The sequence below is a fragment of the Streptomyces hundungensis genome, assembly GCF_003627815.1.
Lineage (GTDB): Bacteria > Actinomycetota > Actinomycetes > Streptomycetales > Streptomycetaceae > Streptomyces > Streptomyces hundungensis_A.
Genome location: NZ_CP032698.1, coordinates 7875620 through 8332048, shown reverse-complemented (window position 1 = coordinate 8332048; position 456429 = coordinate 7875620). Strand labels below are relative to the sequence as shown.

The following is a 456429-nucleotide window of genomic DNA, read 5'->3' as shown; positions in this document are numbered from 1 at the left end:
AGTACGGAGCCGGTGAACGCCGCCCAGGCTGCCCAGCCGATCAGAGTGAGGACGACGTTGCCGGACGTGCCGTTCGAGACAGGCCGGCTCTTCACCCTGTGGGTCGACCGCTACAGCCTTCTGTTGACTGAACTACGAGCAGAGACTCCGCACTTCAGGGGACGGATACGCGTTCCAGGGTCTGCATTTCCTGCTCATGATCGGAGATGAGGAAGAGCACCGAGACCTGGCTGCGCTGGTCGTTGCTGGCGACCGGAAACCGGTAGGAGCCGTATCGTCTGGTCGCCCCGAGCAGTGTCGGCAGGCGGCTGGCCGCGCTGAGTCGACACTGCGATCCCGGTCCGCGCTCGTCGATGGACACGGTCGCGCGGACAAGAACGCGGCAGCATCCACCGGGCCGTATGCGACGCTGAATGTGTCCAGCCAGTACGTCCAACCCCGGATCCCCGCCGCGCTGCTGAAGCGGTAGTTGAGCTGCCAGCGGACCCGGTGACCAGGACCGAGCCGGACGGCCGGGGGCCGTCGCTGCCGGGGTGGCAGCGCGAACAGGGGCTGCGCTCGCGGGAAGACCCTCAGTCGGCCATCGGCTTCACGAAGCTGGACATCGACCTTGCCCAGGTCTTCCCCGCTGTCATACGGCTCGAAGCCGTCGCGCTCGTGAGCGATCCTGCTGCGGTCGTTGGTCTCCTGCGCAGACTGGAGGCAGGGGTACACGGAGACACCAAACGGCAGGGCCGTATCCTGAGGCGGACGATGCAGGCAGTGCCGCCCGTCGCAGCAGGGCGCCGCCCGCTCGGGTACCAGGTACCTGGCAAACGATAGGGAGTTGACCGGTGATCAGTCTGGCCACGGCGGGGGCAGTGGCCCTGGTCGAATTCGGCATGGCTCTGACCCCGGGACCGAACATGGTCCATCTCGCTTCCCGGGCGATCACCCAAGGTCGCAGGGCGGGTTTGGTGAGTCTCAGCGGGACCGCCGTGGGCTTCGTGTGCTATCTGCTGGCTGCCGCCGCGGGTCTGTCCGCGTTGTTCGCCGCTGTGCCAGTGACGTACACGGTGGTCAAGCTTGCCGGGGCCGTCTACCTCGCATACCTCGCTTGGGGCATGCTCAAGCCCGGCGGCCGATCGCCCTTCACTCCGGCCGCGGACCTGCCTCCGGTCTCCGATGCCCGTCTGTTCTCCATGGGGCTGCTGACCAACCTGCTCAACCCCAAGATCGCTCTTCTGTACGGCGCCCTACTGCCCCAGTTCCTGGACCCGCACGCAGGGCCGGCCTGGGGGCAATTGCTCCAGCTCGGTGGAGTGCAGATCATCGTGGGTATGACCGTGAACGCTGTGATCATGCTGTGCGCGGCACGGATATCAGGGTTCCTGGCTGCCCGCCCCCGCGTGATGGCTGTTCAGCGGTTCGCGTCAGGCGGCTTGCTCGGCGTCTACGCGCTGCGCACCGCTCTGTCCCGCACGCCTGTCTCGGCCTGAGCCGTTGCCCCGCGCGCCTGTTTCCGCTCCCCGGACAGCTACGTGACCAGCAGTTACGGGAACAGCCTTCAGTTGGCCGTTCTGAGCATCACCGTTGGCCACGCCGTCTGACCTGCATGGCTATTTCGCTCCCTTCGCCCCTGTGGATCGAGCCATGTCCGACCGCCATGTCGGCGCGTCGCCAGACGGTCTGTGGGAGTGGGGGGCTCATCGGCCCCGTGCTCTTCAGTTGGTGCGGTCGGACCAGCCTGCGGGGAGGTTGCCGGGGGCGACGGAGATGACATTGTCGTCGTCAGCGCCGACGTGCTCGAAGAGCGTGATCTTCGCGAACTCGGGAACCTCGTAGATCGGGTAGGTGGGGCCCTGGTCGCGGTACGTGCGCATCTCGTCCAGGTGCTCGTTCTGGAACAGCACAGTGCGCTCGCCATGCTCACGGATCCAGGCCGGGAAGAAGATGACGCCGTGCAGGCGGCGCTTCCCGGGCAGCACGTTCACGGAGACGGAGGTGCCGGTGGGCTCGGTCCAGGACACCTTGTAGACGTCGTCGTCCAGCTGGACCAGGTCGACCTGCTGGCCCTTGACCCAGCGGCCGCCGACGTGACCGGAGTGGATCCGGTAGTCGATCGTGTGGTCGTTCTTCACATACATCTCGTACTGCCAGCCGTTGGCGTAGGTGTAGATGAAGCGGTGGCCGACGATGCCGGACAGGTCCTGCGGGGGGATGGGCTGCTCGACAGTGGTGGTGAATACTCCGTTGCTCGTCATGGGAACCTCCTGATTGGTGCGGTGCCGGCCCGAGTACCCGCCGACCATTCAATTTTGACACAAAACATTTTTGTCGCAAAACGAGTCTGCTGGCAGACTGGCCCCATGGACACCGCCTCCGAATTCGGCCGACTGATTGGCCCGCTCCGTCGGGCCGTGCTGCGCACCCGCCGCATGGAGGGCCTGCCCGATCTGCCCGAGGCTCAGATCGAGCTGCTGCGCACGCTCGCCGAGACGGACGGCGCGACCCCGCGCGAGGCGGCGGCCCGGCTGAGGATCGCGCCCTCCACAGTCAGTAATCTGGTCCGCGCGATGACCGCGGCCGGGCTGGTGGAGCGGACCCCGTCCACCACTGATCTGCGCACGGTCCGCCTCACAGCCTCCCCCAAGGCGCTGGACATGCTCGACCGCTACGACCGAACCAGTACCACCTCCCTGCGCCATGCACTGGACGGCCTCGCCCCGCAGAGCCGCGAGGCGCTGCGGCTGGCCATTCCGGCGCTCGCCGAACTGCTCACCGCGCTGGAAGCACAGGCGCCGGAGGAGCCGGGTCAGGTCAGGTGAACTTTCGGCTGTGGCTGAAAGTGGCATTAGGGCTGAGATGGAGATGGCGGAGACAGTTGAGCAGATTGAGGAGGCCGAACGGCAGGCGCCGTGCGCCCGTCTGGTAGAGCTCCGTCAGGCATTCCTCGCTCCGCGACGTTCGACAATGCCTCTGCTGTACAAGCCCACTGCGGCCGAAAACGCCCGCATGTTGCGCGTCCACCGCTTCGAGTTCAACTCCGCCGTCACCAAGGCCGCGCACTCCAGCTGAGATTGTCTGCGACAGGCCGGCCCCGACCGTGTCTACTACGGCTCGGGACGTATCACGTTGTGGCCCGGTGTGATGATGACAGTTTTCACGCCCAGGGATGAACGGCCCCGTCTGGCACGCAGATGCTTCAGTGCGCCGGCCTGCTGGTCCGCGAGGAGCTCGGCGATGTCGTCGAGCGGGAACCCCAACTCCCGGTAGAAGAGGATTTGTTGCAGCCGTGCCAGGTCGGCGTCGTCGTACCGTCGGTACCCGGCACCGCTGCGCTGTCGTGGGCGGAGGAGCCCCGCCGTGTCGTAGTGATGCAAAGTGCGTACAGTCACCCCGGCGAGCGCCGAGACCTGACCCACGGTGTACCCCATGAACCTGCCCTTCCGTTCGCCTCCAGCCTCAAGCCTGACGTAGCGGGAGGGTCAAGCCGGCCGCGCCGTCCTCATCGACGACGCCGCCGTAGAGGGTGTACTGCCGCCCCGGGCCGGTGGTCCTGGCAGCTTCATAATCGCGGGCGTGGTCCCATTCGGTGATGCGTATTGTCTGCTCACCGTCCTGCGTGTGGTGGACGTACGTCGCGAGCAGGCCGGGCAGAGGCATGCCGGCTGTCAGCACCGCAGTGTCGTTCCCTTCATGTGCCGCCGTGCTCACCACGAGCAGCCCTGCGGGCCGTGTCGCGTCGTGCACCAGACTGTCGGCGAGCCGAGTGCGGGTGAGTCCGGGCCGCTCGATGCCCGGTACCAGCGCGTCGACACGGCTGACGAGCTGTGGGCGATGCGTTCGCGCCCAACGCAGGTGGGCCTCGTCGCTGCTCCACTGTGCGTAGAAGAGAAGCCCGGAGCCGTCAGTGGCAAGGAAGATGTGCTGTGCCAGACGCCCTGGAGGTGCGGGGGCCGATGCCCACTCCCCCAGCATGGTGTCGGCGGCAGTGCGAGAACGCTCGGCGGTGCCAGTGAGCCACTGGCTCATCAGGGCCGTTCCGGCGGAGGGGTGGACGAGATCCGAGAAACGTGTCATGCCTGCGACCTTTGAGCATCAAGTGCACTTGAGGTCAAGGCGATCCGTCCGAAGCCGTCACAGGACGAGACGGACATCTCTCGCGTAGCCGCGATCGTGTCGTTGGTCCAAGGGTGGCCGTGCGACACGGCCACTGCACCGGTTCGCTCCAGCCAGGTGCGGAAGTCCATCGCGGCGGGGTGGATCCGCCGCGTAGCGGTCATGTCGGCGCGCTATCCGCGTTCGTTCAGCCACTCGTAGGCGAACGCGAACCGCTCGTTGACGGCGCGGACGGTTTCCATCGGGATCTGGACGTACGGAAGCGAACGTCCGATCGCCGCTCGTCACCTGGCTTCGCGCTGCCGGAACGCACGCCGTGACCAACAAGGGCCTGGGGGCCGCTCTGATGCCCGGTGCCGACGATCCGGAGCTCGGAAAAACCTGCCACACGACCGCGTGCCGCTGCTTGTAGTCGTCCTTGTCGAAGCGGGGCAGCCGGCCACCGACGCCGGCCACCGATGCCGCGTCGGCGCAGGTAGGAGCGGTTCGCGCGAGAGCCGTACGCCTTGTCCGCCCGGACCAAGTCCGGCTTCGCGCGCCGGAACAGGCACACCTTCCCAGCGCAGGTTGCTGCGCTGACCGCACGTCGCTCGCTTTGTGACCCGCAAGCCCCGCGAACTTCGGCAGATCGCGGGGCCAACGAGGGCAGGCGGCAGGCACCCCTCAGGCGGTGCCCAGCCGGGCCTTGTGGGCGCTGCGGGTATCGCGGAGATAGAGCAGGGCCACGCAGGCGATGATCCACGCGGCCAGCACGGCGAGGCCCGACCATAGGCCGTCGTCGCGGAAGTAGGACATCCCCTGGAGAGCGCGCACCCCCGCGCCGACGGGCAGTACGCCGGACAGCGGATGCAGCCAGTCGGGCAGGTAGAAGGGGGGCATGACGCCGCCGCTGGTGGCGTTGCCGAAGATCAGCAGGATCACCGAGGCGATGGCGGCGCCCGCGGATCCGGTCCATTTCACGATGGTCATGGTCGCGCCTCCCGCCGCCATGGCCATCAGAGCGGTGACCGCGGCCGTGCCGGCGAAGGAGCCGGGGAGGGCGCTGAAACCGGTGTCGCCGGCGAGGAGGGCGACGATGATGCCGCCGAGGGCGCCGAAGAGGGTCAGGCTGGCGATGCGCTGGCGAAAGCGCAGAGCGGGCGCGGCCTGGTAGGTCATCATGCCGAAGAGGTAGCCGGCCAGGACCAGGCCGAAGGCGGCGTAGAAGACCGACAGGCCGCGGGTGTCGCCGGCGGACGCCGCGAGGATGTCCTGGGCGACCGGGGGCGGGCTGTCCTGCGCTGCGGCCTGGGCGAAGGCGGCGGTGAGGGTGCCGGTCACAGAGGGGCCGTTGGCGCCGGCGTACAGCAGCTTTCCGCCCTGCTGGCCTCGGCTGGGGAGGTAGGCGGCGTAGACCTCGCGGTGCTCGACCGCCTGGCGGGCCGCCGCTTCGTCGCCGTAGGTCCGCACGTCGAATCCGCCGGATATGGCCCGCTCCAGGCCGGCTTCCACCCGGTGCGCATCGGCGGTGGTACCGACGACCGCGACGGGGAGATCGTTCGGGCGGGGAGCGTGGAAGGCGGCGAGGTAGACGCTCACGAAGATCGTCCCGATGGCGAGCACCACAGCGACGGGCAGCAGGACGCCCTTCAGGCCGGATCGGGGATGCGGTTCGGGGGCGGGGTCGGGTATGGCCTTGTGGGTGGCCGGCAGGGTGTCGGCGTGGTGGAGGGGGGTGGGGGGTGGCATGAGAAGAACCGTCCGCGAGTTGTAAGGTGCCTGATAACCGAAGTAGTAAAACATAAGTTGCCTTACAAGTGGGGTCCATGTGAGCGAACAGCCCGTCCACACCGGCTATCTGGCCTGGCACTTCGCCCAGGCCATGGGCAGCCGCCTGGAGAGAGAACTGCGCACTGTCGACCTGAACCTCGCGCAGTACAACGCCCTCCAGTGGGCCGAGCGTCAGCCCGGGATCTCCAGCGCCGACGCCGCCCGTCACGCCGGCATCACCGCCCAGTCCATGGGCACCGCCGTGGCCAGCCTCACCGACCGCGCACTGCTCATCCGCTCACCTCACCCCACCAACCGCCGCATCCTGTGCCTGCACAGCACTCCGGACGGCTCCCGCGTCCTGGAGCGGGCACGAGAGGTGGTCCGCCGGGTCAATGAAGAGGCGCTGTCGGTTCTGGAGCCCCAGGAGCGGGCCTCGGTGCACCACCTCCTCCACCGTCTGGTCACCCACCTCAATCCCGGCGCCCTGCCCCCTATCTCCGGCCCCACGGCGACGCCCGACCCGTGAAACCACCCGCCGTACCCACCGGCGGCAATTCGCCGGGGGGGGCGAAGGCCGCCCCGACGCACGCGCGGGGGCGGCCCGGTTCTCGTCATACTTCAGAGCTACGCAGCAGACCAGCACGACGCTGCCGCGTATGGCCAGGAGCCGGCCCGCATCAGCCGCCAGCCGCACAAGGCCACCGACGTGCGGTTCATGGTCTTCCGGGCCCTGGCCGCCGGCGGCATCGGGCACGAGCAGGCCGACGACATCGTGGCGAAGCCGGAGGCCGGGGCGGTGGCGGCGCCCACACCTGGATCTTTGAGAGCAGCCCCCCGCACGGGTCCCAGCCGCGGCTCGAGGACGGCTACTTCGCCGGCGCCCGCGACGTCGCCGACTACCTGCTGCGCATCGCCAACAAGCGCGCGGCCGGCGCCGGTACCAATCACCGCTGCGCCCGGAGACGGCGATCAGGGCCCGTCGAACCAGGCCCCGGTCGAGCGCCGCCACGAAGGCCGGGCCGCGCGCGGCGGCCGGGGTGTCGTCCCGCGGGTGGGGCAGCCCGGGGTGTGGGGGCCGCGGTGTCCTCGATCGCGGTCAGGCAGCGGGTGACCTCCAGGAGGCGGCAGGCCCCCGTCCCGCTGGTCCCGAACTCCAGCCCGGCCATACGTCTCCCAGCCCGGGGACCCCAGCACGGTCCAGACACGGGCGGCATGCGCGTCACATGGGGGCTTGGTGACTCTCCAGCTCCTACGGCCCACGCCGCCCGTTTCCCCTCTCTGGTGCCGGCCTCGCCGCCTTCACCGGCCACTGAACGCTCCGGCGGATATCGCACAGCGTGGTGCGATCTGTGCCGTGGGATGATCGTCCGGTGACTCGACGTGCAGACCTCGACCGTTCCCTGGAGGAGCTGGAACGCGACTGCTGGCCCGCCCCGCCGGCTGAGGCAACTCGCCTTGCTGCGACGGTGCACAAGCTGCGCCGTCGGCCGATCCGCGAGCTGACCGTCGAGGACCTGCGCCTGCTGATCAGACAGAATGTCGGACTCGCCCATCTGCTACCGCTCGCGCTGGAGGTGTTGCGAGACGATCCGATGGCCGCAGGCGACATGTTTGAAGGCGATCTGCTGTCCGCAGTACTCGCCATCAATCCGGCCGTCTGGGAACAGTTGCCCTCCCTCGGCCGGGAGCTGACCATGATCGTCTCTAAGTTGACCGACCTGCCGCCGTCCCTGATGCACGACACCGCAACGTTCCTGGCCCGGTAGACGCTTCGGCGCCGCTGGACAGGGTGACCCGCTGCCCACAAACGCGGCTGCAACAGGGAGCGGACGCGACAGCAGCAAGCAGTCCCGGAACACCGCGGCCACCGGGTCCGGCATCAGCAGTGCACAGGTCGTGATCCACGACGCGGTGAGCCACAGCACCAGCGTGTCTCGCACCCGAGGCACCCCGGACGTCGCGCGGACCTGGGCACCGTGCTCACGACGGCGCGGGCAAGGCGGCCGACCGGGTCGCCGACGGGGCCTCGACAGCTGGCCGTGAAATAGCCAGCGGAGCCAGGAGCGTGGCCCAACACCTCATCCCGTCAAACTCGTACTGGTTCTGACCTCACAGAGACACAGGCAGGTGGAGATGAGCGACGCCTTCACGTTTGAGCTGCACCACTACCGAATGAAGAAGCAGACGGGATTCGAGGGGATCATCGGGCCTTTCGGCAAAGTCGTCACGATCCGGCCCGGGAGCAGGATGCCGGGTCGAAAGAGTCTCCCGGCGGCTGAACTGTGCCTCCAGGGCGCACACATGCCGGAGGTCCGGTACCGCTCGGAGTCCTTCCATCCCCTCTCCCTGGAGAACAGTTCGCTGTTCATCGACGGAACCCGAGCGGCACTGGATTTCAACCGGCGGGCCTTCAGGAACAAGTCCCGGGCACTCACGGTCACTTTCAGGGAGCGGTCGTACACGTACACCGTGCTTCGTACCGGCCGCACCTTCGTCCTGGAACGGCCGGGGGTGAACGTCACGCTGGAACGCGCCGAGACGACGAACAGGAGGAGCGTGAAGTACGTGGGCGCCGCCTCCGATGGTGCGGACGCGGTGGACCTGGCGCTGGCCATCGTCCTCAAAGAGGTCGACACCTCGCCCCTCACCTCGATCGGCGCTGCCTCGGCAGCCGTGAACGCCGTCCTCAGCCCGCGCCGCCCCGAGGGGGGCGACTACTCCGACTACTGATCTTTTCGTAAGTTCAGTGGGCATAGTGGCGGTGTAGGTGGGACGCTGTCGGGATGGCTTATCAAGCTTCGCCTATGGCCGCCGGATCGCCACTTCCTCCTTTGTCGCGGCCGCAGTTGGCGGAAGCGCGTCGCGTTCGGGCGGTGGAGTTGTTCGAGGAGGATGTCTCGAATGCGGAGATCGCGCGGGCGGTAGGGGTATGTGCCGAGAGCGTGCGGCGATGGCGTCGGGTGTGGGAGAAGGACGGTGCTTCCGCGTTGCGGCGGCGGGCATCTACCGGGCGCCCGCCCAAACTGGACGACTCCCAGGTCGAGGCGGTTCGGACCGCGTTGGACCGCGGCGCCCAGGCTCATGGTTTCGAGGCCGACTTGTGGACTCTGGAACGTGTCGGAGAGATCGTTGCCCGGGTGACAGGGGTGGTGTTGTCCAGAGCGTCGGTGTGGCGGCTGCTGACGGGCCGACTGGGATGGAGTCTTCAGCGCCCTGAGCGGCGGGCGGTCGAGCGGGATGAGTCGGAGATCGCCCGCTGGGTCTCCCACGAGTGGCCGCGCATCAAAAAAGGGCGGTGAACACACGTGCCTGGATCGTGTTCCTCGACGAATCAGGCGTCTCACTCTTGCCGCAGGTCCGTCGCACCTACGCACCCCGAGGACGGACCCCGCTCCTTCGCCACCGCCTGAACTGGAAGCGGGCGTCGATGGCCGGCGCCCTGGGCTACCACTCCACCGACCCCGAACGCGGGGCACGACTGTGTTTCCATCTCAAGCCCGGCAGCTACGACACTCTCGGACTCATCGAAGTCCTGGAACAGATGAAGGTGTTCTACCGCGGCGAGAACGTGGTTCTGGTCTGGGACGGCCTGTCCGCTCACTGGAGCCGGGCCATGCGGGCATGGGTCGCCGAACAGGACTGGCTCACACTCGAGCGATTACCCGCCTACGCACCCGAGCTGAACCCGGTGGAACTGTTGTGGTCCTCGCTCAAGAAACGTGAACTCGCCAACCTCGCCGGCGACCACCTCGCAGACGTCGCCGACGCCACCGAACAAGGCATCCACCGCATCAACAACAATCCACAACTCCCCTGGTCATTCCTCACCCACACCGGACTCACCATCCACCCACCACACCCACCGAACTTACGAAAAGATCAGTACTGATCTTTTCGTAAGTTCAGTGGGCATAGTGGCGGTGTAGGTGGGACGCTGTCGGGATGGCTTATCAAGCTTCGCCTATGGCCGCCGGATCGCCACTTCCTCCTTTGTCGCGGCCGCAGTTGGCGGAAGCGCGTCGCGTTCGGGCGGTGGAGTTGTTCGAGGAGGATGTCTCGAATGCGGAGATCGCGCGGGCGGTAGGGGTATGTGCCGAGAGCGTGCGGCGATGGCGTCGGGTGTGGGAGAAGGACGGTGCTTCCGCGTTGCGGCGGCGGGCATCTACCGGGCGCCCGCCCAAACTGGACGACTCCCAGGTCGAGGCGGTTCGGACCGCGTTGGACCGCGGCGCCCAGGCTCATGGTTTCGAGGCCGACTTGTGGACTCTGGAACGTGTCGGAGAGATCGTTGCCCGGGTGACAGGGGTGGTGTTGTCCAGAGCGTCGGTGTGGCGGCTGCTGACGGGCCGACTGGGATGGAGTCTTCAGCGCCCTGAGCGGCGGGCGGTCGAGCGGGATGAGTCGGAGATCGCCCGCTGGGTCTCCCACGAGTGGCCGCGCATCAAAAAAGGGCGGTGAACACACGTGCCTGGATCGTGTTCCTCGACGAATCAGGCGTCTCACTCTTGCCGCAGGTCCGTCGCACCTACGCACCCCGAGGACGGACCCCGCTCCTTCGCCACCGCCTGAACTGGAAGCGGGCGTCGATGGCCGGCGCCCTGGGCTACCACTCCACCGACCCCGAACGCGGGGCACGACTGTGTTTCCATCTCAAGCCCGGCAGCTACGACACTCTCGGACTCATCGAAGTCCTGGAACAGATGAAGGTGTTCTACCGCGGCGAGAACGTGGTTCTGGTCTGGGACGGCCTGTCCGCTCACTGGAGCCGGGCCATGCGGGCATGGGTCGCCGAACAGGACTGGCTCACACTCGAGCGATTACCCGCCTACGCACCCGAGCTGAACCCGGTGGAACTGTTGTGGTCCTCGCTCAAGAAACGTGAACTCGCCAACCTCGCCGGCGACCACCTCGCAGACGTCGCCGACGCCACCGAACAAGGCATCCACCGCATCAACAACAATCCACAACTCCCCTGGTCATTCCTCACCCACACCGGACTCACCATCCACCCACCACACCCACCGAACTTACGAAAAGATCAGTAAGAGGTGCTTTCATTAGGCTGCTGCCGTGAGTTGAGCGGCGGCTTCTCACATGCCGCGGTCTGGGCCGTACCAAGGTTCCGGGCGTTCGCCAGCGGAAATTGGAAGGTGCCGCAACTTCACGGGCCCGGGGTAAAACGCTGCGCTATTGGGCCCGGTCATGTCTTCGCCGATGAGATAGCGGTAGAGCCATTCCGCGAAGCTAATGCGGTGCTCTGCCCAGGTTTCGTCGAAGCTCACCAAGAACCTCGGAGCGTCGGGGGTGGCAAGCAGGAAGATGATCTCTCCGCGGTCGGTGCTCGCGATCGGCCACAGCCCGTTGGGGGTGCCAAAGCTCAGCTCGTCGAGTCCGAAGAGCATGCGGGGGTCCTCGTCCGCGTCGAGATCGAGGTCGTCCCACGGCACCTCGGACCACGCCTTGATCGTGCTGCGGATGTATTCGCCCAGGTTCCACCACTCGGTCGCGGGGTGGGAGAGGTGCAGGTGCCCGTTGATCTCGATGGGGGCAAACGCGTCCACAAGAGCCCGGTAGTCGGGCGGAAGTTGTATGCCGAGTTCTGCGTGGAGACGGTCCCAGGCGGCCGGGTCCGCATGGCGGTTCTGGGCAGGGCCGAGCATCTCCATCACGGCAGCCAGGTAGTCAGTCATGAGTTCCTCGACGGTGCGCACGCGGCGTGGTCCACTGCGTTGGGCCGCGCTATCAGAAGCCGTACTTTACGGATCACGTCGAGTCGATGACCTTGGCAAGTCTGCGGTAGCAGATCAAAGCGGCGGCGATGCCGGCGAAGGCGAGGAAGTGTTCTGCCTTGCGTTCGTATCGACGGTGCAGGCGGCGGCATCCGGCAAGTAAGGCAACCGTCCGCCCCACAGTCCACCGATGCCGCCCAACCGCTAAGAGGACTCGACGCACTTGCGCGCGATGCGCGCGGTGATGTTCCGCGAGCGCAGCCATCGGTGCAGGGGATCGTAGTGGTACCCCTCGTCGCCATAGAGCTTGGCAGGCTTGGCCGCCGCGGTCCACGGCGGGAGCGGACGGGCCAGATACCGCGTACGAGAGGTTCGAGGCCCTGACTGTCATGAGTGTTCGCAGCGAAGATCCCGACCGAGAGGGGCAACCCGGATCGCTCAGTCATCAAGTGGATCTTTGATCCCTGCTTGCCGCGATCCACGGGATTCGGACCTGTCAGATCCCCCCCTTTTGCTGCCCTTATGTCCACCGAGTCGATCGCACACCGGGACCAGTCCAGTTCCCCGCGCGCCCAGTTCGTCCAGGAGGAGGCGGTGGAACTCGGCCCAGACCCGGGCCCGGCTCCACTCGGTGAATCGCCGGTGTGCGGTTGGCCCGGAGGGGCCGAAGACGGGCGGCAGTTGCCGCCAGGTACACCCTGTTATAGCCACGAACAGGATCGCCGCCAGTACCGCGCGATCACCGTAGCGGCGTCGGCCACCGCGCTGCGGACGCACGCTGCCACGCGTCTCGTTCGCTCGTGAGCCGCCCGCCCAACGGTCCTTAGAAGTCATCTCATTTGGCGAGTCGGCGGTAGCAGATGAGGGTGCAGGCGATGCTGGTGAAGGCGAGGAAGTGGTCGGCCTTGCGTTCGTAGCGGCGGTGGAGTCGTCGGCAGCCGGCGAGCCAGGCCATGGTGCGTTCCACGGTCCAGCGGTGGCGGCCCAGCCGTTGCGAGGACTCGACTCCCTTGCGGGCGATGCGGTGGGTGATGCCGCGTTCGCGTAACCATTGCCGCAGGTGGGCGTAGTCGTAGCCCTTGTCGGCGTGGAGTTTGCTGGGCTTGCGGCGGCGCGGGCCGCGGCGCGAGCGGATCGGCGGGATGCCCTTCACGAGCGGGATCAGGGCCTGACTGTCGTGCAGGTTGGCCCCGGAGATTCCGACGGATATGGGCAGACCGGACCGTTCGGTGATCAGGTGGATCTTCGAGCCGTACTTGCCCCGGTCGACAGGATTCGGACCCGTCAGGTCCCCCTTTTCAGGGCCCGCATGTTCACCGAGTCGATCGCGCACCTAGACCAGTCCAGTTCGCCGCGGGCGCCGAGTTCGTCGAGGACCAGGCGGTGGAGCTTGGCCCACACTCTGGCCTTCGACCACTCCGAGAACCGCCGGTGGGCGGTCGCTCCGGACGGCCCGAACGACGCCGAAGGCAGCTGCTGCCAGGTACAACCCGACGTGGCCACGAAGACAATCGCGGCCAGCACCTCCCGGTCCCCGTGCCGACGCCGACCACCGCCCTGCGGCCTCGACGGCGCCTCCGGCACCACCCGCTGGAACAACTCCCACAACTCGTCCGGCACCAGACGCTCAACGATCCCCACCATGACTCACAGAATACCGAGTCGCCCAAATGAGATGGCTTCTTAGATTTCGCGTGTCGGCATGACGGAGATCTGCGGGAGGTTGACGTGGCGGGGGCGGCTGACGGCGAAGGCGATCAGTTCGGCGATGTCGGCCCCACTGGGGATCTTCTCAATGGAGTCCATGGCTTCCTGGACGGCGGCGCTCATGGCGGGGTCGCCGATGTGGTCACGCAGCTCGGTATCGACGGCGCCCGGCTCAATGGTGGTCACCCGGATGTCGCTCGGCGCGAGCTGGACGCGCAGGTTGCGGGAGAGATGACTGAGGGCAGCCTTGCTCGCGGCGTAGCCGCCGAAACCCGGCAAGACGATCTGAGCGGCCACGGACGAGACGGTCACCAGGTCCGCGCAGCCCCGGTCGCCGGCCGCGGCGAGCAGATCCGGCACGAAGGCGTCCACAACAGCCCAAGCACCGGTGACATTCACCTCGATCATGCGTTGCCAGTTGGCACCGGAGGCCTCCTGGCCGAGGAGGTCGGGCAGGGCAAGGCCCGCGTTGTTGACGACGAGGTCAGCATGACCGAAGCGTTCCCGGACCCGGGTGGCGGCGTCCGCGAGCGAAGCGGGATCGGTCACGTCGGAGGGGACGGCGAGCGCGGTGCCGCCGGCCGCTTCGATGCGCGCCACGTGCTGGGCCAGACGTTCCCCGCGGCGGGCCAGCAGGGCGACGTGGGCTCCTTGCGCGGCCAGCAGAGTCGCGGTGGCCTCGCCGATGCCGCTGGAGGCTCCGGTCACGACCGCCACCCTGCCCGTGAGGGGCCGGGCGGACGCGACGCTCTGCGACACAGTCGTGGCGGCGGCAGTGGTGGTGGCGGTGGCGGTGGCGGCCATGGTGTTCTCCGGGTGCGCGTGTGCGGGTACATGGGTGTGTGGTGCCTGTGGGCGGTCTCGACTCTGCACGCAACGCGCACCCTTACCCAGGGCCCTGTCCGACCCTGGGTCTGCCAGAACCAGGCTCCGCCGATACTTGCGTCATGGACTTTCGCACCGAACTCGCCACATTCCTCCAGTCCCGGCGCTCCCGCCTGCGCCCGCAGGATGTCGGCGTACGTCCCTTCAGCGGACGACGGCGGGTGCCCGGCCTGCGCCGCGAAGAGCTGGCGCAGCTCGCGGGAGTCAGCGTCGACTACTACATACGGCTGGAACAGGGCCGGACGCAGAACGTCTCCGACCACGTCCTCGACGCGGTCGCGGGGGTGTTGCGGCTCGATGCCGCCGAGCGCGCACACCTGGGCCACCTCACCCGCGCCCTGCACACCTCGCCCGCACAAGCTCCCGCCCCGCAGCCGGTCAGCGCGGGCATCCAGATGCTGCTCGGCGCGCTCGGCGAGGTACCCGCCTACGTCCTCGGCCGGCGCCTGGACATCCTGGCCTCCAACCCCCCGGCCCGTGTCCTGTTCGGCGACTTCGACGCCCTGCCCGCCGAACGGCGCAACATGGCCTGGCTGCACTTCCTCGACCCCGGTGCTAGAGAGCGGTACCCCGACTGGGAACAGACAGCCCGCGACACGGTCGCCGCGCTGCGCATGGACCTCGGCCGCCACCCCTGCGACGACCGGCTGTGCCAGCTCCTGGGCGAACTCTCCGCCCGCAGCGATGACTTCAACCGCCTGTGGGCCGAACACCACGTACAGGACAACTCCCACAGCCTCCAGCGCATACACCACCCTGCGACCGGCGAACTCCCCCTACACCGCCAGACACTCCACCTACCCGACCAGCCAGACCAGACCCTCATCACCTACATCGCAGAGCCAGGAACCCGGGCCCACACAGCACTCACCACACTCGCCAGTCGCCGCCTGGCCGGCAACCGAACAAACGAGCCCGGACCACTGCCACAGACATGACCGTCTCGCACTCCCCATGGCCGCCGACACCCCCGTACGTGACCGACCCGGGCCCCCCATTGCCGCCGACGCCCCTGGACACGGACCGCCCACAGCAAGTGAACGCGCCACACCGAGCCGGAGGATGTCCCGCACCGGCCCCGTCGGACACCCCCAGGCGAAGACAAGCGCTGGCTCAACCACATGAGCGCCGGCCGTGACAACCGGGCCTTGGAACTTACCTCGCCTCGACTTCGTGCCCACCCGAACCGCCATCGCATGGCTCCGAACATCTGACTCAGTGCAACCGCTCCACAAGAAGCGGACCAGAGCCTTTGTTTTGGAGTCGGCTGAAGGCTTGCGGTGGGACGGCGAGGTGTGTTTCTCGCGCTGGGGTCTCTTGGGTGTCGCGCAGTCCAGGGTCGCGCTGTACGCGGCGATCCGTCACGGAGGAGACGTTGGGGCCCCAATATCCGTCGCTGTTGCCCATGAGGACACGGCCGGTGAGTGGGCCGGTCACCGCGAGAACGCATACATCGGTGCAGCCCATCTCGATGATGTGGAGGAAAAGGTCGCGCTCGTTTTCCGCAGGGCGAGCATTGCTGAAGCCTCGGGGCTTTCCTGGTTCTCCGCGCGGGTCCATGACCAGCAGAGAGCACCGCTTCAGGGGCATGATGCCGTAGAACGGGCCCGCGCCTGAGCCGCCGATGTGCGTGAGGAACTGTCCAAAGGCGTCGGGAAGGGTGATGCGGTGCTCGGCCTCAAACGCAGCGATGCCCGCTGCCCATAGTTTTGGGCCGAGTGAGAACTTGTGTTGTTCTTCCCCGAAGGAGTGGCTGCGCAACGGCTGGAAAGGGATCGCAGCCAGCCTGCGACGCAGGCGGGGTATGCGGGGATCCATGGCGCTCTTCTCTCGTCCCCGTCAGCCTATGGGCGACTGTGGTCAGCTGGCCAGAAGAACCCTCTTCCGCAGTAGGGCGAAGCCGGCGGGCCGAACATCTGGCGTTTGAGCATTTTGATCCGGTTGACATGTCCCTCCGCGGCACCGGAGTTCCAGGGAAATGGGAGGCCGGCAATGACAGCGTCGAGGTCAACGCCATGTCCTGCGCTCGGTCAGTCTGCTGGACGCCTTCGACGTCACGCTCGCCACCCGCGCCGCCGGCCTGACCCGCGAAGGACCGGAACTGCGCCTGGTCGAGCGCCCCTTCGTCCAGCAGGACCCGTTCGCCCTGTGGCCGTTCCAACTGCACGGTGTGGTCGGCTCCACCATCCGTACCGCCGACGATCCCACCGACCACCGCTGGAGCCCCACCGACTGGCAGCACACCGCCCAGCGCGCCCTGACCGCGCTGGGCGAACGATGGACCACCGCAGTCGGCCCTCAGTGTCGGCGTACACCCGAACCGGCCAGTGAGGTACAGCGCCGCGTCCCCCTCCTGAAGGTGACCCTGCGCATGCTGGGAGCCAGGGGCGCCCGACTTCTCAGACCCGCGGGGGTGCCAACCAGCGTTCGGCGCGGCCCTGGTTGTGGGAGTCTCCGGAGCGGTAGGCCTGTGCCAGCAGCCGGGCGCGGAGCGGTTCGGGCAGGCGGGCGATGTCCCGCTTCTGGCGCGGGCGGGTCTTGCAGCCCAGCAGATGGCGCACGGCCCCGGCGTCGTGCCGCTCCTCGGCCCGCGGGTCGGCCAGGGCGGCGAGCAGGTCGGCGATCGGCACCCTGCCGAGCAGCTCGCCGGGCACGCCCTCGTGGACGGGGTATCCGGAGCAGCGGCCGCTACCGGATCCGTACCAGTTGAGCAGGGCCAGCACTCGCTCTACCAGGTCGGGGAACATTAGGTGCAGTTGATCGGTGAGCTCCGCGAGCAATTCGGGTGAGGGATTGCCGCCGGTGCGGGAGAGGTCGAGGATCCGGTCGGCGAGCCCTTCCAGCCCGGCGGGCATCGCAGCCAGCCAGTTGCGCTCCTCTTCGGTCTCTTGCTGCGCCCGTAGCCGGTCGGCCTCGAACTGCTGCATGGGGCCGGGCATGCCGTGCCCGTTCAGCCAGGCCAGGAGCAAGCGGCCGTCGGCGAGGACGGCGTCGCTCTCCCACTGCCCCCACCGCAGTGTCGCCCCATGGTGCAGGACGACGACTGCGAGCCGCCCACCGGACCGGTCGAACACCTCGAAGCGGACGTCCCCGAGGCACATGCAGTGGAACCCGGGCAGCGACTCCACGGCCAGGGCCGTCCTTAGCCTGGCCGACTCCGCCGGATCGGAGAGGTCCACCCGGATCTCTCCGGATGCCCCGACCCCGTTCACCAAGCTGACCCGAACCACGTGTGCCTGCCGCAGCACGTTGTCCAGCGCTGTCGTCCCGTTCATGAACCGATCCCTCCCTGCCCGGGCCGCAGATGCACGGGCGACCCGATTCGACCGCGGCTCCCGTCCGTCTGGCAAGCCGGTTCCTTCGCGCCCGCGGTCCAGCGCGTGTGCCGACGGGCGGTCGTCGCAGCCCTATGGGGCTACGCCCCTTCCTGGACCGCCCTGTTCTGAGGCCGGCTGGCTATCGGCCGACCCCGGCCGTGTGGCGGCCAACAGCCGAGGACGTTCGCTCGTACCGGCCGAGGAGGCAAGTCCGTACGCCGACATCCAGTCCGCCAGGAACCTGCTGATGTTGTCTGCACCAGGGCCTGTGCCTGGCCCGCGAACACGACCCCAACGACCCACGCGACCTCTGGGTTGAACCACCCTCCCCGGCCACAAACCCGGCGCCGGAGCCAATAACCCCAAGGACGCGGTCGAATCGAAGCTGCACACCGCCATCTGCTTCGGCAAGACACAGTCGGCGGCGCAGAACGCGATCGCCACCGACTGGCCCAACGCGCTAGCCAAACTCGGCCTCAGCTAGGACTTGTCCGGGCGATCATGTGACTGCTTCGAATCCAGGCCGTGTTCTTGGGCGAGACTTTCCGGGCAGCTTTTGCCAGAGCCGCGGCGGCGTCCGGCCACCGTCACATCGCCATGCGATCACACGCTTGACCTCAATCACGCTTGAGGTGTGACGGTATTCCACATGACCGCGGAATCCACATCCCACGCGGCAGACATCGAAGCGACCAGCCAGCTCGTCGCCACCGTCAAGCACTCTCATCAGAACAAGGACCCCGAGGAGTTCCTCAGGGCCTTCCACCCGGACGCGATCTGGACAACGGCCCACGGCAAGGTCCTCATCGGCCTCGACGCGATCTCGGAGTTCGTGACCGTCTCTCCGGCTCCGCGCCCGGCAGTTTGTCGTGCAGGGTCCCGCTCCCGAGTGACAGGGCGTGTCTCGTTGGTGGCCGAGAACGAGTGGTGGCGCGTCTCACCGCGCTGCACTGGCTGCTACGGGGCGGTCGAGCTGATCGCCCCGGACAGCAAGTGACAGGCAGACGTGTCGAAACTGTATGAAGGCAAGCTGCGCGTTACGACGACAACGGAGACGAACTGCGCTCCATCTTCAGCGAGTTCGGCCCGTTGTGGACGTCGTCTTGATTATAGAACCGGAGACGGGCAGGCCCCCAGGGGGCGGTTACGTCACGATGGCCGACGACGCTGCCGCGACGGCGGCGGTCGAAGCCTTCAACGAGCGGAATTCGTTCACCGTCGCCAAGCCCGAGGCCCGCCCCTCCCGCTGAGGGATTAATTCCAGCCCCCGCGCAGGCGGCCCAGGCCGGGCGCGGCGCGGAGGCCTTCGCTAGATCTCAACGTCACTTCCTGTACCGCAACTACTCACACCCGGACTCCCCACTCGTCCAACGCCCCCGCGTAGTGGCACGCCCCCCTCCCTCAGCAGCAGCCACATATGACCGAGCGCCTCACTGGCGGATCTCGACAGATGGGACACTTTGGTCTGGTCTGAAAGGGCGCGCCGCCACCGGCTTCGCGGCTGTGATGGTGCGAGGCGCGATGGAAGGTGAGTAGGGATACATGGGTGAGGATCCGCTCATAGCTGCGGTCAGGAGCGGGGACGTCAAGGCGGTGAAGGCGTTGCTGGCGGCAGGTGCCGACCCCGACGCTGTCGACGAGCACGGCACTCCGGCGCTCTGTCTGGCCGTGGAGGCCTTCGATCTACCAGTGATCGAGGAGCTGAGGATGGCGGACCGACCGGTTCAGCTGAACTGCGTCGACGCCGATGGTCGTTCGCCTTTGCTGCGCGCGGTCGACTGTGGTGCCTGCGAGATCACGTCGGTGCTCGTCAGCGGTGGGGCGGACCTGCGGCACAGGGACGCAGAGGGGCGTACCGCCCTGGAGCTGGCACGGTACTGGCATCTTGCGGGTGCTGAAGCCGAGCTGCGCCGCAGGAGCGGCTCGTCGGAGCCGGTGGTGCGCAGGGCGACCATCGACGGATGGGGGAATGCCTGTGAGGAGCTGTCACTTGGTGGTCTGACGGTCCGCAACGGACACACCGCGATTCTCACCGAGCTGGAACCCGAGTACGGGATCACGCCACCCTTCGAGGAGTTGATGGGTCGCGCTCTGGCCGAGCCGGATGTTGGCCAGCCGGTGTGGGCGGCGACCACGATGGTGCTCCAAGGCCGCCCTGCTCCCGCCGTCTGGGCGCAGGCCGCCGCTCTCTGTGACCGTTCGGACCCGTTGGAGCGATATTGCGGTGCCGAGGCGCTCCGTCTCATCAACCTCTTCGACGACAGCGACGAGAGTCCCTTCGACAAGCCGCTCGTCGACCTCTTCCTCCCCTGGGCAGCACGCGAGGAAGACCCTCGAGTGATGCGGGCACTCGCCGCCGGCCTGGCCGAAGCCATGGACCCCCGAGCCGAGCAGCCACTGCCGACGCTCACCCGGCACCACGATCCGGAGGTCCGCCACTGGGCGCTCTCCGGCCTCCACTTCGCCGTCACGAAGGGCGACCCCAAGGCGCTGGCCACCGTCATGGCGTGCACTCAGGACGCAGATGTCCGGGTACGCGCAGCGGCGTGCCGGGTAATTGGCGCGGCCCCCAAGGGCCTGTCCGCTCCCTCGGACGCACTTGCCGCATGCCTGAACGACGAGGACGAGGGCGTACGGGTCGCGGCAGCCATCCCCCTGTTCGTGCGCGACGACCCCCGCGGCGACCAGGTACTACGCGACCTCGGCCGCGTTGAACACGGCTCGCCCTACTTCGCGGCCTTCCACGCCGTCTGGTATCACTCTCGGACGCTGAACCCCGCCCGCTGAACCGCTCATCCCCGCCAACCCCACCACTCACCCGCGAAGTGGACTGCTCAGCCACAGCAGCCACAAGACCGAACGTCCAGGGGAACGGCTGTCCGGGCTCTGTCCGTGAATCGCGGACTGAGGTCCCGGTCGGTTACGACGAGAGGTTGAGGTGCACGCGGCGGGCGGTCACCAGCGCCTGCCACTGCTCACGGACGCGGGCTTCGCCGTCGAGCCATCGGGTCGGAGAGCCAGGCTCAGGGAGCGGCAGATCACCCATGAAGTGGGCGATCTCGATGAAGAAGCCGAAGTTCCCGCTGGCGGTGAGTTCATGAAGACGGCCGACGGTTGCAGCCAGGTCCGCTGTCGCGCCTCGGACCGTGTGGTGCGGGACGAGGCCGAGCTCCAAGTACCGGTTCAGATAGGGCAGCCCGGCAGTGTTGGCCTCATGGCGGTGCTCCTCGGCAGAATCACGGGGCCTCGGATGGAAAACCCCTCTCACCTACGTAGAGGTGTCGAAACCTTCGCCGTGTGACACTGAGCGCCGAGGATCTTCGGCGGGCATATATCGGGACGGTCAACGCTGATTGTCCTCTGACAGGCGATCTTGAGAGATTGCCACCTGACCTTGACCGCCGGTCGAACGGGCCAGGCCGTGGTGCGCCATGATCGGCCCATGCCGATCCATCGTCTTTGTCTGCCGCGCGACGTGCTTCGACGCCGACGTCCGCGGAGCGAGCACGTCAGTCCTGTGACGTTTCCTTGCCTGCTCGTCGACGACGACGGCTGGGTGATGCCGTGCGCCGACGACGACGAACTCCAGGAACTGACCGAACCGGACTTCATCGACGACATCGTGGCCGCCTTCGACTCGTCGGCGCGCCCGCTGGAGCTTCACCTCGTCGGCGAGGGGCGGGTCATCACCCTGCGCCCGACGGGAAATTCCTGGCCCGACGAACTCACCAGGCACGTGCGCGCCTACTTCCGCCGCTGGACCGACCAGGAAGCCCCAGGCGCCGCGCAACCGGCGCTGGCCTATGTCGCGAAGATAGCCGCCGCCATCGACAGCACGCCCGTCCGCCCCCGCCGACGTTCCTAATGCGACCGCCCACCGCCTCCACTCGCCGGTCAAGATCACCTGCCAAAGGACACTTTCCGTCGCAGCGAAGGCTGAGCGTTGTCACCGAAGTCTGGTGGCCGCTGTTGTGTCACCGAAGGCTGAGTGATCGTTTAGGTGCGGCTGTCTGGGGAGACGGTGGCGGAATCGGTTCACGCGTACGGCGATCCCCTGCTCAGCGCCCCTGCCCTGGACTTCCTCGATGGTGGGCGACGTTGCCGTGTCGCATTGGGTGCCGGGTGGAAACGTTCGGTTCGAGACCGTCCCGCCTGTCCGCGGGTTCCGCTGGAACAAGGGCGATCGCAGCTTCCCCGGCTGGTCCTACGCAGTGACGACAGGATGTCCCGGTCGGTGCTGCCGCAGCGCCAGCTGCTGGACATCGACGAGCGCTTGGAGCACGCCGCCGCCCCGCCTTCGCCTTCGCCGACATGGTCCGCCACCAGCGCTGATACCCGCTGATGGAGTGCATCCGGCATGCAGAGTAGGACGCGCCGAAGCCCATGGGAGGCTTCGCCGGCTTCCTCCGCCAGGACGTCGACGCGGTGACCGCCGGCCTGACCTTGCCCCCGAGCTCCGGAGTCATCGAGGAGCGCGTGAACCGGGTGAAGACACTCAAGCGGGCTCTGTACGGCCGGGCCTCGTTCGAACTCCTCCGGACCCGCATCCCCACCCAGTCGTGACCTGCGTCAACCGCCCAATTACTGCCCTCACTGCCAGAGGTCGGCTCCGTCGTGCCCGCTGGGATCCATTGTCAGGAGGTGGGTGATCCACTGCATCCCAAGGCGGTGGCAGTCGCGGAGTCAGCCGCGAACCGTTGCCCCCCAAGTGACCGTCGAGTCCGGGGAATGGGAGCCGAACTGTGGTTGGCGTTGTGGTTAAGCTCCGCGCGTTCGCCCTTGCCCACGCTGGTGTGATCCTGCCGTGCATATCCGGGCCTGCCGAGCCGTTGACGTGGGCTGGTCCCGGGTTCACGTGGCCGTTGGATGATCCGCAACTCGCCGCCTACGTGGTGGAGTTGGGGCGCCGGACCTGGACGAGCGTCGGTCCGGACGGCCGGCTCGTGGGGCATGCGTCATAACTGGGCCCGGAGCAAGCAGAGTTGGGGGCATCGCCCACAACGGCAACGCGGTGCGGCTGGATGAAAGCCCCGGGTTTCGCGTGGACCAGGTGCTTCCCGACGTGGAACCAGGGGACGGGCAGTCCTGGTCCGCGCTGCAAATAAGCTCGGCGAAGTCAGGCTGGTCCGCAGAAGTCGCATAGAAGGGCTGGTTCCCGGGGTCCTGGTGCGCCGGTCGACGCGTTCAATCGGACGACGGCCTCGCCGGTAGCGGCCAGGTTCAGCCGCAGACTTGAGCCTGCAATGAGGACGAGTCCGCGTGCCGGAAAGCCTGCCAACCGCCACGAAGCAGACGATGTGTCCGCAGACCGCGTCACGGGCTGCGCTCCCCGTGCCGCCGGGTCCGTCAGTTCGCCTTCCGTCACCCTGTGCCCCATGGGACACTCCTGTCGTCGTGGGCCGTGCGATTCTCACAGGGGATCACCGGGGAACGGGTCGGCTGGGAGTGGGCCATGTTCTGGGCAACCACGAGCACCCCGGCACTCACCCCGGACAGGACAGGCGGACGACGATGACGATGACGGGCCCACACGACAGGCCCCCGGTGCCGGCCGGCACCGGCCCCACACCGCAGGACCGCCCGTTCCAGGTGGAGACCCACGGCCTCGACGTCATCAGCGAGAGCGAGCGCAAGGGCAGTCCGCGCACCCTGTTCTGGCCCTGGTTCGGGGCGAACGTCTCGGTGTTCGGGCTCAGTTATGGAGCCTTCGCCCTGGGCTTCGGCATCTCCTTCACGCAGGCCCTGATCGCCTCCGTGATCGGCATCGTCTTCTCCTTCCTGCTCTGCGGCTTCGTCGCGGTCGCCGGCAAGCGCGGCTCGGCGCCGACCATGGTCCTCAGCCGCGCCGCCTACGGCGTGCGCGGCAACCGGCTGCCCTCGGCGCTCTCCTGGATCCTCACCGTCGGCTGGGAGACCGTCCTCGTCGCGCTCGCCTCACTCGCCACGGCCACCGTGTTCGACCGGCTCGGCTGGGGCGGCGGCACCGGCACCAAGGTCGTCGCCCTGATCCTGGTCGGTGTGCTCACCGTCGTCGGCGGGGTGATGGGCTTCGACCTGATCATGCGCCTACAGACCCTCATCACCGTGGTCACCGGCGTGCTGACGCTCGTCTATGTCGCCCTCGTTGCCGGCCACGTCCACGCCGACGCCGTCACCGCGATCCCCGACGGATCCACCCAGGATTTCATCGGCGCGCTGGTCTTCATGATGACCGGCTTCGGCCTCGGCTGGGTCAACGCGGCTGCCGACTACTCCCGTTACCTGCCGCGCTCCTCCTCCGGGGCCGGCGTGATCGGCTGGACCACCTTCGGCGCCAGCGTCGCCCCCCTGCTGCTGACGGTCTTCGGCCTGCTGCTCGCCGGCTCCTCCAAACAACTCTCCGAGGCCGTCGCCGCCGATCCGATCGGCGCCCTCACGACGATCCTGCCGACCTGGTTCCTGGTGCCGTTCGCCGTGGTCGCCGTCCTCGGTCTGGTCGGCGGCGCGGTCCTCGACATCTACTCCTCGGGCCTCGCCCTGCTCTCCGCGGGGCTGCGCGTCCCGCGCCCGCTCGCCGCGCTCATCGACGGCGTGCTGATGATCGCCGGATCCGTGTACATCGTGTTCATCGCCGATGACTTCCTCGGCCCGTTCATGGGCTTCCTGACCACCCTCGGCGTGCCCGTCGCCGGCTGGTGCGGCATCGTCCTCGCCGATCTCCTCCTGCGCCGCCACGACTACGACGAAGCCGACCTCTACCGGCCCCGCGGCCGCTACGGCGACATCCCAGCCCTGCCCCTGCTGCTCACCCTGGCGGCCACCGCCCTCGGCTGGGGACTGGTCACCAACGCCTCCGCCGACTGGCTGACCTGGCAGGGCTATCTGCTCGGCCCCTTCGGCCTCGGCGGCAAGGACGGCTCCTGGGCCCACGCCAACCTCGGCATCCTCGCAGCTCTGGCCCTCGGCTTCCTCGGCACGCTCGTTTTGGGCCGGCATCGGGTGCGCGGACAGGAGACGTCTGACGCCTACGTTGAGGCGGGCTGACCCCCCGAACGTGGCGAACAGCCCTCCACAGCACAGCGCCGGGCGCCAGGTCCGGGGCTCTTGTCTTCGAGCGGGACCCGGACCACGTGGTTGTGAGTTCGGCGCCCAGCCCGGCGGCCCGGCCCATCGTGAGCGCGGTGACGGCTGCGCCGATGACAGTGCTGTCGACATGCCCACGCGGACTGACCAGGATGCGCCCGGCGTTGACGGCGCCGCAGAGCTTGACGGCAAGCACGTCGTCCATCGCGTACGACGGCGGCGGGCTCGGTGCCAACGGCGATCCGACAGAACACGCACATCTCGCCGATAGTCGGGGTACAACGCACAAGCCGGCAGGCGGAAGGCAGGCAAGCAGGCGATGTGACGGTGGACCACGGTGACGTCAGCGCCGCGGCCGCGCAGCGAGTTGGCGAGTTCCTCGGCCACGGCGACAGCTCGGTGGCTTTCGTACCAGCAATGCACATCGACGTGGACCGGCGCGCTGCGGTGTCCGGCCAGGGCGAACGCGTCCCGGCATATGTCGCCGATGAGTTGGTCGGCTCCGGGGGCGGCCAGCACGTGCGTGCGGACAGCCGGGTGAAGGCCGGTGTGCGGGACCCGTTCCTGGGTGATCATCTCGGCAGCGGGAGCTCCTCCCCCCAGGGAATCCGTCGCGCCGATGGACGATCTCCGCACCACGCCGCAAACCCCAGCCAGCGCAGACGGAAGTCGCGCTGGTGTGGAGGTGGCGGCCCTGGCCCGGCACACCGACCGAGCCGGCCCGCCCGGACCACCGCGGCACCTGGCCCTGCTGTGCGTCAGACCCGCTCCCCAGGGCCGGGCGACCGTGTTGATCGGCGGGCACAGCGTCCATCAGCGGCTGCTGGACTACCGGCCTGCGGCCTTTCCGGAGCCTTACCGGAACGTCCATTTCGGCACGGAACCCGCTCTTGCCCGCACCACCCCAGACTTCGCCTCGGTGACGAGCTGGTACAGGGCCGTCGAGCGCGCTTCCGCGAGCCGGATGCCGAGTTTGCGGAGCCCCTCGCCCGCGGGCTCAGGCACCGATCGGCCCGCCGCGCTCGCCTTTGGGGAAGGGTGCCAGGGTGACTCTGCCTATCGGCCCCGCACCCCGACCTACTCGAAGCGACCCTGACCTGCACCCGATAAGGGTCACCAAAAACCGTATCGGCCCGGGTCAGAGGCTGACGGCCGCGCGGACCTGATGGAGGTGGACGAGGATGTCGTAGGCCGGGGTCAGGGCGAGCGTGGGCAACGGGTCGTTCTTGTATGACGAGCCGGCCTCGTAGGTGGGGCGAGGGGTGTTCAGCCAGGTGCGGCCCGCGGCGGCCAGGGTACGGATATCGAGGTAGTAGTCCCGGTGGCACACCCGGTCGAGGGTGTACTCATGCATGTCCGGGGTGGCCGCGGGGACGGTGACCTTGTTCCAGGGGCTGCCGAGGGTGGTCGCGGTGAGGAACGAGCCGCGGCCGAAGGTGAACCCGATGGCGGCGTAGTCCCGGCCGAGGGCCTCCCGCAGGAAAGCGCCCTGAGTTGTCGGGTACATCACGGGGTCGGTGGACAGGTAGCCCACGTGGCCGTTGTGCGCTGAGAGCAGCATCTTGTCGCCGGTGCGGCGGTGCCACCAGGCGGTGTTGTCGGCCATGGCCCGGTCGCGGAGGTGCTCGGCGGCGGCCACCGACGCCGGGTCGGACAGGTCGAGTGAAGTGAAGGCGAAGGTCTGGGCTATGTTGCGGGCGTGCTGCTCAGCCCATTCGTAGGCGTCACCTCCGTCCCCCTTGTATGCGGTGACCAGGTCGAGCGCCTGCTGGGCGGCGGTGGCATCGAGCCGCCGTTGCGCGACGGGTTTACGCAGATGGGCGAAGACGTCGTCGAGGGGGCGCAGTCCCGCGTACAGCTCTTCAAGGCGCGCGACATCCCGGGGGTGGTTCGTCCGGGCGTATGGCAGAACCCGGTCGAAGATCGCGTCACCGAGCTTGGGTGCCCCGATGTCGTTGCCCATGATATGGACCTTTCGACCGGGGTGGCGGTCATTGTGGCGCCGCATCCAGGCGATGAGGCCGACGAACTCCTCGCGTTCCCAGGGTGATCCGGCCAACGTCTCCTTGGCGATCCGGCGGGCGTCACCGGGGCCGCCCTGCACGTACTCGTCGATCCGGAGGCCCGCGGACCAACTCATCTCCAGCGCGAAAGCGCGGAAGCCCTTCTCCTCGACGAGGCGGCTGAAGACGCGTTGCTTCATGGCGAAGAACTCATGCGAGCCGTGGGTGGCCTCGCCCAGCCCGACCACCTTGGCGTCGCCGATCATGGCGTCCAGCGCCCGCAGGTCGCTGGTGTCGCCGACGGGTTCCGTCGAACGCAGGGGCCGGGCGGCGCGCTCAAGCGCGCGGAACGCCTCGGCCTGCCGGCCCTTCGCTCTCGTTGGGCTGTGAGCGGCGGGCACGGCGGAGGCGGTGGGGGCCAGCAGGGCCGTGGCCGCGAGTCCGGCCGTCGCGGCGAGCAGGCTCCGACGGCCGATCGCCAGGTGATGCGCGGTCATGCTGAACTCCTCGGCTCGTTCTCGTTCCGTTGACTGTGGAACGATCATGGCCGGGAGCCGAGGCAAGCCGCGCTGGGGACTTCCTCCGGGTTCGAACGGGGGATATCCCCCCTCGCCGTCACCGAGGGCCCTTTCTGGTCCCGGCCACACTCCCCCATGCATATCGCGGAACATGCCTCTCAGAGCACGGACCCCCGGTCGTGTTCCCCCACCCCCGCCCGACGCTGCGTACGCCGCACCCATTCGCCACCAGCGAAGGCCACCGGCTGGTGAGTTGGCGGACGTCAGCCGCCGCCCCGCCCTTGGGCATCATGACGGAGCGGGCCCAATCGCGGCCCTGCGTCCTCACTCCCCCTGCCGCCGATGCCTGTCAGCAAGGTCGGTCCTATAGCCAGCGTTTGGCCGCTTCGAGGCTGTCGCCGCCGCTCGTGTTGAACGCGATCGCAGCCTTCGGTGCATGACGCCGGACCAGGTTGACAACCTGCTCAAAGAGCGGCAGAAGCGGTTCCGGCTTGCGGATCCCACCTCCGATGACGACGACGTCCCAGTCGTGCTCGGACAGTGCTGTGACGATCGCCGGCTCGGCCGACTCATCCAGCTCGATCAGCGTCATGGACGCGTTGATGGCGTGTTCGCCGAAGCGAGTCAGTTCCTGGTCGAGGGCCGCTCGAAGGGCGTCTCCGTCCATACCGGGCACTGCACGTGGGTCGATACCGAGAATGAGAACGCGAGTCATGCCCAGGAGGACGACCAGCCATCGATCCAGGTTCCCATGGCACACAGCGCGGGCGCGGTGTGGCACCCGGCCGAGGTGCAGACGCTGCCGTTTCCGGACCCGAGCTTCGACCTGGTAGCCGCCGGGTCCACAGTCGAAGAGGAACTGGGACTGACGCTTCGGGGCCGGGCCCGGCCGCGTCGACCGCCAACCTCGCCAACGGGTACTCACCGGACGCTGGTGCGCGCGGCCGTCGAGGAGCGTGGCGACGGACCAGCTGTCCCGACAACCGTCGTCGACGAGACGAGGGCCCGCCCGGGCCCGGGGCCGGTCACCGCCCCCATGACGGCGTACGTCTTCCGCGCCGCTACCTCAGTCCCGCCACACCCACCCGCTCCCAGGATGAGCGTGCGGGGCGTCGGCTGCGTACGCGTCAGGACAAGTACGCCCCCGAACACCCCGGTGCGCCGCGCGCGGACCGTAGTCGCCCGGGTATCGACGCCGCTACGGTCCCGACGACCGGGGGCAGTGTGCCCGGGCCACACACTTCACGAGGGGGGGCTCGTGTATTCACTCGTGTATTCAAGGGCGCGGCGAAGCAGAGCGATCACACGACGGTACACGTGTGCGCTGACCGTGGTCACGGGACTTGTCGCCGCGTTGCTCACCGGATTGGCGGGCAGCGCGTCGGCAGCTCCGATCGGTACGGTCGGCGACTCAGATTTCGAAGGACAGACCAGCCGCACCCTTTCCGCTCCATGGGCCGGCGAGGGGCCGGACTACAAGGGAATCGACATCGGTCTCGGCTATCAGAAGACGGGGCGGAACAACGCGTTCATCCGCACCTCCACGCGGAACTGGAATGCCGTCACCCAGAAGGTGCCGGTCAAGTCCCAGACGGTGTACCACCTCGACGGCTGGGTGCGGACCTCGGGCAACTTCACCACCGGGTACCTCGGAGCCCGCGGGACCAACGGCGCCACGATGGTGCAGAAGAACTACGGAAAGGTCGTCAGCAACGGGGCCTACCAGCTCCTGCATATGGCCTTCAACTCCGGCGCCAACACCTTCGTAACGCTCTACGCGGGCTATATCGCGCCGGGCATCGACTCCTGGGTCCAGATCGACGACATCACCCTGTCCGACACCCCGTACGCGAATTGGGCGGGGTACGAGGTGGTCAGCAGCCCGGTCAACGCCGCACCGCACGCGGTGACCGCCGTGTGGACCGAGCCCCTCTTCGGCTGTCGTGAGCGGCATCCCGACAACCAGCTCGGCATCTGGGTGGGTCTCGACGGGGTGGCCAACAGCGCCACGGAAAGTCTCGTCCAGATCGGTGTCGTGGCCAGCTGCCAAGGCCAGGTGGGCGACCTGTACCCGGAGTACCAGGCCTTCTGGGAGGTAATCAACGCAGGTGTCGACACCAACGCACAACCCGTCCCCATCGAGGCGCAGCCCGGCGATCGTATGTCGGCCTCGGTGGTCCGCAGCGCAGCCGACCCCGCCAACTTCACGCTCACGCTCGACAACCTGTCGCGGTCCGGACAGCATCAGAGCCTGTCCAAGAGGGTTCCCTCAGCACGGTCCGAGAGCGCCGAGGTCATCGTCGAGCGGGGTTACAGCTCGCCCTTCGACGTGACGTGGCCCGCTATTGTCAACGTCGCCTTCTCCTACGTCACCGTCGACGGTGCGCCGTTGTCGTCCTACGACGTGCTCCCAGCCCAGGCTCGCCAGGCCGACTTGGGCACGGTGTACGGTCCTACGCCTGCCACGACCGACAGCGGCGACTACAGCAACTTCTCCGTCACCTCGCGCCCGGGCTAGCACCCCTGCCCCGCCGAACGCGTGGCTGTCCGCCGCCCGCACGGTCAATGGCCCCCCGGGCAGGCCCGGGCGGGCGGCGGTCTCCAACGGCAGGGCGTGAACAAAAGCCTGGGCCAGGTTGCCGCGCCGCTGGTGCTGAGCGGCGCCGTACTCCTCGGCGAAATGAGCGAGCGTGCGCGGCGTTGTGGTCGCTGTTGGGCGGCCTCAAAGGCGGCGACCCGCTCATTGAAATCGAACCCGCCGTTGCCGGACTCGGCACGCAGGAACGTGTGCAGCGTGCCGACCGCGTCACCGGTCAGGGTCTGGAGGCGATCGGTGACGACGAGCCCCGGGCGCTACCAACAACCGGCTCCGTACCCCTAACGGCGGCGGCGCCTTCGCCCACATCGCCGACATCACGGCCTTCATCGCCGGGCTCTCCCGCCCACACGGCTCCGCCGACCGCCGGCCCGAAGAGGCCCTCGCCCATCACAGCGTCGGCCCGCTTCACCTTGCGCGTCTCTTCGGCATCGGCGAGAAGGCCGCCGTTCGCAGCGCGGTCTCGACACGCGCGCGTGCGTGGCCGAAGCTCCCGGGTCGGCACCGCGGTGGAACCCACTCGACCCCTGAACCTAGGGGCGGGATCATGGTCAGATGTCGTCGACCGAACCAGCAGCCCGCAAGCTTCAAGACCGTGCCGTTGCCTGGAGCATGGGCGAGAGCCGGGCATCCGACGTCGTCGCCGCTGCCTGCGATGCACTCGTTGCCGGCCTCGACAGTCCTGCCCTGCGCATCCTGGCCGCGTGCACACGCCGGGAAGCGGATTACGACGTCCCCGGCCTGCTTCCCCCAGCGCTCGACGAGCTGGGTCTCACCTTCTACCCAGCGGGCAGCGTGAGCGGAAAGGAAGCCGCCGCACGGGCACTTGCCGCACGGATGCTGGCCGGCGAGCTGACGCCCCGCGAGCTGGCCTTCCAGATCCACCAGCGCTTCGGGCACAAGCTGCCCCTGGCCGAGCGACTGGCCGCATTGGACGACGAGTACGACATCCTCGAATACGGCGACAGAACACCGGCACAGGTCGACGCCGATGTCAGAGCCGAAGCCCAGCAGCTCACACAGCAGCCTCGCGGTCCAGCCGAAGCCGCGGATGCCCAGGCCTGAAACAGACAGCGTGGAGAGCACCGCGCTCAAGCATCGTGGCGACTTCTCCGGGACGGTCGACAACCTGGCGCCTGGTCGCACGTCCTTGAGAGCGAGGGGAGTTCACCTCAGCCGCGACAGCATCAAGAGAGGCAACGATGCCGGCCATATTCCGCCCGCGCCCGCGCAAAACAGCCGCCACGGCAGCCCTTGTGCTCGCTACGACCACAGCGGCCCTGCTTCCGCAGCCCACTGCCTTCGCCGTGGCACCGGAGTCCATCACGACGCATTCCGGTGCCACCACGGATCAAGGGCGCCGCCAGGTCGACGCGTACTGGACCCCGGAGCGCATGAAGCTGGCAGGCGCCTTGGTCCCCGAGATCACCCCCGTGCCCGAGGACGACAACACGCCCGACGATCCTCATCCGCTGCCCGCCGGCACGCCTGACCCTGGGGCGACTTGGCGGCACGGGGGCGAGGTGGACAAGAGTGTCGGGCGGCTCTTCTTCACCTTCCCCGACGGCTACGACGGGAGTTGCACCGCAACAGTCGTCAACAGCGCGAACCGCAGCACTGTCATCACCGCAGCGCACTGTCTGAGGAGTGTCGGGGCCCCCGCCGACGACGGCACCTGGAACCACAACCTCTACTTCGTGCCTGGCTACCGCAACGGTACGAAACCTCTCGGCGGCTTCAGCATCAGGAGCATGGCCCACTTCCTCTCGATGGAACGCCGATCCGGGCAGGACGACGTCGGAGGACGTCGCCGTCGCCGGTTACGACACGGGAGTCCTTGTGGCCAATCCCGCAACCGCCGGACGACGGATCGCGGAGGTCATGGGAAGCCAGAAGATCGGATTCACCGAGCCCGTCAGGGACGAGTTCATCCACACCTTCGGGTACCCGAAAGGCCAACTCAACGACCCCAACGCCAAATACGCCGGGTCACGCCTGATCCACTGCGCCGGTCAGGCTCGGCCGGCCCCCAAGGCGCCGCTTCTGTGGGGTGAGCCCTGCGACATGACACATGGGGCAAGCGGCGGCCCCCACTTCGCACAGTTCGACACCCGGACCGGCACCGGCACCGTCGTCGGCATCACCACCACCAGCGCCGAACTCGCGGGCGGCGAGGCGCCCATGCTGTACGCCACGCGCTTGGGCGACAGCGCGCGCCGTCTCTACAACTGGGCGCAGACACGCTTGCTCTGACCGTACGTCCGGCCGTGTCCGGCCAGCAGCGCGTTCTGCCGGCCGGACACGGCCCTCTGGGGCCAGCCTCGGGCCCGTCCTCCGGGTCAGGTTGACGGCACCCGGCGACTCGGAACGTTGCCACCGCCGCGTGAGCGGGGTTGGGAGGATGGTGTCCGCCAAGGGAACAGGCGGGGGTGCCGGAGCACGGTCGTAGCGCCACGATCACCAGGCCGCGATCAATAGGGGTCAAGCGTGATCAGTTGACGGCACAGCCCTATTTGGGTAGGACAAGGTCGGCCATTTGTCCGAGACGGACCGGCCAGCTCACCAGGTCAACCAGACGGGGTGCCCACTCCCCCGGCGGGTTGCGGGTGGGTCAGGATGCCGATCGGCGATCCCGGCCCCGGCGAAACCAGGAGACATGGGGAAGATGGCCTCCAGCATGCTCGGGCGGAAGCCTGCACGGCATGTGCCGCGCCCCGGCCTCGGGTGAGATCGCGCTGCACGTCGCCTCGCACCTGCGCGCCAGGATGGGGCTCGACCGCCGGGAGTGCCTTGGGTTCGTGCGTGGCCCCGAGGAGCTAGATCGCGTGCCTGAGAAGTTCGGGTTCCATCGATGGCAAGGCAGCCACCAAGGGTTTGACGAGGTCAAGGGGCAAGCTGTGGTGGTTGAACGCCTCGCTGACGGCGTTCAGATCTGACAGCAGTGCCTTGACCTGGCTGCTCGCTGCCCGTCAGATGGCGGAGCCGGCGGCCCGCAGCTCCCGCACCAGAGCGCGCACGACGGCGGAGCCGGCGAGCTCCGGGGTGGTCACATAGCCGACACGGCGCGTCGGGCGCTCCGGACCGAGATCGGTGATCTCGATCGAGTCCGTTGCTCCGATCAGGGAGAGCGCGGGCATAATCGCCATTCCGTGCCCCCCGCTCACGAGCGAAAGCACTGCTCCGTCGTCCTCGGCCTCGATCGTGGCCCTCGGGATCCAGTCCTGCGCACCCCACCAGGCGCGGGTGTACGAGCCGCAGTTCTCGACCCAGTCGACCAGCGGCAGCGAGCGCGGAGCCGGGTGTCCGGCCGGGTGCACCAAGGAGTAGCTCTCTTCGAAGAGTTCGCTCGCCACCAGCCCCGCCGGCAGATGCGCTCCGTCCAAGGTGGCAATGGCGAGATCCGACCGCCCGTCGGCCACCTCTCCCGCCGTGCCGCGCCCGAGCTCGCGAACGATCCGCACCTGTGGCTCGATCCCGGGGCACCGCGCGCGCAGCCGCTCCAGGACGGGCGGCAGCAGGTGCAGCGCGGTGCTGCGGAAGGCCGCGATCCGCAGCGGTCCCTGCGGCCCCTGCGTCGCCTCGGACCGGGCGGCTCCCCGCGCCTCGGCGACGAGCACGTCCAGCAGCCGCAGGGTACGGCGCGCATGCGCCACAGCCTTCTCCCCCGCTGGAGTGGGTCTCGCGCCACTGCGGCCACGTTCGAACAGAACGGTACCGATCTTGCGCTCGCTGCCGCGCACCGAGTGGGAGACGGCGGACTGTGTTAGGCCGAGTGTCTCGGCCCCGGCCGAGAAGCCGCCGGCGTCCGCCACCGCTACTAGGATGCGCAGTTCGTGCGGAGCGAGATCGGTGTCGGTCGCGCGGGTCACAGGGCGCTCACCTCTAGGTATGAGAACTGCTCATGGAACGGGTCGTCACATGAGCCCAACCGCCTGCCCGAGGGCGCCATTCCCGTCCTACGGTCCCGTCATGACCGAGAACGCGATCACCGTCCAGCAGACCGCCCGCCCCCACGGTTTCCCCACCACCAAGGATTTCGCCTTCGTCGAGTCCGCCATTCCCGATCCTGCGGTCGGCAGCGCGCTCGTGGAGAACCTCTACTGGTCCGTCGACCCGTACCACCGCGAGATGATGGACGACGTGCCGGGCGGCTTCGCGCTCCACACACCGCTCGAGGGCCGGGCCCTCGGGCGCGTCGTCGCGTCGCGGACGCCGGAGCTGCCCGAGGGCGAGATCGTGTTCCACCGGCAGGGTTGGCGCACGCACTCCGTGGTCCGACCCGATGAGATCCGCAAAATCCCCCGCTTCGACGGGGTCCCCCTGACGGCGTACCTGAGCGTCCTCGGCGGCACCGGACTGACCGCCTACGTGGGCCTCACCCGGATCGCACGGCTCCGCGAGGGCGACGACCTCTTCGTCTCCGCCGCAGCCGGCGGCGTCGGAACGGCCACTGGCCGGTTCGCCCGGCTGCTGGGCGCCGGCCGACTCGTGGGCAGCGCGGGCTCGGCGGCCAAGGTCGACCACCTGACCCGGGAGGTGGGCTACGACACGGCGTTCGACTACCATGACGGCCCAGCCGCTGAACTGCTCGCCAAGGCTGCACCGGACGGCATCGACGTCTTCGTCGACAACGTCGGCGGCGAACAACTGGCCGCCGCAGTGGGCGCACTGCGCGAGTTCGGGCGCATCGTCCGGATCGGCACCATCAGCCGCTACAACACCCCGGACGCGCCCCCGCCGCACTTCAACTACTCGGACATCGTGGAGAAGAGCCTCCGCATGGAGGGCTTCCTGGTCAGCAACTACCGCGATCTACAGGACGAGCTGTACGAGTTCGCGGTCCCCCATCTGCAGAGCGGCCGACTGGCGCTGGATCAGACGGTGGTGGACGGGTTCGAGCACATCGTGGACGCATTCCTGGGCATGCTGCACGGCAAGAACACCGGAAAGATCATCGTGCGGGACCACCCGTAGGCCTGGTCCGGCCGTCGCTGCGCGTGCCGCGTCACTTCGGCGGCCGCGCACCGAAACCAGGCATGCCAGGTCAGATTCTGACCGCCGAACGGGCGGCCGCGGGGCGGCTGTTGCCAAGTCGTGACGCTGCGCGCCGGCTACCGCTCGCCCGCTGCCCGGCCGTTGTCTTCGTTGTCGGGCAGGGTGCCGGTTTCCCCGGTGCCCTGGCAATTGCTGCACTGGACGGTGGTCTGGTTGCCCTGGTCGTCGCGGATGGTGATGGCGCCGCCGGTGCGGTTGCCGCATCGGGGCACGCGTTCCTCCAGGAGCCGACGGGTGAGCTTGAGCAGACGGGCGTACCGGTGGTCTTGCTGGCGTATGGGGATGTACTCGGGGCCTACCCATCCCATGACGGCCCCTTTCGTCGGCTCCAGCGTCCCGCCGCTAGCTGCGGTGGTCAACGACCGTACCGGGTGGGCGGCGGACTGGACGCCCTCCCCGCTCAGGAACAACTGCCCGTTGTGCAGCGGGTGTTCGACGCCGCGCGGCTTGCCATCCGCAACAGCGGCTACCTGCTCTTCGTCGGCGACTGAGAACAGGGAGAGCACCGCGTAACCCCGCCCCCCGCCTGCCAGTTGACCGCGCATAGATGATCTCGCCGCCCCGGTGGCCGGTACGTACCAGGATGGTCCGCGCCTGCCCCTGGTCACGGTTGGACGAGGCACGGGAGTCGGACCGGCTGCTGATGCACTTCTCGGAAGCCGGCAACGGAGACTCGGAGGAAGAGTTCGACGCGTATGCACTGGCCGCGGACATCGCCGGTCGGCTGCCATATGAGTAGCCGCGACGGGAGTCAGGGCGTGTCGGGGGCGCAGTCGCTTCCGGTATGTTCCGCGATCCACGTGACGCGGTCGCCGAACGCCGCGAGGAGTCGAGGAAACACATCGGCTTCCTCACCTCGTAGGTGGTTGCCGACGTCGGCGGCGATTACTCTCCGTCCGGCATGGCGGCAGAGGGAGAAGCGGCGCGCGGCTTCAGGCCATAGGGGCCGCGCGCGTCCAGAGCCCAGATCGGCTGCTGGACGCACGGACCGGGACAAGTTCATCTCTGGGAAGCACAAGCCGAACGCCGTCAAGTCCATGGTCCTCACCGACGCGGCCGGCAAGTGCTGTTCGGCAGCCCGGCCGAGCCCGCGAGTTACGCAGACATCACCCACGCCCGCCAGTCAGAGGGCTGGTCAGACTCCTGGCAGACGCGCCAGCGCTGGAGATCCTCGCCGACGCCGGCTACCAGGTGCTCGGTGCCCAGCCGACGGGCGTGGTGACACCACCGCATCGCACGTTCAAGAAGAACGCCCCGGACCGCAGTTCACCTGCGGGCGTGCGGAGTCGATCGCCGTCACTCATGGCCGACGCTTCGGCCTCGACCGAATATCCCGAGCGGGATATCAGCCGTCAGCTCTTCCGTCCGGTCCGCGCCAACAGCTGACGGAAGTGCGCGCCGTGACGGTAAGGAGAGTGGCATCGCACGCCGAAGCCCCGCCGGACAGGAATCCAGCGGGGCCATTCGCCTCGGGCATTGGTTCGGCTGGCTTATGCCTGGCGGGCTGGGGCGAGCCGGGTCAGGCAGCCTCCCACGCTCCCTTTCGTGAGGCCCGGCGTAGCCCCCATGATCTTCTCAGCGATCGGCTCCTGGGCTATAACGACGTCGGGAAACCTCGGAACGTTTGCTCCGTCGTACAGCATGAGCGAGTCCCAGTCATCGGGGTCGGAGGTGCCGAGCCGGTCGATGACCACGGCATGGGTCGGCATGGGCAGTTGCGTCGTGGCGGCAATGACAGCCGCCTCCACGAGTTGCATCTCCTCCGTGTACAGACCGTCCAGCCAGAGCGTCTGGATCTCGCAGCCGAACGGTTGATACGTGTACTCGTCGATCACATTGGTGTCCGCGGTGAGCCACCACTCCATCGTGAGGGGCGCGATGCGCAGGCCCAGGAGGCGGCCGAGTTCCTCCTGCGGCATGAAGACCTGCTCTCCCTCGATGTCCAGGACCACAGCCTGCTTTCTGGCCGGGTGCGCCAGTGACATTCCGTGTGCCTCGAACAGAGAGACCTGTTCGGCGAAGACCGAGGTAGCGCCCGACTTTCGGTACCACCGGATGAAGCCGTCAGCCATGACTAGCAACTCGGCAGTGTGAAGATGTGTACATTTTCTTCTCCAAATACTTTCTTAGCCTGGTCAATAGCCGCCTGCGGCGTATTGTCAGCCAAGTAGTAGATGGCCTTCACGCCGGCTTGATCGGCCGCGTACTTGTTGATCTTCAGTGCCGTTCCGAACTTTGACGGCTTGTGGGCCTTGGCGCCGCCGCCGACGTAAACATATTCGCCATTAGGACCGATGACGTCGAGTCCGCTCGAGCCCACGTTGGGCATGACGATCTTGATGTCCTGCCCCTTCGCGTCCTGGGAGCCGTCGCCCTTTACCTTCTCCTTGGCGGCCTCTTGGCGCTCCTTGCGTTCCTGCTCGCGCTGGTACTCCTCGGCCTTCTGTGCCGCTTTGTCGGCCTCTTCGGTGTACGTGTTGGCGTTCTTGGAGGCCTCTTCCGCCGACTTGGTGTGCTTTTGGGCTGATTCAGCGAGTTTGCCCGCGGCGGTGGCGTCCTCTTCTGCCTGGGTTGCCGCGCTCTGGGCGACGGCGGCTTCCTTCTCGGCCAGGTTGGCGGCGCTGCTGGCGGCGGAGGCGTGCTGGTCGGCTTCGGCTGCGGCGCCACGGGCGCGGGCGGCTTCCGCCTCGGCCTGGTTGGCTGCCTGGCGTGCGGCTGCTGCGTCCGAGTAGGCCTGGTTGGCGCTCTGTCGGGCAACCTTGGCATCGGCCTGGGCCTGGGCGTCGGCCCTCGTTGGCCCGTGCCGCTGCCGCCCTGGCCTTGGCTCCGTCTTCCGCCGCCTGCCCACCCAGCCTCAGCCGCCTACTGGATGAGGTTCAGGCAGCGACGCCGAGTTCTCTGCGGGCCCGCTGGACGAACTCGCGGACGGCCGGCTCGCGCCGCCAGGGGGCGAGGGCCGCGTTGAACTCGCCCACGTAGTCCTTGGCCCGGCTGGACTGGACGCGGGCGAGGCGACCTGCCGGACGGACGCATTCTCCCGCAGCCGGTCGGCGATGTGGATGCGCCTCGCGCAGATACCGCGATGGCTCGGACGCCAAAGCTTCCACGGTAATGGGAGGCTTCGGCTTCCCCGTCGGCGGAGAGTGCCAGCCGTTCCGCCACCGCTTGCCGGTCCGCGAATGGATGCCGACGATCCGGCCGGCCTCTCGATTGCTGTAGCCCTGCTGCGTGAGCTGGAGATATACCTCCCGCTCACGCAGCAGACGGCCACCGCCCCGTGGTCCCCGGCTCACCGGGATCTTGAAGTCCATCGCACCCCTTGAGCTGGGGTGTTGCGACGACCACTAGCGCTCAAGCCGTGTCCGGTGGGGCTTCTGGTTGCCCATCAGTCCGGCAGCGGGGTCACGCAGTCTTCGCTGGCCAAGATAATCTGGATTCCTGGCAAGTCATTTTCCTCGCCGATCCCCATCGCTTCTGCGAACTCGGCCGAGAAGAAGGTGACGTAGCCGGTGTACATGTTGGCGTCCATCATGGTCGGCTCCACGGAAACACGAGCCAATAGTGACGGCTTCCAGGGTAGATCCGCAGCGGCGTGAAGAGCATCCCACGCAAAGGAGATGCCCCGTCGCATCAGGAGTTCGATGCTTTCAGGGCCCAGCTCCTCGAAATCCATATCGGGAATTCCTCGACCGTTTACCGCCGATTCGTAACTCCCCACATCAGCGAAGGCCGATCGCCTCCCGAAGTAGGACTCACGGAACGCTGCCAACAAGTTGGCACCGTCGTCGAGTACCCATCCTGCTGACAGCACTGGCTCCAGGTCGGCGTCCCGGTCCGACGCTCGCACACCAGCCACGAAGTGACGCCCGAGGCGACGTACCGCCGCACAACTGATTTTCATCACAGGACTCCTTCACTGCGAGACGGTGACTTCACAGACAACCCAGGGACCCAAGCTTCGCTCGTTCGAATACGTTAATTCCCTTGGCGAGGCCCTTCGTATAGTCTGGATAGTTCTTCTTGAGGTCCTTCAACAAGCTCTTTGGCATGTCATCAAACTCTCCCGTGGCAGAACTAAAATGATACTTGGGTGCATCGCTGGATTTCACACCCTTGATCCGCACCTGGAAGTGCATCTGCACGCCGCTCGGCGATCCCTCGATGTCGATCCTGTAAGGGCCGCTCCGCCATACAGTCGCGCTCTTGCCCTTCAAGTCGACGGGACCGTCGTCATTGTGGACCAGGACTGCCGCAGCGCCCGCCAGAACATAATACGTGTGGACGCCATCCACCGTAAGGTTGTAGACCTTGTGGCTCTCGGTCCACGCACGGGTGTTGACGACACTGCGGAGCTCACCGCTGGGTGTGCGGAGTCGGTCCCCCGTCTTCAGGTCCTTGGCGTCCACCCACCGGCGCTGGTTCTCCACCCAGAAGGGGTGGCCGTCGGTCGCGGTGAGCATTCCGACCGCATTGCTCGATGCCCCGCCCGTGTCCACGGTGATTTTTACGAGGTTCTTTCTTCCCTCGCCTTCAATCACTGGCGTGACCTCGCGAGGTCCCGTCTCCCCCGTCTCCGGCTGGGAGGCAATGACCTGCTGTCCCACCCGGATGTTCGCGATCGATTTCGAGGTGCCGTCTGCCATCAGGACCGGCGTTTCCGGTATGAAACTATTCGGCACCGGGCAGTTGGGGAGGTCGATCTTGCTCTTCTTGGCCTCCTCAATCACCTTTTCGGCTTCTTTGAGCGTCCGCTTGGCATCTGCCGACTCGTCAAGTAGCTTGCCTACGCCCGCAAGGCGCTTGATTGCCCTGGCAATCTCGGGGAGGTTTTTGACGACCCGGTCCGCTTTTGCCCAGGGGATGTTGTTGACGGCGGCCCAGACGCATGCCTCAATGTTCCCCTCCTTGTAGCCCTTCTCGATGTTGTCCCAGTCGACGAGTCCCTTGAGGACCTCGCCACCAATTTCGACAATGAAGTCAAGGAGGCTCTTGTTTGCGAGCTCTCGAAGCTTCTCGTATCCATCCGGGTCCAGCCCATTGTCTTCGAGAAGCTCCCTGTCCCGATCGGTCAACGCAGGCAGCGTTCCCTTCTCATGGGCCTTCTCGGCTGCCTCTTCCCGGGCCTTGCGCTCGCGTTCGATGTGTTCCTGTTCCGCCTTGCGCGCGACTTGGTCCGCCTCGTTGGCGAGCGCCAGCGCGTTGTCGGCCGATTCCTTTGCCGACTTGGCGTGGCTTTCTGCGGACTCGGCCAACTTGCCGGCGTCCTCGGCATCCTTGGCGGCCTGGGTCGCGGCACCTTGCGCGACGCCGGCTTCCTTCTCCGCCAGGCTGGCAGCCCCAGCGGCGGCCGCAGCATGGTTCTCCGCTTCAGCGGCGGCACCGCGTGCACGAGCTGCTTCCGCGTCGGCCGCATCGGCAGTCTTCCGCGCGGCGACGGCGTCGGCAAAAGCCTGTGCGGCCGCCGAGTTGGCGAGCCTGGCGTCCTCCTGCGCCTGGGCATCGGCCTGGCTGGCACGCGCTGCGGCAGCGCGGGCCTTGGCGCCGTCCGCGGCGGCCTCGGCAGCAGGCTGTCCTGCGGTACATGCAGGAGCGTGGTGGCGCGGCAGGGATGTGTGCGGACTGTGGTGAGGCTCCGCGGTTTTGGGGCGCGCGAAGCCGTGTTCGGCCAGGCCGCACCTGGCGGCGATAACGCAGTTGCCATGCTCGCGGGCGGGAACAAGCTTGCGGACGCGGCGGCCTTAAAGCCGGTGACGATGACCAGGTCCGGGATGCTTGAGCATGTCCACAGAGCGGGCGACGGCGAGGGCGTCGTGAGCTCGTCCGGACGCGAGACCCTCGGCCAGGACGAGGACACCTCGGATCCGCATTAGTCCAACGGGGTGGCGAAGACGGGCGATGACGACGCGTCCGATATGGAGAACTTCGACGCGGACGACATCTGCGGCGACGCCCTACAGTGCCAGGTTCTGTGGACTCGGGAGGTCGGCAGGCTCCTTCACCCGTCCTCCCTCTGTGACCGGGGCGTGGAGGTCGATCCCTGACGAGACCGGTGTCAGTCAGACCGCTATGTTGTCACGTTCGATGGCGGCGAGACGCTCCTTGAGCCGGTAGCTGGGGCCGTTGATGGAGACGATTTCGCAGTGGTGCAGGAGACGGTCGAGGATGGCGGTGACGAGGACTTCGTCGCCGAACACCTGCCCCCATTCACTGAAGGTCTTGTTCGAAGCCAGGATGATCGAGCCATTTTCATACCGCTTCGAGATCACCTGGGACACCAGGTTGGCCTCGGCTCGCTCCAGCCGCTGGTAGCCCGACCTCGTCAGTGTCGAGGACGCCCGGCCATAGGTAGGTCCGGAGCTTACTGTTGAGCCGGCCGGCAGCTTCAGCAACCTTCAGCTGGCGGACCATGTTGTCGAGGCTGGTGAACTAGACGGAGAATCCGGCTCGGAAGGCGGCGACCGAGAGGGTTGTGACAGCCCCCCACCCTCCTGGGGCCCGGCACTACGTCCCGGGGACCGCGACCTTCTCGTCCGCGGCCCGGACGGGGGCGGGCTTGCCGTCCTGAAGCTGCTGAAGGCGAACGTCGCGGAGAGCGCGGCTTGAGCCCCCGAGGGGTCGCCGCCTGTGCCACCCCTCCACCCGGACACGAACGTTGGCCTTGCCTGACCGGGCGAGCCCGTGAACGGTGTCGTCGCAGGCCCCCCGCGAGGCTCCGTAGGACGACGTCATGACTGGCCCCGCGCGGCAACCTTTCCCCTACCGGTGGCAACTGACGGGCGACCCCTCGGCGGCCGCATCCGCGCGTCGTCCGATCCCAACGCCCCCTGCCGCGATGCACCGCCAGGCCTGAACAGGCACGCCCGGCAGGACCGAAGCAAGGAGTACACCGATGAACGAGACGGACCCCACGGCCGGCGGCCGCGGTCGGCGCGCCCACGTGGCCGGTGGTGTGCGGCGCTCGCGCGGGCGCCACCGTCGGCGCTGGAGCACGCTGGTTCTGGCGGTCGGCGTGCCCGCCGTGGTCGGCCCCTATCTTCTGTTCGTACAGGCCGATTCGGACGCCGCGACGGTGGATTCCGACGTCTGGTACACGCTGGTGTCCGTCCGCAGCGACAAGGCGCTCGGCGTGCCCGGGGCGGACACCTCGGACGGCGTCCGCATACGCCAGGAGGGCCGCGCGGCCGGTGCCACGAGCCAGCAGTGGCGGCTGAGAGCAACGGCGGACGGCTACTACGAGTTGGAGAACCGAGGCACCCACAAGGTCGTCGGAGTGCGGGGGGCCTCTGTCCGGTCGGCCGCCGCCGTCGAGCAGCAGACCGACCGCGGTTCCGCCGCGCAGCAGTGGCGGCTGCGGGACGTGGGCGACGGAACGGTGGCGTTCGTCTCGCGCGGCAGTGGCATGGTGCTGGACGTGTGGGGTGGTGGGAGCGACGAGGGTGTACCTGTCATCCAGTACGCCGACCAGGGCAGCACCAACCAGCGCTGGAGGCTGGTGAAAGCGTCCGGCGGCAGCGGGTACACCTGGCGCAACGCCCAGATCGTCGGCGGCGGATTCGTCACCGGGCTGGTCTTCAACCCCGCCCGCAAGGATTTGTTGTACGCCCGTACCGACATCGGCGGCGCGTACTGCTGGGACGCGGCGTCCGGCCGGTGGACCTCGCTGACCGACTGGATCGGTGACGCCGATGTGAATCTGCTCGGAATCGAGAGCCTGGCGACCGACCCGGTCGATCCGAACCGGCTGTACCTCGCGAGCGGCACGTACACCAACGAGTGGGCGGGCAATGGAGCGATCCTTCGCTCCAGCGATCAGGGACGGACGTTCCAGCGCACAAGCCTGCCGTTCAAGCTGGGCGGCAACGAGGACGGACGGTCGATGGGCGAGCGGCTCGTGGTCGATCCGTCCGACCACCGCACGCTGTACCTCGGCACGCGCAAGAACGGTCTGTGGCGCAGTACCGACTACGGCGCCACGTGGAGTCAGGTCGGTGGCTTCCCGGTCAAGGACGGTGCGAGCAGTGGTGTCGGTCTGTCCTTCGTGACGTTCGGTCGGCCGGGCAGCAACACGATCTACGTAGGCGTGGCGGACAGGACCACCTCCCTGTACCGGTCCACCGACGGCGGCACCACCTGGCAAGCCGTACCCGGCCGACCGACCGGGCAGTTGCCGCAGCACGGTGTGGTGTCCGGCGACGGTTCGCTCTATGTGACGTACACCAACACGCCCGGCCCCAACGGTGTGACGGCCGGATCGGTGTGGAAGTACGTTCCGGCCACCGGGGCGTGGAAGAACATCTCGCCGTCCAGCGGCGGTTACGGCTTCGCGGGCCTCGCGGTCGACCCGCAGCACCCGGCCACGGTGATGGTCACCACCCTGGACCGCTGGTGGCCCTCCGACGAGCTCTACCGGTCGACCGATGCTGGCAGCACCTGGAAGTCGCTCGGCGCGACCTCGGTGCGCGACGACTCCGCCGCGCCTTATGTGGGAACCGGCATCGGCCACTGGATGGGCACGTTGGCCATCGACCCCTTCGACTCCGGGCATGTGCTGTACGGCACCGGATCGGGGATGTGGGGCAGTACCGACGTGACGGCCGCGGACCTCGGCCGGGCGACGCACTGGACCGTCCCGGCCAAGGGCCTGGAGGAGACAGTGGCGCTGGGACTGAGCAAGCCTCCCGGTCTGCCGCTGATCAGCGCGCTCGGTGATGTCGGCGGATTCCGGCACGACGACCTGACCAAGGTCCCCGCCAAGGCGTTCACCGGGCCGCGGTTCACCAACACCACGGGCATCGATTTCGCGCAGCGCGAGCCGCGGTTCATGGTGCGGGGGGGCCTCGGCGACGCGCAGCACGGCGCCTACTCGACCGACGGTGGGTCGAATTGGACGCCCTTCGCGACGGCGCCGGTGGGCGACGCGGGCGGCGGTTCCGCGTCGGTGTCGGCGGACGGCTCCACCGTGGTGTGGACCCCGACCGGCCATACGCCGTTCGTCTCGACGAACCGCGGCGCCTCCTGGACCGGCGTCCTCGGCCTGCCGAAGGACACCGCCGTCGTGGCCGACCGCTCCGCGGCGAACACCTTCTACGCCTTGAACGGCGGCGCCCTGTACGTCAGTACCGACGGCGGGAGGCACTTCACCGTCCATGCCACCGGACTGGGCGACGGGCAGCTCAGGGCCGTTCCGGGCATCGCCGGCGATCTGTGGATCGCGGGCGCCGGCAATGGACTCCGGCACTCCACCGACGCGGGGAGGAGCTTCACCAGCGTGAGTGGTGTCGAGCGGGCGACCGCCGTCGGATTCGGCAAGGCGGCTCCGGGCGCCGACCACCAAACCCTCTATGTGAGTGGCAGGGTGAAGGGCGTCGGCGGGCTGTTCCGTTCCACCGACGCAGGCGCGACCTGGGTCCGGATCAACGACGACCGGCATCAATTCGGAGGGAGCGCCATCAGCGTCGTCGAGGGCGACCCCGACGTGTACGGCCGGGTCTATGTCGGCGGCTACGGCCGTGGCGTGGTGTACGGCGACCTCTCCTGACCGATCGGCTCGTGGGCGGGTCGCGGCGCGTGCCGCGGCCCGCCCACGACTGTGGCCATGGTCACAACCGCAGGAGGGCCGGGGCGGCAACCTTTTCGCCGTCGGTGGCCACTGAGATGCGCAACGACGAGTCGGACTAGGGAACGGACAGGTATGAGGACGACGAACCACGGCGCTCCCCCTCAGCGGCGCGGAAGCGGGCCGACCGGTGACGTTCTCTCGGTGAGCGTGCCCTACCCACCGGCCGTCCCAACTCCCGTGCCCCGGGGGGCGATCATCGTTCGGGCGCGGTGAACCACATGGTTACGCTCGAGCCGGCTGTCAACGCGCACATCACAGGGAGAGGGCGACCGAGGGAGATGCTCCTCGATGACGCGTCCGCGGAGTTCCACGACTTCTTCGAACGCCACTACGCCGAACTGTCCCGTCTCGCCCATCTGCTGACCGGTGAGACGGACGCGGCCGACGATCTCGCCGCGGATGCCCTGGTCGCGCTGTGGCAGCGCTGGGACCGGTTCCGTACGGCCCACCATCCGCTCGCCTACGCCCGTGGAGTGGTGGCCAATCTGGCGCGGGAACGGATCCGCAGCGCGGTGCGTGAGCGACGCCGGGTCGCGCTGTTCTGGTCCCGTAGTCCCGTGGAGGTCGAGCCACCGGACGTGGCGGCCGTCCTTGACGTGCGTGCGGCGCTCGCCCGACTGCCGTTCCGCAAAAGGGCGTGCGTGGTGCTGCGGCACGCCTTCGACCTGTCGGAGAAGGACACCGCGATGGCACTGGGCATATCGGTGGGTACGGTGAAGAGCCAGACCTCGAAGGCGATGGCCGAGCTGGAACGGACGCTCGGTTTGCGCGCGGCCCGCGAGCTGGCACAAGGGAGGAGGGCTCGGTGAACGAGGAGATCAGTCGACGGCTGCGCGAGGCCGCCGAGTCCCACCAACCCGACCGCGCGAAGATGCTGGCGCGGGTGGAGCGCGGCGTGCTCGGCGCGCCCGTCCGGCACCGCACTCCGTCGATCGCGAGGTCGCGGCCCAAGGCCGCGCTCGCCGGTCTCGTGACGGCCGGCATCCTGGCGACCGGCGGGGTGGCCGTCGCCGGCATCGTCGGAGGCCCCTCGCCGTCGGACAGTGCTCCCGCGGCTCCGCCTTCGTCCGCCCCGTCCGCATCCCCCGCCCCGTCCGCCACCACGCGTCCGACGCCCTCGGCCTCGGCGCCGACTGCCGGTAAGACCGCAACGCCCACCACCGACCCGCCCCAGGGCGCCCCGGCCCCCCGCGCCAGTTCGCACCCGACTCCGCCGCCCGCCGGCCGGGCCCAGCAGGGACCGCTGTGGTCGCAGGGCTCGATGGGCTCGCACAACAACGTCTACTGGGCCGAGAGCGACCTCACCCTCAGGACGGCCCAGCCGCTCGACTCGCTCACGGTGGAAGTGCGCATCGCGCAGACGGGCGGCGTACGGAACACCGGCACCTGGCGGACCCTGCCGGGCGACGCCTTCACCGCCACCGTCGAGGAAGCCGGCGGCGCGCTGGTGTACCGCTGGGTACTCAAGCCGGGCCGCACCGTGCCGCCCGGACAGCACGAGTTCGCCGCCCAGTACAACCACGCCCCGGGCGCGCGCAGCACCACCGCCGACACCTACCACGTCGACGCGCACGCCCCGGGCGGCCCCCTCGCGGTCCAGGGAGGATTCCCCGCGGACACGACCGGGGGCGGCCCGCCTCCGACCCGGAGGTGAGGTGGGCCGCCCCCGGGCGCGGTCACCGAGGGGCGGCCAGGTCAGTGCTGGCGTTGCAGGGTCAGGACACCCGGGCGCCACGGCAGTTGGTCGTAGGGGCCGCTCGCGGTGGGTGACTTGCCCTGGTAAAGGAACTGTAGGTTGCAGGGGTCGATGGTCATGGTCTGATCGGGATTGGTGCGGATCAGATCGCCGTGGCTGATGTCATCGGTCCAGGTGGCGCCGCTGTTGGCCTTCCCCGCGAAGGGGTTGCTCTCGCTGCCGGCCTGGGGAGCCCACGACCCGCTCAGGCTGGAGGACGTGAACGAGCGGAAGTAGCGCTGCTCATTCGCCCCCCGCGCCTCGACGATCATCAGGTACTGGTTCTGGCCCTGCACCTTGTACACCTGCGGCGCCTCGAAGAGGTTCTTCGTCGAGTCGCTCAGGACCGTCGTGTACGACGAACCGAAGTTGCCCGGGAAGTTCCCGATCGGCATGCTCGCCCGGTAGATCTTGCCGTTGTCACCGGCGAAGAAGAGGTACATGTTCCGGTCATCGGCGATCAGAGTCTGGTCGATCGGGGCGGCGTTGGGGATGCCACCGGTGAACAGGGGCTGCGGCGAGGACCAGCCGTTGGGGTTCGTGGGGTCGCTCGAGGTGCGGTAGATGAAGGGCCACGCGCCCCACTGGTACGCCAGCACCCATGTCTTCTTGGGCGCGAAGTAGAAGAGGGTGGGGGCCACCGCGGGCTGGCTCATCCCGGTCTGGCGGGCCGAGGCCATGTCCGACCAGTTCGTGAACGGGCTGAACGCCATGGAGCCGTACGAGGATCCCGACACGTTCGACGCGTAGACGACGTGCTTGCCGTTGTAGGTCACGGCGGTGAAGTCCTTCACCGCGCCCCATCCGTTCGCCGGCTGCGCCAACGCACCCGTGGACGTCCATCGGTACGTCGATGGCAGAGCACACGTGGCGCCCGGCTGGGCGGTCGACCCGAAGTTCCAGTGCTGGTTGGCGCCTCCGTTGGAGTCCCCCATGCGGACCGGTGTGCCGTCGGCGGTCTGACCGCCGGGTGTCTCCAGCGCCCGGCCGCTTGCGACGTTGATCAGCGTGTAGGAGCCGTCGGTGTTCCGGCCGGCCCGCCAGTGCTGGTTGGGGCCGCCGTTGGAGTCCCAGACCTGCGCTCTCGTCCCGTTCCCCGTCCGGTCCCCCGGCTCGTCCAGTACTCGGCCGCTGGCCACGTTGGTCAGCGTGTAGGAGCCGTCGGTGTTCCGGCCCGCCCGCCACTGCTGGTTGGCGGCGCCGGCGGCGGTCCACACCTGGAGCGGGGTGCCGTTGCCGTTCTGTCCCGTGGGCTCGTCAAGAACGCGTCCGGCGGCGACATCGGAGAGCGTGTAGACGGTGCCGGAGCTGATGCCCCCGGCCGGGGTGCCGCCGCTGCCGCCGGAACCCAAGACGGTCATCACCGCATTGTAGGCAGGCTTCTTGTTGCCGTTGTTGTCGAACAGGAGGGGGCTCTCACCGCTGCGCCAGGAGTCCTTGTCACGAATGCCCCACACCGTGATCCCCGTGCAGCGAGCCACGTTCACGCACGACTGGGCGGCCTTGGCATACGCCGTCGGTGGCGCCTGGGCGATGTCGAGCTCGGTGACCTGGACGTCGACACCGAGGGCAGCGAAGTTGGCCAGCGTCGTCTGGTAGGTGGACGGCGGACCGCCCGCACCGAAGTGACTCTGGAAGCCGACGCAGTCGATGGGCACACCGCGGGACTTGAAGTCCTTGACCATGTTGTAGACGCCCTGTGTCTTGGCGTCGGTCCAGTTCTCGATGTTGTAGTCGTTGTAGCAGAGCTTGGCTGAGGGGTCCGCGCCCCGGGCGGTGCGGAAGGCCTGCTCGATGAAGCCGTTGCCGAGCACGTTCTGGAAGACGGAACCGCGGTGCTGCGATGAGCCGTCGGCGAAGGCCTCGTTCACCACGTCCCAGGCGTAGACCTTGCCCTTGAAGTGGTTCATCTCCGTGGTGATGTGGTTGTTCATCACCGTGCGCAAAGTGGTCGGGTCGGTGATGGAGCGGACCCAGTCGGGCAGTTGTGAGTGCCACACCAACGTGTGGCCGCGCATCCGCTGCCCGTGCGCGGCGGCGTGAGCCAGGATCCGGTCGGCCGGACCGAAGGTGAAGGTGGAACGCGACGGTTCGGTGGCGTCCCACTTCATCTCGTTTTCCGGGGTGATCATGTTGAATTCCCGGTCGAGGATGGTGGCGTACTGAGAGTCCCCGAGCCGTCCGGCAGCCACGGCCGTACCGAAGTAACGGCCGCTGCCGGCCGCCGCGTCGGCGGCCACGGTCAAGGAGCGGGCCTTCGACGTGTGTGCGGCCTGCGCGACCAACGGCACGGCGGCTCCCGCCGCTGCGAGGGCCACAGCGGCGGCGAGTATGCGGCGGGTTGCCGGGGGGCGGCGATGAGAATGCTTCTGTTGTGGCAACGGCTTGTCCTTCTGTCAGCGGGCCTCGGTGGGGGCCCCGTCACCCGCCAGTTGCCGCCGGCCGCGCGAAGGTTGCCGTGAGCGAGGGATGTCGAGGTCCCAACTCACCCGCCTCGCATCAGCAGTGCATCACACGGAGCGTCAACGCCCGTGCCCCGACGCATACTTGGCCATCCTGCGTGCCGCGCCCTTCAACCGTCCAGCGACGCGAGGAACGCGCCAAGGGCCTGCGCGACAGCTCCCGGCGTCTCCACCGGAAGCAGGTGGCCGGCCCCGGGGGCGGTGGCGAGGGGGAGTCACATCCAGACCCCGGCCCCCCAGTGTTCGGTGCTGCATTACCTACTCCTCAAGACACTCCAGTGCCGCCCCGCCGCCGTTCTCCTGTCACGCAGCGATTGGAGTGCGGGCCGTCCAAAGCCGGTGAGGCCGTCGTATCGGGTTCGACCATCGAAACGGGAGCACATGCCGGGCGGCGCGACGGGCGCGGGTTGGCGGGGCGGCACTGGAGCGCGATGGTTGGCGGACCGTTGTGTCAGTGCGCTATTGCAGTCAGTCCGGCGCGGTGGATGCGGGTGTGCTCGGCGACGCGGCGGCCGAGGTGGCGGGCGGTGTTCAGGTCCGCGTCGTGGACGTCGGGTGTGTCGTTGAAGCTCTGTGCGCCGGCGCCGAGGTAGAAGCCGAGGCGGTTGTCGTCCTGGGGGCTGGATGTGGTGGTGTTCCAGCCCGGCAGGAGGCCCAGGCTCACCCAGACCATGCCGTGCTGGGCCGCCAGGAGCGCCAGGTATTGCAGGGTGTGCAGCTTGTCGCCGCTCATGGAGCCGGAGTTGGTGAATCCCGCCGCGAGCTTGTCGCTCCAGGCTCGGGTCATCCACCGCTTGCTGGTGGCCTCGGCGAAGGCGTGGAACGCCCCAGAGGCGGTGCCCATGTAAGTGGGGGTACCGAAGATGATGGCGTCGGCGGCGTCCATCAGCTCCCAGTCGGCGTCACCGAGCACGGCGACGTCGACGCGGTGGACGACGGTCTCCGCGATGGAGCGCGCGCCGTCGGCGACGGCTGCGGCGATCTGCGCGGTGTGGCCGTAGCCGGAATGCGACGCGATGACGATCGAGACATCGGACATGGTGTTCCTCCCCGCCGCGGTGGCGGCGTGTTCGTGAGATATCGAGAGAAGCGGAACGCCCGCTGCGGCGGCTTGCCTTACTGCTCCACGCTCCGGGTACCGCAAGGCCCGGGCGGGCGGGCAGGTTGCGCGCCGGGTTCCGAGGAGCAGCGCCAGCCCTGGGCCTTGATCAGCGTTCCGGCTCAGACCGTATCACCGATAAGGCGCCGTTACGCAAGATGCGATATCGTCGATCCATGAGCGAGGAACGACGCGCCGCGCGGCGCCAGGTACTACAGGTGGCCGCAAAACTTCTGGAGGAGGGCGGCAGCGAAGCGGTCTCCACGCGCGCTGTCGCCGCAGCCGCGGGCATTACGGCCCCCGCGCTCTACCGGATGTTCGAGGACAAGGACGGCCTCCTGGGCGAGCTCGCCGCCTACGGCTTCGAGATGTACCTGGAGGAGAAGCGGGAGGCACTGGCCCAGACGCCCGACGACCCGGTCGCAGATCTCTACCTCGGCTGGGACCTGCACGTCGACTTCGGGCTGCGCCACCCCGCGTTCTACATGCTCATGTACGGCACCGTTCGGCCCGGGCGGCGCCCACCGGCAGCGGACGAGGCACACGCCCTGCTGGTGAGACTGCTGGGCCGGGCCGCGGAGGCCGGACACCTTCGCATTCCGGTGGCACAGGCCACCCGAGTCATCCACGCCGCGACAACGGGCGCCACACTGGCGCTGATCGGCGAAGAGCCCTCACAACAGGACCTGTCCACATCGGCGCGGCTGCGGGACACCATCATCGCCTCCGTCACCACTGACCCACCCGCCTCCTCAGGGTCCGACCTGGCCTCGCGCGCTCTCACCCTCGACGCCGCACTGGAAACCGCACTCACCTCCGGACACCCGGGCACGGGTACGGGGGTGCCTCTGCGAGCCACGGAGACCGCTCTGCTCCGCGAGTGGCTCCAGCAACTGGCAGGCTGAACCCGTCGCAGCGCTACAGGGGCGACGCAGTCAGTCACGCCATCAGCCACCGAACGGCACCGCTCCCCCTGCCATACCCGAAATGCCCGCTCGCCCGGCAAGCGACCGCCGTCGCAGCCGCCTGACAGGACTCCGTTCAGCCTCCCGATCGGGCCCGTCTGCGGCACGGCCGATATGCGGATACCTCTGAAGCGACTTGGTTGCGGGGCGAGTTGGCGCTCTACGCGGCTGGCCGCCTCGGTGCGCGGAAGGCCACGGCCACCCGCACGATCCCCGGAATACCGTGCTGTGCAAGGAGGTTCGAAGAGGGGCCCATGCAGAGCGGTGTTCCCCCGGGCGGCAGCATTCCGGGCGAGCGAAGGAGTGAGAGATGAAGTCCGTCATCCGGACGACCGCCGGCGGTCCCGAGGTGCTCCAGCTCGTCGAGCGCCCCGTGCCCAGGCCCGGTCCGGGCGAAGTACAGGTGCGTATGCACGTCTCGGGTGTCAACCCCACCGACTGGCGCAGCCGCAGACGCGCGCTGCCGCCGGGCATGACCGAGCAGGTGCCCCACCAGGACGGCGCCGGAGTGATCGAGGCTGTCGGACCGCGGGTTGACCCGGCACGGGTCGGAAAACGAGTGTGGATCTGGGAGGCCGCGTGGGAGCGGCCCTGGGGAACGGCACAGCAGTACACGCTCGTGCCCGACCGGCACGCCGTCGACCTGCCCGACCACGCCTCATTCGAACTCGGCGCCTCCCTGGGCATACCGGCCCTGACCGCCCACCGCACACTGACAGTTCACGACGGTGGACCAGGGCGTCTCGCGCCCGGCGCCCTGCGGGGCACGACCGTACTGGTGGCAGGCGGCGCAGGCGCGGTCGGCAACGCGGCCATCCAGCTTGCCCGTTGGGCCGGAGCGCGTGTGATCACCACGGTCAGCGGTCCCGCCAAAGGCGTTCTCGCGGCCGCGGCAGGCGCCCACCACGTGGTCAACTACCGCTCGCACGACGCGGCCGCGGAAATCCTGGCTTCCGCCCCCGGGGGCGTCGACATCATCGCGGAGGTGTCCCCCGGCGCCAACTCCGCTCTCGACATCGCGGTGGCCGCCCGGGGAGCTGTGGTGGCCTACTACGGGGGCGGCGAGGACGAGCGGCTCTCCATCCCGGTGCTCTCCTCGATGGCGGCGAACCTGCGCTGGCAGAGCGTCTACGTCTACACCGTGCCGCCTGCCGCGAAGCAGCAGGCGCTCACGGATGTCGCGGCAGCCGTGCACGAAGGCGCGCTGGGTGTGGGTGAGGAGGCCGGGATGCCCCTGCACCACTTCACGCTGGAGCACGCCGCCGCCGCGCATGCCGCGCTCGAACAGGGCGCGACCGGGAAGGTACTGCTCGACATCCCGTGACCTGGCGCTGCTGGCCAAGGGCGGGGACGGAGGCGGGACACGGGGTCAGCCCTCATGCTCGACAGAACTTCTCCTGGCGGGCGATGAAGGCCTTCAGTATGTGTGCTTCGGCGCGGGACATGAGGCTTTCGTAGTCCCTGGCCGTCATGCATCACGAGGATCGTGCCGCTGCCAGCCAGGAGCGCCTGGCTCCCCAAGTCGGCGACATCATCGTGCGCGAGGTCCGCTACGGCGGCATGTCCACCACCCACCTCGACCAACAGCTACGCGAGCGCGGCATCACCACTCTGATCGTCTCCGGCATCAGCACCATCGGCGCCGTCCTGTCCACCGTCATCGACGCCGCCGACCGCGACTACCAGCTCTAAATCCTGTCCGACGGCGTCGCCGACCCAGACACCGAAGTCCACAATTTCCTGCTTCACCGCGTCTTCCCCTCACGGGTCCACGTCATCGACACCACCGAGCCGCCCCCTCTTCCAGGCTGACTGACTCGAACCACGAGCCGATCCCACCCACGAAGAACATGCACGGGGATGTCGTGCCGTGGGCAGGGCTGCCGGAACGACGTCCGGGCGACCGCTGTCCGCGTCATGCTTCACGGCCCTCACCTGCCCGGCGAGCTCGGGCGCGGATCGCCGAACGCGCCCGGCATCTTGCTGGCCTCTCCCCTGGGCTCCTTCCCGAGTGACAGCTTTGCGTACCCGCTCTGTCCGGGCAGGGCCGGTGGGCTTTCGTGCGCCGAGCAGCGCTCAGTTGACCGCAGTGCCGAACCACTGGGGAAGCCGTTCGAGCAGATCCTGCTGATCGTCACCGACCCACGCCACGTGGCCGTCCGGCCGCAGCAGCACCGCGGGCGCGTCCAGTTCCTCGCTGATGTCGGCGACGTGGTCCACCCGATCTGCCCAGCCTGCCACCGAGAGACGGCCGGTCTGGTCGAGAAGCAGCCCGCGGCCGCCGTGCATCAGCTCGTAGAGGCGACCCCGCTTCAGCCCCACGTCCCGCAGCCGTCGGCCGAGCAGTTCATGCCCCTCGCCGAAGTCGTAGCGGACCCCGATCGCAGTGATCTTCTCCATCAGATACCGGTTCACCTCCTCGAAGTCCATCAGCTTCGACACCAGCCGGCGCACTGCTTGGGGACCGGGCTCGATGGACATCAACTCCATCTGCGCGCGGGTGTTGTCCAGCACATCGGCGGCCACCGGATGCCGTTCGTTGTGGTAGCTGTCCAGCAGCCCTTCCGGTGCCCAGCCGTTGACTTCGGCGGCCAGCTTCCAGCCGAGGTTGAACGCGTCCTGGATGCCGAGGTTGAGCCCCTGCCCGCCGGTCGGCGGGTGGATGTGCGCCGCGTCGCCGGCCAGCAGCACCCGGCCGGTCCGGTAGTGCTCGGCCAGCCGGGTGGCGTCGCCGAAGCGGGAGAGCCAGCGCGGTGAGTGCACGCCGAAGTCGGTGCCGGCGAGCTTCCGCACCTGCCGCTTCAGCTCATCCAGGGTCGGCGGGACCGTGCGGTCCTCGGCCACCCCTTCGGCGGGCGCGACGAGGCGGTACACCCCGTCCCCGAGGGGCATGGCGCCGAACCGCTTGTGGGTCTTGCGTACTTCGGCGATCACAGCGTTCAGCGTGTCCGGCGGCGCGGTCACCTCCACCTCGCCCAGCAGCGTCTCGGCCCTGGAGGGCTCGCCGGGGAAGCCGACACCGAGCAGTTTGCGCACCGTGCTGCGGCCGCCGTCACAACCGACGAGGTAGCGCGAGCGCAGCCGCGTGCCGTCGGCGAGTTCGGCGGTCACCCCGTGTTCGTCCTGGCTCAACCCGACGAGTTCGCAGCCGCGCCGGATCTCGACGCCGAGTTCGGTGGCGTGCTTGGCAAGCAGGCGATCGGTGATGGTCTGCGGAATACCGAGGGTGTACGGATGCGCGGTGTCCAGCTGGTTCGGCGCTGGCTTGTTCATGCCAGCGAAGAAACCACCGACCGGGTGTTGCTTGCCGAGCGCGAGGAACCGCTCCAGCAGACCGCGCTGGTCCATCACCTCGACGCTGCGCGCGTGCAAGCCGAGCGAGCGGACGATCCTGGTCGGCTCCGCCTCCTTCTCCAGCACGAGCACGCGCACGCCATGCAGCCGCAACTCGCCGGCCAGCATCAAGCCGGTCGGTCCGCCGCCGGCAACGATCACATCAATCATGAACCCCCCACTCAACAAGATTGCATTTCGGCCAGCTGCTCTGCGCGCAGTCCGGCGGCGCGCACACCCCGAACTCCGCGCCGCGTGCTCGCAACCACACTGCGAGTCCCACGGGCGGTTTCACGTCCCGCAGAACCCACAGTCGATAAAGACGCACGTACTTCGCGAATCCCTAATTACCTCAAGTGCTGGCCTCAGCCGACGATTCTGCGCCACGACCCGGGCCTTGCCGCAAGGCCCCCCGTGCGCTATAAGTTGAGAGTGGCAAGGAGTGGGTAACCTCCTTGCCTTTGCTTTTTGCCGTCCGCCGCGGATGGACAAGCCCCTCCCCCGTCGGCGCCCGCGACGCGCGGTCGGCAGCCGAAGTACGGTCGCCGAAGACAGCGGCCCTCACCCACACCCCGCCATGTATGAGGGTCGGGGGTTCCGGCTGACTGAGTGGATCAACGCCGGGCGTCGCCGGGCGCCAACAGCCTGGTGACTCCGACGATCGCTTCGGCCGAGGGCTTGAAGTAGCGGCGGAGGTTCTCCGGCTTATTGTGCCGGGACTTGGCCATGAGCATCAGCAGCGAAGTGCCCTGCCCGCGGGCCGGGCGGCAGCGTATCCAGGTGCCGCATCAGTACGCTGTATCGACGGAAACTTCCTGCAAGCGAGTCCGCACCCAGGGCAGCACTGACGCGATGAAGGGCCCAAACGGCGTCGCTCAGAAGGGCGTCCGAAACGATCAACGTCACGCCAGGAACCAGCAGGACAACCCAAGGGACCGTCTCCAACGTCGAACGGGTCTGCTGGATGGCGCGACGCGTATGTCGTGCGTCGACGTGCAACCCGAGCCGGTCAATGAGGCTGTCCAACGCGGCTGATCTAGCGGCGGCCTCCCGAGCATTTACCCGCCGTCGCCAGGCACGTCCGCGGATGCAGAAGGAAGCGACCCGAAGTCGAAGCGCCTGTCCCCACACCATCAGCTGCCCTCCCCTCTAGAGGCACGTTGAGTTCGCAGGATGGACGGAGGCCTTCCAGCGCTGTCCGCGAAACGGTCCCAACCACCCATCGGCGCACCGTCGTCAGCAACTCGGCTCAGTGGGCTCGGGCCAGGGATCGGCGCGGGTGGCCCCTACTGACTGGCTCCCTCGCTCCGTCGGAGATCGGGCAGACCACCTTCATGCACACGTGCCTTTCGCGGAGACAGTGCTCCGGCACGCGACGAAACCGGATGCCGAATACCTTTCGCACGTTAACGAGGGCTACTTACGCGACTGGTACCGACAGAAAGACCTGCTCCCCAACGGCCTGGAAACCGTCATCGACGGCCAACACCCTGGACAACACGGTCCAACAGGTCCCTTCTGACAGCGGCCTGCACGGCATTCTCCCGATCGACCGCTGACAACCCCACTTTGAACCTCGAATGCCATGGTCAGCCGCGCAGGGCAGTGCACCGAAGGGTGACTCTCGCTTGGACGAGATCGCCGGTGGGCGCATGTAGCCGGGTAGGGTTGCACCTTCATGACCTGGGGGTTTTCCATGCGTACGCCGACGATCGCCATGAGAGCTGTGCTCGCGTGTTCAGCGCTGGCGGCTGGGCTGAGCGGGTGCTCGGAGAGTTCTCCCGCACCCGCGGACCGCTCCGCCGGACAGCTGCTCGACGACGCCAATCGGACCATGAGCGCGCTCAGTTCGGTGACCATGGACACCACCGGCGCCTCCGTCGGAGGTTCGCACACCTCGCACATGACGACCGACCGCAAGAGCAAGTGCAAGAACAGGACCACCTGGGCCGACGGCGGCACCCTCGAACAGATCCGTATCGACGACACGGACTATGTCCGGCCGGACGCCGCCTATCTCAAGAAGGCGGGTCACGGCATGGCGGAGGCTCAGACCCGTTGGGCGAAGACACCGGCGAGCAGCGCGAAGCCAGGAGATGGACTCGCCTCGTGTCCCTACCCGTTCACGTCCTTCGGCGAGGCCATCAAGGGGAATCGGGTGGCCGTCAGCGGCCGGAAGGCCATCGAGGTGGTGGTGCACGACAGGGCAGACCGGGACGGCCAATACACCTTCACCGTCGCCGCCGAAGGCAAGCCCTACATTCTCAAGGTCCTCTACAAGAGCACCGACCGCGAGACCACCACCTCGTTCAGTGGCTTCGACGAACCCCTGGCCATCCGGCCCCCGGCCGCAGCCGATGTCGTGGACGGAGCCGTAACGCCGCAGTGAGCGGTGTCTTCGCCAACCTCAGGCGTCCTTCCCGTCCTAACTGATCGGTGAGTGACTGTGACGCCATTCAGCGGGCTCTGTTACAGATCCTGGGAGCGGTCGCGGAGAATTACCCCAGTGTTCGGCTGAGGGCCCGAACGATCAGCTTGCGTGGTCGCCTCGTAGCCTCCGTGTATGACTGGTGATCCGTTCGAGTGCCGCTGCGTTCTGTGCCATGACTACGGCGACCGCGGCGAAGCCGACCAGATGGACCTGACGATCAATTCGAACGTGCAGCAGCATGGCTGGCATGTGGTCATGGTCCCCGAGGACGGGGTCGGCCCGGGATTCGCGTACACCATCGGCCTCGCGCACACGCATGGCGGGCCTGAGCTCGCCATGTTCGGACTCGACATCCACGCCATGCACCGCATGTCAACATCCTCGGCGACAGGGCTGCCGCCGGCTGCGTCCTGGAGAACGGCCAAGAACATCACGACGTTGTGGACGGCTATCCAGTCGCTCTCAAGAGTGCGGACCAGCGTTGGTACCGAACCTTCTTCGGGCGGGCCATCAAGTTCTACCGGCAGCCCCCGCTGCCCGTCCTACAAGTTGCATGGCCCGATGCGAAAGGGTGTTTCCCTGGGGAAGAGCAGGCGGACAAGAAGCACCGCGAGTCCCAGCCACAACTATGGCTGCCGCCCGCTGACCACCCGGCCGGGGTCTGGACCGCAGAACTCTGCCCGGCGATCCGTTCACGTGCGCACCCTCCCGGGCAGCCACAGCCCGTTCGCCGCCCGGCCCCGTGAGCTCGCCGCAGCTCTGCTGCCGTGAGCGGCGAACGCCGTTCTCCACCCGCTGCGGCGCCGGCTTCTGCTGCATCTCCAGGGTGAAGCCGCCGCCCTGAATCATGAATCGGACCACCCGATGGAAGATGGTGCCGTCGTAGTGGAACGCTTCGGTCCCGGCCGACTGCGGCCTGCCTCCGCGACGTGACCCGGACGCCGGCGAGCACGCCGAAGACTGAACCGCCCCCGAGGGCCCGGCTGTTCGCTGTACCACCGCGCAGAACGGGTTGCGCCGCCCGCAGAGGGACGTGAAAGGTCGGCGAAGGAGCGGTTCAGGCGGGGCCGGGGGCGCTCTGGTGGGCGCTGAGCGCTTCGGCGGTGCTCGGGTAATGGGGCAGGAGGCTGTCCACACCCGTGAGGGTGAGCATGCGCATCAGCCGGTCGGGGATGGCGGCCAGGGTCAGGGAGCCGCCCGCTTCCTTGGCGCCGTGCCAGATGCCGATCAGTGCGCTGAGCCCGGCGGAGTCACAGAAGCCCACACCCGACAGGTCCAGGATCAAGTGGCGGTGGCCCTGGCCGATGAGCTCCAGCGCGCGGGTCCGCAAGCCGGGTGCGGTATGCAGGTCGATCTCGCCGGTGACGGTTGCGACCGCCGCGGGACCGGGGGTGGTGGTCAGGGCCAGCTCGATGTCGTCGGTCATGGCCGTCAGTGCTCCTCGCCGGCGGGCGCGGCGGTGGTGTGGGCGGTGGATCCGGCCCGCGTCGCGGCGGCGGTCTGGTCGGAAGTGGGAACCGACAGAGCCAGCAGGGCGACGTCGTCACTCGCGCCCCCGGCCAGGGCGTCCAGCAAACCGACGGTGTCCTGGACCAACTGCGCCGCCCCGCACGAGGCGGGACGAGCGGCGAGGAAGGCCGTCAGGCCCTCGTCACCGAGCATGGCGCCGGTGCTGGTGCGTGCCTCGGTCAGCCCGTCGGTGTAGAGGAGCAGGGCCTGGCCGGGGGCGAGGTGACGGGTGGTGGAGGCGAAGTGGGCGCCGGGGAAGGCCCCGATGAGCATGCCGCCCTTGGGGCGGACCGCTTCCACCCGCGTGCGCGTTGCGGGCCCGGCTTCGGGCGGGGCGGGACTGAGGTGGTAGGCCGGAGGGTGCCCACCTGCGGCCAGCTCCACGGTGAAGCCCCCGGCCGCAGCGGGGGTGAGGGTGGCGAAGAAAGCTGTGCAGAACCGGCTGCCCGCCCACACGTCGGCCAGCAGGGCGTTGTTCAGGGCCTCAAGTACCGCGACGGGGTCGTCCGTGTGCTGGGCGGAGGCCCGCAGGGTGTAGCGGGCCAGGGAGGTGATGGTGGCCGCCTCGGCGCCCTTGCCGCACACGTCCCCCAAGAACAATCCCCACTTCCCGGAGGGCAGGGGGAAGACGTCGTAGAAGTCGCCGCCCACATCGTGAACGGACGCGGTGTGGTAATGACAGGCCAACTCCAGGCCGGGCGCCGTCGGCAGCGCCGGCGGCAACAGGGTGCGCTGCAAGGTGGAGGCGAAGGAGGCGATCGCCGCCTTGTCCCTCTCCGCCTGCTCCCGGGCCGCCCGCTCAGCCTCGGCGGCCCGCTGCTCCTGGCGCACCGTGCGCAGCGCCGACAGACGCAGCTCCATCTCGTCCAACACGATCGCCGCCAGATCGGTCAGGGTCGCAGTCTGCTCGGAGGTGATGGAGCGGGGCTTGGTGTCCAGGACGTTGATGGTTCCCAGCTTGTGCCCGTCCGCAGTGGTGATCGGCGCGGCTGCGTAGAACCGAACCCCCAGCGGACCGGTGACCAGCGGGTTGCCGCAGGCGACGTCATCGAGCAGCGTGTCAGGGATCACCAGGGCATCGTCGCGCAGCACCGCCGAACCGCACAGGCCCGGGTCGCGGCCGATCTCACTGACCCCGTCCAGGCCGTGCGCGGCCTTGAACCAGATCCGGTCCTCGTCCACGATCGTCACCGTCGCCACGGGGACGTCGAACAGGCGGGCCGCTAGCGCAGCCACCCGGTCGAACGCCCCGTCGGGCGGGGTATCAAGGATGTCGTAGCGGCGCACCGCTTCCATCCGGTCGGCCTCAACGACCTCGTCGGGCACCAGATGCAGGCGCTTGCCAGGAACGCCGTCCTCGAATGCCGAAGCCTGCTCGGGCATCGGCCTTCCACCTTCCTTGACCTCCCGCAGCCGCCGGACGCGACGCGGGCCAGCGGAAAGCGTAAGCGCAACGAGTACGCGAAGACCATCCGGGTGGCACCTCGAAGGAACCCCAACGATGTCGACGCGCAGTGATGGATGGTGAAACCGGCGACGGCACGGGGTATAACTGCGCTCCCCTCATCGCCCCACCTGCGGGCACAGAAGGGCAAGCGGGGCTGAATCTGCCCTTTGTCCCTGAACGCGCAGGCGTTTGACGACAGCTCCCTGGCGGAAGACGAGCCATTCCGAATGATCAGTGGTCGTAAGTGATCAGCGATCGCGTGCTGGGCTGGCTGATCTTGTGGTTGCGCCAGCGCCGGCCTGTGGGTGGTAGAGCTCGTGAGCGCGGGCCAGGTCGACAGGCCTGTCTTGGGGCAGGTGCAGGAAGAAGTCCAGCTGCCACGCCTGCGCACTGCTGGCCTGGCGGTTGGTGGTGGTCACCCAGGGCGGGTAGACGCGGAAGGCTCGTTTCCCACCGGAACCGCTTGCTGATATGACGCCGTGTTGGCGGAGCTCGTCCATGGGAAGGACGAACTGGCCGAAGTGGTGATGGTCGCGGGTGCTGATGACAAAGAGGTCGACGGGGTCCGTTGCGTCGAAGGGCTGGATAGGCCCGGCCGGGGACCTCTTCCAGACGGTGACGAATTGGCCGACCTTGGAGGGGGTCGTCTTGGCTGCGCGGAAGCGGATGGAGAGGCCGTCAAGGGTGAACTCGTGGGCGGCGTAAGCGGCGCCCTCGGCTTCGGGCACTGGCTGCGAGCAGGCGAACCCGCAGGGGTCGTAGACGAGCGCCTTCGCCGCAATGAGATCTCCGTGGGCCTGGTCGGTGTTCAACCACGGTTTGGGGTGGAGGTCGGATGAGTACTCGGGGTTCGTCGTCATCCGTCCACCCTGTCACGGGTGCTTGGACGCAGTCGGCTTGACTTGGGGAACGTCGCTCTCGTCGGGGCAATCCCAATGCTGACGGTGTGTCCGGGAACGCAGACAGGGCGTCCAAGTCAGCAGGGCCGTCTAGGTTGTTCGTCACAGAACGATCTTGACGGAGGGTCGCCTGCTGATCGGCGGGCGGGACGCGCGACGCGGGACGCGCGAGACGAGCATGGCGGGGGTGGGTGGACCGCTGCACCCATGTCACCGCGCAGATGGCGGCCGAGCACCTCGCGGACGCCGCGGAGGCATGGCGAGCTGCGCCGGCCTGCCGTGCGGCGCGAGGGCAGGGTCTGCCGGCGAACCTGTCGTGCGGGTCGGCGCAGCGGGTCTTCAGGCCGGTGATCTCGGCGGGCTTGCCGCGCTGTGCGTGCTTGGTTCCGACGGCATCCAGGGCGGCGCCGACCGTCGCAGCGCGAGCAGCCCGCCGACGCCCGGAACGATGGCCAGGACCTTGGCGGCGACCGGGGCCTGCTTGAGGCGCCAGGTGGCGATCACGACGAACAGATAGGCGCAGCCATGGGTCGGGCCCATCAGGGAGGAAATGGCCTTGAGGTGGATGGTGAACACATTGGCCAGCAGCACGGTCAGGGAAATCAGCTCGGCGTGAGCCGCGATGTGCAGGTGGCGCGGAGAACGGATGTGCATGATCACGCCCCCGTGGTGGAGCCGGGACGGATGATCATCAGTACGGTGACGGTGGCCCAGAGCAGGTTGAAGATGCCGGTGATCATGGCGAGACGGCCCGGTGTCGAGGCAATCGGTGCTGGCGACGGCGAGGTGGCACTCGTTGTCTCGGCCAGTGCACGGTCCTGCGCGGGCAGGATCAGCAAGGTTAGGACGCCGGCCGCTGCCGCCGTCAGCAGGATCGAGGTGATCAGCCAGGTGTCGCCGAGGACGCCGAGGCTGCTGGCGGTGGCGAGGCCGAAGAGGGGGACTGCGATTCCGATTCCCGCGTAGACCCGGCAGATGCGTGCAGTGTCCGCAAGGTCGTGCGGGCATCGCCGTCGCCGGAGGCGCGGCGCAGCGTTGCGGGAAACATGCTCGCGGCGACGGTGACCGGTCCGACGGCGACGAGGGCGGCCAGGACGTGCAAGGACAGAAGGAGCTTGGTCACGCCTGGTGCTCCAAGACGGTCTGACGCGTGCCGGTGACCTTCGAAGAGGGGAGGCGTCCGGCCTTGGAGGTGCCCCGGAGGGTGTCCCCGTCGACCGCTACATCGAAAACCAGGTTCAGCCGCATGGGCTGGGTGACGGCCTGCTTCCAGGTGAGCCGGTCGCCGTCGAGGGTGATGTCGCCGAGTGGGACTTCCTCGCCGGCATTGCGGGCGACGCCGGTCAGGGTGCCGTCCTGCACGCGGAGTTCGACCACGGCCTTGATCTTGCCGATGGGGGTGGAGATGGACAGGTTCCAGGTGCCTTCGACAGACATGCTGATGTTCTTTCCTGACTGTGCTCGGAGGATGTTGGGCGACTGAATCGCGAAGGGCCCCATGCCTAGAAGGTGGTGGGTGTCGGGCCCTGCGGGCGCCAGACGGTGCCGCGCCGCTCGTGAGCGAAGAACTCTTCGACGGCGTGCGCGACGCGGGGGCCCACCTCACGCTCCAGGAGGTACAGGCCCAGGTCGAGCCCGGAGGTGACGCCGGCGCCGGTGATGAGGTCGCCGTCGTCCACGATGCGAGCGCGGACCGCGTGGGCGCCGGTGGCGTCGAGCATGTCCAGCCCCATGTGGTGAGTGGTGGCGTGCCGTCCCTCCAGCAGGCCGGCCATGGCCAGGACCAGCGAGCCACCGCAGACCGTGGCGACCGTGATGCCCGGGTCGTCCATGGCCAGCTTGAGGAGCGCGGGGAGCTCGGTGGCCAGTGTGCGGCCCAGCCGTACCGGAATGAACTCGTCCTGCTGCCACTCGCCGGCCCCCAACTCTTCCTCGGGAACCTCGCCCGGCTCGCCCACGCGACCGGAGGCGCCGGGAACCAGGACCAAGTCCGCACGCTTCAGGTCGAGGGCACCCACAGCGCACAGCGCCAGCCCCCCGGTGCCACTGATCACCTCCCGGGGGCCCTCCGCCGAGACCAACTCGACGGTCACCGCGCCGCCCGATGCCTGGCCCCCGGCGTACAGCACCTCGTAGGGGGCAACAACATCGAGCGGGTCGAAACCATCGAACAAGACAACCTGCACATGCATGAGCGTTCCTTCGGAATCGTGTTCCTTCAGGTCAGACACGTCGAAGTCAACCTCTTGCCGAGCCCAACGCCCAGTGGCATGAATGACATCTTTCAACGAGAAAATGCCACACGCTTCCAGGACCTCCGAAGTGCAGCGACACTGAGGACGTCCTGATTCGGACCAATTCCATCGAGCGGTGAGAAGGTACGTTCCGGCCATGCACACAGTCGCCGTTCTCGCCCTGGAGCAAGTGATCCCCTTCGACCTGTCCACCCCGATCGAAGTCTTCTCGCGGACCCGTCTGCCCGACGGGCGACCCGGCTACCAGGTCCGCGTGTGCGCCGAGCGCGAGGAGGTCGACGCCGGGGCCTTCGCCCTGCGTGCCCCCTGGAATCTGGAGGGCCTCCGAGACGCCGACACGATCATCGTGCCGGGCGTCAGCGACCCCACGGCCCCGCTCTCCCCGGCCGTGCGTGACGCGCTGCGATCGGCCGCCAACGACGGCACCCGAATCGCCTCCATCTGCACGGGCACTTTCCCCCTGGCCGCCACCGGGCTCCTCGACGGGTTGCGCGGCACGACCCACTGGAGCGTGGCCGGGCTCCTGGCAACCCTGTATCCAGACGTCGACGTCGACCCGGACGTCCTCTACGTCGACAACGGCCAGTTCCTCACCTCGGCCGGCGCGGCAGCGGGCATGGACCTTTGCCTGCACATGATCCGCCGTGACTACGGCTCGGCGGTCGCCGCCCATGCGGCCCGCCTCTCGGTGATGCCGCTCGAACGCGAGGGAGGTCAGGCGCAGTTCATCGTCCACGACCACACCCCCGCACCGCAGGGCTCCGAACTGGAGGCACTACTCACCTGGCTCAGGGGGAACTTGACCCGCGACCTCACTCTGTCCGACATCGCCGCGCAGTCCGGCACCAGCACCCGGACCCTGATCCGGCGCTTCCGCGATCAGACCGGCACCACCCCACTCCAGTGGCTTCACCGGGCCCGCATCCGTCAAGCACAGCACCTGCTGGAAACCACGGATCACTCCGTGGAACGCATCGGCGACCAGGTCGGATTCGGGTCGCCCACCACATTCCGCGACCGCTTCAAACGCACCACCGGCGTCAGCCCGCAAACCTACCGGCGCACCTTCAGCTGAAGCAGTGACTCGGAACGACCGTCGGTCCGATTGCACAGCGCCAATGCTGGCGCATCGCCCGCCAGGTCAGACCAACTGCCTCGCCCCGCGAGTACGACTCATCCCGGGAGACCGAACGGCCCACAGCGGCGTCGGATGGCTCCGCTGCCCGCTGCCCGGCTCTCGGCCCGACTGCCCCGCACGGTAGCGCTGGTACCACTCGGGCCAGTACTCCAGCTGTAGATCTTGATCACGACATTGGGAGTGCCTGACATTGGTAGAGGCTGCTCAGTGCACGGGCCTGGTGTCGTCGGCGCCAGCATGACCAATTGAGCCAGTGCGCCAGGCCGCGTGGTTGCGGTGCGGCGAAGGCGGTGAAGAGACGTTGCATCTCGCCGCAGGTCAGCAGGGCGAGCCCTGGCGGCGTGGTCGCGGTGGTCCGTTCGATGCGGCCGTGACCACGAGAAATGCGTGCGCGAGCATGGCCAGCGTGGTCCAGCGATGCCAGGAGGTCCAGCGGCGGACCTGGTGTTCGTCCAGGCCCGCCAGGCTCTTCGCGCACTGGAAGGTCTCCTCCACCGTCCAGCGGCGCCCGGCCACCCTGACCAGGGCACTCAAAGGAACGGGTCTAGCCGAGTAGCAACGGTAGAAGGCGAGTTGGTCGGTGCACCGGTTGCGTCGAATGAGCACCGACCGGTGACCCGTGCTGCTCGCCGGGCTGTCGATCTCTACTTGGGCCCAGTCGTAGAAGCGGTGGCCTTTGGCGCCGTCTCCGGCTGAGAGTCGCTGCCATGCAGTCTTCGGGAGGCAGTGGGCCACCATGGCGGCCGTGAAGACGCTCGCGCGGGGCGGGATCGGTCGCTTGCGTGAGACGGCGAGGACGTAGCCGACCTGACGGCGCTCCAGTTCGGCGCTCAGGTGGGGGTCGCCGCCATAGACCTCATCGCCGGTGACCCATGAGGCCGTGACGCCGGCGTCCAGGCCTGGGCGATCATCTCGGTGGCCAGGGCGGGCTTGGTGGCGAACCCCGTGTGGCCCGAGATGCCTGCGGCCCGGCACTGGTCGGGGTCCTGAGTCCAGGAGCGTGGGATGTAGAGGCGCCGGTCGATGGCAGCGTGCCCGACCGAGGTGGAGTAGACGAGGTAGACGGCGACCTGGGCGTTTTCCGATTCGCCCAGCGGTCTCGGTGTACTGGCGTTGCACCCCGACGCTCGCGGTGCCGTTCTTCAGGTCACCGGTCTCGTCCACCACCAGGACGACGTCCTGGTTGCCCAGGTGCTCGACCACGAAGTCCCGTATGTCGTAGCGGACCTTGTCGGCGTCCCAGGACGCGCGGCTGAGCAAATGCTGCATACCGGCCGGACTGCTGTCACCGGCATGCTCCGCGAACACGGCGATCTCGGGGTCGAAGACCTCGCCGTCTGCCGCCCGCTCGGCCACCCACAGCCGGCTGACTTCAGCGAGCCGGTGCTCGACGGCAGTGCACAGGGCATCGCGAAGGGTGCCGGACGACGGCGAGGACAAGCGGACCCTCGCCGTCCTCCCGGTCGACAACAGTCTTGGGAACATCGTCGTCCAGGACTTCCTCAAAGCTCCGACTGGTGAAGATGCCCTCCCCCTCGATCAGAGCCTCCTCGACAGCGAAGTTGCCGAAGGTCAGGGACTCGAAGACCCCGTCGGGACCACCCTCCGCGACAGCAGCGGCAGCTTCGGCGTCCGGTGCCACGAAGAACTTGATGACGATGCTCATCGGGGCAGAGTGCCTGTTCCACCGGGCCCGGTCCACCTGCCAGCGGCCAGCAGAAGCCGACCTACCGACCCGAGATGGTGTCCGCCCACAGGACAAGATCAAGATTCACACGTGGTACTAGGTTCACCATGAGATCGGGTACAGCTTTCATGGCACCGTCCTCCTGCGGGGCCCTAGCGTCGATCCCGTGAAACGCAATCGCCGTATCAGCGCCGTCGCGGCGCTGGCGCTCGCCGCCCTCGTCACCGGAACCGGCGCCGGGTCCGCCGCCACGACCACACCGTCGGCCACGCCGGCGGCCACGCACGCGTTACCCACCGCACCGGCCACAGCCACCGCGCCACCGCGGTCCCTCCAAGGCACGCTCCCTGCGCCGGCCGGCCCCTACGCCGCCGGCGAGGACGTCATCCACCTCACCGACGCGAGCCGTCCCGACCCGTGGGTGCCGTCATCCGGTCCCCGCCAACTGACCGTCACGATGGTCTACCCGGCCGTCCCCGGGACCGGGACGCCGGCCCCTTACATGACCCTCGCCGAGGCAGCCGGACACATCCAGCACGCGAAGATACCGGCGAGCTCCGGCGTCACCCCGCAGAACCTTTCCAGCGTCACCACTCACGCCTTCGGCGGCGCGCGGCCGCAACGCGGCAAGTATCCGCTGGTGGTCCTCTCACCCGGGTTCGGGGACCCGCGCATGGTGCTCACCTCGCTCGCGACCGACCTGGCCAGTCACTGCTACGTCGTCGCGCTCGTCGGCCACACCTACGAGGACAGCGGCGAGACGCTGGCGAACGGCCAGACGCCGCCGTGCGCGATCTGCGATGACCCGAATCTCGACACGGACACGGTCACCGCCAGCCGCGCGCTGGACGTGTCCTTCGTGATTGACCGGTTGACGCATGGCAATACCGCGTGGCGCCTGGCACACCTCATCGACAAGCACGAGATCGGCATGGCCGGACACTCCATCGGCGGAGCGGCCGCCGCCACCACGATGATCGCCGACCCGCGAGTACTGGCCGGGGTGAACATGGACGGCACCTTCAGCCCGGCCCCGATGCCCGGCCAGATCAACCGGCCGTTCCTCATGCTGGGTGCGGCCGCCTACCACTCGACCGGCGGTGGTGACAACTGGGGGCAAGCCTGGGCCGCCCTCGGCGGCTACAAGAAGTGGGTGGCGGTCACCGGCGCCACCCACCCCAGCTTCACCGACGTGGACCTGCTCGAGGAGGAGGCCGGGTTCCCGACGCCGCCGCTCGACCCCGAACGTGGAATCGTGATCACGCGTGGGTACGTGACGGCGTTCTTCGACCGGACGCTGAAGGGGATCCACAGTCCGCTGCTGGACGGCCCCTCGCCGAACAATCCGGAAGTACTCTTCCAGCTCGGGAGTTGAACCAATGACCGTACAGTCCCTCCTCCTGCGGTGTCCTAGCGTCGTGCCATGACGATTCCAGCTGGACTGAGACGCAAGGTCGTCCGGGCGTGGCGGGACACCGGCTTTCTTGCCGCTGGTGTGCTGCCGCACCTGGCGCTGGTGCCCGTGTCATCCTGGGCGGGGCTGACTATCGCCAGGACCGGGAATTGGCTCCTGACGGTTCCCATGTCGACCGCCCTGGTCCTGCTCTGCACCCTGGTGCTGACGGCCGTTCAGCGGGCTCGCTACCGGGTGTTCATCGGTGTGGACGTCCCCCGGCTCACCCCCACCGCGCCGGAGAAATGGACGTGGGCCTCGGCCGCCCAGTGGCTCGCGGCAACGCGGCCTTGGCGCAAGGTCGGCTACCACCTCCTGCTGGGCCCGCTGCTCGCGCTGCTGGAGCTGCTGGTGCTCGCGCTGGCGGCGGCGGGCCTGGCGGGCGTCACCGCCTACGCCTGGGCATGGATGCTGCCAACCGGAATGCGCCAGGACTGGTTCGGCAATCCGACCCAGCTGTCGGCTTGCACAGCGGCTGGACTCCTCCTCCTGTGCGCCCTGCCCTGGACCGCGGGGGCAGCAGCCCGGGCCGAGGCGCGGCTGGCGTTGGGCCTGCTCGGGCCCAGCCGGGCGCAGCGGCTCCAGGAGCGGGTCGATCAGTTGGCCGTGAGCCGGACCGACTTGATCGAGGCCGTCGACGCGGAGCGCCGCCGGATCGAGCGTGACCTGCACGACGGCACCCAGCAGCGGTTGGTGTCTCTCGCGGTCAACCTGGGTCTGGCCATTGCCACCCGCCCGGACCTGCCGAGTGATGCCCGCGAGGAGATCGCGAGAGCGCACCTGGAGGCGAAGGAGGCGATCGCCGAACTCAATGACCTGGTGCGGGGGCTGCACCCGGCCGTGCTCGAAGACCGAGGTCTGGACGCGGCGTTGTCCGGGCTGGCTGCCCGCACGCCCCTGCCGGTGCGGCTGCGGGTCGATCTGGAGGAGCGGGTGGCGCCCAACGTGGAGTCAGTCGCGTACTTCGTGATCTCTGAGGCGCTGACCAATGCGACGAAGCACGCCAACGCGACGCGTGCAGAGGTGATAGTCCGTCAGATCGGCGAGGTACTGCGAGTGCGCGTTACCGACGACGGGCTGGGCGGTGCCGATGTCACAGCCGGCACGGGGCTGACCGGGCTGGCCAAGCGGGTCGGCTCCCTCGACGGGGCCTTCCACGTCAGCAGCCCCGTTGGCGGGCCCACCACCATCACCGCGGAGCTGCCGTGCGCGCGGTGATCGCTGAGGATTCGGTGTCGTTGCGGGTCGGCCTGGTCAAGACGCTAGAGATGAGCGGGTGCCAGGTTGCCGCGGAAGCCGGCGACACGGAGGGGCTGTTGGCGGCAGTGGAGGAGCACCGGCCCCAACTCGCTTTCATCGACGTCCGGATGCCGCCCGGCTTCGCCGACGGGGGGTCCGGGCGGCAATGGAGATCCGTCGGCGCTGGCCGGGACGCCGGTGGTGCTGCTTTCGCAGTACGTGGAGGAGCGGTACGCAGCTGACCTGCTGTCTGCGAACACCCTGCCTGTGGTCGACGCGGACCACCGCCGCGTCCAGGCCGTGCTGCGGTTCCTCGGAGCGTCCCGGGCCTTACTTTCCCATTCGTGATCACGATCTACGGCTGGAGTACTAGACGCCTACGCCGACCAACTCGACCACCGCATCGAGGCGGGGCTGCCGCCGGAACAGATCCCGGTGACAGCAGGACCGCCCCGGTGACAACTATCGTGCTTCGGCTCAGTCGAATGAGCCGAAGCACGATAGTTGTCACCGGGGGCGCCTGCCGAACTGCGACGTCGTGTGGGTGAAGCACGATGGTTGTCACCAGTTCGGCGCGCTACCTGTCACCAGCAGCGCGCGAAGCAGTGCCGCTTCTTGCCACGAGCCGTGAGTTGGGGCCCGGTCATCGCGCGCACAGCCGGTCCAGGGACGCGCGGCTCTCCTCGTCCGCGGCGCGGTAGATGAGAAGGCGCAGTCCTGGGTCCTGGAGCGGTAGCAGGACTTCGAAGTCAACGGTGATCGCACCGGCGACCGGATGCCGCAGCAACTTCCGGCCGCGTCCGTTGACGCTGACCTCCCGCTCCGTCCACGAGCGGGCGAAGTCCTCGTCCTGGGTGACGAACTCGGCGATGAGGTCCGACAGTTCCCGGTCTTCCGGGTGCGCGGCCCATGCCGCGCGCAGGTGGGCGATCCCGTCCCGCAGCACCTGCTCCCGGTCGGCGTAGAAGTCGCGCATCGCCGGGTGCAGCAGGCACAGCCGCATCGCGTTGAGCCGTGACGGCGGTGCGGCCTCGAAACCCGGTAGCAGCCGGGCCATTTCGGGGTTCCAGGCGAGGATGTCGTACCGGTGGTCCAGCAGCATGGCCGGCAGCGGCGAGAGGTCACCGACCAGGCGGGCCAGCGACGGCGCCGCACTGGCGGCCGGCCCACCGGTGGTGCCGGGACGGCGGCGTTCGGCCAGGTCGAACAGGTAATCGCGTTCACTCGCATCCAGGCATAGGGCCCGGGCCAGCGCCCCCAGTACCTCCGCGGAGGGCCGCAGCCCGCGGCCCTGCTCCAACCGGACCACGTAGTCGGTGCTGACCCCGGCCAGTTCGGCGACTTCCTCTCGGCGCAGCCCCGGTGTCCGCCGGGCCCGCCGATGCGACGGCAGGCCCATCCGGCCGGGGTCGAGGCGCTCGCGCCTGCTGCGCAGGAACGCGGCCAACTCCTGAGCTGTGTCCATGGTCCGGGTCGTCATGACCGGTCCAACCGCCAAGGTGGGACCGCTCTTCCCAGGAAGACTCCTCCCTTATCCGGGGCCGGCCGCCGCCGCAGACTCGGTCCCGGAACGGAACACGAGCACACGCGAGCACAGGAGAACCTGATGGCACTGGCCCTGGACGACTACCGGCTGCTGGGCCGCTCGGGACTGCGGGTCTCACCGCTGGCCCTGGGCACCGCGACCTTCGGCACTGAATGGGGGTGGGGCGCTGAACGGGCCGAGGCCCGCCAGCTGTTCGACCGCTACGTCGGGCTCGGCGGCAACCTCCTCGACACCGCCGACACCTACACGGAGGGCAGCTCCGAGCGCCTGCTCGGCGAGTTCGTCCACGAGGAGCGCGAACGCCTGGTGCTGGCGACCAAGTACTCGACACTGCGCCGCCCCGGCGACCCGAACTCCGGGGGCGGGCACCGCAAGGCACTGTTCGGCTCGGTGGAGGGCAGCCTGCGGCGGTTGGGCACCGACTACCTCGACCTGCTGTACCTGCACGTCTGGGACTTCCGAACGCCGGTGGAGGAGGTGCTGCGCGGCCTGGACGACCTGGTCCGGCAGGGCAAGGTGCTGTACGTGGCGATCTCCAACACCCCGGCCTGGCAGGTGTCCCGGATGCAGGCGATCGCCGACCTGCGCGGCTGGTCGCCGCTGGTCGCGCTACAGGTCGAGTACAGCCTGATCGAGCGCACCGCGGAGCGCGACCTGATCCCGATGGCCCGGGAGCTGGGCCTGGGCGTGGTCCCGTACTCGCCGCTCGGCGGCGGGGTGCTCAGCGGCAAGTACGGCCGGGAGGACGTGGGTGCGACGGGCGCCGGCCCCGACGGAAGCACCCGCCGGAGCCACAACCTCGCCCTGGGCACCCTCACCGAACGCAGCCTCGGCGTGGCCGGGGTGGTCCGGGAGTTGGCCGGCGAGATGGGGCACACCCCGGCCCAGGTGGCGCTGGCCTGGACGCTGCGGAAGCCGGGCGTGACGAGCACGCTGCTCGGCGCCCGCACCCCCGCCCAGCTGGAGGACAACCTGGCTGCCCTGGCAGTCGAGCTGACGGACACCCAACTGGCCCGGCTCGACGCGGCGGGCGCGATCGCCCTCGGCCAGCCGCACGACCTCCTGGCGAGCGAGCCCATCCGCCAGGTGACCACGGGTGGCCTACGAATCGAAACCCGCCGCTGACGGTCGGCCGTCAGCGGCGAGAGCCGAAGTCTGGGACCGCGGTCGCTTCACCGTTCGGGCGGACCCGTTCGGATCGCTTCTGCCGTCGGACTCACCGTCCTCACGCCCTCAGAGCGGAGGTGAGCCTCGTCGGCGCCGACCGAACTGGTGCCAACTCTTGTGCCGGGTTCCCACGAGTGTCCTGTCGCAGTTCATCCGGCGGGTGGAGGGCTCCTCAGGGCACTGGAAGGAACGCAGCCGAGGGGCGAAGAGGTCTGCGGCATGACTGCTACTCGCCAAAGGCGGCGGCCCGTGCTTCTCAGCCACGCACGGGACCGCTGGGTGATGCTGGACGGGAATGATGATTCCCGACTCTGGAATCCCCGGACAGTTCCGCGTCCCCCCTCCCCCCCCGGCAACCAGCCCGGAGCCGAGCCTAAAAACCCCAAAGACTCCGTCGAGTCGAAGTTGCGCACCGCGATCTGCTCGGGCAAGACCCAGCTGGCGGCAGCACAGAACGTGATCACCACCGACTGGCCCAACGCACTCGCCAAACTCCACCTCAGCTAGCCAGGAGCTCCCGCCCGTCCTTGATGCTCATCCCGTACTTCTGGCGGACATAGGGTGAGAGGGCACTGCACGCGGCCGTCCCTGCCCATAGCCGCCTCCTCTTGCATTAGCCCGGGCCCTCGTCCCGGGAACGACCGAACAGGACGTTCATGGGCGCGGCGAACAGGGCGCCGCTGAGGGACAGCGCGGACCGGTCCACCTGCTCCAGCACGAGCGCGATCGCCAGGTCCGTGGTGTCCGCGTCGCCTTCGACCTTCACCCTGCGCGTTCCCGAGGTCATGGGGACGGGTCGGCCGCAGGTCGTCGCGATGGTGACGCCTTCGCGGCCGAGCCGGGCGTCCCCGGAGCCGCCGGCGACGTTGTAGGTGTAGCGGCGCTCGCGGACGGCCAGCTCCAGCCACCGGGAGCCCTTGCGGATCCCCTTGATCTTCAGCTCCAGGTCGACGATCGTGCCGTCCACCCGCAGCCAGCCCCCGTCCAAGGACGGCAGGACGCCCGCGCCCCCACCGAAGAGGGTCTCGGGGAACTCGGCTCCCTCCAGGGTGACTTGACGACTCGGGCCCTGCCCGAGCGCGCCGAGGGGCCTGGTGATGTCGACGCTGCCGAACGGCCCGGCCACGCCGCGATATCCCCGCAGCCGGTCCTCACGCACCGGTTCGAGTTCGAACTCGAAATCATCCACGCGGACGCCCTCCTCTCCTGTGTCCAAGTACTCAAGGGTCCCGCGGTCAGAACCAGTGCATGGGGTTGGCCTCCTTCTCCAGGTTCCTGGCCCCGCCAGCTAGACCACCCGCCTCCTAGCCGACGCCACCCGGGCCGCCACCCGGCACAAGAGCGATGACCAGCTGGAGGCGTACCGGCAACTCTCCTTGACGCTGGAGCTGACCGAGGCGGCCGCCATAAAGTGCGGTGACAGCGAACTCGCCGTCACCGCCGGCCAGCGCGCGGCCGCGGCCGCCGAACGCCCCGGGGACCCGGTCATCATGGCGAGCGCCGACCGCCACCTCGCGGACGCGATGACCGCCCACGGCGAGGCGGCGGCCGCCGTCGCGTTCGTCACCGCGGCCGCCAACCGGCTCCAGCGCGACCTCGTTCAGCGCGAGCCCGAAGGGCTGCCCGTGCTCGGGATGCTGTTCTTGAAGGCAGCGATGGCCCAGGCCGCGGCCGAGCCGACGACCACAGCCCGGACGCGCTCGCCCGCGCGGGGCCGGGCTTCCTCGATCAGGCCGGTGAGCACGCGGCACAGCTCGACGGTGACGCGAACGAGCTGTGGACGGCATTCGGGCCGACCGACCGCGCGCTCCACCGGGTCGCATCCCATGTTCAGTTGCGCTAGGGCACCGATACCGTGGCAGTTGCCGACGACATTCCGGCCGTCGCCTTCACAGGCCTCCCGCGCGAGCGGCGAGCACACCTGCTCACGGACCGCGCCTGGGTGAGAAGCAGGCCGTACAGCGTCAGGACGCAGTGGACACGCTCTCGTTGATCGGCCGGTCAACGCAGTGAGCGGATTGCCGGGCTCGTGGCCACCAGGGCCGCACATGCCAGGACGGCGCTGCCGCACAGCAGGAACAGCGGTGTCGTGCCGAAGGGGACCAGGACACCGGCTAGCAGGTAGGAGAAGGGATCGAAGGCCACCGTGGCCAAGACCACGAGGCTGAGCACACGGCCCAGCAATTGCCGCGGCACCCGCTCCTGCAAGGTGGCCACGACGACCACTCCGAGGAAGGCGGACCCGAGACCGATGAGCGAGACGACCGCCGTGGCGGCCACGACATGGGTAACGGCCGCGAGTCCGGCCATGCCCGCGCCGATCGTCGCGACCCCGCCGACCACGGTCCAGCCGCGCCGGGCGGGCGAACGCCACCCGGCCGTGAGCGCGCCGGCCAGTGAACCTGCACCGAAACCGGAAAGCACGATGCCCAAGGACCCGGCACCGCCGAGGCGTTGACCGGCGAGTACCGCCCCGCCCACGAGCACTGGACCCACGACCGTGATGTTGATCAGCGCGATGGCTGCCAGCATCCCCCGCACCACCGGCTCGCGCCACGCGTATCTCAAGCCCGCGCCCAGAGCGCGCGCGCTGCTGACCTGCTGACCGCCGACGGGGTCCGGCTCGGCGGCGCCCCCGGCGCGTTCGCCACCCCACACCGCCCGTCTGGGCAGGCTGAGAGCGACGGCTGCGAGTGCGGCCAGCGCCGCGATGCCCCACAGCGTCGCGTCGAAGCCCACGACAGCGACGACTCCGGCGGCCACTGCCGGGCCGACGAGATCACCGCCCGACTCGGCGCTCTGTACCAACGCGTTGACCCGGGCGAGCCTCTCGGTCGGTACGACCGCGGGCACCAGCGCGAGGGCTGCCGGGAAGTACGCGGCGTCGGCGCCACCGAGCACTCCGGCGAGGAGTGCGACCGTCACCACCGAGGGCGAGGTGAAGCTGACCAGGGCGCCGAAGGCGAGCAGGACCGCGACACGGAGCCAGGCCGCGCCGGTCGCGATACGCGCGGGACCGAGCCGGTCGACCAGCACACCCCCGGGCAGCAGAAGCACCGCTCGGGGCAGCGCCGCGGCCACCAGGACGAACCCCGTGGCCATCCCGGGCTCAGCCAGCTCCAACACGAAGAGCGTGAGCCAGATGAGGAACAGCGCATCGACCACGGCCGCCAAGCCCTGGCCCACGATCAGTCGGCGCAGGTGCGCCGCGCCGAGCGGTTCGCACGACAGGGATCGGGCGGTCGGCTCTGTCGTCATCGCCCTCGCCCTCGTCCCGCGGCGCCACCTGGATCGCCCCTGTGTGACGGGTCCCCAGCCAAGCACTCTGTCAATGTTCAACCCCCATGTGCAGCACGTCAGTTGGAACCTCGACTCGACAGCTGCGCCATCGCCGCCACCCGGGCCGCACCCGGCTGGACCCGGCCGGTGAGGACCCGGCCCCTCTCTCCGGTCGACAACGGGAACACATCCACTCGCTTCCGATGGGACGCGCTGCATGGGTGGACTCACCCTGCCCCTCACTAGGCGATGTGCGTACCTCCATCGACCGTCAGCGTGGTGCCGGTGATGTAGGACGAGGCGTCGGACACCAGGAAGACCAGGGCCGCGGCGAGTTCCTCCGGCTGTCCGACACGGCCCGAGAGCACTCTCGGCATCATCGCTTCGAGATAACCCTCGGCGTAGCCGTCCGTCATCTCGGAGGTGAAGAGACCTGGTGCCAGGGCGTTCACCCGGATGCCCTTGGTGGGAGTCCACTGCTGGGCGAGATCACGGGTGAGCCCGAGGAGTCCGGCTTTCGACGCCGAGTAGGCGGCTTGCGGCAGACCGCCGGTGACCAGCGCAAGGACGCTGGAAATGTTGACGATGGCGCTGCCTGGCCGCATCACCGCGCCCGCGGCCTGGGCCATCCAGTAGGAGCCGTTGAGGTTGGTGTCGACGACTTCGCGGAACTGTTCCGGCGTCTCCTCAGTCGCGGGTGTCTCCCTGCTGATCCCCGCGTTGTTGACGAGGACGTCCAGCCGCCCGAATGCCTGTACCGCCGCGTCGACCAGGGCGCGGCAGTCCTCCGGCCTGGCGATGTCGGTGGGCACGGCGATGGCCCGGCGGCCGAGTTTCTCGACGGCCGTGCGTACGGCCTCCAGCCTCTGGGTGCGCCGCGCCCCGAGTACGACATCGGCGCCGGCCTCGGCCACGGCGGTGGCGAAGGCGACACCAAGCCCGGAGGAGGCGCCGGTGACCACGGCGACGCGGCCATCCAGTCGGAAGCGTTCCAGGACACCCATGCTCAACTCCCCCTGGATACAGCAGTATTGGTCAGACCAGGCGAATGGCACGTCGGCGGATCCTGCCGACGGCGGTCATCGATGGTTGGCGATGTAGCTCACCGTGTCGCCGACGGTTTTCAGCTCTGCGCTCCGGTCGTCGGGAATCGTTACCGCGAAGCTGTCCTCCAGCGCCACGGTGATTTCCACCATCGACAGGGAGTCGATGTCGAGGTCTTCGATGAAGGACTTTCCCGCGGTCACCTGGGCGGGGTCGAGGCCGGTCACCTCTTCGACGATCTTGGCGAGGGCGTTGAGGATGTCGGTGTTGTTCACCACGGGGGCTTCTCCTTCTGGGGACGGGTTCGGCGTGGGTCTGTCATCCGAAGGTCAGAGCCCGAGGCGCCGTCGGTAGGTGAGGAGGGTGCGCAGGAATCCGTCCATCTGCTCCTCGGTGTGGCCCGCGTGCGGGAACAGGCGCAGGAGCGCCCGGTTGCGTGGGACGGCCGGGTAGGAGAAGACGGGTACGAGGTAGCCGTCCTCGACGAACCACTCCCGCATGTGCAGAGCGGCCGCGTCGTTCCCGATCGGCACGGAGAGCATGTACGAATCGGTCGGTGTGGTCGGTGTGTCGCTCTCGTGCATCTGGCGGCGGAAGCGGGCGGCGTGTGCCAGATAGTGGTCGACGATCGCCGGATCGTCGGCGAGGACATCGATCGTGCGCTTCGCGGTGTAGGCCGTGGGCGGCTGGATGGCGGCCGTGAACATCGAGGTGCCGGAGAGGAGTTCGAAGGCGTCGATGGCCGTCGCGGGTCCTGCGATCGCGCCGCCTTCCAGGCCGATGGCCTTCGAGAGCGACACCATGACGAAGTCGGCCCGGTCCCGGATCGCGGCTGCTTCCCTGGCGTACGGACGGTTCTCGGGCCCGTACACCATGAAGCCGTTCGCGTCGTCGATCATGCTGATGGCGCCGTACCGCTCGCACGCGTCGAGGATGTCGACGATCGGCCCCATGGTGCCGTCGGCCGAATAGATGCTCTCGGCTATCACCACGGTCTTGCGGGCCCGGACCCGCTCCAGGATGCGGGTCAGGTCGGAGACGTCGTTGTGCCGGAACGCGTGGACATTGCGGCCGTAGTCACGCCCCTCCAGCCCCTTCCAGATGCTCCAGTGGACATCACGGTCCACGACGAAGACGGTGTCGTGGTTGCGCACCTCGATGCCGGCATCGAAGTGAGCGGAACTGCTCATGGCGTGGACGAACCCGATATTGGCGAGCAGCCCGGTGGCGAAGCTGATGGCTCGCTCCTTGCCGGTGTGGCGGGCGATCGTGTCTTCGAGTACTTGGTGCGGACGGCAGATCCCCTGGGTCATCCTGGATCCACTGGTGCTCAGGCCGTGCGCGCGCGCCCCTTCGGCGAAATGGCGTTGTACGGGGAGGTGGCGATCCAGCTCGAGGAAGCTGATGCTGGCGAAGTTCACCAGTTCGCGGCCGTTGCGGACAACGGTCGGGCCGACGGGACCGTCCACCACGGGCGGGCGGTATGCCATGTCGTGCGTGTTCGCCTCGACGAAGGCGGCGAATTGCCACGGGGCCAGGCGGTCCACTGAGGGTGCGGCGATGCGGGAGACGGTCATGGTGAGGCTTCTCCTCCACGAGGGGCGCGGGGCGGCAGGGGCTCAAGGGCTGTGGCGAGGTGGCCGAGGGAGGCCGTTCCGGCCAGCTCGTCCGACGTGATCCCGGCGAAGCCGAACTGGTGCAGCAGCGCCAGCAGTTGGGGGATGGCGACCAGCGTCACGCCGTGATCGGCGAGGCAGCGGCTCATGTCCACGGTGTCCGGGCTGTCGGGGGTGCCGGCCGGCGGACCGCCGGGAGCGACGGCTGCCACGGCGGCTGCCAGCGCCCGTTCGGCGCGCGTCGCGGGCGGCCGCGACGGGATCGGCCGGAATCCCGTGTCGTCGGTACCCAGACGCAACTGGTCGCGTGGGCGGGGTGGTTGGTGGGTGATCTCGGTCAGTACGTAGCGGCCCGGTGCCATGAGGCCGGGCACTTCACCGAGGTGGTCCAGGACATGGTGATGCAGGTCGTCGGAGGTGACGCCGGGGTCGACGAGGACATGCGCCACGAGGCGCGGCTCCTCGCCCTGCTCCGCCGCCTCCCCGCTGGGGGCCGCCGTCACGTCGTGCACCCCCGGGTGGCCGCGCAGGACGTCCTCGACGTCGGACAGGCGCACCCACCCCTGCGGAGCCCGCCACCATCCGGGGGCGGCCGGTGTGGGTGGGCGTTGCGGTACCGGGCATTCGTCACCGTCGGCGAGCGTGCGCAGGAGACGGCACAGCCGGACGGGCAATGCCATGGCCTGCCCGGCGTCGAGTAGATGGTCCCCGACGGTGACGTCGAGCGTGACGACCCCCTCGTCACGCCCGAGGTCGACATAGAGGGTCTCGCAGGGGTCGTCCGGCGCGCTCGTGCTCCAGGTCGCGGAGCCGCCCGGCGGATCGTACTGCGCGGGGACCAGGTAGTCGCGCGGCCACGCGTAGCAGTTGTACTCGATGGTGGGTACGGTCACGACACCACGCCGACGGTCCATGCGCGCCTGGGCGGCGACCAGTTCGGCGGGGCGCCACTGGCCGTGTCGGTAGGCCGCGGCGGAGGCGGCGGCGACCGAGGCGACCACCTCGCCGAACGCCGCGCCCGGGCGGAGATCGATCTGCACCGGCACGGTCAGTGCCCGGACCCCGACACTGTTCCGCAGGTCGGCACGGGCCCGGTTCGAGACCACCACGGATGCCAGGAACCGGTGTTCGCCGGTGCGGGCGGCGATGTCATGGGCCAGCGCCGCGAGCAGGACGACCTCCGGACTGGCTCCATGGCGGTGGGCCAGGAGATCGAGGTCGGCGTACGCGTCCACCGAGCGGTGCTGGAGGCGGTGGCGCCCGGCGCCGTCGGGCGTCCCGCCGAACGGGGCCAACACGCCGGTCGGATTGCCCGCCAGACGCGTCAGCCACTCGCGTTCCGCCACGCGGGCGCGCTCCAAGGGTTGGGTGGCGGCCATGTCCAGCGGATGCGGGCATCCTTCCAACGGCGCATCGCCGCCGCGCAGTTGATGGTGCAGCTGGTTGATCAGTACCGCGAGGCCCCAGCCGTCGATCAGGACGTGGTGGGCGGCGATCAGGACCGCACGCGGCTTTCCACCCGCGAGCAGCACCCGGGCGAGCCAGGGCGGGTCTCGCTCGGCATCGATGGGGCGGGCGGCCAGCGCTGCCGTGGCGGTCTCCAGGGTCTCGGCATCGGCGTCGAGGACGTCCACGTAGTCGACCGGCAGCGGTGCCCAGTGCGCGGGGTGGACGTACTGCACGGGACGGAGCGGATCGACGGTGGTGCGCAAGGCCTCGTGCCGTGCGGTGAGGGAGGCGAGGGCCGCGAGCACGTCGGCGACGGTTGCCGAGGCGGGCACGTGGCAGTGGTCGGCGAGCGGCGTCGGGTTCACTCGCCGTGCCGCGGGGATGGTGTGCTCGAACCAGTGCCACTGCTGTATCCACGTCAGGGGCCCGCTGCGCGTGATGGCGGTCGGGCGGGGGGCCGGTTGGGGAAGGTGGTTCACGACCGGTTCCTTATACGGCTCGGACTATGAGAGCGGCGTTGTGGCCGCCGAAACCGAACGAGTTGCTGAGGGCGATCCGGACGCCCGCGTGGTGCTGCGCCTGGCGCGGCACGAAGTTGATGTCGGGGTCGATCGGTTCGTCGCAGTTGATGGTCGGCGGGACGTCACCGGTGCTCAGGACCTGGATGGAGGCCACGAGCTCGACCGCGCCGGCGGCACCGATCATGTGCCCGGTCATCGACTTGGTCGAGCTGACCGGGATTCGGTTGACGCGGTCACCCAGCACCTTGTGCAGGACCGCCGTCTCGGTGGCGTCGTTCAACTGGGTGCCGGTTCCATGGGCGTTGACATAGTCCACCTCCGATCCCGTTGTTCCCGCGTCCCGCAGCGCCGCCTCGACGGCGAGGCAGGCGCCACGGCCCTCCGGGTGCGGGGCGGTCCAGTGATGGGCGTCGGAACTCGCTCCGTACCCGATGAGTTCGGCCAGAGGCGTCGCTCCTCGCCGCTCGGCCACCTCGGCGGATTCGAGGACCAGCACGGCGGCTCCTTCACTCATGACGAATCCGTCGCGGTGCACATCGAAGGGCCGGCACGCCGCGGTCGGGTCGTCGTTGCGTCTGGACAGCGCGCGGGCGTTGCCGCTGCCCGCGAGATCGACAGTGGTGACACAGGCGTCGGCGCCGCCGACGAGCACGACGTCTGCCTCCCCGTGGCTGATCATGCGCATCCCCGCGCCCACCGCGTCCGCACCGCTGGCACACGCGGTGCTCTGGGCCCGGCTGGGGCCCTGGGTGCCAAGACGCATGCTGATCTCACCGGCCGCGCTGTCCATGGCGGTCGTGACCTGAGTGAAGGGGCTGATGGCCCGGGGTCCTTTGTCGCGCAGGATGTCGGCGGCGCGGTAGATCGAGCCCACGGGACCGTATCCGCTGCCGATGATCACGGCGACCCGCGGCGCCATCTCTTCGTCGATGACGAGTCCGGCGTGCTCGCAGGCCTCGAGCGCCGCGGCGAGGGCGTACTGGGCGTAGGGATCGGCCCGACGACTGACCCTGGGCGGCATGTAGCGACCGGGGGCGAACCCGCGGACCTGGCCACCGATGCGGACGCCGAGGTCAGTCACGTCGATCGTGTCCACGGTGTCGATGCCGCTGCGTCCGGCCAGCATCGCCGTCCACGTCTCGTCGACGCAGTGGCCCAGCGGTGTCACGGCCCCGTACCCGGTGACCATGACCCGGCGCCGGCCGTCCCCTCGCTCCCTTGTCCCGGTCACTGGGGAACCACCTCTGCGTCGCTGACGCACGGCGGGATGTCGTCGGGGGCGACCGGGACCATGAGCACGGCTGTGCCTCCCTGGGCGCAGAACCTGCGTGCGGTGGCAACGTCGTCGGTCAGCGCGGACTTGTCGCGCAGTACCCGGTGGAGGATGTCCGGCCCGTCCACCAGGGGTGGCGGCGCTCCCGGCCGGGCGAAGGGGTAGCGCTCCGCGTCGAGGCCGAGGCGGGCGCGCTGCGCGTCCAGCCAGCCGTAACCGCCGTTGCACAGCACCACGTACAGGACGCCGCCGTGGGTCGGTGCGGTGACGGCGATGTCCGCGCCGGCAGCGAGGAAGGCGCCGTCCCCGACGAACGCGGTGACCTCATGGCCCGGGGCGGCCAGCTTGACCCCGATGGCCGCGGCCGCGCCGAACCCCAACGGGGTCTGCTCGGAGGGCACGATGGACCCGCCCCCCACGCGGAACGGGAAGCAGTAGGACCACATGTCCTGGAGGCCGTTCTCCTGGACGAGGACGTGCGGCTCTCCCGCGGTGGCATCGAGCGCGGCAAGCAGTTCGGGGATGCGAATCCCCGGCAAGGCGGCCGCCCGGAGCAACTCGTCCTCCACATCGCGGGCCATGGCCTCGCGGACGGCCGCGACCCTGTTCGTCCATTCCTCGGCCGCGTCCGTGTGCTCGGCTTCGCGGTCCTCTTCCAGCGCCCGCGTCCAGCCCAGTACGGCGTGCCGGGCGTCGCCCAGCACGCGCGGGCCGGAGAACTCGGCCGAAAGCCCGCCGGGATCGATGTTGACCTGCACCACGGGGACCGGGGGCCAGGGCGTCCCGCCGTCGACGGCCGTCTCCTCCAACCGCCCGGCCAGCGACACCACCAGGTCACAGGACGACCACAGCGCACGTGCCGGGGCCGCCGCGTAGAGGCCTGCCGCCCCACAGAACAGCGGGTGGTGCTCGTCGACGGCCCCTCGGCCGGACGCGGTGGTGAAGAGGGCCGCGCCGAGGCGCTCGGCGAAGCGCTCGACCACGCCCCCGTCGTTGCGGTGCCGCATTCCCCCGCCCACCAGGACCACCGGGCGTCGGCTCACACGGAGCGCCGCCAACGCCCGCCCCGACACAACGGCGGTGGACTCGGCTTCCAGACATTCAGGCAGCGTCGGCGCCGGACCACTGACGACGACCTCAGCCGTGCGGACGTCGTCCGGTATCTCCAGGTACACCGGTCCGGACGGCGGCCCCATCGCTCGGGTCAGCGCCGTCACCGTGGCGGGGACGACACGGTCGGGGTGACCCACCCGGTGTGCCCAGCGCACCAGCGGCGCCGTCACGGCGACTTGGTCCAGTTCCTGGAACCCACCGCTCCCCCGGCGCCGTTCGGGCGCCCCGGCGCCGAGCACGAGGACCGGGGCGCCCGACTCCCGCGCTTCGAGCAGCCCCGTGGCGGAGTGCGTGACGGCCGGGCCCTTGCCCAGTACGCAGACGGCGATTCGGCCCGACTGCAACGCGTAGCCGGTCGCCATGTACATCGCGTTGCGCTGGTCCCGGCACGGTACGAGATCCAGGCCGGCGCTGTCGAAGGCGCGCAGCAACTCCAGGTCGTCGCCGGGCAGCCCGAAGCACATGTCCACTCCGTTCGCCGCCAGCAGGTCGACGATCGCGGACCAGGCGTCGCCGTACCGTTTGGGTGCGTGGGTCACTTCCCACCCACCGTGACAGCCGGAGCGACAGGGAGGTTCCGCGCCACTGCCTGCGACATGAGCAGCGGTTCGGCATGCCGCTCGCCGCCGTAGGAGATGTAGTTCGCCCTCATCCCGAATCCACCGAAGGGGCGGTTCCCGTCCTCGGCGTCGAGCAGCGTGTGGTTGACACAGGTGTGATGACTCCGGGCCAGGAGCTTCACGGTCTCCGGATCGGTTCCGTAGACCATCGCGCCCAGCGCGCGTTCGCTGAAGTAGGGGCTCGCCAACCGTTCGCGCAACACCCTGGCACCGGGGTAGGCCACGACGTTGAACACCGGGGCGAACATCTCGTCGAGGGGGATCTTGTCGTCGAAGCCCCACAGCAGCACGGTCGGGTCGATCCTGCGGGTCGGCAGGTCGATGCGCCCGCCGTGCCGGATGTGACGTGCGTGGCGCACCAGGTAGTCCGAGCAGGTCACGAGCGCCGAGTCGTAGCAGATCGGGCCGTAGTCGACGGCCGGGTCGTCGTTGCGCCCGAATCGCAGCGAGGCCAGTTCGGCGGAGAGCAGGCCGATGAACTCTTCGATGCGGCCCTTGGGCGCGAACACGACGTCGGGACCGAAGCAGTCCTGGCCCGAGTTGTAGAGCCGGATGGTCGTGACGTCTCGTGCGGCGTGTGCGAGGTCGGCGTCGGGTGCGATCACGAAGGGGTTGATGCCGTGCCCGAAGAAGAGGAAGAGCTGGTCCTCCGCCAGCCCTTCACGAATGATCTCGGCGTTGGCGTATTTTCCGGTGAAGACAATGAGGTCGGCCTCCCGTACCGGCCCGGTCACGAACTTGCGCTGGCTGAGCTCAAAAGGCTGGATGGGCAATCCGTGAACCGGCGCCAGCAGGGCGTGCAGGCGGAGCATCTGGCCATTCGTCTCGGACGACGGCCGAAAGACGATTCGTTCGCTGTAGAGGGAGGCGACGAGTAGGTACAGCGCGTAGGAATACAACGGGATGTTCGACGGCATGCAGACCGCTGCGAGCGGCACACTGCCGGGTTGGCTCCTACGGATCTCGTCCTCGGCGCCGTCAAGGGTGGCGAGAAATGAACGGAGCTCTGCTTCGGCGGTGTGGTGTGGTGATTTTTCGGTGAGGATGCCCAACATGGCTTCTTTGTTCTCGGCCACGTATCGGCGTACTGCGCGCAGTGCGCCGATACGATCGGAAAAGGGAATGCGGTATTCGTTCGCACCGTTCGGAGAATCGGTCGAAGATGAACCGGCGTCCGTTTCGGCCGAACCGGACGGGAATGCGCCGGTGGACACTTCGGGTGCTTCCGGTGCCCCCGGCCGGGATAAGTCGGTGGTCGTGTCGTACGACGTGGACAACGAGGTCATGGCGATCTTCTCCAGGACGGCCAGGTTGGGTTTACCCGAGTGGGTGAGAGGCAGCGCGGGGAGCACCACGATGTGGTCGGCCTGCTCGTAGCGGGCGAGCACGGTGCGCAGCACCCGCTTCCAGTGCGCGGGCTCATGACCGTCGGGGTCCGCGATCACGAACACCAGACGACAGCCGAGGCGAGCGTCGGGGACGGCGACGACCTGCGCCTGCACACCGGCCGACTCGGCCCGGGCGGCGAGGTGGTCGGGGTAGAGAGTGTGGCCGTCGCGGTGCACGGCGTGCTTCCGGCCGACCGGGAAGACCCGGCCGGCCTCGTCGATCAGCCCGATGTCGCCGGTGCGGTGAACGGGTCCCGACACCGGGATGAGTTCGCCGTCATCGCCCAGGTGACCGGTCATCAGGCCGTCGCCGCATACGACGAGCTCCCCGAGACGGCCAGGGGGAAGCCGCCTGCCGTCGTCGTCATGTACCTCGACGATCACGCCGGGCAGCGGCGTGCCGCAGCCCACCGGATCGGCGTGGGATGCCAGCGCGATGTTGCCCACCTCGGTCGCCCCGTAGCCGTCGAGCAGGCGCTCGCCCGTACGGGCATGAAACCGGGCCGCCAGACTGCGCCCCAGCGGGGCACCCCCCACGCACCAGGCCCGTACGCCCTTCAGGGCGGTGACGAGAGGAGGACGGCGGTCGAGCAGGTTGAGCAGGGTGTGATAGGTCGACGGGGCTCCATCGACGACGGAGAGGCCATGGTCCACGCCGACCTCAAGTGCACGGTCCAGTCGCATGGTTGGCCCGTAGACCACGAGCGAGCCCCCACCGAGCCACCAGCACAGGACCAGCGACAGGCCGTACTGGTGGGAGTACGGCAGGACGGGCAGGAAGACGTCATCGGGCCGGTAGCCCATCCGTTCCGCGCTCAGGGCCAGGTTGTCGAGGATCGAGCGCCCGGAACGGACGATGCCCTTCGGGCTGCCTGTCGTGCCCGACGACCACGAGATCGCGGCGTCCCGGCGGCATGCCCAGGCCGCCATATCGGGCACGGCCGCCGTGTTCCGAACGGACCGCGTCGAGGCGGGGCGCGTCAGGGCGGGCCGAGTCGAGGTGCCGTCGCCCGGACCGTCGCCGATTTCCAGCACCACGCGTGCCTGAGTGCGGATGTGCGAGCGCTGCGCCGGGGCGGCTCGATGATCGGCCAACACAACCGATGCGTCGAGATGAATGAGCGACAGTAGATTTATGACCCATTCCACAGAATTGGAGCCACTCATCATCACCCGCGAGCCGGGGACGATGCCGCGATACCGGAAAGCCTCGGCGACCTCTGCTATGCGGGACTCGATTTCCTCGGTCTCCCAGATGTGCCCCTCGGGCGAGATCAAGCGCCTGGAAATGAGCAACTCGCGCTCCTTGCCGCCAGGGATTGGCCAGGTCAACTACGCGGACATGCACACTCATCAAATCCGAACCACACAAGAACGAATTCTTCTCCCCAAGAATCGGATTGGATGAATCCGAAACGACTATCGCATACCCGCGGAACGGTGTCGAGCACGGCAAGTGCAACGCATGATACGGATGGGGCTCGCGAGTACGCAGTGGTGGAAGAGTGAGGACACATGGCCATTTCTTACCGGTTAATTCAAGGCACGATTCTTATTCGCGCGCAAAAGAGTGTCGACCCTGGTCGGACACCGGCCTCGCACCTCATCCAGTACAGATGCGAGTACTCGACCATTCATTTTCAGCCGTGCAGAGCACCCTGGCATCGGAAACGGGAAAACCGCAGCACCCGTCGACAGCCGGATTGGGTCCGGCATTCGCAAGAACCAGACGGCTCGCAGGGTTCCATCGCGCGGTAATGAGGGCCGGAGGCCAGGCAGCCGACGGCGGCCGGGCCGAGCAACAGCCGCGGCCGGGCGCGGTCCCAGCGGTATCCGAATGGAGCTGCCCGGTGCCAGGAGAGACCGGCGGCCGCTCGGCGCCCCGGACGGGGCGGGGGTCGGTGCCTCCCGTAGCCATCCCCGACCAGGGGTGCGCTCATCCTCCTGCCTGGCCGCAGCGGCGACTGTCCGCGCGGTGCCCGCCCGGATGGCGGAGGTGCGGGGTCGATCACCCAGTCGAGGAAGCCGACCCACTGCACCGTCAGACACCGCCGGGTCGTCCAAACGCGCCACGTCCTGGCTGCTCTTGGGATCCCGACGCCTTCACCCGCCGCTCTGTCGCACCACCTCGGGCGCGGCCCGGTTTATGTCGGTGCAGCAACGAATGCGCGCGACGGTGAGCCCGAGCACGGTGGAGACCGTTAGTCGCCGCGCAGGAACGCCATACAGGAGACGCCTTCGAGGAACCTGAAGGCTCTCGCCACAGGGCGGCCCCGCCTGCGGAGACCGCCCGTGGCCCTACGCCTGCGGACGAAGGGAAAACTCATCTCGCGCCCTGCCCTGACCTCGGCCGAGGGCGGGTGGCAGAGAGCGCGCTTCTAGTTGACCACGCGGTAGGCGCTGACCCACGCTCCGATGCTGTTGTAGCCGGAGCCGTCAATGATGATCGCGCCACCGGTGCAGTTGTAGTTGTCCCACAACTCGACCCTGCGGGTGGCAACTTCTGTGCGGGCGGATCGGATCCTGTCGTTCCAGTTGTCGCCGACGTACTTGCACTCCCCCGGGTTGCCGGAGAAATAGGTGTCCGGACCCGAAAAGCCCGTTGAGGCGAAAGCATGCCAACTGGCAGCCGCCGGAAGGGCGGAGCCACTGGACGGGCCGAGCGACGAGGACGGGGCCGATTGGGCGGATGACGGCTGGGCAAGGACAACCGTACTGGCCAGGGCCACAGCTGTGAGCAGCAGTTTGCGTGGGACGGACAAGGCGTCTCCTTAGATCAGTTGACGAGCGCGTCCACAGCGCGGCAGACGCCGCCGGCGACCGTTGCCGGGCAGAGGAGGCCATCCCCTGGGCAATCCAGAACCAAGCCCGTTTCCTGTTTCCTCTCGAACAGGAAACGGGAAACGGACTTCGGAAGACGCGTTTGCTGGCCGCGAGCACCCGGTCCCAACCTCAGCGCGCCCCCGCAGCTTCGGCAGCGGAGCGCTGATCGGGGCCCGGGGCGGCCGGTCTGGTGAGAGGCGCGCTGCTCAACGAGGCGTTCGGCGACGATGACCACGCCGGCAAGTGCCGAGGGCGAACGTGGAACGCCCCTGCCCCTCGCCTCGTCGCGGCGCGTCGGCGTGGGTGGCCGAGCGGGTCGGGGGGCGGTGTGTGAGCTTAGGGCTCATGTCGATCGTCGCAACCGTCGTGATCCTGCTCATCGCCGCGCTCCACGTCTACATTCTGGTCCTGGAGATGTTCTTGTGGACGGGACCGCGGGCCCGGGCGGCGTTCGGGACCAGCCCCGATTTCGCTTCCCAGACGAAGGCGCTCGCGGCCAATCAAGGCCTGTACAACGGCTTTCTCGCCGCCGGGCTGGTGTGGGGCGTGGTGGCATCCGACCCCGTGGGCTTCCAGGCCAAGGTGTTCTTCGTGGTGTGTGTGGCCGTGGCCGGTGTGTACGGCGCCGTCACCGCCAGCAGGAAGATCCTCTTCGTGCAGACCGTTCCGGCGCTGATCGGCCTGGCTCTGGTACTGGCCTCCCGTTGAGCACTGCGGGCAGGGACCGGTGAGGCGCCGGCGCACCGGCGCGCTCTCGGGCTGCAAGTGGAGAGCCTCGTCTAGGGACTTATCGCCGTTCAAGACGGTGTCCGGATTCTTCACCCGCTGGTCGGGCGGCCGGAGGCGTCAACCACATCCGTGACCAGCTGCGCCGCCGGGTCCGCCGGGCGATGGGTACCTCCCCGCACCCCATGGCGGTCGTGATCGCCTCGCAGCCGGTGAAGGTCGCCGCCTCGGTCCCTCGCTCCTCCTCCGGCTACGGCGCAGGCAATCCGACCGCCGTCTCGCGCGGAAAGTGTGACGCAGCCTCAACCCGCCCGGGCGGACCTCAGCGCAGCGAGCAGCGTGCGGGCGTCCCGGACCGTGGGGTGGCCGTCGCCGAGCCGCACGGCAGCCTCGTCCACTACGCGTTCGGCGTATGTCGTCCCGGCCGCTCCGTCGCGTAGCCGAGCATGGCGTCGGAGACCTTGAGACGCAGGGCGGGGGGTCCTCGCCCAGCCGGGAGCGTGCCTCCGCGGCGACGGCGCCGCATTCCCGGCGCCCCGGTTCGGTCGGTTTCGAGCCTCCTTCGCGTTCCCAGGCGAGGACTTGGGCTTCGATGTGCACGATGCCCTCGGCGTGGATGGCGCTGAGCGCGGAGGCGATGCCCGCACCGATGCCGCGGACGGTGGCGGTAATCCAGGGTGCCGCAGCGCTCGGCCATCTCCTGGAGCGAGGGCGCGGCCACGAACGGCACGGCCATCCAGAGGATCTCGCCGGTCGTGTCGGCGGCGATCACGGGCACGGAGAACCGAGAGCTGATCCGCCGGGCCGCCCGCACCTCGTGCGCGAACCCTTCCCGGATCGAGGAGTCGGCCGCGTACTCGGCGTGCAGGGTCTTCACCGCCACCATGACGCCGTCCGGATCCTGGCAGCGGTAGACCCGGCCGAACTCGCCCACGCCAACGCGCTCCAAGACCTCGTAGGAACCGAAGGCCGCCGGATCCTCCGCCGTGCGCGCGGTAGGGGCCCGCCCCATCGCCGCCACTCCTCCAGAGCCTCGGCCTCGGAATGGACGGCCGTGGCGCCGCCCGGGCCGCGCACCGGCGCGGGTTCCGGCGCCGGCTGCTCGTCGTCCACCACGACGATCGACACCACATGGGGTGTGTCACGAAGAGGCCGCCGGTCTCAAAGCAAAGAGGCGAAGGCTGCGCGCACCCAGGCCACCGGGACGCCAACGCAGCACGCAGGATCAACCTCGACCACCATCGGGGCGTGCACGCGAGAAGGGACGCGGAAGTTGCTCGCCGGCTGACAGCCTCCGAGAGGACAGCGACAGCAGACCAAGCCCATCAGGCGATTAAGTCGGTCGCATGTCCCTTCACGGTTACCGGCGTCGAGCAGGGTCACGCGGGGCCAGGTCGTGTGGCGCGTTCGGACGGCGGTGGCCTTGAACACGAGGGACGGTCCCGGGGGTTGTCGCGGACCGAACGGCCGCGGCACGTCAGGGCGCGGGGCCAGCGGAAATGCCGTGACGGTGAGTCCGTAAAGTGGCCACATGTCTGACGCCTCTCCCCTGATACAGAGTTTGCGCACGGCCGTCGAGGCGGCACCGGGTGACGTGCCTCTGCGACTGCACTTGGCGGGTTTGTTGTTGGATGCCGGGCAGCAGGACGACGCGGTCATGCAGGTGGCCGTCGCGTTGCAGCACGCGCCGGGTGACAGCCAGGCGAAAGCGTTGATGACACGCGCGATGGGTGCGCACTTGCCCCCGCACGCGCTGCCTTCTGAGCCTGTCCCGGTCCCGGCGCCTCCGCCCACGGAGCCCGCAACCGATCCCGCTTTCAACTGGGGCGCCGCCGCCGACCAGGTCAAGGACGTCCTTCCGCCGCGCTTCGTGGAACACCCCCTGGCCACCGACGGCAGCGGCGATCCCCAGGACGCATCCGCTTGGGAAGTCGACGCTCCGGGCGCCGTACGCCTCGCCGACGTCGGCGGCATGCAGGAGGTCAAGGACCGCCTGGAGGCCGCGTTCCTCGCGCCGCTGCGCAACCCGGAGTTGCGCAAGCTGTACGGCAAGAGCCTGCGCGGCGGCCTCCTCCTCTACGGCCCTCCCGGCTGCGGCAAGACCTTCGTGGCACGCGCCGTAGCGGGAGAGCTCGGTGCGAGCTTCCTGTCCGTATCCGTCAACGACGTGCTCGACAAGTGGGTCGGCAACTCCGAGCGCAACATGCACGAACTCTTCGAGACCGCCCGCCGCCAGGCCCCCTGCGTCATGTTCCTCGACGAGTTGGACGCGCTCGGCGGCAAGCGCAGCCGTACGCAGAGCGCAGGCATGCGCAACACCGTCAACCAGCTCCTGACCGAGCTCGACGGCATCAACGCCTCCGCCAACGAAGGCGTCTTCGTACTCGCCGCGACGAACGTCCCGTGGGACGTCGACATCGCGCTGCGCCGCCCCGGCCGCTTCGACCGCACGCTCCTCGTCCTGCCTCCCGACGCGCCGGCACGCGAGACGATCCTCCGCTACCACCTGCGTGAACGCCCCATCGAAAAGGTCGACTTGGGCAAGCTCGTCAAATTGACCGACGGCCTGTCCGGAGCCGACCTCGCCCACCTGTGTGAGTCCGCGGCGGAGACGGCGCTCCTCGATTCCGTGCGCACCGGTGTCATCCGCATGATCGGCATGAAGGATCTGCTCGACGCCGCGAAGCAGACGGTCCCCTCGACGGAGCCGTGGTTCGCTGCGGCACGCAACGTGGCGATGTACGCCAACGACGGCGGCATGTACGACGACCTGGTCGCTTATCTCAAGAAGAGGCGGAAGCTGTGACCACCCTGCACCCGATGGTCGAACAGGCCCAGGCCCTGATCGACTTCGAACGCTATGACCAGGCTCTGGAACTGCTGGGCCGCCACCTCGCGGAGGATCCCGGCGACATACGCGCCTGGGTCAAGATCGGCTACTGCCATCTCAATACCGAGGCGCCGCAGCTGGCGAGTGAAGCGGCCGACCAAGCTCTCAAGCTGGACCCCGAGGACTATGGCGCGCTGATGTTGCGCGCTCGCGCCATGGTGGACGACGGGGGTTGGCTGAAGGTCGAACCCGTACTGCGCCAGGCGATCCGCGTGGCTCCCGAGGAGTCATATCCCCGTGCCATGCTGGCGGACGCCGTGTGGCGGGCCTCGATCGTCGAACACGCCCGGGCCACGGGAGCGGGGACGATGAGTCATGCCGACATGGATCGCGTTTCCGGCGAGGCGGCCGACCTGGCCATGGAGGCATTGCGGCTGGGCCCCGAGGACCTTTACGCCCACGAAGTCGCGCACCGCATCGCCAGTGCGGCCGGCAACCGCACTGTCTCCGATCAACTCGACGAGGCCATTCTCCGCATCGATCCCCAACACGGCGAAGCCGTTGCCCGCCAGACGAAAAGGGCCGCCGAGGCCCCGGGGGTGAACGCCGCACAGGCCGCCGACCTATACGCGGGTGCCCTGGCCGGCCAGCCCGACTCCTCCTGGATGCAGCAACAACTCGACCGTGCCACCTACCGGTTGCTGCGGGGCACCAGATGGCTCGCGCTGCTCTGCCTGGTCACGCCGGCCGCCATGATCAACCTGTTCCCGTCCGACGACCACCCGGCCCCCGCACTGCCGCTGCCCATCGGCCAGCGCCTGTGGTCCATGGTGATCATGGCCGCGATCTGGGGCTTCGGGGCTTGGCGCCGCTACCGCAAGCTCCGCTCCGGGGTGCAGCTCAACGTCCGGTCCCTGATCCGCCGGGGCCGCTGGGCCCGCGTGGTCCTGGCGCAATCGGGCTGGGCCATGCTCTGCGCCTTGCTGATCGCGGGACCTGCCTGGGCCGACCTGGGCGAGCCACGCCTGCTTTTCTGGATGGGGCTCGTGCCCATCGCGGCCACCATCTGGTTCGACAAGAACAAGGCCCGGTAGCTCGTTCGGGGACGCAGTGGACCACGGTCTGGGCAGGTTCTCGGTGCGCCGCACCCTCTGCGGGCGAGCGCGTTTTTGAGCTGCTGGACGTCATGAGCGACGCGGGGGGGGCGGCGTGCGGGGCTGCCAAGGGCGTATGAGTGGAATTCTGCGTCTGCACCTCTCACCACCGATCGAGCCGATGCCGGCCCGCTCCGTGACGGCCTGCCACCGCCTGGGGCGCGTGGTCACCTTGAGCTGGCGGTTGCCGCTCGGGCGGCAACGAGGTCTTCCTCGCGTTCGGACAGTTCGGCGGCAGGTCAGCGCTGTGTTGTTCGAGATGGGTGATCCGCTCCTGGAGGACGTGGGTGTCGGTGGGGCTCCTGAGGGCTGTCCCGCTAGAAGCCTCCAGCCGGTGCATGTGACCCGCTGGGCCGCGGCCGTGCGCTCGCGTACAGCCTGACCTGGATGACGCTCGGGGCCGCCTGCGTGACCCCCCAACGCTGCCGCAATGGCCTGGGGTTTGCGTACTGCCACGTTTGCTGCGACCGGTACCGGACATCTATCCGGCCCCTGACAGCCCCTCATGAACCGAGAACGGCAGGGCTCTTTGACGCGTATTGAGAGTTCGCCCTCTTCCCCACGCGAGGTTGAACACGCACGCGGGCCAGATGCGCCACAGCATCCTGTGCGGTGTGTCAGACGAGTTCTGCCTTGCCGGCGGCAGCAAGCCGCCCGCGACTCCGGCCAATTGAGGATTTCGCGGGTAGGGGCGCGGTCGCGAGTGCTGCGATACCGCCGCCCGGTCCAGCAGAGCATGCCCCACGCCTCCGAGCTTGCGTTAGAGCGCACTCCAACTCCTAGTTTCGGCGCATGCGATACATCAAACTCGGAACGACCGGACTGGAAGTCTCCGCCATCACCCTCGGTTGCATGAGCTTCGGCGAGCCGGACCGGGGTGGCGAGCCCTGGTCGCTGGGGGCGGACGCCAGCCGGGACATCATCAAGCAGGCCCTTGAGGGCGGCGTCAACTTCCTCGACACGGCCAATGGGTACAGCGCCGGAAGCAGCGAGGAGATCGTCGGTCAGGCGGTCAAGGACTTCACCCGGCGTGAGGAGGTCGTTCTCTCTACCAAGGTCTGGATGCGGATGCGCCACGGCCCGAACGGGGCCGGGCTGTCCCGCAAGGCGATCTTCGCCGAGCTCGACGCCTCCCTGAAACGGCTGGGGACCGACTACATCGACCTGTACCAGATCCACCGCTGGGACTACGACACCCCGATCGAGGAAACCCTCGAGGCGCTGCACGACGCGGTCAAGTCCGGGAAGGTCCGCTACATCGGAGCGTCTTCCATGTATGCCTGGCAGTTCGCCAAGGCCCTGTACCTCGCCGATCTGAACAGCTGGACCCGGTTCGTGTCGATGCAGGACCACTACAACCTCATCCACCGGGAAGCGGAGCGGGAGATGCTCCCGCTCTGCGCCGACCAGGGCGTCGGCGTGATCCCGTGGAGCCCGCTGGCGCGGGGCAGGCTGACGCGGGTCCGGGACACCACCACGGCGCGTGCCGATACCGACGAGGGCGGCAAGATCCTCTACCGCGACGGGGACCAGGCTGTGGCCGAGCGCGTCCACGAGATCGCGGGCAAGCGGGGTCTGTCCCCGGCCCAGGTGGCCCTGGCCTGGGTCATGCGCAACCCGGCGGTGACCTCGCCCATCGTCGGGGTCACCAAGCCGGCCCAGCTGGCCGACGCACTGGCCGCGGTGGACGTCGCACTCGACGACGACGAGGCCGCCTACTTGGAAGAGCCCTACCAGCCACACGAAGTCGCCTACCTGGAGGAGTCCTTCTACAAGTCGCGCCCTGGGGCCCGCTCCCGGTAGTCCGGGCTACCGTCGGCCTTCGACAACCCCCGGCCCCGGCTCGGCCATTATGGGCCCGGCGTGCTTGCGGGCGGTCGCGCGCAACCGCACGATCTGCGCGCTGCCCGTCGGCGCGGTGAGCAGGATGCCCGCCACAGCGGCCGGCAGGAGGGCCACGCGCAGCGGAGCGTGCCCGTGGGATCTCGGCTGTGAGTGGCGGATTCAGCGCAAGGGCGCCGTGATCCCGATCAACCGCACCCGCCGCTGGGTCGTCGAGCGCACCAACTCCTGGTACGGCCGCGGCTTCAACTTCACCCTGATCGGGGCGGGATGACCCTCCTCTGGGTGTAGAGGCCCTTGTTCCGGCACGTGCTCGGCGGCACGCCCCGCTGGACGGCCGGATCGGCCATGGTCTGGGCGTACTTGAGGCGTCTGGCGCGGATCAGCTTCTTCGGTGGCTCCATCACGATGCGGGCGGGGCGCCGACAAGGCGCCCCAGGGGGTGAGCGTCAGGCATAGGGGCCCGGCAAGCAGTTCGACGAGCACGGCTCGCCGACTTCGGCCAGGCATCCCTGGCAGCTGCGCACGGCGGTGTCAATGAGCGAGAGCCAGTCCTCAGTGTCGCGGTGGCGGCCGAGGTCGACTGCGGAGAACTCGTCGACGTGAGTGCCCTTGACGGCGCCGAGTCGCCGCAGCGCCTGAGAGATCGGAGTGCCGGTCGTCGGCGACGGTTCGCCTTCGGCCAGGCGCAATGGGCCAAGGACTACCTCCCCTGCATCCCAGACCTGCGCGATCTGGGTGCCTGTCCCGCCGAAGTAGTCGGCCTCGACGAAGGCCACCGGCCCTGCCTCCGAGCATGCGGTCAGCAGACGCTCAAAACCCGCTGGCGCCTTCCAGAAACCGTCGAGTTCGGGTGCTCCGTCGACCGTGACCGCGTCGAACAAGGCGTCAGTCATCGGCAAGAGCCAGAGGTGTTGGCCGAGAGGAACGATGCACGCCTCCATGGCGGAGCCGGCCAACTTCAGGAGCGCGGATTCGGCGGCGATGACCGCCTGGAGGCAATACACCCCCTCATTCTTGCCTGCCGCCAATCGCAGCACGATGCCGGGTGGACCGAGGTCGACCGGCGCGACCCTGGCGAGTCGACTCGACGGGTCTGGTCCCGCTTCTGGCACAGGAACGACAGAGTGAGATCGGTTCCTTCGATCTCACCGCCACCCCGGACGGCCGAACCGCCGCACAGCCAAGAACGGGCGGCGCACACCTACGTACGGGGCACTGGCGGCGCAACCATCCGCACACCGCCCCGGATGATCCCCCGGCACCCACTCGCCGGGCCTGGCGCACCTCACCGGCGACGGCGGATTCGCCCCGCACGGCCTGTCCGGCGTCGTGACGGCGCTCCTGGGAGTGGTGTTCGCCTTCGGCGGGATGGAAGTCATCGGCATGGCGGCGGCCGAGTCGCACGACCCGGGCCGCAGCATCCGCAGCGCGGTCCGTACCGCGATCTGGCGGATCGCCCTGTTCTACCTCGGGTCGGTGCTCGTCCTCGTGCTGCTCCTGCCCTGGGGGCAGCGCGTCCGGACGAGAGCCCGTACGTCGCCGCGCTCATGCGCCTCGGCATCCCCCACGCGGACGTGGTCACCCAGGCGGTGATCCTCGTGGCCCTGCTCTCCGCCCTCAACGCCAACATGTACGGCACTTCGCGCATGTTGTACTCCCTTGCCGAACGCGGAGAGGCGCCCCGGACGCTGGCCCGCCGGACCCGGCGCCGAGTGCCGGCCCGCGCGGTCGCCGCCGCCTCGGCCGTCGGCTTCGCCACGGTCGTCCCGGAGGCCGTGTTCCCGGGCGCGGCGCTTCCGTTGCTGGCCAAGGCGATGGGCGCGACCATGCTGTTCATGTGGCTCGCGCTGGCCTGCTCCCACCTGGTGCTGCGCCGCTCCCTGGAACGCACCGGCCGTCTGGTGCTCCGTACCCGCGGCTTCCCGGCCACCACGCGGACGGTGATCGGCGCCATCGCCGCCCTGCTGGTGCTGATGGCCCTGTCTCCTGCCACCCGCCCCCAACTCCTCACCTCAGCGGCTCTGTCGGCGGCCCTGGCCCTGACCGGCGCCCACCGCGCCCGACGCCGCCACCCGCACCCCGCCAGACGAACCGCGCCTCCCCCGTCCTCCCCGTCAAGGGAGCCGGACCCGCCGGCACGTGCGTCATCCGCCCCGGCCACCGACTGACACACGAGAGCCCGAGACGTACGGCCGACTCCCGCCCCTGCCGGAAAGGGCCCGCTCGAGGAGCCCGTCGTGCCGCTGAAGCCGAAAGCAACCCGCCGACATGGGAGTCCAGCTGGGGCTTTCCTGGGAAAGCAAGCCAGGACCGCCCTCCGCGCACACCGAACTTCCAGGTTAACGAGGCCGTTCGGGACGTCGTTCGACCCGCCTGAAGGGCCTATGCGAAGTCGGTGTATGCGAGGGGGGCTGCGCAGACCTTGCACCGGAAGAGATACGCCGTCGCCTCTCCGTCCTTGTCCAACGAGCCGAGGAAGTACGCAACCTGGTCCGACGGCCAGCCCCAGCCGTTCGCTTCCCGCCGCAGCATCTCCAACGCCGCGGGATAAGCGGCGAGTTCGGCGGCTCCGACCCGGCCCAGGAACGCGGCGCCGTCGCCGCAGGGGAAGAACCACCGGGGCTGCGGCCACGCGACGAACCCCGGAGTGCGCCGGTCGACCGCCGCGAAGACCTCAAGGGGCACGTCGTCGCCCAGGCACGTTCCCGCCGTGAAATGGGCGTCGAACCGATCAGCGGCACTGCCGTCCGCGATGCACCACGGGCACAGCCGGCCCACGAGCTCCTCGGCAGCGTAGACCGGGCCCCGATAGACATACCCGCGTTCCCGCCCACAGCAGATGCACGCCGTGCCAGAAGACACGATCACGCCCGTGGCGACGGGGTCTGGGTGGTACGGGAACGTCTCCATGCGTAAGCGTGCGAGCTCTAACAGCTGACCTTGTCCTTTATGACCCACAGCCCGCGCCGTTGAGCATTCGAGCTGGGAAGGAGTGCCAGGTGACTGGGTTGGATCGGGATGTTCCTCAAATGGACACGTCGCGCTTCCTGCCTGCCGACGATGACGAGTTCGGCGTCGAACGGAGGTGTAACACTCCAGCCGACCCAGCCCTTGATTCGGGGGTAGTGCCGGAGGTACTGCCGGTGGACTAGGGCCTGTGTGATGTCGTGATCAACTGTTGGGTTCTGCCCCGTTAGCGGGGTGGAGTCCGGTAGGACTGTTGTTGTGACGCGTAGGCAACTCACCAATGTTCAGTGGAAGTTCATCGAGCCGTATCTGCCGATCGGTAGGTACGGGCCGTATCCGGAGCGGTTGCGGGAGCAGTTCGAGGGTGTGATCTGGCGGTTCCGTTCCAGTGGGCAGTGGCGGGAGATGCCTGCCGAGTTCGGACCCTGGGCGACCGTCTACGGCCGTTTCCGTGTGTGGCGGGATGCGGGTGTGTTCACCGCTCTGCTGGAAGGCCTGATCGCCGAGACGGCCGGCGCCGGCGGGACGGAGGGGCCTCCCCCTGAGTGGTGGACACGCTGATACTGGATCTGCTTGATCCGGAGGAAGCGAGAAGACCGCCGATGGCGCTGAAGGACTACTCGGACGAATTCAAGGCCGATGCCGTGGCCCTGTACGAGTCCACACCCGGGGCGACGTACAAGAGCATCGCCGCTGACCTGGGCATCAACCGGGCGACCCTGCGCGAGTGGGTGCTGCGGGACCGCGAACGCCGTGGCGTCACCGCCGCACCTGCGCGGCCTGCCTCTCCGCCGGCGGCGATCGCGTCCGCTGACCCGGACGAGCGGGTCCGCCGCCTGGAGGCGCGGGTGGCCGAGCTCGAGGCGAGTGAGCGCAAGCTCGCGACCGAGCGGGACATCCTGCGCAAGGCGGCCAAGTATTTCGCCGGAGAGACGAACTGGTGAGCCGCTTCCAGTTCGTCCACGACCACCGGAACACCTATGAGGTGAAGCGGCTCTGCCACGTCCTGGACGTCAGCCGGTCCAGCTACTACAAGTGGTGCGCCGGCGCCGAAGCCCGCGCCGCCCGGCAGCGCCAGGACGTGGCCCTGGTCAAGGAGATCCGCCGGGTTCACGGCGAGTCCGGCGGCGCCTACGGCTCCCCGCGGGTGACCGCCGAGCTCCGCGAGAACGGCCACCGAGTCAACGAGAAGCGGGTCGCCCGGGTCATGCGGGCGTTCTCGATCACCGGGATCCGCCTGCGCAGACGGGTCCGCACGACCGTCCCGGACCCGGCCGCGGGGACCGTCCCCGACCTGTTCGGCCGGGACTTCACCGCCACCGAGCCCGGGCGCAAGCTCATGGGCGACATCACCTATCTCCCGCTCCAGGGAGGGAAGTTCCTCTACCTCGCGACGGTGCTGGACTGCTTCAGCCGCAAAATTGTCGGCTGGTCCATCGCCGACCACATGCGCACGGACCTGGTCGCCGACGCGTTGCGGATGGCCGCCCGCACCCGCGGCTCACTGGAAGGCGCGGTCTTTCACTCCGATCACGGAGCCCAGTACGGATCCAGGGCCTACGCCGGCCTCTGCGACCAGCTCGGGGTGACCCGGTCGATGGGCGCGGTCGGCACCAGCGCCGACAACGCCGCCTGCGAGAGCTTCCACGCCTCCCTGAAACGCGAGACCCTCCAGGGCGACCACGACTACGGCGACGCCACCACCTGCCGCCGCACCGTCTTCGCCTGGCTGACCCGCTACAACACCCGCCGCCGGCACTCCACCAACGGCCACCTCAGCCCCGACGCCTACGAACGACGACACCACAAAGCTAAACTCACGCTCGCCGCGTGATCGATAACCGCGTGCCCACCTTCATGGGGGAAGGCCCGGACTTGTCGCTGGTCAGTGTGGACTCCACCACGGTTCGTGCTCACCACGATGCCGCGGGCATGCGGGTCAGCAAGCACCTCATGAAGACCTTGGAAGAAGCCGTGCGGGAAGAGGAGACAGCCCGCCAAAAGGGGGCGGCTCGGAGGAAGGAAAGGGACAGGACGATCGCCGGCGCGTCCGGCGCCGACGCAGGATCCGCCTGAAGCAAGCCCTGCTCGGCAGGTCCCGGGGCGGCCTCACCAGCAAGATTCACCTCGCCGCGGACCGCCAGTGCCGTCCGCTCGCGCTGGTCCTGACCGCCGGGCAGGCCGGGGACAGCCCGCAGTTCATCCCCGTGCTCAAGAAGGTTCGAGTTCGCCTGCCCGTCGGCCGCCCTCGCACAACGCCCGGCGCGGTCGCCGGGGACAAGGCCTACTCGTCCCGCGGCAACCGCGCCTACCTGCGCAAACGCGGAATCAAGGCCGTCATCCCAGAGAAGAGGGACCAGGCCGCCAACCGCAGGAAGAAGGGCGCACGAGGCGGTCGGCCCATCAGCCACGACCCCGGCCTCTACAAGGAACGGAACACCGTTGAGCGTCTGATCAACAAGCTGAAAGCCTGGCGAGGCATCGCCACCCGCTACGACAAAACCCCGGACAGCTACCTCGCCGGCCTCCACCTCCGCGCCGCCATGATCTGGATCGACGACCTCGTGAAAACCGCCGACTGATCACGACATCACACACGCCCTAGTACCGCAATCACAGTTATGGGGTGTGTCCGCGTTGTTTGTAGTGGCTGTCGCGGGCACGTGTCTGGCTGAGTCTTCGCCAGTGTGACCAGTGCAGATGGTGGTGGATGGTGAGGTGGGCGGGGTGGAGAAGGTGGCCGATGAGGCGGCGTATCTCCGCTACGGACAGCGGTATCAGGCCACCGCTGTTTCCCCTTTTGAGAGTTCGCAGGCGCGGACGGCGGTGAGGGCCGCGAGGGCGGCCATGGCCAGGGTGATGTGCCGGTACCAGGCGTGGTAGAGACGGACTTGGTAGTGGTCCAGGCCGCACTCGCCCTTCGCGGTCTGGAAGCATTCTTCGACTGCCCAGCGGGCGCCGGCCACCCTGACCAGGTCTTTCAGCCGGGTAGCGACGGGGCCGTAGCAGACGTAGTAGGCGAGGTCCGTGGGGTCTTTGAGGCTCCGGCGGGCCAGGACCCAGTGGCCGTGGCCGTTCTCCCACCAGATCCGGATCGGGATCCGCGCCCACTGGTACATGCGCTCGCCATGGGATCCCTTCCCGGCGGACAGGCGCTTCCACGCCTGCGGCGCGAGACCGGTGACGAGGTCGTCGACACGGCGTTCACCCATGCCGCGGGTGATGACGGTGTCGCTGGTCTTCACGCACATCACATGGCTGATGGCCCGCTGTTCCATCCAGCACCTGAGGGATTTCGACTGTCCGTAGGCCTCGTCCGCGGTGACCCACGCGAACGGGACGCCGGCCTCCACCGCACGAAGGAGCATGGCCTTGAAGTGCTCCGTCTTCGTCGCGAACAACACCTCGTCCGGAATCCCCGCGTCCCGGCACCGCTCACGGTCGTCCGTCCACGAGGCGGGCACATACAGCTCCCGGTCGATCAGAGCCCGGCCTTTCGGCGAGGCGTAGGCCAGAAAGGTGCCGACCTGGCAATTTTCCGTACGTCCAGCCGTTCCGGAATACTGCCGCTGGACGCCGGCCGAGCGCACACCCTTCTTCAGGAAGCCAGTGTCGTCCCCGATCAGGACGCCGTCCTTGTCACCGATCGTCTCCACAACGTAGTCCCGCACATCGTCACGGACTGCGTCCGCGTCCCAGTCCGCCTCGCCCAACAGCCGCTGCATCCCGATCGGCAGCCGGTCACCAGCCCGTTCCGCCAGAGTCCAGCCGTTCTTCCGCTCCAATGGAGCGATCAGGCCTCGCATATACGCAAGCGCCCGCGCACGAGGCTCCGACCTCACGAAACGCGACGCGAACCTGGCATGTAAACCCGCCAGCACCCCGTCCCACTGCCCAACCAACCCCACCCCGAGCTCAGCCATACACCAACTCAACCACACACAAGTGTGATTGCAGTACTAGGAGGACGGCGAGCTCGGAGTCGGGGCGGGCGCTCCACCCACAGAGCACGCAGGCTTCGAACGGCATCGGCGGGGGGTACTTCCCACACCGTGCGTAGGGACGCGGCCCGGAGAGGGCGGTACTGGTTGCAAGGACATCAGAGGCATCCGCCTTGGGGACTCCGGGAGCCCTCGCCACCCGAAGAGATCCACTCTAGTCACCACGGCAACCGGCACTCCTGGGCCACGTGTCCGCGGGGGGAGCTCTGCGGTCGCACCGACTTTCAGCCGTGGCTGAAGGTGACGTGGGGCTGAAATGGCGAAGACACTTGAGCAGACTGACGAGGCCGAACGGCAGGCGTCGTTCGTCCGTCTGGTGGAGCTCCGTCAGGCATTCCTCGCTCCGCCACGTTCGACAATGCCACTGCTGTACAAGCCTGCTGCGGCCGAAGACGCCCGCATGTTGCGCGTCCACCGCTTCGAGTTCAACGACGCCGTCACCAAGGCCGCGCACTCCAGCTGAGATCGTCTGCGACAGGCGGGCCCCGGCCGTGTCTACTACGGTTCGGGACGTATCACGTTGCGGCCCGGTGTGATGATGACAGTTTTCACGCCCAGGGATGAACGGCCCCTCCCCCGGCTCGACTTCGTCCCCGCGCGCTCGCTACGAAGGTCTCTCCGATTTCGTGATCTTTGGAGGGGTGCGGGTGCGCTCAGCTGCCAGACTGGCCGTGGGGACTGCTGCTGTGCTGGGTGTTCTCGGGGCACGACCGATGGCACCGCCGGCGGTGGCCTCGGGCGAGGAGCCGTGCCGGATCGACACGGACGCGGCGGTGATTCGCCAGGCCCCGTCGAAGACAGCGGCGAAGGCGGGGATCGGCTACCGCGATCAGAAGTGCCGCTTTCACGGCTACTCCCGTGATGTGGTCTGGGCGCACATCACGATGAAGGAATCGGGCGTGGACGGCTGGGTGGACCACCACTTGCTCTCCACAGCCAAGGAAGACCTCGCCCCCAGTAGTCCCTGATGCGCATCCCCCGCCTGCCGCTCGTGGTGCTGGCCCTGCTGGCCGGCACCGGCTGCGCCTACATCACTCCGGAATCCCAGGCACCCGCGCGGGAGTTGGCCCCCCACGGGGGCCGCATGGCCCCCGCGGCGCCCAGCCCGTTCTGGCCCGAGCCCGTCCAGGCGCCCGCCCGTGAAACCCTCGCGCCCGCCTTCGGTCCGGCGTCACCGACCACGCCCGCCGACACCACGGCGGCGAGGCCGCCGCGCCCCCTGCTCGGCCCGGGACGGGAACCGTCACAGCGCACGGACACGTCCGGGCATCGCGGACGCACGCCGCGTCTCACCCGACGCCCCTCCCCCGCACCCCGACCGCGTCCCCGTGCCCAGCCCAGTTATGACGCCAGGATCGTGTGCTCCTGGGCACAGAACACCGGCCTCGACCCATCCGTCGTACGCGCCTGCCGGCAACAGCTCGACCACTGACCCTTTCCAGGACCCTGTCCGTGACGGCATGCATGACCTTCGAGGGGGCCGCGAGGTTGGCAGGACGACACGTGTTCCGGCCCTGACGCCTCTCCCCCGGGTGCCATGGGCCCATATCCTGGTCATGGGATCAGCATGGCCCACCAGGATCAGAAGCGGGCTCAGGTGGCTTGCGCCCGCCTGCTCTTGCCACATCTGCCGGAAGTGGACATCGAGTCCATACAGCGGTGCGCGGACGGTGTTGCCCTGCGTACGCGTTCTCGACCCGCAGCAGGCACCTCACACATGCCGTTCCGCTGTGGCAGGTGGTGGGCGATCCGCTGCTCGTGCAGGCGAAGGCCGACCGGGTGTGGCCACGGCAGTCGTCGCGAAAGACCGCTGGGTGCCCTTCTTGGCGTCGTGCAGGGCCTTGAGTTCCTGCACGAGTAGGGCCCGCTTGCGGGCGGCCCGTACCTCCTTCGGGTAGAGCTCCCCGATCTCGGCCGTGGTCCTGCCCATGTGGCGCCAGTACGTTTCGCCGACCCGGGCGATCTCTCCGGACTCGCGCAGCAGGTGGGTGTAGAGGATGTCCTTGGCCATGTGCTTGCCCACCTCGATGCTGGTCAGGTCGAACACCACCAACTGGCCCGGGGCGCGGACCACGAGGTCGGGCTTGAGGCCGCCGATCAGCCGGACCTCGCCGGTCTTGGGGTTCTTGAACAGCGGGCGGAGTTCGCGTTCGTAGGCCATCAGGCCCGGGGTCTGCCGGACGTACTCCTCGATCGGCAGGTCGAGGACCTTGGCGGGCAGCCTGGCGAAGGCGCGGAGACTGGTTTCGCTGATGAGTTGCAGACCGCTGTGCGGGAACTGCTCCTGGACCAGGCGGCTGAAGATGGTGTGCAACTTGCTGCCGCGCGCGCTGTTCTCCAGGGTGGCGCTGCCGGGAACCTCGGCGAGCTCGGCGATGGTCGCACCGACGAGGTCCTCGAGCGCTTCCACGGTCAGCACGGCCTCGCCGGCCGCGGTCGCCCCGGTGGCGGCACCGGGCTTCACCGACGGCTCCTTCAGGAGTCTTTCGGCCTGCTTCAGCCAGGCGTCGACCTCGGCGTCGGAGAAGACGTGGGGGGCGGGGTCCTTGATGTCCTTGATCGCCTGGAGGACCTCGCCGTGCGAGATCGCCGCGGTGCCTTTCACCTTCGGGCCCGAGACGAGGATGTCGTCACCGCTGATGATCATGGAGATCCCGGTGTCGGTGACCCCGACGTGGTGCTCCGAGAGCAGGAAGCGGACCACGTCCGCAGCGCCGTCACCGAGTCGATCCGCTCGTACTCCAGCTCATGGGTGCGCTCGACGAGGAACCGGGCCCGGGGCTGGAGCAGCGCGCCGAGTAAGACCGGGTCGGCAAGCCGAGCCATGGCCCGGTCCTGGGTGACACCCATGCACGCGTCCTTTCGCGCCGCGGCGGACCGTGAAGCGAAAGCGCTGCTCCGGCGTGCGGCAGGACATATGGACCCACGTCAGCACACCACGCGACAAGGCCTTCTACTCCGTGCGGAGGAGAAGAGACACCGATCGAGCGATTGCGCTCCCATCGGTGTTTTCGCCGCCCTCCCCCGCCCCTTCGAGCGAGCGCGCGAGCCCCGGTGGACGTTGTGCGCCGGGGCGCGCTTACGGTCGGAGCCGTACCCACTCCCCAAATGCCGCAAGGCTTCTGACGCTCCCTCACATGGATTCGACACCGTCCCGCCGTCAACACGAGTCCCCCTCAGGAGCGGTCGGCGCAACCCACCAGCCCGCCGACCGGACGCCGATCATCGGGCCGCCGGTCGACAGGAAGGTGTTCGACGAAGTGCCCCCGGTTTGGACCCGATGGGGTGCCCGGCGGATCGCCTTCGAGATCGCGCACGGACCAGCCCCGCCGCAGCTCCGTCACGGGCAAAAGTGCATCGTGTTCTGGAACGCAATGGGCTCATCCGGCACCAGGAGCAGCGGCAGCATCGCCGCAAGTACCGGCGGTGGCAGCGAGAGACGCCCCTGCCTGTCCCGGGCGGACCTGAGCCATCCGGATCCGGGCCGGCCTGCTACGAGAGATCGCCCGGACCGTCTCCGCGCCTTCCTGGACGCTGCTGCCGTGCGTGACCGACCGCGCGGGAGGCGGCTGCGGATCCGGCGACCGGCGGTATGGGGTCGTTCTGCACGGCAGCCCTGAACGGCGAAGCCGACCCGTTCAGCGACAGCGCTGCCAGGCCGAGGCCGGCACTCCGCCGGACGAGCCGAGTACCTCTACGCCGCCCTCAGTGGCACGTCGATGCGAGCTACCCCCCGGCCCCGTAACCACACCAATGGCCTTCGCCCCACCCCGTCAACGACAGGGACAAGGGCGGCCGAAACGGTCCAGCCCGTCGTATCGCGGGCCCGGCCTTGACGCCGGCGCTGTGCCGCCCCGGGTTCGTGGCAGGTGGTGAGGGCGATGCCCACGATGGTCGGCAAGGTGACCCAGGAGCGCTACGACCAACTCGTGGCGGAGTCGACAAACCTGGTCGAGACCGAGCGGGACACCCCATTTCAAACCAGGGCGTGTATCGAGTCCTGATCAAACCGCCTACTTAACCCGCCGCCTGTGCGACTCACGTGAGAGCATCCGCCTATGGGCAGCGACCTGGAAGTGAGTGCTCTGGCAATCAACGTCACGATCCCGCCGGCGCTCCGCTGGACAGACACTCGACGTGGTGAAGAGTTCCAACTGACCACACTCAACATCCGGCTACTCCCGGACCGTCGTCTCGCCGCGAAAGCCTATGGCCGACCAGTCGGCGGTGGTCGGGGCGCATATGTCTCGTTCCCGGTCCCCGACGAACCAGAACTGGCGGCTCTGGTTGCCGACGCGGCCAGCCGCGCCGGGACGTTGTGGGCTGCCCATCGTGGTCTCGACTGAGCCTAGAGCTGTGGCGGGGGAGGTTCACCGAGTTGAGCGGTCAGGCCCAGATGGGTAGTGGTCGTCCGCCCCATCGGATGCCCTTCTCGCTGCAAATTCGGGCGCGTTCGCGTCGTTGTGGATGGTTCGAGTTGGCCAGGGTGAACTGCCGTAGTGGTCCAAAGTGGGCCTCAATGGGGTTGGCCGAGGACGCCTACGTCGACGGCCATCTGGTCGTGGCCGATGGAGTAGCAGCCGTGGAAGCAGGTGATGCCGTGGGTGCGCCGGTAGGCGGCCGGTAGACGGTCCGGCCTTCTCTTCTCGGCCCAGCAGGAGACGGCGGTCGGGCCGATTCCCAGGGGTCCGAACTCGTCGAACGCGAAGGTGCGGCCCGGCCGTTCGTTGATCGCGTACTCGATCCGGACCAGTTTGGCGTCGAAGTCGGGGGCCGGGGACTCCTTCCAGGTCTTCGTGCGTTGAAAGGAGATCCCGCGGCGGGCGAGCAAGCACCGTGGTGCCTGCCGGCCGATGAGGACGGGGCGGGCACGGTTGCGTCGCAGATGACCGGCGAGCTTGCGGATCGACCAGCGGGTGAAGGGCCGACTCGGCTTCAGCGATGAGGCCGCCGGCGCCCTCATCGGAGCAGCACCGGCACTCTGCCCGGAACACTCGGCGAAGATCGACGCGTGGATCTCAGGGCTCCACTGATGGCCATCAACCTGGGGCAAGGGACCACCATTTCGCCGCAGCTCGTGCCAACCCGGGCTGTGCGCGGACGGGTATCCGAGATCCAAGGTCCCCACCCGCAGTACGAACTCAAGCGCGAGTTCCTCGGCCGTGTCGCGCCCCATCATCCCGACCAGCTCCACAGCGATGGCAGGTCCCGCACCCGAGCCTGTACGAATACCGCGACCTCGGCGAAGGCGACGGCTATCGCACAGTCGGTGGTGACGGCACTAGACACCCACACAACGTGCTGCACGACGCATCGCGCGCCGTACGGGAGGTGGGCCAAGGCCCGGGCCCCCTGGCCCACCCCCCTCCCGCCGGGCGCGGGGCCGACGGCATGGCCGAGCGCCGATTGCTCCGGTACGACTGTGACGGCGAGTACCGAAAAAAGGGGGGCGGGGTTGGCGCGGATTTCGGGGCTGTGCCGACTCAGTTGCCGCTGAATACGATCAAGGACAGTGTCGCCCCGCCAATGGCAGTGGTGCACCTGTGCCGGTTGAAGGAGTACTGACGTCCCGCAGTGCCCACTGGCAAGAGTTCTCCATGCGCCCAGACCCGCAGGCCTCCCCCGCGGGCACAAGAAGTGGAGCTGCGCCCCGGGCCCCCTGGCCCGAGTGACGGCTCCTCTATTTGACGGGCAGAGCTTCCAGAAGGCGTACGACGCGCTGCCAGCCTCCGATCAGAATGGCTGTGACGGCGGCAGCTCCCGCCAGGAGCCACGGCCGGAGATCACTTGATACAGCCGAATCAGGTACCAGAGCGTTCACGGTGATCACGGCTGCCAGAGCTGCCGCGATCACCGCAGCGACATGGACGGACTCTCGGATCGCTGTGCTTGATCGAGATACGGGCACGACCCCGTTGAGAACTTCTTGCGGAAGGAGCTGGCTGACCCGTCCTGTGGCATGACGCTCGCTGATCTCCACGACCATAAGGGCGAGTTGCTCGATGCCGGCATCCGGCGTCATGTCCAGCCGTGCCAGCTGAGCCCGCAGGGCACCCGCAACAAGGTGTGCGTGCCGCAGAGCAGGCTTCTGCCGGGGTGACCGGCGCGATATGCCACCGACGCGGCGATGAGCCTTGAGTACCTGCCGCTCGAACGCTCGACATCTGCGGTCCAGCTCACGCAGGGCTCCCGCCCGATTAATGGGAGAGCGGGACTTTGCCTTGGCACAGCTACTCAGGACGGGGACGACCTGGAACGTCAGCGAACACCGGTGCAGGACCGTGCGGCGTTCCATAGGCACTATCGCTCCGACAAACAGCACCGCGGTCCACGTGATCGAGACTATGAGCATATGCGTGCGGTCGGGGCCGGGCGGCAGCGTATCCAGGTGCCGCATCAGTACGCTGTATCGACTGAAACTTCCTGCAAGCGAGTCCGCACCCAGGGCAGCAGTGACGCGGTGAAGGGCCCAAACGGCGTCGCTCAGAAGGGCGTCTGAAACGATCAACGTCACGCCAGGAACCAGCATGACAACCCAAGGGACCGTCTCCAACGTCGAACGGGTCTGCTGGATGGCGCGACGCGTATGTCGTGCGTCGACGTGCAACCCGAGCCGGTCAATGAGGCTGTCCAACGCGGTTGAAGTAGCGACGGCCTGCCGAGCATTTGCCCGCCGTCGCCAGGCACGTCCGCGGATGTAGAAAGAAGCGACCCGAAGTCGAAATGCCTATCCCCACACCATCAGCTGCCCACCCCTAGTACTGCAATCACACTTGTGTGTGGTTGAGTTGGTGTATGGCTGAGCTCGGGGTGGGGTTGGTTGGGCAGTGGGACGGGGTGCTGGCGGGTTTACATGCCAGGTTCGCGTCGCGTTTCGTGAGGTCGGAGCCTCGTGCGCGGGCGCTTGCGTATATGCGAGGCCTGATCGCTCCATTGGAGCGGAAGAACGGCTGGACTCTGGCGGAACGGGCTGGTGACCGGCTGCCGATCGGGATGCAGCGGCTGTTGGGCGAGGCGGACTGGGACGCGGACGCAGTCCGTGACGATGTGCGGGACTACGTTGTGGAGACGATCGGTGACAAGGACGGCGTCCTGATCGGGGACGACACTGGCTTCCTGAAGAAGGGTGTGCGCTCGGCCGGCGTCCAGCGGCAGTATTCCGGAACGGCTGGACGTACGGAAAATTGCCAGGTCGGCACCTTTCTGGCCTACGCCTCGCCGAAAGGCCGGGCTCTGATCGACCGGGAGCTGTATGTGCCCGCCTCGTGGACGGACGACCGTGAGCGGTGCCGGGACGCGGGGATTCCGGACGAGGTGTTGTTCGCGACGAAGACGGAGCACTTCAAGGCCATGCTCCTTCGTGCGGTGGAGGCCGGCGTCCCGTTCGCGTGGGTCACCGCGGACGAGGCCTACGGACAGTCGAAATCCCTCAGGTGCTGGATGGAACAGCGGGCCATCAGCCATGTGATGTGCGTGAAGACCAGCGACACCGTCATCACCCGCGGCATGGGTGAACGCCGTGTCGACGACCTCGTCACCGGTCTCGCGCCGCAGGCGTGGAAGCGCCTGTCCGCCGGGAAGGGATCCCATGGCGAGCGCATGTACCAGTGGGCGCGGATCCCGATCCGGATCTGGTGGGAGAACGGCCACGGCCACTGGGTCCTGGCCCGCCGGAGCCTCAAAGACCCCACGGACCTCGCCTACTACGTCTGCTACGGCCCCGTCGCTACCCGGCTGAAAGACCTGGTCAGGGTGGCCGGCGCCCGCTGGGCAGTCGAAGAATGCTTCCAGACCGCGAAGGGCGAGTGCGGCCTGGACCACTACCAAGTCCGTCTCTACCACGCCTGGTACCGGCACATCACCCTGGCCATGGCCGCCCTCGCGGCCCTCACCGCCGTCCGCGCCTGCGAACTCTCAAAAGGGGAAACAGCGGTGGCCTGATACCGCTGTCCGTAGCGGAGATACGCCGCCTCATCGGCCACCTTCTCCACCCCGCCCACCTCACCATCCACCACCATCTGCACTGGTCACACTGGCGAAGACTCAGCCAGACACGTGCCCGCGACAGCCACTACAAACAACGCGGACACACCCCATAACTGTGATTGCGGTACTAGAAGCACGTTGGGTTCACAGGATGGACGAAGGCCTTCACCACTGTCCGCGAAACGGTCCCAACCACCCATCGGCACATCGTCGTCAGCCGCAGTTACCGGCGGCGCGCAGCCGACGTCACCACAGGTCGGCTCAATGGGCTCGGGCCAGGGATCGGCTCGGGTGGCCCCTACTGACTGGCTCCCTCGCTCCGTCGGAAATCGGGCAGACCACCTCCATACACACGTGCCCTTCGCGGAGACAGTGCTCCGGCATGCGACGAAACCGGATGCCGAATACCTTTCGCACCTTAACGAGGGCCACTCACGCGACTGGTACCGACAGAAAGACCCGCTCCCCAACGGCCTGGAAACCGTCATCGACGGCCAACACCCTCGACAACACGGTCCAACAGGTCCCTTCTGACAGCGGCCTACACGGCATTCTCCCGATCGACCGCTGACAACCCCTCTTTAACCCTCGAATGCCATCACCGCGGCAGTGCCCACCGCGGCGGGTACGACCACCGCCGGTGTCGTCATGCGACGGTCACCCGACCGCGCAACCCACGCGTCCCAAGGCTTCACCAGAGCCGGCGTCATATACGCGGCCTCCTGCGACCCCTCCGACGGGATCAGCCACGTAGACCACGATCGACGTCCTCGCGTACATCGAACAAAGTCGGCCGACGAAGAAGAAGCCGACACCGACTCCGAACGTGAGCGAGACCCGCCACACGCACGACGGCACTATGCAGAGCACAGTCGCCCGAGCGGCGTGAACTGCCCACCGAGGGGCGGCAAATGGGGCATTGGGCGACGGGAGGGCCCCCCAGGACAGGCTCCGATGGGGCGGGGCGATGAAGCGACCCGCCAGCTATGTATCGGGCTTCCAGCCGCCGGCGCATCGTCCCAGGTGGCTTCGACCCAGGTGACCACCTGTCGAGAAGGGCCCCTTCGCGAGGGGACGCATCGCTCGCCTACAGGCAGACTCTTCGCCCGTCGCCGTCGACCGCCATGCACCTCATTCTCGAAGGAGTTCCGTCAAGCCCCTGGGCGAAGAGCATTCCGAGCCCAGCCAAGAGAACAACCACCCCCACCAGCACCACCAGCCGCTTCCGTAACCTGGGCTCACCATCTGCTGACATGCCTCCCCCAGCTGATCTCGGTCACCGACCCGGACCCCGGACCCTCCTGATCAAGGATCAGCTGCGGCCATTTCAGGCCACTAGTACAGCGCGGCCCGCAGCTCCGCCCTACTGGAGTGAAGCGCGCTCTGACGTGACCGTCCAGCGCTCAGAGGTGATCGGTCTCGGGCCGGGGTGTGCACTATGCAGGGAAGACGGTCGCTGCACCGGACGGACGCTGCGTCACCCCGGGCCGCCCGGACCGGTGGAACGAGCCCCCTCCCATGCCCCACACTGCAACCGCCGCTCACCTTCATCTCGCCTTCGACGCCCGGCACCCCAGCGCCGTCGCCGCCACCCTCACCGGCGGCACGCAAAGTCCTCACGCCGGCGGATCGGCGCTGAGCCACCCCGCGTCGTGGGCCCGAACGCCGGCCTGGAAGCGGGTGGTTGCGTCGAGCGTGGTCATCAGTTCCTGGATGCGCCGGATGACGGTCCGTTCGCTGATACCGAGAGCTCGGGCGACGGCTCGGTCTTTGAGCCCGGCAGCCATCAGGCGGAGGATTTCCCGGTCGCGCCTCTGCACATCGTCAGCGCGCCGGCCCGCGCTGGTCGCTTGTCCCATGGGGGTGGCTCTTCTCCAGAGCGATTCAAAGGCGATTTTGAGCGCGTCAAGGAGTGGGGAGGGGGAGATCAGGAGTCTGCTCGTGGCGTCCTGGCTGGTGAAGCTGAGCGGGATGAGGGCTTGTTGTCCGTCGACGAGGAGCATTTCAGCTGGGCTTGGGGGAGGCTGCGTGCCTGCTCTCCTGCGGCGATGTAGTGGTCCAGCAGGGCGGCATTGCCGGGCTCGGCGAGTGAGGGAGCGTGGTAGACGGCCCGGTAGGTGACACCGCGCGAGAGGGCTTTCAGCTCATGGGAGTTCGCTACGGGGCCCGTGAGGTAGGGCGGGCTGTCGATGACGCAGACCTCGTGGTGGGCGCCGAGCTCCAGCTCCGCAATCTTGGCCAGGACCGCCTCTTGTCCGCAGATGGTTTCGACGAGGTGACCGGACGGTGGGGTGGTCGCTCTCGTTCGCCGTGCGAGTTCCCTGCTGTGCGCGCGGAGTCCTGCCAGGGCCTCCTCGCGGCGTTGCAGGAGGGGTTCGAGTGCGCTGTGGGGTGGCAGGGCGAGGTATCGCTCCTGTGCTCCTGGTACGTGGGTGATCAGACCTGCGCCGGTGAGGCGTCGCATGCTCGTCCGCACCGCCGAAGCGGAAAGGGAGGTGGCACGGCTGATGTCGGCAGGATGGGTGTGGGGGTGGTCCAGCAGGTGTCGGTAGAGGACGCTGTCGTCGGCCGACAGCCCTATGGGGTCAAGGAGGTGCGTCATGGCGCGCGAGATTAGCGAGAGGCGAGCAGAACAACATGGGTACAACTACCCAACCATTGCTGGCTCTTGGCGGATCCATCTGGGTGTCCGGTCCGGTCCGGCACGGGCGGGAGGCGGCCCGTGCCGGACGACGTTGTCACAGGAGCTTGTACACGGTCCAGGTAAAGGTGGCCGTGCCAGTGGCACTGGCCGTGTCGGTGGCCTTGACCGTCACCGTATAGATGCCGGCCTGGGTGGGGGTGCCGGAGACGGTGCCGCTGGTGCTGATGGTGAGGCCGGCGGGGAGCCCGGTGGCGGTGTAGGTCAGCGGCAGGCCCTTACTGTCGGTCGCTCTGATCTGTAGTGCTGCGATCTGGAATCCGGTGAAGCCTGTCTGGGCGCCGGGATTGGTCACGGTGACCGTGCCGCCCTGTCCTGCGCTGCTGACCGTCCAGTTGAGCGAGGTGGCGCCGGTGGCGCCGGTCGTGTCCTTGGCGGTGAGTGTCGGCCTGTAGGTTCCGGCGGTGGTCGGGGTGCCGGAGACGGTGCCGGTGGCTGTGTCGATGGACAGTCCTGTCGGCAGGCCGGTGGCGGACCAGGTGTAGGGGGCGGTACCGCCCGCCGCGGTGTTCTTCAGGGACACGGGCGTGCCGACCGTGCTGTTCTGGTCACCTGGGTTGGCGACGGTGATGCCGGAAGGCGGCGTGGTGGTGCCGGGAGTGAACGCGCTGACTCCGTTGGGCGACCCCAGACCCGTGGGGCCGTCCCATCCCGTACGGGCGGTGCAGATCTGGGTGCCGCAGCTTCCGTTGCTGCCTGAGGTCACGTCGTTGAGGGCGCCGAGGTGTGCGTAGGGATAGGAGGCAGGGTTGTCCTGGGCTCCGGGCGTGCCGGCGAGCGCGTACATGGCGGCGATCAGCGGAGTGGCGAGGCTGGTGCCGCCGTACTTCAACCAGCCCGACTGTCCGTAAGTGTCGTAGATGGCCAGGCCGGTTTGGGGATCGGCAACGGCCGAGACGTCGGAGTTGGCCTTCTTCGGGCAGCCGGTTGCCGCGTTCTTCTGCCGGGTGGGCTGCGTCTCGTATGCGGAGCAGCCTGAGCCTGCTCCGCTCCAGGCGGATTCGCTCCAGCCCCGCGTGTTCGAGGTGCGGCTGAGGGAGGTGCCGCCGACCGCGAGGGTGTAGGAAGAAGAGGCGGGGTACTGGGTGCCGCCTGCGTAGCCGTTGTCTCCGGTGGCGAAGGCGAACAGGACACCGGGGACGTTTAAGTGCTGGTCGTCCGTCTTCTGGCCCGAACTTTCCGCGTCACTCCAGGAGTTGGAGATGAACTTGGGCCCCATGCGCACGGCGGTGTCGTCGGCTGCGTACAGGTTGGGGTCGTTGTTGTCGTCTGCTTCGACGAACAGGATGCGGCAGGCCGGGCAGGCTGCCGAGACGGCGTCCAGGTCGAGGGAGATTTCCGCGGCCCATCCGGTGTCGCCCTTGGGATAGGAGGCGCCGCCGCGCTGATCGGTTTTGCGGAAGCAGCCGTTGGCCGTGGTGCAGGCGGGCAGCCCGTAGTTGCTGCGGTAGGTCGCCAGGTCCTTCTCCGCGTTGGGGTCGTCGAACGCGTCGACGATCGCCACGGTCACGCCGGCGCCTCCGGCCGGCAGGTTGTAGGCCGACTGGATGTCCGCGGGCCCGTATCCCGAGGGCGCGGCGCTGAGGCCGTGCTGTTGGTCGGCCGCGGAATCGGCCTGTAGGGCCTGGCAGTTGGCGTGGTCGGGCCGTGTGTCGTTGCACGCGCGGTGCGGCTGCTGCGGGCTGCTCGGCGGTGTCGGGGCGGCCAGCGCCTGGCCGGAGGGAGACTGAGCCGTCCCCGCCGACTTCATGATCGGAGGCCAGCAGGTCCTGGTCCGCGACTCCACCGTCACCGGCGACCACATTCACGCCTGGACCACCGAGGCGTTCCCGCCGGCCCCAACGTCTTCACCCGGGGCACCGCGAGCTCCGTGTCGGGCAGTGGCCAAGTCGATGCGGGGCCGCACATGCGGTGGGGCTCGGGCACCCTCTACGACCAGCTGACCATCAACAGCACGGGCGGTGCGTTCATCGCCGCCAATGCCCTGGACGGGGGCACCGGACACGGCTGGCAAGGCGCCAACAACATGTTCTGGAACACCAAGGCCGCCACCTACACGATCCTCGCACCGCCCACCGCCAACAACTGGGCGTACGGCATCACCGGCAAGCAGGTCAAGGGCAAGCACGACGACGGGCTCCCCACCACGCCCGCACTCGCAACGATCGTCAGCCCCGGCAAGCCGGTCATCCCCGCCAGCCTCTACGAGCAGCAGACGGCAGAACGCAACTGACCCATAGGCGTACGGGCCCCGCGGGGGTGGGCCCGTACGGCTGCCGCGTTCCGCTCTCCACACCCACCCCGCTCATCCCAGGAGATCCAGCCTCCGTGCATGTACCTCCATCCGGCCCCTCCCCGCTGGTCGGACGCGCAGCCCAGCTCCAGGCCCTCGTTCAAGCGGCGGGCCGGCCACCGCGTGTCCTTGTGATCACCGGCGAAGCAGGCATCGGTAAAACCCGCATCGTCCGCGAGATGCTTCGATCGCCGGCCCTGCAAAGGCTGCCGCACTTGATCGGGAACTGCATCGAAACGATGGAAGCTCCTCCCCTGGCTCCGGTGATCGACGCCCTCAGTTGCCTTCCGGCACCGGCTCTGCTCCAGCCGGAGGATGTCGCAGGTGTGCTGGCCCCTGTGCTGCCCTCGCTCGCCCACCTCCTGGCCCCACCGCCTCCGCCTCTCCAGGACGCGCGGGCCGAACGCTACCGGCGGCTCCGCGCCGCCCGCGCCCTGCTCGCCGCCACCCGTCCCGCGGTCCTGGTACTGGAAGACGTGCACTGGGCCGACCCGAGCACCGGGGAGTTCCTCAGACTGCTGGTGACGAATCTTCCCGCGCACCTGTCGGTCATCCTCACGGGTCGCGATGACATGCCCCGCAGCGCCGGTCAGCCTCTCCCGGGCTCGTGGCTGTCCGGCACTCGTATCCACGAAATCCGTCTGGAAGCGCTCACCCCGCACGAGACAGGAATGCTGGCCGCCCAACTGATGGGTGCGAGCACGGTGCCCGAGCATGTCGCACAGCGACTGCACCGCCGAACCGCCGGCATCCCGTTCGCGATCGAGGAAGTCGTCAGGCTGGTCGTGGAGAACGACGCCGGCACTTCCGGCACCGGAGAGGTCATCGAAGGAGCCGGTCTGCCGGCCCCTGTACGGCGCGTCTTCCTGGAACGCCTGGCGGCGCTGTCAGAACCGGCCCGCGACATCGTCGCCGCGGCAGCGGTCGCCGGGCGGCCCGTCACCATCGATCTTCTCGCCGACATCACCGGCCTGAGCGAATCCGAGACCCGCCGAGCCGTCACCCTGGCCCTCGATCACGGCGCGCTGTACCCGGCGTCCGCAGGCACGCTCGACTTCCGCCACTCCCTTGCCCGCCAGGCAGCCTACGAAGCGATCTGTGAATTCGAGCGAAGCCCCCTGCACCTGCGCGCCGCGAAGGCCGCTCTCGCTCACATCTCCCCGCCACCGCTTGCCGAGATCGCCCACCACTACCAGCAGGCCGGGCACCCCAAGGAATACCTGCGCTACACCGAGGCCGCCGGCGACCGGGCGACCGCGCGCGGCGACACCAGCACCGCGAGCCGCCACTACCTCACCGCACTCGCCGACCACCCCTCCACCGGCGCCCGGCTCCGACTCGGCATCAAACTCGGCCAGTCAGCGCTCTCAGCGATGCCCGATCCGGCCACCATTCCCGCCTTGCGCCGCATCCTCACCGACGACGAGCCGCCGCAGGCAGCCGCGGGTGAACTACGCCTCTACCTGGGCACGCTGATGCGCAACCAGGCCGGCCTCGGACTCGCCGGCCTGGCCGAACTCGCCCGAGCCGCCGACGACCTCTGCGACACCGCGCCCGAACTCGCCGCCCGCGCGATGTCCGCCATCGCCATCCCCTCCCTCCAAGGATGGCCCCTCTCCGAGCACTTGGCCTGGCTCAAAAAAGCTGAAGCCCTCATCTCGCGCATCGCCGACCCCGTCCAGCGCACCGCCATCGCCGCCAACCGCGCCAGCGTCCTCATGTTCACCGGCGACCCACACGCATGGAACGCGGTAGCGGCCCTGCCCCACACCCCCTCCTCCGCCGCAGAGGAAGTGCAGCTCGCCCGCGCCCACGTCAACCTCGCCCACGCCACCACCGCCCTCGGATATCCCGCCACCGCCCGCAAGCACCTCGCGCAGGCCGACAGGACCCTCGGCCACAACGGCATCCCCTACCTCGAAGGACTCGCCGAAACCGCCCATCTGCTCCTCGCCTGGACCACCGGCCAGTGGGACGAACTCGCCCAGCGCGCAGAACGCGCCCTTCACCTCTACACCGACATCCGCGACCTCGCTGCCGAAACCCTCCTCGTCCGCGGCCTCGTCGCCCTGCACCAGATCGGCGACACCGCCGCCGCACGAAACCACTTGGCCAACGCCGCCTCCACTGCCCAGCTCGACACCGGAATCGTCCTGCCCGCCGCGGCCGCAGCTCTGGCACGCGTCCACCTCGCCGCAGACCGCCCCGACCACGCCCACACCGCCACCGCGCACACCCTCGATCACATACGCCGTACCGGCGGATGGATCTGGGCCACCGACCTCGCCCCCACTGCCGTCGAAGCCCTCGTCCGCACCGGCCGACAAGCACAAGCACACCAGCTCGTCGAAGACTTCACCCAAGGCATCGGAGGCCGCCGCGCCCCGGCCGCCGACGCCTCACTCCTCACTTGTCGCGCCCACCTCGCACCACCCGACCAAGACGCGGACTCCGTCGAGTCCCTCTTCACCCAAGCCGCGCTCGCCTGGGAAAAAGCCTCCCGGCCTCTGGAGACAGCACACGCCTTCCACAGTGCCGCCCGCCACCGACTGCCCCAGGACCCTCAGCACGGACAGAAACTCGGCGACCGGGCGCTGGAAATCTACTGGCATCTCGGCGCGCAGTGGGACAGCCGGCACTGCCACCGCTTGCTCCGCCGTCACGGCCTCACCCCCGACAACAAGCGCGGCCCCCTGGGCTACGGTGACGGACTCTCCCCCCCCGCGAACACCAAGTCGCCCGGCTCGCCGCGCAGGGCCACACCAACCGAGCCATCGCCGAAATGCTGCACGTCTCGCCACGCACAGCCGAACACCATGTCGCCAGCGTCCTGCGCAAACTCGGGGTAGACAGCAGAACCCAGATCGCCGCCGTACTAGACGAACAAACCCCCCGAACCTGAGTGCTCCTACTGGTTCAGCCCCAGGCGCTCCGCGACGACTCCCCACGATCTATGCCATAACCCGTAACTCACCAACGAAGCCACGTACTCCAGCGAGGCCGCGTCGGTCAGCTCGGCCATCGCACCGCCCTGCTTGCGGACCGGCATCGTCCCGGCCACACGTCGGCGTACCCGCTTGCGTGAGCGGCAGTCTGCGCCGCAGGTCGTTCGTCAGCGGTTGATTTCGAGGCTCGTCAGGACGAGCAGGGTGCACAGGCTTTAGGTGGTGTGGGCGGCGTCGAGCCCGCGCATCTCCCCGGAGTGGGATCGGTGCTGCCCTGTGGGACGTACACTCCCCCCATGGGTTGTACATGTGCGGTGAGGGAGTGCCTGAGAGGCGTCCCGCGCGCGCTGCGGCCCGCCGCGCCACGGATCCGCTGCCGTGCGCTGCACGGTTTCGGCTAGCCCGGATCAGCCGCTTCCTGGCGGTTCTGATTCCGGTCGTCCTTTGCCCGAAGGAACCTGACGCCCGCCGGCACCCTCTCTTCGTTCCGTTCTTCACCGGTTTCGTATTTCCTCCGGCTCGTGCACATCCCGCGGCCCGCCGCACGCCGCACCGCTGAGCCGGGTGTCCCCACCCCCCTGTCGCGCACACCGTGCATGCTCCCGCACCATTCCCGCGACTCCCTGACATGCCGCCGCCGTCGCCGTTCTCGGCGACGGCGGACGTCCCACGGGGCCGCACCCTCGAGAGGACCCCTGTGAAGTTGAGCGAGTTGCTGACCGGACATGACCACGAGGTACTTCTGGGCGATCCGCAGACACAGATCACCGCCGGAACGTGCTTCGACGCGCACCGCGTCTCCCCGGGCTCCCTGTTCATCGCGGTGCCCGGGCACCGCGAGGGCGGCCCCGAAGCCGTCGGCCCTGCCCTGGCCCGCGGCGCCGTAGCGGTACTGGTCGACGCCGCGACGCCCGATCTCCCGGCCTTCGTGCGGGCGGCGGAAGGCGGCGTGTGTGTCGTCCGGGTCCCCGACACCCGGTCGGCGGCCTCAGTCGTCTCCTCCCGCTATTACGGCCAGCCCGGCCGGGACATGGACATGGTGGCCGTCACCGGCACCAACGGGAAGACCTCGGTCTCGTACATGGTGGAGTCCGTGCTGCGGCTCGCCGAAGGCGCGCGGGTGGGAGTGATCGGGACGGCCGGCAACCGCATCGGCGACACACTGATCCCCATGCCGAGATCGGTGCTGACCACGCCGGAGTCGCCGGACTTCCAGTACCTGCTGGGACAGATGCGCGACCGCGAGGTGAGCACCGTGGTCCTGGAGGCCACATCGATGGGCCTGCTCAACCACCGGGTGGACCACGCTTTCATCGACGTCGGCATCTTCACCAACCTCACCCAGGACCACCTGGACGACCACGGGACCATGGAGAACTACCGGGACGCGAAACTGCGCCTGTTCCAGGGGTTGTGCCGGCGGGCGGTGGTCAACGCCGACGACCCGGTGGGAGCCGGAATCGGGGCCCTGATGCCCGGCGAGGTCACCACGTACGCCCTGGACGCCGAGGCGGACTACCGGGCGAGCGAGCTGAGTATGGACGCCTTCGGTACGCGCTTCACCCTCCACCACGACGGCCACAAGTACCCGGCGGCGATCCCCGTCCCCGGCCGGTTCTCGGTGGCCAATGCCCTCGCCACCGTGGCGGCCTGCCACGTGCTGGGCCACGACCTGGCGAAACTGGTCGCAGCCCTCGACCGGATGCCGCCGGTCCCGGGACGCTTCGAACGCTTCCAGACCCCGCGGGGCACATCCGTGATCGTGGACTACGCGCATTCGCCCGACTCGCTGGACAAAGTCCTCACCGCCATCCGGGAATTCGCCACCAACAAAGTCATCACGGTCTTCGGCTGCGGCGGCGACCGGGACACCACCAAACGCCCCCAGATGGGGCAGATCGCCGGCACCCACTCGGACCTGGTCGTCCTCACCTCCGACAACCCCCGCAACGAAGACCCCGAGACGATCCTCGACCAAATCACGCCGGGCCTGGTTGCGAGCGGCACACGCTTCGAGCGGTGCGCCGACCGCGGACAGGCCATCGCTTTCGCCCTGTCCACCGCCGGGCCGGACGACATCGTCCTGGTCGCGGGGAAGGGCAGTGAGCCCTACCAGATCGTCGGCGAACAACTACTGCCCTTCAGCGACATGGCGACGGTACGCGAACTCGCTTCCGCACAGCAGTAGTTGCACGCCACCGGGCCACGCAAGCGCATGTGCATGCGGATACGCATCCGCATACGCGAGGAAGACGCCTCAGGCCCAGGTCCAAGCCCCGGCCCACTACCCCCGCGCCCCAACCAGACGAAGGGCCCGCACCCGTCCCGCGGGGCGGCGCAGGGAAGCACTCCCCGCCGACTCCAGGACGGACACTGCCGGGCCGTACCGCCCCGCACCCCCGAGCGACAGACACCGGCGATCGTCGGCTGTGTTGCCCCCGCCCCCAGCGACCGAGCCCCTCACGTCGTGCACCACCTGCACCAAGCGGACGCACAGTCTCACCCGTGGTCTGTCGCTGGGGTGTGTCACAGCCGTCGCCCCTTTCGACACGGCGGGTGGGGCCCTCCGGGCTCCGGCCCCATGCGGAGGTCACGCCACTGCACCCCCGGTCCGCACACCGTGCAGGATGCCGTTGCTCCCTCGGCGGTGATCGCACCCCCTTCGGTGATGCGCCCGCCGACCACGACTCTCTGGTACTCGCTCACGCCGGCGTGTAGGCGCCGGCAGCGACCCCGAGTGCCGATCCGGCCAGGTCGTCGCCGATGCTCCAACACGGTTGTGTCCGTCAGCCCTTTCACCCGTTCGGGGCATCCAACCTCGCTGCGCCCACCGGTAGCTTTCACCTGGTTGTCTTCCGCCCGCATCGCCACTCTGACCGCACTGACACCGAGGAGTAACACATGGCGCGCATCCGGCACCTTCTCACCGCGTCCACGCTCGTGGCCGCTTCCCTGCTGACGTCCTTCCTGGCGACATCGCCGGCCGCAGCGCAAGGGAAGGCTTGGGGAAAGCTCTACGCCCGCAACGACTCCGGCAAGCTCGCCCGCGCCTATGGGGACTTCGCCAACAACGGCGGTGTGTACGCCACGGTGGGCGCCAACTGGGACGACCTGCGCCGCAGCGACCACAACCCTGTGTACGTGGAAGCGGAGTTCTTCTTCCTCAAGGGCGGCAAGTGGGAGAGCGCGGGGACGACCCAGACCGCGCGGACCGACACGTCCGACAGCGGCTCCATGTCCCGCAAGCTGCGCCACGACGCTCACGCCGCACGGGCCGTCATCAAGGTGTGCGTGGACCGGGCGCACTGGTCAGACGTCTGCTCGCCGTCGGCGGTCGTCTCGTTCAGCTACTGAGCAATCGGGGCGCTGCCGAACGGATCAATCGAAGGCCGCGGCTTTGACCGCCCCGAGCCTCGTATGCGGGGGCTGGGTTCTTGGTCCGGCGGCTCGCGGACCAACCGCCGGACTGCGCCTAGGCCAAGCGGGGAAGCCCTCTTTGGGAACTCGGCGACGAAGCATGGGAAACCCAACTCGCCGCCCCACGGTCGTTCCGGCGGGCCCCCGGCCACCTCGCGCCGCGTCAAGACGCGGTGCGGGGCCGAAGGCGAGAAGGACAGCGAGCAGCTGGCCATCGGACAACTGCTCGCCAACCTCCGCCGCAAAGGCGGCCACGCCTCGGCCGATGGCTCCAGCAACAGCTCAAGTCAAGCACCTGGGCGCAGCTGTCGACCGACCAGCAAGAACCACTGACCCGGAGCTCCTTTGGGCGGCCACCGCTGGCGGCGCGCAGGCCCTTGACGCGATGCACCACTGACCGCGCCACGGAAGTCCCGGTCGGGGGGAACTCCACTGCGTTCCGCACCACTTGAGGGACTCCTCCGAACGGGGAGCCGTGCGCGGCGTGCCCCTACCGCGTGCCCCACCGCGCCCAGCCGCGCGCCGCGTGAGGTCTGGCGGAAGTCAGGACAGGCGTTCCAGGAGGCCCACTGCGGCGCGCAGTTGGTCCTGTTCGGTGGGGGTGAGGCGGGATTCGATGGCGGTGGCGATCACCTGTTCGCGGCGGGCGCGCTGGTGGAGGAGGGCGGTGCGGCCGGTCTCGGTCGCGCCAACCAGGAGTTTGCGGCCGTCGGTGGGGTGGGGCTCCTGGACCACGAGCCCGGCCTGGGTCATCAGGGCGACGGTGCGAGCCATCGACTGATGGCGGACGCGCTGGAGTGCGGCAAGTTCGGCGATGGTGCAGGAGCGGTCGTCACGGATGAGCAGGCCGAGGACGGCGGCCTGGTTCTGGGGCAGTTCATCGCCGTGGCGCAGGGAGCGGACGAGGCTGCCGAGGGCGGCGCGCAGGTCGGCGGCGAGTTCCAGGGCGTCCGGGCGAGGGTCAGGACTGGGCATGGCAGAAGTGTATCCGAGATGTATACAGCTTAGCTGTACAGCAATGCTGTATGGTTCGTTTTATGCGCCTCACCAAGTTCGGACATGCCTGCGTACGCGTCGAGCACGACGGCACCACCGTCGTCATCGACCCCGGCGCCTTTACCGACCCCTCCGCCCTGGCCGGCGCCGACGCCGTCCTGATCACCCACGAACACATGGACCACTTCGAGGAACCCCGCCTGCGCGCCGCCCTCGAAGCCGACCCGGCACTGCGGGTATGGACGAACCGAGCCGTCGCCGCACAACTGGACGGCATGGCGCGGCGGGTCACCACGGTCGGCGAAGGCGACGCCTTCGCAATCGGCGGCCTCGACGTCACCGTGCACGGCGAATGGCACGCCGAGATCCACCCCGACATCCCGCGCGTCAGCAACATCGGCTTCCTCCTCGGCGGGCGACTTTTCCACCCCGGTGACGCCTTCACCCTGCCGCCTTACGCGGTGGACACCCTGCTGCTGCCCCTCGCGGCACCCTGGAGCAAGGCCTCCGAAGTCCTCGACTACACCCGGGCCGCCGGAGCCCGCCAGGCCATACCCGTCCACGAAGCCACACTCAGCCCGATCGGCCGCGCCGTCTACACCCGCCTCCTCGGACCCGAAGGACCGGGCACCGAAGCAGAACTCGTGGTGCTGGGCGATGGTGAGACCCACCACCTGAACTGACACTTCTACCCCCGGCCTTCGCGGGGCCACCCACGCCCCCAGACAGGGCCCGCAGCAAGGGGACCTCCAAGGGACCCCGGGGACATGGCCAATCGTTCCCGTTGGCGGACAGAGAGCGGGCACTCCCCGGGGCCACAGAGGGCGGGCCGGCGCACCGGACAGGTACAGCAGCTCAACTGCCTGCCGCGAGCGCTGACATCACCAATCTGCCTCTACGACACGGCAGTTGAGCACCAGAAAACCGCTACCGGTCGGTCTTGTCCGCCCTACACCCAACGGCTACCGCCAGCGGACTGACGGCGCTGAGCCGAACCGCTCGTCGAGCTCTGCCCGGGCTTCGACGTCCGCGAGCTGTGCAGGAGGTCCTGCGTTCCTACGCTGCCCTCACCGCGATCCCCCCAACGCGGCTCCCGTTCGATCAACAAGCTCCGTGATCGACACGACAACGGCCCCTTAAAGACCTACCGTTGCGCTGTACGCCTCGCTGGTGAACTGCCCGTTCCCACTGCTGTCGAAGTATCCGAGAATCGCGCCCGATTTCCACTGGCCAGCCTGATAGGGCGCCGTAACGGTCACATAGCACGATGTGCAGTTGTGTTTGGTGGCATTGTTCTGGCTGACGCTGGATCCGTAGAAATACAGGGCCGTCCCGAACGTCAGTGTGGCCGCATTGCTATTGCAGTAGGCCCAGACCGTGGATGTCACGCCCGCAGTGCCGTGGTACGGCTTGCCGGGGCTGACGGTGCAGGTCAGTACAGCCACGGAGGGCGCCGACCTGGTCACGGTCACGGTGCTTCCGCCCACCGTCATGGTCGCGCTGGTCTCGCCGGCCGGCACGACGATGGTGGCCGCGTGGGCGGAGTGGGAAGCTTCAGACGGAGCGGCCTGAGCGCCGGGGGCGCCGACGAGCGCGACAGCCGTCATCGAGGCCACGCCGAACAGGCGGCCCAATATTTTAGTGCGCATGCAACCTCAATCCGGAGAGGGGGAACTGAGCACCGTTGTCAACCGGCGCAGTGCAGCGCTTGATTAGCGTAGAGCGGCCGAGCGCGCCATGTGCCACTGAAGGCGCGCCGACCCCAGGGCAAGCGTCCTAAAAACCAGAAGTTCGCGATCTTCACGGGTCAACCACGAGCTAGATTCTGCGGCATGGAGTCAGAGGCGTCCATGCCGCGCTGCGATATTTTCAGGCCATTCCATTTCCGAAAATGCTCACGCCGGAGCCGCGGACGCCACCCACGGCAACGCGCAGCGAAGATCCCTCCGGGACTTCTCAGACCTCGCCCTGGCTACAATCCTTCGTCACTGGCACCACACCGCTCGCCGCTCACGAAGCCCCGACTCGCACCGGGCGGGCCGCATCGGTCAACTCCTCTTCTTGGCCACACTCGACGAAGCCGTGTGGCCACTTCCACGCCACGGCTACCCGCCGATGATCCATGGTGTGGTTCCTCTGCGGGAACTGTCCGAGCTGGGAACTTCCCCGCAGAAGAGCGAACGCAGCCGACAGCGCACCGGCCCGAGCATCAGGGCCGCAGCAGTCCGCCCACCCACCAGTCGTGCGGTTTGCCGTCGTTGGCGATGCTGCGATTGCGCAGCGTCCCTTCGACGGTGAAGCCGAGTCTCTCGGCGACGGCACGCGAGCCGGTGTTGCCGACCATGGCCCACCACTCGATCCGGTGCACATCGAGGGTGGCCCAGCCCCAGTCACACAGAGCCCGAGCAGCCTCCACGGAGTACCCGCGTCCGCGCTGTTCCCTGACCGCCCAGTAACCGAGCTCCCACACGCCGCGGCTGACGAGGGTCAGGCAGTACGTGCCGACAAGGGCGCCGGTGTCCTTGCGGAACGCACCGAGGGTGTAGTCCCTGTCGTCGGCCCACTGAGCGGGCAGCTTCTCACCGACGAGCTTCTCCGCGTCTGTGCGCCGGTACGGCACCGGCACCGGCGTATAGAACTGAATGGCCTCGTCCTGGCAGGCTTCGTACACCGCATCCACGTCGGCAGCTGCCAGGGCCCGCAGCACCAGACGACCGGTCTCAAGCGTCACTGGTTCCATCGCGGCAGTATGACCACCATCGACAAGCGGCAACCAGCGAATATCGTCCGGTTGGCAGAACTTCGCCAGCCTGCGCCAGATGCTCGCCCTCAACCCGGCCCGCCTGCACGTCGGCCACGGCGCCGCCGAACCCCTCACCACCCCCGCACCATCCTGCCTGAGTGACGCACCCCGCTAGTGCTCTGACCGGGAAGGTTCACCGGGTCGGTGGCCTGTTGGATAACGCTCGGCAACACGGTGGCGGTGATCCTCGCTATAGGATCTTGAGCCCACGACTGGATCTCGGAGGGCTGGGATGGAAGAGCCGCAGATGCGCCTCGGCACCGACGATGCGTGGCTGGACCTGACTCGGGCCGGTGGCGACACCTGGCGGCTCAGTGCCAACTGGTGCTCCTTGCTGACAGCCGACTTCACCGTGGACCTCAGCGATGCTGAGGTCGCGGACTTCGCGGGGCAGATGCTCTCCCGCCTGGGTGAGGCGTCAAACGCGGGATTCTCGGCCGTGGTGACCCCTGGCCGCAACAATCCCCTGGCATTGAAGGCCCAGCCCGTCGGGGAGGGTTTCGCCTTCTTCGTGCGCCTGACCCCCAACGGGGACGACACCGTGTGCCACCTTCAGATGGAGCTGAATCCGATCGCCACCCCGGACCTGCGCGAGGTGTTCGACGCGCTCCACGCGGCGCTGGCGACCTGACAGTTTGGAGCGCTGACTGGTCAGGCGGCTGTTTGGAGCGGACGCCCACCCCAGCGGAGGCCTTTCTCACTGCGGATGCGTGCTCGTTCGCGTCGTTGGTCTGCCAGAACATCGGGATGACGGGTGTTCTTGTTCCGCCAGCGCAGGTATGCGTGCAGGGCCCGAGTCTGGACGGTGTGGTTCGGATGGTTCGAGTTGGCCAGGTGAACTGCCTCAACGGTCCGAAGTGGGCCTCGATGGGATTGGCCCAGGACGCGTAGGTGGGCGTGAAGCAGAGCTCGACCTTGTTCTTCGCTGCCCACCTGCGGATCTTCCAGTTCAGGTGGGCGGAGAGGCTGCCGAGGATCACGTAGATCGGGGCGCCGTCCGGGCGGGCTGCGCGGAGCGATCGCAGGGCAGCCCAGGTGTGGTCGGTGCCCTTGCGGCACCGGTTGACGCCCCACAGCTTGTCGTCGTCGACGGAGTAGCAGCCGCGGAAGGAGGTGATGCCGTGGGCGCGGCGGTAGGTGGCCGGCAGCCGGTCGGGGCGGCTCTGTTCGGCCCAGCAGGGGCTGGCGGTGAGGCGGATGCCCAGCGGCCCGAACTCGTCGAAGGTGAATGTGCGGCCCGGACGCTCGTTGACCGCGTACTCGATCCGCTCGAGCTTGGCGTCGAATGCCGGGTCCAAGGATTCCTTCCACGTCTTCGTCCGCTGGAAGGTGATCCCGCGGCGGGCCAGTAAGCACCGCAGGGCCTCGCGGCCGATCCGGACGGGCCTGGCGATGTTCCCCCGCCTGCTGAGCAGTGACGAGGAGGACTTCGTCGTCCAGACGGCCACCACTCGCCCCACCGGACGGCCTCCCGCCCACTGAGGGTTGAGGCACGCGAGCCCGATCTCGTTGAAATGGTGGATCACGTCACGGACGGTGTCCTCGTCCGCCTGGACCAGACGAGCGATCACCGGAACCGTGCTGCCGCCAGCCGAAGCCAGCCGCATCATCGCCCGCCGAAACCGCACCGAACTCGTGCTGCCCCGTCGCACACTCCGCTGGAGCTTCTGCCCCTCCTGCTGCGTCAGCCTCCGGACCCTGACCGGTGGTGCCATCCCGCCCTCCCCTGCTGGTTGGAAGTCGCCACTTCCAACCAGCACAACGAGCAACCCGGTGAACCTATGCGGTCACAGCACTAGCCGGCCTCCCAGTGTCCAAAGACCAGACGGAGAGCGGTTGTTGAGCCGCATACCCGGGCCCTGTGCCGCGCTCCGCCACATGGCTTCCGCCCCTCGGACAAGCGGCACGCTGTCGACCGACGCCGCGAGCGGCAGTACGGCCCGGGGCCAGAGCTCGCGCCGTGGCGACGGCATGGCGGTCAAGAAGGTCAACTCGGTTGAGTGAGCGGCGTGCCGTTGAGGATCGCAGTGGCGAAGTGAGCAGCCAGCTTCTGCCAGTGCTGAGCGCCGCGGATCATGGTGTGTCCGCCATGTGGCATGGCCACCGTATGCACATCGGCGCCGTGGGCACGGGCCCGCTCGGCGAAGGCCCATGTCTGGTCGGCTCGCGTCACCCGGTCCTTCGGGTCGTGGAGCAGGGCGACGGTTCGGTCCCGCAGATGGGAGACGGGTTCGTTCGTGGGGCACCACGGAGCCAGGGCCACGACGCCCCGTACTGATGGATGCTCGGCGGCCCGCAGCGCTGCCCGGCCGCCCATGGAGTGGCCGATGAGGACGACTGGGAGGCCGGGGGCCAGGCGGCCGAGTTCGTTGAGGGCGTCGTGGGCGTCGTGGACGGGGTCGGCCTGTTGCCCGTTCCAGCCGCGGCGGCGATAGCGCACTGAGGCGAGCAGCAGCGTGTGCCGTGGTTGGGCGCGCAGGATCGCGGTGCCGAACCAACGCAGGCGTAGCGCGGGCAGATTGACCCACGGTGGTGGCGTGAGGCCGTCGGCGCGGCCACCGTGCAGCAGCATCACGGCCCCCTGAGGCCGCCGGGGTTTGGTGCGTACGCGCAACCGGGCCGAAGCGTGCGCGCCGGCTGTCGTGGCGTCTCCGTATGCGCGGGAGGCGGTCATGGTCGTGCCGCCGTCGAGGTGGGGCGCCGACGCGGTGGGAGGGGGAGGAAGCCGCTGGTGCGGGCCGCGTACGCGGTGTAGCCGGGGCGGTCCTTCATGTGTTGTTCCAGAAGATGCTTTCCGCTGCCGCGGGTGAGGAGGAACGACATGAGCAGAGGTGAGACGAGGCTGACCACGGCCGACTGCCAGGTGCCGCAGGCCAGGGCGAACAGGCCCCACCAGACGAGGAAGTCCCCGAAATAATTGGGGTGGCGGGTCCACGCCCACAGGCCTCGGTCCATGATCCGGCCGTGGTGTGCGGGGTCGGCCTTGAACCGGGCGAGTTGGAAGTCGCCCACCGACTCGAAGACCAGTCCCGCCGCCCACAGCACGCCTCCGATCACGTCGGCGACGCCGAGCGGGCCGGGGGTGAACTGGGCGGCTTGAACGGGCAGCGAGATCAGCCAGATCAGGCCGCCTTGGAGGAGGTAGACCATGCGCAGGGCGTACGCGTTCCGGCTGCCGGGCGCCTTGTTGAGCATGCGCTCGTAGCGCGGATCCTCGCCGTGTCCGCGCCCACGCCAAGCGATGTGTGCGGCCAGGCGCAGCCCCCAGATCGCCGTCACGAGGGTCACCAGGAGGCGTCGCGTTTCGTCGCCGTGGCCTGCCGGGACGGTGTACGCGACGACGGCGACGGCGGTGAATCCGATGCCCCACGCGATGTCCACCACGCGGTGCATGCCGACGGCCAGAGCGATGGCGAAGGTGACCAGGAGGACGGCGAGCACCGCGAGGGCCGTCAGGGGCAGGTTGGTGGCGAAGGTGTGCCAGGGGAAACCCGTCATGACATGCCTTCCTGTCGATACCGGTCGGCCGGGTCGGGCGCCATGGTGGCCGCGCCTTCCGTGCCCGGGCGTACGGATCGGTACCAGTCCGCCGGGCCAGGTGTCAGCGTGGCCGTCCCGTCCGTGCCGGGGCGTACGGCGAGGAGCTGGTCGACGCCCATGCGGCGTTCGGCGAACGCCAGGCCGCCGCCGGCCAGGTAGAGCCGCCAGACGCGGGCCGTCTCCTGCCCGGCCAGGGCGACGAACTCCGCCCAGCGTGCCTCCAAAGTGGCGTGCCAGGCGGCGATGGTGCGGACGTAGTGCTCGCGCAACGACTCCACGGCCCACACCTCCAGACCCGCGCCTTCGAGCAGGGTGATGGTCTCGCCCAGGGGCCGCATGTGCATGTCGGGGGCGATGTAGGACTCGATGAACGCGCCTCCGCCGGGGGCGTTCCCGGTGCGTGACATCTGCTGGATCAGGAGGCGTCCGGCGGGGCGCAGCAAGGTGTGCAGGCGACGGGCGAATCCGGGATAGTGGGCGTCGCCGACGTGTTCGCCCATCTCGATCGCGCAGATGGCGTCGTAGTCCGCGCCGGTGATGTGCCGGTAGTGCCGGAGGTGGACCTCGACGAGGTCGTCGAGGCCTTGTTCGTGAATGCGCGCGGCGACGAAGTCGTGCTGTTCCCGCGAGAGGGTGACCGCGGTGACGCGGGCCTTGTAGTGGCGTGCCGCGTACAGGGACAGGCTTCCCCAGCCGCAGCCCACGTCCAGCAGTCGCGCCCCGGGTGCCAAGGCCAGCTTGCGGCAGATCAGTTCGAGCTTGTCGCGCTGGGCCTCGGCCAGTCCGTAGTCGGGGTCGTCGGGGTGTGTCCAGTAGCCGCACGAGTAAGCCATGGACTCGTCCAGGAGCAGCGCGTACCAGTCGTTGGAGAGGTCGTAGTGGTGGCTGATCGCGGCGCGGTCCCGGTCGGTGCTGTGCGGTTGGCCCCGCAGGCGGGCCTGCGGCGCGTGGGGTGCGGGCGGGCGCGGGCCGACCGCGCCGCAGCGCAGTGCGGTGAGGGCGGCGGTCACGTGGCTGCGCAGGGGCGGGCGATGGGGCCGTGATGCGGGCCGTGCTCCGCGTGCCCGGACCGAACGCCACACCGTGCTCAGCGCCGCGCCCACGTCACCCTCCACGTCGAGGTCGCCCGCGATGTAGGCCTGGGCCAGGCCGAGTTCGCCCGGCTCCCACAGCAGGCGGCGCAGGGCGAGCGGTGACCGCAGTACGACGACCGGCGCGCCCTGGGGGCCGGCCTCGGTCCCGTCCCAGGCGCGCAGCCGTACCGGCAGCGCTCCGCCGGTGTAGGCCCGGACGGCCTCGGCGAGGCGAGGCGCGATGCCCGTCATCGTGCGCCTGCCTTGGCCATCACAAGGTGGTGCACATCGAGGTAGCGGGCTCTGAACCCGGCTTCGGAGTAGGCGAGATAGAACTCCCACATCCTGGTGAACGTGGCGTCGAAGCCGAGGAGTTGGACGTCCTCGTGCCGCTCGGCGAAGCGCTCGCGCCACAGCCGCAGGGTCTCGGCGTAGTGCGGGCCGAACGCCTCGTCGGACACCGTCCTCAGTCCGGCCGGCGCCGCGGCGTCCCCGAGGGCTTCGACGGACGGGATGATGCCTCCGGGAAAGATGTACTTGTGGATCCAGGTGTAGGTGCCGCGGGTGGCCAGCATGCGGTCGTGCGGCATCGTGATGGCCTGCAACGCGATCCGGCCGCCCGGGGTGAGCAGGCCCGACAGGGTGTCGAAGTAGACCGGCCAGTACTCCTCCCCCACCGCTTCGACCATCTCCACGCTGACGATCGCGTCGAACTCGCCCCGCACCTGGCGGTAGTCGCACAGCTCGACCGAGACCCGGCCCGCGTGCCCGGCTTCCGCGATGCGTGCGACGGCGTGGGCCCGCTGTTCACGGGAGAGGGTCACCGTCGTGACGTGCGCGCCGCGGGCGGCTGCGCGCAGCGCCAGTTCGCCCCAGCCGGTGCCGATCTCCAGGAGCCTGGTGCCCTCTCCGACACGGGCGGCGTCGAGCAGCCGGTCGATCTTCCGGCGCTGCGCCTCGGCCAGCGCGGACCAGGGGGCGGGGAAGCTGCGGAAGACTCCGGCGGAGTACGTCATGGTCTCGTCGAGGAACAGCGCGAACAACGCGTTGGACAGGTCGTAGTGGCGCTGGACGTTGGTCCGCGCGCCCTGCGGGCTGTTGCGTTCGGCGGCCGGCTGGCGGTGCGCCCACAGTCCGCGCAGTTGCTGCAAGGGGCGCGGTACGAGTGAGGAGACGTGCGAGGCCAGCACGGTGAGGACACCCACCAGGTCGTCGGTGTCCCACTCCCCCGCCATGTAGGACTCGCCGAAGCCGATCAGGCCGTCGACGCCGATGCGGCGGAAGAACGCCCGCGGGTCACGCACCCTGACCACGGGCCCCTGGTCTCCGGTGAGCGGTGCGCCGCCCAGCGCGACACGCAACGGCAGGCGCCCCAGCGCCCGGCGAACGACCCGTGAGGCCACTTCCGTACGGAGCAGTGAACTGTGCGGAACTGTGGCCACGCCCGGCCACCGGGAGGCGTCCACGCCCGGTGGCGTCGTGGCCGTCCTGCTCGGGCTGTCGGGGGATGAGACTGCGGCCTTCACTTCATGCCCTCCTGGAGGCAGTGGCTGGGTCGGGGACGGACGGGCAGGCGGCGCAGGAACAGCCACAGTCCGTGCCTGCGGATCCCCGCGCTGACGGCGGCGGTCGACCACGGGTGGCGCAGCGCAGCGGCCAGCACCCCACCGGTCGTGGCCGGCCTACGGGCGCCCCGCAGGGTGGCGGTGAACGGACGCTCGGCGCCCCTGCGCAACTGGACGCTCACGTCCAGTCGTTCGGACGGTTCGGGTACGCGCATCCGATACGTGCCGTCCACGGGAAAGAACGGCGAGACGTAGAACTCCTTGGGCACCACGGCCAGCCCCCGAGCATCGGGGCGCAGCAGATAGCAGTGGCGTTCGCCGTAGGTGTTGTGCACCTCGGCGACCACCGCGACCAGGTCCCCGTGCGGCCCGTGACACCAGTACAGGGTGAGTGGGTTGAACACATAGCCCAGGACGCGCGCGTGGGCGAGCATGAGGACCCGGCCGCCGTCCAGGCGCACTCCGCGTGCCGCGAGAAAGCCTTCGAGGCCGGCCCGCAGCGAGCGGTCCGCCCCGCCGAAGTGATCGCGGGCCTCGAAACGGGCCAGGGGCCGCAGCGCGCGCGGCAGGACGGGCACGTCGTCGATGTCGATCAGCCACATGTAGGTGCGGTGCTGGAAGGCGTGCCGCAGGGGAGCGGTCCGGGCGTGCGAAACGACGCATTCGTAGAGCGCCGGGACCTGCCGGGCGCGCACCGGAGCGGGGGTCGAGACGGTCGAGGCGGTCACCATGTCACCCCCAGGGCTGCGGCGGCCCGCACGCCCGACCGACAGCCGTCCTCGTGGAACCCCCAGCCGTGATAGGCGCCCGCGTACACCGTCGTGGAGGTGTCGAGTCCGGGCAGGCGCCGCTGCGCGGACACCGACTCCCTTGTGTAGACGGGGTGTTCATAGGTCATCCGGGCCAACACCCGTTCCGGGCGGACCCGTTCGGCGGCGTTGAGGGTGACGATGTACGGCTGGCGGGATTCAAGGCGTTGCAGCCGGCTCATGTCGTAGCTGACCCGCACCTTGTCCGCAGGGGACGAGCAGGACGGCATCAGGTAGTTCCAGGATGCCCTGGCCCCGCGGGCGCTGGGCAGCAGTGTGGCGTCGGTGTGCAGCACCGTGTCGTTGCGCGAGTACCGGAAGGCGCCCAGGACCCGCCGCTCCTCGGGGGTGGGGTCGGCGAGGAGACGCAGCGCCTGGTCGGGGTGGACGGCGATGACCACCGCGTCGTACGCGAACTCCCCGCCGTCCCCGGTGACGACCCGGGCGCGGCCCGGTTCGCGCCGCACCGCCCGCACCGGGGTGGCGGTGTGGACGGCGGTCAGCTGTTTGGCGACCCGATTGACGTATTCGACGGAGCCTCCGGTCACCGTCCTCCACTGCGGCGCCCCTCGGACCGACAGCATCCCGTGGTGGGCCAGGAAGCGGAACAGGTAGGTGGCGGGATAGCGCATGGCGATCTCCGGGGCGCACGACCACACCGCGGACACCAAGGGGGTGACGAAATGGTGCACGAAGTACGGGGTGAAGCCGCCGTCGGCCAGAAACTCCCCCAGCGACAGATCACCCTCGCGGTCCGAGACCAGAGCAGCGCGCGCGGCACGATGGAACGCGGGCACCTGGCCGAGCATCCGCAGATAGCGGCCCCGCACCAGGCTGCGCGGCTGAGCGAACAGCCCCGCGGGACCGCGGGCACCGGCGTACTGAAGCCCACAACCGTCGCACCGCACCGACATGCTCATCTCGGCGTCCTGGGTGGACACCCCGAGTTCGCGGAACAACCGCAGCAGCAGCGGATAGGTACGTTCGTTGTGCACGATGAAGCCACTGTCGACTCGCAGGGCCGCCCCGCCGTCGGCCACGTCGTGGGTGTGCGCGTGCCCGCCGAGACGGTCGTCCGCCTCGTACAACGTCACGTCGCAGGCCCGCTGCAACACATAGGCCGCGGTCAGCCCCGCCACCCCGCCGCCCACCACGGCTATCCTCCGCCGTTCCACCTTCGCCTCCTCCAAAGCCCTCGTACGGCACCGGCTCCTCAGTGGTTCGGTGCGGGGCGGGCTTTGGATTGGTCGGCGAAGGGGGCGAGAAAGTCAGGGTCTGCTTGGTACGGGTGGGTACCCCGTCGCGGCGAGGCCGCCGTTCCGGTCAGCCACTCAGGTGGCGGTTCAGGTCGCCCACGCGCGGAGCATGTCCTTCATCGAGTCCGTCAAGGCGATTTGCAGCAGGGGGCCGTAGGTGATCCGACCGACGCCGAGCCGATGGAAGCGTTCGAGATCGTGGTTGACGGGGTGAGCCGTGGAATTCACCGGAACCCTGACGGCGCCGATCACCGCCGCGAGCAGGTCGTCGTCGTCCTGAATGGCGACCGGGTAGACGCTGTCGGCGCCTGCCCGCTCCATGGCCTTCAGCCGCTCGATCGCCTCGTCCAGGACCGCGGAAGCGTCCTGGGCGTGGAGGAAGAGGTCGGTGCGCCCGTTGATCCAGATCGGTACGCCCGCGTCATCGGCAGCCGCGCGCAGCCCGGCGATGTAGCTCGCGTGCTCCTGCGTGGTGCGCACGCGCCCGCCCTCCGAGTGGACGGTGTCCTCGATGTTGAGCCCCGCGCCGCCGACGTCGATGAGACCGGCCACGAGATCCGCGGGCTTCTGTCCGTAGCCGGCCTCCAGGTCCACGGAGACGGGGATCTCGACGGCCGCGACGATCGGCCTGACGGCAGCGAGCACCTCCTCGAAGGTCTGTCCCTCGTGGTCGTCGGCGCCCCTGGAGTCGGCGAGCGGATGACTGCCGATCGTGAGCGCGGGGAACCCGGCTTCGGCGGCGGTCCGTGCGGACCAGGCGTCCCAGACGGTGGGCAGCACGAGCGGCTTGTGCTCGACGTGCAACTGGGCGAGGCGACGGGCACGTTCAACGGTGGTGGTTCGAGAGTCCATGTCCTGGACGCTACCCCCGATCAACCACGAATACGGCGCACATCCGGCTCCGTGCGCCCGAAGCGCCGCCGCCTTGGTCCAGATCGCAGACGAGGTCAGGTGCGGTCGCGCAAGGCATGCGAGAGCGCGCCCAAGCTGACGTCGACGACCGTACGGAGCTGCTCCCGGCTCTCGCCGATCCTGCTCAGCACGGCCAGCGACTGGTTCACGGCCGCGAGGTGGACGGCGAAGGAGTCCGCATCGCTCTCGGGCAGCCCTGCGGCGCTCAAGGCGCTCCGCAACCGCGCACGCTGGAGGCGCAGCGCTTCCTTCGCGCGGGCGGCGACGGCCGGGCTGAGCACCGGGGTCGTCATGGCCGTCTGGGCGATCAGACAGCCGTCCGGGACGTCCGGGTCGGCGATGCGTTCCAGGGTGACCGCGAAGAATGCCCGTACAGCGCCCAGCAAGTCCTCGGACGCGTCCGCGAGCGCCTGGTCGTACTTGGTTCCGTAGCGCTCGGCGTAGCGGTCCAGGCAGCGCAGGTAGAGCGCGTTCTTGTCGCCGAACGAGGAGTAGAGGGAACTGCGGTTCAGTCCGGTCGCCCTGGTGAGGTCGTCCAGAGACGTGTCGGCGTAACCGGCGCGCCAGAACTGGAGCATCGCCGCGTCCAGCGCGACGCCCACGTCGAACTGCTTCTTCCCGGCCATACCACCCGCACCTCGTTCCCCTGCCAAATTCCCTTACCAGTCGGCCAGTCCAGTCGTCCTGGCCTGGTTCAGATTATCTTGAACCGATCGGTACAAGATGCCATAGGGTTGCGGCATGACCGACGACGACGCCATGACCTTGAGCCGCTCCTGCGGCGAGAACCCGCTTCCCGAGTTGCCGCTGCACGAGCTTGCAGGATTCACTCACCGCTGGGTCGACGCGGGGGGAATTCGGCTGCACGCCGTCGAAGGGGGCCGGACGGACGGGCCCACCGTCGTCCTGCTCGCGGGGTTCCCGCAGACCTGGTGGGCCTGGCGGAAGGTGATGCCGGGTCTTGCCGAGCGATTCCACGTGATCGCGATCGACCTGCCGGGACAGGGCCACTCCGAGCGCCCAGGGGGCAGCTACGACACGCACACGGTCGCCTCCCACGTCGAGGCCGCCCTCACCGCGCTCGATGTGCCGAAGTACTGGCTCGTCGCCCACGACATCGGAGCCTGGGTCGCCTTCTCGCTGGCGCTGCGGTGTGAGGAGCGCCTGCATGGTGTCGCTCTGCTCGATGCCGGCATTCCGGGGGTCACCCTCCCGGACGCCGTCCCATTGGACCCCGCCCGGGCCTGGAAGACCTGGCACTTCGCCTTCCACCTCGTACCCGAGCTGCCGGAAGCCCTGCTCAGGGGGCGCGAGCGTGAATACGTCGGCTGGTTCCTGAAGGCCAAGGCACTCTCCCCGACCGCCTTCGACGACGCCGAGATCAACCACTACGCAGCCGCCATCGCGGCCGAGGGAGGCCTCTCGGCGTCACTGGCCTACTACCGCGACGCCGCGGAATCAGCACGCAAGAACCACGACGCCCTCACCCAAGGGCACCCGACCCTCCCCGTTCTCGGCATCTCCAGCTCCCACGGCTCCATCCCCGACATGGCCGCGTCCATCAGCCCGTGGGTGGAGAACGCCACTGGAGTCGTCATCCCGCACGCCGGACACTTCATTCCGGACGAGCAACCTGCCGCAATCGTGGATGTGTTGACCACATTCATCGTCTACGAGTCCGAGCCCATCGGGGCACGGCGCGACACCCAACCGTCCGCCACCAGCCAGACCGCGTAGGGCCAAGGCGCGAGGGGTGATAGGGCCGTCCGTACCCCCCGGGCGCGCATACACCGGTCAGCCGCACTTACCTCGCCTCGGCCGCAGCGCCCAGCTCATACTTACGTGTCGCTCAGCGGGCAAAGCCGTGGGGCCCTCAACTCCCCTGCCAGGGCGGCGAGTTGCGTTGCCTCGCACCCTGGCACTCCTTCCACCCGCGCAGCCCGTTGCGGCCGGGACCAGATCGCGCGCTGGAGGATCAGTGAGGCCGGTAACTCCGCCTCCTGTTCCTGCGGGTCGGTGTGGACCGTCGTGCCGAGCACCCGGCGTACCGGACTCGTCGACAGGGGCGGTGTGAGTTCCGTCGACAGGGTGCCGTCGTGTCCGCACAACAGATACCTTCGGCTCGCTGATTCACGGAGGCCCGCCTCCAGAGCCCTGTGGCCGCAGGAACTCGTTCGCCCCGAAGATCGCCGCCAGGTAACCTCGCCAAGGTTTTGCAAAAGCGAGCAAAGGTAAAAAGTGGTGGGGACTGCGAAAAAGTACGCCGTACCGTTTCTCGGCGCGGTACTCGCTGTGGGCCTGACGGCCTGCGGCGGCGGGGACGACAGCAAGAGCGCCGGCGGCCAGAAGGGCGCCGGGGGAACGGCGAGCAGCGCGCCCAAGAGCGCGGAACGCAGCGACGCAAAGAGCGTGATCGCGGCTGCGGCCAAGAAGACCGCCGGCGTGACGGCGTACAAGATTGACCAGACGACCAAGAACTCCGAGGGCGAGAAGCGTTCCGAGCAGGCCTGGCGCAAGAAGCCGGTGCCGCTCACGGTGGTCAAGTCCACCGAGAAGAAGCCGGGTGCCACGGACAGGGAGTCGTACTCCATCGTCACCGGCGGGGCCGTCTACACCAAGACCGACAAGGTGCCCACGACCGGCAAGAGCTGGTTCAAGATCGAGACCCAGGCGGGGAAGGACCCGAACCGGGTCGAGGGGCTCCTGCCCGGCCGACTCGGCGCGCTCGGTGCCACCAGCTCCACGAAGTGGGTCGGAAGCGAGCCTGTCGGCGGCCATCCTGCCGACCACTACAGCGCCACCGTCGTCCTGTCCGAACTCGCCACGTACGAGGGGCCGGCGATGAACCACGCCGACCGCGACGAGTACGTCCTGAGCGCCAAGGACGCCGGCGAAAGCCAGGTCGTCGTCGACGTATGGGTCGGCAAGGACGACCTCGTCCTGAAGTCCCAGGAACACGGCAAGGGCAAGCACGGCGACGAGGTCGTGACCGAGGAGTACTCCGACTACGGCATCGCCCCCAAGGAAGAGGCCCCGCCCGCTTCCGCCGTCCTCACCTGGGACGAGTACATGGCTGCCCTCACCAAGGGCTGACCCGATCACCGTCGTGTGTGCCCTGGCCGCCGACGCCGTCCTAGTTGAGGTGTGACTGGGGGCCAGGTAAAGCTCGGAAGCCGGGGGCGGCGCACCCACCGGGAGCTGGAGGCAGGGACCGGCCGAGGCGAGCGGCGGCAGCTGGCCCCACTCCGGCGGTGGGTGGCATGGCGGATGCGGCGGATTTTGTCCCCAGTACGACTGATCCGCCCATGTGGGTGAACCCGCCACAACACCCCCCGCCGGGGCCAGTGCCCGCACCTATAAAGGGGCCCGTCACATTGATCGACTGATGGGTCCTCACCATGCTCCAGACCGCTCTTCGTGTGCTCGCCGCCGTATCGCTCGCCTCCCTCGGCTCCGCCACCGCCGTCTCCCTCGCCACGGCCGCCGTCGCCACCACCGTCTCCCCCACCACCGCAGCGGTCGTCCACGACGACCCGCTCACCGCGCCCTGCGGGCCGACGGTCGAGTACCGCGCCTGGGACTGGTGGCGTACGACGACCAACCCCTCACTTGCCCGCCCCGTCAACGAAACCGCGACGGCCGAGCGGTGGCAGTGGCGCACGGACACCAACACCTTGTGGCGCGGCGACACCCGGGAGACCGTGGACGAGATCTTCGCGACCGGCTTCACGCCCAGGGGCGAGGAGGTCATCCCGCTCGCCGACTACATCGTCAAGGGCGGCGGCCAGAACAGCGCGCACCTCAGCACCAGTTGTGAGAAGTGGGTGGCCCAGAAGTTCGCGACGTACGGCAGCGCGAAGACCGGCTGGGTCTATGAGATCCACGCGCCCGGCGGCATCGACGTGAACGCCACCGCCCACCTGAACAACTACACCTCGCCCTACCTCTGGAACAAAGAAATCGACTTCCCCGGCGGAGTCAAGGGCCGCTACATCAAGGGGGCCTGCAAGTTCCGACTGACCTACACGGACCCGCAGACCAAGGTCAACGACTACGAAAACCTCGGCTGCAAGGAGAACGCCGACTTCGCACCCGACGCGGTGGACGCCGCCGCACTCGCCGCGGCTCACTGACGCGACTCGCCGGTCCGGCCCCTCGGGGCCGTCCGCCCGAACGCAGAGGCCCCGCCGACACCTGCCGACGAGGGCCTCACCAGTGCGGGGTGCGCGACATGGAACCGCCGCCGTGGAGCAGCACAATGCCGAGCACGGCTAGCGTCATGGCGTCCAGGGCTGTGTCGGCGTAGGTTCCGGCTGGAAGGGCGTTGCAGGCGAGCAGCCCGAACGCGCCGCTCCAGCAACCGCCGCAGCTCCTTGAACCAGAGCCTGGGCGTGAACCGCCCGTACCGCTCGCGGAGCGTCTCGCCGTCGGGCCCGCGCCGCGTGCCGAGCCGGACGGAAACGACGGTGCCCTGGAGGGTAGAGATGGCAGGGGTGGCAGGAATCGAACCTGCGGCATCCGGTTTTGGAGACCGGCGCTCTGGCCAACTGAGCTACACCCCTTCAACAAGGCCCACTCTGTCACGCACACCGCACCAACCTCCACCGCATTTCCCGCACAGCCCCGAGCACGCCCCGACCCTCGCTTTCGGCGCTGAGACCGTTCTGACGCCCACGTACGGTGCAAGTCAGGACAGTTGAGGAGCCAGTGACCGCTCCTGGACCGCTCGCAGCCAGAGTGGCCGGGGGGCTCGGCATGGCGGTCGCCGGGTTGACCGGGCGAACCGGACGTGCCCGCGGGCCCGGACGGCACCGGCGAGGGGCACCCGCCGGGCCAGGAAAGTCCGGGGGCACACTCTCGGCGTGGCCACCGCGCCCGCGGCGTGACAGGGCCGTGGCGCCCCGGGTGTGGCTCGCTGTCCCGTCGCACATGATCGGCTTCCAAAGCCGGGCTTTGACCTGCGGCGACCAGTCCAGTCAAGACATCGGGATGCCGGGAGCCTCGGGTGACGTGGGCCTGGGCGGGTGAATTACCGGGTGCTGTCTCAGCAAGCCTGGCAGGAACAGAACTGAGCAGGTGGGTTCCCCTGACCCTCAGCAAGGGGGAGACTCCAGCCATGGGGGGTACACCGTCTTCAGGGCACGAGGGTCCACTGGCAGAGTTCACCGCTCTGCGTCAGGAGATCGAGCGGCGCAGCACCGCGTCTCACGCTCTTCTGGGGCTACAGCTCACCACAGCGGCCGCCGTCTTCGGCTTTGCAGCGGCTGCCCCCAGCAGACTGGGGTTCTTGGTGATCATCCCCTTCAGTTCCTACCTGTTGGGCACTAGGTATGCCGCTCAACTGCACTAGTCCTTCCTTGCCGCGCAATACATCGCGACCGAACTCAGCCCGCGAGTCCCAGGGGGCTTGGGCTGGGAGCCATGGTTGGGTGACAGGGCAAGCCAGTACCGCGGTCATAAGGCCGTGCGGTTGACGGGCCTGTGGCTGGCCTTCCCCGCAGTCGCCGGCGCCGCCGTCATCTGGTCAGCCATGCACTTCTACGGCCATGGTCGCCTCGGGGGAGTTCAGCTCGCGGTAGTCACCATCCTGTGGCTCTTCGCCTTGGCCGCGGTTCCAGCGACCGGCTGGGTTCTCTGGCGGCTGGTGTATGTGATCTGCGGCCACCCCGCGAGCACGACATCGAATCCGCCGAACTGACCCAGCAGCCGCACGGACAGCTCACGGTGCGCGGGGCGCCGCTCGGCGAACCAGACCGCGTGAGAGGCAACTAGCGCATCACTCCAGAGGGAGCGCCTCCCCGAACGCCTCCGGTGGCCGCGGGCCCAGGATGCGACGGTCCTGCGCCCGGATGGGTACGTCGTTGATGCTTGCCTCTCGCCGCCGCATCAGGCCCTGTGCGTCGAACTGCCACAGTTCGTTGCCGTACGAGCGCCAGTGCCCGCCGACCGCGTCGCGCCACTCGTACTGGAAGCGGACAGCGATCCGGTCGTCCCCGTAGGACCAGAGCCCCTTGCGCAGTGCGTAATCGAGCTCTCGGCGCCACTTCCGGGCGAGGAAGGTGCGGATCTCCGCCCGCCCGGTCACGAAGGAGTCGCGGTTGCGCCACACCGAGTCCTCGGAGTAGGCGAGCGCGACCCGTTCGGGGTCACGGGTGTTCCACGCGTCCTCGGCCGCCTGCACTTTGGTGCGTGCGTCGGCTTCGGTGAACGGTGGTACGGGAGGGCGCACTTGGCGGCTCTGCCCCGTCGGAGTTTCCCGGAGAGAGCTCATTCGGACCACTCCGAGCCCTCGATGACAGACACGAAGTCGGTGCGCACGAAGCCCGGCGAGAAGCGGCTGAGTACGTCGGCCTTGACGTTGCCGAACGCGGTGTCGGGGCGGTGCGCGATGCCCTCGGTGAACGCCGCGAGTATCCGCCGCTTGAAGTCCGGCCGCGGATGGGCGGCGACGACCGCGTCCCGCTGCGCGTCGCCGACCTCGTCGAAACCGAGTCCGAGGACGTCGACTTCGACGCCCGCGGTGACCAGTGCGACCTCCGGCTCCATCCGGTACGGGATCTCCGGAGTGGTGTGGAGGGCGATCGCCCGCCAGGCGATATGTGTCTGCTCTGGCGCGAGGCCGTGCCGCAGCAGGAAGTCGCGGGCGGCGTCCGCGCCGTCGATCTCGAAGCGCTGCCGGGACGTGGCGTACTTCTCCGTCAGGCCCAGGTCGTGGAACAGCGCTGCCACGTAGAGGAGTTCGGGGCCGAAGGTCAGGCCGCGTCGACGGCCGCGCAGCGCTCCGAAGAGGAAGACGCGGCGCGAGTGGTCGTACAGCAGCTCGCCCGCGGTGTCGCGAATGAGCTCGGTCGCCTCCTTGGCGAGTGTGCTGTCGGGGATCTCGATATCGGCGATACGTGTGGTCACGATCGGCTCCTCGTCGGGTGCGGCGGTGCGGTCGGCGTCGCCGCCGTGTTGCCCTCAGCCTGCCGCCCACGCGTACGCGCGCGCCATGTCCTTCAGGACAGTAATCCCACACATATGGACATGCCACGGCGCTAACCTGGAGACATGAGTACGCGCGAAAGCCCCCTCCCTCGTGCCGTGGCCGTTCTCGCGTACGACGGTGTGCGTCTGCTCGACGTCACGGCTCCGCTGGAGGTATTCAGCACGGCGGCAACCCTCGGTGCCCGCTACGCGGTGACCCTGCTGTCCCCCGACGGAGGCCCGGTCACCACTTCGGCCGGGACCCGGCTGCTCACGGATCCAGTCGGCGAACAGGTGGAACGGGTCCACACCCTGATCGTCCCGGGATCCCCCGGACTCCCCAGGGAGGTGCCGGCCCTCCTCCTGGACGCCGTCCTGACCCTCCACTCCGCGTCCTGGCGGACCGCATCCGTCTGTACCGGCGCCTTCGCGCTCGCCGAAGCAGGACTGCTGCGCGGCCGACGCGGCACCACCCACTGGCGGCACGCCGCCACGCTTACGCGACGCCACCCCGACATCGAGGTGGACGACGACGCGATCTTCGTACGGGACGGGCGGATCTACACCTCGGCCGGAGTGAGCGCCGGGCTCGACCTCGCCCTGGCCCTCGTCGAAGCCGACGAGGGCCCCGACCTGGCCCGTGAAGTCGCCCGTGACCTCGTGGTCTTTCTCCAACGCCCCGGCGGACAGTCGCAGTTCTCCGTCGCCGCCCGCACCCCCGCGCCACGCCACAGCGCGCTCACCGCACTCCTGCGATCCATCGCCGCAGACCCCGCGGCGGACCACTCCCTGCCCGAACTCGCCCGCCGGGCAGGCCTCAGCGCCCGCCATCTGACCCGGCTCTTCAACGAGGAGGTCGGCGACACACCCGGCGCATACGTCGAGTCGATGCGCCTCGAAGCAGCCCAGACGCTCCTCGACGCGGGCGCGACGGTCACGAAGGCGGCCCACCTCAGCGGTCTGGGCAGCGACGAGACCCTGCGCCGGGTGTTCCTGCGTCACTTGGGGGTGACACCCTCGGCGTACCGTGCGCGATTCCGCACGACGGATCCGAGCGGCAGTGGGCGCGGATCTCCGACCGGGTCGCAGTGGTGACCGACGAATGGGCCGCCCCACCAAGGCCGAAAGGTCGAGCGGAGGGCAGTTCGGGCCGAGGCGACGTAGGTGGACGAGCGGGTGCCGTCGTCGAGCGCGTGGGACTCGCCCTTGAGGACCCTGGCGGGAACACGGGCACGGGCTCGGCCTGGGCCGGAACCGCCGCGAGCACCATCAGCGCGTCGGCCGGCAGGGACCGGGTCCGTTCCGTTGAACGAACGCGCTCGGCACGACTCGGTCCAGTCGGCGGGTGCAGGCTGGGCACGTACCGTGGAGTGGCCCCCCGCCTCCAGGCAATCGTCACTCCACCGGCGAGATGCGCACCAAAGCTGACGCCGCCAACAACGGGCGGAGCGACGGACGATAGGGTCACCGATCAGCAACACCCGCCGCCAGTACGGTCGTTCGGCGACCGGATGGTGCCCTTCCCGCTCAGGGGGACCCCGTGAACCACACCCGCACAGTCGTCCTCATCGTCGCGGGCCTGCTCCTCGCCGGATGCGGCAGCAGCCCGGAACCGGCGCCGGCCAAGACCGTCGGAGAGGCCAGCCCAGGAACGGCCTGCACCGGCAAGAAGTGGCCACAGTCCCTCCCGCCGGTCACGGGCACGCCACTAGCCGACGCCGTCGACGGTCCACTCCGCTGCTTCAACATCACGGCGGCAGTCGCGCCCGACGGCCACGATGCCCTCCAAGACCCCACGAGCGACACCGACTGGCTCGTCACAGGAACGAAACCCGCGGCCGGAACCAGCGTCACCGAAGATCAGCCGATCACGCTCCTGCTCAACAGCCCCGATCAATGACGGCGGCGACCATCGCAGGAGCGTTGCCAGGGCCCAGTCGACGATGATCAGGACATCGCCCGCCAGATGGGAGCAGGCGGTGGCCGGGGCATGTTCGGGGGCGGGGAGGTCGCGCCATAGCTGTGCTCCGGTGATGCCGAGTAGACGGTTCCGGGGCACTCGCGGGCTCTCACGTCTCGTCGGAGTGCGCGCCGGTCCCGGCGGGGGCCCGGCTGGTGTCCAGCCAGGAGCGGGCGGGCCCGGCGGGTGCCTCGGTGTTTACGGTGAGGTGCAGACGGGTGTCGCCGCCGACACCGGGATAGCTGCGTTGTTCCGTTCCGGCGAAGCAACCGCGCAGGGCCTCCGCGACCGCTCGGGCGGCCTCGGGCGTGTGGGCGATGATCCGTACCTCGGCGTGCCCGAGCGACGGCAGTGGTTGAGTCTCGATGTACTTCACGTGAGCGTGTCCCCCTTCGGGGTGGGCGAGAAGCCGACGGGCTGCCCCGTCCACCGCCCCTCGCCGGAGCGGAGTCTGTCTCACCGGCGGGCATCCGTAGGGGACGACCCGGCGCGTCCCCCATGTCGAGGCCTGCCCCGCGGAGACCGTTTCCTCACCACCTTGGCCCGCCGCCCACCTCGGTCAGCTCGGCCGCGACGGTTCTCCCCGGCAGGACGCCGGGGCGAACGGAAACCTCCCGCCCACTCTCGCGGCCTCCGCCCGCCCGGGCACCGCAGGGCCCAGGAGACCTGCTCGGTCTCCTCGCTGCGGCTTGCCCGGAGGGCGGCGCACCGTCCGTCTCATCACATCAGAGAGCTCGCCGCCCTACTGGCCCCGGCTCGGGCAGGAAGCCCGTCTCGTGGAAGTAGGTCAGGTAGCGGGCCAGGATTTCCTCGGTCAGCACGGGTCGGTGGACGCCCAGGTCGGCCAGGATCTTGTCCGTCCTGGTCGAGTCGAAGCTCGCGTGAGTAGTCGCCTCGCGCCGCGCCCCCGCCTCGTCGCCGAGGAACAGCTGCGCCGCGTTGTGCTCCTGGGCCGCGACGCGGGCCCGCCACTGTTCGACGGAGACCGGGCGCAGTTCGTGGCCCATGCCGGCGGCCGTTTCGAACACTCGGGCCAGGGTCGGGGCGTCCGGGTTGGTGAGGTGGTAGATGTCCGTCCCCGTCAGGCTGGTCGAGGAGAGGGCCACGATCGCTTTGCTGACGTGGTCCACCGGCACCCAGTCCGTGGAGCCGGACTCCAGGTCCGGCACCATTCCCGCCTGGAGACACCCCTTGATCAACTGCCACAACAGGTCCCGGTCCTGGCAGGCGCCGGTGGCGGTGTCGCCACTGATGCGGCCCGGCCGGTGGATGGTCACCGGCAGTCCGCGTTCGCGGGCCGCCTCGACGAGTCCTTCCGCGACCCACTTGCTCTGCGCGTATCCGTCGGGCAGCGCGTCGGGCGGTCCTGTCGGGGTCGATTCGGTTACGGGGGCGGGGCGGCCCACGGGGGCGTAGACGCCGGTGGTCGAGACGTAGTGCATCCCTGGCGAGGCGGAGTCGGCGAGCAGGCGCAGCAGTTCCTGGGTGCCGGCCACGTTGGGGGCGCGCAACTCGGCGTACCCGGCGGCGAAGTTGACCCGAGCCCCGTTGTGCACGATCGGCCCGAGGCGGCGGGCCAGCGCTGTGCGGTCCTCGGCCGCCAGGCCGAGGCCGGGGGTCGCGAGGTCGCCGGGGACGGGACGGATCAGGTCCGTGTATCGGGGGTCCCAGAGACGGTAGTGCTCCAGGTTGGCCCGCAGGCGCTCCGCCGCCCGCTGTTCGTTCTCGGCGCGCACCAGGCAGTCGACCGGGCCGTCGGTGAGTTCGATGAGGTCGCGCAGGAGGAAGGCCCCGAGGAACCCGGAGGCGCCGGTGAGCAGGGGCCGGGGCGAAGGACGTGAGGGGCGTCGGGAGGGGGCCGTATCCGGGTCCGCCCGCCGACGCCGGTGGCCGGTGATGTCCGCGGCCAGGCGGATGTCGGCGGTGAGGTCGGGTGCGTCCGTGCCGGCCCGACCGTCGTCTCCCGGCGCGAGGCCCAGGAGGCGGTCCACGCCCTCCACGGTGGGCGCGGCGAACAGGGCGCGCAGGGAGAGCCGGCGGCCGCATCGCTCGCCGATCCGCCGGGCCAGGCTCACGGCGAGCAGCGAGTGGCCGCCGAGAGCGAAGAAGTCGTCGGTGACGCCGACTTCGGGGAGGCCGAGCGTCTCCGCGAACACCTCGCACAGGACGCGTTCGCGGGCGGTGCGCGGTGCGCGGCCGCCGGCGGGCCCGACCCGGTCGGGTGCGGGCAGGGCACGCCGGTCGGTCTTGCCGTTGGGGGTGACGGGCAGGGCCTCGAGGCGTACGCAGGCGGCGGGGATCATATGGTCGGGGAGCGTGTCGGCCAGGTGCGCTCGTACTTCGGCCTGGTCCGGGCCCCGCGTGCCGTCCGCGGGCACGGTGTAGGCGACCAGGCGCCGGTCGCCCGGCCGGTCCTCGCGGACCACCGCGCAGGCCGCGGCGACGCCGGGCAGCGCGGTGAGCACGGCCTCGATCTCGCCGAGCTCGATGCGGAAACCGCGGAGCTTGACCTGGTCGTCGGCGCGGGAGACGTAGACGAGTTCTCCGTCGTTCGTCCAGCGCACCAGGTCGCCGGTGCGGTACATGCGGCCGCCTGCCCGGTCGAAGGGGTCGGCGACGAAGCGTGACGCGGTCAGGCCGGCCCGGCCGTGGTAGCCCCGGGCCACGCCCTCGCCCGAGACGTACAGTTCGCCGGTGACACCGGGCGGCACCGGGGCCAGCCGGTCGTCCAGGACGTGGACGCGGGTGCCGTTGACGGGGGTGCCGATGGGGACGGCGCGGTCCGGGGCGAGGGGGCCGTCCGCGTGCTGGAAGCCGCTCATGGTGGCGCAGACGGTGGTTTCCGTGGGTCCGTAGGCGTTGACGAGGAAGCGGTCCTTCGCCCAGGCCCGTACGAGGGTGGGAGAGCAGGCCTCGCCCGCGAGGACCACGGTCGTGCCCGCGGGCAGGGAGCCGGGCGCCATGACCGCGAGGGCGGCGGGCGGCAGGGTGAGGTGGGTGATTTCCCGTTGCTCGATCAGCGCGGCGAGGGCGGGGCCGGGCATCAGTGCGTCGCGTTCGTCGATCTCCAGGCAGGCCCCGGAGAGCAGTGCCATGCACAGCTCCCAGAACGCGGCGTCGAAGCTGACGGAGGCCATGTGCAGCACCCGGCGCGCGGGGGTCACCCGCAGCCGTTCGATCTGGGTCCTGGCCATGGCGCCGGCGCCGCGGTGGGTGACCACGACGCCCTTGGGACGGCCGGTGGAACCCGAGGTGTAGATGACGTACGCGGGGTGCTCCGGGCGCAGGTTCCCGGCGGTCCGGGAGGCAGGACCCCCGGTCGGCGGGGTGGTGTTCGGGAGGTCCGTGAGGTGCAGGTGCGGCACCGCCGACTCCGGGAGGCGCCGGTGGACTTCGGGGGTGGTCAACAGGAGGCGCGGCCGGGCGTCGTCGAGCATGTAGGTCAGGCGCTGGGCCGGGTAGTCCGGGTCCAGGGCTACGTAGGCGGCGCCGGCCTTGAGGACGCCGAGGAGCGCCACGACGAGCTCGCGGGTACGGGGCAGCGCGACGGCCACCCGGTCCTCGGGGCCGATGCCCAGCGCGGCGAGACGGCCGGCGAGGTCGGCGGCGCGGGCGTCGAGCTCGGCATAGGTGAGCGTGGTGTGGGCGTCGCGGACCGCGGGAGCGTCCGGCGTGTCCCGGACCCTCTGTTCGAACAGGGCCGGGACGGTGGCGGCGGGCAGGTCCTCGACGGGGCCGGTACCCCAGGCGGCGACGCGGGCTCGCTCGCCGGGCAGGAGGACGTCGTAGGTGTGCAGCGGGCGGTCGGGATCGGCGGTGACCGCCGTCAGGAGCAGGGTGAGCCGGTCGGCGAGGTCGCGGACCGTGGCGGCGTCGAAGAGTTCCGTGGCGTAGTCGACGGCCGCCCGCATTCCGCCGGTCGCTGCGGCGTCGGTCGCTCCGCCGTCGCCCGGTGTCTCGGTGAAGGTGAAGGAGAGGTCGAACTTGCTCACCGCGGGCCGCGCCGGCACGGCGCCCACCGTGAGGCCGGGCAGATCGAGGGGGGCGGCGTGGGTGTGGTTCTGGAGGACGAGCATGGTCTGGAAGAGCGGGTGGTGGTTCTGTGAGCGGGCGGGGTTGAGGAGTTCCACCAGTCGCTCGAAGGGGACGTCCTGGTGGGCGTGGGCGGAGAGGTTGACGTCCTTGACCCGGTCCAGGAGGTCTCGGAAGGTGGGATCGCCGCTGAGGTCGGTGCGCAGGACGAGGGTGTTGACGAAGAAGCCGACGAGTTCGGACGCCGCCTCGTCGGTGCGTCCGGCCACGGCCGTGCCCAGCGGGATGTCCTCGCCCGCGCCGTGCCGGGACAGGACCACCGCGAGGGCCGCCTGGAGCACCATGAAGACGCTGCATCCCCCGGCGCGGGCGAGGTCCCTGATCCCCTGGGCGGTGGCCCGATCGAGGCCGAAGTCATGGGTGGCACCGGTGTGGCTGGGCACCGCGGGACGAGGACGGTCCCACGGCAGGTCGACCATCTCCGGCAGATCCCTCAACGCCTTTTCCCAGTACGCGAGTTGACGGGACACGAGGCTCTCGGGGTCGTGCTCGTCCCCGAGCATGGCGCGCTGCCAGAGCGCGTAGTCGGCGTAGTCCACGGGGAGTTCGGACCAGGACGGGGCGGTTTGGGTCTCGACGCGGGCTCGGTAGGCGGTGGCGAGATCGCGGCTCAACGGTGCCAGTGACGTGCCGTCGGCGGCGATGTGATGGATCACCAGGACCAGGACGTGCGCGTCCTCGGCCAGGCGCAGCAGGGTCGCCCGGATCGGGAGGCAGTGCTCGATGTCGATGGGTCGGGTCGCGGCCGCGCCGATCCGGTCGGGGAGCTCTGCCGCGCCGATCGTTTCCACGGTGAACGGCAGGCGTGCCTCGCCCGGGGGCGTGATGTGCTGGTGTGGCCCGTTCTCGTCCTCGGGGAAGACCGTGCGCAGGGCCGCGTGCCGGTCGACGATGTCGTGCAGGGCCTGGCGTAGGGCTTGGGTGTCGAGCGGCCCGTCGAGGCGTACCGCGAAGGGGATGTTGTACGTGGCGGAGGGGCCTTCGAGCCGGTGCAGGAACCACAGGCGGTGCTGGGCGTAGGACAGCGGGAGCGGACCGGTGCGTGGCTGGGGTACGAGGGCGGGGCGGGCGCTGTGTTCCGCCCCTTCCAGGGCGCGGGCGAGGGTGGCGACGGTGGGGTTGTCGAAGAGGGTGCGGATCTCGGTCTCGGTGTCCAGGGCGCTGCGTAGCCGTCCGACGAGTCGGGTGGCGAGCAGCGAGTGCCCGCCGAGGGCGAAGAAGTCGTCGTCTACGCCGACGCCGGGCAGCCCGAGGACTTCCGCGAAGAGGCCGGCGAGGATCTCCTCGCGGGCGTTGCCCGGTGCCCGGCCCGGCGTACCGGCCGGGACGGCGGGCGCGGGCAGGGCCGCCCGGTCGATCTTGCCGTTGAGGGTCAGCGGAAACTCGTCGAGGGTGTGGAAGGCGGTCGGCACCATGTAGGCGGGAAGGTGGCGCCCGATGTGCGCGCGGAGCCGGTCGGGGTCCGGAAGGTGGCCTGGCACCGGAACGACGTAGGCGGTCAGGGTGCGGTCGCCGGGCAGGTCCTCGCGGACCAGGACGCAGGCGGACCGTACGGACGGGTCGGCGCAGAGCACCATCTCGATCTCGCCGGGTTCGATGCGGTGGCCGCGGAGTTTGATCTGCTGGTCGGCGCGGGCCACGTAGTGCAGGACGCCGTCGGCGTCCCGGCGCACGAGGTCGCCGGTGCGGTACATCCGCTCGCCGGTGGCCGCGAACGGGTCGGCGACGAACCGGGTGGCGGTGAGGTCCGGGCGTCCGAGGTAGCCGCGGGCGACGCCGGGGCCCGCGATGTACAGCTCGCCCTCGGCCCCGGTCGGGACGGGGCGCAGCGCGCGGTCCAGGACGTAGCCGCGCATGCCGTCGAGGGGGCGCCCGATGGCGGGAGCCTGTCCGGGGGCGTCGTCGGCGCGTACGTGGTGCAGGGTGGCGAAGGTGGTGGTCTCGGTGGGGCCGTAGGCGTTGAGGAAGACGGTGTCGGGGTGTGCGGCGGCAAGGCGTTGGTGGACGCCGGGTGCGGCGGCTTCCCCACCTGAGGCCACCAGGCGCAGCAGGCCCAGGGCGCCCGGGTCGGCCTCGGCGATCACGTCGAACAGGGCGGTCGTCAGGAACGCCGCGGTCACGCCGTGCCGGGCGACCAGGTCGCGCAGGACGGCGGGCTGGAGGGTGCCCTCGGGGGCCACCACGACGCGCCCGCCCGTCAGGAGCGGGACCCATAACTCGAAGGTGGAGGCGTCGAAGACGTACGCGGAGTGCAGCAGAACCGCCTCGGACGCTCCGTCCGCCCACGTCCGGTCGCGGGCGAGGGCCGTGATGTCGGCGTGGGTGACGCCGACGCCCTTGGGCAGGCCGGTGGAGCCGGAGGTGAACATCACGTACGCCAGCCGGTCGCCGCCGGGCACAGTGGGAAGGGGTCCGCGGGCGGCCGAGGAGCCCTGTTCGGCGCGGCCGTCGGCGTCGACGGTGAGTACGGCGACGTCGGGGCCGAGCGCGCGCACCCACGGGTGTGTACGGGTGGTGGCGTCGACCACCAGGGCGCGCAGGGAGGCCACCTCGGCGACGCGGCCGAGGCGTTCGGCGGGCCATCGAGGGTCGAGGGGCACATAGGCGCCTCCTGCGCGCAGGGCGGCCAGGGAGGCGGTGACCTGGGCCGTGGAGCGGCCGGTGAGGATGCCGACGCCGTCCTCCGCGCGGACGCCGAGCCCGGTGAGCGCGCGTGCCGTTTCGTCGCAGGCGTCGAGGAGTTGCCGGTAGGTGAGCTGTCCGTCGGCGCCGGACACCGCGACCGCGTGCGGGTGGCGGGCGGCATGCTGGGCGACGGCATCGGGGATGCTCACGGTGGTCGGGTCCTCGCGGAGCGGGGCGCCGCGGCCCTGACGCAGGAGTTCGTTCTCCTCGCCGTCCAGGAGGACCGGGACGGCGTCGGCGCGGCGCTCGAGTCCGGCCGCCATCGCCGTCAGGATGCGGCGCGTCCGGGCGACGATGCGGGCCACTTCATCGCGGTCCAGTACGGCCTCGCGGTAGCCGAAGGTGATGCGCAGGGCATCGCCGGGAGCGATGGTGAGGGTGAGGGGGTAGTGGGCCGCGTCGGTGCCGCTGAACCCGGTGACGGCGAGGTCGGGCAGTGCCTGCTGCGCGGTGCGCAGCGCCTCCGCGTCCATCGGGTAGTTCTCGAACACGGCGAGCGTGTCGAAGAGTTCGTCCAGGCCGGTGGTGCCGCGAATCTCGGTGAGGCCCAGGTGCTGGCTGCCGAGCAGCCGGCCCTGTTCCTCCTGGAGCCGGCTCAGCAGTGCGGCCAGGGTCTCACCGGGCTCGGGGCGCAGTCGGACGGGCACGGTGTTGATGAACAGGCCGACCATCGTCTCGATGCCGGGGATCTCCGGCGGGCGACCTGAGACGGTGGTGCCGAACAGCACGTCGGGGCGTCCGGTGAGGTGTCCGAGAAGCAGCCCCCAGGCGCCCTGGACCAGGGTGTTGAGGGTCAGCCGATGGGCACGGGCCGTCTCGCGCAGCCGGCTCGTGGTGGCCGGGTCCAGGTCGAGGACGAGGGTGCGCGGAAGGTCGCCGGAACGCGGCGCGTCCGTGACCGCGCGTCCGGCGAGCAGGGTGGGCGCCTCGATACCGGCCAGGGCGGCGCGCCAGGCGTCCAGGGCGGCCGTGCGGTCCTGCCCGGCCAGCCAGGCGAGATAGGTGCGGTAGGGGGCGACGCGCGGCAGGGCGCTGTCGTCGCCGTGGGCGGCGTACAGCTCGAACAGTTCACGGACGAGCAGGGGCATCGACCAGCCGTCGAGGAGGATGTGATGGCTCGTCATCACCAGCCGGGAGCGCCGCGGCGCGGTGCGCACCAGGGTGAACCTCAGCAACGGCGGGGTGGTGAGGTCGAAGCGGCGGGTCCGGTCGGCGGCGAGGAACGCGGCGAGACGTTCCTGCGCCGTGCCCGCGGCGTCCGCGCCGGTCAGGTCGAGCTCTTCCAGCGGCGTCGGCACCTCGGCGGCCACGGCCTGCACGGGTTGGTCCAGGTCCTCGTGGAGGAACCCGACCCGCAGATTGGCGTGGCGGCGCAGCAGGCCAGCGACGGCGGCCCGCAGCGCGGTGGGGCTGACGGGTCCTTCGAGGTCGAAGACGAACTGTGCGGTGTAGACGTCGACGGCGTCGGAGTCGTACAGCGCGTGGAAGAGCATGCCGGCCTGCAACGGCGTCAGCGGCAGTACGTCCTCCAGCTGGAACCCGGTCACTTGCGTCCACCCCACTTGTTCTGAAGTCGGTCGATCTGGGCCTGGTCGAGGGAGACCAGGGGAAGGTCGGACGGTGTGTAGCCGCCCGCGTCGGGCCGTCCGGCGTGTTCGGCGATCGCGTGCAGTGCGCGCGTGAAGGCCTCGGAGAGCGCTTCGACGTCCTCCTCCTTGAGGAGGTCGCCGGGCCAGGTCCAGCGGGTCACCAGGTGCGGTCCGTCCGCCCGGTCCTCGGTGTGCGCGTTGATGTCGATCACGTGGTGGACGGGCATGTCCGGGTCCTGGCTGCGCGGCCCTCCGCCGTCGAGCAGCACCTCCCAGTCGGCGCCGGCGCCTGTGCCGCCGTCCGCCGCCTCCCCCGGGGCGGTGTAGCGCCCGAGGTAGTTGAAGCCGATCTGGGGTTCGGGTGCGGCGGCCAGGCGGGAGCGGGTGGCGGGGTTGCAGTGGCGCAGCATGCCGAAGCCGACGCCGTGGTCGGGGACGCCCCGCAACTGTTCCTTGACGCGTTTGAGGGCGCGGTCGACCAGCGCCGCGTCGAAGCGGTCCGGGTTGCGGGCATCGAGGGCCCCGGGGTCGAGGAGGACCGGGTAGAGGCTGGTGAACCAGCCCACCGTGCGGGACAGGTCGATGTCGTCGCTGATCTGTTCGCGGCCGTGGCTCTCCAGGTGGAGAAGGACGCCGCTGGGGGCCCGCTCGGTGCCGTCGCCGGGGTCCTGTCCGGCGCGCCAGGACCGTACGGCGAGTGCGAGGCCCGTGAGCAGGACGTCGTCCACCCCCGCGTGGAAGGCGGCGGGCACCCTGGTGAGCAGGGATGTCGTGGCGGCGGTGGGCAGGTGGGTGACGAGGGTGCTGGTGCGGTCGGCGGTGTCGAGACCGGGATCGAGCGGCCGCCGTCCCAACGGCGGGTCAGGGGTGCTCGTCACCGTCTCCCACAGGGCGAGTTCCGCCTCCCGCGCGGGGCTGTGCGCCTGGGTGGCCAGGAGCCGTGCCCAGTGCCGGTAGGGGGTGGCGACGGCGGGCAGTGCCGCTGCCGTGAGCCCCTCACCGTCGGGCGCCGCTCCGGTGACCGCCTGCCAGGCAGTGGCCAGGTCCGCGGCGAGGATGCGCCAGGACACCGCGTCGATGGCGAGGTGGTGTACGACGAGGAGCAGCCGCCCGCGCGCGTGGGGCCCGGCGTCGGCCCAGACGGCTTCGAACACGTTCCCCTCCCCCGGCCGGAGCCGCTCGCGGGCCCCTTCGCCCGCTTCGGTGAGGGCGGCACGGACGGCGTCCGCGCCGAGGCCCGAGACGTCGATACGGGTGAGGCGACGTCGTGCCGTGACGGTGCCCGGCGGCAGGGCTTCGAGGACGACGTCGCCGTCGGGCGTGCGTCCGGTGCGCAGGCGGAGCATGTCGTGGTGGTCCAGGAGTCGTTGCAGGGCGGCGGCGAGGCTGTCCTCGTCCGCGCCGGCGGGGGTGCGAAGTACCCCGGACTGGTTGTAGCCGTCGGTGGCTCCGGTCCGCTCCAGGAACCAGGCGGCGATGGGGGTCGGCGGCATCGTGCCGACGCCGTCCTCGACGGGGCTCGCGGTTTGGCCGCCGAGCGCCTCGGCGACGGCGGCGATGGCCTCCGGTGTGCGGTGGACGAAGACGTCTCGCGGGGAGATGCCGAGGCCGGCCTCACGCACCCGGCTGACGAGCTGGATCGACAGGATGCTGTCGCCGCCGAGGGCGAAGAAGTCGTCGTCGGTGCGGACGGCGGGGGTGTGGAGCACGGAGGCGAACACCTCGCACAGGACGCGTTCTTGCGGGGTGCGGGGCTCCCCTCCCCGCCGGGCGGTGCGGGGTCGCTCGGGTGCGGGCAGCGCCCGCCGGTCGGCCTTGCCGTTGGGCAGCAGCGGCAGTGAGTCGAGGGCGACGAAGACGGCGGGGACCATGTGCGGCGGCAGGGACGAGCCGAGCCGGGCGCGCAGTTCGGCGTCGGAGGGGAGCGCGGCAGGACCGCCGTCGGCAACGGTGTAGGCGACCAGGCGGCGTTCAGCGGGCCGGTCCTCCCGCACGAGTACGCAGGCGGCGGCGATGCCGTCGAGGCCGGCCAGAGTGGCCTCGATCTCGCCCAGCTCGATACGGAAACCGTTCAGCTTGACCTGGTCGTCGGCCCGGGAGACGAAGGTGAGCAGGCCCTCGTTGTCCCGCCGTACGAGGTCGCCCGTGCGGTACATGCGGCTGCCGGGGGGACCGTAGGGATCGGCGACGAACCGGGCGGCGGTCAGTCCGGGGCGGCGCAGGTATCCGCGGGCCAGGCCGTCACCCGCGATGTACAGCTCGCCGGTGACGCCCGGCGGCACCGGCCGCAGAGCGGCGTCCAGGACATGGGCGCGTGTGTTGTCCACGGGCCGGCCCAGCGGCACGCTGCCCTCCCCCACCGACGCCGCGGTCTCCGCGGCGTTGTAATGGTGGGCGGTGGCGTCGATGGTCGTCTCGGTGGGGCCGTACAGGTTGTGGACCGCCACGTCCCAGGCGCTCCGCACACGTTGAGCCAGGGACGGGGGCAGGGGTTCGCCGCCGCACAGGACGGCCCGCAGGGCGACGGGGGCCGGGTCGCGGGCGGTCTCGGTGAGGATGAGCGAGAGGTGGGAGGGCACGAACTGCGCGATCGTCGCGCCCGTGGTGCGCAGGCGGTCCAGCAGCCCCGCGGGATCGTGGTTGAGGGCCGGCGGCACGGGGCAGGTCGATCCGCCGTGCAGAAGCGGCAGCCACGTCTCCCAGACCGAGGCGTCGAAGCTCGGCGAGGTGCGGGCGAGCACCCGGTCCGCGCCGGTCAGGCCGAGGTGGCCGGCCATCCACGCCATGTGGTTGACCAGCGAGGCGTGGGTGACGACGACGCCCTTGGGGCGACCGGTGGACCCCGAGGTGTAGATGACGTACGCCGCGTCGCCGGGGTGCGGTGCCGCCCAGGGCTCCGCGCGATGCGTGGACCAGGCGGTCCGGTCGTCGAGTGCCAGGCAGGGCACGGAAAGACCGTGCTTTTCGGGGCGGGCGCTGCTGTGTGTGAGGAGCAGGACCGGGCGGGCGTCGTCGAAGATGTACTTGACGCGCTCCTGGGGATAGTCCAGATCGACGGGCAGATACGCGGCACCGGCCTTGGTCACCGCCAGCGTCGCGACGACATGGTCGGCGGTGCCCTCCAGGGCGAGGGCCACCAGATCGCCACGCCTGACGCCCCGGTCACGCAGGTGGTGCGCCAAGCGGTCGGAGAGCGCGTCGAGTTCACCGAAGGTGAGGTCGCGTACGGCGTCGCGTACGGCGACCGCCCCGGGCGTCCGCTCGCACTGCGCACGGAACGCCTCGGGCGCCGTGCGCGAGGCGACGGTGGTGACCGGGCCGTGCGCGGCCCGGTCCAGACCGCGCAGCTCGGCCGGGTCCAGGACGTCGACGGTGTGGACGCGCACGGATGGATCGGCGGCGAGGGTGCCCAGCAGGCGGGTCAGCCGGGCGGCGAAGGTGTGCGCAGTGGTGTGGGCGAAGAGTTCGGTGGAGAACTCCAGGACGCCTTCCAAGCCGGCGGGTTGGCCCGCGCCGTCGCGCTTTTCGGAGAAGGTGAAGGTCAGGTCGAACTTGCTGATGCCGGTGTGGACGGGCTGTTCCGTCACCGCGAGGCCGGGCAGGTCCACCGTGGGGCTTGACTGGTTCTGTAGCACCAGCATGGTCTGGAACAGGGGGTGGCGGTTCTGGACCCGGTCCGGGCTGAGGGCGTCCACGAGCCGCTCGAACGGCACGTCCTGGTGGGCGTAGGCGGCCAGGTCGAACTCCCGCACCCGGTCGATGACTTCGCCGAAGGTCGGGTCGCCGCTCAGGTCGGTCCGCACCACGAGGGTGTTGACGAAGAAGCCCACCAGATCGTCCAGGGCCTCGTCGGTGCGCCCGGCCACCGCGGTGCCCAGGGGAATGTCCGCACCGGCGCCGTGCCGGGACAGGAGCACCGAGAGCGCGCCCTGGAGCACCATGAAGAGGCTGGCTCCGCGGGTCCGGGCGAGGTCGGCGAGGGCCCGGTGGGTGTCGGCGTCCACGTGGAAGGCGAAGGCGTCGCCGCGGTGTTCCGTGACCGCAGGGCGCGGCCGGTCGCAGGGCAGTTCGAGCAGGTCGGGCGCGCCGGCCAGCGCGGTGCGCCAGAAGTCGAGCTGCCGGGCGGCCGGGCTGGACGGGTCGTCCTCGTCGCCGAGCAGCGCGCGCTGCCACAGGGTGTAGTCGGCGTACTGGACGCCGAGTTCCGACCAGGCGGGTTCGATGCCCCCGGCGCGGGCCCGGTAGGCCTCGGCCAGGTCGCGGGCGAGAGGGGCCAGGGACCAGCCGTCGCCGGCGATGTGGTGGACGAGCAGGACCAGGACGTGGTCCCGGTCCCCCAGCCGCACCAGCCGGGCCCGTACGGGAAGCTCGGTGGCGATGTCGAAGGCGTGGGCCACCACGGCGGCCAGCACCTCGTCGAGCAGGGCCGGGTCGGTGTCGCGGGGCGTCAGGTCGAGGTCGGCGTCATGGGCGTCGCGGACCACCTGGCGCGGCACCCCGTCGGTGTCGGGGAAGACGGTGCGCAGGCTCTCGTGCCGTCCGACAACGTCTTCGAGGGCCTGCTCCAACGCCCCGCGGTCGAGCGGGCCGGCCAGGCGCAGCACGAGCGGCACGTTGTAGGTGGCGCTGGGTCCCTCGAAGCGGTTGAGGAACCACAGGCGCCGCTGAGCGAAGGACAACGGCAGCGGATCGGGCCGGTCAGGAACACGTACCAGTGGCGTCCTGGCCGTCTCGGCGTCGTCCAGCACGGCGGCGAGCGCGCCCGGGGTGGGGTGCTCGAAGAGGGCCTTGACCTGGAGCTCCACCCCGAGCACGGTCCGGATGCGTGCGGTCAGACGGGTGGCGAGCAGGGAGTGGCCGCCCAGGGCGAAGAAGTCGTCGTCGACGCCCGTCCCGGTGAGACCGAGGATGTCGGCGAAGAGTCCGCAGAGGATCTCCTCGCGGGCGGTGCGAGCGGCGCGCCCGCGGGCCGACACATGGTGCTCGGGCTCGGGCAGGGCGCGCCGGTCCACCTTGCCGTTGACGGTCAGCGGGAGCGCGTCGAGCAGGACGAACGCGGACGGCACCATGTAGGCGGGCAGGGACCGGGCGACCGCCTTCGCCAGCTCGCCGGCTTCGGGAAGGGCGCCGGCGGCCGGCACCACGTACGCGACGAGCCGCCGGTCGCCGGAGGGTTCTTCGCGGACGACGGCGAACGCGTCGGCCACGCCTTCCTGGCAGGCCAGCACGCCCTCGATCTCGCCGAGTTCGATGCGGTAGCCGCGCAGCTTCACCTGTCCGTCGGCGCGCGCGACGTACTCGATCCGCCCGTCGCGGGTCCACCGCACGAGATCTCCGGTGCGGTACATGCGCCCGCCGGCTCCTTCGAACGGGTCGGCCACGAAGCGCGTGGCGGTCATGGCCGGAAGCCCGGTGTAGCCGCGTGCCACGCCGCGCCCCGCGAGGTACAACTCGCCCACCACGCCCGGCGGGACCGGGCCGAGGGAGCTGTCGAGGACGTACAGGCGCATGCCGTCCAGCGGGCGCCCGATGGGCGGCGGTCCCGGCGGCAGATCCGCCTCCACATGGTGGCGGGTGGCGAAGGTGGTCGTCTCGGTGGGGCCGTACACGTGCAGGACGCGCGGACCGGGCGCGAGGCCCGCGACGCGCTGCATGGCGTCCGGGGAGGCCAGTTCTCCGCCGGCGCACACGAGCCGCAGGCCGGCGAAGGCACCCGGATCGGTCTCGGCGATCACGTTGAACAGGGCGGTGGTCAGGAAGACGGCGGTCACCCCGTGCGTGTGAACGGCGTCGTCGAGGACCCTGGCCTCCAGCACGCCGTCCGGTGCGACGACCACCCGGCCGCCGTTCAGCAGGGGCGCCCACATCTCGAAGGTGGAGGCGTCGAAGACGTAGGCCGAGTGCATCAGGACCGCGTCGGCGGCCCCGCCCTGCCAGGCGGAGTCGGCCGCGAGCGCGATCACGTCGGCGTGGGTGACGCCGACTCCCTTGGGCACGCCCGTCGAGCCGGAGGTGAACATCACGTAGGCGAGACTCCCCGGACGCGGCGCGGCTGCCGGGGCGCGGCCCGAGAGTTCGGGCTGCCCCCGCAGGATGCGGCCGGCCCGGTCGATGACGACGACGGGCAGGCGGCGGGCCGCCTCGGTCACCCACGGGGACGTGAGGGTGTCCTCGTCGACGACGAGGACCCGCACGGCCGCCAGTCCGGCGACCTGGTCGAGCCGTTCCCCGGGCCAGCGTGCGTCCAGCGGTACGTACGCGCCGGCGGCTCGGACCGTCCCGAGAGACGCCGCCACGACACCGGGTGACCGCGTGAGCAGTACGCCGACACCTGACTCGGGACCGACGCCGTGGCCCGCCAGTGCGCGGGCCAACTCGGCGGAGACCCGGTCGAGTTCGGCGTAGCTGAGGCCGGTGGTGCCGTCGGTGACGGCCACGGCGTCCGGTGTGCGGCGCGCCTGGGCCGCGAAGCGTGCGGGCAGGGTGTCGTCCGCGGTGTCCGCGGGCAGCGCGCGGCCGGCTCCCCAGTACGCGATACGGCCGTGCTCCTCCCGGGACATCAGGTCGTAGGCCGCCAGCGGCCGACCGGGGTCGGCGACGGCCTGCTCCAACAGGCGCACCAGACGGCCCGCGAAGGCCTCCGCGGTGGTCCGGTCGAACAGGGCGGTGGCGTACTCGATCCCGGCGGCCATGCCGCCCAGGTCCGGCTCCTCGGTGAACGCGAAGGTCAGGTCGAACTTGCTCAGGCCGTTGTGGACGAGCCGGTCCTCGACCGTGACGCCCGGGAGGTCGGGGCGGGCGGTCTCCTGGTTCTGTAGGACGATCATCGTCTGGAACAGCGGGTGGTGGTTGCGGGCCCGGACGGGGTTGACGCTCTCGACCAGTCGCTCGAACGGGACGTCCTGGTGAGCGTAGGCCGCCAGGTCGAACTCCCGGACGCGCTCGAGGAGTTGACGGAAGGTCGGCGTGCCGGAGAGGTCGGTGCGCAGCACGAGCGTGTTGACGAAGAACCCGACCATGTCCTCCAGGGCCTCGTCCGTGCGACCGGCGACGGGAGAGCCGAGCGGGATGTCGTCGCCCGCTCCGTGCCGGTGGAGCAGGGTGGCGACGGCCGCCTGGAGGACCATGAACAGGCTGCTGCCCGACTCCCTCGCCAGCCGCACGAGCCCGGCGTGCAGGGCGGGGGGCACCTCGAAGGTGTGAACGGCGCCCCGCGGGTCGGTGGTGACCGGGCGCGGCCGGTCCAGCGGCAGGTCGATCAGGCCGGGCAGCCCGGCCAGGGCGGCGCGCCAGTGGTCGAGCTGCTGCCGCAGGACGCCGTGCTCCTCGATGCCGTCCCCGAGGGCGGCGTGCTGCCACAGGGTGTAGTCGGCGTACTGGAGCGGGGCGCCGGCGTCCAGCTCGGGTGCGCGGCCCGCGAGCCGGGCCCGGTAGGCGTCACCGAGGTGACGGGCGAGCGGGGCCAGGGACCAGCCGTCGCCCGCGATGTGGTGCAGGACGAGAACCAGGACGTGGCGGTCGGGCGCGCTCCGCAGGAGCAGCGCGCGCAGCGGCAGGTCGGTGACGACGTCGAACGGTTGCTGTACGGCGGCCAGAACTTCGGCCTCCAGGTCCGTGGGCGCGATGCTCACCACGGGCAGGCCGGGAGCGGCCTCGCCGGTGGGAAGGACGTGCTGGCAGGGGACGCCGTCCCGTTCGGGGAAGACGGTGCGCAGCGTCTCGTGCCGCTCCACGACGTCACACAGGGCGGCGCGCAGGGCGTCGGTGTCCAGCGGTCCGGCGAGTTGGAGGACCAGCGGAATGTTGTAGGTGGAGCTGGGGCCTTCGAACCGGTTGAGGAACCACAGACGCTGTTGCGCGGGGGACAGCGGCATCGGGTCGGGCCGCTCCGCCGCGGGCACGACGGGCGGACGGGCCCGGCCCGGCGCGTCGAGGGCGCGGGCCAGGCCGGCCGCGGTCGGGTGCTCGAACAGGGTGCGCACCTGCATCTCGGCGCCCAGGACGGCGCGGACCCGGCTGACGACGCGCATGGCGAGGAGCGAGTGCCCGCCGAGGTCGAAGAAGTTGTCGTGCGGTCCGACCGCGGAGCGGCCCAGCACGTCGGCGAGGATGCCGGCCAGCAGGTCCTCCCGGAGGTCGCGCTGTGCGGGGCCGGTGGTGAGCTCGGCCTCCGGATCGGGTTGCGGCAGGGCGCGCCGGTCGACCTTCCCGTTGGGCAGGAGCGGCAGGTCGTCCAGGAGGACGACGGCGCCGGGCACCATGTAGTGCGGGAGCGTCCGGGAGAGGTCGTCGATCAGGACGGAGGGACGCAGGGCCGGGTCGCCGGTGACGGCATAGGCGACGAGACGGCGCTGCCCGGGTACGTCCTCGCGGATCACGGCGCGGGCGGCCGTGACACCGGGGCGCGCCAGGAGTGCGGCCTCGATCTCACCGAGCTCGATGCGGAACCCGCGCAGCTTGACCTGGTCGTCGCCGCGGGCCACGTAGTCGAGCAGACCCTGCCGGTTCCATCGCACGAGGTCACCCGTGCGGTACATGCGGGTTCCGGCGGGGCCGAAGGGGTCCGCGACGAAGCGGGCGGCGGTCAACCCCGGGCGGCGCAGATAGCCGCGGGCGAGGTTGGGACCGGACAGATAGAGCTCTCCGATGACGCCGGGCGGTACGGGTCGCAGGCTGTCGTCGAGGACGTAGGCGCGCATGGTGTCGACGGGGCGGCCGATCGGTACGGTGTCGGACGGGCCGGAGTCCCACGGACCGCCGACTCGGTGCGCCGTCGCGTCGATGGTCGCCTCTGTGGGGCCGTAGAGGTTGTGCACCTCGGTCCCCCACACGCCGGTGACGTGGTCGGCGAGCGCTCGGGGCAGGGGTTCTCCGCCGCACAGCACGGCGCGCAGCGCGGGCAGCGGCGCGGCGTGAGCCGCCTCGGCGAGGACGAGGGTCAGGTGCGAGGGCACGAACTGGGCGACGGTGACGTCGAATCGGCTCATCCAGGAGACGAGGGCCTCCGGATCCCGGTTGGCGTCGTGCGGCAGCACGCAGACCTCGGCGCCGTTGGTGAGCGGCAGCCACAGTTCCCACCCGGAGGCGTCGAAGCTGGTGGAGGTGCGGGCCAGGACACGGTCGTCCGGGGTGAGCGCCAGGTGCCGGGCCATCCATTCCATGTGGTTGGCCAGGGCTACGTGGGGCACGACCACGCCCTTGGGGCGGCCGGTGGACCCCGAGGTGTAGATGACGTACGCGGGGTCCGCCGGATGCGCGTCCGGCGTGAGCACGCCCGGGCTGACGGCACGGCTGCCGGGGGCATCGAGTGCGACCCACGGCCGGTCACCGGACGGCAGTGCTGCCTGAAGCTCCGTCGTGGTGAGGAGCAGGGCGGGCCGGGCGTCTTCCAGCATGTGCCGGATGCGGGCGGCGGGGTACTCCGGGTCGATCGGCAGATAGGCGGCGCCGGCCCGCAGAACGCCCAGCATGGCCACGACGCCGTCCACGGACGCCGGGATGGCGAGGGCCACCTGGTCCTCGCGGCCCGCACCCCGCTCGCGCACCAGATGGGCGACGGCATCGGCGCGGGCATCGAGTTCGGCGTACGTGAGGCTCGTGTCCGCGTCGCGCACCGCGACCGCGAGGGGCGTCCGCGCGGCCCACTCCCGGACCGCTTCGGGTACGGTCCGGGCCGGCACGGGGCGCTCCGTTCCGCGTCCCTGGGCAAGGAGGTGCTGTCGCTCGCCGGGCGCGAGCGGGTCGAGGTCGCCGACGGGACGGTCGGGGTCGGCCACGGCCTGGGTCAGGATGCGGGCGAAGCGCTCGCACAGGGCGCGGGCCGTGGCGGCGTCGAAGAGGTCGGTGGCGTACTCCAGATATCCACCGATGCCGCCCGGTGAGCCTGCCGACGCGCACTCGCCGGGTCCTGCGGTCTCGACGGACTCGACGAGCGAGAACGTCAGGTCGAACTTGCTGATGCCGGTGTGCCGCGACCGGTCTTGGACGCGTACGCCGGGCAGGTCGAGGGCCACCCGTTCCTGGTTCTGGAGGACCAGCATGGTCTGGAACAGCGGGTGGTGGTCACCGGACCGCTCGGGGTTGATCTCCTCCACGAGCCGTTCGAAGGGGATGCCACCGTGGCTGAAGGCGGCGATGTCGAACTGCTTCACCCGATCGAGCAGCGCGCGGAAGGTGGGGGCGCCGGACAGGTCGGTGCGCAGGACGACGGTGTTCACGAAGAATCCGACCAGGTCGTGGAGAGCCTCGTCGGTGCGCCCGGCCACCGCGGTGCCCAGGGGAATGTCCGTACCCGCGCCATGGGCGTGCAGCGTGACGGCAAGGGCCGCCTGGAGCACCATGAACGGGGTACAGCCGGTGGCACGAGCGAGCCGCACGAGGGCGCTGTGCGCGGCTGCGGGCAACTCGAAGGGGACGGCGTCGCCCCGATGGCTCGGCACAGCGGGCCGCGGCCGGTCGAGGGGGAGTTCGAGCAGGTTCGGGGTGCCGTGCAGTGCCTCCCGCCAGAAGGCGAGCTGCTTGCCGGCCAGACTTCCGGGATCGTCGATGTCGCCCAGCAGCGCGCGCTGCCATAACGCGTAGTCGGCGTACTGCACCGTCAGCGCGGGCCAGTCGGGCGTGCCCGTGCCCGCCCTCCTGGCCCGATAGGCGGCGCCTAGGTCGCGGCTGAGCGGAGCGAGGGACCAGCCGTCGGCGACGACGTGGTGCAGGACGAGGACCAGGATGTGCCGGCCGGGGGCCGGCCGAAGCAGGTGGGCGCGGACGGGAACATCGCCGTCGAGGTCGAAGGGCGCGGCGGTCAGGCGGCGCACCGTCTCCTCCACCCAGGCATCGGCGGACTGTCCGGCGGTCGGCGACTCGACGGTCAGCGACGCGAGCGATGCGGCGACGCTCGCGTCGAGGACCTCCTGGTGGGCGACGCCGTCCCGTTCGACGAAGACGGTCCGCAGGCTTTCGTGCCGGGCGATCACATCGGCCAGCGCGCCGCGCAGGGCGTCCGTGTCGAGCTGTCCGTCGAGTTCGAGGACGAGCGGGACGTTGTAGGTGTCGTTGGGCCCCTCGACACGGTTGAGGAACCACAGGCGCTGCTGCGCGAAGGACAGCGGAATCGCTTCGGGTCGCGGCTGCGGCACGAGGGCGGGTCGGGCGGCCGCGCCGGTGTCGAGGGCGACGGCCAACTGGGCGACCGTCGGGTGGTCGAAGAGTGTCCGCAGCTCGACCTCCGCGCCCAGAGCCGTGCGCACCCGGCCGGCGAGGCGGGCCGCGAGCAGCGAATGTCCGCCCAGCGAGAAGAAGTTGTCGTCCACACCGACGGCCGGGACGCCCAGGACGTCGGCGAACAGGCCGGCCAGCACCTCTTCCTGTGCCGTGCGCGGCGCACGGCCGGTTGCCGTCGTCACCTGGGGGACGGGCAGGGCGCGCCGGTCCACCTTTCCGTTGGCGTTCAGGGGCAGTGCGTCCAGGAGGACGAAGACGGAGGGCACCATGTAGGAGGGCAGCGCGCGTCCCACGCGGCGGGCCAGCGCGCTGTCGTCCGGGCGGCACCCGGGCGCCGGCACGACATAGGCGACGAGCCGCCGGTCGCCGGGCACGTCCTCACGGACCAGAACACAGGCCGCCCGCACCTCCGGGTCGGCGAGCAGCGTGTTCTCGATCTCGGCGGGCTCGATGCGGTACCCGCGCAACTTGACCTGCCCGTCGGCGCGCCCGACGTATTCGATGTCACCGTGCGCCGTCCAGCGCACGAGGTCGCCGGTGCGGTACATCCGGCGCCCGTGCGCGTCGTACGGGTCGGCGACGAACCGGGTGGCGGTCAGCGCGGCCCGGCCCTGGTAGCCGCGGGCGACGCCGGGGCCGCTCACGTACAACTCCCCCACGACACCCGGCGGAACCATCGCGAGCGTGTCGTCGAGCACGTACAGACGCATCCCGTCGAGAGCACGGCCGATGGGGGGCACACCCGTCGTGTCGGGAGTGACCGGGTGACGTGTGGCGAAGGTCGTGGTCTCGGTGGGGCCGTACACGTGCAGGACACGCGTGCCCGGCGCGGCGGCGGCCACCCGCTGCATCAGCTCGGCGGAGGCGGTCTCACCTCCCGCGGCGACCAGGCGCAATCCCGTGAACGCCGCCGGGCGCTCCTCGGCCACCACGTTGAACAGAGCCGTGGTCAGGAATGCCGCGGTCACGCCGTGCCGGGTCACCATGTCCTCGAGGCCGCTCGCTTCGAGGACGCCGCCGGGCGCCACGACGACCTTCCCGCCGTTCAGGAGGGGGACCCAGATCTCGAAGGTGGAGGCGTCGAAGACGTAGGCGGAGTGGAGCAGCACGGCGTCCGACACGCCGTCCGTCCAAGCGGCGTCGACAGCCAGTGCCAGGACGTCCGCGTGGGTGATGCCAACGCCCTTGGGCAGGCCGGTGGAGCCCGAGGTGAACATCACGTACGCGAGCTGGTCACCGCGGGTCGCCGAGGGCAGGGGGCCGTGTCTCACGGGGGCGCCGCGCACGACGACGCCGAGGTCGTCGACGACCACGACCGGCAGGGTGGCGGACTGCTCCCGCACCCAGGGGTGGTCGGCGCCGGCCTCGTCGACCACCAGGGCGCGCAGGCGGGCGACATGGGCGACGTCGCCGAGCCGTTCGGCCGGCCACGTGGCGTCCAGCGGCACGTATGCCGCGCCCGCACCTACCGCGCCGAGCGTCGCGGTGACCACCGCCGGCGTGCGGCCCACGAGGACTCCGACGGCGTCCTCGGCACCCACTCCCCAGCCGGCCAGGGCCCCGGCGAGGTCGTGCGCCGTGCGCGCCAGGTCCCGGTAGGTGAGGGTGACGGCGCCGTCCACGACGGCCGGGGCTTCGGGGGCCCGGCGAGCCTGGGCTTCGAACGCTTCCGTCAGGCTCCGTGCCACGACGTGCGCCGGCAAGTCGTCGCCGCGCCCCTGCGCGAGCAGCGTGGTCGCGGCGGTCTCGTCGAGGAGAGGCAGGTCGCGCAGCGGGGTGTCGGCGTCCGCCGCGGCGAGAGTCGACAGGTAGGAGACGACGGCGTGCTGGTGCAGCCGGACGTCTTGGGGGTGGTAGAGAGCGGGGTTGGTGTCGAACCCGATCAGCGGACCCGTGCCCTCGGACCGTTCGGAGACGAAGAGGGACACGTCGTCGACCGGGCCGATGGAGAGCAGGCGGGAGGAGGCGGGGCAGCCGCCGAAGTCGAGGTCGTAGGCGTAGCCCATGATGTTGACGACGACATCGGTGAGGCGGGCCGCGCTGTCGGTCATGTTCAGTTCTCGGGCGAGCTGTTCGCGAGAGAAGCGGCGGTGGCGCAGGGCGTCCCGCATCTCGGCGGCCACCGTGCGGACGAGGTCGCCGACGGTCAGGTCCGGGGTGACGGTCAGGCGCAGCGGGAGGATGTTGGCCGTCATGCCGATGATGTGGCGCAGTCCGCCGTGGCGGCCGTTGGAGGCGAGGCCGACGGTGACGTCCCGCGCCCCCGTGACCCGGCCGACGTAGGCGGCGACGGCGCTGACGAGTACGGCGGTCCAGCTGGTGCGGTGGCCCGCAGCGAGCCGGCGGAGGTCGTCCAGGACGGTGACGGGCAGGGTCTCGCCGCTGTGCAGCCGTACGTCAACCTCGGCCGGGGCGGGTAAGTCGGCGCGGCGGCGCATGAGCGTGCCGCCGCGCAGGGCCCCGCCGTCGGCCGTGCCCGATGTAGCGGACGGGCCGGTGGCCAAGTCCCCGAATTTGCCGGTCCAGTAGGCACGGTCGGTTTCGTACCGGTCGGAGTTCCGGTAGTCCGCCTCGTCCGCTACGAGCGTGTGCAAGGGTGCGGACGGCAGCTCGAGCTCGGCGAGGTTCTCACCGCGAACTGCACGTGAGTAGAGGTCGGCCACCGTACGGGCGAACTCCGCGCCGCCGAGACCGTCGACAGCGATGTGGTGGTAGCGGACGTACCAGTAGTGCCGCCGGGGGCCCAGGCGTAACAGCGCGAAGTGGTGGCGGGGGGCGTCGATGCGGTCCACCGTGACCATGTCGTCGGCCATGTACCGCTCGGCCTCGGCCAGGGGATCGGCGCTCTCGGACAGATCGACCACACGGAGCCGGCCCGCCTCCGCCACCGGCTCCCGGACGACGCGCTGGCGGACTTCCACGTCCTCTACGACGAACTCGACGTTGAGGCTGTCGCAGAGCGCTGCGGCGCGAGTTACGGCGGCGTCGAATAACTCCTCGTCGAGAGTGCCGTGGATGTCGAAGCACTCGCCGATGTTGTATTTGGGGCTGTCCGGGTCGACCAACTGACCGTACCAAACGCCTTGTTGAGCGGCGGTCAGTTCGAAGGACTCCTGCCGAACCGTGCGTGAGCGGTTTCCATGCATACCGGAGACACCTTTGGGGAGAATTTTGGGGACGGCAAAGAAAGCCCGGGTGATTTCGCTCCACAGCCGAGCCGACAGCGGAGACGGCGTCGGGCTGGAACCGGGACGGAACACCATCACACCCGGGCGTCAGCCAGGATCCGTACCGGTTGGGTGATCCGGCACGAGAGGGGTCCACCGCACACACCGCGGTTCCGAGCGGGGCGGTGCACCGGTGATCCGGGACAGGCCACGGTGAAGGGCGGACGAGCGGTCGCGCATGTCTTCATGACCAGCTCATGCGCACGCTCAAAACGATTTCGCTCAAGCGGAGGCGGAATCGGTACTCGGGAACGCCGGGGCGCCGTTCGGCTCGGGAAGCGTCGGGGCCCCGCAGCGCTACCCGGCGTCGGCCTCCATCGCCCGGACCAGACTGGCGGGCCTCATGTCACTCCAGGATCCCTCGATCGCGTCCAGACACTCCTGACGCGACCCCTCCGGGCCGTCGGCCCGCCACCCACCCGGTATGTCGAGGTGTGCCGGCCAGAGCGAGAACTGGCCCTCCTCGTTCACCAACGTCACGAACCGCCCCGACTCATCGTCGAAAGGATTAGTCATGACCTACTCCCCCACCTTTTCTCGACTACCTTCGGAAAGTGCATGCCGTTCTCGTCAACGCGGCTCGGCCCAGCGGCCCTACCACATCCCTCAGCCCCCTCGAGGCCCCCAACCCCAGACAGCCGCGAACTGACGGCACACCGTTTGCCGATCCACCAGTACCCCCCCTCGACGCGTTCACGCCAATCACCTTAGAGGAATTCGGCGAGCGGGAAGCGCTCAACGTCCAATTGCCCAGGGGCACTTGGGGCCGCGTCTCACATAGTGAGTGTGGAGAGCTTCTTGTAGCAGGTCAGAGCGGTGGCGAGGACAAGGAGGGCGGGGAAGGGGAGTCTCCCCCTCGGGCGGTGGACACGCTGATACCGGATCCGGCCCGTCTGCTGGTCCTGCCGTGGAGGTCCTGGTCGATGCCGGCGCCTGCCCGGCGAGGTCTCCTCCTCAAACCTCGCCCCGGATGCAAGGACACTCCCCCCGCTTGCCGATTCCAGCCAACGCGCTTACTCGTGCCCGGCCAGGCAGCGAACCCGCTGGTGGCGGACGAGGCACCGAACGACAACCGACAAGTTTCGGTCACACGTTCCCGTTGTGACACCTCACGGCCTGCCTGTGACAGACGATCTCTCTGTTTTCTACGGGGGTGAAGTGAGCCATGTTCAGATCCACACGTCGCGGGATCGTCTACGTCCTGACCACGGCACTGTTGACCACGGTGGGGGTCGCTGACGCCGCTTGGGCACGGTCGACGACCGGCCGGGGCGCGCCGGGCGCGGTTGTCTCGGCGCCGATCCGTACCGACAAGGACTTGCCCAAGCCGCCCAAGGCAATGACCTTGGCGCAGCGCAGGGCGCAGATGCAGGCCTCACAAGGCAGCGACTCGCCCATGCGCGAGTTCGTTCGTCCCAAGGCACCGAAGCTGCCCGCAGTACCGGCGCCCAAGCCGGACAAGCCGCTGAAGAACGGTCCCGCTGCGGCGCCCACTTCGGGTTCGGTGTCGCGTGCGGCGGCCGCGGTGCCCAACCCGGACTGGGTCTCCGCCTATGCGAGCGCCTATCCGGGAATGCTGTCGATCGGTGGACAGACGAAGTTCTCATCCGTCACCGCGTCGTCCGTTTCGGGCTTGTGGCTCTACGTCATGGACGAGCAGAAGAACCCGGTGCTCCAGCAGGAGATCAAGCGCGCGACCGATGACCCGTCGGGTAAGTACCTGGAGAACGGGGCTTGGTGCTACGGCTGGTGGGCGTCGAACGCGTACCCCGCTGACCAGTGCTTCTGGTGGAGTTCATCCCTGCTGGGCGGGCACCTTCAGGACGGCAAGAAGTACTACGCCTGGATCTTCCTGATGGGCGCGGACGGTTCGTCGAGCCCCGGTGGCACGACCTCGCCCCTCGTCGAGGCGTTCTACACGCCGGACATTCCTGGGACGCAGGCCGGGCTGTGCAGTTGCTATGGGCAGGCGTACCGCGCGGATCCGGTCAACACCGCCACCGGCATGTTCTACGACCGGAGCACGGACGCGTCTCTCGTCGGGGTCGGCACGCCCTTCTCCATGGACCGGGCCTACCGGTCGAACTCGGCCGACGCCGGGCTCCTGGGCCGGGGCTGGTCGACTCCATTCGACTCCAGGCTGACGATCGCCGCAGGCAGTACGGCAACACTGCGCGAGGCTGACGGCGCGCAGGTGGTGTTCAAAGAGCAGGCGGGCGGAACATACGCCGGCCCGGGCGGATCCTCGCTCCAGCTCACCAAGACGGGGACGACGTACACCGTCACGAGTCCCGACCGTACCCGGCGCACATACAGCACAGCGGGCCAGTTGACCTCCCTCACCGACGGGAGTGGACAGGGCCTTACGCTGGCCTACTCCTCCGGCCGTCTCGCCTCGGTGAAGGACGCCGCCGGACGCACCGTGCTGTTCACGCTCGACACGGCAGGCCTGTTGACGGAGGTCTCCCTGCCCGACGGGACGTCGGTCGGCTACGGATACACCGGCGGGCTGCTCACGTCCGTGACGGATCAGGCCGGCAAGGAAGCCACCTACACCTACGACGCGAACAAGAGGGTCGCCACCGCCACCGGGCGGGGTGGCGGCAAGGTCACGAACACCTATGACGCATCGGGCCGGGTCGCCTCCCAGACGGACGGTTCCGGCAAGGTGTCGACCTTCACCTGGGAGAATCAGCGGGAGTCCCACGCGACCGATCCGAACGGCGGCGTGTGGACCGACGTGTACTCAGGCAATGTCCTGCTGGAGAGCGTCAATCCGTACGGCAAGAAGGTCTCGTACAGCTACGACCGGAATCTGCACCCCGTCTCGATCACGGACGCGGCCGGCAACACCACCGAGATGACCTACGACGCCGCTGGTCGCATGACCACGCGGAAGTCCCCTTCCTCCGCCGCGCTGACGGAGAGCTGGACCTACGACACCGCGGGCAACATCGCCAGCCACACCGACAGCAGAGGCAAGACCTCGACGTACGTCTACGACACGGCGAACCGGGTCACCTCCAGCACTGACCCCGCCGGGGGCAAGGTCACCTACACCTATTCGCCCCTCGGCGCCCTGGCGAGCGTCACCACACCGCGGGGCAACACGACGAGCTACGCCTACGACGGCTCCGGCAACCGCACCTCGGTCACGACCCCCCTCGGCGAGAAGTCGACCTTCCGCTACGACAACGCCGGACGGGTCACCGCGATCACCGACCCCCGGGGCAACGTCGCGAACGCCGACCCGAACGCCTTCACCACGGCCTACAGCTATGACGAGCGCGGACTGCTCACCTCCGTGACGGACCCACTGGGACACACGACGGCCTACGGCTACGACCCCGCGGGGCGGCTCACCTCTGCGAAGGACCCGGCGAACCGCACCACCACGTACACGTACGACTCCTCCGGCCACCTCACCGGCATGACCGATCCGGCCGGTAAGGCCCAGACCCGCACCTACGACGCCAACGGCAACCTCGCCTCGGCCACGGACGCCCTGGGCAACAAGACCACCTACGCCTACGACAAGGCGAACCGGCTGATCAGTACGGTCTCGCCGCGGGGCAACGTGTCCGGAGCCAACGCGGCCGCCTTCACGGCGAGTTACGGCTACGACGCCAATGGCAACCGGACGACGGTGACGGATCCGTCAGGCGCCGTGACGACCACCGCGTACGACGCGCTGGGCCGGGCAATTTCGACCACCAATGCCCTGGGGCAGGTCAGGAGGACCTCGTACGACGGCAACGACAACGTCCTGACCTCCACAGACCCGCTCGGCAAGGTCACCCGCCACACCTACACGGACACCGGGCTGCTCGCATCCTCCACGGACCCGCTCGGCAAGGTCACCTCGTTCGGCTACGACGCGGACGGCAACCGCACCAGCCAGACAAGTCCGCTGAGCTTCAAGGGCACTTGGTCCTACGATGCCGACGGCCGCCTGGCCTCCGAGGTCGAACCCCGCGGCAACGCGACAGGGGCGGACCCGGCTCAATTCACCACCTCCTACACCTATGACCCCACGGGCAACCAGACCAAAGCAACCAACCCGCTGGGCAAGACCAGCAGTACCACGTACGACTCGGCGAACCGTGCGGCTTCCGCGACGGACGAGCTGGGGCGGACCACCAAGACCGACTACGACGAACTCGGACGGATCAGCAAGGTCACCGGTCCGGACGGCGCCGCGACCAACTACACCTACAACACGGCCGGCGACCTCACCACACGCACGGACCCCAACGGGCGCACCACCACCTACGGCTACGACGACGCGGGCCGTCAGACCTCCGTCACCGATCCACTCGGCCGCCAGAAGACCTTCGGCTACGACGCCGATGGCAACCGGAACCGGATCACCAACGCCCGCGGCGTGACCGCCACATCAACCATCGACGCGCGGGGGCTGCCCACCGCGGTCTCCTACGGCGACCCGACCCCCCAGGTATCGGCTACCTACGACGCCCTCGGCCGCCGCAAGACGGTCACCGACGCCACGGGCACCCGGACTCTGGCGTACGACGACGCCGGGCGCCTCACCAACGTGACCCCGAGCGCGGGCAAGGGCGCGTACAGCTACACCTACGACGACGCCGGACAGCTGACCTCCCGCGGCATCGACTACACCGCGCCCCAGCAACTCGACTGGAGCGGCGCCACCCGCACGACGTCCGGGGACCTCAACGGCGACGGATTCACGGACGTCATCCGCGCCGACGCCACCAACGGCATCCGCACGTTCCTCGGCCGCTCCGACGGCACCTTCGCGACGGGTGCCACTCTCGCGGGTTCGGGCAGTGGCTTCCAGCAGATGTTCACCGTGGAATACACCGGCGACGGCAAGCTCGACCTCCTCGCCATCGACAAGGTGACCGGCCATCTCCTGCGCTACGACGGCGACGGCAAGGGCGGCTTCGCCGCGCCGTACGACCTCGGTGCCGGCTGGGGACCGATGACTCTCGTCCAGGGTGACTTCAACAAGGACGGCAAGCAGGATTTCCTGGCCGTCAGCGCCACCGCCAACCACCTCTATTTCTATCCCGGGAGCGGTGGCGGAGGCTTCGGCTCACGCGTAGACCTCGGACAGGGCTGGGCCAACTACCGATTGATACCGATCGAGTTCAATGGCGACGGCAAACTCGACGTTCTGGCCATCGACCCCTCCGACGGCCACCTGTACCTGTACCCCGGCAACGGGTCGGGAGGCCTCGGCAGCCGTGCCGACCTCGGAGGCGGCTGGGGTGCGATGCAACTCGTACCCGGAGAATTCAACAACGACGGGAAGCCGGACTTCCTCGCCGTTGACACGGCCAACCACCGACTGCGTTTCTATCCGGGCAGCGGAACGGGCGGATTCGGCGCCTACGTCCTGCAACCGGACGACTGGACGTCCTACGGCACACCCAGCGTGGGCCGCTTCGGCTCCACCACCACGCAGGGCGTCGTCGCGCCGGACACCGGCAACCGCCTGCGCAAGTGGAACGGGGACGGCAAGGGCGTGCTGACGGGCGCCGCCGTCGCGACCGGCCCCTCCACCGGCACCAAGGTCACCTACGGATACGACGCGGACGGTCGGCGCACGAGCCAGTCGGGATCAGCCGGCACTCTCGCCTATGCCTACGACCCCGCGAACCACCTCACCAGCAGCACCCTTCCGGCTGCCAACGGCCACGTCGAGGACCGTGCCTATGACAACGCAGGCCGCCTGACCTCCGTCACCAACAGCAAGGCCGGCAGCGCCCTCGCGGGATGGCAGCTCACCCTCGACGACGCGGGTCGCACCACCAGGACCGCGGTCACCCGGGCAGGACAGGCCCCGAGCTACCAGTACTACACCTACGACAGCGCTGATCGGCTCCTCACGGATTGCGCGTCCACCGCGCAAGCTGCGTCCTGCCCCGACGTCGCGGATGCCACCACGTACACCTACGACTCCGTGGGCAACCGCAAGACCCAGGCCAAGGGCGGCACCACCACCACATACTCGTACGACGGTGCCGATCAGCTCACCGCGACGGCCGCCGGGTCGACCAACCGCACCTTCGCCTACGACGCGGACGGCAACCAGACCTCGGACGGGGTCAACACCTTCGGCTATGACGCCAAGAACCAGCTGACGTCGGTCACCGCCGGCGCCGACACCTTCACCTTCGCCTACGACGCGAACGGCTACCGGACCAAGGCGTCCAAGGGCACCACGGCGCTCCGCACCACCTCCTGGGACCCCAACGGCCCGCTCGCCACGATCGGCGCCGAGTACGACGCGAGCGGCGCGATGACCGCCGAGTACCAGTACAACCCCCTCGGACAGCCCCAGACCGAGACGGTGGGAGGCAGCGGCTACTACCTCCACCACGACCAGATCGGCTCCGTCACCGACGTGACGGACACCGCCGGCGCCCAACGCACCCGCTACACCTACTCCGCGTTCGGCGAGGCCACCAAGACAGACGTGGCCGCTAACCCGCCACCCAACCCCTTCACCTACACCGGCGCGTACACCGAGCCCACCACCAACAGCGCCGGCTACTACCTCCGCGCCCGCAACTACGACCCCAGCACCGGACGCCTCACAGCCGCCGATCCGGCGCCCCTCCCGGCCGGCACCCCCTACATCTCGGCGTACGCCTACGCCAACAACTCCCCGACCCAGTACACGGACCCCACCGGGCGGACCCCCGACGACCCCAATGACGACCACGTCGAGTCCTTCGGCGAGGGGCTCAAGGAGTTCGGCAAGGGCTTCGTCCAGGGTCTCAAGATGCCCTTCGAGTTCGTCGGCGACATCTACGACGCCTTCACCGGCAAGAACGGAGGTGCCGGCGGCTTCCTCGACAAGTACCTGCCCATCCGCCCTGCCTACCGGCTCTACCGGGCGGCGGAGATGTTCCGCGACCAGGGGTGCGAGGCGCTCTACGACGTCTACAGCAAGGTCGCGGCGGACCTGACCGGCCAGATCGCCGTTACGGGGCTCAGCGGACTCCGTGGCTGGCAGCGTGACGCCGTGCGGCCCCCAGTGCGCGGGCACGACACCCCCACGGTCGGCAAGGGAGTTGGCCCAGCAGGCAAGAGGATCCCCGGAGGACGGCCGGACGGGCAGGCGGTCATCGCCGGCCACGGCGTGTACGTGCGCGGCACAGGCGACACCACGATGCCGAGCGGGACATGGGGATACTTCTACGTCGAGGACGGAGTTCGGCTCCGCCAATCGGTCGGCCTGGCCATCGAGAAGGGCGAGAAGGTGAAGCCGACGGAGATCGTTGGGCCCGGGAAATCGCTGCCCAACTACACGGTGAAGCCCGGTGCCGACCTGGAGATGATGTCCGGCTCCATCACCGTGAGCAAGGACACCCTGCTCAGCGATGTCCTCAAGCCGAACATGGGCCCGGTCCACATCGCAATCTGCCGTGAACACTGTGACCCTAGGCGCTAGGAGGAACCATGACCTACTACCCGGACCTGTCGCCCTACGTCTACGAGCCATCCGACCGAGACATGGTCAATGTCGGTTGGCTCTCAGGTCAGCACGAGTACCCGAAGGGACTGGTGGCGGACGTCGTCGTGGCCGCACTGAAGATTCTCTGTGCTCACCCCGAGAATCAGATGCGTGGCTACCACCAATGCGAGTTCTGCCAGGCGCTCGCACCGTCTCTCCTTGGTGGAGAAGACGGCACTAAGGAGCTGTTTCTTGGTTCAGCCGAAGTGCACGTAGAAGGAGCGGAAGGGGTTGTGTATGCGGCGCCCACCCTGGTCCTGCACTACGTCCTGGAGCACGGCTACTGCCCCCCTGAGGAGTTTTGCGGGGCGGCGGTCCGCAAGGCCGGCCTTGGAACAGGTGATGAACTTACGGTGCTGGAATAGCAGGTGAGGCGCTAGCTCGGTGGCGAGCGAGCCGGGCCGCCCCGAGGGGCACGACGGTTTCACGGTCGGGCTTGGTCGACCGTGGTGTCGTTGAGCGCGGCCAGAACCTGCCGCCACACGGTCACTGCCCACTCCCGTCTCTGGGCGTGGGCAGTGCAGCCGCCGGCTCCTCCTGAGTTCCGCGGCAACTGGGGCCTTCGTTGGCGATGCTGCGGTCATGAGGTCGATCATCGCTTCACAGGGGCGGGCGACGACGCCGGTGGCGCATGAGCCAGCCGCTGCTGCGTTGGATGATCCGGCCTCCCGGGACGATCGCGAATCCCCCGGCACCCGGAGTGCGACGGACGGGGTGGACGTCGATGCCGATGCGGGCGCCGGGCTAGTTGGCAACGGTGCGGCACTCGACGTCGACCCATGCCTGATGACGTCTTGCGGCTGCTGCTGGGTGCGTGCTGGTTGCTCGCCCCCGGATCAGCACAGCTACCAACTCATAGCTGATCAAGGCTCTCTCATCCCCGGGAGCGAGCGCGCGCTCGAGTTACTTCCAGAGCTGGTAGTTGCCGTCGTTCTCCGTGTGGGTGTAGACGCCGCCGTCGCTGTTGCTGTCGAGGTACAACCCGGACATGCGGCTCTTGAGCTTCCACCCCCTGGAGGAGGACACCTCCCACCACCGCTGGTACCAGTTGGTCGCGTTGACGTCGGCGGAGCAGTCCTCCAGGTAGACAGCGGAGCCGTAGCTGGTCAGGCACCGGCCGTCCTCGGTACGCATGGCCCAAGTGCCGTCCGACGCCTGCTCTTCGAGCCAGCGATAGCTCGACACCGGGGTCCTGCTGCAAGGAGTGCTCGTCTCAACATCCCTGGTCGGCTGGTTGATACCAGCCCGGTACGTCAGGCACTTCCCCGTCGCGACGTTCTTCCAGTACGCCTGCTGGCCGCCCGCCGCCGAAGCGACTCCCGAGTTCGCTACGAACACGGCGGGCACGGCCGTAGCGACCATCGCGAGTTGAGCAAAGCGATGCTTGTTCATGCGGATGGGACTCCCCCGTGTGAGTGTTGCGTGAAACAGATGGAAGGAAGATATCGATCTTGAAATGTCCTTGACAGCTTCTTGTCAAGATCTGAGCTTCGGGGTCAATCCGGCGCCGCAGCCGTTCCTACTCGGCATCACTCGGAGCACCCCGCCCCCTGTTTGCGTCGACGCCCTGGACCCGAAGGAGTCACCTGGTCGGCCGGACAAGTCCTGGGGCGTGTTTCAGGTTCCTGTGTGGGGACTCGGCGGCACTCATATGGGTGAAGCGACGACTCTCTGGCGCTGCCGAGGACGGCCGGGAGCGATGCGCTGGCGACTATGGGCTGGGTACCGCCTCGGTGCCCCCGGCAGTTGGAGAGCATCGTGAATGATGACGTGGTCCACATCGTCCCTTGCGACGATCAGAGCGTGGAAGAGATCGCGGAGGTTCTGTCTCAGGCAGCGGCCGAGCAAGGTCTCGATGACGAGGTGGTGATCGACGGGGAGGAGGTGATCGCTCCGCGCTCCCTCATGACCGGATCGGCCCCTGTGGTGGGGGTCGGGTTCCCTCCGCCGCCGGCGGAGACGAGTCCGGACGGCTCTTCCCACGACGGCCAGTACTACCGGTTGCAGTCCCCGATCGCTCTGGGGCTGCCCCATCGCGGGCAGTGACGGGTCAGGCCGACAGCACCCCGGCCCCGGTCGTGGGCTGTCGGTCCGTCAGCTCCGGGCGGGAACACCTGGCGCTTGGCACCCGTCAGAGCTACTGCTGTACCGCCGCGACCTGACCGTCGCCTCGAACCGGCAGACCAGCTTCTCGAAGCGCGTGGCGACCGCCCGGTGCTGCTTCCGGCGGCCGATCCCGCACTCCACCGCGTGCCGGGCCCGGTAGTCCGCATGGTCGAAGACCGGCGGCCGACCACCCGAGCGGCCCTGCCGTCGTCGGTTACGGTTCTGGTCAGATGGCTCGGCGATCGTGCACCGGATCCCCCGCATGCGCAGATGGGCACGGTTGACCGCCCACGAATACGCCTTGTCCGCCCGCACCCGCACCGGAGTCCGCCGCGGCCTCCCGCGCACCCAGCCGCGGCACCCGGATCGCCTCCAGCACCGGCACGAACAGCGGACTGTCCCCCCGCTGACCCGCCGTCACCGACACGACAGCGGCTTCTGGCCCTGCTCACACGACAGGTGGATCTTCGTGCTGAACCCGCCCCTCGACCTACCCAGCCCGTGATCGGCCGGCTCGCCGACCACCCCGACCGGCGGCTCCTCCTGCCCGGCGCCGTCCCGCCGCGCACCGGCCGCGTGCTGATGAGCCCGGCACACCGTCGAGTCGACGCTGACCTCCCAGACGATCAGTCCCGCCGCATCCGCCCGCGCCTGCAACAGCGCCAACGCCCGCGCCCACACCCCCTCACGCTGCCACCTTGGGAGCAAGCCGTACACCGTCTGCCAAGGACCGTACTCGGGCGGAACGTCCCGCCATGGTGCACGTCCGCACCCGCCACCGAACCCCATCCACCAGCCTCCGCCGGTTCCCCGACCTACGGCTTACACCCGCCGCGGGCAAAACCGACTCCAATACCGACCACTGCTCATCCGAGAGATCCCCACGCCCCACACCGCGATCATCACCGCTCACCAGCCCCAGCAGACCCAGAACCCAAAACACGGCCTAGTCGGGCAGGACAGCTCCCTCGACGAAGTACTCCAGCCCCGGCTTGAACTCCAGCCGAGGGACGGCGGCCAGTACCTGAAGTTGCAGGTCAGGAGGCACCTCGTAGGCCGCGCAGGCAAGCCACTCGTCCTCTCCTGCCGCGGGCAGGCGGCGGTCGAAGAGGTCGCGGATGCGCAGGACCTCTTCCCTGCTGAGTTCGGTGACGTGAGCTGGGCGTTCTTCAACATCCCATCCGGTCACTTCCCACATGAGTCGATCGTCGGTCCTGTCATTCACACCGAAACGATAGACGCGGCAGATGACGGGCCGACCAGCTACCGCCCCAGACGGCCGCTGGTCTCGACCCGTCTCGGCGTTGAGAGCCCGCTCTCGCCAGGAGGCTTCGATCCGTTCGTGGGCCTCGTCGGATTCTTGGGTCGAGCCGGCTCTTGCTGGCGATGACGCCTTCTCAACCAGCCCGCGGGCGTCCTGGTTGTTGTAGAGGAACGTCGAGAACACGTCCGCCCGGACGGCGATCGCCCCAACGGCGAGACGGCCGCGTTCGCGTCGCAGCTGGGCCATGGGCTTCTGGACTCGGCCGAGCTTGACCCATGTCCGGCGGCGGACGGAAACAGTCGCCTCGGTCCGGCCGGGGCCCTGAGTCGTGGCAGGTCCTTGTGATCGCTGGAGGCTCCAGGTTCGGTGTGCCGGGCGAGTTCTTCGTCCCGGCCCGAAAGGGGCCGGCCTTTCGCAGCGACTTGAGCGTACGGCGCCTGTACTGCGAGAACTCGGCCTGTGGAAAGGTCACCTTCGCCGAGCAGAGCGAGGGCTGACGGTGCACTACCAGCGCCCGCACTCCACAACTCGGGTCAACCGCACGGCAATTGGAGCTCAACCAAGGCCAGCCACCGCCCTGAGACAGCCATGCGACGGAAGACGGCCGGCCGGTGGATGTGTCGGTCCGTCACCAACAGTGCCTGGCCCATCGATCACAGCCATACAGCGCTGAGCAGCCACCAACGGCGGTGCGGGAGGCCGCTGTCCGCGTGTCAGAACGCAGAAGTTGCCGCTGCGGATGACGCCTTATGCTTCGGGAAGATCATCTGCGCTTGCCATGCGCACTTCAGCGAAACCAGCGGGGACATGAAGAAGCACACACTGATCACCACAAGCCTCGTCCTGGCTCTCGGCCTTGTCACGGGCTGCTCTTCCGAGAGCGACGCCGACAAGGCAGGGCCCGGGAACGCGGCCCAGGGCGGCGGCAAGGGCGCCGCGCAGGCTCCCAAGGGGCCGGTCTACGCCGGCCCCACGCTGCCCGGCCTCGCCAAGCGGCAGGCGTGGAGCCTGCCGCCGGCCAGGGCCATCGACCTCGGTGACGTCCTGCTCTTCGTGAAAAGCGGTCAGGGTGAGTACGCCCGCGGGGGTTACGAGAACGCCCCCCTGGACGGCACGGTCGGCACGCTCTTTTCCGCCTACTCCTCGGACAAGCCGGAGCCGGTGACCCTGGAGTTCAGGGACGTGAGCACCGGAGCCGTACGCAAGTCCCTCGACGTGCAGGCCGGCACCGTCGCCGCCACGACCTGGCACAACGGTGTTCCGGCGGTGGCGGTCACCAAGACCCGCACCCAGGAGTCCGACGGGCTGAGCGCGGCGAAGAGCAGCATCGCGGTCACTGTCTACGGAGCCGACGGAGCACAGCTCGGCACGATTGAGCACGCGGGCGACGGCAAGGGCGTCTCGATCCACGAAGGCCACCTGATCGAGCAGGACGGCGATGCGACGCTGAGGCTCACGCCCATCGACGGCGGCGCGCCCCGCAAGGTCACCTGTACGGGCATGCTCGCGCACTGCTCCTTCGACCGACGTAACAACGAGATCGACGGTGCGCAGGCGCACGCGCCGCTGATCACCGGGACGTACGCCTTCCACGTGGAGAACGCGTCCACGTACGAGACCAATCCCGAACAGCTCGTCATGTCCGACCTGGCCACCGGGAAAAAGGTGTGGAGCACAGCGGACGTCGTCCCGCCTCAGGGAGTGGCACTGGACAAGGACCACAAGCGCACCAGTGGAGCCGTCCGTGTCCTCGGCGTACGTGACGGGCGGATCCTCACCGCGTGGGGAGCCGGTGCGATGTCGCCGGACACCTTCGTCACGGCGACGTACGACCTGGCGAGCGGCAAGCAGGTCGGCGGTTCGACCACGTACCGCTACGCCGACTTCCCGGGCGACACGATCAACACGAAGGGCTCTTCGGTTTTTTCTCCCGACCACAAGCTCGCAGCGGCGCACACCAAGGGCGGCACCGCCCTGTGGGACCTCGGGACCGGGAAGGAGCTGTGGAAGCAGGCGGAGGGCGAGACCCAGCTGACGCCTCGCCGCTTCTCCGCGAACGGCGTGTTGTACGGCGACACCGACAAGGCGGGCGGGTCCGGCACGAGCGCGCTCGCGGTGGACGCCCGCACGAAGAAGGTACTGGCCAAGGACCTGCCGAGCGACGGCATTCCCCTGTTCTCCCGGTCCACCGGCTATGGGTACCTCACCACGGACAACGGCTTCTTCGTCTTCCCGGCGGAACGCCAGGACGGCTGAGGACGCCAGCACGGCTGAGGACGGCAGGACACCCCCACAGACGTCGTTTGCATCGTTGAGACAGGACTGATCACGAGGCCGCCAAGACGTTGCCCGAACCGAAAACCTCAGTAGAGGTAGCGGTTCAGAACGTCCCGCAGCCTCTCGTCCTCGTCCCGCAGCAGTAGCGCACGAAGTTCGTCGGCGGGAACGCAGAGAACATCACAGTCCTCTGCGTCTCGCTCGCCGTCGTCCTCTTCCCCGTCCATCCCATCCGTACCGGAGAGGGACTCCGGCGCCATGACATAGGGCTCGTCGTACTCGTCGGGTGACTGCGCCGGGCGCGGGCGGCACTGCCATACGGTGCCGTAGTGGCGGACCTGGACCTCCCCCAGATACCAGGCCGCGACGCTGAGCAGCGGATCGTCCGCCGCCGCCGCCATCTCCTCCCAGCTCGAGAACAGCCCCCGTATCAGGTCTTCGAGCCGCGCGCGGTTGTCGGCAACCTGCGCGTCGCCGTCGGTAAGCACCCGGAGGCCCCGTTGCTCGCGGCGCTGATCGGCGAACTGGCGTTGAAGAGCCCGGAGTTCGCCGCCCTGTGGGCAGACCACCGCGTGACACCGTGCGACGCCGCGTCCCCAAGAACCGCCTCGCAAGTGCAGGCGGCGGGCTGGTGAGCGGTCGACCGGTGGCTCGGTCACCGTCTGGGGGGACTGGAGTCCTGCAAACCAACGCTCGCGCCACCACCAAAGCGGAGGGCCGCGAGGACAGTTGCAGCAACTCCCGGTTGGAGTTGGAGGCGAGGTGGCAGGATGACGCGGTGTCCGACTCCCTACATGAACTGTGGCTGCGCGGCATCGCCTTCAATCCGGCAGCGCCTTGCGACGTACTGATACGCCTGGTGGATCCGGCGGCCGGTGAAGCCGGCCTGTTGATTTGCGAAGGGCGTGACCTGCCCGACGCCGTCATCGACGCAGCCCTCCACCACCCGGCCAGAGGGGTCCGACGCGCGCTCGCGGGCAACCGGCACATCGACCCCGCACGACTCGCCCCGCTGGCAACAGACCCGTCAGGGATCGTCCGCGGACGGCTCGCCGGCGGCCCCCATCCCCGTCCCCGATGGGTCCGACCACTGCCGGGCGACATCCTCGTCACCCTGCTGACCGCCCGCGACGGCGGCGAGGACGGCATCCTCACCGAAAACGAGATCGCCCAGGAGCTCGACTTCTCCCGGCAGATCCCCTTGTCCTTCTACCGCTCCATGGCAGGGCACGACCATCCCAAGCTCCGTGAACGCGCCGCCTGGAGGTGGCAGTCGCTCACCGCTGCGCAGCGAAGGGCCCTGCTGCACGACCCCGACCCCGCGGTACAAAAGGCGGCTCAGAAGAGCAGCTGGGAGCTGGACCCGGAAGGGGTGGAGTCCGCGCTGCCCTCCATCGGTTCGCTCAGCAAGTCCCATGTGCTCGGCACGTGCGCCCTGTCCCCCGCGCTCGTCGAGCAGTGCTTCGCGGACGGCACCGTACATCCTCTGACCTGGAACCGGCACACTCCGGCCGACGCCATCGCCCGGCTCACCCGCCACCCCGAGGCGAAGGTCCGCGCGATGGTCGCCGCCCGGCCCGACCTGAGGGCGGACCAGGTGGCAGAGTTGCGGGAGGACCCGGACGAGGGGGTGCGGATACGCGCACGCCTCCACCCCTTCCCCCGTACCTGGGCCGAGTACTGGGCGATCCTCCGCGTCATCGGCCACGGTCCGGACTGCACCTGCCCGATCACCGAACTGGATACTGAGCCGTCGCCCGACTGGTTCGCAGCCTGCGCGGCGTCCGAGGAACGGGTGCTTCGCCGGGTCGCGGCGAGCTGGCCCGGCCTGCCCGCGGAAGTCGTCGAGACACTCGCCCAGGACGAGGACGAGGAGGTGCGGATCCGGCTGGCCTGCCACCACCCGCTGGCGCCACCACACCTCCTCCTGGACGTCTTCGTCACCCGCCCGGTCCACCGTCCGCACCTGCTGACCCTGCCCGCGTTGCCCCGTACCGGCCTGGCCCACCTCATCGGCCACCCGGACCCCGAGGTACGCGCCCTCGCGGCAGCCGACCCCGCCCTGACCGAGGCCCCGTTGGAAGACTCCGACGAATCGGTGTGCCGCGCCGCCGCCGCCAACCCGAGCCTGACGCCGGAAGCCCTGGAGGCCCTCCTCGCCAACTCCCGCACCGCAGAGGGCGCTGCGGCCAACCCGTCCCTCCCCGTCCCCCGCATGCACGCACTCCTCGACCACTGCCTGACCAACACCGCCACCCCACCGCCGGCCGAACACCGAAAGACGACACCCACGTAGCGATCACAGGTACGGCACCTCAGTAAGCCACCGGCTGACGCCGACACCACATGCCCGACAGACGCTGCCAAATCTCATCAACATTCCGGCCCTCAGTGACAAGCGGCTGCTCCTGCAACTCGGCGACCAACGCTCTCCGTTCTTGCCTACGCAGCCGCGGCGCTGCTGATGGAAGACCTTGACCGCTCTTGTGAACAGCTGCGGGTGCGTCGCCGAGGGCGCCGGGACCACAGCGTCTACCTCGTTGAGCTCACGACCGAGTTGGCAACGTCCTGCCTGCGAGAACGGCATGGGCGCTGACCACTCGCTACCAGCCCCCTATCTGCTGGTCAGCGGGGTTTCGGAATCGGTAAGGGAACCGCGATGCCGTACGTTCAGCGCCGCCCATCCCAGGTAAGCACCCTGCCCGCCCGCCTAGATGTCGCGTAAACCTGGCGGATGTCCACGAGTCATGACGCTGGGTAAGTTGTCTGGCCGGTTGGCTGAGGTTTGGCATGATCGCGCGGTGAGTAATGCGAAGGTGCTGGCCGCCGAGGCCGTTGAGTCACATGTCCGGGCGTTCTTCGAGGGACATTCCGTAGAGGTCGTTGTCCGCGACCTGGGGCCGGGCCGGCGCGATGCCGTGCCCGTCCTGCGGGTTCTCGTTGTGGGCCCCGGTCCGCGCAGCGACAGTTGGGCCTATGTGACCGCAGGCTGCTGGGCCGCGATGGAGAAGGACGGTCATGGGCTTGAGTTCGTCATGACCGCCCACGTCCGCGACCAGCGGTTCATCGACCTCATGGCCATGGTCGCCTACTACCACTGCGGAGGGCACCAGCTCGACCTTGAGCACAGCATGCCGATCGGTGAGCCATGGATGCCGGGCTCGGCCTGCGACCATCTGCTCATCAGCCTGCCGTACCTCCACGGGCCTGACCTTGAGCACTGTCCACTGCCTGGCGGGCATGCCCGCATCCTGTGGACCCTGCCGGTCACGGCCGCCGAAATCGAGTTCCGCAAGCACCAGGGGCATGAGGCATTGGAGCAACTCTTCGACGACGCGGAGATCAATCCCACTGATCCTTTCCGGGCATCGGTGGTATGAGGCCTTGGCCCAACCGTGTCCGGTGATCACCGCCGCTGACATGCAGGTACCTACCCCAAGTTCGCTGAAGCTCGCTTGTCCTCAACATGAACGACATGCAGTTCGGTGCCGTCGCGACGACGCTTCGATCGACCGAACAGCCCGACACCGATCTCCGACTGGTCCTGAGGCTCGTCAGGGCCGACATAGGTAAGGACGTCGTTGTGATGACCGGTGACGGTCCATCCTTCGACGTCCCTAAGGTTGATCACCCCAAAGTCCTCTGCCGAAGCTCCGGCATGCGCCGGGCATCGCGCGCAGGTGCTGGGCATCGGTCGCGCCGATCTCACACAGCAGCCGGTAGTGGTCCTCCACCCGGTGCCGCGCAACGTCGATCTCCAGGACCCCTAGCTGCGCCTCCAGCCGTCGCGGGCGGTCATCTCCCGCAGCCCTACGGTCCGGCGCCGTCGGGCGGGGTGTCTATCCGAAGCTGGCCGACTCCCTACCGACTGTGGGTCTGGCGGTGGGAGTTCGTTCGCGGCAGCAGGATGTCCCGCCGTGCCGCCTCCCCCTTGAGCGGGTCGAGGGCGCCGATGCGCATGAGCCACTGCGCGGTCGGCCCAGGCGAGATAGCCCCAGCCAGAAGTGGGGCCCGGCTCCGAAGGTGGGGTCGGAGTTTTCCAAGCGTGAATGTTTGCATCGGGCGCCCCGCTACGACGTCAGCAATAACGTCAAACGCCCCCAGACCCCTCAAGGTCATCGGCAAGCCCGAAGGGGCTTGGTAGATAACGAACAAGCTGAGCTTGTCTCTTTATCTACCGTCCGCGTCATGGGGCGGGGATGGTTGGTTCCAGACGGCATCTGACCGGCTGACAACCTTCCGCAGTTCGCGCGCACTTCGGGGTGATAGGGCCTGCAACACGGTGTCGAGGAGGGCTCGGGATTCGAGGGGGTTGCCGCAGCAGTACCAGTGCGCGTTGCCGAACTCGTCATCGTGCCAGAGATCCCGCTCGGGCTGGTGGACGTAGTTCTTCCACAGGCCCACGGCTGTGCTGACATCGCCTGGATGCAGATAGTTGCGGGTCTGCTCGAGGTGGCTGATCTCGGACAGTGCACGCGAAGACAGACCGTCGATGACCGGCTTTGCACCCGTTGCCAGGTGGCTGCCGGGGGCGTCGGCACGGATCTGTCCTGGCCGTTTACGCGGCATGGGCCTTTCGGTTCATCGTCATGCGGTACATGGTGCCATGGTCTCGAATGGTGTCTCAAACGGATTCGCTCGCATGGGGATTCGCCGGGCGTAGGCGGCCTTCGCCTGATCATGTGCTCCGACCAAGGTGCACATGATCACGACGAAGGCCGTGGGTGAGTCTGCTGCCTGATGTTGTGAAGGGAGGCGTTCGCTGAAGCATCAAGCCTCCGGGGCGAGTTCTACGAGGGGCTGACCGCCCGGCGTGACGAGTTGTTCGGACTCGTGGACGCGGTGCTGTGTGCAGACGGGGCGGTGAAGCCCCCGGTTGACCTGACGCTGCTGCCTGAGCGTCGTCGCGGGCACGGAGCGATGTACGGCGGCCTCAACCACGGCCGGATCGACGCGATCGGCTCCAGACGGTGGGGGCCTGGCTGCCGCTGCCGCGTTTCGAGGGCGGGCGATTGGTCCTGGCGGTCGACGTATCGCCGTGGCTTTGCCCGGACGCGCCATGCTCAGCGAAGCGGCTCTTTCGGTATGTCTATGGCCCCGCGAAAACAGCATCGCAGTTCATTCTGGGTCGGTTCTGCTCCTTCGTGGCCGTGCTGGAGCCGGGTGCTATCTCTTGGACCGCGGTCCTGGACACGGTTGGGCTCCGCCGGGACAAAACGCTCATTGCGCTTGTCGTTGATCGTCCGGCGTCGAATAATCCTCGAACTTGAGTCGTTTTCGCAGTTCAAGGGACGCGCGGGTGGCCTGCGCCCGCCTCATTTGAGGGCGAGCAGGGCCCGCATGGTCACCCCTGGGCCTGGTGGATCAGCGGGATCGACAGCAGGCAGCACAGCGCTGCGACCGTCAGTGCCAGGCTTGTGGTCTTCAGGAGCCCTCTGCGGTCCGCGCCGAGGAAGCCCCTGACGAGGCGGCCTTGCAGCGTGGTAAACCCCTTGATGACCCAGGGAGCGACGAGGAGAAAGCCCAGCCCGCCTGTGGCGTGCACTGCCCAGGCCCCGGCCATCGTCGGGCCGCCCCAGGAGTCGGAGGTGTCGTTGTCGGGCCGCAATGGATAGCCGAGGTTAATTGCCACGACGAACCAGAACAGGCCGGAGGAGATGGCCGCGACGAGGTTCAGTGGCGCGCTGATGACTGCGTGCACGAGCGTCAACGGGCCGTTGCGTTCCGGCGCTTCGACTTCAACGCCGAGCAAGCGTTGGGCCAGAGCACGCTGGATGTGGCCCGCTTGGCCGCCTAGCAGGGCAAGCGGGATACAGAGGATGCCGACGGGCAGTGCGAGCACGATGTAAGCGAACCGACGCCAGGTCAGGGCACGGAAGGGCGCACGGAGGATCGCGGCGATCCGGCCAGTGGGGCGGCCACTGCGGGCGAGAGGCGGCTGTGTGATGTCCATGCATTCAGGCTCGCGTCCGCGAGGCCCGGGGTCGATCGTGCCTGTACGAAGATGGGTGATTCGGTTTACCCCACCTCTAACGTGCCGGGCCGGTCGACTATCCCGTGGCTCGTCTAGCTCTGGTGCCTTTCTTGTGGTGTGTGAGCCGCTGATAGAGCTCGCCGGTGACGAGGAGTTGGCCACCCTCGTAGCGGTCAGCTCGGTGGTGGTTGGTGGAGCCGAGTGGCCGTCCGGGGCCCGATCTGGCGGGTTCTGGTGCAGCGTGCGCGTCGGCGGGCGTGCGTCATTGGTTGCCTCGAGAAGATCGGCACACATGGGAACAGCCAAGTCTGTGTGCGGACGCGATGTAGCCGAGCGCGTCGCGCCCCGCGCATCCGCAACAAGGGCCCGATATAGGCAGCAGTTCAAGAATGGGCTCTCAACTTGGCGCAGGCGGACCCCACTTGTGGGGCATGAACCGCATTCGGACTCGTAACCATCCAGGTCCGTCGGCATGGCATCCGGACCCGTGCTCAGCGAGCTCGGAGCCGGTTCAGAACGGTGCAGCCGTGCGCGTCTCCTGGCGACCTACCCGCCTAGCGGGATGAACGGCACACCTGCGTGGCGGGGCCAGTATCGGTAGGGCTCCCGGCGGATCATCGGAAGTCTTACGGCGTTGCGGGGCTGAGCTGGACAACGGCCTTGGAAGTCGTCGGATGGTCTCGATTGCCCTGCCCTTTACTTGTGGCTTATGTTCCTCGCCTTGGCTTGCTCCGCTCGGGACAAGTACACGCATCTGTCCCGTGGGGGGATCAACCGTGCACTACTACATTGACGCGCTTAGGAAGTACGCCACGTTCCGCGGGCGGGCCACGCGCGCCGAGTACTGGACGTTCTGGCTGATCGACACCGCCATCGTCATCGCGTTCATCGCAACGGAGCAGTTTCTGGGGCTCAGCTTGATCCCCGGTTACATCTACGTCATCGCCACGGTGCTCCCCACGTGGGCAGTGACGGTGCGCCGACTGCACGACACCGGCCGCTCAGGATGGGTGATCCTGGTCGGCCTGATCCCGGGTATCGGCGGCATCGCGCTCCTGCTTCTCTGCGCGTTGGAGAGCTCGACGGACGAGTCGTACGGTCCCTATCCAGGCACCACGCTCCCGCTGTCCGCGATCTGAATCGTGTTCGCCGCCGGCCTCGTTGACGTCGGCGCAGGCGAACGGCGGGGTCTGCGCCGCGTCATGTCGCGGAGGAGGACGAGCCGTCGAAGGCGGGCCGGGGGCCATCCGCACTCCAGGATTCGGTCCGGGTGTGACGGCCGTAGCCGGCCAGTGTCATAGCTACGCGCCTCGCATCCGCAAGCGGCTTTGTGCCGTGGGGCAGCCCTGCTCTTCTGAACAATGTGGAGCCCGGGTGAAGTTCAATTCGTGACGACCTGACCGAATTCGGGCCGGGTCTTACGTCCGAGGCAGGCCGCATCCGCCCCCCCTGGGGCTTCGATGCGCAGACCCTCCGCCCTATCTGTCATAGCCGTCATAGCCGTCATAGCCGTCATCCTGTGTGCTGCCTGCTCTCGCGTGAACGATTCGGATGCGTAGGACGCGGTGAAGAAGGCCGTCGACACGACCCGGCAGACGAGCGCGCACATCAGTACCACGCCGAATCTCACCGACGGCGCGGCACGAAGGCCCAGATCATGACGGACGGCAGTTCGGACATGGCCGCCGACCGCCGGCGCCTCGACATGCGGGTGGTGCCGAGCCAGAACCACGGCGACATGATCTTCGCCGCCGGCCAGGTCTATATGCGCAACGTCGAACTCACAGAGGTGGACCACACTTGCCTCTGGCCCAAGCGCGACACCGCCGAAGCCCGGCTCCACACCTCGTCCACGAAACAGTGTCTGGCGTTGCTGTGACGCGCAGTCAGGCACTAGTGTCGCTCAGGTGACTACCGGGTCGGCCATGAGCCATGCACGAGTTGGGCATCCGGCCTCGGCGTGAGCACGAGGCGGGCAAGAGCCCCGCCCTTCCTCCGCGTCTTCCCTCCTTGCGCCCCAACGCGCGGCGCTCCACAGCGGATCCAAGACTCGGAGACACACCCACACATGCCACGTGATCAGCACCGCCAGCATGAATCTGGATCGTCGGCCACCGTCCAGCTGAACCACACTGCCATTTACGCTACGGACCGTCAGCTGTCGGCCGAGTTCATCGCAGTGATCCTGGGGTTGAAGGTCGGCGCCCCCTTCGGGCCGTTCTTGCCCGTCGACCTGGGCAACGGCGTGACACTCGATTACTACGAGAAGCGCGACGAGCCGATCCAGTCGCAGCACTACGCGTTCCTCGTGCCCGATGACCAGTTCGACACCATGATCGCCCGCCTGGAAACGGTCGGCATCACGTACCACGCCGACCCCAGCCACACCGCGCCGGGCCAGATCAACCGCCTCTTCGGCGGTCGCGGTGCGTATTTCGACGACCCGGACGGCCACAACATGGAGATCATGACTCGCCCGTACATCCGGCGATAGCAGGCCGCCCTCGGGCCACCGGCGGCGATCCGGCCCGCCGCGTCCTATGTGCACATTGATCCGCCCACCTCATGTGGTTCCCCGACTCCCTCCCCCGAGCCGACGCCTCGGCCCACGAGGTAGCAGGGGCACCATTTCGACATCCCCATACAGGGAAGTTCCCGGGGCGGGCCCGACCGCAGGCGATCATTGAGCCGGGCGGTCAGAGACGTAATGCACCCTCAAGGGCGGGCCGGATCCCGGGACTTCGTGGGCCGCCAAGGGGCTAACTCCGGCGAGGTCCAGGCCCACCCTCGGGAAGGGGCGCGGACCACGGGTGGACGCGACGCTGAGCACCCGGGTGTCCCTCGTCGCCACCTCCGTCGGCCACGGCTTCTCGTCCTGGCTGTTCATCGCCCTGCTCGTCGACCGTGACGTCGCCGCCCTCTGCGTGACTGTTTACGTCCTCGTCCGCGGCACGGTCGGGCACCGCCGTTGACCCGCCGCGTACTCATCGGCCTCCGGGGCGGGCTAAGCGGTCGGAAGCCCGGACCGTCCCCGCCCGGCGGTGACACACTCAGCACCTTGTGGTCACCGCGTATCACGGAGGACATGGTGAGCCGGCAGGAGCAGCACTGGCAGCCAGGCCCGAGCGATCTGCCCTTCATTCCCCACGTCACCAACCCGCACGGCGACCGGCACCGCGGCTTCAACGATGCCGAGGGCTGCTTCTACCGACTGTGGCAGCACCGAAGCTGCCCTTCGCCCAAGCCGCGCGGGCCCCGTACAGCGCCAGGACGGCCCCCGGGCGCCGCACCCCACCGGCCGACGAGCTCATCCGGGGCGGGCGCTGTTGTTTCTCGCGGGCGAGCTGCCGGGCCAGGACCCCTCGGGGCGGCGCGTCGTAAGATGAAGGTAGTCTCAACTTCACTGTCCCCCACGTGCCCACAACATGATGGATTTCTCGATTCAGGGAGGGGCGAGCACCGTGCCCGAGGCACCCCAGCGGCCGCCGCTGCGCGCCGATGCCCGCCGCAACGTCGAGAAGCTGCGTCAGGCCGCGGCAGACGCTTTCTCCGAGCACGGGCTCGACACGCCGCTGGAGACGATCGCGAAACTGGCGGGGGTGAGCGTCGGCACGATCTACAACCGCTTCGGGAGCCGTGACGCGCTGCTGGACCAGGTCGTCAATGAACTCGCCGACCGGCATGTGCGCGCGGCGATGGCCATCGCGGACGGCGCGGCGGGCAGCGCTTGGGAGAAACTACAGACCTACGTCGAGGCCATCTGCCAGGCGCAGGCCGACGACCCGGCGTTCAACGACGCATTCTCCCGCCGCTACCCCAACGCCCCAGCTCTCAAGGCAGTCTGCGACCGGTCCCTGGCCTTCGCCACCGATCTGGCCGCCGGCGCCCGCGCCGAAGGGGTCTTGCGCGAGGACGCCCAGATGGACGACATCGCTCGCTTCTTCCAGGTCAACGGTGACCTCGTGCGCGCCGGGGACGACGCCGGCCGCCGCCGCGTCCTCGCCTTGCTCTTCGAGGGCCTGCGCGCCCGCACGGGAAGTCGCCCGCTACCCAGCTAGGCAGGGCCAGGAACGGCGACGGTGTCGAGCCCGCCGAGGCGGGGTCGACACCGTCGCCGCGCGCGACTACGCGGCGCGGGCCGCATTCGCCGCGGCCTCGAACGCGTCGGCCCGCGACTGCTCGCCGAGTGGGACCAGGTGCTCCAGAGCCGGGATGTGCGCGGCCAGCGTCAGGTCCGCGACGATGAAGGTCGCCTCCATCTCGAAGATCATCGACAGCACGGACTCAAGGTAGTTCAGCACGTGCTCGTGCGGCGCCCGGGGCGTACCGGGGGCGTAGGAGCCGCCGCGGCTGGTCACCACCGTCACCGGTGTGCCCTTCACCTTCGACTCCGGCGAGCCCGCGGTGCGGCCCATCAGGATCACCTGGTCCAGCCATGCCTTGAGGCTGGAGGGCACCGAGAAGTTGTACATCGGCGCGCCGATGACCACCGCGTCGGCCGCCTCCAACTCCGTAATCAGGGCCAGGCGCTCGGCGAACGCCCGAGCCTGCTCCTCGGTGTGCTCCGCCGGGTCGAGCAACCCGGCGGTGTGGGCGTCCGCGGTGATGTGCGGGACCGGCTGGGCGGCAAGGTCCCGGTAGATCACCTCGCCACCCGGGTGCTCCTCCAGCCACGTACGACGGAAGGCCTCGGTGACGGCCCGAGAGGTGGACGCCTGGCCCGCAAAAGCGGACGAGTCGATGTGCAGCAGTGTCGCCATGGTGCAACTCCGAAAGGGGAGAGGAGGGCGTGCGGACCCCCCCCACCGCAGGCGGCGGGAAGTTCGCAGCAGATAAATTGAAGCTACCATCAACTTAGTCTCAAGTTGAGAGTAGGTTCAAGTTCCGCCGATGCCGCCTGCGTCGGCCATACCTTCGTGTTGGCCGCGCGGAGTGGCATGCGCGGGAATTACGGAATGAACAGGCCATGGTCGAGGGGACGGCAAATGTCGGCGTGCGCGGTCACCAGGAGGTGGTGAGCTTCCTCGCCATCGAGATCCGTTTCCTGCGGTTCGGGCAGGTCGAGGCCTGTTGCGGTCGAGGAACTGACCATAGAATGCGAGGCCTCCCATGCCTGTAGGCCGAGTCAACACCGCCAAGCGCATGTCCCGCTAGGCCTCGCGCCAGGAGTGACGCCAGCGCACATCTAGGCACGTGTCCGTAGCTCTTCCCTGCCCGAGCGCCGGGGCACTGTAAGGCCCCTCCGCGCCTACCGGGACTGGTTCACCGCCGCTTGACCTCGCAGCCCGACAACTCCACGGTGGCCGGCCGTGACGTCATGGATGATGAGGCGATGTTCGTCCGCACAGAGAGCCTGCCGCAGGCCCCTCAGCAGCACATGACAGTTCGAGTGCACACTCCCATCGGGTCCGCAGTGGTGGTTTGGCGCGGTCATCCGGGAGAAGCCGATGGCCAGCACCTCATCGAATGGACCGTCGACGCGGACATCAACTGGGGCAGGAACAGCCGACCGGCCGCTGCCTCCGAGCCGGAGCTCCGACAGGAAGGCGACCAGGTGGTCATGTGCGGCCGCCTTCACCTGACCGCCGACGGAGCCTCCTATCTCCAGATGGGGCCTTGGTCCGTGCTGTTCGACCAGGCATCACCCATCCCCAGCAGCATGAGCGAATCCTGGGTGGAGATCAGCGTCGCAACGCAACGCGTCGCTCTTTACCCATGCCGCATCTGACCACCGCCAGATCCTCGGCTTTCTCGCCTGTCGGTAGGAGCATTGGTGAGAATCTGTGCAATCGGTTCTTACCGCAGTTTCGTCAGAGTCCAGGTCAGAAACCGCATGCAGGAACGTCCCCCTGCGGGCCATCCTTGACGGCACCGCCGAACCCGTCAGCGCCGACATCCCCAGCCCCCGGAAGATCACCGGCGCCCGTCTCCTGCTCCGCATCCACCAATCCGAAGGGGCCCCTTCGCCGCGGCCGTACCGCCGTCCAGCGGACGCGCGGCAAGCTCCGGCAACCGATCCGTTCACGGCGCGTCCGCGACCGTCTCAGCGTGCGCCGCCTGTTGCTCACGCACTTGCTTCAGCCGCACCGCAGCAGGTACTGGGGCACTCCCTCCCGGGCGACGGCGGCTGCCTTCACCGCAGTTGCGAGGGCGTCCGCAGCCTTCGGGTTGTGCGTGAACGAGTGACGGCTCTGTTCGGTCCCCTATGCCCGCCGGGCCTCGGCGTCGGCCTCCTCGCTCCGCCCAGCAACGTATGCGAGGACGGACGCAGGGCCCCTCCGGGTCGCCACCCTGATCGACCGGGTCGATGGCACGGAGGTAGTCCGCGCGGACGTCCTGCCGCCACACAACGTCCTCTCCCTCGATGGTCGCCTGCGCCCGCCGCCGCTCCTCGAGGACACCGGCCCGCACGGCGAGCGGGTCCCTGCGGCGGGCCCGGTGACAGGGCTGCTCCGACTTCATATCGGCTGCATTTGTGAAGCGGCCACGCCTCTCGCCGACACCGCGACCTGCGCCACTTCCCCTACTGAAGGGTACGGGGCAGGGCACCGCGCTGTCTGATCCCAATCACCGAACACCCTTGCAGAGCACGCCCGTTGACCCCTTATGATCATGACGCTCCGATCAAATCGAGCCAACCACAGGGGGAATCATGGACATCCGCAAGAAGGCAGCGACCACGGTCGGTGCGCTGGCATTGGCGTTCGCCGGCATCCTCGGCGCCGCCGGACAGTCCGCCGCTGCCAGCAACGGTCAGCAGATCGTCTTTGCTGACACGCGTGGCGACACGTACTCGGTCTACCTGGTCGGCACGAACCAGAACGGTGAGCACGCCACCATCTGCTTCAACACCCCGAACAGGAACACCTACGTCGGCGGCTGGTGGTGGAAGGGAGAGGTCAGTTACATCGGTTGGGCCGGTGCCAACTGCACCGGGGCGAGCCGCGGCTCCTACCGGGCGACCGTCCCGACCTACCAGACCGACACCGACTGGTACACCATCTCCAACTGATCAGTACCAGCCGAAAACACGCGGTAGCGGAAACCTGCCCCGCCCCGAGCAGGGGCAGGGGCAGGTTTCGGCGCATGCCCGCCCCGGGACTGTCTCCTGAAAGGGTACGGGCGCAATTCCTGCTGGTAGCCAGGGTGTTCGGCGTAGGAACAGCCCCCACACGCAGCCCGGTACCGTCAGCACGCAGCGGCTCCGGCACGTGCCGGCCGAGGAGGACGGCCAAGGGACGCGGTCGAAGGTGGAGCGGCGGCGACGCGTGGGCCGGCGGCCTTCGCCGGGCGGCGGCGCGGATCTTTCCAGGGCGGCCCCACGGGGTACACGACCGCGCCAGAGTGGGGCATGGAGTGACCGTTCGCGGTGATCGTCGTTCACGGGCATGTGAAGACGACCAAGATGATCCATGTGATCGCCGCAGTTTGCCTGACGGTAGCCGCTACGGCAGGCGCGGCTCCCTCCCACACCGGTTCCGCAGCACCTGCCGTTCGGCAGGCCGCCGACGAAACCTGCACTCCAGAGACGGACAGCTACAGTGCCGACCGATGGACCTCAGCGCGTTGGAAGTCCTGTCTCGGCACCTACGGCGGCCCCCACGGTTCCTTCCAGGCGAAGTGCTGGGGCGGGCAGACCATCGGCTGGAGCCAGAAGAACTGCCGCGTCTCTGGACGGTTCGAGATCCGGGACGGGCAGAAAAAGGTGGTGAAGAGCGGCAGTTTCGGTCTGTCCTACAACGGGCTGGTCGACGAGCCCACCGTCACCACCAGTGCGTTCCGCTTCAACTGTGACGGCAGGGCTCACGGTCGGTTCACCTTCAAGACCTCCGGCACCAAGGCAAAACTGAGCGGCAACTACAGCCACTACGAGGCCGCCAAAATCCCCGACGCCACCGTCAGCCACCCCATGTGCTGAATCAGCACACGAGCACGATGCGCGGGTCGGTGTCGGCGTGCACGTCCACGTGGCCCTGGCATGGTTTCCGTGACGCCGACCTGTGCCACCGGGTGCCGATGACGCCCCGTCACCGGTAGCGAAGGCGGAGGTGGGCCGGGAGGATCACACGGTGGCGGAGGTGTCGCCGGTGATTCGTCACCGCCCCCGCCGCGGATTCCCACCGGCCCCCGCTCCCCCTGTGACGCCCAGGTCACCGGTCGCGGCGGTGGACGCTGACGGCGTAGCCGCCGCCGTCGTACGGCGCCGCGTCCCACGTGGCGAAGCGGCCGGTCGGGGTGAGGCCGGCGGCGGCGCAATGGAGGTCGTACTGGGCCAGCGTCAGGGCCGGCGGCACGGGGAGGTGGGCGGCGTCCAGGCCGAAGCCCGCGACCAGCAGGCCGCCCGGGCGCAGGGCCGCCGCCAAGCGGGCCACCACCGTGGCCTCCGTGCCCGGCGCGACCAGCGGCAGGACGTTCCCCGCGGCGACGACGAGGTCGAAGTCCGCGGCCACACCGAGAGGGGTGGGATCGAATGCCGCCAAGTCGGCCTGAAACCAAGGTAGTTGGGGCGCCCGCTCCCGTGCCACGTCCAGCATCGAGGCGTCCAGGTCGACGCCCACGCAGTCGTACCCGAGCTCGGCAAGCCGGATCATCACCCGCCCGGTACCGCATCCGGCGTCGAGCACCCGGGCACCCGGAGCCACCAGCGCCGCGCAGAACGCCGCCTCGCCGTGCACGTCCTTCCCGCCACGGGCCAGCGCCTCGAAACGCGCGGCGTACTCGTCTCCGGATGTTCCACCGGTCAATTCCTGCCAACGACTCATGGGTCGAATGTAGTTCGTCGAAGCAGGTCGGCAGCGGTCCGGACCTGTGGGCGCGCTGAGCCGGTCCTATATCCTGACGCCGTGGCGGACAGAACCGGCGGAGAGCCGCAGATCGACGGACGCTCCACTCGGTGGGACGAGCACAAGGCCCGGCGTCAGGTCGACCTGGTGGACGCGGCTGTCGCGCTCATCGAGGAGGAGGGCACGCGCTTTCGCGTGCAGCGGCTGGCCGAGCGGGTGGGGCTGCCGCGCTCGGTGCTCTACCGCCACTTCAAGGACCGGGCCGCGCTGGACGAGTTGATTCGCCGGCGGGTGGTGGATTCGTTCATGCGGCGGATGGAGCCCACCCTCACCTTCGAGGGGACCGTCGAGGACGCCGTGCACCGGGTGGTGGGCGCGCACCTGGACTGGGTGGCCCAACACCCCCGCCTGTACGCCTACATGGGAGTCGCCGAGCACGCGATGGGTGACGGCTCGCTGGTGGCGGACACGAAGACGGCCATCGCCCTGATGCTGAGCGAACGGTTCGGGGAGGTTCTCAAGGCACTCGGGGTGCCGCAGGCGCCGATCCGTTCGGTCGCGGTCGGCATCGTGGGTTTCGTGGACACCGCGGTCAACCAGTGGGCGCACGACGAGCGACGTGAGCAGTCCGAGGAGGAGTTGCGCGCGATGCTGTGCCGCTCGGTCTGGGCGATCCTCGACGCGACGCTGCGGGACCTCGGCGTGGAAGTGTCGCCGCAGCAGCGCGTGTCGGATCTCGGGCCGCACTGACGCGCTCCCCCGCCACCGGTGAGCCCCGAGCGCCGGGTTCGTCAGCCGCGTACCGCCGGAACGGATCGCGCTGCCGCGCGGTACAGGGACTCGGTGTCGGTGAGTTTGACGCGGGGGCGGCCCTGGGCCTCGCCCGCCGCCCGCTCCACGCGGTCGATCGACCGCCAGTCCTCCAGGCCGAGGGCGTTCCCTGCCGCGGTCACGGTCGACAGGGGCCGAGCGAGGCGGCCCGCGGCGAAGTCGTCCAGGAGGGATGCGACCGTCTCCTGGGCGCAGGTCTTGTTGGTCCCGATGAAGCCGGTCGGCCCCCGTTTGACCCAGCCCGCGACGTAAACGCCGGGCTCGACGCGTCCTGCCACGTGCGGGATCGTCGCGGTTTCCGCGTCGAAGGGCAGGCCGGGGACGGGACGGGCCCGGTAGCCGACACAGCGCAGGACGAGGCCGGTCTCCAAGGTCCGGCGGTCGCCGGTGGGACGGGCGGTGACGGTGCCGTCGTCGTCGGTGTGCAGCGTGGTGGAGGTGACCTCAAGGGCGCGCACACGTCCGTCGCCGATGATCCGCACCGGGCTGGTGAGGAAGCGCAGCACGATACGGCGACGCCCCTGGACCGGCGTGCGGGCGGCCAGTTCCGACAGCAGCCGCGTCTTCTCGGTGGCGGCGGGCGACAGTCCCTCGGGCCAGCCCTCCACGCACACGTCCACGTCCTTGAGGGCGCCGAGCGCGAGGAGTTCGGGCACGGTGAACGCGGCTTGCGCGGGTCCGCGCCGGCCGAGGAGGACGACCTCGCGGATGGTGCTGGTGCGCAGCGCGGCGAGCGCGCGGTCCGAGATGTCGGTACGGGCCAGGGCGCCGGGGTCGGCCGTGAGGACGCGGGCGACGTCGAGGGCGACATTGCCGTTGCCGATGACGACCGCGCGGTCCACGCCGAGGTCGTGGTCGTCGTGTGCGCGGTCGGGGTGCCCGTTGTACCAGGCGACGAAGTCCGTCGCGCAGATGCTGCCGGGCAGGTCCTCGCCGTCGATGCCGAGCCGCTTGTCGGTGGCTGCACCGACCGCGTAGATCACCGCGTGGTGCTCGCGCATGAGGTCGGCGTGGGTGACGTCGGTGCCGACCTCGACGCCGAGGCGGTAGCCGAAGGCGGGCTGTGACTCGATGGCCCGGAAGAGTTCCGTGACACGTTTGGTGTCCTGATGGTCCGGCGCGACGCCTGCCCGCGCGAGGCCGTACGGAGTCGGCAGGCGGTCGTAGACGGTGACGCGCACGCCCGCGTGCCGCAGCAGTTCGTCGGCGGCGAAGAGTCCGGCCGGCCCGGCCCCCACGACCGCGACGGACAACTCGCCCTGCGGAAGGCGGCGTTGCCTGGGCACGACGTACATGGGGGCGCGGTCGGCGTGCGCGTTCTCCTTGTAGTACGAGGCGTTCAGCTCCAGGAACGGCAGTTCGGCCTCGTCGAGGGCCGTATGGGGTTTGAGCGCGTCGACCGGGCAGGCGGTGGTGCAGGCACCGCAGTCCACGCAGGTACGCGGATCGACGTACAGCATCTCCGTCGTCCCGAAGCCGGGCTCGCCCGGCGCGGGGTGGATGCAGTTGACCGGGCAGGCCAGCACGCAGGAGGCATCGGCGCAGCAGGATCGGGTGACGACGTACGGCACGGCGGGCTGGTCTCCGTTCGGGCGGTGGGGGGGAGGGCGGCGCGAGACCTTTGGACTTCAGTCGGTGAGCGGGGCCCGGCTGGACTTCGGTCAATGCCGGGGTCGGCTGGACCTCAGTAGGTGAGGGGGCCGGCCGGACTTCAGTCGGTGAGCGGGACCGGCTCGCCGCGGAAGCGCGCGGGGCGGCCGTCGATGCGCAGGGCCCTCCACAGCGGGCGGGACGCCTTGTTCATCAGGCCGATGTCCTCGGCGAGCATCCGCACGTCGGAGAAGAGCTCGTGGAGCAGTCTCCGGCCGGCCTCGGACTTCCAGAAGACGTCCTTGATCACCCAGGCAGGGATGCCGACCTGCGCGGCGGACTTCCGGTCGGGGATCATGATCACGTCGCACAGGCTGCGCATGATCAGCGGGAAGAGCACGGACAGGGCACCGCGGCGGACCTTGCCGAAGTACGGAACGCGCAGGCGCAGGAACTCGTGCGCGAAGGAGATGTGGCGGGCTTCCTCCGCTATGTGGATCTGCATGATCCGCTGCGGCAGGGGATGCACCGGCTCCCCGCTGCGCAGGGCCGCCTTCTGCACATGGTCGATCGGCTCCTCACCGGCCAGGATGCCGGTGAAGAACGCCTCGGGGTAGAGGGAGCCGAACAGGGGCAGGACGCGGCTGAGTTGACGGAACCAGCGCTTTCCGCCCGCGGTGTCCACGCCGGTGCGGTTGACCAGTTCCTGGAACATCTGGGTGTGGTGGGTCTCTTCGGTGACCTCGTGGGTGAGGTACCTGAACTCCTGGTCCTGGTTGCCCAGTTGATAGATGTAGTCCAGCGCTCCGCGCATGAGCAGGTTCTCGAACTGCATGCCCACCTTGGCGATCACCGCCCAGCGCCAGATCCCAATACGGATCTGCGTCTCGACCGGCTGCTCCCGGTACCAGGGGTGGGCGCCGAGGGCGTCCGCCGAGGTGAGGATCCAGCGCGGGTCGCTCGTGTCGATGGCGAACTCGGGGTCGTCCCACTTGATGTCGGTGAAGGCGTTGAAGTGGACGTTGACGGAACCCTCGGACAGGGTCCGCAGGCGCTCGTCGTAGGCCTTCCTGGTGGGATGCGCGGTCATCTTCGTCCTCGCTTGTCTGGTGGGCCGCCGGTCAAGCGGCGCGCGTCGGTTCCTGAACGCCGGCCGCGGTGTCCGCGCCGGAAGGGCCCGCCTTCGCGAAGCGCAGCGGAGCGTCCTCGATGGGGGCGCTCCGCAGCATGGCGCGGTCGCGGTAGTAGTTGTTCCACAGCCGCCACGGATCGCGGGTGCCCTGGCGCGGCATGGCCTTGTCGGCCCGCGCGATGTAACCGGAGGTCAGCGCCTCGCCCATGACGGAGAACTCCGAGCGGTCGGCGTCGGAGGCCACGGGGGTGGCGATGTCGTGGCCATGGCGCCGCATGTGGGCGAGGAGGCGGGCGGTGTAGTCGGCCGCCAGGTCCGCCTTCAGGGTCCAGGAGGCATTGGTGTAGCCGATGATGAGGGACATGTTGGGCACGCCTTCGAGCAGGACGGCCTTGTAGAGCACGCGGTTCGTGACGTCCACCGGGCTCCCGTCGACGGTGAGGGCCATGCCGCCCAGGAGGCGGACGCTCAGTCCGGTGGCGGTGACGACGATGTCGGCCTTCAGCTCCTGCCCCGACCTCAGCCGGATGCCGTCGGCGGTGAACGTGTCGATGTGGTCGGTGGCGATGGCCGCTTTACCGCTCTTGAGCACCTTGAACAGGTCGCCGCCGGGGACGACGCACAGCCGCTGGTCCCAGGGCTTGTAGCGCGGGCTGAAATGGCGCATGTCGACGTTCTTGCCCGCCCGGGCCCGAACGAGCCCGAGGAGGACCTTGCGGGCGAGCCGCGGGTACCTGCGGCAGAACGCGTAGCTCCCTCGTTGCAGCGCGATGTTGCGGGTGCGGGAGATCGGATGGGTCAGCCTGGCCGGAACGCGCAGCTTCTTCAGGACGGCGGTGAGCGGGTCGACCTCGGGCAGGGCGAGGATGTAGGTGGGCGAACGTTGCAGCATGGTGACGCTCGCCGCGGCGTCGGCCATCGCGGGGAGCAGAGTGATGGCGGTGGCGCCGGATCCGATGACGACGACGTGCTTGCCCGTGTGGTCGAGGTCCTCGGGCCAGTGCTGGGGGTGCACGAGGGTGCCCTGGTAGTCGGCCTCGCCGGGGAACTCGGGGCGGTAGGGCTCGTCGTAATCGTAGTAACCGGTCGCGCCGACGAGGTAGCCCGCGCTGTAGCACTCGCGCCCGCCAGTGGTCTCGTCCTCTACCTCGACCGTCCACCGGCCGTCGGCGTGCGAGAAGTCGGCGCTGATGGCGCGGCGGCCGAAGCGGATGCGGTCGAGGACCCCGCCGTCCGCCGCGGCGTCCTCGACGTACTGCCGGATGTCCTCGCCACCTGCGAGGATGCGGGCCGAACGCCAGGGGCGGAAGCCGAACCCGAAGGTCGACATGTCGGAGTCGGAGCGGATGCCGGGGTACCGGAACAGGTCCCAGGTGCCGCCGACCCGGGCGCGCCGCTCCAGCACCACGACCGAAGTGCCGGCATTGTCCCGCAGGACGTGGCACGCGGCGCTGATACCGGATATTCCGGCACCGATGACCAGGACATCGACGTGCTGCTGCTCCATCGCGGAGACCCTCGCTCTCGCTCGTGGGCGCCTGAGCGGTGCGGGGACGGAAAAACCGCTGCCACTCGGGCTACTGACACTCGCTCAGACCCGTGGTGACACCCCAAGGCCCCCAAGCGCCTCCTCGCAATTTACCTGCGACACGGCGTTTCAGATACCGCCGGTAACGTGATGTGGGTCACGGCCTTGAAGGGTTTCGATCCCCCCGAGAGGCGCGCCTCAACGGATCGAACTCCTTGGTGCCCAGGCGGCCTTGCACGCGGCGCGGCGCCGCCGTGTCGTGGATGCCGCCCCGCGTCCCGCGCCGCAGCCGGGAGATGACGATGCGGCGGCAATGGAGCCGAAACCGAGCACACTCGCCGGCGGTGGCGGAAGCCGTCGTGGGTCCCTGCCCGCGAACATCCGCGGGCCCCCGTGCGCGCCTCGCGACGGATTCCACCACCGTGGTGGGGGTCCACAGCCGTCAGCTGTAGATCCCCAGTTCATGGAGGGAGTAGCCCCAGGTCGTGCCGCGCGCTGTCAGTTGAAGGCGCACATAGCGTGCGGTGGCCGAGACGTCGACGGTGTCGACGTCGCCGTCCCCGGCGGTCGTGGAGTACACCGAGCGCCAGTTGTTGCCGTCGTCGGAGACCTGCACGTCGTAGGACTTGGCGTAGGCCGGGTCCCAGACGAGTTGGAGCTTGTGCAGGGCCTTGGAAGAACCGAGGTCGACCTGGAACCACTGCGGGTCGCTCCAGTCACTGGCCCAGCGAGTGCCGCTGTTGCCGTCAACGGCCATCTGCGGGGTGCAGGGGCAGTCGCCGTAGGACTGCTGAGAGGAGGATGCGGTCGCCGGCTGGTTCAGTGCCAGATTCGTGCCGCTCACCGGCGGGGCAACCACCTTCACGGACTTGGTCTCGATCCCGGCGTTGCCATGCCCGTCCTCGGCCTGGATGTAGACCTTCCACACGCCGAGCTTCTGCGGCGCGGTCACGGCGAAGTTGCCGTTGCCCGTCGAGCGCCACTTCGCCTCGACGAGGCCCTTGTCCCCGTTGGCGTAATTGCCGCTCAGGAAGACCTTGTAGGTGAGGGCGTCGCCCTGTGGGTCGCGCACGTCGGCGTGCACCGTGAACTCACCACCGGCCGGGGCGGACGACGCGGGGCTGACGGTCATGTTGCTGATGACGGGGGGCGTGTTGTCGCCGGACGTGGAGCCGGTGTAGGCCTGCTTCACCGCGTAGTACGACAGCCGCTTCAGACCATTTGGCACGAGGTTGAACCAGATGCCGCCGAAGTCGTGTTCGGTGCCGTAGTGGAAGAGGGTGGCGCCCAGAGCGACACCTTGGTGACCGGTGACGCAGTTCCAGGCCTTGGTGTATCCGTCGGCCTTCTGCACGTCGGTCGGCTCCTCGGGGATGCCGTTGACGTCGTTCGGGACCTCCCACTCCCCCGCCGGACCGGTCTCGGTGATGATGTACGGCTTGGTGTAGCCGCCGTCGATCCAGTCCTGGCGGACCTTGCACACGTTGCTGTACGAGTTCATCGCGTACAGGTCGAGATCGGGTGCGTTGCGCTTGTAGTAGGGCCACGCGCCGGTCCAGGCATCGGTGGAGGTCACCGGGTGGTCGGGGTCGATGGTGTGGATCTTCTTGGCGACGTCGTTGACGAAACTGGTGTAGGCGTTGCGTTCGGCCTCGAGCTGGGTGCCGCTGTAACAGTTCTGGAGCCCCAGGACCGACTCGTTGCCGACGTTCCACATCAGCGTCGCCGGGTGACTCTTGTACGTGTCCACCCACTTGGCGAACTCGGTGAGCGCGTTGGCCTTGTACGTGGTGTCCGTGACGTAGTCGACGCAGCCACCGGCACCCGGGCCGCCGCCCGGCTGGAGCCAGAAGCCGTTGATCACACGGATGCCGTTGGCTGCCGCGGAGTCCAGGAGTGGCTTGCTGGAGGCATCCGTGCCCCAAGTGCGGATGGTGTTGGCTCCCATGGCCCGCACGTCCGGCAGGTATTTCGGGCCGTCGGAGGCGGCCGGGCCCCAAGTGACTCCCTTGACGGTGTAGGGCTGTCCACCCACGGTCAGGCGCCAGTCACCCTGGCTGCCCTCGACCTTGACAGCGCCACCCGTACTCGGGGGCGGAGTGGTGCCGCCGCCGGGGGTGCCGTAGACCTGGAACTCCCAGAGCGAGTATCCGTAGCCGCTGGAGCGGGCCAGGCCCTGCATCCGTACGTAGCGGCCGGTCCCGGAGAGGGCGAGGTCGTCGGTGCCGCCGTCGCCGTCGGTCACCGTCTTCAGGGTGCGCCAGTCAGTGCCGTTGTCCGAGGTCTGTATCTCGTAGTTCTTGCCGTAGGCGCTCTCCCAGGTCAGAACGGCGTGGGTAAGGGTGGACTGCTGTCCGAGGTCGACCTGGAACCACTGCTGGTCGGTCCATTGGCTGGCCCACCGGGTCCCGGTCAGGTTGCCGTCCACGGCCAGGGCGGCGGCGTAGCCGTCCCCCTCCTGTGATGAGGCGGTGGCGGTCTTGCCCTGGGACAGGAGAGTGTCGGCCGCGTGAGCGCCCGGCGCGAACGCGACGGTGAGCGAGGACGCGAGCAGAGCGCCGAGAGCGAGGAGGGAGACGCCGGCTCTGCGTGGCGGGGAGATGGCGGTGGACGATGGTCTGGACACGAATGTGCTCCTGACGGATCGGTTCGCTGCGGAGGCCCCGCCGGGCCGGAGTGCGGGGCAGGCTCGGCCGGCCCGACGGGGAGTCGATGCGGGGCTGCGCCCGGGAGGGGCGCGGCCCGCGGGGCGAGATCAGGGATAGGAGACGACGGTCGAAGGGACCGTCGCGGTGCCCGAGGTCGCCTGACCGGTGTCGTTGATGACGTGCTCGTACTGGCCGTTGCCGCCGAGGGACACCACCAGGAGGTCGTGGAACTTCACTCCGGGCTTCACCGGCGCCTCGAACCCGTGGTCCTGGCGGATGGACGGGTCCGCGGTGTAGTTGCAGTAGCTGCCCATGCCCCAGGCCTCGTGGGTGGTGACCGAGTCGTCGACCTTGTACGCGGCGTACCCCTTGGTGGTGCCGTTCTGGATCGCAGCCTGGTTCGGGGCGTCGTACGCCTTTTCGTTCTGGAAGAAGATCGTCCGGCCACGCTCGCCGTGCCATTCGACGTCGTACTTGTTGAAGTGCTCGACGAACAAACCGGTGGCGAGGACGTCGTTGCCGTTGACGCGGACGCCGTAGTCGGCTCGGTTGGTGTCCCAGCCCACGCCGCCACCATGGTCCGCACGCCACACCCAGGTGTGGTCGATGATCGCGTTGTTGCTGTTCACGACCAGGCTGGTGGTGGCCTTGCCCGGCCCGGCCCCGCCGATGCGGAAGTACACGTCCTGCAAGGTGACCGGATCGGCGGAGTGGTCGGCGGTGGCGCCCGAGGGACCGATCTCCAGCAGGGTGGTGGAGTTGACCGGTCCGGCGTCGATGAGGAAGCCGGCCAGCCGGACCCCGTCGACGTCGGCGACCTTCATGGCGGTCACACCGTTGTCCGGCACGATCGTGGCCAGACCGAGTCCGAGCACGATGGTGTCCGGCCGGTTCACCTGGATGGGCTGGTCCACGTGATAGATGCCGGGGGTGAAGAGCAGGTTCAGTCCCTGGGCCAGGGCCGCGTTGATGGTCGCCGCGGTCGCTCCGGGCTTGACCACGTAGAACTTGCTCAGCGGGATCGAGTCGCCCGGTGTCGTCCCGTTCGCCCACGTGGTGCCGCGCGCGTTCGTGCGCTTGGCCGGGGCGAACACCTTCATCTCGCCGCCGTCCAGGTACAGGAACGGCTTCTCCCGGGAGACGGGGGTCGTGTCGAGCGTCGTGTAGCGGGGTTCGGGAAAGCTGTTCGCAGGGGCTCCCTCGACGCCGGAGAACGTCATGTTCCACACGCCGTTGGTCCAGCCGCCGATGCTGCTGTCGCGGGTGTACCACTGCTGTTGTGAGTACGGTCCGACGGTCCCGTCCACCTTGCTGTCGGCGGTGTAACCACCGCTGGCCCAACCGTAGCCCGCCGGCGCGAGGTTGAGGCCGCCCTTGACGTGCATCCGGCGGAACGAGGATGCCTGCGCCACCGCCCAACGGTCGGTGCCGCTGACCGGGTTGAGCGCCAGGTTCTCGGCAGCACGCCAGAAGTTCTGGGTGGCGTTGCCGCCCGCCCAGCCCGCATCGACGGTCACATCCCCGTTGAAGGTGGTGTCGTCGGGACGCAGCCCCAGACCGGCGATCTGCGTGTAGAAGCCGATCTGCGCGTTGATGGTGTTGTACGTGCCGGGCTTGAACAAGAAGGCGTGCCGGCCGCTGCCGAACTGAGCCGACTCCTGCTGCTTGAAGACCGCGTCCAACTTGCCCTGGATGTCAGGGGTGGAGGGGTCAATGATGTCCACGTTGGGGCCGAGGTCGCCGCCGCCCGGCAGCGTTGGACCGCCGTCACCGTCGCTGCCGTATACCTGGAACTCCCACAATGAGTAGCCGTACTGCGTCGCACGGCTCACGCCGTACATGCGGACATAGCGTGCGGTGCCAGAGACGTTGAGCGTCTCGGTGCCGCCTGCGCCGGTCGTCGTGGAGTAGGCGGTGCTCCAGTCGGTGCCGTTGGTCGACAGTTCGATGCGATAGGCCTTGGCGTAGGCGGCCTCCCAGCGCAGCACGACCTGACTGACGGCGGTCGGAGCGCCGAGGTCGATCCGGATCCACTGCGGGTCCGAGGCGGCGCTCGACCAGCGGGTGGTGAGGTTCCCGTCGACGGCATCGGACGCAGGCGTCCCGTAATGCTCCTGACTGGACGCCGTTACCGGCTTGCCCTGGGACAGGAGGACGGGAGCAGCCGAGGCGGTGGTAGCTGGCAACAGCACGAACAGGGCACTGACCAGCGCGCCCACCACAGCCCCGACAAGAGCACGGCGTGGACGGGCTGGTTGACGTCGGCGTGGTGAACTCACCGCGACCGTACCGTTTTCGGACACGAAGTCGTCTCCTTGAGAGGCTGGCAATGAAGGCTGGGAGAGCGCTCTCCCGCACGATGCCTGCCCCGCATGTCCCGGTCAATAAGGCGAACTTACTTTTCTTTCGCCTTGACTTAAGGCTTTAGTCGTCTTCAGTACTGGTCGCATAACAGCTGCCGAGGTCAGACGGTCCGTGGCGGAACAACGATCAACAGGCAGGCCTCCAGCACCTGAGCCGCCGACACTGACGCCGCGGGTCGGCTGGGAGCAGAGGCGACGTTGAAGGCGATCCGCTGCCGCCGGCGCAGGACTGCTCCGTTGCGGATGAGTTGACCGGTACGCCCTTCAGCTCAAGTCCAGTTGGCCGGTGGGAGAGCTGGCAGCGGCCTTTGGGTGAGCCGGTGGTGGCAGCGGCCGGTGGAGTGTTTCAGCGCAGCCGGCGGCCGCCTTCCGGCCCGTCGGTGACCCGGCGGTCAGCGAGCCCGACAACGACCGCCAGCGCGAGTGCGCCGGTGGTGACGGGCAGGAGCCCGTCAGTGCTCACCGCAGCGAGGAGTTCGGCTACGACGGCACCCAGCGAAGCGACCCCGATTTTGAGACCGGCGACGGTCACGAAACCCTGCGCCCGCGCGCCTTCTGGTGCGTACTGCGAGCGTGCGGTCAACGTAGCGGCGACGAAGGGTCCGTTGAACGAGCCTGTGCGAGTGTCAGCAATGCGGCCCAGTACACCGGGACCACCGAGGTCGCGGCCACTGCGAGGGCCGCCAGAGCGACACAGCGCAGCACCACGGTCTCCGGCTCGCCCCTGAGCGGGCGGACGCTGACAGCAAGTGAGCCGGCGAGGGTACTGCGACACCTGCGGGATCTTCGCCGGTGTCGATTTGCATCACCCCGTGGCTCGAATCCGTCGTGCTCAGGGGCGATGGGATGCCAGGCAGGACCCAGCGGCTCATTGCCGCTCGGCAGCGCATGTGTCAGACCGATCCTTTCGCCGACCCCCGTGCCTCAGGGTGACAGACGAGTCGGCCGTTTTAGAGACACCACTTCCCAGCGGGTGATGGAGACGATTCCGTCTCGTTACGGCCCGACCCGTGGTCGCGGAACGATCCGACAACATCGCAGATCAGTTCGGTAGGAGTTCCAACAGCGTGTAAGGCGCCCAGTCTGCACAGCGTTGGGTGCCTCATGCCTTCCGACATCGAACGGGCCACCGCAGCCGGAATCGTGGTACGTCCGCGCTGTCATTTGCCCGACCCCGTCCGTTGACGGTACGCATGGCGACCGGTCTTGCGGTGGCGGGGAATCGGGCCGAACAGCACCGCTCCAAATAGCCCAGCGCGAGCACCAAGCCGAGGAAACCGACAGGCAACAGCACAGCGATCACCGTCACCGCCGGGCCCACCGGGCCCACCGGGCCCACCGGGTCGACTTCAGATCGTTCCGCTATCAGCGCGCGTGCCGATCGCAGGCGGATCAGCGGCCTCCAGCACAGCCCGCAGCGGCAGACTCAAGACCTCGGCGAGTTCGGCAAGTTCTTGCCGGGTCGGCGGCACGGGCCCGTGCGTCCCGTCCTGGACGAAGACCCGGACCCGTGGAGTACGAATACCGGTCGCCTGAGCGAGACCGTCCACACTCATCCGGCGACGGCGCATGGACTGCCCTAGCAACTGCCCAAAGTCAGCCATACTCTTCTGCTGCCCCGCTCCTTTGCCTTCATACGGGTACTGCTCGCGCTCGTGCCTTAGCTGCCCTACCAAAAGCTGTGATCAAGTGCCTTCGGCTGTAGGCCCGTTGGGGTGCCGGGCCAGGCAGGTGTTGCGCGCGCTCCTGTTTGTGCTGCATACCGATATTCAGCGGGAGTACCTATCCCAGGAAGTGGGTTTCGGCTCCGGCATGATCTCCGAGCGGGGCTGGCCGCCTGGCACGAGGCTGGCGTGTGGGACTGGTTGCGCCTGTTGGAGCTGACGACGTTGCGGTCGGCGAGAAAGCTGGACTGGTCGAGGGCGGTGATCGATGTCTCCCACGTGCGGGCGGTCCGGCAGGGCCCTAAAGCCGGCCGAGCCCGGTCGTCGGGCAGCAAGCACCACGCCCTTGTCGACGGCCACGGCGTACGGCTCGCCGTGTCGCCGACCGGGTGGAAACCCTACGAAGTCACCCAACCCCCCTTGCTGGACAAGTTCCTGCCCGTGGCCCACGTTGTCGGGGGGCCACGCAGAAGGCCGGACATGTCCTCTCATTGAGAAACGCAGCAGGCTGGGCGACTCCGTGTGCCTGCGCTAATGTCGGCTCCCTGTGGGTAGACGTACGCGTATGGCCGACATTGTTGACGCAGATGAACTTCTAAGGCGCATCCGCGGGGCCCGTGACTGGACGAAGGAGCAAGAGAACCGTCTTTTCGCCGCCGACGCGGAACTTGCGCCAGGAGACACCTCATCGAACGCAGAGATGGCGAAGGTCTTCCACGCGGTTCGAGCGGTGCTGGACAGGATCATCGACCCGGGCCAGGATACCGGCGCCGATTAAGGTCGGGGCACGAATGGACAGTTCCTGAGGGGGGCACACGACCACCCCCGCCTGGTCTTGTCTATCGCTGGCGGAGTGCAATCCCCGCCCCCTGCCTGGGTGTGCGCCCGGTCCGTACGACTGTGTCAGTCGATTTCGACGTGGTAGATCGTGCAGTCGGGGAGGTCGCCACCGTCATCGGTACCGAACCGGTGGGACCCCGTGGCACCGTGGCATTCGTAGTCGAACAGGCCGGAATTGTGCCCGGACTGCCAGTGCACGACACCGTAAGCCTTGGCGTAGGACTCGCCCGCGTTCGCCCAGCAGGTCCACTGACCGCTGCCGTTCCGGGCCGCGAAGAACTGCGCGGGTCCCGAGCATGGCCAGGCGTCGGTCTGCGGAGACGCCTGGGCTGCGGGAGCTGTCGGTGCGAGCCCTCCCACCAGCAGCGTGACCGCACAGAGGAGTGGGGCGGCCACACGTCGACTCGCGGTGGATACCAGGGTCATGTTCGGGCTCCTTCTCTGAGGTCTGTGACAGCGGCCCCCTTCGTAAGCGCCACGGGTGTCGTCACAGAAGGGAGAGCGCCTGCGGTACGGGACACCGCCGGCTGCTGTCGCCGGACTGAGGACGTCATTTCCGCGACATGCCCTTGCGAAGCCTGTTTCCCTGTTTCCTCTTTCGCCCAGGAAACGGGAAACCGGCTCGAGGGCCAGCGAGCGGGTCGCTGCTGCGCGCGATCTGTCCGATGACCACGGGAGAGGGGAGCGATTCGTAGAGGACCAAATGGCATGCGACTGCGCCGGGGCTACGATTTGCGTGCTTCCGCACGGGGGTCTCCGACCGCTTAGGCAAGGGGAGCCAATGACGCAGGCACCGCTGCGGCCCTCCCGACCCGCGATGAGGGCGAGCCCGGTGTCCGGCAGACCTCGCTTGCGCCGTTGCGTGACGCGGACGACGGTCGCAACTGGCTGGCCAGGGGTATGGCGAGGCCATATACGGACGCTACGACAGTACGCACCCCTGCCAGCAGCGTGGCCAAACAACACCCTCGTGGGTGCACAGGCATCTCAGTAAAGTGGTCATGATCCGTACAGCGTTGATGGCGCATCAACACGGGGGAATGGTAGAGACAGTGAACGATTTTTACGCCCCTGCCTCCGGCATGGAGAAGCAACCGGGATGGTCATGGCTCGACGAGTACCTTTGGGTCTCGTGCGACATCATCTCCGACCTGGCCGAAGGTCGACTGGGGCAGCGTCCGCTGGTTACCACCGTCGCCCGGCTCGAGCCCGGAGAGCGCGCCCTCGCAGTCGGTCATGCAACGCGTTTGACCTGGCGGGCACTGGGCGACGGTAGCTATATGCACCGAAGCGTCGTTGCGTTCGGCAGTCCCACATTCGTACTTGGCAGCATGGCCGGCTCTGCCCTCGGCAACTCCGCCCGCCGCCGCGCTGCTGCGAACGACGCGCAACCGCGCTGGGTGGTGGACGGGTCCGGCGAAATCACCGTCACCGCGCGCAAGGTCTACTTCGGACACCCGCAGTGCCCACTCGACCTCGCCTGGAGCGGCCTGGACACGATCGACCTCGTCGCACCCGAGGTCTTCCAGACCAGCTTCCGCAACATCCGCAACGGACGGCAGACGACAGTCCAGCTCCACACCCCCTGGGCGTCCCTGCTGTTCATCCTTGCCGCTGTCGCAGCCTTCCCCGCCCATCCCCGGCTGCTGGGGAGCGGCTGGCTCCCGCCAGACTTCGAGAGGCGATGCACCGCCTTCGGCAGGCCATGCCGCCCGGCATCGCACCTCCTGCTGAACCGCGGCCAGTAGCAATCGCCGACCGCAGGCGCTGGAGAACGGGCTGGCCGAGGCCGAGGCAGTCAAGCGCCTGTCGTCGCTGACGGCTCGCAGCAGTTCGCCGGCAGCCCGTAGAGCGGAACCCACGACGCACGCTTCGAGCCAGCATGACCCACCACGCGCAGAAACCTGAGGCAACAGACGATTCGGCCGCAACTCTGCTGCGCATGGCCGGGCTGCACGGCCACAAGTAGCGCATCAACGCCATGCTCTGCGCCACCGCCCTCGTCCAAACCGGCCGGATTCCCCTTCCCCCTGCCGGCATCGAGGACATCACCGTACTCACACCAAGGCCCCCCGATCGTGGCCGAGAAGGTCTGACCCGCTGTCCCCAATCTTCTCGATGCGGCAGCGCCCCCCCTTCTTCGGGGCGGCTGACTGACTGGGCACGGGCGGCCCGGATGAGGCCGGGCCGCCGTGCCAGTGGCTCCGTCAGGCCGCGGCGCCCACCAAGGCGGGCCGCTCGGCGTCCCGCAGCCGCTCGATCAGTGCCGCGCGGGCCCGGTTCACCCGTGAACGGACCGTCCCCACTGGGCAGTTGCTCAGCTGCGCCACGTCGGCGTAAGGCAGTCCGAGCAGTTGGGTAAGGACGAAGGCTTCTCTGCGCTCGTCGGGCAATGCCGCCAGGAGATCGGCGAGGACGATGCCGTCGTCGAAGCCGGGCAGGCCCTGCGGCTGGACGCGTTCGACGGCCGACTGCCAGTCGTCGGTGTCGGAGAGCCGGGGCCGCGCCGCAGCGTACCGGAGGCTGTCGACCACCGTACGGCGGGCGATGGACAGCAGCCAGGTGCGGGCCGAGGAGCGGCCCTCGAAACGGTGCAGGCTGCCAAGCGCCCGCAGGAACGTGTCCTGCGTCAAGTCATCGGCGGCCTGTGGATCTGCGCCGAGATAGGTGACGTACCGGCGTACGTCACGCTGGAGCGCGCGAATGAAATGCTCTACGGCTTCGGGGTCGCCGCCACGGGCGGCGAGCGCCCAGGCCGTTATCGACTCGTCGCGCGAGCAAGGCAGGGCAGGAGTGGTCACCTGGTGTCCTTCTCGGGATTCCGGGATCCGGACCGGCCGTTGCGTCGGTGGGTCCGGTGAAGGGGTACGGCCGCGCGGAGAATTGCGCGGACGATGCCCGAGGGCGCGCCGGGAGGATTACCTGTCCGTCACGCAGGCCTCGGGAAACCGGCTGTCGTCAGACGACAGCGGTCCTCATGGGCGGTCCCCGGGAGGTGATGGCGCGGGCGAGCAGGAGCTGCCGCAGGACGTCCGCCGTACGGTGACGACAGGAGGGCGTGCGAGGCCGGTGGGGTGGCGCCGGAACGACGAGTACGAGTCGAAGCGGGGCGACGAACCAGCCGGCCAGGACCCGCAGGATGCGGAACGCCGCCCGCTCACCGTAGGCGAGCCACAGCCCGCTCAGCAGCGCGGCCAGCAGGTGGGCGGCCAGCATGCTGATCGACGACGTACCCGCCATGTCGTGGCCCATGGAGCCCGTTGACCCCATGTGGGCCGCGTGCGCCATGGGGTCCATGGAAGCCGTGTGGTTCATCGCTGCCATGTCGTGGGCCATCCAGCCCGCCGACATGTGCGCGGACGACATGGGCTGCATGGATGTCATGGATGACATCGACATGTGGTCCATGCCCGGCGGAGCGGAAGCAAGTCGGCTGCCGAGCCCGGCGTCGCTGACGATCCGCACCGCCTCGGCCTCGGACGGCAAATCGGCGCTCGACGAGCCGCAGAGCAGGTACTGCGCCCATTGCTGGGCGAAGGACGCCCCGCCCGGCAGCGCGGGCCGCACCACGGCCTGTGCCAGGGAGAACGAGGAGTGCAGGAGGACCTGCGCGGCCACCGTCGCGGACATGACCAGCGCGACCCCGCGCTCCCTGCCCGCCAGACACCACCCAGTGACTCCGGTGGCGACGGCTCCGGCAGCCAGGGCCCACCAGGGCACCGACGTACCCGACATGAGCACGTGCCCCACGGCCGCGAGCAGCACGCAGACGGCCGCGAACATCGCGGCCCGAATCGTGCGGCAGAACCCTCCGGCAGTCATGGCGGGCTCATCCTTGCACCCGCGCCTTGGGCTGCACCGTCGGGTACGCAAATTGGGCAACGCCCCCCGCCGATCCGCCCCCTGTGGTTCAGAGCACAGCAACGGGCCGGAACCCGCCGGGTGTTCGGGCCGACTTCTGAGGAAGGGAGCTTCGGCGACGGACGCAGTGGAGCGGGGACGGGCGAGGGGTCAGGGATGGCGGCTGATGGTGCGGGCCCGGGAGGGGACAAGAACGCTGTGGCGTGGAGGTGGCGACGGGCTCAATGACCCCGCTGCTCACGTCGGCCATGGCGTTCTCCATGCTCCAGCTGTTCCTGCTCGGCGCGCTCGGCCCCCGCCTCTCGGCCGAGTTGGGCGTCTCACCCACCGTGCTCGGCCTGACGACGACGGTCGGCTTCGGGACCCCCGCGGTCCTGTCCCCGCTCGGCGGACACATGGTGGGCCGCGCCCGCGCTGGACGCGCTCCTCCACCGGGTCACCGTTACCCGCACCCAAGTCGGCGACCGCTTCCCGCTCTTCGCCGACCCGGACAGCGCCGCGTGGACGACCACCGGGCGCGACTCGTGGACCGGCGGGTTCCGGGCCGCCTTCTGGAGCTGCACCCCGGCCTGCCCGACGGCATCGGCAAGGAGGCCGCGCTGCGGCTTCGACGGAGCCGTCGAGCAGGGCTCGGAACATCCCACGGGGGCCTGCAACCCGCCGTGGCGGCGGCCCGACACCGCGCGCCGTGCGAGGAGTCGGCCCCCTCAAGCACATTGGTTCCGGGCCGCCCGGGCGGGGAGGCACAGGAGAGCGGTGGTCCGCCCCGTCACCGTCACCGTTCCCGGGACGTGGCGGGACGGGGCGGGGCGGACCACCGTCGGGGGTCAGACCTCCGACGACCGGCGTCCGCGGCGGATCGCGACCACCGCGGCGGTCAGACCCAGCACCCCCACGACCAGCCCCGCGATGCCCAGGCCACGGGCCGCGCCGTCACTGGACGACGCGGTGGCGGCCTTGGGCGCGGCGGGCGAGACGCTCGGGGACGCCGAGGCTGCGCCGCCGTCACCGGCCGCCGACTTGGTGAGGCTCAGCACCGGCGCCGGGTTCGCCGGTTCGGGCTGGCCCTGCTTGGCCTCGTCGATCCAGCGGACCGTCTTGCCGTCGGAGTAGGTCTGCAAGGTCTTGAACGACAGTTGGTCGGTGTCGTCGGGCAGCTGGCCGAAGGCGACGTTGAAGTCCTGGTACTGGCCAGGATCGATCTTGCCGCCGGTCCAGGTGATCTCCGAGGCAGCCTCGGTGATGCTGCCGTCGTCGGTCTTGATCGGGGTCTTGAGCTTGGCGGTCGTCACCTGAGCGGTCCAGCCGGGCATCGGCGCGACCAGGACGCCGAGGACGGGGTGGTCGGTGGGCACGAAGACCTGGACCTTCGTGGTGCTCGCGTTGTCCTCCTCGTTGGGGACGCGGAAGGTCAGGACGCCGTCCGTGGCACCCTTCGCGTAACTGCCGGGGTGAACGGTCACGTGCGCGAAGGCCACGCCGGCGGCGGCCAGCACTCCAGCCGATGCCAGCGCGGCCGCGAGCGCGGTCCGCCGCAGGGCACGCCGGACGACGGTACGTATGTGGATCATGAGCGGTACTCCGAAGGAGAACGTCGGGTTGGGGTCAGCGCGGATAACCGACGCCGACGGCGGCCCCCGACGGGACACGGCGTACCGCAGGAGCACCTGCCTCAGCGCCCGCGGAGCCGCCCCCGAGCCTCGCACCGGTCCACAGCGTGCAGGGTCCGGAATCGTATCCGTACGGGCCCGCCACCAGGCCGCGAGGCCGGGCACGAACGCCACGGCTCTGCGCAGCAGGGACCAAAGGGCCGCTTCGCCCCGCCGCAACCACCAGGACACCACAAGCGTCGCCGCGGTATGGGCCGCGACGGCATGGGGCGTCATCGCGTGGGCGTGCGTCATCCGCATGCCGTGCATGGCGAGGGCGGTGCGGGGCCGGGCGGCCTCGTAGGTGAAGTGCAGGCCCGCTTGGCCGGCGAGGGTCGCACCCGCGATCCCCGCCAATGAACGCTCACGGCCGCCGAGCAGGAAGCCGAGGACGAAGATCCCGAGGAATCCGGCGCCGTCCGCCCACAACGGCGGCAACTCCCCCGACGCCAGGCGATGCCCCCCGACAGCAAGCAGCACGCACATCGCGGCGAACACCGTCGCGCGCACGCCGCGTACCGTCCTGGAGAGACCCATGGTGGCGGCATCCTCCCACGCGGCACCGCCAGCCGGGCTCATCAGGTGAGGTCCGCCCCCACAACGCCGTAACCCGCCTCCGCGATCGCGACACGCACCCCCGCGTCGTCGACATCGGCACCTTCCACGACGTCGACCACGACCGTCCGGGCCGCCAGGTCCACCGTGACCTCACGGACGCCCGCCACCGCGGAAACCGTGTCCAATACGCCTGCGGCACAGTGCCCACAGCTCATTCCCGTGACGGTGTAGCTCTTGCGACCCATCGAGTCAGCTCCTCGCGCAGGTGCGGCATCCGATCCGTTACGGCATGGAGTACGAAACGACAGGCTGCCCTGTTCATCACCACCCACACGCGGATCGGCGCCCCGTCTCGGTCCACCATTCACCGGTCGGCGGCCAACGGGTCGGCGGCATAGGTGAGACGGACCACGCCGTCGGCATCGCGTCGCGCCGACGCGGCCACACCGAAAACCTTCGCCAGTACCTCCGGCGTGAGGACATCGAGGACGGGACCGGCGGCCACGGCGGTCCCCTCGTCGAGCACGACCAGGTGATCACAGAAGCGGGCCGCGAGATCGAGGTCGTGCAGTACCGCGAGCGTCGTGGTGGCGGTGGACCGGACCAGGTGCAGCAGTTCGAACCGGGCGCGGATGTCGAGGTGGTTGGTCAGCTCGTCCAGTACGAGGAGATGTGGCTGCTGGGCCAAAGCCCGGGCCAGCAGCACCCGTTGACGCTCGCCGCCGGACAGCGAGCCGTAGTCGCGGTGTGCCAGGTGCCGTACGGCGCACAGGTCGATGGCCTCCTCCACCGCCTGCCGGTCGCGCGGCCCGTCACGCCCCAGAAGTCCGTGGTGCGGTGCCCGCCCGAGCGCGATGGTCTCGGTGACCGTGAGTCCTCCGGTACTGCCGGTCCCGTCCTGGAGGACCGCGGCGGTCCGCAGCGCGGCAGCCCGGGAGCCCAGCTCCCCGCCGACCCTGACCACCCCGTCGGCGGGCCTCAGCGAACGGTACACAGCACGCAGCAGAGTCGACTTGCCGCTGCCGTTCGGCCCGACCAGACCCACGAAGTCGCCAGGGCCGGCCTCGATGTCCACGCCGCCGAGGATCCGATGGCGGTCCAGCGTCACGTGGAGCTGATCAACGGAGAGTCTCATGGTGTTCAGTCCAGACCCTTGTTGCGGCGCAGCAACCACAAGAAGAAAGGAGCGCCCAGCAGGGCGGTGAGGATACCGAGCGGCAGCTCGTTGGGACGGTTGAGGGTGCGGGACAGCAGGTCGACCAGCACCAGATAGACCGCTCCGAGCAGCGCGGACAGCGGCAGCAGCCTGCGATGGTCGGCGCCGACGGTGAGTCGTACCAGGTGCGGGATCATGAGACCGACGAACCCGATGCTGCCCGCGACCGCGATCACCGCGCCGGTGAGCAGGGCACTGAGCAGGAGCAGAACCGTCCGCAGCCGGTTGACGTCGGTGCCCAGGGAGGTGGCGGTCTCGTCGCCGGCGAGCAGCACGTTCAGCCGGCGGCCGAACATGGCCAGCAGCACCGTGCAGCCGACTACGACCACCGTGACAGCGGGCAATTGGTGCCACTGTGCACCGGCCACGCTGCCGAGCATCCAGAACATCACCGTACGCAGTTCGGTGGGCGTGGCCTGCAACTGCACATAGCTGGTCGCCGACAGGAACACGTACCCGACCGCTACTCCCGCCAGGATGAGCCGCGTTGGCGCCATCCGGCCGCGCCGCCGCCCCAGCCAGAACACCAGCGCGCCCGCGAGGACCGAGCCCACGAAGGCCGCGGCCGAAACACCGAGGCCCAGCAGTGCCGTTCCGCCGCCCAGGGTGATGACGACGACGGCGCCGAGCGTGGCGCCGTAGGAGAAACCGAGCACGATGGGATCGGCCAGCGGGTTGGCGACCACGGTCTGTAGCACCGCGCCGGACAGGGCGAGCCCCGCCCCGACGAGCGCGGCGAGGACGACACGCGGGGTGCGGAACGTCCACACGATCTGGTCGACCGCGATGTCGTCGGGCACCCGCCCGATCCCGGTGACGTGGTGCAGGACGATGCGCCACACGACTCCCAACGGCACGTTCACCGCACCGATGCTGACGGCCACCAGCATGACGAAGACAAGGACGCAGGGCAGAACAGCGAGAGCGATGGCAGCGCGCCGGCGGCCCGGTGGGTTCAGAACGCGTCCGGGTGGAGCTTCTTCGCGATCCGCTCGACAGCCAGGTCGTTGTCGGGGCTCAGGTAGATCGAGTCGGACAGTGTCACGTACATGTGGTTCTTCGCGGCCGACCACTGGGGGAACTCCTTGAACAGTTTCTCGGCGTAGGCCGCGGGATTCGGATCGTTGTACGCGATGATGACGAGCGCGTCGACGACCGTGGCCGCCACCTTCTCCTTGCTCAGGTCGGCGAACGACGTCTTCGACGCCGAGGCGAAGGCATTGACGGCACCGGCCTTGCCGAGAATGTCGTTGTATATGCCGTTGGCCACCACGGAGCTGAAGTCGTTGCTACCCATCGACATGTTCGTGAACAGCATCGTGACTTGCGGCTTCTTCTTGCCGGACACCTTCGAGGAGACAGCTGCGATGTGCTTGCGCGACGCGGCAATGATTTTTTCCGCACGGTCGGACACCTGGAATATGCGACCCATGTCGCGCAGGAGGCCGTAGCTGTCCTCGATGGTGAGCTTCGAGTTCTCGTCGTGGCAGCCCTGCGGTGATATGTAGGTGCGCGCGCCGACGTTCTGCAACTCGTCGCGGGTGGCGAATCCGTTCTTGGCGTCGAAGCCGTACGACGTCGTCGACAGGACGAGGTCGGGGCGCAGCCCGATCATCGACTCCCGCGGAATGTCGAAGGCTTCGTTCTGCTTGATGCCGCCGGTCGGCAGCTTCTTGATGGCTTCGGCGCGGCCCGGGACTTCGGACGTGCCGTACGACTGCTGGTTCGCGACGATCCTGTCTCCGAGGCCCAGCGCGAGCAGGGTCGAGACTTCGGCGACGGATGCGCCGTTCATGACGACGACCCTTTTCGGCGCCTTCTCGAAGACCTGGCTCGTGCCGCAATTCTCGATCTTCACGGGATAGCCGGAGCGTGCGGCAGCAGCTTCCGCGCGGCCGTCGGCCCCGTCTTGATCCGTCGGCCCCCCGCACGCCGCGCCGCCGAGGCTCAGGGCGATGACGGCCGCAGCGGCGACTACTGGTCTTTTGACGGCCATACGTGGTGCTCCTCGGAGACGGACGGCAGGGGCCGTTCGAACGCCCCGGAGCAGTAGTCGGACAAAGTTGCCTACCGGTTCCCGGCACGTATGAGAATTGCTGTCGGCTGCTCCCGCACCGGGACGGGGGTAGGCAGTCACAGCAGTGGATAGGAGCGCGGAGCGCGCTCAGCAGCCTGTAATGCGGCGCCACGACCGCCCCGTCGACACTCACCTGCACGGCGGTGTGCACGGCGTCCTCGGCGGCCCGCAACACCTCGATGAGCGTTTCAAGAGGATCGGCGGCGGCGCGGCGGCGGACACCTCGACGAACCTCTCCCCCACCCAGCCGCGTACACCGAAGCCGGGAACAGCGGTTAACTCCCTTACAAAGAACAGCACTTCTTCAGCGAAGGCGCGCACGGCATGCACGGTGATCGCCCGACCCAGCGGATACTCGAAGCCGTCCTCGACCGCCGCAGCCAGCCGCAACACCTCAGTCTCCGGAAGATCTGGGCCTACCACGCCGAGAACACCCAGGCCGTCTTCCTCGGCAACCCCAGACTCTCCAAGCCTGAACGGGCCCGAGTCCAGGCCGCGTTCGACCGCGCCACCCGCGTCGTCGCCGAGATCGACGCCACCGGACACGCCGACGGGAGCCCGCTCACGACGCATGACCACGAGGTTGAGGCCAGGGTCCGGGCGGCGATGCGGCAACTCTCGCCGGACCCGTCCCCGACGGCCTGAAGGGCGACGTCAAGAGCTTGTGCACCCTGGCGGAGGTGCCGCGGGTGACGCTCTGCCGCAACTGCCCACATCTAAACGCCGAGTTCGACCGCCGGCGCTCCGCCGCCCGGGAGGCCGGGCAGCAACCCGCACCGCGGCTTGCCCAGATCGCTTGACCTTGCCGCTGGCGGCAGGGTTGCACGATGACCAGCATGAACAGCACCGCATCGCAGAGCAGCAGGGTCGTCGCCGTCACTGGAGCAGGCACCGGGATCGGCCGGGCCACCGCCCGCGTCTTCGCCGCCGAGGGCGCCCACGTGGTCGCGATCGGGCGGCGGCCCGAGCCGCTCAAGGAGACCGCTGCCGGGCACGACCGGATCATGCCGCTGGCCGCCGACATCACCGCCGAGGGAGAGTCCGATCGCATCATCCAGGCCGTGCTCAAGACACACGGCCGGCTGGACGTGCTGGTCAACAACGCCGGCATAGTGCGCAGCGGCGCCCTCGGCACGCTGACGCCAGAGATGATCACGGCTCAGCTCACCACCAACCTCGTCGCCCCCATACTGCTGGCCCAGGCCGCGCTGCCACCCCTGGAGACGGCAAGCGGAGTGATCGTCAATGTCAGTACGTCGGTGGGACAGCGGGCCTGGCCCGGCAACTCGGTCTACGCGGCGACCAAGACCGCCCTGGAGCTGCTGACCCGCAGCTGGGCGGTCGAGTTGGCACCCCGCGGGATCCGGGTGGTGGCGGTTGCCCCCGGCGCGATCGACACCCCCATCGGTGAGCACCAGGGCCTGACGCCGGAGCGGATGGCCGCAGTGCGGGAGTGGCAGCTGGCGCACACCCCGCTGGGCCGGATCGGCCGACCCGAGGAGGTGGCCTGGGCTATCAGCCGGCTCACCGCACCGGCCGCATCCTTCGTCACCGGAGTGGTACTACCCGTCGACGGCGGGGCAGTCGTGGCGTGATAGGAGTGGCCCGGGAGGTGGGATGGGTGCGGATCGGTGAACTGGCCAAGGCGACCGGGACGTCCGCCCGTGCGCTGCGGCACTACGAGCAGGCCGGGCTGATCTCCTCGGAACGGGCCCCCAATGGCTACCGCGTCTACAACGAGCGGGCCGTGGCGCGGGTTCGTAACATCCGCTACCTGCTGGCTGCGGGGCTCACCCTGGACGACGTGCGCGTGTTCCTGCCGTGCCTGGACGGCGATGTGGCCGCCGCACCGCCCTCGGACAAGGGCCTGCGGGTCGCGCTGGAACGCCTGGCGGTCCTCAACGAACGGATTGCCGCCCAGACCGAGGCCCGCGATCGGCTGGAAGGAGCACTCCGGGAGAAGACCGACGATCGAATCCGCTCCTGGTTGGCGCACACATGGCCGCTCTCGAAGCGCCCGGACAGTTCGGCGGCGGCGCCGGCCCACCGCGGAGAGAGAAAGACATCGGGCGACACACCGTCCCCGTAGCGCAGCGCCTCGGCCATGGCCCGGCCGATCTCGCCCACTCCGATGATGCCGATGCTCCGCACTGTGCCTTCCGCCATGAAATGTGGTGGGCATTACCCGTGTTGGTGCGGGCCAAAGAATCTGTCCGCACGCACGCAGAAGACCGGCGGCCCGGGCCAGCTGCGCCGCGCCGCTGACCTCGGACTGACAACGGGACTCGTGATCGATGCCCGGGTCGGCTGGCAGCCACCTCACCTCACACCGGCCACGTTCCCCCGAGGAAGCCGCCGCCCGCCATCGCGCCGCTCCATCCCGACGTGGCCGAACATCTGATGCGAGAGGCAACCTCTCGCCACCCGGACGTCCTGGACCGTGCCTGGCTCGTGGACGCCGACGACTCCGTGCACGAGGTGTATGCCGCCACTGATCGCGGAGCCGCCCCAACCACGCGCTCCTGATCTGCGTCGTCACCATCACCCACCGACATGACGCACCGTCAGAAAGGTCAGCATTGGGATTGCTGAACCCGCCCACACAAGTTCGCACTATCCGGTGCACACACCCTCGTCCTGGCGCCGCATGAGAGAGCTCCGGACTGAGGGGAGAGAACGCTTCCTACTTGGCCGCCCGCCTCAGTCAAGCGGGCATCCGTCCCAACATCCCCGCCGCTCAGCGCACACGACCCCGCGGTTTCAGCGCCACAGGCGGTAGTTCGGGGGCCGGGATCGGAGGCCCGTCTTAGCCCTTCACCTCACCGAAGCGATCACCGTTCATCCACTCCGAACGGGCTTGTGCGACATCCTCGTTAGAACCGCCGACGAAGTTCCAGAGCAATTTGGTTCGCCCCGTGAGCCAAGTCTGTACCTACTGCGCTTACCACCGCGCTCACCCTCTCGCCACCAGCGCGCAGTCCCCAACATCCGCTTGCTGTGTTGATCCCCACCGCCACGAATTCCCGGTCGGTCTGTTGCCGGTGAGCACGTGAGTGTCGTTCCGGGTCGCTAGGGTGCGGCGCGTGCAATCGCTGATCACCGCCATTTCCGAACACGCCGACGCTGCCAGCTACCTGGCCTGGCCGGGCGACTTCGACCTCGGCCGGGGAGACCATGGCGAGGCCGTCCACCTCGCGTCGGGCGCGGCTCTGGACGGTTTCGCGGGTGATGGAGCAGGAGGCACGTACTTCTTCTGTGGCGATGGCGCTGAGGAACGTCCGGTCCTGTACGCGGACTCCGAAGGTTGCGCGTCGCTGATCGCTATCGGCCTGCCGGAACTCCTGCGGCTCCTCCTGGTCGCGCCCTGGTGGCGCGACCGCCGAGCCTTTATTGCCGAGAAGAGGGGTGAGCTGGCCGCCCAGTACATGGAGGACATGCCCGACGTGGCTGTTCGCCGGGACCGAGCGGCCGCTGCTCTCGGCCTTGACCTTCCCACTGAGACCGACGTACTGGCCCGCTTGCGCGAGGTCGCGACCGAGGCAGGCAAGGACTTCATCCTGATCTTCACGCCGGAGGATGAGCCCTACGACCCGCTGATCAAGGGTTGAGCGGCGTGCCCGTCATCGACGAACTCGGCACTACTGAACTTGATCGGGGGGTGTCAGAACTGGCCCGCCCGACGAAATGAGTCGCCCGCCTCGGGGGCCTGCGGGTGCTGCCGGAGCAGTCCACCGGAAAAGGATCTTTCCGTGAGCCAGCCCCTGCCGCAGTTGCCGGAGCCGGAGCCGGAGCCGGAGTTCATCTTGGTCCGCAACGAGGCTCCGCCCGGGGTTCCCCCTCACTGCTGTCGACCTCGGTGAGACCGGCGTCCCGGGCGGGCCAGTGCACTCCCGCCCACTGTGATCAAGGCTCCGGTCACGCTCGCCAGGAGTCGCAGGTGGCTGGGATCGCCCTGCGACCAGCACTTACCCGTCTCACCTGGTGAGGCCGTGGTCGGCCGGGCAGAATCGGACGTATGGCAGCGAACCGGCGCCTCGAGCACACCCCTGACGGCCACTTCGTCGTCATCGACGGGCGCAAGTGGCGGGCGACCGACCCGGCACTCCCCGAAGACATTGCGTCCCGCCTTCGCAAGCACCTCATGGCAGCCCGGCGTGCAGTGCGCTCCGCGCTCACGAACGGCGACGAAGCGGCCGTGCGGAAAGCCCGAGAGCGTGTACAGCGTGCGAAGGTCGCTCTCGGAGAGCGCGGCACCCCTTGGTGGGAGCAGAGCGCCGATGAGCGGCGTCGTCGCTGGGAGGATGGCCTGTCCGCGCTCGACGAGGCCGAATCCGCCTGAGAACTCAACGCCCCGCTCAAAGGCTGAAAGGTCGGGACGCTGTCCGGCCCACCGGACTGGCCCAGACAGTCTGACCGGGGGGAACTCGCGCATGGCTGGGGACGTAGGCACCTCTACCGGGGCGAACTACTGGCCGCGAAGGCCCCGTTGAAGACCGCCTTCGCGAACCGCTCGCCGATACGCCGATGGGTCGCCGCATCCGGATGCAGCTGGTCGGGCAGCGGCAACTCCATGAAGTCCCGCTCGCCGTACAGCTCCTGACCGTCGAGGTAGTGCAGGTTGGGGTCGTCGGTCGCGCGCTGCGCCACGATCCGGGCGAGCTCCTCGCGGATCACCTTCAAGGTGAGCTTCCCCGCCGTCACTTCGGCCGGATCACCGGTGGCCTTGAAGCGCAGCCTCCCCGCAGCGAGGGCTTCGGGATCGAAAGCGGCGGGGCCGGGTGTGTCCTCGTGGATCGGGCAATGGATCGGCGAGATCACCAGCAGCGGCGCCGTCGTGTGGCCCTCGCGGATCGTGTCGAGGAAACCGTGCACGGCGGGGCCGAAGGCGCGCAGCCGCATCAGGTCCAGGTTGACGAGATTGAGGCCGATCTTGACGCTGATCAAATCTGCGGGGGTGTCCCGCATCGCCCGCGCGATGAACGGATCGAGCAGCGCGCTGCCGCCGAACCCCAGATTCACCAGCTCCACGTCGTTGAGCGCGGCGGCGAGCGCGGGCCACGTGGTGCTTGGGCTCGCCGCGTCGGATCCGTGGCTGACCGAACTGCCATGGTGCAGCCAGGTCTTGCGGCTCCGCTCGGGCAACGGCTCCACCGGTGCGCTGGTGCGCAGCGCGAGCAGCTCGGTGGTCTCGTTGTGCGGCAACCAGATCTCCACGACCTTGTCGCGCTCGGGCAGCCCGGCAAAACGCAGCGTGCCCACGGCACCCGGCGTGTGCTGAGCCGAGCCGTTCGTCATGTCGATGGTCAGCGTGTCACCGCCGCTCACACTTGCCTGGGCGGCCAGTTCACCGTCGATCCGGAGATCGTAGAGCCCGGCCGGACGCGGGGGGCCGCCGGCGTACACCCTCCTGGTGAGCAGGGTGTCCAGCTCCAACGCCGTGGCTCGGGTCCGTACCGCGATCCGTACGCCGGAGGGCTGAGACTCGGCCATGGCGAGCTGCCCGTCCGCGCACTGCGCCCGGGCGCGCGCGGGCAACCGGTGCGGCAGCAGGCCACGGGCAGTCTGCTCCAGTCCCAGTGCGCCGCGTACGAGGGCTGTGGTGAGCGGGGTGGTGATCCAGTCGGTGTCGGCGGAGCTGCGGAGGGGGTCGTCCATGGTTCATGGCCTCGCGGTGATTAGAAGTGGATTCGGCGGGCGGTCATCGGGGGGGCTCGGCGGGTAGTGATCGGGCGTGGCTCAGCGGCCCAGTTGCGCAGCAGCGCGTCCACCGCGTCTACGATCCGCGCCAAGCTCGCGGCGGAATCCGGAGCGCTGTGACGGAGGCCGTCACTGACTTCCAAGGCGACGTAACAAGCGAGCTCGCCCCTCTGCCTGCGTCAATCGCTGCGGTATTGCTCTGCCCGTGCCATCCGCCGGCCTCCTCGCCGGTGCCGCCGTACCCTTGCCTTCAAGTAGTATGCATTTACCTAAGCCTTTTAGGCAACCTTCATTCAAGGTTAGGCATCCACTCACTGACGCACAGTACGGTTGGGGGTGAGTCACCTAGGAGATGAAGGGGTGGCACTTGGCCGGCAGCTGGCTGGAGGGGCCACGAAGCGGCTGTTCCCAAGGTGCGCCGGTTGCGACGAGAGGCTGCCTCGCGCCGCAAGTTCCGCGAGCTCCTCTAGTAGCTCGGGACGAAGGCCACGGCCAGGCTTCGGCACCGCCGATCGCTGCGGTCCACGTACAGGATCTTGAGGCCACGAGTAGCCCGTGGCAGGCTCATGCCGCATGATCGACGATTTCGCGAAGGACACCCTGCACGGGAGACTGCGGCGGGACCGGCAGGCGCTGCTCTGGAAACTCGACGGCTTGTCCGAATACGACGTCCGCCGGCCTCTGACGGTGACCGGGACCAACCTCCTCGGCCTGGTGAAACACGTGGCCAGCGTCGAGGCCAGATACTTGGGCGAGGTCTTCGGCCGACCGTCCCCGGAGCCGCTGCCCCGGTGGCAGGACCACGACGGCAGCGATCTGTGGGCGGCTGAGGACGAGGCGCGCGATCAGATCATCGAGTCCTACCAGCACACGTGGGAACACTCGGACGCGACGATCGACGAGCTTGCCCTGGATGCCGCCGGCCAAGTGCCGTGGTGGCCGGAGCCTCATCGCAACACGAACCTGTTCGCCATCTTGGTCCACGTCCTCGGCGAGACCAACCGGCATGCCGGGCATGCCGACGTCCTGCGTGAAGGTGTCGACGGCCGCACCGGGATGCGTCCCGAGCACGAGATGCAGATCGATGAGGAAGCCCGCGCCGCCTACTGCGCGAAGATCGAGCAGGCCGCCAGATCGGCCGCCTCAGTCAAGGCATAGAGGGATGTTCCCCGTGACTTGCTGCTTGATGTTCGAGCGGCATGGACCGGCCGTGAGTGCTGATCTGCCGAAGCGTCCGGTCCCGATGAACTTCGGAGGCCGGTCGCTCCGTTACTGCCGTCGTTCGCGGCTTGATCAACGTGGCGGGGCCACTTCGCGCGACCAGCGGGCCGTGTTCACCGCCGAGGTGTACGTGCTGACCAGCGGCTGCGCCTAGCGCCCACTGCCGCCGACGTTCGGCACACCTCGCCACGCAAGAAGGGCAGCAAGCTGCACGCGCTGTCCGATGCCCAGGACATTCCGCTCGCGGCCGCGCCGTATCAGGTGCAAACATGCACGGCAGCCTCGCCCTCAAGCCACTCACTCTCGTCATCCCCGCCGTCCTGTCCGGCCGGCAACCACGGCGGCGGTCGCCCCCCAAACTCCGCGCGGACAAGGCGTACTTCTTCACCGTCGCCCGGGCAGGCCGCCGTTGGCGCTACTTCCTGCGTGATCACCCGCACTGGAACACGGTCTACGCCTACTTCGGGAAAGGGAAACACGATGGAATCTTCGGGCAGCTCAACGCGCTGCTGCGGCGCCGGGTCCGCGAGGATGCGGGCCGCAGCCCGGAGCCGACCGGCGTCGTGATCGACGCGCAGAGCGTGACGACCTCCACCAACGTCCCCGTCCGCGAGCAGAGCGCTGACGTGGGCGAAGGAATCATCGGCCGCAAGCGCAGCATCGTCGTCGGCACCGCCGTACTGATGCCCGCTGTTCTCGTCACCGCCGTCGGCATCCTTCCGCCTTCCGTCGCCCTGGGTACCGGACGGCTTGCAGCCCGGCTAACCGAAGTTGCCCCGAAAGCCAGTGGCGCCTTGGGTGCCGCAGTTGTTCCTGGGCATCGCCAGCGGGGGCTGTCCAGCGTTGCTGGTCAGGAAGCCAGGGCCATCCGCCGTCGCGCCGGCCGCACTGCTGGAGGAGTGATTGACACACACATTCCCGAACGTGGCGTTGCCCAGCCCACCAATGACGTCAGCGTGGACCGGCCCGGCGGAAGCGAGAGCGCCACCGAGCAAGACCGCTCCCATCACACCCGTGCGATGTGTCCAAGACGCCTGCATTACTGCTCCTCACCGATGGGACTACACGTCGTCGCACCAACGACCCAGGCCGCCGCCAAGGCACGGCAGTGGGCCGAGCCGCCGACCCCTCCGAGCTGTCGAGGGCAACGGCCCACACCGCCGGAGTCCGGGCCAATGCCGACGCAATCCGGCGCCCGGCCATAGGACGCGATTGGCCCGGGGGGCGTCACCGTCTGAGCAGGCCGCACGATTTGAGAGCGGTCGGCCGTCAAACTGCTGGCGTCGCGCGGGGCCGGTTCCTTGGCGCACCATTCCTTGGGACACGACCTTCGCCCTCATGGGCCAACGTCTGTGGCACCTGGCTCGAATTGGACTGAATCTCTCCTGCGGGCCCATCAGGCAGGGGAATACAGTCAACTCATGAGTATGAAGCCACGGTTGATCGTTCCGGACCCCGACACCGCCGCGACCTACTACCAGAAAACCATGGGCGCCGAGGAGGTCTTCCGAGCCCAGGATGACAACGGTCGCGTGATGGTCGTCGTCCTACAGGTCGACGGTTCCCCGTTCTCCCTGTCCCCGGCGGTGCCCGAGTGGGGCTGGCTCTCGCCGGACGACATCGGTGGCTCCCCGGTCCTCCTGGAGGCGGAGTTCGCCGACCAGGACGCCGTCGCGGAGCGGATGGTCGCCGGGGGAGGCACCGTGATCGTACCGGTGGAGAACCGGCCGTACGGCAAGCGGGAGGGACGCCTCCGCGACCCGTTCGGTCACCTGTGGATCGTCACTGGCGAGCTGCGCTGAAGCACGGGCAGTCGACGAAGAGCAATCAGGCCAACGGGCCCTAGCCCTTCCTGCGTTCGCCGCCGGGCCGCCGGCCCCGCGTCACCGATCCATTACGGCATGAAGATCGGCGAGGGCAAGCACCACACCTGAGCCCTGCTCTGCCGCGCCCGGGCACAGCCCGGCCAGGGGCCATCCACCAGCCACCAGCCACCAGCCACGACGAGAATCGGCCAACTGTGGCCGAAGTTTCGGACGCGTACACGTTGTCACAAGCGGGGCCACGAGGATCTACCGCGCGCGTGCAGATAGTGTGTTCGCGGGTTGAACGGATCTCCGCATGACCCGACTTGACCACCCTGATGGTAGGTCGCAACCCGAACCACCGTACCCGGCCTCCTGAAAGTGGCGTTGATGAACGTGTCGCCCGGCAGTAGACACCTGCGAAGCTGGGTCGCTCTGACAGCCCTTGTCGGCACCATCACCCTCATACCGGGCCCTAGTTACGCGGCTCCGAGCGACCCCAAACCGGCCGACGGCACGCCCCTGGACCAGATCCACAGCCAGCTTGACGGCCTCTACCGCGAGGCAGAGGTGGCAACCGAGGCGTACGACGGCGCCAACGAGAAGGCGACCGAGCAGTCCAAGCGGCTGACGTCCCTCCAGAGCGACCTCGCCCGCGCCAAGGGCCGGGCGGATGCCCTGCACGGTCTCGCGGGGGCGGCGGCCCGGGCGCAGTACCGCGGGGACTACTTCAGCTCCGCAGGGCTCCAGTTGCTCCTCAGCGACCATCCCGAAAACGCGCTCGCCGACGCCGCGCGCGCCGACCGCACCCGCGCCACGCTCCAGCTCATCTACGAGAACCAGAAGTCCGCCAGCACGGAGCTCGACCGGCAGACCGAGGCCGCTGCGAAGAACCTGAGTGACCTCAAGAAGAGCCTCGCGGACAAGGCCGGCGCCAAGGAAAAGATCCAGAACAAGATCGCCGACGCCGAGCGGATCGAGGCGGGCCTGAAGGCCGAACAGGTCAACGGGCTGGCCCAGTTGGAGAAGCAGAAGGCGGACGACGCCAAGTCCATGTGGTCCGGCTCCGGTTCGAACGGCGCCCCGGCCGACAAGGGCGGCACGGGCAACGGGCCTTCGGGCGGCGGGCCGGCCGTGAGCGGCAGTGCCGGGCAGGCCGTCTCCTTCGCCATGGCGCAGATCGGCAAACCGTACGGGTGGGGCGACACGGGTCCCTCGTCGTACGACTGCTCGGGACTCACCTCCGTGGCATGGGCCCACGCCGGACATCCCATACCGCGTACCTCACAGGCTCAGTGGCAGGGACTGCGCCGCGTCAGTCTCTCGTCCGCCCAACCCGGCGACTTGATCATCTACTTCAGCGATGCCACACATGTGGGCATGTACATCGGCGGCGGACAGATCGTCCACGCTCCTCGGCCCAGGCGTACGATCACGACCGCGCCGGCCGCCTCCATGCCGATCCTCGGCGTGGTCCGACCCGGAGGCTGAGCGGATATGTCCAACTTGCCCGTATCCCGTGACGACGGGAATCTGCCCGCGCTCAGCGCGCAGCCGCTGATCCGCCTGGACGCATACGTCGCCGAGGACGGATCGACCGTGGTCAACGGCCATCTGCTGACCATGGGCGGCACCCGGCCGCCCAATGAGGCGATCCTCGACGCCGTGGCGATGTTCGCCCGCACCCTGGGGGCACCGGTTGCGGCAACCGTCGTCGACCGCACCGCGCAGCAGGTGGCGCGGCTTCGGGTGCACCCGGACGGCTCCAGCTACACGATCGCCGATGATGAGGACCTGCCGCCCGGCCGCGAGCGAACCGAGGCGGAGGAGCAGGCGTTCCCTCCACTCGCCCGCGTCGAGCGGATCATTCAGCACGCGCAACGGGAGGAGCTGCACGCGGCGTTCGTCCTGGCCAGTGCTCTGCGTGAGCATCTGACGCTGCGGCGGGGCGTGGAAGACGATCTCTCACTCGAGGCGCGGGCGATCGAGGCCTACATGGCGTTCCTGCGCGGCGACTACGCGGTCTCCACCGTGCTCGCGCTCACTGTCGCGCGCATCCGGTGCCGCACCGACCTCAACCGGGCCGCGCCCGAGGTGGCCCGCGCCACCGCGGCTTGGCAGCGACTTGAGGACGCGAGCCAGATAGCGACCCGCGGAGAAGAACTGCTGTACATGTGGGAGCGGTTGTCCGCTGCGGGCCTGGTACAGCACCATACCCACCAGACCATGGCGCTGGCGGTCCGCACCCGGCTCGAACGGGGCAGGCAGTACGTGGAAGCCCCGGTGGAACGTCCGGCTCCGGCTCTCACCGCGGCCCAGGGCCCCGCCGCACCGGAGGACGCGCCGCTCGCGCGCAGCCGGAGGGGTCTGCGGCGCTTCACCAGATGGACGGGCCGGCAAACCGGCTGAGGCGGTGCACCTCACCGCCACCCTCGCAACGACTCCGCGTCGACCGCTAGCTCGAAGAGGCCCTGACCGACGGCGCCTACCCGCTCCACATGCCGTCAGGGCAGAGTCAGCAACCGGGGCCGATCGGTGGAGACGATGCCAGGGCGAGCGCGGCGATCCGCAGCTCGGCCGCCCACGTCTGCTGGTCAAGCCCCAACGTGTACTCGATGCAGCACCCGCAATCCGGGATCAGCGATACGAATGATCGTTCCTCAACGGTTTCGACCTTCGTCTCCCACCAGTCGTCCGTCGTCAGGTAGGCGGGAGTGATTTCCCCGTCAATCAGCCTCGCCGCCAGCCGACGCAGCGCATGGCGCCGTGCCAGGCCCGGATCAGGCAACTCGAGTCCGGCCTCGCAGAGTGCTTGCTCAAACGCGTCCCGGATATCTCGGGTGTCCGCGTTGCGGGGCAATCCGGCGAGCTCGCGCAACGTCGGGGTGTCCAGCCCGATCGCGAGCGCCTCGGCAGCAATCATCGGCAGGTCCTCCGGGCGCATCTCATCGGCCTGATAACGGCACGCCACCTCCCCCAGAGCCGTGAGGCCGCTCCGCGTTGAGGACTCCGGTTCCGGTCTCGTTCCTGCTGTTCTCATGACGCATACGATGCCAGCACCGCCCCAGGGAGGGTTGCCGAAGGGGCGGTCCGCTCGGTACTCACCGCGTGTTCGCCTCAACCCGAAGGCCCGACCACGAAAACTCGACAGCCTGTCCTCGGGTCCTCGGGTCCTCGTGTCCCGTGGCAAGACCTTCAACTTGCGTGCACCCACAGCCAACCGCGTCACGGCACCGGGTCCGGCCGTCGTAGGCCAGGGAAGGCGGCAGGGGTTGCCCAGCCGCGCAGTACGGCATCAATCGTGGAGCGGAACGCGGTCTCGGCTGCGGCGCCGTCGAGGCCGCCGGCCAGTTCGAGGGTCACGAGTCCGTGCAGGGCGACCCACAACGAGACGGCGATCAGCGTGGTGTCGCCCTCCAGGATCCGGTCCGCCACGGCACGGTCGATCGCCGTGACGAGAGGTCGCACCGGGTCTCGGTCGCCGACCCGGGTCGACGGTACGAAGGACTGCGCCCCACCGAACAACACCGCGTACAGGTGGCGGTGTTCGCGTCCCCACTGGCGATACGCCACGGCCAACGCGTACAGATCCTCCAGGGCGGCCTTCGAGCCGGGAACGGCCGTCAGGTCCTGGAACAGGCCGGCTACCGCCTGGTCGCGCACCTCCCGGATCAGTCCGTCCTTGCCCTGGAACAAGGTGTACACCGCCGCCGTCGAGGTTCCGGCGGCAGTGGCCAACGCGCGGACCGTGACCGACTCCTGAGGGTGGGTGGCGAACATCTCGGTCGCGCATGCGACGAGCCGTTCTCTGACGGCGGCGTCGTTCGTTCTCGGCCTTCCCATGGGAAGCAGTTTACCCATGCTGCTAACATCGTTTCAAAACAGCGTTCCAAAACCCTGGGGAGCTCATCATGCCACCGTCCGCCATACGTCCTTTACGCCTTGTCGGCCGCCTGCTGGCGGCCACCGCCGCAGTGGTGGGGCTAATCGCCTTCTTCCTGGCGCTGATCGTCGTCACGGACGGCGCGGGCTCGGGATTCGTCGCATGGTCCGCGACTGTTGGGATCGCGGTTGTCGCGGCGCTGTGGCGGGGCCGCCGCCGCTCCTGGCGAGGACGGCTGGTGCCCTTCCGGCCGGTGCTCGTCGCAGCGGCCCTGGCGCTGTCGGTGTGCGTCCCCACCGTCCCCACGACGCGCCACTACCCGGCCGCCCTGCCGTTCGTGACCGCCGAGCAGTGGCGCCTGTCCACCGGCAGCCGGGTCGCGGTCTACCACTATCCGCCCACCGGCAACAACCCCCGCCGGCCCGCCCCGCTCGTCTACCTCAACGGCGGCCCGGTGCGCGGCATCTCAGTGCTCGACCACCGCTTCCTGCAACGGCTCGCGGGACAGGGCTACGACGTGTACGCCTATGAGCAGGCCGGTGGCGGACGCAGCGATCTGCTGCCCATGGACCAGTACTCGATCACCCGGTCCGTCGATGACCTCGGCGCTTTCGTCAGCAAACTCGGCAAGGGCCGCGCCGACGTACTGGGATTCTCCTCAGGCGCGGTCGTGCTCACCCGCGCGCTGGCCGACCCCGCCATCGCCGACCACCTGCGCCGGGCGGTCATCGCCGAGCCAGGCCCGATGGACGGCCCCACCGCCCGCATGGCCGAGCAGAAGGGTCGGCCGTCGGCCCGCGACCTCGCGCCGGCCATGACCGGACCGCGCTCCACCCATGTCCCGCGGTACGCGGTCGCGTTCGGCCTCATGCGGCTCGGACTGATCAGCCCGGACAACGGGCTGGTAGGGCAGGCGGAGGGCGACAATGCCTTCACCGCTGCCGATCTGGGCAGCGACACCGGGTCCGCCTACTGCGCGCGGGACGCGCACCGCATCCCGGTCGAGGACACTGCGGAGAACTTCTCCTTCAGTGCCGCCGCCAGCCTCCGCGTCCAGCAAACAATCAAGGACTCCCCCTCCATCGCCCAGCAGCTCAGTCGCTCCCGGACACCCGCGATGCTGATGATCGCCGAGTGCTCCTCCCAGGTCCGGCAGTGGCAAACAACCATCCTCGCGGACAACCCTGCCATCGAGCGCACCCAGTACATGCCCGGAGTCGGTCACCACATGTGGAACGGCCTGGGCGACAACGACCAACGAGCAGCCGCCGCCATCACCGCGTTTCTCCAAGACAACCCCGCACCGCTGCCCGACTACCCGACCCGAGCCGACATCCCGGCCTTCCTCCGGGCCCACAAGTAAGCGAGCAGATCCATGGGATCGCGTCCAAGGTGCGTGGAGGAGCTGGCGGGTTCCGCGGCGACGTTGCGCGTCTCTCACAAGCGATCCGTTGCCCAGCCGCCCGGCAGGGCCGGACCGGTGCTGTACCACGAAGGGCGGTTGGGACGGTACGCACCGTACGGCGATCCCGACCAACGGCACCGGTACCGCGGTACCGCGCAGGCGAGACCCAGTCCTGGCCCGAGCCGACTCGGTATCGACCAGCTCACCCCGCATCGTCGAGCCACGCAGCCCGGACAGCCGATCCGCCCGCTTGATCTCGGACCTGTGCTCAGGAGCCGCAGAACTCTGCGTCCACGACCCGCTGTTCGTGGACGTTCCAGTCGCCGTTGAAGTTGAGCGACAGCACGTGCTTACCGTCGGCCGTGGCCATGGACTGCGAAATGGAGCCCTGGATACCGCCGTTGTGCCCCCATACCTCGGTGCCGCACGACAGCGTCATCTTCATCAGACCCAGGCCGTAGGAGAAGTTCGGCAGGTCCTTGACCGAGACGGTCGTCATCATCTCCTTCAGCTGAGGCGCCTTCAGGAGCCGGCCGGAGAACAGGGCCCGGTAGAACCGGTTGAGGTCATGGTTGTTGGAGATCATCTCTCCGGCGGCGCCCGCGAAGGAGGGGTTCAGTTCGGTGACGTCGTAGGTCGTGCTGTTCGGTGCTCCCGGTCCGGCGAGTTCCCCGGTCAGCTTGGAGTAGGCGCGTCCGCTGGGTCCGGCGACGCGGGCGCGGGTGCCCGGCACCGTGGTGGAGTCCAGGTGCAGGGGGCGCAGGATGCGCTGCTCGATCTCATGGGCGTACGAGTGTCCGGTGGCCTTCTGGATCACCATGGAGGCGATGACGTAATTGGTGTCGCTGTAGCTCCACTTGTCGACGTCGTCGGTCGGGGCGAAAACGGGCTCGTGCGTCATGGCCAGCTGGACGATCTGGCGAGGTGTCCAGGTGTCGTAGCGGTGCTCGAGGAAGTCGGTGCCGAACTCCTTGCGCTTGAAGTCCTTGTCGTCGGTGTAGCTGTATATCCCGCTGGTGTGATTGAGGAGCTGGCGTATGTTGATCTTCTTGCCGTCGTGCCCATTGCCCCGCACCAGGCCCGGCAGCCAGTGGTCCACCGTGTCGTCCAGGCTCAGCCTCCCCTCCTCCTCCAGCTGGAGCATCACCGTCGCCACGAACGTCTTGGTGATCGAGCCGATTCGGAAGCGGTCGTCGGCCCGCGGCTTGCGGCCGGACGTCAGGTCCGCGGTCCCCGCGCGTCCCGCCCAGGTGTCGTTCCCCAGCTCGGCGAGAACGTGCCCACCGGGCACCCCGTCGCGGACCACCGACTCCAGGGCCGCCCGGGTGGCCGCGTGCCCGTCCCGCCCCGCCGAGGCGTTCGCGGTACCGGCAGCCGAGGCCGGCGGGACGAGACCGGCACTCATCACCACCGTGGCGACCAACCCGACGGCAGCGGCCCGCAGTCTGCGCTCCCCTCGCGGGCGGCCGCTTCCCCTGGACGAACGTGAAGCGTTGGCGGCGTGCGGGAGCTCGTACACGAAATACTCCTGTCTCTGACGGGGAGGACCTGATGTGAGCCCAGTATTTCGATCAAGGTCCGAGCCCGGGATACCGCCAACCACCCGCTTGAAGGTGGGGCTAGCCCCCATGCGTACTTGCGCGAAGGGGTACGGGGACGTGGGCAGCAGTGTCGACCGGAGCGAACGCGACCCGCGTCATATGGATCCACCCCGATACCCGGCGGCGCTCGCCCGGGCCTCACCAAGGCCCAGGTCCCGGCCCCAGGTCCCAGGCCGTCCCGGCCGTCCCGGCCATCACGGCCATCACGGCCATCACGGGCCCCTGCCGCGTGCGCTACGCGATACCCGCGATGGTCGGCTCAGCCGCTATCGCAAACGCCACCCTTCCCAACCTGCCGCTCTGCCTCAGGCGTTCGGCGGAGTCGAGAGAGCAGTGACCTGCGCGGTCCAGGATTCGGGTTCCCTCAGCGGCTCCGGCTCCCAGGTCACGTCGACACGTAAGTTGTGGAAGTCGTAAGCCAGGGCCACCACCATCGCCGCCGCGGCGGCCCGCGCCTCTGCCGGGTCGGCGTTGAACGGAACGTTGGCGAGGCGCCCGCAGTGCATCCCGCCTTCCTCGGTGAGGAGAGTGTGGCGCCAGCCTTCCGGCGTCGCGAACAGGACGATGCCGCTCGGCACGCCGAAGGGCGACGGCGATCGCCTCTTATCGTCCCGCTTTCGTCTCACCATGAAGCCATCCAACCTCGGCCACGCGCCGAGGATTCAGGCAGCCCAGACTTCGAGCGCGGTGGCGGGCCTCGCTGCCGACTTCCTCGTGGAGGGGACTGCTGAACGCCCCGGCCCCGTGGCGAGGCCCCGACCGACGCTTCGATGGGGGCCGGTGGCCAACTCTTCGAGTCTGCTGCCAGAGCCGCCGCGCCCGCGTGCTGGCTCAATGTGGCAGGGGGTCTAGGCCCCCTCCGCGGGTGCGGGCAGGGCCCCGGTGGGGGCGGGGGTTTGTCGGATGTCCGCATGACGTGGCGGCGCCTTACGGTCAAGGAATGAAGACAGCGAGCGTTCGGATCGCAGTGGTAACCGCCTTGCTGGTCACGGGAGTTGGGAGTTTCACTCCCCTCGCGCAGGCCCGCCCCGCCTCCCAGCGGGGCGACCTCATCCAGGTCGAGGCCGTATCCACCCGCACCCCATCCCAGGTCTCCGACTTCCTCAAGTCGGCCGGCATCGACAACACCGAGGTTCGTTACGGCGTACGCGGTTACCGGATCACGTACCGTACCATCACCCCGCAAGGGACCCCCACCACCGCCACCGGCCTCCTCGTGTTGCCCGAGGACGGCCGCCACACCCGGCTCGATGTCGTCGCGGACACCCACGGCACCATGGTCGACCGCGACTACGCGCCCTCCGTCGGCGAGGACGACGGACGGCTCTCGCCGTATCTGCACGCCTCGGTCGGCCGGGCCGTCGCCGCACCCGACTATCTGGGGCTCGGCAAGGGGCCCGGCCGCCACCCGTACATGGACACCGCCTCCGCCGTGTCCGCATCGCTGGACATGCTGCGGGCCACCCGCACCGCCGCCCGTGAGCTGGGACGCCCGCTGACCGGGAACGTGTACGGGACCGGCTTCTCGCAGGGCGGCCAGGTCGCCATGGCGCTCGGCCGGGCACTGAGCCAGGGTGCCGACGCACACTTCCGGTTGAAGGCGCTCGCGCCGGTCTCGGGCCCGTACGACATCGTGGGACAGGAGATGCCCGCGCTCTTCGACGGGCGGGTGAACGACACCAGCGGCGTGCTGTACATGGCGTACTGGCTCACTGCGCAGAACCGGCTGCACCCCCTTTACGGCGACACGAGGAACGCCTTTCGCGAGCCGTACGCCCAGGTCGTCGAGGGGCTTTTCGACACCCACCACACCACGGAAGAGGTACTCGCAGCGCTGCCCAGCACCGTGAAGGAGATGCTCACGCCGGCCTTCTACGCGCGGCTCCAGCACCCCAGCGGCGCCCTGTTCGACGCAGCGCGGAACAACGACCACACCTGCGACTGGAAACCCGATGTGCCGGTCCGGCTCTACACCGCGAGCGGCGACACGGACGTACCGATCGGCAACACGCTGAGCTGCGCCCGACAGCTGGCCGCGCACGGGAAGAGAACCCCTGTGACCGACCAAGGAGAGGTCGACCACAACGGCGCCTTCAAGAAGTCGGTGCCACAGATCGTGCGGCTCTTCAACTCCCTTGCCGGTATTGCCGGTACGGCTTAGACCAGGTCACCGCATGGCGCGCTGACCACGGTCCTGGACATGGGAGCGGGCACCGGGGCGGAGCGTTCCGGGCGGCATGTGGCAGATGGGGAAGCGCCCCGGTTGCCATTGGCGCGGGTACGTCCCCCCGCGGGCCCATCACCACCAGTACGCCGGCCCGGACAAGCCGCACGCCCCACCGGCTAGCCGCGCACGATCGCCGGAAAGGTTGCCGCCGTGTCGACGTAGTACTTGCGGACCAGCGGGCCGAATCCGTCCTGCTGGTCGCCGAGGACCATGGCCTTGATGACCTGGGTGCATCGCGCGTCACTGAACGCCGACACCTTCGCCACGGTGCCGGCGCCCCCAAGGGCGAATGGGACCCACGCCTTCCGGGACTCCGCCGTGGCGCTGACGTCCGGGTCGAAACCCAGGACGAAGCGGCGTCCGTCCTGCTCCTGCCCGGTGGCCAGGAGCACGATCACATGGAAACCGGTGCCGTCCTTGTTCTTGAATTTGCTCATGGCTCCGCCCACGTGCCCTGTCGGGCCCTTGACGGTCACGGCGCGGCCGCTCTCCAAGATGTTGCCGATGGCCGTCCACTTGGCCGCGATGTCCGACGCCGCCGACAGATCCGCGGGGTCGTACCGTCCCCCCGTGTCGCGGCTCAGTCGGTCGCCCACATCCTTGGCGCGCTCCCCGCAGAGGCTGTCCAGCATTCCGGTGAAGAACGTGGAATCAGTCGGCATTTGCAACCAGCCGTTGAGACGCTCAAGAACGCTGGCCCCTCGTGTGTCGTCTATCGCCTGCGAGATCCGGTCCCGCAGTGTGGCGATCGTCGGGGTGGTCACGTCCCCTGCTTGTACATACGCCTGCTCGATCATGAAAACTCCCCCCGGTCAACTCCCCTATTTCCACTATGACGTACGAAACCCTCCATCGATGGCGTAACCAGGAAAAGGAACGACGCCACATGCCGTGTCCGCGCTCTCCGCGCGACGTGGCGGTCAACTCTGTACCTCCCAACGCAGATCCCCCACCTCCCAGCACCTCACCCACCCGGCACACCATGCCCGTTGCATACGTCACCTCGGAGCCCATCCCGGCACCCAGTACCGCACACGGCCCGAGGAGTATTCGAACCCATGGGCTACAGTGCGCCTTTGCCGGGACGGCTCCGGGAGGAGCCGGGGGAAGGGGCACAGTCAGTGGGAGAGCAGCAACTCACGCCTGCCGTGGGGCAGTCGACGGCGTGTCCGCAGTGCGGGGCGGAGGTCCCCGATGACAAGCGGTTCGCCAAGTGGTGCACCGCGTGTGACTGGAACGTCGACCCCGGCGACAAGGAACCGGTCCGCGGCCGTTTCGAAAAAGCGCAACGCCGCCTCGCCCACCGCTATGGAGAGCAACTGCATGCCCGACTGCTCGCCGGGGACACGGCGTCGGACTCCGCATCCCGCCAGCAGGACCGCTCCGGAATCCTCGCCCGTGCCGTCGCGCTGGCCGTACACACGGTCACGGTCGCCCTGGCCGTCGGCGGCGTTCTGCTCATCGTGCTCGGGCCGGGCATCCAGCCCTTCCTCGGGGGCATCCTGTTGGTGACCGCCGTCGTGCTGCGGCCACGGTTCGGCAAACTGCGCCCCGATGGACCGGTGCTGCACCGGGCGGACGCGCCGCGCCTGTACGCACTGGTCGACGAGGTCTCCTCGTCCGTGGGAACCCAAGGTGTCGATGTCGTGGTCGTCGACGCGCAGTACAACGCCTCTGTTGCCACCCACGGCCTCAAGGGCCGCCGCTCGCTGCACATCGGGCTCGCTCTGTGGGAGGTTCTGGACCCGCAGGAGCGTGTCGCTCTGCTCGGCCACGAACTCGGCCACTACGCCAACGGCGACGTGCGGCACGGCCGCCTCGTCGGCACGGCCCTGCACTCGCTCCACCACTGGCTGTACTTCCTCACCCCGGTACCCACCCTGTACCGCCGCCGGACCGTCCCCGAACTCGCCGCCGCCGCGCTCATCAGCGTGCCACGATCGGTCGTCCACGCGGTCGCGCTGCTCTTGGAAGGGCTGGCTCTGCGCGGCTCGCAGCGCTCCGAATACCTCGCGGACCGCGCCGCGGTACGCGTCGGCTCGGCTGCGGCGGCGACCCGCATGATGGACCGGTTGCTCATCGGCAACTCGATCACCACCGCTCTGCGCACGGAGTCGGTCCGCGCCCAGGCCAGGATCAGCGGAGCCGACCCGCAGGCCGCCGCCGACGGCCTGTGGGAGCGGATCGCGGAGCGCGCGGCCACCGTCTCCGAGCGCGAGTACGAGCGGCTGCGCCGCGTGAGCGTCCTGCGCGGCCACAGCGTCGACTCGACCCACCCGCCCACCCATCTGCGCCGTCACCTCATGGAGGTGGGTGAGCCGGCGGCGCCGACCGTCGTAGTGGACCCCGAAACGGCTGCCGCGATCGCCACCGAACTCGCGCCGGCCCGGGTTGCGCTGGCGCGCCAGGTCATCCGCGACCAGGCGGGTTGAGCGCACCGGGTCATCCGCGACCAGGCGGGCTGAGCGCGCCGGGTCATCCGCGACTGGCGACCCATGGCCACCGAAGCCGTACACCGGCCCGCAGCCCAGCCGGTCCTAACCGCCAGCGGGAACGGGACGGTTCGACGACCGTCTTGATCGTCCAATGGATGGATCCGTCCCGCGGCGGGGGCCGGACGCCGGGACGGGGCTGTCCGTCATCAACAGGTACCGCTGGCTGGACGCCTCGGCCGCCAGGGCGGGTGACCGGCTCCGCACCCCTCAGGGTGACCTGAGAGAGGTCGTCGGTACTTGCGCCTGGAGAAAACCGCAGCGTCTACAACCTCACCGTGCCGCGTTGCGCAATGGTGGAGTCGGCTGGTACGACGGTGAGCGCGGCGTCACCGTAATTCAGAGGAGCGAGTACTCCATGACGGCCTTCAAGAAAACCGTCGCAGACTTTGCCAAGAGGAAGAGTTAGGAACGTCGCATGCGTGCCAACGAACAAGACGGGAAAATTGTGATCACGGTCGACCGCGACGAAGTCTCGCGGATGACCGGAATCATGGCCGAATCCCTGAGCCTGCTCACGCGCTCCGAGTTCTACATCCGGACAGGGTGCTCCAAACCGAATGTAGAAGAGCTTGTCGAGCGGTTGCAGGGTGTTGCCGCGGGAACGACAGGGGCGTTCGAGCTAGATCTCTCGGTAGGAGTTGAAGCGGAGGAGAATCCGCGCCGTCCGAGGAACTAGAACTCCGGGCTGAGGGCTTGCCGGTGATCAACGCATGGTTTTGATCACCGGCGGCCCTCCAGGGAAAAAGTGCGCCGACAGCAGGCGGCCTCGGCGCTATGAGGCGGGGCGGCACGACGGCATTACGGTCGCAAGCCGACGGCCGATCGAGCACGCCGAGCAGCCCGAGCAGGCCGAGCAAGCCGCCGACGGTCGGCTCGGGTAGGGGGCCAAGCGCCTCGGCGTCCTTGGCCTCGGCGATCAACACCACCGGCCGGCCCGATCCCTCACGGGTGACGACCGTGCCGTCGGCCGGACATGCCGAGATCCAGGTGATCGCGCCAGCATGGACGCAATTTCGGTCGCGCCGATGAGTTTTGTGCGGACCCATGGTCGATACGGCTGGACACACTCAGAGCGGTGGGCCTGTGCTGGGGCCGTTCCAGCGCGGGAGGAAGCACATGGAGGCAGTGATGAGCGTCGACGACTCCGAGCAGCACACCATCCGGACTGGCGAGCAGGGGACCCGGGTGAGCGGTCCTAGGGTGTTGGTGGCGGGGGCGAGCATCGCGGGACCCGCGCTGGCCCACTGGCTGCGCCGGCGGGGGGCCGAGGTGACTGTGGTGGAGCGGGCCCCCAAGCTGCGTCCCGGCGGGCAGGCGGTGGACGCGCGCGGGGTCGCCAAGGAGGTCATCCGGCGTATGGGGCTCGACGCGGCGGTGCGCGCCGCGTGCACCGACACCGCCGGCGCACACACCGTGGACGCGGAGGGGAAGGTGTTGGAGACCTTCCGCGCGGACGACGACGGTGGTGACGGGTTCATCGCGGACATCGAGATCCTGCGCGGGGACCTGTCCCAGGTGCTCTACGACGACACCCGCGACGGGGTCGAGTACATCTTCGGTGACCGCATCGCCGATCTCGCCCAGGATGCGGACGGGGTCGAGGTGACCTTCGCGGGCGGCGCCCGGCGGCGCTTCGACCTGGTGATCGGGGCCGACGGCCTCCACTCGGAGCTGCGGGCGATGGTGTTCGGGCCGCATGAGCGGTTCCTGCGCCACCTCGGTCACGTGCTGGCCTTCTACAGCGTGCCCAACGAGTTCGGGTTGGACCGATGGCTCCTTGAGTACCAGGACCAGGAGTCCGGGCGCTCGGCCCTCCTGCGGCCCATCCAGGACGCCACCCGGGCGATGGCCATGTTCTACCTCCCGTCCGCCGACTTCGACGTCGACCACCGTGACGTCCCGGCCCAAAAGCGTCTGCTGCGCGAGCGGATGGCGGGCCTGGACTGGCTGGCCCCGGACATCCTCGCGCACCTGGACGACACCCCGGACTTCTACCTCGACCAGGTCGCCCAGGTGGTGATGGACCGCTGGTCGAGCGGACGGGTGGGACTGCTCGGGGACGCGGCGTTCAGTTCCTCACCGATGTCCGGGCAGGGCACCGGCCTTGCACTGGCCGGCGCCTACCTGCTGGCCGGAGAGCTGGCCGCCGCCGAGTGGGACCCCGGCACCGGATTCGCCCGCTACGAGGCGCGGATGCGCTCGTTCGTCGAGGCCAACCAGGAGATCGGCCGATTGAACGCCCGCAGCCGCGACGTCCCCGGGCCGGATGCCGAGCCGCGCCCCGATTTCGCCGGCGCATGGTTCACCGAGCTGGTCGGGCGCGCGATCAACGGCATCGAGCTGCCCGATTACGCGGGGGTGCCTGACTCCGCAGCCCCGTCCGGACCGCCGATCACCCCCTCGGCCAAGCCGTAGGCCCTGAACCCCCGCCACCCCGAGGTCCTGGCCGCCCAACAACGCGAACGAGCCCGCATCCGCAGCGAACGCGGACCACGCAACAGGAGAAGGCGCCAACCTGCCGGTCGCGGACCGGAATGAGCGTGCCGTCCACGATCCATGGACGTTCCGCGTCCGCGACAGCCGTGCCTCCCGCTCCAACTCCGCCAAGGACTGGCCGACTTCGCAGGCCCGTCACTTCCCGGCGGGCGCCGTCGGGGCGGTCAGCCAGTGCGCCGGGCTGACGCGGTGCAGATGGATGAGGACGTCATGGCTGTTCGCGAGCGCGATCTGCTTGTACGGTCCCGTCGGCCCCGGGTAGGCGCCGCCGATGCTCCAGGTGGCGCGGGGGGTGTTGAGCCAGTCGCGGGCCGCGTTCGGAGCGGTCCGCAGGTCCAGGACGTAGTCGCGCGGGCGCGCCTTGTCCAGGGTGTACTCGTTGCTGCCGGGCTTGGCGGGGCCGACGGTGTGGACCGCCATTCGTCCGTCGGCGTCGAGCGCGTTGAACGAGCCGCCGTCGAAGGTGGAGCCGATGCTCACGTAATGCTTGCCCAACTTGTCGCGCAGGAAGCTCCCCTGCACCTTGGGATAGTGCTGGGGGTCGTGGGACTGGAGGGCCACATGCCCGTTGTGGGCCGCGAGAAGCACCTTGCTTCCGGTGTGCCGCTGCCACCATTCCACGTTGTCCGCCATGATCTGGTCCCGGTAGCGCATGGCCCGCGCCGCCTCCCCAGGATCGTCGGGGTCGAAGGCGTATCCCTTGGCCGTCTGGTCGATGGCGGTGACGTTCCGTACCGCCCAGGCGTGCGCCTCGACGTCGCCTCCCTTGCCGGGCCCCGCCTGCTTGAGCAGGTCGAGTGCCCGCCCCGTGCGGCCGGCGATCTCCTGGAGTTCGGCAAGTGGACGGAGCGGATAGGTGTTCATGTGGGCTTCAGGGGTGGTCGTGGGCCGCAGGTCCCGGTACAGCTCGGTGAGGCGCGGCAGCAGCTCGGGGTGTGTCTTGGCCATATAGCCGGCCACCTTGTCGTAGAGCTCGGGGCCGGCGTACGCGAAGTCGTCACCCATGAACTGCACGGGATCGTGGGGGTGTTGCACGTTGTATCCGCGCATCCATCGCAGCAGATCCAGATACTCGGTGTTGTTCCAGAACACGTAGGTGCTCTGGAACTCGGTACGCATGATCTGTGCCGGGTCGCCCACCCCGTGCAGCACGTAGTCGTTGAGCCGCTGGCCGGTGCTCCAGCTCGCCTCGAGCGCGAAGACGCGGAAACCCTTGTTCTCCACGAGATAACGGAAGACCCGCTGCTTCATGGTGAAGAACTCGTGCGAGCTGTGGGTCGCCTCGCCCAGCCCCACCACCGTGGCGTCGTTCACCATCATGCCGATCGAGCGCAGGTCGTCCAGGTCACCCCGGGGGTCGGTGGTCCGCAGGGGGTGGGCTGCGCGGTCCAGGGCAGGCACGGGTGACCTCGCGGCCGAGGCGCCGGGCGCGGCCGGGGTGGCGGGCCCGGCCGGGGTGGCGGGCCCGGCCGGGGTGGCGGGCCCGGCCGGGGTGGCGGGCCCGGAAAAGCTGGAGGGTATGGAAGAGGTGGAGGGCCCGCTAGTGGATGGGGGCGCGGCGGCGATCAGCGCGCCGAGGGAGAGGACCAGTGCGGCCAGAGCCGGCCTGTGCGGTTTCATGATCCAAGACTCGCCGCCGCCCGGCCCGGGGACCATGGCGCCAACCCCCGTATGCGACGGCGGGGTTACCCCCTCCCCCACGCTGGGCGCGGGTACGGAGCCAGGCGCCAGGACCCCTAGGAGGAGCTCGCGGCGGTGCGGCCGGCTGCCCTCGGGGAGGGACGAGCGCCCGGCTGTTCATGAGCCGACACTCGGCCAGGCCGATGGTGCGGCTGCGCACCTGCCCGGTGGCGGCGCACTCCGCGCCCACGCGCGGAAAGTGCGTGCCGTTGTCATCGCCGACATCGCGGGCCTCGACCCATACGCGCTGCCCGTCGACGAGGTAGGGGAAGCGGCGCAGCTTGCGACGGTGGTGGGGCACGTGGGTCTCGGCGTGGTGGAGGAAGGAATTGCGGTTGTGGCCGACGCCGAGCAGCAGGATGTCGGCGTCCAGCTCGTGAAGGGCGTCGAAGGGTGACCCGGGTCCGAGTGCGTAGGCCAGGGGCTGTTGGTGGGTGATGCGGTGGGCCGAGGGACCGATGGCGGCGACAGAGGCCTGGGATGGCTGCCGCGGAGTCGGTCGGGGTGGGCGAGGACGGCCGCCGGCACGGCTCCCATGGAGGAGGGCAGCGCGTCATGGAAGAGCGGGACCTCGTCGCGGGCGGCCATCACCTTGTCAGTGGTGGGCCGCTCCACCTGGGGATAGGGGTCGCTGACCTCGGGGGTGAACGTGGGCACGGCCAGCGTGCCCGACGGAGTGAGGCAGTCGAGCAGCGCACCCACAACGGTGTCGGCCCCGCCCTCCACGGTCCCGAACGCGGACAGCGAGGCGTGGACGATGAGCACGGACCCCGCTCGCACCCCCAACTGGCGCAATTCTTCCTGCAATTGATGTCGATCAAGGGCTGCGGGCGAAGTCGACGGGGGCATGGTTCTCCTAGGTGATCGTCCTGGTCGGGCAGGATAACTGGACGGGCTGCCGGTACCGGATCCGGCCCGACATCGGTAGCCGCGTGCCGGCCCCGTCGCGTGGTCCCGAGCGAGTGCGCGACGTGTATGTGCGTGGGCCGCGGATGCGTGTGTGCGCGGCTCGCTGAGGGGTCAGACTCCTGAGGCCTGCGCCCGCCCGAATGGGGCCCTCATGTGCGGCAGCAGGTGACCGCCGTAAGTCCACTCTCCGGCAAGGTGGAGTGCACTCCTAGCCATCGACCTTCCCTCGCAGGCCGGGGAGAGTGATCAGCAGATCAGGTCAGTGATCGGGCGAAGTCGGCGCCCTGTTCCCGCGGTTCTGACCTCTCCTCATCCGACACCAACGCAAGGAAATCGTCCATGGCACGCATGTCCCGTACTACCGCTGACTCACTGCCCACACCAGTTGCCTTCCCACGGAGGACTTCAACCGTGCTTAAGCGTCATCTCGCCAAGATGGGTGTTGTCCTGGCCGTCCCGGCTCTCGTATTCGCGGCCACCGCCCCCGCCCATGCCTCGGGCAGCACTGTCACCTGGCGGAACAAGGCGACCGGCGGCTGCCTGACCTCCGCCCCCGGCGACATTGTCGGTACGGAGACTGGCATGCTGACCTGCTTCGACGGCGCGAACCGCTACGAGGTCGACTGGTACGACTCCCAGGACAACCTGGAGAACCCGAACGGTGCTTGGACGGAGCGCGTCGGCCGGAACGGCAAGTGCCTCACCAGCTACTCGCAGCCGGGCGACGATCCCAATACCCCGTCCCCGGTCTACCTCGAGACCTGCTCCAGCCCCGCCAATTACTACGAGCAGTGGTATGAGGAATGGGACGGATCCTCCTTCCACCTGCGTAATCGCCAGACCGGTCGCTACCTCGATACCAACAGCAACGGCGACGTTTACGCCCTGCCCGCCAACAACGGAAACTACCAGCGCTGGAATTGACGGAGCAGCACGATCCGTCCGGCCTTTTCGCCCTCCTGGACGCCTTCGGCACCGGCTGAAGCCACGGCTCCACCAGTAGGGCACCACCTCTGCCGGGCCCGTGGTCCGCGGACAACGGGCCCGGCCCTTTGTCCGCGGACAACGGCATTGTCCGCGCCCCACCTGGGAAGAGGCGCGCGCGAGTTGACGGTCAATCAGCGCCTCCGCACGGTGGAACGGCTCCCACGTCGTTCTGTCCAGCCCCATCGGAGGATCCATGTCCCGTCGTCCGACTCCCGCTTCCCCACCGAACCATGCCCGTACGGCCGCCGGATCGCTCAAGGGCCCGCTCAGGCGCAGGGCCCAGCGGTACCTGGTCGTGCTGGCGAGCATCGCCGCACTGGGTGTGGCCGCGCCGCAGGCCCGAAGCCGGTCCGCCCCTGCGTGGCGCCGACGTCACGGCCGGAGCCAACGCGGAAACCCGGGCGCTGGCCGCCACCCATGCCCAAGAGGTGCGCGCCGCGGCCGTCGTGTGCGGTGCGGGGTACGTACTCGACAACGCTCAGCGACTTCCCACCAACGAGCAGCGGCTGGCGACGTTGTTCACCTACCGCATACCGACGGACGGCGATCTGAACGACGAGCCGACCTGCGCCATTCTCGACAACAACACCGGTACGAGAATGTGGATGAAACTCAAGGTGTGCTCCAACTGGATTGCCGATGGATGTGCCGAGGGTTCGGGGTATTTCACGCAGTACGCGGGTCCGGTGTACCGGGCACGGGGAGGTTGCGGCAAGGTCTACGCCATCATGAAGAACTCTGCGAGTTCCACCGTGGCGATTGTCGATGCCATTCGCGCGTCGACGATCTGTGACTGAGGGCGAATACCGATCGCGCAAGACGCGCGGTACGTATCCGATCGGTCAGGTGAAATCCTGACGGGTTTCCCGGTGGTAGCGGCTCCCCTGCGACGGTGGCAGGGGAGCCGCGCGTATGCCGTCCGTCCCCTGCGCGCCCTGCCCTTGAATGAGTCACCCCGCCTCTCCCCTTTGTCCGACAATCGCTCGCAGACCGCGACGCCACCTGATCTGCTGAGGCATCGGTCTGATGGGAGCGCGCCGGGGAGAGTGCGAGCGCGCCCGTGGATGCGGAGGTGGTGCGACGATGGGCAGGGCGGGACGTCTGCAAGGGGATCCGAGAGGCGAGACGGCCGAGGCGAACGCACTGGCACTCTTCCTGCGTGAGCTCACGAAGGGGCGTACGGTCCGGGAACTGGCCCAGATGAAGAACATGCCACAGCCCCCAGAAACAGAGCCGGAGGCACAACGAGCAGGTTCTCCTGGCTGAGCTGAACCTCTGACAGGTACAGGTGATCTCGACCGGCCTCTTCGTGGCCCAAGTATCGCCTTCGATCCCGAAGTGGCGGTCAGTCACCGTGTCTTGACCGATGCTTGCTTTGCAACTCACCCCGGAATGTTGCGACTTGTGGCGGCTGCACGCACGACAGGTGTCGGTAGTGTTGGGCCGCCAGTCTTGGGGATAGAAGCCCCGGCAGCTGCAAGGCCCATGGCCCTCCTCGCTGTCGCAGTGACCGTCCAGGTGAACTGTCCAGAGATGGCGACACCGACACCGCAGCACACGGTCGTCACTCATATCTCTCCGTTGCTCATACGCACGGGCGCGTGCTGTCCGGTTACCAGAGTGCCACCAGAGAGGGCACGGCGGACAGGACTCCGTAGCAGCACTACTCGATCGCCGGCATCTGCGGCACGACCTGCCGCACGCCGTCCTGGACCTACGCGAGCCCTGATGTCGTCGGGCGCTACGAGGCCGGGTCCGCTGGTGGGTCAGCAGTTGGACCAGGTCACCAAAGCCACGCTGGGGGGACGGCAAACGCCAAACCAGCCGAGGCCCCAGCCACCGGGCACGGACGGCGGTGATCTACTCCCGCCTTGTCGCGCGTGCGTTCATCACCTTCATCACCACATGTTCTGCCTGTCGTCACCCCAGTCGCATCCCGCTGTTGTGACGTCCTGATCACTAAAGTTGCTGCGGGCTATGCACTGACCGGTCTCACGGTTCCTGAGGTGGAAGTAACCGTTGTTCCAGTCCTCATACCACTGCTCATACCAGTTGACCGGGTTCGCGCAGGGCTCGAGATAGACCTGACCCTGCCAATAAGCGGTCAGGCACTTACCGCCGTCGCCGATCGTCTTCATCGCCCAGGACTTGCCGTCAGATGCCTCTAGGTTGCTGTTGTCCTCATGCCACGTGACTTGCCAGCCTCCCTGCCCTGGTCGACTGAGTGCGTAGTCGTAGTGGCAGGGTGATCGCATGGTTAGCACTCGGTCGGTGACATCATGAGCGAGACATTCGTTGCCGCTCATCGCCCAGTAGACATCGTCGTCCTGCGCATAGGCGCTACCTGCTACACCTACCGACAGGCAGAGGGCCGCCGCAGCGGTCGTTATCGTACGTGCGAACTTCATTTCAGAACGCTCCATGAGTGATGGAAATTGCTCGACCCGAAGTCTCGACCCGAACTTTCAATGGCGCACACAGAAATATCCCCGGATCGAGGGCCTGTCCGACCACCAGGCATCGCGCGCGACCCGATCTGGGCGGTGCCCACGGGGCAGCAGATCGGCTGTCCCGCCAGTGACAAGCGACGCGGTCAGAGCGTGCCGTAGAGGTTGCACTGCGTCCAGTCCGAGGGCTGGGAAGGGGGAACGTCGCAGTAGCCCACGCGATATTCCTGGGTCTCCTGCTGGTAACCCTGGATCGTCAGCTCGCCCTGCCACCACCAACCAGGCAGCGAAGTCCAGGCGTTGGGGGTAGCGATCCAACCGGTGCAGGCCGCGTCGCCGACGTGGTTGCGACCGCAGATTCTTATCTGGTCGGACCATCGGGTGGACACGCTCACCTGCTGACCGCTGGTACCGGCGGTGGCCGTCCCGGCCCCGGCCAGCAGCCCGACAGCGGCCAGAGCCGCGCCCGCAGTGCTGAGAGTGATCTTCTGGAAACGAATCAAGGAAACTCCCCTGGTCAGCGACTCACGCCATAGCTGATGGTCGTGATGTCGTATGCCGATGCCGCCGGCCTCCCGGGCCGTCGCCATCGTTGCAAGCTCCGGCAAGTGGGGCGTTGGCCAGGAGTGCACAACTCCTTAACCGACAGTCGACAGCACGCCGTCTGCTCCCCCGGCCTGCGTCCAGTCCGGCGGGTATGGAGGGCAGCAATGATCCGCTGATCCGGGGTGGTTGGGACCGCGCCTGAAGACTCGCGCCAGCACCTGGGCACCTGGGGCACCCAGGGACGTGCTCGACGCCCACCGCGGGACGTCGAAGATGGTGGCTCGTTGCGAGAGCAACAGCGTTCCGGGGCTCACCTGTTGATGGAGAACCAAGGTGACGACGGAGGTAGCCACCTCACGACCAACCGTCCGACCTCTCACCCCACTTGAGGCCAGCCTGAACAGCGTCCACCATGTCGCTAAATCACCTTGCGTCGCCCACTGCCACCGATGTAGACCCGTGATCATGCTGCCTGAGACCATTTTCCGGAGTTCCGCACTCGAGCCCGCCGATCGCTTCGGAACGTGGCGGGACATCATGACTGAAACCCATGCGCCCATGGATTTGCGAAGCGAGCACGAAGCAGAATTCTGGGTCAATCAGCGAAACATCGCCCTTGGCGACGTGACAGTCTATCCGCTTGAATGCTTCCCTCTCACTTTCCGTCGCACTCCCAAGCTGATCAGCAAGTCCGACCCAGAGGCCTTTCACATCTCCCTCGTCAAGCGCGGTACGGGAATGCTCCGCTTGGGAAAGGAAACGTTGGTCCACGGCGCGTTCGACTACCACACCAGTGACACCTCGCGATCGTTCGAACTGAGCAGTGGCCCGGATCCGTTTGAGATCATCGGCGTTGAGATCCCCAAGGCTGCCCTCCCCATGCCCCCTCGCGCGGCAGCAAAGGTCATCGGCAGACGCATTTCAGCCCGAACCGGAATCGGATCCCTGCTGGCCACGTTCCTTACGCAGGTAACAGAAGAAAGCAGCACTTATCAAGAGGGCGACGGGGCACGGCTCAGTACGGTTCTGGCTGATCTTGTGGCGTCACTTTTCGCCGGCGTGCTCGACGCAGACCGGTCTTTGCCGCCCGAGACCCATCGCAGAACCTCGCTGCTCCGCATCAAGTCCTTCATCCACAACAACTCGGACAGTAGCGAACTGGACGTCGCAGCCATCGCGGCCGCGCATCACATATCCGTCAGCTACCTCCACCGACTGTTCCAGCAGGAAGGGAAGGGCATGACCGTTGCAGGCTTCCTACTTGAGCAGCGACTCACCCGAGCACGGCAGGACCTGTCCGACCCCCTGCGCCAGGACGTCCCCGTGCACGCCATTGCAGCACGTCGAGGCTTCAGCCATGCTGCGGCCTTCAGCCGCGCATTCAAGAACGCCTACGGCATACCTCCCACAGACTTCCGAAGACAGGTCATACCCCCGACCGGTACTCCATGCGCCCTCCCGCTCCATCCTTCAGCACCAGTTGCACCAACCGCCGCTTCTCGCCCTGCGATTCGAGAGGGATGACGTGGCGGACGGTACGGTCGCTGGGTGAAGTCGGAGCGGTTGAGCGAATGCCCGTTGCACGGGACCGGGGTGCGCCCTGATTACCTGGTGGGGCGGCGTCTTGAACGAGTGCTTGCGTCGTGGCACCGGTACGGTGCGGAGCCCCGGACCGACCCGTTGGACGTGTGGCTGATCGACAGCGAGGGGGCCACCACCCACGTGACGACGGGTTCGGACCGGTGCCTGATCGTAGAGACATCGGTCCCCCATGAGGGATACGACATGGCGGAGTGCGGACGCGTCGAGGTGACGCAGGTTCACAACAAGACCCCGTTCGCAGACCATCTCGGCAAGACGGTCCTGGCGGTACACGAAGAAGCGGACCCGTCCACCGGCCGCATCGCGCTTGAGCTCACCTTCGACTCCGGCCGTGTCCGGTGTGACAGCTGGTCCGGGGATCTGCGACTCTCCAGCAAGTGATCAGCGCGCCAGTACCGGCGGGAAGCGTGTGACGAAGTCGCCAACGAGACCCGGCGCGGACGACCGTCGAATCTGCCGCTGGAGGACCGGGTTCTGCTGGCGGCGACATACTGGCGCACGCACCGGCAACTGGCTCATCTATCAGGCGTCGGTGGTGGTTACGGCGTCCGGGAGCACCTCAGGCATCCTCTCCACCAGTACTACGACCGCGACCACCTCACCGGCTTCGTTGCGACCCACCCAGACGGGATAGGTGCCGTCCCCTGTCGTTGCGAAGGCCGCCAGCTCGCCCCCGGACGCCTTGTCCCGCGTACGCAGCAGGTACATGGAGTCGTTGATGTCCTCATAGACGTCCGGGTCGAGATCCGGATCTTCCTGGGTCATGACCTTCTCGAAAAGGGCAAGGAGCGGCTCCCATGCCCCGGCATCGGCGAAGCAACCGGTGGCGCCGTCGGTGATGAATCCGGAGATCTGGTTCTCGATGAACAGCCGAGGGTCGTCTTCGGGCCTGAGCGCCATCTCCCAGGACACCGCGGGCGCCTCGCTGACGAGGAGGCGGACGGCCATCGTGTCGGTGCGCGTGACCTCGCTCTGCTCCCGCGCGCAGTGGTAGGTGTGGCGGGCCCGCGCCTCGTCCAGCACGTACTCGCCAGGTGTGACGGGGACCGTGACGTGCGGTCCGTCTGCATGGTCGGTGTCAGGGCCGGAGACGGCCAGCAGTCCGCTGGGCACGCGCAGGGTACCGATGCGCCGCGGCTCCACCACGGTCATCTCAGGGTGGTACCCGTCGGTCACGCGCACCCCGGGCCGGAACAGCTCACTCATCGGTCCAGGCTGCGCGGGGCGGGGCGGACGCCAACAGGTGGCGGGAGCGGGAGAGTTGCCGCTGTCGTCGTCGGCGGCCGCGACCTCCTCGGCGCACTCGAAGGCCGTTGTCTCCGCTACGCCGTGGAACTGGGCCGAGAGAAGGGGCCACTCTCCGAAGGCGGGCCGCTCCATCCAGCGCCCGTCGTCGCGGACCTCGGGCACGGTGATGTGGGCGCCTCCGGGCCTGCCCTGGGGCTCCTGCGTGAGCCGGCCCCTCCCATCCGGGAAGAGCTCCACGGCGACACGCGGGCACGCCTGATCGAATTCCACCATGTCCGGGCGGGTGTATTTCCAGCAGACGGTGTACCGGTGCAGCAGGCGCATCTGGTTGTCCAGCAGCCGCATGTCCGCGCCGTACGTACGGCGGCCCTGCACGTCGTAGACCAACAGGCCGACATGGTGATCCCGCCAGGAGACGAGCCGAACCTCCAACGGCGCCTCCCGGCCCGCCGTCCGGTACACCACCACATACGGAAGCCCGGCACGATCCCGCTCACGGGCCTCCTCCACGGATATCGGCCTCCAGGGGACACGAGCCTCCAGGTCCCACGCCCGGGCGTACCCCACCTCAATCACCACTGCCGCTCCCCGATCTCCTCCGTACCGACGAGCTGCAACATAGCCGCCACCTGCGACAACGACCCTGCCGGGTCGGGCCGGTGTACGGCTGAGGTCCCGTACCGGGGTCCAGGGTCTCGTGGCTCGGCTGCTGAGCCCATGCAGCCAGCGCAGCAGACTCGGGGTGGTCCGCAGCAAGGGCTCGCGGGATAGCGGGGTGTCGGCGGCTACAACTCGAACTCGAGGTGCTCGATGTCGGTGAACCGGATCTCCTCCAGGCTGCCGGCGCGGCGGCCGCCGTCCTGGAAGTAGACCTCCTTGAGCGCCTCCGCGGCGATCTCCTGGAGGCGGGTGTCGCCGGCGCCCTGCTCCTGGGCGTCGAAGAGGCGGGCGGCGTAGACCGGGGGCAGGGCGACGGTCAGGTGCCGGATGCGGTCCTGGTCCGTCGAGCCGATCGGCGCGGTGTAGCCCATGCGGGCGCGGGCGTCGATGACGATGCCTCCGGTGGAAGCCGCGTTCGCCCTGGCCTTGGCCCGGATCTGGGGCTGCCAGCGCCTCTTCACCTCGCGCTCAAGGCGCCCGGCGAGGTCCGGGCGAGGCTTTTTGATCTGGTTCTTCACGTATCGCTCGACGGTGCGCTGGGAGATCCGCAGCATCTGGGCGACCGCTCTGGTGCTGCCCAACTGCTTTACCAAGTACCGCATTTGAGGGCCTGCGGTTTTGGGTGCCGGGCGGGTGAAGGTCTTCTGCACGGCGGCGTCCAGGCCGTCCCCGAACATGCTCATTGGCTGCCTGCTCCCCTATTCGCCGTTGTCGGTGTCGGTGACGGTGCCGTCCTTGATGTAGCGGGCGAGGTTGAGTTCGGGGGCGTTGAACCGCTCGCGGACTTCCTCGCCCCACAGGACGGACTGGGTGCCTTCGTGCTTGACCAGGCCGGGGTTGATGCCGAGCTTGAACCCGCCGGGCAGCGGCTTGCCTTCGCGGTAGGGCAGGAAGTCCAGCGGAGAGGGGCCGTTGGCGGCGTAGACGACGCAGTCGGACAGGACCGCGATGGGGTACTGCCCGGTGAACGCGGCGTGCTTCACCATCTTGCGGTGCAAGTTGGTGCGGGTACGGGAGATGACGGCGGCGCGGATGTCCGGCCGCCACGTGGGGCGGGACAGGGCGCGCCATGGCTCGCCGGGCCGCCAGCCCTCGCCGCGCGGGCGCTCGCGGAGCTTGCCCAGGCCGCCCTTCACCGTCGCCTTGACCGCGGAGACGACGATCGCCAATTTTGGGTCGCGGGCCTTGTAATTGTCCATGGCTGTGAGGAAGTCGGCCGGGGCGAGGTCGGCGCCGACGCCGAGGTCGGTCATGGTGGCGAGGTAGGCGTCGCGCAGCCGGTTGTACCAGCCGTCCAGGTAGCGGCCGTTCTCCCGCCGCACCCACGCCTCCAGCGGCTGCACCTCGTAGCCCAGCTCCACCGCGTACGCGACGGTCGGTGTCGCATACCAGGCCGGGCCTTCGGGGCGGTCGCCCTTCGGCGTGAACGGGCTCGGCAACAGACTGCCGTCCAGCTCCACCCACTCCTTGCCGACCTTCACACGCGACAGGTCCACGTGGGACAGGTCGACCAGCCACGAGCCGGGAAGCTTGGGATCGAAGCCCGGGTTCGTGACGTGCGTCGGGGCACCCAGCCCGACGGTCAGCCCGTTGGCGCCGGCCGCGAAGGCCATGTTGACGTCGATACCGACCAGGTGGCGCAAGGTGCACTCGGCGTCGGTCATCGGGCGCGCCCAGTCGTACGCCTCCTCGAACAGCTTCTCCGCCGGACCGCGCACATGGAAGCGCGGCAGGTGCTTGAGGACGGGGTGGCCGTCGGGGGCCTCACACGGCGCCGGGTCGACCGGGTCCACGCCCAGGGAACCGGGGTTGTGCTCGGAGTGCCGCTTACCGTCGGCGTCCGGGGCGGAGGCACGGGTCGCCGGGTGCAGCGCGGTCATCAGCTCCAGGCCCGTCACAGCCGTCGAGCCGCGCGGCGTCATCACGCGGGACGCGTACACGCCCAGGACGCGGGCGAGTTCGGCCGGCGGGAGCTGCCCGGCCTCACCCCAGTGCCGGGAATCCAGCGCACCCCACGACGGAACGCACAACTGCACACAGGCCCGCTCCGAACCAGTCGCCGGGCGGTAGATGCGCGCCCAAGGCCCGAACCCGCGCTTCGTCAGTTTCCACTGCGCACGCGCGAGCTGCTTGACGACCTTGTGCCCCTCCGGCAAGCGCCCCGCGAGCCGCTCCTGCTCCGTAAGGGCGGCCGGGAGTCCGTAACGCTCCAACGCGGCCTCGGTGAGCACGAGCAGGGGATCGGCGTCCTTGCCCGGACCGGACAACTTCGGCTGCCCCAGCCTCCCCTCGGCCAACACCCACTCCACCAGAGCCGGGAGGGACTTCGCAGGCACGTCCAGGACCAGGCCGCCGACGCAGTACGCCAGCACCTGTCCATCGGCGTCCCCGTCGATGACCGCCAGCGGACCGTTCGCAAACCGCGGGTCAGTCCCGTCCATCGAAGCTTTGGCCGGCGCTGTCTGCTTCGCGCCAGGATGGCGGGACGGCGACGGTCTGTTGGCGCTCGCCGGACGGGGCACGGCGGCCGAAGCCGCCGTAACGGAGGCGGGGGCAGCAGCGACGGGGGGCTGGGCGTTCTCGGTTGCCGCCACGACATCGGCCTCGGTGACCGGCTTTGGCGGCGGTGTCGGCGCTTCCACCCTTGGCTGCGGAGCGGGCGCTTCCACCAGTTGGATCGCCGCGACGGGCGTGGGCGCAACCGCAGCGACCGGGGCGGCCGGGGCCGGGTAGAGCTCAGCGAGTTTGTTCAGGAGCCGGGCGTACGCATCACGCTCCGGCGGGCGGGGTTCCGTCTTGCCGGCCTCCCAGCCAGACACCGTGGCCCGCCGCACCTTCAGCGCAGTGGCCACTTCGTCGATGGTCAGGCCGTGAGCGGCACGCAGGCGCTTGCGCTCCGCCGGCGGCGGCAGCGTGGCCCGGGATGCGAGCAGCGCGTCGACCGCTTCGAACAACTCAGACATGGAACACCTCCCGTCGGCACCTTACCCCGCCAAGCGTGCAAATCCCGTACGCGCGGCGTACGAAGAGCGCACTAGGCACGTTGCGCCGACAGCGCGTGAAGTCGATGTTCAGCTTCGGGCCCCGCTCCCCCGAAGGATCCGACCGGTCGCCGGCGAAGGACCCACGTCCTTCATCGAACGCCTCGCCGCCGCCAACCACATCAAAGCGCCGTATTTGCGCCGCTACCTAGTTGATCCGCCCTGGTCATGGAGCGGTTCACTCAGCTGGGAACGGCTGGCCGCGGTGGTCGACCGAGACCCCTCCTCCCTCAAGGAGATCCTTCTGGGCGGCCAGTGCATCGAATGCGGGACCGGCATGTCCAGCCCTACGGCGGCAGCCCCCGGCAGACCTGCTCTCAGGCATGCCGACAGGCGACATACAGAAAGCGGAACCCAAAACCGCCGAAGAAGAAGAGGTACGCGGCCTGCCAGGGCTGCGGCGAGCAGCTGCCCGTCGTCACTACGCGCCGCTGGTGCTCGGTCTCCTGCCGCCAAGACGCCCAGCGCCGGAGCCGACGCGACAAGGCTGAGGCCAACCGCTCCCCGAACCCACCGAACCTGGCCTGCGGCATCTGCAACGCTCCGCTCAAAGCCGGCAGACGACGATGGTGTTCCGATCGCTGCTGCCACACCGCCTACCTCCGCCGCCGAGCAGCCGGGTCCATTCCTCCCCGGCAACAGCCGACAACCTGCACTGAATGCTCCGGACCTCTGGAACCGGGACGCAACAAGCAGATACGCCTCACCTGCTCAGCCCTCTGCCACGGCAGGCGCTCCAGCCGGCTCAAGAAGGAACGCAGCAGCCAAGACTCGTCCCACTGAACTTCGGCCGATCCCAATGAGATCGTTCCATCCTGATTCCGCAGTACACAGGGCTGGTGTGGGCCGGTAGTTACGGGCTCGCACCGGTCAGGAGTGTGATCGTTGCGTGGAGATCATCGGTCACCTCTGGACTTCGGCGTTGGCGAGGACAAGGAGGGCTCGCAGGAGGATTTGAGTGCTTCCAGGAGCATGCGGCCTGGGAGCGGAGTCGGAGCTGGCGGTGGCGTGAGCGCTTTGCCTCCCCCCCTTGATCACACCGATGTGGCCAGGTGCATGATGTGCCTGGACATAGGGGGACGCATGAGGCAGACAACGCCGCCGCGATGGGGGCCGACACCGCCGGGGGCTCCTGGGAATTCGGGTGTGCCGCCGCAGGGGTTCATGCCCGTGCGGCCCCCGGACGGCGGGAACGGTGCGGTGTTCACCGTCGGGGCTGTGGCAATCGCGGTTGAGGCCGTGATCGCCGCGCTGGTCGCCGTCCTGATCCTCTTGCAGTCCGAGTCCCACGGAGGCGAAGGCGGCATCGGATGGCTGTTCGGCACCATATTCGCGCTCGTGCTGCTGGCAGTCGTGTCGGTGATCGCAGGGCTGGCCGGTTCGGCGATGGCGGTGCTTCCCCTCGTCCTCCTCGGGCGTGCGGCGGCCCGCCGTACGGGCCGGCGTGACAGCTGGCAGCTCACCCTGGCCACTATGGCGGTCGTTGCCGTCACCCTGGCGCTGCTCATCGGCTCCTGCACGCTCCTGGCCGGCTCCGGCGACCTGCTCGTTTATCCCGTCCTTGCCCTCGGCCTCATCGTCGGGCTGGCACCCGCGACCCTGTGCGCCCGGGCGGCGGGGAACCCCGGAAAACCCGGGGCCCGATGGCGGGTGCTCGGGGCGTGGCGCTGGGCGGTCTGGGGCTGCTCGCGGTGACGCTTGCGGTCGGGCTCGCGGCGTACAGCACGGGGATCCTCAAGATCTACGAACCGCCCCGGCTCCGTGAAGCCGACATGGTCGGCACCTGGACGGACGGCGGCGGCGGAAGCCTCCGCTTCGAGGCGAACGGCACGGTGACGGCAAAGGGCGTCAAGAAGTACGAGGCCACAGGCATGCAGTCCGGTGCGTACAACTGCACCGGAAAGTGGCAGCTGACCGAGAACGAGGGTGTCAGCCGACCGTACGAGCTCCGCATCGCGGACTGCGAGAACCTGTCCATCGGCTGGGACATCGGCGGTACGAAGGAACACCCGACGGTCTTCACCTGGATCGGCAAGCCGGATTCGGGTGAGCGGTACATCCTTACGCGGCAGCGATAAGCCAACCGGTGCTGAGGTCTCGGGCCTGGCCGGGTGTCGGTGTGCGGTCATGCCGCCCTCGATCCGTGGCCTCCACCGCCACATGGGTCCCAGCCGACTGCCCTACGGGATGACTGCCTTGATACGGCGTCTGCGCAGGTAGGCGCGGTTGCCGCGGGACGAGTAGGCCTTGTCCCCGGCGGCTGCGCCGGGCCGGGTGCGGGGACGGCCGACGGGCCCGCGGACCCGTATCTTTGTGAGCACGGGAATGAACTGCGGGCTGTCCGCGGCCTGCCGGGCGGTCAGGATCAGGGCCAGTGGTCGGCACAGGCGGTCGGCAGCGACGTGGATCTTGCTGGTCTGTCCGCCACGTGAGCGCCCGAGCAGGGCGGCTTTCAAGCGGAGCTTGCGCCGCCGCCGGACGCGCAGCCGTTCGGCCCGGCCTGGAGCGGCGACGTCGCCGTGTCCGTCTTGTTCCGCCGCGCCGCCCCCTTTTGCCGGGCTCCCTCCGCCTCGACGGCGGCCTTCTCCAGAGCATCCCAAACGGTCGCCTCCAGGCGCATTCCGGCCGCATCGTGATGGGCGCGGACCGTCGTGGAGTCCACGCTGACCAGTGACATATCTACCCCGCCCCGCCCGGCAGCCTCGGCTATCGCCCCTTCCAGCAGCGCCTCGAAGACTCCGGCGTCCCGCCACTGCCTGAACCGGTTGTGCACGGTGGACCAGGCGCCGAACCGGCCTGGCATCTCCCGCCACTGCGCTCCCGACCGGAACTTCCAGACCACACCCTCGAACTGCTGCCGCAGCCACTCGGGATACGGGCCCTACTCACCAACCGGCAGATACGGCTCGACGAACCCCCACGGCTTCATCACCGCCCACGCCCGATCGACCTCACCCACCGCCTGCAGCGCGCGCACGGCACCCTGCGCGCAGAACCAGTCGCCCCGCTCGGCTGCCGCCCGGGCCACCAGGTCCACGTGCCCGTGCTCCAGGAGAGAGTCCACCAACCGCGGAGGGACTCCTTCGATGCGGTCCGCCTGCCACTCAAGACCATCAATGTTCAACCGGGACAGAGTAGGAGCCACCACTGACAATGCGGCCCCCCTGTTTGTGCGGCATCCGCAGCTGATCGTTGAACCGGAGGGCAGCAGCTCGGGCCCCGGCCGAATGGAACGCCAGCATGCTCGCGACCTCAGCGATCAACCAGCCCCTCCTGGTCGGGGGGACGAGCCTTCTCGCCGCGCTGCCGTGTAGACCGGGTCAGATCACGGCAGGTCAGCAGTGCGTGCAGGTCATGACGTTCCCGTCAGTCAGCGCGACTCGGAGGATGTTCGGCATGGCCCCTCTTCAAGGACACCCACCCGACGCAATGGGCCTCACCAACTCCGCTTAGACCTAAAGGGGTCCCGCTCAATCTTCGATGAGAATCGCTCAACCTTCGCTGCGACAGGTCAGTACGACAACCATCGCGACCTGGGCCCGCGCCACCCGCCCCCGGCCAGCGCCGCGGCCCACCGTCAGCGGGCGTCCTGACCGTCGGCCACTCACCGCCGCACCCACGGAGTCACCTACTTCCGCAGCCGCTACGCATCGCACGGGGAGGCCACCCCAGTCGATGCCTGTGGTCACTCGCTCATTTCGCCAACCGGAAATGCACGATGGCGACGGTGTCGGTCGGCTCAATCTGGGGGTAGTGAAACCGCAGCCTGTCGTGAAGCTCGGCGAGATCACGGAAACCGTCTGCTCGGGCGTCCGACTCGCTGAGCTGGGCCAGCGTCTTCGCAGTGACCTGCGTGACGACACCCGGTAGCACCACCTCGTCATCCAACTCGAACACCAGGCTTACCGGGCCCGTCTCCACCGGGTCACGGAAACGTACCGTCGTCGTCTTCTGTTCTGCGCGTACTGCATCCAGATAGTCAGGATGGAAGTACAGGGTCTGAGTCACCGTTGAGGGCTGCCGTGAAGTGCTGTCGTCCATTCGGCGCACCCTAACGGAATGACCAAACCCTCCGTGTCACGCATCCGCTGGATGCCCCGGGCCGCCCTACGACCTGGTCGGTGTGGCTCTCGATCTCCTAGGACTTGTCCGGGCGGTCTTCGATGGCTCGTGCGATGAGGTCGTGGATCAAGAACTCCCCGGGGCTGCGGTTCTCTTTGAGGCGGGCGAGGTTGTCGGGGTTGAACCAGTCGTAGGCAGAGTGCTTGGACCATTCCAGAGTGGGGTGGTCCAAGTCGCCGTCGACCTCGACGAGATAGTCGGCCTCATGTCGGAGCCCAACGCCGTCGTCCCCCATCCAGGTTGTGGTGCCAAGGAACCGCCGCACATGGGTCAGGCGCCAGCCGGTCTCCTCCTCAACCTCGCGTGCGAGAGCCTCCAGAACCGTTTCCCCAGCCTCGACGTGGCCGCCCACGATGTCCCAGGTATCGGGAAACAAGCGACGGTCTGGGCTCCGCTTTTGGGCGAACGCCTGACCGTCACGGTTGAGGATGACGGCACCGACGGTCCAGACCTCGTCCGAGGCGGGATCGGGCACCTCTACGTCGTCGTTGACAGTGAACGACGGGTTGTGAGTGGGCATGACCGATAGCGTAAGACGGGCGTTTTCCCGGCATGCCGATTTCGTTGTGGTGGGCCTGGGGCGGGGAGATCTTAGTGACGCCGAGTGGGAGCGGCTACGGCTGTTCCCGTCGGTCAGCAACATGCGTTGTGGCAGGTGGAGGGACCACCGGCAGGTGATCGACCAGATTCTGCACCGGGTGCGGACCGGGGGGTGCCATGGCGTGACCTGCCCGAACGGTTCGGGCCGTGGAAGACGGTCTACGAACGGCACCGGCTGTGGTCGGCCGACGGGACGTGGGAGCGTCTGCTACAGCAGGTCCAGGCCACGGCAGACGCCGGGTTCTGACCCTTCGGCCCCCGTTGAGGCAGGCGCCGGCGGCGGGTGGGTGCGGGCACCCGTTGCATGCTGATGCGCCCGCACGCAGATCCGAGTCCCGAAATTGGGGCCCGGCAGGCCTCGCAAGAAGCCCGACAGCGTCGCGGCAGACAAGGCCCACAGCAACGGGCCCTGTCGTATGCCGGATGCCCCGGCGCCGCAGGTCACAGCCCTCACCATCTGGCTCCGAGCTTGATCGGCCGGACAAGTCCTGGCCGAGGGGGCGACATGCACGTCATGGCACGCCAGGACCCGGTACCGGGTCGCCCCGTCCATGGCCTCGCACGCATGGACAACTCGCGGGTATACGACGAATCCGCTCGGCACGAGCTCGCCGCCACGTGTCCTGGCTTCGCCCAAAAACGCCTAACGGGAAGACCGTTGGAGTCCGGTTAGGCGTCGATCTCCCAGTGGAGGGCGCCGGCTTGGGCGGGCGCCTCCAGCACCTCTAGGAGCGCCGATGCGTCAGTGCCGGGTGGCAGGTCTGCTGAAAGGTAGGTGCCTTGGAGCCACTCGTGCGGCAAAGCGGCTTCGACGAGTTTGCCGTGCAGGAGTTCGTGCAGTTGGTCCCGATCCTGGTGTTCCGCTACGAGGGCGACGCGCAAGGTCCGGTGGCCGGACTTCTGCACCACGGCAGTCACCAGGTGGTTGCTGTCGAGGGTCACCACGTCGAGGTAGCAGATTCCGTAGGTGAAGAAGGGCAAACACGTCACCTCAAACCTGTCCTCGGTGAGCCGGCGGGTCCACAGTTGCTCTCGCCAGCCGTCCTGCCGGTCCGAGAGGTCAGCATGGATCATGAAGTTGGCCGGGCCCCTGCCGATGGGGTCCTCGTGCGTGATGATGGCGATGGAGTGCCTCCAGGAACCGGATCGCGGCCTCAAGATCCTCTAACAATGCCCTCGGCTGGAACACGGCGGGTCACGTTCAGGCGCCGCCACACGTTCAACTCCTGGGCGCGTCAGCCCCGTACGGAGACGGGACAGAATGGGCTCCATGGAAGAGATCGACCCGTTGAAAAATCCCAATCGCAGCAATGACGACGAAGAGCTGTGCCGCGTGTGCGGCTACGCCGCAGGGCCGTTCTTCGAAGGAACTTGGCCGAGCTCCGCGATCTGTAGCTGCTGCGGTTGGGACCCGCAGACACAGCCAGCCGGACTCGATGCAACCCGTGAGCTCCGTGGGTACTGGATCGGACACGGCGCCCAGTGGCACTCCCCCAAGGAACAGCCTGGCAACTGGGATCTCTACGCACAGATCCAGGACATCCCCGAACTCTGGCGCTGACCACAGCCCGCCCCATCCATGACGGCCTTCAAAATATCTGCCGCGGACTTCGCCAAGCCAACGGGAAGATCGTGATAACGGGCGACCGGGAAGAACTCCCGCAGATGACCTGATTCATGGCCGAATCCATGAGCCTGCTCACGTGCTCCGAGTTTCATATCCGGACAGCTGCCCCGAACCGAATATGGAAGAACTCGTCAAGCGGTTGCAGGATGTTGCCGAGGGAGCGACAAGGGCGTTCGGTCTGGATGTCCCGGTAGGCGCCCTCGGCGCAGCGGCGGGCCACCAGTCGGACACTCTCCGCTCGGGGGCTTTCCGTCGGGCGCCCAGCCGGCCGGGACCGGATCGGTGTGAGGCAGTCACGCTAGTGGACGACCTCCTCGGCCACGCACCCGCTCAAGGGCCGCCAAGCGCAAGCCGTGCAGCGCTGGAGCCAGGCCCACGCGACCGTCACCAACTCCGAGCGACCCGCGCGCGGCCGAGGTCGGCGCCCGCGCGGGCCTGGTGGGGCCTGGGCGGCTAGCAGTGGCCCCAGGAGCCGTTGTTGAAGTAGGTGTGGAACAGGTTGTTGTCGTCCGTGTTCCCGCCGTAGACGTACCCGGAGTAGTAGGGCGCCCAGCCCCCGCCGTAGTACTCCCGGCTGACGCCGTACCAGACGTTGCCATTGCCCGCGTAGTCGCCGATGGTCCAGCAGTACGCGTAGACCCCGTCACCGTCTGCCTGGAAGAGGTCCGGGGCGCCCACCTTGGTGGACCACGTGTGGGGCTGGCTGTAGACGCCCACACCCTTGGACGTGCTCAGCCAGTCCCAGGTGGCCGCCGACGCGTTGCCGGTGGACATCCCCAGTGCCCCCGCGGCCACCGCCGCGAGTGCCGTGACCGAGGCGATCCGTCGTCCGAACTTGAGTCTCATGCCTGCCTCCTGACAGGGAGAAGAAACCAATGACCAGAACCTCTAGGGGGTGGACCTTTCATGCGTTCCCCGTGGGTCCACCCGGTGGGAGCGGGCGGTGATCGGTGCCGTGCTGCCCGTTCCCAAATCAAGGGAACGGGATGACGGGCTTGCCCTCCGAGTGATTCGATCAGGTTCGAACACTCATGACGCCGGCCGCTCGGGCGGCCGACACCTGAACCGGGGGGTGTCGTGTTCTACCTCGACATGGACCGCGCCGTACTCGCGAACACCCGGTTCGCGATCTCTCCGCTCAGTACCGTGGTCGGCGCGCTCCGCCTCATGCGTGACAACCAGCGTTCTGGGGGCGGGGGTTGGCAGGGCAGGCTCCAGGAGACTCTCCGGGACCGGAAGCTCAGCCTGCTGGGCTCGATGTTCGGCGGCTCGTGGGACTACGTACCGGACTTCCTGACGCCGCAGCCGCAGGCCCCGGAGACCGTATTGCAGGAGGAACTGCACGCGGTCGCCACTACGGGCTCCGCTCGTCTGCGCTGGGAGCTGAACATCATGGCTCAGGGGGTCAGCGCGGAGCGGTTGGCGGGCCGGACGGTTCCCGCCGTTCTGCGCGACGCGATGGAACGGGGCGAGCGGGACTTCGCCGAACGGGCGGCGGCGGAGCTACACCGGCTGTGGGATTCGGCCCTCGCCCCGCAATGGACGGCCTTACGCACCCGCATGGAGGAGGACATCGCCCACCGGGCGCAGACCATTGCCCGCCACGGCCTGTCCGGCATGTTGACCACCCTGCACCCCAGGATGGTCTGTAACGACGACCAACTGATGCTGGTCAGCCGTCTCCAAGGCCAGAGCGCCGGCAACACTGGTCTGGTCCTGACTCCCTCGGTGTTCACCACGGACCTACGCATGGTCATCGACTCGATACCGGGCCCCGCCGGCCGGCAGCCCATGTTCGCCTACCCCTGTCGGCCTGGGCCGGAGAACCGCCTGCGGCCGACCGTCCACGCCCTGCTCGGGGCAACCCGGGCACGCCTCCTGGCCGACCTGCACACCGCCCGCACCACCGCTGAGCTGAGCGAGCGGAACTTCCTCGCCACCAGCACGGTCTCCTACCACCTCGGCATCCTGCACCGCACCGGGCTGGTCACCCGCACCCGCAGCGGCCAACACGTCCGCTATCAGCAGACCCCCCGCGCCACCGATCTACTGGGCGGCGCCCCGCGCGCCCGCTGATGCCGAACTCGCCGCGTGACGCATCGATTTCGCGGTCGAACTTCCTTGAGAAGGATCGAACTTCGTCTGTGACCGGCGGCCCGACGTTGCACGGCCGCTCCGCTCCGCAATCGCTGCGACCGCCTGATCCCGATCCCGATCCTGATCAAGAGCAAATCAATGACTCGTTGCATCAACAGGTCTTGCGCGACGCCTTCGGCAAAGGGTGACGTGTTCTGTCAGTTTTGGCAGGAACGATGGACCGCATGACCAACGAGGACATCACCAACCAGAACACGCAGAAAACCACGCACGTCGGCAGCCCGACGCGTCCGCTCCTGGGGCGAATCGCGCTCGTGGCGGGTGCCACCCGCGGGGCAGGTCGGGCTCAGGCTGTGGAGCTGGGCCGGACCGGGGCGATCGTGTATGTCACCGGCCGTACCACCCGGCTCCGGACCAGCGAGGTCGGCCGGACCACCGAGACCATCGAGGAGACCGCCGAACTCGTCACCGCGGCGGGCGGCACCGGGATCGCGGTTCCCACCGACCATCTCGACGAAGCGCAGGTGCGCGCCCTGGTCGAGCGGATCGACCGGGAGTACGGGCGGCTCGACATCCTCGTCAACGACCTGTGGGGCGGCGAACACCTCGTGGCCGCCTCGGTGTTCGGGAAGAAGAGCTGGGAGACACCGCTCGCTGACGGGCTGCGCATCCTGGAGCTGGGCGTGCGTTCGCACGTGATCACGGCAGCGCTGCTGTTTCCGCTGCTGATCCGCTCCGACGCGCCGCTGCACGTGGAGGTCACCGACGGCACCGCGCACTCCAACCGCCGTTACCGGGAGAACATGTTCTACGACCTGGCGAAGAACGCCCCGATCCGCCTCGCGTTCGGGCTGGGTCAGGAGCTGGTCGAGTACCGGGGTGCGGCGGTCGCGGTGTCGCCGGGCTTCCTGCGGTCGGAGCAGATGCTCGCCCACTTCGGTGTGCGTGAGGAGAACTGGCGTGACGCGATCGCCCAGGAGCCGGCGTTCGCGATCGCGGAGTCCCCGAGCTACCTGGCCCGTACGGTCGCGGCGCTGGCCGCCGACCCGGACCGCGCGAAGCGGTGGAACGGTAAGTCCACCTCCAGCGGGGAACTCGCCCGGTTCTACGGGGTGACGGACGTGGACGGCAGCCGGCCGGACGCCTGGGCGTATTTCGAGGACGTTGCCCGCGGCAAGGAGGGCTCCCCCGAGGACTACCGTTGATCCTCGGTTTCCCTCGGGTCCGGCTCCTCGCGGTCGGCCTGATAGAGGGCGGCCAGAGCTGCTGCGCGCTCACGGAAGCGGGCGCGCAGGAAAGCCGGGGCCAGCACCTCGGCGTCCGCGCCCAGCCGGGCAAGCTGATCGAAGGCGACGTCCTCGGACTCCGCCGGCAGGTCAAGGGTGACCCGGCCGGCGGGGTCCGGGGCGCTCGCGGAGGCGAGCGCATCCGCGACGGCGGCCCCGTCCACGACGGCCGGGAGCCGCTGGAGCCCCCACCCGGTCAGCCGGACCGTGACGGTGGTGCGCAGCAGGGTGCGGGCGAACGCGGCCGCGCGGGCCTCCCAGTGCGCGGCCAGCTCGAAGGCCGGATCACGCACGAACGGCTCCTCCGCTCCGGCAGCGGGGCCGAGGGAAGTGATCCGGTCGACGCGGTACGTACGCCAGCCACCCTCGGGATCCTCCCGCTCACCGGGGACGCGGACCACGGCATACCAGGTGCCGGCCTTCAGTACGAGCCCGTACGGCTCCACCACTCGCGCCACGACGGAAGACGGTGCGCCGTCGCGGCCCGGCCGGGCGTACGACAGCTCGACGGCCCGGTCCGCCCACACCGCGCGGGCCAGATCCGGCAGCAGTTCCGGGGTGGTGGGTTCGCGGAACCAGGTCGGCGCGTCGAGGTGGAAGCGGCGGACCGAGGACTCGGCCGCTTGGCGTACCGACGGCAGCAAGGTCGCGGTCAGCTTCAGCCGGGCGGTTTGCGCCGCGTCCGACAGCCCCAGATCCTGCAACGCCGAGGGCAGACCGGACAGGAACAGCGTCTCGGCCTCGCTCGGGTGGAGCGTGGTGAGCCGGGTCCGGTATCCCGCAGCGAGGAAGTACCCGCCCACGCGGCCCCGCTCCGACCTGACGGGAACGCCTGCCTCCTGCAACGCCTGGGCGTCGCGGATCACGGTCCTCTCGGAGATCTCCAGCTCACGGGCGAGAGCGGCTGCGGTCAGACCGGGGTTCGACTGGATCAGGAGGGCCATACGGATCAGGCGGGCGGCACGCATCCTCCAAGGATCACCCACCGGACCAACGCCACAGGACCTCTTGCCCCCGCTTGCTCCGCGAGGAGAGGGACACTCATCGCTGGGGTGTCGGCCTGCCGGGGCGGCGCGGAAGGTGCGCGCCCCGGCAGGCCAACTGGGCCCAGCCAGACCGGACTTGAGGCCCGGAACGGTCGAACTTGGGGTCCGGAAAGGCTGGACTCGGCTACTTCTGCTTCGGCTGGACCAGGGTGCGTTCCGCGCCGAACTGTGCGCCGGTGTGGGCGTACATCGTCGTCTCGCCGTCGGACCAGCGGATGATGAGGTCGTCCGGCCAGCCGTTGGAGTCGTAACTGCCTGCCGTCATCACGACGTCATGAGTCCAGATGCTCTGGGGCGGAGCCATCTGGACCTCGTTGCCCAGACCTCCGGGACCGGTCTCCTGGAACTGGGAAACCCGCCCGTCCGACCACCGCACCAGCGTGTCCCAGTTGGCGCCGCCGGTGAAGTCGCCCGCCGTGACCAGAGTGGCCTGCTTCCAGGCGTCGTTGGGCTGTTGCAGCTGGTGCTCGGTGCCGAAGCCCTTGTCACCGACCGCGGTGTAGTTGGTAACCTCGCCGTCGCTCCAGCGGACCAGGAGGTCGCTCACGTTGTTCGCGGTGCCGAAGTTGCCGCCGGCGATCTGGTCCGCGTGGCTCCAGATCGACCCCGCGTCGGCCAGCTTGATGCCGCCGCCCAAACCGTTGGCACCGACGTCGGGGAGGATCCGTACCTCCCCGCTGTTCCACACCACCAGCAGGTCGGATCCGCTGCCGCCGGAGAAGTCGCCGCCGGTCAGGGACTTGACGTCCTTCCAGGACTCATTGGGCGCCGTCAACTGGCGCTCACCGGCGAACCCGCCCTGGCCGTCTCCGGTGTAGAGCGAGACCTCACCGTCGGTCCACACCACGATCAGGTCGCCCTTGCCGTCCCCGGTGTACTCTCCCGACGCCAACAGCCGCGCGTGCATCCAGGTGTCACCGCCCCCCAGGGAGAACGGGAGCGGGGGCTGCTGATAGGAGGCGTCGCGCTTGACGGGCCGATTATTCTTGGCGTCCTCGTAGAGTTGGAAGAACCAGTCGCCGTGCATCGGGCTGTATGTCACCCAGTCGACGTTGGCGTCGTTGCCGCCGCCGTTGTAGCCGCCCACGTTGCCGACGATCTCACCGGTCCCCGTAGCCCAGTCGATCTTCGAGAACCAGGGGCCGCCCGAGACACCGCTCCACATGCCTCGGCACAGGGCCTGAATCTGGTAGAAGCCCGGCAGCGCCTCGGTCCGGACCGGGCAGCGAACGGGATGGTCTTCGGGGTCGTTGCTGCCCCTGAACGGGTAGCCGACCATCGTCAGGTTGTTGTTGTAACCGGGCGTGCGCACAAGGGCGTTGGCGCCCACCACGTCCTGCACGTTCTTGCCGTTGGTGGGCTTCAGCGTGCCGAACGCGAAGTCCAGATCCGAGACGGCGCCCTTGGAGTTCCGGACGTAACGGGGGTCGCGGAACCAGTTCTCGACCCGGTAGATCCCGTACTGCTGGTTTCCGACCGAGTTCTCGGCGCGGTACCAGGGGACGAAGATCGCGTTGCTGCCGAAGGCGCAATGCCCCGCGGTCAGAATCAGGTTGTGGCCGCCGCTTTCGACGACGCTGGCCGAGCAGGAGTGCGCACGCATCTGCCCGGTCGTCGGTTCGCCTTCCGCGGAGAAGAGCATGCCGACGGATTTGACGCCCAGGATGTGCTCGGCGGTCGGCATCTCGGATGCCGCCATCAAGCCCTGGGGCAGTTTGGGCGCGCTCTTGGCGCCGCTGCGCCCGCTCACACTCGTCGATGCGGGGCGGCCCGCCGGGTCGGTGGCGGAGGCGACGCGTTCCGGAGTCCAGAACCGGACGGCGTCATCGACCGACCAGTCGCCGCGGCCACTGTCGGTCTTCTTCCCAGGGTCGGCCGTGGAAGGCGATTCACTCTTGGCGGCGGGAGGTGACGGCGCTGCTGGGTGTGTGCTCGGGGCCGCAGTTGGTGGAAGGGCCGTGTTGAAAGGTCTGGGTCCAGGGGACTCCACGGTTGAGGGGGCCGCGGTCGGCACGGTGGCCGAGGGCCGCGGCTTCGCGTCCTGCGCGTAGGCCAGCGGGCCACCGCCTGCCAGGAGCAGCGCGCTGCACACTGCTGAAACGGCAAGGTGGCGTATTCGTACGTGTGGTGTAGGCAAGGAATGCTCTCTGGTCGTCGAAATAGACATAGCCCCGCCCGGCATGGGTCAGGGACAGCAGGAAAAGAACGGGATGCGGCGGGCCGGGAAGGAGCGGGAGGACATGGGCGTGCCGGGATCGATCACCGCGCATGGAAGGAGCCGCCCGGCCCGCCCCGCTCCCCCGGGCAGAACCACGCGTCCGGCAACACGTCCGGTAAAGGCGGTTACGCTGCTGCGGCGGCCCTCCGCCTGCGGAGAAGCACCAGCCCGGCGACCGCCCCAAGGACCACCACGGCTGCTCCCCCGATGAGCCAGAGCCGATAGTGACGCACCGGATCGCCAGCCACCTTCAGCTGGGCGCTGCTGGTCTGTTGCCCGTGGTGGCTGACAACGGTGAGTGGGTAGGTGCCCGCAGGGATGTCGTCCCGCAGAGTGGTGTGTCCAGCGTAGACCGTGGTCCCGTCGTCACACTTGCAGCCGGGGGCGTCCGAGTTGCCCTTCTGGATGGTCAAAGGTCCTGTGAAAGCAGTGGACTTGACGGTGAGGGCGTCCTCGTTTCGGGCGGGGTGGTAGTCGGCCAGGAGGACGACGATGTCGCTGCCCGGGCGGACGACGACCTTCGGCGTGGAGTCGTCCACGCCGAGCCTTCCTCCCTTCGGGCCTGCCACGAACCGGGCGATCTCGGCAGCGGCCGGGGGGACGACCGTCAGACTCGCCGTCGCCACGGGGCGGCCGCCGCTGACGGCGGTCACCGCATACACCCCTGGCGCGATGTCGTCCCGGACAGCCTCTGCCTTGGCCTTGGGAAACCGGCTGGACTCGGGAGCACCCGGGCTCGCCGGTGTCAGTGCCACCGGCTTCTTCAGGGCGGGGGACGTGACGGTTACCTGGTCCCAGCCCGGGGGCATGCCCGTAACGCTCATCGCAACCCGCGCCCCTACCTCGACCTTGTCCCAGTCGAACTCCAGGCGCGGGCCGGCAGACGGACTTGCGGCGGCTGCGGCCGAGAGCGTGTGCTGCTCGTCTGCCACCGCCTGGTCCGGAACCCCCACCACGAGCACCGCAAGGCCGACCGCGGCCAAGGCACGCACTGCTCTGCCGAACACAGTTCCCCTCCCCCGATGGTTGCGCACCTGACAAGAGGGTGACGCGACAGCCCAGGTTGCGCCACGCGGTGATCTTTCTACAACTCCCTTTCTGCCGTGGGGCGGAGATGCCGCCAGTTCTACGAGCGGATCATGCCCGGCCGCGCGGGAGTATCCCTGCTCCACTACCGCGCGAGGTGCATGGAACGCCGTATGCGTCAGGTCAGCAACGCAGCGGCGTGACAACGTGCCTCATGCAACCAGGAGGCGCGGGTTTCGTCGGACGAGTCAGCGAGCGTTCGGAAGACGACCCGGTGAACATCGGCAATTCCCACGTAGGGCAGGACACATGACGCCCAGATGCTTTGCAGCGGGTCCCCGAACTCCGCCTCTTCGCGGTCGGCAGGGGTGTCAGAGGTGTTCAGGACAAGGGCCCGGCCGGCTCTCAGTAGCCCTTCGGGCTCGCCCTCCGCGGTTCCCAGTTTGTAGGCGACGCCGGGCGCGAGGACACGCTGCACCCAGCCGGTGAGGACAGCGGGTGGCATGCCCCACCAATTCGGGTGCACGAACACCATGGCGTCGAGCGTGGCCACCTCCGCCCGGTGGAGGGCCAGTTGCGCATCGTGCGTGTCCGTGGCAGATCGGACCGTCTCCGTCTCGTCGGCAGTCAGCCCAGGGGCGAACTCCTCGGCGCAGAGGTCATGCGCGAGAACCTCGCATCCGAGATGGCGCAGGTGCTGCACGACGGTGTGGAACACGGCGTGGTTGAAGCTGCCAGGCCGTGGATGCGCCAAGTAGACCCCTATACGCGGCATTCATCCCCCAAAGGACATCAGTGTCGTCGGCCGAGCGGGGCTTGCGGTCGACCTCACTCGGACTCGGCTGATCATCATGGCCGGTGAGGCGCGCTCAAGGAACCGGTTTACAGGACGCGGGTGAAGCCACCGGCCGCCCGTGATCCGCCGGTTCACCGTCTGCGGCAGAACAGCGGCCGAGCACCTGCGCACTTGCGGGTTCGTCGCGCGGGCGTCGCGAATCGCTGCGGCTCCTCATTCGGCCCGACGGCGCCGCGCGTACGCGATCGTGAGGGCGGCGACCAGCGGCCCCCAGGCCAGCAGCGGGGCATAGCAGAGATCCATGATCACGCCCGCTGAACCATGGGGGAAGTCCGGGTTGTCCAGCGGTCCGTTTGGCGCCAGGGTGATGGCCGCGCACAGCGCCATGACCGCGATGGCACCCATTGCTGCGGCGATGACGACCACCAGTGGTGGGATGCGGCGGCCACCCAGCCTTGGAACCCAGCGCGGGACCCGCTCACCCCAGGGTTTCACCAGGGCCAGCGTCAGGCATGCGGCCGCCTGCGAGGTCACCGACAGGAGCAGTACGTAGACCGTGATCGACGTTCCCTTGTACAGCGAGCCGAGCCGGCCAGTGAAGCCGACGTCGACCCCGCAGGCGAGCGAGAGCCGCCACACACATGACGGCACCGTGCACAACACGGTCGCCCAGGCCGCCCCAACTGCCCAGCGAGGGGCGGCGATTCGGGCGTTCGGCAACGGGAGGGTCATGACGAGCTCCGGTGGGTGAGGCGGTGGAACGACCCCTCGACGATGTCAGCGCCCAGCAACCGGCAGCATCCTTCCAACAGTCGAAGCACCTCCCCCACGCGGAGGAGACCGCGGGGCATCAGTTCACCCTCGGGCATGAACCGGCAACGGGTCGAGTCCATGCCTTCGCTGGAGTTCGTGGGCACGGCCCCAGAGCCATGAATGGGTGTGCGATTGTCCGACCCGCGTGATAGTCACTACCTTCACGAGGGAGAGACCATGGGCCTCCCCGTTTGCAGACAACAAGGGGTGGGGACATGGCGGTGCTCCGTGGATGGGGGCTCACGCTGGGGAGACGGGCCGGCCGGTTCGTACCGCGCGTGCAGAAGGACTCGGGGGATCCCGACGTCGCGCGGGTCCGCAAGGCCGCGGCGTCGGCGGACTGGGACACGCTGCGGGACGTACTCGAAGCGCGTTCCGAGAGCGAGGACCGGACGGAGCTGGTGCGGGCCGCCGGGGACACGGCGGGGGTGGAAAAGTGGATCGACCGGGTCGTCGACGCCGAACCCGAAGCGGCGCTGCCCCGGCTCGTGGCGGGGTTCCGCTACGTCAGCTGGGGCTGGGAGGCCCGGACGGGGGCGCGGGCCTCGCACGTCTCCCGTGACCAGTTCAAGGTGTTCCACACCCGGCTGCGCACGGCCGAGCAGCACCTGTACGAGGCCGCGGAGCGCGAGCCGTCGTGGACCTCGCCCTGGCTCGGACTTCAGATGACCGGCCGCGGGCTCCAGGTCGGGCAGGCCACCGCGCGGCGCCGGTTTGAGGCGGCCGTGCGGCGCGACCCGTTCCATCTGGGCGCCCACCAGCAGCAGTTGCAGCAGGTCTGCGACAAGTGGAGCGGATCTCACGGGGAGATGCACGCCTTCGCCCGCGAGTCCGCGTTCGGCGCGCCCGGAGGCACGTTGCTCGGCCAGCTCGTCGCGATGGCACACATCGAGCAGTGGCTCTCCCTCGACTCGGGACCGGACACCTCGTACATGCGGCAGCCCGCGGTGACGGCTTCCCTGCGGGAGGCGGCCGACCACTCCTTCCGACACCCGGACTTCGTCCGGTCCGGAGCGTGGCTCCAGGTTCTCAACACCTTCGCCATGGCCTTCGCGCTGGCCGGTGATCACGGCGGTGCGCGGGAGTGCTTCGACGCCACCGAGGGGCGGGTCACGGAGTCCCCGTGGCACTACCTCAACGGGTCCGATCCCGCGGCGGCCTACCGGGAGCTGCGGTCTGCGGCCAGACGCTGAGCCGGGCCGCCGGGCCGCCGGGCAGCCGATCGACCGACGCGGACCGGTCCGGGGCGTCTGCGGTACTTGCCGCGCCCGGCCTGAGTGTCCCTGTTGCGTCATCGGTTCAGGGCTCCGGGTGTGCACTCTTCCACTCAACACGCTTATTTTCGTGGGCAGTTGAGTGGCAGGGCGGCCGGGGTGCCATCCGTTCCATGCGAGATGCGTGGTCGATGGGCCCGGCTCGGGGTGGCTGCGCCGGTGAGGTCTTGCGGGGGTGCGATCCGGCCCCGGTGAGATTCGGCCGGGCTGAGACCCGGCCCGCTGAGATCCGGCCCGGCTCCGGTCCCTCCACGTTCACCGACCCCGTTCCGCTTGCGCCGCCCCCGGCCCGGTCCGCGCGCAACGCGCGGCCTCCCGTTCCTCCCCTTCTCCTTCCGTCCGCGTCCGCGTCCTCGTTCGCGCCCGCGCCGTCACACGGCACACGCGGGCACACTCACCGAAAGACTTCACCAGGTGCCTCACTCCGAGACCGCTCACACCTTCCAGGTCGACCTGCGCGGCCTGGTCGACCTGCTCTCCCACCACCTCTACTCCAGCCCCCGCGTCTATCTGCGCGAGTTGTTGCAGAACGCCGTCGACGCCATCACCGCCCGGCAGGCGATCGACCCGGGCGCGCCCGGCTCCATCACGGTGCGCACCGGCGACACCCTCACCGTCACGGACACCGGCATCGGGCTGACCGAGGCCGACGTCCACCGGTTCCTCGCGACCATCGGGCGCAGCTCCAAGCGGACCGGTGAAGGCGCCCTGGACGGCGCCGGACTCGACGCCGCCCGGGGCGAGTTCATCGGCCAGTTCGGCATCGGACTCCTCGCCTGCTTCGTGGTGGCGGACGAGATCACGGTGCTCAGCCGCACCGCCGCCGATCCGTCGGCGGCGGCCGTCGAATGGCGCGGCCACTCCGACGGCCGGTACACGATCCGTACGCTGCCCGCCTCCACGGTGCCGGAGCCGGGCACCACCGTCAGGCTCGTGCCGCGGGTCGACACCGCGGAGTGGACGAGCCCGGACCAGGTCGTCGCACTCGCCCGGCATTACGGCGGGCTGCTGCGGCACGAGGTCACCGTCGTCGGAGCGCGGGGCGAGTCTCACCAGGTCAACGAGACGCCGCCGTGGGAGCAGGCGCACCGTTCGCCGCTGGCCCGCCGCGAGGCGATGACCGCGCACTGCCGCACCCTGTTCGACTTCACCCCGCTCGACACCATCGAGCTGGACCTTCCGGCGGCCGGCCTGCGCGGCGTCGCGTACGTGCTGCCGACGGCCGTGAGCCCGGCGCAGCGTGCGGGGCACCGGGTGCACCTCAAGGGCATGCTGCTGACGGACCAGGCCCCCGAACTGCTCCCGGAATGGGCCTTCTTCGTACGCTGCGTGGTCGACACGACCAGTCTGCGGCCGACCGCGTCCCGGGAGGCGCTCTACGAGGACGGAACGCTCTCCGCCGTACGGGACGCGCTGGGTGAGCGGATCCGTGACTGGCTCACCGGGCTCGCCGCCAGCGACCCCTCGCTGCTGCACCGCTTCATCGACACCCACCACCTCGCGGTCAAGGCGCTCGCCCGCTACGACGACGAACTGCTGCGCATCGTGCTGCCGTGGCTGCCGTTCGAGACCACCGACGGCAACGTGACCCTGGAGGAGTTCGCGCGGACGCACCCGGCTCTGCTGGTGACCCGCAGCGTCGAGGAGTTCCGCCAGGTCGCCCCCATCGCGGCGGCCGCAGGCCTGGGCGTCGTGAACGGCGGCTACACCTACGACCGCGACCTCGTGCACCGGCTGCCCGAGATCCGCCCCGGCACGAGCGTCACCGACCTCGACCCCGCCACCGTCACCGCGCATCTCGACGCCGTGGACCCGGCCGCCGAACTGCGCGCCGCCTCCTTCCTCGCCGTTGCCCGGGACACGATCGGCGTCCACGACTGCGACGTCGTCCTGCGGGACTTCCAGCCCGTCACCGCTCCCGCCCTGCTGCTCGACAACCGGGAGGCGCGCCACGAGCGGACCCGGTCGAGTCTCGCCGCCGAGAGCGACGGGCTGTGGGCCGACATCCTCGGCTCGCTGCGCCAGGAGTCCCCGCGCGCCCAGCTCGTCCTGAACCATCTCAACCCGCTGGTCCGCCAAGCCCTCACGATCACCGAGCGCGGACTCGCCGTCACCGCCGCGGAAGCGCTCTACGGCCAGGCCCTGCTGCTCAGCCGGCGCCCCCTGCGGGCCAGTGAGAGCGCTCTGCTCAACCGGGCCTTCATCGGCCTGCTCACCCACGCCATGCACCAGCCCGGCACGGCGGCACCCGGCTCCGAGCCCAGGAAGGAACTGTAAATGCTGGACACCCCCGAGGCCGTGGTCGAGGCGCTGCGCGAGAACAACGAGCGTGCGCACGGTCGGCAGCGCACCATCACCGCCGAAGAGCTCGTCGAGGCGGCCGAGCCCTTCGAGGAGCCCGACGTCCTCGTCACGGCCCTCCTCGAGTTGATGTCGGCGTATGAGTTCACCGGCGAGCACCGCAAGGCGCCCGTCGTCTTCGCCCGGCTGCTCAAGCTGTGGGACACGACTCCGGCGTCGTTCAGCCAGTGGGAGGCCCACCAGGTCTTCTGGCGTTTCAAGTGGGTGACGACGTCCCTGCTCCAGGTGCCCGAGGTGCCGCTCGCCTCCGTCCACGGCTGGATCGACCAGATGCGCATCCGCTACGAAGGGGCCGACCACGGGCTTCAGCCGGTGGCCACGATGCGCTACCACGTCGCATCCCACACCGGTGCCGGCGTGGCCGACGCCTACGACCTGTGGGCCACCCGCCCCCGTACCGAGCTGAGCGACTGCGAAGCGTGCGAGACCCGGCACTTCGCCTGGCACCAGGTGCTGGCAGGCGACGACACCGGGGCGCTCGACACCTGGCGTCCGGTCCTCACCGAGGGCATGGGCTGCACCGAGGAACCCCAGATGAGCCAGGCGCGTGCCCTGCTGCCGCTGCTGCGGACGGGCCGTCTCGACGAGGCCCGCTCCCACCACCTCACCGGCTACCGGCGGGTCAGGGGCAACACGGGCATGCAGGACGAGGTCGGCCTGCACGTGGAGTTCTGCGCGCTCTCGCGCAACGAGGGCCGGGGCCTGGAGATCCTCGCCGAGAACCGCTCACTGTTCGAGGCGACCGGCGCTCCGCTGGCCCATCTGGACTTCCTCACCGGCACCGAGGTCCTGCTCGCCCGCCTCGCCGCGGACGGACATGACAGCACCGCCGTCGCCGGTCCTCCGGGAAAGAACTGGACGATCGGTGAACTCCTCACCCACATACGCTCCGAGGCATCCCGGCTCACCAGGGCGTTCGACGATCGCAACGGCACCGATGCCGTCTCGTGCCGCCGTCAACTGCGCCTGAATCAGGGCCCGTTGGTGGCGGAGCCGCTGCCGCTGGGGCTGCGGACCTCCCTGCCCCGCCAGACCTCGCCGACGGTCCTGGCGGCAACACCCGCGCCCGCCGAACCGGAGGCCCCCCAGGACTTCGTCGCCCTGGTGCGCGAGGCCCGGCGCATGGCAGCCGTGGGGCACCCCGGAGCCGAACGGCTGTGGGTCCGCATCGCCGCGCGCCTCGCCGACGGCACCGCCGCGCACGACGACCGGCTCGGCCCCAAGGACCTGCTCCATGCGGAACTCGCCGAGCAGCGGGCCTTCCTGCTCGCGCGCGAGGACCGCCACACGGAGAGCGTCGCCGAACTGAAGCAGGCCACCGTCCTCTTCGAAGGGCTCGGCATGCCCTGGCACGCGCTTTCCGCGCGCAGCCGCGTCCTGGCCTGGGCGGCCACCACCGTCAGCGACACGCAGGACGACGTCGCGGGCGAGGGCCAGGGAGCGGATCAGGCAACCGAGCGCCTGGATGCGGATGCCGTCCGAGCCGGTCTCGACGAAGTGCTGAGCGAGGCGGAACGCCTCAAGACCGCGGCCCCGCTCGGTGGGGGTGCCTTCGGCATCGGGGAGGCCGCGACCGAGGAGGACCCGGCCGCGGCGCGGGTGCTGGAATACCTGACGGTGTTGTTCTCCCGCATCTTCGCGGCCTACCAGGACGTTCTGCGCGGACTGCCGGAGCCCTCCGGCTCGGCCGTGGCCCGGTTCGAGGAGTCCGTCCGTACGCTGCACAGCGAAGCCGAGCGCCTGACGGTTCCTCACCAGACCTCCAACGCACGGCAGTTGACGGCCGACCTCGCCGGACGGCGCGGTGACGTCGAGCGCGCTGTGACCGAGCTGCGTGCGGCGCTGCAAGACGTTGAGGCGTCCGGTCGTCCCTGGCGCGGTTCACGGCCGCGGGCCCTGCTCGCCCAGTTCCTGCTGACCTCCAACCAGTGGGAGGAAGCAGCGGAGTTGCTGCACCAGGCGCTAGCCGACGCCGTCCGCTTCGACGACCGCGACTTCGCCATGGCTCCCACCCACGCGCTCCTCGGCCACGCCGCATCCCACCTCGGTGACACGAACCGTGCCGTACGCCATCTCTCGGAGGCCGCCGCCCGGTTCGACCAGAACGGGGACCACGACGAGGCCGCCAGCACCCGGCTCCAACTCGCCGACGTCCTGACGCGCGCCGGGCAGCAGGCCGATGCCGTCGCCGTACTGGAATCCGTCCTCTCCGACGAGACGGCTTCCACGCTCGACGAACGCCTGGTCGCCCAGACGCGGTTGACGCTGGCACGCGGGCTGCGCGAGCTGGAGGAGTTCCTGCCCGCGGCCGAGGAGTTCCTGCGGCTCGCGGACACCGTAGCCGCATGGGAGGACGAGCACGAGCTGCACACCATGACGGCGGCGGAGACGGCCGTCACGCTGGCGATGGCCGAGCGCTGGGACGCGGCGGGCAGCGCCTACGAACGCGCCGTCGCCGCGCACGCCAAGGGCCCGAGACCGTCCCAGATCACGCAGATGATGTGCGAGTTCGCGCGTCTGGTCATGCTGGCCCGCGGAGCCGACGCCGTGGATGTGGCCCTGGACCACCTGGCCCAGGCCGACGCGGTCCGGTCCGCCGTACCGGACGGCACCGAGGGTTTTGTCCCCTGGTACGAGGCGGGCGCCGTGCACTACCGCCGCGCCCGCGTCCTCGCGGACGCCGAAGCCTTCCCGAAGGCCCTGGCCGAGGCGGAGGCCGCCGTCGCCGCCTACGAGCAGGGCGGGGAGTACGGCGAAGCGCCGCGCGCGGAAGCCGTCCGGATCGCGGCCCTGGTCGAGGGCAACGGCCTCGGCCAGTTCAAGGAGGCCATCGCCCGCCTGGCGACGGCAGCACAGCGAGCCCGCAAGGCAGACCTCGCGGAGGCAGCCCAGATCCTGGACGCCCTGCGGCAGGACTACCAGAGGCGACAGCAGGGCTGAGCCCCCTCCCCGGGCCCGGCCCCAGTCACCTAGGGGGCCGGGCCCGTCGCCTCACGCCAAGGCTGCCCTTCACTGCCCGTCGCTGCACCGTCGGCCGGGGCGGGCGGCGGTGCTGGCATGCACGGCGGCCCAAGAGCAAGTAGCGGGCCGTTCAGACGAACGTGGATTCCTCACCCCGCACGCCCAGAGCTATGATCCACCCGTAAATTGAACGCATTCAAAACAAGGGGGAGCTCATGTCAGGGCAACGCATCAGGCAAGCCATCGCGCGTCAAAGTCTCCGGTCCGGCCCCAACTCCCGCGTCACAGAAGGGGCATGACGCCGTGGGTGCCGGCTTGGAGCTACTCCTCATTCCCCTCGCCCTCTACTTCGTGCTGGCACTGTCCCTCTGCCGCAAGCTGGCCGCGCGTACCACTCCGGCGCTCACGTGGATGTTCATCACGGCGCTGCTCGTCCTGCCGGGCGGGTTGATCGTCACTTGGTGGGTGACGGGGGTGCTCGCACAACCGGGTTCGTAGTCGGGCAACCGGGTTTGCGATGGGGCAACCGGGCTCGCAGTGGGGCGGAGTGCCTCCGCTGCGGAAAGCACCGGATCTGCACCGCCCACCACGGCCGCGTCAACCCAATCCCCCGGCGCCCGTCGACAGAGAACGGACGCTCCTGAGGCCTAGGAATACATGATCCGCCGGCCCCAAGCCCCGTCAATCGCCTGGTGACCACGAACGGCGGTCACCGCGGCACCGCCCCGCTCATCCCGCACCGCCGCGAACCCTTCCCGGGACAACGCTTAGGCTTCTCCAATGGATAGCGGTGACGTAGCGGGAAGGGATCTGACGGACCCTCAGTTCCCGCCTGTGCGGGCAGCCGGTCGGGGGCGTGGCTGGTACCGAGGCGACTGCCATGTGCATTCGGTGTGCTCTAACGGCGGGGAGCTGACGACGGCACAGCTTGCCGTCGGTGCTCGCGCGGCGGGGCTTGATTTCCTGGCGATCACCGAGCACAACACTGCCGAAACGCACGGCTCTTGGAGCCGGCACATCGGCGACGACCTAGTGGTGATCCTGGGCCAGGAGGTCGTCACTCGGACCGGACACTGGCTCGCGCTTGGGCTGCAACCAGGTCAGGTAGTCGACTGGCGCTACGGCGTGCGGGACGACGTGATCGATCGGCATCTGGCGGAGGTTCGCCGCGCCGGTGGGCTCTGCGTGGCGGCTCATCCGTACGCTCCCTACGCCTCGGGCACGCTCATGTACCCGTACCGGGGCTTCGACGTGGTTGAGGTGTGGAACGGGCAGTGGAGTTCGGATGTGTCATGGCAGGCGGATAATGAGGCGGCCTTGGCAGAGTGGGGACGCAGTCTGGCCGCAGAGATCCACCAAGGACGGTGGCGGCCTGCGGTAGGGAACAGCGACGCCCACCTGGAAGGCCAGATCGGCAGCCCACACACTGTCGTGCTGGCTGGCGAGCTGAGTACCGATGCGGTCCTCGCCGGTATCCGCGCCGGCCACAGCTGGATCGCCGCTTCGCATTCCATCGACCTGTCGTTCACGGTCTCCAACGGTCATCGCAGCGTCGCGATGGGTGAATGGTTGAAAACCGGCGATGAGCCAGCGGTGGTGCGTGTTGACGTACGGGGCGTGCCCGGCGGCGCTGTCAGCCTCCACACCGAGAGGGGAAAAGTGTTCGGTGAATCGTTGCCAGACACAGGATCGGGCACCGTGGAATGGCACATCACCGCCGAGGAATCGGCGTTCGTTCGCAGCGAGGTTCGCTACGTGAACGGGAACATGGCAGCACTCAGCAATCCGGTCATCTTGACCTGAACCGCGGGCGGTTGACCTTCGTTCAGCTCATGCCATCTACGCCCGTACCGTGGCGGGCCGCGCCACTGCGGAAAGCCCTCGTCGTTCACCGCCGTGACGGCGGTGAAGGCGCGGCTGTGGCTCGCCGAGGAGGGAGAACGGGCCCGCGAAGACTGACCCCGTACGGCTGCCCGGCCACCGCCGCACCCCCTCCCCCGGCAAAGGGGAACACTCGTCGGCCGTTTGCAATGATCAGCCCCCGCTGCTGCTTGGCGGACCAATTCGCTTGGCGGAGGGGGCACTTGGGTGGGTGCGGCCCCCTGGGCGTGGTTCGGGCAGCACGCTAGCCTGACAGGAATCCCGGGAGCGCGCTCATGGAGATTACGTGGCGTCGGATCGTCGCGCAGGACTTCCCTCTGCTAGGCATTTGGCTTCAGCAGCCCCACGTGAAGCGGTGGTGGAATCACGAGACCACAGCGGAAGCGGTGGCGCGCGACTTCGGTCCCGCTGCCCGAGGCGAGGAGCCGTCGGAGGACCTGCTTGCCTTCCTCGACGGTCGGCCGGTCGGTCTCGTACAGCGTTCGCGCCTGCACGACTACCCGGATTACCTGGCCGAGTTGGCAGCCATCATTCCGGTACCTGACGGCGCGATGACCATCGACTATCTGATCGGTGATCCCCTCCAGACCGGCCAGGGCGTCGGGACAGCGATGATCCAGTTCGCCATCGCACGAACCTGGGCCGATCACCCGGCCGCCCCCTGCGTTCTCGTCCCGGTGGCCGCAGCCAATCGTCCTTCATGGCGGGCACTGGAGCGGGCGGGGCTGCGCCGAGTCGGTGTCGGGGACCTGGAGCCGGACAACCCGGTCGACGACCGGACCCACTACCTCTACCGCGTCGACCGGCCGGGCGGCAGTGTCTGACGGGCTCGTCCCCAGCCTGTCCTGACATGCCGTCGCACACGGTCAACATGCAGGGCGCGGAGGCCTGTGTGCTCGGCGTGGCTGCCGTGGCCCCTCGGGCAGTGCGGCCTCAGGGGCGGGGTGAAGATCCGGGAGATCGAGCGCACGGTGACCTGGTGCCGGGGTGATCGTTCCCGTGGTGGGAGCAGCGGTGCCCGCTGCTTCTTCGGCTTCTCACAGGAATGAGGGTCCCGGTGGACACGATCACGGCTAAGCGGCACATCTTCTCGATGCTGGACGTCGACGGCGACGGGGTCATCTCTCGCCAGGAGTACCTTGCCCGGCCCGAACGCGCAGCGCAGGCACTGGGCCGGGACGGTGAAGACCCGCTCCTGTCGTTGGCGCGTACCGCACACGATCGGGTGTTCGCGTCGATGGACGCGGACCAGGACGGACGGGTGACCTTCGCGGAGTACGAGGCGTGGGCGGGCGAGGAGGCCTTCGACGAGGTCTGTAGGCCGGCTCTGGGATCGCTGTTCGACCTGGCCGACACCGACGGCGACGGACACCTCGACCGGACAGAGTTCACTCGGCTGCGCCACGCCCTGGGTAATCCCGCCGACAACGCCCGTGCGGCCTTCGACGCGCTGGACGAGGACGGCGACGGCCGGATCGACCGCGACGCCTACCTGGCGCAGATCCGTTCCTTCGTCACCGAGGGGGCCTCGCCCATGGCGCGCGCTCTCCACGCCCCGGCCCACAACTGACCGTGGGCGCCGCCCTGTTGACCCGACTCCCGGACTGCAAGTTGGTCTAGTCCCTGCCGCAGTTCGCTTCAACAGTTCGCCGCCGTCCGGGTAGCGAAACGCCCGTGTGCGCACGCCCATGTGCGCGCTCCCCAACGCGTTCCCTCGTGCGGAGCCCGTGCATCTCGCCAGGGCGGCAGGGCTGCACAGCGACGGCTGCGCAGCCCTGGCCAGTACTCTCTGAGGACCTGCGGCGCCACGAGAACACCTCGTGTTCCGTGGCGCCGGCGTGGTGAGGGGGTCAGGCCACGCTGATGTTCTCGGCCTGCGGGCCCTTCTGGCCCTGGGTGACGTCGAACGTCACCATCTGGCCCTCCTGGAGCTCACGGAAGCCCGAGGAATTGATCGCGGAGTAGTGGGCGAACACGTCCGGGCCGCCGCCGTCCTGAGCGATGAAGCCGAAGCCCTTCTCCGCGTTGAACCACTTCACAGTTCCCGTAGCCATAGCTGATGCCTTCCAGTCGAGTACGTCTCCCACACCATGCGGAAGACGGAGGTGATCGCCCTGGTTCCTGCGGCACAGCACAGCAAAGCGCCCACGCCTACGGCGTGGGCAAAGGGAAAATCCGAACCACGACAGCTGACACGAACGCTACCCGCCCGCACGCGCTGTCACCACAGGAAACGTGCGCATGTCTCGCTGAGGGCCGGATCCGGGTGGGTCGTGTCCGGGTGGGTCGGCCCGCCGGGAAGGAAGTGGGCGGGTCTCGGTTCACGCCACGGCGGACGGCCTCTCCGATCCGGCGGCGTCGCGGTATGCGGCGTTGATGCGCTGGGCTTCCTCGAGCTGGTCTTCGAGGATGATGATGCGGCAGGCGGCCTCGATCGGAGTGCCCTGGTCGACGAGTTCGCGGGCGCGGGCGGCGATGCGCAGCTGGTAGCGGGAGTAGCGGCGGTGTCCGCCGGCCGAGCGGAGCGGGGTGATCAGGCGGTGTTCACCAATCGCGCGGAGAAAGCTCTGGGTGGTGCCGAGCATGTCGGCGGCACGGCCCATGGTGTAGGCGGGGTAGTCGTCGTCATCGAGCCGGCCGAAGGAATCGTCTGCTGTCATTGCACCTCTCTGTGAAACGCGTTGAGGGGCCCGGGTGCCGTACTGCTGGCACCCGGGCCCCGAAGGAACTGCTACACCATCTGCCGGCCCTGGTACTGCGCCGGCCTTCTCTGTTCGCACCGCCACCGGGGGATGCGCGGCGTGTGCGGGGATCGCGGATGCGTGACCTCAGACCACCTCACTATCGATGTCCTGCGGTACCCGGACTCGCGTGACGTCCGGGCGATCCTGACGGTGCTGCGTTCCTCCGTTCTTTCCCTCTGGGTGAATCAACCCTCGAACTGCGTGTACTGCTGGTGTTGCGTGTTGCGTACTGCTGGTGGCCTCTCCTAGCGCCACCTTCGGCAGCCAGCCCCGTCGCCCGTCCTGCATCTGCTCTTGGCTTAGAACCCCACTGCCGAACCTCCCGGTGCGCGCGCCCGCAGCCGACGCCTTCACCGAGGTACCGCTCACTTCACTTCACTGCTGGGTACTGCGTACTGCATTTACTCGTACTGCCACTGCGGTACTGCTGGTGGCGGCCCCTGATCACTGCGGGCCGCCCGGTCCGGTCGTCAGTCCCGTCGCCGTCCTGCAACAAACCCTGGCTTCGAAACTCCACCACCGCACCGCCCTGCAACTGCACTTGCGGGTACTGCTGCCCGGCAGTTCGTGTCTGCCGGGCCCTGCTCGATCTCGACTACGAGAGAAACCATAACCACACCACCGCCCAATGTCTACTCCGGCCGGAACAGATTTTCCTGCGCCCGACCGAGAGGTAACCGTCCTCCAACAGAGACACGTGTGGGCGCCCGGGCGGCCCGGCGAAGTGCCGTCATAGGCGGCCCGCCGGAGTACCCACGGAGTACCCGCCAAGACCGCGGCACGCACAGATCACGAGCTGTCTGTCAGACCCCGGCGGAGGGCCGATGTGGCCTTCCGCATGTCACGTCGCTGTGATGTCTCAGCGTGAGGGGGAAGGAGAACGGTCCGGAACTTAGGGAGGTCGCTGTGGAGCGTGATCGGATCGGACTGGCCGAGGTTCTCGCAGCGGCGGAGGCCGCACCGCCCATGCGCTCGCTCGACGTGGTGGCGCACAATCTGCGGGAACGGTTCGACGCACGGTATGTGTCGTTCCTGTTTGTCGACGTCGTCGGCAGACGGCTGCTGCGTGTCAACGAAGAGGGGACGGCACCGCAGGAGCGCGGCGCTGACCAAATCCCATTGGACGGCAGCGTCTACAACGAGGTACTGCGCACCCAGAAGGTGGTCACGGTCGCGAACGGCTCCCGTGAGCAGCGTGTTTTCGCGCCGGTTTCCAACCGCGGTGACGCGATCGGGGTACTGGAAGTACGCCTCACCCATGCGACTCAGGATGTGCTGGAGCAGGTCGAGGAGGTCGCGCACGCGCTGGCGTACATCATCGTCACCGACCGCCGCTTCACCGATCTGTACCACTGGGGAAACCGGACCGCCTCAGTCACTCTGGCCGCGGAGATCCAGCGCCAGCTGCTGCCCTCGGCGCCCTCGTGCGAGTCCGCCGAATTCGCCCTCGCCGGCGCGCTGGTCCCCGCTTCCGACATCGCCGGAGACACCTACGACTACAGCCTCGACGAGAACACCCTGCACCTGTCCATCACCGATGCCATGGGGCACGACGTCGACGCCTCACTGATGGCGACCCTCTTGGTGAACGCCTCCCGCGGCGCCCGCCGCGCCGGAGCCGACCTCGCCGAACAGGCCCGCCAGACCCACCAGGCGCTCCTCCAACACGGCCGCCGCACCTTCGCCACCGGCCAGCTCCTGCGCATCGCCCTGGACGGAAGCAGCGCCCAGCTCGTCAACGCCGGCCACCTCTGGCCCCTACGGCTGCGCGACGGCACAGTCGAGGAGCTCAAGCTGCACGTCAACCTCCCCTTCGGCGTGCCCGTGCAGAGCGCCTACGAGGTGCAGGACCTCGACCTGCTTCCCGGCGACCGCCTGCTGCTCTTCACCGACGGGATGCAGGAACGCAAAGCGGCACGTGTCGACCTGCGCGGCCTCATGCGCGACACCGCCGTCGAGCACCCCCGCGAGGTCGTACGGACCATGGTCACCGCGGTCCGCGACGCCTGCGACGACTACGTTCAGGACGACGCCACCGTCCTGTGCCTCGACTGGCACGGCCCGCGCCCGCAAACCGGTGACGGCGGCGCCGGTATCTGACCCGCCGTTCGAGGAAACGAGCGAGGCGCGCGCAGGGCTCGGCGGGGTCCCTTCCCCCGCTCCCCGGGGCCCGCCGTCCTCGCTGTCGGCTTGCGAACGGTCGGCGGAGAGGCGGAGAGGGGTGGCCCCTTGTCGGCCGAGGCGCGGAGCCAGTCGGGCGAGCGTCGAGAGCCGGGGTTGCTGGCGGAGGCCGGCCGTTAATCGCCTGGGGGGCGGGCGGCTGGGATCTGAGCAGGCGGGCGGGCCCTACAGCCTCGTAATGGCCGAGCAGTCCGGCATTCGACCGGCGACGAGGGGTCCCCATCGCCCGGGTGCCGACCGGCATCCGACCGATGACGGCGCCCCCATCACCCGGGTGCCGCCCGCCGTCCGACCGGCGACGCGGGGGTCGCCTGCAACCGGCCCCGACGGCCCGACGGCCCGACGGCGAGTATCGCCAACGTCCGTCAGGCCTGCGCCTCAGCCGCCGCGATGATCCAGTTCCTGAACTCGACCGCGTAGTGGCGCCGATGGTGGTCCAGGACGTCCTGCGGGCAGGACGTCGGGAAGTACACCGTGAGGTGCGCGATGAACCCGTCAGCGGTGTCGCCGAACTGGATCAGCGCCCGCCCGACGGCCGTGCCGTCCTCCAGGAAGAGGTTCGAGGACACTCGGGGGCGATCTTCAGCCGCTGCATCCTGTCCCTGACCAGCCCTACTCGCGAACACCCTGTCGTTGTTCCCGGACACGTGCAACGAGGTACTCGGCCCAGCCGCGTCGGGCGTAGGCGACCCAGCGGCGTGGGGTGTGGCGGTGCATCCCCGTCACGTCGACGAGGATCGGGCTGGGGAGATCAGCAGCGAGGGGGCCAGCGCCGCGTTGCGCACGGCGCCACCTGTAATGAGTCGCGGCTGATCTTCGCCGCGTTACCCGGCGCGGCGCGTGATCAGGGCCTCCAGACCGTCGAGGATCCTCTCCAGGCCGAAGTCCAGCGCCTGATCCCGGCCGTCCTGTGAGGCAATGGCCGCGGCGAGCGCGGGGAAGCGGTCGGCGTGCTGGTGCACCAGGGGGCCGAGGACAGCCAGGAGGTCCGTCTCGGGCGAGCCGCCCGGACGGGTTGCGCGGCCCTGCTCGGCGATGCCCCGGACATGCCCGGCCAGCAGCACCGCGGCGTCCATCCGCTCAGGGCCGGTCAGCCCGTGGCCGTCCAGGGCCGCGAGCACCCGCTCCAGCCAGCCGAGTTCCTTGGGGCCCATCACCCGCGGGCCGACGGTGGCGTCGAGCAGCCACGGGTGCTCGGTGAACGACCTCGTCAACTCTTTTGCCCAGGCTGTTAGTTGCTCGCGCCAACCGAGCCCTTCCACGATTGACGGCGGTCCGCCGATCGTGGCCTCCACCATGAGCGCGACCAGCTCTGCCTTGCCGGGCACATAGCGGTAGAGCGACATCTTGGTGAAGTCGAGCAGCCCGGCCACCTTCTGCATCGAGACGGCGCCGAGACCCTCGGCGTCCGCGATCTCGACGCCCGCCGCAGCGATCCGCGCCAGGCTCAGCGCGGGCTTCGGCCCCCTGGACGGCTTGGCGGGCGGCCCCCAGAGCAACCGCACCGCCTCGTTCGTTTCCTCGCCCATTTCCCGCTCCGTCCCGCGTTTCCGCCTGTCCCTTGCGAGGCGACCTAACTGCGTCTACCGTACACAGAAATAAACCGTGTCCACCAGACGCAGTTATTCGACGGACTCATACGGAGTGGTTCACGTGAGCACGAAGGTCCTGATCTCGGGCGCGAGCATCGCCGGCCCCGCGCTGGCCTACTGGCTGGGGCGATACGGCTTCGAGACCACCGTTGTCGAGCTGGCCCCCGCCCTGCGCGGCGGCGGCCAGGCGGTCGACTTCCGCGGCCAGACCCATCTGACCGTGCTGGAGCGGATGGGCGTGCTCGACGAGCTGCGCGCGCTCGATACCGGCGGCAGCCCGATAACCTTCGTCGACCAGCGCGGCCGTCAGATCCTCCACCTGCCGGCCGACTTCGCGGGCGGGGACGTCGAGGTCCCGCGCGGGGAGCTCGCCCAGGTGCTGCACCAGCGCAGCCTCCCGCGCACCGAGTACCTATTCGGCGACTCGATCACCGCCCTGGAGGAGACGCGCACCGGTGTCCGGGTGACCTTCCAGCACGGCGCGCCACGCGAGTTCGACCTGGTGATCGGCGCCGACGGGCTGCACTCCCATGTCCGACGGCTCACCTTCGGCCCGGAGGAGCGCTACGTCCGCCACCTCGGCTACTACGCGGCCACCTGGCAGGTGCCCAACTACCTGGGTCTGCCGACCGGTTCAGTAGGCCTCAACGTCCCCGGCCGGCTTGCGGCCGTCGGCGCCGACCACCGCGACCCGACCAGGGCGGGTGCTTTCTTCGTCTTCGCCTCGCCCGAACTCCGTTACGACCGCCACGACGTGGCGCAGCAGAAGAAGCTGATCCAGGACGCCTTCGCAGGCCTCGGCTGGGAGGTGCCCAGGCTGCTGGAGAGCTTGCAGCAGGCCCCCGAGCTGTACTTCGACTCGATCAGTCGGGCCGACGTCCCCGCCTGGTCCTCCGGTCGGGTCGCCCTGCTCGGCGACGCCGCCTGCGGGGCCACCATCGGCGGCATGGGCACCGGCACCGCCGTGGTGGCGGCGTACGTCCTGGCCGGGGAGCTGGCCCGGGCCCGTGGCGACCACCACACCGCCTTCGCCCGCTACGAGCACACCTTGCGCGACTACGCCCAGGGCTGCCAGAAAGGCGGCGACCGCACCGGCCCGTTCCTGGCGCCCGGTACCGCGACCGGGCTGCGGGTGCGCAACGGGCTACTGAACCGGCGCTGGATCCTCGACAGGATGCTGAAGATGGGCAAGCAGGTCAGCAGCGTCGATCTGCCGGATTACGCCGCCGGGCCGTCCAACGCCGCTGCAATCAGTGCCGTGGGCGGACAGGTCAGCCCTCGGACAGCACGCCGCTAACGGGACCGACCACCCGGTCGCGGGGGGGCTGATCATGCCCCCCTCGCAACGCGGGGCCGTACTCGGCGCTCTGGCCTTTGCCTACCCCCTCGCCGGCATGCTGCCCCCATGGGCGACCGGCCGGATCGTGGCGCTCTGCCCCCGCCCGCGAGAGACGTCATCGGGTCTCGGGACGCCAGTCGCTGGCCAGGGCGGCGATGACGAACACGCTCAGCGCGATTCCGATCAGCGCCCACCACGGCTGGTAGGGGAGGTAAAGGAAGTGCGCCACCAGGCTGAGGCTCGCCAGCATCAGCGCCGGCACCCGCGCCCAGGGCCGGGGGCCGCTGAGCAGTCCCCAGCCGACCACCGCCAGCAGTACGCCGAGCACCAGGTGGATCCAGCCCCAGGCGGTCAGGTTGAACTTGTACACGTAGTCACCCACGCGTGCGTACACATCGTCCTTGGCCAGCGCCGCGATCCCCTCCAAGGCGCCGAGGATGCCCTCGACGAGCAGCATGACTCCGGCGAACAACGTGCCCCCGACGGCCCAGCCCCTGGGCTCCAACGGAGTGTGTGCGGAGGCGTCGGACGGTGTGGTTCTGGTCATCGGGAACTCTCTCCGTCAGGGATGCGGGACAGGTCGAGGAGGGCCGAGACGTGGACTCAGGCGGAGCGGGCCACCCGGCGCTCGACGCAGCCCACCTCCGAGTTGTCCGTTTTGCGCAAGATTATTTAGATACGAGACATGTCGCATCCCGGGACGCTCATCCTGCTCATGGCCATCGCCGTCCTCGCGCCCCTGCTCGCCTACGGAGTGCGGCGGTGGATCCCGGTCCCCCTGGTCATCTTCGAGATCGTGCTAGGCATCTTCGTCGGCCCCGACGTCCTCGACTGGGCGCATCACGACCAGGTGATCGACACCCTCTCGAACCTCGGCCTGACCATGCTCATCTTCCTCGCTGGCTACGAGATCGACTTCGCCGCCGTCCCTGGCGACACCCTGCGCCGCTCGGTCACCGCCTGGCTCATCTCCCTGGCCGCCGCACTCGGCATCGCCTTCGCCCTCACCGGCGCCCAGACCACCAAGAGCTTCGTCATCGGCACCGCCCTGACCAGCACCGCCCTCGGCACGGTCCTGCCGATCCTGCGCGACTCCGGCGATCTGCGCGGACGCTTCGGCACGGTGGTCCTCGCCTTCGGCGCGGTCGGCGAGTTCGGCCCCGTCATCGCCATGGCGCTCCTGCTCAGCGGCCGCGCCCCCGGCCGATCCACCGCCGTACTCCTGGCGTTCGCCGCCATCACCGCCGCCGCCGTGTGGTGGGCCCTGCGGCCCCGCCCCCGCCGGTTCTCCCACCTGATCAGGAAGACCCTGCACAGCGGCGGTCAGTTCGCCGTCCGGTACGTCATGCTCCTGCTGGCCGCCATGCTCGGCCTCTCACAAGTCCTGGGCATCGACACCCTCCTCGGAGCCTTCGCCGCCGGCGTGATCACCCCGGCTGATCCTGCACGGCGCCGCTCCGGACAGCAGCTCCGAAGTCCTCGGCCGCGTCGAGGCGATGGGCTTCGGCTTCCTCGTCCCGCTCTTCTACGTCGTCACCGGCATCGACTTCGACCTCGACGCCCTGCTCGCGGGCGGCCGGCCCCTCGCCCTCCCCCCGTGCTGCTGGCGCTGTTCCTCCTCGTCCGCGGTCTGCCCCAGTACGCCCTGGCACCACCCGACCTACCGCGCCACAACCGCCTCGCGCTTCTTCTCTACGGCTCGACGTGCCTGCCTCTCGTCGTCGCCATCACCACCATCTGCCTCGACGACAAGGCCATCACCAGCGGCGAAGCCGCGGCCCTGGTAGGCGCGGCCATGGTTTCGGTCCTCGCCTTCCCTCTCATCGCGCTGCGGATCAGGGCCCGCGGCGGCGAGCCGGCCACACGGCCGTCAGCCGCCAGCGAGAGCGCGGAGCCCTGGTGAGCCACGCCGTTGATCTCCCGATCTCCACCGGCTCAGGCATCCCGTGATCTCCACCGGCTCCGGCATCCCGTTCATCACCACCGGATCCGGCATCCCGTTCATCACCACCGGAAGGGGGTACTCCGCACCAGATGGAGCACCAATCCCCCGGAGGTCTCATGGCTGAGCAGACACAGCACAACGATGGCAACCGCTTCTGCAAGGCGTGCGGGACGCCCGCCGAGGACGGCAAACTGTGCAAGCACTGTGGCGCCGCGCTGGGCCTGCCCGCCGAGGGCGGGCTGGCCGACGACCAGGGCGCGGCGGCGCGGCGCACCGTCGAAGGGCTCGGTGACGGGCAGGCGCCCGGACAGCCGCGGCAGTAACGCGAAATCCGACATGCGGAATCCGAGATGCTGAACGGGGCCCCCGGGGGTAGACGGTTCGGCATGGCATCCAAGACCGAACTCGTCATGTCCCTGCGGGCCGTGCGGCAATTGCGCCAGGTCCGTGCCTTCTACGCCCTGGGCCTCGCCCTGTGGGCCGCATCAACCGCCTCGACCGCTTGGCAGTCACCGGGCAGCCGACAGATGTGGGCGTCGGTCCTGTTCCTGGCCATCTTCACCGGCCTTCTGGGCCTGTCATCCGTGTGGCTGCGCCGCCTCCAGGCCCGCAGTGCAACGCGCGTCGCCCACCACGCCGCTCCCCGCAGGACCACCGCACCGGGTCACGCGCACGCCTAAGCACCCTGAGTCGGGGCGAGGCCGCGTGTGACCAGCGGGGGTGTGGCAGCGCCGCCTCCGCTGCCCGATCGCAGGAACTCTGCGCTCCAGAGCCCGTAAGCAGGGAGGCGGATCTGCCACTGTCAAGGCTTAAGGCTCAAGGCCGAAGGCTCAAGACCCTGCCGGGAGGAAACGCGGCCGTGGCGGCATGATGGCAGAGTCGGCTGAGTCGGCTTCCGGTGAGGGCGGACCGGGGGGCGAAGTACGGTCCACCGTGCCCGGCCGGTCCCGCCCCGCGCAACAGAAGCCGGCCGGCCCACGAGGAGAGGATCTGCTGTGAACGAGGCAGGCCCCGTCATCGTCTTCGCCAACTTCCTGTCCGATCTCGCGGTCGATCTCGGCGAAGGCCACGTACTGGAGCAGTGGGCGCATCAGGCGCCTCGCAAGGCGTGGTTGTTGCGGCCGCAGGATGTTTTCGTGACCCCGGGCGCTTTGAGCAGGGAGTTCCTCACCTACGTGGCGGAGCACACGGGCGTAGCGGTCGGCCGGGCGACGGTCGTGGAAGTGCCGCCGGCCGGTGCGGTTGCCCTCGCGCAGGCGGTGCGTCAGGCGGGGCTCGTCGAACAGGTACGGGTCCTGGCCCGTGCGCTTGAGGGTGCGGCCCTGCTTCCCACGGCCTTGGACGCCTCCACTCTCGGCTTCGCCCGGGACCTGGCGGTCACCGTTCATCCGTACCCCACGATCGACGCCGCCGCGGGCGCCCTGAGCGCGGCCATGCTGCTCAACACGAAGGCCGGTTTCCGCGATGCGGCCGAGCAGGTGGACATGCGGTTGCCCGCGGGACGGGTCTGCCGCCGCCCCGAGGTGGAAACGGTCGTGCGCGAGATGCTCCAGCAGTACGAACGGGTGGTGGTGAAGCCCGACCGCTCCGCGGCAGGACACGGTCTGCGGTTCGTCGGACGCGACGACCTCGCGACCGCGGGCCTGGTACTGGACCCGGTCGGTGGGCCGCAGGGGGTGTGGGTGGTGGAGGAGTGCGTGGACGTGGCCGAGTCGGTGAGCATCCAGATGGAGAACAGCTCCTCGGGAACCCGCGCCTTGTTCAGCGGAGCCATGCGAACCGTGCGGGGCTCCTTCACGGGGTACGCCTCCCCCTTGCCCCCGTCCTGCGCGCACGTGGCCGGCGAACTGCGGGAGTGGGGGATGAAACTGGGCCGTCATCTCTCGGATCTGGGTTACCTCGGCCCGTTCGGACTGGACGCCCTGGTCGCCGCAGACGGCGTGCTGTACGCGAGCGAGAGCAACGTCCGCCGTACCGCCACCACCACGCCGCATGCCATGGTCACCCGGCTCACAGCGGGATCATCGAACGCCCAACCGGCATGGTCGGTCTCCAAAGGCCGAACACTCAGACCCTTGGGCTTCGAAGACGCTCTCCGCCGGCTGCGCCAACGCGAACTCGCCTTCGACCCGGCCCGTGGCGAGGGCGTCGTCCTCTACGCGGACGCACCCCCGGACGGCCATTCCTGGCGCTACGCCGTCATCGCTGCCCACGCCGACGGAGTGCGGGAGCGGGAGGAGGGAGTGGCCCAGGCACTGGTGCTCGAAGCGGGTGCCTGACGTGAACCCGGTGCCGGGCGGGAGGCGAGCCTCGACGTCCCTTCCACTCGCCGTTCGGAACGCCTAGGACTTGTCCGGCCGGTCATGTTCGGAGCCAGATGAAACCGGTCCCGCCCCGGGCACGGCCGGTAACGGCGACTTCAGCAGTTGGTCCGGCCTCAGTCTGGACCAGTCACCAGCACGACCGCGGGTCTTGTACATGCTGTGGCGAGTGCCGGTCCTCTCCCCTGCCCAGACCGGTCCGGACCAGGAAGCCGGGATCCGCGTCCCAGGGCGGGGCAGCGATGTGCACCCGCTGGGTGCCGGGGATGCCCACCTCGACGAGGACCCCGTCGCGGAACATCCACAGACCGAACAGGTCGTCGTCCTCATCGTGCAGCATGACTTGCACGCAGGCGGGCTCGTTCCACGGCAGGGACTCCAGGTCCTTGATCACGCCGCGGCGCCGGTTCCACCGCTCGAACTCGATGTGCCAGCCCCCTACGAACCAGGGGATCTGCACAAAGCAGCCGTTCCAGGTACGAGCCTCGTCCGGCCGGGTCAGCGGCTCCATCACCTCGTCCTCGTACCGTGCCAACACGATGACCTGCGCCATTCTGCTCATGCCCACATGTCACACCGTGCCGGGCACCGAGGGCAATGCAGTTTCGGATCCGGAGCCGTCGGGGCCTTCCGTACGCGGAGTCCGCCGCCCAGGACTTGTCCGGTCGGTCATGTTCGTCCTGGTGCTCTGGGACTTCGCCCCCCTTTCTGAGGCGGGCGCGGCCGGCGGGTCAGTGCGGGCGCCGATCGCTTGCTGATGCGCCGTCACGGCGGTGGAGTCGACCTAGATGTCCCAGTCAATGTCACCCGCCGCGTCGACCTCGGCCTGGACCTGCCCGCCCCTGCCACAACGCCTGTTGCTGACCGGAAGGAACGGCCGCAGCCGGCCTGAGCAGCACCGGACTTCGTACCCCTACCCTGAGCTGATGTACGAGACCGCAGCGGCTCTGGCGACCGCTCGCTGGCCGCAGACCGCATCCACGGAGACGCACTGGTTGCGGGAACTGACCGACGGCAACGGGCTCACCGGGTTCATGCCACCGGCGCTGCCCGACGCGGCCTGGGTGCTCCACTCCATGTACCAACACGAACTCGGGCCCTTCGACATGTCATACGTCGCGTACCGACGCGCCTTCCTCAACAGCAAGGGCAGCGGCTCCGACATCATCCCGGGCCTCGATCCCGCCGAAGTATTTGCTGATCCCTCGGACACCTTCGCGCCGCCCAAAGGCGAGCACCCTGGACCACGGTGGCGCCGCCTGCGCTGGTCAGAGCTGGCTCGGCGGACCGGCGAACCCGTGGCCGAGGAGGGCCGCCTGCCCAGCTACGCGTGCTTCCCTTCGCTCCGCGAGCGGGCCGGCTGGCCCGTAGGCATCACCGGTCCTTCCGAGGGCAGCCTGGACCGTGCCGATTGGAACCGGCTGGTCGAGATCCTCACCATGCACAACCCGCAGGGCGCGGAGACCCGGTGCCTCGCCTACTACACCCCACTGGGGCAAGGAGCCGAAGACTTCGACAATCTGCACGTCCGGTCCGGCCGGCTCGCGGACGCCAAGGCCTTGTACGACCACCCGGAAGAGGAGTGGACGACTCCGTCCAACTTCTGGGCGCAGGACCGCTCCTGGGTCCTGTGCACGGACTACGACCTGTGCGCCACAAAGCTCGCCGGGCCGGCCTCCCTCGTCGAAGCCCTCCTCAACGACTCGGAGTTGGAGGCCATTCGACTGCCCTGGGCCCACTGACTCGACCGCCCGACGCAGAAGGAACCGGGTTGTGGTTAATGGACGGATACGTGCCGGCGCCGGGGCCTGTGTCCGTCGAGGGAACGGACCAGTGGTGGTCCGGTGTCGACGGAACACTCGACGGCTCATGTGCCGGAGGCGCGAAAGGGCCGACCCGGTTCCCCATCATGACCAGCATGACGACGACAAGCGCGAGGCTGATGACGATGAGTGCGAGCCCCACGGGGTTGTGCGGGTTGTAGGCGTACCGGTTGGTCCCCCACTTGCTGCGCTTGAAGACGGGCTCGTAGTCGTTGTTCATGAATGCCCCCTCGACAAGGGCTGCTGAGCCCTGCGAACCACCGACTGCAATGCGCGGTGGCCTCGCGGAAAAAGGTACGACTTCCGAACTTGCCCATGCCAGAGGCCTGGCAGGCACGCACCGAACCCGGGCTCGACCGCATCCCCGCCCAGACCGGGAGGACAGCCCAGCGGGCAGCCCCCTCACACAGACCCCGCCAGCCCCTCTCATGAACCGGAACCCAACCATCAGGAGTACTGCGTTCCCGCGCCAGAACCGACCGGGCCGATTGCGCGGCAGACTGCTGGGTCACGGCGCCTCCGGGGTGCGAGGGCAGCGGCGGCGATCCGGTCTCGCCCTGGCCCGCCCCCCTACAACTCGACCACCCCCAGGCCCCATGCGCACGCTTCATGACGTACTGGGAGGGGGAGAGTTCACAGGGAGCCAGCACGTCAAGAAGATCAGGGGAATCAGGGCGCCATACGAACGGGGGGGTGCGTGTTCTTCAAGCGGTGGCGGACGGAGCGCAGGCTGCGGCAGCGCCTGGCGGAACTTGAGGCGAAGAGAACGACGTTGGAGGGATACCGAGAACAGAAGCGCTGCGACATGACGGAGCAGGACAAGGTCACCGACTACTGCTCTCGAGCAGAGCTAGGTGCGGCGATCGCCAAGGCTCACGCTCGCGGCATGTACCCCATGATGGGCCTGCCTGAGGTGCTGGTTGCCGTCACGGTCACACCGTTCGTCACAGCGGTAGCCAGCCAGCTGGGGACCGACTTGGGCGGGCGCATACGAGAGGCCTTGCCACCCCTCTTGAGCCGTATCCCCAGACCCGCGATCCTGCGCAGAGGAACCAGTCCCCGTAGCCCCTCTTCTCTCAGCGTCACGTCGGAAAATGGTTCCCGGATTGAGATAAGCGACTGGACACCGGTCGCGGCGTTGACCGCGCTGCCTCAGATCGACTTCTCGGGACTGGACGGGCTCGGAGACGTACCGGCAACCGTCCGCTGGATCTCTGATCGTTGGCACGCCGTCACCATCAAGGACGGGATGATTGTTGATGCTTCCTGGGACCCGAGGTCCCGTGAATGGAATACGCATCCCAGCTTTGGCCCGTGACGGACCAGGCAACAGCGTGTGTGACCGAGTGTGCAGGGAGCCCGGCCCCAGAACTACCGGGCATGGGCTAGGGAGTTGACCGATGGGTCACCGCGGTCCGGCTGCGTCGAGGGTGTCGCTCGTGGAAGGGCGATCAGAACCGGAGGTGCGGGAGGGTGAACTCAGGCAGGGCATAAGGGCCGGCCTGGGGTGCCGCCGGGTCGGCCGGCAAGTCGGCTCCGGGAATGTCGAGGGCGTGGGGTTCCGCGTTGTCGACGGGCGTGTAGTCGAGTACCGCTGGATCTGGAAGTTCCCCAGAAACGGCGTGTGTTGGCGGATACGGCGTACACGGTGGTGAAGCGTGTGGACGGCGGAGCGGTGAGCGCAGCTCGAATGTAGCCGATGGCGTCGCGCGGGCTGAGCCACGTCGCCAGATGCCGGGGCTCGGTCGGCTGGGGTTCGAAGCTGCCGATGCGCAGGCAGATGACGGACAGGCCGAACTTGTCGGCGTAGAGCTGCCCGAGAGCCTCGACGGCCGCCTTGCTCACCCCATACAGGCCGTCGGGCCGTAGGGGCTCCTGCGGCCTCGTGACGTGCCCGACGGGGTAGAAGCCGGTCACGCGGTTGCTGCTGGCCAGCACCACCCGCTCGATGCCCGTTCGCCGTGCCGCCTCCAGGACGTGGTGGGTGCCGAGCACATTGGCGTCGAGAAGATCCGCGAGAGGGGCTTCGTCTGGCACACCTCCCAGATGGAGTACCTGATCGGCACCTGCGAGTGCCGATTCCACGGCGGCCGCGTCGCGCAGATCGACGGTGTGCGCGTCCTCGTTGTCGGCCTCCGGCCGCAGCGGCACCCGGTCAAGAAGAATCACGCGCGTCGCTTCATCCCGAAGTGCCTCGCGTACGACGGACCCGATGTTCCCCGCCGCGCCCGTCACCGCCACCGTTCCCAGCCGCACTACGCCTCCCCAGCCGATCTCCTCTTCCGCATCCTCGACGTTGTACATCCACCGATCAAGCAAACGGCCCGCGCAATTCAGCCATCGCGGACGTCCAGGCTGAGCTCCTTCCTGTTCCTTGAGGTCGCCTTCGCGTGCGGCGGACGATTCAGAGACTTTCGCTGGCCGTGCGTCGGCGCACGTAGGTCATCAGTTTGTCCAGCAACTCCATGAGCGTGGTGCGTTCGTGCGGCGACACACCGCTGACGAGGGTGGCCTCGCGGCCGAGTACCGCGTCGACGGATCGTTCGATAAGGGCGTGGCCCTCGGCCGTGAGCTTCACCTGGACGGTTCTGCGACCGGTGGCCCCGGGCGCTCGCTGGACCAGGCCGTCGCGTTCGGCGCGGGTGAGGCGCTGGGAGATCGCCCCCGCGGTCACCAGCGTCCGCTCTGCGATCTCTCGGGTACTGAGGACGTAGGGCGGCCCGGAGCGGCGGAGGACGGACAGCAGGTCGAGGGTGGCGGCGTCGATGCCGGCCTCTCGTAGCACCCGGTTGCGGTCGTCGGCGAAGAGCTTGGCCAGTTGCCAGATGGGGGTCAACGCCGCCGGCGGCTTGTCCCAAGCAACCTCTGATGAAGGATCAGCCCTGGCCGCCCTGCTCGCCCAGTGGCACGCCAACCTGGCGCAGAACCTGCTCACCGCGGTGCTGACCACGGCCTCCGTACAGGACAAGCTCACGCGTGGCAGCTCCATCATCAGCATCGGCTCGATCGGCGCCGAGCGCCGAGGCGGATCCTACGGAGCGGCCAAAGCCGCTGTGGGTGCGTGGAACGCTTCGCTGTCGGCGGAGCTCGCCCCGAAGGACGTCACCTGCAACGTCATCTCCGCGGGCTACGTCGCCGACACCAACTTCTTCCACGGTCAGCTGAGCGACGAACGCCGTCGCGCGCTTGTGGAGGAGACGCACAACAAGCGACCGGGCACGGTTGACGACATCGCTCAGACGGCCTACTTCCTCGCCTCCCAAGGAGCCCGTCACATCACCGGCCAAACCATCCACGTGAACGGTGGTGCCTACACGACGCGGTAGTGCCAGTCGGCCCCTCCTCGAAACGACACTCCCCAACTCGGTTAGCCGGGACGGAAACTGGCGGTCAGTCAGGCGGTCTTCGTCCGACCGCGTGCTCCTACCACAGTCCTTGTGATCGGACGGAGGCCGTGAGGCGGATCCGCTACGTGGAACTTCGCCCGGCGAGGAGGCGACCGTGGACCGTGCCGTCCCTCGGTTACGTACCGAAGACTCCGGTCGGGTGGACCTGCCGACTTCGCGCGGTGTCCGCCCCGCACCCGGGAAGGGCAGTACAACCCAGTCGGCCCGCCCAGGGCCGACGCCTGAAGGAGCACCCCATGACTGCTGACACCCAGGGCCGCGTTCTCGACCTGGCCACCAGCCTGGCCGACTCGATCAGGTCCGCCGGCGCGGGCGCGCCCATCACCCAGGACATGGTGAACCAGCCCAACGCCATCGCCATCACCCAGAACTCGGCGTCGGTCTCCGACAACCCTGACAGGGCTGAAAGTGCTGCCAGGGGCGACAGCGGTGATAGCGGCGACAGCATCGGCAAGATCGGGATCTGACGCGCCCCAGTCCATCCCCAGCGGCCACCCGCCAACGATGGCCCCGGCCCGAGAACTCTGCGCCATCGGCTACGCGGACTCGCCGTCCGTCAGATAGCGCCTACTGAGACGGGTGAAGGCCGTAGGACGGGGGCGGTGCGGGAGGAACTCCTTGATCCGCAGGGCGCATTCGCGCGCGCTCAGCGTGCTGGTGTCGCACTCCAGATCGTAGTCACCATGGCTGTGCACCAGTTCGTACTGCTGCGCCGCGAGGCCCGGCGGCCGGTCGCCCCGGGCGAGTTCGCGGCGGGCCAGTTCGTCCGGAAGACAGTGGATTCCGACGAACAGCACGTCCTCGGGCCGCAGCACCGTCAAGCAGTCGAACAGCCGCCACGGCTCACTCAGCACATGATCGACGACGACATCTTTGCCCACCTCGGACATGGCGGCGATCGCACGGTGAAAACCCATCCGGGTACGCCTCAGCGCGGCGTCGAGCTCCGCGGCCCCGAGCTCCCGCTTGCTGCGCATCGCGTTGAAGGCGTCGACTGCCAGGTGGAAGAAGACGCCCTCGTCCAGGACGTCCAGAAGCTCCCGCGCGATGCTCGACTTTCCTGAGCTGGATGTGCCGTTGAGGAAGATGATCCGGCCAGGTGTCATCGCAGCATGGTGACACGGTGCTGCCGGGGCGGCGATGCCCGTGGAATGGACGGTCGGACGGTCTCGGTACGTGTTGTGGTTCTCCTGGGCTTGAGATGTGCTGGGGATGCTGGCCTAGGGCTGAGCGTGCTGGGGATGGCGACGCAAGGCTGAGCGTGCTGGGGACGTCGGCGCAAGGCTGGGCGACATCGCCGCCTCGCCCCGCCGTACAGCTGCGCGACAGCACCGCCCAGCCCTGGCGTATGGCTGCGCGACAGCACCGCCCAGCCCCGCCGTACGCCTGCGCGACAGCAGCGCCCAGCCCCCGTCGGCCGTACGGCGACAGCACCGTCCCGCCGCCACCCTGGCCGACCGCTCCGACCGCCCCCATCCGCCCCGATAACCGCCCGATACCGCCCGCACCACGAAAGCGGCCCTCGGTCGACTCTCGGCTAGGCTCAGCACTCTGTGCGTACTCCGCCGAGCGGTCGGGGGGCGGTTCGAAGGGAGTCGGGTGAGGGCGGCGCGGGCGTTGGCAACGCTGGACGAGGTCGAGCTCGGGGATCACGTCTGTTGGCGTATGGACCCTGACGCGGCGCTCCTGGGGGGAGCGCGCGGTTTCGTGGCCGACGGCGCCCTGTACGGAGACAAGATCGTCGTCATCGGTGGCGTCGGCGAGGCCCCCGACGCTCCCCGGCCCGCCATGCCGCCGACCTGGGTCGTCCTCGACTTCTCGCAGGCCGCGAACACCTCCGCGGTCCTGGCTGCGGTGCGCCGTGAAGCGCGTACCGCGGTACGCGAAGGGTTCCGTTCCGTACGGGTCCTCACCGAGCGAGCGCCCACGGTGGCCGCCGACAGGGTGGAAGACCTGCTGGAGCAGGAGCTCAAGCTCGACCAGTTCGCGTCCGAGAGCGGCGCGATCGTGGTCTGCGCCTACAGGCCGTCGCAGTGGAACGAGCCTACGCTGGAACATATGGCATGTGTGCACCCTCACGAAGTGGGCACACGCGCTGAGCGCCCGGCCTTCCGGATGTTCAGCACGGGCGCCGACAGATGGAGCGTGGACGGCGTGATCGACTCGGAAGGCGCGTCGGCATTCAACGCGGCGCTACGCGCGGCGATCGCGCAGGCCCCCACGATCACGCTGCGGTTCGACACCCTGGACATGATCGACGCCGCCGGGATGCACGCCCTCGTCGATGCGGCCCGAAGCATGCCGGCCCGCCGCATCCTCGTGGAGGGCGCCAACGAAACCGTGCGCCTGTGCTGGGAACTCGCCGGCTACGAAGCAGCCGACCGCTCGGTGGTGATGGGCGCATGAGCATCTCCGCGACGTCCAAGACGTCCACCGGTCAGGAATCCACCTTCCAGCACGCGCTGTACCCGTATCGAGGGGACGCACAGTTCCTGGCGGGCACCCTCGGCTTCATCCGCGAGGCGCTCACAGCGGGTGAGGCGATCATCATCGCCGTCCCTTCCGACAAGGCATCGCTCCTACGCGATGAACTCCCCGACGAACCGGCCGTCAGATTCGTCGAGACATCGACCGCCGGCGCCAATCCCGGGCGGCACATCGCGGCCTGGACGGCCTGGATGAGCCAACACGGCGAGGAGGGGCGACCGGTCCGCGGCATCGGCGAAACCGCTTGGCGCCAGGCGCGCAACGCGGCACACCTCTCCGAGCTGCGCTACAACGAATGGCTGCTCAATCGCGCCTTCGCCAGCAGCCCGGCATGGTCGATGCTGTGCCCCTACGACGCTGGCGACGAGGACCCGGCCGCGCTGCGGTCCGTTGCGCGTTGCCATCCGCTGATCCACCAGGACGGGCAGTCACTACCCAACGACGGATATCTCGGCGCCGACGACTACGCCTTCGACGCCCTGCCCGACGCGTGCGATCCGTACCAGGAACTGGTCTACACGAGCGGTGACCTGTCCGCGGTGCGGTCGAAGGTGTCCCAGTGTGCTTCCGACGCGGGTGTGCGCGAAGATCAGTTGCCCAAGCTGGCGGTGGCCGTCACGGAGATCGCCACGAACAGCATCCGGCACGGTGGAGGTCAGGGAACTTTGCGCACCTGGGCACAGGACGCGACGTTCCTGTGCGAGTTCCGGGACTCGGGATTCATCTCCGACACGATGGTCGGCCGCGTCCGCCCCGCCGCCGATCAGATCGGAGGCCGCGGCCTCTGGCTCGCCCACCAGCTGTGCGATCTCGTCGAGATCCGGTCCACGCCCGATCAGGGCACCACCGTGCGCCTCCATATGGACATCCCTCGATGAAAGGACGATCGAGGGGGGGACATCGCAAAGGGCCGATAGGGGCGCACGGTCGTCAGACCGGCTCGGATAGCCTGCGCGAATGAACAGGACCCAGCGAGCCGCTGGCGCGATCGTCGGATCGGCGGTGGGCGACGCACTTGGCGGCCCCTTCGAGTTCGGCCCCCAGGGCGCCTTCTCAGCGCGCTTCCCCGTGCCGGGTGCCGGGGGCGAGATGCGCGGAGGCGGGGGCTGGGAGCCCGGCGAGGCAACCGACGACACGCAGATGGCCGTCCTGGTCGCGGAGTCACTGCTGGAGCGGGGCGGACTGGACCTGCCGGATGTCTTCGCCCGTTTCCAGCGGTGGGCGACGTCCGAACCGAAGGACATCGGCCTCCAGACCGAAGACGTCCTGACCAACGGCATGCCCTGGGACCGCGCTGCCGCGGTCCACTTCCAGGGCAACCAACGAGCAGCGGGAAACGGATCGTTGATGCGGGCTTCGACCTCCGCGGTCCATTTCGCGGCCGCCGGACAGGAAGCCACCATGGAGGCGGCCCGCCGCATCGCGGCGCTCACCCATGGCGACCGGGCCGCCTGGGAAGGCACCGCGATCTTCCACGAACTCATCCGCGTCACGTTCGAGGACGCCGACCCCCTCGCCGCGCTCCCGGACATCCTGACGCTGGTCCACCCCGAGCACCGCGCCCGATACGCCACCGTCCTTGCCCCCGACTGGCACCCCGACCAAGCGACCGAGTTCAACGGTGCGGTCTGGCCCTGCCTGGGCTCGGCCGTCTGGGCCCTACGCACCACCACCGGTTACGAAGACGCGATACGCGCGGCGATCGACCTAGGCGGCGACACGGACACCGTCGCCGCGGTGACCGGTGGCCTCGCGGGGGCGTACTACGGGCTGGACGCGATCCCCGCCCACTGGACCCGGCCGCTCCACGTCCCCCTCCCCGGTTTCGACGGACGGGTCCTGCACCTGGCGGATCTGCTCGACCTTGCCCACCGTCTCGGAGCGGGCCGCTGACGGGACGGGTACCCAGGGCGGTCCCCGTCTGTGTCACCCGAAAAGCAGCCCCGGCTCACGCACTTCTCCCGGCAGCGGCGGCGAGTTGCCGGCCGTCGAATTGCGTGAAACGCTGGAAAAGCATCCGAATGCCCGGATCGGAGGTTTCCGATGCGTCTCGGACCCTTGAGTGGCTTCGTGGCCGTTGTTCTGATCGCCGTCGCATTCGGTGTGGGGGGAGATACGCCGGGTGTCGGTGATTCCGGACAGCAGATCAGAATGTTCTTCCACGAGCACGACACACAGCAGACGATTTCGCTCTACTTGCTGTTCGTGGCAGGTGTCTTTCTGATTTTCTTCGCCGGCACTCTGCGACATCACCTCGCTGAAGCCGACCGGCACGGCTGGCTGCCCCAAGTCGCCTTCGCCGGGGCCATATTGTCGACCGGGGGCTTCTGGATCGCGTCGGGCGTGACGCTCGCGCTGGTCGACGTGAGCGACAAACCGCAAGTCGCCGGTGCGGCCTTCCAGGCGATGAATGCCGTCGCCAATGACCTCTTCATCCCCTTCGTCGGCGGAATCGGCATCATGCTGCTCGCGGCGGGTCTGGACGCGGCGCGCACCGGAATTCCCTTGCCACGCTGGATGGGCTGGGCCGGAATCGTGCTCGGTGTCCTGATGTTCATTCCGTGGGTGAGTTTCTTTGCCTTCCTGGTGTCGGGGCTGTGGATCATCATCGCCAGCGTGCTGCTCGCCCGGCGGCCGAGTGCCCCTATTGCCCCTACCGTGCCGACCCCGAACGCCTCGGCACCCTGAGGCTTCCGCACGCCGCACACCTGGCCGGCTGAATGCCGACCCGGGACACCGATACCTCGCCCGGGTGGCCGCCAGCCGTTCCGCCCCGGGTCCCGACCCCCGTGCACGACTCTCGTCGGTGTCGGTGTCGGTATCGTGGGGCTCAACACGCGCCCGGACTATGGGACTTGACCGATCCCGCAGGACCCCGGCCGCTGAGCCGGATCGCGGAGGACGGCCCGGACACCACAGTGTCCCGTCACATGATGGCCCGTCACATTGTGACCCGGACGTCAGCGCGAACAAGCCAAGCCTCCTCGTTCGGGCGGCCTCGCACCCACCTGCCGGTTGTGGAGGGGGCGTCCCGCGCACGCCAGGCATCCGTCGACGGCGAAGCAGGCCGCCAGGACGTCCCCCGGGACGAACGGTTACAGTGCGCGCGACGTCAGTCAGCTTGTTAGAGAAGGGGAAGCGTGACCGCCACCAGCGAAGCCCGATCCGGGGACGGAGCGGCGCATGCGACCGGGCAGAACCTGGTGCGCCGCCTGATGCGCTACCTCCCCTTGGTCGCCCCCATCCTGCTCTGGACCGTGCCCTGTTGGGTGCTGCTGTACACCGGCCAGCGCTGGCCGCTTCCCGTGGCCCTGGGCGGCACCCTCCTGTTCGCGCTCGGTCTGATCACCATGCCGCTCGCGATGGCGCGCGGCCACGGCCCGCGGCGGCAGGACTGGGCGGCGATCGTCGGGGACACCCTCCTCGGGGCGAGTTGGGTGCTGTTCACCTGGTCCGTCCTGCTGGGTGTCCTGCTGCGCCTCGCCCTGACCGTGGCCGACGCCGGTGACGGTCGGAGCCGGGCCCGGATCGTGACTTGGGCGATCCTCGGCACAGCTGCGGTGCTGCTCGCCTGGGGGTACGCAGAGGCCCGCCGCATACCCCGAGTGCGCCGACTCGACGTACAACTCCCGCGCCTGGGAGCCGAGTTGGACGGCACGCGCGTCGTCCTCATCACTGACACCCACTACGGTCCGCTCGACCGCGCCCGCTGGTCCGCGCGGGTCTGCGAGACGGTCAACTCCCTGCGAGCCGACCTGGTCTGCCACACCGGCGACATCGCGGACGGTACGGCCGAACGCCGTCGCGCCCAGGCCGCCCCGCTCGGCACCATCGAGGCCACTGGGGCCCGGGTCTACGTCACCGGCAACCACGAGTACTACAGCGAGGCCCAAGGCTGGGTCGATCTGATGGGCGAGCTGGGCTGGGAGGCGCTGCGCAACCGTCACCTTCTGCTCGAACGCGGCGGTGACACTCTGGTGGTCGCCGGCGTGGACGACGTCACCGCCGAGGCGTCCGGTCTCGCCGGGCACCGCGCGCACCTGGCGGCGGCGCTGCAAGGCGCCGACTCCAGCCACCCCGTCCTGCTTCTGGCGCACCAGCCCAAGTTCGTCGACCGGGCGGCGGCCCGCGGCGTCGACCTCCAGCTCTCCGGACACACCCACGGCGGCCAGATCTGGCCCTTCCACCACCTGGTCCGCATCGACCAGCCCGCGCTCGCGGGCCTCAGCCGCCACGGCGACCGCACCCTGCTTTACACGAGCCGCGGCACCGGCTTCTGGGGCCCGCCGTTCCGCATCTTCGCCCCGAGCGAGATCACCCTGCTCGTGCTCCGCTCCCCGCAGCGGCAACCTGCGCCGTAACGCGGGGTCGGCCCAGCCATCGCGCACGCCCCGACTCGACCGGGTCCCCCCGTCAGGACACCGAACCGCTTCGTCGCCCGGCACTGCGGCGGACCGTCGTGACGACCCGCCCCAGCCAGCCCAGCACCAGGCCAAGACCGATGATCACCAGGCAGGCATGCGCCGCCATCCAGGACCCGGTGCTGACAGCGCGTGCAAAGGAGGCCACCCAAGGCCCCGCATCTCCGAGGTCCCACACGGGCCGCTGAGGGAAATCGGCACTGGCGATCTCATTCAGACACCAACTGGCCCCAGCAAGCAGCGCCAGGCAGCAGGCCGCGATCGCGAGCCTTCCCAGAACCGGACGTCGCTGCAAGATCTGTCCCATGCCACTCCCCCTTCGGCGGCGCCCACTATACGGATACGGGCCGCCGAGTCGGGGTCACCGCCGGTCCCGGTCCCGGTCCGGGCCCGGGTCGCGCAGAGGCGGGGACTCGACGGTGGAGACCACGCGGACGAGGGACGGCGCGGAAGGGGCCGAACCGAAGCCGAAACGCACGGGTGGGGAGACGGGGGCCAGCGGGCCGAGGTCGTTGCCGTCGAGCCGAGCTTGGGCAGTCACGATCGGCCGCAGGTCGACGGCCGCGTACCACTGACGACATCCCGGACGAGAACTCCCCCGCGTCCGGACCCCGGCCATCAGACGGGCGGGTACGTCCGCCATGGCCGCCCAGAGCGGCCTTCTGGCCAGCGGTCGCGGAACCGCCCGCAGGGCAAGACCCAGAGGGCCCCGGCGCCCGACGGCGAATCGCAACTCCAGGGGGCCCGCCGCGACGTCCCACACCCCGTCGCTCACGTCCACGCTCACCGCAACACACCGGACCTCATCGAAGTGGTAGACGGCGGAGACATATGCGGCCGTCTCGACGGTCGGGGCCAGGAGCACCCGCCAGCCGTCGGGCCGCTCCAGCATCACGTCGCTGAACGAGCCGAATGGGGAACGCGGCCAGTGGCCCACCACGACACGCGTGCCCGAACCCGTTCCCACAGCGGCGATCCAACCGTCAAAAGTCAGCCGTTCCATATCCACCCCGCCTGCATACCGCACACGCCTCCCTATCCCGCCTCCGGCACCCCGACCCGTTCGCGCCTCGCTGTTTCATCGCTATTTCAACGCCTGCCGCAACAGTGGGACGGACAAGAAGCCGAACGGCTCATCGTGCGCCTGCCACGTCCCTTGCACGTGTCTGCGGGCACGCGTCCCCAGCGAGCAGACGGGTGCGTCCGTGAATGATCTTTTGCACAAGCTGGTCTCCGCCGCCATCGCCGGCGCGCTGATCGCTCTGGTCGGGTACCTCAGCGCGAACGCGCGCAGGCGGAGGGCCGCCCGCGAGGAGGCCGCCGCGGCGGCGCGAACCGGGGGCCCGGCGCAGGAAGTACTGCGCCAGGCACGGGAGTTGGACCGCAGTCGCGACGAGCTGGCTGCGCAGGGCAGGGGGCCGGAGGCGCTCGCCCGCGCCGGTGAGGCCGCCGAGGCCTGGCGCGTCCTTGCCGAGACCTGGCCCGGACGGTTCCGCGCAGAACGCAGGGATGCTTTGCTGCGGCAGGGTGCACTCCTCGACGCGGCAGGACAGACGCACCAGGCGGCTCGGATCCGCCAGGACGCCGCCGGTCTCTCCTGACCGAAGTCCTAACCGGTCTCTCCTGACCGAACGCGGACACCAGCGCTGTCCACCACGAGCCGGTCCCGGCCTCGCCGGACCACTCCCCCAGCAGGGGCACAGGCCGGCACAAGCGACTCGCACCGGGACAGCCCCCTCGTGGACGAGCCACGCGCGCGGAGGCCGGCCGTGGCCGCCCCGGGACCGCACCCACCCTCGGCAGGTGACAAGCCGGCCTACCCATCTTCGGACACACGCACCTTCACCCAGGGGGATCTCCATGAGCCAGGACCAGGACGCCATCGCGCACATCCGTTCCGAACGGCCGACCGCGGACGCTGCCGCACTCGCCGCCCAGTGCGGCCTGGGCGACTGGGTCGACACCTTGGCCACGAATCAGGGCTGGAGATGGAGGAAGTCGCAGGACGCGAGGCTCTACTTCTTCACGGGCGGCTTGGTGGTGACGATGCCGGAGGGCTACCTGTCCGCGTACGACTGGGAAACCGTGCGCGTGCTGCAATACCGCCGCACCATCAACGGTGTCAACGCGGAGGCATGTTCCGTTCTGATCGATCCGGCGGGGAGCGCCCTGAACATAGGCTTCGGCAGAGCCCCCGTGTTCAAGGCCGACAAGACGGCTCTCGGTATCACCTCATGGGTGAACGGTCCCGGGTTCCTCTACCCCCACATGTGGGGCGACCACATTCAAACGTGCGTCACCCGTGCGCAGTTGGGCAAGACACTCGCGCGCATCCAGCGCGGTGAGCGGATCACTTTCGGCCCTTACACGGTCGATCAGCACGGCGTCTCGGACAAGAAGTACTCGGCCGCCTGGACGGAGATCATCGAGATCGGGTTCACTCTCGGCTCCTTCATGTTCAACGGCCGTCAGAGGAGGTCGACGGTCCCGGGCTCCGCGCATGCATACGTCATCCCCAATCTGGACCTTTTCGTGAAGCTGTGCCACCAGCTGAGCCCCAACGTGAAGGGCTGACGTCGCCGCCCGGCAACAGCCGCTGTTGCTGCACGACCTCGCGGAATCGTCCCCCGCCGACGATCACCGTGTGTTCGGATGTGACAGGCGAGACAGCAGCGGAGGGAGTACGTGATGGGTAGGGCTCTGATCATCTGCACGTCGGTTTCGCACGGGAACACGCGCAAGGTCGCCGAGGCGATGGGCGAGGTGTTGGAGGCGCCCGTCGTGGCACCGGAAGAGGTCGACGGCATGGAGGGCTATGGCCTCATCGGCTTCGGTTCGGGAATCTTCTTGCACAGGTTCCACCAGCAGCTTCGTGAGTTCGTCTCCGCACTCCCCCGGCAGCAGGGGCGTGCGTTCGTGTTCGCGACGAGCGGTCTGCCCGCGCCTCGTCTCGGCCCGATGGTGCGACTGTTGCAGGGCAAGGGCTTCGAGGTGACCGACACGTTCTCCTGCCGTGGTTTCGACACCTGGGCGCCGTTCAAGCCGGTGGGTGGAATCCGCAAGGGGCGCCCGGACGACAGTGATCTCGCGGCGGCCCGGTCGTTCGCGACGGGACTGAAGCGCACCGTCTGACGCCCCGCCCCGTCCCGTCCCGCCCCATCCGGGCCGGCCGGCCACCCGAGCGCCTAAACGCCTGGACACCTACACGCCTGGGACCGTGCCTCCAAAAATCAGGCGACCTCCAGGGGACCGCCTCCCGACGGAACGGGTAGGAGCGGCGTAACCACCCGCTACCGAGGGAGAAGCCCCGTGACCAGCGATGACCTGATGTCCCGGATCACCCGGCTCGAGGCGCAACTCGCACAACCCACACCGGCCCCCATGGGCGGACAGGTCAGCATTCCGCTCGACCCCATCCGCCACCACGTCTACACGGGCGACGGCGGCCCCTGCACCACCGAGCTCTTCGGCCAGCAGTGCGCCGAACCCGCCGATCGCCACGAACGCCCGCACCCCGCGTAGTCACGGGTGGGCCGGGCGTCCCGGTACCGGATTTCATCCTGGCCGACATCAGCTGCCAACACCCGTACGGCCAAAAGGAGTTACTGCCATCGGCAGCGAGGAGGCGGGGCGTCCAGGACCTGAGGGCCGCTGTGTCACGGCGTACCTGTAGCGACGCGTGAGGTAACAATGGGTCGGCAGGACTGGTCCCGCTCCGGCGGCGCCCGTCCGGCCGGTTCCAGTTGGAGCTCCCTCTTCGCACAGGAGAACATTTCGTGAACGCTCGGCCCTTGACCCTGATGGCAGTGCACGCCCACCCCGATGACGAGGCCACCAGCACGGGAGGAATTCTCGCCCGTTACGCGGCAGAAGGCATGCGTACGGTCCTGGTGACCTGTACCGACGGCGGGTGCGGAGACGGGCCCGGAGGAGCCAAACCGGGAGAGCCCGGGCATGATCCGGCTGCCATCGCGGCGATGCGGCGTGAGGAACTCGAGGCGAGCTGCGCCATCCTGAAGATCAGTCATCTGGAGATGCTGGACTACGCCGATTCCGGAATGATGGGCTGGCCCACCAATGACGCCCCCGGATCGTTCTGGCAGACACCGGTGGAGGAGGGCGCGGCCCGTCTCGCGGAGCTCATACGGCATTACGAACCGGATGTGGTCGTCACCTATGATGAGAACGGGTTCTATGGCCACCCGGACCACATCCAAGCCAACCGCATCACCATGGCGGCGCTCGCTCTGACCGCCCGGACGCCGAAGGTGTACTGGACGACGGCTCCCCGCGCGATGATGCAGCGGTTCGGCGAAGTCATGCGCGAGTTCGATCCGAGCGCTCCGGAGCCGGATCCCGCCGAGGCCGCCGCGATGGCGAAGATCGGGCTCCCGGACGAGGAGATCACCACATGGGTGGACATCTCGGCGTTCGGCGCCCAGAAATTCGACGCGCTGGCAGCGCACGCGAGTCAGGGGGAGAACATCTTCTTCCTGAGGATGGGCCAGGAAAGGTTCACGGAACTGATGGGCGTCGAGACCTTCGTACGCGTCCAGGACAGCACCGGAGCGGCCCTGCCCGAGAACGACCTGTTCGCCGGTCTGCGCTGACCCCCCGGCCCTTTTAGGCCTGGCAGCGTCGCGCGCGGCCCGCCGCCCGGCGGCCCGCATCCGAGCCGCCCGGCGGCGGGCCGCGCGCCGGTAAGGAGTCACCCGGGGCAGACATCTGCGGGCCGAGGGTGGGGCGCGGAGGCAAAGACGGAGGCAGAGGCGGAGGCGATCGGACAGGATGGATGCCATGAAGACCATCGCCTTCCCTCAGACCGAACTGCGGGCTTCCAACGTCGTCCTGGGACTGATGCGCATCGCCGAACTCGAAGACGAGGCCATCCGCACCCTGTACGGCAGCGCACGGGACGCCGGGATCAACGTTTTCGATCACGCCGACATCTACGGGCCGTCGCGCCACGCGTGTGAGGAGCGCTTCGGAGAGGCCGTCAAACTCTCCGCCGCAGACCGCGAGTCGATCGTCATCCAGAGCAAGGTCGGCATCCGGCCGGGCTTCTTCGACTTCTCCCGGGAGCACATCGTGCGTACCGTCGAGGAGTCCCTGGCGGCCCTGCGCACCGACTATCTCGACGTACTCCTGCTGCACCGTCCCGACACCCTCGTCGAACCCGCGGAGGTGGCGGCGGCCTTCGACGAGTTGCACGCGGCCGGGAAGGTGGTGAACTTCGGGGTCTCCAACCACACCCCCGGACAGATCAGCCTGCTCAAGACAGCGGTTCAGCAGCCGCTGGTGGCCAATCAGGTGCAACTGAGCATCACGCACTGCCCGTTGATCGCCTCGGGGATCGCGGCGAACATGGGCGGACTCGACCAGTCGCTCGACCGCGACAACGGGCTGCTCGACTACGCGCGGTTGCACGGCATCACGCTGCAAGCATGGTCACCGTTCCAGAAGGGATTCTTCGACGGGGTCTTCATCGGCGACACCGAGCACTACCCGGAGCTCAACTCGGCCCTGGACGAACTGGCGACGAAGTACGGGGTGACCCCGACGGGTATCGCCGTCGCATGGATCACCCGCCATCCGGCGAACATGCAGGTGGTACTCGGTACCACCAACCCGGGCCGGGTGGCCGAGTCCGCAGCCGGCTCAGAGATCCCGCTCACCCGCGAGGAGTGGTACCGCCTCTTCAGCGCGGCCGGCCACGTCATTCCCTGAGCGGATTGTCGGAAGCGGGGAACTCGGGCGCGTAACGGCTGCCCTCAGTTGCACACTCGGTTGGCCGCGAGACGGTGGAGCGATTGCCATTGACGGCTCCCCGGGCCTTCCCAGTGCCGCCCGAGCCTGAGGGCGCCGGGGCCGGGCGGGGCGGTCTGCCCGCCCGGTCCATGAGACCGGCCCGGCACCCGCCGAACCGGTCCGTACGGTCCGTACCCCCGCTGCTTCGTCCCCTCGCGGTAGTCAGCTTCCCGTGCTGTGCAGGTTCTCGCGGACCTTGGCGATGGCGAAGCCCCACCCCTGCTGGACGGTGGGCTTGGCGGGTACGGCGATTTCGTCGGGGTTGGTCAGCACGTCGAGGAGGACGGGTCCGGGCTCGGCGAAGGCGCGCTGGACCGCCTCGGCCAGGTCCTCGGCGCGCTCCACTCGGATGCCCTTGATGCCGAGTGCCTCGGCGACCGCGGCGAAGTCCGGGTTGTCCAGGACGGTGCCGAACTCAGGGAGCCCCGCCTGTTCCTGTTCGAGCTTCACCATGCCCAGGCGCTGGTTGTCGAAGACGACGAGCTTGATGGGCAGTCGTTCGGTGTGGATGGTCATGAGGTCGCCGAGCAGCATCGACAGGCCGCCGTCGCCGCAGAACGCGACAGTTTGCCGGTCGCGGTCGAGGAGCTGGGCGCCGATGGCCTGCGGCATCGCGTTGGCCATGGAACCGAGGTTGTAGGAGCCGATGAGTCGGCGGCTGCCGCGCATCTCGACGAAGCGGGAGAGCCAGACCGTGGCCATCCCGGTGTCGGAGGTGAAAATGGCGTTGTCGTCGGCCGCGGCGTCCACCGCGGCGGCGAGCGCCTCGGGGCGTACGAGATGGTCCCGGTTGTCGAAGGCCGAACGGACCTTGCCGATCAGGCCCTTGTCGTGGCCGGGGGCGGCGAGGCGACGCTGTCCGTCCTGCCAGTCGGCGAACTTCTCGCGCGCGGCGTCGAGGTGCTTCCGGTCCTCGCGGGCGGCGACGCGCTCCAGGAGCCCGCGCACGGTGGGGCCGACGTCGGCGGCGAGCGCCACGTCGACGGGTACGCGCCGTCCGATGTGTTCGGCGACGCGGTCGACCTGGACGACCTTCTTGCCCTCGGGATACCACTCGCGGTAGGGGAAGTCGGTGCCCAGCAGGACCAGGGTGTCGGCGTGGTCCATGGCGTGGGCGGCGGCCGGGTTGCCGATCAGGCCGGTCTGGCCGACCTGGAAGGGGTTGTCGTCCTCGAAGCCTTCCTTGGCTTTGAGGGTGACCACCATGGGCGCGGCGAGCCGGTCGGCGAGGGCGAGGACGTCGTCGCGGGAGGTGCGGGCCCCGCGGCCGACGAGCAGGGTGACGTTCCCGCCGTCGTCGATGAGGCGGGCGGCCTCGTCGAGGGCGGGGTCGTCGGGCCGGTTCTCGGAGCGGGCGACGGAGAGCCGCACCGGGCGGTCGGCCGGCAGTTTCTGGTCGCCGATGTCGCCGGGAACGGTGAGGACGGCGACGCCCCGGCGCCCGATGGCGGTGCGCACGGCGACCTCCAGGAGAGCCGGCAGCTGTTCGGGCGAGGTGACGGTGGCGCGGAAGACGGCGACGTCCTTGAAGAGCAGGTCGTTGTCGACTTCCTGGAAGTAGTCGGTGCCGACCTCGGAGAGGGGGACCTGCCCGGCGATGGCGAGCACGGGCGTGCCGCTCTTGGCCGCGTCGTACAGGCCGTTGAGCAGGTGCACGGCGCCGGGTCCCACGGTGCCCATGCACACGCCGAGCGTGTCGGTGAGCTGCGACTGTGCTCCGGCGGCGAACGCGGCTGCCTCTTCGTGGCGGCAGCCGACCCAGGTGAGGTTCTTGGAGGTCCGGATGGCGTCGGTGAACGGGTTGAGCGCATCACCGACGACACCGAAGACGTGCCGCACGCCGAGTTCCTCCAGCGCGTCGGTGAAGAGGCGGGCGACGGTACGAGACATGAGTGCGTGACCTTTCTGTGGGCCGCCGGCTTGCGGGATCCGGCCTGCGGCGTCTTTCGGGGATGCTGGTGTCGGGTTCACATGACCCGTGAGTCCGACGCGAACGCTCCACCGGACTGAGGGTGGGCAGGACGCCCGGGGTGTTCAGCCGGTGAAGCTGTCCGGGTCGGCTGCCTTCCAGTCGGCGGCCCACCCCGTGGGCGGGTCCACGATCAGCTCGCCGGGCTTCAGCCATTCGTAGAGCTCCGCGTACGAGCGGAAGTCGTCGGCGTCGGTGGCGCGGCGGCGCACCAGGTGCGGGCCGAGATCACCGGGGCCGGAGGCCCCCATCGCGGCCATGATCTGCAAGGCGCTGGAGACGGTCGCCTCCTGGTAGCGGCGGACCCGTTCGGACTTGTCGACGACGTCGAGGGCACGGGCCCGGCGCGGGTCCTGGGTGGTGACGCCGGTGGGGCAGCGGTTGGTGTGACAGCGCTGGGCCTGGATGCAGCCGACGGCGAACATCATGGCGCGGGCCGCGTTCGTCCAGTCGGCGCCCATGGCGAGGCGCTTGACGATGTCCGCGCCCGTGGCGACCTTGCCGCTGGCGCCGACCCGGATGCGGTCGCGCAGCCCGGCGCCGACCAGCGCGTTGTGGACGGTGATCAGCCCTTCGGTGAGCGGCATGCCCAGGTGGTCGGCGAACTCCAGCGGGGCGGCGCCGGTGCCGCCTTCGGCGCCGTCGACGATGATGAAGTCCGGGGTGATGTCCTCGGCGAGCATCGCCTTGCACACGGCGAGGAACTGCACGCGGGAGCCGGGACACAGCTTGAAGCCGACCGGTTTGCCGTCGGCGAGCTCCCGCATCCGGGCCAGGAACCGCACCAGCTCGCGTGGAGTGCCGAAGGCTCGATGGTACGGCGGCGAGATGACCGTCTCACCTTCCGGGACGCCACGGACCTGAGCGATCTCGCTGTTGACCTTGCTACCGGGCAGCACGCCGCCGATGCCGGGTTTGGCACCCTGGGAAAGCTTGAGGGATACGCACTTGACGGCCGGATGGGCCGCCTTCTCGCGGAACTTGTCCGGGTCGAAGTCGCCGTCCTTGGTGCGGCAGCCGAAGTATCCGGTGCCGATCTCCCAGATGATGTCGCCGCCGGGCTTCAGGTGGTACTCGGACAGACCGCCCTCGCCGGTGTCATGGGCGAAGCCTCCGCGTGCCGCCCCCGTGTTGAGGGCGAGGACCGCGTTGCCGGAGAGGGAGCCGAAGCTCATCGCGGAGACGTTGAGCAGCGCCATGTCGTACGGGCGGGTGCAGTCCGGACCGCCGACGCGCACGCGCGGCGGGTGCTTCGGCATGTCGACCGGATGCATCGACGGCACCAGGAACTCGTAGCCGCGGCTGTACATGTCGCGCTCGCTGCCGAAGGGCTCCTCCGCGTCCACGCCCTTGGCCCGCTCGTAGACGATGCTGCGGGTGTCGCGGTCGTAGGGGCGGCCGTCGTAATTGCGCTCCACGAAGTACTGCTGGAGTTCGGGGCGGATCGCCTCCAGGAGGAAACGGGCGTGCCCGAGCACCGGGTAGTTGCGCAACACCGAGTGGCGCCGTTGCAGCAGGTCGTAGCAGCCGACCAGCGCGAGGACACCTATGAGGAAGCCCGCGAACCACCACCAGGGCGAGACGACAACCGCCGAGACCATGGCCGCGGCGGCACACACAATGAGCAGGGCTACGGCCCCAAAACGCACCATGAGTGACCGCGTATCCGGGATCGGGCCATTCATGTACGCCCAACGGCTCCTGATGGACCACAGCCCAGGCCGGGCCACCGTCCTCGCAGGCGCGATCGCCTTCCCCGGCACCACCCGCCAAAGGTCCCTACAGGTGCCTTTGGGCGCACAGGATGTACGAGCTGTCCTTCGGCGTGAACTGCCGGTGGGACTCGTCACCCGGGTAGGTGCCGATCACGGACTTGGTGGGCCATCCGGGCACCGAGACCGGGGAACAGGTGGCGGCAGGGTCGTCGAAGCGCCTGAGGACCTGCCACAGCTCCGTCCCCGGGGCCTGCTTTTCGTCGCACTCGGCGGGAGACCAGTTCGAGTTCGAGCTGGTGAGCGCGAAGCACTGGCCCTGCTTGATGTTCTTCATCGTGTAGGGGGTGGTATCGAGGAGGTGGTCGTGGACGTAGTTCCAGATCGGTTGATGAAAGAACAGGGCAACCAGGACGACCAGCACCAAGAACCCGACGGCGCTGTCGCTGTTGCTCTTCGTGCTGCCGGCCCCGGGGGCCGCGGGTCCGGCCGCCTTCACGGCTTTGATGGGCCTGGGCGCGGGGACGCCTGCGGGTTTGGCGGGCCCGGGAGCGTCGGTTCCTGCGGCCTTGGCGGGCCCGCGAGCAGGGGCCCCTGCCGCCTTGACGGGTCCGCGAGCGGGGTCTTTTGCCGCCTTGGCGGCCATCAGCTCCTTGATCGTCGGCGCCGTCTTCTGCTTCGGCGCCGTCTTCTGTTTCGGCGCCCTCTTCTGTTTCGGCGCCGTGGTTTCCTCGCTCGCCCGCAGGACGTTCGCCGCCTGGTCGGCGGTCATGCGCTGCTCAGGGTCCTTGACCGTGAACCCCTTGATGACGCGGGCCAACCGTCTGCTCGCTCGCGCCGGTGCGGGGAGTTCGTCCAGCAGGACCGCCGAGAGGCTGGCCATTCCGGAGCCCCGGTCGAACGGGGAGACGCCCTCGGTCGCGTGGTAGAGCGTCACCCCGAGCGAGAAGAAGTCGGAGGCCGGGGTGGCCGGCTTACCGCGGGCCCGCTCGGGGGCTATGTACTCCAGGGAGCCGATGACGAGGTCCTGCCCGGTCATCGGGGACTGGCCGGCCTGCTTGGCGATGCCGAAGTCGGTGAGCATCACCGTGCCGTCCTCGGCGAGCATGATGTTGGCGGGCTTGACGTCCCGGTGCATGATGTCGGCCCGGTGGCAGGCAGCCAGAGCCGCCACCATCGCGAGCGCCACCCGCTCACCCAACTCCTCGTCAACGGGGCCGCTTTGGCGGATCTCCTCGGCCAGGGAACGCCCCGCGACGTACTGCATGACCGTCCACGGCACACCACGCTCGACAACCACGTCGTGCACGGCGACTACGTTGGGATGGTCTCGCAACTGGGCGGCGTGACGGGCCTCCCAGGCCGCGCGCTCCACGCGTTCGGCGGTCTCCTCGGAAGTGCTGCCCGGTGGGACGTACACCTCCTTGATGGCGACGTTGACGTTCAGCTGGTGATCGCGGGCGAGCCAGACCCGGCCGAATCCACCGGAGCCCAAGGGTGAGGTGAGCTGGTAGCGGCCGGCGGCCAGGACCAGGCCCGGGGTGGCCGCGGTGGGCGGAACGCCCCGGGGCGGCGGCAGTACGGACAACAGATCCCCCCGATCGCTGGTGTACGTACGGTGGCTGAGCACCGTCCAGCAGGCTACGTCGGGCACGGCGCGTACGAGGGTGGAATCGAGTCCTTGGCCTGCCCGCCTTCAGCGGGTTGTGCGGGCCCAAGTAGCGGTCAGGGGCCGCGTGCCGGCTGCCGGCGGCACCGGGCCAGATCGTCCGAGCCGAGCGGGTCGATCCCGGCCCGACCACCTCGGGCGCCCTGAAGGTGTTTGGTGGCCCACTCCCCTGACACCTCGGTATATCCGCGCCGCCCTCTCCCCTTTGCTTGTCGTATACCGACGGCAGATCACGCCGAACCCCTCAAGAAAAGTCGGCGAGAACGATGAGGGAATTTCCCTCGTCACCAGCCCTCCGCGAGCCTTCGGGAATCCTTCTCTGTCATCTTTGCGTGGCCGATAACTCACCCGGCGAGCTGATCCAATTGGCGCGTGCCGGGCACCTGCTGCCAGAGTGCGCGACAGATAGACATTCCCGCGAGTCCACGAGAGAGAAGGAGGAGGGTAAGCCATGAAGGCAGCCCGCCTACTGGCTTCCATCGGCATGGCCACCCTGCCCGTGGCCGGTCTCATCCCCGCCACCGCGGCCCCGGCCAACGCGACATCGCACGTGACCTGCCAGATCGGTAAGGGCGGCTCGTTCAGCACGGTCGGCATCCAGTGCAACCGCCAACTTCCCTCCGACAGGGCCACCACGGTCACCCTGCGAAATCAGGCCGACCACGAAACCTGGCACTGTCTGAACAATCCCCCGGTGTACTTCTTCGTCAACCCGGCCAGCACCCTTGCCCATCAACTCAAGGCGGAAGAGGGAAACACATACGTCGGAACACACTGCACACGACTGAGTTAGCCGCTCACGGGCGAAGAGTGGGCAATGTGGAAGCCGTTGTTACCGAAGGGGACGAGTGCGGAGGGGGCGCTCGTCCGGGTTGGTCGCGGCCATCAACGCGAGGCCGCGACCGCACCCCCGCACCGGTTTTCGTTAACCCTTTGCCGAGGGGCCGATGGGCCAGCTACGTTCTCCCAGCCGTCCGATATGGCTCGGGACCGGTGTTGTCGACGAGGAGGTGTGGAGCACATGCGCAGGAGTGCCCAGCAGTTGAGTCCGCGTACTGTCCTTGGCCACTTCCTCACGACGGAGACACCTTGTCGCCTCGCATCACCCCACTGACCGACCCCGCTCACGGCCCGAACAGCCGGCGTCTTGCATGGCTGGCGTCCGACGCCGATTCCATCCCCGTCGGAACCGCCTTTCTGCGCCTGTTCAACAGTCCCGGACAGGAGCACCTGGCCGAGCTGACCGTCGGTGTCCATCCCGCGGAACGCCGCAAGTGCGTCGGTTCCCAACTCGTCGACGCCGCCGTGGCCGCCGCCCGGGCGGATGCCCGACGCTGCGTCATCGCGCAGGCCGAGGCCGGATCGCCGGGTGATCACTTCCTGTCGGCCCGCGGTTTCAGGAAGGTCCTCACCCTGAGGTTCTCCCGCCTGCCGCTGGCCCAAGCGGACACCACCAGCCTCGCCCGTATCGTCGAGCGTCCGCATCCCGGATACCGGTTGCTGTCGTGGCACGGAACCGTGCCCGACGGCCTCGCCGAGACGTTCGCCGACTCGCGTCGCGCCATGGACGACATGCCCATGGACGACACGGACTACGGAACGGTGGCCTGGGACGTGGATCGCGTCCGGGCCGCGGCGAAGGCTGTCGAACAGCGCGGCGACCACCTGCACACCGTCGTTGCCGTCGACGTCTCCGACGACTCGATCGCCGGGTTCACCGAACTGGTCGTCCCCGGCGATGGCAGAGGCGATGGCCAGCACTACGGCACCGGCGTGTTGCCCGAGCACCGTGGACACGGCCTCGGCCGATGGATGAAGGCCGAGTCGATCCGAGACGCTCATGGGCGCTATCCCGACCTCGGCGGCCTCCTGACCGACATCGCCGAAAGCAACACGCCCATGAGGCAGATCAACGACAGCCTCGGCTACGTGCCGACGCACACGACACTCCAGTACCAACTCGACCTCTAGCGGCGGACGGACGGGCCGGACATCACATCGTCCGGCCCGCCCATGCTTCGGCCACACGGCCGTTCCCCCCGCCGATGCGACAGGCGTCAAGACGCGGGGGCGTCGGAAACGATGCGGCTACCCGGTGAACTTCCAGTCGACGTAGATGGCCCTCTCATCCTGGCTGGCGAAGTGCCTGAAGAGACCCGGCGACAAGTCGAGCCCCGCGTAGGAACAGGCGGGGCACTCATCCACGATGGTGGCGGTGGCCGACTTCCCCTTGTACGTGATCTTGATGTGCTTTCCGCACTGCGGGCCCGGGTAGCCGGCACCGAATTGAGCGGAGTTGAGGGCGACGACGAAGTCTTCGTCATTGCTGACCTTGCCGCAGGCGCCCAGCCCGGTGGAGTAGAAGGTCGCGCGGGCGTTGGTGAACCCCTTCTTCGGATCCCCGGTGGGGCAACCCATCGACTCGACGGCGTCGTCGACCGCCACGGTCGCCTCGGGCTCCGGAACGCCGGCCACCGTGGCCTGCGGCGCAACCACCACAGTGGCCTGCGGTTCCGGCGCGCCCGCAACCGTCGCCTGGGGCTCGACTGCCACGGTCGCCAGCGGCTCCGGCACACCGACCACGGTCGCCTGTGGCTGCGGCTCCTCCTCGGCACGGCCCGGCTTCGGCGGCTTGGTCGTGGGGTCCGGAGTGGGCTCCTTCGGCGGCTTCGTGGTGGGTGCGGGTGTCGGCTCCTTCGGAGCCTTCGTCGTCGGATTCGGAGTCGGCTTCTTCGAAGGTTTCAGCGTGGGCTTCGGTGAACACCCGGCCGGAGCGGCGAGGCCCGTGCTTTCCGATGCCGAGGCGGAAACGGTGATCACGGCGGCGGAGGCGGTCGCCAGTATGGAGGCAAAGGCGGCGGTCAGTATTCGTCGTTGTCTCATGGTTCGCTCGAGACTGCCCGGGCCCGCTAACGCCCGACTAATGCCCGGTTCCGTCCAGGAAGTGGATACCCCGCGTACTCCCCGAGCGAGCGGGCTCAATCCCATCAACTGGTCTGGACCTACCCGCGGACGATGTCCCAGACTGCCGTGATGGACGAGTCACGGCACGCCCCGAGCCTCGACATCCCGCTGCACCGTCTCGAAGTCCCCCTCCCCCACCTCCTCCCCTTCGCCATCGGCACCTTCGACACCATCGGGGCGCTCTCGCGGGCCAACTTCCCTCACCGTCACACCTTTTACGAGATCGTGTACGTCACCGGCGGCCACGGCGCCCACGTCCTCGACTCGATCCAACGTCCCCTGAATCCACCGCAGTTGTGCGTCATCGCGCCGGGCCAGATACACCATTGGGCGGACGCCGAGCAGCTCACGGGACACGTCGTGCTGTTCAATGAGGACTTCCTGCTCTCACGGCCCCAGGACGTGGCCGCACTCCGGTCCCTGTCCTCCGTGCCCGGCCACGCTCCAGGCGATCAGTCCCAGCCCATCGAAGCGCTCCTGGCCGACATGGCGGCGGAGCACCGGGACCTGCGGCCCGGCTACCGGAAGCTGCTCCGTGCGAGTCTGCACATCCTCATCGTGCGGGCGCTGCGCACCTGTTCGTCCGCCGAGGAGACGGCGACGCACAGCCGCGCCACCGAGGTGGCGGCAGACTTCGGCCGCCTCCTGCGGCTGCCCGGCGGCGTCTGCCGCTCGGTCGACTCGTACGCGCAGCAGCTCGGCATGTCCGCAGGCCATCTGAATGCCCTGGTGCGGCAGTCGACGGGCCTGACACCAGGCGGCCTGATCCGCCTACAGAGGACCCTTGAGGCAAAACGCCTGCTCCTGGCAACGCAATTGTCTGTCCGTCAGGTCGGCAGCGCGGTCGGATTCCGGGACCCCGCCTACTTCTGCCGGTTCTTCCGGCGGGAGACCGGTATGTCGCCCGGCGAGTTCCGCGCCGGTGCCGGAGGAAATCACCACGATCCCCGGATCGAGTCCATCGCGGCCGACCCGGACGGCTCATAGCTTGACTGCTGGCACCTCAGGCAGCCCCTCGCCGGTCACAGCACGGGCGGCCCGCCCTGCCGCGGCACAGCGAACCGAGCCCTTCGTCGAGCACACACGTCTCCACCGCCCTCCAGGAGGTCAGCGATGTCCGCTTCCGATGAGCCGACCGAAACACCATCCGCCGAAGACGCCAAGTCCCGCCACATCAGCCGCAAATCGGTGCTGCGCGCCGCGGCAGCCCTGGGCGCGACGCCCCTGCTCCTTCGTGGCGGCGTGGCCCTGGCCCGTGATCGCGGTACCTCGGCCGCGCCTCTGGAGACCACTCCGCAGTGTCACGACGGGGACGGGCCGACCGTCGAGCAGATCGAGGGCCCCTACTTCAAACCCAACTCGCCCCTGCGCAGCTCGCTGATCACCGCCAGCACGCCGGGCACGCGTCTCACGGTCAGCGGGTACGTCTTCAACCGAAGCTGCCGACCGATCTCCGGCGCGCTCCTCGACTTCTGGCAGGCCGACGACAACGGCGACTACGACAACACCGGTTACTCGTTCCGTGGCCACCAATTCAGTACCGGCCAGGGCGCGTTCAGCCTGATCACGATCGTGCCCGGGCTCTACCCGGGCCGCACGCGCCACATCCACGTCAAGCTGCAAGCCCCGGGCGGCCGAATCATCACCACCCAGCTGTACTTCCCGGGCGAGCCCCGCAACAGCACGGACACCATCTTCGACGCCCGCCTGCTCATGAACGTCCGCCAGGTCGGCCCGGCACGCGAGGCCACGTACGACTTCGTCCTGGACGCCCCCGCGGGCCCGACCACCCCGCCGACCACACCTCCCTCGGGCACGTGGGCTGCGGGAACGGCCTACCGCGCCGGCGACGTGGTGACCTACGCCGGTGTCTCCTACCGCTGCCTCCAGGCCCACACCGCCATCCCGGGGTGGGAGCCCCCGAACGTCCCCGCACTCTGGCAGCGCGCCTGACGCAGTCCGCGCCCCCCGCCCTTCGCTCGCACCACCCGCCCCCGTCCACCCCACAGCTCGACCAACCGCCTTTGGTGGCGCGTCAGTTGCCCTTCGCCGCCGACTCGTCGAAGAACCGGATGATCCGGGGCACGGCTTGGAGAACCGACCCGTTGTGGTCGTAGTCGCCGACGTCGGTCACTCGCGGAGCCGCGTCGTTCTGCCTCAACTGGGCGGCGCAGTACGCCGTGTGGCCGGGGTCGACGTCCTTGTCGCCCCGACCGTAGAAGATCTCCACCGGTACGTCGGGCCGCCAGTCACAGGTGTGGTCCATCGGGCGCAGCCTGTCCTTCAGGACACCGTCGGGCTTGCGGACCTTGTTCAGGAAATCCTCCTTGAACAGGACCTTGGAGGTCGTCGGGAGTACCTTCGTGATGTCCTTGGGGGTGTGATAGCCGTCGAAGAGACCCTCCACGTCGTCGGCGTAACCGGAAGCGAAGGCATCATTGGGCGAGGCGTACAGGCCGTACATCCTGTTCCAGGCGGTCACGAAGTAGGCGAGATAGAGGCCGGAGTTGTTGATCTCGTCGTTTGCTGCGGCGGCCTCGAAGACGGAGAGGTTGTAGGGGCCGCTGACCGGTGCGAGTGCTCCCAGCCGGAAGTAGCGGTCGGCGCCCTCCTGTTGTAGCGCCCGGCCCACCAGCATGGTCGCGGGGCCACCCTGCGAGAAGCCGCTGACGTCCACCTTCCGCTCCAGTTCCCGGCCGTTGCGGTGGGCCACGGCCCGCGCCGCCCGCAGGCCGTCCACCGAGGCCGCGACGGTGGCCGCGGGGTCGCCGTAGGGGTGGAAGCCTTCGCCCGAACCGAGGCCGACGTAGTCGGGTGCGGAGACCGCTCGCCCGGTCGACGCGAGCAGGAGGGCGACGAGCCGGTCGGTCGACTGCGGATTCTCCGAGGCGACGTCCTTGCGGTAGACGGTGGTGCCGTGCAGCCAGGAGACGGTGGACAGATGGCGCGCCCCGTTCTTGGGCAGCACGACGAGTTGGCTCGCCGTCGTGCGGGCGCCCCCGCTGTCCGTGGTGCGGTAGGTGACCCGATAGGCGGTTACGCCGTAGCGGACCTGGGACGAGTCGATCTTCCCCTGAAGCTGTCCCGCCACTTGCTCCGCTGTGAGGTCGACCGCTCGCTCGACGGAGACGACGGCCCCTCCTTGTAACTGCGCGCCGGAAGAGTCCGCGGTCGCCGAGACCGGTGCCATGAGGGCGGATACGGTGCCGAGGGCCGCCGCGCCGACCAGGATGCGTGCTTGTGTACGCCGTGAAGTCATGGCTGGATCATGCCTGCCGACCGCTGTGCCGGGACATGGAGCGGCCCCCCGGCTCCTCCAGGGGGCCAGCCCCCTCAGGGTCCCTAAGGGGTGTCGCATGTCCCGGCCCCACGGGACGGGCGCGGCCGGTGCCACCCCCGGCAGGTGGTGCACCACGGGGACGGCACACAACCGGCGGCCCGCCCCCGCCGGGCGTCACGCGGCCTGGAGGGCGCCCTCGTGGGAATGGTGCGCGGCGGTGTCGGTGAGTTGATGGCGGGCCACGGCGAGGGCGGCGCCGATGTCCCGGGTGCCGGTGGACACGCACAGGGTGTAGGCGAGGTCGTCGAGCCGCCGCTGCACCTCGGGGGTGCCGGCGTGTGCGACCTGCGGAACGCTCAGGGTCTCGTACTGCTCGATCAGGTTCTTCAGGACCGCGGGGTGGGCCATCAACATCCGTTTCGTCCCTTTTGTCATGGTGTGTAGGTTTCGTGTCCCGTCTGCCCCGAATCGTGGCCATCACACATGCCGAAGCGGGGGCGGCCAGGACCGGGGGGGCGACAGCCAATATCGGCGCGGCCAGTGGAGAGGACCTGGAGGGAAACCCGATGCCGGAATCGGTCCTGGCGCGCCGGACGCAGCCCCGCCCCCGGCACCGGCGATGCGCCCCGAAGCCCACCCCTGCGGCCTGGCTCCGCCCTCGCCCCCCGCCGAACAAATCCGTGCTCCCGTGCTCAGGCCGTCCGGGACAGTCGCCTCAGTACGTCCTGTGCCCGCTCCCCTTCGCGCACGCCGTCCACCACGGCCTGGTGATAGGCGCGGCTGTCCTCCTCGGAGTGGCAGGGCACGGGGCTGCCCACGAGGGCGTACCACTCGGAGGCGCCGGAGTACTGCACGGCGAGGTGTGCCTCGTGGTCCGACCAGGTGGTGTGGATGGTGAGGTCTCCCTGCATCTGGCCGAACTCCTCGGCCTGCACGACGCCCGGAAGTACATGGATGCCCACCGTGGTCCAAGATGCCCAGGCCATGTTCTTCCCTTGCTTCGCAGGAGTACCGGGCGACGCCTGGCCCGGTTCCCTCAAGTCTCACCCCTCACGGCCCACTGTTCACTTCGGGACACTCGCCACCGCCAACCGGAATGCCTCGGCTTCCGGACTCCCACGGTTGCGCTGCGCCGTCGGGGCGGGCGCGGTTCGGCTGCCGGGTCCGGCCGGGGGCTGTAGGGGTGCGTCCGGTTCACGCCGGAGCGGTCTCGATCCGCTGCCCTCGCGCGCGGCCGGTCCCGCCCAGCTTTCGCGACGGGCAGGGACGGGCAGGGACGGGCAGGGACGAGATCCCTGCATTCGGGGGAAGTTTTCGCGCAGCCTCCCGCGTTCCAGACGCCCAGGGTGTTCGGGCGACGGGGACGCGCTATGTCTGTCCGGTGAGCAAGATCCGGTCCCGTACCGCCGCCACGCTCGTGGTGTGCGCCGTTACCCTTTGCGGCCTTCCCGGCCCTGTCGCCGTAGCCCGCCCGTCCGCTCCCGTCCTCGACGCCGTCGTCACCGCCGTCCCGGCAGCGAAGCTGGGCCTCAGCTGGCATCCCGGCTGCCCGGTCCCGCCGTCCGGCCTGCGGCTCGTGCAGATGAATCACTGGGGCTTCGACGACCAGGTCCACCGTGGCGAACTCGTCGTGCGCGAGCGGGCGGTGGCCCCGCTGCTCGAGGTGTTCGGTCGGGCCCTGCAAGCGAAATTCCCCATTCGGCAGATGCGGGTGATGGCCGAATTCGACGGCGACGACGAGGCGGCGATGGCCGCCGACAACACCTCGGCCTTCAACTGCCGCGCGGTCACCGGCGATCCGTCCCATGTCTCGGAGCACTCGTACGGGGACGCGGTGGACATCAACACCCTGGAGAACCCGTACGTCGACGTGAACGAGGAGGTGTATCCGGAGGCAGGTGCGGCCTTCCTGGACCGGTCCCAGCAGGCGAAGGGCATGATCCACCCCGGGGACGTGATCACCCATGCGATGAGCGAGGCCGGCTGGCAATGGGGTGGCCGCTGGGACCCGCCGGACTACCAGCACTTCTCGGCCAACGGGCGCTCGGCGTGACCCCCTGAGCGGGCACATGCGACCTGGCGTGGGGGGCCTCGCATCGAAGGGCAACGCATCGCAGTGAAAGCAGCGCTTTACGCACGGTGCAACCGGCGACGGACGCCGACGGCGCTCAGGTCCCTCCGGGCAACGGTTGCTCCGGGCGCTTGCTGAAAGACGGGCCGGTACCAGGCGGGCCAAAGAGCTGGTGTGCAGGGCCGAGGGAACCAGGTAACGTCATTGTCGTATGTCCAGACGCCGATTTACGAGTGCGAGCGTGACGGGCTCCCGATGACGTCGCGAGACGCGCCCCCGCCCGTCCCCCACCCCTGAATCCGCAGATCACTTCACACCCTTACCGGAGCACCCATGACCGTGAGCAAGAACATCAACAACCCCGTGGGCATGGGTGGCGGCCAGCGCAAGCGGCTGTCCCGCGCCGAACGGCAGAACAACGGCCCGCACCGCAACCTCGACCGCCAGAGTGCCGCCGACCAGAAGGCCGAGCTGGTGCGCAAGATGCGGGAGAAGGCAGGCACCGCGGAGAACGACGCGCAGGCGAACGACGACGCCGCACAGAGCTGACGCCGCCGCCGCCCGCTCCCGCGCTTAAGCACTGGCTTACGGCCGCGCCGGCTGAACGGAACGCTGAGCGGAACGCTGGACGTCATGCGGGGAAGGTGAGCAAACGAAGCTCGGCGTCCAGCGTGCGGATCAGCTCACCGACTCGTCCGCCGCCGCTCGGCGCCTCAGGGAAGCGTTTGAGCACGTCAACGACGGTGGGTGTCGCACGCTGCACCATCTGCTCAAGCTGCCCGGCGCCCACACTCCGATCGTCACCGGCGACCAGTTCGGCTGCTCTGGCGGCGTAGGCGCCGGCGCCCAGAATGTGCTTGACCTGGGTGGCCTTGGCCAAGGGGTGCAGGTAGGCGGCGCCTGCCGCGGACATCGCTGCCCAGGCCGCCTCGCGCGCCGCAGCACTGTCCGCGCTCTTGGCCGCCTTCAGGGCAGCCGACGCGGTGTCGCGCAGAAGCTTTCCCCGTTCGCCGCCCCGGGCGAACTCCCACGCGGCACAAACAGCATCCCGCGGCCGCGAGTCCCCCGGCTGATCGGCCTCGAATGTCTCGAGCGCTGCCTCCGCACACGACGCCGCGAACTCGACGACCGCACGAAGGTCCTGCTTACTCAGAACGATCTCGCTCACTTCCGCTGTCACCGTCCCATCTTCCATGATGGGAACGGTAGTTGGGGCGGACGCAGAACCTTCGCGCGCTGGTGACCGCACAACGAGCGGAAACCGGCGAACGTTCGGGGGGCGTGCACTGGGCACCCCGCCTACCTAACAACCAGACACCCTGGGCCAGTTGATCGTCATCTCAGAGGTACACCCACGCTGTTCTGCCAGCGGTGAACACAGGCCCGACCGAACGCGACGATCATTACAGTCCAGTCGCATGACGACGGTTACCACGCGCACAGTCGAGTACCAGGCCGACGGTCTGACGATGATCGGGCACCTCGCCCTCCCGGCCGGTGTCGACCGTCGGCCCGCGGTGCTGCTCGGACCCGAGGGCATGGGGCTCAGCGACGTCGAGCGCCGCCGGGCCGACGCGCTCGCCGAGCTGGGATACGTAGCGCTGGCCTTCGACCTTCACGGCGGACGCTACTTGGGTGACCCCGAGGAGATGCTGGCCCGCTGCATGCCGCTGCTCGCCGACCCCGACCGGATGCGGGGCATCGGCCATGCGGCACTCGACGTGTTGCGCAGCGAACCGCGGACCGACCCCGACCGGATCGCCGCCGTCGGCTACGGAACCGGGGGCGCCATCGCGCTGGAACTCGGTCGCGACGGCGTCGACCTGCGCGCGATCGGGACGGTCAACGCGACCACCACGGGCCGACCGGGCGAGGCTGCGCGCATTCGCTGCCCGGTGTGGGCCGGGGTCGGGTCCGAAGACCCGATCATGGCGCCCGCGCAACGGGACACGTTCACCGCCGAGATGCAGGCCGCGGGTGTCGACTGGCGCCTCACGATCTATGGCGGCGCCTTGCACGCCTTCCACCACCCGCCGGTCGATCACCCCGCGGTCCCCGGCGTCGGCTACCACCCACGGCACGCGCAGCGAGCCTGGCGGGACGTCGTCGGCCTGCTCTCCGAATGCCTGCCAGTGCCCAACTGAGAGCGGGCCTCTGCTGTGCAGGGCGCCGGCTCACCATGCCCGTCCCGTGTCCCACGGAATCGGATAGGTCACGGTTCTCCGTGGCTCTTGGTCTCCTCCCCCGACCTTCCCCTGGACCTCCCCCTTCACCCTTGCCCCCGCCTCGTCCCAGGCGGGCCACTTGATGGGGTAGGCCGTCGAGTTCGGCTTGGCCCCGGGGCCGGTTCTGCCTTCGGACGCCGCACCCGCATCCGCATCCGAGTGCGTGCCGAACCCGACGATCAGCAGTACGGCCACGAACAACAGCAGACCACCTCCCGCAGTCCCTCCGAGATCCGGTAATCGGCGTACGTGCCCTCGAACCGCGGTGCCGTCCGCCTTCACGTACGGCCTCACCCATGTCGCCCTCACAGGCCTCTCCCCCTTTCACGACCGAAGCGCTTCACGCGCCGTCACCCACGACCATGACCCTCTGACCATGAAAGCAGACCCCACTGACACCCGGTCAGATGACGATCACGGGCGTTGATCCTTTTCGCCGCATACACCGATGCCCCCGACGCGGACTTGACGTCACGTCATCTCGAGACATCGCGTCCCGTGCCGACCTCGGCCTTTACCGAAGCCAGCGCCGAACCCGGACCCGGCCCCGGCCCCGGAAAGGCGAAGAAAGCCAAAGCCCCGAGGAGCGCCACACTTGACGCGATCATCAAGGTGCCCGGAAGGGACCAGGTCACGGCCGGTCCGGCGGCCGCCGCCCCCAGGGCGAATCCGGAAATCTTCAAGCTGGCACCCGTCGTGAAGATCTGGCCGCGCAGGTGTTCCGGGGACTCCCGATGGCGGATCGCGAACAGGGCTGCCAGTTGGGGCCCTTCACCGACCCCGGCCATGAGGGCGGCCACGATGAGCGCGACCGGTCGCCCCGACGCCGCCAAGGCCAGCGCGCCCGCCTGGACGAGAGCACTGGCCCAGATGATCGTGTCGGGGGTGACTGAGCGCGGGAACCGAGCCAGTACCGCACTGGCCGCGAGGGCGGCGACCGCGACGCAGGAGAGCAGCAACGTGCCACGGCCGGCTCCGCCCAGCACGCGCTCGCCCACGAGGGGCACGCTCGCCATCAACATGCCTTGAGCCACGCAGGAGTTGACCGAGATCAAGGTGGCTCGGGCCAAGGAAGACCTTGCGACGATGACCCGTATCCCGGCCCCTAGGTCGCTGGTCAACGAGGTGGGCCGGGGGCCAGGCGCCTCACTGGGGCGGCGGGGCAGCGTCCAGGCGGCGGGCAGGGCCAGCACGATGAGGATCGCGGAGGCCATCACCGACGCCGGTGCGCCCAGCATCTGGGCCACAGCGCCGGCCAGAGCAGGCCCGGCCAGGCTTGCCACGCTGAACGTCATCGCGTCGAGCACGTTCGCCCGGGCCAGGGAGCCGTCCGGGACCACGCGAGGGAGTTGGGCCGTCCAGCCACCCGACAGGGCCGGTCCCAACAGCCCTGTCAGTGCCGCGATCACGAGGGTGACCTCGAACGGTAACCGGCCAAGTCCCATGAGAATCACGGTCAATCCCACCCCGTACGTGACGATGGCCGCTGCCAACAGACGTCCCGGCCGCCTCGCTCTGTCGAGAAGCGTCCCGAGCACCGGTCCGCCGACCGCCGCGGAGATGGTGATGCTCGCGAGCAGGGACGAGGCCTCGATGGTCGACCCGGACAGAGCGAAGCCCGCCAGCATCAACGCCGGCCCTGACACCTCGTCCCCGGTACGAGCCGCCACTGCTCCCGCGAAATAGCTAGCGGTGGAGGTGGAGTAACGCGATTTCATCAGCAAGACGTTACGGAGGTAACTCAAACCTCAGCAAGATGCGTTACATTTCATCCGTGGCCTCCCCCAGCGACGACTGGTCGACCCGGCACTCCGTGCTCACCACAGCGCGGCGGACCGCTGCTCTGATCAACGCACTCATCGACGACCGGCCCGACCCGACCGAAGTCGCCGACGTGCTGCGCGCCTACGGGGAACCCGACCCCATCGACCTCGACCCGCGCGGCGTCGCCGGGATGCGTGAAGCCGCCACACTGCTCCGACAGGTCTTCGCCGCCGAGCACGCCGATGAGGCGGCAACCGTCCTCAACCGGCTCCTCCAGGAACACACGGGGCCGCTCCGCCTCAGCTCGCATCGCGGCAGCGCCCCGTGGCATCCCCACCTCGACCACGACGACGACGCGCCCTGGGACGAGTGGTTCCTCGCCTCGTCCTGCATGGCCCTGGCCGTACTCGTCTGGGACCGTCAACGGCCACCGGGCAGGATCTGCGCATCGTCCAGCTGCCAGAACGTCTTCATCGCCCAAGGCAGTGGCCCGGAACGTCGCTACTGCTCCCGCCGATGCGCGACACGCGAACGAGTCGCGGCACATCGACGCTCCCACGCCGCCGAGCAGTCAGGCGACATCGTGTAGGACAAACACCCAGGGGCCAAGGCGGCTTCATCCTCATCGGCGCCAACTCGCGTTCCACAGAACGGCGGTGGCTGGGAGAGGTGGGGGCTCCAGAGCCGTGACGGCCGCCGGAGGGGGCCCTGGGCAAGGCCCGGCGGACGGGAAGCCGTCCGCCGGGCCCGACCGTCAGGTGCGGTAGGCGAAGTACACCGCGTTGGGGTACGAGGCGATGAGGCTCGCCAGCGACTTCCGGTAGGTGTTGGTCGAGTGGTAGGTGAGGTACGGAGTTCCCGTGCTGCTCCGGTAGGTCACCATCATGGAGTGGTCCTTGGAGCCGTCCCGGTCGAAGTCCATCTGAAGGACGTCGCCGACGTCCATCTGGTAGACGTTGGCCAGGTTGGTCGCCCGCTGGTTGGAGAGCGTGAACCACGCGAAGTCGTTCACGCCGACCCAGGAGTTGGTCTGAAGGGCGCCGTCGTACCACCAGTTGCGGTAGTCGTCCGTCGAGCCGGGCACGTTCTTCCAGCCGCCGGCCTTGAGGGCCTGGCTGACGAAGTTGGTGCAGTCGCCGCCCGCGCCGTTGAACTGCCGGTAGGCCGGGTTGTACGACTTCCAGTACTTCTCGGCGTACGCGGCCATCGCGGCGTAGTCGTAACCCGTACCGGTCTTCGTCTTCGGATTCGCCGGAGCGGGGTACTTCGTGGACGCCGGGGTGCCGTCCGGGTAGGTCTGCCCGTCGTCCGTGACGACGGCGGTCTTGGCAACCGTCGGCTCGTTGACGGCGACCGGGCCGTTGTCCTGGGACTTGATCGACGTCAACTCCCAAGCGGATCCAGCGGTGTTGGTGAGCGCGAGCTCGTACCGCGTCCGGAAGCCGGTCGTGGCGGGCTCATCGCCACGGACCTTCTTGTACGTGAGCGTGGTGTCCTCGGTGACCTCCACGGTCGCCTGCTTGCCGGACACCGTGGCCTTGTTCACGGAGACGTGGGTGTCCGCGCCGGTGTAGCTCTCGCCGAGCGCGTTCAGCCGCGTCTTGCGCGACCGCAGCGACGCCAGTGCGGCGTCCTCTTCCCGCTTCAACTGCGCCGACATACGGGCCTTCGCACCGGTGGGCGCCGAGGTGTGGCGTCCGCCCCGGTCCTCGACCAGGGCCTGGCTGCGCTGCGAGAGAACGTCCCCGGCGATGCGGGCGAAGGTGCTGACGGTCGCGCCGTCCGCCGCGTGCGGCCGAGGCGCGGCGCTCGCGAACGAGGTCGGCAGGAACGCCGACGACAGGATCCCGGCCAAGGCGACGCCTAGGGCAGGTCGGAATGTCTTTGATATCACTATTTTCCCCTTGTCACCGGTCCACATGGACCAGGGGGATGGAATTTTGGCATAAGTCGCCGCGTCTTTGGACCCGTTCGGCGGCCGAAACCCGACCCCCGGTCTCACGGCGGGGATAAGAGCCGGAATCCGCGGCCGCGTGGTGTGTGCGTCCGCCGTGCTCGGGCAGGCGCATGGGGCACGACGACGGCGGCGGGACCAGACGGTCGCGTCACCGCCCGAACAGCAAGGAGGACGCATGACGAACGAGTACGACGGCGAGGTCATCGGGGTGGCTTCGAAGCAGGGCCGGCCCGATGGCGCCACGGGTCCCTTCGCGTTCGACCCCGCCGTGGTGGATCGTTACCGGGCCGGCGATGTGGTCGAGCACGGCAACGTCCGGTACCGCGTCGGCAGGACCCCGCCGTCCGGAACCCCGGGTACTGAAGCGGCCGTCGGCTACACGCCGACCGAAGTCGACATCTGACGGGACAGCGGGCGGAATCCTCACAGGTGCGGGGCTCGGCGGAGTACGCCGGGCCCCGCATCCGTACTGCCGATTTCTGCTGGTTCCGCGCTATTTGAGCAAAACGCGCAGACCGCTCCACACCTGGCTGCTGCCTCCACGACCACGGGGTGTGGTGCGAGAGGGGCGACCGGGGGGACTTGTGGTGCGACAGGCGTGCCAAATAAGTTCTATATTCATACCAACTATCCACACGCACGGCGGCTACGGCGACCATGGGGGACACGACTGCGATGGCTGACACCGACGACGCCTCCCGTGTCCCGGCGGAGTCCCGGGCCGTCCGCAAGGCGCGCAGGAAGGCGCAGAACCGCAAGAGGTTCGGAGTCGGCGCCGCCATCCTCACGCTGGGCGCGACCGCGGCCACCGCGTACGCCCTCACCGCGGGCAGCCCGTCCGACGCCGCCGAGCAGAGCAAGAAGTCCTCGGCCTCCCCCTCTTCCGGACCGGCCGGAAAGGCTGGCCCCGCCAAGGGCAAGGACGAGGCCTGGGACGGCAAGACCAAGGTGCTCGGAGACGGCTCCACCTCCTACACCGGCCCGCAGCCCGGCCAGCTCAAGCCGCAGCGGCTGAAGCCGGGCGAGAAGCCCCCGCAGTTCGTGGTCTTCTCCTGGGACGGCGCGCTGGAGGGCGACGACCACCTCTTCTCGCACTTCCGTCAGGTCGCCGAGGCCAACAAGGCGCACATGACGTTCTTCCTGACCGGCATCTACCTGCTGCCCGAAAGCAAGCGGATGCTGTACCGACCCCCGCAGCACAGCCAGGGATCGGCCGCCATCTCCTACCCCACCGTCGAGCACGTGAAGACCACCCTGGAGCAGCTGCGGGGCGCCTGGGCCGACGGCGACGAGATCGGCTCGCACTTCAACGGCCACTTCTGCGGCCCCAAGGGCGGCGGCGACTGGAGCCCCGCCGAGTGGAAGAGCGAGATAGACCAGGCGTACTCGTTCGTGAAGACGTGGAAGACCAACACGGGATTCACCGACGAGGCGCCCCTCCCCTTCGATCCCGACCGCGAGGTCGTCGGCGGCCGTGCCCCCTGCCTGGAAGGGCAGAAGAACCTCATCACCGCGATCAAGCCGTACGGCTGGCGCTACGACGCGAGTTCCTCCGGTGACTTCCAGCTGTGGCCGAACAAGCTCGACGGCATCTGGAACTTCCCCCTGCAACTCATGCCGTTGCAGGACAAAGAGGTGCAAGTCCTCTCCATGGACTTCAACTTCCTCTACAACCAGTCCGGCGAGAGCACCCAGGGCGACCCCTCGAAGTACGCGGCGTGGCTGGAGCAGACCCGGAAGTCGTATCTGAACGGCTTCAACCGCGTGTACAACGGCAGCCGGGCCCCGATGTACATCGGCAACCACTTCGAGGACTGGAACGGCGGCATCTACATGAAGGCCGTCGAAGACGTCATGAAGGACGTCTGCCCCCGCGAGGGCGTGCGCTGCGTGTCGTTCCGCGAACTGTCCGACTGGCTGGACGCCCAGGACCCGAAGGTGCTGGCCCAACTGCGCCTGCTCGATCCGGCCCAGGCACCGGACTGGAAGACGCTGGTCAAGTAGGCCTGACCGGGGTGCGGTTGCCCCGCCACGCCTACTTCACGGCCTTGATGTAGTCCGACCAGAGCCGCACCGCTCGTTCACTGCCAGGGGTGTTGCGTGCGTCGCCGCCGAGGCCCGTCAGGGGCAGCGGAACCAAATCGGTCAAGGACATCCGGTAGATGACCACTGCCGTCGATTCCTGCGCGGTGTTGGCCGCGAACCAGCCCGCCGTGTTCCCGGCGGTGGTACCGGTCTTGCCCCCCGTGCCGGGCTCCGCCGTGCGGGCGCTCTTCGCGGTCCCTTGCGTCACCGCGTCCCGCAGGGCGTCCGTCACCGCGCGCGCGGCCTTGGCCGACATCGCGCGGGTCGGTTCGGGCTTGTCGAGGGGCATCGCGGCGCCGTTGCGGGAGATGGCGCGCACGGAGTACGGCTCGGTGTGCATGCCTTGGGCGGCGAAGGTCTCGTAGGCGCCGGCCACGCGGATGGCGCTGGGCGTCGAGTTCTCGCCGAGGGCGAAGGCCGGGACGCGCGGGCCCAGGCTCGACGCGAGCAGCCCCGAGCGCTCGGCGAGCGCGTCGACCCGGTCGAGCCCGACGTCGAGGCCGAGTTGCAGCATCGGGGTGTTGACAGAGTTGGCGATGGCCTGGCGCAGGGTGACCTGCCCCCAGTTCCGGCCGCCGTCGTTGTGTCCCTTCGCCACCTTGCCGCCGCGGTCCCAGTACGGGCCCTCGGGCGTCTTCACCGTGACGTCGTCGTTGCCGTTGTACTTGGCGGACGGGCTGATCGGGGTGCGGGGCTTGTCGCGGGCGCGCACGATGCCGTCGTCGAGCGCGGTGGCGTACACGAACGGCGTGAAGACCGTCCCGACCGGAACGGTGGTCGCGTTCGACTCGTTGAAGCCCTGCTTCAGATAGTCGGGGCCGCCGTAGACGGCGAGCAGCCGGCCGTCGGGGGCGACGCTCGCCGCGCCGATCTTCGCGTGAGCGTCGGTGGCGGGCCGCCGGGTGGCGTCGAAGCCCTTCTGCGTCTTCTGCACGGCGGCGGTCAGAGCCGTCATGCGGGACTTGTCGAACGTCGTGTAGATCTGGTAGCCGCCCAGGTCGAAGTCGGCGTCCTTGATGTGGCCGGCCTTGATCGCGTACGCCTTGGCGAGTTCGACCAGGTAGCCCGACTGTCCCCTGGCGTCGCCGGTGACGGTCGGCGCCAACGGCTCGGGAAACTTGGTGTACTTCGCGCGTTCGGCACGGGTGAGGACGCCGGTGGAGACCATCCGGTCCAGGGTCCAGCCCCAGCGTTCCACCGCGCGGTCGTGGTTGTCCTTGCTGATGGCGGGGTCGAAGAGCGCGGCGCCCTTGAGGAGCGACGCCAGGAAGGCGCCCTCGCTCGGGTTGAGCTGCGAGACGTCCTTGCCGTAGTACGCCTGTGAGGCGCGCTGGATGCCGTACGTGCCGCGCCCGAACCAACTCGTGTTGAGGTAGTCCTGGAGTATCTGTTTCTTGCTGGTCTGCCGGTCGAGCTTCACGGCGAGCAGGATCTCGGTGAACTTCCGCGAGACCGTGCGGTCCTGGTTGAGGTACGCGTTCTTCACGTACTGCTGGGTGATGGTCGAACCGCCCTGGGACTCGCCGCCCGTGACCGCGGCCTTCAAGGCGCGCAGGATGCCATAGGGCGAGACCCCGGAGTCGCTGTAAAAGCTCGCGTTCTCGGCCGCGAGCACCGCGCCCTGCACCTGCGGGGGCACCTTCTCGAGCGGCATCTCCTGCCGGCTCACCCAGCCCGTCCGGGCCATCTTGGAGCCGTCGGCCCAGTAGTAGACATTGTCCTGCTGCGTCGCAAAAGTATTGAGATCGTCCGGTATGTCGGTGGTCGCGTACGCGTAACCGATCAAGCAGCACAGACCGAGGAACCCGGAGCCGACCAGCCCGAGCCACTGGCGCCAGGACGGGATCCAGCGCCGCCAGCCGGCGCGGCCGGGCCGGGGGTAGGCGGGCCGCAGACGCGGCGGCACGGTGCGCAGGAAGGCGACGAGCGGCGCGAGCGACCGCCACCACCCCGCCATCGCGGCACTCGGGCCACGCTTGACGGCCGCGCGCCGACGCCCACGAGCGACGTCGTGGCCGTCTTCCTCGCCGCCCTGCCGCCCCTGCCCAGCCCCACCGCGCCTGCTCACACCCAGTGTCCCCTCTACGGCATTTCCACCCACACCCTAGAACAGGAGTGCGCAGTGATCACCGAGAGGTGGCGGGTTGGTGCGGATTGTGGTGGTTGGGGGTGTATGGGCGCGAGTAGGCCGGCCCGGTCCTTCTCAGAAGCCTTCCCGGACACCTTCCCGGTGAGCTTCCCTGACGGCGGTTGTCTCAGGACGTCTCCTCAAGGGTGCAGCGCGGGATCGATCTCGACCAGGATTCCGCGCAGCTGCTCAGCCCCTCGGGCAAGTCGGTCGTCCGAGTCCTGCAAGATCTCCTCACACACGCGTATCGCGTGGTCCCTGTCGATGGAGAAGACGCCGAATACGTCGTTGACCGCGGTGTGGATCCAGTCGCTGTGGTTCGGGTCGGCGGCCGCCAGCGCGGACGCGACTATCGTCAGCCCGCTCCTGTCCTTTCGCCGAAGCAGGGACTCCGCGGTCACCCGGGTGACCGCGGGTGTCCTGCGGATCCAGCACGAGGTCGAGGAGCAGCCCGAAAGCCTCCGGCGCGTCCGCGAGGGCCGCCAGGGCGCTGCCGGCATCGGCCCGGTCTCGATAGTGGCGACTCCGCCCGAGCTCGCTCAGCGCCAGGACGGCGGCTTGCCTCAACCCTCTGTCCACCTGCATCGCCACCCCTTCGGCGTTTGGAGCAACGTAACACCGTGATGCCACAAGGGGGTTCATGGGTCAGCGCGAAGATCGGCCCTCGCAGAGTCCCGTTCGGACGGCCGCCATCATGTCGTCGTTCTGAGCCTGCGTGCCGCCCGGATAGAGGTTCACCATGGCCGTGGCCTGCCTTCCATCGACCGTGGCCGCGCCCACTGCCTGGTAGCCGGGGACGCCTCCGTCGTGACCCCAGGCGAGGCCGCCGCAGGGCAGGGGGTGGCTTTCCAGGCCGAGGCCGTACGCGCCGCCGTCCGGGCTGCCGGTCGGACGGGTCTTCATCATCTGCCGGAGCCCGGTGGGCGCGAGCAGCTTTCCGCGTACGAGTGCGTCAAGGAAGCGGTCCAGGTCGGCGCCGCTGGAGATCATGGAACCGCTGGCGCCCGTGATCGTGGGGTTCAACGCGGTGATGTCCTTGAGGGGCGCGTCCTTGCCCGGCCGGGCGTAGCCGCGCGGGTGCGGTCCCCGGATCGCCGTGTCGTCCCCGTGCGGGACGGACGTCTGACGCAGGCCGAGCGGTTCGATGATGCGTCGGCGGATCTCGTCGCCGTAGGTTCGGCCCGTCACTCGCTCGATGATCATGCCGGCGACCAGGTAGCCCGTATTGGAGTAGCTCCAGTCGGTGCCAGGCTCGAAGGCCCGGGGGTGTGCGAGCGCCAGCCTTACGAGGTGGCGCGCGTCGTAGTGCGCCCGGGGGTTGTTGAGGACGTCCTCCGGCTTGAGGTAGTCGAGGTAGTCGGGGAGGCCGCTGGTGTGCTGGAGGAGTTCGCGGACCGTGATCTCGCGTCCGTCGTTGCCGTGGCCACGGACGACACCGGGAAGGTAGCGCTCCACGTGCGCGTCCAGGGCCACTCGCCCCTCCCCCACCAGCTGGAGCATGACGGTGGCCACGAACGGCTTGGTCATACTGCCGATGCGGAACCGGCCGTCCCCGCGCATCGGCGCCTGATTTTGTACGTCCGCGACGCCACTGGTCAGAACCTCGCCACCGGACCGGTCCCGTAATGCGACGAGCGCGCCGGGGCCGCCGTCCTTGGTGGTCAACCGGTTGAGTACGTAACGGAGTTGGGGGTGGTCGGCGGGGGCGTGCGTGGCGGCGTGAGCAGGGGCTTGGGTGGTGTGCCCCACCGTGCTCGGGTCGTAGGAAGAGGCTTGGGCGTTCCGTGCGGCGTCCTGTGCGGCGGCGTTCTGGTGCGACGCCATGTCGCCGCCGGGCACGCAAGCCGTGCCGCCGACCGCCGCCACCAACGCCAACAAGCCGCCCAACGCGCTGTGGTTCCGAGTCATGTGTGCGTCCTCGCCGTGGGTGCCGTCGTGGTCCGGCGCACGCGTCGTACTCGGGTCGACTCGTCATCCTGGGTCGCCCCCATGCCGTCCGGGGCCGCGTGGCGTACTCGGGTCGAGGTGACATCCTGCGCCACCCCCATCGTGTCCGGGGCCCACGGGTCAGCGCGATGGGGCGAGCGCCAGGACCCGGGGTAGGGGCAACCCCCCACGCCTTGAGATGGCCGGCGTACCCCGACAAGACCCAACTCACTTGACCTCAAGTTGAATTGAGGTTCTACCGTCGATCTTGTTGCACCGGCCTCAAGCAACCACTCACAACCACGCACAACCACACGAGCCACACGCACAACACCGAGGAGCACACCATGGAGTACTCGCACAGCGACGCCGAGCTGATCAAGCAGCCCATCGGGTACTGGAGTTGGGCCGCCTACAAGGCCGTGGTCACCCGTACACGGGGGGCTCTCGACGAGATCGGCACCACCCAGCCGCAGTGGTGGGTTCTCGCCCAGGTTGCACGCGCCGAAACCGTCAAGACGCGCGACGAGGTGGCCCGGACCCTCCGGGGGTACCTCGACACGGGCCCCGAAGCCATGGAATCGGAGATTGACCGGACGATCACCGAGGGGTGGATCACCGAGGACGCCGAGGGGCGCCTGGGCATCACGGCGGAGGGCAGGGCGTTCTACACGAAGACCGCCGCGCTCCAGGACGAGTTGCAGGCCGAGCGGCACGCGGACATCTCCGACGCGGAGTACCTGACCACGCTCAAGGTGCTGCAACGGTTCATTCACAACACCGGCGGCGACGCTTGGCACCACTGACGTACGGCCGCCGAACGCCCCCCGCGCTCCTCAGCGGCCGCTCGCCCACCCCGCAACGAAGCCCGGGCAACCGCCGCCCGGGCTTCGTTCCGTCACCGCTCAACCCACCTGCGTCGGCGAGGAGATGACCGCACCCCGGTCGCGCGGGTCCGGCACCCGGTGGCGGAGGGGCGCGAACGCCAGGAGGTAGCACAGACCGCCGAGCGGCAAGAAGTTCAGGTTCGCCGCGATCGCGACCGTGCCCAGGACGAACAGGACGAGCGGGCGCACGGCACCGGAACCTCCGAGGGCGGCGAGCAGCGCGATCATTCCGAGGTACAGGAAGAGGGGAACGACGGTGTAGACGACCGGCAGGACGCCTGGGACGTCCTGCACCCGGGTGAAGAGTTCGCTCATCTCCGGCTTGTCGGCGGCCCGGAACCCCACGTAAAGGTCGATCAGCGCCTGGACCGCCGCCGCGCCCACACCCGCCAGGGCGACCGCCCACGCCACCCTCGCCACTCGCCGCCGGACGGCCCCGGCGGCAACGACCACCGTGCGGCGCAGACCGCCGCAGAGCACCCCGAAGAACAACACCCCGCCAAAGAAGGCGAGATGCCCGGTGATCCATGCCGCGCCGGGCTCCCTGGACCCCTCCACCAGAAGGCGGATCGATCCGTAGACGACAAGGAGGGCAGGGGCCGCGACGTAGGAGAGCCGGGTGAGTCGTACTGCTCGATCTGTCATGCCCCCACCTTGTCGCCCGGACCTGCCGCCCGCCATCGGTGATCACCCTGACAACACCCCTACGGAATGGCGGAGTTGAGGCTCTTGGCGCAACGCACGTCCACACCGGGCACCGCGTGAAACCGCCGCACGACCCCGGACAGAATCGACCTTGCGATGCACATACGACCGTACGTATTCTGCGTCCGTGCCCGGCACCGCTGGGTCCGCGTGCCGTGCCGCGAAAGGGATACCTCCATGTCGAATGCCAACCGCACCCCCGAAACGGCACCCGGCGCCCCGCCGGGGCCCACCGCCCAACAGGTCGGCGCCGCCCTAGGGGTGGCGGTGGTCGGAGCGGTGTTCTTCCACTCCTTCCGCACGGGCTCCGCCTCGGGTGACACGGCACGGGCGGCGGGTCACGCGTTCGCGCTGACGTCACTGACGGGCTTCGCCATCGCGGCACTCGCGGCCGTGCTGGTGTTCCTGCTGCCGAAGGTGGCGACGACCCGGGCCTGACGGCACGGTGGCTCGGGGGCCGGGGCGCCCAGGGCGGGTGGACTCACGCCCTCGTCTTCAGGAGGTCTTCCACGGTGCGGCGCACCTTGGTGACCGCACTCTCGTCCCCGAGCCGCAGCGCCGTATTGGCCGCGCAGAGCACGGAGTCGATCTGGAAGACCGCGAGATCGACGTCGAGTTCCGCGATCTCGCGTGCCGCGACGGCGTTCCGCAGTTCCATGGCGAGGGTGTCGAGCCACTCCCGCTGGTTGCCGAACAGCGCGTCGCGCACCGGTCCCGGCCTGCTGTCGAAGCGGGCCATGTTCGCCACGCGGAAGCAACCGCCTTCGAACAACGGCGTCGTGGCGTAGCCGAACCAGTGCTCGACGAGGGAGCGCAACCGCTCGACGCCCGGGGCGGCGTCCGTCGCGGGGTGGATCACGGCGTCGATGAACATGACGCGTGCGTAGTCGATCGTGGCGAGCTGGAGCGCTTCCTTCGACTTGAAGAGCGTCTGGATGCCGGCCTTGCTCATCCCCGTATCCGTGGCGAGGCGGCCGAAGCTCACATCGTCCAGCCCGTCGAGGGAAGCGATGTCGACGGCACGCCGCAGCACGGTGTCACGCGCCCGCGCCCCTTTGATCAGGCGCTTGTCGGTCAGCGGCACCGCGCCCGACCGACCGCCGGACATCGACTTCGACACCCCGGTATCCATACGGTCGATCGTACCCGGAGGGCTTGCGGGGCCGGTGTCGCGCTCCTGGCGACGCCTGCGTTCACGGCGTGCGGCGGGCCAGGACCGCGGCCAGTGCCCGGACCATCGCGGTCGCCATCACGGCCTGACCGGACGTCGTGAAATGGATGCCGTCCGCGCTCAGCAGGTTCTGCCGGGCGTTGACGGGGTGGTCCCACATGTCGACGACCACGGCGCCGTACGCGCGCGCGAGGCGGCGGGTGATGTCATTGAGGGTGACCACGCGCTCCGTCCAGTCCGGGAAGACCGGCACCACATAGGCGCGCCCCAAGGTGAACGTGGTGAGCTGGGCGCCGGTCGCCGCGGCCTGGTCGTACATCGCGCGCATGTCGCGCTCGATCTCGTCGAAGTCCGGCGAACGGCGCAGGAGGTCATTGGCGCCGCACGGCAGGTGCAGCAGATCCGGGACGAACTCCCTTACGCGGTCCATCTGTTGGCCGAGTGTGTCGCGCGTCGTGGCCCCGACCACGGCCGTGTTGAGGTAGCCCAGATCCGGCCTGACCTGCCGCAGGATGTCCCCCATCCGCTCGGACCAGCCGCCACTCCCATAGCCGGCGCTCCGGTCCCCCGTCCCCGCGGAGAGACTGTCGCCGATCACGGCGTAGCGCAGCCAAGGGGCGTCGAAGAGCATCCCTGCCGCTTCGACAGCGGCCAGGCAGAGCGGATCGGTCTCCTCGGTGAAGGTGCAGGCCCTCGAAGTCATACTCAAAGAATGCGGTCGACCGTATGTTGTGTCAACAGTGCGGTGCAACCGCGCGGCCAAGGGGGATCCGCCGGTACGGCGAGTCGCACAACCCCCTTGACTACACGTGGAGTTCAGTACTTGACCGCGGTGAGCTTCTCCGGGTTGCGCACGCAGTAGAGATGGGTCACCGCGCCGTCGCGGACCTCGATCGAGGTGAGCTGATCGAGTACGCCGTCGACGAGGACGGCGACGGAGTGCATTCCGTTGTACGTACCGAGCCGGATGTCGAGTTCGCCCATGCGGGCACCCTTCGCCAATAGGCCGAGGAGCAGCCTGGCCACCTTGTCGGGCCCGGTCACGGGACGCAGCGCCGTGCTCACCAGCCCACCACCGTCCCCGAGGAACACCACATCGGGGGCGAGCACATCCATGAGGCCCTGGACGTCGCCGGTGGCGGCCGCCAACAGGAGCCGCTCGGCAACCGGCCCTGCCTGGGCCGGAGTTGCCACCACCGCATGCCGTTTCGCTCGCACACTGGCGCGCGCTCGCTGGTTCAACTGGCGTACTGCCGCCTCGGACTTGCCCACCGCCGCGGCAATCTCCGGGTACTCGAAGGCGAACACCTCCCGCAACACGAACACCGCACGCTGGGTGGGGGTGAGGGCCTCCAACAACAACAGCATCGCGGTGGTGACGGCCTCCCCGGTGAGTACGTGGACGATGCCGTCGGGTGCTTCGCCCACGGCATCGGTCGCCAGCGGCTCGGGCAGCCACGGACCCACGTACTGCTCACGGCGCCGAGTGGCCGACCGCAGTACGCCGAGCGCCTGGCGGGTGACGATCTTCGCGAGATAGGCCCGCGCGTTCTCCACCGAGGTGTGACTCACCGACCGCCACCGCAGATAGCTGTCCTGGACCACGTCCTCCGCGTCGGCCACCGAGCCGAGGATCTCGTAGGCGATCGAGAACAGCAGGGCTCGATGTGCGGTGAACTCGCCCTCCGGGTCCGGCCGTTGGCTCACTTCGGCCCCGCCAGCCAGGCGTAGATCGCGGTGCGGGCACCGAACTTCGCGTAACGACAGATCCGTTCCTTGCCGACCGCCGCGGTGCGTCCCGCGAAGTAGAGCCGCCGCACGCTGTCGTTGCGGCGGCCGACCTGAAGCAGCCCGTCGCGCCGGCCCAGGCTCACTCCCTGTCCGGTGTACCCCATGGAGTACGGCTGCGGCTTCCGGCCTTCGATCATCCGCGCCAGGGTATCCGCCGCGTGTGCGCCTTGGGGCAGGGCCGTCGCGCAGGCTGGCCGTGCGCCGGGAACGGCCGCACAGTCACCGACGACGAAGATGCGCGGATCGCTCACGCTGCGCAGATACGCGTCCACGACGGCGCGCCCGTCGCCATCCACCTCCAGCCCACTGCGGGCGGCCAGGTCGGGGACGCCGGTGATGATCGCCCAGAGCGTGAGGTGGGACGTGACGTGCCGACCGGAGTCGAGGCGTACCGCGTCACCGCCCGCCTCGCCCGCGCCGGGGTCGACCCGCGTGACGGAGTCCTCCACGACCTCGACGTCCAGTCGCTGAAGGCCGGTGAGCACACGCCCGCGCGCCCCAGCCGAAAGGCTCTCGCCGATCGTCGGCGCCACGAGCCGCACCCGCAGATCGGGGCGGCCGTAGGCGACTTCGGCCGCCGTTTCGATGCCCGTCAGGCCGCCACCGATGACGGTGACCGTCCGACCGGCGGGCAGCGCGGCCAGTGCGACCCGGGCCCGTTCCGCGCCTTCCCAGGTCCCCACCGGGACGGTCCCGGCCAGTGGGGCGGCCGTGCTGCCCACCGCCAGGAACAGGTAGTCGTAGCCCAGACGCGACCCGTCGCCGAGCGCCACCTCCCCGTCGCTGATCTTGTCAACGGTGTCCAGCCGCGTTGCGACACCGTCGTGCAGCATCGACGCCAGCGGGGTCGCCGCGGCGCCGGTCCCGGCGATCTGCTCGTGCAACCGCACCCGCTCGACGAAGTCCGGACGGGGATTGACCACGGTGATCTCCGCCGCCTTCACTTTCTTGGCCAGACGATTCGCCGCGATCGTCCCCGCGTAGCCCGCGCCTACTACTACGACCTTCATGCGTGCCCCCTCTTCTTGGAATCAGCCGCCGGGATCAGCCGCCGGGATCAGCCGCTGGATCGGGGCTGCTGGATCGGCTGCTTGAACCACCTCAGACACGGGATGCGGCCCGACTCGCGTCTGTGACGGGCGGCGGGAGTGATGCGCGTCACGGTGTGTCCGCTGGAGGCCGAGGGGGTGGGCGTGGTCATCCCCGCGGTCGCGGCCGTCGCCGACGGTGGCGGGGCGGGGCGGGGTGGGCGAGGGCGGCGCAGGGCGTGGGCGGCTCTCAGCTCTTGACTGCCTCCGCGATGTGTTGGGCGGTCTGCTCGGGTGTGAGGTGCGTGGTGTCGACGACCTCGGCCTCCTGATGCAGCCATGTACGGGCCGCCTCGGCGTACGGCTCCACGTATTGGAGACGGAACGGGGAGTTGGGGCCCGTGACGGTGTCGCCCGCGATGCGGCGGAGAAGGGTCTCCTGGTCGGCGTGGAGGACGAAGTGCCGTACCGGAATGCCGTGTTGGGCCAGGCCCGTACTGATCTCGCGCCAGTACGGTTCGACCAGGACGGTCATGGGGATCACGAGGGTGCCGCCGGTGTAGTCCAGTACGTGACGCGCGGTCTCCACCACGAGGGGTCGCCACGGCGGCCAGTGCTGGAAGTTGTTCGTCCTGGGCAGCCCCGGGGTGATGTCCATGAGCGTCTCGCCGACCTTCTCGGCGTCGAACACCCGTGAATCCGGGAGGAGTTCCTGCACGAGCGTGCTGGTCGTCGTTTTGCCTGCACCGTGCGTGCCATTGAGCCATACGATCATGGGGCGCAACGCTAGCGCTTCGGCAAACCGACGGAATCGTCGGCGGCCACGACGATCCCGGTGAATCGCTGCTGGACACCGATCGGCCGGCCGAAGGCGGTCACCACCACATCGATGTCGCCTGACCAGCCCTCGTCCCGCCCGAGCCCAAACGCACCGACCCAGTCAACGGGTGGCCGAGCCTGCGGGGGCGGATACTGGGGGCGAGCGCCGTCGGTCTGTGTGTGCAATGGCGGCCGGCGAGTGCGATGAGTCATCCTCCGATATCTCAGAGCCACCTCCGGAGGCTCTCCATGAAGACATGGACCACCGCGACCGGAACGGGTGTTGCCGTCCTCCTCACGCTTGCGGGATGCGCCCAACCCACGGACGCGTCACCTGCCACGTCCTCGCACGCGATCGGACCGCAGACGGCCGGCGCCGGCACACCCCGCCCACCGGCGAAAACTCCCCCGACGCCGACAGAGCCGACGGGGCTGGCAGGACTGGCAGGACTGGCAGGACTGGCAGGGTTCAGGACGCAAGCCGCCCCCGCCATCGGAAGCACGGCACCGGCTCCCGCCACCGTCGTCGAGGACTTCTACGCAGCGATCAACGCCCGCGACTACCGGCGGGCCTGGGCCCTGGGAGGCGATCACCTCGGCCAGAGTTACGACTCCTTTACGGGCGGCTTCGCCGAAACCGCCTTCGACAGGGTGAGCATCGACGCGGTGAGCGGGAGCACGGTCAGCATCCGGCTCCACACGGTCAAGGCTGATGGAAGCACCGCCGACTACGCAGGTACGTACACGGTGAAGAACGGGACGATCACACACGGCTCGCTCCACCAGGTGGCCGCCGCCCCCGGCACCCGCCCTCCCGCGCCCGCCCCGCCCGCACTCAATCCTGCCGTGAGCCAGTCCACTGTTCGATCCACGATCTGTGTACGCGGCTGGGCGGCGAAGGCACGGCCACCGGTCGGCCGGACCGAGGAGATCAAGAAGCGGCAACTCGCGGCCTCCCTCGCGGCGGACAAGAACCCCGCCCACTACGAGGAGGACCACATCGTTCCCCTGGAGCTCGGTGGCGCCCCTCTGGACCCGGCCAATCTGCGCCCCGTACCGCTCGCTCAGGCCCACGCCGACGACCGGCTGGAGGACTCTCTCCACCGTGCCGTGTGCGCGAGCACCATGACACTGGCGGCGGCGCAGGCCCAGATCACACAGGCCAAATCAGGAGAGGGCACCCCCTAGCCGGTCCGGTTCCTCCCCTTCCTCCCCTCCCTGCCCCATCACCCCGTCTTCCACTGGTGGTCCCGCAGGAAGCGCACGTCGTACTGCTGGGGGACGGTGGCGAACTTCTCGGGAGCGGGGACGAACGCATCGCGCGGGAGACCGTGTTGGTCGGTGGGGGCGCCGAGGGTTTCGAAGAAGCGTTCAAAGGTGCCGCCCGGGCCCGCGGCTACGCCTACGACCTGGCTGTGGTGGCGCTCCATGCGGTAGGCGTGCGGGCAGTTCTTGGGGACGAAGCCGAAGTCGCCGGGGGTGAGGAGCTTTTCCTGCTGGTTGCCGTGGAGGTCCTCGACGAAGAGACGGACGGCGCCGGCGGTGACGTAGAAGACCTCATACGTGTCGGCGTGCACATGGGCCGGGATGAGGTTGCCCTTGGGGCCTTCGACGGTGAAGAAGTTGAAAGCGTTCTCGGTCTGCTCACCGCCCGCGTAGATGGTGATGAGGTCGCCGAACAGGTGGGCGCGGTCTCCGTCGCCCTTTTCGATGAAGTAGGGCGTGCCCGCCTCGGCGGGGATGTGTGAGGCCCGCCGGTGGGCGGTGGCGTACTCGATCGTCATGGTCGCTCCGATTCCGAACCTAGATTGTCAGGTAGCCTGACACGTAGGTTCGGTCGTAGGCAAGCCGCAGGCCCGCAGGCCTCGCACTGGGCCGCTCGGTGGCGGGCGGGCCGCAGTCCCGCAGGCCTACGCCGGGCCACTCGGTGATGAGCAAGCCGCGGGCCCGCAGGTCTTACGCTGGGCCGCTGGATCTCTTCGTCGTGAGGAACGCATGCACGTCACCGGCCGCAGCCTCCCCCAGCTGCTCACCGAGGCCCGCCGCTGGTTCGAGGAGGCTCTGCTGGCGAGCCTCGAAGAGGCCGAGGTCGCGCCCGTTTCGCCCACCCAGGTCCAGCTCTTCGCGGTGCTGGACCTGGAAGGCACCACGGTGTCGGAGCTGGCGAGGCGGACCGGCGTCACCCGGCAGACCGCACACCAGGCCGTGCACGGCCTGGTGGCCGCCGGGCTCCTGGAACAGACGCCCGACCCCGCCTCCGGACGGCAGCGGCTGATCCGACGCACCCCCCAGGGGGAGCGCGCCCACCGCCAGGCCGGCGTCGTTCTCGAGCGTTTGGAGGACGAACTCGCCGAACGCATCGGCCGACCCGCCGTCGACGCGTTGCGCACCGCCCTGGAGATGCCCTGGGGCGCGCCACCGGTGCTTCCATCGCCCCCCGGCGAAGGGCTGCCGCCGACGCGAACCCCGGGCTGAGCGCGGAGCTTTCGCGGACGAACTGGGACAGGAGTACGTCCCAGTGACCCGAACCGCCGGGGCGGCCGCGGGGCGGGGACACTCCCCCCGGCGGCCGCCCCGGCCCAGCCCTGCGACCGGCCCAGCCCTGCGACCCGCCCGGCCGGCGCCTATCGCATCGCGGCGTCGGCCAGCACCGCGTCAATCTCGCGCGTCATGGCCGGATCAAGCGACTCGCTGACGCCGAGGAGGAAGGCCGACTGCTCGGCGCCCTGCGCGACGATGGTCAGCCGTATCCGGCCCGCTCGCCCACCGTCGTCGCGCGCACTCAGCGACACGGTGTAGGCGGGGTGGCCGCTCACCGTGGTGCGCCGGGACTCCTCCACCGTCGACGTGCCGTCCGGGTAGAAGAACTCCGCGTTGGACCGCGCCGCCGTCTCCGTCCGTCGCCGCAGCGTGGACTCCTCGACCGCGCCGCCCCGCCCGGCGAGCACCGCGGCTCCCCCGTGGCCGTCGGGCCCCGACGTGGTGATCGACGACGTGAAGGCCTTGATCAAGTCCTTGCCGTCACTGCGCTTCCACCCCTGCGGTACGGCGTACGAGAGGCCGGCCGCGCTGTCCGTCACGCGAGGCCGCCCGGCGAGCGGGGAGTTGTCGTCGTCCCGGGTCAGCCACCAGATGGCCCCAGCGAGCAGAGCCACCAGCAAAACACCGACGGCACCCGCGATCCAGGCCCGTCGGGCGCGCCCTGGACCCGCCGGGAGCGGGGGCGTCGACGGCAGGGGCGGCGGGCAGACGGCGGATGGCGTTGTCATGACCCCAGCTTCCGTCGCCCGGCAAGGCCCGGACCTGGGCGCGCGTACTCAGTTCGGGGGTGCAGGTACTCATTCGTACTCAGGCCGTCCCGTTGAGGCGAGACTCGGCGGGCCTGGTCGTCGCGCGCGGCCCAGCCGAAGGCGGGGGCGGGAGTGGCTCAGCTTCTGTCGTCGGCGCGAGGGGGGGGCGGCCGAGCCGGAGGCCGTGAAACAGCGCCGGACAATGCACCCCCGGGCCTACCGGCGACCGGGTGGTCCGCCACCCGGGCTCGTCAACTGCCCTGCGGACAAGGCGCGTTGATCCTGCACCCGTCCGGTGCATTAGGGTGGGCGGATGACTACCGGGACGGCATCGCGCCACACACGGACGGTTGACCCGGTGCTCCGCTGAGCGCCGTTCGGGCCGTCGCGCGCCTGCTGTCGGACAGAGGATGCCGCGTTGGCGCGCGGGCTCCGCCTCCGTCGTGTTGATCACAGGCCCGACCCATCAACCACGACTGGAGAACTCATGCACACCGAGACGCTGCGCATTCCCACGGCGGACGGCCAGGCCGACGCCTTCGCCGCCCACCCCGACCACGCCGGGCCGCACCCGGGGGTGTTGATGTACCCGGACGGCTTCGGCATCCGGCCCGTCATACAGGCGCTGGCTCGCGAACTGGCCGGGCACGGCTACTACGTACTCGTTCCCCATGTCTTCTACCGGCACGGCCCGTCACCGGTGATCGACCTGCCCGAGTACATCGGCGAGGAGACCCGTCCGGCGGTCTTCGCCCAGCTGATGCCGCTGATCCAGGCGCATACCGCCGAGCGTGTCCTGCGCGACGCCGACGCCTACCTCGACTTCCTCACCGCCCGGCCCGAGGTCGGCGCCGGACCCGTCGCGGTGACCGGCTACTGCATCGGCGGTCTCCTGGCGCTGCGCACCGCCGCGGCCCACCCCGGCCGGGTGGCCGCCGTCGCCGGGTTCCACGGCCCCGTGGGCGCCGACCGGGAAGACCGGGACCGCCTCATCTCCAAGCTCAGCGCCCCGGTCCATCTCGGCCACGCCGCAAGCGACATGACGCCCGAAGCCCTGGACGAGCTCAACCGGGCCCTGGACGCCGCGGGTGTCGACCACACCTCCGAGATCTACCCCGGCACCACCCACGGCTTCACCATGTCCGACACCGACGCCTACGATCCCGCCGCGCTACGACTCCACTGGGACCGTCTGCTCCCCCTCCTCGACCGCACTCTGCACCGCAAGTAGGCCTACGGCCCGAAAGAGCGCGGGGCCGGCCGCCGACGGTCCGCTTCGGCGGCGGTCGGTTGGCCGACTGGCTGGTCCGCCGGCTGGCCGGGCGGCACCACGGCAAGGCAATTGGGCCGGGCCGTCATCCCGGCTCGGTGATCGTTCGGCGGACGGACTTCAGGGCCGGCGGCGCTGACCGGCGTAGAGGATGCTCGCGCCCGTGACGAGGAACAGGCCCGCGGAGATGGGCAGGCTCACCGTGCCGACACCGCGGTCGGCCGTCTCCTGCACCCACGGGTCGAGCAGACCGAGCGGGTCCTTGAAGACGGTCACGTGCTGGCCCTGCTCGAACTGGCCGTGGCAGTTCTGCCGTTCGCCGAGTTCGTACCGGGTCCCTGAGGTGTCGATGACCGTACAGACGTCGAGTTCGGTGCCCTTGCCGTTGACTTCCTGGCCGGTGTCGAGGACGACGGCGTCGGCCGGTGTGCCCAGTCTCTTGGCCCAGACCTCGTAGAGGGTGGGTCCCGCGAACAGCGGCAGGGCAAGCCCGGTGGCGCACGCCAGGGTGGCGACCCCGGCGCGGTGCCAGCTGCTCCCGACCACGATGGCGGTCGCCGCGACGACGATCAGCACCACGATGACTCCCACCCAGAGCCCGTACGGATACTGGGTCAGGAAGCCGGCGAGGGTGCCCACCACGGGTATGCCCACCGCCCATCCGAGCGTGGTGAGCGTGCGGCGGCGCCGTGCGATGTTGCTGCCGCCGGTGGGCTGGGGCTGATGCGTCGGGCTTGTTGCGGCGGTGTCGTTCATCGAACCCTGTTCGCGGTAGTGGTGGTCGGCCCTCGGTGAGGGAGGGAGCGGACGGCCGCCCGCCCCCGGTCGCCGTCGGATCGTAGACCACCGCTCCCGTGCCGCGACGCGGCGCCTGCCAGGGCGTACGGACCCTTCGGCGGCTCCCGCCGTTCCATTCCCGACGGCCCGATGGCATGATCACGACGTGACCAGCGAACCCACACACCCGAGCTCCCCCCGGTACGTCCTCTTCGATGTCGACGGGACACTGATCGACGCGGTCGCCAACCAGAGGCGCGTCTGGGAGAGGTGGGCCGCGGGGTACGGACTCGATGCCGACGCCGTCCATCAGGTGGCGCTGCGGACGCGGCCCATGGAGACGTTTTCGGTGGTGGCCCCCGATCGGGACCCGCACGAATGCCTGGCCGTGCTCCATGAGCTGGAGGACGAGGACGTCCGGTCGGGTGTGTACGCCGCCTTCGACGGCGCGTCGCAGTTGCTGGCCGGTCTGCCTCCGGGGCGCTGGGCGTTGGTGACCTCGAACTATGAGCACCGGGTACGCGGCAGGTTCGCACGGACCGGGCTGCCGGTTCCGGATGTGGTCGTGGATGCCGCGTCCGTCGACGAGGGCAAGCCGTCACCGCTTCCCTATTTGCTGGCCGCGGCGCGTCTGGGTGCCGAACCGAAGGACTGCCTCGTCATTGAGGACGCACCATCGGGGGTCGAGTCCGGTCTTCGGGCCGGCATGACGGTGTGGGGCGTCAACGCCCCGACCCCCGTCGAGGGTGTGCACCGGCACTTCGGGAGCCTGCGCGAGGCGGTCGCCGACATCCTGGCGTTCGCGGCGGAGCCGTGCCGGGCTTCCCAGGTCTGAGCGACCCGGGTCGGCGGACGCGCACTCCTGTCCGGCCGATCGGGTGCGACCTCGCCGGCCGTTCGCGGTCCGCCGCGCAGGCGCCTACGCGGAGGCGGCCCGCCGCGCGTACACCTCGATCTCGATTTTCATCCGGGGGTCGGCGAGGCCGCACATGAGCATCGTGGCCGCCGGCCTGACCTCACCGAAGCAGCGGCGCAGCACCGGCCAGCAGGGCTCGAAGTCCGCGCGGTCGGGCAGCAGATAGCGCACCCGTACCACGTCGGCGAAGGTGCACTCCGCTTCGGCCAGGGCGGCCCGGATGTTGCGCAGGCACTGCTCGGCCTGTTCCACCACATCGTCGGAGATGGTCATGGTGGTGTAGTCGAAGCCGGTCGTCCCGGACACATGAACCCAGTCGCCGTCGACCACGGCGCGGGCATAGCCGATCTGCTCCTCAAAGGTCGAGCCGCTGAGGATCGCACGTCGCTCTGTCATGCGCCGAACGCTAGGTGACCTGCGTGGATACGTCTAATACGTTCTGGAGCACGACCTGATATCTCTAGGCGTATGGAGCGACCCGAACTTCCCCTCGCCCAACTGCATGCGTTTGTCGTGCTGGCCGAGGAACTCCACTTCGGCCGCGCCGCCGCCCGACTCGGCACGGCGCAACCGCCGTTGAGCCAGCAGATCCGCCGCCTGGAGGACAAGGTGGGGCACGCTCTGTTCCGCCGCGAACCGAGCGGTGTCACCCTCACCCCGGTCGGTCGTGAACTGTTGCCCGCCGCGCTGCGGGCGCTGACCGGCCTCGCCGACGGCCTGGCCATGGCGCGGGCCGTCGGCGACGGCCAGGCGGGCCGGCTGCGCATCGGCTTCGCCGCCTCCCTCGCCCTGACCGTCCTGCCCGATCTGCTGCGCACCTTCCGGCAGCAGTTCCCCGGCGCGCGCCTGGACCTCCACGAGATGACCACCGCGCCCCAACTCGCGGCCCTGCGGGGCGAAACCATCGATGTCGGCCTCCTGCGTGAACCCCCCACCGAGGACCCGGAGATCAGCTTCAGGACCGTAGTGGACGAACCCTTCGTCGCCGTCCTGCCGGCGGCGCATCCGCTGGCGGCCCAACGGAGCGTAGAGTTGCCCCAGTTGTCGGACTCGCCCTTCGTGCTGATGCCCCGCGAAGTCGGCCCCGGGTTCTACGACCGGATCACCGGCTTGTGCACGGCGGCAGGTTTTACGCCTCTGATTGCCCAGTACGCGGTGGAGTGGCAGACGGTGTGTGCGCTCGTGGAAGCCGGACTGGGGGTTTCGGTGGCCCCGGCCGGCATCCGACGCATCCGGCTCCGAGGGGTCGCGTTCCGTCGGCTCGGTCCCGGTACTGCTCGCACGCGAGTCGCCGTCGCCTGGCGGACCCACCACGCCCACCCGTTGGTCGCGTCTGTCCTGTCGACCTTGGCCCAACAGCCCTCCGACAGGCGCTAGTTGTGCGTGAGCGTGGGGCCTGTCGCGGGCCGAAGCCGAACCAACCGGACGTCATGCTCCCCCGCCGGCGTCCAGCAATCCTCGGCCGCCTCCCGGGCCCTCAGCCGTCCTCGGATCCGGTCCCTGAAGCTACGAGCCCTTCCAGTACCGACTCGTGCGCGAGGCGGGGCAGCAGTAACTCCCAGAAGCGCGTCAGGGTCGTAGGGGACAGCCACCCCGGGTCCTGGCCGCCCAGCGCCTCGAAGCCGGCCAGCGTGGCGGACACCACCAGTGTCGCGTCGCGCGCCGACACCTTGGGCGCCAGCGCGCCCTCGCGGCCCGCCTGCGCGAAGCTCTCCTCCACCCAGTGATGCCAGCGTTCGTGCAGGTCCTCGCCCGAGTCCCTCGACGCGGGGTTGCTGCCCAGGCCGAATCCCGCCCGCAGCACCACGTCGCCCCGCAGCCCCTTGACCAGGGCGTGACTGGCGTCGATCAGTGTCTGTAGCGTGCTGTCGGCCGACCGCCGCTCGCTCGCGGTGATCCGTCCCAGCCGCTGCGCCGCGGCCTCGCGCACCGCACCGGCCAGCGCCGTCTTGCTGGCGAAGTGGAAGTGCAGCGCTCCGTTGCTCACCCCCGCCCGGGAACTGATCGTGGCGAGCGACGCGGTCTCGAAGCCGTCGCGGTCGAACTGTTCGGCGGCGGACTCGATCAACGCGTTGCGCGTACGTAACGCGCGCTCCTGTCGGGCCATGAGGCGCTCCATTGCTGCGGGGGTGCCGTCCGCAGGGAACGGCGGGCCGTTGTCCTGCTCGGGCACGGGCAGAACCCCCCACATGATGCCGCCGGTCGACCGCCTCATCACGACCCGGGGTGGGGTTCTGTCCGGGGCGGAGCCTCTGCCCCTCCACCCGGCGGCCTACGCATGCTCGGCGCCTCGATCCCCTCCGCGTCCGCCGGGTGCGGATCGTCTCCGAGGCCGTGCGGCTCCTGGAGCGTACGGTCGATCAGGCGCGGCAACGCAACATGGTCAGCGGCGGGTTGCCGTAGAAGTCGTCCCAGAACTCCCGGCCGTACTTCTCGATGCCTGCCGGTGAGATCTCCAGCGGCACCCACTCGATGCCGGTGAAGCCCGCGGCGGTCAGGGAGCTCTCCAGCGTTTCCCGGCTCGGCGGGATCGCGGTGAAGGAGACGGGGTGATCGCCGAGGAGCGCGGTGATCTTCGAGGGGATGCCGATGGGAGAGGTCTCACCGGTGGCCTCGCAGCGGAAGCCGTACTTGTCCAGCGGCGGCCCGTCGAACCGGTACGACGGGTTCATGGTGAACACGAAGAACTCGGCCCCTTCGGCGAGGTTCGCGCGCACGACGCGGCACAGCTTCTCCACGGTGGCGACGTCTTCGGCGTAGTTGAACAGCTGTACAGCCACGCCGACGTCGAACGTCCCCACCTGGCCCATGCCGACGACGTCGCCGACCGCGTAACGCACGCCCAGCGGAGTGACCTCTTCGAGCTTCTCGCCGACCGCGATCATCTCGCCGGAGACGTCGATACAGAACACGTCGGACGCGCCGCGCCGCTTCAACTCGCGGGCGTAGAACCCGGTTCCGCCCCCCAGGTCGATGACGGACTTGCCCGTGACGTCCCCAACCATCGCCAGGAATCCGGGTACTTCGCCGTACTGGATGAGGGGCAGGGTCTTGAAGCCCTCGAACGCCTCACCGATCTGGTCGTACTGCTGCCGCGCATCGGACATGGGATGCTCCCCCGTGGTGGTGCGAGTGTGGTGGATGCCGCCCCGGAGAAACACAACTGCCGCGGGGCGACGTTGTGTTCGGCAGTCTCTACGAGTCCGGGTCGCACCCCGTATTGGCGTAAGACACAAAGATCCGGCCGTCGGACCGGATTGCCGCACGAGGGAAGCGCCGGGCGACGAGCCGGACTGCGCGTCGGCCCCACGGGTCCGATCGGGGGTGGAGTGCTTTACCGGCGGTAGTGCCTTACAGGCGGTCCATCATCAGCATCTGCTCCTCCGTGTGGTGGTCGCCCGCGGCGGGTGGAAGGGCGTCCAGGCGGGCGAGTTGCCCGGGGTTCAGCCGGATCTCGGCGGCGGCCGTGTTCTCCTCGATGCGGGCGGCCCGTCGGCTGCCGGGAATCGGCACGATGTCGTCCCCCTGGGCGAGCAGCCAGGCCAGGGCCACCTGGGCCGGGGTGGCCGCGGCTTCGGTGGCGACGGCCTCGATCTCGTCGGCGATGCGCAGGTTCCTCGGCAGGTTCTCCGCGGTGAAGCGGGGGTTGTCCACCCGGAGGTCCCCAGCGTCGAAGTGCCCGGCCGAGCGGACGGTGCCGGTGAGGAAGCCGTGACCGAGCGGCGAGTACGCGACGAACCCGATGCCGAGTTCCCGAAGAACGGGCAGTACGGCCTCTTCCGGGTCGCGGGTCCACAGGGAGTACTCGGACTGGACTGCCGTGATCGGGTGGACGGCGTGTGCGCGGCGGATCGTGGCGGGGCCCGCTTCGGAGAGGCCCAGGTGACCGATCTTGCCCTCGGTGACGAGGTCGGCCAGGGCGCCCACGGTCTCCTCGATGGGGGTGCCGGGGTCGACGCGGTGCTGATAGCACAGGTCGATGTGGTCCACGCCGAGGCGGCGCAGCGAACCCTCCACGGCGGTGCGGACGTTCGCCGGGCTGCTGTCGAGGCATCCCGGCCCGCCGCCCGCGTGGGACACGAGTCCGAACTTCGTGGCGAGCACCACTTGGTGGCGACGGCCGCGGATCGCCCGGCCGACGAGCCGTTCGTTGGTGTAGGGCCCGTAGATCTCGGCGGTGTCGATGAACGTCACACCGAGGTCGAGGGCATGGTGCAGGGCGCGGACGGATGCGGCGTCGTCCGAGCCGGAACCCGTGTAGCCGAAGGACATGCCCATCGTCCCGAGACCGATCCGGGAGACTTCGAGCTCCCGCAGTTTCGTGTGCCGCGTCGGATGGGTGTGTTCCTTCGGACGCACATGGCTCATCGGACCGTCTCCTTCGGGGCGCGAGGGGTGTGGCGGGCGTAGGGGGCGTGAAGGGTGTGGGGCGCCGCCGGGCCCCGGCCCCGTCCGCTCCCGCGAGGTGGGGGGGGGAGGAGCGGAGGGGCGGTGGCCCGGCGGCGTGCAGGGGTGGTCGGTCCTCGGGGCGGACCCGCATCGGGTCTCGTGGGCCTCATGCCGGGCCCCCCGCATTGGGCCTCAAGGGCCTCGCATCGGGTGGGGTGCGAGGCCGACGCCGGTGTCAGACCTCGTACTCGACGCCGACGCCTCCGAAGTGGAGCCGGCCCTGGACGTAGACCTTGTCGCCCTGCTTGTCGTAGCCGGTGAGGAGGCCCGACTCCATCAGGCGCAGGACGATCTGGGTGCTCAACTCCTGTTTGCCGACGGCGCCGAGACGCTTGACGAGCGCCTTGTAGCCGAACTCTTCCTCGGCGAGGTCCTGGAAGATCTGCCGGGTCGCGTCGTCCATCGGGTACTGGGCCATGTCGAGCCCGTCCCCGTTGGCCAGGATTTCCCGCTGTTCCAGCCGGAGGCCGATCGGTTCCACGCGGTAGTGCGGCTTCAACACGGCCTTGCCGCCGGTCCATTGGAAGCGGCTGATGCTGTTCAGTCGCTTGGTGAGGTCGCTGATCCAGCGGATCCGGGCCGCGTTCAGCTCGGCCTCGCTGAAGTCGTCACTGAGTTCGGGGCGCTGGTGGCGGCCGATGGCGATCATCGTGGACGCCCGGTCCCGGAAGGACTCCACGGTGCCGCCGGAGTCCTTGGGACCGTTGCCCACCAGGCTCTCGAACCACTTCTTGCGGGTCAGTCGATCGTCGTCGGATTCGGTGATGCGGCGCTTGCGCCAGAACTCGGAGTCGGGCTCGGTGAAGGAGGCGAAGGTGTAGAAGGAGGCGAGGAACTGGTGGTATTGCTCATAGGCCTCGCGGTAGGTGCGGTTGTACCAGGCGTGCACCGCGTCCTTCTCGTCCCCGTGGTGCGTGATGCGGTCGATGGCCGCGGCGGCCGAGACGGCCGACTGCGAGGCCAGGTGCACGCCCTGCGAGAACAGCGGGTCGGTGAAGCAGGCCGCGTCGCCGCAGAGGAAGAAGCGATCGGCGGAGAACAGGGAGGTGTCGTAGGACCAGTCCTGCACGATGCGGACCTCGTCGGCCTGTTCCGCGTCCCCGAGGATGTCCATGGCTTTGGCGCACTTGGCGAGGGTTTCCGTGTAGAAGTCGTCGGCGCCCCGCTCGCGTACCTCGGCGGCCTTCGAGCGGTCGACGACCAGCCCGACGCTGTACAGGTCGTCCTTCACGGGGATCATCCAGACCCAGCCGTCCTCGAACGTGATCGAGTACGTGGTGCCCTTCAGGTCCCCCTGGAAGGGGTCCTCCATCCGGAAGTACGACCAGACGGCGAAGTTCCGGTAGAACTCGTCGTATTGGCGCAGGCCGAGCTTGCGGGCGAGGGGGCTTCCGGAGCCGGCCGCGTCGATGACGAAGTCGCTCTCGACGGTGACGCTCTCCCCTCCCTGACGTACCGTCAGGACCACCCGGTCCGGGTCGGACAGGTCCACATCGGTCACGGGGGTCTCCTCGTGGACGGCTATCCCGCGGCTTCGGGCCTCGTCGAGGAGGAGCTGGTCGAACTCGCCGCGTTTGACCTGGACCGCGTGGTCGAAGACCCAGGGCGCGACCTTGGGAGCCGCGAAGGAGAAGGTCCAGGGGGCCTGGTCCTGGCCCCAAAGGAACGTTGCCGACGGCTTCTTGACGTAGTTCTGCGCATCGATCTTCTCCTGGAGACCCAGGCGGTTGAGGATCGACATCGTGCCGGGCAGCAGGGACTCGCCGACGCGGTAGCGGGGAAAGGCGCTCCGCTCGTACACGGTGACGTCGTGGCCGAGCTTGTGCAGGGTGAGGCCCGCGACACTACCGGCCGGCCCTCCGCCGATGATCGCCACCTTCGATCGTGCCATCACATACTCCTTGGGACGGGGACGGACTGGGGGGACTCCGCGCCGGTGCGGCGGGGAGGACAGGGGGAACGGGGTGGGGCCGGACGGGGCCGGCGCACCCGGGCGGGCGGGAGAAGGGCCTTCACTTCTCGTCGGCACCCGGCCGGGACCGCAGCTTCTTCATGCGGTCCGACATCGCGATCGTGTCGACCAAGTTGATCTTCGAAGGCACCTTGAACGACTCGATCCGACCGGCGAGGAACTCCATCACGTGCTGTCGCAGGGCAGCGCGGGTGATCTCGCCCGTGGGTTTGATGTCCACGCACACGGACTGGCCGGTGATCGCGTTCGGCTTCCCGTAAACGACGCAGTCCTCGACGAGGGGGCTGCCCAGGAGAACCGATTCGAGTTCCAGGGGCAGGAGTTTCTCCCCGCCGACGTTGATGATCTCCTTGGCCCGGCCCTTGATCCGCAGGTAGCCGTCGGCGGCCTCCTCCACGAGGTCCCCGGTCCTGAACCAGCGGTCCTCGGTCAGCGAGTCGTCGTCGTAGTTCAGATAGCCGAGGAACTGGGTGCGGCTCCTGAGCTGGAGTTCGCCGTCGACGATGCGGTACTCGACGCCGGCGTCGGAGATCTTGAAGTAGGTGCTGCTCGACGATTGGCTCGTGGTGGTCGCGATACCGGTCTCGCTCGTGCCGAAGGTCTGGAGCAGCCGCACTCCGGGGAAGGTCCGGTGGACTCGTTGGAGCAGTTCCTCGGACATGGGCTCGGTGCCGTAGGTGATCAGGCGCAAGCTGCTGAGGTCGTACGTCCGGTGGTAGTCACCGACCATGATCAGGTTCAGGTAGGTCGGACTCGTGGGCAGGACGAGGATGCGGTGGCGTTCGATCAGCGCGCAGATCTCGTCCGGGGTGCGGTGCCGGGGAAGGACCGCCGTGCCTCCGACGAGCAGGGTGCTGAGCAGCGAGTTGATGCCGCCGATGTGGTCGAACATCAACACCATCAGGATGTTGAGGGCGTTCGGCCGGCGGCGCGGTCGTTTTTCGAGCTTCTCGCCGACCAGGACGTCGAGACTGTGCAGGATGACCTTCGGCGCGCCGGTGCTTCCGCTGCTGAGCAGGACCAGTCCTGCGGCGTCCGGGTCGCCGAGCCGACCGTGAACGGGCCGTTGCCCGTCGGGGGCGTCCGGGCCGGTCGGGTCGAGCGAACCGGCAGGGGCGGCCGTGTCCGCCGCGTCGAGGTCCTGGATCTCGATACCGTGCTCGGTCGTCCTGACCAGATGGCCCGGCCGACAGTGCTCGACCACCGTGTCGAGCGTCGTGTCGGTGAGGGTCACCACCGGCACGACGACGTTCCGGTCGAGGAAGAGCGCGAACAGGGTCGCCACCGAGTCCAGCGAGTAGTCGCCGTGGACCACCACTGCCTCGCGCGGCTTCACTCCGTGGAGCGCCAGTAGTTGTCTCGTGTCGCGGATCCGCTTCATCAGCTCCGCGTAGGTGACCGTGACCCCGCGGTCGAAAAGCGCCGTCCGCGTGCCGAAGTCCTCGAACCTTCGTACCAGTTCGTCGCGCATTCAGTGCACACCCCCAAGAAAGAGCGTTTCGCCTGTGATGAACTCCGATTGCCGACCGATCAGGAACTCCACCGGGCCGACGATGTCGTCCGTGGTGCACTGACGGGATATCGCCTGGCGTGCGATCAGGGTGTCGATCTTGGACCGAGGGACGCTTCTCGTCAGTACGGTATGGACGGGCGGAAGACCGATCCCATTCACCCTGATATCGAATGTGGACAACTCCTTGCTCATGACGCGGACGAGTTGTTCGACAGCGCTCTTGCTGGCCGAGTAGGCGAGCTGCCCTTCGATGGCCCAGGGCACCGCGACGGTGGAGACATTCAGGATCGCGGAGCTCTTTTCCGTCGACTTCCGCAGCAGTTTGACCGCTTCGCGGCAGCAGTTCAGAACGGCGAAGAAATTGATGTCGAATATCTTCCGCGACACCTCTTCGGGGGTCGTCATGAAGTGGTTCATCGACGAGGTCCCGGCATTGTTCACCAGTGCGTCGAGCTTTCCGTACTCCTGGCGGACGCTGCGGAACATCTTTTTGGTCTGACCGAGGTCCGCCAGGTCCACCTCGTGGTGGCGGTAGCGCGGGTGGTCGATGGTCGCGTGCCGTCTGCTGCACCCCACGACATCGTGCCCGGCCTCCAGGAAGTACTCCGCGAGGGCCTTGCCGATGCCGGTCCTGGTGCCTGTGATCATGAGGATCATGAGGGCGGTGGCCTGCGCTAACCGCGTACGCCGACGAGTTGGAGCTCTTCCTCGATGAAGCCGATCAGCCGGCGGACGCTGCTGAACGGGCTCACCCGGCGGGACACCGCCTTCTCGGACGTGAGCGAGACCTCGGCGCCGAACTCGTCCTCGATGTTCTCCTCGACCAGCGAGAGGAACGCCACCAGGTACATCGATTCGAAGACACCGGAATCACCGTAGAGACACAGGTCGAGCACATGGTCGGTCGGAATCTTCTCCTCACGCGTCAGATTGATTTCGTCGAGAGCCGCCACGACGACGTTCTGGATTCGCTCCGTCATTTTCAGATCTCCGTCCGGCACACACGACAGAACAGTGGACGTCGGCAGCCGAGTTGAGCTCCGGGCCGACATCTCGATTTTTATGTCATACGCTCCTGGCCCACACAAGGCTGTTCAGTCCGCGCGGATCGGAGGGGTGAATGAAACATCCGTGCCTCAGGGTGTTCAACTGTCCGGTCCCTTCAGTTGCACAGGGCGGTGTTCTGCACACCCTTGCGGGCGGCGATCAACAGTCACAGACTTCGAAAACGCCGGACCCGGAAAGGGCCGAGCCCGTTGGGGGAAGAAAAGGAAGGGGTGGGCCATGCGTGACCACACGGACGAGAAATCCGGTGCGGCCGGGCACGTCGAGTACGACGACGGACACGTCCGCATCGGTGGACTGCCGGCATTCGACCCGGCGGACCCCGCCGAGAACGCGGTCATCGACCGGCTCGTGGGTAACTGGCACCGGCGCGCGGCCGTGAAGCGCGAGGAACCGGACGTCTACGCCCTGTTCGACCCCGCCCGACCGGACTTCCGGGAGGACATGATCCCCTTCCGGGACCACCCGATCTGGGAGCGCCTCGGCGACGAAGCCCGCTCCCGCCTGCTCAGCTGGGGATGGGTGGCCTACAACCGGAACACGGTGCTGATCGAGCAGCGCATCGCCAACCCGGCCTTCGAGTTGGTCATCGCCGGCGCGTACCCGGGCCTCGGTGGGCAGCAGTTGGAGCTCGCCGTCGCCCAGGCCATGGTGGACGAGCAGTACCACACGCTCATGCACATCAACGGCAGCGCGGTGACACGTCGGATGCGCCGGAGCGACTTCTCCGACCGGGTGCTGCCGGACTCCCACATCACCGCCATCCACCAGGAGCATCTGGATCGGTGCGAGGAGCCGTGGCAGCGCAGCCTGGTCACGCTCGGCTTCGCCACGGTCGCCGAAATCTCGATCAACGCCTATCTCGGACTCCTCGCCGACGACGAACGGATCCAGGTGGTCAACTCCACCACGGTGAAGCTGCACAACCGGGACGAGTACTGCCACGCCTCGATCTCGGGCGAGATGATGAAGCAGGTGTACGAGGCGCTTCCGGCCGACCGGCGCCGCTTCCTTCTGGAAGAGGTCGTGGCGGGCCTGGAAGCCTTCGTCGCCCCGGACTTCGCGACATGGGAGGCGATCGTCGCCTTCGAGGGCGTCCCCGGCTGGGAGAAGGCCGCCGCCGAGGTGCGCGAGGCGCAGGGCGGTACCCATCTGGTACAGGACCACTCGGGGGTCCACGGCCTGCTGGCGGAGATGGACGTACTCGACCAGGTCGAGTTCGGCTGGGGCACGACGGTGACCCGATGACCGCCGGCACCCGCAGTAAGGCCGCCCGCCCCGGTCTGCGCCCTGCCGCGGTCGCCGTGCGCGACATCTACAGCTTCCTCGCCGACCTCGGTCTGGACTGCGACGTCAACCCGTGCACGGCCTTCGTCGGCACCGTCGAACCGGGGCGGATCGAGGACCCCGCCGCGTGGCGGGAGTTCGTCGGCCGACTCGGGCTGACCCGGGCGCTCGCGGATCTGGTCGACGTGGCGGAGCAGGACGTGGTCGTCACGCTCGCACCGCAGCCGGGACCGGTGGAGGACAGCCCCGACACCCTGGCCGACCTGGTCACCGCCTATCACAACGCCCACCCGCTGCGGCTCGACGAGGTGGTGCACCTGGCGTGCTGGCCGCTCGCGAACGGCGAGTGTGTCGTCTTCGTCAAGTTCAGTCATCTCGTCGTCGACCTGACCGACGTGGTGGATCTGCTCCGGCACATCCGCGCCCACCTGCGCGGCGAGGAAGCAGCGGGCCGCATCGGGGCGCGCTACCGCCACCACGAGCGGACCGTCGAGCGCTACGCGGCCCTGCCGGCCGCCGACCCGGCCGAGGTGACCCGCATGCTCGGCGAGCTGCCCACACCGGGCCGCAAGGGTGTCCCGACGATCTCGGCGTCGGAGCAGCAGTGGCTTCCGCTCCGCGAGGGAGTCACCTTCGACGAACTGCTCAGCGCGGTCACTGCCGCCCTGCTCCCCGCCCTCGACGGCGGACTGGTCCTCCAATACCCCTTCTCCCGCTGGGAGTTCGCGACCAGGGGCGGCTACTACGTCGAGATCAAACCGCTCGTCGTGCGGGCCGGGGGCGCCGCGCGGTACACCCCCGAGTACTTCGCCGAGACCCGGGAGGCCCAGGAGTCCCTCGGCCGATTCACGATGTCCGACCTCGACGCCTTCGCGCGGGCCTTCACACGTGGCCGCATGCCTCGCGTCGTGGTCTCCGACACCACCTTCATGCGCCCGGAACCGGACCTGTGGCGGTGGGTCCCGATACGCAGCGGGCGCGTCTTCGAGGACCTCAAATTCCTCGCCGACCGGTCCTGGCCGGGGCCGCCGTTGTTGCGGATGCAGTACAAGCGCGGCTTCCTCACCCCCGAGACCGCGGCCGACGTCCTCGACCGACTCAAGCAGCGAATTGGAGCAAGTGGTGGAACTCTCGGACCTGTTGACTGACCTCTTCGGCCGCCATCGCGAGCGGATCGCGCTGCGGACCACCGGGCGGAACTGGACGTACGAGGAACTCGACCGGATGACGAGCGCGCTCGCCCACCGGATCGACCGCGAGTGCCCCCCGGGCCGGCGCGTCCTCGTGGCCGGGGAGCACACGGCGGAAGCCGTCATCTGGACCCTGGCGGTGATGCGCAGCCACGCGGTGCACACCCCACTGAACCCCGGTCTGCCCGCCGACCGCTTCGAGGAGTTCGTCCGGGTCGCGGACGCGGCGCTCCTGGTCTGCTTCAGCCGCGAGGCGCTGGTGCGTGCCGAGAAGGCCGGCATTCGCGCCCTGCACGCCGGTGACGTGGGCTGGCCCGCCGGGCCGCCGCCCACCGACGGGGTGGACGGGCAGCAGACCCGCTCGCGTGTCGCGTACTCCATCTTCACCTCGGGCTCGACAGGCCGTCCCAAGCTCGTCGACGTCGGGCACGGCGGGTTGCTCAACCTGTGCCGCTCGCTGCGCCGGCTGCTCGACATCACGCCGCAGGACCAGGTCCTGCACTTCGCGTCGCTCTCGTTCGACGCCTCCATCAGCGAGATCCTCGCCACCCTGTACGCCGGGGCGAGCCTCGTCGTCCCGGTGTGGGACCAGCCTTCGTGGCTGGGGTCCGTCTCGCGGCACCTCGCCGCCCACGGCTGTGACCTGGCCATGCTGTCGCCGTCCGTCTACGCGCGGCTCGACGAGGCGGCCCGCCGCCGCATCCGGAAGGTGGAGTTCTGCGGGGAGGCGCTGGGCGAGGGCGAGTACCGCAAGGCGGCTCTGTACAGCCGGGTGTTCAACGCCTACGGCCCGACGGAAGCCACCGTCTGTTTCTCCCTCGCCGAGCTGACGGACTTCACCTCCACCATCGGCACGCCCATCGACGGCTTCCGGGCCGTCGTCCGCGACCCCGAAACCGGTGACCACGCCACGGCGGGCACCGGCGAACTCGTCATCGTGGGCGACGGCGTGGCACTGGGCTACGCCGGCGGCAGCGCGGCCGAGAACGCGGCGTTCACCACGGTCGACGGCTCTCCGGCGTACGCCACCGGTGATGTGGTGACCCTCTTCGAAGAGGGCCGGCTCACCTACGTCGGCCGGATCGACGAGCAGATCAAGCGCCTCGGGCACCGGGTGAACCTCGCTCACGTCGAGTCCACGCTCGCCCACCATCTGGGCCGCGACGTGGCGCTCGTGCGGCAGGACACCACGATCCTGCTGCTCACGGCCGCGGGCGGCGACGCCACGGAGGAGTCGCTGATGGCCACGATCAGGGACCTGGTGCCCGTCTGGGAGGTGCCCGACCGGGTCGTGCTGGTGGACGCGCTCCCGCTGACCTCCGGCGGGAAGGTGGACCGGGGCGCGCTGAGGGAACGGCTCGCACCGCTCGCCGACGGCGTACCGGCCGGGGACGCGGCCGAACTGCGGCGGGTGCTCGACGTGGTCACCGCCGTTCTGGGCCGGGAGATCGACCCCGATACGTCGATATTCGATGCGGGCGGCAGCTCCCTCGCCATGATTCAGATCCAGGTCAAGCTCTCCGAGACGTACGGCGAAGAGGCCGTCGAGGCCGCGTTCGCCGCGATGGACTACGACTTCGCCCCGGCCACCTTCCTGCGCCGGCTGCGTGGTGAGGCCTCCCCCTCGTCCGAGTCGGGCGTCGAGGCGCTGCTGCGCCGGGTGGAGGCCGAACGGGACGCCCTGCGCGGCGAGTTGCCGCTGCTGCGCCGTGACACCCGGCACGAGCCGCCGCCCTGGCCCGGCGAGGGCGACCGGACGGTGCTCCTCACCGGGGCGTCCGGCTTCATCGGAGGACACGTCCTGGACCGGCTGCTCGCCGCCGGTCGCCCCGTCCTCGTCGTCAGCACCGGCGATCCCGACCACGTCCTGTCCGCGCACCGCGCACGCTTCGGCCGGGAGGACGCCGACTACGCCCGGGTGCGGGCCACCTCCTACGAGAAACTGGACCGGTGGGTCGAGCGGCGACGAGGACCGGTCGTCGACGCCGTGGTGCACTGCGGCTACCAGGTCAACCATCTGCTGCCGCTCGACAGCCATCTCTCCGGCAGCGTACGCAACACGGCCCTGGTCGTCCGCGCGGCCGCGGCCCTCGGAGCCCGCTCCTTCGCCTTCCTCTCCGCGGCCTCGGTCGGAGCCGACTTCGTGCCTCTGACGGCGGGAGCCCTCAACGCCGTGGGCGACCCCTACTCGCGGTCGAAGCTGATCAGCGAGGAGTACGTCAACACCCTCGCCGTCGTGGGGTGCGCCGTCTCCCACTACCGCCCCGGTCTGGTCTACGGGCACCGGCCCGAGGATCACGACTACCTCCAGGACGACTGGTTCACGGGCTTGCTCGACACCGCGCGCCGGGTGGGCACGATGCCCCGACTCAGCGGCTATGTGCCGGTCTGCGACGTCGACACCTTGACCGAGACGCTGCTCGCGGGCCTCGGCGCCGGATCGGGCACCGGCGAGAGCGCGTCCGGGGCCGCCGGCTCCCGGTCCGAGGTGGTGGTCCACCGCACGTACGCCCTCGAGGAGTTGCTGCACCACACCGGCCTCACACCGTCGGACGTCCTGGCCCCCGCGGAGTGGTTCGAGCGCGTGCGGGGCGGCGACGAAGTGCCGGCGCCGCTCCTCGCGGCGATGCAGGCGGCGCTGAGTGGGCCGGGCTGGCCCACCGCCCACCGCGAAGTGGACCACGACATCCTCGGCCGTCTCCTCGGCGCGCCCCGCGACGCCCGAGCCGGGGACGGGACCGGTGCCGCGCCCCTAGCCGAGCCCCAGAACGGCGCCGCCCGCGCGTCGTCGCCGCGCTGACATGAACGGAGCCGTCGCCGACATGCGTTACTCGTTGCGTCAGGACATCGCGGTCGAGCCGGTCATCGCCGGCTGGTACGGCTGGTCGTACCTGCTGCCCCCGCAGACCCTCGCCCGCTTCGTCCGCAACCGGTTCACCTCCATCGTCGAGAGCTATCTCGCCGACCCGCAGATCCACGCGGCGGCCGTCCGCCGGCGCCGTATGCACGGCGGCCCCTGGATCCACGCCCACGAGCACCGCGAGGCCATCGAGACCTGGTACCGGGACACCGCTTCGCAACGGGCCCGACTGGACGAACTCTTCGAGGCCATAAGGGAGTTGGAGGAGGACATCCTGCCCCGCCACCGGGGCGAGTGCCTCGATTCCGTCTACCAGGAGCTCCCGCAGCCACTGGCGGGACGGGTGGAGGTGTTCTACGGCAGGGACAACCGCACGGCCGACTACCGCTTCATCGAACCGTTGATGTACGCGTCGGAGTACTACGACGAGTCGTGGCAGCAGGTGCGTCTGCGACCCGTGGTCGAGGACGCGCGCGAGTTCGCGCTCACCACTCCCATGCTGGAGTACCACCCGGAACACCTCTTGATCGACGTCCCCCTGAACTCCCCGCTGCTCGACACGGTCTTCCGGGGCGGCCTCACGGAGTCCGAACTCGACGGTCTGGCAGGCGCGTTGGGGCTTCGAGGTGAGCGAGCCGCCCGGTTCCTCACCTACTTCGAACCCACCCCGGTACCCGCGTCGCCACCGGCCGCTCCCCGGGCGGCGACGACGTCCTCGAATACGTCGGCCACGCCTGTGTGTTCGCCCGTTACCGCGGTACGACCTTCCTGGTGGACCCGGTCCTGAGCTACGGCGGCTACCCCGGCGGCGCGGAGAACCGGTTCACCTTCGCCGATCTTCCGGAGCGGATCGACCATCTGCTGATCACCCACAACCACCAGGACCACATGCTCTTCGAGACCCTGCTGAGGATCCGGCATCGGGTCGGCAGGGTCCTGGTTCCCAAGTCGACCAACGCCACCCTGGTGGACCCGGGGCTCGGCGGCATCCTGCGCCGGCTCGGCTTCACCGACGTCGTCGAGGTCGACGATCTGGAGACGCTGTCCTGCGGCTCCGCCGAAGTCGTCGCCCTGCCTTTCCTGGGGGAACACGGCGATCTGCGGATCCGCGCCAAGACGGGCTGGCTGCTCCGGTTCGGCGAGCGCTCCCTGCTGTTCGCCGCCGACTCCACGAACATCTCGCCGACGATGTACACGAAGGTGGCCGACCTGATCGGTCCGGTCGACACCGTGTTCATCGGCATGGAGAGCATCGGAGCCGCCGCGAGCTGGATCTACGGTCCGCTCTACGGCGAACCGCTGGACCGCAGGACCGACCAGAGCCGGCGCCTGAACGGTTCCAACTTTCCTCAGGCGAGGGACATCGTCGACGCCCTCGAACCATCGGCGGTGTACGTGTACGCGATGGGCCTCGAACCCTGGATGGGCGTCGTGATGGCCATCGACTACGACGAGAGCCACCCGGCGATCGTCGACAGCGACCTCCTGGTGCGGCACGTACGGGACAAGGGCGGGACCGCCGAGCGGCTGCACCTTCGACGCACCCTGCGCCTCTGAGGCTCGGACGGGGGCCCGCGACGCTCCGGCTCCAGGGCATGCCTGACCCTCAACTCCCTTTCTTCTGGAGGGTGTTCTCCACTCCCCCGTCACGCCTCACTCCTCCCTTACCCGGCCCGCTCCCTCGGCCCCGCGAAGTGCCGTCCCTTGCGCCCCTCGGCGAGCCCCTCGAGACAAGGTGCCCATCATGCGCACGCTCCTGATCGACAATTACGACTCGTTCACCTACAACCTGTTCCAGTACATAGGCGAGGCGACCGGCCGGCCCCCCGTCGTCGTGCCCAACGACGCCGACTGGTCGCGGCTGCCCGTCGAGGACTTCGACGCGATCGTCGTCTCACCGGGGCCCGGCAGCCCGGCCCGGGCACGGGATTTCGGGATCAGCCGCCAGGCGATCCTCGAGAGCGGGCTGCCCGTCCTCGGCGTCTGCCTCGGACACCAAGGGATCGCCCAGCTCTTCGGCGCGGCCGTCGGTCTCGCCCCGACGCCGATGCACGGCAGGGTCTGCGAGGTGCGCCACACCGGGGAGGACGTCTTCAGGGGTCTCCCCTCGCCGTTCACCGCCGTGCGCTACCACTCCCTCGCCGCCACCGACCTCCCCGACGAGCTGGAGCCTCTGGCGTGGAGCGGCGACGGTGTCGTCATGGGGCTGCGGCACCGCGAAAAACCGCTGTGGGGCGTCCAGTTCCATCCGGAGTCGATCGGCAGCGACTTCGGCCGCGAGATCATGGCCAATTTCCGCGACCTCGCCCTCGCCCACCACCGGGCGCGGCGTTGCGCGGCGGACTCCCCGTACGAGGTCCATGTGCGCCGTGTCGACGTGCTGCCGGACGCCGAGGAAGTACGCCGCACCTGCCTTCCCGGCGACGGTCCCACGTTCTGGCTGGACACCAGCGCCGTCCTGGAAGGGGCCTCGCGCTTCTCCTTCCTCGGCGACGCCCGCGGTCCGCTCGCCGAGTACGTCACCTATCGGGTCGACGACGGTGTGGTGCGCGTCCGCGGCTCCGACGGCAGGACGACGCGGACGACGCAGCCCTTCTTCACCTATCTGGAGGAGCAGCTCGAACGCCGACGCGTGCCCGCCGCCGCCGGGTTGCCCTTCGAGTTCAACCTCGGGTACGTCGGCTATCTCGGCTACGAGCTGAAGGCCGAGACAAGCGGCGAACCCGCGCACCGATCGCCCCACCCCGATGCCGCGTTCCTCTTCGCCGACCGTGTGATCGCACTCGACCACCAGGAGGGCTGCTGTTATCTGCTGGCGCTCGACCGGCTCGGTCGGGACGACGGGGCACGGTCCTGGCTGCGGGAGACGGCCGAGGTCCTCACCGGTCTGGCCGTCCGCACCCCGGCCGAGCCCACCCCCGCCATGGTCTTCGGCGCCCCCGAGGCGGCGGCGGGCTTCGGCCCCTGGGCCCGGACACGCCACGACAAGGACGCGTACCTCAAGCGCATCGACGAGTGCCTCAGGGAGATCCGCAACGGCGAATCGTACGAGATCTGCCTGACCAACATGGTCTCGGCGCCGACGGAGACGGCGGCCCTGCCGCTCTACTCCGCGCTGCGTGCGGTCAGCCCGGTCCCCTACGGCGCTCTGCTGGAGTTCCCGGAGCTGTCGGTGCTCAGCGCCTCGCCCGAGCGCTTCCTCACCATCGACGCGGCCGGCGGCGTCGAGTCCAAGCCCATCAAGGGAACCCGTCCCCGGGGCGGCACGGCCGAGGAGGACGAGCGGCTCCGCACGGACCTCGCCGGCCAGGAGAAGGACCGCGCCGAGAACTTGATGATCGTCGATCTGGTCCGCAACGACCTCAACAGCGTCTGCGCGATCGGCTCCGTCCATGTGCCCCGTCTCTTCGAGGTGGAGACCTACGCACCCGTGCATCAGCTGGTGTCGACGATCCGGGGGCGACTGCGACCGGGCACGAGCACCGCTGCCTGTGTACGTGCGGCTTTCCCCGGTGGGTCCATGACCGGTGCGCCGAAGAAGCGCACCATGGAGATCATCGACCGGCTGGAGGAAGGCGCTCGGGGTGTCTACTCCGGTGCGCTCGGCTGGTTCTCCCTGAGCGGCGCGGCCGACCTCAGCATCGTCATCCGCACCATCGTGCTGGCGGACGGGCAGGCGGAGTTCGGAGTGGGCGGGGCGATCGTGTCGCTCTCCGACCAGGAGGAGGAGTTCACCGAGACCCTGGTGAAGGCACGCGCCATGGTCGCCGCCCTCGACAGCACCACGGCCGTGGCGGGCGCCCGATGAGCGATTTCGCCCACAGCGTCGTCGTCGGCGGAGGCGGGGCGGTGGGCGGCATGTTCACGGACCTGCTGCGGGAAGCGGGCAGCCGCACGGTCGTCGTCGACGTCACGGTGCCCGCGAGGGAAGGGGGCTCCTGTCTGGTGGCCGATGTCACCGCTCCGGGGCCCGAATTGGCGGCCGCTCTCGGCCGCGCGGACCTCGTCCTGCTCGCCGTCCACGAGGCGGTGGCCCTCAGGGCCGTGGCCCCGGTGACCCGGCTCATGCGGCCGGGCGCGCTGCTCGCCGACACACTCTCCGTCCGGACGGGTATGGCCGCGGAAGTCGCTGCCCGGGCACCGGATGTCCAACACGTCGGCCTCAACCCGATGTTCGCGCCGTCCGCCGGTCTGGCCGGCCGCCCGGTGGCCGCGGTGGTCACCCGGGACGGGCCGGGCGTGGCCGCTCTGCTGCGCCTCGTCGAACGCGGCGGGGGTCGGCTGGTGCGGCTGTCGGCGCGGGAGCACGACAGGACGACCGCGGCCACCCAGGCCCTGACGCATGCCGTGGTCCTCTCCTTCGGGCTCGCCCTCACCCGGCTCGGCGTGGACATCCGCACCCTGACGGCGACGGCGCCGCCGCCCCACCAGGTCCTGCTCACCCTGTTGGCCCGCGTGCTCGGCGGGCGACCGGAGGTGTACGGAGAGATCCAGTGGTCCAACCCCGGGGCCGCGTCCGCCCGGCGGGCGCTGGCAGAGGCGTTGCGCTCCTTCGCCTCGCTCATCGGCGACGACCTCGACTCCGTCGACTCCCTCGACCTTCTCGGGGGCGCGGTCGGGGACCCGCGTGCGGCCGCGGGTCTGGACGGTGTATTCGAGGAGCTCCGCCGGTTCCTCGGGCCCGGACTCGCCGTACGGCAGGAAAGCTGCCACGAGCTGTTCCGCACCCTCCAACGCATCGACGACGAAGGCGAGACGGATCGATGAGCGACCAGGACGAGCTGCGGCGACTGCGCACGGAGCTCGACGAGCTCGACGCAGTGCTGCTGGACACGCTGCGCCGCCGCATCGACTGTGGCGTCCGCATCGCGCGGTACAAGTCCCGGCACGGCGTTCCCATGATGCAGCCCGGCCGGGTCCATCTGGTCAAGGAGCGGGCCGCCCGTTATGCGGCCGACCACGGCCTCGACGAGACGTTCCTGGTGAACCTGTACGACGCGGTCATCACGGAGATGTGCCGCGTCGAGGACCTGGTGATGGACCGGGAGAGCGTGATGTCCCGGGACCGGCGGTGAGCCCCGCCCCGCCGCACCGCCCCGTACGACACCCACTACAGCCCCGCGGCACCGTGCCGTGGAGAGCGAAGGAGGCCACGATGCACGCGACCACGACGCTGGCGTCCCTGACCGGGCGGACGGCGGCCCAACAGCCCTTCTGGCCGGACCCGGACGCCCTCGACGCGGTGGAACGGGAGCTGGCCGGGCTGCCCGCCCTCACCACGGAGAACGAGGTCGCCGATTTGATGGGCGGAATGGGTCTGGTGGCCCTCGGCTCGGCGCTGGTGATCCAGGGCGGCGACTGCGCCGAACGCTTCCACGAGGCCGTTCCGGAGCTGGTGCGGCAGAAGGTGGACAACCTTCAGAGCCTCGCCGCGCTCATGCGGGCCGGCAGCGGACTGCCCGCGGTGACCGTCGGCCGTATCGCCGGCCAGTACGCCAAGCCGCGCTCGTCGCCGTTCGAGACGGAGGACTCGGGCTCGCGTCGCCGGATGCCCAGTTACTGCGGCGACGCCGTGAACGAGCCGGAGTTCGAACCGCTGGCCAGGGCCCCCGAACCCCGTCGGCTCCTCACCGCCTATACGTGCTCGCGGCTCGTCCTCGACGAGATCCGGCGCTCCTGGGCGGGGCGTCCCGTCCTCGAACGGGTCTACACCTCCCACGAGTTGCTCCTGCTGCCCTATGAGCGGCCGCTGGCGAGAGACGGCGCTCTCGGTACGTACAGCGGCTCCGCCCACTTCGGGTGGATCGGGGAGCGCACCCGCCGTGAGGACGGTGCCCATGTCGCCCTCGCCCAGGCCGTACGCAATCCGATCGGCGTCAAGCTGGGCCCCTCGGCGTCGCCGCAGGAAGCGGTCGCCCTGAGCCTGGCGCTGAACCCGGAGGGCGTTCCGGGGCGGCTGACGTTCATCGTGCGCTTCGGCGCGAAGGAGGTGGACCGGCTGCTGCCGCCGGTCGTCCAGGCGGTCGCCCGCCACGGCGCGCCCGTCGTCTGGCTCTGCGACCCCATGCACGGCAACGGGCTGAAGGTGGCCGGCCACAAGACCCGGTTGATCGAGCCGATGCGTGCCGAGGTCGCCTCGTTCACGAGGGCGCTGCGCTCACACGGGCAGTGGCCGGCGGGTCTGCACCTGGAATTGACCCCGGACCCGGTCACCGAGTGTGTCTCGGAGCGTGAGGAGTCGCCGCGGTTCACCGACTACCGGTCGACGTGCGATCCGCGGCTGAACGCCGAGCAGTCGGTGGAGATGGTCTCCCATTTCCTGTCCCTGCTCTGAGGCCCGCCGCGTCCACCGCGCACGCGTCCCCGGTGGTCCGTCCCCGCGAGGAGGGCGGACCACCGAGGACGGGGTGCGGCGGTCAGGAGCGGGCCTCCACCGGGCGCCCGGCCGGACGGTCTTCCGTGGCGCCGGCGCCGCCCTTGCCGGTGACGCCGAGGGCGCGGGCCAGTCCCGCCACGATCAGTGCGGTGGCGACGAGTACGGCGCTCACCACCAGCGGCGAGCGGTAGCCGTGGCCGGCGCCCAGGGCGAGACCGCCCAGGGCGGGTCCGGCGGCGGCGCCGACGTTCATCGCCGCGGTGGCGAAGCCGCCGGCCAGCGTCGGGGCGTTCGAGGCCGTGTACAGGGCCTGCGCGATGAGCGTGGAGCCCACGGCGAAGGAGAGCACCCCCTGGACGAAGACGAGGATCAGCGCCACCACGGGGTTGCCGGCCGTGAGGGCGAAGACCAGCCACCCCGCGAGCAGCACGGCGCCGCCGAGCGCGAGCACTTGGCCGGGACGGCTGTCCGCCAGCCGACCGCCCACGTTGACCCCGACGAAGGACCCGATGCCGAACAGCGCCAAGGTGGCGGGTACCCAGCCGGAGCCCAGATTCGTCACGTTGGTGATGACGGGCGTGAGGTAGGTGAAGGAACAGAACGTCGCACCGTTGACCAGCGCTCCGAGTACGAGCGTGATGACCAGCCGGGGTGTGCGCAGCGCCCGCAGCTCGTGGCGGACGCTGGGGGCCGTGGGGTCGACGGGTGTCGCCGGCACGGACCGCAGTACCGCGACGACCGCGGGGGCGGAGATGACCGCCACGCCCCAGAAGGCCGAGCGCCAGCCCCACACCTCGCTCAGTACGGCGCCGAGGGGCACGCCCGCGATGCAGGCGAGGGTGACTCCGCTCAGCAGGATCGAGGTCGCCCGGCCCTTGGCCTGGGGTCCGGCCATGCTCGCCGCGGTCGCGAGGCCGACGGCGAGGAAGCCCGCGTTGGCCAGTGCGGCCACCACCCGGGTGACGAAGAGGACCTCGAAGCTGTGGGTGAGGGCGCCCACGACATGGGCGAGGAGGAAGGTGATGAGGAAGGCGAGCAGCGCCCGGCGGCGCGGCCACCGCAGGCTCAACATCGCGACCAGCGGTGCGCCGACGATCATGCCGACGGCGAAGGCGGAGGTGAGCGAGCCGACGGCGGGGAGGGACACGCCGAAGTCGGCGGCCATGTCCTCCACGAGCCCGGAGAGCATGAATTCCGACGTTCCCTGGGCGAATACGGCCAGCCCGAGAACGTAGATGGCGAATGGCATGAAGAAGCTCCAACTACATCGCAGAAAGGGGATACGCGACGCATGGGCACAAGGCCGTGCGTTCGCGTGGGAGCCGTCCCGGAGTGAACTCAGGACGTGATCCCGCGATGCGGTGGATCCGTGGCGGATTCGCGATGCACTGCTCGGCCGAAGGGCCCAAGTGAGCAGGTTTGTCAGGGAGTTACGCGATCAGCCACCGGATCACCGGTGGCTCGCTTCTCTCCGACTCAGGGCTCGACATGCCACGCAACATAGCAACGCCCGGATCGCCGTGTCCAACGCATTGCCCACCCAGGCGCTCCCGCGCCCTCCGCCGTCCCCGACCGGGCACGGCACCGCCACCGCGGGCCCACCCCGCTGGAGAAGGAGTGTTCATGACCACCCATCAAACGGCCATGGTCATGGTCGATCTGGCGTTGGTCCTCATGTGCGCGCAGGTGCTCGGGCGCCTGGCACGGTGGTGCGGCCAGCCGGCCGTCATCGGCGAGATCCTCGCGGGCATCCTGCTCGGTCCGACGCTGTTCCACGGGGCGCTCTCCGACGCGCTCTTCCCCTTCGCCGTCCGTCCGATGCTCAGCACGCTCGGCGACCTCGGCATCGCGCTGTTCATGTTTCTCGTCGGGCTCGAATTGGACCACCGGCTGCTGCGCGGGAACAGGCGTGCCGCGGTCGGGGTGTCCGTGGGATCGATCGTCTGCTCGTTCGGGCTCGGGTCGATACTGGCGCTGTGGCTCTGGAACGGCCACGCGGTCGGCAACCGGCTCGGCTTCGTGCTGTTCATCGGCGCGGCCATGTCCATCACGGCCTTCCCGGTGCTGGCCCGCATCCTCACCGACCGAGGCATCCAGCACACCAGGGTGGGTGCGCTGGCGATGGCGAGCGCGGCCGTCGGGGATGTCGTCGCCTGGTTGTTGCTCGCGGCCGTCCTGACCTTCACGGGGGGCCAGAGCTCCTGGCTGGTCCTGCTGGTCCTGCCGTACGCGGTGGTCATGTTCACGGTGGTGCGGCCGCTGCTCGGCAGGTTCCTGACCTCCCGGGAGCCGCGTGCCACGGGCGCGGACGAGCACGGACCGGGAAGCGGGCCGGGTGCCGGGCCGCTCGCTGTGCTGACGGCTTTGTTGCTGGTCTCGGGCGCGCTGAGCGAGCGGCTGGGCCTGCACTTCATCTTCGGCGCGTTCCTCGCGGGTGCGGTCGTGCCGCGCCACGGCACCCAGCGGCTCCGCGCGGCGGTGGCCGACCGGTTCGAGACGATCACGTGGATGCTGCTGCCGGCGTACTTCACGGTGGCCGGTCTGAAGGTGGACCTGAGCACCGTGGACGGGGACGGGCTCGGGGAGCTGGGCCTGATCCTCCTGGTGGCGATCGGCGGCAAGTTAGGCGGAGCCTACCTGGGGGCGCGGGCCGCGCGACAGCCCGGGCGGGGGGCGATGACGCTGGGCATCCTCATGAACACCCGCGGCCTCACCGAGCTGGTCATCCTGGGCGTGGGACTACAACTCCACCTGATCGACACGGACTTGTACTCCCTGATGGTGGTCATGGCCCTTGTCACCACCGCCCTGACCGCGCCGCTGTTGCGCTGGGCCTATCCGCGCCAGATGGTCGACGCGGATCTGCGGTCGCTGGCCGCGGAGTGGGAGGCGGCGGCCCTCGAATCCGGGCCGGCCCTGCCCGTGGGCGCTCAGCGCTCGGAGACACAGCGGTGAGGCCCACGCTCCTGACCGGTCTGGTTCCCCAAGCGGCCCTGACCGCCGAGGAGTTCGGCGATGTGCCGGACGCCTGGATCTTCCCGGAGGAAGCGGCGGTGCTGAGCGGGGCGGCGGAGCGCCGACGCCGGGAGTTCGCCACCGTACGGCACTGCGCGCGGCTCGCCCTGACGTCGCTCGGGCGCCCGGCCGGACCGATGGTCCCGGGGGAACGAGGGGCGCCCAACTGGCCGGAGGGGGTGGTGGGTTCGATGACTCATTGCGACGGTTACCGCGCCGCCGCCGTGTCCCGCAGGCTCGACGTCGCAGCCCTGGGTATCGACGCCGAGCCCCACGCACCGCTGCCGCCGGCCCTGCTGCGCCGGATCACCTCGCCGTCCGAGCGCGATCGGGTGACGGCGCTGCGGCGCGTTCGTCCCGCGCTCCACTGGGACCGGTTGCTCTTCAGCGCCAAGGAGTCCGTGTACAAGGCGTGGTTCCCGCTGACCGGGACCTGGCTGGACTTCCGAGAGGCGGAGCTGGCCTTCGACCCGTACCGGCAGTCCTTCCGCGCCCGTCTGCTGCGGACCGCGGAAGATGACGAGGGGCGGCCGCTCGACTCCCTTCACGGACGATGGCGGATCGACCGGGGGCTCGTCGTGACCGCCGTCGCCCGCGCGGGGACGGGCCCCGTCTGGAGGGAGCCCGCCGCCACCGCCACTCGCGGTCTGCGTCAACCAGTCAGGGAGTCCTCGACGCACCGCAACTCCTGAGCCATTCCCCTGAGGTCGTCGGCGCAGGCGGACAGGATGTCGGCGACCGCGCTCCGGCCGTGCAGGGGGATGGTGGGGGCCAGGCGCCGCCACTCCTCCGTGGTCCGCAACTGGGTGTGCAGCCGGTGCAGGACAAGCCGGCCGCTCTCGCTGAGCCGCAGCGAGGGATCCTTGCGGAGTCCGTCGAAGAGCGTGATGCGGCGAGCGAGATCGGGCGCGGTCACCCGGCCCGTGGTGTCCTCGTCCACGGTCGGTGACGGTACGGGAGCCACGGGGGTGGCGGGATCGTTCGCGCCCACGGAGCGGTCGGTACGGCGGCTCTCCGGTATCGCGGGCCGCCCCTGGGCCAGCCGGTGGCGCACGTCACGGGCGGTTCCCACGGAGATCCCCGCCTGCTTGGCGATCTCCCGCAACGAGGCTGACGGGTTCTGCCTGATCACTTCCGCGGCCACCCGGCGTCCCTCGGCGGTGGTCGCCGGACGGACCCGGCCGTCACGGCCGACCCGCGCGTCAGGCCTGGCGTCGGGGTCGGCGATCTCTTTGCGCAACGCGCCCACACCTGTCGCGTTCCAGCCGATCCTCTCGGCGATGCTGCGGTCGGACCACTGGGGGTGGGTGCGTAATATCCGCGACGCCGCCTCCTTTCGCTCCTCGCTGGAGAGCGGAAGGCCGTGCCGCGTATTGGACTCCACGGCGATCAGGAAGGCCGCGCGGTCGTCGCCCTCGAACCAGTGCGCCCCGATGGTGTGTTGGCCGCGCAGCTCCGCGGCCCTCACCCGGTGCATGCCATCAATGACCCGCAGGGTCGCCCGGTGCACCAGGATCGGCGGGAACTCGGCCTCGCTCTCCGCGAGTGCCCGTATGTGTGCCTGGTCTAGGGCGAAGCGTGGCGAGTCGGCCGGCAGCAGGGTGTGTATGTCGATGTCGAAAGTCGGTGCCTTACGTTCAGCGGATATCGCGGACATCAATGCCTCCAGAAATGCACGTCATCCATGACAGGAACGGTGGGACGGCACCGTCACCGCGGGCACGACTGAGAGGCGCGGACGCACGGCGGCGGCTCGGGGGGATCCACCGCGCCGGGACACGCGGGGATGAAGAGTGGGGGGTGGGGTTCTCAGGTGGGGGTGGGGGCGCCGGACCACGGGACTGGGCAGCGGCGAAGGGCCGGTGGGCGGCTCGCGGTACGGAGCGAGGGGGAGGGGGAAGGGCGGGGGGGAAGGGGCGAGCGAATGCGAGGGGTCAACTACCTTGGCGACGTGCGCCGTTGGCGTCGCAACCGGACGGTCCGACGAGGGTTGTCGTCATGATAGAGACGACCGGCGACCGGCGCCGCGCGTCGTCACCGAGGCGCCTCATGGGGACACCGGACTCTTCGACTCCCGGCCCTGAACCGGTTGACCCACCAATCCTGCGTGCCGTGGGGATGCACCATGAGATCGAGGTCCTTTCGAAGCGTGGGCGACGTCCGGCGAGCGCTGACCGTAACCGCAGATGACGCTAGGTCAGCGCATGTTCTGACGTCAACATGTCCGCTGGCGCGGACGGTCCTGTCCGCCGTCCCTCCTGCCCTCGGTCGCTCTTGTCCGCTCCGATGAACAGGGATACACATGGCCTATGTCTTCGGGAGCGTCTTCGGAAGGAAGGGAACGCATGGGTGGGGAGCCGCCGGAACGCAATGAGGTCCGTCCGTTGCTGCGGAAGTTCGATCAGCGGCTCACCGAACTGATCCACGCCTTCTACCCCAATGAACAGCAGCGCCCGGGATACGCCCGCCTCGCCCGTGAGATCAGTGCCGCGACCGGTGGCTCCATCTCGGGGACGTACCTGTGGGAACTGGCCTCGGGCAAGAAGCGCAACATCACACTGGAACAACTCGACGTCCTCGCCCAGTTCTTCGGGGTCCCGCCCGAGTACTTCCTCAACGAGGAGGTGTCCCAGCGGGTGAAGGCCCAGCTCGCCCTCGCCACCGCGCTGCGGGACACCAAGGTGCGCAGCCTGGCGATGCGGGCCTCGGGGCTGTCACCGGCCGCCCTCGACTCGCTGCTGACCATCGTCAACGAGACGAGGAAGGTGCAGAACCTCCCCGAGATCGGTCAGCAGGGATCGGGCACGGACGGCGACGCCGAGGAGGCGACGCGGCACGTGACGGGGAAGCCCCCGAACCCGGCGCCGGGGGGCGGTAGTTGATGCGGTCCGTGCCCCTGCAACGGCGCTGTCGAAGGCTCGCCGAACAGGTCCAGCTCCCCCAACCGTTCACCATCGCGAGCTTCCGCGAGCACGTCGCCGCGCAACGCGGCCGCCCGCTGTACCTCCATGCGTTACCCCTCGAGGTCGCGACGGACGGAGCCTGCGGCCTCTGGCTCGCGACGGACGTCGACGACCACATCTTCTACGAGCAGCACACCTCGGCGCTCCATCAGGAACACATCGTGCTGCACGAGTTCGGCCACATGCTCTGCGACCACCAGCCGGTGGCGGGAGAGAGGGACGAGGGGGATGCCCTGCGCGCGGTGTTACCCGATCTCGATCCCAGCGTGATCGGGCGTCTCCTCGGGCGCACCAACTACTCCACTCGGCAGGAGCGCGAGGCCGAACTGCTCGCGAGTCTTCTGCGCACCAAGGCCGACCTGCCACTACGACGGGAGCGGCACGACCCGCTCGCCAGGCTGAGTTCGGCCCTCGGCGTCGGGGACCCGGGGTGCTGACGTCACACCTGGCCGCCTTAGGCGTGTGGCTCACCTACCCGAGCTGTCTCTGTCTGTGTCTGGCCGTGCTCCTGCGTGCCGCGCCGTCCCTGCGGGCCACGGATCAGCGCGGGCTGTGGCTGGCCGTGACCACCGCGGGCGGTGCGATGGTGCTGGACCTTCCCGCCGTCACGGGGTTCGCCAGCGAACTGGCCGGCACCAGCCATGTGGTCGACCTGGTGAAGAACCTGACCGGAGTGGTCTCGGCGGGCGCGGTCCTGTTCTTCGTCTCCACCCCCATGGGAAGCCGTCGGCTCCAGGTCGGACTCTGCGGCGCGATCGGCACGACGCTGCTCGTCCTGACGGTCCTCGACCTCACCGCGCCGGCGCATGCCTCCCATTCGGCGATCGCGGCCGGGGGCCCTTCGCCGTCCTTCGCGTACTGGGTGATGCTCGCCTCCACCCATCTGGTGGCCGACTGCGTGTGTGTGGTCGTCTGCTGCTGGTTCGGGTTGCGCACGGATGTGCGCCCGCTCGCCGCCGCCCTGTGGCTGTTCGCCTCGGGCACCGCGTGCGCCGCGCTCTTCTGGCTGGGACGACTGCTGGGCCCGATGCTGGACGTTTCCTGGGCGGCGCCCTACTTCCCGCTCCTGATGAACCTGCACGCACTGCTACGCGCGACGGCCATCCTGGTGCCCGCCGCCGTCGCGCTCGCCGCCGGCCTGGCCGACGCCCGCACCGCCTGGCGGCTCTGGCCCCTGTGGCACGAACTCGTGGGCGCCGTCCCCCATGTCGTCCTGACCAGGCGCCGCACCCGTCTCCTCGAACTCCTCTGGCCGCCGATGCCGCGCCGACTGCTCGCCTATCGCAAGCTCATCGAGATCCGGGACGCCATGCTGGAACTCGACCACTACGTTCCGCCCGGGCTGGCCCCGCTCGCCCGTGACCACGTCGAACCGTTGGGCCTCGCCCCCGTCCAGGCCGAGGCGGCGGTCCTGGCGTGTGTGATGAAGGAGGCCCGCCGGGCGAAGCTGTCGGGTCACCCCCGGTGCGAGCTCCCCGCGGAGTCGTTCGGCCGGGAGGAGTCGCCGCAGCTCCTCCCCCACCAGGAGCAGGCGACGACCCTCACGGCCGAGAAGACCCACCTGATCGAACTGGCCCGCGCCTACGCCTCTCCGGCCGCCCGCTCGTTCGTCCCCCCTGTACGCACGCGCACACCCCAGCACTGGAACGGCTGAGGCGTGAACGTCGCGTGCGGGGTTCGCGGGCGGATCGGGGCGCCCTGTCGGTGGGTTACGACCGGCCGCCGAACTGCCAGCGGTGGACCTCGACGGTGGCGTACTGGTCGACGGTGAGGACCGCACGCGCCGAGTCCGCGTCGGGCGCCCGGACGAGTGCCGCCGTACCGAGCCACGCGGTGCCGTCGTCGGACAGGAGCGGACCGTAGGCGATCAACTCGCCGGTGTCTCGCGGCAGTTCGAGGTCGACGGCCTCCCCCGCACCGAGGCCGAGCACCAGAAATCTGGCGCCCTCCGTCCGGCCGCCGGGGAAGTCCCACATGGTGCGCCCGAGTATGTTGCGCCAGCGCCGCAGCAGGACGTCCTGGTAGACGCCCGCCTGGTAACCCGGCTCGTCGAAGACGAACGCGCGGGCCGCGGCGGCGTCGGGCAGGTCGATGATGTGCACGCTGCCGGTGGGCTCTTCGCCGTCGTCGGTCATCGTGGGACCGCGGGCGATGAGCTCCTTCCCGTACTGGTCCATGTAGGACCAGTGGTCGTGCAGCAGCTCGTCGCGCAGGGCGAGGGAGCCGGGCCGGTCTCGGTGGTAGCAGAAGAACTCCATGAGGGCAGACTCTCCCCGAAGCGAGCGGCCGCCTCAACCCGGTTTGCCGGTGGGGGGTTCTCGGCACGATGCGTACGGCTCGCGTGCGGCTGGACATCTCCCGGGGCGCAGGGCGCGGGTGACCGGTGGCGGCGGGTGCGGCGGTTATGTTCGGAAGCGACCGTCGAGACCGGCCCCACCCGAGGAGCGAGGCTCTGATGAACACCGAGGACACGCTGGCCGAGCTGCTGCGCGAGCACGGTCGGAGCTACGCCGAGGAAGCGGGCATCACCCTTCGCGACAAGCCGTCCCCGCTCTACCAGCTCCTGGTGCTGGCCGTGCTGTGCTCGACGCGGATCAAGGCGGACATCGCGACCGACGCCGCCCGCGAACTGTTCCGGTCGCGGCTGCGCACCCCTCGGGTCATGGCGGACACGGACTGGCAGACCATCGTGGACGCGCTGGGCCGAGCCCACTATCGCCGCTACGACGAGAGCACCGCCACGGCCCTGCTGGAAGGGGCCGAGGTAGTTCTGCGGCGCTGGGGCGGAGACCTGCGCCGACTGCGCGACGAGGCGAACGGCGACCCCGAGGCCGTACGCGAGCTGCTTCAGGAGGTACCGAGGATCGGCCCGGTCGGCGCGGGGATCTTCTGCCGCGAGGCGCAAGGCCTCTGGCCCGAACTCCGCCCGTTCTTCGACGACCGCGCGCGCGAGGCCGCCTCCTCGCTGGGACTTCCCCGCACCGACGAGGGCCTGGCCGGTCTCGTCGCTCCGGACGAGCTTCCCCGCCTGGCCTCGGCGCTGGTCCGCTCGGGCCTCCAGCACTGAGGCCCACGAACGGCCCGTGGAGCCGGGACCCACCATCGCCCCGTAAGGCCGGGCGCGACCGCCGCCCGGGACCACCGAAAAACCTGCGAGGCCGACAGGCCCACATGCTGCCAGGCCCACAGTCGGCAGCATGTGGGCCTGGCACATAGAGGCCGGCAGCATGTGGGCCTGGCACATAGAGGCCGGCAGGCCCGTCGGCCTCGCAGGTCGAAACCCGTAAGGCTCAGAGGCGGTCGTCGTCCTCGGGCCACGCGCTCTCGGCGTCGTCGATCAGGTGCACCGCCGCTTCCTCGGCGGACGCGGCACCTCCGTCAATGCCCATGTCCGAGCCCAGCATGTCCTTCTCGGCGTCCTCGTGGGCTCCTTCGTCGGGTGCGACGAGCCGCCCCGCGCGTTCGTCGCCGACCTCGGCGTCGGCCAGTTCCGCGTCCTCGTCGTCCAGGTCGAGCTGAGGCTCGGGGACTTCCTCCGCGAGCCGCTCGTCGAGGCTCTCACCGTCATGCTGTTCGCGCGCGGTGGTGCCGGTGTGGTTCACCGCGAGAGGGCGCTCGGGCGGGGACCAGCCCTCGTCATAGGGGTCGGCTCCCCGGTCGTTCAGCGTGTCTTCCGGGTCCAGGATTCCGGCGTCCTCCACGACCCCGTCTCCGCCTTCCGGCTGGTAGACGTCATCGGCCCGCTCGTCGTCGGCTGCCATCACACACGCTCCTGTTCGATCCGTAACGCTGCGTCGCCGCCCCGCCTTCACGGCACTGCGAGCGGTCGACCGGTCCCGTCTCCTGCACGGGCCCGCCCAGGACGCGTTTCCACCTTCATCCAGTTCACACCCGGCCAGGTGGACCCTCAACCCGGGTCACCGCCGACACGCCCGGTCGCCCGCGGCCCGGGCGACCGGAGCGGCTGCCGTGCCCTTGGAGGCAACCGGTTCCCGACTGCGGCGCCGGCAACCGCCCCGGCGCCTGACGCCTACCCCTATGTGCGGACATTGCACGTGTCGGCAGCGACGATTCCCGGACACGACTGTGGGGCCCCCGCCATACCGGCGGGGGCCCCACAGCGTTGCGGTTGCTGGTCTACCAGCGATACCAGCGGCCGCTACCGCCCTTGGGACGGGCCACGAATCCGATGACCCACAGCACCAGCACCACGAGCGCGACCCACCAGAGGATCTTGAGCGCGAAGCCGGCACCGAAGAGGATCAGTGCGAGAAGAAGAACGAGAAGCAGGGGAACCATGATTATCAACCTCCGGAGCTTCGAGTGCCCCGGAACGTTCGAGCCATGCAAGGTGACTTGATTTTTTGCTTATGTCGATGGGCGTACACCCCCGGCCGGCCCACCTATGGGCCGGTCGACCTGCGAGACATCGACAAGACCTGGGGCACCCGATGCAATCCAGCCAGCGCTCGCCCGGCCGCACTTGGAGACGTGGATCAAGGAGCACTAGGGTGTTTTGGTTGCCTCCAGCAACCACCTGTCCGGGCGGGACACCCGCACCGCATGACCGGCGTACCGCGCGCCAGAAGGAACGCACCATGGCCTCAGACACCCAGCCCTTCCGCACGTACGTCGAGGAGAGCCTCGACGCGTTGGCGGGGGACCCCGGGCGCGACGTCCTCCTCCATCGGGAACGGCGGGTCACCGCGGGCGAGTTCCGTGACCTCGTCCACCGGATGGCACGCGCACTGCTCGCCCGGGGCATCGTCCGCGGGCAGACCGTCACCCTGCTGTGCGGCAACCTGCCGGAGACCATCGCGGCACGCTATGCGGCCCATCTGATCGGCTGCCGGGTCAATCACCTCTACAACAAGCTTTCGGCCGATTCGCAGGCGGCCATCGTGCGCGATGTCGAGACCCGCGCGTTGATCGTCGACCCCCGCCACCTGGACCGGGCCGTCGACATCACGGAGCTGGTCCCCGGCCCGGACGTCCTGGTGCTCGGCCCGGCGAAGGTGGGCAGGGACCTCCTGGAGCTGGCGGCCGAGCAGTCCGCCGAACCGCTGACCGGCCTCGCGCGACCGGACGACGTGTGCACCATCCGGCACACAGGAGGCACCACCGGCCACCCCAAGGGCATCTGCACCACCTATGAACAGGTGCGGCCGGCTCGTGGGGCAACGGCGGGCCCCGGGGAAGAGCCGCCCCGGCTGCTGGTGTGCACCACCCTCGCGCACGCGGCCGGAATGTTCGCCGACGGTACGCTGCGCGGCGGCGGATGCGTGGTCCTGCTGGAGGAGTTCGAACCCGCCGCCGTACTGGCGGCCATCGAGCGTGAGCGCATCAGCCACCTCTTTCTGCTGCCGCCCCTGCTGTACCAGCTGATGGACCACCCCGACTCGGCCGTGCGAGACACCTCCACCCTGCGCAGCATCGTCTACGGAGGCTGCCAGTCCTCTCCCGCCCGCATCGCCGACGCCATCCGCCGCTTCGGCCCCGTACTGGTCCAGTTCTACGGCCAGAACGAGGCCGGCGGCATCAGCCTGCTCGGTCGCGAGGACCACGACCCGCTCCGTCCGGACCGGCTGCGCTCCGCCGGCAAGGTACTGCCCGGGGTGGAGGTCGCCATCCGGGACGAGAGGGGCCGTGACCTCCCGACAGGGGAGCACGGGGAGATCTGCGTGCGCTCCCCCAGCCTCATGAAGGAGTACTGGAAGCAGCCCGAACTGACCGCTCAGGTGCTGCGGAACGGGTGGTTGCACACCGGCGACATCGGATTCCTCGACGGCGAGGGCTACTTGACGGTCGTGGACCGCCTCAAGGACATGATCGTCGTGGTGGGTGGCCATGTGTACACCACCGAGTTGGAGGACCTCCTCAACTCGCACCCCCAGGTCCTCCAGAGCGCCGTCTTCGGAGTTCGTGACGCCGACCGCATGGAGCGGGTGCACGCCGCCGTGGTCCTCGCGCCCGGCAGCACACTCGAAGCGCGCGACTTGCGCGACCTGGTGCGCGAGGAACGCGGCGCCATGTACGAGCCGACCGTCATCACCCTCTGCGACGCGCTGCCGCTGACCGATGCCGGAAAGCCTGACAAGAAGCGGCTGCGGCAGCAGGCCGAGCGGCAGTTCAGCCCGGCCTGAGACCCGACGCCCGGAGCGGGCGGGATCCGAGGGTTCGGGCCCGTGGCCGCTGCTCGGCGTGGCCCGCGCCGAGCAGCGGCGGTGAACTGGCTTACATCGCAGGCCAGTTGATGCCGTCAGAGCTTTCCGGCGCCCGCCCCCGAGGTCACCGACGCGACGACGGACGAGGCCGGTTCGGCCGTGTAGGCGTAGGGCGGTGTGGTGAACGAGCCTGTTCGGGAGACTTCGAGGGTGGCGCCTCCGAGGTCGTTGCCCCGCAGGTTGGCGTAGCCGTCGATGCTGCTGTCGCGGCTGGTGGTCACGGCGACCTTCGTCGAGCGGAAGACGTTGTTCTCGACGAGCATCTGGGCGCCCATCCGGGAGTGCACGGCGGTGTCCGCGCCTTCTACGTAGTTGTCGTAGAAGTGTCCGGTGCCGAACCGGAGGCTGGGGATGCGCGAGTGGACGTTGCTGAAGTGGTTGTGGTGGTACGTCACATGCAGGTGCCCGGTGTCCTCGGAGGCGTTCTTGTCGCTGTGCCCTACGAGTGACCCCTTGTAGTGGTCCTTGAAGGTGTTCCAGGACACCGTCACGTAGTCCGAGCCGTGAGTGATGTCGACCAGTCCGTCGTAGTAGTCCTTGCCGTGGTCGAGGTCCGACGAGAACGTGTTGTGGTCGATCCACACCTTCGTCGAGGTCTGCACGGTGATGGCGTCCGCGGGTGCCACCGCCTTGCTGATGTTCAGATTGCGGATGACGACGTTGCTCGCGCCCTTCAGACGCAGGCCGCCGCCGGTGAACCCGGAGCCCGAACCGACGCCCAGGACCGTGGTGTTGGAGCCCACGTCGACCTGCCCGGCGAGCTGGATCAGGCCGCTGACCTTGACGACTTTGGCGCCGCCGCCGGTGACGGCGGTCTTGAACGCGGCGAGGGTGGAGACGGTGACCGGCGCGGCGTTTCCGCCACCGGTGGTGCCGGCGCCGAAGCCGACGGGCGCGGTTTCGGCGGCGCCCGCTGAGTGCGGAAGCGCGAGCGAGGCCGTGGCCGCTAGGACGGTGGCGGCGACGAGGAGGGCGCGGGGACGGTTGCGGGGGGTGTGCACGCGCATGACGACGGGTCCCTTCGGACGGGGATGTGGCCCAGCGGATCGGGCGCTGCGGAGTGAAGTCCGGCAGTTCAGTGTGGTGAACGACGTTCTGATACCTGATGTACTCAAGGCGCGGGCATGCGCCGCAACTGCCGGTACGTCAGCGCATGCCGCAGGGCGAGCAATCGGGGGTCACACTGGTGAATGGAACGTAGGGGGAAAGCGCTTTCTCGTCAACGGCTCCGACGGATCCGGTGCCAGAACGTCAGAACCGTTGACGGGCCCGCCGATCGCCTCTACTTTCATCGCGTCGTACCTGATGCGTCATATATGAGACGCGATACGCGAGAGTCGAGAGGTGCGCATGACCTCTGTGCCCACACCCATCCCCTCCCGGACCCAGTTCGTCCTCGAGGCCGTCAAGCACCGCATCCTCACGGGCCAGTTGGCGCCGGGACAGGCCCTGGTCGAGGTCGAACTCGCCGCGCAGTACGGGGTGTCCAAGACCCCCGTGCGCGAGGCCCTCAAGACGCTCGCGGGCACCGGGCTCGTCGTGATGAACCAGTACAAGGGCGTCACGGTACGCATGGTGGACGCGGACATGGCGCGCGAGGTGTACGACGTGCGCCTGCTCCTGGAGCCCGAGGCGCTGCGCCGCACCGTGCACAGCGGGGCGGCCCTGGACGCCGCGCGCGAGGCTCTGGAGCGCGCCGACTCCGCGACGGACACGGCCGAACGCTCCCTGGCCAACCGCGAGTTCCACCGCGCTCTGTACGTCCCGTGCGGCAATCCGCTGCTCGCGCGGATGCTGGACGAGGTGCGTGACCAGGCGGCTCTGGTGTCGGCGGTGGCCTGGGCGGCCGATCCCTCCTGGGAGCTCGAGGCCGGGGAGCACCGGGAGATCCTGCGGCGCGCGCTGGCCGGCGACGCGGACGGCGCTTCTCTGGCCCTGCACGCCCACATCGCCTCGTTCGTCGAGCGGGCCTTCCCCGCGCCGCGCCGGGAGGACATGCCGATATGACGCTGCCTCAGGAGGCGTTGCGCGCGGCCCTGTCGGATGTCGTGGCCATCCCCGTGACCCCGTTCGCCGAGGACGGCTCCGTCGATCAGGACACCCATCGGGCGCTGCTGCGCCGACTGCTCGACGGCGGGGTGCGTACGCTCACGCCGAACGGCAACACCGGCGAGTTCTACGCTCTGACGCCTCAAGAGCGGCGCCTGGTAACCGAGTTGACCCTGGCGGAGGTTGCCGGGCGGGCGGTGGTTCTGGTGGGCGTCGGGCACGACGTGCCGACCGCCATCGGCGCCGCCCGGCATGCCCGGGACGTGGGCGCCGCCATGGTGATGGTCCATCAGCCAGTGCACCCGTACGTCGCCGCGGGCGGCTGGGTCGACTACCACCGGGCCATCGCCGATGCGGTACCGGAGCTCGGGGTCGTCCCCTACATCCGTAACGCGGGCCTGGCGGGCAGGCACTTGGCGGCGCTCGGTGAGGCGTGCCCGAACGTGATCGGGGTGAAGTACGCGGTGCCGGACGCGGCGCACTTCGCCGCGTTCGCCCGGGACGCGGGCCTCGACCGTTTCGTCTGGGTGGCCGGTCTCGCCGAACCGTACGCGCCGTCCTACTTCTCCGCGGGCGCGACCGGGTTCACGTCCGGTCTGGTGAACGTCGCGCCCACGATGTCCCTCACCATGATCGAGGCGCTCCGGGCGGGTGACTATCCGGCGGCCATGCGGGTGTGGGAGCGGATCCGTCGCTTCGAGGAGCTGCGCGCCGTGGACTCCTCCGCCAACAACGTCACCGTGGTCAAGGAGGCTCTGGCCGTGCTCGGTCTGTGCCGGCGCGATGTCCGCTCCCCCAGCAGACTCCTGGAGGATCCCGAACGCGCCGAGGTCGCCACCATCGTCAAGGAGTGGGGCGCGGTCGCGGGGTGGGACGCATGAGCCGTTCGACGTCACGCACCCGGCCGCCCGAGGAGCTGCGCAGCCATCAGTGGTACGGCACCGACGGGCTGAGGTCGTTCAGCCACCGGGCCCGCACCCGGCAGCTCGGCTATCTGCCCGAGGAGCACCTCGGCAAGCCCGTCATCGCGATCCTCAACACGTGGTCCGACATCAACCCGTGCCATGTTCATCTGCGCGAGCGCGCCCAGGCCGTGAAGCGGGGAGTGTGGCAGGCGGGGGGATTCCCCCTCGAATTCCCGGTCTCCACCCTGTCGGAGACCTTCCAGAAGCCCACCCCGATGCTCTACCGGAACCTTCTCGCGATGGAGACCGAGGAGTTGCTGCGCTCCTATCCGGTGGACGGCGCCGTGCTGATGGGTGGCTGCGACAAGTCGACGCCGGCGCTGCTCATGGGGGCCATCTCCGTCGACCTTCCGGCCGTGTTCGTTCCCGCGGGGCCGATGCTGCCCGGCCATTGGCGCGGCGAGGTGCTCGGCTCGGGCACGGACATGTGGAAGTACTGGGACGACAAGCGGGCGGGTTTGATCGGCGACTGTGAGCTGGCCGGCCTGGAGAACGGTCTGGCCCGCTCCCCCGGCCACTGCATGACCATGGGCACGGCCTCCACGCTCACCGCCGCCGCGGAGGCGCTCGGGGTGACGGTTCCCGGCGCCTCCTCCATCCCCGCCGTCACGTCGGAGCACGACCGCATGGCTGCGGCCTCGGGCCTGCGGATCGTGGAACTGGTCCACCAGGACCTGACGTTGTCCAAGATCGTCACCTCCGACGCCTTCCAGGACGCGGTGACCACGGTCCTCGCGCTCGGCGGTTCCACCAATGCCGTGATCCATCTGATCGCGATGGCCCGGCGGGCGGGGGTGGAGCTCGGCCTCGACGACTTCGACCGTCTCGCGCGGTCCACTCCGGTGCTGGCGAACGTGCGGCCCGGCGGGGACACCTATCTGATGGAGGACTTCCACTTCGCGGGCGGGCTGCCGGGCCTGCTCTCCCGCATCCCCGATCTGCTCCATCTGGACCGGCCGACCGTCTCCCATGACACCCTGCGAGAGCAACTGGCCGCCGCCGAGGTCCACCACGACGACGTGATCCGGCCTCGCGACCGTCCGGTAGCGGCCGAGGGCGGGCTCGCGGTGCTGCGCGGCAACCTGTGTCCGGACGGCGCGGTCATCAAGCACATCGCCTGTGAGCCGCGCCTGCTCAAGCACACCGGTCCGGCGGTCGTCTTCGACGACTACCGGCAGCTCCAGCGCACCATCAACGACCCGTCGCTGGGCATCACCGCCGACAGCGTCCTGGTCCTGAGAGGGGCCGGGCCCAAGGGGGGTCCGGGTATGCCCGAGTACGGCATGCTGCCGATCCCCGACCATCTCCTCAAAGAGGGGGTGCGGGACATGGTGCGGATCTCCGACGCCCGGATGAGCGGCACTTCCTACGGGGCGTGCGTGCTGCACATCGCCCCCGAGTCCCATGTGGGCGGCCCGCTCGCCCTCGTCCACACCGGCGACCTCATCACCCTCGACGTGGAGGCGCGCAGCCTTCAACTGGAGTTACCTGATGGAGAGTTGGAGCGGCGAAGGGCTCAGTGGGCTCCGCCGCCCGCCCGGTTCGAGCGGGGATACGGAGCGCTGTACGCCGATCAGATCACCCAGGCCGACACCGGCTGCGACTTCGCCTTCCTCGCCCGCCCGGGCAGGGTGCCGGACCCCTACGCCGGCTGATCCACCCCCGCCCTTACCCCCCTTTTTGTTCGGCATGTCGAACAACGTGCGGCAACCGCTTGCTCGCGCCCTGGAGAACGGAGTCCCGACATGGCCCAAGCCGTCGCCGTGGCCAAACCGCCGCCGCACCGGCCCGGCAACCGTCGCCGCACGGGAGCCACCCCGCGGCGACTGCCCTATCTGCTCATCGCGCCGGCCGCGCTGCTCATGCTGGGCTTCATCGCGTATCCCGTCCTCAGCGTCTTTTACTACAGCCTCCAGCACTTCAACCCCGCCAAGCCGTGGCGCAACGGGTTCGCCGGCTTCGACAACTTCACCAAGGCGTTCACCGAGGACCCCGAGTTCTGGCACAGCCTGGTGTTCAGCCTCCAGTGGGTCGTCGTCCAGGTCGTGTCGCAGTTGCTCCTCGGCCTCGGGCTCGCGCTCATCGTGAACCAGACGTTCGTGGGCCGCGCGCTGTCCCGCGCGCTCGTCTTCTCACCGTGGGCGGTCTCGGGCGTCCTCACCTCCTCCATCTGGATGCTGATCTACAACTCCCAGACGGGCGTGAGTCGTTACCTCGCGGAAGCGGGGATCGGCACCTACGGGACGTCCTGGCTCTCCGACACCGCGAGCGTCTTCCCCGCCGTCGTCACCGCCGAACTCTGGCGCGGCGTCCCCTTCTTCGCGATCCTCATCCTCGCCGACCTCCAGTCCGTGCCGAAGGACCTGTACGAGGCGGCCGAGGTCGACGGCGCGGGACGGCTGCGGCAGTTCTTCCACATCACCCTGCCCCACCTGAAGGACGCCATCGTCCTGTCCACGCTGTTGCGGGCGGTGTGGGAGTTCAACAACGTGGACCTCCTGTACACGCTGACCGGTGGCGGGCCCGCGGGCGAGACCACCACGCTGCCGCTGCGCATCGCCTCCATCGCCGTGGACTCCCACGACTTCGGCTATGCCTCGGCACTCACCTCCATCGCCTTCGTGATCCTCCTGTTCTGCTCGATGGCCTATCTGCGGCTCAGCAAGTTCGGAGCGCAGGAGAAATGATCACTAAGGAAGCCGAGATGACGGCCGCCCCAACTCCCCTCGTCGATAGGCCCGTTGGCCGTAGGGTCGTCCGTCCGGACCGACGCCGCGCGTGGGACGAGGTGCCTCGGCCGCACATCTACCTCCCCCTGGGTCTGTACCTCCTGTTCACGCTCGTGCCCTTCTACTGGATGCTGCTCTTCGCGTTCCGGCCCACGGGTTCCTCCTCGCTGGTGCCCTGGCCGCTGACGCTGGAGCACTTCGACAAGGTGTGGAACGAGCGGAGCTTCGCGCTCTTCTTCAAGAACAGCCTGATCGTCGGAGCCCTGTCGATGCTCCTCACCACCGTCGTGGCGCTCGCCGGCGGTTACGCCCTGGCGCGCTTCGACTTCCGGATCAAGCGTGGCTTCCTGCTCGTGCTGCTGTGTTCGCAGTTCATCCCGGGCGCGCTGATGCTGGTTCCGCTGTTCCAGATCTTCGCCAACCTACGGATGATCAACTCGCTGGGCAGTGTGATCGTCGCCGAGGCCGTCTTCCAGCTCCCGCTCTCCATGATCCTGATCAGTGGGTTCATCAAGAACGTGCCGTACTCGTTGGAGGAAGCCGCCTGGGTGGACGGCTGCGGGCGCTTCCGGGCCTTCTGCGCGGTGGTCCTGCCCCTGCTGCGACCCGGCCTGATCGCCGTCGGGTCCTTCGCCTTCGTGCACAGCTGGAACCACTTCCTGTTCGCGCTCATGTTCCTGAGCGACCAGGGCAAGCAGACGATTCCCGTGGGCCTCGCCACCTTGATGGGCGCGGACAGCGTCGACCTCGGCGCGCTCGCCGCGGGTGGCGTCATCGCCGCCCTCCCGGTGGTTCTGGTCTTCGCCTTCATCCAGAGGTGGCTGGTCACCGGGTTCAGCGCCGGGGCGGTGAAGGGATGAGCCTCCACCGGGAGCCGGTCCCGCTGGTCCTCGCGGGGGCGCGCGGCCATGGGCGCAAACACCTGGACACCATCCGCCGGCTCGCCCTGAGCGGCCGGGTCCGGCTCGCCGGGATCTGTGAACTCACCCCGCTGTCCGGCGCCGAACTCGACGGTTTCGGTGCCCCCGAGCAGTCCACCGACCTCACGGCGCTGCTCCGTTCCACGGGCGCCCGGGTCGTGGTGATCAGCACGCCGATCCACACCCATACCGCGCTCGCACTGTCCGCCGCCGAGCACGGCGCGCACGTGCTCCTGGAGAAGCCGCCCGCCCCTTCGTACGCGGAGTTCCAGCGGCTGGCCGACGGGATCGAGGCGGCGGGCATCGCGGTTCAGGTCGGCTTCCAGTCGCTCGGTTCGCACGCGATCGACGCGATACGCGATCTGGTCGCGGACGGGGTGATCGGCGATGTGCTCGGCATCGGCGCGGCGGGTCCCTGGACGCGCGACGAGGCGTACTTCCGCCGGGCGCCCTGGGCCGGGCACCGCCGCCTGAACGGCGACGACGTCGTCGACGGCGTCCTGACGAACCCGCTGGCCCACGCCGTCGCCACCGCGCTCGCCCTCGACGGATCGACCGGCGCGGGGGACATCGAAGCGATCGAGACCGAGTTGTTCCGCGCCCATGACATCGAGGCCGACGACACCTCGTACGTGGCCATCACCACGACGGCGGGACGCCGGATCGGTGTGGCCGCCACCCTGTGCGCCGAGCACCCCGACGAGCCGTATGTGGTGGTGCACGGCAGCCGGGGCCGCGTCACCTTCTGGTACAAACAGGACCGCGTCCTGGTGCAGCGTTCGGGACACGGCCCCGAGGAGTCGTTCCACGGCCGCACCGATCTCCTCGTCAACCTCCTCGACCACCTGGAAGGCCGTGCCGCCCTCCTGGTTCCCCTGCGGGCGACGGCCGCCTTCATGAGGGTCGTCGAGGCGGTGCGCGACGCACCCGATCCGGCCCGCCTGCCCCCCAAGGCATGGATGCGGGTCACGGATGAGGAGGGGTCCGCGCGCCGCGTGGTGCACGGCATCGACGCTCTGGTGGCCGCCTGCGCCGACACGCTCGACGGTTTCGGCGCCCTGGGGGCACCGTGGGCCGGGGCCCCGAAGGAGGCGGACGCCTTATGAACTCCCGTACAGATCAAGGGGTTTCGGCCCTCACGCTGAGCTGTTCCGGTTGTCCGGTCGCGCGCTACATCAGCCATCCGCCGGCCGCGCCACGTCTGTCACCGCGCCCCTTCCTCCATCCGGTCACCACCCTCGCCGGCACGGTCGTCACCGCGCACCGGCCCGCCGACCACCCCCACCACACGGGGGTCTCGGTGGCCGTGGCGGACGTGGACGGGCACAACTTCTGGGGCGGCCGCACCTTCGTACGCGGCCAAGGCCCCACCGAGCTCGACAACCACGGCGCCCAGCAGCGGCAGTCCATCGAGCGGCGCGGCGCCGACGGGTTCGTCGAGGAGCTCGTGTGGCGGGCCGGCACCCATGAACTGTTACGGGAGCGCCGCACGGTCTCGGTCGCTCAACTCACCGGCGCAGCCTGGGCGTTGGACTTCGCGTTCCGTCTCACCAATCCCTCGCCGAGAACCGTCACCCTGGGCAGTCCGGCGACCAACGGCCGCCCGGGCGCCGCGTACGGCGGCTTCTTCTGGCGCGCCCCCAAGGAAGAGGACGCCCCCGAGGTGTTCACATCGGACGCCTTCGGAGAGCGCGCCGCGCACGGGTCACCCGCCGCCTGGCTCGCGCTCGCGGGCAGGAGATGGACCCTCGTCTTCGCGGGAGCCACCGACGAGACCCGGCGCGACCCGTGGTTCGTGCGCGCCACCGAATATCCCGGCGTCGGTTCGTCGCTCGCATCGACTCGCCGCCTCGCCATCGCGCCCGGGACGTCCGTCATGCGCCGAGTGGTCACGGTCGTCGCGGACGGGCGACTCGGTCCGGGTCCGGCGCGGGCGCTGGCCCTCCAGGCGGTGGCCGCATGAGCGCACATGCCGCGCCGGGCGCGCGATCCTCGGCGACGCGCACTCGGGGCTCGACCCGAGCGCCGCACCGGCAGTGCAATGGCGCCCACCCCTGCCCGGGCGTCGACGGCCGAGGCGGTCGATCCGCTCGGCGCTGTCCCCCACGGCTGGGCACCGCGGCCCCGTCAACTCACCTGACTCAGCAGCCGAGTTCGAAGAAAGAGAGCCGATCCATGAGGAGCAGCACGAGCCACGGCAGAGCCCTCGCGACGGCCGGCGCCGCGGCCCTCGCCGCCGTACTCGCCCTGACCGCCACCGCCTGCGGAGACGACGGCAGCGGCGCGGCGGGCGGTAAGGGCGACGAGGGCAGCGGCAAGGGCGAGATCGTCTTCTGGGACAACAACACGGCGGTCCGCCGTGACGTGTGGATGGAGATCATCAAGGACTTCGAGAAGAAGTACCCGGACATCAAGGTCAAGTACGTCGGCATTCCGGCCGCGTCCGTCCAGTCCAAGTACGACACCGCCATCCAGGGCGGAGGGCTGCCCGATGTGGGCGGGGTCACCGGGTCCATGCTGGCGGGGATCGTGAGCCAGAACGCGCTGGAACCGGTGGGTGACCGGGTCGCCCTGAGCGCGGCTCTCAACGGAAAGCTCAACACGGGCATGGTCGAGTCGGTCAAGGTGGCGGGCGGCCGGGACGACCTCTACACCGTGCCGACGTCGGCGAGCAACGGCGTCCTCTACTACCGCACGGACCTGTTCCGCGAGGCGGGGCTCCAGGCCCCCACCACCTGGACGAAGTTCTATGAGGCCGCGGCCAAGCTCACCGACGGCGCGAAGAACCAGTTCGGCTACACCATCCGGGGCGGAGCCGGGTCCATCGCCCAGGCTCTGGACGCGATGTACGGCCAGAGCGGCATCACGTCGTTCTGGGACCGGTCCCGGACGAAGACGACGGTCAACGACCCGAGCAACGTACGGGCGTTGGAGAAGTACGCCGGCCTGTACAGGAAGGCCACTCCGTCGGCCGATGTGAACAACGACTTCACCAAGATGGTCGCCCAGTGGGACAGCGGCCGGATCGGCATGATGGATCACAACCTGGGCTCCTACAAGGACCATGTGAAGGCGCTCGGCACCGACAAGTTCCGTGGTCTGCCCAACCCGACGACGGACAGCGGCACCCGGGTGCAGGTGTCCAACCCCGTCGACGGGCTGGGGCTGTTCAGGTCGAGCGGCAACAAGAAGGCCGCCTGGACGTTCATCGAGTTCGCGGCGTCGCACGAGGCGAACAGCAAGTGGAACGAGTCGGCGGGCGCCATCCCCGCCAACACCGATGCCGCGAAGGACCCGTGGATCCAGAAGGCGGAGCCGACGCGGCTGGCCGCCGAGGCCCTCAACAGCGGCAGCACCAAGATCGTGCAGCTTCCGTACTACCTGCCGGACTGGAACACCATCTCCAAGACCGCCAACGAACCGGCGTTCCAGAAGGTCCTGCTCGGCAAGGTCTCCGCGAAGGACTTCCTGGACTCCCTGGCCGACCAGCTCGACACGGCGCAGGCCGAGTGGACGAAGCGCAACCAGTGACGGCGCCCGGACCCGCCCCCACGCCGTCGTTCCGGCGTCCTGCATCAGCCGGCCCGCACCACCCGGGCCCGTATCCCTTCGACGAGGAGAACCCCATGACGCACCCGTACAAGAGTCAGGTCCACCGGACGGCGGCGGTCGCCGCATGTGCCGCGCTGCTGCTCACGCTGACGTCCGCCGTGGGCTCCGCGCAGGCACAGGGCCGTGACACGGGACGCGAGACGCTTCCCGTGGGGGACGGCTGGGGTTCGGCGGGCGCCGGCACCACCGGCGGCGCGCGCGCCGACGCGGCCCATGTCTTCACCGTCACCACCTGGGACGAGTTCCGGGCCGCCCTGAAGAAGGGCGGCGACGCACCGAAGATCATCAAGGTGAGCGGCACCCTGAACCCCGCGGCCGCCGGCTGTGCCGCCTTCGCCGCGCCGGGCTACGACTTCGCCCGGTACCTCGCCGCCTACGACCCGGCGGTGTGGGGCCACGACCGGCCCGTCAGCGGAGCGCAGGAAGACTTGCGCGCCGCGTCGGGCGCACGCCAGAAGCCGGCGATCGAGGCGAACGTGCCCTCCAACACCACCATCGTCGGCGTCGGGGCGAACGCGGGCATCGTCGGCGGCAGCCTCCAGATCAAGGGAGTCGACAACGTCATCGTCCGCAATCTGACCCTGGAGAGCCCCCTGGACTGCTTCCCGCAGTGGGACCCCACCGACGACAACAAGACGGGCGCGTGGAACTCCGAGTACGACAGCGCCGTCGTGTACGGCTCCACACATGTGTGGGTGGACCATGACACCTTCACCGACGGCGCCCATCCGGACAGCACCCTGCCCTCCTATTTCGGCAAGATCTACGAGCGGCACGACGGCGAGCTGGACATCGTCAAGGGCGCCGACCGGGTCACGGTGTCGTGGAACGCGTTCAAGGAGCACGACAAGACGTTGATGATCGGCAACAGCGACGGCGCCGCCGCCAGCGACGCGGGCAGGCTGAAGGTCACCCTGCACCACAACGTCTTCGCGGGCATCGTCGAGCGCGCACCGCGCGTACGGTTCGGCCAGGTGGACGCGTACAACAACCTGTACACGGTGACCGGGAGCCAGAAGTACCAGTACGCCTTCGGCATCGGCTACCAGTCCCAACTCGTCGCGGAAAAGAACGCGTTGACGCTGCCCCAGGGGGTGTCCCCGGCGAGCGTCCTCAAGAAGTGGAGTGACGCGCCGCTCACCGCCAAGGGCAACTACGTCAACGGCCGGCCGGTCGACCTCATCGCCGTGCACAACGCGGAACTCCCCGGCGAGGCGCTCCGTTCCGGGGCCGGCTGGACGCCCACGCTGCGCACCGCGGTGGACGACCCGCGCTCGGTGCCGGGCGTCGTGGGCAAGGGGGCGGGGGCGGGGAAGGTCGGCTGAGCCCCGCCTCACAGGGGAAGGCCCCGGTCCGTCCGCGCGGGGCGGGCCGGACGGACCGGGGCACGGAGCCGCCGCTCTCCCGCTATTCGAGCAGCTCCGCGTAGGCGCCCATGGCCATCGCGATGTCGGCCTGGGCCCAGAACCGGTGGTAGGTGAAGACGGGGGCGGCGCCGCCCGCGAGGTAGGCCTCGATCTTCGGCCAGGCCGGATCGTTCTTGTAGAAGGAGCGCAGCGAGGAGAAGGTGGAGGCCGAGTCGATGGTGTCGCCGTCCGGCATGGTGCCGGTCCAGCCGCTCGGTACGTACACCGGGTCGGCGAACCGCTTGTAGTCGGTACGGGTTTCGGGGACCGCGATGCCCAGGGCGTCCTGGTCGTGGTTCCACATGCCGTCGATCAGCGCCTTGGCCGTCGTCTTCGCCGCCGTGTTGCCGGACTTGGCGCCGTAGTAGGTGAGGGTCTTGGCGAAGGCGGCGGCGACTCCCACGTCGTCGGTGTAGTCGGCGACGGTGACGTGCAGGCCCGCGTTGGCACCCGGGGAGGCCGGGTTCCAGGTCTCGGGCTTGCCGGACCACTGGAGGGTGGCGGGGATGCGGTAGGTGCCGTCGGGGTTCACCGTCGTCTTGGACAGTGCCCAGGTGACCCACTTGTCGAGGACGGTCTTGGCGGCGGTGTCTCCCGTCTGCTGGTAGTACTCGGCGACCCGCTCCATCGACCAGGCCTGGAAGCCGAACCACTGATTGGAGGGCGGGTCGTGGTAGACGGGCGCCTCGTCGTAGTACATGCCGTAGAAGGTGGGTGTGCCGGCCGGAGGGGCCGCGTATCTGCCCTGCCAGCTGTTGGTGGCGCCGCCCGCGATGGCGCCCTCGTCGGACTGGAGCCAGCGGTAGAACTCCAGCTGCCGCTTGAGGCTGGTGCCCCAATCGGCCGCCCCCGTGGCCGACTTGGGCTTGAGGTCGGCGTTCGAGCTCAGCGCCCACGCGGCCAGCGGGTTCTGGTAGCCGCCGTGCACATGGCTGGAGCCGATGCGCCAGGACCAGCCCGCCGAGGTGTCGGTGGCGCCGCCCCAGGCGTAGTACCAGGAGAGCAGATAGCTGGAGCTGTTCTTGCCGCTGCCGGCGGGGCAGGCGGTCGGCCCGACGCAGTTGCCCTGCTGCTTGAAGTACTTGTCGTACATGGCGTAGCGCAGATAGTCGCCCATCTTGGCCGCCTTGGCGACGGTCGCGCCCACCGAGGCGCCCTTGCCCTGCTGCTTGGCCCACACATCCGCCCAGTAGGCGGCCTGCACGGCGCGTGCGTCGGCGTCGGGTGCGTCGGTGTACTTCCACTGTCTGCTGTACGAGGAATCCTTGGTGAACAGGTCCAAGTACCCGTTCTTTCCACCGTACTTGAAGATGTCACAGGTGGGTTGGGGCACGGTTTCCCAGACGGACTCCTGGGGGCCGCGCTGGAAGGTGTTGATGTAGGACGGCCCCGCGGCGCCGGGTCCGGACTCGCAGGCGCCGGGCGCGTTGCCATAGCCGTAGACGTTGTCCACGTCCTCCAGCCAGTGCATGCCGTAGATGTCGTCGGTGCCGTACGCGCTCTTCAGCTCGCCCGCGATGGGGTCGTTCCCGACCGGGACCGACGGGTCGAGCTGCGCCGGGTACTGCGAGGGGAGGTCACCCTCAGGGGCGTAGGTGGCCGGCTTGGAGGGGTTGTAGAAGGAGGTGGTGGGCTGGTCCGCGTGGGTGGGGATCATGTACTTCTCCATGATGTCCCAGGCCCCGTTGAACTTGGACCAGTCCCCGCTCACCTTGCCGTACATGGCCTGGAGCCAGATCAGATAGCTGTAGGCCTCCGATGTCGTCTCGTGCCCCTGGTCGGGCGCCTCCACGATCAGCGTCTCCACCGAGTGGTACGGGATGCCCTTGGGCGAGAAGTAGCCGTTCGCCGGGTCGGTGATCTTCCCGTACAGGGTGAGGAAGCGTGCGTCGTACGTCTTGGCGGCGGCCAGCTCGGTGGCGGTGACCTCGGCCTTGGTGTGGCCGGGGGCCGTGGCCGCGAACACGGCCGCGCCGGTGCCGGTGGCGTCGGCGGTGACCGTCGCTTTTTGCGCGGTGTTCCAGTTCGACGGGGTGAAGGTCAGGCTCGCTCCGGAGGTCAGGGTGAGCCCGGTGTTGCCCGAGGCGCGGGCCGTGGTCACCGTCACGTTGGTGGCCGGCTGGGTGGACAGCTTGACGTCGAAGGTCGCCGATTTGCCTTGCTGGACGGCGAGTTGGGAGGGCGAGGCCACCACCGCGGGTCCGCTGGTGACGTGGATGCCGACGGGCGCGGACTCGGCCGAGGCGCCCAGGCTGTCGTACGCCTTGGCATACACCGAGTAGTCCCCCGCCGCCAGCCCGGTGGCGGAGAAGGCGTAGGGCGCGGTGGTGTCCGTGCCGAGCAGGGTGGTGTCGCTGTAGAACTCGACCTTGGCGATGGACGCGCCGTCGGCGGCAGCCGCCGTCGCGGCCAGCGGCACCGGGTCGCCCGCCGTGTAGGTGGCGCCCGGCGCCGGGCTGGTCAGCACGGTGACCGGCGGCTGGTGGGCGCCGGTGCAGGGGGTGCCGTTGACGGCGAAGGAGGTCGGGGCCGTGTTGGTGCCGCTGTAGGTGAACTGGGCGCCGGTGGTGACGGCGGCGCCCGCGGCGATGGTCTTGTTCCAGTCGGCGGCCTTGACCGTGACCGTCTTCGCGGTCTGGGCCCAGGTGCCGCTCCAGCCGCTGCTCAGCTGCTGGTTGCCGGCGTAGGCGTACGTCAGCGTCCAACCGTCGATGGCGGCGGAGCCACGGTTGGTGAGGGTGAGGGCGGCGGTGAAGCCGGAGCCCCAGTCGTTGGTTTGGTAGTCGACGCCGCACTGCACGGAGGCCGCGTGAGCGGCGGGGACGGCCTCGACCACGCTCGCCGCCAGGGGCAGCGAGAGCGCGGTGGCGTACATGAGGAGCCGGCGGCGAAAGCCGCGCCGGGGTCTGGTGCGCGAAGGCATGTGGGGGTCACTCCAAGCGGCTCGGCGACGGGGGAGGCGGTGCTGTGCGCAAGCTTTGAACCAGTGGGAGCGCTCCCAAGGTGCTGGAGGCGCGGGGAGCTGTCAAGGGTGACTCCGCGATTGGCGCGACGAATTCTCTCGATTGAAGACTTCGACAACTCCCCTGGCACACACGGGAGTTGGGCGCTAACCTCCGAACCAACCAGTGGGAGCGGTTCCATTCAGTCGGCGTGCGTCCAGCACGCCCGAGCTGCAAGGAGTCGCTCATGCGACACCCCCCGCGCCTTGTTCTGCTGTTCGGCGGTCTGCTCCTGGCCGTCGGTCTCCTGTCGCCTTCGCCCCGCGCGGCGGCCGCGGCCGCCCCGGCCTGCACGGTGGAGTACTCCGTGACGGGCCAGTGGGACTCCGGGTTCCAGGGCAGTGTCAAAGTCACCAACAACGCGGCCGCGCTGAGTGGTTGGCGACTCGGCTTCGACTTCCCGGCCGGGCAGAGACTCACCCAGGGCTGGGGCGCCCAGTGGTCCCAGACCTCCGGTGCGTCGGTCAGCGCCGCCAACGAGAGCTGGAACGGGACGCTCGCCACCGGCGCCGGTGTCACGCTCGGCTTCCTCGCCTCCTGGTCGGGCGCCAACCCGGCACCCACGTCCTTCACGCTCAACGGCGTTGCGTGCAACGGCGGTTCGGGACCGTCCCAGCCGCCGGGCTCCGGCGCCGCGCCCGCACTCAAGGTGTCCGGCAACCAGCTGGTCGACGCGTCGGGGGCGACCCGGCGGCTGCTCGGCGTGAACCGCTCGGGTGGCGAGTTCCTGTGTGTCCAGGGCTACGGCATCTTCGACGGCCCGGTCGACGACGCCGCCATCAAGGCGATCGCCGACTGGGGTGCCAACACGGTGCGCATCCCGCTCAACGAGGAGTGCTGGCTGGGCCTGGACAACGTCAAGTCCCCGTACGGCGGGGCCGATTACATTGCCGCCGTGCAGGGTCTGGTGCGGCGCGTCGAGGCGCACGGCATGACCCCCCTCGTCGAACTGCACTGGAGCCACGGCGTGTACACGGGGAACTCCTCGGCCTGCCCGGACGTCCACGCCACCTGCCAGAAGCCGATGCCGGACGCCCAGTACGCGCCGGCCTTCTGGTCCGGTGTCGCCGGCACCTTCAAGAGCGACCCCGCCGTGGTCTTCGACCTGTTCAACGAGCCCTATCCGGACCGCGCGACCTCGGACACGGCCGCGGCCTGGCGCTGCTGGCGCGACGGCGGCGCCTGCCCCGGCATCGGGTACGAGGTGGCGGGCATGCAGGACCTGCTGGACGCGGTGCGTGGCACGGGCGCCACCAATCCGGTGCTGGCGGGCGGCCTCGCGTACGCCAACGACCTGAGCCAGTGGCTGACCTACCAGCCGCACGATCCGACGGGGAACCTGGGCGCGGCCTGGCACGGATACAACTTCAACTCCTGTGCGGTGGAGTCCTGTTGGAGCTCGACCCTCGCGCCCGTCCTGGCCCGGGTGCCGCTGGTGGCGGGCGAGATCGGCGAGAACGACTGCGGCCACTCCTACATCGACCGCGCCATGGCCTGGCTGGACGCGCGGGGCGCCTCCTATCTGGGCTGGACCTGGAACACCTGGGACTGTTCGGCGGGCCCGGCCCTGATCACCTCCTACGACGGCACCGCGACCCCGTACGGCGCCGGCCTGCGCGACCATCTGCGCGCCCTGACCTCCTCCTGAAACCCCCTGTTCCACCAGCGTTCGATCCCCCGAGAGGACATCGCATGAGCCGCACGACACCCGCGTCATCCCGACGCACCGCTCTGCTCTCCGCCTGCACGGTCCTGGTCGCCGCCGCCGGTATGGCCGCGGTCCTGCCGACCGGAGCGCAGGCCGCGAGCCTCGGCTGTAGCGTCAACTACCAGACCAACGACTGGGGTTCGGGCTTCACCGCCACGGTCACGGTCAGCAACGCCGGCACGTCGGCGATCGATGGCTGGGCACTGACCTACGACTACTCCGGCAACCAGCAGCTCTCCAGCGGCTGGAACGGCGCCTGGTCGCAGTCGGGCAGGACCGTGACGGTCAAGAACCTCGACTGGAACAGGACGATCGCGCCCGGCGGCTCGGTCTCCCCCGGTGGTCAGTTCACCTACAGCGGCACCAACACGGCCCCGACCGCCTTCGCCGTCAACGGCACGGCCTGCACCGGCCCGGGCGCCCCCTCCCCCACCGGCTCGCCCAGCCCTTCGCCGACGACGACCCCACCGCCCAGCGGCGGCAAGGCGGACAACCCGTTCGCGGGCGCCAAGCTGTACGTCAACCCTGAGTGGAAAGCGAAGGCCGCGGCCGAGCCGGGCGGCAGCGCCGTCGCCAACACCTCGACCTCCGTCTGGCTCGACCGGATCGCCGCCATCAACGGCGTGGACGGCGGCATGGGCGTACGCGCCCACCTCGACGAGGCGCTGCGGCAGGCGGGCGGCCAGCCACTGGCCATCAACTTCGTCATCTACGACCTGCCGGGCCGCGACTGCTCCGCGCTGGCCTCCAACGGAGAGCTGGGGCCGACCGAACTCGACCGGTACAAGAGCCAGTTCATCGATCCCATAGCCACGATCTTCGCCGACCCCAAGTACGCCTCGCTGCGCATCACCACGGTCGTGGAGATCGACTCGCTGCCCAACCTGGTGACCAACTCCGGTGGCCGCCCCACCGCCACCCCGGCCTGCGACACCATGAAGGCCAACGGCAACTATGTGAACGGCGTCGGATACGCGCTGTCGAAGTTCGGGCCGATCTCCAACGTCTACAACTACATCGACGTCGGCCACCACGGCTGGCTCGGCTGGGACGACAACTTCGGCGCGACGGCCGATCTGCTCGCCCAGGCCGCGCAGGCGTCCGGTTCGAAGCTGGAGTACGTCACCGGCTTCATCAGCAACACCGCCAACTACGGGGCACTGAAGGAGCCTTACTACTCGATCGACGATTCCGTGAACGGCACGTCGGTGCGCCAGTCGAAGTGGGTGGACTGGAACCGGTACGTCGACGAGCTGTCGTACGCGCAGGCGTTCCGCTCGCGGCTGGTGACGGCCGGGTTCAGTCCCGGCATCGGCATGGTGATCGACACCTCCCGCAACGGCTGGGGCGGCGCCGCACGCCCGAGCGGGCCCGCCGCGAAGACGAGCGTGGACGCCTATGTCAACGGCAGCCGCACCGACCGCCGCATCCACCTGGGCAACTGGTGCAACCAGGCCGGGGCGGGGCTGGGTGAACGGCCGAAGGCGGCGCCCGAGCCGGGCATCGACGCGTACCTGTGGGTGAAGCCTCCGGGCGAGTCCGACGGAGCCAGTTCGGCGATCCCGAACAACGAGGGCAAGGGGTTCGACCGAATGTGTGACCCCACGTACACCGGCAACGTCCGCAACGGCAACAGCATGTCGGGCGCCCTGGGCAACGCTCCGCTGGCGGGCCACTGGTTCTCGGCCCAGTTCCAGGAGCTTCTCAAGAACGCCGACCCGGCACTCTGAGATTCGGCGCGGCGGCCCACGGCCCTGTACGGCGTGAGCCGCCGCGCCCGCGGTTCCGGGACCCGATCGGCGCACCGGGTCCACCGCGCCGCGTACCGCCGGACGGGTTACCGGCGCCCCACAACAAAGATCCGCCCGGTGCGCCGAGGCACCGGGCGGATCGTCGCTCGCGAGGCGTGGTGTGTCAGGCCTTCTTGGCGTCCTGGAGCATGTCCGGCACGAAGTCCGTGTCGCGGGTGGGCGCCGGGTACCTCAGGTGGGCGAGGCGCGCCTGCTCCTGCCGCATGTGCATGAACGACTCCAGGATGTACCCGACGAGCAGCACCAGCACCGCGATGATCATGATCGCGGCGGCCAGCACGGCGGTGGGAAGCCGCGGCACCGTCCCGGTCCGGATGAACTCGCTGATCAGCGGCACGCCCAGGGCGAGGGAGACGAGCGTGAGGAGGCCGGCGACGACGGAGTGGAACAGCGAGGGGCGCTGGCGGCGGGCGAGGCCCAGGATGAGCTTCAGGATGCGCCAGCCGTCGCGGTAGGTGCGCAGCTTGCTGACACTGCCGGCCGGGCGGTCCTTGAAGTCGACCTCCATCTCGGCGGTGGGCAGCCGCAGGCTGAGGGCGTGCACCGTCATCTCGGTCTCGGTCTCGAACTCGTGCGACAGCGCGGGGAAGGACTTGATGTAGCGGCGCGAGAAGACGCGGTAGCCGCTGAGCATGTCGCTGACGTCGTTGCCGAACAGCGAGCGCACGGTGCCGGTGAGCATCTTGTTCCCGACGGCGTGGCCGGCCCGGTAAGCGGTGTCGACTATCTCCCGTCGAGCGCCGACCACCTGGTCGTACGGGCCCTCGAAAAGCAGTTCGACCATCTCGCGGGCGCGCGACGCGTCGTAGGTGTCGTCGCCGTCGATGATGAGGAGGGCGTCGGCCTCGATGTCGGCGAAGGCGCGGCGGATGACGTTGCCCTTGCCCTTGCGGGGCTCATGCCGGACGACAGCGCCTGCCTTCAGGGCCTCGGCCACCGTGTTGTCCGTGGACGCGTTGTCGTACACATAGATGACAGCCTCGGGGAGGGACGCGCGCAGGTCGTGAACGACCTTGCCGATGGCCGCCTCTTCGTTGTAGCAGGGAACGACACACGCAATCGCCGGATTCATCGGGGGCCCTCGCTAAGGTACTGAAACTGACATGGTTCTTACTCCTGGGTGTCCGGATCCTATCTCTATTTGTTCACATGCCCTCCATGCCCTTACGTTTCAGCCATGCTGCAATCGACGGCCTGGGGCCGACGCGTGCCCGTCTGGGTACGCAAGATCTGGCGGGAGGTCGCGGCCTTCGGCATCGTCGGCGCTCTCGCGTTCGTGGTGGAGACCGCGAGCTTCAACCTCCTGATCTTCGGTTCCTCCGCCACGGGAGGCGGGCCCTTGGGCGGCGCGCCCGTGCTGGCCTCCGTCGTGGCCACGCTGCTCGCGATGGCCGTCAGCTGGTTCGGCAACCGCTACTGGACCTATCGGGACCGGCGCGGCGGCGCCCAGCGCGGTGAACTCATCTGGTTCCTCGCCATCAACCTGGCGGGCATGGCGGTCACCGCCGTCCCCATCTTCGTCTCCCACCAACTGCTCGGCCTCGGCTCGCCGTTGAGTGACAACGTGGCCCGCCTCGTCGGCTGGGCGGCGGCGACCCTGCTGCGCTTCGTCGCCTACCGCAACCTCGTCTTCAGTCATCCCGGAAAGGACTCCGCACAAGTGCCCGGAACCGTCGATCGGTGGACCACTACACTGCGCGGCGCCTGGCGGCGCGGCGAGCTCTGGCCGTGGTGCCTGGCCGCGATCGCGACGGTCTGTGCCCTCGCGGTGAACACCGCCTTCCACCCCGGGTACCTGAGCGCGGACAGCGTCGACCAGCTGATGCAGGCGCTCGGCGACCGGCCGGTGACCGACTGGCATCCGCCGGTGATGGCCCTGCTGTGGCGGATCCTCATCGACAGCACCGGCGCCATCTCGGCCATGGCGGCCCTCCAGACCGCCGTCCTGTGGGCGACGTTGTGGGTGCTGGCCCGGCTGCTGTGGAAGAAGACCGGCAGCCGTGCGCTGTCCCTCGCCACGCTCGCCGTGGGCCTCGCCCCGCACATCCTGACCTTCACCGGGGTGGTGTGGAAGGACGTACACATGGCGTACGCCCTGCTCGCCGTCCTCGCCGTGGCGCTCACCGCACGGGAGCTGCCCGCCGGCCGGACCAAGACCCGCTGGGCGCTGCTCGTGCTCGGCGTGCTGTTCCTCGCCTACGCCGTCCTGGTGCGCAAGAACGGCTTCCCGGCCGTTATCCCCGTCTTCGTGCTGCTCGTCATGGCCGTGTGGCCGTCCCCGGGCCGGCGCCGCTGGCTGGCCGCCACCGGCGTGCTGCTCGCCGTCACCGCCGTCGGCAGCGTCGGCGTGTCGGCGGCCACCAGCCCGGTCGCCACCCGCCAGTACGCACAGATCCCGCTGGACGACCTCACCCACGTCCTGACCCCGAGCCAGGTGCGCGCGGCCGCCGAGAAGGCCGGTGCGAGCGCGGACTTCCGCAACCGCCTGGTCACCACCACCATGGAGTGTCAGCGTCGGCACATCCCGGCCGACGTCTACTTCAACTGCTACCCGAGGGACCCGTCGCAGGGCCCCACGGAGCTGGGCCGCAACGCCGACGTCCTGGTCACCATGTGGACCAACGAGATGCCCAAGCACTGGAAGGGCTACGCCGCCTACCGGGGCCAGGTGTTCGCCAAGCTCCTCTTCCAGGGCAACCTGGCCTTCTACGACGGCTCCGTGACCAAGATCGCCCCGCTCAAGGACGCGCCGGTCAGCGAGCCGCTCAAGTACACCCTCCAGAGCTATGTGACCGGCTTCACCCGCGACCTGCCGATGCTCTTCCAGGGCTGGTTCTGGCTGGCCGTCTCCCTGGTGCTCGTGCTGCGCCGCCGCTGGATCGGCCCGTACTCGCGCGAGCTGCGCCTGCTGGGAGCCAGCTCCCTGCTGTACATCCTCGCGTACGTTCCCACGGCGCCCCAGTCCAACTTCCGTTACGTGTACTGGCCGGCGCTGTCCGGGACCATCGCGGTGGTGCTCATCGCGGCGGGCTATGTGGCACGCCGTCGTGCGGCGGCCGCGGTCGCCGCACACGAGACGGACGCCCGTCCCCCGGTCTCACCGGTGGTGGCGCCGTCCCCCGACACCTCGGCGACGGACCCGCACGAGAACGTCACCGCCGCACGGTGACGCGCAGGCCCGGCCCCCTGAATCCACAGAAAGAAATCCGCACCGCCATGTCAGACACCCCCCGGCCCCGCACGGTCACCAAGGCCGTGATCCCCGCGGCCGGACTCGGAACCCGGTTCCTGCCCGCGACCAAGGCCACGCCCAAGGAAATGCTGCCGGTGGTGGACAAGCCGGCCATCCAGTACGTCGTCGAGGAGGCCCGCGCGGCCAACCTCTCCGACGTCCTGATGATCACCGGCCGCAACAAGCGTGCCCTGGAAGACCACTTCGACCGCAACTACGAGCTCGAAGAGGCGCTCATCCGCAAGGGCGACGACTCCCGTCTCGCCCGGGTCCGGGAGTCCAGCGAACTCGCCACCCTGCACTACGTCCGCCAGGGCGACCCCAAGGGGCTCGGCCACGCGGTGCTCTGCGCCGAGCCGCACGTCGGCGACCAGCCGTTCGCCGTGCTGCTCGGTGACGACCTCATCGACCCGCGCGATCCGCTGCTGTCCCGCATGATCGAGGTCCAGGAGCGTTTCGGCGGCAGCGTCGTCGCGCTCATGGAGGTCGACGCCGCGCAGATCCACCTCTACGGCTGCGCCGCCGTCCAGGCCACCGCCGATGAGGACATCGTCCGCGTCACGGATCTCGTCGAGAAGCCCGACCAGGGAGAGGCCCCCTCCACGTACGCGATCATCGGTCGGTATGTGCTGGATCCCGCCATTTTCGACGTTCTCAGAAAGACCCCTCCGGGCCGCGGCGGCGAAATCCAACTCACCGACGCCCTGCGGGAGATGGCGGCCCGGGTGAACGACGGCGGCCCCGTCCACGGTGTCGTCTTCGACGGCCGCCGCTACGACACGGGCGACCGCGGCGACTACCTGCGTGCCATCGTCAGGCTCGCCTGCGAACGCGAGGACCTGGGGCCGGACTTCCGTGACTGGCTGCGCGACTTCACGGCGAACGAGCTCGCGGAGACGCCGGCGCCGGAAGGCGACTGAACAAGGCGCCCACGAGCGGCCCCGCTCCAGCCTCACGTCCCACCCTGATATGAGCGGCCTCGCTCCCGCTTCACGTCACACCCTGATACGAAGAGGGCAGGCCCGGACGCGGAGTGGCTCTGACCCCATCAACGCCCTGTCCCCACGCGCCACTTGGCCGCGTGGGGACAGGGCGCGGGCATGAGGGGGGCACGGCGTGTGGGCTCGCGCGGCCCAGCCCCGTGGGTCGCCCGCCGCATCAGCCCTTGGCGCTGCGGCGCAACTTGTGGGTGACCGCCCGCTGGGAGAGCGGACCGAGGCCTTCCAAAGCCTGGGCCAGGACGGCGAGTTGTTCCAGCGCGTCCAAGGCGCGGTCGGCGCCCTCGGCATCGACGCCCTCGTAGAGCTCGATGCCGACGAAGGAAGCGGCCGCCGCGCGGGCAAGACCTGCGGGGTCGACGAAGGCGGCCACGGGGGTCGCGGTGAGCAGCCGGGTCAGGACGGTCTCCAGCTCCTCGATCCACAGCGCGAGCCCGGCAGCGGTAGCCCGCGCGAGAGCCGGCGCGGTCTGGCCGGCGGCGAGCAACTGCCCCAGGACCGCCACCTGTCCGGCGGCACGCTCCTCGGCGTGCATCGCACGGGCGAAGGCGAGGAGTTCCGTGAGCGACTCCATCGCGGCGAGCCGGTCGCGGTAGCGGCAGACACGCTGCTCGGCGCCGTGCGCACAGGCCGCGGCGAGGAGCTCGTCGACGGAACCGAAATGGTAGAAGATCAGCGCCTGGTTGACTCCGGCGGTGGTCGCGATGGAGCGGGCCGACGTCTTGGCGATGCCCTGCTCGACCACGGTCCGCAGAGCGCCTTCGAGGAGTTTGAGCCGGGTGGCGCCGCCGGACGCGCCAGGCTTACCGGACGTACCGGCCGCGTCGGGCACCTCGGGCACCTCGGGTACCCCGGGCACCCCGGGCGCGCTCACGCGCGGGCCTCTTCGCGCAGGGGCAGCAGGTCGGCGCGGGGCCCTTGGGTGCTCACATCGACGTATTCGGCGGTGAACGAGCCCTCGTAGCCGAAGAGGAAGCCGAAGTGCCGGTTGGTCACCGTCACGCGGATCCGGAAGCGTCCGCTCTCCTCGTCGAACGACTCCCGCACTTCGGCTTCGCCTCCGATCAGGGACGGTACGCGAACGTCGACGGGCCCCTCGCGGAAGCGGTGCTCGCCGGAACGGATGAGGAGCGAGCCGTCGGGTTCGGCCCTCAAGTAGAGGTCGCTGGCGAGGTGTTGATGGGTGCCGAGATAGTCGAGCACGCAGTCGCGCTCAGCGCTGAGGACCATGGTGGCGTCGAAACGGTGGGGCCGGTCGGGCAGGTGGAAGGTCCGGACGAAGGTGACCGTCTCCCTCCCGAAGGAGTCCACGTACGGAAAGTTCTCGATGACGAAGGGGACGTCACGGCCTTCGCGCGGGACGAGGATGTTGCGCGTCCCGCCCAGCCGGAGGAACGGCTTGACGAACCGCGCCCCGTGGCTGATCCGGGCCATCGTCCCGCGCCCCACACAGGCTTCGCCACTATCGAGCCCGACGGAGAAGCGTCGACGGATCTCGGGGTGCAGCCGGCCGAAGTCGGCGCCCATGTGCTGCTGAAATATCGAGGTCACGCGGGCTCCAGAGTGGTGAGCAGACGGGGGTCACGTGTGCGCCCCGGCGGTGTACGCAGGCAGCGGCGTGCGGCGGGGGTGCCGGGCAGCGGGGGAAGCAGGACCGCGAGGACGGCTGCGAGCGGCCCGAGGACGAGGGGGACGACGGGGGACGCCAGCAGAACGGCAAGCACCAGCGCGAGGCGCAGGCCGCATTCCCCGAGGGCGTGGGCGAGTGCGGCGCGCGGACGAGTCCCGCGTTCGCACCACAGCCGCAGCCGGTCGAAGGACCAGGCGGTGGCCCATCCCATGAGCGGCCGGAAGACCAGCCGGTCGAGCAAGGCCCCCCAACTCCCCCAGCGCGGACGGTAGTCGTAGCCGGTGAGGAAGCGGATCCCGTCGGGCCCGGGAATGTAACGCCAGTAGCCGCTTCCTTCGCGGAGCAGCGACAGCGGATGCGCGGAGGCGAACCGCAGGGCCGACACGCGTGTACCGTCCGGCCGCTGCCGCTCCCCCGCGCTGACTCCTGTGCCGGCGACCCACAGGAAGGGCAGCAGCCGGGTCGCATAGCGAAAGCGCTGCGGAGCCCCTTCGGCGCGGGGCAGATAGGAGATGGAGGTGAACCGCAGATCCCAGGACTGATGCTGGGCAGGGTCCTGGGTCCGCTCCCAGAGCACGTCCAAGTCGACGTCGATCAGGGCCTCCACATACAGCCCGCCCATGCGTTCGTCCCCCCGGCCTGCCCTTTGAGCGTTCGCTCAAGTGGAAGGTAGCCGAGTTTGAGCGCTTGCTCAAGGGGGCCCCAACTAGCAACCAAGCAGCGCGGGCCGCGTCCCGCGTCGGTTCAGTCGGCGACGGCTTCGATGAGCCAGTACGGTGCGGCCTCGCGCAAGGGGGTGGCTGAGGTGAGGGACAGGCCCGCCCTGTGGCACACCTCCTCGAAGTCACCGCGTGTGCGTTCCCTGCCGCCCACGTTCACCAGCATGTTGAGGTCGCTCAGCCACGTGACGCCGTCGGCGCCCGGGGCTTCCGGGTCGGGGTCGACGGCCTCGGGAAGTACGGGCTCCACTATCAGGACGCGTCCTCCCGGCGGCAGGACCGCGCGGCAGTTGCCCAGGATCGTCACCACCTGGGCGTCGCTCCAGTCATGCAGGACGCTCTTGATGAGGTAGAGGTCCGAGCCTTTCGGGACGGAGTGGAAGAAGTCCCCGGCGATCGGCGTGCAGCGGCCCGTGAGCCCGTGGCGCCGCAACGTCTGCGGTGTCTGCGCCAGGCCCTCCGCCGTGTCGTGGACGACCCCCGTGAGCGCCGGATGCGCGTCGAGGACGGCGGCCAGCAGGGTCCCGTCTCCACCACCGACGTCGGTGACGGAGGTGAAGCGGGCGAAGTCGAAGGCGTACGGAAGTGTGGCGGCGACCACCGAAGTGGCTTGGCTCATCGCGGTGTTGAACGCCTGCGACAGCCCGGGGTGCCGGGAGAGATGGCTGAAGAAGTCCGAGCCGAAGACCTCGTCGAACGCGACGTCGCCCGTCCGGACGCTGATGTCCAGATGTTCCCAGGCACGCGTGGCGACGGGGTCGGTGAACACCCGCACGAAGGTCGCCAGGGAGTCGGGGCGGGCAGAGTCGAGGAACCTGCCCGCCTGCGTCACCGAGAAGGAACCCGGGGCGTGTTCCTTCAGCACGCCGAGGCCGGCGAGGGCTCGCAACAGGCGGGCCATGGGCTGTGGTTGGGCTCCCGCCTCGGCCGCGACGTCGTCGGCCCGGCGCGGGGTGTCGCCGATCAGCTCGACCACCTTCAGCCGCACCGCCGCGCGCAGCGTCTGCGCGGCCATGCTCCCGAAGGCCGTCCGGATGATCAGGCTCCGGGCGTCCATGTCGGTTGAGCGGACATCTGTAGAGGTCACGGTTGTCTCTTCTCTCTGGTGTCTGGTTGGTCAGAAGCCTCCGCCCTCGCGGCGCGGCCCCGCCGCGAGGGTCCTCGGCGTGCAGCCGGCGAAGGCCAGTACATCGCGATGGAGGTGGGCCTGATCGACGTATCCGCATGTCAGAGCCACATCGATGGCGTTCTCGCCGGCCCGTAGGGCGCGGGCCGCGTGGTCGAAGCGGACCAGCATGGCCGCGCGCTTGGGGGTGAGTCCGATCTGGGCGCTGAACCTGGACCACAACTGCTTGCGGCTCCAGCCACACGACTCCGCCAATTCAGCCACCCGTACCTGGCCCCGGCGGGCCACGATGTGGTCCCAGACCGCTGCCACCTCGAACGTCATCGCCGGCGCCCGCGCGGCCCGCCGCAAGAGGAACTCGTCCACCAGGGCGAGCCGTTCCTGCCACGTCGCGCCCTCGGCCAACTGCTCGCGCAGGCGCCGTTCTTGACGGCCCCACACATCTTCCAGGCTGATCACGGGCCGCGTGAGGTCACTCGGGGCCACGCCGAGCAGTGCGTAGGCGGCCGGGGGTGACAAGCGCATCTCGATGCATTCGACGCGCTCACCCCGCACCCGTGCGGGGCCGGGCGCCAGGGTGGCGGCGAAGCTGGTCAGGGGCTGCGCCCCGCGCTCGTCCTCGACCGTGAACGGGGTGTCCCCGAGCCCGATGACGACGACCACGGAAGGCTGCGCGAACACCCGCTTGTCCAGGCCGACGGCGATCCGGTCGCGGAATCCCGCCATCCGGACGCCGCCGAGCGTTGTCCCGCCCAGGGGGTGGGCCACCTCCCAGCCGTCCTCGGCGTCGTGGTCCGCGGGGTCCTGCTCCATCTCGTGGCTGCGCATGCCTCTACAGTCCTCGACTTCGGCGGCCCTGTCTTGGATGAAAGTTCCGTGAGGCGGAGGGGACGGATCGCCGGGTCGCCGGGCCGCCGGGCCGCGCAACTCGCTTGGCGCGTAACAGAGTTGCTCGGCGCGCCCGGTCGTGGGTATGGCCCCTTCGGCCCGGGAGGGTGTATGTCCGGTTAGTCCGTAGAGGGGTTGCAACCCACGTGTGTCCCGGATGTATTGTCCCTTCGCTGGTGCCACAGCGGGGTGGCACCCATCCCCAGGGGGGCCGATGCCGCAGGACTGGGCGGGTGAGTCCGAGCGCGACCGGTCGGTGCAGAGTTACACCGAGTCGTTGCTGCTGCCCGGAACGGGCGGCGTGGCCGGCGAGCAGTTGCCCGTCACCTTGCTGCTCGGCCCGCGCGGGAGCGGCAAGACGACCCTGCTGCGGGCGATCGGGCAGTGGGCCGCGGCCGGTGCGGTGGCCCGGCTCGACCTCGCGGAGCTGGCCCGGCACGACCAGGGTCCGGTGGATGTGCTCAAGGCCGTGGCGTACGACCTCGAACCGCGCAAGAAGCACGTGCCGCACATCTCCCTGCCCGCCTTCCGTCTGATGTGCGCGGCGCTCGCGCTCGAACTCGACTGCCAGGACCGGGCGGTGGCGCGCCGTCAGCTGAGTCAGGCGCTCGCCGGGCCGCCCTCCCACTGGCTGCCGCACGTCGTGCAGGTCGGGCAGACCGCGGGGACGCTGGCGGGGTTGCCGTCGCCGTTCATGGAGGTCTTCAGGGTCCTGCCGACCATCGAACGGGTCCTGCGCCACGGTCAGGTGCTGCGCCGTCTGTCCAGGATCCGGCGGGCCTCGGCGGTCACCTCGGCCCTGGACATCCTGGTCGAGCTCAATCTCGCGTACCACTCCGCCTCCGCCGAGGACCGGGCCGTGACCGAACGGATCGTGTGCGGGGTCTTCCTCCAGGAACTGCGGCGCTGTTACGTCCGGAAGGACTGGGCGGTCCGCTGTCTGGTCCTTTTGGACAACGCCGACAACCAGCTCGGCGGCGAGGTACTGCGCCTCCTGGTCCAGGAGCGCCGCGGCTCCGACCGTGACCCGCTGGTGGTCCTCGCCATGGCGGGCAGCTATCCGCGGGCGCTCCAGGACGTCGACTTCGGATGGCAGTACGCCGCCGACGGCTACCCGGGGGCGTGGGGCGCCGGCACCGCCTTCGATCCGCAGGAGGTGACGGCGGGGCTGCGGGTGGGACGGCTGCGCGACCTGACGCGCAATGAGGTGGACCAGCAGGCCAAGGAAGTCTTCCAGTCGACGGCCGCGCCCCCGCCCCGCGGCAACGCCGGGGCGCGCTGGCTGGGTTGGGCGGTGTACGAGATCACGCGGGGGCAGCCCGCGGCGACCGCCCGTGTCCTCGGTGCGCTGCACGGCTTCGAGCCCTCGGCGCCCTGGGAGGAGCGGCTGCGCCGGGGACTGAAACCCTCGGCGGAACTGGTCCACGGCCTGCGGGAGCGGCTGCTGCCCATCGACCCGCCCCAAGGGCTGCGTCCGGCGCTTGCCCGGGCCGCGGCCGCGCCGGACCTGGCGCAGGCCGTGGTCGCCCACTGGTTGCAGGCCGAGGCCGAGGCTGCGGCCCATCTGGGCCAGGAATTCCGGGCGTTCGCCAGGGACCGGCTGCGCACGATGCACATCGACACCGGCGATCCGCTCGCCGACGGCCCCCCGGGCACCCCGCACCCGTTCTTGCGCCGCCTGCTGTTGAGCGCCCTGGAGGATCCGGCCGCGCTGCACGCCGGGTTGCGCGCGGAGGCCGAGGCCAGGGGGGAGCCGGGGTTGGCCGCCTATCATGCGCTGGCCTGCGGTGATCTCGCGGCGGCCGCGGCCCATCTGGACGCGATCTTCGAGCAGGACACCCCTGAGCAGTGGTGTGCCGCGCTGTGCAGGTTGCGCCGCGCACCGCTGCCGGCCGCACTCAGCGGTCCGGGCAGTGAGCCCTGGGAGCAGTACGAGGCTCTCGTGCGGCATCTGCGGGAGGACACCGTGCCGCGGCTGCGCACCATCACCCGTCTCCTCGCGGCGAGTTGGATAGCGCCGGAACCGGCCGACGACCCCGCCACGGACCGGGTCGGGGACCCCTACCGGGACCCGCTGGGCGATCCGTACGCCTCGCTCTTCGGGGAGGTCTACGCGCGGTACCACACCCTCGCCGCCGCGCACACCGAGCGCGTGGCCTGGGCGAACGTGCTCCAGGACAAGGCTCAGCAGTACAAGGAGGAGCCCTGGTGATGAGCCGTACGACGATCGATCTTCCCCGGCCTCCGAGCCACAAGGTCCTGTGGTCGGCGCTGGGCGCGGTGTGCGTGGTACTGATCGCCGTCGTCCTCTTCAAGGCCTTCGAGCCGGACACCGACTGCGCGCCGGGCGTCGTCAAACGGGCCGGCGGCGAGTGTGTCGGGGTGAGCGACGGCTCGTTCGCCTTTCCCGCGCTGGGCGACATCAGCGGCCGGATACGGGACGAGAACCGCAAGGTCGAGAAGTCCGGCGAGAAGTCCGTGACCATCGCCTACCTGGAGTCGATGTCCGGCGGTACCGAGGACCGGGGCCCCGAAGGCACCCGGCTCGCGGTGACGGGCGCCCACATAGCCCAGCAGGAGATCAACAACGAGCGCGGCACCCTGCCGAGGGTGCGGCTGCTCCTGGCCAACACCGGCCGCGACGACGCGTACGCCGATGACGTGGTCGAGCAACTTTTGAAGATGAAGGACGAGCAGCGTCTCGTCGCGGTCGCCGGGATAGGGCAGAGCAACGCCCGCACGCTGGCCGCGGTCGACAAACTACGGACGGCCGGGGTGCCGATCGTGGGGGCGACGGTGGCCGGGGACGAGATGAGGTCCAAGGCACCCGGCTTCTTCCGGGTGTCCTTTCCCGCCGATGCGCAGGCCGCCGCGGCGGCCCGCTACTTCAAGGAGCAGCAGGACAAGCACCCCGGATACCGGCTCCAGGTCATCAAGGACAACAAGGCGGGGGACATCTACAACGCCTCCCTGTACAGCGGGTTCATGGCGGCCGCCCAGCGGGTCGGGCTCAAGGTCGAGACGGTGGTCCCGTTCACCTCCGGGGCGGCGCCGGGCGGCGGCAACGCGCTACGGGTGGTCGCGGAGAAGATCTGCGTCACCGGGGCCACCCCGGACGGCGTCTATTTCGCGGCGCGGGGGCGGGAATTGCGCAGCTTCATCGAAGCGGCGGGCGAGAACCGGCGCAGTTGTCCCGTACGTGTGCTGTCCGGGTCCAGCGCGGTCGGCCTGTACTTCGACACCAGCCGCGCGTCCGGGACGGCCGAGCTGGCGGAGCTTGGGCGGCGCTGGAACGCCAGCGGCCTCAAGGCGTACTACACCGCGTACGCCCACCCCGATGCCTCCGCGCAGATGTACGGCGGCCAGGAGCGGGGCCCGTTCCCCGACTTCCAGCGCCGCTTCCTCGACCTGCGGAGCGGGAGCGCGGGGGCACTCAACAACGGGCAGGCCATGGTGGGCCACGACGCGGTCTACACGATCGGCATAGCCGCCCGCCGCGCGATGGACACCTACGGCCCGGACAAGATCACTCCCAGCACGGTCCTCGACCTGCTCGGCCAGACCAACGGCACCTACAAGGTGCGTGGTGTCAGCGGTGAGATCGCCTTCGCGCCGGACACCGGCGAGCCGTCCGACCGGTCGATGGCCCTGGTCGAGCTGGGTCCGCCCACGACGCGCGGCGACGAGGGCAACCAGTACCGGTTCGTCGGCACCCTCGAACCGTGAAACGTTCCGCCGCTATGAGTCGGTCCCGCGCTCGGCTCGGGGCTCCTTGCGCCACAGCCAGCGAGGCCGACGTTCCGCCTTCTCGGGCCGGACGGCGAAAGCCGTGGTGGGGATCCCCCGCGCCGCCACCCGTGCCAGAAGGTTCGCCTGCTGTTCCCCGGTGACGGCGACCCACAAGGAGGTCCCCGTGTCACTGGCGCTGAAGATCTGCCGGCGACCGCGCCACCCCTCGGTGTGGATCGTGGTAGGGCGCCAAGGCCAGGAGAATCTCGAACTCCGCGTCATCGTGGACGTCGATGTCGATGCCCATCCCGGGATCGCCCTTGGCCGAACGTCCGCTGCGGATCAACGCATTGCGCCCCATGGCCAGCGCCTGCTCATAGAAGGGCACCACCTCTTGGGGCCACGCGTCATCGCTGTAGGCGTCGATGTGGGCCGTCTCGACGCCGGGCCGCACCACACGAAGCGCCTCGCGGTGCGCCCACGCGAGCTCGGCCGGTGGTAGCGCGCCCACGAGGAACAAGGCGCGATCCGGGCGCTCGTCTTGGCTCATCACCCGGCACAGCCTCTCATGGTGACGAAGCGGCTCATGGCGACGGGAGGCAGCTCATGGTGGCGAGGCGGTCTCGGCCGTCGGTCAGGCCGACCGGTGGCCGGCCGTGTCGCCGCCTTGTTCATCGGCCAGAGCGATGGCCGTCTTGACGCGCTTGCCGACGGGCTCGCGGTGCACTTCGAAACTGCGGCAGACCGCCATGACGATTTCCAGGCCGTGCTGGCCCACCCTGCTGGGGTCCGGCGCCAGGACCACCGGCAGCGTCGTGCTGCTGTCCCACACCGTCACCTCCACCGCTCCGTCGTTGACCTCCAGGGTCAGCAAACAGGGTCCCGGAGCGTACTTACGGGCGTTGGTCACCAGCTCGCTCACCACCAGCTGGACCGTGCCCATGGCTTGTTTCCAGACCGGCACCCCGTGCACGGCCTGCAACGACGTGAGGAAGTCCCGTGCCATGCCCCGGGCAGCAGCGATGTCCTCGCTCCCCTCGAGCACAGCGGAAACCGACATCGTGCGGTCCGCGTGTGGTCGCTGATCCACGTCCTGCCCAGCCAGATTCATTCAGTCCGCCTCACTGCCGAAGCGCCACCATTAACGTTGCGCGCATACCCCGAAAACATGCGCACATTCCCCCGGGTCGACGACATGAACGGTGGCTCAAGGCGCCGGGCGCACACGGGGGCGGGCCCACAGTTTGCCAGAACGTGTTCGACCGCCCTACCGGTGGGCCCCCACTCTGTGACCAGCGGGTTCCGGCCTCCGCGCGTGGGAGCCCCGCGCGGATGTACGGCCGGGGGCGGGCGCCGACCCGGCCTTGGCCCCTGCACCTGTCCCTGTTCCCGCCCCGTCCCGGAGAGCTCTCCGTGTGTGAAATGCGCTGAGAGGGAAGGGGTGCATGGTGCGGGAGTTCACTCATCCTCTGTTTGATTTCGCGCGCCGCCGCCGTGAGCCGGCGGTGGTGCAGACCCTGCGTTCCACCGCGGCCGCGGTCATCTCGTATGTGGTGGCTCTGCGTCTGAGCAGCGAGCCCGCGCCGCTGACCGCGCCACTGACCGCCCTTCTCGTCGTGCAGGTCACCCTCTACACCACGCTCGTCACCGCCGTGCGCAGGGTGAACTCCGTCGTCGTGGGTGTGCTGCTCGCCGTCGGGTTCAGCTCCCTGGTGGGTCTGACCTGGTGGAGCCTGGGGTTGATCATCCTGGCGGCGCTCGTGGTCGGTCGCTTCGTCAAGGTCGGCGAGTTCGTGCCCGAGGTGGCGATCAGCGCGATGCTCGTCCTGGGGGTGACCCGGGTGTCGGCGACCGCCTGGGACCGGGTGCTTGAGACGCTGATCGGCGCCGGGGTCGGCATGCTGTTCAACGTGCTGCTCGCTCCTCCGGTCTGGGTGGAGTCCGCCGGCGGGGCCATCGAGGAGCTCGCCGCCCGGATGCGGCGGCTGCTGCTCGACCTGGGGGCCGAGGTCGGCGGCCATACCCCGGTCGCCCAGGCGGCGGCCCGACTGCACGAGGCGCGGCGGCTCGATCACGACATCGTCCAGGTGGATGTGTCCCTGCGGCAGGCCGAGGACAGTCTTCGGCTCAATCCGCGCGTCAAGGAGGGGCTGCTGTCGCGGGTGGTGCTGCGTACCGGGCTCGACACCCTGGAGATCTCGGCGGTGGTGTTGCGCGTGGTCTGCCGGTCGCTGACCGACCTCGCGAAGGAACGTACGGAGGAGACGCTTTTCGAGCCGGAGGTCGGCCTCGCCCTGCGGGATGTCTTCGAACACCTCGCCCGGGCCGTCGAGAGCTTCGCCGTACTGATCACCACGCAGGTCAGCACCAACGCGGAGAAGGCGGAGGAGCGCCTGGCGACCGAGTTGACGGCGGGCCGGGCCAGCCGGGACCGGGTCGCCGATCTGCTGCTCGCGCAAGTGCAGCGACACCCTCGGCAGTGGCAGTTGCACGGGGCGCTGCTCGCCGAGGTCGACCGGATCCTCAACGAGCTGGACGTGGAGAAGCGCTCCCAGCGCCTGGTGGAGGAGCTCGACCAGCAGTCCCGCAAGCAGCGTCGGCGCTTTGGTGATCTGCGCCGGATGCGAAGCCGTGCGCGGCAGGTCCTGCGGCTGCCGGAACCCGACGACCGGTGACGGTCAGGCGACGCCTCCGTTGGCGTACAGGACTTGGCCGTTGACCCAGCGGCCGCCCGGGCCGGCCAGGAAGGCGACGGCGCTCGCGATGTCGTCGGGCGTGCCGAGCCGTTCCGTCGGGGACGCGGCCGCGATCCGGTCGACCAATTCGGGGCTCTTGCCGTCCAGGAAGAGCGGGGTCGCGGTCGGCCCGGGCGCCACGGCGTTGACGGTCACGTCCCGGCCGCGCAGTTCTCGGGCCAGGATCAGGGTCATCGCCTCGACCGCGCCCTTGGTCGCCGCGTAAGCCGCGTACGTCGGCTGCTGGAGCCGGGTGACGGAGGTGGAGAAATTGACCAGCGCACCGCCGGGGCGCAGTCTCCGAGCCGCGAGCTGGGAGACGACGAACGTGCCGCGCACGTTGACCCGGTGCATGCGGTCGAAGGCGTCCAGCTCCATTTCGGCCAGGGGTGCCAGGAGCATGATCCCGGCGGTGTTCACCACCACGTCGATGCCGCCGAAGCGCTCCTCAGTGGTGTCGAAGAGGGCCGTCATCGCGGTCTCGTCCGCCACGTCACCGGAGACGGAGATGGCTGTGCCGCCCGCTTCCTGGATCGAGGCGACCACCTTTTCGGCGCGCTCGGCACTGCCGGAGTAGTGCACGGCCACGGCCATGCCGTCGGCGGCCAGTGCTCGTGCGACCGCACTGCCGATCCCGCCCGAACCGCCGGTCACGATCGCCACACGTGCTGCGGACTCTTCGTTGGTGGTGCTCATGGGAAACTCCCTCACTATCTTTGTGGACAATGAGTACACTAACAGCATGTGGACCAGCAGTCCATATAAATATGGCCTCGTGGTCCATATAGTTGAGTGGGAAGCTGCGGCGACTGGTGCACAAGAGCGCCGTCCGAGCCGAGCCCGACCGGCCGTGCCCGATGAGAAGACGAGGGGAAGACGCGTGGAGCGATCAGACGCCGGCGAGGGAGCCGGCCTGCTCAAGCCGGGGCGCGGACGCCGACGGGCGGAGGACGTCCGCAACGCGACGCTGACCACGGCCGCCGAACTGTTGCTCGCCGAGGGGGTGCAAGGCCTGACCTTCTCCAAGGTCGCCGCACGCGCCGGGGTCAGCAAGATGACCCTCTACAAGTGGTGGCCCTCCCCCGGTGCCCTGGCCTTCGACGCCTATTACGACACCTTCAAGGACACCCTCGCCTTTCCCGACACGGGTGACATCCGGCGCGACCTGACGACGCAACTGCACAGCTTCGTCGAGCTCCTGAACCGCAATGGCTCCGTCATCGCCGGGATCATCGGAGCCGCGCAAGGCGACTCCGACCTGGCCGAAGCGCTCTCGACGCACTACGTCACGCAGCGCCGCCGCCTCGCCGTCGAACGTCTCACGCGTGCGCGGGAAGCCGGGCAGATCCGCGAAGGCGTCGACCTGGAGACGATAGTCGACCAGCTCTGGGGCGCCGCCTACCACCGGCTGCTGATGCCCGCGCAACCGCTGACCACGGACTTCACCGATCAGCTGATCGCCAACCTCTTCCAGGGCCTCGCCCCGGACTCTCCGCACCCGGCGACGTAGCGGACGCATCCCTACGGCAGGGGTGCCCGGAACCGCGGATCGGCGGGCAGGCCGGAGGAGCAGGGACAAGACGGGTTGCCTTCCCCGTGGGGCGGCTGTCTCGGCAGGACTTCAGCGAGGTTCTGCCGCCCGGCGCAGCGCCGCGACGAGCTCGCGATTGCTCACGCCCTTGAGGACGTACTCGACGACGCCCGCTTTCATCATCTGCTCGATTGACCCCTTGTCGTCGTACGCGGAGAACGCCACGACGCGGCTGGCCGGGGAGCATGCAGCGATGTCGCCGGCGACGCGGTGGCCGCCGCCGGGGAAGCGCACGTCCAGGACCACCAGGTCCGGTTGGTGACGGCGTACCAGACGCAGCGCCTGCTCGGCGTCGCGGGCGGTGCCCACCACTTCCAGATCGGGCTGGGCCCGCACGACCTCGCCCAGAGTTTCCAGGACCAGCGCGTTGTCGTCACACAGCAGCACGGTGAGCGGGGGGCACGGGGAGCCGCCCGGCGTATCGGGCTTCACGACGCCTCGTCCGCCGGTGCCGGGCCCGGGTTGGGCACCCAGAACTCGACGGTGGTTCCCGTGCCGGGGCGCGAGTACATGGACCACCAGCCTCCGGCCGTCTCGGCCCGCTCCCGCATTTCGATGACCCCGAAATGTTCGCGCGAGCCGTCCTGGGACATCGGCGCCCCTGTTCCATCGTCCACCACGCGGGTCACGATGCCCCCGTCGACGGACCGGACCTGGATGTCGACCTGGCTCGCGCGGGCGTGCTTGTGCACGTTCAGGAGTGCTTCCTGGACGATGCGGAAAATGGTGATGGCGGTCTCGGGAGAGGGTTCACGCTCCAGTTCGTGGTCGAACGAGTAGGTCATCCCCCACGCGGCGCCCACGACGTCGTCCAGATGGCTGGAGAGCCCGTCGACCAGGCCGTGCCTGTCGATCCCGGGCGGATGGAGCCGGAACGTCAGACTGCGCAGCCGGCCGATCGCTTCGCGCACCGAGGTGTCGAGCCGGCGCAGCTCCGCGGAGTAGGTCTCCGGCACCCGCTCGGCGAGCAGTTCCAGCCGCATTCCGACGGCGACCATCGCCTGGATGGAGTCGTCGTGGACGTCCCACGCGATGCGGCGGCGCTCCGTCTCCTGCGCCTGGACCAGGTGGTCGAACAGCCGCCGCCGCTCGCTGAGGGCGTGCTGGGCGGCCCGTCGTTCGGACATGTCGCGGGTGACCTTGCCGAAGCCCTGGAGTACGCCCTTCTCGTCCCACAGGGCGGTGATGACCACGTTGGCCCAGAACCGGGAGCCGTCCTTGCGGACGCGCCACCCTTCGTCCTCCAGCCGACCGTCGGCCACGGCGGTCTCCAACTCCCATTGGGGCTTGCCCGACGCCTGGTCCTCGGGCGGGTAGAAGACCGAGAAGTGCTGGCCGAGGATGTCCGAGGCGCTGTAGCCCTTGATCCGTTCCGCTCCGGCGTTCCAGCTGATGATGTATCCGTGCGGGTCGAGCATGAAGATGCCGTAGTCCAGCACTCCCTGAACGAGCAGGGTGAAGGCCGTCTCCGACAGAGGGACCGTCTCTTTCCGCGCCCACTTCTGTTGCCGTGCTTCACGCGTCATTTGAGGATGCCTTCACGCCGTGCGATCGCCACGGCCTCCAGTTGGGAACGCGCACCCAGCTTTTCGAGCACGCGCTGGACGTGGTTGCGCCCCGTGTTGAGAGCGACCCCCAACTGCTCGCTGATCTCCGCGGTGGTCCGGCCTTCGCCCAGCAGGTGCAGGACTTCGCGCTCGCGCGGGGTCAGGTTCTCGCCGAGTCCCGGCACCCTGCCCGTCAGCCGTCCCAGTACATCGCCCAGCAGTTCCTGGCTGAAGACCGTTTCGCCTGCCGCCACCCGGCGTACGGCGTCCTCCAGCTCGCTCAGTCCGCGGTCCTTCAGGATCAGGCCCGCTCCGCCCGTCTGCGCGACGCGCACGGCCACCGAACCGCTGCCCTCGCCCGCCAGGACCAGGACGCGGGCGTCCGGCAGCAGTGCCAGGAGATCGGCGATGGCGGCGACGCCGTCACCGTCCGGCAGGCGCCGGTCCATGAGGACGACGTCGGGCGTGCAGCGCTGGGCGTCCGCCAGCGCCGAGGCCACCGACGCCGCGCGGCCCACGATCTGCAAATCGGGCGAGCGTTCAAGGGCGAGGCATATCGCCTCGGCCACCATGTCGTGATCCTCGACCAGGAGGATCCGGACCGGTCGACGGGACGGGGAGGGGGCAGGCATCGGCGCATCCTTGCTGGTGGCGGACGGCACGATCATGTCAGAAGGTCCCTGGCCGCGTCGGCAGCGCGGCCTCCGTCTCGGCAGCGCGGTGGCTCGCGACCCCTGCCGAAGCCCAGCGGGCCCGACCCAGGTCCGTCTCCGCGGCCTTCGGGGTGAAGAGGTCCTCGGCTCCGATCAGGGACAGCAACCGCCGCAACTGCGAGCCGATGCCTTCCACTACGAGGTCCACGCCTTCCCCGAGGATGGTCAGCCGCGCCGTGAGCAGGGATCCCAGGCCGGCACAGTCGCAGAACGAGATGTCGGTGAGGTCGAAGCAGAGGGTCGTGGGCCGCTCGGCCAGACAGTCCGCGACGGCGTTGTGGACCATGGGGGCGGTGTCGAGGTCCAGTTCACCGCTGAGCGTCACTCGGGCGACGCCCGCGTGAACCACGGCATGCGACGTGAACGGGTAAACGGTCACAGCGTCCCTCACCTCCCGGTGCTCCCTTGCGGCGCGGACCTGCGCAGCGCGGTCTGTTGAACGGTCCCGCGGACGGGCCGCCGGCTGCCGCACCATTACTGCATAGCGCGAGCGCACCAGAGCGGGTCTAGTGAATCTGCACTAGACGGGGAAGTCAACACGCGCTGGAGGCGGGGGCGGCGCGGAGCAGCGCGATCGAACGAGGGGACGTGTCCACCGTCTCCCCCGCTTCTCTCCAACCTCCTTCGTCGCACCGTGAGTTGAGGTCGCTCCGTGCCTGGCCAGCCGGGTCGGGCCGCGACCTTGGTCACAGGGCGTCGGCCCGGCGAGGCGGGGAGGGCGCCTCTGGAGGGACAGCGCCGGGGTCCGGCGCCGCGCTCCCGTTCGGGGGGTGACGGGGATCTCCCGGACGGGGGACGAGAACGCATGTCGCGGGCGGGAGGTCACACGCTCGGGATCGCCCTCGCGTCCCAGTCGATGTGGTGATCGAACTGCCAGGCCATCCTCTCCGGGTTGATCAGCTTCATGGCCGCGGGCATGGCCAGGTCGCGCAGGACGCGGCCGACCGGGCCCGCGGTCTTGTTGCTGTTGGTGCGGGCACCGAGTTTGATGATGCGTTCGACGCGCGGCCGGCGCCGATGCTCGTACGTCGCGAAGGCCTGGCCGTAGGGCAGGTCCCGCAGACAGCGCGCGAGCTCGACGGCGCTTTCGACGGCGAGGGAGGCGCCCTGGCCGGAACTGGACGAAGCGGCGTGGGCGGCGTCGCCGATCAGGGTCATCCGGCCCCGGGTCCAGGTCGGGACTCTGGGCATGTTCTCCATCGGGCCGGTGATGAGGAGCTCGTCGAGGTCGGTCCGGCCGATCAGTTCCCGGGCCGGCGTGCGGTCGTCGGCGAAGGCGGCGAGCAGGGTGCGCATCCACTCCTTGGCCCCGATCGCCTGGGCTTCGGCGACCGTCATCGGGGCGCCGCGGGGCAGGTTGACGAACCAGACCGCTGAGGAATCCTCGAAGATCTGGTAGCCGAAGAAGGCACGCTTGCCGAAGCACATGTACATGACCCCCTCGGTGGAGGCCATTCCCGACTGGTACGTCCGCCCTCCGAAGCAGACCAGACCCGCGTAGTTCGGCGCGGGCGCGGCCGGGTCGATCAGGGAGCGGGTGGTGGAGCGGATGCCGTCGGCGCCGATGACGATGTCGGCGCTCGCCCGCGTACCGTCCGCGAAGTGCGCGGTGATGCCGGAGCCGCTGTCCGTCGTGCCGGCCAGCCGTTTGCCGTGGTGCACGGGGACGGCTCTGCGTGCCGCCTCGTCATGGAGCGCGCGGTAGAGATCGGCGCGCCAGACGAACTGCTGGGCCGGGAGGCGGCTGGGCGGAGCGAAACGGGCGAGGTCTTTGCCTGTCCAGCTCCGTAGCCCCATGGCGGTGACCGGTGTGCCGATGGCGCGGACGAGGTGGCCGGCGCCGATCGCGTCGAGGGCGTCCTGGCCGTTGGGGGCGATGGTCATGCCGCCGCCGACCCCGTCGGCGGTGGAGTCGTACGCCTCGTAAACGGCGGCTTCGATGCCCGCCCGGCGCAGGGCCATCGCGGCGACCGGGCCCGCGATCCCGCCACCGACGACGAGCGCGGTGCGGGCTTTGCCGGTGCGGGTCATGACTGGTACGTCCCGGCGGGGTCGGCGACCGTCGGCACGCCGCCGGCCTTGTGGGCGCGGCGCACGTCCTGGACGTACGCACGGGAGAACATCGCGGTCAGGAGGGCGATGCCACCCCGGTGGACGCGTATCTCGCCGTTGGTCACGGACCCGGTCAGGCGGACACGGCGGGTGGGCGCCGCGTCCGGGGCGGGCGTCGTGGTCCACGCGTCCTTGATCCTGCCGCGGGCGGTCCACTCCAGGTTCCAGTGGTCGATGGCGGCGCCGTCGTCTACGAGCAGCTTCACCATGGCCCGGTCCAGGTCGAGGTGGATGTCGATGTCGTCGGGGAGGTCGGGGGAACGGAGGTCGAGGACGGCGGCGCCGCGGCGGGCCTTGACCTCGAAGTGCCCGGCCTCCGTCCAGTTGCCCAGGTGCTTGACCAGGCCGTGGTCGGAGTGGATGCGCTCGGTGAGGGACATCGCGGTGATTCCTTTCGGGGGGGGTGGGGTGGGTTGTGCCGATGCAGCAATAGTTGCATTGCAACTAGTCTCGCGTCAACTAGTCGTCCTGCGGCTAAAGTGATGCCCATGACGACCTCGGCTCCTCGCAGCTCCCCGCTCGCCCTCACCGTCCTGGCGTTGCTGCACTACAAGCCGCTGCATCCGTACGGCATTCAGCGGCTGGTCAAGGAGTGGGGCAAGGAACAGGTCGTCAACGTCAAACAGCGCGCGAGCCTGTACCGCACGATCGAGCGGCTCAATGGCGACGGGTTGATCGCGGTCCGTGAGACGGGACGCGATCAGCAGTACCCCGAGCGGACCGTCTACGAGGTGACCGCCGCGGGGCGCGAGACGGCCAGGGCGTGGCTGGAGGAGATGCTCGCCGCGCCCAAGCAGGAGTTCCCCGAGTTCCCGGCCGCCCTCTCCAATCTCCTGCTCCTCATGCCCGAGGACATCGCGGACGTACTGAAGCGGCGGGCCGACGCCTTGGCGAAGAAGCTCGACGGTCTTGAGGCGGCCATGGCCTCGGAGGAGAAGCAGGGGCTGCCGCGCGTCACCCGTCTGGAGACCGAATACCTGCGGGCCGTCACGGCGGCGGAGCTTGAGTGGGTGCGCGGCGTCGTCGAGGACCTGCGAACGGGCAGGCTCGCGTGGTCGAAGGAGCAGCTGGACGCCTTCGCGGCGGAGCCGACGCGACAGTGAGGCGGCCCGGGGGGCGTCGCAGCGGAGCCGACGGAAAAGCCGGGTGGCCCCGGGGGCCTCGCGACAGCCGGCCGGCCCGGGGAGGCGCCACGGCGGAGCCGACGGAAGAGTCGGGTGGCCTCCGGGGGCTTCGCGGCGGAGCCCACGCGACAGTGAGGCGGCCCCGGGGTGTCGCAGCGGCAGCCGACGGATAAGCCGGGCGGCCTTCGGGGGCACCGGAACAGTCGGGTCGCCCCGGGGGACTCGCAACAGTCGCGCGGCCCCCGAAGGCGGGCGGCACCTCCCGCCGCGTCGCGTTCCGGCGGCAGGCGCCGCCTTTCTCAGCGGGCCGAGGCGGGCCGCTCGTGCGGCGGGGGCTCGGGGAGCGAGAACAGCCGTCCGTAACCCGTGATGTCGTCGGTGGACGTGCCGGCCGCACGCAGCATCGCCCACAGCAGGACCTGATTGGGCGTCAACACCGGTCGCCCCAGGCGTAGTTCGAGGCGCTCGATCACCCCGACCGCACGGAGGCCGTTGCCGCCCAGCACCACGGCGTCGGCGTCGTCCGGCACATGTGTGCTCACCCACTCGTACAGCTCGGCGGGCTGGACGAGGGTCTGCCCGCTTGGCAGCGCACAGGGAGCCGAGAAGGGAACCTCGAAGCCCGCGTCCTGGTAGTAGCGCCGGCCCAGCGCGTTCAATTCCGCGTCGAACCACGGCGGATCGATCAGCGCCGGCCGCGTGGCCCCGACCGCGTGGAGCGCCTCCACCGTCGCGGCGCAGGTGGCGACCACAGGAATGCCTCCGGCCCGGGTGCGCAGACGCTCCAGCATCGCCTCCTCGGCCGCGGCGCCGATCACATAAGCCGAGCTGGTGAAGGCGAAGCCCATCGCATTCAGCGGCGCGGCGGCGAGTCGCTCGGCGGCCTCGTCCACGTACGGCGGCTCGGCGAACGCCCGCACCGGCGCCAGCGGAATCGTCTCGTCCATCCCGCCGCCCGACCGCATCGCCCCGAACGGCACCCGGGCCGCGTGCAGGCCGACGTCGGCGGGGGCCATCGCGCGGAGCTCGGACTCCGGCCCCACGTCCGCGTGCGGGGTGAGCACCCCGAGTCTGACCCGTACGTCCCAGCCGTCGTTCCGCCACATGTCCGCACACTCCCTCGCGGGCCGCCCAGGGGTGGGCGCCCACGCCATGATGTGAGCCTGAGGGTGTGCGACCACGGAGTGACACGCGAGCCGACCAGGTGGGGCTACACGTGCCACTGCCGTTTTTCCTATGGCCCCCACACATAGGGGCGTTGTACCGGAGTGCGATGGAGAAGACCCCGAACCCGCCCTCGCCGCATCGGATCTGCACGTGGTGATGTGCTGTGCGCTGTGCACGGTTACCTGTACGCGATGCTGAGCTGCGCTGTTGATGGGGAATCGAACCCCCGCGTTGCTCTCCACGCACCAGGAGGGGGCCGGAAACCGCCGGCCCTCGGTGTGTGCACGCCTCCGAAGCAGCTACCTGCTCCCCATCGCCCCCGCCCGCTGGACCACTCAGTCCAGCAGGTCGGCCTCCCAGTTCGTGCGTTGGATCCGCACGTCGACCTCGCGGATCTCGCGGGCGAGCACGTCCGCCTGAGCGCGCAGTTCCGCCACCGGCAGCGCGGCGAGCATCATCAGCTCCGACCGGAGCTGTCGGCCGTATCCCCGCTCTCCCGTGCCCGCTGCCGCGTCCGCCGCCGCGGTGACCACGGCGTGCCGCAACCGCAGCACGTCCCGGCGTGCGAGGGCGTCGGTGAGCGTGCCGTCCGGGCCCACCCTCACGGTGGCGTTGGTCCGGTTGATCCGCCGGATCAACGTTTCCAGCGCGTCCAGCACCTCACCGGCCTCGGCCAGCAGTCGCGCCGCGTCTTCGGCGGGTGTCTCCCCCTCCTGGTGGCGCGCGCTGCTGACGACGCGCGCTCGCAACTGCTCCACACGGCGCGTCGCCTCCGCACGTTCCGCCAGTGCCTCGGCAAGCTTCATTTTCTCCACCTCCCCCTCTTCGAGTCGCGCAAGTATAGGAATGCGCACCGGCTCAGCCGCATCTGAATTATTGCCGCGGTGCGCTTGTCGGTGGTGGGTGGGAAGTACCGGCCGAAGCGCCCCGAAGTCCGGTCATGGGTGGGCGGCTTCGGTCGTGGGATTGGTCAATTCCAGTGGTTTGTGGTCCCCGAGGGAGATCTGGGGTGGGCCGGACGTCAGGGGTACGAGGGCGCCTTTCGCGTCCGCCTCTAGCAAACGGAGATCCACTCTCATGACGCGGTTCTTGGACTGGCTCGGAGCTGTGACGGCCGCTGTCAGCGCGGTGCACGCGCTGGTCGTTCTGTTACACGCGTGCTGGGACGGGCGACGGGCCCGGGCCGGGACAGCACCGGTTGCCCCGCTCGCACCGGCCGCACGCTGCGGTTGCCCGCCCGCGGTGGCGATAGTCCACGTCGAGGCCGCCCCCGACCGGACCGTCGCCGTCATGGTCCGTGTCGCGCCGACCACGGGCGGCGCGCGGCCATGGGTGGAAGAGCGCAGTCCGTGGTAGGCGGTGAGGCGCGTGAGTCGGCGGCGGAGCCGGGGTCGGGATCGGATCTGGGGCGCCAACTCCTGGATCTGTACGACCAGTTCATGGACCGGGAGCCCCCGATGCTACGGAAGCTGTCCAATCGGCAGCTTTCGCTTGAGGCCTGCCGGGACTGTGTCGACGAGGCGTTCATGCGGGTTCTGAGCAAGGCCGCGCTGGGCGACCTCGACGAGGGGGTGAAACTGGCGGCCTATGTGCGCAGGACCGCGCGGAACCTGGCGCTGGACAACCTCCGGGCGGACCGCCGCCTCGACCTGATGAACGGCGCGGACCTGGAAGCCTCGCTGTCCGTGCTGCCGGAGACGGCGACGGAGGTGGACGTCCTCAACGACCTGGTGATTCCGGCGATCGAGGCGATGCCGGTGAGCGAACGCCGGCACGTGGCCCACCTCCAGAGCCAGGGGCTCACCGACATGGAGATCGCGGCCGCGCTGGGCGTCGGAGCCGCCCGCGTGCACCGGGAGCGGTACAACGCGGTCCTCGATCTGCGCAGGGCGCTGGCCGAGTTCATCCGGCACAGACATCAGAAGAAACCCCACTTGAGGAAGGAGAGGTGACGGATGTGAGCCGCTTCAACGAGGACAACAGCGGCCGCCCGGCTCCGCAGGATCATGCGCGTCTGCTCGCACTCATGGGCCGGCCGGCCGGCACGCCGGACCACTGGGACCGGCCCGACGGTGACTTCGGCCCGCTCTCCCACACCTACCGGCTCGACCCCGACGCCCGGGCGCAGGCCAACTCCCTGTTCCGGCTCGGGTCCAAGGCCCTGGCCCGCGACGAGCTGAGCACGGCCACGGACTGGCTCGGCCAGGCGGCGTCCGCCGGGCACCCCGGCGCGCTGTTCCGACTGGCCGTGGCCGCGCTGCGGGCCGGTGAGGACTGGGAGCAGGAAGCCACCTTCCTCATCGCCGAGGCCGCCCGGCACGGTCACGGGGACGCCCGCCGACTGCTCGCCGGCACGGCCCGCCGCCCACCCGACGCCGGGCCCGTACTGGTCGAGGATCCGCGGTTCTTCGACGAGGTCCGCGAGCGCCTCGGCGTTCCCGAGGAAGCCCTGCTGCCGCCCGCCGGTGTCCCGGCCCGCCCGTGCGACTCCGTAACGGAAACCCCGGAAGGCCGCCCGCACCTCGTCCTCATCCCTGCTCCCCTGCTGCCCGACGGCAACGGACCGTATCTGCCGCTCTCCGCCGGGCCGGAGGCCGCGGTGGCCCGGCCTCATCTGGCGTCGCTCCCCGGCGGGCGGCACCCGGGGATCGTCCAGCCGCTGCCGGGGTTCACACCCGACATCGTCGCGGCGGCCGCCGAGGCGGGTGCCGCGGCCGAACCGGGCGGCGAGGAACCCTGCTGGTCGGCCAACGCCCTGCGGCCGGCGATCCTCAACGACATCGCCCGCAATCAGCCCGTTCCGGCGGCCTCCTCCCCCAGGACCCAGGCCGCCCAACGCGCCCGGGACCTCCTTCAGCACATCTGCGCCGCCGAGGGCGTCACCACGCGCACCCTGGCCCGGCGCGGGCGCATGTCCCTGGCCGCCACCGCCTGGCTGCTGCACTGGCTGCGCGAGCAACACCTGGTCGAGACGGTCGCCGGGGTGCACTTCGCCGGACCCGTCATGAAGATGGCCACCCGGTCCGACCGGCACGGTGTGCTGCTTGAACAGACGCTGGCCGGGCTACGGGACCGGATCGGCGCCGCCGTCTACCTCAGCACCTACGCCGACGGTGACGTCCAGGTCCTCAAATCCGCGCACAGCCCGGCAGCGCCGGCCGTCGAGGAATGGGTGGCCTTCCGCGACACCGCCCACGCCAGCGCCGTCGGCAAGAGCCTGCTCGCCCAGCTCGACTTCACCTCCTGCATGGACCACCTCGCCCGCTACCCCTCGATCCAGCTCACCGAGCGCACCATCACCGACCCCCGTGCCCTCCTGGACTCCCTCGATGGACACGGCCCCTATGCGGCCCAGTTCGACCTCCTGGAGTACTCCTACCGCGAGGTCTGTGTCGCGTACTCCCTGGGCCTGCCCGGCCGGGCCTCCTGTGTCGCCCTCTCCCTGCCGGTCCGGCAGTATCCGCGTCTGCTCGACGCCGCCCGCGAGTTGAGCGAACGCACCACCGGCCTCCTCCTCGCCCACCTCCTCACCGACGACACCCCCGCTCCACACCACAACTCCCGTACGGAGCAAGCCAGTTGGGGACCGTCCGACCAGGCGGCACGCGCACTCCCGTGACCTGCCAGGTGCGCAGGAGCGGGGGAAGACCGCCGAAGTCCGCCGTCCGAAGGGGAGCGGCGGACTCGACGGCGAACGGACCGCGCGCCTCACTCGGCGGCGGCGATCCAGCTCTCCAACTGCTCGACGGTCGTGGCGGGATCGGCGACCAGTACGGCGAGGCGGTCGTCGGTGGAGTTGAGCGTGGACAGGGCGGGGCAGCGGTGGCAGGCGTCCACGCCCGTCTGGTTCCACCACTTGCAGTGCGGACGGAGGTGGCACCGCGGCACCGCGCCGGTGTCGCGCGACGACGGCAGGGTCTGGATGCGCTGGATCAGACCGCAGTCGTCGCCCACCCGGTTGGCGCAGGCGGAGGTGCAGTGCGAGGCGAACCGGAGGATCCGGTGGGGCGCGATGCCTTCGGGGATGCTCGACAGCACGTCCGCGGCGGGCACCGGCTCGTCCACGTAGACGACCTGGCCGTTGTCTCCCGATCTGACGCCCAGGACGACGGATTCCGGGCGGTGGGCGTCTCCGCTCGGGCACCAGGTGACGCGGTCTTCGGCATGACGGTCCACGGTGCTCCTCCGCGGCGTCAGGAGGACGCGGTGTCGGCGCCGTCGGGTGTGCTCAGGACGAGTCCGAGGATGGGCCCGCCGGTGGTTCCGAGCTGCTGCTCGGCGACGACTGCCTTCTGGATGTGCGCGGAAAGGGTCTGGGCGTCGGTTCTCTCCGCCGCGTCGGCCACGCCGCCCGCGGCGGCGAGGAGCCCACTGAGGAGCGCGGCCGTGGCGGCCGCTGCCCGGAGGTTGGGGTTCATGCTGTCCTTCCTTGACACTGACGTCTCGACTGACAAGGGCGACCGTATGCATCAACTCCCTTACGCGGAAGACGATTTGGTGCGTACTTATTTTCATCGAAGCACGGATGAAAGATTCGCATGGAGCGTATGGCCGTCGCCCGACACGACACCGGGCCCGGGCCCACCCGTCAGGGGGTGCTCGCCCGCTGAGCGGGGCGCGGCGCGAGCACCGCGGAGACCACGTCCCGCGACGAGGCCATGACGTCGGCCAGGAAGCGGCGGCGACCGACGCCGAGTCGGCGCAGTGCCGGGCCGTGGTCGACGGCCACGGTCGCGGACACCGCGAGCAGGAGCAGTCGCCACAGAGCCATGGTCGGGCCACGCATCAGGCGCGGCAGTTCGGCCACCGAGGCGTGCAGTCGCTCGCAGTGGAACGGGACGTGCCGCTCCTCGTCGGCCAGGATCCGCGCCGCAACATCGGTGGTGAGCGGGTCGTCGGTGCCGTCGCGCAGGGCGCGGTAGTAGCGCAGTGCCACCACCTCGGCGATCATGAGTACGAGCAGTTCCGTGCGCAGACCCATCAGACGCCTCAGCCGTACGAAGACCGTGTCGCTCCAGTGTCCGGCGAGCTTGGGCACTCCCCCGGCGGCCAACAGCCGGGCCAGCAGCCGGGCGTGGTTCTGTTCCTCGGCGATGAAGAGCCGGACCGCGTCCGCGTAGTCCGGGTCGCCGGCCTGGTCGGCCTTGCGGGAGAGGTTGGCGCCGTCGCCGTCCTCGCCGACCTGGAAGCGCTGGATGCCGGCCCATACGCTCGGATGCAGCGTCGCACCCAGCGCCCACTCCGGGTCGCCTTCGGCGTTCCTGCGTTCGCGCTCGTCCTCGAACCGCCGCGTCCACTTGGCGAATTCACCCGTACTCATCCGGCCTCCCCTGGCCTGAGCACAACGGCTGTGCCCAGGAGAGGGGGAGACGACTGCGGCGGCCAAATCGTTCCCCAGGCCGGCCGGCCCCCGCATCGCCGCAACGTCGGGTGATCGCGGCGAGCCGGTCGCCGACGCGCGCCGCACGTCTCAAGTGCGCAGATACGAAGCCCCGTTGAGGTCGAGGACCGTCCCCGAGGCCCATTCGGCGGCCGGGGAGGCCAGCCACAGCACGGCTGCCGCGATCTCGTCGGCCGACGCCACGCGCCCGAACGGACTCTGGGCCCGGATCGCCTCGCCCTCCGCCCCGCTCAGCCGGTGCGCGACCCGCTCCGTCTCGAAGAACCCGGGGGCGACGGAAGCCACGCCGATTCCGTACGGGGCCAGGTGCACGGCGAGGGACTGGCCCAGCGCGTGCACCGCCGCCTTGGTCGCCCCGTACGCCGGGTGGTCGGGTTCGCCCCGGAAGGCGCCGCGCGACCCGACGTTGACGATCCGGCCCCCGCCGCCCTGCTCAATCATCCGGCGAGCCGCGAGGTGACTGAGGTTGGCCGTCGCGAGGAGGTTGACGGACACATGGCTCTGCCAGGCCCCCGCCCAGTCCTCGTACGAGGTGGTGGCGAGTGGGTGGGGAAGGTTGACGGCGGCGTTGTTGACGAGGACGTCGAGCCCGCCGATCCCTTCGGCCGCGGCGTCCGCGACGGCCCGTGCGCCCGCCGGGGTGGACAGGTCGCCTCCGGCGAGCACATGCCCCGAACCGGAAAGGGAGGCGAGGGTTTCCTCGGCCTCCTCGCGGCGGGAGCCGAAGTGCACGGCCACCCGGTCGCCGTTGGCGGCGAAGGCCTGGGCGAGCGCACGGCCCAGTCCGCGCGAGGCGCCGCTGACGAGGACACGTCGACCGGTGGACGGAAAGGCGCGGGCGGGAGCGGAAGGGGTCGACTCGGTGGAGGAGGACGGCGTTCGAGAGGAGGACGGCATTGGAGAAGTCATGTGGATCATGATGCCCTCGCCTCCCGACACCCGGTTCGGTGCTCCCCCCTTGCCGTCGGCCGCACCTCGGAGTGGGGCCGCGTCAGCCGGACCCGATCGCCTCCGTCGTGGCAGGCGTGGGTGGTTGGAAGCAGGCGGTGACGTTTTTCCCGCGCGGGCAGGGATAGGCGTGCCATTCGTCGGAGAGGGCGTCGATGAGCATCAGGCCACGTCCGCCGAGCGCGCCGTCGTCCGGGTCGCGCTGTTCGGGGAGTCGGGGTGAGGAGTCGTGCACCGTGACATGCAGGCACTCCTCGTCCCAGGTGAGGATCAGCTGTGCCGCGCTGCGTGCGTGCACATGGGCGTTGGTGACCAGCTCGGACACCGTCAGCAACACGTCATCCATGACCTCGGGGGTCTGCTGGGCCCATGCGAGCGTCGTCAGATGCTCACGCGTCCAGTCCCTTGCCTCTTTCACGCCGCTGTTCAGCGGCAGGGAGCGTGCCCATCCCACGGCTTTCAGCGATGAGTCCTTCGCCACCGGTCACTCCTTACGTCGTGTGCGTCGTGCGCCTTACCTCGGCCGGGTCTTTGACCGTCTACCCCGAAACGCGGCTCGAACGGCGCCGTGGACGACTCCGCCCCGCCAGGCGCGGGGGCCCGACACGGGGCCGAAAGGAAGGCGGGAGTCGCGGGGCCCTTCTCGGCCGGAGCGGTGGAGTCAGCCGTTGAGCGTGGTCATGAGCTCGGGGGCGTAGCGGTCGCCGACGGCGACGCCCTGCGGGGCGACGGCTTCGATGGCCGCGAGCTCCTCGGCGGTGATGTCGATGTCCGTGGCGGCGAGGTTCTCCTCCAGGTAGCGGCGGCGCTTGGTGCCGGGAATGGGGACGGCGCCCTGGCGCATGACCCATGCGAGGGCGAGCTGGGAGGCGGTGACGCCCTTGGCGGCCGCGAGCCGGCCGACCTCGCGGACGACGTCGAGGTTGCGCTCGAAGTTCGCGCCCTGGAAGCGCGGGTCGGTGCGCCGGAAGTCGTCCGGGGCGAAGTCCTCCGGGCTGGTGATGGCTCCGGAGAGGAAGCCCCGGCCCAGCGGAGCGTAGGCGACGAGGCCGATGCCCAGCTCGTCCAAGGTGTCGGCGACACCGTCGGCCTCGATGCTCCGCTCGAAGAGCGAGTACTCCGTCTGGACGGCCGAGAGGGCGTGGACCGCGTGGGCGCGGCGGATGGTGGCGGGCGCCACCTCGCTCAGCCCGAGGGCGCCGACCTTGCCTTCGGCGACGAGCTCGCCCATGGCTCCGACCGTCTCCTCGATGGGCACCTGCGGGTCGACGCGGTGCAGGTAGTAGAGGTCGACGTGGTCCGTGCGCAGGTGACGCAGCGAGCGCTCCAGGGAGTGGCGGATGTACTCCGGCCGGCCGTTGTGGCCGCGTGGCTCGCCGTCGTCGGTGATCTCGATGCCGGTCTTGGTGGCGAGGACGACCCGGTCCCGGCGGCCGACCAGCGCTTTTCCGAGGAGCTGCTCGTTGCGGAAGGGGCCGTAACTCTCCGCCGTGTCCAGCAGGGTCACGCCCAACTCAAGGGCGCGGTCCAGCGTGGCGAGGGACTCGGCTTCGTCGGTGGCTCCGTAGAAGGCGCTCATGCCCATGCATCCCAGGCCCTGGCTGCTGACGGTGAGGCCCTGGGTGCCCAGTGCGCGGTACTTCATGGTGTTCTCCTGTGCGGATCGATGGGGAACCATCTGGGGTAACTAACTGGTTAGTGCCACCATGCATACCCTCGTGGCCGGATGTCAATAACTGGTTAGTTACCTGTACGGTGTGCCCATGGCAGGAGACTCGAACGCAACCAGGACCCGACTGCTCGGCGCCGCCTTCGGCGAGTTCGCCGAGCACGGCCTGGCCGGTGCCCGCGTGGATCGCATCGCGGCCGCGGCCGGCGCCAACAAGCGGCTGATCTATGTGTACTTCGGCAACAAGGAGCAGCTCTTCGACCGCGTGATCGAGCACTGTGTGGCCGAGGGAACCGAGGCGGTGCCCTTCGACGTCGACGACCTGCCGCAGTACGCCGGCGCGCTGTTCGACCATCTCGTGGCCCGCCCCGACCTGGTACGAGTGCTCACCTGGAAGCAGCTGGAGCGGCCGGGAGAGGTCCACCCGGACACGGCCGCCTCTTGGCAGGGCAAGGTGGAAGCCCTGTCGGCGGCGCAGCGGCACGGGCACGTCGACCCCGCGCTGGCCCCCGCCGACATCCTGAATCTGACGCTCGCCCTGGCCCAGGCCTGGTTCACGGCCGCCGGCAACATGGCACACCTGTCGCCGGTACCCGCCGCCGCCCCTTCGGAGAGCAGGTCCCGGCAGCGGGCCGCGGTCGTCGAGACCGTCCGCCGGATGACGACACCGCAGGACCGGTAGACATCCTGGCGCGGGAATCGGGCGGGGCGCAGGCCCGGCCGCGGGCCCGCGCCCATGCGGACCGAGGCCCGGTTCAGCCCGGGAGCGAGGCGTCCTGCCGTACGCACTCGATGAGGTAGTCACCGCTCTCGGGGTCGATGACCACGCCGTGCGCTTCGCTGTGGAAGCCGGGGAAGGCGCGGTCGAAGGCCTCCAGAGCGCCGAGGTAGCGCAGCACCGGTCCGTCGGAGGCGCCGAGTGCTTCTCCGGGCATCAGCACGGGGATTCCGGGCGGAGTGACGGTGACCATGGCAGCCGCCACCCGTCCCGCGGCCTCGCTGAGCGGGAGGCGTTCGGTTCCGCCGCGGATGAGCTGCTGGTAGCAGTGGCGGGGTGCGACGACGGGTTCGGGCAGGTCCTGGAAGGCGGAGTCGAGGGCGTCGATGAGGTCGGCGCGGGTGAGGTGTTCGTGCATGTCCTGGCAGAGGGCGCGCAGGGTGGTGCCGGCATAGCGCTTGGGGTGGAGCTCGGTGAGCTGCGGCAGCACCTGGTGCAGCGGGGTCTCGGCGTCGTGGAGTGCCTTGAAGTCCATCAGGGCGTCCATCAAGGTGCCCCACTTCCCCTTGGTGATGCCCATGGAGAAGAGGATGAGCGTGGTGTAGGTGTCGGTCTTCTCGACCACGATGCCCCGCTCGGCGAGGTAGGCGGTGAGGACGCGGGCGGGGATGCCCCACGGTTCGCTCTCTCCCGCGGCCGTGACACCGGGGCAGGTCAGCGTCACCTTGATCGGGTCGAGCATGCACTGGCCCCGGCTCAGGCCCGCGAAGCCGTGCCAGTCGGCCTCCGGGTCGAGCTCCCAGCACGCCGGTTCGGTGGCCAGCAGGTCGGGGGCCGCGTCGGCGAACGGTACGCGGGAGGCGGTGGCGGGGTCCGCGATGTGCTCGGGCTGCCAGACGCCGAAGAACCACGGGGGACGGTCCCCCGCTGCCGCGATGCGGCGCCCGGTGCGGACGACGGTCTGCCGGAACCGGATGGCTTCGGTGACGGCCTCGTTGATCAGCCACTCCCCCTGCGGGCCGTCCATCATCGCCGCCGCCACGTCCAGCGAGGCGATGGCGGGGTACAGCGGCGAGGTGGTGCCGTGCATCATGAACGCCTCGTTGAACCGGTCGTGTTCGACGGGCGCGCGGGGCGAGGACTTCACGTGCACCATGGCGGACTGCGACAGGGCGGCGAGCAGTTTGTGGGTGGACTGGGTGGAGAAGACCGTGGGCCGCTCCGCCTCGGGGAAGGTGTCCGCGTCCACGGCCATGCCGTAGCGCCCCGCATAGAGCGGGTGGAACCGCGCGTAGGCGAACCACGCCTCGTCGAAGTGGAGATGGGGCGTGCTGGGCGCGAGGGCTCGCGCGGTCTGCACGGTGTCGTAACACAGGCCGTCGTACGTGGAGTTGGTGATCACCGCGTACTGCGCCTGCGGGGAGGTCGCTCCCGGGGTCAGGGGGTGGGCGGCGATCCTGTTCGCCACCGCGCCGGGGGCGGTTTCACGGGCGGGCAGCGGGCCCGCGAGGCCGTAACCGTTGCGGGTGGGGACCAGGTAGACCGGTCGGGCGCCGGAGATCACGAGGCCGTGCAGTACTGATTTGTGGCAGTTGCGGTCCACGAGGGCGATCTCGTCCGTGGTGACGCAGTAGTGGCCGACCATGCGGTCCGCGGTCGAGTCGCCGTGCAGGACGAAGTAGGTGCGGTCGGCTCCGAAGATGCGGGCCGCGTTGGCTTCGGCGTCGCCGATGGGGCCGTTGTGCTCGAAGAGGGAGCCCAGCTCGCCCACCGAGATGGACAGGTCGGAGCGGAAGAGGCGCTCCCCGTAGTAGTCGAAGAACGCCCGGCCCACCGGGGACTTCAAGAACGCGACCCCGCCCGAGTGCGCGGGGGTGTGCCAGGAGTATTCGTGGGCGTCGTCGAAGCGCCGCAGGGCTTTGAAGAACGGCGGCAGAAGGGCGTCGCCATAGGTGCGGGCCGCACGGGCGACGCGGCCCGCGATGAACGAGGGGGTGTCCTCCAGCGGCCAGACGTAGCCGACGGCGGTCTCGGCCACCCACAGGGGCAGCCGGTCCACGCCGTGGTCAGAGTCCTCGGTCATCACGACGAAGACCGGAAGGTCCTTGAAGCGGCGGGAGATCTGCCGCAGCACCGCCGCGCCGCCCGGCTCCGTATCGCCGCCGCCGTCGCCCTTGTGGTCGCCGTCTGCGAAGGGGCGCCCCGACCCGTGCGGCAGCTCCCACGCCACCATGGCCGCGCTCAGCCCGGCTTCGGTGCGCAGTGCCGCACAGGCGGCCTCTGCCGTCCTCGCCCAGCGCACCTCCAGGCCCAGCTCCTCCAACCCCTTGCCGATACGCGCCAGTTGCTCGGCCCCGACTCCCCCACCCAGAGGGTCCTCGCGCAGGGCGAGCAGAACACTGCCGTTCGCCATGACCACCATCTCCATCGCTCGCTTTGAAACACCGTCCGGCAGCAAGCATCGTGAAGAAGCGGGAGCGAAAGGTGACAGGAGGCGTAAACCACCCGCATGGGTACAGAGAGGTGGCGCCAGTGGTCCGCGGCCACCGGGCGGAAGGACGGTCGCAGTCGCGCCGCCGGGAGCGGAAAAGCACTGTCCCCGACCGCACTTGACCTGCGAACATCGGCGGATGCTGACTCTCGCCGACGACCTCGGCCATCTTTCCTGCACCGTCGCCGGCGACGGCACGCCCGTGGTGCTCCTGCACGCCGGTGTGGCCGACCACCGTATGTGGGACGCGGTCGCGCCCGCGCTCGCGGAACGGCACACGGTCATCCGCTACGACCTGCGCGGCTTCGGCGAATCCGCACCGCCGTCCGGTCCGTTCAGCGAGACCGGGGATCTGCGCCGGCTGCTGGACCATCTCGGCCATGACCGCGTGCAGCTCATCGGCGCGTCCTGGGGTGGCCGCGTGGCCGTCGACTTCACGCTCACCCATCCGGACCGCGTACGGTCCCTGACGCTGCTGGCCCCGCCGTGGCCGGGGTACGACTGGTCCGCCGAAATGATCGCCTACGACGAGGCCGAGACCGCGGCTTTGTCGGCGGGTGACCTGGACACCGCGGTCCGCGTCAACCTGGACATGTGGCTGCGCGGTCCAAACCGCGACTGGGACGACGTCGATCCCGAGCCGGTGGAGCGGCTCCGGGGCGCGGTCAGGACGTCCCTGGTGAACCAGGACGCGCTCGCGCGACACTCCCAGGGCGGCTCGGACGGCGACATCGCCACCATCGGCGTTCCCACCCTGGTGGGGTTCGGTCGCCTCGATGTCGCCGACTTCCAGGACATCGCCCGCAAGTACGCCGCCGCGATACCCGGCGCCACCCTGGTCGAGTTCCCGGCCGCTGCCCATCTCATCGCCGTGGACGCCCCCACGGAACTCCTCGCGGCGCTCCGTACCTTTCTGGTGAAGTGACGTACGGACGCGCGGAGTTGGGGCGGTCAACGCACTGGGGAAGCCCCCGGAGTTCGGGGACCTCGCCCTGCGCTACTCAGGCCCCGCTCAGGGGTGTCTGGAGTTCCGTCACCCAGTCGTCGCGGTTCTGCGGGCACTCCAGGTTGACCTCGCGCGGATAACCGGTCGGCACATGGCCGTTGGCGTCGATCCAGCGGGCCAGGGCCTGGGCCGCGGGCAACACCGTGTCCATGGAGCCCCGGTGCACGATGGTCGCCGCCCGCTCCAGGGACGGCAGGTCGAGGACGCGTACGGGGTCGTCCCGTAGGGGAGCCGAGACCTGGACCGCGGCGTGGACGATGATCCTGCCCGCGCCCTCCGGATCGTCCTCGTAGTAGGCGATCCCGGGGCCCGTGGGTGTGATGCCCGCGGTGTTCAGACGTCGGGAAAGCTCCTCGTAGAGCGGTCCGATGACCGGGCTGATGTCCTCGGGCTCGTAACTCGCGGCGGTCGCGGTCAGTTCCGCCACCCGGACGGTGGGGACGTTCTTGATGACGACGTCGTTCTCGGGCATGCGCCCCTCGCTCTCGATCGCTCGGAGCCTCGCCTCGACCTGGACCAGCCGTGCGCCCGCGGCAGCCACCGCGGTCTCCAGTTCGGCCCGTCGCAGCCGCATCATGCCGCGCAGTTCCTCGGCGCTGACCTTCTCGTCGACGATGTCGCGGACCTGGTGGAGGGTGAACCCCAGGTCCTTGAGGGCGATGATCCGGTTGAGGCGGGCGAGCTGGGCGGCGCTGTAGTAGCGATAGCCGCTGGCAGGGTCGACATGGGCCGGGCGCAGCACTCCCGTCGCGTCGTAATGACGCAACATCCGGACCGAGACGCGGCCGTGCCGGGCGAAGTCTCCAATGGTGAACATGATGTCTCCGAGTTGACCGCCTGACACGGTGTGAGGGTCAAGAAGGTACTCGTCCCCCGAGTCACCGCCGGGACTCGGGGGAACGAAGGAGAGACGACCCTCGGCCCGTTCACCTCATTCCCGCGCCACCACCCGCAGCGTCTTGACCGACGGGTCGGCCGCGTCGGGAATCAGGACGCCGTGTTCGACGCCGCTGCGCAGATAGTCGAGGACCGCTTCGGTGATGACCTCGCCGGGGGCGATCGCGGGTACGCCGGGCGGGTAGGGGCTGATCGTCTCCGCGGAGATGCGGCCGGCGGCGCGCTCGGCGGGCACGTGCTCCACGGGGGCGAAGAACGCCTCGCGCGGCACCATCGCCTGTTCCAGTTCCAGGTCCGAGGGGGCGGGCCGGTGGACCGGGCTCTGCTTCTCCAGGGAGTCGGCGTTGTCGACCAGCGCGCGCAGGGCGTCCAGCAGGATCTTCTCGGTCTCGTCGTCGTCGGCGTGGGTGATGGAGGCGCTGATGCGGCAGCTGTCGGAGCCTCCGACGTCCACATGGCGGTGTTCGCGCAGCCACTCCGCCGCCTGCATGCCGGTGATGCCGAGTTCGCGTACGTCGATGACGAGCTTGAGCGGATCGTAGGAGGCGGCGAAGCCTTCCTCGACCACCTCGCGGCCCATGGGCCGCAGGCCAGGCAGGTCGTCCAGGGTCGACCGGATGCGCAGTGCGCGGTGGAGTGCGCCCTCCAGGAGCTCGTGGCCGTGTTCCACCATCTGGCGGCGCCAGCCGTCGAGCGTCGCGTACACCAGGGTGGAGGCGCTGGTCGTGCCGAGCAGGTCCTCCCGCTGCTTGAGCACCTCGGGCGACACCCGGTCGTACTGGAGGTGGAAGACCGAACTCTGCTCGATCGCACCGCCCATCTTGTGCACGCTGGTGACCACCAGGTCCGCCTCGGCGTCCATGCCCCAGGGCGGCAGCGCGGAGTGGAAGGGAAGGTGGGCGCCCCACGCCTCGTCCACGATCAGGGGGACGTCGAACTCGTGGCACACCCGGGCCACGCCGGCCACGTCCGCGCAGGTGCCCCACTCGGTGGGCGTGATCAGCAACATGCCCTTGGCGTCCGGGTGTTCCTCGAGGCGGCGGCGTACGTCGTCGGGCTCCGGGGGGTGTGCCAGATGACGCTCGGCGTCGAACTTGGGGTGCACCCAGATCGGTCGCACACCGTTGACGACGACGGCCGCGATGACGGACTTGTGCGCGTTGCGCGACAGCAGCAGCTTCTCACCGGGCCCGGCCACGGAGAGCATGGCGGTCTTCACCGACAGGGAACTGCCGCAGGTGGAGAAGAACGCCTGCTCGGCCCCCACCGCGTCGGCCATCAACTCCTGCGCCTGGCTGAGCACGCCCTGGGACTGCCGGCGGTCGTCGAGACCGTTGAGGGCGAGGACGTCCGAACGGAACACGTCGAGCCCGACGATGTCGGCCACCCGGGGGTCCACGCCTCGGCCCTGCTTGTGCCCCGGTGGGCCGTACGCCACGTCTCCGCGGCGCCGGAACTCCTGGAGCGCCTCCAGTACTGGCACCCGCGAGTGATCCATTCGTACCTCCCAGCACGGTTGCGGCCCGGACGGCGGCTCTGCCGTCATGGTCGTCGTGTTGCACGGGTGCCGCAATCGAAACCGTCAGGTGTCGTGGTACCGGGAGAGTGGCACCCGAAGGTGGACACGTGCGGCGGGTCGTCGCACGCCGGATGCCGAGGAGGCAGAGTGACCCGCACTTTCGAGGACGATGTGCATGCCGAGCTCCGTGCGGCGGTGGCGGCGCGCGCGGACGCGTTGTGGCAGGTGGCGGTGGGGCTGCACGGCGACCCCGAGTACGCCTTCGCCGAGCACCGGGCCGCCGCCCGGCTTTCGGGCGAACTGGAGAAGGCCGGTTTCGTGGTGGAGCGCGGCGTGGCCGACCTTCCCACCGCCTTCACCGCCCGCTCCGGGCGCGGCCGCCCCGCCGTGGCGCTGCCGCTGGAGTACGACGCGCTGCCCGGCCTCGGCCACGCCTGCGGGCACAACCTCATCGCGGCCGCGGGCCTGGGCGCGGCTCTCGCGCTGCGCGCGGTGCTGGACGAGTCGGCCGGAGGCGTGCTGGCCGTCGGCACCCCCGCCGAGGAGGGCGGCGGGGGAAGGTCCTGGAGGCGGAGGCGGGCGTGTTCGACGACGTCGACGCGGCGCTGATGTTCCACCCCGGGGTGTACAGCTGGACGCGGGCGCCGCTGACCGCCCAGGTGCAGTACCGCGTGGCCTTCCACGGGCGGGCCGCGCACCCGACCGGTGATCCGACGGAGGGCATCGACGCGCTGGCGGCCCTGATCGAGTTGTTCAACGTGCTCAGCGCGCTCGGCCGGCGGCTGCCGGAGGCCTCCCACATCCAGGGCATCATCACCGAGGGCGGCACCGCCACCAACATCGTGCCGGAGTACGCGCAGGGACTCTTCGGCCTGCGCGCCGCCACGACCTCGGCCCTGGACGACCTGGTCGGGCAGGTGCGGGCCGCGGCGGACGGCGTCGCCCTCGCCACCGGCACCAAGGCGGAGGTGGAGCGGGCCACCTTGCGTTATGACCACTTCCGCGACAGCACGGCGCTGTCCGAGCGCTTCGCCGAGCACCTGTCCCGGGAGGGGATCGAGCTGACGCGGCCCACGCCGGGCGTCTATCTGGGCTCCTCCGACATCGGCAATGTCAGCACGCGCGTGCCCGCCATCCACCCCTTCGTCGCGATCATGGACGACGGTTCCGACCACACCCCGGAGTTCGCCTCGGCGGCCGCCTCGCCGCGTGCCCGTGCCGTGGTGGTCGCGGCGGCCGGAGCGCTGGCGTGCACGGCCGCCGACGTCCTGCTCAACGCCGACCTGCGTGACGAGGCGTGGGCACACCATCGTGCGGCGGCCTACTGACCCGGGGGCCTAAGCATCCGCGCTGTTCGCCTCGTTCGGGCCCTGCCCGGCGATCGTCGAGAGATCGGCGAGCAGGCGGATGGTGTCCGCGGTGACGGCGGCCAGCGCGTCCTGGGAGGCGTCGCCGCGCTCACGGAACAGCGAGGTCAGTTCGTCCTGGGCGGCGTACGCCCGGCGCAGCGCCTCGTGACGCTCGCGGCTTCGCCGACGCGCCTCGTCCGTGTCGTCGTCGGCGGGATCGGAGCCGTCCAGCGGGTCGTCCAGGCCGCACAAGTCCCCGGCGGCGCCCAGGAGTTCGGCCAGGATGCGCGGCGCGGGGCCCGGCAGGACGGTCCGGTCCCGGCCGGCCTCCGCCAACGTGCGGGTGATCGCTTCGGCGTGGTGGGTGATCCGGTCCCAGGTGAAGTCCCAGTCGGCCGCCGGGGGCAGCGGAGCCGAACGGCGCAGCCGGTGGCCCGGGTTGAAGCGGTAGCTCTCCTGCGACCAACGGCGGGCCGTGCGCAGGTCGGTGACCCGGTCGGTGAGCCGCCGCGCCCGGTCGTGCCAGGCCTGCGCGTCGTCACGGGAGTACGCGCCGTCGCCGAGCCCGTCGGCGACGGCGTGCAGCAGCGCGGCGCTCTCCTGGGGCAGCCGTCCGCGCAGATGGCGCACGCTGCGCGAGTGCACCGGGGGCAGCACCAGGGCGTTGACCGCGATCCCGATGACCGCACCGAGCAGCGTCTCCAGGAACCGGTGGATGATGTCGAACCCTGAGTACGTGCCGTAGACCAGCACGAACAGGGCGGCGGTCGGCGCGTTGAGACCCTGGGTGCCGAAGCGGGCGTACGAGCCGAAGAGCATCGTCGCCGGGAGCGCGATGGCCATGGCCAGCATGGTGTCTCCGGTCAGCACGCCGGCGCCCGCCGCGAGCAGGGTGCCCATGACCACGACCACGAACTGCTGAAGGGCGGATTTGAGCGACCGGTAGACCGTGCTCTGCACGAGGAATATCGCCGTCCAGGGCGCCAGCATCGCCATCGGCGCCTTCCACCACCAGCCCGCCAGCGCCCAGGCGATCAGCGCCGCGGCGGCGGCCTTCAGCGCTTGGACCGCGGTGTCCCGCTCAGGTCCGGGGCTGCTCAGCGCACGCCGCGCCGATCGCGCCACGGCCGCGCACTCCCAGGTCGCCCACTGCCCCCACTGCCGAGAGGCCTGGCCCAGATTCTTCAATGTCCCATCCCGTGGTCGCACCCTTTGCTCACGCGGCCCGCATGCGGGCAGGGCTTTGCCCGCCGCCCTGCCCGCCTTCCACCCCACTGCCGCCCTACGAGGGGGGCCTAGGGCAGCGGTGAGCCGCCGGTCGCGTTCATCACCTCGGCGGTGATGAAGCTCGCGTGCTCACAGGCGAGGAAGACATAGGCCGGTGCCATCTCGGCGGGTTGCGCCGGGCGCCCCAGCGGGGCCTGCTTGCCGAACTCGGCGGTGTCCGGCAGCGTCGCGGGAATGAGCGGGGTCCACACCGGCCCGGGCGCCACGGCGTTCACCCGGATCCCGCGTTCGGACAGCATCTGTGCGAGCCCCTTGGTGAAGGTGACGATGGCGCCCTTGGTCATGGCGTAGTCGAGCAGATGGGGGCTGGGCTGGTAGGCCTGGACGGAGGTGGTGTTGATGACGGAGCCGCCCGCAGGGATGTGGGGCACGGCCATCTTGGTCAGCCAGAACATGCCGTACAGATTGGTGTGCAGCACCCGGTCGAACTGCTCGGTGGTGATGGCCTCGATGCCGTCGGGCTGGGACATCTGGTAGGCCGCGTTGTTCACCAGCACGTCGATGCGCCCGAACTCGGCGACCGCCCGGTCGATGAGGTCCCGGCACTGCCGCTCCTCGCGGATGTCGCAGGACACCGCGATGGCACGGCGTCCCGCCTCCTCCACCAGACGCACGGTCTCGCGGGCGTCCTCTTCCTCCTCCGGCAGGTGGGTGAAGAGGACGTCGGCGCCCTCCCGCGCGTAGGCGAGGGCGACGGCCCGCCCGATGCCGGAGTCGCCGCCCGTCAGCACGGTCTTGCGGTCGGTGAGCAGACCGCTGCCCCGGTAGCTCTGCTCACCGTGGTCCGGCGGGGGATCCATCGGCCCGGTCCAGCCGGGGTGCGGCTGGTCCTGCTGGGGCAGATCGGGCCGGGGGTGCTTGTCGGTGGGGTCCTGTCGACGGGTCGGGTCGGTCATGGGTCGCGCCTTTCCGGAGGGCATGGGAACGATCGGGTGGCGTCGTCGGCCCGGGCGTGGGTGGGTGTGCCCGGCGCACAGTTGGATCAGCCTTCGGCAGACCTCGACGGCGCTCGGACGCGCCCGGTGAGCCGCTGTTCGCTCAGCTCCCCGGGGCCTTCGTGCCAGTGGGTGGTGACACGTCCCAGGTACCCCGATGAGCCCACGTATGCGCCCTGCGGCGGGCGAACGGGACCGCCCCTCGGTCCTGGTGCGCGGCTAGCGACGGTCGTCGTGGTCGTCGGGTCCGGGGGACGACGGAGGGGTGTCCCAGGAGTCGGCCCCCGGCTGGGGCGCCGAGGGGGGCGGGGGCTTGCGGGCGGCTCGGCGGCGCCCGGTCCAGAACATCGCCAGGAGCCCGGCGACCACCACCAGTCCCACGATGACCAGGAGCAGGGCCGTGGCGGGCCCCGCGGCGACGACCTGCGAAGTGGGGTGAGCGATCACCATGGGCTCGAACTCCTCTGGATGGCTGACGGGACCGGGTGAGCCCCGCCCGGCAGGTACCGGATGACATAGCTCTGCTACCCGAATATCCCCAGACATCTCGGACGCCTGCTCCAAAGGGACGATCCCGGTCTCCCCCTGCGCACGGCCCGCGCTCCGGGGGGTGGGGCCCTCTTCTTCGAGCCGGGCACCAAGTCCGCTCTGTACAACGGGAGTTACCTGCCGCTCGACGGGCTGCCCGTGTCGATGGCGTACAACTCGACGCTGCACATCACCTTCGACGTCCACGGTGAGGTCTGCTGATTCGACTCTTCACCCTCGGCTTCGGCGTACTCTGCGCGGGGGTCGGCGCGACTGTCCTTCCAGTACGTCCATCGCGGGGCGTGACGGCGGGCCCCCGGTCCGTCCCGGGCGCTTCGCACTTGGCCGAACCCCGGATGCCACCCGTCACGGCATCGCACAAGCTGTCAGCGACGAGGCGGCATTCGCCGCCGCCGTCGAACGGCACGGAAGCGCGGTCTTGAGCACGGCACACGGCCGGCGTCTTCCGTCGCCCGACCCAGGAGCGATCATGAGTGTGGGAGACGAATACCGCAGCCGCGCACGGGAGTTGGAGTCCCGGGCACGGGAGTGGAAAGAGGCGGCCGAGCGGGCCACCGACCCGGAACAGCGCAAGCGCCTGACGGACAAGGCGCGCCGCGCCCACGAGCAGAGCGAGCAGGCGGGACGCATGCCCGGCCAGGGTCTGGACCCGGTGTAGCCGCCCCTCCCGCTGCCGGTGGACCGGGCTCCGCGATCACCGCCCGCCGGGCGCGGACCCGCGCCGGCGCCGGACCCGCGCCGGGAAGCGGCCGCCCGCGCCGGGCCCCGCCCGGACGAGGCCCGCCCGGTCCTGCCGTATGACTCCGCGCTGTCGGGGCACACGTCAGTACCGAGCTGGGCACCGGTATGGATCGGAGACTGCGCATGCGCACCGTCGGAGTTGAAGAAGAGCTGCTCATGGTGAGCGCGCGGACCGGTGAGGTTCTGGCGCTCTCCCCGGTCGTCACCTCACCGGCGGCCTCCCCCAAGGGCGGCGAGGCCGAGGAGCACGAGTTCGAGACGGAGCTCCAGAAGGAACAGGTGGAGTTCGCCACCAGCCCTCTGACGGCGATGAGCGACATCGAGGAAGAGATCATCGCGCGGCGCCGGGAAGCGGCCGCCCGCGCCGAGAAGGCGGGGGCCACCGTCGCCGCCCTGGCCACCTCGCCCGTGCCGGTGCAGCCCTCGCTTGAGCTCGGGGAGCGCCACGTCTGGATGGCGAAGAACTTCGGGCTCACCGCCCGCGAGCAGCTCACCTGCGGCTGCCATGTGCACGTGGCCGTCGACTCCGACGAGGAGGGCGTGGCCGTACTCGACCGGATCCGGCCCTGGCTGTCGGTGCTGACCGCGATCAGCGGGAACTCGCCCTTCTGGCAGGGTGAGGACAGCGGCTACAGCAGCTACCGCAGCCGGGTCTGGAACCGCTGGCCCTCCGCGGGGCCGACCGAGATCTTCGGCTCCGCCGACCGCTACCACCGGCACGTCGAGTCGATGCTCGCCACCGGTGCCCTGCGGGACGACGGAATGATCTACTTCGACGCGCGGCTGTCCGCCCGCTACCCGACGGTGGAGGTCCGCGTCGCCGACGTGTGTCTCCAGCCGAGCACCACCGTGCTGATCGCCACGCTCGTCCGCGCTCTGGTGGAGACCGCCGCCGCGGACTGGCGGGCCGGCCGGCCGCCGGCCCCGGTCAGCGCGGGCCTGCTACGGCTTGCGTCCTGGCGGGCCGCCCGTTCGGGTCTTGGCGACTCCCTCGTCGACCCGCTCACGATGCGGGACAAGCCCGCGTCGGCGGTCGTCGCGTCCCTCCTGTCCCACGTCGAGGACGCGCTGACCGCGAGCGGCGACCTGGAACGCGCTCGACGCACCCTGTCGCGACTGACCGAACAGGGCACCGGCGCGGACCGTCAGCGGGAGATCCACCGCCAGCACCGCAGCTTCGAGGCGGTGGTACGGGAGTGCGCCCGGATCACGGCGCTCGCCGACTAGCGGCAGGCGGTCCTTTCGCGCTTCCGTCCCGGCGGGCGCGCACACATCGCGGCGCGAACTGCCGACCCGGCGGGCGCCCCCACCTCGTGGTGTGGGGCGCCCGCCCTACTTCCGATCTCCTCAACTCGCCCTGTTCTGCGGGCCATTCACGGCGTGAAGAGAACCTTGACCGCGCCGTCGCGCTTCTTCTGGAACATCTCGTACGCGTCGGGCGCCTGCTCCAGCGTCAGGCGGTGCGTGGCGAAGTCGTCGACGCCCAGGGGGTCTTGGTCGGTGAGGAGGGGGAGGATGTCGTCGACCCAGCGTCGGACGTTGGCCTGGCCCATGCGCAGGTTCAGCTGCTTGTCGAACATGGTGAGCAGCGGCAGCGGGTCGGCCGCGCCGCCGTAGACGCCGGAGACGGAGATCGTCCCTCCCCTGCGGACGAGGTCGATCGCCGTGTAGAGCGCGGAGAGGCGGTCGATTCCGGCGCGCTTCATCATGGCCGAGGCGAGCGCGTCGGGCAGCAGGGACGTCATGCCCTGGGCCGCGGCCGCGACCCGGCTGCCGTGTGCCTCCATGCCGACCGCGTCGATGACGGCGTCGGGCCCGCGGCCCCCGGTGAGGTCGCGTACGGCGTCGGTGAGGTTGTCGCCGCATTCCTGGAGGTCGAGGGTGTGGATGCCGCGTCGGCGGGCCCGTTCCAGGCGCTCCGGTACGAGGTCGATGCCGATGACGGTTCCGGCGCCGCGGTGGGCGGCGATGCGGGCGCTCATGTCGCCGATGGGTCCCAGGCCCAGAACGGCGACGCTGCCGCCGGGCGGGATGGCGGCGTACTCGACCGCCTGCCAGGCCGTGGGCAGCACGTCGGAGAGATAGACGAAGCGGTCGTCCGACGGCCCCTGCGGCACCTGGATGGGCAGCGTGTTCCCGAACGGGACCCGCAGGTACTGGGCCTGCCCGCCGGGCACCTGTCCGTAGAGCTTGGTGTAGCCGAACAGCGAGGCGCCGGTGCCGTGTTCGCGTACCTGGGTGGTCTCGCACTGCGACTGGAGGCCCTGGTCGCACATGAAGCAGGTGCCGCACGAGACGTTGAAGGGGATCACCACGCGGTCTCCGGGCTTCAGGGAGGTGACGTCCGGGCCCACCTCCTGGACGATGCCCATGGGCTCGTGCCCGAGGATGTCCCCCGGGTCGAGGAAGGGACCGAGCACCTCGTAGAGGTGCAGGTCCGACCCGCACAGTCCGGTCGTGGTCACCTGGACGATGACGTCGTCCGCGTCCTGGATGGTGGGGTCGGGCACGGTGTCCACGCGTACGTCGCGCTTGCCGTGCCAGGTGAGTGCCCTCATCGCGTCTCCTTGTGGGTGTGCCGGCTCGAACAGCTGGTGGTGTCCGCTTCTGCCCTACGGTGGGCGCGTGCCCTAGGCGGGGGCGGCGAACCGGTCCGGCGCGGGGATTCGCGGGCGGGACCGTGGCCCGGGCTCACCGTTTGCGCCAGGTGTCGGCGGCGGGGTCGTGCACGGCCAGCCCCAGCGCCTCGAAGGCGCGGAGCCATCCGAGCATGGGCCATGTCCCCCAACGCCGTTTGTAGAGCGCCCCGTTGCGCAGGATGTCGTCGAGGTGCTGGACGGGTGGATCGTGGGTCGGATGGTGCTGGTGGTACGCGGGTGCGCCGCCCACCCACCACAGGTCCACTCCCTGCCGGGCCGCCGTGGCGGAGAAGTCGGTGTCCTCACCGCCGTAACCGGCGTACGACTCGCAGAACCCTCCGACGCGGCTCCAGGTGGCGGCGGTGAGGGCGAAGGACAGCGACCAGAAGAGGCGGGGGTCTCCCCCGCGCCGGAGCTCTCCGTCGGCGGGGGCGGGCCGCGCCGGATGGGGCGGGGCCAGGTCGGCGAGGGCGTCGAGGCCATAGCCCCCGGGTGGCGCGGGTGGCAGGTAGGCGACCGTTCCGCACAGCAGCGCGCCGTCCTCGGCGACCTGGGCGTAGCGGTCCAGGAGGGTGGGGCCCGGCACACAGTCCACGTCGAGGAAGACCAGCAGGTCCGCGCCGCCTTCGAGGGCCCGAGCCGCCCCCGCGTTACGGGCGGCGGCCAGCGGCAGGCCGCCCTCGGCCAGCGGCAGGTCGAGCACGCATGGTGGGGGCCTTCGGCCGGCGGTGAGCGGGCCGATGTCCGGATCGTCCATGGCGACGATCACATACTGGTCGGGGGTGCGCGCGCCCCGGGAGAGTCCGTCCTGCTGGAGCAGCAGATGACGGTGCCGGCCGGCGGCGATCGTGATCACCGCGGTGCGCATGCGGGCTGCCTCGGGGCGCGGTTGGCCAGGTCGGTGAGCAGGCGGCCCGCGCGCTCGGCGCCGTCGCCGGGAGACCACTGGGCCCAGCGCTCCGGCCGGGCGGCGGCTTCCGCGAGCAGGGCGGGCCACTCCCGCGCGCCGGGCCAGGTGTCCCGTACGGTGGCCAGGCCCCCCGCCCTCAACGCCCTTGCCGTGGCGTGCTGTTCACCGTGCGGACGGTCCTGCGGGATGACGACGGCGGGGACCCGCGCCGCGGCGCATTCCGCGATGGCGTTCTGCCCGGCGTGGGTGACGACCACACTGGCGCGGCACAACAGTGGCCAGGGGTCCTCGACCCAGGGGGCGCCGGGTCCACCGAGGAGGGTCCAGGACCAGTCGGGGGTGGCCAGGGCCGCCTCCCTCAGGTGCGCGGGGGTGACGTCGGCGCCGCCCGCACCGAGCAGCACCACGACTTCGCCGCGGCTGGCTGCCCTGTGGCCGTCGACCGTGGGGCGCGGTCGGCCGTCGTAGCGCGAAATGCTCCCGGTGTGCACGGTCTTGGCGTGCCAGTGCGGGGGCCAGCCCGGTTCGGGCAGGGTGCCGGGCCAGGGCGCGAGCAGCGCGTCCGCGAGGTCGTAGCCGAGGCGGTGCGCCTTGTCCCGGCGGTCGCCGCGCATGGCCGCGACGACGACCGGGATCCCCATGAGCCGCGCCATGGTGGCGGCCTCCACCGATACGTCGCTGACGAACAGCGCGGGGTTCTCCCTTCTGATCCACTCCGCGATGATCCCCATCCGTTCGCGATGACCGCGGTGGTGCACGGGAACCCAGTGCAGCCGGCCTCGGGCGGTGTGGTCGACGGGAGCGGCCGCGGTGTCCGGCGGCAGACAGACCCAGGGGCCCCGCCAGCTGTCGGGCCGCGGCAGCGAGGACAGCACGGTCACCGGGCCCGCGACATGGGCCGCGATGCACTGCGCCCGGTGGAGATGGCCCCGGCCCTGATGGTGGACGTAGTAGCCGATCACCTCGTCACCCGCTCGTACAAGGTGGTGTAGGCGTCGGCGGTGTGCTGGAGCGAGCAGAACAGTTCCGCCCTGCGCCGGGCGGCCCGGCGGTCCAGGCGCATGGCCCGAGGGATGAGTTCGGCGAGGGCGGCCACGTCTCCCGGCGGTGCGAGCAGCCCGCACTCCGGTGTCAGGATCTCCGCCAGCGCGCCGCGGTCGAACCCGCAGACGGGTGTGCCGCAGGCCAGCGCCTCGGCGACCACCAGGCCGTACGGTTCGTCCCAGCTCGGCGTCACCAGAGCGGCGGCCGCCGTGCCGAGCAGCTCGGCGAGCTCCTTGCGGTCGAGGTGGCCGACGTACTGGACGCCGTCTTCGAGCAGCGGGACGACCTCTTCCTCGAAGTAGCGCTCGTCGGAGACGGGTCCCGCGAGCTTCAGGGATACGCCTGCCGCGCGGGCCGCCCGAATGGCCAGATGGGGGCCCTTCTCCGGCACCATGCGGCCCGACCACACCAGATCGGGGCCGCCCGGGCCCGGCGTCCAGAAGTCCGTGTCGATGCCGTTGCGCACCACCAGCGCCTCGGGCACCATCGGCCGCCAGGCCGAGGCGGTGAACTGGCTGACCGCGGTGAACAGGACGGGGCAGGCGTCATGGCTCTGGATGGCGGACTCGAGCCACGGGGTGGGCGGCGTGTGGAGGGTGGTGATCACCGGAACGCGCAGGGCGGACGCCATCGCCACGGGCAGATAGTGCAGGCTGTTGTTGTGCACCACGTCGAAGCGGTGCTCGCCGTCGCGTGCCAGGTCCAGCATCAGACCCAGATAGGCGTGGTGTTCCTCCATCCATGTGGTGCTGGGCATGCTGGCGTCCGAACGGGCCGCCGAGCTCAACACCACGCGGCGCACGGGCAGTTCGCGTGCTTCGAGTGCGGGGTCGGAGCCGGGTGCGGCGAAGAGTTCCACCTCGTGTCCGCGCCCGGTCAGGGCATGGGCCAGCCCCCAGGTGTGGGCTTCGAGCCCGCCGGCGAACGGCTCGTTGATCGGATGTCGCGCGGACGCGATCAGAGCCACCCGCAACGCGTTCATCGCAGCAGACGGGTGTAGAGGGCGCGGTGCGCGGCCGCGAGGTCGGCGCGCTCCCGGGCCCGGTGGTGTTCGGTGGCCCGGGGCGCCGGCCTCTCCTCGTACGCCCGCAGCACGGCCTTGCGCAGGGACTCCTCGTCGAGGCCACCCTCCTGGGTGTGCCCGTAGGTCAGACAGGGCCGCTGCTGGGCGTAGAACCCGCAGTCCGGGGCCGCGACGGCGGTGCCCAGATCGTGGCACGCCTCCAGCCATCCCGAGTGCGTACCGAAGAGATAGGGCAGCACGGACAGGTCGAGCGACGCCAGGTAGTCCCACAGCTGCTCGTCGTCGAAGTAGTCGTGGATGGTCAGCGTCAGTCGGCCCTGGTGCGCCAACTTCCGTAGTTCACCGAGCAGTTGGGGGTTGTAGGCGGAGGCGGCCGGATCGGCGACCTCGCGGTGGATGTTCACCTGGAGCTCCGCGTCCGCGAGCTCGGCCATCGTGTCGGCGAGTACGCGCACGACGGGCAGCACGGCCATGTTCGGCCGCAGGCTCTTGGCGTGCACTCCGACCCGGAACTGGTCGTGGGCGGGCCGGGGACCGGCCACCAGGGGCAGCTCCACCACATGGGGGTGCGGTAGGACGTCGGCCTTACGGTTCCAGCGGCGGTCGATGACCTCGGCGGCGCCGGGGGTGAGCGTGATGAGCTGGTCGGCGGCGGGGATCACCACGTTCAACGCGGCGTCGTGGGTGGCGGGGTCGAGCTGATGCGGGTTGCGCAGGTCGTGCACCGTGTACACCAGCGGCTTGCCGTGCCGTCGAAGGGTGTCCACGAGAGCGGTCAATTGGTCCGGACTCTGGGCGTCGAACCCGAAGTGCAGATGGAAGACGTCGAAGTCCTTGTGGTGGGCGCTCACCCAGTCGGGGTCGAGCATGACGGGCGGCCACCAGCGCTGCGAGGTGCTGGGAGCGCCGTTGGGCCGGGGGTCCGTAAGACGTCTGACGCCGTCGGCTTCCGGCGCGGAACAGTGGCGCACATACACATGGCCGGCCGGCACGGACGCGACCCGGATGTCCACGGCGGGACGAACGGACGGGGGTTGTTCGGCCACGGTGAAACTCCTCCGGTGCGGGACGGACGGCGTCCTGTTCGCCTCCTCCCAGTGTGTTGAGGGTCGTGGGGTCCCGCACATGGAAGGCGGGGCATGTGGCCGCGCACCCTGTGCGGGGTGGGTGTCGGGCGCCCGCCAGTCGGGTGAGGACGCGTGCGGGCACAGAGCTGTGGCCCACCGTCGGCGGCGAACGACACACCGCCCGACGCCTCCCGACACCTTCAGCGGCGGGCGCGGGATGCGAGCCCACCCGAGGGCGCGCACCATGGGCCTGAGTGTCGAGTGGGCCGTACGTGTCGACGCGGACGCGTTTGGCGCCCCACGGCTGGGGCACCCGGCCCCACCACCCGTACGAGCACGGTGAAGGAACCGGTGCGGACCACGAGAGCGGGACCGCTCCACCCCGACGGAGCAGCGGTGACTCACGAGCGCCGGGTCACCCCTTACCGGCGCCCGCCCCCACCGCTCGACCCCGGCCCATGTACGGGCCCCACATGCGCGGCACGCGCCGCGTCGGCAAGGAGGACTTCTCTCATGGCCATCCGCCATCAACTCATCCAGCGCTCCCCGGCCGATGTGTGGGCGGTGCTCTCCGATCCCGAGCGCTACGGGGACTGGGTGGTGGGGCCGGACAAGTCCGTGCCCATCGACCGGTCATGGCCCGAGACCGGCTCGCGGCTGCGTTTCACCCTGCGTGCGGGACCGTGGTCGGGCGACGGCACGACGACCGTCCGCCACAGCGAGCCGTGCAGAGAGCTGGAGCTGGAGGCGGCCTTCAAGGCGCTCGGCAGCGCGCGGATCTTCCTCCAGCTCAGGCCCTGGGGAGACGGCACTCTGGTCATCTGCGACGAACACCCCCTGCGCGGCCTGGGCGGCACCCTGCACAATCCCGTCAGCGAGGTGCTGCTCCAACTCCGCCACCGGGGCATGCTGGCGCGCCTGGCCAAGGTCGTCGAGGGCGAGCGCGCCGGCGCCGACGCCGGGGCCCGCCATGCCTGATGCGGTGGTGATCGGCGCCGGCCCCAACGGCCTGGTGGCCGCGAACGTTCTGGCGGACGCCGGGTGGAGCGTGGAGGTCCTGGAGACGCAGGACGAACCCGGCGGCGCGGTCCGCAGCGACCGTGGAGTCCACCCCGACTACGTCTCCGACCTCTTCAGCGCCTTCTATCCCCTGGCGGCCGCCTCCCCCGTCCTGACCCGCCTCGACCTCGCGGCCGAAGGCCTGCGGTGGAGCCACGCCCCGCGGGTCCTGGCCCATCCGCTGAGCGACGGCCGGTGTGCGGTGCTGGAACGCCAAGTGCGGGAGACGGCAGCCGGGTTGAAGGGGTTCGGGCCGCACGACGGCGAGGCCTGGCAGGCCATGTACGACATGTGGTGCCGAGTGGGCCCGGACATGGTGCGAGCCCTGTTCACCCCCTTCCCGCCGGTTCGTTCCGGGCTCCGACTGGCGGCGAAGCTCCGGGCACCCGGCGGCCTCCGGCTGGCCCGGAACCTGTTGATGCCCGTGCGGCGCCTGGGCGAAGAGGAGTTCACCGGGGAAGGGGGCCGGCTCCTGCTGGCCGGCTGCGCCCTGCACGCCGATCTGGCGCCCGAGTCCGCGGTCAGCGGGGGGTTCGGCTGGCTGATGGCGATGCTCGGGCAGAGCCACGGCTTCCCTGTTCCGGTGGGTGGCGCGCAAGCCCTGACCGCCGCGCTCGTCGGCCGCCTGGAGAAGCGCGGGGGCGCCGTGCGCTGCGGGGAGCGCGTCGCGTCCGTGGTCGTACGCGGCGGCACGGCGGCCGGGGTGGTGACGGCCGGCGGGGAGACGATCGGGGCGCGCAGAGCCGTGCTCGCCGATGTCTCGGCGCCGGCCCTGTACCGGGACCTGGTGGGCGAGGAGCACCTTCCGTCGCGTCTGGTGCGCGACTTGGAGCGCTTCCAGTGGGACTTCGCGACGTTCAAGGTCGACTGGGCGCTGTCGGGGCCGGTGCCGTGGCAGGCGCCCGGGGCGGCCGGCTCGGGAACGGTCCACATCGCCGACGGCGTGGACGGTCTGTCCCGGTTCGCCGCCGAGATCGCGCGGGGGCAGGTTCCCGCCGACCCGTTCGTCCTGCTCGGCCAGATGACCACCGCGGACCCCAGCCGCTCGCCCGCCGGTACGGAATCGGCGTGGGCGTACACGCACGTGCCGCAGGAGATCACCTCCGACGCGGGCCCGGACGGCATCACGGGCCGGTGGGACGCCCGGGATCAGGAGGCCATGGCCGACCGCGTCGAAGCACAGGTGGAACGGTACGCGCCGGGGTTCCGCGCGCTGATCCGCGCCCGACGCATCCTGGCCCCCACGACCCTCCAGGCCATGAACGAGAACCTGCACCTGGGCGCCATCAACAACGGCACCACCGCCCTGCACCAACAGGCGATCTTCCGTCCGGTGCCCGGAACCGGCCGGCCCGAGACGCCGATCAAGGGGCTGTACCTCGCCTCCGCGGCCGCGCATCCCGGCGGCGGCGTCCATGGCGCTCCGGGCGCGAACGCCGCCCGCGCGGCCCTGCGCCCCCATGGGCTCCACACGCTTCTCCACCGCGCGCAGCGGGTCTGATGCGGCGAACCGGGGACGTAACCCCGTGGTCTATATGGCGGTTCGGGCCGTCGACGGGCGCCATGAACGGCCTTGCCCTGGTATGAGTAGTCCGTTGGGGCGGATGCCGACCTTGAAATACGACAGAACCGGACATCCTGTGGACGATTACCATTCCCGCGACCAGTGGCCGAACATTGCCGCACTCGTAGAAGCGATGGAGGGCGGGCCGGACCCGGCCGCGGTCGAACTGCTCGAACGGTTCGCCCGTGACGCCGACCGTGCCTCCGTGTTCGCCCTCAGGGACGCGCTCCTGGCTCGGGAGCGCCGAGAAATGGGGCAACACCCGTAAGGCGACCGGGAGGCCGCCACTCCCCCGCGGCGGCCGGACCTCTCAAGGGGCCGGCCGCTTCAGGGCCGACGGGCGCGCCCCTCAGGGGGCCGGCCGCTTCAGGGGCGGCGGGCGCGCACCGGGGGCCTTCGGCCCTACGCCCGATACGGGCCGCGCCCGCCCACCCGACCACGCTCTCCTGTCGGCCGCGACCGCTGCGCCTACTGCTTCTTCTTCGCTCGGCCCGTCGTACGACCGTCCCGCGTGCGGGGTCGGCCCTCGATGTCGGCCCGGGCCTCTTTCACCTTGCCCTTGGCCCGGTCGGCCTCGGCTTCGGCCCGTCTCGCGCCGCTGTCCGCATCCGCGCCCGAGGCGTCCTTCGTCTCACCCTCGGCCCGGTTCCTCTTGCCCTGGTGGCCCATCACACCTCCTCAAGCGGTGGCCGCCCGGGTCAGTCGCTCGACAGTGCCTCAAGGAGGTCGCCGACCTTGATGTCCGGCAGTGCGCGGGCCACATCCGCCTGCGCCACGATGCCGACGAGCTGGTGACCGTCGATGACGGGCAGCCGGCGGACCTTGTGCGTGGCCATCGTGCGCAGGATCTCCTCGGCGTCGTCGTCGGCGCCGATCGTCACCGCCTCGCCCTGGGCCAGCTCGCCGGCCTGCGTCTTCGCCGGGTCCTTGCCCTTGGCCAGCACCTTGACCACGATGTCGCGGTCGGTCAGCATGCCTTTCAGCCGCTCGTCGATGCCACAGATCGGCAGCGCGCCCACGTCCAGCTCGGCCAGTTTGCGGGCCGCGTCCAGGACGCTGTCCCGCTCGCCGATGCACTCCGCTCCGCTGGTCATGATCTCTCGCGCAGTCGTCACAGCGAGCTCCTTCCTCCTGAGGTCACCCTCCCGACCCGGCCACCCTCGGCGGGCGGCCCCGTGGACCGCCCACGGTCGGCGCGTTCACACGCGCTCGGGCCGCCCGGGTGAAGAAGGCGGTCGAGGTCCTGCGTGCGCGGGTCTCGCTGACATCTCAATCCGCGCACCGGTCCCCGGCAAGCCCGGCTGGGCCAGTCGGCCGCAGCCCGGGCGAGCGCGTGCCTCGGCGGCGCACGAAAGCCCCGTTCGTCGACATGCGGGTCCGCCGCGTCGGCCCCAGGATGGGGCCCACCCGATCCACCCACAGGAGGTTGCCGTGCTGGAACGCAAGCGGCGCAAGGACAGCATCGAGATCACGTTCGTGCTGCCTGTCGACACCCCGCCCGGGCCGGTCAGCGTCGTCGGTGACTTCAACGAGTGGCGCCCCGGAACCCATGAACTCCAGGCCCGCAAGGACGGCACGCGTGCGGTCACCGTGGCGCTGCCCGGCGAGAGCTCGCACGCCTTTCGCTATCTGGCGGCCGGCGACTACTGGTTCGACGAGGAGAGCGCCGACAGCCACGACGGCGCCAACAGCCGTCTCCACACCTGACACCCACCGCTTCCCTTCAGGCACGGTGCTCGCCGCTCTGTCCGTACCGGACGCGTACCGGACGCGTGGCTCAGAAGTCGTCGTGCGGCGGGGCGGCGAGACGTACGGCGCTCTCCAGCATGAGGGCGTGGACGAAGGCCTGCGGCAGATTGCCCCGCAGCTGGCGCTGGCTGATGTCGTACTCTTCGGCGAACAGGCCCGGCGGGCCGCACGCGGAGCGGTTGCGTTCGAACCAGCGCAGGGCCTCGTTCTGGTTGCCCTGCTGGTGTTCGGCCAGCGCCATCACGTAACCGCAGAACAGGAAGGCCCCTTCGGCCTCCTCCAGGGGCCGCTGGTCGTGGCGGAAGCGGTAGGCGTAGTGGTCGCGGGTGAGTTCCTCGGTGTAGGCGCGCAGGGTGCTGGTGGTGCGCGGGTCCTCGGCCGACAGCGCGCCGCGCAGGGGAGGCAGCAGGAGCGCGGCGTCCAGGGACGGGTCGCTGGTCGACCGTTGCCAACGGCCCGATGGATGAAGGCCGTTGGCCGTCGTGTCGGCGAGGATCACATCGGCGAGGGAGGCCCAGGCGGCCGCCCGCCGCGCGGACGGCGCCTCCTTGGCGACGGCCCGGAGCCCCGCGACACAGATCAGCCGGCTGTGGGTCCAGCGCTGGGCTTCGAGTTCCCAGATGCCCGCGTCGGCGTCGCCCCGGCGCCGGGCGATGGCGTCGGCCGCGATGTCGACTGCCCGCCAGCCGTCGCTGTCCAGCCGGCCGTGCCGGTGAGCGGCGGCGAACAAGAGCAACGCCTCGCCGAAGGCGTCGAGCTGGAACTGGCGGTTGACCCGGTTTCCGACCTGGCTGCCCCCGCCGGGATAGCCGGGCAGCGCCAGTTCGCGCGGGCCCGGCACGGGCCCCCCGGTGACCGTGTACGCGGGCGCCATCGTGGCGCCGTCCTCGTGGAGGCGGGCCGAGATGAACCGTACGGCGTCGTCGAGCAGGGGGTGCCCGCCCGCCGCGGCCGCCGCCTGGCCGGCGTAGCACTGGTCGCGGATCCAGACGTAGCGGTAGTCGTAGTTGCGTCCGGCCTCGGCCCGTTCGGGGAGGCTGGTGGTGGCGGCCGCGACCATGCCGCCCGAGGCGCTGGTGAGGCCGCGCAGCACGGTGTAGGCGTGGCGGGCGTCCTCGGGGGCCAACGCCTGGTCGAGGGCGGGGACTTCGCGGGCCCAGGCGGCTTTCGTGGCGCGCCACGAGCGGCCGGCGTCGGGCGCGTCGGGCAGTGCGTGCTCCGAGATCTCCAGTACGAGATCGCGATGTTCGCCCGGTGCGAGGCTCAGCTCGGCCGTAAGCCCGCCGCGGTGGCCGTACCGGGTGGAGCGCGCCTCGGGTACACCGCACCAGCGCCAGCGAAGATGTCCGGTGCGGGCGCTCCACGTGCCGTCCTCGTCGCGGTGGGGCAGCCGGGACCGGTCGGCGCCGAAGCCCGCCGCGGGTGCCAGGTCCACGGTGAGCCGGGCCTCCCCGTCGACGGCGTGCAGGCGGCGCAGCAGCACGGCGCGATGCGGGTCGGCCGGTAGGGCGAGGGCTTCGTGGCACTCCACGACGCCGTTCTCGGTGATCCAGCGGCTCCGCCAGATGAGGGTGCCGTTCTCGTAGTAGCCGCCCCACACATACCGCCCGTGCGGGGTGAGCGCGTAGTGGCCGGGCCCTCCGATGAGGGTGCTGAAGACGGCGTCGGAGTCCCATCGGGGCAGGCACATCCAGGCGATGTCGCCGTGCGGCCCGATGAGCGCGCCTCGCTCGCCGTCGGCGATCAGCGCGTACTCGCGCAGCGTCTGCGGAGGCGGGTCGGCTGCGAAGCGCGACGGCGGGGAGGTACGGCTCACCATGGTTCCTTGCGGTCAGGTCAGGCCAGGTCACGTCAGGTCCGTGGGGGCGAGGCACCGTCGGCGTGCGGCGTGCTTCGCGGGCGGCCCGGCGCTACAGGCTGGTCAGTGTCTGCGGGGAGAGGACCTTGATCAGGGAGTTGCTCCAGCGCAGCTGGCGCAGCGTCTGGGGATGGCAGGAGGAGGCGAGTTCGAGCAGTTCGCCGTCCTTACCGGCCTGCGCGGCCTGGGCGAGCATCTCCCAGTACAGGGAGTTCCGGGTGGCATTCAAATGCAGCTCGCACAGGTCGCGCAGCAGAAGCAGGCCCGGCTCCTTCACCTCCGGCGCTCCCGTCCGTCCCGGTGTCATGAGGAGTCCGGCCGAGGACGGATCAGGGGGGCCGTCGAGGTCGAGGCCGCGGGTCTTGGCGGCTTCCGACAGCAGCCGTACGTGCTCGTGCGACCAGGCGGCGAGATCGGTGGCCACGTGATGGACCTCGTGCTCGGCGCGATGGCGTTCGGCGACGGCCGTGAGGTGTCCGGCCAGGTGGTGCTCGCCGTGGTGGACGGCCCGCAGGACGAGTTCGATCCCGTTCACTGGGCGCTTCCTTCGCTGTCGTTCTCCTCGGCCACGGCCGCCTGGGAGGCGTACGCGGCGCGTCCGCCCGCCGTCGCGGGGGCGCTGTCCGGATCCGTGGGGGCCGACGCGGCGGTGGTGGGGGCGGGGGCGCTCGTGCCGTCGCCGCGTTCGACCAGGCGCAGCGCGGCCGCGGCCGTCTTGAACAGGGGCTGTTTGGAGACGGGGTCCCAGTCCGTGATCGTCGTCTCGTTGGCGGCGCGTCCGGGCGTGCCGGCGGCGGGCCGCGAACCTGCCGGGGTGTCCCAGTAGCCGTAGTGGAACGGCACGAACAGCAGGCCGGGCCGGATGTCGGTGACCCGCAGGCGCGCCCGGAGTGCGCCGCGCGGGGTGGTGACCTCCATCAGATCGCCTTCGTGGCAGCCGAGCGCCTGGGCGTCCCGGGCCGATGCTTCCACCCACACGTCCGGGGCCGCGGCGTTCAACTGCGGAGCGCGCCCCGTCTTGGTGCGGGTGTGGAAGTGGTAGAGGGTGCGGCCGGTCGTCAGGTGGAAGGGGTGGCTCTCGTCCGGCTCCTCATGGGGCGGCAGATATTCGGCGGCCTTGAGGACGGCCTTGCCGTGAGGGTTGAGGGAGCGGTACTCGACCACGCTGACCGGGGCGCCGGTCACGAGGTCCTTGCCGTACGCCTCACACGTGTCGGGGTCGGCCCAGGTGATGCCGTCGGTGTACAGGCGCTCCGTTCCCCGAGGCGCCTGTGCGGTGCAGGGCCACTGGATTCCGCTGCCGCCGCGCAGCAGGGCGTAGGACAGGCCGGTGTAGTCGCAGGGACGTCCGGCGCTGCATTTCTTCCACGCCTCGAAGGCCGTCTCCGCGTCGTGCCAGTGCAGCAGGGGCCCGCCGTCCTTGTCGCGGAAGTCCATGCGGGTGGCGTAGTCGAGGAAGATGTCGAGGTCGGGCCGGGCCCGGCCGGGCGGTTCCACGGCTTTGTCGCACAGGTGCACCGTGCGGTCGGCGTTGGTGAAGGTGCCGGTCTTCTCGCCCCAGGTCGCCGCCGGCAGCACGACGTCGGCGAGTTGTGCGGTCTCGGTGAGGAACAGGTCCTGGACCACCGTGAACAGCCCGTCCTGGGACAGGACGGAGCGGATGCGGGACAACTCGGGCAGGGACACGGCGGGATTGGTGCCGCTGATCCACAGCATGCCGATCGAGCCCTGCTCGGCGTAGCGGAACATCTGCATGGCGTGCGTGGGCGGCCCGTAGTGCGGGATCGTCGTAGGCTCGACGTTCCACACCCGGGCCAGGTCGGCCACGTGGTCGTCGTTCTCCCAGTTCCGAAACCCGGGGAGGTCCCCGTTGGCCCCGCACTCGCGGGTGTTCTGGGCGGAGGGCTGGCCGTTCATCTGCAACACCCCGGCGCCCGGCTTGCCGAGCATGCCGCGGATCAGATGCAGGTTGTTGATCTGCACGGCGGCGGCGGTGGCCTGGTGGGACTGGTAGACGCCTTGCAGCACGGTCGACAGCAGCCGGTCGGCGCCTCCCAGGATCTCGGCCGCCTCGCAGACGCGTGCGGCCGGGACGTCGCAGATGTCCTGGGCCCAGGACGGCGTGCACGGCTCCACCATCTTCGTCAGCTCGTCGAAACCGACCGTGTGCTTCTCGATGTAGGCGTGGTCGACGCGGCCGAGCCGGATGATCTCGCGCAGCAGCGCGTTGAGCAGTGCCACATTGGTGCCGCCGCGGGGAGCCAGATGGACGGTGGCACGGCGGGCCGCCGGGGTGGGCCGCGGATCGACGCAGACCAGGCGGGGCGGGTCGGTTCCGTCGAGCCGGTCGAGGACGCGCATCCACTGCACCGGCTGCGTCTCGGCCATGTTGTGGCCGAACATCGCGAGGACGTCGGTGTGGTCGAGGTCGTCGTAGCTGCCGGGCTGGCCGTCGCTGCCGAACGACTCCTTGAGTGCCTCGGCCGCGGTGGAGGTGCACATGCGGGTGTTGCCGTCGAGGTGTGGGGTGCCGATGCCGGCCCGGGCGAGCACGGCCAGGCTGTAGTACTCCTCCAGGAAGAGCTGCCCCGAGGTGTAGAACCCGATCGACCCGGCTCCGCGTTGGTCGAGCAGCGCCCGCGAGCGCGTCACGATCAGGTCCATGGCGGTGTCCCAGTCGCATGCGACCAGGCGGCCCTCCCGGCGGACCAGCGGGGTGACGAGTCGGGCGACGCGTTGGCCTGCCAGCCGAACAGGTCCTTGGGTCCCAGCCGGCCCCGGTTGACCCGGTCCGAGGTGCGGCCCCGCACGCCGACCATGTGACCGTCCTTGACCGCGATGTCCATGGCGTCACCGTCGGAGTGCAGGATGGAGGCGGCCTGTACCCATCGCTGCACATCCTCCGGCCGCACCCCGTCCGCCAGATGGGTGTCGACGCGTACCGGCCAGGTCCCGTGCCGACCGTAGGCGGTGCGGCTGCCCCATGGCTGTGCGATGCGATCCACCGAAGCGTCCATGTCTACCTCCCTCTGCCCCGGGCACCGGCGCGCCGATCCGTCATCGGTACCCGACGCCGTCGCCTCGTAACGGCACGGCGGCTCCGCCGACGCCGACGGGGTGCGGACGGTTTCGCGGGTTGTGCCGCGTCAACTCGGCAGGCAGGGGCGAACCCCGAGGGGCGGCCACGTCGGGGGGTGCCTCTATGTCCTTCGTCAAGCCTGAGCTGGTCATGCGACGGCTGCTTCAGGGACGCGTGGTTCGTAGAAGGTGCCGTCGCGGAGCATGGCGAACAGGACGCTGATGCGGTGGCGGGCGAGGCGGAGCAGGGCCTGGGTGTGGGTCTTTCCCCGGGCCCGGCATTTGTCGTAGTAGGTGCGGGAGGCGGGATCGTGCAGGGCTGCGAACGCGGACAGGAACATTGCGCGTTTGAGCTGCCGGTTTCCGCCTCGTGGTGCGTGTTCGCCGTGGATCGAGGTCCCCGAGGACTTCGTTGTCGGGGCGAGGCCGGCGTAGGAGGCCAGGTGGGCGGCGGTGGGGAAGCTGGTGCCGTCGCCGACGGTGACCAGCAGAACTGCGGCGGTCCTGACCGCGACCCCTGGCATCGAGGTCAGGACCTTGGAAAGAGGGTGGTCCTCCAGCAGGGCTTTGATCTGGGCTTCCAGGGCCCGGCGTTGTTCGTGGACCGCCGCGAGCGATCGGGCCAGGGAGGGCACGACCGTGTCGAGGGTGCCGGTGCCGGGAACGACCACGGTCTGTTCGTCCAGGGCGTCGAAGACGTCGTCGACCAGCCGGGTAGCCATGCGCGGGGCCTTGGGCCGGATGAGTTCGACGAGTCTGCGGCGGCCGGCTTTCCGCAGGGCGGCCGGGGAGCCGTAGCGTTCCAGCAGCCAGGTGACGGCGGGGTGGTCCAGGCGGGGGCCGAGGACGCGTTCCAGCGAGGGGTGGAACTGGGTGAGCAGGCCGCGTATCCGGTTGGAGGTGCGGGTTGCCTCGGCGGCGAGGTCCTGGTCGAAGCCGGTCAGGACGGTGAGTTCGGCGGTGATCTCGTCGGTCAGCTCCAGAGAGCGCAGCGTGTGCGGCATGGTGCGGGCGGCGTCCGCGATCACCGCGGCGTCCTTCGCGTCGGTCTTGGCCTCGCCCGGGTAGAGGTCGGCGATGCGGCGCATCGCGAGTCCGGGCAGGTAGGCGACCTTGCAGCCCGCGTCCCGGGCCACGGTCAGCGGGAGGGCTCCGATGGAGGCGGGCTGGTCCACGATCACCAGGACGGTGCCGAACTTCGCGGTCAGCTTGTCGAAGACGGCCCGCAGTTTCGGCTCGCTGTTGGGCATCGGCTTGTCGAAGACCTTCTTCCCGGCCGGGGTGAGCCCATGGCCGTGATGAGCGGTCTTGCCGACGTCCAGGCCGAGGAACACGCCTACGTCTTCGGTGTCGAACATCGTGCCCTTCCAGCAGAGTTGAACGTGCCGGCCTTGGCAGTGGTGTCGTACGCGCGCATCCACGTTATGCAGACCTGCCGCCCGCGAGCTGTCCGGCATTGCGCCGGACCGGGTGGTGGCCGGACCTCTCATCAGCGTCTCCGACGGCACCTCCCGGGCCCGGTGACACCACCCCCCAGGTCATCCGTTCGACAGGGGGCAACAGTCATGCCGGGCCCGGAGGCCAGCGGCCCTCTTGCAGGACCGCGAAGAAGATAACGGGGCTGCCACGTCGGGGTCGGGCGGCCGCGCAGTCGGCGTAGTCCAGGCATCGGGCCGGGGTTCGGGGGGTAGTCGCCGGACATGAAGCCACTCGCTGTCCCCGGCCCGTCGTACTGGATGCAGACGGTCGAGTTCCCCTCGTTCGGCCCTCTGGACGCCGCCGCCGAGGTGGACGCGGCGGTCATCGGCGGTGGCATCGCCGGGCTGAGCACGGCCTGGGAACTCACCCGCGCGGGCCTGAGCGTCATCGTCCTCGAGGCCGACCGGCTGGCGGGGGGCGTGACGGGCCACACCACGGGCAAGGTCACGGCGCTGCACACCGCCGTGTACGACACGTTGCGGGACAAGCACGGCGAGGAGGCGGCCCGTCTGTACGCGAGCTCGCAGAGCGCCGCGCTCCGCCACGTCGTCGAGGTGGCCGACGAACTCGGCGTCGACTGCTCGCTCGAACGCCGCCCCGCCCTGACCTACTGCGAGCAGCCCGACGGCGTCGAGGCCCTTCGCGCCGAGGCCGAGGCGGCCCGCGCGGCGGGGCTCGACGCCTCGTTCGTCACCGAGACCGATCTGCCGTATCCGGTGGCCGGCGCCGTCAGGGTCGAGAACCAGGCGCAGTTCCACCCCTTGGCCTACCTGCGCGGCATCGTCGACGACCTCGTCGCCCAGGGCGCCCGGATCTACGAGCACACCCGCGTCACCGGGGTGGACGGGGGTGATCCGTGCCGGGTCACCACGGCGTCCGGGATCACCGTCCGCGCCCGTCATGTGGTGGTGGCCACCCACCATCCGCTCTTCGACCACGCCGTCCTGTCGACCCGCCTCACCCAGCACCGCGACCTGGTGATCGCCGGTCCGCTGCCCGCCGGCCAGGACATCGGCGGCATGTACATCACCGAGGAAGGGGGCAAGCGGTCCCTGCGCACCACGCCCCTCCCTGACGGACAGCGGCTTCTGGTCCTCACCGGTGAGGCCTTCGCCCCGGGCACCGGCGAGGACACGGCGGCGGGCTACGGCCGGTTGCACGCGTGGGCCGAGGAGCGCTTCCCCGGGTTCACCCTCAACCACCGCTGGGCGGCGCAGGACAACAGCTCCACGGACACCCTCCCCCTGATCGGCGGCCTGCCCACGGCGGGGGACAACGTGTACGTCGCCACGGGCTTCGCGGGCTGGGGCCTGACCGGTGGCGTACTGGCCGGACAGCTCATCGCCTCCCTGGTGACGGGCGGCCAGGAGCCGTGGGCCGAGCTCTACGACCCGCGCCGGGTCGGTGCCGCCGTGCGCTCGGCCACCGATTTCCTCAAGGCCCAGATGGACGCGGGCAAGCACTTCGTCAAGGACCGCCTGGACACCTTGGGCGAGGGCACCAACGGCCCGGTCGCCAAGCTGGAGCGGGGCGAGGGCACTGTGGTCCGTGCGGCGGGAAAGCCCTGCGCCGTGCACCGCGACGACCGGGGTGAACTGCACGCCGTGTCCGCCGTCTGCACCCATCTGGGCTGTCTCGTCGCCTTCAACAACGCGGAACGGACGTGGGAGTGCCCATGCCACGGCTCCCGCTTCGGCGTCGACGGCGAAGTCCTCCAGGGCCCGGCGCTGGAACCGCTCGAACCGCGCGACCCCGCGGACCTCTGACCCTGGCTGGCGGACCTCTGACCCTGGCGGCCCCTTAAATCGAGGGTGCTCACTTGGGGGCGCATCGTCGTCGCTCAACAGCCCCCGCTCCCCCAGAACCTACGGGTGTTCCGGCCGCATGCTGTCGTGCTGGGCCAGCAGGGACAGCAGGTCCGAGACGGTGGACTGCTGGTCGGCCGGGTGGCGCAACGACCTGTCGGGCGCGACCCGGTAGATGTTGGAGCGGCCCTCGCGGGTGTGGGTGAGGTACCCGTCCCGCTCCAGGTCGGAAATGATGTTCTGCACCGATCTCTCGGTCAACCGGCAGTGCGCCGCGATGTCGCGTATGCGCACGGTGTGGTCCTCGGCGATCGTGGCGAGGACACGGGCGTGGTTGGTCAGGAAGGTCCATCCGGTATGCGCTTCTGGTACTCCACCCATCCGCCCAGCATAGGAGATCGGATTCACGCATCCAAAAGGACGAAATAGATTTCCGGTATCTCTTGACGGGCGAGGGTACGAAAGGGCAAATTTGGAGGGACCTAGTCGGGTGGAGTCCTCATGGGGAGCCTGCCGTGAAAGATCCAGAGCTGTCCCCCCAGGCCACGGACCCCCTCGCGGGCCCGTCGGTCGACCCGCCGGTGCGCGTCTTCGATGGACCCGATGCCGTGCGTGTCTTCGGAGACCTCGACATCGACAGCGCCCAGCCCCTCTACAGCGCCCTGCGCGAGGCGCTCGACCGGTCGGCCGACGGACTCCTCCTCGACCTGCGCGGCGTCGACTTCTGCGACTGTTCCGGGCTCGGCGCGCTGCTGCGCATCCGCCACCGTGCCCTGGCGCAGGGCAAGTTCATCCGCGTCCGGGGCGCACGCCCGCAGGTGGACAGACTGCTCACCGCGACACACACCTGGCCGCTGTTCTCCGCCGCCGGCCACACCCATCGGCGCCCCGGCCACCGGCCCTTGCCGGACCTGAGGCGTTCGGCGTGAACGAGCAGAGCCCCGCTGAGGACAACGAGGCCCTCCACCGCGAAGTGGAGCAACTGCGCCGGGCCATGAAGACCCGTCCGGCCATCGACCTGGCCCGTGGCGCGCTGATGGCGTCGTTCAAGCTCAGCCCCCAGGACGCCTGGACCGTGCTGGTCACCGTGTCCCAGCACACCAACTGCAAGCTGCACCAGGTCGCCGAGGACGTTCTCGATTCCATCAACGGCGATCCCCTGCCCCAGACCCTTCAGCGGCACCTCGCCGCGGCCCTCGCTCCGTTCCGCGCCAAGCCCCCCACTCCGTCGGACAGAACAGACCTGCCGACCGTGGTGCCGGGCCCCCGCCCGGACGCGGCACACCCCGTGGCGCAGCCTCTCGACCCCTGCCCCTGACGTCCTCGTACCCGCCCGTGGTCATGCGGAGGTGGTGGGCGCCCCACACGTTCGCGGCCATCCGGGGGGTACGTGACAGGTTCGCCGTACTTGGGGGTACACGCTCCCCG

The 456429-nt window shown here is 69.4% G+C and carries 391 protein-coding genes, 1 tRNA gene and 30 pseudogenes (1 of these 422 running past the window's edge); 208 read left to right on the top strand and 214 right to left on the bottom strand.

What is annotated here, in order from left to right; translation table 11 throughout:
- The 3 genes and pseudogenes from DWB77_RS38190 to DWB77_RS37160 all read right to left on the bottom strand — a co-directional run.
- A protein-coding gene (locus tag DWB77_RS38190; protein ID WP_162952727.1) for a hypothetical protein crosses the window boundary here: on the bottom strand, positions 1–95 show its 5' portion. Its footprint begins 58 nt before the window's first position; the window shows 95 of its 153 coding nt (coding positions 1–95); its start codon is at positions 93–95; its stop codon lies off the left edge, out of view.
- 59 nt (positions 96–154) lie between these two features.
- A complete protein-coding gene (locus DWB77_RS38520; RefSeq protein WP_216826938.1) occupies positions 155–361 on the bottom strand; it encodes a hypothetical protein in 207 nt (68 codons plus the stop codon).
- Positions 338–714, bottom strand: a pseudogene (locus DWB77_RS37160) (hypothetical protein); the annotation flags it as partial. The pseudogene DWB77_RS37160 and the gene DWB77_RS38520, both read right to left, overlap by 24 nt.
- Positions 715–833: 119 nt before the next feature.
- Between DWB77_RS37160 and DWB77_RS37155 the strand changes: the two are divergent.
- Entirely contained in the window at positions 834–1478 is a 645-nt protein-coding gene (locus DWB77_RS37155) for a LysE family translocator (RefSeq protein ID WP_120727128.1), read from the top strand.
- 225 nt (positions 1479–1703) lie between these two features.
- Here DWB77_RS37155 and DWB77_RS37150 read toward each other — a convergent pair whose 3' ends face one another.
- Complete coding sequence (locus tag DWB77_RS37150) at positions 1704–2243, bottom strand: phenolic acid decarboxylase (protein ID WP_120727125.1); 540 nt, start codon at positions 2241–2243, stop codon at positions 1704–1706.
- A 105-nt stretch (positions 2244–2348) separates the two neighbouring features.
- On the opposite strand from DWB77_RS37150, the gene DWB77_RS37145 reads away from it, so the two are divergent.
- Complete coding sequence (locus tag DWB77_RS37145; protein WP_120727123.1) at positions 2349–2807, top strand: MarR family winged helix-turn-helix transcriptional regulator; 459 nt, start codon at positions 2349–2351, stop codon at positions 2805–2807.
- Positions 2808–3164: 357 nt separating this feature from the next.
- On the opposite strand, the pseudogene DWB77_RS37135 reads toward DWB77_RS37145, so the two are convergent.
- The 3 genes and pseudogenes from DWB77_RS37135 to DWB77_RS37125 all read right to left on the bottom strand — a co-directional run.
- Positions 3165–3416 (bottom strand): annotated as a pseudogene (locus DWB77_RS37135) (MerR family transcriptional regulator); the annotation flags it as partial.
- 28 nt (positions 3417–3444) lie between these two features.
- Entirely contained in the window at positions 3445–4062 is a 618-nt protein-coding gene (locus tag DWB77_RS37130) for a hypothetical protein (protein WP_120727118.1), read from the bottom strand.
- 702 nt (positions 4063–4764) lie between these two features.
- Entirely contained in the window at positions 4765–5829 is a 1065-nt protein-coding gene (locus DWB77_RS37125; protein ID WP_246033786.1) for an ABC-2 transporter permease, read from the bottom strand.
- A 79-nt stretch (positions 5830–5908) separates the two neighbouring features.
- Here DWB77_RS37125 and DWB77_RS37120 point away from each other — a divergent pair, with 79 nt between their 5' ends.
- The 7 genes from DWB77_RS37120 to DWB77_RS37090 all read left to right on the top strand — a co-directional run bounded on the left by DWB77_RS37120 (position 5909) and on the right by DWB77_RS37090 (position 10898).
- Positions 5909–6379, top strand: a complete 471-nt coding sequence (locus tag DWB77_RS37120; protein WP_120727116.1) for a MarR family winged helix-turn-helix transcriptional regulator — start codon at positions 5909–5911, stop codon at positions 6377–6379.
- An 844-nt stretch (positions 6380–7223) separates the two neighbouring features.
- Positions 7224–7619 carry a contact-dependent growth inhibition system immunity protein gene (locus DWB77_RS37115; RefSeq protein ID WP_120727114.1) on the top strand — a complete coding sequence of 132 codons (396 nt, stop codon included), beginning with the start codon at positions 7224–7226 and terminating at the stop codon, positions 7617–7619.
- 367 nt (positions 7620–7986) lie between these two features.
- Positions 7987–8583, top strand: a complete 597-nt coding sequence (locus tag DWB77_RS37110; protein WP_120719574.1) for a hypothetical protein — start codon at positions 7987–7989, stop codon at positions 8581–8583.
- A gap of 53 nt (positions 8584–8636) precedes the next feature.
- Positions 8637–9152, top strand: a complete 516-nt coding sequence (locus DWB77_RS37105) for a winged helix-turn-helix domain-containing protein (protein WP_120719576.1) — start codon at positions 8637–8639, stop codon at positions 9150–9152.
- Positions 9149–9742: a transposase gene (locus tag DWB77_RS37100; RefSeq protein ID WP_120727111.1), complete on the top strand. Its 594-nt coding sequence runs from the start codon at positions 9149–9151 to the stop codon at positions 9740–9742. Before DWB77_RS37105 ends, DWB77_RS37100 begins: the two co-directional genes overlap by 4 nt.
- Before the next feature lie 53 nt (positions 9743–9795).
- Positions 9796–10311, top strand: a complete 516-nt coding sequence (locus tag DWB77_RS37095) for a winged helix-turn-helix domain-containing protein (RefSeq protein ID WP_120719576.1) — start codon at positions 9796–9798, stop codon at positions 10309–10311.
- On the top strand, positions 10308–10898 hold the full coding sequence (locus DWB77_RS37090) for a transposase (RefSeq protein WP_120719575.1): 591 nt from the start codon (positions 10308–10310) through the stop codon (positions 10896–10898). Before DWB77_RS37095 ends, DWB77_RS37090 begins: the two co-directional genes overlap by 4 nt.
- Before the next feature lie 45 nt (positions 10899–10943).
- Here the strand turns inward: DWB77_RS37090 and DWB77_RS37085 are convergent, their stop codons facing one another.
- The 4 genes and pseudogenes from DWB77_RS37085 to DWB77_RS37070 form a co-directional block, all read right to left on the bottom strand.
- Positions 10944–11564, bottom strand: coding sequence for an SMI1/KNR4 family protein (locus DWB77_RS37085; protein ID WP_246033785.1), 621 nt, complete (start codon positions 11562–11564; stop codon positions 10944–10946).
- A gap of 52 nt (positions 11565–11616) precedes the next feature.
- Positions 11617–12416: pseudogene (locus DWB77_RS37080) on the bottom strand (IS5 family transposase).
- Between the two features lies 1 nt (position 12417).
- Positions 12418–13226, bottom strand: a protein-coding gene (locus DWB77_RS37075; protein WP_246033784.1) for an IS5 family transposase whose coding sequence is annotated in 2 segments (ribosomal slippage) — positions 12418–12878 and positions 12878–13226 — 810 coding nt in all. Because the reading frame shifts where the segments join, the coding sequence is not laid out codon by codon here.
- 39 nt (positions 13227–13265) lie between these two features.
- On the bottom strand, positions 13266–14093 hold the full coding sequence (locus tag DWB77_RS37070; RefSeq protein ID WP_120727108.1) for an SDR family oxidoreductase: 828 nt from the start codon (positions 14091–14093) through the stop codon (positions 13266–13268).
- Positions 14094–14236: 143 nt separating this feature from the next.
- Here DWB77_RS37070 and DWB77_RS37065 point away from each other — a divergent pair, with 143 nt between their 5' ends.
- Complete coding sequence (locus DWB77_RS37065; RefSeq protein WP_120727106.1) at positions 14237–15112, top strand: helix-turn-helix transcriptional regulator; 876 nt, start codon at positions 14237–14239, stop codon at positions 15110–15112.
- Positions 15113–15277: 165 nt separating this feature from the next.
- Positions 15278–15388 (top strand): annotated as a pseudogene (locus DWB77_RS39170) (SMI1/KNR4 family protein); the annotation flags it as partial.
- 1 nt (position 15389) lies between these two features.
- On the opposite strand, the gene DWB77_RS37055 reads toward DWB77_RS39170, so the two are convergent.
- The gene (locus tag DWB77_RS37055) at positions 15390–15992 is read right to left on the bottom strand and encodes an SMI1/KNR4 family protein (protein WP_246033783.1); all 603 of its coding nucleotides are present in this window, start codon (positions 15990–15992) and stop codon (positions 15390–15392) included.
- A 581-nt stretch (positions 15993–16573) separates the two neighbouring features.
- The gene (locus DWB77_RS37045) at positions 16574–17449 is read right to left on the bottom strand and encodes a hypothetical protein (RefSeq protein WP_120727103.1); all 876 of its coding nucleotides are present in this window, start codon (positions 17447–17449) and stop codon (positions 16574–16576) included.
- A 329-nt stretch (positions 17450–17778) separates the two neighbouring features.
- On the opposite strand from DWB77_RS37045, the pseudogene DWB77_RS39165 reads away from it, so the two are divergent.
- The 4 genes and pseudogenes from DWB77_RS39165 to DWB77_RS37025 all read left to right on the top strand — a co-directional run.
- Positions 17779–17975: pseudogene (locus DWB77_RS39165) on the top strand (hypothetical protein); the annotation flags it as partial.
- Positions 17976–18140: 165 nt separating this feature from the next.
- On the top strand, positions 18141–18488 hold the full coding sequence (locus tag DWB77_RS37035) for an SgcJ/EcaC family oxidoreductase (RefSeq protein WP_120728666.1): 348 nt from the start codon (positions 18141–18143) through the stop codon (positions 18486–18488).
- Positions 18489–18510: 22 nt separating this feature from the next.
- Positions 18511–18741 (top strand): hypothetical protein, encoded by a 231-nt coding sequence (locus DWB77_RS39380; RefSeq protein ID WP_120727101.1) that lies wholly within the window; start codon positions 18511–18513, stop codon positions 18739–18741.
- Positions 18742–19033: 292 nt separating this feature from the next.
- On the top strand, positions 19034–20278 hold the full coding sequence (locus DWB77_RS37025; RefSeq protein WP_120727098.1) for a HEAT repeat domain-containing protein: 1245 nt from the start codon (positions 19034–19036) through the stop codon (positions 20276–20278).
- A gap of 133 nt (positions 20279–20411) precedes the next feature.
- On the opposite strand, the gene DWB77_RS37020 is transcribed toward DWB77_RS37025, so the two are convergent.
- The gene (locus DWB77_RS37020) at positions 20412–20759 is read right to left on the bottom strand and encodes a hypothetical protein (RefSeq protein WP_162952726.1); all 348 of its coding nucleotides are present in this window, start codon (positions 20757–20759) and stop codon (positions 20412–20414) included.
- A 249-nt stretch (positions 20760–21008) separates the two neighbouring features.
- Here DWB77_RS37020 and DWB77_RS37015 point away from each other — a divergent pair, with 249 nt between their 5' ends.
- From DWB77_RS37015 to DWB77_RS36995, 3 genes and pseudogenes are all read left to right on the top strand, one after another.
- Complete coding sequence (locus DWB77_RS37015; protein WP_120727095.1) at positions 21009–21356, top strand: hypothetical protein; 348 nt, start codon at positions 21009–21011, stop codon at positions 21354–21356.
- Positions 21357–21883: 527 nt separating this feature from the next.
- Positions 21884–22054 (top strand): annotated as a pseudogene (locus DWB77_RS37005) (ISL3 family transposase); the annotation flags it as partial.
- 954 nt (positions 22055–23008) lie between these two features.
- Positions 23009–24514: a purine-cytosine permease family protein gene (locus tag DWB77_RS36995; RefSeq protein ID WP_120728664.1), complete on the top strand. Its 1506-nt coding sequence runs from the start codon at positions 23009–23011 to the stop codon at positions 24512–24514.
- Positions 24515–24883: 369 nt separating this feature from the next.
- Here the strand turns inward: DWB77_RS36995 and DWB77_RS39705 are convergent.
- From DWB77_RS39705 to DWB77_RS36980, 3 genes and pseudogenes are all read right to left on the bottom strand, one after another.
- Positions 24884–25129 (bottom strand): annotated as a pseudogene (locus DWB77_RS39705) (RapZ C-terminal domain-containing protein); the annotation flags it as partial.
- 562 nt (positions 25130–25691) lie between these two features.
- Positions 25692–27053 carry an erythromycin esterase family protein gene (locus DWB77_RS36985; RefSeq protein ID WP_120727088.1) on the bottom strand — a complete coding sequence of 454 codons (1362 nt, stop codon included), beginning with the start codon at positions 27051–27053 and terminating at the stop codon, positions 25692–25694.
- 385 nt (positions 27054–27438) lie between these two features.
- Positions 27439–27789 carry a hypothetical protein gene (locus DWB77_RS36980; protein ID WP_120727086.1) on the bottom strand — a complete coding sequence of 117 codons (351 nt, stop codon included), beginning with the start codon at positions 27787–27789 and terminating at the stop codon, positions 27439–27441.
- Between the two features lie 615 nt (positions 27790–28404).
- Here DWB77_RS36980 and DWB77_RS36975 point away from each other — a divergent pair.
- The 4 genes from DWB77_RS36975 (at position 28405) to DWB77_RS36955 (ending at position 32606) form a co-directional block, all read left to right on the top strand.
- The gene (locus DWB77_RS36975; RefSeq protein WP_162952725.1) at positions 28405–29592 is read left to right on the top strand and encodes a G1 family glutamic endopeptidase; all 1188 of its coding nucleotides are present in this window, start codon (positions 28405–28407) and stop codon (positions 29590–29592) included.
- 633 nt (positions 29593–30225) lie between these two features.
- On the top strand, positions 30226–30735 hold the full coding sequence (locus tag DWB77_RS36965; protein WP_162952724.1) for a hypothetical protein: 510 nt from the start codon (positions 30226–30228) through the stop codon (positions 30733–30735).
- A 774-nt stretch (positions 30736–31509) separates the two neighbouring features.
- Complete coding sequence (locus DWB77_RS39155) at positions 31510–31923, top strand: hypothetical protein (RefSeq protein ID WP_246033782.1); 414 nt, start codon at positions 31510–31512, stop codon at positions 31921–31923.
- Positions 31924–32372: 449 nt separating this feature from the next.
- Entirely contained in the window at positions 32373–32606 is a 234-nt protein-coding gene (locus DWB77_RS36955; RefSeq protein ID WP_120727079.1) for a hypothetical protein, read from the top strand.
- A 33-nt stretch (positions 32607–32639) separates the two neighbouring features.
- Here the strand turns inward: DWB77_RS36955 and DWB77_RS36950 are convergent, their stop codons facing one another.
- Positions 32640–33539 (bottom strand): LysR family transcriptional regulator, encoded by a 900-nt coding sequence (locus tag DWB77_RS36950; RefSeq protein WP_120727077.1) that lies wholly within the window; start codon positions 33537–33539, stop codon positions 32640–32642.
- Between the two features lie 100 nt (positions 33540–33639).
- Here DWB77_RS36950 and DWB77_RS36945 point away from each other — a divergent pair, with 100 nt between their 5' ends.
- Entirely contained in the window at positions 33640–34644 is a 1005-nt protein-coding gene (locus DWB77_RS36945) for an NADP-dependent oxidoreductase (protein ID WP_120727075.1), read from the top strand.
- A gap of 137 nt (positions 34645–34781) precedes the next feature.
- Here DWB77_RS36945 and DWB77_RS36940 read toward each other — a convergent pair whose 3' ends face one another.
- Positions 34782–35033 (bottom strand): hypothetical protein, encoded by a 252-nt coding sequence (locus DWB77_RS36940; protein WP_120727073.1) that lies wholly within the window; start codon positions 35031–35033, stop codon positions 34782–34784.
- A gap of 239 nt (positions 35034–35272) precedes the next feature.
- Here DWB77_RS36940 and DWB77_RS38185 point away from each other — a divergent pair, with 239 nt between their 5' ends.
- Entirely contained in the window at positions 35273–35464 is a 192-nt protein-coding gene (locus DWB77_RS38185) for a hypothetical protein (RefSeq protein WP_162952723.1), read from the top strand.
- Between the two features lie 751 nt (positions 35465–36215).
- Here the strand turns inward: DWB77_RS38185 and DWB77_RS36930 are convergent.
- From DWB77_RS36930 to DWB77_RS36910, 5 genes are all read right to left on the bottom strand, one after another.
- The gene (locus DWB77_RS36930) at positions 36216–36797 is read right to left on the bottom strand and encodes a hypothetical protein (protein ID WP_120727071.1); all 582 of its coding nucleotides are present in this window, start codon (positions 36795–36797) and stop codon (positions 36216–36218) included.
- 2 nt (positions 36798–36799) lie between these two features.
- A complete protein-coding gene (locus tag DWB77_RS36925; RefSeq protein WP_216826894.1) occupies positions 36800–37573 on the bottom strand; it encodes a hypothetical protein in 774 nt (257 codons plus the stop codon).
- Between the two features lie 28 nt (positions 37574–37601).
- Positions 37602–38036, bottom strand: a complete 435-nt coding sequence (locus DWB77_RS39150; RefSeq protein ID WP_120727069.1) for a helix-turn-helix domain-containing protein — start codon at positions 38034–38036, stop codon at positions 37602–37604.
- 74 nt (positions 38037–38110) lie between these two features.
- Positions 38111–38626 (bottom strand): hypothetical protein, encoded by a 516-nt coding sequence (locus DWB77_RS38175; protein ID WP_162952722.1) that lies wholly within the window; start codon positions 38624–38626, stop codon positions 38111–38113.
- 31 nt (positions 38627–38657) lie between these two features.
- Positions 38658–39977, bottom strand: a complete 1320-nt coding sequence (locus DWB77_RS36910) for a polymorphic toxin-type HINT domain-containing protein (RefSeq protein ID WP_162952721.1) — start codon at positions 39975–39977, stop codon at positions 38658–38660.
- On the opposite strand from DWB77_RS36910, the gene DWB77_RS36905 reads away from it, so the two are divergent.
- The gene (locus DWB77_RS36905; RefSeq protein ID WP_162952720.1) at positions 39954–40595 is read left to right on the top strand and encodes a hypothetical protein; all 642 of its coding nucleotides are present in this window, start codon (positions 39954–39956) and stop codon (positions 40593–40595) included. The genes DWB77_RS36910 and DWB77_RS36905 overlap by 24 nt on opposite strands.
- Before the next feature lie 186 nt (positions 40596–40781).
- Here DWB77_RS36905 and DWB77_RS36900 read toward each other — a convergent pair.
- A pseudogene (locus DWB77_RS36900) lies at positions 40782–41190 on the bottom strand (ATP-binding protein); the annotation flags it as partial.
- Positions 41191–41614: 424 nt separating this feature from the next.
- Between DWB77_RS36900 and DWB77_RS36890 the strand changes: the two are divergent.
- From DWB77_RS36890 to DWB77_RS36880, 3 genes are all read left to right on the top strand, one after another.
- A complete protein-coding gene (locus tag DWB77_RS36890; protein WP_120727059.1) occupies positions 41615–44263 on the top strand; it encodes an RICIN domain-containing protein in 2649 nt (882 codons plus the stop codon).
- A 359-nt stretch (positions 44264–44622) separates the two neighbouring features.
- The gene (locus DWB77_RS36885) at positions 44623–45153 is read left to right on the top strand and encodes a SigE family RNA polymerase sigma factor (protein ID WP_120727057.1); all 531 of its coding nucleotides are present in this window, start codon (positions 44623–44625) and stop codon (positions 45151–45153) included.
- Positions 45150–45998 carry a hypothetical protein gene (locus DWB77_RS36880; protein WP_120727056.1) on the top strand — a complete coding sequence of 283 codons (849 nt, stop codon included), beginning with the start codon at positions 45150–45152 and terminating at the stop codon, positions 45996–45998. Before DWB77_RS36885 ends, DWB77_RS36880 begins: the two co-directional genes overlap by 4 nt.
- 41 nt (positions 45999–46039) lie before the next feature.
- Here DWB77_RS36880 and DWB77_RS36875 read toward each other — a convergent pair whose 3' ends face one another.
- Positions 46040–48397, bottom strand: coding sequence for a non-reducing end alpha-L-arabinofuranosidase family hydrolase (locus DWB77_RS36875; RefSeq protein ID WP_246033781.1), 2358 nt, complete (start codon positions 48395–48397; stop codon positions 46040–46042).
- Between the two features lie 595 nt (positions 48398–48992).
- Positions 48993–49580 (bottom strand): flavodoxin family protein, encoded by a 588-nt coding sequence (locus tag DWB77_RS36865; protein ID WP_120727054.1) that lies wholly within the window; start codon positions 49578–49580, stop codon positions 48993–48995.
- 236 nt (positions 49581–49816) lie between these two features.
- Here DWB77_RS36865 and DWB77_RS36860 point away from each other — a divergent pair, with 236 nt between their 5' ends.
- The 3 genes from DWB77_RS36860 to DWB77_RS39145 all read left to right on the top strand — a co-directional run bounded on the left by DWB77_RS36860 (position 49817) and on the right by DWB77_RS39145 (position 52297).
- A complete protein-coding gene (locus tag DWB77_RS36860; protein ID WP_120727052.1) occupies positions 49817–50545 on the top strand; it encodes a TetR/AcrR family transcriptional regulator in 729 nt (242 codons plus the stop codon).
- Between the two features lie 370 nt (positions 50546–50915).
- Positions 50916–51929, top strand: a complete 1014-nt coding sequence (locus DWB77_RS36855) for an NADPH:quinone reductase (RefSeq protein ID WP_120727051.1) — start codon at positions 50916–50918, stop codon at positions 51927–51929.
- 146 nt (positions 51930–52075) lie between these two features.
- Positions 52076–52297 (top strand): cysteine hydrolase family protein, encoded by a 222-nt coding sequence (locus DWB77_RS39145; protein WP_246033780.1) that lies wholly within the window; start codon positions 52076–52078, stop codon positions 52295–52297.
- A 384-nt stretch (positions 52298–52681) separates the two neighbouring features.
- Here the strand turns inward: DWB77_RS39145 and rox are convergent, their stop codons facing one another.
- Together rox and DWB77_RS39140 are read right to left on the bottom strand one after the other, a co-directional pair.
- On the bottom strand, positions 52682–54109 hold the full coding sequence (gene rox, locus DWB77_RS36845; RefSeq protein WP_120727049.1) for a rifampin monooxygenase: 1428 nt from the start codon (positions 54107–54109) through the stop codon (positions 52682–52684).
- A gap of 443 nt (positions 54110–54552) precedes the next feature.
- A pseudogene (locus DWB77_RS39140) lies at positions 54553–54690 on the bottom strand (site-specific integrase); the annotation flags it as partial.
- A 1082-nt stretch (positions 54691–55772) separates the two neighbouring features.
- On the opposite strand from DWB77_RS39140, the gene DWB77_RS36830 reads away from it, so the two are divergent.
- Positions 55773–56327 (top strand): hypothetical protein, encoded by a 555-nt coding sequence (locus DWB77_RS36830; RefSeq protein ID WP_246033779.1) that lies wholly within the window; start codon positions 55773–55775, stop codon positions 56325–56327.
- 174 nt (positions 56328–56501) lie between these two features.
- Positions 56502–57140 carry a DUF4262 domain-containing protein gene (locus DWB77_RS39700; RefSeq protein WP_428985179.1) on the top strand — a complete coding sequence of 213 codons (639 nt, stop codon included), beginning with the start codon at positions 56502–56504 and terminating at the stop codon, positions 57138–57140.
- Between the two features lie 45 nt (positions 57141–57185).
- Here the strand turns inward: DWB77_RS39700 and DWB77_RS39490 are convergent.
- The 8 genes and pseudogenes from DWB77_RS39490 to DWB77_RS36785 all read right to left on the bottom strand — a co-directional run.
- Positions 57186–57368, bottom strand: a pseudogene (locus tag DWB77_RS39490) (peptidylprolyl isomerase); the annotation flags it as partial.
- 58 nt (positions 57369–57426) lie between these two features.
- A complete protein-coding gene (locus DWB77_RS36815) occupies positions 57427–57795 on the bottom strand; it encodes an STAS domain-containing protein (protein ID WP_120727047.1) in 369 nt (122 codons plus the stop codon).
- Positions 57796–57800: 5 nt separating this feature from the next.
- A complete protein-coding gene (locus tag DWB77_RS36810) occupies positions 57801–59261 on the bottom strand; it encodes a PP2C family protein-serine/threonine phosphatase (RefSeq protein WP_246033778.1) in 1461 nt (486 codons plus the stop codon).
- Positions 59262–59573: 312 nt separating this feature from the next.
- Positions 59574–60185: a MepB family protein gene (locus tag DWB77_RS36805; RefSeq protein ID WP_120727046.1), complete on the bottom strand. Its 612-nt coding sequence runs from the start codon at positions 60183–60185 to the stop codon at positions 59574–59576.
- 378 nt (positions 60186–60563) lie between these two features.
- A complete protein-coding gene (locus tag DWB77_RS36800) occupies positions 60564–60878 on the bottom strand; it encodes a DUF3817 domain-containing protein (protein ID WP_120728655.1) in 315 nt (104 codons plus the stop codon).
- 2 nt (positions 60879–60880) lie between these two features.
- Positions 60881–61347 (bottom strand): annotated as a pseudogene (locus DWB77_RS36795) (DUF2269 family protein).
- On the bottom strand, positions 61344–61661 hold the full coding sequence (locus tag DWB77_RS36790; protein WP_120727044.1) for a hypothetical protein: 318 nt from the start codon (positions 61659–61661) through the stop codon (positions 61344–61346). The pseudogene DWB77_RS36795 and the gene DWB77_RS36790 overlap by 4 nt, the downstream one beginning before the upstream one ends.
- A gap of 65 nt (positions 61662–61726) precedes the next feature.
- A complete protein-coding gene (locus DWB77_RS36785; RefSeq protein WP_120727042.1) occupies positions 61727–62416 on the bottom strand; it encodes a DJ-1/PfpI family protein in 690 nt (229 codons plus the stop codon).
- Positions 62417–62615: 199 nt separating this feature from the next.
- On the opposite strand from DWB77_RS36785, the gene DWB77_RS36780 reads away from it, so the two are divergent.
- Positions 62616–63554, top strand: coding sequence for a GlxA family transcriptional regulator (locus tag DWB77_RS36780; RefSeq protein WP_120727040.1), 939 nt, complete (start codon positions 62616–62618; stop codon positions 63552–63554).
- 381 nt (positions 63555–63935) lie between these two features.
- Here the strand turns inward: DWB77_RS36780 and DWB77_RS36775 are convergent, their stop codons facing one another.
- Positions 63936–65057 carry an IS701 family transposase gene (locus DWB77_RS36775; protein ID WP_162952719.1) on the bottom strand — a complete coding sequence of 374 codons (1122 nt, stop codon included), beginning with the start codon at positions 65055–65057 and terminating at the stop codon, positions 63936–63938.
- Positions 64990–65283 carry a hypothetical protein gene (locus tag DWB77_RS38170; protein WP_162952718.1) on the bottom strand — a complete coding sequence of 98 codons (294 nt, stop codon included), beginning with the start codon at positions 65281–65283 and terminating at the stop codon, positions 64990–64992. The genes DWB77_RS36775 and DWB77_RS38170 overlap by 68 nt, the downstream gene beginning before the upstream one ends.
- A gap of 187 nt (positions 65284–65470) precedes the next feature.
- Here DWB77_RS38170 and DWB77_RS36770 point away from each other — a divergent pair, with 187 nt between their 5' ends.
- The 3 genes and pseudogenes from DWB77_RS36770 to DWB77_RS36760 all read left to right on the top strand — a co-directional run.
- A complete protein-coding gene (locus DWB77_RS36770; RefSeq protein WP_246033777.1) occupies positions 65471–66679 on the top strand; it encodes an alpha/beta hydrolase family protein in 1209 nt (402 codons plus the stop codon).
- Between the two features lie 48 nt (positions 66680–66727).
- Complete coding sequence (locus DWB77_RS36765) at positions 66728–67975, top strand: sensor histidine kinase (protein WP_120727036.1); 1248 nt, start codon at positions 66728–66730, stop codon at positions 67973–67975.
- Positions 67963–68323: pseudogene (locus tag DWB77_RS36760) on the top strand (response regulator); the annotation flags it as partial. The gene DWB77_RS36765 and the pseudogene DWB77_RS36760, both read left to right, overlap by 13 nt.
- Positions 68324–68639: 316 nt before the next feature.
- Here the strand turns inward: DWB77_RS36760 and DWB77_RS36755 are convergent.
- On the bottom strand, positions 68640–69461 hold the full coding sequence (locus tag DWB77_RS36755) for a helix-turn-helix domain-containing protein (protein ID WP_246033776.1): 822 nt from the start codon (positions 69459–69461) through the stop codon (positions 68640–68642).
- A 141-nt stretch (positions 69462–69602) separates the two neighbouring features.
- Between DWB77_RS36755 and DWB77_RS36750 the strand changes: the two genes are divergently transcribed.
- On the top strand, positions 69603–70667 hold the full coding sequence (locus DWB77_RS36750; protein WP_120727032.1) for an aldo/keto reductase: 1065 nt from the start codon (positions 69603–69605) through the stop codon (positions 70665–70667).
- Positions 70668–71322: 655 nt separating this feature from the next.
- Here the strand turns inward: DWB77_RS36750 and DWB77_RS36740 are convergent.
- Entirely contained in the window at positions 71323–71898 is a 576-nt protein-coding gene (locus DWB77_RS36740; RefSeq protein WP_120727028.1) for a hypothetical protein, read from the bottom strand.
- Between the two features lie 187 nt (positions 71899–72085).
- Between DWB77_RS36740 and DWB77_RS36735 the strand changes: the two genes are divergently transcribed.
- Positions 72086–72655, top strand: coding sequence for a hypothetical protein (locus DWB77_RS36735; RefSeq protein WP_216826893.1), 570 nt, complete (start codon positions 72086–72088; stop codon positions 72653–72655).
- Positions 72656–72710: 55 nt separating this feature from the next.
- Here the strand turns inward: DWB77_RS36735 and DWB77_RS36730 are convergent, their stop codons facing one another.
- The 9 genes from DWB77_RS36730 to DWB77_RS36690 form a co-directional block, all read right to left on the bottom strand.
- Complete coding sequence (locus tag DWB77_RS36730; protein WP_120727027.1) at positions 72711–73967, bottom strand: MFS transporter; 1257 nt, start codon at positions 73965–73967, stop codon at positions 72711–72713.
- A gap of 263 nt (positions 73968–74230) precedes the next feature.
- Positions 74231–74992, bottom strand: a complete 762-nt coding sequence (locus tag DWB77_RS36725; protein WP_120727025.1) for an SDR family NAD(P)-dependent oxidoreductase — start codon at positions 74990–74992, stop codon at positions 74231–74233.
- Positions 74993–75067: 75 nt separating this feature from the next.
- On the bottom strand, positions 75068–75310 hold the full coding sequence (locus tag DWB77_RS36720) for an acyl carrier protein (protein WP_120727023.1): 243 nt from the start codon (positions 75308–75310) through the stop codon (positions 75068–75070).
- Between the two features lie 51 nt (positions 75311–75361).
- Positions 75362–76609, bottom strand: coding sequence for an aminotransferase class I/II-fold pyridoxal phosphate-dependent enzyme (locus DWB77_RS36715; protein WP_120727021.1), 1248 nt, complete (start codon positions 76607–76609; stop codon positions 75362–75364).
- Complete coding sequence (locus tag DWB77_RS36710; protein WP_120727019.1) at positions 76606–78576, bottom strand: condensation domain-containing protein; 1971 nt, start codon at positions 78574–78576, stop codon at positions 76606–76608. The genes DWB77_RS36715 and DWB77_RS36710 overlap by 4 nt, the downstream gene beginning before the upstream one ends.
- A 10-nt stretch (positions 78577–78586) precedes the next feature.
- Positions 78587–79849 carry a beta-ketoacyl-ACP synthase II gene (fabF, locus tag DWB77_RS36705; protein ID WP_246033775.1) on the bottom strand — a complete coding sequence of 421 codons (1263 nt, stop codon included), beginning with the start codon at positions 79847–79849 and terminating at the stop codon, positions 78587–78589.
- Entirely contained in the window at positions 79846–81543 is a 1698-nt protein-coding gene (locus DWB77_RS36700; RefSeq protein ID WP_120727015.1) for a thiamine pyrophosphate-binding protein, read from the bottom strand. Before DWB77_RS36700 ends, fabF begins: the two co-directional genes overlap by 4 nt.
- Positions 81540–84308 (bottom strand): aldehyde dehydrogenase family protein, encoded by a 2769-nt coding sequence (locus DWB77_RS36695; protein WP_120727013.1) that lies wholly within the window; start codon positions 84306–84308, stop codon positions 81540–81542. Before DWB77_RS36695 ends, DWB77_RS36700 begins: the two co-directional genes overlap by 4 nt.
- Before the next feature lie 1082 nt (positions 84309–85390).
- The gene (locus tag DWB77_RS36690; RefSeq protein WP_120727011.1) at positions 85391–85774 is read right to left on the bottom strand and encodes a peptidase inhibitor family I36 protein; all 384 of its coding nucleotides are present in this window, start codon (positions 85772–85774) and stop codon (positions 85391–85393) included.
- A gap of 406 nt (positions 85775–86180) precedes the next feature.
- On the opposite strand from DWB77_RS36690, the gene DWB77_RS36685 reads away from it, so the two are divergent.
- The 7 genes from DWB77_RS36685 to DWB77_RS38155 all read left to right on the top strand — a co-directional run bounded on the left by DWB77_RS36685 (position 86181) and on the right by DWB77_RS38155 (position 92661).
- A complete protein-coding gene (locus DWB77_RS36685) occupies positions 86181–86543 on the top strand; it encodes a DUF1304 domain-containing protein (RefSeq protein WP_120727009.1) in 363 nt (120 codons plus the stop codon).
- Between the two features lie 182 nt (positions 86544–86725).
- On the top strand, positions 86726–87001 hold the full coding sequence (locus DWB77_RS38165; protein ID WP_162952717.1) for a hypothetical protein: 276 nt from the start codon (positions 86726–86728) through the stop codon (positions 86999–87001).
- A 237-nt stretch (positions 87002–87238) separates the two neighbouring features.
- Complete coding sequence (locus DWB77_RS38160) at positions 87239–87475, top strand: hypothetical protein (RefSeq protein ID WP_162952716.1); 237 nt, start codon at positions 87239–87241, stop codon at positions 87473–87475.
- A gap of 617 nt (positions 87476–88092) precedes the next feature.
- Positions 88093–89367 (top strand): ATP-binding protein, encoded by a 1275-nt coding sequence (locus DWB77_RS36675; protein WP_120727005.1) that lies wholly within the window; start codon positions 88093–88095, stop codon positions 89365–89367.
- Positions 89364–90485 carry a tetratricopeptide repeat protein gene (locus DWB77_RS36670; RefSeq protein ID WP_342778026.1) on the top strand — a complete coding sequence of 374 codons (1122 nt, stop codon included), beginning with the start codon at positions 89364–89366 and terminating at the stop codon, positions 90483–90485. Before DWB77_RS36675 ends, DWB77_RS36670 begins: the two co-directional genes overlap by 4 nt.
- A gap of 852 nt (positions 90486–91337) precedes the next feature.
- A complete protein-coding gene (locus tag DWB77_RS36665; RefSeq protein ID WP_120727001.1) occupies positions 91338–92348 on the top strand; it encodes an aldo/keto reductase in 1011 nt (336 codons plus the stop codon).
- Between the two features lie 64 nt (positions 92349–92412).
- Entirely contained in the window at positions 92413–92661 is a 249-nt protein-coding gene (locus tag DWB77_RS38155; protein ID WP_216826892.1) for a hypothetical protein, read from the top strand.
- 175 nt (positions 92662–92836) lie between these two features.
- Here DWB77_RS38155 and DWB77_RS36660 read toward each other — a convergent pair whose 3' ends face one another.
- Positions 92837–93418, bottom strand: a complete 582-nt coding sequence (locus DWB77_RS36660) for a hypothetical protein (protein WP_216826891.1) — start codon at positions 93416–93418, stop codon at positions 92837–92839.
- 247 nt (positions 93419–93665) lie between these two features.
- On the opposite strand from DWB77_RS36660, the pseudogene DWB77_RS36655 reads away from it, so the two are divergent.
- Positions 93666–94558: pseudogene (locus DWB77_RS36655) on the top strand (amino acid permease).
- A 214-nt stretch (positions 94559–94772) separates the two neighbouring features.
- Here DWB77_RS36655 and DWB77_RS36650 read toward each other — a convergent pair.
- Positions 94773–95300, bottom strand: a complete 528-nt coding sequence (locus DWB77_RS36650) for a CbrC family protein (protein ID WP_120726997.1) — start codon at positions 95298–95300, stop codon at positions 94773–94775.
- A gap of 315 nt (positions 95301–95615) precedes the next feature.
- On the opposite strand from DWB77_RS36650, the pseudogene DWB77_RS36645 reads away from it, so the two are divergent.
- From DWB77_RS36645 to DWB77_RS36635, 3 genes and pseudogenes are all read left to right on the top strand, one after another.
- Positions 95616–95888, top strand: a pseudogene (locus DWB77_RS36645) (transposase); the annotation flags it as partial.
- A gap of 71 nt (positions 95889–95959) precedes the next feature.
- Positions 95960–97191 (top strand): IS3 family transposase gene (locus DWB77_RS36640; protein ID WP_120719390.1). Its coding sequence is split into 2 segments (ribosomal slippage): positions 95960–96287 and positions 96287–97191, totalling 1233 coding nucleotides; the frame shifts between segments, so codons are not numbered across the junction.
- A 38-nt stretch (positions 97192–97229) separates the two neighbouring features.
- Positions 97230–97939: pseudogene (locus tag DWB77_RS36635) on the top strand (IS5 family transposase); the annotation flags it as partial.
- A 195-nt stretch (positions 97940–98134) separates the two neighbouring features.
- Here DWB77_RS36635 and DWB77_RS36630 read toward each other — a convergent pair.
- Positions 98135–99280 carry an IS701 family transposase gene (locus tag DWB77_RS36630; RefSeq protein ID WP_120719399.1) on the bottom strand — a complete coding sequence of 382 codons (1146 nt, stop codon included), beginning with the start codon at positions 99278–99280 and terminating at the stop codon, positions 98135–98137.
- 334 nt (positions 99281–99614) lie between these two features.
- On the opposite strand from DWB77_RS36630, the gene DWB77_RS36625 reads away from it, so the two are divergent.
- The 3 genes from DWB77_RS36625 (at position 99615) to DWB77_RS36615 (ending at position 100790) form a co-directional block, all read left to right on the top strand.
- Positions 99615–99821, top strand: a complete 207-nt coding sequence (locus DWB77_RS36625) for a hypothetical protein (protein WP_120726995.1) — start codon at positions 99615–99617, stop codon at positions 99819–99821.
- A gap of 250 nt (positions 99822–100071) precedes the next feature.
- A complete protein-coding gene (locus DWB77_RS36620) occupies positions 100072–100326 on the top strand; it encodes a hypothetical protein (protein ID WP_120726993.1) in 255 nt (84 codons plus the stop codon).
- Positions 100326–100790 carry a hypothetical protein gene (locus tag DWB77_RS36615; RefSeq protein ID WP_120726991.1) on the top strand — a complete coding sequence of 155 codons (465 nt, stop codon included), beginning with the start codon at positions 100326–100328 and terminating at the stop codon, positions 100788–100790. The genes DWB77_RS36620 and DWB77_RS36615 overlap by 1 nt, the downstream gene beginning before the upstream one ends.
- Before the next feature lie 279 nt (positions 100791–101069).
- Here the strand turns inward: DWB77_RS36615 and DWB77_RS36610 are convergent, their stop codons facing one another.
- Both DWB77_RS36610 and DWB77_RS38150 read right to left on the bottom strand, forming a co-directional pair.
- Complete coding sequence (locus DWB77_RS36610) at positions 101070–102062, bottom strand: hypothetical protein (RefSeq protein WP_120726989.1); 993 nt, start codon at positions 102060–102062, stop codon at positions 101070–101072.
- Positions 102002–102208, bottom strand: coding sequence for a hypothetical protein (locus DWB77_RS38150; RefSeq protein ID WP_162952714.1), 207 nt, complete (start codon positions 102206–102208; stop codon positions 102002–102004). Before DWB77_RS38150 ends, DWB77_RS36610 begins: the two co-directional genes overlap by 61 nt.
- A gap of 1031 nt (positions 102209–103239) precedes the next feature.
- On the opposite strand from DWB77_RS38150, the gene DWB77_RS39375 reads away from it, so the two are divergent.
- Both DWB77_RS39375 and DWB77_RS36605 read left to right on the top strand, forming a co-directional pair.
- Positions 103240–103362, top strand: a complete 123-nt coding sequence (locus tag DWB77_RS39375) for a hypothetical protein (protein WP_281280074.1) — start codon at positions 103240–103242, stop codon at positions 103360–103362.
- 54 nt (positions 103363–103416) lie between these two features.
- Complete coding sequence (locus DWB77_RS36605; protein ID WP_120726987.1) at positions 103417–103704, top strand: hypothetical protein; 288 nt, start codon at positions 103417–103419, stop codon at positions 103702–103704.
- A 40-nt stretch (positions 103705–103744) separates the two neighbouring features.
- Here the strand turns inward: DWB77_RS36605 and DWB77_RS36600 are convergent.
- A pseudogene (locus tag DWB77_RS36600) lies at positions 103745–104285 on the bottom strand (IS630 family transposase); the annotation flags it as partial.
- A gap of 753 nt (positions 104286–105038) precedes the next feature.
- Positions 105039–105992, bottom strand: coding sequence for a hypothetical protein (locus tag DWB77_RS38145; protein ID WP_162952713.1), 954 nt, complete (start codon positions 105990–105992; stop codon positions 105039–105041).
- A gap of 161 nt (positions 105993–106153) precedes the next feature.
- Between DWB77_RS38145 and DWB77_RS36590 the strand changes: the two genes are divergently transcribed.
- Positions 106154–107299 (top strand): IS701 family transposase, encoded by a 1146-nt coding sequence (locus DWB77_RS36590; RefSeq protein WP_120719399.1) that lies wholly within the window; start codon positions 106154–106156, stop codon positions 107297–107299.
- A gap of 1661 nt (positions 107300–108960) precedes the next feature.
- Here the strand turns inward: DWB77_RS36590 and DWB77_RS38140 are convergent.
- The 3 genes from DWB77_RS38140 to DWB77_RS36570 form a co-directional block, all read right to left on the bottom strand.
- Positions 108961–109203, bottom strand: a complete 243-nt coding sequence (locus tag DWB77_RS38140; protein WP_162952712.1) for a response regulator transcription factor — start codon at positions 109201–109203, stop codon at positions 108961–108963.
- Positions 109204–109271: 68 nt separating this feature from the next.
- Positions 109272–109946 carry a TrmB family transcriptional regulator gene (locus DWB77_RS36575; protein WP_120726981.1) on the bottom strand — a complete coding sequence of 225 codons (675 nt, stop codon included), beginning with the start codon at positions 109944–109946 and terminating at the stop codon, positions 109272–109274.
- A gap of 136 nt (positions 109947–110082) precedes the next feature.
- Positions 110083–111795: a putative Ig domain-containing protein gene (locus DWB77_RS36570; RefSeq protein WP_174248670.1), complete on the bottom strand. Its 1713-nt coding sequence runs from the start codon at positions 111793–111795 to the stop codon at positions 110083–110085.
- A gap of 156 nt (positions 111796–111951) precedes the next feature.
- Between DWB77_RS36570 and DWB77_RS38135 the strand changes: the two genes are divergently transcribed.
- From DWB77_RS38135 to DWB77_RS36550, 5 genes and pseudogenes are all read left to right on the top strand, one after another.
- Positions 111952–112278, top strand: a complete 327-nt coding sequence (locus DWB77_RS38135) for a hypothetical protein (RefSeq protein WP_162952711.1) — start codon at positions 111952–111954, stop codon at positions 112276–112278.
- Between the two features lie 26 nt (positions 112279–112304).
- Positions 112305–112895: pseudogene (locus DWB77_RS39695) on the top strand (AAA family ATPase); the annotation flags it as partial.
- A 2210-nt stretch (positions 112896–115105) separates the two neighbouring features.
- Positions 115106–115240: pseudogene (locus tag DWB77_RS39690) on the top strand (LuxR C-terminal-related transcriptional regulator); the annotation flags it as partial.
- 740 nt (positions 115241–115980) lie between these two features.
- Entirely contained in the window at positions 115981–117471 is a 1491-nt protein-coding gene (locus tag DWB77_RS36555) for a UDP-N-acetylmuramoyl-L-alanyl-D-glutamate--2,6-diaminopimelate ligase (RefSeq protein ID WP_120726974.1), read from the top strand.
- A gap of 713 nt (positions 117472–118184) precedes the next feature.
- Entirely contained in the window at positions 118185–118637 is a 453-nt protein-coding gene (locus tag DWB77_RS36550; RefSeq protein ID WP_120726972.1) for a hypothetical protein, read from the top strand.
- A 606-nt stretch (positions 118638–119243) separates the two neighbouring features.
- Here the strand turns inward: DWB77_RS36550 and DWB77_RS36545 are convergent.
- Complete coding sequence (locus tag DWB77_RS36545; protein ID WP_120726970.1) at positions 119244–119675, bottom strand: MarR family winged helix-turn-helix transcriptional regulator; 432 nt, start codon at positions 119673–119675, stop codon at positions 119244–119246.
- A gap of 62 nt (positions 119676–119737) precedes the next feature.
- On the opposite strand from DWB77_RS36545, the gene DWB77_RS36540 reads away from it, so the two are divergent.
- The gene (locus DWB77_RS36540) at positions 119738–120379 is read left to right on the top strand and encodes an MBL fold metallo-hydrolase (RefSeq protein ID WP_120726968.1); all 642 of its coding nucleotides are present in this window, start codon (positions 119738–119740) and stop codon (positions 120377–120379) included.
- A 453-nt stretch (positions 120380–120832) separates the two neighbouring features.
- On the opposite strand, the gene DWB77_RS36535 is transcribed toward DWB77_RS36540, so the two are convergent.
- Both DWB77_RS36535 and DWB77_RS36530 read right to left on the bottom strand, forming a co-directional pair.
- Complete coding sequence (locus DWB77_RS36535) at positions 120833–121345, bottom strand: hypothetical protein (protein ID WP_120726966.1); 513 nt, start codon at positions 121343–121345, stop codon at positions 120833–120835.
- A gap of 560 nt (positions 121346–121905) precedes the next feature.
- Positions 121906–122436: a GNAT family N-acetyltransferase gene (locus DWB77_RS36530; protein ID WP_120726964.1), complete on the bottom strand. Its 531-nt coding sequence runs from the start codon at positions 122434–122436 to the stop codon at positions 121906–121908.
- A gap of 295 nt (positions 122437–122731) precedes the next feature.
- Between DWB77_RS36530 and DWB77_RS36525 the strand changes: the two genes are divergently transcribed.
- Positions 122732–123130: a hypothetical protein gene (locus DWB77_RS36525; RefSeq protein ID WP_162952709.1), complete on the top strand. Its 399-nt coding sequence runs from the start codon at positions 122732–122734 to the stop codon at positions 123128–123130.
- Between the two features lie 20 nt (positions 123131–123150).
- Here DWB77_RS36525 and DWB77_RS36520 read toward each other — a convergent pair.
- A pseudogene (locus DWB77_RS36520) lies at positions 123151–124214 on the bottom strand (IS630 family transposase).
- A gap of 163 nt (positions 124215–124377) precedes the next feature.
- Between DWB77_RS36520 and DWB77_RS39365 the strand changes: the two are divergent.
- Entirely contained in the window at positions 124378–124503 is a 126-nt protein-coding gene (locus DWB77_RS39365) for a hypothetical protein (protein WP_281280073.1), read from the top strand.
- On the opposite strand, the gene DWB77_RS36515 is transcribed toward DWB77_RS39365, so the two are convergent.
- From DWB77_RS36515 to DWB77_RS36480, 8 genes are all read right to left on the bottom strand, one after another.
- Positions 124487–125071 (bottom strand): alpha/beta hydrolase, encoded by a 585-nt coding sequence (locus tag DWB77_RS36515; protein ID WP_246033773.1) that lies wholly within the window; start codon positions 125069–125071, stop codon positions 124487–124489. The two genes, DWB77_RS39365 and DWB77_RS36515, sit on opposite strands and share 17 nt — an antisense overlap.
- A gap of 98 nt (positions 125072–125169) precedes the next feature.
- Positions 125170–125997, bottom strand: a complete 828-nt coding sequence (locus DWB77_RS36510) for a DUF1295 domain-containing protein (protein WP_120726958.1) — start codon at positions 125995–125997, stop codon at positions 125170–125172.
- Positions 125994–127364: an SAM-dependent methyltransferase gene (locus DWB77_RS36505; protein ID WP_120726956.1), complete on the bottom strand. Its 1371-nt coding sequence runs from the start codon at positions 127362–127364 to the stop codon at positions 125994–125996. Before DWB77_RS36505 ends, DWB77_RS36510 begins: the two co-directional genes overlap by 4 nt.
- The gene (locus DWB77_RS36500) at positions 127361–128638 is read right to left on the bottom strand and encodes a class I SAM-dependent methyltransferase (RefSeq protein ID WP_428985178.1); all 1278 of its coding nucleotides are present in this window, start codon (positions 128636–128638) and stop codon (positions 127361–127363) included. The genes DWB77_RS36505 and DWB77_RS36500 overlap by 4 nt, the downstream gene beginning before the upstream one ends.
- Positions 128635–129408, bottom strand: coding sequence for a DUF1365 domain-containing protein (locus DWB77_RS36495; RefSeq protein WP_120728649.1), 774 nt, complete (start codon positions 129406–129408; stop codon positions 128635–128637). The genes DWB77_RS36500 and DWB77_RS36495 overlap by 4 nt, the downstream gene beginning before the upstream one ends.
- Positions 129402–130661 (bottom strand): NAD(P)/FAD-dependent oxidoreductase, encoded by a 1260-nt coding sequence (locus DWB77_RS36490; protein WP_246033772.1) that lies wholly within the window; start codon positions 130659–130661, stop codon positions 129402–129404. The genes DWB77_RS36495 and DWB77_RS36490 overlap by 7 nt, the downstream gene beginning before the upstream one ends.
- A gap of 168 nt (positions 130662–130829) precedes the next feature.
- Complete coding sequence (locus DWB77_RS36485) at positions 130830–131594, bottom strand: isocitrate lyase/PEP mutase family protein (RefSeq protein WP_120726954.1); 765 nt, start codon at positions 131592–131594, stop codon at positions 130830–130832.
- A 95-nt stretch (positions 131595–131689) separates the two neighbouring features.
- Positions 131690–132280 carry a TetR/AcrR family transcriptional regulator gene (locus tag DWB77_RS36480; protein WP_120726952.1) on the bottom strand — a complete coding sequence of 197 codons (591 nt, stop codon included), beginning with the start codon at positions 132278–132280 and terminating at the stop codon, positions 131690–131692.
- A 115-nt stretch (positions 132281–132395) separates the two neighbouring features.
- Between DWB77_RS36480 and DWB77_RS36475 the strand changes: the two genes are divergently transcribed.
- The 3 genes from DWB77_RS36475 (at position 132396) to DWB77_RS36455 (ending at position 135787) form a co-directional block, all read left to right on the top strand.
- Positions 132396–133391: an alpha/beta fold hydrolase gene (locus tag DWB77_RS36475; RefSeq protein ID WP_120726950.1), complete on the top strand. Its 996-nt coding sequence runs from the start codon at positions 132396–132398 to the stop codon at positions 133389–133391.
- Between the two features lie 504 nt (positions 133392–133895).
- Entirely contained in the window at positions 133896–134747 is an 852-nt protein-coding gene (locus tag DWB77_RS36465; RefSeq protein WP_120726948.1) for a hypothetical protein, read from the top strand.
- Between the two features lie 305 nt (positions 134748–135052).
- Positions 135053–135787 (top strand): scabin-related ADP-ribosyltransferase, encoded by a 735-nt coding sequence (locus DWB77_RS36455; protein WP_216826890.1) that lies wholly within the window; start codon positions 135053–135055, stop codon positions 135785–135787.
- 352 nt (positions 135788–136139) lie between these two features.
- Here the strand turns inward: DWB77_RS36455 and DWB77_RS36445 are convergent.
- A tRNA-Trp gene (locus DWB77_RS36445) sits at positions 136140–136216 on the bottom strand.
- 863 nt (positions 136217–137079) lie between these two features.
- On the opposite strand from DWB77_RS36445, the gene DWB77_RS36435 reads away from it, so the two are divergent.
- On the top strand, positions 137080–137352 hold the full coding sequence (locus DWB77_RS36435) for a hypothetical protein (RefSeq protein WP_120726942.1): 273 nt from the start codon (positions 137080–137082) through the stop codon (positions 137350–137352).
- A 78-nt stretch (positions 137353–137430) separates the two neighbouring features.
- On the opposite strand, the gene DWB77_RS36430 is transcribed toward DWB77_RS36435, so the two are convergent.
- Positions 137431–137925: a nuclear transport factor 2 family protein gene (locus DWB77_RS36430; RefSeq protein WP_120726940.1), complete on the bottom strand. Its 495-nt coding sequence runs from the start codon at positions 137923–137925 to the stop codon at positions 137431–137433.
- Positions 137922–138560 carry an HD domain-containing protein gene (locus DWB77_RS36425; protein WP_120726938.1) on the bottom strand — a complete coding sequence of 213 codons (639 nt, stop codon included), beginning with the start codon at positions 138558–138560 and terminating at the stop codon, positions 137922–137924. The genes DWB77_RS36430 and DWB77_RS36425 overlap by 4 nt, the downstream gene beginning before the upstream one ends.
- 144 nt (positions 138561–138704) lie before the next feature.
- Between DWB77_RS36425 and DWB77_RS36420 the strand changes: the two genes are divergently transcribed.
- Together DWB77_RS36420 and DWB77_RS36410 are read left to right on the top strand one after the other, a co-directional pair.
- The gene (locus tag DWB77_RS36420) at positions 138705–139715 is read left to right on the top strand and encodes a GlxA family transcriptional regulator (RefSeq protein ID WP_120726936.1); all 1011 of its coding nucleotides are present in this window, start codon (positions 138705–138707) and stop codon (positions 139713–139715) included.
- A 445-nt stretch (positions 139716–140160) separates the two neighbouring features.
- On the top strand, positions 140161–140520 hold the full coding sequence (locus tag DWB77_RS36410) for a hypothetical protein (protein WP_120726934.1): 360 nt from the start codon (positions 140161–140163) through the stop codon (positions 140518–140520).
- A gap of 169 nt (positions 140521–140689) precedes the next feature.
- Here the strand turns inward: DWB77_RS36410 and DWB77_RS36405 are convergent, their stop codons facing one another.
- From DWB77_RS36405 to DWB77_RS36390, 4 genes are all read right to left on the bottom strand, one after another.
- Positions 140690–140956, bottom strand: a complete 267-nt coding sequence (locus DWB77_RS36405) for a hypothetical protein (protein WP_174248669.1) — start codon at positions 140954–140956, stop codon at positions 140690–140692.
- A gap of 349 nt (positions 140957–141305) precedes the next feature.
- Entirely contained in the window at positions 141306–148904 is a 7599-nt protein-coding gene (locus tag DWB77_RS36400) for a non-ribosomal peptide synthetase (protein WP_120726932.1), read from the bottom strand.
- The gene (locus DWB77_RS36395) at positions 148901–163309 is read right to left on the bottom strand and encodes a non-ribosomal peptide synthetase (RefSeq protein WP_120726930.1); all 14409 of its coding nucleotides are present in this window, start codon (positions 163307–163309) and stop codon (positions 148901–148903) included. The genes DWB77_RS36400 and DWB77_RS36395 overlap by 4 nt, the downstream gene beginning before the upstream one ends.
- A 378-nt stretch (positions 163310–163687) precedes the next feature.
- A complete protein-coding gene (locus DWB77_RS36390) occupies positions 163688–163906 on the bottom strand; it encodes an MbtH family protein (protein WP_120726928.1) in 219 nt (72 codons plus the stop codon).
- 649 nt (positions 163907–164555) lie between these two features.
- Here DWB77_RS36390 and DWB77_RS36385 point away from each other — a divergent pair.
- Positions 164556–170834: an FG-GAP-like repeat-containing protein gene (locus tag DWB77_RS36385; RefSeq protein ID WP_120726927.1), complete on the top strand. Its 6279-nt coding sequence runs from the start codon at positions 164556–164558 to the stop codon at positions 170832–170834.
- An 8-nt stretch (positions 170835–170842) separates the two neighbouring features.
- On the top strand, positions 170843–171262 hold the full coding sequence (locus tag DWB77_RS36380; protein WP_120726926.1) for a hypothetical protein: 420 nt from the start codon (positions 170843–170845) through the stop codon (positions 171260–171262).
- A 538-nt stretch (positions 171263–171800) separates the two neighbouring features.
- Here the strand turns inward: DWB77_RS36380 and DWB77_RS36375 are convergent.
- Positions 171801–172289: an RICIN domain-containing protein gene (locus DWB77_RS36375; protein WP_162952708.1), complete on the bottom strand. Its 489-nt coding sequence runs from the start codon at positions 172287–172289 to the stop codon at positions 171801–171803.
- A 366-nt stretch (positions 172290–172655) separates the two neighbouring features.
- Here DWB77_RS36375 and DWB77_RS36370 point away from each other — a divergent pair, with 366 nt between their 5' ends.
- Entirely contained in the window at positions 172656–172943 is a 288-nt protein-coding gene (locus DWB77_RS36370) for a hypothetical protein (protein ID WP_162952707.1), read from the top strand.
- A gap of 48 nt (positions 172944–172991) precedes the next feature.
- Here the strand turns inward: DWB77_RS36370 and DWB77_RS39685 are convergent.
- Both DWB77_RS39685 and DWB77_RS36360 read right to left on the bottom strand, forming a co-directional pair.
- A pseudogene (locus DWB77_RS39685) lies at positions 172992–173895 on the bottom strand (IS5 family transposase).
- Between the two features lie 54 nt (positions 173896–173949).
- The gene (locus tag DWB77_RS36360) at positions 173950–174513 is read right to left on the bottom strand and encodes a hypothetical protein (protein ID WP_120726920.1); all 564 of its coding nucleotides are present in this window, start codon (positions 174511–174513) and stop codon (positions 173950–173952) included.
- A gap of 561 nt (positions 174514–175074) precedes the next feature.
- Here DWB77_RS36360 and DWB77_RS36355 point away from each other — a divergent pair.
- Positions 175075–176523: a hypothetical protein gene (locus DWB77_RS36355; RefSeq protein WP_162952706.1), complete on the top strand. Its 1449-nt coding sequence runs from the start codon at positions 175075–175077 to the stop codon at positions 176521–176523.
- 107 nt (positions 176524–176630) lie between these two features.
- Here the strand turns inward: DWB77_RS36355 and DWB77_RS38125 are convergent, their stop codons facing one another.
- Positions 176631–176804, bottom strand: coding sequence for a hypothetical protein (locus tag DWB77_RS38125; protein ID WP_162952705.1), 174 nt, complete (start codon positions 176802–176804; stop codon positions 176631–176633).
- Positions 176805–176873: 69 nt separating this feature from the next.
- Between DWB77_RS38125 and DWB77_RS39680 the strand changes: the two genes are divergently transcribed.
- The 3 genes from DWB77_RS39680 (at position 176874) to DWB77_RS36335 (ending at position 179924) form a co-directional block, all read left to right on the top strand.
- Entirely contained in the window at positions 176874–177179 is a 306-nt protein-coding gene (locus DWB77_RS39680; RefSeq protein ID WP_428985177.1) for a hypothetical protein, read from the top strand.
- Positions 177180–177322: 143 nt separating this feature from the next.
- Entirely contained in the window at positions 177323–178840 is a 1518-nt protein-coding gene (locus DWB77_RS36340; protein WP_120726915.1) for a hypothetical protein, read from the top strand.
- Positions 178841–179291: 451 nt separating this feature from the next.
- Positions 179292–179924: a suppressor of fused domain protein gene (locus tag DWB77_RS36335; RefSeq protein ID WP_246033771.1), complete on the top strand. Its 633-nt coding sequence runs from the start codon at positions 179292–179294 to the stop codon at positions 179922–179924.
- A 790-nt stretch (positions 179925–180714) separates the two neighbouring features.
- Here the strand turns inward: DWB77_RS36335 and DWB77_RS36325 are convergent.
- Positions 180715–181113, bottom strand: a complete 399-nt coding sequence (locus DWB77_RS36325; RefSeq protein WP_246033770.1) for a hypothetical protein — start codon at positions 181111–181113, stop codon at positions 180715–180717.
- A 231-nt stretch (positions 181114–181344) separates the two neighbouring features.
- Here DWB77_RS36325 and DWB77_RS39360 point away from each other — a divergent pair.
- Positions 181345–181748: pseudogene (locus tag DWB77_RS39360) on the top strand (transposase); the annotation flags it as partial.
- A 140-nt stretch (positions 181749–181888) separates the two neighbouring features.
- Here the strand turns inward: DWB77_RS39360 and DWB77_RS36315 are convergent.
- A complete protein-coding gene (locus tag DWB77_RS36315; RefSeq protein WP_120726913.1) occupies positions 181889–182497 on the bottom strand; it encodes a sensor domain-containing protein in 609 nt (202 codons plus the stop codon).
- A gap of 797 nt (positions 182498–183294) precedes the next feature.
- Here DWB77_RS36315 and DWB77_RS36310 point away from each other — a divergent pair.
- From DWB77_RS36310 to DWB77_RS36290, 5 genes are all read left to right on the top strand, one after another.
- A complete protein-coding gene (locus DWB77_RS36310) occupies positions 183295–183657 on the top strand; it encodes a DUF805 domain-containing protein (RefSeq protein ID WP_246033769.1) in 363 nt (120 codons plus the stop codon).
- 518 nt (positions 183658–184175) lie between these two features.
- Positions 184176–184397, top strand: coding sequence for a hypothetical protein (locus DWB77_RS36300; protein ID WP_120726910.1), 222 nt, complete (start codon positions 184176–184178; stop codon positions 184395–184397).
- A gap of 189 nt (positions 184398–184586) precedes the next feature.
- On the top strand, positions 184587–185012 hold the full coding sequence (locus tag DWB77_RS36295) for a VOC family protein (protein WP_120726909.1): 426 nt from the start codon (positions 184587–184589) through the stop codon (positions 185010–185012).
- Positions 185013–185328: 316 nt separating this feature from the next.
- On the top strand, positions 185329–185490 hold the full coding sequence (locus DWB77_RS38120) for a hypothetical protein (protein WP_162952704.1): 162 nt from the start codon (positions 185329–185331) through the stop codon (positions 185488–185490).
- A gap of 489 nt (positions 185491–185979) precedes the next feature.
- Positions 185980–186576: a TetR/AcrR family transcriptional regulator gene (locus DWB77_RS36290; protein ID WP_162952703.1), complete on the top strand. Its 597-nt coding sequence runs from the start codon at positions 185980–185982 to the stop codon at positions 186574–186576.
- A 66-nt stretch (positions 186577–186642) separates the two neighbouring features.
- On the opposite strand, the gene DWB77_RS36285 is transcribed toward DWB77_RS36290, so the two are convergent.
- Complete coding sequence (locus DWB77_RS36285) at positions 186643–187278, bottom strand: FMN-dependent NADH-azoreductase (RefSeq protein WP_120726907.1); 636 nt, start codon at positions 187276–187278, stop codon at positions 186643–186645.
- A gap of 512 nt (positions 187279–187790) precedes the next feature.
- Here DWB77_RS36285 and DWB77_RS36280 point away from each other — a divergent pair.
- The 3 genes from DWB77_RS36280 (at position 187791) to DWB77_RS36270 (ending at position 190436) form a co-directional block, all read left to right on the top strand.
- Positions 187791–188246, top strand: coding sequence for a hypothetical protein (locus DWB77_RS36280; protein WP_246033768.1), 456 nt, complete (start codon positions 187791–187793; stop codon positions 188244–188246).
- Positions 188247–189170: 924 nt separating this feature from the next.
- Positions 189171–189530, top strand: a complete 360-nt coding sequence (locus DWB77_RS36275; protein ID WP_120726905.1) for a hypothetical protein — start codon at positions 189171–189173, stop codon at positions 189528–189530.
- A gap of 357 nt (positions 189531–189887) precedes the next feature.
- Positions 189888–190436 carry a hypothetical protein gene (locus DWB77_RS36270; RefSeq protein WP_120726903.1) on the top strand — a complete coding sequence of 183 codons (549 nt, stop codon included), beginning with the start codon at positions 189888–189890 and terminating at the stop codon, positions 190434–190436.
- Between the two features lie 232 nt (positions 190437–190668).
- On the opposite strand, the gene DWB77_RS36265 is transcribed toward DWB77_RS36270, so the two are convergent.
- Positions 190669–191280, bottom strand: a complete 612-nt coding sequence (locus tag DWB77_RS36265) for a class I SAM-dependent methyltransferase (protein WP_120726901.1) — start codon at positions 191278–191280, stop codon at positions 190669–190671.
- Positions 191281–191361: 81 nt separating this feature from the next.
- On the opposite strand from DWB77_RS36265, the gene DWB77_RS36260 reads away from it, so the two are divergent.
- Positions 191362–192051: a TetR/AcrR family transcriptional regulator gene (locus tag DWB77_RS36260; protein WP_120726899.1), complete on the top strand. Its 690-nt coding sequence runs from the start codon at positions 191362–191364 to the stop codon at positions 192049–192051.
- Positions 192052–192092: 41 nt separating this feature from the next.
- Here DWB77_RS36260 and DWB77_RS36255 read toward each other — a convergent pair whose 3' ends face one another.
- The 6 genes from DWB77_RS36255 to DWB77_RS36230 all read right to left on the bottom strand — a co-directional run bounded on the left by DWB77_RS36255 (position 192093) and on the right by DWB77_RS36230 (position 201976).
- Complete coding sequence (locus tag DWB77_RS36255) at positions 192093–193703, bottom strand: FAD-dependent oxidoreductase (RefSeq protein WP_120726897.1); 1611 nt, start codon at positions 193701–193703, stop codon at positions 192093–192095.
- Between the two features lie 140 nt (positions 193704–193843).
- Positions 193844–194812: an AurF N-oxygenase family protein gene (locus DWB77_RS36250; RefSeq protein ID WP_120726895.1), complete on the bottom strand. Its 969-nt coding sequence runs from the start codon at positions 194810–194812 to the stop codon at positions 193844–193846.
- A 31-nt stretch (positions 194813–194843) separates the two neighbouring features.
- On the bottom strand, positions 194844–196361 hold the full coding sequence (locus DWB77_RS36245; RefSeq protein WP_120726893.1) for a flavin-containing monooxygenase: 1518 nt from the start codon (positions 196359–196361) through the stop codon (positions 194844–194846).
- Between the two features lie 463 nt (positions 196362–196824).
- Positions 196825–199008, bottom strand: coding sequence for a discoidin domain-containing protein (locus DWB77_RS36240; protein WP_120726891.1), 2184 nt, complete (start codon positions 199006–199008; stop codon positions 196825–196827).
- Between the two features lie 129 nt (positions 199009–199137).
- Entirely contained in the window at positions 199138–201333 is a 2196-nt protein-coding gene (locus DWB77_RS36235; RefSeq protein ID WP_428985176.1) for a discoidin domain-containing protein, read from the bottom strand.
- Between the two features lie 406 nt (positions 201334–201739).
- Complete coding sequence (locus DWB77_RS36230; protein ID WP_162952702.1) at positions 201740–201976, bottom strand: DUF1345 domain-containing protein; 237 nt, start codon at positions 201974–201976, stop codon at positions 201740–201742.
- Between the two features lie 1646 nt (positions 201977–203622).
- On the opposite strand from DWB77_RS36230, the gene DWB77_RS36215 reads away from it, so the two are divergent.
- Positions 203623–203835, top strand: a complete 213-nt coding sequence (locus tag DWB77_RS36215) for a hypothetical protein (protein ID WP_120726883.1) — start codon at positions 203623–203625, stop codon at positions 203833–203835.
- 125 nt (positions 203836–203960) lie between these two features.
- On the opposite strand, the gene DWB77_RS36210 is transcribed toward DWB77_RS36215, so the two are convergent.
- Positions 203961–204323: a hypothetical protein gene (locus tag DWB77_RS36210; protein ID WP_120726880.1), complete on the bottom strand. Its 363-nt coding sequence runs from the start codon at positions 204321–204323 to the stop codon at positions 203961–203963.
- Between the two features lie 575 nt (positions 204324–204898).
- Between DWB77_RS36210 and DWB77_RS39095 the strand changes: the two genes are divergently transcribed.
- On the top strand, positions 204899–205645 hold the full coding sequence (locus DWB77_RS39095) for a hypothetical protein (protein WP_246033767.1): 747 nt from the start codon (positions 204899–204901) through the stop codon (positions 205643–205645).
- 459 nt (positions 205646–206104) lie between these two features.
- Here the strand turns inward: DWB77_RS39095 and DWB77_RS36200 are convergent, their stop codons facing one another.
- The 7 genes from DWB77_RS36200 to DWB77_RS36155 all read right to left on the bottom strand — a co-directional run bounded on the left by DWB77_RS36200 (position 206105) and on the right by DWB77_RS36155 (position 213177).
- Positions 206105–206698: a sigma-70 family RNA polymerase sigma factor gene (locus tag DWB77_RS36200; protein WP_162952701.1), complete on the bottom strand. Its 594-nt coding sequence runs from the start codon at positions 206696–206698 to the stop codon at positions 206105–206107.
- A 157-nt stretch (positions 206699–206855) separates the two neighbouring features.
- Entirely contained in the window at positions 206856–207719 is an 864-nt protein-coding gene (locus tag DWB77_RS36195) for a hypothetical protein (protein WP_120726876.1), read from the bottom strand.
- 866 nt (positions 207720–208585) lie between these two features.
- Positions 208586–209329 carry a YcnI family protein gene (locus DWB77_RS36180; RefSeq protein ID WP_120728635.1) on the bottom strand — a complete coding sequence of 248 codons (744 nt, stop codon included), beginning with the start codon at positions 209327–209329 and terminating at the stop codon, positions 208586–208588.
- Between the two features lie 656 nt (positions 209330–209985).
- On the bottom strand, positions 209986–210210 hold the full coding sequence (locus tag DWB77_RS36170; RefSeq protein ID WP_120726872.1) for a heavy-metal-associated domain-containing protein: 225 nt from the start codon (positions 210208–210210) through the stop codon (positions 209986–209988).
- 119 nt (positions 210211–210329) lie between these two features.
- Positions 210330–211100, bottom strand: coding sequence for an ABC transporter ATP-binding protein (locus DWB77_RS36165; protein WP_120726870.1), 771 nt, complete (start codon positions 211098–211100; stop codon positions 210330–210332).
- A gap of 5 nt (positions 211101–211105) precedes the next feature.
- Positions 211106–212071, bottom strand: coding sequence for a FecCD family ABC transporter permease (locus DWB77_RS36160; protein ID WP_120726868.1), 966 nt, complete (start codon positions 212069–212071; stop codon positions 211106–211108).
- 65 nt (positions 212072–212136) lie between these two features.
- Positions 212137–213177, bottom strand: coding sequence for an ABC transporter substrate-binding protein (locus DWB77_RS36155; RefSeq protein WP_120726866.1), 1041 nt, complete (start codon positions 213175–213177; stop codon positions 212137–212139).
- 405 nt (positions 213178–213582) lie between these two features.
- Between DWB77_RS36155 and DWB77_RS38115 the strand changes: the two genes are divergently transcribed.
- The 3 genes and pseudogenes from DWB77_RS38115 to DWB77_RS36145 form a co-directional block, all read left to right on the top strand.
- Positions 213583–213903 carry an amidohydrolase gene (locus DWB77_RS38115; RefSeq protein ID WP_162952288.1) on the top strand — a complete coding sequence of 107 codons (321 nt, stop codon included), beginning with the start codon at positions 213583–213585 and terminating at the stop codon, positions 213901–213903.
- Between the two features lie 182 nt (positions 213904–214085).
- The gene (locus tag DWB77_RS36150; protein ID WP_120726864.1) at positions 214086–214853 is read left to right on the top strand and encodes an SDR family NAD(P)-dependent oxidoreductase; all 768 of its coding nucleotides are present in this window, start codon (positions 214086–214088) and stop codon (positions 214851–214853) included.
- 26 nt (positions 214854–214879) lie between these two features.
- A pseudogene (locus DWB77_RS36145) lies at positions 214880–215239 on the top strand (MerR family transcriptional regulator); the annotation flags it as partial.
- 756 nt (positions 215240–215995) lie between these two features.
- On the opposite strand, the pseudogene DWB77_RS39085 reads toward DWB77_RS36145, so the two are convergent.
- Positions 215996–216124: pseudogene (locus tag DWB77_RS39085) on the bottom strand (pirin family protein); the annotation flags it as partial.
- Positions 216125–216341: 217 nt separating this feature from the next.
- On the opposite strand from DWB77_RS39085, the gene DWB77_RS36135 reads away from it, so the two are divergent.
- Both DWB77_RS36135 and DWB77_RS36130 read left to right on the top strand, forming a co-directional pair.
- A complete protein-coding gene (locus DWB77_RS36135; protein WP_120728633.1) occupies positions 216342–216866 on the top strand; it encodes a hypothetical protein in 525 nt (174 codons plus the stop codon).
- 407 nt (positions 216867–217273) lie between these two features.
- Positions 217274–217597, top strand: coding sequence for a hypothetical protein (locus DWB77_RS36130; RefSeq protein ID WP_120726862.1), 324 nt, complete (start codon positions 217274–217276; stop codon positions 217595–217597).
- Positions 217598–217710: 113 nt separating this feature from the next.
- Here the strand turns inward: DWB77_RS36130 and DWB77_RS36125 are convergent, their stop codons facing one another.
- Positions 217711–218913 carry an SGNH/GDSL hydrolase family protein gene (locus DWB77_RS36125; RefSeq protein WP_120726860.1) on the bottom strand — a complete coding sequence of 401 codons (1203 nt, stop codon included), beginning with the start codon at positions 218911–218913 and terminating at the stop codon, positions 217711–217713.
- A 615-nt stretch (positions 218914–219528) separates the two neighbouring features.
- On the opposite strand from DWB77_RS36125, the gene DWB77_RS36115 reads away from it, so the two are divergent.
- The 5 genes from DWB77_RS36115 to DWB77_RS36100 all read left to right on the top strand — a co-directional run bounded on the left by DWB77_RS36115 (position 219529) and on the right by DWB77_RS36100 (position 224390).
- The gene (locus DWB77_RS36115; RefSeq protein ID WP_120726858.1) at positions 219529–220113 is read left to right on the top strand and encodes a DinB family protein; all 585 of its coding nucleotides are present in this window, start codon (positions 219529–219531) and stop codon (positions 220111–220113) included.
- A 332-nt stretch (positions 220114–220445) separates the two neighbouring features.
- A complete protein-coding gene (locus DWB77_RS36110) occupies positions 220446–221381 on the top strand; it encodes a transposase (protein WP_120726856.1) in 936 nt (311 codons plus the stop codon).
- A gap of 216 nt (positions 221382–221597) precedes the next feature.
- Entirely contained in the window at positions 221598–221978 is a 381-nt protein-coding gene (locus DWB77_RS36105; RefSeq protein ID WP_120726855.1) for a VOC family protein, read from the top strand.
- Positions 221979–222371: 393 nt separating this feature from the next.
- Positions 222372–223472 (top strand): C40 family peptidase, encoded by a 1101-nt coding sequence (locus DWB77_RS38110; RefSeq protein ID WP_162952700.1) that lies wholly within the window; start codon positions 222372–222374, stop codon positions 223470–223472.
- A gap of 15 nt (positions 223473–223487) precedes the next feature.
- Positions 223488–224390, top strand: coding sequence for a hypothetical protein (locus DWB77_RS36100; RefSeq protein ID WP_246033766.1), 903 nt, complete (start codon positions 223488–223490; stop codon positions 224388–224390).
- Positions 224391–224496: 106 nt separating this feature from the next.
- On the opposite strand, the gene DWB77_RS36095 is transcribed toward DWB77_RS36100, so the two are convergent.
- Entirely contained in the window at positions 224497–224904 is a 408-nt protein-coding gene (locus DWB77_RS36095; RefSeq protein WP_162952287.1) for a hypothetical protein, read from the bottom strand.
- A gap of 302 nt (positions 224905–225206) precedes the next feature.
- Positions 225207–225824, bottom strand: a complete 618-nt coding sequence (locus DWB77_RS36090; RefSeq protein WP_120726852.1) for a TetR/AcrR family transcriptional regulator — start codon at positions 225822–225824, stop codon at positions 225207–225209.
- 68 nt (positions 225825–225892) lie between these two features.
- Here DWB77_RS36090 and DWB77_RS36085 point away from each other — a divergent pair, with 68 nt between their 5' ends.
- Positions 225893–227227, top strand: a complete 1335-nt coding sequence (locus tag DWB77_RS36085) for an alpha/beta fold hydrolase (protein ID WP_120726850.1) — start codon at positions 225893–225895, stop codon at positions 227225–227227.
- Between the two features lie 310 nt (positions 227228–227537).
- Here the strand turns inward: DWB77_RS36085 and DWB77_RS36080 are convergent, their stop codons facing one another.
- Together DWB77_RS36080 and DWB77_RS36075 are read right to left on the bottom strand one after the other, a co-directional pair.
- Positions 227538–228674, bottom strand: coding sequence for a serine hydrolase domain-containing protein (locus DWB77_RS36080; RefSeq protein WP_120728631.1), 1137 nt, complete (start codon positions 228672–228674; stop codon positions 227538–227540).
- 501 nt (positions 228675–229175) lie between these two features.
- On the bottom strand, positions 229176–229499 hold the full coding sequence (locus DWB77_RS36075; RefSeq protein WP_162952698.1) for a hypothetical protein: 324 nt from the start codon (positions 229497–229499) through the stop codon (positions 229176–229178).
- Between the two features lie 311 nt (positions 229500–229810).
- On the opposite strand from DWB77_RS36075, the gene DWB77_RS36070 reads away from it, so the two are divergent.
- Positions 229811–231031 (top strand): alpha/beta hydrolase, encoded by a 1221-nt coding sequence (locus DWB77_RS36070; RefSeq protein WP_120726846.1) that lies wholly within the window; start codon positions 229811–229813, stop codon positions 231029–231031.
- Positions 231032–231213: 182 nt separating this feature from the next.
- Here the strand turns inward: DWB77_RS36070 and DWB77_RS36065 are convergent, their stop codons facing one another.
- Complete coding sequence (locus DWB77_RS36065) at positions 231214–231894, bottom strand: hypothetical protein (protein WP_162952697.1); 681 nt, start codon at positions 231892–231894, stop codon at positions 231214–231216.
- Positions 231895–232218: 324 nt separating this feature from the next.
- Here DWB77_RS36065 and DWB77_RS36060 point away from each other — a divergent pair, with 324 nt between their 5' ends.
- From DWB77_RS36060 to DWB77_RS36050, 3 genes are all read left to right on the top strand, one after another.
- On the top strand, positions 232219–233529 hold the full coding sequence (locus tag DWB77_RS36060) for a M48 family metalloprotease (RefSeq protein ID WP_246033765.1): 1311 nt from the start codon (positions 232219–232221) through the stop codon (positions 233527–233529).
- 478 nt (positions 233530–234007) lie between these two features.
- Entirely contained in the window at positions 234008–234268 is a 261-nt protein-coding gene (locus tag DWB77_RS36055) for a hypothetical protein (RefSeq protein ID WP_120726840.1), read from the top strand.
- A 452-nt stretch (positions 234269–234720) separates the two neighbouring features.
- Positions 234721–236007, top strand: coding sequence for an FAD-dependent monooxygenase (locus tag DWB77_RS36050; protein WP_246033764.1), 1287 nt, complete (start codon positions 234721–234723; stop codon positions 236005–236007).
- A 216-nt stretch (positions 236008–236223) separates the two neighbouring features.
- Here DWB77_RS36050 and DWB77_RS36040 read toward each other — a convergent pair whose 3' ends face one another.
- Positions 236224–237708, bottom strand: a complete 1485-nt coding sequence (locus DWB77_RS36040) for an erythromycin esterase family protein (RefSeq protein WP_120726838.1) — start codon at positions 237706–237708, stop codon at positions 236224–236226.
- Positions 237629–238617, bottom strand: a pseudogene (locus DWB77_RS36035) (aminoglycoside N(3)-acetyltransferase). Before DWB77_RS36035 ends, DWB77_RS36040 begins: the two are co-directional and overlap by 80 nt.
- A 471-nt stretch (positions 238618–239088) precedes the next feature.
- On the opposite strand from DWB77_RS36035, the gene DWB77_RS36030 reads away from it, so the two are divergent.
- Both DWB77_RS36030 and DWB77_RS36025 read left to right on the top strand, forming a co-directional pair.
- Positions 239089–239601 carry an RICIN domain-containing protein gene (locus DWB77_RS36030; RefSeq protein WP_162952696.1) on the top strand — a complete coding sequence of 171 codons (513 nt, stop codon included), beginning with the start codon at positions 239089–239091 and terminating at the stop codon, positions 239599–239601.
- Between the two features lie 383 nt (positions 239602–239984).
- Positions 239985–240461, top strand: a complete 477-nt coding sequence (locus DWB77_RS36025; protein WP_120726834.1) for a hypothetical protein — start codon at positions 239985–239987, stop codon at positions 240459–240461.
- Between the two features lie 1101 nt (positions 240462–241562).
- Here the strand turns inward: DWB77_RS36025 and DWB77_RS38105 are convergent.
- Together DWB77_RS38105 and DWB77_RS36015 are read right to left on the bottom strand one after the other, a co-directional pair.
- A complete protein-coding gene (locus tag DWB77_RS38105; RefSeq protein ID WP_162952695.1) occupies positions 241563–242072 on the bottom strand; it encodes a hypothetical protein in 510 nt (169 codons plus the stop codon).
- Positions 242073–242257: 185 nt separating this feature from the next.
- On the bottom strand, positions 242258–242701 hold the full coding sequence (locus tag DWB77_RS36015) for a hypothetical protein (protein ID WP_162952694.1): 444 nt from the start codon (positions 242699–242701) through the stop codon (positions 242258–242260).
- A gap of 421 nt (positions 242702–243122) precedes the next feature.
- Here DWB77_RS36015 and DWB77_RS36010 point away from each other — a divergent pair, with 421 nt between their 5' ends.
- From DWB77_RS36010 to DWB77_RS36000, 3 genes and pseudogenes are all read left to right on the top strand, one after another.
- Entirely contained in the window at positions 243123–244181 is a 1059-nt protein-coding gene (locus tag DWB77_RS36010; RefSeq protein WP_120728627.1) for an AraC family transcriptional regulator, read from the top strand.
- 156 nt (positions 244182–244337) lie between these two features.
- On the top strand, positions 244338–244640 hold the full coding sequence (locus DWB77_RS36005; protein ID WP_246033763.1) for a hypothetical protein: 303 nt from the start codon (positions 244338–244340) through the stop codon (positions 244638–244640).
- A gap of 51 nt (positions 244641–244691) precedes the next feature.
- Positions 244692–244790 (top strand): annotated as a pseudogene (locus tag DWB77_RS36000) (IS5/IS1182 family transposase); the annotation flags it as partial.
- Here the strand turns inward: DWB77_RS36000 and DWB77_RS35995 are convergent.
- From DWB77_RS35995 to tap, 3 genes are all read right to left on the bottom strand, one after another.
- The gene (locus DWB77_RS35995) at positions 244782–246086 is read right to left on the bottom strand and encodes a DUF4241 domain-containing protein (protein WP_120726826.1); all 1305 of its coding nucleotides are present in this window, start codon (positions 246084–246086) and stop codon (positions 244782–244784) included. The pseudogene DWB77_RS36000 and the gene DWB77_RS35995 sit on opposite strands and share 9 nt — an antisense overlap.
- Before the next feature lie 206 nt (positions 246087–246292).
- Positions 246293–246850 (bottom strand): telomere-protecting terminal protein Tpg, encoded by a 558-nt coding sequence (gene tpg / locus DWB77_RS35990; protein WP_120726824.1) that lies wholly within the window; start codon positions 246848–246850, stop codon positions 246293–246295.
- A gap of 15 nt (positions 246851–246865) precedes the next feature.
- Positions 246866–249130: a telomere-associated protein Tap gene (gene tap, locus DWB77_RS35985; protein WP_120726822.1), complete on the bottom strand. Its 2265-nt coding sequence runs from the start codon at positions 249128–249130 to the stop codon at positions 246866–246868.
- A gap of 1296 nt (positions 249131–250426) precedes the next feature.
- Here tap and DWB77_RS35975 point away from each other — a divergent pair.
- Together DWB77_RS35975 and DWB77_RS35970 are read left to right on the top strand one after the other, a co-directional pair.
- Positions 250427–250903 (top strand): hypothetical protein, encoded by a 477-nt coding sequence (locus DWB77_RS35975; RefSeq protein ID WP_162952693.1) that lies wholly within the window; start codon positions 250427–250429, stop codon positions 250901–250903.
- Positions 250870–251286: a hypothetical protein gene (locus DWB77_RS35970; protein WP_120726816.1), complete on the top strand. Its 417-nt coding sequence runs from the start codon at positions 250870–250872 to the stop codon at positions 251284–251286. Before DWB77_RS35975 ends, DWB77_RS35970 begins: the two co-directional genes overlap by 34 nt.
- Before the next feature lie 105 nt (positions 251287–251391).
- Here the strand turns inward: DWB77_RS35970 and DWB77_RS35965 are convergent.
- From DWB77_RS35965 to DWB77_RS35950, 3 genes and pseudogenes are all read right to left on the bottom strand, one after another.
- Positions 251392–252137 (bottom strand): annotated as a pseudogene (locus tag DWB77_RS35965) (transposase); the annotation flags it as partial.
- A gap of 764 nt (positions 252138–252901) precedes the next feature.
- Positions 252902–253249: an ASCH domain-containing protein gene (locus DWB77_RS35955; protein ID WP_120726812.1), complete on the bottom strand. Its 348-nt coding sequence runs from the start codon at positions 253247–253249 to the stop codon at positions 252902–252904.
- Positions 253250–253346: 97 nt separating this feature from the next.
- A complete protein-coding gene (locus DWB77_RS35950; protein WP_120726811.1) occupies positions 253347–253850 on the bottom strand; it encodes an NUDIX hydrolase in 504 nt (167 codons plus the stop codon).
- Positions 253851–253905: 55 nt separating this feature from the next.
- Between DWB77_RS35950 and DWB77_RS35945 the strand changes: the two are divergent.
- A pseudogene (locus DWB77_RS35945) lies at positions 253906–254168 on the top strand (transposase); the annotation flags it as partial.
- Between the two features lie 431 nt (positions 254169–254599).
- Here DWB77_RS35945 and DWB77_RS35940 read toward each other — a convergent pair.
- Entirely contained in the window at positions 254600–255004 is a 405-nt protein-coding gene (locus DWB77_RS35940; RefSeq protein WP_120726809.1) for a DUF4265 domain-containing protein, read from the bottom strand.
- A gap of 196 nt (positions 255005–255200) precedes the next feature.
- Between DWB77_RS35940 and DWB77_RS38100 the strand changes: the two genes are divergently transcribed.
- The gene (locus tag DWB77_RS38100; protein ID WP_162952692.1) at positions 255201–255491 is read left to right on the top strand and encodes a hypothetical protein; all 291 of its coding nucleotides are present in this window, start codon (positions 255201–255203) and stop codon (positions 255489–255491) included.
- A 519-nt stretch (positions 255492–256010) separates the two neighbouring features.
- Here the strand turns inward: DWB77_RS38100 and DWB77_RS35935 are convergent.
- Positions 256011–256403: a hypothetical protein gene (locus DWB77_RS35935; protein ID WP_120726807.1), complete on the bottom strand. Its 393-nt coding sequence runs from the start codon at positions 256401–256403 to the stop codon at positions 256011–256013.
- Positions 256404–256634: 231 nt separating this feature from the next.
- Between DWB77_RS35935 and DWB77_RS35930 the strand changes: the two genes are divergently transcribed.
- Together DWB77_RS35930 and DWB77_RS35925 are read left to right on the top strand one after the other, a co-directional pair.
- Positions 256635–257633 (top strand): ArsR/SmtB family transcription factor, encoded by a 999-nt coding sequence (locus tag DWB77_RS35930; protein ID WP_120726805.1) that lies wholly within the window; start codon positions 256635–256637, stop codon positions 257631–257633.
- Positions 257634–257878: 245 nt separating this feature from the next.
- Positions 257879–258859 carry an SDR family oxidoreductase gene (locus tag DWB77_RS35925; RefSeq protein WP_120728625.1) on the top strand — a complete coding sequence of 327 codons (981 nt, stop codon included), beginning with the start codon at positions 257879–257881 and terminating at the stop codon, positions 258857–258859.
- Here DWB77_RS35925 and DWB77_RS35920 read toward each other — a convergent pair.
- From DWB77_RS35920 to DWB77_RS35900, 5 genes are all read right to left on the bottom strand, one after another.
- Complete coding sequence (locus DWB77_RS35920; RefSeq protein ID WP_120726802.1) at positions 258850–259908, bottom strand: helix-turn-helix transcriptional regulator; 1059 nt, start codon at positions 259906–259908, stop codon at positions 258850–258852. The genes DWB77_RS35925 and DWB77_RS35920 overlap by 10 nt on opposite strands.
- Before the next feature lie 202 nt (positions 259909–260110).
- A complete protein-coding gene (locus DWB77_RS35915; RefSeq protein WP_246033762.1) occupies positions 260111–261685 on the bottom strand; it encodes a trypsin-like serine peptidase in 1575 nt (524 codons plus the stop codon).
- A 644-nt stretch (positions 261686–262329) separates the two neighbouring features.
- Positions 262330–263211, bottom strand: coding sequence for a hypothetical protein (locus tag DWB77_RS35910; RefSeq protein WP_162952691.1), 882 nt, complete (start codon positions 263209–263211; stop codon positions 262330–262332).
- A gap of 197 nt (positions 263212–263408) precedes the next feature.
- A complete protein-coding gene (locus tag DWB77_RS35905; RefSeq protein WP_120726798.1) occupies positions 263409–264005 on the bottom strand; it encodes an NAD(P)H-dependent oxidoreductase in 597 nt (198 codons plus the stop codon).
- 234 nt (positions 264006–264239) lie between these two features.
- Entirely contained in the window at positions 264240–264758 is a 519-nt protein-coding gene (locus DWB77_RS35900; protein ID WP_120726797.1) for a hypothetical protein, read from the bottom strand.
- Between the two features lie 296 nt (positions 264759–265054).
- On the opposite strand from DWB77_RS35900, the gene DWB77_RS35895 reads away from it, so the two are divergent.
- From DWB77_RS35895 to DWB77_RS35865, 7 genes are all read left to right on the top strand, one after another.
- Positions 265055–266032 carry a hypothetical protein gene (locus DWB77_RS35895; RefSeq protein ID WP_246033760.1) on the top strand — a complete coding sequence of 326 codons (978 nt, stop codon included), beginning with the start codon at positions 265055–265057 and terminating at the stop codon, positions 266030–266032.
- 495 nt (positions 266033–266527) lie between these two features.
- Entirely contained in the window at positions 266528–268390 is a 1863-nt protein-coding gene (locus DWB77_RS35890) for an HSP90 family protein (protein WP_120726796.1), read from the top strand.
- On the top strand, positions 268391–271414 hold the full coding sequence (locus tag DWB77_RS35885) for a tetratricopeptide repeat protein (protein WP_120726795.1): 3024 nt from the start codon (positions 268391–268393) through the stop codon (positions 271412–271414).
- 336 nt (positions 271415–271750) lie between these two features.
- A complete protein-coding gene (locus DWB77_RS35880; protein ID WP_162952690.1) occupies positions 271751–271933 on the top strand; it encodes a hypothetical protein in 183 nt (60 codons plus the stop codon).
- Positions 271934–272215: 282 nt separating this feature from the next.
- Positions 272216–273238, top strand: coding sequence for a CehA/McbA family metallohydrolase (locus DWB77_RS35875; RefSeq protein ID WP_120726791.1), 1023 nt, complete (start codon positions 272216–272218; stop codon positions 273236–273238).
- A 353-nt stretch (positions 273239–273591) separates the two neighbouring features.
- Positions 273592–274140 carry a GNAT family N-acetyltransferase gene (locus tag DWB77_RS35870; protein ID WP_120726789.1) on the top strand — a complete coding sequence of 183 codons (549 nt, stop codon included), beginning with the start codon at positions 273592–273594 and terminating at the stop codon, positions 274138–274140.
- 233 nt (positions 274141–274373) lie between these two features.
- Positions 274374–274886 (top strand): EF-hand domain-containing protein, encoded by a 513-nt coding sequence (locus DWB77_RS35865; protein ID WP_120726787.1) that lies wholly within the window; start codon positions 274374–274376, stop codon positions 274884–274886.
- 280 nt (positions 274887–275166) lie between these two features.
- On the opposite strand, the gene DWB77_RS35860 is transcribed toward DWB77_RS35865, so the two are convergent.
- Positions 275167–275370 carry a cold-shock protein gene (locus DWB77_RS35860; protein WP_120726785.1) on the bottom strand — a complete coding sequence of 68 codons (204 nt, stop codon included), beginning with the start codon at positions 275368–275370 and terminating at the stop codon, positions 275167–275169.
- Positions 275371–275637: 267 nt separating this feature from the next.
- Positions 275638–275976, bottom strand: coding sequence for a MerR family transcriptional regulator (locus DWB77_RS35855; protein WP_120726783.1), 339 nt, complete (start codon positions 275974–275976; stop codon positions 275638–275640).
- Positions 275977–276966: 990 nt separating this feature from the next.
- On the opposite strand from DWB77_RS35855, the gene DWB77_RS35850 reads away from it, so the two are divergent.
- Complete coding sequence (locus DWB77_RS35850) at positions 276967–278160, top strand: PP2C family protein-serine/threonine phosphatase (protein ID WP_120726781.1); 1194 nt, start codon at positions 276967–276969, stop codon at positions 278158–278160.
- 446 nt (positions 278161–278606) lie between these two features.
- On the opposite strand, the gene DWB77_RS35845 is transcribed toward DWB77_RS35850, so the two are convergent.
- The gene (locus tag DWB77_RS35845; protein ID WP_246033758.1) at positions 278607–278810 is read right to left on the bottom strand and encodes a hypothetical protein; all 204 of its coding nucleotides are present in this window, start codon (positions 278808–278810) and stop codon (positions 278607–278609) included.
- A 255-nt stretch (positions 278811–279065) separates the two neighbouring features.
- Positions 279066–279770, bottom strand: a complete 705-nt coding sequence (locus DWB77_RS35840; RefSeq protein WP_120726779.1) for a TetR/AcrR family transcriptional regulator — start codon at positions 279768–279770, stop codon at positions 279066–279068.
- A gap of 124 nt (positions 279771–279894) precedes the next feature.
- On the opposite strand from DWB77_RS35840, the gene DWB77_RS35835 reads away from it, so the two are divergent.
- A complete protein-coding gene (locus DWB77_RS35835; protein WP_120726777.1) occupies positions 279895–281130 on the top strand; it encodes an FAD-dependent monooxygenase in 1236 nt (411 codons plus the stop codon).
- A gap of 157 nt (positions 281131–281287) precedes the next feature.
- On the opposite strand, the gene DWB77_RS35830 is transcribed toward DWB77_RS35835, so the two are convergent.
- Positions 281288–281719, bottom strand: coding sequence for a DUF7144 family membrane protein (locus DWB77_RS35830; protein WP_120726775.1), 432 nt, complete (start codon positions 281717–281719; stop codon positions 281288–281290).
- 138 nt (positions 281720–281857) lie between these two features.
- On the opposite strand from DWB77_RS35830, the pseudogene DWB77_RS35825 reads away from it, so the two are divergent.
- The 4 genes and pseudogenes from DWB77_RS35825 to DWB77_RS35810 all read left to right on the top strand — a co-directional run bounded on the left by DWB77_RS35825 (position 281858) and on the right by DWB77_RS35810 (position 285396).
- Positions 281858–283075: pseudogene (locus DWB77_RS35825) on the top strand (cation:proton antiporter).
- Between the two features lie 158 nt (positions 283076–283233).
- Positions 283234–283440 carry a hypothetical protein gene (locus tag DWB77_RS35820; RefSeq protein WP_120726773.1) on the top strand — a complete coding sequence of 69 codons (207 nt, stop codon included), beginning with the start codon at positions 283234–283236 and terminating at the stop codon, positions 283438–283440.
- Between the two features lie 63 nt (positions 283441–283503).
- Positions 283504–283797 carry a hypothetical protein gene (locus DWB77_RS35815; RefSeq protein ID WP_120728619.1) on the top strand — a complete coding sequence of 98 codons (294 nt, stop codon included), beginning with the start codon at positions 283504–283506 and terminating at the stop codon, positions 283795–283797.
- A 315-nt stretch (positions 283798–284112) separates the two neighbouring features.
- Positions 284113–285396: a peptide ligase PGM1-related protein gene (locus DWB77_RS35810; protein WP_120726771.1), complete on the top strand. Its 1284-nt coding sequence runs from the start codon at positions 284113–284115 to the stop codon at positions 285394–285396.
- Between the two features lie 172 nt (positions 285397–285568).
- Here the strand turns inward: DWB77_RS35810 and DWB77_RS35805 are convergent, their stop codons facing one another.
- Entirely contained in the window at positions 285569–286000 is a 432-nt protein-coding gene (locus DWB77_RS35805; protein ID WP_246033757.1) for a hypothetical protein, read from the bottom strand.
- A 364-nt stretch (positions 286001–286364) separates the two neighbouring features.
- Between DWB77_RS35805 and DWB77_RS35800 the strand changes: the two genes are divergently transcribed.
- Positions 286365–287180 (top strand): hypothetical protein, encoded by an 816-nt coding sequence (locus DWB77_RS35800; RefSeq protein WP_120726767.1) that lies wholly within the window; start codon positions 286365–286367, stop codon positions 287178–287180.
- 778 nt (positions 287181–287958) lie between these two features.
- Positions 287959–288579, top strand: coding sequence for a hypothetical protein (locus DWB77_RS35790; RefSeq protein WP_120726763.1), 621 nt, complete (start codon positions 287959–287961; stop codon positions 288577–288579).
- Positions 288580–288740: 161 nt separating this feature from the next.
- Here the strand turns inward: DWB77_RS35790 and DWB77_RS35785 are convergent, their stop codons facing one another.
- On the bottom strand, positions 288741–289565 hold the full coding sequence (locus tag DWB77_RS35785) for an NAD-dependent epimerase/dehydratase family protein (RefSeq protein ID WP_246033756.1): 825 nt from the start codon (positions 289563–289565) through the stop codon (positions 288741–288743).
- 100 nt (positions 289566–289665) lie between these two features.
- Positions 289666–290196, bottom strand: a complete 531-nt coding sequence (locus tag DWB77_RS35780; RefSeq protein WP_428985175.1) for a MarR family winged helix-turn-helix transcriptional regulator — start codon at positions 290194–290196, stop codon at positions 289666–289668.
- Between DWB77_RS35780 and DWB77_RS35775 the strand changes: the two genes are divergently transcribed.
- Together DWB77_RS35775 and DWB77_RS35770 are read left to right on the top strand one after the other, a co-directional pair.
- Entirely contained in the window at positions 290087–290587 is a 501-nt protein-coding gene (locus DWB77_RS35775) for an SDR family NAD(P)-dependent oxidoreductase (RefSeq protein WP_246033755.1), read from the top strand. The genes DWB77_RS35780 and DWB77_RS35775 overlap by 110 nt on opposite strands.
- Before the next feature lie 317 nt (positions 290588–290904).
- The gene (locus tag DWB77_RS35770; protein ID WP_120726757.1) at positions 290905–291135 is read left to right on the top strand and encodes a hypothetical protein; all 231 of its coding nucleotides are present in this window, start codon (positions 290905–290907) and stop codon (positions 291133–291135) included.
- Between the two features lie 69 nt (positions 291136–291204).
- Here the strand turns inward: DWB77_RS35770 and DWB77_RS35765 are convergent, their stop codons facing one another.
- On the bottom strand, positions 291205–291774 hold the full coding sequence (locus tag DWB77_RS35765; RefSeq protein ID WP_120726755.1) for a chloramphenicol phosphotransferase CPT family protein: 570 nt from the start codon (positions 291772–291774) through the stop codon (positions 291205–291207).
- A 493-nt stretch (positions 291775–292267) separates the two neighbouring features.
- On the opposite strand from DWB77_RS35765, the gene DWB77_RS35760 reads away from it, so the two are divergent.
- The 5 genes from DWB77_RS35760 to DWB77_RS35740 all read left to right on the top strand — a co-directional run bounded on the left by DWB77_RS35760 (position 292268) and on the right by DWB77_RS35740 (position 297516).
- Positions 292268–293074 (top strand): MEDS domain-containing protein, encoded by an 807-nt coding sequence (locus DWB77_RS35760; RefSeq protein ID WP_120726753.1) that lies wholly within the window; start codon positions 292268–292270, stop codon positions 293072–293074.
- Positions 293071–294033: a sensor histidine kinase gene (locus DWB77_RS35755; RefSeq protein ID WP_120726750.1), complete on the top strand. Its 963-nt coding sequence runs from the start codon at positions 293071–293073 to the stop codon at positions 294031–294033. Before DWB77_RS35760 ends, DWB77_RS35755 begins: the two co-directional genes overlap by 4 nt.
- Positions 294034–294112: 79 nt before the next feature.
- A complete protein-coding gene (locus tag DWB77_RS35750) occupies positions 294113–295048 on the top strand; it encodes an ADP-ribosylglycohydrolase family protein (protein WP_120726749.1) in 936 nt (311 codons plus the stop codon).
- Between the two features lie 177 nt (positions 295049–295225).
- On the top strand, positions 295226–295843 hold the full coding sequence (locus DWB77_RS35745) for a hypothetical protein (protein WP_162952688.1): 618 nt from the start codon (positions 295226–295228) through the stop codon (positions 295841–295843).
- A gap of 452 nt (positions 295844–296295) precedes the next feature.
- The gene (locus DWB77_RS35740) at positions 296296–297516 is read left to right on the top strand and encodes a metallophosphoesterase (RefSeq protein ID WP_120726745.1); all 1221 of its coding nucleotides are present in this window, start codon (positions 296296–296298) and stop codon (positions 297514–297516) included.
- Positions 297517–297568: 52 nt separating this feature from the next.
- Here DWB77_RS35740 and DWB77_RS38095 read toward each other — a convergent pair whose 3' ends face one another.
- Together DWB77_RS38095 and DWB77_RS35735 are read right to left on the bottom strand one after the other, a co-directional pair.
- Positions 297569–297883, bottom strand: a complete 315-nt coding sequence (locus DWB77_RS38095) for a hypothetical protein (protein ID WP_162952687.1) — start codon at positions 297881–297883, stop codon at positions 297569–297571.
- A gap of 54 nt (positions 297884–297937) precedes the next feature.
- Positions 297938–298585: a hypothetical protein gene (locus DWB77_RS35735; protein WP_120726743.1), complete on the bottom strand. Its 648-nt coding sequence runs from the start codon at positions 298583–298585 to the stop codon at positions 297938–297940.
- Positions 298586–298781: 196 nt separating this feature from the next.
- Here DWB77_RS35735 and DWB77_RS35730 point away from each other — a divergent pair, with 196 nt between their 5' ends.
- The 6 genes from DWB77_RS35730 (at position 298782) to DWB77_RS35705 (ending at position 303303) form a co-directional block, all read left to right on the top strand.
- On the top strand, positions 298782–299177 hold the full coding sequence (locus DWB77_RS35730; RefSeq protein ID WP_120726741.1) for a hypothetical protein: 396 nt from the start codon (positions 298782–298784) through the stop codon (positions 299175–299177).
- 259 nt (positions 299178–299436) lie between these two features.
- On the top strand, positions 299437–300150 hold the full coding sequence (locus DWB77_RS35725) for a hypothetical protein (protein WP_120726739.1): 714 nt from the start codon (positions 299437–299439) through the stop codon (positions 300148–300150).
- A gap of 114 nt (positions 300151–300264) precedes the next feature.
- Positions 300265–300708 carry a flavodoxin family protein gene (locus tag DWB77_RS35720; protein WP_120726737.1) on the top strand — a complete coding sequence of 148 codons (444 nt, stop codon included), beginning with the start codon at positions 300265–300267 and terminating at the stop codon, positions 300706–300708.
- 177 nt (positions 300709–300885) lie between these two features.
- On the top strand, positions 300886–301098 hold the full coding sequence (locus tag DWB77_RS35715) for a hypothetical protein (protein WP_120726735.1): 213 nt from the start codon (positions 300886–300888) through the stop codon (positions 301096–301098).
- Between the two features lie 254 nt (positions 301099–301352).
- On the top strand, positions 301353–302186 hold the full coding sequence (locus DWB77_RS35710; RefSeq protein WP_120726733.1) for a PIG-L family deacetylase: 834 nt from the start codon (positions 301353–301355) through the stop codon (positions 302184–302186).
- Between the two features lie 187 nt (positions 302187–302373).
- Positions 302374–303303 (top strand): aldo/keto reductase, encoded by a 930-nt coding sequence (locus DWB77_RS35705; protein WP_120726731.1) that lies wholly within the window; start codon positions 302374–302376, stop codon positions 303301–303303.
- 243 nt (positions 303304–303546) lie between these two features.
- Here the strand turns inward: DWB77_RS35705 and DWB77_RS35700 are convergent, their stop codons facing one another.
- From DWB77_RS35700 to DWB77_RS35690, 3 genes are all read right to left on the bottom strand, one after another.
- The gene (locus DWB77_RS35700) at positions 303547–305274 is read right to left on the bottom strand and encodes a thiamine pyrophosphate-dependent enzyme (RefSeq protein WP_120726729.1); all 1728 of its coding nucleotides are present in this window, start codon (positions 305272–305274) and stop codon (positions 303547–303549) included.
- Positions 305275–305418: 144 nt separating this feature from the next.
- Positions 305419–307005 carry an FMN-binding glutamate synthase family protein gene (locus tag DWB77_RS35695; protein ID WP_120726727.1) on the bottom strand — a complete coding sequence of 529 codons (1587 nt, stop codon included), beginning with the start codon at positions 307003–307005 and terminating at the stop codon, positions 305419–305421.
- Between the two features lie 127 nt (positions 307006–307132).
- Entirely contained in the window at positions 307133–308719 is a 1587-nt protein-coding gene (locus DWB77_RS35690) for a serine/threonine-protein kinase (protein ID WP_120726725.1), read from the bottom strand.
- A gap of 466 nt (positions 308720–309185) precedes the next feature.
- Here DWB77_RS35690 and DWB77_RS35685 point away from each other — a divergent pair, with 466 nt between their 5' ends.
- Together DWB77_RS35685 and DWB77_RS35680 are read left to right on the top strand one after the other, a co-directional pair.
- Complete coding sequence (locus DWB77_RS35685) at positions 309186–309527, top strand: hypothetical protein (RefSeq protein WP_120726723.1); 342 nt, start codon at positions 309186–309188, stop codon at positions 309525–309527.
- 296 nt (positions 309528–309823) lie between these two features.
- Complete coding sequence (locus tag DWB77_RS35680) at positions 309824–310705, top strand: GNAT family N-acetyltransferase (protein ID WP_120726721.1); 882 nt, start codon at positions 309824–309826, stop codon at positions 310703–310705.
- A 117-nt stretch (positions 310706–310822) separates the two neighbouring features.
- On the opposite strand, the gene DWB77_RS38090 is transcribed toward DWB77_RS35680, so the two are convergent.
- Positions 310823–311617 (bottom strand): RlpA-like double-psi beta-barrel domain-containing protein, encoded by a 795-nt coding sequence (locus DWB77_RS38090; RefSeq protein ID WP_162952686.1) that lies wholly within the window; start codon positions 311615–311617, stop codon positions 310823–310825.
- 132 nt (positions 311618–311749) lie between these two features.
- Here DWB77_RS38090 and DWB77_RS35670 point away from each other — a divergent pair, with 132 nt between their 5' ends.
- Both DWB77_RS35670 and DWB77_RS35665 read left to right on the top strand, forming a co-directional pair.
- Positions 311750–312685, top strand: a complete 936-nt coding sequence (locus DWB77_RS35670) for a helix-turn-helix domain-containing protein (RefSeq protein WP_120726717.1) — start codon at positions 311750–311752, stop codon at positions 312683–312685.
- A gap of 126 nt (positions 312686–312811) precedes the next feature.
- Positions 312812–313651 (top strand): carbohydrate-binding protein, encoded by an 840-nt coding sequence (locus tag DWB77_RS35665; RefSeq protein ID WP_120726715.1) that lies wholly within the window; start codon positions 312812–312814, stop codon positions 313649–313651.
- Between the two features lie 82 nt (positions 313652–313733).
- Here DWB77_RS35665 and DWB77_RS35660 read toward each other — a convergent pair whose 3' ends face one another.
- From DWB77_RS35660 to DWB77_RS35650, 3 genes are all read right to left on the bottom strand, one after another.
- The gene (locus DWB77_RS35660) at positions 313734–314957 is read right to left on the bottom strand and encodes a lipase family protein (protein ID WP_120726713.1); all 1224 of its coding nucleotides are present in this window, start codon (positions 314955–314957) and stop codon (positions 313734–313736) included.
- A 195-nt stretch (positions 314958–315152) separates the two neighbouring features.
- Entirely contained in the window at positions 315153–315392 is a 240-nt protein-coding gene (locus DWB77_RS35655; RefSeq protein WP_120726711.1) for a DUF5133 domain-containing protein, read from the bottom strand.
- A gap of 278 nt (positions 315393–315670) precedes the next feature.
- Entirely contained in the window at positions 315671–315964 is a 294-nt protein-coding gene (locus DWB77_RS35650) for a hypothetical protein (RefSeq protein WP_120726709.1), read from the bottom strand.
- Between the two features lie 395 nt (positions 315965–316359).
- On the opposite strand from DWB77_RS35650, the gene DWB77_RS35645 reads away from it, so the two are divergent.
- Together DWB77_RS35645 and DWB77_RS35640 are read left to right on the top strand one after the other, a co-directional pair.
- Complete coding sequence (locus DWB77_RS35645; protein ID WP_246033754.1) at positions 316360–317031, top strand: M15 family metallopeptidase; 672 nt, start codon at positions 316360–316362, stop codon at positions 317029–317031.
- Between the two features lie 351 nt (positions 317032–317382).
- Positions 317383–317598, top strand: a complete 216-nt coding sequence (locus DWB77_RS35640; protein WP_120726705.1) for a DUF6243 family protein — start codon at positions 317383–317385, stop codon at positions 317596–317598.
- An 82-nt stretch (positions 317599–317680) separates the two neighbouring features.
- On the opposite strand, the gene DWB77_RS35635 is transcribed toward DWB77_RS35640, so the two are convergent.
- The gene (locus tag DWB77_RS35635; RefSeq protein WP_120726703.1) at positions 317681–318244 is read right to left on the bottom strand and encodes a putative immunity protein; all 564 of its coding nucleotides are present in this window, start codon (positions 318242–318244) and stop codon (positions 317681–317683) included.
- A gap of 223 nt (positions 318245–318467) precedes the next feature.
- Here DWB77_RS35635 and DWB77_RS35630 point away from each other — a divergent pair, with 223 nt between their 5' ends.
- Positions 318468–319193 carry a dienelactone hydrolase family protein gene (locus tag DWB77_RS35630; RefSeq protein WP_120726701.1) on the top strand — a complete coding sequence of 242 codons (726 nt, stop codon included), beginning with the start codon at positions 318468–318470 and terminating at the stop codon, positions 319191–319193.
- 557 nt (positions 319194–319750) lie between these two features.
- Here DWB77_RS35630 and DWB77_RS35620 read toward each other — a convergent pair.
- Positions 319751–320992: an MFS transporter gene (locus DWB77_RS35620; protein WP_120728617.1), complete on the bottom strand. Its 1242-nt coding sequence runs from the start codon at positions 320990–320992 to the stop codon at positions 319751–319753.
- A gap of 38 nt (positions 320993–321030) precedes the next feature.
- On the opposite strand from DWB77_RS35620, the gene DWB77_RS35615 reads away from it, so the two are divergent.
- Positions 321031–321627 carry a CGNR zinc finger domain-containing protein gene (locus tag DWB77_RS35615; RefSeq protein ID WP_120726699.1) on the top strand — a complete coding sequence of 199 codons (597 nt, stop codon included), beginning with the start codon at positions 321031–321033 and terminating at the stop codon, positions 321625–321627.
- Positions 321628–321792: 165 nt separating this feature from the next.
- Here the strand turns inward: DWB77_RS35615 and DWB77_RS35610 are convergent, their stop codons facing one another.
- Entirely contained in the window at positions 321793–322884 is a 1092-nt protein-coding gene (locus tag DWB77_RS35610) for an amidase domain-containing protein (RefSeq protein WP_428985206.1), read from the bottom strand.
- Positions 322885–323170: 286 nt separating this feature from the next.
- Between DWB77_RS35610 and DWB77_RS35605 the strand changes: the two genes are divergently transcribed.
- Positions 323171–323398, top strand: a complete 228-nt coding sequence (locus DWB77_RS35605; RefSeq protein WP_120726695.1) for a hypothetical protein — start codon at positions 323171–323173, stop codon at positions 323396–323398.
- A gap of 272 nt (positions 323399–323670) precedes the next feature.
- Complete coding sequence (locus DWB77_RS35600) at positions 323671–324999, top strand: hypothetical protein (protein ID WP_246033752.1); 1329 nt, start codon at positions 323671–323673, stop codon at positions 324997–324999.
- Between the two features lie 31 nt (positions 325000–325030).
- Here the strand turns inward: DWB77_RS35600 and DWB77_RS35595 are convergent, their stop codons facing one another.
- The 3 genes from DWB77_RS35595 to DWB77_RS35585 all read right to left on the bottom strand — a co-directional run bounded on the left by DWB77_RS35595 (position 325031) and on the right by DWB77_RS35585 (position 329116).
- Positions 325031–327037 (bottom strand): transglycosylase domain-containing protein, encoded by a 2007-nt coding sequence (locus DWB77_RS35595; RefSeq protein ID WP_120726693.1) that lies wholly within the window; start codon positions 327035–327037, stop codon positions 325031–325033.
- A gap of 311 nt (positions 327038–327348) precedes the next feature.
- Complete coding sequence (locus DWB77_RS35590) at positions 327349–327708, bottom strand: hypothetical protein (RefSeq protein ID WP_216826889.1); 360 nt, start codon at positions 327706–327708, stop codon at positions 327349–327351.
- 145 nt (positions 327709–327853) lie between these two features.
- Positions 327854–329116 (bottom strand): serine hydrolase domain-containing protein, encoded by a 1263-nt coding sequence (locus DWB77_RS35585; RefSeq protein WP_246033751.1) that lies wholly within the window; start codon positions 329114–329116, stop codon positions 327854–327856.
- A 365-nt stretch (positions 329117–329481) separates the two neighbouring features.
- Here DWB77_RS35585 and DWB77_RS35580 point away from each other — a divergent pair, with 365 nt between their 5' ends.
- The gene (locus DWB77_RS35580) at positions 329482–329940 is read left to right on the top strand and encodes a MarR family winged helix-turn-helix transcriptional regulator (protein WP_120726691.1); all 459 of its coding nucleotides are present in this window, start codon (positions 329482–329484) and stop codon (positions 329938–329940) included.
- A gap of 99 nt (positions 329941–330039) precedes the next feature.
- Here the strand turns inward: DWB77_RS35580 and DWB77_RS35575 are convergent, their stop codons facing one another.
- Entirely contained in the window at positions 330040–330666 is a 627-nt protein-coding gene (locus tag DWB77_RS35575; RefSeq protein ID WP_162952685.1) for a hypothetical protein, read from the bottom strand.
- Positions 330667–330903: 237 nt separating this feature from the next.
- Here DWB77_RS35575 and DWB77_RS35570 point away from each other — a divergent pair, with 237 nt between their 5' ends.
- The gene (locus tag DWB77_RS35570; RefSeq protein WP_216826888.1) at positions 330904–331164 is read left to right on the top strand and encodes a hypothetical protein; all 261 of its coding nucleotides are present in this window, start codon (positions 330904–330906) and stop codon (positions 331162–331164) included.
- 43 nt (positions 331165–331207) lie between these two features.
- Here the strand turns inward: DWB77_RS35570 and DWB77_RS35565 are convergent, their stop codons facing one another.
- The 5 genes from DWB77_RS35565 to DWB77_RS35545 form a co-directional block, all read right to left on the bottom strand.
- Positions 331208–331858 (bottom strand): TetR/AcrR family transcriptional regulator, encoded by a 651-nt coding sequence (locus DWB77_RS35565; protein WP_120726687.1) that lies wholly within the window; start codon positions 331856–331858, stop codon positions 331208–331210.
- Positions 331859–331919: 61 nt separating this feature from the next.
- On the bottom strand, positions 331920–332600 hold the full coding sequence (locus tag DWB77_RS35560; protein WP_120726685.1) for an SGNH/GDSL hydrolase family protein: 681 nt from the start codon (positions 332598–332600) through the stop codon (positions 331920–331922).
- Positions 332601–332713: 113 nt separating this feature from the next.
- The gene (locus tag DWB77_RS35555) at positions 332714–333604 is read right to left on the bottom strand and encodes an RNA polymerase sigma-70 factor (protein ID WP_120726683.1); all 891 of its coding nucleotides are present in this window, start codon (positions 333602–333604) and stop codon (positions 332714–332716) included.
- Entirely contained in the window at positions 333601–334698 is a 1098-nt protein-coding gene (locus DWB77_RS35550; protein ID WP_120726681.1) for an NAD(P)/FAD-dependent oxidoreductase, read from the bottom strand. Before DWB77_RS35550 ends, DWB77_RS35555 begins: the two co-directional genes overlap by 4 nt.
- A gap of 268 nt (positions 334699–334966) precedes the next feature.
- The gene (locus tag DWB77_RS35545) at positions 334967–335491 is read right to left on the bottom strand and encodes an AAA family ATPase (RefSeq protein WP_120726679.1); all 525 of its coding nucleotides are present in this window, start codon (positions 335489–335491) and stop codon (positions 334967–334969) included.
- Between the two features lie 293 nt (positions 335492–335784).
- Here DWB77_RS35545 and DWB77_RS35540 point away from each other — a divergent pair, with 293 nt between their 5' ends.
- Positions 335785–336723, top strand: coding sequence for a hypothetical protein (locus DWB77_RS35540; RefSeq protein WP_120726677.1), 939 nt, complete (start codon positions 335785–335787; stop codon positions 336721–336723).
- Between the two features lie 38 nt (positions 336724–336761).
- On the opposite strand, the gene DWB77_RS35535 is transcribed toward DWB77_RS35540, so the two are convergent.
- Positions 336762–337319 carry a quercetin 2,3-dioxygenase gene (locus DWB77_RS35535; RefSeq protein ID WP_120726675.1) on the bottom strand — a complete coding sequence of 186 codons (558 nt, stop codon included), beginning with the start codon at positions 337317–337319 and terminating at the stop codon, positions 336762–336764.
- A 211-nt stretch (positions 337320–337530) separates the two neighbouring features.
- Here DWB77_RS35535 and DWB77_RS35530 point away from each other — a divergent pair, with 211 nt between their 5' ends.
- On the top strand, positions 337531–338010 hold the full coding sequence (locus DWB77_RS35530) for a MarR family winged helix-turn-helix transcriptional regulator (RefSeq protein ID WP_120726673.1): 480 nt from the start codon (positions 337531–337533) through the stop codon (positions 338008–338010).
- A 149-nt stretch (positions 338011–338159) separates the two neighbouring features.
- On the opposite strand, the gene DWB77_RS35525 is transcribed toward DWB77_RS35530, so the two are convergent.
- On the bottom strand, positions 338160–338804 hold the full coding sequence (locus tag DWB77_RS35525) for a hypothetical protein (protein ID WP_162952684.1): 645 nt from the start codon (positions 338802–338804) through the stop codon (positions 338160–338162).
- A gap of 508 nt (positions 338805–339312) precedes the next feature.
- On the opposite strand from DWB77_RS35525, the gene DWB77_RS35520 reads away from it, so the two are divergent.
- On the top strand, positions 339313–340056 hold the full coding sequence (locus DWB77_RS35520) for a dienelactone hydrolase family protein (RefSeq protein WP_120726670.1): 744 nt from the start codon (positions 339313–339315) through the stop codon (positions 340054–340056).
- A 159-nt stretch (positions 340057–340215) separates the two neighbouring features.
- Here the strand turns inward: DWB77_RS35520 and DWB77_RS35515 are convergent, their stop codons facing one another.
- On the bottom strand, positions 340216–340851 hold the full coding sequence (locus DWB77_RS35515; RefSeq protein ID WP_120726668.1) for a hypothetical protein: 636 nt from the start codon (positions 340849–340851) through the stop codon (positions 340216–340218).
- A 187-nt stretch (positions 340852–341038) separates the two neighbouring features.
- Here DWB77_RS35515 and DWB77_RS35510 point away from each other — a divergent pair, with 187 nt between their 5' ends.
- Positions 341039–341707 (top strand): HAD family hydrolase, encoded by a 669-nt coding sequence (locus tag DWB77_RS35510; protein ID WP_120726666.1) that lies wholly within the window; start codon positions 341039–341041, stop codon positions 341705–341707.
- 84 nt (positions 341708–341791) lie between these two features.
- On the opposite strand, the gene DWB77_RS35505 is transcribed toward DWB77_RS35510, so the two are convergent.
- Positions 341792–342184 (bottom strand): RidA family protein, encoded by a 393-nt coding sequence (locus tag DWB77_RS35505; protein ID WP_120726664.1) that lies wholly within the window; start codon positions 342182–342184, stop codon positions 341792–341794.
- A gap of 72 nt (positions 342185–342256) precedes the next feature.
- Between DWB77_RS35505 and DWB77_RS35500 the strand changes: the two genes are divergently transcribed.
- Positions 342257–343165: a LysR family transcriptional regulator gene (locus DWB77_RS35500; RefSeq protein WP_120726662.1), complete on the top strand. Its 909-nt coding sequence runs from the start codon at positions 342257–342259 to the stop codon at positions 343163–343165.
- A 100-nt stretch (positions 343166–343265) separates the two neighbouring features.
- On the opposite strand, the gene DWB77_RS35495 is transcribed toward DWB77_RS35500, so the two are convergent.
- From DWB77_RS35495 to DWB77_RS35465, 7 genes are all read right to left on the bottom strand, one after another.
- Positions 343266–343895 (bottom strand): ScbR family autoregulator-binding transcription factor, encoded by a 630-nt coding sequence (locus DWB77_RS35495; RefSeq protein ID WP_162952683.1) that lies wholly within the window; start codon positions 343893–343895, stop codon positions 343266–343268.
- A 253-nt stretch (positions 343896–344148) separates the two neighbouring features.
- Positions 344149–344895: a class I SAM-dependent methyltransferase gene (locus tag DWB77_RS35490; protein ID WP_120726658.1), complete on the bottom strand. Its 747-nt coding sequence runs from the start codon at positions 344893–344895 to the stop codon at positions 344149–344151.
- 244 nt (positions 344896–345139) lie between these two features.
- Positions 345140–346156, bottom strand: a complete 1017-nt coding sequence (locus DWB77_RS35485) for an aldo/keto reductase (protein ID WP_120726656.1) — start codon at positions 346154–346156, stop codon at positions 345140–345142.
- Positions 346157–346412: 256 nt separating this feature from the next.
- Positions 346413–348128: a chloramphenicol-biosynthetic FADH2-dependent halogenase CmlS gene (gene cmlS / locus DWB77_RS35480; RefSeq protein ID WP_120726654.1), complete on the bottom strand. Its 1716-nt coding sequence runs from the start codon at positions 348126–348128 to the stop codon at positions 346413–346415.
- Positions 348129–348249: 121 nt separating this feature from the next.
- Positions 348250–349680 carry an ANL family adenylate-forming protein gene (locus DWB77_RS35475; protein WP_120726652.1) on the bottom strand — a complete coding sequence of 477 codons (1431 nt, stop codon included), beginning with the start codon at positions 349678–349680 and terminating at the stop codon, positions 348250–348252.
- Positions 349681–350370: an SDR family NAD(P)-dependent oxidoreductase gene (locus tag DWB77_RS35470; RefSeq protein ID WP_246033750.1), complete on the bottom strand. Its 690-nt coding sequence runs from the start codon at positions 350368–350370 to the stop codon at positions 349681–349683.
- A gap of 26 nt (positions 350371–350396) precedes the next feature.
- Complete coding sequence (locus DWB77_RS35465) at positions 350397–350702, bottom strand: hypothetical protein (protein ID WP_120726648.1); 306 nt, start codon at positions 350700–350702, stop codon at positions 350397–350399.
- A 304-nt stretch (positions 350703–351006) separates the two neighbouring features.
- Here DWB77_RS35465 and DWB77_RS35460 point away from each other — a divergent pair, with 304 nt between their 5' ends.
- From DWB77_RS35460 to DWB77_RS35425, 9 genes are all read left to right on the top strand, one after another.
- Positions 351007–352035 (top strand): AurF N-oxygenase family protein, encoded by a 1029-nt coding sequence (locus tag DWB77_RS35460; RefSeq protein ID WP_120726646.1) that lies wholly within the window; start codon positions 351007–351009, stop codon positions 352033–352035.
- Positions 352032–353222 carry a hypothetical protein gene (locus DWB77_RS35455; protein ID WP_120726644.1) on the top strand — a complete coding sequence of 397 codons (1191 nt, stop codon included), beginning with the start codon at positions 352032–352034 and terminating at the stop codon, positions 353220–353222. The genes DWB77_RS35460 and DWB77_RS35455 overlap by 4 nt, the downstream gene beginning before the upstream one ends.
- On the top strand, positions 353197–356064 hold the full coding sequence (locus DWB77_RS35450; RefSeq protein WP_246033749.1) for an AMP-binding protein: 2868 nt from the start codon (positions 353197–353199) through the stop codon (positions 356062–356064). Before DWB77_RS35455 ends, DWB77_RS35450 begins: the two co-directional genes overlap by 26 nt.
- A 22-nt stretch (positions 356065–356086) precedes the next feature.
- Positions 356087–356911: a hypothetical protein gene (locus DWB77_RS39080; RefSeq protein ID WP_246033748.1), complete on the top strand. Its 825-nt coding sequence runs from the start codon at positions 356087–356089 to the stop codon at positions 356909–356911.
- Positions 356896–357681: an MBL fold metallo-hydrolase gene (locus tag DWB77_RS39075; RefSeq protein WP_246033747.1), complete on the top strand. Its 786-nt coding sequence runs from the start codon at positions 356896–356898 to the stop codon at positions 357679–357681. Before DWB77_RS39080 ends, DWB77_RS39075 begins: the two co-directional genes overlap by 16 nt.
- 187 nt (positions 357682–357868) lie before the next feature.
- Positions 357869–359932 carry an aminodeoxychorismate synthase component I gene (pabB, locus tag DWB77_RS35440; RefSeq protein WP_120726641.1) on the top strand — a complete coding sequence of 688 codons (2064 nt, stop codon included), beginning with the start codon at positions 357869–357871 and terminating at the stop codon, positions 359930–359932.
- A complete protein-coding gene (locus DWB77_RS35435) occupies positions 359929–360891 on the top strand; it encodes a prephenate dehydrogenase dimerization domain-containing protein (RefSeq protein WP_120726639.1) in 963 nt (320 codons plus the stop codon). The genes pabB and DWB77_RS35435 overlap by 4 nt, the downstream gene beginning before the upstream one ends.
- On the top strand, positions 360888–361199 hold the full coding sequence (gene cmlD / locus DWB77_RS35430; protein ID WP_120726637.1) for a 4-amino-4-deoxychorismate mutase CmlD: 312 nt from the start codon (positions 360888–360890) through the stop codon (positions 361197–361199). Before DWB77_RS35435 ends, cmlD begins: the two co-directional genes overlap by 4 nt.
- Before the next feature lie 80 nt (positions 361200–361279).
- Entirely contained in the window at positions 361280–362458 is a 1179-nt protein-coding gene (locus tag DWB77_RS35425; protein WP_120726635.1) for a 3-deoxy-7-phosphoheptulonate synthase, read from the top strand.
- An 82-nt stretch (positions 362459–362540) separates the two neighbouring features.
- Here DWB77_RS35425 and DWB77_RS35420 read toward each other — a convergent pair whose 3' ends face one another.
- On the bottom strand, positions 362541–363749 hold the full coding sequence (locus tag DWB77_RS35420; RefSeq protein WP_120726633.1) for a Cmx/CmrA family chloramphenicol efflux MFS transporter: 1209 nt from the start codon (positions 363747–363749) through the stop codon (positions 362541–362543).
- A gap of 374 nt (positions 363750–364123) precedes the next feature.
- On the opposite strand from DWB77_RS35420, the gene DWB77_RS35415 reads away from it, so the two are divergent.
- Positions 364124–365455 (top strand): cation:proton antiporter, encoded by a 1332-nt coding sequence (locus DWB77_RS35415; RefSeq protein ID WP_120726631.1) that lies wholly within the window; start codon positions 364124–364126, stop codon positions 365453–365455.
- Positions 365452–366207: a 4'-phosphopantetheinyl transferase family protein gene (locus DWB77_RS35410; RefSeq protein WP_120726629.1), complete on the top strand. Its 756-nt coding sequence runs from the start codon at positions 365452–365454 to the stop codon at positions 366205–366207. The genes DWB77_RS35415 and DWB77_RS35410 overlap by 4 nt, the downstream gene beginning before the upstream one ends.
- On the opposite strand, the gene DWB77_RS35405 is transcribed toward DWB77_RS35410, so the two are convergent.
- On the bottom strand, positions 366168–367172 hold the full coding sequence (locus DWB77_RS35405) for a ParB/RepB/Spo0J family partition protein (RefSeq protein WP_120726627.1): 1005 nt from the start codon (positions 367170–367172) through the stop codon (positions 366168–366170). The genes DWB77_RS35410 and DWB77_RS35405 overlap by 40 nt on opposite strands.
- 688 nt (positions 367173–367860) lie before the next feature.
- Here DWB77_RS35405 and DWB77_RS35400 point away from each other — a divergent pair.
- The 3 genes from DWB77_RS35400 to DWB77_RS35390 are packed head-to-tail and all read left to right on the top strand — an operon-like array spanning position 367861 to position 370132.
- A complete protein-coding gene (locus DWB77_RS35400; RefSeq protein WP_246033746.1) occupies positions 367861–368397 on the top strand; it encodes a hypothetical protein in 537 nt (178 codons plus the stop codon).
- Positions 368397–368915: a hypothetical protein gene (locus DWB77_RS35395; protein WP_246033745.1), complete on the top strand. Its 519-nt coding sequence runs from the start codon at positions 368397–368399 to the stop codon at positions 368913–368915. Before DWB77_RS35400 ends, DWB77_RS35395 begins: the two co-directional genes overlap by 1 nt.
- Complete coding sequence (locus tag DWB77_RS35390; RefSeq protein ID WP_120726623.1) at positions 368909–370132, top strand: MAB_1171c family putative transporter; 1224 nt, start codon at positions 368909–368911, stop codon at positions 370130–370132. Before DWB77_RS35395 ends, DWB77_RS35390 begins: the two co-directional genes overlap by 7 nt.
- A gap of 55 nt (positions 370133–370187) precedes the next feature.
- Here the strand turns inward: DWB77_RS35390 and DWB77_RS35385 are convergent, their stop codons facing one another.
- Positions 370188–370736 carry a YciI family protein gene (locus DWB77_RS35385; RefSeq protein WP_120726621.1) on the bottom strand — a complete coding sequence of 183 codons (549 nt, stop codon included), beginning with the start codon at positions 370734–370736 and terminating at the stop codon, positions 370188–370190.
- 197 nt (positions 370737–370933) lie between these two features.
- Between DWB77_RS35385 and DWB77_RS35380 the strand changes: the two genes are divergently transcribed.
- A complete protein-coding gene (locus DWB77_RS35380) occupies positions 370934–371545 on the top strand; it encodes an endonuclease (protein ID WP_120726619.1) in 612 nt (203 codons plus the stop codon).
- A 223-nt stretch (positions 371546–371768) separates the two neighbouring features.
- Here DWB77_RS35380 and DWB77_RS35375 read toward each other — a convergent pair whose 3' ends face one another.
- Positions 371769–372239, bottom strand: a complete 471-nt coding sequence (locus DWB77_RS35375; RefSeq protein WP_120726618.1) for a DUF5709 domain-containing protein — start codon at positions 372237–372239, stop codon at positions 371769–371771.
- Positions 372240–372615: 376 nt separating this feature from the next.
- Entirely contained in the window at positions 372616–372777 is a 162-nt protein-coding gene (locus tag DWB77_RS35370; protein ID WP_120726616.1) for a hydrophobic protein, read from the bottom strand.
- Positions 372778–373076: 299 nt separating this feature from the next.
- Here DWB77_RS35370 and DWB77_RS35365 point away from each other — a divergent pair, with 299 nt between their 5' ends.
- Positions 373077–374621, top strand: a complete 1545-nt coding sequence (locus DWB77_RS35365) for an AMP-binding protein (RefSeq protein WP_120726614.1) — start codon at positions 373077–373079, stop codon at positions 374619–374621.
- 116 nt (positions 374622–374737) lie between these two features.
- On the opposite strand, the gene DWB77_RS35360 is transcribed toward DWB77_RS35365, so the two are convergent.
- Positions 374738–375709: a pectate lyase family protein gene (locus DWB77_RS35360; RefSeq protein WP_120726612.1), complete on the bottom strand. Its 972-nt coding sequence runs from the start codon at positions 375707–375709 to the stop codon at positions 374738–374740.
- 343 nt (positions 375710–376052) lie between these two features.
- Here DWB77_RS35360 and DWB77_RS35355 point away from each other — a divergent pair, with 343 nt between their 5' ends.
- From DWB77_RS35355 to DWB77_RS35315, 9 genes are all read left to right on the top strand, one after another.
- The gene (locus DWB77_RS35355; RefSeq protein ID WP_120726610.1) at positions 376053–376709 is read left to right on the top strand and encodes a GntR family transcriptional regulator; all 657 of its coding nucleotides are present in this window, start codon (positions 376053–376055) and stop codon (positions 376707–376709) included.
- Positions 376706–377632, top strand: coding sequence for a dihydrodipicolinate synthase family protein (locus tag DWB77_RS35350; RefSeq protein WP_120726608.1), 927 nt, complete (start codon positions 376706–376708; stop codon positions 377630–377632). The genes DWB77_RS35355 and DWB77_RS35350 overlap by 4 nt, the downstream gene beginning before the upstream one ends.
- On the top strand, positions 377629–379371 hold the full coding sequence (araD, locus tag DWB77_RS35345) for an L-arabinonate dehydratase (protein ID WP_120726606.1): 1743 nt from the start codon (positions 377629–377631) through the stop codon (positions 379369–379371). The genes DWB77_RS35350 and araD overlap by 4 nt, the downstream gene beginning before the upstream one ends.
- A gap of 90 nt (positions 379372–379461) precedes the next feature.
- Entirely contained in the window at positions 379462–380403 is a 942-nt protein-coding gene (locus DWB77_RS35340; RefSeq protein WP_120726605.1) for a carbohydrate ABC transporter permease, read from the top strand.
- Positions 380400–381305, top strand: a complete 906-nt coding sequence (locus tag DWB77_RS35335; RefSeq protein ID WP_120726603.1) for a carbohydrate ABC transporter permease — start codon at positions 380400–380402, stop codon at positions 381303–381305. Before DWB77_RS35340 ends, DWB77_RS35335 begins: the two co-directional genes overlap by 4 nt.
- Positions 381302–382471, top strand: coding sequence for a Gfo/Idh/MocA family protein (locus DWB77_RS35330; protein ID WP_120726602.1), 1170 nt, complete (start codon positions 381302–381304; stop codon positions 382469–382471). Before DWB77_RS35335 ends, DWB77_RS35330 begins: the two co-directional genes overlap by 4 nt.
- Entirely contained in the window at positions 382468–383328 is an 861-nt protein-coding gene (locus DWB77_RS35325) for a PmoA family protein (protein WP_120726601.1), read from the top strand. Before DWB77_RS35330 ends, DWB77_RS35325 begins: the two co-directional genes overlap by 4 nt.
- A gap of 212 nt (positions 383329–383540) precedes the next feature.
- Positions 383541–384896, top strand: a complete 1356-nt coding sequence (locus tag DWB77_RS35320) for an ABC transporter substrate-binding protein (protein ID WP_120726599.1) — start codon at positions 383541–383543, stop codon at positions 384894–384896.
- 95 nt (positions 384897–384991) lie between these two features.
- Positions 384992–386302, top strand: coding sequence for a pectate lyase family protein (locus DWB77_RS35315; protein ID WP_120726597.1), 1311 nt, complete (start codon positions 384992–384994; stop codon positions 386300–386302).
- Positions 386303–386384: 82 nt separating this feature from the next.
- On the opposite strand, the gene DWB77_RS35310 is transcribed toward DWB77_RS35315, so the two are convergent.
- A complete protein-coding gene (locus tag DWB77_RS35310) occupies positions 386385–389306 on the bottom strand; it encodes a glycoside hydrolase family 48 protein (RefSeq protein WP_174248668.1) in 2922 nt (973 codons plus the stop codon).
- A gap of 266 nt (positions 389307–389572) precedes the next feature.
- On the opposite strand from DWB77_RS35310, the gene DWB77_RS35305 reads away from it, so the two are divergent.
- Together DWB77_RS35305 and DWB77_RS35300 are read left to right on the top strand one after the other, a co-directional pair.
- Positions 389573–391033: a cellulose binding domain-containing protein gene (locus DWB77_RS35305; protein ID WP_120726593.1), complete on the top strand. Its 1461-nt coding sequence runs from the start codon at positions 389573–389575 to the stop codon at positions 391031–391033.
- A gap of 44 nt (positions 391034–391077) precedes the next feature.
- Positions 391078–392823, top strand: a complete 1746-nt coding sequence (locus DWB77_RS35300) for a glycoside hydrolase family 6 protein (RefSeq protein WP_120726591.1) — start codon at positions 391078–391080, stop codon at positions 392821–392823.
- A gap of 184 nt (positions 392824–393007) precedes the next feature.
- Here the strand turns inward: DWB77_RS35300 and DWB77_RS35295 are convergent, their stop codons facing one another.
- Entirely contained in the window at positions 393008–393976 is a 969-nt protein-coding gene (locus DWB77_RS35295; RefSeq protein ID WP_120726589.1) for a glycosyltransferase family 2 protein, read from the bottom strand.
- A 105-nt stretch (positions 393977–394081) separates the two neighbouring features.
- On the opposite strand from DWB77_RS35295, the gene DWB77_RS39070 reads away from it, so the two are divergent.
- The gene (locus tag DWB77_RS39070; protein WP_120726587.1) at positions 394082–396073 is read left to right on the top strand and encodes a GtrA family protein; all 1992 of its coding nucleotides are present in this window, start codon (positions 394082–394084) and stop codon (positions 396071–396073) included.
- A 47-nt stretch (positions 396074–396120) separates the two neighbouring features.
- Positions 396121–397056 carry a UTP--glucose-1-phosphate uridylyltransferase GalU gene (galU, locus tag DWB77_RS35285; protein WP_120726585.1) on the top strand — a complete coding sequence of 312 codons (936 nt, stop codon included), beginning with the start codon at positions 396121–396123 and terminating at the stop codon, positions 397054–397056.
- 238 nt (positions 397057–397294) lie between these two features.
- Here the strand turns inward: galU and DWB77_RS35280 are convergent, their stop codons facing one another.
- The 5 genes from DWB77_RS35280 to DWB77_RS35260 all read right to left on the bottom strand — a co-directional run bounded on the left by DWB77_RS35280 (position 397295) and on the right by DWB77_RS35260 (position 401437).
- Positions 397295–397966 carry a TetR/AcrR family transcriptional regulator gene (locus DWB77_RS35280; RefSeq protein ID WP_120728611.1) on the bottom strand — a complete coding sequence of 224 codons (672 nt, stop codon included), beginning with the start codon at positions 397964–397966 and terminating at the stop codon, positions 397295–397297.
- 38 nt (positions 397967–398004) lie between these two features.
- On the bottom strand, positions 398005–398685 hold the full coding sequence (locus DWB77_RS35275) for a DUF4166 domain-containing protein (RefSeq protein WP_120726583.1): 681 nt from the start codon (positions 398683–398685) through the stop codon (positions 398005–398007).
- Complete coding sequence (locus tag DWB77_RS35270) at positions 398682–399386, bottom strand: hypothetical protein (RefSeq protein ID WP_120726581.1); 705 nt, start codon at positions 399384–399386, stop codon at positions 398682–398684. The genes DWB77_RS35275 and DWB77_RS35270 overlap by 4 nt, the downstream gene beginning before the upstream one ends.
- A gap of 122 nt (positions 399387–399508) precedes the next feature.
- Entirely contained in the window at positions 399509–400540 is a 1032-nt protein-coding gene (locus DWB77_RS35265; protein ID WP_120726579.1) for a methyltransferase, read from the bottom strand.
- Between the two features lie 60 nt (positions 400541–400600).
- Complete coding sequence (locus tag DWB77_RS35260; protein ID WP_120726577.1) at positions 400601–401437, bottom strand: helix-turn-helix domain-containing protein; 837 nt, start codon at positions 401435–401437, stop codon at positions 400601–400603.
- 274 nt (positions 401438–401711) lie between these two features.
- Here DWB77_RS35260 and DWB77_RS35255 point away from each other — a divergent pair, with 274 nt between their 5' ends.
- Together DWB77_RS35255 and DWB77_RS35250 are read left to right on the top strand one after the other, a co-directional pair.
- Positions 401712–403709, top strand: a complete 1998-nt coding sequence (locus tag DWB77_RS35255; RefSeq protein WP_120726575.1) for an ATP-binding protein — start codon at positions 401712–401714, stop codon at positions 403707–403709.
- Complete coding sequence (locus tag DWB77_RS35250; RefSeq protein WP_120726573.1) at positions 403709–405223, top strand: ABC transporter substrate-binding protein; 1515 nt, start codon at positions 403709–403711, stop codon at positions 405221–405223. Before DWB77_RS35255 ends, DWB77_RS35250 begins: the two co-directional genes overlap by 1 nt.
- A gap of 190 nt (positions 405224–405413) precedes the next feature.
- On the opposite strand, the gene DWB77_RS35245 is transcribed toward DWB77_RS35250, so the two are convergent.
- Both DWB77_RS35245 and DWB77_RS35240 read right to left on the bottom strand, forming a co-directional pair.
- A complete protein-coding gene (locus DWB77_RS35245; protein ID WP_162952682.1) occupies positions 405414–405776 on the bottom strand; it encodes a hypothetical protein in 363 nt (120 codons plus the stop codon).
- An 84-nt stretch (positions 405777–405860) separates the two neighbouring features.
- Positions 405861–406337 carry an ATP-binding protein gene (locus DWB77_RS35240; protein WP_120726569.1) on the bottom strand — a complete coding sequence of 159 codons (477 nt, stop codon included), beginning with the start codon at positions 406335–406337 and terminating at the stop codon, positions 405861–405863.
- 334 nt (positions 406338–406671) lie between these two features.
- On the opposite strand from DWB77_RS35240, the gene DWB77_RS35235 reads away from it, so the two are divergent.
- Entirely contained in the window at positions 406672–407901 is a 1230-nt protein-coding gene (locus tag DWB77_RS35235) for an FUSC family protein (RefSeq protein ID WP_120726567.1), read from the top strand.
- A gap of 3 nt (positions 407902–407904) precedes the next feature.
- Here DWB77_RS35235 and DWB77_RS35230 read toward each other — a convergent pair whose 3' ends face one another.
- Positions 407905–408657 carry an SDR family oxidoreductase gene (locus DWB77_RS35230; protein ID WP_174248667.1) on the bottom strand — a complete coding sequence of 251 codons (753 nt, stop codon included), beginning with the start codon at positions 408655–408657 and terminating at the stop codon, positions 407905–407907.
- A gap of 184 nt (positions 408658–408841) precedes the next feature.
- On the opposite strand from DWB77_RS35230, the gene DWB77_RS35225 reads away from it, so the two are divergent.
- Positions 408842–409471, top strand: a complete 630-nt coding sequence (locus DWB77_RS35225) for a TetR/AcrR family transcriptional regulator (protein ID WP_246033744.1) — start codon at positions 408842–408844, stop codon at positions 409469–409471.
- A 111-nt stretch (positions 409472–409582) separates the two neighbouring features.
- Here the strand turns inward: DWB77_RS35225 and DWB77_RS35220 are convergent, their stop codons facing one another.
- The 6 genes from DWB77_RS35220 to DWB77_RS35195 form a co-directional block, all read right to left on the bottom strand.
- On the bottom strand, positions 409583–409984 hold the full coding sequence (locus DWB77_RS35220) for a response regulator (RefSeq protein ID WP_162952681.1): 402 nt from the start codon (positions 409982–409984) through the stop codon (positions 409583–409585).
- On the bottom strand, positions 409981–411078 hold the full coding sequence (locus DWB77_RS35215) for a PAS domain-containing sensor histidine kinase (RefSeq protein WP_120726561.1): 1098 nt from the start codon (positions 411076–411078) through the stop codon (positions 409981–409983). Before DWB77_RS35215 ends, DWB77_RS35220 begins: the two co-directional genes overlap by 4 nt.
- Positions 411075–411731 (bottom strand): response regulator transcription factor, encoded by a 657-nt coding sequence (locus DWB77_RS35210; RefSeq protein ID WP_120728607.1) that lies wholly within the window; start codon positions 411729–411731, stop codon positions 411075–411077. Before DWB77_RS35210 ends, DWB77_RS35215 begins: the two co-directional genes overlap by 4 nt.
- Positions 411732–411768: 37 nt before the next feature.
- On the bottom strand, positions 411769–412203 hold the full coding sequence (locus DWB77_RS35205) for an STAS domain-containing protein (RefSeq protein ID WP_162952680.1): 435 nt from the start codon (positions 412201–412203) through the stop codon (positions 411769–411771).
- Positions 412204–412634: 431 nt separating this feature from the next.
- Positions 412635–413843, bottom strand: coding sequence for an FAD-dependent oxidoreductase (locus DWB77_RS35200; protein ID WP_120726557.1), 1209 nt, complete (start codon positions 413841–413843; stop codon positions 412635–412637).
- The gene (locus DWB77_RS35195) at positions 413840–414304 is read right to left on the bottom strand and encodes a hypothetical protein (protein WP_120726555.1); all 465 of its coding nucleotides are present in this window, start codon (positions 414302–414304) and stop codon (positions 413840–413842) included. Before DWB77_RS35195 ends, DWB77_RS35200 begins: the two co-directional genes overlap by 4 nt.
- A 108-nt stretch (positions 414305–414412) precedes the next feature.
- Between DWB77_RS35195 and DWB77_RS35190 the strand changes: the two genes are divergently transcribed.
- Positions 414413–415027 carry a PadR family transcriptional regulator gene (locus DWB77_RS35190; protein ID WP_120726553.1) on the top strand — a complete coding sequence of 205 codons (615 nt, stop codon included), beginning with the start codon at positions 414413–414415 and terminating at the stop codon, positions 415025–415027.
- A gap of 320 nt (positions 415028–415347) precedes the next feature.
- Here DWB77_RS35190 and DWB77_RS35185 read toward each other — a convergent pair whose 3' ends face one another.
- Both DWB77_RS35185 and DWB77_RS35180 read right to left on the bottom strand, forming a co-directional pair.
- Positions 415348–416154 carry a maleate cis-trans isomerase family protein gene (locus tag DWB77_RS35185; protein ID WP_120726551.1) on the bottom strand — a complete coding sequence of 269 codons (807 nt, stop codon included), beginning with the start codon at positions 416152–416154 and terminating at the stop codon, positions 415348–415350.
- Positions 416155–416550: 396 nt separating this feature from the next.
- Complete coding sequence (locus DWB77_RS35180) at positions 416551–417021, bottom strand: DIP1984 family protein (RefSeq protein ID WP_120726549.1); 471 nt, start codon at positions 417019–417021, stop codon at positions 416551–416553.
- A gap of 543 nt (positions 417022–417564) precedes the next feature.
- On the opposite strand from DWB77_RS35180, the gene DWB77_RS35175 reads away from it, so the two are divergent.
- Both DWB77_RS35175 and DWB77_RS35170 read left to right on the top strand, forming a co-directional pair.
- Positions 417565–418167 (top strand): sigma-70 family RNA polymerase sigma factor, encoded by a 603-nt coding sequence (locus tag DWB77_RS35175; RefSeq protein ID WP_162952679.1) that lies wholly within the window; start codon positions 417565–417567, stop codon positions 418165–418167.
- Complete coding sequence (locus tag DWB77_RS35170; protein WP_120726545.1) at positions 418164–419834, top strand: IclR family transcriptional regulator domain-containing protein; 1671 nt, start codon at positions 418164–418166, stop codon at positions 419832–419834. The genes DWB77_RS35175 and DWB77_RS35170 overlap by 4 nt, the downstream gene beginning before the upstream one ends.
- A gap of 89 nt (positions 419835–419923) precedes the next feature.
- Here the strand turns inward: DWB77_RS35170 and DWB77_RS35165 are convergent, their stop codons facing one another.
- From DWB77_RS35165 to DWB77_RS35140, 6 genes are all read right to left on the bottom strand, one after another.
- Positions 419924–420391 carry a hypothetical protein gene (locus DWB77_RS35165; RefSeq protein ID WP_120726543.1) on the bottom strand — a complete coding sequence of 156 codons (468 nt, stop codon included), beginning with the start codon at positions 420389–420391 and terminating at the stop codon, positions 419924–419926.
- Between the two features lie 17 nt (positions 420392–420408).
- Entirely contained in the window at positions 420409–420633 is a 225-nt protein-coding gene (locus DWB77_RS35160) for a hypothetical protein (protein WP_120726541.1), read from the bottom strand.
- 170 nt (positions 420634–420803) lie between these two features.
- Positions 420804–421535, bottom strand: coding sequence for a ferritin-like domain-containing protein (locus tag DWB77_RS35155; RefSeq protein WP_120726539.1), 732 nt, complete (start codon positions 421533–421535; stop codon positions 420804–420806).
- Positions 421536–421685: 150 nt separating this feature from the next.
- Entirely contained in the window at positions 421686–422525 is an 840-nt protein-coding gene (locus DWB77_RS35150) for an SDR family NAD(P)-dependent oxidoreductase (protein WP_120728605.1), read from the bottom strand.
- An 82-nt stretch (positions 422526–422607) separates the two neighbouring features.
- The gene (locus DWB77_RS35145) at positions 422608–423045 is read right to left on the bottom strand and encodes an ATP-binding protein (RefSeq protein WP_120726537.1); all 438 of its coding nucleotides are present in this window, start codon (positions 423043–423045) and stop codon (positions 422608–422610) included.
- A gap of 180 nt (positions 423046–423225) precedes the next feature.
- Entirely contained in the window at positions 423226–424209 is a 984-nt protein-coding gene (locus DWB77_RS35140; RefSeq protein ID WP_120726535.1) for an aldo/keto reductase, read from the bottom strand.
- 118 nt (positions 424210–424327) lie between these two features.
- Here DWB77_RS35140 and DWB77_RS35135 point away from each other — a divergent pair, with 118 nt between their 5' ends.
- A complete protein-coding gene (locus DWB77_RS35135; RefSeq protein ID WP_120726534.1) occupies positions 424328–424915 on the top strand; it encodes a TetR family transcriptional regulator in 588 nt (195 codons plus the stop codon).
- A 73-nt stretch (positions 424916–424988) separates the two neighbouring features.
- On the opposite strand, the gene DWB77_RS35130 is transcribed toward DWB77_RS35135, so the two are convergent.
- On the bottom strand, positions 424989–427364 hold the full coding sequence (locus DWB77_RS35130; RefSeq protein WP_120728603.1) for an Orn/Lys/Arg decarboxylase N-terminal domain-containing protein: 2376 nt from the start codon (positions 427362–427364) through the stop codon (positions 424989–424991).
- Positions 427365–427581: 217 nt separating this feature from the next.
- Between DWB77_RS35130 and DWB77_RS35125 the strand changes: the two genes are divergently transcribed.
- Positions 427582–428367, top strand: a complete 786-nt coding sequence (locus tag DWB77_RS35125) for an alpha/beta fold hydrolase (RefSeq protein WP_120726532.1) — start codon at positions 427582–427584, stop codon at positions 428365–428367.
- A 76-nt stretch (positions 428368–428443) separates the two neighbouring features.
- Here DWB77_RS35125 and DWB77_RS35120 read toward each other — a convergent pair whose 3' ends face one another.
- Positions 428444–429265, bottom strand: a complete 822-nt coding sequence (locus DWB77_RS35120; RefSeq protein ID WP_120726530.1) for a MerR family transcriptional regulator — start codon at positions 429263–429265, stop codon at positions 428444–428446.
- A 114-nt stretch (positions 429266–429379) separates the two neighbouring features.
- Positions 429380–430843: an aminotransferase class I/II-fold pyridoxal phosphate-dependent enzyme gene (locus DWB77_RS35115; protein WP_120726528.1), complete on the bottom strand. Its 1464-nt coding sequence runs from the start codon at positions 430841–430843 to the stop codon at positions 429380–429382.
- A 168-nt stretch (positions 430844–431011) separates the two neighbouring features.
- Between DWB77_RS35115 and DWB77_RS35105 the strand changes: the two are divergent.
- Positions 431012–432192: pseudogene (locus DWB77_RS35105) on the top strand (amidohydrolase).
- Positions 432193–432201: 9 nt separating this feature from the next.
- On the opposite strand, the gene DWB77_RS35100 reads toward DWB77_RS35105, so the two are convergent.
- The 3 genes from DWB77_RS35100 to DWB77_RS35090 all read right to left on the bottom strand — a co-directional run bounded on the left by DWB77_RS35100 (position 432202) and on the right by DWB77_RS35090 (position 434885).
- Positions 432202–433338, bottom strand: a complete 1137-nt coding sequence (locus DWB77_RS35100) for an FUSC family protein (protein ID WP_162952678.1) — start codon at positions 433336–433338, stop codon at positions 432202–432204.
- Between the two features lie 170 nt (positions 433339–433508).
- On the bottom strand, positions 433509–434396 hold the full coding sequence (locus DWB77_RS35095) for an SDR family oxidoreductase (RefSeq protein ID WP_120726522.1): 888 nt from the start codon (positions 434394–434396) through the stop codon (positions 433509–433511).
- Positions 434397–434654: 258 nt separating this feature from the next.
- Entirely contained in the window at positions 434655–434885 is a 231-nt protein-coding gene (locus DWB77_RS35090) for a DUF6479 family protein (protein ID WP_120726520.1), read from the bottom strand.
- Positions 434886–435453: 568 nt separating this feature from the next.
- On the opposite strand from DWB77_RS35090, the gene DWB77_RS35085 reads away from it, so the two are divergent.
- Together DWB77_RS35085 and DWB77_RS35080 are read left to right on the top strand one after the other, a co-directional pair.
- The gene (locus tag DWB77_RS35085; RefSeq protein ID WP_120726518.1) at positions 435454–435642 is read left to right on the top strand and encodes a DUF6381 family protein; all 189 of its coding nucleotides are present in this window, start codon (positions 435454–435456) and stop codon (positions 435640–435642) included.
- A gap of 206 nt (positions 435643–435848) precedes the next feature.
- Complete coding sequence (locus tag DWB77_RS35080; protein WP_120726516.1) at positions 435849–436952, top strand: glutamate--cysteine ligase; 1104 nt, start codon at positions 435849–435851, stop codon at positions 436950–436952.
- A gap of 146 nt (positions 436953–437098) precedes the next feature.
- Here the strand turns inward: DWB77_RS35080 and DWB77_RS35075 are convergent, their stop codons facing one another.
- The 5 genes from DWB77_RS35075 to DWB77_RS35055 all read right to left on the bottom strand — a co-directional run bounded on the left by DWB77_RS35075 (position 437099) and on the right by DWB77_RS35055 (position 442388).
- On the bottom strand, positions 437099–438283 hold the full coding sequence (locus tag DWB77_RS35075) for a zinc-dependent alcohol dehydrogenase (protein ID WP_120726514.1): 1185 nt from the start codon (positions 438281–438283) through the stop codon (positions 437099–437101).
- A 133-nt stretch (positions 438284–438416) separates the two neighbouring features.
- On the bottom strand, positions 438417–439232 hold the full coding sequence (locus tag DWB77_RS35070; RefSeq protein WP_120726513.1) for a glycosyltransferase family 2 protein: 816 nt from the start codon (positions 439230–439232) through the stop codon (positions 438417–438419).
- Positions 439217–440236 carry a glycosyltransferase gene (locus tag DWB77_RS35065; RefSeq protein ID WP_120726512.1) on the bottom strand — a complete coding sequence of 340 codons (1020 nt, stop codon included), beginning with the start codon at positions 440234–440236 and terminating at the stop codon, positions 439217–439219. Before DWB77_RS35065 ends, DWB77_RS35070 begins: the two co-directional genes overlap by 16 nt.
- Positions 440233–441285, bottom strand: a complete 1053-nt coding sequence (locus tag DWB77_RS35060) for a glycosyltransferase (protein WP_246033743.1) — start codon at positions 441283–441285, stop codon at positions 440233–440235. The genes DWB77_RS35065 and DWB77_RS35060 overlap by 4 nt, the downstream gene beginning before the upstream one ends.
- Before the next feature lie 11 nt (positions 441286–441296).
- Complete coding sequence (locus DWB77_RS35055; protein ID WP_246033742.1) at positions 441297–442388, bottom strand: glycosyltransferase family 1 protein; 1092 nt, start codon at positions 442386–442388, stop codon at positions 441297–441299.
- Between the two features lie 534 nt (positions 442389–442922).
- Here DWB77_RS35055 and DWB77_RS35050 point away from each other — a divergent pair.
- The 3 genes from DWB77_RS35050 (at position 442923) to DWB77_RS35040 (ending at position 445300) form a co-directional block, all read left to right on the top strand.
- A complete protein-coding gene (locus DWB77_RS35050) occupies positions 442923–443387 on the top strand; it encodes an SRPBCC family protein (RefSeq protein ID WP_120726509.1) in 465 nt (154 codons plus the stop codon).
- Complete coding sequence (locus DWB77_RS35045; RefSeq protein ID WP_120726508.1) at positions 443380–444969, top strand: phytoene desaturase family protein; 1590 nt, start codon at positions 443380–443382, stop codon at positions 444967–444969. Before DWB77_RS35050 ends, DWB77_RS35045 begins: the two co-directional genes overlap by 8 nt.
- A gap of 139 nt (positions 444970–445108) precedes the next feature.
- Positions 445109–445300 (top strand): hypothetical protein, encoded by a 192-nt coding sequence (locus DWB77_RS35040; RefSeq protein WP_120726507.1) that lies wholly within the window; start codon positions 445109–445111, stop codon positions 445298–445300.
- Between the two features lie 200 nt (positions 445301–445500).
- Here the strand turns inward: DWB77_RS35040 and DWB77_RS35035 are convergent, their stop codons facing one another.
- Positions 445501–445701 (bottom strand): hypothetical protein, encoded by a 201-nt coding sequence (locus DWB77_RS35035; RefSeq protein WP_120726506.1) that lies wholly within the window; start codon positions 445699–445701, stop codon positions 445501–445503.
- A gap of 29 nt (positions 445702–445730) precedes the next feature.
- Positions 445731–446147 carry a CBS domain-containing protein gene (locus tag DWB77_RS35030; RefSeq protein WP_174248666.1) on the bottom strand — a complete coding sequence of 139 codons (417 nt, stop codon included), beginning with the start codon at positions 446145–446147 and terminating at the stop codon, positions 445731–445733.
- Between the two features lie 316 nt (positions 446148–446463).
- Between DWB77_RS35030 and DWB77_RS35025 the strand changes: the two genes are divergently transcribed.
- Entirely contained in the window at positions 446464–446739 is a 276-nt protein-coding gene (locus tag DWB77_RS35025) for a hypothetical protein (protein ID WP_120726504.1), read from the top strand.
- A gap of 70 nt (positions 446740–446809) precedes the next feature.
- Here the strand turns inward: DWB77_RS35025 and DWB77_RS35020 are convergent, their stop codons facing one another.
- From DWB77_RS35020 to DWB77_RS35005, 4 genes and pseudogenes are all read right to left on the bottom strand, one after another.
- The gene (locus tag DWB77_RS35020; RefSeq protein WP_120726502.1) at positions 446810–448600 is read right to left on the bottom strand and encodes a glycoside hydrolase family 15 protein; all 1791 of its coding nucleotides are present in this window, start codon (positions 448598–448600) and stop codon (positions 446810–446812) included.
- Between the two features lie 91 nt (positions 448601–448691).
- Positions 448692–449174, bottom strand: a complete 483-nt coding sequence (locus tag DWB77_RS35015; protein ID WP_120726500.1) for a hypothetical protein — start codon at positions 449172–449174, stop codon at positions 448692–448694.
- Positions 449171–451656: pseudogene (locus DWB77_RS35010) on the bottom strand (molybdopterin oxidoreductase family protein). The gene DWB77_RS35015 and the pseudogene DWB77_RS35010 overlap by 4 nt, the downstream one beginning before the upstream one ends.
- Before the next feature lie 210 nt (positions 451657–451866).
- Entirely contained in the window at positions 451867–453075 is a 1209-nt protein-coding gene (locus DWB77_RS35005; RefSeq protein ID WP_120720370.1) for an IS110 family transposase, read from the bottom strand.
- Between the two features lie 342 nt (positions 453076–453417).
- Here DWB77_RS35005 and DWB77_RS35000 point away from each other — a divergent pair, with 342 nt between their 5' ends.
- On the top strand, positions 453418–454962 hold the full coding sequence (locus DWB77_RS35000) for an FAD-dependent oxidoreductase (protein ID WP_120726498.1): 1545 nt from the start codon (positions 453418–453420) through the stop codon (positions 454960–454962).
- Between the two features lie 99 nt (positions 454963–455061).
- On the opposite strand, the gene DWB77_RS34995 is transcribed toward DWB77_RS35000, so the two are convergent.
- On the bottom strand, positions 455062–455382 hold the full coding sequence (locus tag DWB77_RS34995; protein ID WP_120726496.1) for a helix-turn-helix transcriptional regulator: 321 nt from the start codon (positions 455380–455382) through the stop codon (positions 455062–455064).
- A 134-nt stretch (positions 455383–455516) separates the two neighbouring features.
- Here DWB77_RS34995 and DWB77_RS34990 point away from each other — a divergent pair, with 134 nt between their 5' ends.
- Together DWB77_RS34990 and DWB77_RS34985 are read left to right on the top strand one after the other, a co-directional pair.
- A complete protein-coding gene (locus tag DWB77_RS34990; RefSeq protein WP_162952677.1) occupies positions 455517–455930 on the top strand; it encodes an STAS domain-containing protein in 414 nt (137 codons plus the stop codon).
- Entirely contained in the window at positions 455927–456319 is a 393-nt protein-coding gene (locus DWB77_RS34985; RefSeq protein WP_246033741.1) for an ANTAR domain-containing protein, read from the top strand. The genes DWB77_RS34990 and DWB77_RS34985 overlap by 4 nt, the downstream gene beginning before the upstream one ends.
- Positions 456320–456429: the final 110 nt, after the last annotated feature.

What these genes read in the sequence shown, in the direction of transcription:
- DWB77_RS35035 (WP_120726506.1), bottom strand. Translation starts at nt 445,701, where the DNA reads ATGGGCCACCAGGGCAAGAGGAACCGGGCCGAGGGTGAGACGAAGGAC.
- DWB77_RS36510 (WP_120726958.1), bottom strand. Translation starts at nt 125,997, where the DNA reads ATGACGGGTTTCCCCTGGCACACCTTCGCCACCAACCTGCCCCTGACG.
- DWB77_RS35955 (WP_120726812.1), bottom strand. Translation starts at nt 253,249, where the DNA reads ATGGACGACAGCACTTCACGGCAGCCCTCAACGGTGACTCAGACCCTG.
- DWB77_RS35925 (WP_120728625.1), top strand. Translation starts at nt 257,879, where the DNA reads ATGACCAACGAGGACATCACCAACCAGAACACGCAGAAAACCACGCAC.
- DWB77_RS35415 (WP_120726631.1), top strand. Translation starts at nt 364,124, where the DNA reads ATGACCACCCATCAAACGGCCATGGTCATGGTCGATCTGGCGTTGGTC.
- DWB77_RS35150 (WP_120728605.1), bottom strand. Translation starts at nt 422,525, where the DNA reads ATGACTTCTCCAATGCCGTCCTCCTCTCGAACGCCGTCCTCCTCCACC.
- DWB77_RS39070 (WP_120726587.1), top strand. Translation starts at nt 394,082, where the DNA reads ATGCTGCAATCGACGGCCTGGGGCCGACGCGTGCCCGTCTGGGTACGC.
- DWB77_RS35195 (WP_120726555.1), bottom strand. Translation starts at nt 414,304, where the DNA reads ATGTCCCTCACCGAGCGCATCCACTCCGACCACGGCCTGGTCAAGCAC.
- DWB77_RS36325 (WP_246033770.1), bottom strand. Translation starts at nt 181,113, where the DNA reads ATGCCGCGTAAACGGCCAGGACAGATCCGTGCCGACGCCCCCGGCAGC.
- DWB77_RS35180 (WP_120726549.1), bottom strand. Translation starts at nt 417,021, where the DNA reads ATGAAGCTTGCCGAGGCACTGGCGGAACGTGCGGAGGCGACGCGCCGT.
- DWB77_RS36300 (WP_120726910.1), top strand. Translation starts at nt 184,176, where the DNA reads ATGACGGACGGCAGTTCGGACATGGCCGCCGACCGCCGGCGCCTCGAC.
- DWB77_RS39150 (WP_120727069.1), bottom strand. Translation starts at nt 38,036, where the DNA reads ATGGACTTCAAGATCCCGGTGAGCCGGGGACCACGGGGCGGTGGCCGT.
- DWB77_RS36075 (WP_162952698.1), bottom strand. Translation starts at nt 229,499, where the DNA reads ATGGTGAGACGAAAGCGGGACGATAAGAGGCGATCGCCGTCGCCCTTC.
- DWB77_RS35820 (WP_120726773.1), top strand. Translation starts at nt 283,234, where the DNA reads ATGGCTGAGCAGACACAGCACAACGATGGCAACCGCTTCTGCAAGGCG.
- DWB77_RS35660 (WP_120726713.1), bottom strand. Translation starts at nt 314,957, where the DNA reads ATGACTTCACGGCGTACACAAGCACGCATCCTGGTCGGCGCGGCGGCC.
- DWB77_RS35920 (WP_120726802.1), bottom strand. Translation starts at nt 259,908, where the DNA reads ATGCGTGCCGCCCGCCTGATCCGTATGGCCCTCCTGATCCAGTCGAAC.
- DWB77_RS35840 (WP_120726779.1), bottom strand. Translation starts at nt 279,770, where the DNA reads ATGGGCGAGGAAACGAACGAGGCGGTGCGGTTGCTCTGGGGGCCGCCC.
- DWB77_RS35770 (WP_120726757.1), top strand. Translation starts at nt 290,905, where the DNA reads ATGACTGCTGACACCCAGGGCCGCGTTCTCGACCTGGCCACCAGCCTG.
- DWB77_RS35310 (WP_174248668.1), bottom strand. Translation starts at nt 389,306, where the DNA reads ATGCCTTCGCGCACCAGACCCCGGCGCGGCTTTCGCCGCCGGCTCCTC.
- DWB77_RS36940 (WP_120727073.1), bottom strand. Translation starts at nt 35,033, where the DNA reads ATGGGATGGGTAGGCCCCGAGTACATCCCCATACGCCAGCAAGACCAC.
- DWB77_RS35750 (WP_120726749.1), top strand. Translation starts at nt 294,113, where the DNA reads ATGAACAGGACCCAGCGAGCCGCTGGCGCGATCGTCGGATCGGCGGTG.
- DWB77_RS37045 (WP_120727103.1), bottom strand. Translation starts at nt 17,449, where the DNA reads ATGAACGGGACGACAGCGCTGGACAACGTGCTGCGGCAGGCACACGTG.
- DWB77_RS35300 (WP_120726591.1), top strand. Translation starts at nt 391,078, where the DNA reads ATGAGCCGCACGACACCCGCGTCATCCCGACGCACCGCTCTGCTCTCC.
- DWB77_RS39145 (WP_246033780.1), top strand. Translation starts at nt 52,076, where the DNA reads ATGCATCACGAGGATCGTGCCGCTGCCAGCCAGGAGCGCCTGGCTCCC.
- DWB77_RS37065 (WP_120727106.1), top strand. Translation starts at nt 14,237, where the DNA reads ATGGACTTTCGCACCGAACTCGCCACATTCCTCCAGTCCCGGCGCTCC.
- DWB77_RS35520 (WP_120726670.1), top strand. Translation starts at nt 339,313, where the DNA reads ATGCACACCGAGACGCTGCGCATTCCCACGGCGGACGGCCAGGCCGAC.
- DWB77_RS36865 (WP_120727054.1), bottom strand. Translation starts at nt 49,580, where the DNA reads ATGTCCGATGTCTCGATCGTCATCGCGTCGCATTCCGGCTACGGCCAC.
- DWB77_RS35070 (WP_120726513.1), bottom strand. Translation starts at nt 439,232, where the DNA reads ATGCGCACCGCGGTGATCACGATCGCCGCCGGCCGGCACCGTCATCTG.
- DWB77_RS35915 (WP_246033762.1), bottom strand. Translation starts at nt 261,685, where the DNA reads ATGGCGGCATCCGAGATGCCGACCGCCGAGCACATCCTGGGCGTCAAA.
- DWB77_RS35130 (WP_120728603.1), bottom strand. Translation starts at nt 427,364, where the DNA reads ATGGCGAACGGCAGTGTTCTGCTCGCCCTGCGCGAGGACCCTCTGGGT.
- DWB77_RS36620 (WP_120726993.1), top strand. Translation starts at nt 100,072, where the DNA reads ATGGCACCGCCGGCGGTGGCCTCGGGCGAGGAGCCGTGCCGGATCGAC.
- DWB77_RS35765 (WP_120726755.1), bottom strand. Translation starts at nt 291,774, where the DNA reads ATGACACCTGGCCGGATCATCTTCCTCAACGGCACATCCAGCTCAGGA.
- rox (WP_120727049.1), bottom strand. Translation starts at nt 54,109, where the DNA reads ATGATTGATGTGATCGTTGCCGGCGGCGGACCGACCGGCTTGATGCTG.
- DWB77_RS35420 (WP_120726633.1), bottom strand. Translation starts at nt 363,749, where the DNA reads ATGCCATTCGCCATCTACGTTCTCGGGCTGGCCGTATTCGCCCAGGGA.
- DWB77_RS35875 (WP_120726791.1), top strand. Translation starts at nt 272,216, where the DNA reads ATGGATAGCGGTGACGTAGCGGGAAGGGATCTGACGGACCCTCAGTTC.
- DWB77_RS35550 (WP_120726681.1), bottom strand. Translation starts at nt 334,698, where the DNA reads ATGAAGGTCGTAGTAGTAGGCGCGGGCTACGCGGGGACGATCGCGGCG.
- DWB77_RS36480 (WP_120726952.1), bottom strand. Translation starts at nt 132,280, where the DNA reads ATGGCCGGGAAGAAGCAGTTCGACGTGGGCGTCGCGCTGGACGCGGCG.
- DWB77_RS39080 (WP_246033748.1), top strand. Translation starts at nt 356,087, where the DNA reads ATGCGTTACTCGTTGCGTCAGGACATCGCGGTCGAGCCGGTCATCGCC.
- DWB77_RS36430 (WP_120726940.1), bottom strand. Translation starts at nt 137,925, where the DNA reads ATGAGCTCTCTCCGGGAAACTCCGACGGGGCAGAGCCGCCAAGTGCGC.
- DWB77_RS36390 (WP_120726928.1), bottom strand. Translation starts at nt 163,906, where the DNA reads ATGACTAATCCTTTCGACGATGAGTCGGGGCGGTTCGTGACGTTGGTG.
- DWB77_RS35095 (WP_120726522.1), bottom strand. Translation starts at nt 434,396, where the DNA reads ATGACCGACCCGACCCGTCGACAGGACCCCACCGACAAGCACCCCCGG.
- DWB77_RS35355 (WP_120726610.1), top strand. Translation starts at nt 376,053, where the DNA reads ATGACCTCTGTGCCCACACCCATCCCCTCCCGGACCCAGTTCGTCCTC.
- DWB77_RS36275 (WP_120726905.1), top strand. Translation starts at nt 189,171, where the DNA reads ATGGACATCCGCAAGAAGGCAGCGACCACGGTCGGTGCGCTGGCATTG.
- DWB77_RS35075 (WP_120726514.1), bottom strand. Translation starts at nt 438,283, where the DNA reads ATGAGGGCACTCACCTGGCACGGCAAGCGCGACGTACGCGTGGACACC.
- DWB77_RS38095 (WP_162952687.1), bottom strand. Translation starts at nt 297,883, where the DNA reads ATGGGACAGATCTTGCAGCGACGTCCGGTTCTGGGAAGGCTCGCGATC.
- DWB77_RS36505 (WP_120726956.1), bottom strand. Translation starts at nt 127,364, where the DNA reads ATGACGGGCATCGCGCCTCGCCTCGCCGAGGCCGTCCGGGCCTACACC.
- DWB77_RS36315 (WP_120726913.1), bottom strand. Translation starts at nt 182,497, where the DNA reads ATGGACATCACACAGCCGCCTCTCGCCCGCAGTGGCCGCCCCACTGGC.
- DWB77_RS36980 (WP_120727086.1), bottom strand. Translation starts at nt 27,789, where the DNA reads ATGACTCGCGTTCTCATTCTCGGTATCGACCCACGTGCAGTGCCCGGT.
- DWB77_RS36860 (WP_120727052.1), top strand. Translation starts at nt 49,817, where the DNA reads ATGAGCGAGGAACGACGCGCCGCGCGGCGCCAGGTACTACAGGTGGCC.
- DWB77_RS35565 (WP_120726687.1), bottom strand. Translation starts at nt 331,858, where the DNA reads ATGGATACCGGGGTGTCGAAGTCGATGTCCGGCGGTCGGTCGGGCGCG.
- araD (WP_120726606.1), top strand. Translation starts at nt 377,629, where the DNA reads ATGAGCCGTTCGACGTCACGCACCCGGCCGCCCGAGGAGCTGCGCAGC.
- DWB77_RS36725 (WP_120727025.1), bottom strand. Translation starts at nt 74,992, where the DNA reads ATGGGTGTCCTGGAACGCTTCCGACTGGATGGCCGCGTCGCCGTGGTC.
- DWB77_RS36570 (WP_174248670.1), bottom strand. Translation starts at nt 111,795, where the DNA reads ATGAAGTCGGCGGGGACGGCTCAGTCTCCCTCCGGCCAGGCGCTGGCC.
- DWB77_RS36765 (WP_120727036.1), top strand. Translation starts at nt 66,728, where the DNA reads ATGACGATTCCAGCTGGACTGAGACGCAAGGTCGTCCGGGCGTGGCGG.
- DWB77_RS36360 (WP_120726920.1), bottom strand. Translation starts at nt 174,513, where the DNA reads ATGGCCCAGCTGCGACGCGAACGCGGCCGTCTCGCCGTTGGGGCGATC.
- DWB77_RS36590 (WP_120719399.1), top strand. Translation starts at nt 106,154, where the DNA reads ATGGCTGAGCTCGGGGTGGGGTTGGTTGGGCAGTGGGACGGGGTGCTG.
- DWB77_RS39365 (WP_281280073.1), top strand. Translation starts at nt 124,378, where the DNA reads ATGGCTTCCGCCCCTCGGACAAGCGGCACGCTGTCGACCGACGCCGCG.
- DWB77_RS39700 (WP_428985179.1), top strand. Translation starts at nt 56,502, where the DNA reads ATGACTGGTGATCCGTTCGAGTGCCGCTGCGTTCTGTGCCATGACTAC.
- DWB77_RS35320 (WP_120726599.1), top strand. Translation starts at nt 383,541, where the DNA reads ATGAGGAGCAGCACGAGCCACGGCAGAGCCCTCGCGACGGCCGGCGCC.
- DWB77_RS36130 (WP_120726862.1), top strand. Translation starts at nt 217,274, where the DNA reads ATGGCAGCGAACCGGCGCCTCGAGCACACCCCTGACGGCCACTTCGTC.
- DWB77_RS35700 (WP_120726729.1), bottom strand. Translation starts at nt 305,274, where the DNA reads ATGTCTCGTACCGTCGCCCGCCTCTTCACCGACGCGCTGGAGGAACTC.
- DWB77_RS36065 (WP_162952697.1), bottom strand. Translation starts at nt 231,894, where the DNA reads ATGATCGAGCAGGCGTATGTACAAGCAGGGGACGTGACCACCCCGACG.
- DWB77_RS36295 (WP_120726909.1), top strand. Translation starts at nt 184,587, where the DNA reads ATGCCACGTGATCAGCACCGCCAGCATGAATCTGGATCGTCGGCCACC.
- DWB77_RS35540 (WP_120726677.1), top strand. Translation starts at nt 335,785, where the DNA reads ATGAAGACATGGACCACCGCGACCGGAACGGGTGTTGCCGTCCTCCTC.
- DWB77_RS35395 (WP_246033745.1), top strand. Translation starts at nt 368,397, where the DNA reads ATGCGGTCCGTGCCCCTGCAACGGCGCTGTCGAAGGCTCGCCGAACAG.
- DWB77_RS38105 (WP_162952695.1), bottom strand. Translation starts at nt 242,072, where the DNA reads ATGAAGTTCGCACGTACGATAACGACCGCTGCGGCGGCCCTCTGCCTG.
- DWB77_RS38175 (WP_162952722.1), bottom strand. Translation starts at nt 38,626, where the DNA reads ATGAAAATCAGTTGTGCGGCGGTACGTCGCCTCGGGCGTCACTTCGTG.
- DWB77_RS35160 (WP_120726541.1), bottom strand. Translation starts at nt 420,633, where the DNA reads ATGAACCCCAACCTCCGGGCAGCGGCCGCCACGGCCGCGCTCCTCAGT.
- DWB77_RS38185 (WP_162952723.1), top strand. Translation starts at nt 35,273, where the DNA reads ATGATCTCGCCGCCCCGGTGGCCGGTACGTACCAGGATGGTCCGCGCC.
- DWB77_RS35115 (WP_120726528.1), bottom strand. Translation starts at nt 430,843, where the DNA reads ATGGATCACTCGCGGGTGCCAGTACTGGAGGCGCTCCAGGAGTTCCGG.
- DWB77_RS35230 (WP_174248667.1), bottom strand. Translation starts at nt 408,657, where the DNA reads ATGAGCACCACCAACGAAGAGTCCGCAGCACGTGTGGCGATCGTGACC.
- DWB77_RS35595 (WP_120726693.1), bottom strand. Translation starts at nt 327,037, where the DNA reads ATGGCGGGGTGGTGGCGGTCGCTCGCGCCGCTCGTCGCCTTCCTGCGC.
- DWB77_RS35465 (WP_120726648.1), bottom strand. Translation starts at nt 350,702, where the DNA reads ATGACGGAGCGAATCCAGAACGTCGTCGTGGCGGCTCTCGACGAAATC.
- DWB77_RS39095 (WP_246033767.1), top strand. Translation starts at nt 204,899, where the DNA reads ATGATCCGTACAGCGTTGATGGCGCATCAACACGGGGGAATGGTAGAG.
- DWB77_RS35050 (WP_120726509.1), top strand. Translation starts at nt 442,923, where the DNA reads ATGGCCATCCGCCATCAACTCATCCAGCGCTCCCCGGCCGATGTGTGG.
- DWB77_RS37095 (WP_120719576.1), top strand. Translation starts at nt 9,796, where the DNA reads ATGGCTTATCAAGCTTCGCCTATGGCCGCCGGATCGCCACTTCCTCCT.
- DWB77_RS35210 (WP_120728607.1), bottom strand. Translation starts at nt 411,731, where the DNA reads ATGCCTGCCCCCTCCCCGTCCCGTCGACCGGTCCGGATCCTCCTGGTC.
- DWB77_RS35315 (WP_120726597.1), top strand. Translation starts at nt 384,992, where the DNA reads ATGACGCACCCGTACAAGAGTCAGGTCCACCGGACGGCGGCGGTCGCC.
- DWB77_RS35405 (WP_120726627.1), bottom strand. Translation starts at nt 367,172, where the DNA reads ATGTCCGCGATATCCGCTGAACGTAAGGCACCGACTTTCGACATCGAC.
- DWB77_RS37125 (WP_246033786.1), bottom strand. Translation starts at nt 5,829, where the DNA reads ATGCCACCCCCCACCCCCCTCCACCACGCCGACACCCTGCCGGCCACC.
- DWB77_RS35505 (WP_120726664.1), bottom strand. Translation starts at nt 342,184, where the DNA reads ATGACAGAGCGACGTGCGATCCTCAGCGGCTCGACCTTTGAGGAGCAG.
- DWB77_RS35515 (WP_120726668.1), bottom strand. Translation starts at nt 340,851, where the DNA reads ATGAACGACACCGCCGCAACAAGCCCGACGCATCAGCCCCAGCCCACC.
- DWB77_RS36125 (WP_120726860.1), bottom strand. Translation starts at nt 218,913, where the DNA reads ATGGACGACCCCCTCCGCAGCTCCGCCGACACCGACTGGATCACCACC.
- DWB77_RS36380 (WP_120726926.1), top strand. Translation starts at nt 170,843, where the DNA reads ATGACCTACTACCCGGACCTGTCGCCCTACGTCTACGAGCCATCCGAC.
- DWB77_RS35350 (WP_120726608.1), top strand. Translation starts at nt 376,706, where the DNA reads ATGACGCTGCCTCAGGAGGCGTTGCGCGCGGCCCTGTCGGATGTCGTG.
- DWB77_RS37110 (WP_120719574.1), top strand. Translation starts at nt 7,987, where the DNA reads ATGAGCGACGCCTTCACGTTTGAGCTGCACCACTACCGAATGAAGAAG.
- DWB77_RS38135 (WP_162952711.1), top strand. Translation starts at nt 111,952, where the DNA reads ATGCGGTGGGGCTCGGGCACCCTCTACGACCAGCTGACCATCAACAGC.
- DWB77_RS36090 (WP_120726852.1), bottom strand. Translation starts at nt 225,824, where the DNA reads ATGGGAAGGCCGAGAACGAACGACGCCGCCGTCAGAGAACGGCTCGTC.
- DWB77_RS35665 (WP_120726715.1), top strand. Translation starts at nt 312,812, where the DNA reads ATGTCCGCTTCCGATGAGCCGACCGAAACACCATCCGCCGAAGACGCC.
- DWB77_RS36180 (WP_120728635.1), bottom strand. Translation starts at nt 209,329, where the DNA reads ATGATCCACATACGTACCGTCGTCCGGCGTGCCCTGCGGCGGACCGCG.
- DWB77_RS35190 (WP_120726553.1), top strand. Translation starts at nt 414,413, where the DNA reads ATGACGACCTCGGCTCCTCGCAGCTCCCCGCTCGCCCTCACCGTCCTG.
- DWB77_RS35635 (WP_120726703.1), bottom strand. Translation starts at nt 318,244, where the DNA reads ATGGAAGATGGGACGGTGACAGCGGAAGTGAGCGAGATCGTTCTGAGT.
- DWB77_RS39380 (WP_120727101.1), top strand. Translation starts at nt 18,511, where the DNA reads ATGAAGGCAAGCTGCGCGTTACGACGACAACGGAGACGAACTGCGCTC.
- DWB77_RS38125 (WP_162952705.1), bottom strand. Translation starts at nt 176,804, where the DNA reads ATGGCGCCGGAGTCCCTCTCCGGTACGGATGGGATGGACGGGGAAGAG.
- DWB77_RS35400 (WP_246033746.1), top strand. Translation starts at nt 367,861, where the DNA reads ATGGGTGGGGAGCCGCCGGAACGCAATGAGGTCCGTCCGTTGCTGCGG.
- DWB77_RS36485 (WP_120726954.1), bottom strand. Translation starts at nt 131,594, where the DNA reads ATGGACTCTCGAACCACCACCGTTGAACGTGCCCGTCGCCTCGCCCAG.
- DWB77_RS36050 (WP_246033764.1), top strand. Translation starts at nt 234,721, where the DNA reads ATGAGCGTCGACGACTCCGAGCAGCACACCATCCGGACTGGCGAGCAG.
- DWB77_RS35535 (WP_120726675.1), bottom strand. Translation starts at nt 337,319, where the DNA reads ATGACGATCGAGTACGCCACCGCCCACCGGCGGGCCTCACACATCCCC.
- DWB77_RS36885 (WP_120727057.1), top strand. Translation starts at nt 44,623, where the DNA reads ATGCTCCTCGATGACGCGTCCGCGGAGTTCCACGACTTCTTCGAACGC.
- DWB77_RS35330 (WP_120726602.1), top strand. Translation starts at nt 381,302, where the DNA reads ATGAGCCTCCACCGGGAGCCGGTCCCGCTGGTCCTCGCGGGGGCGCGC.
- DWB77_RS36540 (WP_120726968.1), top strand. Translation starts at nt 119,738, where the DNA reads ATGCGCCTCACCAAGTTCGGACATGCCTGCGTACGCGTCGAGCACGAC.
- DWB77_RS36375 (WP_162952708.1), bottom strand. Translation starts at nt 172,289, where the DNA reads ATGAACAAGCATCGCTTTGCTCAACTCGCGATGGTCGCTACGGCCGTG.
- DWB77_RS38170 (WP_162952718.1), bottom strand. Translation starts at nt 65,283, where the DNA reads ATGAGCATCGTCATCAAGTTCTTCGTGGCACCGGACGCCGAAGCTGCC.
- DWB77_RS35380 (WP_120726619.1), top strand. Translation starts at nt 370,934, where the DNA reads ATGAACACCGAGGACACGCTGGCCGAGCTGCTGCGCGAGCACGGTCGG.
- DWB77_RS35805 (WP_246033757.1), bottom strand. Translation starts at nt 286,000, where the DNA reads ATGAGCAGAATGGCGCAGGTCATCGTGTTGGCACGGTACGAGGACGAG.
- DWB77_RS36785 (WP_120727042.1), bottom strand. Translation starts at nt 62,416, where the DNA reads ATGCATGTGCAGGTTGTCTTGTTCGATGGTTTCGACCCGCTCGATGTT.
- DWB77_RS36110 (WP_120726856.1), top strand. Translation starts at nt 220,446, where the DNA reads ATGCACGGCAGCCTCGCCCTCAAGCCACTCACTCTCGTCATCCCCGCC.
- DWB77_RS35640 (WP_120726705.1), top strand. Translation starts at nt 317,383, where the DNA reads ATGACCGTGAGCAAGAACATCAACAACCCCGTGGGCATGGGTGGCGGC.
- DWB77_RS35045 (WP_120726508.1), top strand. Translation starts at nt 443,380, where the DNA reads ATGCCTGATGCGGTGGTGATCGGCGCCGGCCCCAACGGCCTGGTGGCC.
- DWB77_RS36790 (WP_120727044.1), bottom strand. Translation starts at nt 61,661, where the DNA reads ATGTCTGTCGAAGGCACCTGGAACCTGTCCATCTCCACCCCCATCGGC.
- DWB77_RS36475 (WP_120726950.1), top strand. Translation starts at nt 132,396, where the DNA reads ATGACCGACGACGACGCCATGACCTTGAGCCGCTCCTGCGGCGAGAAC.
- DWB77_RS36395 (WP_120726930.1), bottom strand. Translation starts at nt 163,309, where the DNA reads ATGCATGGAAACCGCTCACGCACGGTTCGGCAGGAGTCCTTCGAACTG.
- DWB77_RS35455 (WP_120726644.1), top strand. Translation starts at nt 352,032, where the DNA reads ATGACCGCCGGCACCCGCAGTAAGGCCGCCCGCCCCGGTCTGCGCCCT.
- DWB77_RS35650 (WP_120726709.1), bottom strand. Translation starts at nt 315,964, where the DNA reads ATGGCCTGGGCATCTTGGACCACGGTGGGCATCCATGTACTTCCGGGC.
- DWB77_RS36105 (WP_120726855.1), top strand. Translation starts at nt 221,598, where the DNA reads ATGAGTATGAAGCCACGGTTGATCGTTCCGGACCCCGACACCGCCGCG.
- DWB77_RS36495 (WP_120728649.1), bottom strand. Translation starts at nt 129,408, where the DNA reads ATGGTGACCGCCTCGACCGTCTCGACCCCCGCTCCGGTGCGCGCCCGG.
- DWB77_RS35080 (WP_120726516.1), top strand. Translation starts at nt 435,849, where the DNA reads ATGCGCACCGTCGGAGTTGAAGAAGAGCTGCTCATGGTGAGCGCGCGG.
- DWB77_RS35620 (WP_120728617.1), bottom strand. Translation starts at nt 320,992, where the DNA reads ATGAAATCGCGTTACTCCACCTCCACCGCTAGCTATTTCGCGGGAGCA.
- DWB77_RS38115 (WP_162952288.1), top strand. Translation starts at nt 213,583, where the DNA reads ATGCACGGTGATCGCCCGACCCAGCGGATACTCGAAGCCGTCCTCGAC.
- DWB77_RS35605 (WP_120726695.1), top strand. Translation starts at nt 323,171, where the DNA reads ATGACGAACGAGTACGACGGCGAGGTCATCGGGGTGGCTTCGAAGCAG.
- DWB77_RS35125 (WP_120726532.1), top strand. Translation starts at nt 427,582, where the DNA reads ATGCTGACTCTCGCCGACGACCTCGGCCATCTTTCCTGCACCGTCGCC.
- DWB77_RS36215 (WP_120726883.1), top strand. Translation starts at nt 203,623, where the DNA reads ATGGCCGACATTGTTGACGCAGATGAACTTCTAAGGCGCATCCGCGGG.
- DWB77_RS38140 (WP_162952712.1), bottom strand. Translation starts at nt 109,203, where the DNA reads ATGGGACAAGCGACCAGCGCGGGCCGGCGCGCTGACGATGTGCAGAGG.
- DWB77_RS38165 (WP_162952717.1), top strand. Translation starts at nt 86,726, where the DNA reads ATGGGTACCTCCCCGCACCCCATGGCGGTCGTGATCGCCTCGCAGCCG.
- DWB77_RS36615 (WP_120726991.1), top strand. Translation starts at nt 100,326, where the DNA reads ATGCGCATCCCCCGCCTGCCGCTCGTGGTGCTGGCCCTGCTGGCCGGC.
- DWB77_RS36535 (WP_120726966.1), bottom strand. Translation starts at nt 121,345, where the DNA reads ATGCGCACTAAAATATTGGGCCGCCTGTTCGGCGTGGCCTCGATGACG.
- DWB77_RS35590 (WP_216826889.1), bottom strand. Translation starts at nt 327,708, where the DNA reads ATGCCGGCAGCGCCCTGGCGGCCCTCGCGGACGCGCCGGAGGCTTTCG.
- DWB77_RS36890 (WP_120727059.1), top strand. Translation starts at nt 41,615, where the DNA reads ATGAACGAGACGGACCCCACGGCCGGCGGCCGCGGTCGGCGCGCCCAC.
- DWB77_RS36755 (WP_246033776.1), bottom strand. Translation starts at nt 69,461, where the DNA reads ATGGACACAGCTCAGGAGTTGGCCGCGTTCCTGCGCAGCAGGCGCGAG.
- DWB77_RS35005 (WP_120720370.1), bottom strand. Translation starts at nt 453,075, where the DNA reads ATGTTCGACACCGAAGACGTAGGCGTGTTCCTCGGCCTGGACGTCGGC.
- DWB77_RS36040 (WP_120726838.1), bottom strand. Translation starts at nt 237,708, where the DNA reads ATGAAACCGCACAGGCCGGCTCTGGCCGCACTGGTCCTCTCCCTCGGC.
- DWB77_RS35950 (WP_120726811.1), bottom strand. Translation starts at nt 253,850, where the DNA reads ATGCCCACTCACAACCCGTCGTTCACTGTCAACGACGACGTAGAGGTG.
- DWB77_RS35460 (WP_120726646.1), top strand. Translation starts at nt 351,007, where the DNA reads ATGCGTGACCACACGGACGAGAAATCCGGTGCGGCCGGGCACGTCGAG.
- DWB77_RS35855 (WP_120726783.1), bottom strand. Translation starts at nt 275,976, where the DNA reads ATGACAGCAGACGATTCCTTCGGCCGGCTCGATGACGACGACTACCCC.
- DWB77_RS35940 (WP_120726809.1), bottom strand. Translation starts at nt 255,004, where the DNA reads ATGATCCATGCTGACCTCTCGGACCGGCAGGACGGCTGGCGAGAGCAA.
- DWB77_RS35270 (WP_120726581.1), bottom strand. Translation starts at nt 399,386, where the DNA reads ATGGGCGGGCTGTATGTGGAGGCCCTGATCGACGTCGACTTGGACGTG.
- DWB77_RS35895 (WP_246033760.1), top strand. Translation starts at nt 265,055, where the DNA reads ATGGCGGTGCTCCGTGGATGGGGGCTCACGCTGGGGAGACGGGCCGGC.
- DWB77_RS35155 (WP_120726539.1), bottom strand. Translation starts at nt 421,535, where the DNA reads ATGAGTACGGGTGAATTCGCCAAGTGGACGCGGCGGTTCGAGGACGAG.
- DWB77_RS36810 (WP_246033778.1), bottom strand. Translation starts at nt 59,261, where the DNA reads ATGCCCGAGCAGGCTTCGGCATTCGAGGACGGCGTTCCTGGCAAGCGC.
- pabB (WP_120726641.1), top strand. Translation starts at nt 357,869, where the DNA reads ATGCGCACGCTCCTGATCGACAATTACGACTCGTTCACCTACAACCTG.
- DWB77_RS35705 (WP_120726731.1), top strand. Translation starts at nt 302,374, where the DNA reads ATGAAGACCATCGCCTTCCCTCAGACCGAACTGCGGGCTTCCAACGTC.
- DWB77_RS36830 (WP_246033779.1), top strand. Translation starts at nt 55,773, where the DNA reads ATGAGCGCGCTCAGTTCGGTGACCATGGACACCACCGGCGCCTCCGTC.
- DWB77_RS36355 (WP_162952706.1), top strand. Translation starts at nt 175,075, where the DNA reads ATGAAGAAGCACACACTGATCACCACAAGCCTCGTCCTGGCTCTCGGC.
- DWB77_RS36855 (WP_120727051.1), top strand. Translation starts at nt 50,916, where the DNA reads ATGAAGTCCGTCATCCGGACGACCGCCGGCGGTCCCGAGGTGCTCCAG.
- cmlS (WP_120726654.1), bottom strand. Translation starts at nt 348,128, where the DNA reads ATGGCACGATCGAAGGTGGCGATCATCGGCGGAGGGCCGGCCGGTAGT.
- DWB77_RS36575 (WP_120726981.1), bottom strand. Translation starts at nt 109,946, where the DNA reads ATGACGCACCTCCTTGACCCCATAGGGCTGTCGGCCGACGACAGCGTC.
- DWB77_RS36420 (WP_120726936.1), top strand. Translation starts at nt 138,705, where the DNA reads ATGAGTACGCGCGAAAGCCCCCTCCCTCGTGCCGTGGCCGTTCTCGCG.
- DWB77_RS35370 (WP_120726616.1), bottom strand. Translation starts at nt 372,777, where the DNA reads ATGGTTCCCCTGCTTCTCGTTCTTCTTCTCGCACTGATCCTCTTCGGT.
- DWB77_RS35120 (WP_120726530.1), bottom strand. Translation starts at nt 429,265, where the DNA reads ATGTTCACCATTGGAGACTTCGCCCGGCACGGCCGCGTCTCGGTCCGG.
- DWB77_RS35365 (WP_120726614.1), top strand. Translation starts at nt 373,077, where the DNA reads ATGGCCTCAGACACCCAGCCCTTCCGCACGTACGTCGAGGAGAGCCTC.
- DWB77_RS35615 (WP_120726699.1), top strand. Translation starts at nt 321,031, where the DNA reads ATGCGTTACATTTCATCCGTGGCCTCCCCCAGCGACGACTGGTCGACC.
- DWB77_RS35085 (WP_120726518.1), top strand. Translation starts at nt 435,454, where the DNA reads ATGAGTGTGGGAGACGAATACCGCAGCCGCGCACGGGAGTTGGAGTCC.
- DWB77_RS35200 (WP_120726557.1), bottom strand. Translation starts at nt 413,843, where the DNA reads ATGACCCGCACCGGCAAAGCCCGCACCGCGCTCGTCGTCGGTGGCGGG.
- DWB77_RS34995 (WP_120726496.1), bottom strand. Translation starts at nt 455,382, where the DNA reads ATGGGTGGAGTACCAGAAGCGCATACCGGATGGACCTTCCTGACCAAC.
- DWB77_RS36995 (WP_120728664.1), top strand. Translation starts at nt 23,009, where the DNA reads ATGACGGGCCCACACGACAGGCCCCCGGTGCCGGCCGGCACCGGCCCC.
- DWB77_RS35325 (WP_120726601.1), top strand. Translation starts at nt 382,468, where the DNA reads ATGAACTCCCGTACAGATCAAGGGGTTTCGGCCCTCACGCTGAGCTGT.
- DWB77_RS35435 (WP_120726639.1), top strand. Translation starts at nt 359,929, where the DNA reads ATGAGCGATTTCGCCCACAGCGTCGTCGTCGGCGGAGGCGGGGCGGTG.
- DWB77_RS36165 (WP_120726870.1), bottom strand. Translation starts at nt 211,100, where the DNA reads ATGAGACTCTCCGTTGATCAGCTCCACGTGACGCTGGACCGCCATCGG.
- DWB77_RS36545 (WP_120726970.1), bottom strand. Translation starts at nt 119,675, where the DNA reads ATGCCCAGTCCTGACCCTCGCCCGGACGCCCTGGAACTCGCCGCCGAC.
- DWB77_RS35305 (WP_120726593.1), top strand. Translation starts at nt 389,573, where the DNA reads ATGCGACACCCCCCGCGCCTTGTTCTGCTGTTCGGCGGTCTGCTCCTG.
- DWB77_RS35000 (WP_120726498.1), top strand. Translation starts at nt 453,418, where the DNA reads ATGAAGCCACTCGCTGTCCCCGGCCCGTCGTACTGGATGCAGACGGTC.
- DWB77_RS36665 (WP_120727001.1), top strand. Translation starts at nt 91,338, where the DNA reads ATGCGATACATCAAACTCGGAACGACCGGACTGGAAGTCTCCGCCATC.
- DWB77_RS35135 (WP_120726534.1), top strand. Translation starts at nt 424,328, where the DNA reads ATGGCAGGAGACTCGAACGCAACCAGGACCCGACTGCTCGGCGCCGCC.
- DWB77_RS36815 (WP_120727047.1), bottom strand. Translation starts at nt 57,795, where the DNA reads ATGACCGACGACATCGAGCTGGCCCTGACCACCACCCCCGGTCCCGCG.
- DWB77_RS36385 (WP_120726927.1), top strand. Translation starts at nt 164,556, where the DNA reads ATGTTCAGATCCACACGTCGCGGGATCGTCTACGTCCTGACCACGGCA.
- DWB77_RS35580 (WP_120726691.1), top strand. Translation starts at nt 329,482, where the DNA reads ATGGAGTACTCGCACAGCGACGCCGAGCTGATCAAGCAGCCCATCGGG.
- DWB77_RS38090 (WP_162952686.1), bottom strand. Translation starts at nt 311,617, where the DNA reads ATGAGACAACGACGAATACTGACCGCCGCCTTTGCCTCCATACTGGCG.
- DWB77_RS35485 (WP_120726656.1), bottom strand. Translation starts at nt 346,156, where the DNA reads ATGAGCCATGTGCGTCCGAAGGAACACACCCATCCGACGCGGCACACG.
- DWB77_RS38100 (WP_162952692.1), top strand. Translation starts at nt 255,201, where the DNA reads ATGGAAGAGATCGACCCGTTGAAAAATCCCAATCGCAGCAATGACGAC.
- DWB77_RS36965 (WP_162952724.1), top strand. Translation starts at nt 30,226, where the DNA reads ATGTCGTCGACCGAACCAGCAGCCCGCAAGCTTCAAGACCGTGCCGTT.
- DWB77_RS35260 (WP_120726577.1), bottom strand. Translation starts at nt 401,437, where the DNA reads ATGCGCAGCCACGAGATGGAGCAGGACCCCGCGGACCACGACGCCGAG.
- DWB77_RS36195 (WP_120726876.1), bottom strand. Translation starts at nt 207,719, where the DNA reads ATGACTGCCGGAGGGTTCTGCCGCACGATTCGGGCCGCGATGTTCGCG.
- DWB77_RS36150 (WP_120726864.1), top strand. Translation starts at nt 214,086, where the DNA reads ATGACCAGCATGAACAGCACCGCATCGCAGAGCAGCAGGGTCGTCGCC.
- DWB77_RS36805 (WP_120727046.1), bottom strand. Translation starts at nt 60,185, where the DNA reads ATGACGACGAACCCCGAGTACTCATCCGACCTCCACCCCAAACCGTGG.
- DWB77_RS36685 (WP_120727009.1), top strand. Translation starts at nt 86,181, where the DNA reads ATGTCGATCGTCGCAACCGTCGTGATCCTGCTCATCGCCGCGCTCCAC.
- DWB77_RS35020 (WP_120726502.1), bottom strand. Translation starts at nt 448,600, where the DNA reads ATGGTGAGCCGTACCTCCCCGCCGTCGCGCTTCGCAGCCGACCCGCCT.
- DWB77_RS35255 (WP_120726575.1), top strand. Translation starts at nt 401,712, where the DNA reads ATGCCGCAGGACTGGGCGGGTGAGTCCGAGCGCGACCGGTCGGTGCAG.
- DWB77_RS36550 (WP_120726972.1), top strand. Translation starts at nt 118,185, where the DNA reads ATGGCGCGCATCCGGCACCTTCTCACCGCGTCCACGCTCGTGGCCGCT.
- DWB77_RS35245 (WP_162952682.1), bottom strand. Translation starts at nt 405,776, where the DNA reads ATGAGCCAAGACGAGCGCCCGGATCGCGCCTTGTTCCTCGTGGGCGCG.
- DWB77_RS35470 (WP_246033750.1), bottom strand. Translation starts at nt 350,370, where the DNA reads ATGATCACAGGCACCAGGACCGGCATCGGCAAGGCCCTCGCGGAGTAC.
- DWB77_RS35560 (WP_120726685.1), bottom strand. Translation starts at nt 332,600, where the DNA reads ATGACTTCGAGGGCCTGCACCTTCACCGAGGAGACCGATCCGCTCTGC.
- DWB77_RS36945 (WP_120727075.1), top strand. Translation starts at nt 33,640, where the DNA reads ATGACCGAGAACGCGATCACCGTCCAGCAGACCGCCCGCCCCCACGGT.
- DWB77_RS35785 (WP_246033756.1), bottom strand. Translation starts at nt 289,565, where the DNA reads ATGTACAACGTCGAGGATGCGGAAGAGGAGATCGGCTGGGGAGGCGTA.
- DWB77_RS35830 (WP_120726775.1), bottom strand. Translation starts at nt 281,719, where the DNA reads ATGACCAGAACCACACCGTCCGACGCCTCCGCACACACTCCGTTGGAG.
- DWB77_RS36095 (WP_162952287.1), bottom strand. Translation starts at nt 224,904, where the DNA reads ATGATTGCTGCCGAGGCGCTCGCGATCGGGCTGGACACCCCGACGTTG.
- DWB77_RS36115 (WP_120726858.1), top strand. Translation starts at nt 219,529, where the DNA reads ATGATCGACGATTTCGCGAAGGACACCCTGCACGGGAGACTGCGGCGG.
- DWB77_RS35295 (WP_120726589.1), bottom strand. Translation starts at nt 393,976, where the DNA reads ATGAATCCGGCGATTGCGTGTGTCGTTCCCTGCTACAACGAAGAGGCG.
- DWB77_RS36800 (WP_120728655.1), bottom strand. Translation starts at nt 60,878, where the DNA reads ATGCACATCCGTTCTCCGCGCCACCTGCACATCGCGGCTCACGCCGAG.
- DWB77_RS35815 (WP_120728619.1), top strand. Translation starts at nt 283,504, where the DNA reads ATGGCATCCAAGACCGAACTCGTCATGTCCCTGCGGGCCGTGCGGCAA.
- galU (WP_120726585.1), top strand. Translation starts at nt 396,121, where the DNA reads ATGTCAGACACCCCCCGGCCCCGCACGGTCACCAAGGCCGTGATCCCC.
- DWB77_RS35900 (WP_120726797.1), bottom strand. Translation starts at nt 264,758, where the DNA reads ATGACCCTCCCGTTGCCGAACGCCCGAATCGCCGCCCCTCGCTGGGCA.
- DWB77_RS36210 (WP_120726880.1), bottom strand. Translation starts at nt 204,323, where the DNA reads ATGACCCTGGTATCCACCGCGAGTCGACGTGTGGCCGCCCCACTCCTC.
- DWB77_RS37070 (WP_120727108.1), bottom strand. Translation starts at nt 14,093, where the DNA reads ATGGCCGCCACCGCCACCGCCACCACCACTGCCGCCGCCACGACTGTG.
- DWB77_RS36265 (WP_120726901.1), bottom strand. Translation starts at nt 191,280, where the DNA reads ATGAGTCGTTGGCAGGAATTGACCGGTGGAACATCCGGAGACGAGTAC.
- DWB77_RS39375 (WP_281280074.1), top strand. Translation starts at nt 103,240, where the DNA reads ATGCCCACGATGGTCGGCAAGGTGACCCAGGAGCGCTACGACCAACTC.
- DWB77_RS35425 (WP_120726635.1), top strand. Translation starts at nt 361,280, where the DNA reads ATGCACGCGACCACGACGCTGGCGTCCCTGACCGGGCGGACGGCGGCC.
- DWB77_RS37035 (WP_120728666.1), top strand. Translation starts at nt 18,141, where the DNA reads ATGACCGCGGAATCCACATCCCACGCGGCAGACATCGAAGCGACCAGC.
- DWB77_RS36155 (WP_120726866.1), bottom strand. Translation starts at nt 213,177, where the DNA reads ATGGCCGTCAAAAGACCAGTAGTCGCCGCTGCGGCCGTCATCGCCCTG.
- DWB77_RS37150 (WP_120727125.1), bottom strand. Translation starts at nt 2,243, where the DNA reads ATGACGAGCAACGGAGTATTCACCACCACTGTCGAGCAGCCCATCCCC.
- DWB77_RS36605 (WP_120726987.1), top strand. Translation starts at nt 103,417, where the DNA reads ATGGGCAGCGACCTGGAAGTGAGTGCTCTGGCAATCAACGTCACGATC.
- DWB77_RS37025 (WP_120727098.1), top strand. Translation starts at nt 19,034, where the DNA reads ATGGGTGAGGATCCGCTCATAGCTGCGGTCAGGAGCGGGGACGTCAAG.
- DWB77_RS35385 (WP_120726621.1), bottom strand. Translation starts at nt 370,736, where the DNA reads ATGGAGTTCTTCTGCTACCACCGAGACCGGCCCGGCTCCCTCGCCCTG.
- DWB77_RS35575 (WP_162952685.1), bottom strand. Translation starts at nt 330,666, where the DNA reads ATGACAGATCGAGCAGTACGACTCACCCGGCTCTCCTACGTCGCGGCC.
- DWB77_RS36335 (WP_246033771.1), top strand. Translation starts at nt 179,292, where the DNA reads ATGACGCTGGGTAAGTTGTCTGGCCGGTTGGCTGAGGTTTGGCATGAT.
- DWB77_RS36055 (WP_120726840.1), top strand. Translation starts at nt 234,008, where the DNA reads ATGCGTGCCAACGAACAAGACGGGAAAATTGTGATCACGGTCGACCGC.
- DWB77_RS36015 (WP_162952694.1), bottom strand. Translation starts at nt 242,701, where the DNA reads ATGGCGACGGCCCGGGAGGCCGGCGGCATCGGCATACGACATCACGAC.
- DWB77_RS36170 (WP_120726872.1), bottom strand. Translation starts at nt 210,210, where the DNA reads ATGGGTCGCAAGAGCTACACCGTCACGGGAATGAGCTGTGGGCACTGT.
- cmlD (WP_120726637.1), top strand. Translation starts at nt 360,888, where the DNA reads ATGAGCGACCAGGACGAGCTGCGGCGACTGCGCACGGAGCTCGACGAG.
- DWB77_RS36080 (WP_120728631.1), bottom strand. Translation starts at nt 228,674, where the DNA reads ATGAGTGCCGGTCTCGTCCCGCCGGCCTCGGCTGCCGGTACCGCGAAC.
- DWB77_RS35360 (WP_120726612.1), bottom strand. Translation starts at nt 375,709, where the DNA reads ATGCGCGTGCACACCCCCCGCAACCGTCCCCGCGCCCTCCTCGTCGCC.
- DWB77_RS36250 (WP_120726895.1), bottom strand. Translation starts at nt 194,812, where the DNA reads ATGACCGCGCATCCCACCAGGAAGGCCTACGACGAGCGCCTGCGGACC.
- DWB77_RS35235 (WP_120726567.1), top strand. Translation starts at nt 406,672, where the DNA reads ATGGTGCGGGAGTTCACTCATCCTCTGTTTGATTTCGCGCGCCGCCGC.
- DWB77_RS35240 (WP_120726569.1), bottom strand. Translation starts at nt 406,337, where the DNA reads ATGAATCTGGCTGGGCAGGACGTGGATCAGCGACCACACGCGGACCGC.
- DWB77_RS35905 (WP_120726798.1), bottom strand. Translation starts at nt 264,005, where the DNA reads ATGCCGCGTATAGGGGTCTACTTGGCGCATCCACGGCCTGGCAGCTTC.
- tap (WP_120726822.1), bottom strand. Translation starts at nt 249,130, where the DNA reads ATGTCTGAGTTGTTCGAAGCGGTCGACGCGCTGCTCGCATCCCGGGCC.
- DWB77_RS36515 (WP_246033773.1), bottom strand. Translation starts at nt 125,071, where the DNA reads ATGCTGCTGCACGGTGGCCGCGCCGACGGCCTCACGCCACCACCGTGG.
- DWB77_RS36625 (WP_120726995.1), top strand. Translation starts at nt 99,615, where the DNA reads ATGGCGAAGACACTTGAGCAGACTGACGAGGCCGAACGGCAGGCGTCG.
- DWB77_RS35250 (WP_120726573.1), top strand. Translation starts at nt 403,709, where the DNA reads ATGAGCCGTACGACGATCGATCTTCCCCGGCCTCCGAGCCACAAGGTC.
- DWB77_RS36525 (WP_162952709.1), top strand. Translation starts at nt 122,732, where the DNA reads ATGGAAGAGCCGCAGATGCGCCTCGGCACCGACGATGCGTGGCTGGAC.
- DWB77_RS36245 (WP_120726893.1), bottom strand. Translation starts at nt 196,361, where the DNA reads ATGGAGCAGCAGCACGTCGATGTCCTGGTCATCGGTGCCGGAATATCC.
- DWB77_RS36675 (WP_120727005.1), top strand. Translation starts at nt 88,093, where the DNA reads ATGTCTGACGCCTCTCCCCTGATACAGAGTTTGCGCACGGCCGTCGAG.
- DWB77_RS35545 (WP_120726679.1), bottom strand. Translation starts at nt 335,491, where the DNA reads ATGATCGTATGGCTCAATGGCACGCACGGTGCAGGCAAAACGACGACC.
- DWB77_RS35600 (WP_246033752.1), top strand. Translation starts at nt 323,671, where the DNA reads ATGGCTGACACCGACGACGCCTCCCGTGTCCCGGCGGAGTCCCGGGCC.
- DWB77_RS37145 (WP_120727123.1), top strand. Translation starts at nt 2,349, where the DNA reads ATGGACACCGCCTCCGAATTCGGCCGACTGATTGGCCCGCTCCGTCGG.
- tpg (WP_120726824.1), bottom strand. Translation starts at nt 246,850, where the DNA reads ATGAGCATGTTCGGGGACGGCCTGGACGCCGCCGTGCAGAAGACCTTC.
- DWB77_RS36455 (WP_216826890.1), top strand. Translation starts at nt 135,053, where the DNA reads ATGCTCCAGACCGCTCTTCGTGTGCTCGCCGCCGTATCGCTCGCCTCC.
- DWB77_RS36630 (WP_120719399.1), bottom strand. Translation starts at nt 99,280, where the DNA reads ATGGCTGAGCTCGGGGTGGGGTTGGTTGGGCAGTGGGACGGGGTGCTG.
- DWB77_RS35870 (WP_120726789.1), top strand. Translation starts at nt 273,592, where the DNA reads ATGGAGATTACGTGGCGTCGGATCGTCGCGCAGGACTTCCCTCTGCTA.
- DWB77_RS35475 (WP_120726652.1), bottom strand. Translation starts at nt 349,680, where the DNA reads ATGCGCGACGAACTGGTACGAAGGTTCGAGGACTTCGGCACGCGGACG.
- DWB77_RS35185 (WP_120726551.1), bottom strand. Translation starts at nt 416,154, where the DNA reads ATGTGGCGGAACGACGGCTGGGACGTACGGGTCAGACTCGGGGTGCTC.
- DWB77_RS36750 (WP_120727032.1), top strand. Translation starts at nt 69,603, where the DNA reads ATGGCACTGGCCCTGGACGACTACCGGCTGCTGGGCCGCTCGGGACTG.
- DWB77_RS35570 (WP_216826888.1), top strand. Translation starts at nt 330,904, where the DNA reads ATGTCGAATGCCAACCGCACCCCCGAAACGGCACCCGGCGCCCCGCCG.
- DWB77_RS35725 (WP_120726739.1), top strand. Translation starts at nt 299,437, where the DNA reads ATGAGCCAGGACCAGGACGCCATCGCGCACATCCGTTCCGAACGGCCG.
- DWB77_RS36530 (WP_120726964.1), bottom strand. Translation starts at nt 122,436, where the DNA reads ATGGAACCAGTGACGCTTGAGACCGGTCGTCTGGTGCTGCGGGCCCTG.
- DWB77_RS36160 (WP_120726868.1), bottom strand. Translation starts at nt 212,071, where the DNA reads ATGCTGGTGGCCGTCAGCATCGGTGCGGTGAACGTGCCGTTGGGAGTC.
- DWB77_RS36930 (WP_120727071.1), bottom strand. Translation starts at nt 36,797, where the DNA reads ATGGCTGACGGCTTCATCCGGTGGTACCGAAAGTCGGGCGCTACCTCG.
- DWB77_RS38150 (WP_162952714.1), bottom strand. Translation starts at nt 102,208, where the DNA reads ATGGGTGTCACCCAGGACCGGGCCATGGCTCGGCTTGCCGACCCGGTC.
- DWB77_RS37130 (WP_120727118.1), bottom strand. Translation starts at nt 4,062, where the DNA reads ATGACACGTTTCTCGGATCTCGTCCACCCCTCCGCCGGAACGGCCCTG.
- DWB77_RS35860 (WP_120726785.1), bottom strand. Translation starts at nt 275,370, where the DNA reads ATGGCTACGGGAACTGTGAAGTGGTTCAACGCGGAGAAGGGCTTCGGC.
- DWB77_RS35670 (WP_120726717.1), top strand. Translation starts at nt 311,750, where the DNA reads ATGTCCCAGACTGCCGTGATGGACGAGTCACGGCACGCCCCGAGCCTC.
- DWB77_RS35885 (WP_120726795.1), top strand. Translation starts at nt 268,391, where the DNA reads ATGCTGGACACCCCCGAGGCCGTGGTCGAGGCGCTGCGCGAGAACAAC.
- DWB77_RS35695 (WP_120726727.1), bottom strand. Translation starts at nt 307,005, where the DNA reads ATGGTGCGTTTTGGGGCCGTAGCCCTGCTCATTGTGTGTGCCGCCGCG.
- DWB77_RS36285 (WP_120726907.1), bottom strand. Translation starts at nt 187,278, where the DNA reads ATGGCGACACTGCTGCACATCGACTCGTCCGCTTTTGCGGGCCAGGCG.
- DWB77_RS36070 (WP_120726846.1), top strand. Translation starts at nt 229,811, where the DNA reads ATGAAGACAGCGAGCGTTCGGATCGCAGTGGTAACCGCCTTGCTGGTC.
- DWB77_RS35530 (WP_120726673.1), top strand. Translation starts at nt 337,531, where the DNA reads ATGCACGTCACCGGCCGCAGCCTCCCCCAGCTGCTCACCGAGGCCCGC.
- DWB77_RS37055 (WP_246033783.1), bottom strand. Translation starts at nt 15,992, where the DNA reads ATGGATCCCCGCATACCCCGCCTGCGTCGCAGGCTGGCTGCGATCCCT.
- DWB77_RS35495 (WP_162952683.1), bottom strand. Translation starts at nt 343,895, where the DNA reads ATGGCCCGACAGGAGCGCGCGTTACGTACGCGCAACGCGTTGATCGAG.
- DWB77_RS35630 (WP_120726701.1), top strand. Translation starts at nt 318,468, where the DNA reads ATGACGACGGTTACCACGCGCACAGTCGAGTACCAGGCCGACGGTCTG.
- DWB77_RS35525 (WP_162952684.1), bottom strand. Translation starts at nt 338,804, where the DNA reads ATGACAACGCCATCCGCCGTCTGCCCGCCGCCCCTGCCGTCGACGCCC.
- DWB77_RS35375 (WP_120726618.1), bottom strand. Translation starts at nt 372,239, where the DNA reads ATGGCAGCCGACGACGAGCGGGCCGATGACGTCTACCAGCCGGAAGGC.
- DWB77_RS35585 (WP_246033751.1), bottom strand. Translation starts at nt 329,116, where the DNA reads ATGACTCGGAACCACAGCGCGTTGGGCGGCTTGTTGGCGTTGGTGGCG.
- DWB77_RS35215 (WP_120726561.1), bottom strand. Translation starts at nt 411,078, where the DNA reads ATGACGCGTGAAGCACGGCAACAGAAGTGGGCGCGGAAAGAGACGGTC.
- DWB77_RS35500 (WP_120726662.1), top strand. Translation starts at nt 342,257, where the DNA reads ATGGAGCGACCCGAACTTCCCCTCGCCCAACTGCATGCGTTTGTCGTG.
- DWB77_RS35685 (WP_120726723.1), top strand. Translation starts at nt 309,186, where the DNA reads ATGAAGGCAGCCCGCCTACTGGCTTCCATCGGCATGGCCACCCTGCCC.
- DWB77_RS36955 (WP_120727079.1), top strand. Translation starts at nt 32,373, where the DNA reads ATGTGCCGCGCCCCGGCCTCGGGTGAGATCGCGCTGCACGTCGCCTCG.
- DWB77_RS35755 (WP_120726750.1), top strand. Translation starts at nt 293,071, where the DNA reads ATGAGCATCTCCGCGACGTCCAAGACGTCCACCGGTCAGGAATCCACC.
- DWB77_RS37105 (WP_120719576.1), top strand. Translation starts at nt 8,637, where the DNA reads ATGGCTTATCAAGCTTCGCCTATGGCCGCCGGATCGCCACTTCCTCCT.
- DWB77_RS35775 (WP_246033755.1), top strand. Translation starts at nt 290,087, where the DNA reads ATGGGGGTCAACGCCGCCGGCGGCTTGTCCCAAGCAACCTCTGATGAA.
- DWB77_RS36985 (WP_120727088.1), bottom strand. Translation starts at nt 27,053, where the DNA reads ATGACCGCGCATCACCTGGCGATCGGCCGTCGGAGCCTGCTCGCCGCG.
- DWB77_RS35720 (WP_120726737.1), top strand. Translation starts at nt 300,265, where the DNA reads ATGGGTAGGGCTCTGATCATCTGCACGTCGGTTTCGCACGGGAACACG.
- DWB77_RS35140 (WP_120726535.1), bottom strand. Translation starts at nt 424,209, where the DNA reads ATGAAGTACCGCGCACTGGGCACCCAGGGCCTCACCGTCAGCAGCCAG.
- DWB77_RS36085 (WP_120726850.1), top strand. Translation starts at nt 225,893, where the DNA reads ATGCCACCGTCCGCCATACGTCCTTTACGCCTTGTCGGCCGCCTGCTG.
- DWB77_RS35655 (WP_120726711.1), bottom strand. Translation starts at nt 315,392, where the DNA reads ATGTTGATGGCCCACCCCGCGGTCCTGAAGAACCTGATCGAGCAGTAC.
- DWB77_RS36715 (WP_120727021.1), bottom strand. Translation starts at nt 76,609, where the DNA reads ATGACCGTCTCCCGCATCGCCGCACCCTCAGTGGACCGCCTGGCCCCG.
- DWB77_RS35490 (WP_120726658.1), bottom strand. Translation starts at nt 344,895, where the DNA reads ATGTCCGATGCGCGGCAGCAGTACGACCAGATCGGTGAGGCGTTCGAG.
- DWB77_RS36010 (WP_120728627.1), top strand. Translation starts at nt 243,123, where the DNA reads ATGCTGCCTGAGACCATTTTCCGGAGTTCCGCACTCGAGCCCGCCGAT.
- DWB77_RS35090 (WP_120726520.1), bottom strand. Translation starts at nt 434,885, where the DNA reads ATGGTGATCGCTCACCCCACTTCGCAGGTCGTCGCCGCGGGGCCCGCC.
- DWB77_RS35340 (WP_120726605.1), top strand. Translation starts at nt 379,462, where the DNA reads ATGGCCCAAGCCGTCGCCGTGGCCAAACCGCCGCCGCACCGGCCCGGC.
- DWB77_RS38110 (WP_162952700.1), top strand. Translation starts at nt 222,372, where the DNA reads ATGAACGTGTCGCCCGGCAGTAGACACCTGCGAAGCTGGGTCGCTCTG.
- DWB77_RS36780 (WP_120727040.1), top strand. Translation starts at nt 62,616, where the DNA reads ATGCACACAGTCGCCGTTCTCGCCCTGGAGCAAGTGATCCCCTTCGAC.
- DWB77_RS35265 (WP_120726579.1), bottom strand. Translation starts at nt 400,540, where the DNA reads ATGGACGCCCGGAGCCTGATCATCCGGACGGCCTTCGGGAGCATGGCC.
- DWB77_RS36730 (WP_120727027.1), bottom strand. Translation starts at nt 73,967, where the DNA reads ATGACGACAGAGCCGACCGCCCGATCCCTGTCGTGCGAACCGCTCGGC.
- DWB77_RS36650 (WP_120726997.1), bottom strand. Translation starts at nt 95,300, where the DNA reads ATGGAGACGTTCCCGTACCACCCAGACCCCGTCGCCACGGGCGTGATC.
- DWB77_RS35800 (WP_120726767.1), top strand. Translation starts at nt 286,365, where the DNA reads ATGTACGAGACCGCAGCGGCTCTGGCGACCGCTCGCTGGCCGCAGACC.
- DWB77_RS35335 (WP_120726603.1), top strand. Translation starts at nt 380,400, where the DNA reads ATGATCACTAAGGAAGCCGAGATGACGGCCGCCCCAACTCCCCTCGTC.
- DWB77_RS35935 (WP_120726807.1), bottom strand. Translation starts at nt 256,403, where the DNA reads ATGAGACTCAAGTTCGGACGACGGATCGCCTCGGTCACGGCACTCGCG.